At 71.3% G+C, this 425180-nt stretch carries 386 protein-coding genes and 5 pseudogenes; 207 read left to right on the top strand and 184 right to left on the bottom strand.

Annotated features, from left to right (window positions below; all coding sequences use genetic code 11):
* The coding region (locus tag MQN93_RS21405) for a cytochrome c oxidase subunit I (RefSeq protein ID WP_242710820.1) at positions 1-622 on the top strand (622 nt) is incomplete at its 5' end.
* Entirely contained in the window at positions 619-954 is a 336-nt protein-coding gene (locus MQN93_RS21400; protein WP_242710819.1) for a hypothetical protein, read from the top strand. The genes MQN93_RS21405 and MQN93_RS21400, both read left to right, overlap by 4 nt.
* A 7-nt stretch (positions 955-961) precedes the next feature.
* Here MQN93_RS21400 and MQN93_RS21395 read toward each other — a convergent pair whose 3' ends face one another.
* Positions 962-2929: an RICIN domain-containing protein gene (locus MQN93_RS21395; RefSeq protein ID WP_242710818.1), complete on the bottom strand. Its 1968-nt coding sequence runs from the start codon at positions 2927-2929 to the stop codon at positions 962-964.
* Between the two features lie 197 nt (positions 2930-3126).
* Between MQN93_RS21395 and MQN93_RS21390 the strand changes: the two genes are divergently transcribed.
* Complete coding sequence (locus MQN93_RS21390) at positions 3127-4374, top strand: glycosyltransferase (RefSeq protein WP_242710838.1); 1248 nt, start codon at positions 3127-3129, stop codon at positions 4372-4374.
* Here the strand turns inward: MQN93_RS21390 and MQN93_RS21385 are convergent.
* Positions 4371-5045, bottom strand: coding sequence for a TetR/AcrR family transcriptional regulator (locus MQN93_RS21385; protein ID WP_242710817.1), 675 nt, complete (start codon positions 5043-5045; stop codon positions 4371-4373). The two genes, MQN93_RS21390 and MQN93_RS21385, sit on opposite strands and share 4 nt — an antisense overlap.
* Positions 5046-5227: 182 nt before the next feature.
* Between MQN93_RS21385 and MQN93_RS21380 the strand changes: the two genes are divergently transcribed.
* Entirely contained in the window at positions 5228-6481 is a 1254-nt protein-coding gene (locus tag MQN93_RS21380; RefSeq protein ID WP_242710816.1) for a YncE family protein, read from the top strand.
* Between the two features lie 97 nt (positions 6482-6578).
* Here the strand turns inward: MQN93_RS21380 and MQN93_RS21375 are convergent, their stop codons facing one another.
* Positions 6579-8552 (bottom strand): elongation factor G, encoded by a 1974-nt coding sequence (locus tag MQN93_RS21375; protein WP_242710815.1) that lies wholly within the window; start codon positions 8550-8552, stop codon positions 6579-6581.
* Between the two features lie 229 nt (positions 8553-8781).
* On the opposite strand from MQN93_RS21375, the gene MQN93_RS21370 reads away from it, so the two are divergent.
* The 7 genes from MQN93_RS21370 to MQN93_RS21340 all read left to right on the top strand — a co-directional run bounded on the left by MQN93_RS21370 (position 8782) and on the right by MQN93_RS21340 (position 16731).
* A complete protein-coding gene (locus MQN93_RS21370; RefSeq protein WP_016430686.1) occupies positions 8782-9252 on the top strand; it encodes a (2Fe-2S)-binding protein in 471 nt (156 codons plus the stop codon).
* Complete coding sequence (locus MQN93_RS21365) at positions 9249-11612, top strand: xanthine dehydrogenase family protein molybdopterin-binding subunit (protein WP_242710814.1); 2364 nt, start codon at positions 9249-9251, stop codon at positions 11610-11612. The genes MQN93_RS21370 and MQN93_RS21365 overlap by 4 nt, the downstream gene beginning before the upstream one ends.
* Positions 11609-12463, top strand: a complete 855-nt coding sequence (locus MQN93_RS21360) for an FAD binding domain-containing protein (protein ID WP_242710813.1) — start codon at positions 11609-11611, stop codon at positions 12461-12463. The genes MQN93_RS21365 and MQN93_RS21360 overlap by 4 nt, the downstream gene beginning before the upstream one ends.
* A 54-nt stretch (positions 12464-12517) precedes the next feature.
* Positions 12518-13375, top strand: coding sequence for an AAA family ATPase (locus MQN93_RS21355; RefSeq protein ID WP_037779961.1), 858 nt, complete (start codon positions 12518-12520; stop codon positions 13373-13375).
* A 431-nt stretch (positions 13376-13806) separates the two neighbouring features.
* On the top strand, positions 13807-14925 hold the full coding sequence (locus MQN93_RS21350) for a vWA domain-containing protein (protein WP_308404359.1): 1119 nt from the start codon (positions 13807-13809) through the stop codon (positions 14923-14925).
* Entirely contained in the window at positions 14918-16018 is a 1101-nt protein-coding gene (locus MQN93_RS21345) for an XdhC family protein (protein WP_016430691.1), read from the top strand. Before MQN93_RS21350 ends, MQN93_RS21345 begins: the two co-directional genes overlap by 8 nt.
* A gap of 35 nt (positions 16019-16053) precedes the next feature.
* Positions 16054-16731, top strand: a complete 678-nt coding sequence (locus MQN93_RS21340) for an SRPBCC family protein (RefSeq protein ID WP_242710811.1) — start codon at positions 16054-16056, stop codon at positions 16729-16731.
* A 20-nt stretch (positions 16732-16751) separates the two neighbouring features.
* Here MQN93_RS21340 and MQN93_RS21335 read toward each other — a convergent pair whose 3' ends face one another.
* The 4 genes from MQN93_RS21335 to MQN93_RS21320 form a co-directional block, all read right to left on the bottom strand.
* Positions 16752-17666 carry an aminoglycoside phosphotransferase family protein gene (locus MQN93_RS21335; protein WP_242710810.1) on the bottom strand — a complete coding sequence of 305 codons (915 nt, stop codon included), beginning with the start codon at positions 17664-17666 and terminating at the stop codon, positions 16752-16754.
* Positions 17667-17884: 218 nt separating this feature from the next.
* Positions 17885-19312, bottom strand: a complete 1428-nt coding sequence (locus tag MQN93_RS21330; RefSeq protein ID WP_242710809.1) for an MFS transporter — start codon at positions 19310-19312, stop codon at positions 17885-17887.
* Between the two features lie 50 nt (positions 19313-19362).
* Positions 19363-19917 carry a metallophosphoesterase family protein gene (locus MQN93_RS21325; RefSeq protein WP_242710808.1) on the bottom strand — a complete coding sequence of 185 codons (555 nt, stop codon included), beginning with the start codon at positions 19915-19917 and terminating at the stop codon, positions 19363-19365.
* A gap of 36 nt (positions 19918-19953) precedes the next feature.
* Positions 19954-20766: an SAM-dependent methyltransferase gene (locus tag MQN93_RS21320; RefSeq protein ID WP_242710807.1), complete on the bottom strand. Its 813-nt coding sequence runs from the start codon at positions 20764-20766 to the stop codon at positions 19954-19956.
* 157 nt (positions 20767-20923) lie between these two features.
* On the opposite strand from MQN93_RS21320, the gene MQN93_RS21315 reads away from it, so the two are divergent.
* From MQN93_RS21315 to rfbC, 4 genes are all read left to right on the top strand, one after another.
* Positions 20924-21385 carry a MarR family winged helix-turn-helix transcriptional regulator gene (locus tag MQN93_RS21315; protein ID WP_037780694.1) on the top strand — a complete coding sequence of 154 codons (462 nt, stop codon included), beginning with the start codon at positions 20924-20926 and terminating at the stop codon, positions 21383-21385.
* Positions 21386-21471: 86 nt separating this feature from the next.
* A complete protein-coding gene (locus MQN93_RS21310) occupies positions 21472-22056 on the top strand; it encodes a hydrolase (RefSeq protein WP_016430698.1) in 585 nt (194 codons plus the stop codon).
* Positions 22057-22175: 119 nt separating this feature from the next.
* The gene (locus tag MQN93_RS21305; protein WP_242710806.1) at positions 22176-24131 is read left to right on the top strand and encodes a glycosyltransferase family 2 protein; all 1956 of its coding nucleotides are present in this window, start codon (positions 22176-22178) and stop codon (positions 24129-24131) included.
* A gap of 4 nt (positions 24132-24135) precedes the next feature.
* Positions 24136-24741, top strand: a complete 606-nt coding sequence (gene rfbC, locus MQN93_RS21300) for a dTDP-4-dehydrorhamnose 3,5-epimerase (protein ID WP_242710805.1) — start codon at positions 24136-24138, stop codon at positions 24739-24741.
* On the opposite strand, the gene MQN93_RS21295 is transcribed toward rfbC, so the two are convergent.
* The 5 genes from MQN93_RS21295 to MQN93_RS21275 form a co-directional block, all read right to left on the bottom strand.
* Complete coding sequence (locus MQN93_RS21295) at positions 24731-25534, bottom strand: class I SAM-dependent methyltransferase (RefSeq protein ID WP_242710804.1); 804 nt, start codon at positions 25532-25534, stop codon at positions 24731-24733. The genes rfbC and MQN93_RS21295 overlap by 11 nt on opposite strands.
* Positions 25521-26402: a dTDP-4-dehydrorhamnose reductase gene (rfbD, locus tag MQN93_RS21290; RefSeq protein WP_242710803.1), complete on the bottom strand. Its 882-nt coding sequence runs from the start codon at positions 26400-26402 to the stop codon at positions 25521-25523. Before rfbD (MQN93_RS21290) ends, MQN93_RS21295 begins: the two co-directional genes overlap by 14 nt.
* A complete protein-coding gene (gene rfbB, locus MQN93_RS21285; RefSeq protein WP_242710802.1) occupies positions 26399-27367 on the bottom strand; it encodes a dTDP-glucose 4,6-dehydratase in 969 nt (322 codons plus the stop codon). The genes rfbD (MQN93_RS21290) and rfbB (MQN93_RS21285) overlap by 4 nt, the downstream gene beginning before the upstream one ends.
* A complete protein-coding gene (locus MQN93_RS21280; protein ID WP_037780696.1) occupies positions 27364-28431 on the bottom strand; it encodes a glucose-1-phosphate thymidylyltransferase in 1068 nt (355 codons plus the stop codon). The genes rfbB (MQN93_RS21285) and MQN93_RS21280 overlap by 4 nt, the downstream gene beginning before the upstream one ends.
* A 191-nt stretch (positions 28432-28622) precedes the next feature.
* A complete protein-coding gene (locus tag MQN93_RS21275) occupies positions 28623-31076 on the bottom strand; it encodes a SpoIIE family protein phosphatase (RefSeq protein WP_242710801.1) in 2454 nt (817 codons plus the stop codon).
* A gap of 197 nt (positions 31077-31273) precedes the next feature.
* On the opposite strand from MQN93_RS21275, the gene lanKC reads away from it, so the two are divergent.
* From lanKC to MQN93_RS44235, 4 genes are all read left to right on the top strand, one after another.
* A complete protein-coding gene (gene lanKC, locus MQN93_RS21270) occupies positions 31274-33856 on the top strand; it encodes a class III lanthionine synthetase LanKC (protein ID WP_242710800.1) in 2583 nt (860 codons plus the stop codon).
* A gap of 56 nt (positions 33857-33912) precedes the next feature.
* Positions 33913-34032, top strand: coding sequence for a SapB/AmfS family lanthipeptide (locus MQN93_RS21265; protein WP_242710799.1), 120 nt, complete (start codon positions 33913-33915; stop codon positions 34030-34032).
* Positions 34033-34150: 118 nt separating this feature from the next.
* Positions 34151-35902 (top strand): ATP-binding cassette domain-containing protein, encoded by a 1752-nt coding sequence (locus MQN93_RS21260; RefSeq protein ID WP_242710798.1) that lies wholly within the window; start codon positions 34151-34153, stop codon positions 35900-35902.
* Between the two features lie 137 nt (positions 35903-36039).
* Positions 36040-38535 carry an ATP-binding cassette domain-containing protein gene (locus MQN93_RS44235; protein ID WP_505016693.1) on the top strand — a complete coding sequence of 832 codons (2496 nt, stop codon included), beginning with the start codon at positions 36040-36042 and terminating at the stop codon, positions 38533-38535.
* Here MQN93_RS44235 and MQN93_RS21250 read toward each other — a convergent pair.
* Positions 38458-39012, bottom strand: a pseudogene (locus MQN93_RS21250) (LuxR C-terminal-related transcriptional regulator); the annotation flags it as partial. The gene MQN93_RS44235 and the pseudogene MQN93_RS21250 sit on opposite strands and share 78 nt — an antisense overlap.
* A 309-nt stretch (positions 39013-39321) precedes the next feature.
* Between MQN93_RS21250 and MQN93_RS21245 the strand changes: the two are divergent.
* Complete coding sequence (locus tag MQN93_RS21245) at positions 39322-41475, top strand: PP2C family protein-serine/threonine phosphatase (protein ID WP_372504411.1); 2154 nt, start codon at positions 39322-39324, stop codon at positions 41473-41475.
* Positions 41476-41555: 80 nt separating this feature from the next.
* On the opposite strand, the gene MQN93_RS21240 is transcribed toward MQN93_RS21245, so the two are convergent.
* The gene (locus MQN93_RS21240) at positions 41556-42938 is read right to left on the bottom strand and encodes a S1 family peptidase (protein ID WP_242710796.1); all 1383 of its coding nucleotides are present in this window, start codon (positions 42936-42938) and stop codon (positions 41556-41558) included.
* A gap of 192 nt (positions 42939-43130) precedes the next feature.
* Between MQN93_RS21240 and MQN93_RS21235 the strand changes: the two genes are divergently transcribed.
* The 5 genes from MQN93_RS21235 to MQN93_RS21215 all read left to right on the top strand — a co-directional run bounded on the left by MQN93_RS21235 (position 43131) and on the right by MQN93_RS21215 (position 50194).
* Positions 43131-43544: a PaaI family thioesterase gene (locus tag MQN93_RS21235; RefSeq protein WP_242710795.1), complete on the top strand. Its 414-nt coding sequence runs from the start codon at positions 43131-43133 to the stop codon at positions 43542-43544.
* A 468-nt stretch (positions 43545-44012) separates the two neighbouring features.
* Positions 44013-44228: a hypothetical protein gene (locus MQN93_RS21230; RefSeq protein ID WP_016430715.1), complete on the top strand. Its 216-nt coding sequence runs from the start codon at positions 44013-44015 to the stop codon at positions 44226-44228.
* A gap of 122 nt (positions 44229-44350) precedes the next feature.
* Positions 44351-45157 (top strand): HlyD family efflux transporter periplasmic adaptor subunit, encoded by an 807-nt coding sequence (locus MQN93_RS21225; protein WP_016430716.1) that lies wholly within the window; start codon positions 44351-44353, stop codon positions 45155-45157.
* Positions 45154-47376: an NHLP family bacteriocin export ABC transporter peptidase/permease/ATPase subunit gene (locus tag MQN93_RS21220; protein ID WP_242710794.1), complete on the top strand. Its 2223-nt coding sequence runs from the start codon at positions 45154-45156 to the stop codon at positions 47374-47376. Before MQN93_RS21225 ends, MQN93_RS21220 begins: the two co-directional genes overlap by 4 nt.
* Before the next feature lies 1 nt (position 47377).
* Positions 47378-50194, top strand: a complete 2817-nt coding sequence (locus MQN93_RS21215; protein WP_242710793.1) for an NHLP bacteriocin export ABC transporter permease/ATPase subunit — start codon at positions 47378-47380, stop codon at positions 50192-50194.
* 48 nt (positions 50195-50242) lie between these two features.
* Here MQN93_RS21215 and MQN93_RS21210 read toward each other — a convergent pair whose 3' ends face one another.
* Both MQN93_RS21210 and MQN93_RS21205 read right to left on the bottom strand, forming a co-directional pair.
* A complete protein-coding gene (locus MQN93_RS21210) occupies positions 50243-50770 on the bottom strand; it encodes an SRPBCC family protein (RefSeq protein WP_242710792.1) in 528 nt (175 codons plus the stop codon).
* Between the two features lie 6 nt (positions 50771-50776).
* Entirely contained in the window at positions 50777-51109 is a 333-nt protein-coding gene (locus tag MQN93_RS21205; protein WP_016430720.1) for an ArsR/SmtB family transcription factor, read from the bottom strand.
* Positions 51110-51271: 162 nt separating this feature from the next.
* Between MQN93_RS21205 and MQN93_RS21200 the strand changes: the two genes are divergently transcribed.
* From MQN93_RS21200 to MQN93_RS21180, 5 genes are all read left to right on the top strand, one after another.
* Positions 51272-52774, top strand: a complete 1503-nt coding sequence (locus MQN93_RS21200; protein WP_016430721.1) for an MFS transporter — start codon at positions 51272-51274, stop codon at positions 52772-52774.
* A 133-nt stretch (positions 52775-52907) separates the two neighbouring features.
* Positions 52908-53921: a Ppx/GppA family phosphatase gene (locus tag MQN93_RS21195; protein ID WP_016430722.1), complete on the top strand. Its 1014-nt coding sequence runs from the start codon at positions 52908-52910 to the stop codon at positions 53919-53921.
* Positions 53922-53987: 66 nt separating this feature from the next.
* Positions 53988-55001, top strand: a complete 1014-nt coding sequence (locus MQN93_RS21190) for an iron-containing redox enzyme family protein (protein WP_242710791.1) — start codon at positions 53988-53990, stop codon at positions 54999-55001.
* On the top strand, positions 55002-55673 hold the full coding sequence (locus MQN93_RS21185) for a HemK2/MTQ2 family protein methyltransferase (protein ID WP_242710790.1): 672 nt from the start codon (positions 55002-55004) through the stop codon (positions 55671-55673). It abuts the gene before it with no gap.
* Positions 55654-55878: a CDGSH iron-sulfur domain-containing protein gene (locus tag MQN93_RS21180; protein ID WP_016430725.1), complete on the top strand. Its 225-nt coding sequence runs from the start codon at positions 55654-55656 to the stop codon at positions 55876-55878. The genes MQN93_RS21185 and MQN93_RS21180 overlap by 20 nt, the downstream gene beginning before the upstream one ends.
* A gap of 187 nt (positions 55879-56065) precedes the next feature.
* Here the strand turns inward: MQN93_RS21180 and MQN93_RS21175 are convergent, their stop codons facing one another.
* Complete coding sequence (locus MQN93_RS21175) at positions 56066-56500, bottom strand: protease inhibitor (protein ID WP_242710789.1); 435 nt, start codon at positions 56498-56500, stop codon at positions 56066-56068.
* Positions 56501-56824: 324 nt separating this feature from the next.
* On the opposite strand from MQN93_RS21175, the gene abmR reads away from it, so the two are divergent.
* From abmR to MQN93_RS21155, 4 genes are all read left to right on the top strand, one after another.
* Positions 56825-57397 carry an ATP-binding transcription factor AbmR gene (gene abmR, locus MQN93_RS21170; protein ID WP_242710788.1) on the top strand — a complete coding sequence of 191 codons (573 nt, stop codon included), beginning with the start codon at positions 56825-56827 and terminating at the stop codon, positions 57395-57397.
* A gap of 116 nt (positions 57398-57513) precedes the next feature.
* Complete coding sequence (locus tag MQN93_RS21165; protein ID WP_242710787.1) at positions 57514-59112, top strand: purine-cytosine permease family protein; 1599 nt, start codon at positions 57514-57516, stop codon at positions 59110-59112.
* A gap of 122 nt (positions 59113-59234) precedes the next feature.
* Positions 59235-60404, top strand: a complete 1170-nt coding sequence (locus tag MQN93_RS21160) for a lactate 2-monooxygenase (protein ID WP_242710786.1) — start codon at positions 59235-59237, stop codon at positions 60402-60404.
* A complete protein-coding gene (locus MQN93_RS21155; RefSeq protein ID WP_016430730.1) occupies positions 60401-61381 on the top strand; it encodes a 2-hydroxyacid dehydrogenase in 981 nt (326 codons plus the stop codon). The genes MQN93_RS21160 and MQN93_RS21155 overlap by 4 nt, the downstream gene beginning before the upstream one ends.
* A 35-nt stretch (positions 61382-61416) precedes the next feature.
* On the opposite strand, the gene MQN93_RS21150 is transcribed toward MQN93_RS21155, so the two are convergent.
* The 3 genes from MQN93_RS21150 to MQN93_RS21140 all read right to left on the bottom strand — a co-directional run bounded on the left by MQN93_RS21150 (position 61417) and on the right by MQN93_RS21140 (position 64102).
* The gene (locus tag MQN93_RS21150; protein ID WP_242710785.1) at positions 61417-63027 is read right to left on the bottom strand and encodes an RICIN domain-containing protein; all 1611 of its coding nucleotides are present in this window, start codon (positions 63025-63027) and stop codon (positions 61417-61419) included.
* Positions 63028-63475: 448 nt separating this feature from the next.
* Entirely contained in the window at positions 63476-63853 is a 378-nt protein-coding gene (locus tag MQN93_RS21145) for a hypothetical protein (protein ID WP_016430732.1), read from the bottom strand.
* A 3-nt stretch (positions 63854-63856) separates the two neighbouring features.
* Positions 63857-64102: a hypothetical protein gene (locus MQN93_RS21140; protein ID WP_016430733.1), complete on the bottom strand. Its 246-nt coding sequence runs from the start codon at positions 64100-64102 to the stop codon at positions 63857-63859.
* Between the two features lie 146 nt (positions 64103-64248).
* Here MQN93_RS21140 and MQN93_RS21135 point away from each other — a divergent pair, with 146 nt between their 5' ends.
* Both MQN93_RS21135 and MQN93_RS21130 read left to right on the top strand, forming a co-directional pair.
* On the top strand, positions 64249-64740 hold the full coding sequence (locus MQN93_RS21135) for a methylated-DNA--[protein]-cysteine S-methyltransferase (protein ID WP_242710784.1): 492 nt from the start codon (positions 64249-64251) through the stop codon (positions 64738-64740).
* A 14-nt stretch (positions 64741-64754) separates the two neighbouring features.
* A complete protein-coding gene (locus MQN93_RS21130; RefSeq protein ID WP_242710783.1) occupies positions 64755-65477 on the top strand; it encodes a 2OG-Fe(II) oxygenase in 723 nt (240 codons plus the stop codon).
* A gap of 3 nt (positions 65478-65480) precedes the next feature.
* On the opposite strand, the gene MQN93_RS21125 is transcribed toward MQN93_RS21130, so the two are convergent.
* A complete protein-coding gene (locus MQN93_RS21125) occupies positions 65481-66110 on the bottom strand; it encodes a hemerythrin domain-containing protein (RefSeq protein ID WP_242710782.1) in 630 nt (209 codons plus the stop codon).
* A 173-nt stretch (positions 66111-66283) separates the two neighbouring features.
* Between MQN93_RS21125 and sigJ the strand changes: the two genes are divergently transcribed.
* Together sigJ and qcrB (MQN93_RS21115) are read left to right on the top strand one after the other, a co-directional pair.
* Positions 66284-67189, top strand: a complete 906-nt coding sequence (gene sigJ, locus MQN93_RS21120) for an RNA polymerase sigma factor SigJ (protein ID WP_242710781.1) — start codon at positions 66284-66286, stop codon at positions 67187-67189.
* Positions 67186-68661, top strand: a complete 1476-nt coding sequence (gene qcrB / locus MQN93_RS21115; protein ID WP_016430738.1) for a cytochrome bc1 complex cytochrome b subunit — start codon at positions 67186-67188, stop codon at positions 68659-68661. The genes sigJ and qcrB (MQN93_RS21115) overlap by 4 nt, the downstream gene beginning before the upstream one ends.
* Before the next feature lie 38 nt (positions 68662-68699).
* Here qcrB (MQN93_RS21115) and MQN93_RS21110 read toward each other — a convergent pair whose 3' ends face one another.
* Together MQN93_RS21110 and MQN93_RS21105 are read right to left on the bottom strand one after the other, a co-directional pair.
* Positions 68700-70943 carry a glycoside hydrolase family 9 protein gene (locus MQN93_RS21110; RefSeq protein WP_242710780.1) on the bottom strand — a complete coding sequence of 748 codons (2244 nt, stop codon included), beginning with the start codon at positions 70941-70943 and terminating at the stop codon, positions 68700-68702.
* Between the two features lie 151 nt (positions 70944-71094).
* Complete coding sequence (locus MQN93_RS21105) at positions 71095-74190, bottom strand: glycoside hydrolase family 2 TIM barrel-domain containing protein (protein WP_242710779.1); 3096 nt, start codon at positions 74188-74190, stop codon at positions 71095-71097.
* A 189-nt stretch (positions 74191-74379) separates the two neighbouring features.
* On the opposite strand from MQN93_RS21105, the gene MQN93_RS21100 reads away from it, so the two are divergent.
* Positions 74380-76767, top strand: a complete 2388-nt coding sequence (locus tag MQN93_RS21100; RefSeq protein ID WP_242710778.1) for a SpoIIE family protein phosphatase — start codon at positions 74380-74382, stop codon at positions 76765-76767.
* A gap of 65 nt (positions 76768-76832) precedes the next feature.
* Here the strand turns inward: MQN93_RS21100 and MQN93_RS21095 are convergent, their stop codons facing one another.
* Complete coding sequence (locus MQN93_RS21095) at positions 76833-77402, bottom strand: RNA polymerase sigma factor (RefSeq protein WP_016430742.1); 570 nt, start codon at positions 77400-77402, stop codon at positions 76833-76835.
* Between the two features lie 19 nt (positions 77403-77421).
* Between MQN93_RS21095 and MQN93_RS21090 the strand changes: the two genes are divergently transcribed.
* The 3 genes from MQN93_RS21090 (at position 77422) to MQN93_RS21080 (ending at position 81023) form a co-directional block, all read left to right on the top strand.
* Positions 77422-78819, top strand: a complete 1398-nt coding sequence (locus tag MQN93_RS21090) for a serine/threonine-protein kinase (protein WP_242710777.1) — start codon at positions 77422-77424, stop codon at positions 78817-78819.
* A gap of 141 nt (positions 78820-78960) precedes the next feature.
* A complete protein-coding gene (locus MQN93_RS21085) occupies positions 78961-79665 on the top strand; it encodes a DUF4232 domain-containing protein (RefSeq protein WP_242710776.1) in 705 nt (234 codons plus the stop codon).
* A 104-nt stretch (positions 79666-79769) separates the two neighbouring features.
* The gene (locus MQN93_RS21080; protein ID WP_242710836.1) at positions 79770-81023 is read left to right on the top strand and encodes an SLC13 family permease; all 1254 of its coding nucleotides are present in this window, start codon (positions 79770-79772) and stop codon (positions 81021-81023) included.
* Positions 81024-81071: 48 nt separating this feature from the next.
* Here the strand turns inward: MQN93_RS21080 and MQN93_RS21075 are convergent, their stop codons facing one another.
* Entirely contained in the window at positions 81072-82910 is a 1839-nt protein-coding gene (locus MQN93_RS21075; RefSeq protein WP_242710775.1) for an RICIN domain-containing protein, read from the bottom strand.
* A 314-nt stretch (positions 82911-83224) separates the two neighbouring features.
* The gene (locus tag MQN93_RS21070) at positions 83225-84127 is read right to left on the bottom strand and encodes a helix-turn-helix domain-containing protein (protein ID WP_242710774.1); all 903 of its coding nucleotides are present in this window, start codon (positions 84125-84127) and stop codon (positions 83225-83227) included.
* A 63-nt stretch (positions 84128-84190) separates the two neighbouring features.
* Between MQN93_RS21070 and MQN93_RS21065 the strand changes: the two genes are divergently transcribed.
* Positions 84191-85009 (top strand): phytanoyl-CoA dioxygenase family protein, encoded by an 819-nt coding sequence (locus tag MQN93_RS21065; protein ID WP_242710773.1) that lies wholly within the window; start codon positions 84191-84193, stop codon positions 85007-85009.
* A 7-nt stretch (positions 85010-85016) separates the two neighbouring features.
* On the opposite strand, the gene MQN93_RS21060 is transcribed toward MQN93_RS21065, so the two are convergent.
* Positions 85017-85988, bottom strand: coding sequence for an aldo/keto reductase (locus tag MQN93_RS21060; RefSeq protein ID WP_242710772.1), 972 nt, complete (start codon positions 85986-85988; stop codon positions 85017-85019).
* Between the two features lie 261 nt (positions 85989-86249).
* Here MQN93_RS21060 and MQN93_RS21055 point away from each other — a divergent pair, with 261 nt between their 5' ends.
* The 6 genes from MQN93_RS21055 to MQN93_RS21030 are packed head-to-tail and all read left to right on the top strand — an operon-like array spanning position 86250 to position 92528.
* The gene (locus MQN93_RS21055) at positions 86250-87161 is read left to right on the top strand and encodes an endo alpha-1,4 polygalactosaminidase (protein WP_242710771.1); all 912 of its coding nucleotides are present in this window, start codon (positions 86250-86252) and stop codon (positions 87159-87161) included.
* A gap of 7 nt (positions 87162-87168) precedes the next feature.
* Positions 87169-88464 (top strand): ABC transporter substrate-binding protein, encoded by a 1296-nt coding sequence (locus MQN93_RS21050; RefSeq protein ID WP_242710770.1) that lies wholly within the window; start codon positions 87169-87171, stop codon positions 88462-88464.
* A 23-nt stretch (positions 88465-88487) separates the two neighbouring features.
* Positions 88488-89450, top strand: a complete 963-nt coding sequence (locus tag MQN93_RS21045) for a carbohydrate ABC transporter permease (protein WP_242710769.1) — start codon at positions 88488-88490, stop codon at positions 89448-89450.
* Positions 89447-90286 carry a carbohydrate ABC transporter permease gene (locus MQN93_RS21040; protein ID WP_016430753.1) on the top strand — a complete coding sequence of 280 codons (840 nt, stop codon included), beginning with the start codon at positions 89447-89449 and terminating at the stop codon, positions 90284-90286. Before MQN93_RS21045 ends, MQN93_RS21040 begins: the two co-directional genes overlap by 4 nt.
* Entirely contained in the window at positions 90283-91230 is a 948-nt protein-coding gene (locus tag MQN93_RS21035; protein WP_242710768.1) for a carbohydrate kinase family protein, read from the top strand. The genes MQN93_RS21040 and MQN93_RS21035 overlap by 4 nt, the downstream gene beginning before the upstream one ends.
* On the top strand, positions 91227-92528 hold the full coding sequence (locus MQN93_RS21030; protein WP_242710767.1) for an alpha-glucosidase/alpha-galactosidase: 1302 nt from the start codon (positions 91227-91229) through the stop codon (positions 92526-92528). Before MQN93_RS21035 ends, MQN93_RS21030 begins: the two co-directional genes overlap by 4 nt.
* A 10-nt stretch (positions 92529-92538) precedes the next feature.
* Here MQN93_RS21030 and MQN93_RS21025 read toward each other — a convergent pair whose 3' ends face one another.
* Both MQN93_RS21025 and MQN93_RS21020 read right to left on the bottom strand, forming a co-directional pair.
* Entirely contained in the window at positions 92539-93063 is a 525-nt protein-coding gene (locus tag MQN93_RS21025) for a flavoprotein (protein ID WP_242710766.1), read from the bottom strand.
* 9 nt (positions 93064-93072) lie between these two features.
* Entirely contained in the window at positions 93073-93531 is a 459-nt protein-coding gene (locus MQN93_RS21020) for a nuclear transport factor 2 family protein (RefSeq protein ID WP_242710765.1), read from the bottom strand.
* 116 nt (positions 93532-93647) lie between these two features.
* On the opposite strand from MQN93_RS21020, the gene MQN93_RS21015 reads away from it, so the two are divergent.
* A complete protein-coding gene (locus MQN93_RS21015) occupies positions 93648-94199 on the top strand; it encodes a TetR/AcrR family transcriptional regulator (protein ID WP_242710835.1) in 552 nt (183 codons plus the stop codon).
* Positions 94200-94860: 661 nt separating this feature from the next.
* Here MQN93_RS21015 and MQN93_RS21010 read toward each other — a convergent pair.
* Entirely contained in the window at positions 94861-95055 is a 195-nt protein-coding gene (locus MQN93_RS21010) for a ferredoxin (protein WP_016430759.1), read from the bottom strand.
* A gap of 13 nt (positions 95056-95068) precedes the next feature.
* Positions 95069-96268 (bottom strand): cytochrome P450, encoded by a 1200-nt coding sequence (locus MQN93_RS21005; protein WP_242710764.1) that lies wholly within the window; start codon positions 96266-96268, stop codon positions 95069-95071.
* Between the two features lie 276 nt (positions 96269-96544).
* Between MQN93_RS21005 and MQN93_RS21000 the strand changes: the two genes are divergently transcribed.
* Positions 96545-97174 (top strand): LysE family transporter, encoded by a 630-nt coding sequence (locus tag MQN93_RS21000; protein WP_037780707.1) that lies wholly within the window; start codon positions 96545-96547, stop codon positions 97172-97174.
* A 106-nt stretch (positions 97175-97280) separates the two neighbouring features.
* The gene (locus tag MQN93_RS20995; RefSeq protein WP_242710763.1) at positions 97281-97727 is read left to right on the top strand and encodes a nitroreductase family deazaflavin-dependent oxidoreductase; all 447 of its coding nucleotides are present in this window, start codon (positions 97281-97283) and stop codon (positions 97725-97727) included.
* A gap of 70 nt (positions 97728-97797) precedes the next feature.
* On the opposite strand, the gene MQN93_RS20990 is transcribed toward MQN93_RS20995, so the two are convergent.
* Positions 97798-98715: a cation diffusion facilitator family transporter gene (locus MQN93_RS20990; RefSeq protein WP_242710762.1), complete on the bottom strand. Its 918-nt coding sequence runs from the start codon at positions 98713-98715 to the stop codon at positions 97798-97800.
* 146 nt (positions 98716-98861) lie between these two features.
* Here MQN93_RS20990 and MQN93_RS20985 point away from each other — a divergent pair, with 146 nt between their 5' ends.
* Positions 98862-99875: a glutathione S-transferase family protein gene (locus tag MQN93_RS20985; RefSeq protein ID WP_242710761.1), complete on the top strand. Its 1014-nt coding sequence runs from the start codon at positions 98862-98864 to the stop codon at positions 99873-99875.
* 110 nt (positions 99876-99985) lie between these two features.
* A complete protein-coding gene (locus tag MQN93_RS20980; RefSeq protein WP_037780709.1) occupies positions 99986-100270 on the top strand; it encodes a DUF4235 domain-containing protein in 285 nt (94 codons plus the stop codon).
* 62 nt (positions 100271-100332) lie between these two features.
* On the opposite strand, the gene MQN93_RS20975 is transcribed toward MQN93_RS20980, so the two are convergent.
* Positions 100333-100725: a VOC family protein gene (locus MQN93_RS20975; protein ID WP_016430766.1), complete on the bottom strand. Its 393-nt coding sequence runs from the start codon at positions 100723-100725 to the stop codon at positions 100333-100335.
* Positions 100726-101329: 604 nt separating this feature from the next.
* Positions 101330-102043, bottom strand: coding sequence for a TetR/AcrR family transcriptional regulator (locus tag MQN93_RS20970; protein ID WP_242710760.1), 714 nt, complete (start codon positions 102041-102043; stop codon positions 101330-101332).
* A gap of 142 nt (positions 102044-102185) precedes the next feature.
* On the opposite strand from MQN93_RS20970, the gene MQN93_RS20965 reads away from it, so the two are divergent.
* Positions 102186-103688: an APC family permease gene (locus MQN93_RS20965; RefSeq protein ID WP_242710759.1), complete on the top strand. Its 1503-nt coding sequence runs from the start codon at positions 102186-102188 to the stop codon at positions 103686-103688.
* A gap of 446 nt (positions 103689-104134) precedes the next feature.
* Positions 104135-105766 carry an amidohydrolase gene (locus MQN93_RS20960; RefSeq protein WP_242710758.1) on the top strand — a complete coding sequence of 544 codons (1632 nt, stop codon included), beginning with the start codon at positions 104135-104137 and terminating at the stop codon, positions 105764-105766.
* A gap of 29 nt (positions 105767-105795) precedes the next feature.
* On the opposite strand, the gene MQN93_RS20955 is transcribed toward MQN93_RS20960, so the two are convergent.
* Positions 105796-106272: a GNAT family N-acetyltransferase gene (locus MQN93_RS20955; RefSeq protein WP_242710757.1), complete on the bottom strand. Its 477-nt coding sequence runs from the start codon at positions 106270-106272 to the stop codon at positions 105796-105798.
* Between the two features lie 104 nt (positions 106273-106376).
* Here MQN93_RS20955 and MQN93_RS20950 point away from each other — a divergent pair, with 104 nt between their 5' ends.
* The 3 genes and pseudogenes from MQN93_RS20950 to MQN93_RS20940 form a co-directional block, all read left to right on the top strand.
* Positions 106377-106739 (top strand): DUF1304 domain-containing protein, encoded by a 363-nt coding sequence (locus tag MQN93_RS20950; protein WP_016430771.1) that lies wholly within the window; start codon positions 106377-106379, stop codon positions 106737-106739.
* Entirely contained in the window at positions 106736-107299 is a 564-nt protein-coding gene (locus MQN93_RS20945; protein ID WP_242710756.1) for a TetR/AcrR family transcriptional regulator, read from the top strand. The genes MQN93_RS20950 and MQN93_RS20945 overlap by 4 nt, the downstream gene beginning before the upstream one ends.
* Before the next feature lie 31 nt (positions 107300-107330).
* Positions 107331-107516: pseudogene (locus MQN93_RS20940) on the top strand (TetR/AcrR family transcriptional regulator); the annotation flags it as partial.
* A 118-nt stretch (positions 107517-107634) separates the two neighbouring features.
* Here the strand turns inward: MQN93_RS20940 and MQN93_RS20935 are convergent.
* Positions 107635-108594 carry a GlxA family transcriptional regulator gene (locus tag MQN93_RS20935; RefSeq protein ID WP_242710755.1) on the bottom strand — a complete coding sequence of 320 codons (960 nt, stop codon included), beginning with the start codon at positions 108592-108594 and terminating at the stop codon, positions 107635-107637.
* A gap of 71 nt (positions 108595-108665) precedes the next feature.
* On the opposite strand from MQN93_RS20935, the gene MQN93_RS20930 reads away from it, so the two are divergent.
* Both MQN93_RS20930 and MQN93_RS20925 read left to right on the top strand, forming a co-directional pair.
* Positions 108666-109616, top strand: a complete 951-nt coding sequence (locus MQN93_RS20930; protein ID WP_242710754.1) for an NADP-dependent oxidoreductase — start codon at positions 108666-108668, stop codon at positions 109614-109616.
* Between the two features lie 270 nt (positions 109617-109886).
* Positions 109887-110267: an anti-sigma factor antagonist gene (locus MQN93_RS20925; protein ID WP_242710753.1), complete on the top strand. Its 381-nt coding sequence runs from the start codon at positions 109887-109889 to the stop codon at positions 110265-110267.
* A 47-nt stretch (positions 110268-110314) separates the two neighbouring features.
* On the opposite strand, the gene tuf is transcribed toward MQN93_RS20925, so the two are convergent.
* Complete coding sequence (gene tuf / locus MQN93_RS20920; protein WP_242710752.1) at positions 110315-111508, bottom strand: elongation factor Tu; 1194 nt, start codon at positions 111506-111508, stop codon at positions 110315-110317.
* A gap of 66 nt (positions 111509-111574) precedes the next feature.
* Entirely contained in the window at positions 111575-112528 is a 954-nt protein-coding gene (locus MQN93_RS20915; protein WP_016430777.1) for a ribose-phosphate diphosphokinase, read from the bottom strand.
* 189 nt (positions 112529-112717) lie between these two features.
* Here MQN93_RS20915 and otr(A) point away from each other — a divergent pair, with 189 nt between their 5' ends.
* Together otr(A) and MQN93_RS20905 are read left to right on the top strand one after the other, a co-directional pair.
* The gene (otr(A), locus tag MQN93_RS20910) at positions 112718-114583 is read left to right on the top strand and encodes a tetracycline resistance ribosomal protection protein Otr(A) (protein ID WP_242710751.1); all 1866 of its coding nucleotides are present in this window, start codon (positions 112718-112720) and stop codon (positions 114581-114583) included.
* 145 nt (positions 114584-114728) lie between these two features.
* On the top strand, positions 114729-115391 hold the full coding sequence (locus tag MQN93_RS20905) for a DUF4230 domain-containing protein (protein ID WP_242710750.1): 663 nt from the start codon (positions 114729-114731) through the stop codon (positions 115389-115391).
* Between the two features lie 28 nt (positions 115392-115419).
* Here the strand turns inward: MQN93_RS20905 and MQN93_RS20900 are convergent, their stop codons facing one another.
* Genes MQN93_RS20900 through MQN93_RS20875 form a run of 6 tightly spaced genes read right to left on the bottom strand, consistent with a single transcriptional unit; the run spans position 115420 to position 119171 of the window.
* On the bottom strand, positions 115420-117183 hold the full coding sequence (locus MQN93_RS20900) for a complex I subunit 5 family protein (RefSeq protein ID WP_242710749.1): 1764 nt from the start codon (positions 117181-117183) through the stop codon (positions 115420-115422).
* Positions 117183-117530: a sodium:proton antiporter gene (locus MQN93_RS20895; RefSeq protein ID WP_242710834.1), complete on the bottom strand. Its 348-nt coding sequence runs from the start codon at positions 117528-117530 to the stop codon at positions 117183-117185. The genes MQN93_RS20900 and MQN93_RS20895 overlap by 1 nt, the downstream gene beginning before the upstream one ends.
* A gap of 19 nt (positions 117531-117549) precedes the next feature.
* Positions 117550-118290: an MnhB domain-containing protein gene (locus MQN93_RS20890; RefSeq protein ID WP_242710748.1), complete on the bottom strand. Its 741-nt coding sequence runs from the start codon at positions 118288-118290 to the stop codon at positions 117550-117552.
* A complete protein-coding gene (locus MQN93_RS20885; RefSeq protein WP_242710747.1) occupies positions 118287-118547 on the bottom strand; it encodes a Na(+)/H(+) antiporter subunit B in 261 nt (86 codons plus the stop codon). Before MQN93_RS20885 ends, MQN93_RS20890 begins: the two co-directional genes overlap by 4 nt.
* Positions 118540-118992 (bottom strand): MrpF/PhaF family protein, encoded by a 453-nt coding sequence (locus MQN93_RS20880; protein WP_242710833.1) that lies wholly within the window; start codon positions 118990-118992, stop codon positions 118540-118542. The genes MQN93_RS20885 and MQN93_RS20880 overlap by 8 nt, the downstream gene beginning before the upstream one ends.
* On the bottom strand, positions 118989-119171 hold the full coding sequence (locus MQN93_RS20875; protein WP_242710746.1) for a hypothetical protein: 183 nt from the start codon (positions 119169-119171) through the stop codon (positions 118989-118991). The genes MQN93_RS20880 and MQN93_RS20875 overlap by 4 nt, the downstream gene beginning before the upstream one ends.
* 245 nt (positions 119172-119416) lie before the next feature.
* On the opposite strand from MQN93_RS20875, the gene MQN93_RS20870 reads away from it, so the two are divergent.
* From MQN93_RS20870 to MQN93_RS20845, 6 genes and pseudogenes are all read left to right on the top strand, one after another.
* Positions 119417-120019: a VanZ family protein gene (locus MQN93_RS20870; protein ID WP_016430786.1), complete on the top strand. Its 603-nt coding sequence runs from the start codon at positions 119417-119419 to the stop codon at positions 120017-120019.
* Between the two features lie 153 nt (positions 120020-120172).
* Positions 120173-121009, top strand: a pseudogene (locus tag MQN93_RS20865) (glycoside hydrolase family 16 protein); the annotation flags it as partial.
* Positions 121010-121155: 146 nt separating this feature from the next.
* Positions 121156-122193 carry a PHP domain-containing protein gene (locus tag MQN93_RS20860; protein ID WP_242710745.1) on the top strand — a complete coding sequence of 346 codons (1038 nt, stop codon included), beginning with the start codon at positions 121156-121158 and terminating at the stop codon, positions 122191-122193.
* A 37-nt stretch (positions 122194-122230) separates the two neighbouring features.
* Positions 122231-122893: an HAD family hydrolase gene (locus MQN93_RS20855; RefSeq protein ID WP_242710744.1), complete on the top strand. Its 663-nt coding sequence runs from the start codon at positions 122231-122233 to the stop codon at positions 122891-122893.
* A gap of 58 nt (positions 122894-122951) precedes the next feature.
* The gene (locus tag MQN93_RS20850) at positions 122952-123929 is read left to right on the top strand and encodes an SDR family NAD(P)-dependent oxidoreductase (protein ID WP_242710743.1); all 978 of its coding nucleotides are present in this window, start codon (positions 122952-122954) and stop codon (positions 123927-123929) included.
* A gap of 244 nt (positions 123930-124173) precedes the next feature.
* The gene (locus tag MQN93_RS20845; RefSeq protein WP_242710742.1) at positions 124174-125202 is read left to right on the top strand and encodes an SDR family oxidoreductase; all 1029 of its coding nucleotides are present in this window, start codon (positions 124174-124176) and stop codon (positions 125200-125202) included.
* A 20-nt stretch (positions 125203-125222) separates the two neighbouring features.
* Here MQN93_RS20845 and MQN93_RS20840 read toward each other — a convergent pair whose 3' ends face one another.
* From MQN93_RS20840 to MQN93_RS20820, 5 genes are all read right to left on the bottom strand, one after another.
* A complete protein-coding gene (locus MQN93_RS20840; protein ID WP_242710741.1) occupies positions 125223-125453 on the bottom strand; it encodes a hypothetical protein in 231 nt (76 codons plus the stop codon).
* A 67-nt stretch (positions 125454-125520) separates the two neighbouring features.
* The gene (locus MQN93_RS20835) at positions 125521-126813 is read right to left on the bottom strand and encodes an ROK family transcriptional regulator (protein ID WP_242710740.1); all 1293 of its coding nucleotides are present in this window, start codon (positions 126811-126813) and stop codon (positions 125521-125523) included.
* Positions 126814-126914: 101 nt separating this feature from the next.
* A complete protein-coding gene (locus MQN93_RS20830) occupies positions 126915-127904 on the bottom strand; it encodes a phosphotransferase family protein (RefSeq protein ID WP_242710739.1) in 990 nt (329 codons plus the stop codon).
* 20 nt (positions 127905-127924) lie between these two features.
* Positions 127925-131104 (bottom strand): cytochrome P450, encoded by a 3180-nt coding sequence (locus tag MQN93_RS20825; RefSeq protein WP_242710738.1) that lies wholly within the window; start codon positions 131102-131104, stop codon positions 127925-127927.
* A 139-nt stretch (positions 131105-131243) separates the two neighbouring features.
* Positions 131244-132281 (bottom strand): LacI family DNA-binding transcriptional regulator, encoded by a 1038-nt coding sequence (locus tag MQN93_RS20820; protein ID WP_308404358.1) that lies wholly within the window; start codon positions 132279-132281, stop codon positions 131244-131246.
* A 345-nt stretch (positions 132282-132626) separates the two neighbouring features.
* Between MQN93_RS20820 and MQN93_RS20815 the strand changes: the two genes are divergently transcribed.
* The 5 genes from MQN93_RS20815 (at position 132627) to MQN93_RS20795 (ending at position 138089) form a co-directional block, all read left to right on the top strand.
* Complete coding sequence (locus MQN93_RS20815; RefSeq protein WP_242710737.1) at positions 132627-133847, top strand: ABC transporter substrate-binding protein; 1221 nt, start codon at positions 132627-132629, stop codon at positions 133845-133847.
* A 10-nt stretch (positions 133848-133857) separates the two neighbouring features.
* On the top strand, positions 133858-134856 hold the full coding sequence (locus MQN93_RS20810; RefSeq protein WP_242710736.1) for a carbohydrate ABC transporter permease: 999 nt from the start codon (positions 133858-133860) through the stop codon (positions 134854-134856).
* A complete protein-coding gene (locus MQN93_RS20805) occupies positions 134853-135692 on the top strand; it encodes a carbohydrate ABC transporter permease (RefSeq protein WP_242710735.1) in 840 nt (279 codons plus the stop codon). Before MQN93_RS20810 ends, MQN93_RS20805 begins: the two co-directional genes overlap by 4 nt.
* Before the next feature lie 38 nt (positions 135693-135730).
* The gene (locus MQN93_RS20800; protein WP_242710734.1) at positions 135731-137374 is read left to right on the top strand and encodes a glycoside hydrolase family 13 protein; all 1644 of its coding nucleotides are present in this window, start codon (positions 135731-135733) and stop codon (positions 137372-137374) included.
* A 94-nt stretch (positions 137375-137468) separates the two neighbouring features.
* On the top strand, positions 137469-138089 hold the full coding sequence (locus MQN93_RS20795) for a PAS domain S-box protein (RefSeq protein WP_242710831.1): 621 nt from the start codon (positions 137469-137471) through the stop codon (positions 138087-138089).
* On the opposite strand, the gene MQN93_RS20790 is transcribed toward MQN93_RS20795, so the two are convergent.
* Complete coding sequence (locus MQN93_RS20790; protein WP_242710733.1) at positions 138044-138946, bottom strand: DUF3626 domain-containing protein; 903 nt, start codon at positions 138944-138946, stop codon at positions 138044-138046. The two genes, MQN93_RS20795 and MQN93_RS20790, sit on opposite strands and share 46 nt — an antisense overlap.
* A gap of 220 nt (positions 138947-139166) precedes the next feature.
* Here MQN93_RS20790 and MQN93_RS20785 point away from each other — a divergent pair, with 220 nt between their 5' ends.
* Both MQN93_RS20785 and MQN93_RS20780 read left to right on the top strand, forming a co-directional pair.
* On the top strand, positions 139167-140438 hold the full coding sequence (locus MQN93_RS20785; RefSeq protein WP_242710732.1) for an FUSC family protein: 1272 nt from the start codon (positions 139167-139169) through the stop codon (positions 140436-140438).
* Between the two features lie 140 nt (positions 140439-140578).
* The gene (locus tag MQN93_RS20780) at positions 140579-141808 is read left to right on the top strand and encodes a lactonase family protein (RefSeq protein ID WP_242710731.1); all 1230 of its coding nucleotides are present in this window, start codon (positions 140579-140581) and stop codon (positions 141806-141808) included.
* On the opposite strand, the gene MQN93_RS20775 is transcribed toward MQN93_RS20780, so the two are convergent.
* Together MQN93_RS20775 and MQN93_RS20770 are read right to left on the bottom strand one after the other, a co-directional pair.
* Positions 141776-142504, bottom strand: a complete 729-nt coding sequence (locus tag MQN93_RS20775) for a DUF2470 domain-containing protein (protein ID WP_242710730.1) — start codon at positions 142502-142504, stop codon at positions 141776-141778. The genes MQN93_RS20780 and MQN93_RS20775 overlap by 33 nt on opposite strands.
* 115 nt (positions 142505-142619) lie before the next feature.
* A complete protein-coding gene (locus MQN93_RS20770; RefSeq protein WP_242710729.1) occupies positions 142620-143228 on the bottom strand; it encodes a TetR/AcrR family transcriptional regulator in 609 nt (202 codons plus the stop codon).
* A 118-nt stretch (positions 143229-143346) separates the two neighbouring features.
* Here MQN93_RS20770 and MQN93_RS20765 point away from each other — a divergent pair, with 118 nt between their 5' ends.
* Positions 143347-144927, top strand: a complete 1581-nt coding sequence (locus MQN93_RS20765) for a cytochrome P450 (protein WP_242710728.1) — start codon at positions 143347-143349, stop codon at positions 144925-144927.
* Here MQN93_RS20765 and MQN93_RS20760 read toward each other — a convergent pair.
* Complete coding sequence (locus MQN93_RS20760) at positions 144889-145719, bottom strand: pentapeptide repeat-containing protein (protein ID WP_242710727.1); 831 nt, start codon at positions 145717-145719, stop codon at positions 144889-144891. The two genes, MQN93_RS20765 and MQN93_RS20760, sit on opposite strands and share 39 nt — an antisense overlap.
* On the bottom strand, positions 145679-146257 hold the full coding sequence (locus MQN93_RS20755) for a GIY-YIG nuclease family protein (RefSeq protein ID WP_242710726.1): 579 nt from the start codon (positions 146255-146257) through the stop codon (positions 145679-145681). Before MQN93_RS20755 ends, MQN93_RS20760 begins: the two co-directional genes overlap by 41 nt.
* A gap of 203 nt (positions 146258-146460) precedes the next feature.
* Between MQN93_RS20755 and MQN93_RS20750 the strand changes: the two genes are divergently transcribed.
* Both MQN93_RS20750 and MQN93_RS20745 read left to right on the top strand, forming a co-directional pair.
* Positions 146461-146661 (top strand): DUF5999 family protein, encoded by a 201-nt coding sequence (locus MQN93_RS20750; RefSeq protein WP_016430808.1) that lies wholly within the window; start codon positions 146461-146463, stop codon positions 146659-146661.
* A gap of 80 nt (positions 146662-146741) precedes the next feature.
* The gene (locus MQN93_RS20745; protein WP_242710725.1) at positions 146742-148901 is read left to right on the top strand and encodes a phosphoinositide-specific phospholipase C-related protein; all 2160 of its coding nucleotides are present in this window, start codon (positions 146742-146744) and stop codon (positions 148899-148901) included.
* 12 nt (positions 148902-148913) lie between these two features.
* On the opposite strand, the gene MQN93_RS20740 is transcribed toward MQN93_RS20745, so the two are convergent.
* The 9 genes from MQN93_RS20740 to MQN93_RS20700 form a co-directional block, all read right to left on the bottom strand.
* Positions 148914-149543, bottom strand: a complete 630-nt coding sequence (locus tag MQN93_RS20740; protein WP_242710724.1) for a hypothetical protein — start codon at positions 149541-149543, stop codon at positions 148914-148916.
* Between the two features lie 112 nt (positions 149544-149655).
* The gene (locus tag MQN93_RS20735) at positions 149656-150957 is read right to left on the bottom strand and encodes an alpha/beta fold hydrolase (protein WP_242710723.1); all 1302 of its coding nucleotides are present in this window, start codon (positions 150955-150957) and stop codon (positions 149656-149658) included.
* Between the two features lie 101 nt (positions 150958-151058).
* Complete coding sequence (locus MQN93_RS20730; protein WP_016430812.1) at positions 151059-152084, bottom strand: LacI family DNA-binding transcriptional regulator; 1026 nt, start codon at positions 152082-152084, stop codon at positions 151059-151061.
* A 79-nt stretch (positions 152085-152163) separates the two neighbouring features.
* Positions 152164-153525, bottom strand: a complete 1362-nt coding sequence (locus MQN93_RS20725; protein WP_242710722.1) for a BNR repeat-containing protein — start codon at positions 153523-153525, stop codon at positions 152164-152166.
* The gene (locus MQN93_RS20720; RefSeq protein WP_242710721.1) at positions 153522-153842 is read right to left on the bottom strand and encodes an L-rhamnose mutarotase; all 321 of its coding nucleotides are present in this window, start codon (positions 153840-153842) and stop codon (positions 153522-153524) included. The genes MQN93_RS20725 and MQN93_RS20720 overlap by 4 nt, the downstream gene beginning before the upstream one ends.
* 32 nt (positions 153843-153874) lie before the next feature.
* Positions 153875-154954, bottom strand: a complete 1080-nt coding sequence (gene rhaS / locus MQN93_RS20715; RefSeq protein WP_016430815.1) for a rhamnose ABC transporter substrate-binding protein — start codon at positions 154952-154954, stop codon at positions 153875-153877.
* Positions 154955-154979: 25 nt separating this feature from the next.
* On the bottom strand, positions 154980-155969 hold the full coding sequence (locus tag MQN93_RS20710; protein ID WP_016430816.1) for an ABC transporter permease: 990 nt from the start codon (positions 155967-155969) through the stop codon (positions 154980-154982).
* Positions 155962-157002, bottom strand: a complete 1041-nt coding sequence (locus tag MQN93_RS20705; protein ID WP_016430817.1) for an ABC transporter permease — start codon at positions 157000-157002, stop codon at positions 155962-155964. The genes MQN93_RS20710 and MQN93_RS20705 overlap by 8 nt, the downstream gene beginning before the upstream one ends.
* Positions 156999-158516 carry a sugar ABC transporter ATP-binding protein gene (locus tag MQN93_RS20700; RefSeq protein ID WP_242710720.1) on the bottom strand — a complete coding sequence of 506 codons (1518 nt, stop codon included), beginning with the start codon at positions 158514-158516 and terminating at the stop codon, positions 156999-157001. Before MQN93_RS20700 ends, MQN93_RS20705 begins: the two co-directional genes overlap by 4 nt.
* 271 nt (positions 158517-158787) lie before the next feature.
* On the opposite strand from MQN93_RS20700, the gene rhaI reads away from it, so the two are divergent.
* From rhaI to MQN93_RS20670, 6 genes are all read left to right on the top strand, one after another.
* Positions 158788-159948 carry an L-rhamnose isomerase gene (rhaI, locus tag MQN93_RS20695; protein ID WP_016430819.1) on the top strand — a complete coding sequence of 387 codons (1161 nt, stop codon included), beginning with the start codon at positions 158788-158790 and terminating at the stop codon, positions 159946-159948.
* A gap of 160 nt (positions 159949-160108) precedes the next feature.
* Positions 160109-162148 carry a bifunctional aldolase/short-chain dehydrogenase gene (locus MQN93_RS20690; protein ID WP_242710719.1) on the top strand — a complete coding sequence of 680 codons (2040 nt, stop codon included), beginning with the start codon at positions 160109-160111 and terminating at the stop codon, positions 162146-162148.
* Positions 162145-163593, top strand: a complete 1449-nt coding sequence (locus MQN93_RS20685) for a rhamnulokinase (protein WP_242710718.1) — start codon at positions 162145-162147, stop codon at positions 163591-163593. Before MQN93_RS20690 ends, MQN93_RS20685 begins: the two co-directional genes overlap by 4 nt.
* Before the next feature lie 72 nt (positions 163594-163665).
* Positions 163666-164421, top strand: a complete 756-nt coding sequence (locus MQN93_RS20680; RefSeq protein ID WP_242710717.1) for a (Fe-S)-binding protein — start codon at positions 163666-163668, stop codon at positions 164419-164421.
* Positions 164418-165896 carry a LutB/LldF family L-lactate oxidation iron-sulfur protein gene (locus MQN93_RS20675; protein ID WP_242710716.1) on the top strand — a complete coding sequence of 493 codons (1479 nt, stop codon included), beginning with the start codon at positions 164418-164420 and terminating at the stop codon, positions 165894-165896. Before MQN93_RS20680 ends, MQN93_RS20675 begins: the two co-directional genes overlap by 4 nt.
* A complete protein-coding gene (locus MQN93_RS20670; protein WP_242710715.1) occupies positions 165893-166561 on the top strand; it encodes a LutC/YkgG family protein in 669 nt (222 codons plus the stop codon). Before MQN93_RS20675 ends, MQN93_RS20670 begins: the two co-directional genes overlap by 4 nt.
* On the opposite strand, the gene MQN93_RS20665 is transcribed toward MQN93_RS20670, so the two are convergent.
* Positions 166534-169656, bottom strand: a complete 3123-nt coding sequence (locus MQN93_RS20665; RefSeq protein ID WP_242710714.1) for an alpha-L-rhamnosidase — start codon at positions 169654-169656, stop codon at positions 166534-166536. The two genes, MQN93_RS20670 and MQN93_RS20665, sit on opposite strands and share 28 nt — an antisense overlap.
* A gap of 235 nt (positions 169657-169891) precedes the next feature.
* Between MQN93_RS20665 and MQN93_RS20660 the strand changes: the two genes are divergently transcribed.
* Positions 169892-171046, top strand: a complete 1155-nt coding sequence (locus tag MQN93_RS20660; protein ID WP_242710713.1) for a betaine/proline/choline family ABC transporter ATP-binding protein — start codon at positions 169892-169894, stop codon at positions 171044-171046.
* A 40-nt stretch (positions 171047-171086) separates the two neighbouring features.
* Here the strand turns inward: MQN93_RS20660 and MQN93_RS20655 are convergent, their stop codons facing one another.
* Genes MQN93_RS20655 through MQN93_RS20640 form a run of 4 tightly spaced genes read right to left on the bottom strand, consistent with a single transcriptional unit; the run spans position 171087 to position 174013 of the window.
* Positions 171087-171659: a hypothetical protein gene (locus MQN93_RS20655; protein WP_242710712.1), complete on the bottom strand. Its 573-nt coding sequence runs from the start codon at positions 171657-171659 to the stop codon at positions 171087-171089.
* Between the two features lie 55 nt (positions 171660-171714).
* Positions 171715-172650, bottom strand: a complete 936-nt coding sequence (locus MQN93_RS20650; protein WP_037780718.1) for an ABC transporter substrate-binding protein — start codon at positions 172648-172650, stop codon at positions 171715-171717.
* Between the two features lie 14 nt (positions 172651-172664).
* Positions 172665-173336, bottom strand: coding sequence for an ABC transporter permease (locus MQN93_RS20645; RefSeq protein ID WP_242710711.1), 672 nt, complete (start codon positions 173334-173336; stop codon positions 172665-172667).
* The gene (locus MQN93_RS20640; protein WP_016430830.1) at positions 173333-174013 is read right to left on the bottom strand and encodes an ABC transporter permease; all 681 of its coding nucleotides are present in this window, start codon (positions 174011-174013) and stop codon (positions 173333-173335) included. Before MQN93_RS20640 ends, MQN93_RS20645 begins: the two co-directional genes overlap by 4 nt.
* 184 nt (positions 174014-174197) lie before the next feature.
* Between MQN93_RS20640 and MQN93_RS20635 the strand changes: the two genes are divergently transcribed.
* Together MQN93_RS20635 and MQN93_RS20630 are read left to right on the top strand one after the other, a co-directional pair.
* Positions 174198-174983: an ABC transporter ATP-binding protein gene (locus tag MQN93_RS20635; protein WP_242710830.1), complete on the top strand. Its 786-nt coding sequence runs from the start codon at positions 174198-174200 to the stop codon at positions 174981-174983.
* Positions 174984-174986: 3 nt separating this feature from the next.
* On the top strand, positions 174987-176297 hold the full coding sequence (locus tag MQN93_RS20630) for an FtsX-like permease family protein (protein WP_242710710.1): 1311 nt from the start codon (positions 174987-174989) through the stop codon (positions 176295-176297).
* Between the two features lie 99 nt (positions 176298-176396).
* On the opposite strand, the gene MQN93_RS20625 is transcribed toward MQN93_RS20630, so the two are convergent.
* A complete protein-coding gene (locus MQN93_RS20625) occupies positions 176397-176966 on the bottom strand; it encodes a TetR/AcrR family transcriptional regulator (RefSeq protein ID WP_242710709.1) in 570 nt (189 codons plus the stop codon).
* Between the two features lie 145 nt (positions 176967-177111).
* Here MQN93_RS20625 and MQN93_RS20620 point away from each other — a divergent pair, with 145 nt between their 5' ends.
* The 3 genes from MQN93_RS20620 (at position 177112) to MQN93_RS20610 (ending at position 180417) form a co-directional block, all read left to right on the top strand.
* Positions 177112-177972: an AAA family ATPase gene (locus MQN93_RS20620; protein WP_016430834.1), complete on the top strand. Its 861-nt coding sequence runs from the start codon at positions 177112-177114 to the stop codon at positions 177970-177972.
* Complete coding sequence (locus MQN93_RS20615; RefSeq protein ID WP_505016692.1) at positions 177969-179351, top strand: vWA domain-containing protein; 1383 nt, start codon at positions 177969-177971, stop codon at positions 179349-179351. The genes MQN93_RS20620 and MQN93_RS20615 overlap by 4 nt, the downstream gene beginning before the upstream one ends.
* 91 nt (positions 179352-179442) lie before the next feature.
* Positions 179443-180417 carry an NAD(P)-dependent alcohol dehydrogenase gene (locus tag MQN93_RS20610; protein ID WP_242710708.1) on the top strand — a complete coding sequence of 325 codons (975 nt, stop codon included), beginning with the start codon at positions 179443-179445 and terminating at the stop codon, positions 180415-180417.
* A gap of 31 nt (positions 180418-180448) precedes the next feature.
* Here the strand turns inward: MQN93_RS20610 and MQN93_RS20605 are convergent, their stop codons facing one another.
* The gene (locus MQN93_RS20605; protein ID WP_016430837.1) at positions 180449-180811 is read right to left on the bottom strand and encodes a cupin domain-containing protein; all 363 of its coding nucleotides are present in this window, start codon (positions 180809-180811) and stop codon (positions 180449-180451) included.
* Between the two features lie 159 nt (positions 180812-180970).
* Between MQN93_RS20605 and MQN93_RS20600 the strand changes: the two genes are divergently transcribed.
* Entirely contained in the window at positions 180971-181366 is a 396-nt protein-coding gene (locus MQN93_RS20600) for a nuclear transport factor 2 family protein (protein WP_242710707.1), read from the top strand.
* Here the strand turns inward: MQN93_RS20600 and MQN93_RS20595 are convergent.
* The 5 genes from MQN93_RS20595 to MQN93_RS20575 form a co-directional block, all read right to left on the bottom strand.
* Entirely contained in the window at positions 181361-182344 is a 984-nt protein-coding gene (locus tag MQN93_RS20595; protein WP_016430839.1) for a pyridoxal-phosphate dependent enzyme, read from the bottom strand. The genes MQN93_RS20600 and MQN93_RS20595 overlap by 6 nt on opposite strands.
* Positions 182345-182352: 8 nt before the next feature.
* A complete protein-coding gene (locus tag MQN93_RS20590; protein WP_242710706.1) occupies positions 182353-183042 on the bottom strand; it encodes a helix-turn-helix transcriptional regulator in 690 nt (229 codons plus the stop codon).
* A gap of 84 nt (positions 183043-183126) precedes the next feature.
* Positions 183127-184458, bottom strand: coding sequence for a DUF8825 domain-containing protein (locus tag MQN93_RS20585; protein ID WP_016430841.1), 1332 nt, complete (start codon positions 184456-184458; stop codon positions 183127-183129).
* Between the two features lie 87 nt (positions 184459-184545).
* On the bottom strand, positions 184546-185352 hold the full coding sequence (locus MQN93_RS20580) for an SDR family NAD(P)-dependent oxidoreductase (RefSeq protein WP_242710705.1): 807 nt from the start codon (positions 185350-185352) through the stop codon (positions 184546-184548).
* Between the two features lie 4 nt (positions 185353-185356).
* Positions 185357-186322 (bottom strand): pirin family protein, encoded by a 966-nt coding sequence (locus MQN93_RS20575; protein ID WP_242710704.1) that lies wholly within the window; start codon positions 186320-186322, stop codon positions 185357-185359.
* Between the two features lie 109 nt (positions 186323-186431).
* Here MQN93_RS20575 and MQN93_RS20570 point away from each other — a divergent pair, with 109 nt between their 5' ends.
* The 3 genes from MQN93_RS20570 to MQN93_RS20560 all read left to right on the top strand — a co-directional run bounded on the left by MQN93_RS20570 (position 186432) and on the right by MQN93_RS20560 (position 187803).
* Positions 186432-186923 (top strand): MarR family winged helix-turn-helix transcriptional regulator, encoded by a 492-nt coding sequence (locus tag MQN93_RS20570; RefSeq protein ID WP_242710703.1) that lies wholly within the window; start codon positions 186432-186434, stop codon positions 186921-186923.
* Positions 186920-187375 (top strand): winged helix DNA-binding protein, encoded by a 456-nt coding sequence (locus MQN93_RS20565; protein ID WP_242710702.1) that lies wholly within the window; start codon positions 186920-186922, stop codon positions 187373-187375. Before MQN93_RS20570 ends, MQN93_RS20565 begins: the two co-directional genes overlap by 4 nt.
* 80 nt (positions 187376-187455) lie before the next feature.
* Positions 187456-187803 (top strand): tetratricopeptide repeat protein, encoded by a 348-nt coding sequence (locus MQN93_RS20560; RefSeq protein ID WP_016430846.1) that lies wholly within the window; start codon positions 187456-187458, stop codon positions 187801-187803.
* Positions 187804-187907: 104 nt separating this feature from the next.
* On the opposite strand, the gene MQN93_RS20555 is transcribed toward MQN93_RS20560, so the two are convergent.
* A complete protein-coding gene (locus MQN93_RS20555) occupies positions 187908-189308 on the bottom strand; it encodes a PepSY-associated TM helix domain-containing protein (protein ID WP_242710701.1) in 1401 nt (466 codons plus the stop codon).
* 157 nt (positions 189309-189465) lie between these two features.
* On the opposite strand from MQN93_RS20555, the gene MQN93_RS20550 reads away from it, so the two are divergent.
* On the top strand, positions 189466-190110 hold the full coding sequence (locus MQN93_RS20550) for a peptide deformylase (protein WP_242710700.1): 645 nt from the start codon (positions 189466-189468) through the stop codon (positions 190108-190110).
* Between the two features lie 63 nt (positions 190111-190173).
* Here MQN93_RS20550 and MQN93_RS20545 read toward each other — a convergent pair whose 3' ends face one another.
* Positions 190174-191607 (bottom strand): dihydrolipoyl dehydrogenase family protein, encoded by a 1434-nt coding sequence (locus tag MQN93_RS20545; protein ID WP_242710699.1) that lies wholly within the window; start codon positions 191605-191607, stop codon positions 190174-190176.
* 121 nt (positions 191608-191728) lie between these two features.
* Here MQN93_RS20545 and trxA point away from each other — a divergent pair, with 121 nt between their 5' ends.
* A complete protein-coding gene (trxA, locus tag MQN93_RS20540; RefSeq protein ID WP_016430850.1) occupies positions 191729-192115 on the top strand; it encodes a thioredoxin in 387 nt (128 codons plus the stop codon).
* 51 nt (positions 192116-192166) lie between these two features.
* On the opposite strand, the gene MQN93_RS20535 is transcribed toward trxA, so the two are convergent.
* The 3 genes and pseudogenes from MQN93_RS20535 to MQN93_RS20525 all read right to left on the bottom strand — a co-directional run bounded on the left by MQN93_RS20535 (position 192167) and on the right by MQN93_RS20525 (position 195875).
* A complete protein-coding gene (locus MQN93_RS20535) occupies positions 192167-193603 on the bottom strand; it encodes a benzaldehyde dehydrogenase (RefSeq protein ID WP_242710698.1) in 1437 nt (478 codons plus the stop codon).
* A 30-nt stretch (positions 193604-193633) separates the two neighbouring features.
* Positions 193634-194812, bottom strand: a complete 1179-nt coding sequence (locus MQN93_RS20530; protein ID WP_242710697.1) for a 4-hydroxybenzoate 3-monooxygenase — start codon at positions 194810-194812, stop codon at positions 193634-193636.
* Positions 194813-194826: 14 nt separating this feature from the next.
* Positions 194827-195875: pseudogene (locus tag MQN93_RS20525) on the bottom strand (LacI family DNA-binding transcriptional regulator).
* Positions 195876-195992: 117 nt separating this feature from the next.
* Between MQN93_RS20525 and MQN93_RS20520 the strand changes: the two are divergent.
* Together MQN93_RS20520 and MQN93_RS20515 are read left to right on the top strand one after the other, a co-directional pair.
* Positions 195993-196667, top strand: a complete 675-nt coding sequence (locus MQN93_RS20520) for a TetR/AcrR family transcriptional regulator (RefSeq protein WP_242710696.1) — start codon at positions 195993-195995, stop codon at positions 196665-196667.
* Between the two features lie 30 nt (positions 196668-196697).
* On the top strand, positions 196698-197831 hold the full coding sequence (locus tag MQN93_RS20515; protein WP_242710695.1) for an FAD-dependent oxidoreductase: 1134 nt from the start codon (positions 196698-196700) through the stop codon (positions 197829-197831).
* A 14-nt stretch (positions 197832-197845) separates the two neighbouring features.
* Here MQN93_RS20515 and MQN93_RS20510 read toward each other — a convergent pair whose 3' ends face one another.
* Positions 197846-198526 carry a TetR/AcrR family transcriptional regulator gene (locus MQN93_RS20510; RefSeq protein ID WP_242710694.1) on the bottom strand — a complete coding sequence of 227 codons (681 nt, stop codon included), beginning with the start codon at positions 198524-198526 and terminating at the stop codon, positions 197846-197848.
* A gap of 105 nt (positions 198527-198631) precedes the next feature.
* Between MQN93_RS20510 and MQN93_RS20505 the strand changes: the two genes are divergently transcribed.
* On the top strand, positions 198632-199195 hold the full coding sequence (locus tag MQN93_RS20505; protein WP_016430857.1) for an NAD(P)H-dependent oxidoreductase: 564 nt from the start codon (positions 198632-198634) through the stop codon (positions 199193-199195).
* A gap of 179 nt (positions 199196-199374) precedes the next feature.
* Here MQN93_RS20505 and MQN93_RS20500 read toward each other — a convergent pair whose 3' ends face one another.
* Positions 199375-200274, bottom strand: a complete 900-nt coding sequence (locus MQN93_RS20500) for a LysR family transcriptional regulator (RefSeq protein ID WP_016430858.1) — start codon at positions 200272-200274, stop codon at positions 199375-199377.
* Between the two features lie 114 nt (positions 200275-200388).
* On the opposite strand from MQN93_RS20500, the gene MQN93_RS20495 reads away from it, so the two are divergent.
* The gene (locus MQN93_RS20495) at positions 200389-200607 is read left to right on the top strand and encodes a hypothetical protein (RefSeq protein WP_242710693.1); all 219 of its coding nucleotides are present in this window, start codon (positions 200389-200391) and stop codon (positions 200605-200607) included.
* Here the strand turns inward: MQN93_RS20495 and MQN93_RS20490 are convergent.
* Positions 200583-201464 carry an LLM class F420-dependent oxidoreductase gene (locus MQN93_RS20490; RefSeq protein WP_242710692.1) on the bottom strand — a complete coding sequence of 294 codons (882 nt, stop codon included), beginning with the start codon at positions 201462-201464 and terminating at the stop codon, positions 200583-200585. The genes MQN93_RS20495 and MQN93_RS20490 overlap by 25 nt on opposite strands.
* Before the next feature lie 145 nt (positions 201465-201609).
* Positions 201610-202143, bottom strand: coding sequence for a 2'-5' RNA ligase family protein (locus tag MQN93_RS20485; protein WP_016430861.1), 534 nt, complete (start codon positions 202141-202143; stop codon positions 201610-201612).
* Positions 202144-202278: 135 nt separating this feature from the next.
* On the opposite strand from MQN93_RS20485, the gene MQN93_RS20480 reads away from it, so the two are divergent.
* The 3 genes from MQN93_RS20480 to MQN93_RS20470 all read left to right on the top strand — a co-directional run bounded on the left by MQN93_RS20480 (position 202279) and on the right by MQN93_RS20470 (position 205086).
* Positions 202279-202737, top strand: coding sequence for a MarR family winged helix-turn-helix transcriptional regulator (locus MQN93_RS20480; RefSeq protein ID WP_242710691.1), 459 nt, complete (start codon positions 202279-202281; stop codon positions 202735-202737).
* A gap of 174 nt (positions 202738-202911) precedes the next feature.
* Positions 202912-204123 carry an MFS transporter gene (locus tag MQN93_RS20475; protein ID WP_242710690.1) on the top strand — a complete coding sequence of 404 codons (1212 nt, stop codon included), beginning with the start codon at positions 202912-202914 and terminating at the stop codon, positions 204121-204123.
* A gap of 135 nt (positions 204124-204258) precedes the next feature.
* Positions 204259-205086, top strand: a complete 828-nt coding sequence (locus MQN93_RS20470; RefSeq protein WP_242710689.1) for an aldo/keto reductase — start codon at positions 204259-204261, stop codon at positions 205084-205086.
* Between the two features lie 28 nt (positions 205087-205114).
* On the opposite strand, the gene MQN93_RS20465 is transcribed toward MQN93_RS20470, so the two are convergent.
* A complete protein-coding gene (locus MQN93_RS20465; RefSeq protein WP_242710688.1) occupies positions 205115-206035 on the bottom strand; it encodes a LysR family transcriptional regulator in 921 nt (306 codons plus the stop codon).
* Positions 206036-206220: 185 nt separating this feature from the next.
* Here MQN93_RS20465 and MQN93_RS20460 point away from each other — a divergent pair, with 185 nt between their 5' ends.
* Positions 206221-207462: an MFS transporter gene (locus MQN93_RS20460; protein WP_242710687.1), complete on the top strand. Its 1242-nt coding sequence runs from the start codon at positions 206221-206223 to the stop codon at positions 207460-207462.
* A 153-nt stretch (positions 207463-207615) separates the two neighbouring features.
* Positions 207616-207885 carry a hypothetical protein gene (locus tag MQN93_RS20455; RefSeq protein WP_242710686.1) on the top strand — a complete coding sequence of 90 codons (270 nt, stop codon included), beginning with the start codon at positions 207616-207618 and terminating at the stop codon, positions 207883-207885.
* Positions 207886-207940: 55 nt separating this feature from the next.
* Here MQN93_RS20455 and MQN93_RS20450 read toward each other — a convergent pair whose 3' ends face one another.
* Entirely contained in the window at positions 207941-208849 is a 909-nt protein-coding gene (locus MQN93_RS20450; RefSeq protein ID WP_242710685.1) for an HTD2 family dehydratase, read from the bottom strand.
* 115 nt (positions 208850-208964) lie between these two features.
* Here MQN93_RS20450 and MQN93_RS20445 point away from each other — a divergent pair.
* Together MQN93_RS20445 and MQN93_RS20440 are read left to right on the top strand one after the other, a co-directional pair.
* A pseudogene (locus tag MQN93_RS20445) lies at positions 208965-210154 on the top strand (CaiB/BaiF CoA transferase family protein).
* 748 nt (positions 210155-210902) lie between these two features.
* Complete coding sequence (locus MQN93_RS20440) at positions 210903-212069, top strand: acyl-CoA dehydrogenase family protein (protein WP_242710684.1); 1167 nt, start codon at positions 210903-210905, stop codon at positions 212067-212069.
* 60 nt (positions 212070-212129) lie between these two features.
* Here MQN93_RS20440 and MQN93_RS20435 read toward each other — a convergent pair whose 3' ends face one another.
* A complete protein-coding gene (locus MQN93_RS20435) occupies positions 212130-212837 on the bottom strand; it encodes an SDR family oxidoreductase (RefSeq protein ID WP_242710683.1) in 708 nt (235 codons plus the stop codon).
* Positions 212838-212938: 101 nt separating this feature from the next.
* Between MQN93_RS20435 and MQN93_RS20430 the strand changes: the two genes are divergently transcribed.
* Entirely contained in the window at positions 212939-213784 is an 846-nt protein-coding gene (locus tag MQN93_RS20430; RefSeq protein ID WP_242710682.1) for a helix-turn-helix transcriptional regulator, read from the top strand.
* On the opposite strand, the gene MQN93_RS20425 is transcribed toward MQN93_RS20430, so the two are convergent.
* From MQN93_RS20425 to MQN93_RS20415, 3 genes are all read right to left on the bottom strand, one after another.
* Entirely contained in the window at positions 213781-214716 is a 936-nt protein-coding gene (locus MQN93_RS20425) for a class I SAM-dependent methyltransferase (RefSeq protein WP_242710681.1), read from the bottom strand. The genes MQN93_RS20430 and MQN93_RS20425 overlap by 4 nt on opposite strands.
* Positions 214717-214804: 88 nt before the next feature.
* On the bottom strand, positions 214805-215848 hold the full coding sequence (locus MQN93_RS20420) for an alpha/beta fold hydrolase (RefSeq protein WP_372504399.1): 1044 nt from the start codon (positions 215846-215848) through the stop codon (positions 214805-214807).
* Positions 215849-215938: 90 nt separating this feature from the next.
* Positions 215939-216961 carry a LacI family DNA-binding transcriptional regulator gene (locus tag MQN93_RS20415; RefSeq protein ID WP_016430875.1) on the bottom strand — a complete coding sequence of 341 codons (1023 nt, stop codon included), beginning with the start codon at positions 216959-216961 and terminating at the stop codon, positions 215939-215941.
* A gap of 230 nt (positions 216962-217191) precedes the next feature.
* Here MQN93_RS20415 and MQN93_RS20410 point away from each other — a divergent pair, with 230 nt between their 5' ends.
* The 5 genes from MQN93_RS20410 to MQN93_RS20390 all read left to right on the top strand — a co-directional run bounded on the left by MQN93_RS20410 (position 217192) and on the right by MQN93_RS20390 (position 223076).
* Positions 217192-219138 (top strand): glycoside hydrolase family 127 protein, encoded by a 1947-nt coding sequence (locus MQN93_RS20410; RefSeq protein ID WP_242710679.1) that lies wholly within the window; start codon positions 217192-217194, stop codon positions 219136-219138.
* 38 nt (positions 219139-219176) lie between these two features.
* Positions 219177-220424, top strand: coding sequence for a sugar ABC transporter substrate-binding protein (locus MQN93_RS20405; RefSeq protein ID WP_242710678.1), 1248 nt, complete (start codon positions 219177-219179; stop codon positions 220422-220424).
* 7 nt (positions 220425-220431) lie between these two features.
* Positions 220432-221400: a carbohydrate ABC transporter permease gene (locus MQN93_RS20400; protein ID WP_242710677.1), complete on the top strand. Its 969-nt coding sequence runs from the start codon at positions 220432-220434 to the stop codon at positions 221398-221400.
* A complete protein-coding gene (locus tag MQN93_RS20395) occupies positions 221397-222224 on the top strand; it encodes a carbohydrate ABC transporter permease (protein WP_242710676.1) in 828 nt (275 codons plus the stop codon). The genes MQN93_RS20400 and MQN93_RS20395 overlap by 4 nt, the downstream gene beginning before the upstream one ends.
* A gap of 183 nt (positions 222225-222407) precedes the next feature.
* Complete coding sequence (locus tag MQN93_RS20390) at positions 222408-223076, top strand: DUF4389 domain-containing protein (RefSeq protein ID WP_242710675.1); 669 nt, start codon at positions 222408-222410, stop codon at positions 223074-223076.
* Here MQN93_RS20390 and MQN93_RS20385 read toward each other — a convergent pair.
* Both MQN93_RS20385 and MQN93_RS20380 read right to left on the bottom strand, forming a co-directional pair.
* Entirely contained in the window at positions 223060-224112 is a 1053-nt protein-coding gene (locus MQN93_RS20385) for a protein kinase family protein (RefSeq protein ID WP_242710674.1), read from the bottom strand. The two genes, MQN93_RS20390 and MQN93_RS20385, sit on opposite strands and share 17 nt — an antisense overlap.
* Positions 224113-224205: 93 nt before the next feature.
* On the bottom strand, positions 224206-224535 hold the full coding sequence (locus MQN93_RS20380) for a LuxR C-terminal-related transcriptional regulator (RefSeq protein WP_242710673.1): 330 nt from the start codon (positions 224533-224535) through the stop codon (positions 224206-224208).
* Here MQN93_RS20380 and MQN93_RS20375 point away from each other — a divergent pair.
* Complete coding sequence (locus MQN93_RS20375; RefSeq protein WP_242710672.1) at positions 224522-224746, top strand: hypothetical protein; 225 nt, start codon at positions 224522-224524, stop codon at positions 224744-224746. The two genes, MQN93_RS20380 and MQN93_RS20375, sit on opposite strands and share 14 nt — an antisense overlap.
* A gap of 116 nt (positions 224747-224862) precedes the next feature.
* Here MQN93_RS20375 and MQN93_RS20370 read toward each other — a convergent pair whose 3' ends face one another.
* Positions 224863-225339, bottom strand: a complete 477-nt coding sequence (locus tag MQN93_RS20370) for a (2Fe-2S)-binding protein (RefSeq protein ID WP_016430883.1) — start codon at positions 225337-225339, stop codon at positions 224863-224865.
* Between the two features lie 17 nt (positions 225340-225356).
* Complete coding sequence (locus tag MQN93_RS20365; protein ID WP_242710671.1) at positions 225357-227693, bottom strand: molybdopterin cofactor-binding domain-containing protein; 2337 nt, start codon at positions 227691-227693, stop codon at positions 225357-225359.
* Between the two features lie 195 nt (positions 227694-227888).
* Between MQN93_RS20365 and MQN93_RS20360 the strand changes: the two genes are divergently transcribed.
* Positions 227889-230078, top strand: a complete 2190-nt coding sequence (locus tag MQN93_RS20360; RefSeq protein ID WP_242710670.1) for a TerD family protein — start codon at positions 227889-227891, stop codon at positions 230076-230078.
* 142 nt (positions 230079-230220) lie between these two features.
* Here MQN93_RS20360 and MQN93_RS20355 read toward each other — a convergent pair whose 3' ends face one another.
* Both MQN93_RS20355 and MQN93_RS20350 read right to left on the bottom strand, forming a co-directional pair.
* The gene (locus MQN93_RS20355) at positions 230221-231090 is read right to left on the bottom strand and encodes a fructosamine kinase family protein (RefSeq protein ID WP_242710669.1); all 870 of its coding nucleotides are present in this window, start codon (positions 231088-231090) and stop codon (positions 230221-230223) included.
* Between the two features lie 3 nt (positions 231091-231093).
* Entirely contained in the window at positions 231094-232185 is a 1092-nt protein-coding gene (locus MQN93_RS20350) for a hypothetical protein (RefSeq protein WP_242710668.1), read from the bottom strand.
* A 118-nt stretch (positions 232186-232303) separates the two neighbouring features.
* On the opposite strand from MQN93_RS20350, the gene argG reads away from it, so the two are divergent.
* On the top strand, positions 232304-233758 hold the full coding sequence (argG, locus tag MQN93_RS20345; RefSeq protein ID WP_242710667.1) for an argininosuccinate synthase: 1455 nt from the start codon (positions 232304-232306) through the stop codon (positions 233756-233758).
* Positions 233759-233908: 150 nt separating this feature from the next.
* Here argG and MQN93_RS20340 read toward each other — a convergent pair whose 3' ends face one another.
* Positions 233909-234559, bottom strand: coding sequence for a phosphoribosyltransferase (locus tag MQN93_RS20340; protein ID WP_016430889.1), 651 nt, complete (start codon positions 234557-234559; stop codon positions 233909-233911).
* A gap of 278 nt (positions 234560-234837) precedes the next feature.
* On the opposite strand from MQN93_RS20340, the gene MQN93_RS20335 reads away from it, so the two are divergent.
* Entirely contained in the window at positions 234838-235272 is a 435-nt protein-coding gene (locus MQN93_RS20335; protein WP_242710666.1) for an ATP-binding protein, read from the top strand.
* A 69-nt stretch (positions 235273-235341) separates the two neighbouring features.
* On the opposite strand, the gene MQN93_RS20330 is transcribed toward MQN93_RS20335, so the two are convergent.
* The 3 genes from MQN93_RS20330 to MQN93_RS20320 all read right to left on the bottom strand — a co-directional run bounded on the left by MQN93_RS20330 (position 235342) and on the right by MQN93_RS20320 (position 237580).
* Positions 235342-236043 carry an SDR family oxidoreductase gene (locus MQN93_RS20330; protein WP_242710665.1) on the bottom strand — a complete coding sequence of 234 codons (702 nt, stop codon included), beginning with the start codon at positions 236041-236043 and terminating at the stop codon, positions 235342-235344.
* A 121-nt stretch (positions 236044-236164) separates the two neighbouring features.
* Complete coding sequence (locus MQN93_RS20325; RefSeq protein WP_242710664.1) at positions 236165-236755, bottom strand: PadR family transcriptional regulator; 591 nt, start codon at positions 236753-236755, stop codon at positions 236165-236167.
* 24 nt (positions 236756-236779) lie between these two features.
* A complete protein-coding gene (locus MQN93_RS20320) occupies positions 236780-237580 on the bottom strand; it encodes an SGNH/GDSL hydrolase family protein (RefSeq protein ID WP_242710663.1) in 801 nt (266 codons plus the stop codon).
* Between the two features lie 87 nt (positions 237581-237667).
* On the opposite strand from MQN93_RS20320, the gene MQN93_RS20315 reads away from it, so the two are divergent.
* Positions 237668-238633: an alpha/beta fold hydrolase gene (locus MQN93_RS20315; protein ID WP_016430894.1), complete on the top strand. Its 966-nt coding sequence runs from the start codon at positions 237668-237670 to the stop codon at positions 238631-238633.
* 47 nt (positions 238634-238680) lie between these two features.
* Here the strand turns inward: MQN93_RS20315 and MQN93_RS20310 are convergent, their stop codons facing one another.
* The 3 genes from MQN93_RS20310 to MQN93_RS20300 all read right to left on the bottom strand — a co-directional run bounded on the left by MQN93_RS20310 (position 238681) and on the right by MQN93_RS20300 (position 241695).
* A complete protein-coding gene (locus tag MQN93_RS20310) occupies positions 238681-239460 on the bottom strand; it encodes an SDR family NAD(P)-dependent oxidoreductase (protein ID WP_242710662.1) in 780 nt (259 codons plus the stop codon).
* 37 nt (positions 239461-239497) lie between these two features.
* The gene (locus MQN93_RS20305) at positions 239498-240604 is read right to left on the bottom strand and encodes an NAD(P)/FAD-dependent oxidoreductase (RefSeq protein ID WP_016430896.1); all 1107 of its coding nucleotides are present in this window, start codon (positions 240602-240604) and stop codon (positions 239498-239500) included.
* Positions 240605-240780: 176 nt separating this feature from the next.
* Positions 240781-241695, bottom strand: a complete 915-nt coding sequence (locus MQN93_RS20300) for a LysR family transcriptional regulator (protein ID WP_242710828.1) — start codon at positions 241693-241695, stop codon at positions 240781-240783.
* 154 nt (positions 241696-241849) lie between these two features.
* On the opposite strand from MQN93_RS20300, the gene MQN93_RS20295 reads away from it, so the two are divergent.
* The gene (locus MQN93_RS20295) at positions 241850-244156 is read left to right on the top strand and encodes an FdhF/YdeP family oxidoreductase (RefSeq protein WP_242710661.1); all 2307 of its coding nucleotides are present in this window, start codon (positions 241850-241852) and stop codon (positions 244154-244156) included.
* A 34-nt stretch (positions 244157-244190) separates the two neighbouring features.
* Here the strand turns inward: MQN93_RS20295 and MQN93_RS20290 are convergent, their stop codons facing one another.
* The 3 genes from MQN93_RS20290 to MQN93_RS20280 form a co-directional block, all read right to left on the bottom strand.
* On the bottom strand, positions 244191-245171 hold the full coding sequence (locus MQN93_RS20290; protein ID WP_242710660.1) for a hypothetical protein: 981 nt from the start codon (positions 245169-245171) through the stop codon (positions 244191-244193).
* Positions 245172-245295: 124 nt separating this feature from the next.
* On the bottom strand, positions 245296-245961 hold the full coding sequence (locus MQN93_RS20285; protein WP_242710659.1) for an SDR family NAD(P)-dependent oxidoreductase: 666 nt from the start codon (positions 245959-245961) through the stop codon (positions 245296-245298).
* A 109-nt stretch (positions 245962-246070) separates the two neighbouring features.
* Positions 246071-246955, bottom strand: a complete 885-nt coding sequence (locus MQN93_RS20280) for an NAD(P)H-binding protein (protein ID WP_242710658.1) — start codon at positions 246953-246955, stop codon at positions 246071-246073.
* A 105-nt stretch (positions 246956-247060) separates the two neighbouring features.
* On the opposite strand from MQN93_RS20280, the gene MQN93_RS20275 reads away from it, so the two are divergent.
* Positions 247061-247990, top strand: a complete 930-nt coding sequence (locus MQN93_RS20275; RefSeq protein ID WP_242710657.1) for a LysR family transcriptional regulator — start codon at positions 247061-247063, stop codon at positions 247988-247990.
* 44 nt (positions 247991-248034) lie between these two features.
* Here MQN93_RS20275 and MQN93_RS20270 read toward each other — a convergent pair whose 3' ends face one another.
* From MQN93_RS20270 to MQN93_RS20260, 3 genes are all read right to left on the bottom strand, one after another.
* Complete coding sequence (locus tag MQN93_RS20270) at positions 248035-248607, bottom strand: dihydrofolate reductase family protein (protein WP_242710656.1); 573 nt, start codon at positions 248605-248607, stop codon at positions 248035-248037.
* A 131-nt stretch (positions 248608-248738) separates the two neighbouring features.
* Positions 248739-249290, bottom strand: a complete 552-nt coding sequence (locus MQN93_RS20265) for a YciI family protein (RefSeq protein WP_242710655.1) — start codon at positions 249288-249290, stop codon at positions 248739-248741.
* A 74-nt stretch (positions 249291-249364) separates the two neighbouring features.
* Positions 249365-250033: a TetR/AcrR family transcriptional regulator gene (locus MQN93_RS20260; RefSeq protein ID WP_242710654.1), complete on the bottom strand. Its 669-nt coding sequence runs from the start codon at positions 250031-250033 to the stop codon at positions 249365-249367.
* Between the two features lie 58 nt (positions 250034-250091).
* On the opposite strand from MQN93_RS20260, the gene MQN93_RS20255 reads away from it, so the two are divergent.
* Both MQN93_RS20255 and MQN93_RS20250 read left to right on the top strand, forming a co-directional pair.
* Entirely contained in the window at positions 250092-251540 is a 1449-nt protein-coding gene (locus MQN93_RS20255; RefSeq protein ID WP_242710653.1) for an MFS transporter, read from the top strand.
* Positions 251537-251977: a cupin domain-containing protein gene (locus MQN93_RS20250; RefSeq protein WP_242710652.1), complete on the top strand. Its 441-nt coding sequence runs from the start codon at positions 251537-251539 to the stop codon at positions 251975-251977. The genes MQN93_RS20255 and MQN93_RS20250 overlap by 4 nt, the downstream gene beginning before the upstream one ends.
* Positions 251978-252020: 43 nt before the next feature.
* Here the strand turns inward: MQN93_RS20250 and MQN93_RS20245 are convergent, their stop codons facing one another.
* Positions 252021-253001, bottom strand: coding sequence for an alpha/beta fold hydrolase (locus MQN93_RS20245; RefSeq protein WP_242710651.1), 981 nt, complete (start codon positions 252999-253001; stop codon positions 252021-252023).
* 113 nt (positions 253002-253114) lie between these two features.
* Entirely contained in the window at positions 253115-253759 is a 645-nt protein-coding gene (locus MQN93_RS20240; protein WP_242710650.1) for a class I SAM-dependent DNA methyltransferase, read from the bottom strand.
* Between the two features lie 291 nt (positions 253760-254050).
* Here MQN93_RS20240 and imuA' point away from each other — a divergent pair, with 291 nt between their 5' ends.
* The 4 genes from imuA' (at position 254051) to helR (ending at position 262106) form a co-directional block, all read left to right on the top strand.
* Positions 254051-254932: a DnaE2-dependent mutagenesis accessory factor ImuA' gene (gene imuA', locus MQN93_RS20235; protein WP_505016691.1), complete on the top strand. Its 882-nt coding sequence runs from the start codon at positions 254051-254053 to the stop codon at positions 254930-254932.
* Complete coding sequence (locus MQN93_RS20230) at positions 254933-256471, top strand: DNA polymerase Y family protein (protein ID WP_308404355.1); 1539 nt, start codon at positions 254933-254935, stop codon at positions 256469-256471.
* Between the two features lie 123 nt (positions 256472-256594).
* Positions 256595-259771: an error-prone DNA polymerase gene (locus MQN93_RS20225; protein WP_242710647.1), complete on the top strand. Its 3177-nt coding sequence runs from the start codon at positions 256595-256597 to the stop codon at positions 259769-259771.
* Positions 259772-259997: 226 nt separating this feature from the next.
* The gene (gene helR, locus MQN93_RS20220) at positions 259998-262106 is read left to right on the top strand and encodes an RNA polymerase recycling motor ATPase HelR (RefSeq protein WP_234024335.1); all 2109 of its coding nucleotides are present in this window, start codon (positions 259998-260000) and stop codon (positions 262104-262106) included.
* 92 nt (positions 262107-262198) lie between these two features.
* Here helR and MQN93_RS20215 read toward each other — a convergent pair whose 3' ends face one another.
* The gene (locus tag MQN93_RS20215; RefSeq protein WP_016430914.1) at positions 262199-262765 is read right to left on the bottom strand and encodes a TetR/AcrR family transcriptional regulator; all 567 of its coding nucleotides are present in this window, start codon (positions 262763-262765) and stop codon (positions 262199-262201) included.
* A gap of 86 nt (positions 262766-262851) precedes the next feature.
* Here MQN93_RS20215 and MQN93_RS20210 point away from each other — a divergent pair, with 86 nt between their 5' ends.
* Positions 262852-263766, top strand: a complete 915-nt coding sequence (locus MQN93_RS20210; RefSeq protein WP_242710646.1) for an SDR family oxidoreductase — start codon at positions 262852-262854, stop codon at positions 263764-263766.
* A 22-nt stretch (positions 263767-263788) separates the two neighbouring features.
* On the opposite strand, the gene MQN93_RS20205 is transcribed toward MQN93_RS20210, so the two are convergent.
* The 4 genes from MQN93_RS20205 to MQN93_RS20190 form a co-directional block, all read right to left on the bottom strand.
* On the bottom strand, positions 263789-264712 hold the full coding sequence (locus MQN93_RS20205) for an RNA polymerase sigma-70 factor (protein ID WP_242710645.1): 924 nt from the start codon (positions 264710-264712) through the stop codon (positions 263789-263791).
* Between the two features lie 22 nt (positions 264713-264734).
* Positions 264735-265208 (bottom strand): carboxymuconolactone decarboxylase family protein, encoded by a 474-nt coding sequence (locus tag MQN93_RS20200; RefSeq protein ID WP_242710644.1) that lies wholly within the window; start codon positions 265206-265208, stop codon positions 264735-264737.
* A gap of 149 nt (positions 265209-265357) precedes the next feature.
* A complete protein-coding gene (locus tag MQN93_RS20195) occupies positions 265358-266119 on the bottom strand; it encodes an ABC transporter permease (protein ID WP_242710643.1) in 762 nt (253 codons plus the stop codon).
* Positions 266106-266975, bottom strand: a complete 870-nt coding sequence (locus tag MQN93_RS20190) for an ABC transporter ATP-binding protein (protein WP_242710642.1) — start codon at positions 266973-266975, stop codon at positions 266106-266108. The genes MQN93_RS20195 and MQN93_RS20190 overlap by 14 nt, the downstream gene beginning before the upstream one ends.
* A 62-nt stretch (positions 266976-267037) precedes the next feature.
* Here MQN93_RS20190 and MQN93_RS20185 point away from each other — a divergent pair, with 62 nt between their 5' ends.
* From MQN93_RS20185 to MQN93_RS20175, 3 genes are all read left to right on the top strand, one after another.
* Positions 267038-267667 carry a TetR/AcrR family transcriptional regulator gene (locus MQN93_RS20185; protein ID WP_242710641.1) on the top strand — a complete coding sequence of 210 codons (630 nt, stop codon included), beginning with the start codon at positions 267038-267040 and terminating at the stop codon, positions 267665-267667.
* 210 nt (positions 267668-267877) lie between these two features.
* Positions 267878-269152, top strand: a complete 1275-nt coding sequence (locus MQN93_RS20180; protein ID WP_242710640.1) for an esterase/lipase family protein — start codon at positions 267878-267880, stop codon at positions 269150-269152.
* A gap of 145 nt (positions 269153-269297) precedes the next feature.
* The gene (locus MQN93_RS20175) at positions 269298-270437 is read left to right on the top strand and encodes a ferritin-like domain-containing protein (RefSeq protein ID WP_242710639.1); all 1140 of its coding nucleotides are present in this window, start codon (positions 269298-269300) and stop codon (positions 270435-270437) included.
* Between the two features lie 83 nt (positions 270438-270520).
* Here MQN93_RS20175 and MQN93_RS20170 read toward each other — a convergent pair whose 3' ends face one another.
* A complete protein-coding gene (locus MQN93_RS20170; RefSeq protein WP_242710638.1) occupies positions 270521-271144 on the bottom strand; it encodes a methyltransferase family protein in 624 nt (207 codons plus the stop codon).
* Positions 271145-271333: 189 nt separating this feature from the next.
* Here MQN93_RS20170 and MQN93_RS20165 point away from each other — a divergent pair, with 189 nt between their 5' ends.
* Positions 271334-272590: an alpha/beta hydrolase family protein gene (locus tag MQN93_RS20165; RefSeq protein WP_242710637.1), complete on the top strand. Its 1257-nt coding sequence runs from the start codon at positions 271334-271336 to the stop codon at positions 272588-272590.
* A gap of 198 nt (positions 272591-272788) precedes the next feature.
* Positions 272789-273610: an SAM-dependent methyltransferase gene (locus MQN93_RS20160; RefSeq protein WP_242710636.1), complete on the top strand. Its 822-nt coding sequence runs from the start codon at positions 272789-272791 to the stop codon at positions 273608-273610.
* A gap of 22 nt (positions 273611-273632) precedes the next feature.
* Here the strand turns inward: MQN93_RS20160 and gap are convergent, their stop codons facing one another.
* The 4 genes from gap to MQN93_RS20140 all read right to left on the bottom strand — a co-directional run bounded on the left by gap (position 273633) and on the right by MQN93_RS20140 (position 277350).
* Positions 273633-274637, bottom strand: a complete 1005-nt coding sequence (gene gap, locus MQN93_RS20155) for a type I glyceraldehyde-3-phosphate dehydrogenase (RefSeq protein ID WP_016430926.1) — start codon at positions 274635-274637, stop codon at positions 273633-273635.
* Between the two features lie 147 nt (positions 274638-274784).
* Positions 274785-275741, bottom strand: a complete 957-nt coding sequence (locus MQN93_RS20150) for a GlxA family transcriptional regulator (protein WP_016430927.1) — start codon at positions 275739-275741, stop codon at positions 274785-274787.
* Between the two features lie 80 nt (positions 275742-275821).
* Positions 275822-276550, bottom strand: a complete 729-nt coding sequence (locus MQN93_RS20145) for an SDR family oxidoreductase (RefSeq protein WP_016430928.1) — start codon at positions 276548-276550, stop codon at positions 275822-275824.
* 131 nt (positions 276551-276681) lie between these two features.
* Entirely contained in the window at positions 276682-277350 is a 669-nt protein-coding gene (locus MQN93_RS20140; RefSeq protein ID WP_242710635.1) for a nitroreductase, read from the bottom strand.
* Between the two features lie 146 nt (positions 277351-277496).
* Between MQN93_RS20140 and MQN93_RS20135 the strand changes: the two genes are divergently transcribed.
* Positions 277497-278147 (top strand): FMN-dependent NADH-azoreductase, encoded by a 651-nt coding sequence (locus MQN93_RS20135; RefSeq protein WP_242710634.1) that lies wholly within the window; start codon positions 277497-277499, stop codon positions 278145-278147.
* Between the two features lie 829 nt (positions 278148-278976).
* On the opposite strand, the gene MQN93_RS20130 is transcribed toward MQN93_RS20135, so the two are convergent.
* Positions 278977-279474, bottom strand: coding sequence for a MarR family winged helix-turn-helix transcriptional regulator (locus tag MQN93_RS20130; protein ID WP_242710633.1), 498 nt, complete (start codon positions 279472-279474; stop codon positions 278977-278979).
* A 129-nt stretch (positions 279475-279603) separates the two neighbouring features.
* On the opposite strand from MQN93_RS20130, the gene MQN93_RS20125 reads away from it, so the two are divergent.
* Positions 279604-279816 carry a hypothetical protein gene (locus MQN93_RS20125; protein ID WP_242710632.1) on the top strand — a complete coding sequence of 71 codons (213 nt, stop codon included), beginning with the start codon at positions 279604-279606 and terminating at the stop codon, positions 279814-279816.
* Positions 279817-279855: 39 nt separating this feature from the next.
* On the opposite strand, the gene MQN93_RS20120 is transcribed toward MQN93_RS20125, so the two are convergent.
* Positions 279856-281739, bottom strand: a complete 1884-nt coding sequence (locus tag MQN93_RS20120; RefSeq protein WP_242710631.1) for a sigma-54-dependent Fis family transcriptional regulator — start codon at positions 281737-281739, stop codon at positions 279856-279858.
* Between the two features lie 245 nt (positions 281740-281984).
* Here MQN93_RS20120 and MQN93_RS20115 point away from each other — a divergent pair, with 245 nt between their 5' ends.
* The 13 genes from MQN93_RS20115 to MQN93_RS20055 all read left to right on the top strand — a co-directional run bounded on the left by MQN93_RS20115 (position 281985) and on the right by MQN93_RS20055 (position 295326).
* Positions 281985-283628 (top strand): ferritin family protein, encoded by a 1644-nt coding sequence (locus tag MQN93_RS20115; RefSeq protein ID WP_242710630.1) that lies wholly within the window; start codon positions 281985-281987, stop codon positions 283626-283628.
* Positions 283629-283702: 74 nt separating this feature from the next.
* Positions 283703-284713 (top strand): 2Fe-2S iron-sulfur cluster-binding protein, encoded by a 1011-nt coding sequence (locus tag MQN93_RS20110; RefSeq protein WP_242710629.1) that lies wholly within the window; start codon positions 283703-283705, stop codon positions 284711-284713.
* Between the two features lie 25 nt (positions 284714-284738).
* On the top strand, positions 284739-285869 hold the full coding sequence (locus MQN93_RS20105) for an aromatic/alkene monooxygenase hydroxylase subunit beta (protein WP_242710628.1): 1131 nt from the start codon (positions 284739-284741) through the stop codon (positions 285867-285869).
* A complete protein-coding gene (gene mimD / locus MQN93_RS20100; protein ID WP_016430938.1) occupies positions 285866-286222 on the top strand; it encodes a propane 2-monooxygenase effector subunit MimD in 357 nt (118 codons plus the stop codon). The genes MQN93_RS20105 and mimD overlap by 4 nt, the downstream gene beginning before the upstream one ends.
* 19 nt (positions 286223-286241) lie before the next feature.
* Positions 286242-286664, top strand: a complete 423-nt coding sequence (locus MQN93_RS20095) for a hypothetical protein (RefSeq protein WP_242710627.1) — start codon at positions 286242-286244, stop codon at positions 286662-286664.
* 30 nt (positions 286665-286694) lie between these two features.
* The gene (gene groL / locus MQN93_RS20090; RefSeq protein WP_242710626.1) at positions 286695-288347 is read left to right on the top strand and encodes a chaperonin GroEL; all 1653 of its coding nucleotides are present in this window, start codon (positions 286695-286697) and stop codon (positions 288345-288347) included.
* 223 nt (positions 288348-288570) lie between these two features.
* Positions 288571-289815 carry an Nramp family divalent metal transporter gene (locus tag MQN93_RS20085; RefSeq protein ID WP_242710625.1) on the top strand — a complete coding sequence of 415 codons (1245 nt, stop codon included), beginning with the start codon at positions 288571-288573 and terminating at the stop codon, positions 289813-289815.
* A gap of 43 nt (positions 289816-289858) precedes the next feature.
* On the top strand, positions 289859-290185 hold the full coding sequence (locus tag MQN93_RS20080) for a putative quinol monooxygenase (protein WP_242710624.1): 327 nt from the start codon (positions 289859-289861) through the stop codon (positions 290183-290185).
* A gap of 114 nt (positions 290186-290299) precedes the next feature.
* Positions 290300-290773, top strand: a complete 474-nt coding sequence (locus MQN93_RS20075) for a carboxymuconolactone decarboxylase family protein (protein ID WP_242710623.1) — start codon at positions 290300-290302, stop codon at positions 290771-290773.
* A gap of 136 nt (positions 290774-290909) precedes the next feature.
* On the top strand, positions 290910-291674 hold the full coding sequence (locus MQN93_RS20070) for an SDR family NAD(P)-dependent oxidoreductase (RefSeq protein WP_242710622.1): 765 nt from the start codon (positions 290910-290912) through the stop codon (positions 291672-291674).
* A gap of 66 nt (positions 291675-291740) precedes the next feature.
* Complete coding sequence (locus MQN93_RS20065) at positions 291741-292637, top strand: RNA polymerase sigma-70 factor (protein WP_016430945.1); 897 nt, start codon at positions 291741-291743, stop codon at positions 292635-292637.
* 163 nt (positions 292638-292800) lie between these two features.
* Positions 292801-294501 carry an FAD-dependent oxidoreductase gene (locus MQN93_RS20060; protein ID WP_242710827.1) on the top strand — a complete coding sequence of 567 codons (1701 nt, stop codon included), beginning with the start codon at positions 292801-292803 and terminating at the stop codon, positions 294499-294501.
* A gap of 78 nt (positions 294502-294579) precedes the next feature.
* Entirely contained in the window at positions 294580-295326 is a 747-nt protein-coding gene (locus MQN93_RS20055) for an SDR family oxidoreductase (RefSeq protein WP_242710621.1), read from the top strand.
* Positions 295327-295382: 56 nt separating this feature from the next.
* Here the strand turns inward: MQN93_RS20055 and qcrB (MQN93_RS20050) are convergent, their stop codons facing one another.
* Both qcrB (MQN93_RS20050) and MQN93_RS20045 read right to left on the bottom strand, forming a co-directional pair.
* Complete coding sequence (qcrB, locus tag MQN93_RS20050) at positions 295383-296906, bottom strand: cytochrome bc1 complex cytochrome b subunit (RefSeq protein ID WP_242710620.1); 1524 nt, start codon at positions 296904-296906, stop codon at positions 295383-295385.
* Between the two features lie 43 nt (positions 296907-296949).
* The gene (locus MQN93_RS20045) at positions 296950-297240 is read right to left on the bottom strand and encodes a WhiB family transcriptional regulator (protein WP_278190975.1); all 291 of its coding nucleotides are present in this window, start codon (positions 297238-297240) and stop codon (positions 296950-296952) included.
* A gap of 156 nt (positions 297241-297396) precedes the next feature.
* Between MQN93_RS20045 and MQN93_RS20040 the strand changes: the two genes are divergently transcribed.
* A complete protein-coding gene (locus MQN93_RS20040) occupies positions 297397-297813 on the top strand; it encodes a sigma-70 family RNA polymerase sigma factor family protein (protein ID WP_242710619.1) in 417 nt (138 codons plus the stop codon).
* Positions 297814-297820: 7 nt separating this feature from the next.
* Here the strand turns inward: MQN93_RS20040 and MQN93_RS20035 are convergent, their stop codons facing one another.
* A complete protein-coding gene (locus MQN93_RS20035; RefSeq protein WP_242710618.1) occupies positions 297821-299170 on the bottom strand; it encodes an NAD(P)/FAD-dependent oxidoreductase in 1350 nt (449 codons plus the stop codon).
* 115 nt (positions 299171-299285) lie between these two features.
* Here MQN93_RS20035 and MQN93_RS20030 point away from each other — a divergent pair, with 115 nt between their 5' ends.
* A complete protein-coding gene (locus MQN93_RS20030; RefSeq protein WP_242710617.1) occupies positions 299286-300476 on the top strand; it encodes a Rieske 2Fe-2S domain-containing protein in 1191 nt (396 codons plus the stop codon).
* Between the two features lie 7 nt (positions 300477-300483).
* Here the strand turns inward: MQN93_RS20030 and MQN93_RS20025 are convergent, their stop codons facing one another.
* From MQN93_RS20025 to MQN93_RS20015, 3 genes are all read right to left on the bottom strand, one after another.
* Complete coding sequence (locus MQN93_RS20025) at positions 300484-301290, bottom strand: SAM-dependent methyltransferase (protein ID WP_242710616.1); 807 nt, start codon at positions 301288-301290, stop codon at positions 300484-300486.
* Positions 301291-301451: 161 nt separating this feature from the next.
* Positions 301452-301697 (bottom strand): DUF397 domain-containing protein, encoded by a 246-nt coding sequence (locus tag MQN93_RS20020; protein WP_016430954.1) that lies wholly within the window; start codon positions 301695-301697, stop codon positions 301452-301454.
* 3 nt (positions 301698-301700) lie between these two features.
* Positions 301701-302567: a Sco1979 family transcriptional regulator gene (locus MQN93_RS20015; protein ID WP_016430955.1), complete on the bottom strand. Its 867-nt coding sequence runs from the start codon at positions 302565-302567 to the stop codon at positions 301701-301703.
* A 274-nt stretch (positions 302568-302841) separates the two neighbouring features.
* Between MQN93_RS20015 and MQN93_RS20010 the strand changes: the two genes are divergently transcribed.
* From MQN93_RS20010 to MQN93_RS19990, 5 genes are all read left to right on the top strand, one after another.
* Positions 302842-303369 carry an ATP-binding protein gene (locus MQN93_RS20010; protein WP_242710615.1) on the top strand — a complete coding sequence of 176 codons (528 nt, stop codon included), beginning with the start codon at positions 302842-302844 and terminating at the stop codon, positions 303367-303369.
* Positions 303366-304067: a DUF6624 domain-containing protein gene (locus MQN93_RS44230; protein ID WP_016430957.1), complete on the top strand. Its 702-nt coding sequence runs from the start codon at positions 303366-303368 to the stop codon at positions 304065-304067. The genes MQN93_RS20010 and MQN93_RS44230 overlap by 4 nt, the downstream gene beginning before the upstream one ends.
* Positions 304068-304137: 70 nt before the next feature.
* A complete protein-coding gene (locus MQN93_RS20000; protein WP_242710614.1) occupies positions 304138-304632 on the top strand; it encodes a peptidylprolyl isomerase in 495 nt (164 codons plus the stop codon).
* A 217-nt stretch (positions 304633-304849) separates the two neighbouring features.
* Complete coding sequence (locus MQN93_RS19995; protein WP_242710613.1) at positions 304850-306073, top strand: CaiB/BaiF CoA transferase family protein; 1224 nt, start codon at positions 304850-304852, stop codon at positions 306071-306073.
* Positions 306073-307035, top strand: a complete 963-nt coding sequence (locus MQN93_RS19990; protein WP_242710612.1) for a hydroxymethylglutaryl-CoA lyase — start codon at positions 306073-306075, stop codon at positions 307033-307035. The genes MQN93_RS19995 and MQN93_RS19990 overlap by 1 nt, the downstream gene beginning before the upstream one ends.
* Positions 307036-307058: 23 nt before the next feature.
* Here the strand turns inward: MQN93_RS19990 and MQN93_RS19985 are convergent, their stop codons facing one another.
* Positions 307059-307838, bottom strand: a complete 780-nt coding sequence (locus tag MQN93_RS19985) for an IclR family transcriptional regulator (protein ID WP_016430961.1) — start codon at positions 307836-307838, stop codon at positions 307059-307061.
* A gap of 206 nt (positions 307839-308044) precedes the next feature.
* Between MQN93_RS19985 and MQN93_RS19980 the strand changes: the two genes are divergently transcribed.
* From MQN93_RS19980 to MQN93_RS19970, 3 genes are read left to right on the top strand one after another with little or no spacing between them, the layout of a single operon-like run.
* Positions 308045-309478, top strand: a complete 1434-nt coding sequence (locus tag MQN93_RS19980) for an MFS transporter (protein WP_242710611.1) — start codon at positions 308045-308047, stop codon at positions 309476-309478.
* A gap of 47 nt (positions 309479-309525) precedes the next feature.
* A complete protein-coding gene (locus MQN93_RS19975) occupies positions 309526-310152 on the top strand; it encodes a GntR family transcriptional regulator (protein WP_242710610.1) in 627 nt (208 codons plus the stop codon).
* A gap of 58 nt (positions 310153-310210) precedes the next feature.
* On the top strand, positions 310211-310390 hold the full coding sequence (locus tag MQN93_RS19970; RefSeq protein WP_242710609.1) for a hypothetical protein: 180 nt from the start codon (positions 310211-310213) through the stop codon (positions 310388-310390).
* Between the two features lie 33 nt (positions 310391-310423).
* Here the strand turns inward: MQN93_RS19970 and MQN93_RS19965 are convergent, their stop codons facing one another.
* The 3 genes from MQN93_RS19965 to MQN93_RS19955 are packed head-to-tail and all read right to left on the bottom strand — an operon-like array spanning position 310424 to position 312959.
* Positions 310424-310762 (bottom strand): cupin domain-containing protein, encoded by a 339-nt coding sequence (locus MQN93_RS19965; RefSeq protein ID WP_242710608.1) that lies wholly within the window; start codon positions 310760-310762, stop codon positions 310424-310426.
* Positions 310759-311550, bottom strand: a complete 792-nt coding sequence (locus MQN93_RS19960) for a carbon-nitrogen hydrolase family protein (RefSeq protein ID WP_242710607.1) — start codon at positions 311548-311550, stop codon at positions 310759-310761. Before MQN93_RS19960 ends, MQN93_RS19965 begins: the two co-directional genes overlap by 4 nt.
* A 44-nt stretch (positions 311551-311594) precedes the next feature.
* Positions 311595-312959 (bottom strand): MFS transporter, encoded by a 1365-nt coding sequence (locus MQN93_RS19955; RefSeq protein ID WP_242710606.1) that lies wholly within the window; start codon positions 312957-312959, stop codon positions 311595-311597.
* A gap of 116 nt (positions 312960-313075) precedes the next feature.
* On the opposite strand from MQN93_RS19955, the gene MQN93_RS19950 reads away from it, so the two are divergent.
* Together MQN93_RS19950 and MQN93_RS19945 are read left to right on the top strand one after the other, a co-directional pair.
* Positions 313076-313762: a DUF2848 domain-containing protein gene (locus MQN93_RS19950; RefSeq protein ID WP_242710605.1), complete on the top strand. Its 687-nt coding sequence runs from the start codon at positions 313076-313078 to the stop codon at positions 313760-313762.
* Between the two features lie 201 nt (positions 313763-313963).
* Positions 313964-314611, top strand: coding sequence for a dihydrofolate reductase family protein (locus MQN93_RS19945; protein WP_016430968.1), 648 nt, complete (start codon positions 313964-313966; stop codon positions 314609-314611).
* 7 nt (positions 314612-314618) lie between these two features.
* On the opposite strand, the gene MQN93_RS19940 is transcribed toward MQN93_RS19945, so the two are convergent.
* Both MQN93_RS19940 and MQN93_RS19935 read right to left on the bottom strand, forming a co-directional pair.
* The gene (locus MQN93_RS19940; RefSeq protein ID WP_242710604.1) at positions 314619-315461 is read right to left on the bottom strand and encodes an alpha/beta fold hydrolase; all 843 of its coding nucleotides are present in this window, start codon (positions 315459-315461) and stop codon (positions 314619-314621) included.
* A gap of 11 nt (positions 315462-315472) precedes the next feature.
* The gene (locus tag MQN93_RS19935) at positions 315473-316105 is read right to left on the bottom strand and encodes a DUF4097 family beta strand repeat-containing protein (RefSeq protein ID WP_242710603.1); all 633 of its coding nucleotides are present in this window, start codon (positions 316103-316105) and stop codon (positions 315473-315475) included.
* Between the two features lie 240 nt (positions 316106-316345).
* On the opposite strand from MQN93_RS19935, the gene MQN93_RS19930 reads away from it, so the two are divergent.
* Positions 316346-317080: a helix-turn-helix domain-containing protein gene (locus MQN93_RS19930; protein ID WP_242710825.1), complete on the top strand. Its 735-nt coding sequence runs from the start codon at positions 316346-316348 to the stop codon at positions 317078-317080.
* 162 nt (positions 317081-317242) lie between these two features.
* On the opposite strand, the gene MQN93_RS19925 is transcribed toward MQN93_RS19930, so the two are convergent.
* The 14 genes from MQN93_RS19925 to MQN93_RS19860 all read right to left on the bottom strand — a co-directional run bounded on the left by MQN93_RS19925 (position 317243) and on the right by MQN93_RS19860 (position 331844).
* Positions 317243-318109 carry an ABC transporter permease gene (locus tag MQN93_RS19925; protein ID WP_242710602.1) on the bottom strand — a complete coding sequence of 289 codons (867 nt, stop codon included), beginning with the start codon at positions 318107-318109 and terminating at the stop codon, positions 317243-317245.
* A gap of 44 nt (positions 318110-318153) precedes the next feature.
* Positions 318154-319194 carry an ABC transporter substrate-binding protein gene (locus MQN93_RS19920; RefSeq protein WP_242710601.1) on the bottom strand — a complete coding sequence of 347 codons (1041 nt, stop codon included), beginning with the start codon at positions 319192-319194 and terminating at the stop codon, positions 318154-318156.
* A 13-nt stretch (positions 319195-319207) separates the two neighbouring features.
* Positions 319208-320803 carry a carboxylesterase/lipase family protein gene (locus MQN93_RS19915; protein ID WP_242710600.1) on the bottom strand — a complete coding sequence of 532 codons (1596 nt, stop codon included), beginning with the start codon at positions 320801-320803 and terminating at the stop codon, positions 319208-319210.
* A gap of 33 nt (positions 320804-320836) precedes the next feature.
* Complete coding sequence (locus tag MQN93_RS44225) at positions 320837-321550, bottom strand: GntR family transcriptional regulator (RefSeq protein ID WP_016430976.1); 714 nt, start codon at positions 321548-321550, stop codon at positions 320837-320839.
* Positions 321551-321652: 102 nt separating this feature from the next.
* Entirely contained in the window at positions 321653-322513 is an 861-nt protein-coding gene (locus MQN93_RS19905) for an amidohydrolase family protein (RefSeq protein WP_242710599.1), read from the bottom strand.
* Positions 322514-322556: 43 nt separating this feature from the next.
* Positions 322557-323540, bottom strand: a complete 984-nt coding sequence (locus MQN93_RS19900) for an ABC transporter substrate-binding protein (protein WP_242710598.1) — start codon at positions 323538-323540, stop codon at positions 322557-322559.
* 53 nt (positions 323541-323593) lie between these two features.
* On the bottom strand, positions 323594-324472 hold the full coding sequence (locus MQN93_RS19895; RefSeq protein WP_242710597.1) for a hypothetical protein: 879 nt from the start codon (positions 324470-324472) through the stop codon (positions 323594-323596).
* 53 nt (positions 324473-324525) lie between these two features.
* Positions 324526-325695, bottom strand: a complete 1170-nt coding sequence (locus tag MQN93_RS19890; protein WP_242710596.1) for a DUF3500 domain-containing protein — start codon at positions 325693-325695, stop codon at positions 324526-324528.
* Between the two features lie 86 nt (positions 325696-325781).
* Entirely contained in the window at positions 325782-326696 is a 915-nt protein-coding gene (locus MQN93_RS19885; RefSeq protein ID WP_016430981.1) for a substrate-binding domain-containing protein, read from the bottom strand.
* A complete protein-coding gene (locus MQN93_RS44220; protein ID WP_242710595.1) occupies positions 326693-328348 on the bottom strand; it encodes a thiamine pyrophosphate-binding protein in 1656 nt (551 codons plus the stop codon). Before MQN93_RS44220 ends, MQN93_RS19885 begins: the two co-directional genes overlap by 4 nt.
* A complete protein-coding gene (locus MQN93_RS19875) occupies positions 328345-329412 on the bottom strand; it encodes an amidohydrolase family protein (RefSeq protein WP_242710594.1) in 1068 nt (355 codons plus the stop codon). Before MQN93_RS19875 ends, MQN93_RS44220 begins: the two co-directional genes overlap by 4 nt.
* Positions 329413-329415: 3 nt before the next feature.
* Positions 329416-330291 carry an HpcH/HpaI aldolase family protein gene (locus MQN93_RS19870; RefSeq protein WP_016430984.1) on the bottom strand — a complete coding sequence of 292 codons (876 nt, stop codon included), beginning with the start codon at positions 330289-330291 and terminating at the stop codon, positions 329416-329418.
* On the bottom strand, positions 330288-330986 hold the full coding sequence (locus tag MQN93_RS19865; RefSeq protein ID WP_242710593.1) for an SRPBCC family protein: 699 nt from the start codon (positions 330984-330986) through the stop codon (positions 330288-330290). Before MQN93_RS19865 ends, MQN93_RS19870 begins: the two co-directional genes overlap by 4 nt.
* A 60-nt stretch (positions 330987-331046) precedes the next feature.
* Positions 331047-331844 (bottom strand): ABC transporter ATP-binding protein, encoded by a 798-nt coding sequence (locus tag MQN93_RS19860; RefSeq protein ID WP_242710592.1) that lies wholly within the window; start codon positions 331842-331844, stop codon positions 331047-331049.
* Positions 331845-332243: 399 nt separating this feature from the next.
* Between MQN93_RS19860 and MQN93_RS19855 the strand changes: the two genes are divergently transcribed.
* The 20 genes from MQN93_RS19855 (at position 332244) to MQN93_RS19760 (ending at position 354294) form a co-directional block, all read left to right on the top strand.
* Complete coding sequence (locus MQN93_RS19855; RefSeq protein WP_242710591.1) at positions 332244-333494, top strand: MFS transporter; 1251 nt, start codon at positions 332244-332246, stop codon at positions 333492-333494.
* 525 nt (positions 333495-334019) lie between these two features.
* Entirely contained in the window at positions 334020-334907 is an 888-nt protein-coding gene (locus tag MQN93_RS19850) for a substrate-binding domain-containing protein (protein ID WP_242710590.1), read from the top strand.
* A 58-nt stretch (positions 334908-334965) separates the two neighbouring features.
* On the top strand, positions 334966-335832 hold the full coding sequence (locus MQN93_RS19845) for an amidohydrolase family protein (RefSeq protein ID WP_242710589.1): 867 nt from the start codon (positions 334966-334968) through the stop codon (positions 335830-335832).
* Between the two features lie 71 nt (positions 335833-335903).
* On the top strand, positions 335904-337046 hold the full coding sequence (locus tag MQN93_RS19840; protein WP_242710588.1) for an ABC transporter substrate-binding protein: 1143 nt from the start codon (positions 335904-335906) through the stop codon (positions 337044-337046).
* 57 nt (positions 337047-337103) lie between these two features.
* Positions 337104-338168: an ABC transporter substrate-binding protein gene (locus tag MQN93_RS19835; protein WP_242710587.1), complete on the top strand. Its 1065-nt coding sequence runs from the start codon at positions 337104-337106 to the stop codon at positions 338166-338168.
* Positions 338169-338216: 48 nt separating this feature from the next.
* On the top strand, positions 338217-340001 hold the full coding sequence (locus tag MQN93_RS19830) for an ABC transporter permease (RefSeq protein ID WP_242710586.1): 1785 nt from the start codon (positions 338217-338219) through the stop codon (positions 339999-340001).
* Entirely contained in the window at positions 339998-341161 is a 1164-nt protein-coding gene (locus tag MQN93_RS19825; RefSeq protein WP_242710585.1) for an ABC transporter ATP-binding protein, read from the top strand. Before MQN93_RS19830 ends, MQN93_RS19825 begins: the two co-directional genes overlap by 4 nt.
* Before the next feature lie 157 nt (positions 341162-341318).
* On the top strand, positions 341319-342386 hold the full coding sequence (locus tag MQN93_RS19820) for a glucose-1-phosphate thymidylyltransferase (RefSeq protein WP_242710584.1): 1068 nt from the start codon (positions 341319-341321) through the stop codon (positions 342384-342386).
* Positions 342383-343351, top strand: coding sequence for a dTDP-glucose 4,6-dehydratase (gene rfbB, locus MQN93_RS19815; protein ID WP_242710583.1), 969 nt, complete (start codon positions 342383-342385; stop codon positions 343349-343351). Before MQN93_RS19820 ends, rfbB (MQN93_RS19815) begins: the two co-directional genes overlap by 4 nt.
* On the top strand, positions 343348-344379 hold the full coding sequence (gene rfbD, locus MQN93_RS19810; RefSeq protein ID WP_242710582.1) for a dTDP-4-dehydrorhamnose reductase: 1032 nt from the start codon (positions 343348-343350) through the stop codon (positions 344377-344379). Before rfbB (MQN93_RS19815) ends, rfbD (MQN93_RS19810) begins: the two co-directional genes overlap by 4 nt.
* Positions 344376-344975: an acyltransferase gene (locus tag MQN93_RS19805; protein ID WP_242710581.1), complete on the top strand. Its 600-nt coding sequence runs from the start codon at positions 344376-344378 to the stop codon at positions 344973-344975. Before rfbD (MQN93_RS19810) ends, MQN93_RS19805 begins: the two co-directional genes overlap by 4 nt.
* 279 nt (positions 344976-345254) lie before the next feature.
* Positions 345255-346424 (top strand): hypothetical protein, encoded by a 1170-nt coding sequence (locus MQN93_RS19800; RefSeq protein ID WP_016430999.1) that lies wholly within the window; start codon positions 345255-345257, stop codon positions 346422-346424.
* On the top strand, positions 346421-347191 hold the full coding sequence (locus tag MQN93_RS19795; RefSeq protein ID WP_242710580.1) for a WecB/TagA/CpsF family glycosyltransferase: 771 nt from the start codon (positions 346421-346423) through the stop codon (positions 347189-347191). Before MQN93_RS19800 ends, MQN93_RS19795 begins: the two co-directional genes overlap by 4 nt.
* On the top strand, positions 347191-348450 hold the full coding sequence (locus tag MQN93_RS19790) for a nucleotide sugar dehydrogenase (RefSeq protein ID WP_016431001.1): 1260 nt from the start codon (positions 347191-347193) through the stop codon (positions 348448-348450). The genes MQN93_RS19795 and MQN93_RS19790 overlap by 1 nt, the downstream gene beginning before the upstream one ends.
* A 4-nt stretch (positions 348451-348454) precedes the next feature.
* Entirely contained in the window at positions 348455-349585 is a 1131-nt protein-coding gene (gene wecB, locus MQN93_RS19785; RefSeq protein ID WP_016431002.1) for a non-hydrolyzing UDP-N-acetylglucosamine 2-epimerase, read from the top strand.
* A gap of 51 nt (positions 349586-349636) precedes the next feature.
* The gene (locus MQN93_RS19780; RefSeq protein ID WP_242710579.1) at positions 349637-350500 is read left to right on the top strand and encodes a YveK family protein; all 864 of its coding nucleotides are present in this window, start codon (positions 349637-349639) and stop codon (positions 350498-350500) included.
* A complete protein-coding gene (locus tag MQN93_RS19775) occupies positions 350463-352004 on the top strand; it encodes an oligosaccharide flippase family protein (RefSeq protein WP_242710578.1) in 1542 nt (513 codons plus the stop codon). Before MQN93_RS19780 ends, MQN93_RS19775 begins: the two co-directional genes overlap by 38 nt.
* Positions 352001-353050 (top strand): hypothetical protein, encoded by a 1050-nt coding sequence (locus tag MQN93_RS19770; RefSeq protein WP_242710577.1) that lies wholly within the window; start codon positions 352001-352003, stop codon positions 353048-353050. The genes MQN93_RS19775 and MQN93_RS19770 overlap by 4 nt, the downstream gene beginning before the upstream one ends.
* An 11-nt stretch (positions 353051-353061) precedes the next feature.
* Complete coding sequence (locus tag MQN93_RS19765) at positions 353062-353853, top strand: glycosyltransferase family 2 protein (RefSeq protein WP_242710576.1); 792 nt, start codon at positions 353062-353064, stop codon at positions 353851-353853.
* Between the two features lie 96 nt (positions 353854-353949).
* Positions 353950-354294 (top strand): hypothetical protein, encoded by a 345-nt coding sequence (locus MQN93_RS19760; RefSeq protein WP_242710575.1) that lies wholly within the window; start codon positions 353950-353952, stop codon positions 354292-354294.
* 24 nt (positions 354295-354318) lie between these two features.
* Here MQN93_RS19760 and MQN93_RS19755 read toward each other — a convergent pair whose 3' ends face one another.
* Both MQN93_RS19755 and MQN93_RS19750 read right to left on the bottom strand, forming a co-directional pair.
* Complete coding sequence (locus MQN93_RS19755; protein WP_242710574.1) at positions 354319-355221, bottom strand: glycosyltransferase family 2 protein; 903 nt, start codon at positions 355219-355221, stop codon at positions 354319-354321.
* Positions 355218-357269 carry an O-antigen ligase family protein gene (locus MQN93_RS19750; RefSeq protein ID WP_242710573.1) on the bottom strand — a complete coding sequence of 684 codons (2052 nt, stop codon included), beginning with the start codon at positions 357267-357269 and terminating at the stop codon, positions 355218-355220. Before MQN93_RS19750 ends, MQN93_RS19755 begins: the two co-directional genes overlap by 4 nt.
* A 71-nt stretch (positions 357270-357340) precedes the next feature.
* Between MQN93_RS19750 and MQN93_RS19745 the strand changes: the two genes are divergently transcribed.
* Complete coding sequence (locus MQN93_RS19745) at positions 357341-358003, top strand: hypothetical protein (protein WP_242710572.1); 663 nt, start codon at positions 357341-357343, stop codon at positions 358001-358003.
* 29 nt (positions 358004-358032) lie between these two features.
* On the opposite strand, the gene MQN93_RS19740 is transcribed toward MQN93_RS19745, so the two are convergent.
* From MQN93_RS19740 to MQN93_RS19705, 8 genes are all read right to left on the bottom strand, one after another.
* Positions 358033-359079 carry a glycosyltransferase gene (locus MQN93_RS19740; protein WP_242710571.1) on the bottom strand — a complete coding sequence of 349 codons (1047 nt, stop codon included), beginning with the start codon at positions 359077-359079 and terminating at the stop codon, positions 358033-358035.
* Complete coding sequence (locus tag MQN93_RS19735; protein WP_242710570.1) at positions 359076-362681, bottom strand: DUF4082 domain-containing protein; 3606 nt, start codon at positions 362679-362681, stop codon at positions 359076-359078. Before MQN93_RS19735 ends, MQN93_RS19740 begins: the two co-directional genes overlap by 4 nt.
* A gap of 67 nt (positions 362682-362748) precedes the next feature.
* Complete coding sequence (locus MQN93_RS19730; protein ID WP_242710569.1) at positions 362749-363867, bottom strand: DegT/DnrJ/EryC1/StrS family aminotransferase; 1119 nt, start codon at positions 363865-363867, stop codon at positions 362749-362751.
* Positions 363864-364577, bottom strand: coding sequence for an acetyltransferase (locus MQN93_RS19725; RefSeq protein ID WP_242710568.1), 714 nt, complete (start codon positions 364575-364577; stop codon positions 363864-363866). Before MQN93_RS19725 ends, MQN93_RS19730 begins: the two co-directional genes overlap by 4 nt.
* The gene (locus MQN93_RS19720; RefSeq protein WP_242710567.1) at positions 364574-365713 is read right to left on the bottom strand and encodes a DegT/DnrJ/EryC1/StrS family aminotransferase; all 1140 of its coding nucleotides are present in this window, start codon (positions 365711-365713) and stop codon (positions 364574-364576) included. The genes MQN93_RS19725 and MQN93_RS19720 overlap by 4 nt, the downstream gene beginning before the upstream one ends.
* Complete coding sequence (locus tag MQN93_RS19715; RefSeq protein ID WP_016431016.1) at positions 365710-366696, bottom strand: SDR family NAD(P)-dependent oxidoreductase; 987 nt, start codon at positions 366694-366696, stop codon at positions 365710-365712. Before MQN93_RS19715 ends, MQN93_RS19720 begins: the two co-directional genes overlap by 4 nt.
* 56 nt (positions 366697-366752) lie before the next feature.
* A complete protein-coding gene (locus MQN93_RS19710) occupies positions 366753-367808 on the bottom strand; it encodes a Gfo/Idh/MocA family protein (RefSeq protein WP_242710566.1) in 1056 nt (351 codons plus the stop codon).
* 32 nt (positions 367809-367840) lie between these two features.
* Positions 367841-369184 carry a sugar transferase gene (locus tag MQN93_RS19705; RefSeq protein ID WP_242710565.1) on the bottom strand — a complete coding sequence of 448 codons (1344 nt, stop codon included), beginning with the start codon at positions 369182-369184 and terminating at the stop codon, positions 367841-367843.
* Positions 369185-369566: 382 nt separating this feature from the next.
* On the opposite strand from MQN93_RS19705, the gene MQN93_RS19700 reads away from it, so the two are divergent.
* The 3 genes from MQN93_RS19700 to MQN93_RS19690 all read left to right on the top strand — a co-directional run bounded on the left by MQN93_RS19700 (position 369567) and on the right by MQN93_RS19690 (position 372988).
* A complete protein-coding gene (locus MQN93_RS19700) occupies positions 369567-370493 on the top strand; it encodes a glycosyltransferase family 2 protein (RefSeq protein ID WP_242710564.1) in 927 nt (308 codons plus the stop codon).
* 25 nt (positions 370494-370518) lie between these two features.
* On the top strand, positions 370519-371895 hold the full coding sequence (locus tag MQN93_RS19695; protein ID WP_242710563.1) for an MFS transporter: 1377 nt from the start codon (positions 370519-370521) through the stop codon (positions 371893-371895).
* Between the two features lie 70 nt (positions 371896-371965).
* Positions 371966-372988, top strand: coding sequence for a TolB-like translocation protein (locus MQN93_RS19690; RefSeq protein WP_242710562.1), 1023 nt, complete (start codon positions 371966-371968; stop codon positions 372986-372988).
* A gap of 28 nt (positions 372989-373016) precedes the next feature.
* On the opposite strand, the gene MQN93_RS19685 is transcribed toward MQN93_RS19690, so the two are convergent.
* From MQN93_RS19685 to MQN93_RS19660, 6 genes are all read right to left on the bottom strand, one after another.
* Positions 373017-374087 (bottom strand): ferritin-like domain-containing protein, encoded by a 1071-nt coding sequence (locus MQN93_RS19685; protein ID WP_242710561.1) that lies wholly within the window; start codon positions 374085-374087, stop codon positions 373017-373019.
* Positions 374088-374195: 108 nt separating this feature from the next.
* On the bottom strand, positions 374196-374801 hold the full coding sequence (locus MQN93_RS19680) for a TetR/AcrR family transcriptional regulator (RefSeq protein WP_242710560.1): 606 nt from the start codon (positions 374799-374801) through the stop codon (positions 374196-374198).
* An 87-nt stretch (positions 374802-374888) separates the two neighbouring features.
* Complete coding sequence (locus tag MQN93_RS19675; protein WP_372504397.1) at positions 374889-376949, bottom strand: galactose-binding domain-containing protein; 2061 nt, start codon at positions 376947-376949, stop codon at positions 374889-374891.
* A gap of 158 nt (positions 376950-377107) precedes the next feature.
* Positions 377108-377716 carry a D-Ala-D-Ala dipeptidase VanX gene (vanX, locus tag MQN93_RS19670; protein WP_016431025.1) on the bottom strand — a complete coding sequence of 203 codons (609 nt, stop codon included), beginning with the start codon at positions 377714-377716 and terminating at the stop codon, positions 377108-377110.
* A complete protein-coding gene (vanA-Sc, locus tag MQN93_RS19665) occupies positions 377713-378753 on the bottom strand; it encodes a D-alanine--(R)-lactate ligase VanA-Sc (protein ID WP_242710559.1) in 1041 nt (346 codons plus the stop codon). Before vanA-Sc ends, vanX begins: the two co-directional genes overlap by 4 nt.
* A complete protein-coding gene (locus MQN93_RS19660; RefSeq protein ID WP_242710558.1) occupies positions 378750-379760 on the bottom strand; it encodes a D-isomer specific 2-hydroxyacid dehydrogenase family protein in 1011 nt (336 codons plus the stop codon). Before MQN93_RS19660 ends, vanA-Sc begins: the two co-directional genes overlap by 4 nt.
* 142 nt (positions 379761-379902) lie before the next feature.
* Between MQN93_RS19660 and MQN93_RS19655 the strand changes: the two genes are divergently transcribed.
* On the top strand, positions 379903-381261 hold the full coding sequence (locus MQN93_RS19655) for a UDP-N-acetylmuramoyl-tripeptide--D-alanyl-D-alanine ligase (protein WP_242710557.1): 1359 nt from the start codon (positions 379903-379905) through the stop codon (positions 381259-381261).
* A gap of 32 nt (positions 381262-381293) precedes the next feature.
* On the opposite strand, the gene MQN93_RS19650 is transcribed toward MQN93_RS19655, so the two are convergent.
* A complete protein-coding gene (locus tag MQN93_RS19650; RefSeq protein WP_242710556.1) occupies positions 381294-382448 on the bottom strand; it encodes a lipid II:glycine glycyltransferase FemX in 1155 nt (384 codons plus the stop codon).
* Between the two features lie 370 nt (positions 382449-382818).
* Between MQN93_RS19650 and MQN93_RS19645 the strand changes: the two genes are divergently transcribed.
* Positions 382819-384243: an amidase gene (locus MQN93_RS19645; RefSeq protein ID WP_242710555.1), complete on the top strand. Its 1425-nt coding sequence runs from the start codon at positions 382819-382821 to the stop codon at positions 384241-384243.
* 53 nt (positions 384244-384296) lie between these two features.
* Positions 384297-384743, top strand: a complete 447-nt coding sequence (locus MQN93_RS19640) for a type II toxin-antitoxin system PemK/MazF family toxin (RefSeq protein ID WP_242710554.1) — start codon at positions 384297-384299, stop codon at positions 384741-384743.
* Positions 384744-385180: 437 nt separating this feature from the next.
* Here MQN93_RS19640 and MQN93_RS19635 read toward each other — a convergent pair whose 3' ends face one another.
* Together MQN93_RS19635 and MQN93_RS19630 are read right to left on the bottom strand one after the other, a co-directional pair.
* Positions 385181-385612 (bottom strand): hypothetical protein, encoded by a 432-nt coding sequence (locus MQN93_RS19635; RefSeq protein ID WP_016431035.1) that lies wholly within the window; start codon positions 385610-385612, stop codon positions 385181-385183.
* A gap of 41 nt (positions 385613-385653) precedes the next feature.
* The gene (locus MQN93_RS19630; protein WP_242710823.1) at positions 385654-386340 is read right to left on the bottom strand and encodes a helix-turn-helix transcriptional regulator; all 687 of its coding nucleotides are present in this window, start codon (positions 386338-386340) and stop codon (positions 385654-385656) included.
* Between the two features lie 80 nt (positions 386341-386420).
* Between MQN93_RS19630 and MQN93_RS19625 the strand changes: the two genes are divergently transcribed.
* On the top strand, positions 386421-386825 hold the full coding sequence (locus MQN93_RS19625; protein WP_242710553.1) for a cupin domain-containing protein: 405 nt from the start codon (positions 386421-386423) through the stop codon (positions 386823-386825).
* Between the two features lie 126 nt (positions 386826-386951).
* Here the strand turns inward: MQN93_RS19625 and MQN93_RS19620 are convergent, their stop codons facing one another.
* Positions 386952-387785, bottom strand: coding sequence for a TIGR02452 family protein (locus MQN93_RS19620; RefSeq protein ID WP_242710552.1), 834 nt, complete (start codon positions 387783-387785; stop codon positions 386952-386954).
* A 288-nt stretch (positions 387786-388073) separates the two neighbouring features.
* Here MQN93_RS19620 and egtA point away from each other — a divergent pair, with 288 nt between their 5' ends.
* Genes egtA through egtD form a run of 4 tightly spaced genes read left to right on the top strand, consistent with a single transcriptional unit; the run spans position 388074 to position 392495 of the window.
* Positions 388074-389390 (top strand): ergothioneine biosynthesis glutamate--cysteine ligase EgtA, encoded by a 1317-nt coding sequence (gene egtA / locus MQN93_RS19615; RefSeq protein ID WP_242710551.1) that lies wholly within the window; start codon positions 388074-388076, stop codon positions 389388-389390.
* Positions 389387-390733: an ergothioneine biosynthesis protein EgtB gene (gene egtB / locus MQN93_RS19610; protein WP_242710550.1), complete on the top strand. Its 1347-nt coding sequence runs from the start codon at positions 389387-389389 to the stop codon at positions 390731-390733. The genes egtA and egtB overlap by 4 nt, the downstream gene beginning before the upstream one ends.
* Complete coding sequence (gene egtC / locus MQN93_RS19605; protein WP_242710549.1) at positions 390733-391536, top strand: ergothioneine biosynthesis protein EgtC; 804 nt, start codon at positions 390733-390735, stop codon at positions 391534-391536. Before egtB ends, egtC begins: the two co-directional genes overlap by 1 nt.
* Positions 391533-392495, top strand: a complete 963-nt coding sequence (gene egtD / locus MQN93_RS19600; RefSeq protein WP_242710548.1) for an L-histidine N(alpha)-methyltransferase — start codon at positions 391533-391535, stop codon at positions 392493-392495. The genes egtC and egtD overlap by 4 nt, the downstream gene beginning before the upstream one ends.
* A 71-nt stretch (positions 392496-392566) precedes the next feature.
* On the opposite strand, the gene MQN93_RS19595 is transcribed toward egtD, so the two are convergent.
* From MQN93_RS19595 to MQN93_RS19585, 3 genes are all read right to left on the bottom strand, one after another.
* A complete protein-coding gene (locus MQN93_RS19595; RefSeq protein WP_242710547.1) occupies positions 392567-393643 on the bottom strand; it encodes an ABC transporter substrate-binding protein in 1077 nt (358 codons plus the stop codon).
* 98 nt (positions 393644-393741) lie between these two features.
* Positions 393742-394995, bottom strand: coding sequence for an extracellular solute-binding protein (locus MQN93_RS19590; protein WP_242710546.1), 1254 nt, complete (start codon positions 394993-394995; stop codon positions 393742-393744).
* 149 nt (positions 394996-395144) lie between these two features.
* Positions 395145-396020, bottom strand: a complete 876-nt coding sequence (locus MQN93_RS19585) for a winged helix-turn-helix transcriptional regulator (RefSeq protein ID WP_242710545.1) — start codon at positions 396018-396020, stop codon at positions 395145-395147.
* Positions 396021-396117: 97 nt separating this feature from the next.
* Here MQN93_RS19585 and eno point away from each other — a divergent pair, with 97 nt between their 5' ends.
* The 3 genes from eno to MQN93_RS19570 all read left to right on the top strand — a co-directional run bounded on the left by eno (position 396118) and on the right by MQN93_RS19570 (position 398666).
* Positions 396118-397401, top strand: coding sequence for a phosphopyruvate hydratase (eno, locus tag MQN93_RS19580; protein WP_016431046.1), 1284 nt, complete (start codon positions 396118-396120; stop codon positions 397399-397401).
* 119 nt (positions 397402-397520) lie between these two features.
* Complete coding sequence (locus MQN93_RS19575) at positions 397521-398336, top strand: SAM-dependent methyltransferase (protein WP_242710544.1); 816 nt, start codon at positions 397521-397523, stop codon at positions 398334-398336.
* Between the two features lie 114 nt (positions 398337-398450).
* On the top strand, positions 398451-398666 hold the full coding sequence (locus tag MQN93_RS19570; protein ID WP_016431048.1) for a dodecin: 216 nt from the start codon (positions 398451-398453) through the stop codon (positions 398664-398666).
* Positions 398667-399364: 698 nt separating this feature from the next.
* Here the strand turns inward: MQN93_RS19570 and MQN93_RS19565 are convergent.
* Together MQN93_RS19565 and MQN93_RS19560 are read right to left on the bottom strand one after the other, a co-directional pair.
* Positions 399365-399856, bottom strand: a complete 492-nt coding sequence (locus MQN93_RS19565) for a phosphatase domain-containing protein (protein WP_016431049.1) — start codon at positions 399854-399856, stop codon at positions 399365-399367.
* A gap of 20 nt (positions 399857-399876) precedes the next feature.
* Entirely contained in the window at positions 399877-400710 is an 834-nt protein-coding gene (locus tag MQN93_RS19560) for an alpha/beta fold hydrolase (protein ID WP_242710543.1), read from the bottom strand.
* A 158-nt stretch (positions 400711-400868) separates the two neighbouring features.
* Here MQN93_RS19560 and MQN93_RS19555 point away from each other — a divergent pair, with 158 nt between their 5' ends.
* From MQN93_RS19555 to MQN93_RS19545, 3 genes are all read left to right on the top strand, one after another.
* Positions 400869-402554, top strand: a complete 1686-nt coding sequence (locus MQN93_RS19555; protein WP_242710542.1) for a LuxR family transcriptional regulator — start codon at positions 400869-400871, stop codon at positions 402552-402554.
* A 135-nt stretch (positions 402555-402689) separates the two neighbouring features.
* Positions 402690-404087, top strand: a complete 1398-nt coding sequence (locus MQN93_RS19550) for an FAD-binding oxidoreductase (RefSeq protein WP_242710541.1) — start codon at positions 402690-402692, stop codon at positions 404085-404087.
* A 55-nt stretch (positions 404088-404142) separates the two neighbouring features.
* Entirely contained in the window at positions 404143-405135 is a 993-nt protein-coding gene (locus MQN93_RS19545) for an LLM class flavin-dependent oxidoreductase (RefSeq protein WP_242710540.1), read from the top strand.
* A 25-nt stretch (positions 405136-405160) separates the two neighbouring features.
* On the opposite strand, the gene MQN93_RS19540 is transcribed toward MQN93_RS19545, so the two are convergent.
* Positions 405161-405997 carry a helix-turn-helix domain-containing protein gene (locus MQN93_RS19540; protein ID WP_242710539.1) on the bottom strand — a complete coding sequence of 279 codons (837 nt, stop codon included), beginning with the start codon at positions 405995-405997 and terminating at the stop codon, positions 405161-405163.
* A 112-nt stretch (positions 405998-406109) separates the two neighbouring features.
* Here MQN93_RS19540 and MQN93_RS19535 point away from each other — a divergent pair, with 112 nt between their 5' ends.
* Positions 406110-406706, top strand: a complete 597-nt coding sequence (locus MQN93_RS19535) for an NADPH-dependent FMN reductase (protein WP_242710538.1) — start codon at positions 406110-406112, stop codon at positions 406704-406706.
* An 18-nt stretch (positions 406707-406724) separates the two neighbouring features.
* On the opposite strand, the gene MQN93_RS19530 is transcribed toward MQN93_RS19535, so the two are convergent.
* Positions 406725-407315: a TetR/AcrR family transcriptional regulator gene (locus tag MQN93_RS19530; RefSeq protein WP_242710537.1), complete on the bottom strand. Its 591-nt coding sequence runs from the start codon at positions 407313-407315 to the stop codon at positions 406725-406727.
* A gap of 144 nt (positions 407316-407459) precedes the next feature.
* On the opposite strand from MQN93_RS19530, the gene MQN93_RS19525 reads away from it, so the two are divergent.
* From MQN93_RS19525 to MQN93_RS19515, 3 genes are all read left to right on the top strand, one after another.
* Positions 407460-408479, top strand: coding sequence for an NAD-dependent epimerase/dehydratase family protein (locus MQN93_RS19525; RefSeq protein ID WP_242710536.1), 1020 nt, complete (start codon positions 407460-407462; stop codon positions 408477-408479).
* Positions 408480-408553: 74 nt separating this feature from the next.
* Complete coding sequence (locus tag MQN93_RS19520; RefSeq protein ID WP_443744615.1) at positions 408554-410272, top strand: serine/threonine-protein kinase; 1719 nt, start codon at positions 408554-408556, stop codon at positions 410270-410272.
* A 66-nt stretch (positions 410273-410338) separates the two neighbouring features.
* Complete coding sequence (locus tag MQN93_RS19515) at positions 410339-412705, top strand: ATP-binding cassette domain-containing protein (RefSeq protein ID WP_242710534.1); 2367 nt, start codon at positions 410339-410341, stop codon at positions 412703-412705.
* Positions 412706-412735: 30 nt separating this feature from the next.
* Here the strand turns inward: MQN93_RS19515 and MQN93_RS19510 are convergent, their stop codons facing one another.
* Complete coding sequence (locus MQN93_RS19510) at positions 412736-413254, bottom strand: P-loop NTPase family protein (protein WP_242710533.1); 519 nt, start codon at positions 413252-413254, stop codon at positions 412736-412738.
* Positions 413255-413300: 46 nt separating this feature from the next.
* A complete protein-coding gene (locus tag MQN93_RS19505; RefSeq protein ID WP_242710822.1) occupies positions 413301-414476 on the bottom strand; it encodes an alanine--tRNA ligase-related protein in 1176 nt (391 codons plus the stop codon).
* Between the two features lie 300 nt (positions 414477-414776).
* Between MQN93_RS19505 and MQN93_RS19500 the strand changes: the two genes are divergently transcribed.
* Positions 414777-415523, top strand: a complete 747-nt coding sequence (locus tag MQN93_RS19500) for an MBL fold metallo-hydrolase (protein WP_242710532.1) — start codon at positions 414777-414779, stop codon at positions 415521-415523.
* A 10-nt stretch (positions 415524-415533) separates the two neighbouring features.
* On the opposite strand, the gene MQN93_RS19495 is transcribed toward MQN93_RS19500, so the two are convergent.
* The 6 genes from MQN93_RS19495 to MQN93_RS19470 all read right to left on the bottom strand — a co-directional run bounded on the left by MQN93_RS19495 (position 415534) and on the right by MQN93_RS19470 (position 421792).
* Positions 415534-416343: a lysophospholipid acyltransferase family protein gene (locus MQN93_RS19495; protein WP_242710531.1), complete on the bottom strand. Its 810-nt coding sequence runs from the start codon at positions 416341-416343 to the stop codon at positions 415534-415536.
* On the bottom strand, positions 416343-417113 hold the full coding sequence (locus tag MQN93_RS19490) for a GNAT family N-acetyltransferase (protein WP_016431064.1): 771 nt from the start codon (positions 417111-417113) through the stop codon (positions 416343-416345). The genes MQN93_RS19495 and MQN93_RS19490 overlap by 1 nt, the downstream gene beginning before the upstream one ends.
* 156 nt (positions 417114-417269) lie before the next feature.
* Entirely contained in the window at positions 417270-418292 is a 1023-nt protein-coding gene (locus MQN93_RS19485) for a hypothetical protein (protein ID WP_242710530.1), read from the bottom strand.
* A gap of 127 nt (positions 418293-418419) precedes the next feature.
* A complete protein-coding gene (locus MQN93_RS19480; RefSeq protein ID WP_016431066.1) occupies positions 418420-419169 on the bottom strand; it encodes a succinate dehydrogenase/fumarate reductase iron-sulfur subunit in 750 nt (249 codons plus the stop codon).
* Complete coding sequence (locus MQN93_RS19475) at positions 419166-421118, bottom strand: fumarate reductase/succinate dehydrogenase flavoprotein subunit (protein WP_242710529.1); 1953 nt, start codon at positions 421116-421118, stop codon at positions 419166-419168. The genes MQN93_RS19480 and MQN93_RS19475 overlap by 4 nt, the downstream gene beginning before the upstream one ends.
* A gap of 2 nt (positions 421119-421120) precedes the next feature.
* Positions 421121-421792 carry a b558 family succinate dehydrogenase (or fumarate reductase) cytochrome B subunit gene (locus MQN93_RS19470; protein ID WP_016431068.1) on the bottom strand — a complete coding sequence of 224 codons (672 nt, stop codon included), beginning with the start codon at positions 421790-421792 and terminating at the stop codon, positions 421121-421123.
* Positions 421793-421912: 120 nt separating this feature from the next.
* Here MQN93_RS19470 and MQN93_RS19465 point away from each other — a divergent pair, with 120 nt between their 5' ends.
* The 3 genes from MQN93_RS19465 (at position 421913) to MQN93_RS19455 (ending at position 425106) form a co-directional block, all read left to right on the top strand.
* Complete coding sequence (locus MQN93_RS19465) at positions 421913-422800, top strand: LysR family transcriptional regulator (protein ID WP_037780028.1); 888 nt, start codon at positions 421913-421915, stop codon at positions 422798-422800.
* 64 nt (positions 422801-422864) lie between these two features.
* On the top strand, positions 422865-423338 hold the full coding sequence (locus tag MQN93_RS19460; protein ID WP_372504394.1) for a MarR family winged helix-turn-helix transcriptional regulator: 474 nt from the start codon (positions 422865-422867) through the stop codon (positions 423336-423338).
* A 46-nt stretch (positions 423339-423384) separates the two neighbouring features.
* On the top strand, positions 423385-425106 hold the full coding sequence (locus MQN93_RS19455) for an MFS transporter (RefSeq protein ID WP_242710528.1): 1722 nt from the start codon (positions 423385-423387) through the stop codon (positions 425104-425106).
* The last annotated feature ends 74 nt before the right edge of the window (positions 425107-425180 follow it).

Below are 425180 nucleotides of genomic sequence, written 5' to 3'. Positions count from 1 at the left end.
TTTCGAGACCCCGATGCTCTGGGCCACCGGCTTTCTCGTGACGTTCCTGTTCGGCGGTCTGACGGGCGTGATGCTCGCCTCTCCCCCGATCGACTTCCATCTCTCGGACTCGTACTTCGTGGTGGCGCACTTCCACTACGTCGTCTTCGGCACGGTCGTCTTCGCGATGTTCTCCGGCTTCCACTTCTGGTGGCCCAAGTTCACCGGCAGGATGCTCGACGAGCGCCTCGGCAAGCTCACCTTCTGGACGCTGTTCATCGGCTTCCACGGCACGTTCCTGGTCCAGCACTGGCTGGGCGCGAACGGCATGCAGCGGCGTATTCCCGACTATCTGGCGGTGGAAGGGCTGACGACGCTCAACACGGTGTCGACGATCTTCTCGTTCCTGCTCGGATCGTCGCTGCTGCCCTTCCTCTACAACGTCTGGAAGACCGCGAAGTACGGCGAGAAGGTAGAGGCCGACGACCCGTGGGGTTACGGCCGCTCGCTGGAGTGGGCCACGTCCTGCCCGCCGCCGCGCCACAACTTCCTCACCCTGCCGCGGATCCGCAGCGAATCCCCGGCGTTCGACCTGCACCACCTCCAAGGACCGGCTCCGGAGAGGGAGTTGACCGCGCCATGAGCAGTGAGGACGCCCAGGTGCTCCTCAACGAGATCGAGGGGCATCTGCTGATCGCCGCCACACGTGAGGAGGGCCGTACGGCCGCGGCGCGGTTCAGCGCCCCCTTCGACTGGCTGCCCCAGGACCGGCGCGAGGAGGTGGAGCGCCGGTTCGAGAGGGAGTACCTCGCACTCGCCCGCGCCTCGTGGCAGCACACCGCGGAGCGTGCCGCCGAGGTCCGGGGCGAGTACGAGAAGACCTACCGCGCCCTGCGGCGCCGCCTACTGGCCGGCTGGCTGCTGGCGTGCGCGGCGGTCGTGGCCGTCGGACTCCTGGTGTTTCCGCCCGCCTAGGCAGCCACTACGACAACGTCCACTTCTGGTTGCTCTGGCCGTTGCAGCTCCACAGCACCAGCTTGCTGCCGTTGGCCGTGCCGTTGTCATACGCGTCCAGGCAGAGCCCGGCGTGGACATTGGTGATCGTGCCGTCGCCGTTGACGGTCCACTTCTGGTTGTCCTGGCCGTTGCAGTCCCAGATCACGACCTTCGTACCGTTGGTCGTGCCGAGGTTGTACGCGTCGAGGCACTTGTTGCCGTAGAGCACGAACTCCTTGCGGGAGGTGTACGTCCATGCCTGGTTCTGGCCGCCGTTGCAGTCCCACAGCTGGGCCTGGGTGCCGTTGGTGACGGTGTTGTCGTCGATGTCGAGGCAGCGTCCGGACTGGGCGCCGACGACCTGGCTGCCGTTCGCTCCCGGCAGCGGGCGGACCGTGATGCCGGCCAGGGTGGGCGCGCCGGAGAACGACAGCGTGTTGGAGGATCCCTTGGCCAGGCCGACCATGACCGAGACCGTGCCCTGCGAGGAGCCGGTGGGCGGGAAGGCCACCGTCGTCGCGCCCTGGCCGTCGACCTTGAGGGTCGCGGTGCGGGTACTGCTCGTGTCGTTGGTGTAGGCGACATCCACGACCTTGACGCCGGTGCTCCCGGCGACCACACCGGAGAAGCTCGACGTGCCCGTGTAGCTGCTGCTCGGTGCCTCCGTGCCGCCGGTGACGGTGAGCAGCACCGAGCCGCCCGCCGGGACGCTCGTCGTGTAACCGGTGACGTGGGAACCGGCGTTGGCGCGCGCCCACAGGTCACGCACGGCCGCCGGCGCGTCGGTCAGGCCGAGGTCGGACCAGCGGACGGTGATGTCGTGGGCGGAGGAGGTGCGGTTGAGCAGGACGACGGCGCGATTGCCGGTACCGGCGAGCACCTTGCCGTACACCTGCAGTCCGCTCGTGTCCTCGGCGACCTTCACGCCCTGGAGGCCGCGCGGGTCCTGGTCGACGGCGACGACCTCGGGGTTCTTGAGGATGCCCGCGGTCTCGCTCGTCATCGTGGTGAGGTCGTTGCCGGCGAGGAGCGGGGCGCCGGAGATCGCCCACAGGTTCATATGGGTGCGGTTCTGGACGGCGGTGAAGCCGTTCATGCCGACCATCAGCATGTCGGGGTCGTTGTAGTAGCCGGTGTGCTGGGCGAGCGGGTGCAGGGTCTGGTCGAAGTTGGACAGCAGGTTGGTCATCGAAGGCGAGTCGCCGTAGTAGATGATGTCAGTGCTGGTCCGCCACATCGGGGCCTGGCCCGGCGCCCAGTTCCAGGGGTTCTGCTTGCCCCAGTTGCAGATCGACAGGGTGAGCGGGCGGCCGGTGGTGGCCGACGCCCTCGCGACCGCGCCGCTGATCGATCGGTACGTCGTCGCGGCGTCGAGTCCTTCGGCGTCGCCGCCGCACCAGTCGACCTTGACGAAGTCGAAGCCCCATGTGGAGAACTGCAGCATGTCCTGGTTGTAGTGGCCTTCGCTGCCGCTGCCCGGGGCGGCGGGTCGGCCGGTCGGGTAGTAGTAGCCGCAGCCGTCCTTGCCGGCGTCGGTGTAGATGCCGGCCTTGAGGCCCTTGCTGTGGATGTAGTCGGCGATGGCGCTCATGCCACCGGGCCACTCCGACTCGTCGACGGTGATGTTGCCCGCGCTGTCGCGGGTGCCCTGCCACCAGCCCTCGTCGATGTTGATGTACTTGTATCCGGCCGCCGGCAGCCCCGCCGCGACGAAGGCGTCCACCTGCTGCTTGATGACGCCGTAGTCGATCTTGGCGGCGAAGCTGTTCCAGGAGGCCCAGCCCATGGGGGCGGTGGGGACCGCGATCTGACGGCTCGTCGCCGCTTGCGCGGGTGCGGGCGCGGCGAAGAGGAGTGCGGCGGACACGGTGAGAGCGAGGGTGAGGAGTCGTACGGCGGCGGCTCTGCAGCGGCGTACGAGACCTCTGCGGGTCGAGCGCGGAGGGGGGAACATGCGGCTCCTTGAAGGACTCGTAGTGTTCGGTATATCGAATATCGATCGGTGTTCCGAACGTGTTGCGCGCCGAAAGTAGAGCCGCGGGGAAACCGGAGTCAACGGGTGCGACCGGCGTGAAGTCGCCGTTCCGTACGGGTCGTTCTCGCCGGGTGCGGCTCCTCGGCGCCATACTGGCCGTCGTGCGCGTAGCGATCATGACGGCGGGATCCCGGGGGGACGTCGCCCCGTACACCGGACTCGGGTACGGGCTCGCCCGGGCCGGTCACGAGGTCACCCTGGTCACCCATGCCCGATTCGAGCCGCTGGTGGCGGGGTCGGGGGTGCGCTTCCATCCTCTTCCGGTGGATCCCCGGGCCGAGTTGGAGTCCGCCCGCGGGCGCGGGCTGCACCGCAGCGCGACCGGCGCGGGAAAGCTGGTGCGGGTGGTCGCGCTGGCGCGGGCGCTGGTCGGGCGGATGACCGACGATCTGGTGGCGGCCGCCCGGTCGAGCGACATGCTGCTGCTGTCCGGCTCCGTGGGTCCGCTCGGGCACACCATCGCCGAGGGACTGTCGCTGCCGTATCTCGATCTGCCGCTTCAACCACTGGCCCCAACACGGGAGTTCGGGCCGCCCATGCTGGGGGCTCGCTCACTGGGGGCGGCCGGTAACCGCCTCGCGGGGCACGGGGTGAGCCTGGCCGTGGAGCTCGTCTTCGCCGGGGCGGTGCCCGCGCTGCGGGAGCGGCTGGGGCTGCCCCGCACTCATGCGGTCGCGGCATGGCGGGCCCGCGAACGGCAGCGGCGGCCGGTGCTGCACGGCTTCAGCCCACACGTGGTGCCACGGCCGCGCGACTGGCGGTCGAATCTGTCGGTGACCGGCTACTGGTGGCCCTACGACGGCGACGCCCAACTCCCCCCGCTGCTGAGGGACTTCCTGGCCGCAGGGCCACCACCGGTCTACGTCGGCCTGGGCAGTGCGACCGTGCCCCGGCCCGAGCGGCTCGGCTCCCACATCGTGCGTGCACTGCGGCGGGCCGGGCTGCGCGGTGTGATCCAGCGGGGCTGGGCCGGACTCGAGGCCTCCGGCGACGACATGCTGACCATCGACGAGGTCCCGCACTCCGCACTGTTCCCCCGCATGGCCGCCGTGGTCCATCACGCGGGCGCGGGCACCACGGCCGCGGGCCTGCGCGCCGGGGTGCCCGCCGTACCGGTCCCGATCCAGTTCGACGAGGCCTTCTGGTCCACCCGCCTGGTCACCCTGGGCGTCGCCCCCCGCTCCCTCCCCCTGCGCCACCTCACCCCCGACGCCTTGGCCACGACCCTCGTGCGAGCCACCCGCGACCCGGCCTTCGCCCACCGCGCGACAAAGCTGAGCACCCTCATCCGCGACGAGGACGGGGTCTCCCCGGTCCTGGCGGCAGTGGACGGCACGGTCAAGGGGAAGGAAGCGCGCGGCTAGACGTTGAGCCCGTCGCCCCTCTCCTCCCACCCCACCGGCCGCAATATCGCCAGCAGTTGCCGCACCAGTTCCTCCACCACCTCGTCCAACGTCGCGTCCACCCACCCCGCGCTCCAGTCGTGGAGCAGGCCGTTGACGCTGCCGATGAAGGCGGTTGCGGCGATGCGGTAGTCGCGGGGGGCCGCTTCGCCCCGGGATGCGGCGGCGTCGGCCTCGCTGCAGATGAGGTCGACCCAGCCGGAGCGTCGGGCGAGGCGCTGTTGTTCGAGGCGTGGGCTCACGCCGATGATCTCCACGAAGGTGATCCTGATCCGGCGTGGATCGCCGGTGACGTTCGCGGCGTAGGCACGGAAGATCCCGGCGACGCGTTCGGCGAGCGGCAGCCCCTGCACCTCGGCGAACGCGGCCAGGACCGCCTCCTGGGCCCAGTCGTTGACCTGGAGGTGCAGCGCGGCCAGCACATCCTCGAGGGTGCGGAACTCCTCGTAGAACTGTCGCGTCGACAGGCCCGCAGCCTCGCTCAGGGCCGCGACCGTGGTGGCCCGGTAGCCGGGGTCGGCGCCGAAGAGTTCGAGCGCGGCGTCCAGGAATCTCCTGCGCCGGTCGGCCTGTCGTTCCGCCGCGGTCTTGCCGCCGTAGCGCCCGGTGGGCGCCTTGAGCCTGCCCGCCACTGAACCTCCCTCGTCACCCGATCCGCCAAGTTTGTCGTGTACGCAGTCTTGTGGAGAAGGGCGCCCGTTCCTTACTTTCCAGTAAGTAGGATTCTGAAGGCGATTGTTTTCAGATTCCTGCGCCTGTGCATTGCCCCTGGATTGGCATGTCCTCATCACACCACCCAGAGGAGAGAGCACTCATGCCTGCACTCAGACCCAGGCACCTTTGCTCCGTAGCCGCCGCCCTCGCCCTGACCGTCACCGCGCCCGCGACCGCCGCCACCGCCGACGACACCTCCCCCGCCGCCCTGCGCGAGGTGATGTTCGTCGGCAACAACTGGGACGGCACCGCCGATGTCATCAAGTCCACCGGCGACTTCGCGAAGGTCGGCCATCTCGACGTCATCCCCGACAAGGACCAGCGGATGGCCGAGATCAACGCCGACCCGATCAAGTGGATCTACTTCATGGCGATCCGCAACGGCGTCGGCGAGGGCCACGACCAGTTCGTGGACGACATGTACTCCACCCCGGACGGCAGGTCGGTCGTGGTCTCGCGGCCGAGCTTCGCCGACGTCGTCTCCGTCGACCTCGCCACCGGCAGCGTCAACTGGCGCTTCCCCGTGTCGGGTTACCGCTCCGACCACATGGCCGTCTCCCCCGACGGGACGCGGGTGGCGGTGTCCGCCTCGCTCTCGAACACCGTGCATGTGCTGGACATCGTCACCGGCAAGCAGCTGGGCTCGTTCAAGACCGGCGACAAGCCGCACGAGAACATCTTCACCAAGGACGGCAAGTACATCTGGAACATGTCCATCGGGGACGTCAACACCGCCCTCGACGACCCGGGTTGGGACTGGACCAAGGGCGACCGGCACATCACCGTCGTGGACGCGACGACGTACAAGCAGGTCAAGGTCATCGACATGCGCGAGCGGCTCGACGCGTTCGGCCTGAAGGACTTCTCCGACGCCGTCCGCCCGGCCGTCTTCGCACCCGACGAGTCGAAGCTCTACTTCCAGGTGTCCTTCTTCAACGGCTTCTTCGAGTACGACGTCGCCTCCGACAAGATCACCCGGATGAAGACGCTGCCGAAGAACCCGGCGACCAGTACGGATCGCACCACCTGGGTCAACGACTCGCGCCACCACGGCATTTCGATGAACCCGTCCGGCACCAGGCTGTGTGTCGCGGGCACGATGGACGACTACGCGACCGTCGTCGACCGCGCCACGCTCCAGGAGGGTCCGCTGGTCACCGCCTCCAAGCCCTACTGGGCCACGGTCAGCGGCGACGGCAAGGACTGCATCGTCTCGGAGAGCGGCGCCGACCAGGTCACCGCCATCGACTTCGCCACCGGCGAGAAGGTCACGTCCGTCCCCGTGGGCGATCATCCGCAACGGGTACGGCTCGGCCACGTACAGAGCGACTGGACGGGCCCGTCCACGAACTGAACCGGGCCGCCCGCACGGACGGCGCCGGACCATGCAGGCCGGCGCCGTTCGCGCTGCACGGGCGCGCCCCGTCCGAGATGCGGGCGTACCGCCCGGCTCAACTCCCCACGCGACGCGTGACGTTCAGCAGGTACTCCTTGCGGTTGAGCGGGTTGTGGTCGGTGCGCGGGCGTTCGGGCAGCCTTCCGTGCGTGACCGGTGCGTAGTGGTCGAAGGCGCTCTCCAGCTCGCCCTCGCCACGCGTGAGCCCGGGCAGCCGCTGCTCCAGTTCGTGCACCCGGCCCGCGGGCACGTCGCCCTCCAGTACGCAGCCTGCGCCCCGTGTCTCGGTCGTCCGCGCCACGGCCCGCAGCGCGGCCAGCACCGGCAGCAGTGCGCCGAGCGTGTCGGCCGGGGCCTCCAGCCGGAAGCGGTGCATGGGCTCGTACACCCGCGTGCCCGCCCGGCGCAGCGCCTCGACCAGGACCAGCGGGGTCACCCCGCGGAAGTCCGCGCCGGTGCTCGACATGCTCTTGTCGAAGCCCTGGTGGGCATGGCTCTGGCGGGGCGAGTAGCCGGAGTGGGTCATCGTGACCACGCAGTCGGCGACCTGCCAGCCGTGCAGGCCCTGGCCGAGGGTCTCCCGGACGGTGTCCTCGACGGCCTTGAAGAAGGCGTACGGCATCGAGCCGAGCTCCACCTCCAGCCGGAAGCCGATGCCGGAGCCGATCGGCGCGGGGTCCACACGCAGACCGACCGTGGCCAGGAAGGGGTTGTCGTCCTTCTTGTTGAACTCGACCGCCGCCCCCGAGCCGGCCGGCCGCTCGATACAGATCGTCGTGGTCTCGCGGAAGGTGACCTCGAGACCGAACTCCTCGGCGAGCGTGGCCTGCACGACCTCCTTCTGCACCTCGCCGTAGAGCGACACGGCGGTCTCCTGGCGCACCTCGTCGTGGCGCAGGTCGATCAGCGGGTCCTGCTCGGCGAGCCGGGTGAGCGCGAGATGGAGCCTCCTGCCGTCCGTGCCGGGCCCCGGAACGACGACCGTCTCCAGCGTCGGCGGCGCGAAGAAGTGCTCGTACGCCTTGCGGGGCTCCCCGAGCGCGTCGCCGATCCTGACGTCGGCGAGGCCCCACAGCCGGGCGATCCGGCCGGCCGGGACGGCGTCGGCGCGGGCGTCGGTGCCCTGGTCGAAGACGCTGATCGCGGTGATCCTGCCCTCCTGACCGCCGTCCGAGACGGGGATACGGTCGCGGGTGCGCAGGGTCCCGGAGAACATCCGCGCGTACGCCACCTTCTCCCCCGCCGGGCCGCGTTCGACCTTGAAGACGGTGCCGGAGACCGGCCCGTCGGGGTCGCCGTCGGCCGGGGGCAGAAGTTCCTTCAGGCCGGTGACCAGGGCGTCCACTCCGGCGCCGGTGATGGCGGAGCCGAAGTAGACGGGGTGGACGAGGGCCTGGCGGGTCTGGGCGGTCAGGGCCGCGCGCAGAGTGGTATGTGACATGGCACTGCCCTCCACCCAAGCGGTGAGCAGCTCGTCGTCATGCTCCGCCAGCACATCGAGCACCCCCGCGTCGAGCCCCGGCCGGAACCAGGCGTCACGCGTCCCCGCCGCGCCCGTCGTCCCCATCGGCACGACCGCCGGTGTGAGCCGCTGGGAGATCGCGCGCAGTACGCCGTCGATGTCGGCGCCGCGGCGGTCGATCTTGTTGACGAACAGCAGGGTCGGGATGTGCAGCCGCTGCAGGGTCCGCATCAGGATCCGGGTCTGTGCCTGGACCCCCTCGACGGCCGAGACCACCAGGACGGCGCCGTCGAGCACGCCGAGCACCCGCTCCACCTCGGCGATGAAGTCGGGGTGGCCGGGGGTGTCGATGAGGTTGACCGTGACGTCGTCGATCGCGAACGAGACGACCGCGGACTTGATGGTGATGCCGCGCCGGCGTTCCAGCGCGAGGGTGTCGGTGCGGGTGCTGCCGGCGTCGACGCTGCCGATCTCGTCGGTGATCCCGACGGTGTGCAGCAGCCGCTCGGTGAGACTGGTCTTACCTGCGTCGACGTGCGCGAGGATGCCTAGGTTGAGCAGATGCACGAAGCGTCATGTCCTTCGAAGAGGGGGGCGTTCCTTCCTGGGTGGACATGAGCGATGTGCGCATTGCTGCTCCCTGCTTCCTCTGTGTCTGCGTCCCGAGCAGTGCAGCAGAGCCGCACCCGCGACGGCAATGGATTAACGCTCAACGAACCTCGGTCACAGCACTCGCCGCCTCCCTCCGGCGGCCCTACAGTGACCTACATCACGTCCCGTGGTCCTGGGAGGGCTCATGACCCGTATCTCGGTGAAGGTGGACGGCACGACGTACCAGGACGAGGTGGAACCTCGTCTCCTGCTGATCCACTACCTGCGCGACCGACTCGGCCTGACCGGCACTCCGATCGGCTGTGACACCTCGAACTGCGGGGCGTGCACGGTCGAGTTGGACGGTGTCAGCGTCAAGAGCTGCTCGGTCCTCGCGGTCCAGGCGGACGGCGGTGAGGTGACCACGGTCGAGGGGCTGGCCCGGGACGGGGAGCTGTCCGGCCTGCAGCGGGCCTTCCACGAGAAGCACGCCCTGCAGTGCGGCTACTGCACGCCGGGCATGCTGATGGCCGCCCGTGATCTGCTGCGCGAGCACCCGCATCCCACCGCGGACGAGATCCGTCACGCCCTCGAGGGCAACCTGTGCCGCTGCACCGGCTACCAGAACATCGTCCAAGCCGTCCAGGCGGCCTCCGAGCAGGAGGTGTCGGCATGACCGACCAGGCCACCGAGCGCGAGGTCGGCCGGGCCCGGCCCCGCAAGGAGGACGCCCGGCTGATCACCGGGCAGACCAACTGGACCGACAACATCAGCGTCAACGGACTGCTCCACATGGCGATCCTGCGCAGCCCGATGGCGCACGCCCGCATCACCCGCGTCGATGTCTCCCCGGCCCTCGAACGCCCCGGTGTCATCGCGGCGTTCAGCGGCGCCGACCTGGCCGAGGGGCTGGGTTCGCTGCCCTGCGCCTGGCCGGTGACCGAGGACATCGTGCTGCCGGACCACCCGCCGATCGCCGTGGACGAGGTGCGCCACGCGGGCGACCCGGTCGCGCTCGTGGTGGCCCGCGACCGCTATGCGGCCGCCGACGCCCTGGAGGCGATCGAGGTCGACTACGAGCCGCTGCCCCCGGTCCTGGACCTGGAGGCCGCGCTCGCTCAGGACTCCCCGCTGGTCCACTCCGACAAGGGCACCAACAGCTGCTACGTGTGGCCCCTGAAGACCGGCGAAGCGTTCGACTCCGTACGGGAGCGTGCCGAGGTCACCCTCACCCGCCGCTACCACCACCAGCGGCTCATCCCCAACGCGATGGAGCCGCGCGCGGTGGTCGTCACGCCGCTCGCCGCGTCCGGGGAGTACACGCTGTACTCCTCCACCCAGGTCCCGCACATCGTGCGCGTCATGATGGCGGTCGTCACCGGCATCCCCGAGCACAAGATCCGGGTCGTCGCCCCCGACGTCGGCGGCGGTTTCGGCTCCAAGTTGCAGGTGTACGGCGAGGAGGCCCTCGCGCTCGCGGTCGCGCGGAGGATCGGCCGCCCGGTGAAGTGGACCGAGTCCCGTTCCGAGGGCTATCTGGCCACCCACCACGGCCGCGGCATGATCCAGGACATCGAGATCGCCGCGAACCGCGACGGCAAGCTGCTCGGCCTCAAGGTCGACCTGCTGGTCGACATGGGCGCCTACCTGATGCTCGTCACCCCGGGCATCCCGATCCTGGGCGCCTTCATGTACCCGGCGATCTACAAGATGGACTCCTACGACTTCACCTGCACCGGCGTCTTCACGACCAGGACGCCGACGGACGCCTACCGCGGCGCGGGGCGCCCCGAGGCGACGTACGCCATCGAACGGATCATGGACGACCTGGCCGTCGAACTCGGCCTGGATCCGGTGGAGTTGCGGCGCCGCAACTGGATCGGGCACGAGGAGTTCCCGTACACCTCGATCGCGGGTCTGACCTACGACAGCGGCAACTACGAGGCCGCCACGGACAAGGCCCTCTCGCTGTTCGACTACGACAAGCTGCGGGCGGAGCAGGCGGACCGCAACCGCCGCGGGGACTCCGTCCGCCTCGGCATCGGTGTGTCGACGTACACCGAGATGTGCGGGCTCGCGCCGAGCCGGGTGCTGCGGGACCTGCGGTACGCGGCCGGCGGCTGGGAGGCGGCGAGCATCCGCATGCTGCCCACCGGCAAGGTCGAGGTGGTCACCGGCACCAGCCCGCACGGACAGGGCCATGTGACCTGCTGGAGCCAGATCGCCGCCGATGTGCTGGGCGTGCCGTTCGAGGACGTCGAGGTGGTGCACGGCGACACCAAGGCGTCCCCGCAGGGCATGGACACCTACGGCTCGCGGTCGCTCGTGGTGGGCGGGACCGCCGTCCACAGCGCCGCCGAGAAGGTCGTCGCCAAGGCGCGGAAGGTGGCCGCCCACCTCCTCGAAGCCAGCGAGCAGGACCTGGACTTCTCGGACGGTGTGTTCTCCGTCAAGGGCTCCCCGGACGCCCGCAAGACGATCCAGGAGGTCGCCTTCGAGACGTTCACCTCGCACGACCTGCCGGACGGCTTCGAGCCCACCATCAACGCCGAGCATCTGATCGACCCGGACAACTTCTCCTACCCCCACGGCACCCATCTGTGCGCCGTCGAGGTGGACACCGAGACGGGACAGACACACATCCGCTCCTACGTCTGCGTCGACGACGTCGGCAAGGTCATCAACCCGATGATCGTCGAGGGGCAGGTGCACGGCGGTCTCGCGCAGGGCATCGCGCAGGCGCTGTACGAGGAGGCCGTCTACGACGACGAGGGCAACCTGGTCTCCGGCACGATGACCGACTACTTCGTGCCGTCGGCGGCGGACCTGCCCGAGTTCACGACCGAGCGGACCGAGACGCCCGCCACCTCCAATCCCCTCGGGGTCAAGGGAGTCGGCGAGGCCGGGACCATCGCGTCGACGCCCGCGGTGGTCAACGCGATCGTGGACGCGCTGCGCCCCCTGGGGGTCCAGGACATCCGTATGCCCTGCACACCCGAGCGGGTGTGGCGAGCGGTGAGGGAGGCCCAGGCATGATTCCTCCGGCATTCGACTACGCCCGGCCGGACAGCGTCGACGAGGCGGTGGGCCTGCTGGCGGGCGCCGGCGAGGAGGCCAAGGTGCTGGCCGGCGGGCAGAGCCTGCTGCCGCTCTTGAGGCTGCGGCTGGCCTTCCCCGAGCTGGTCGTGGACGTCGGCCGCATCCCCGAGCTGCGCGGGGTGCGCGAGGACGGGGACACCCTCGTCATCGGCGCGATGACCACGCACCACGACGTCATCCACGATCCGCTGGTGCGCCGGCACGCGGCCCTGCTGGCGTCCGCGACGGCGACCGTGGCGGATCCCGCGGTACGCCACCGGGGCACCCTCGGCGGCTCGCTCGCGCACGCCGACCCGGCCGCGGACCTGCCCGGGGTGGTGCTGGCACTCGACGGTGAGCTGGTGGCGCAGGGACCGGGCGGGCGGCGCACCATCCCGGCCCGTGACTTCTTCGTCGACTACCTGCAGACCGCCCTCGCGCCCGACGAGCTCCTGGTCGAGGTGCGGTTGCCCAAGGCGGACGACTGGGGCTTCCACTACGAGAAGTTCCACCGGGTGGCCCAGGCCTACGCGATCGTCGGCGTGGCCGCGCTCGTGCGGCGCGACGACGGGCACATCGCCGAGGCACGGGTCGGCCTGACCAACATGGGCTCGACCCCGCTGCGGGCCGCGGCGGCCGAGGCGGCCCTGGTCGGTGCCGGGGACGCCGAGTCCGTGGCGCGGGCCACGGAGGCGGCGGCCGAGGGGGCGCGCCCGGCGCAGGACATGTCGGCGTCCGTCGAGTACCGCGAGCACCTGGCGCGGGTGCTCACCAGGCGGGCGGTCCTGGCCGCCGCCGGAATGGGGTGAGCGGCGATCAGCGACAAGCAGGACCCGGTCGCGGACGTCGACGGTCCGGAGGGGATCCGGACCCGCCTGGAGGCGACGGGCTACCTCGTCGACGACGGGCTGGCGACGGCCTGCTTCCTGGCCCTGCGGCTGCACCGGCCGATCTTCTGCGAGGGCGACGCGGGCGTGGGCAAGACCGCGCTGGCGTCCGCCCTCGCCCAGGCGCTCGGCGCGCCGCTGATCCGGCTGCAGTGCCATGAGGGCATCGACGCCTCGCAGGCGCTCTATGACTGGGACTTCCCCCGTCAGCTGCTGCATCTGCGGGCCGCGGAGGCGGCCGGGGTGAGGGACGCCGAGCGTCTGGAGGGCGAGCTGTACGACCGGCGCTTCCTGGTCGCCCGGCCGCTGCTGAAGGCGCTGGAGACCCAGCCGTCGGTGCTCCTCGTCGACGAGATCGACCGCGCCGACGACGAGTTCGAGGCGTTCCTGCTGGAGCTGCTGTCGGAGTTCTCGGTCACGATCCCGGAGCTGGGCACCCTGCGCGCCGAGGTGCCTCCCGTGGTGGTGCTGACCTCCAACCGCACCCGCGAGGTGCACGACGCGCTCAAGCGGCGCTGTCTGTACCACTGGTTCGACCACCCCGGCTTCGCCCGCGAACTGGCCATCGTACGGCGGAGGTTGCCCGGTGTGTCGGCGCGGCTTGCGGAGCAGGTGACCGCGCTGGTGCAGGCCCTGCGGTCGCAGGAGCTGCTCAAACCGCCGGGGGTCGCCGAGACGATCGACTGGGCCGAGGCCCTGGACGCACTCGGTGCGACCGAGGTGGACGCGGAGCTCGCGGTGGCGACGCTCGGTTCGGTCCTGAAGTACCGCGAGGACGCCGAACGGGCACGAGGCCTCGATCTGGCGTCGGTCCTCGCGGCGCGGGGGGCGTGAGCGACATGGCCGAGGGCGCACGGTGGGCCGACGACGGGGGGCGGGGGCGTGGGGACGGGCGGGGGATGGACGGTGGGGGCCGGGGACGCGCGCCGGACGACGGGCGCGGGACGGACGACGGGCGCCGGGCGGAAGACGGGGGCCAGGGGCACGCGCCGGACAACGGGCGCGCGCCGGACGACGGGCGCAGGCCGGACGACGGGCGCAGGCCGGACGACGGGCGCCGGGCGGAAGACGGGGGCCGGGGGCACACGCCAGACAACGGGCACAGGTTGGACGACGGGCACGGGGCGGGCGACAGGCACGGGCCGGGCGACGGCAGCCGGGGGCACGCCCCGGACAACGGGCGCACGTCAGACAGCGGGCGTGAGCCGGACGGCGGGCGTGGGCCGGACGGCGGGCGTGGGCCGGACGGCGGGCGGGCTGACGCTGTGCTTCTTGGGTTTGCGCGTGCCCTGCGGGCCGCCGATGTCCATGCGAGTGCCGAGCGGGTGCATGCCTTTCTGGGGGCGGTGGACGAGCTGCGGCCCGGGATGCGGGCGGACGTGTACTGGGCGGGGCGGCTGACGCTGTGCGGCGGGCGGGACGACCTGGAGCGGTACGAGCGGGTGTTCGCCGCGTACTTCGGGGAGCGTGCGCCCGCCGGACGCCGCGCCACGGCCGCTCCCCCGCCCCGGCTGCGGCTCGTCGTACGGGAGGGTTCCGCGCCCGGCACGGCCGCGCGGGGCGAGGAGGGACAGGTGCCGCCGGCGGCCGCACTCGCCAGCGCGTCCGAGGTGCTCCGCCACCGCGATGTCGCCGACCTGGACCCCGTCGAACGGGCCCAACTGCGCCGTCTGCTGGCCGCGTTCGCGCTGCGCGGCGAGGTGCGGCGCAGTGCGCGCCGCCGGCCCGCCCGGCGCGGGGAGGTCGATCCGCACCGCACGGTGCGGGAGCTGCTGCGGCGCGGCGGTGAGCCCGCCCGGCTGCGGCGGCACCGCCGCGCCGAACGGCCGCGGCGGATCGTGCTGCTCGTGGACATCAGCGGTTCGATGGCGCCGTACGCGGACGCGCTGCTGCGGTTCGCGCACGCGGCCACCCGGGGCAGCCGTACGGAGGTGTTCACGATCGGCACCCGGCTGACCCGGGTGACCCGCGAGCTCTCGCACCGCGACCCGGATCTGGCGATGACCGCGCTTGCGGAGGCGGTGCCCGACTGGCGCGGGGGTACTCGGCTCGGGGAGCTGCTGCGGGAGTTCCTCGATCGCTGGGGGCAGCGCGGCATGGCACGCGGGGCGGTCGTGGTGCTGCTGTCCGACGGGTGGGAGCGCGGCGACCCGGAACTGCTCGGGGCGCAGATGCGCCGTCTGCGGCGCCTTGCGCACCGGGTGATCTGGGCCAATCCGCGCAAGGCACGCCCGGGTTATGCGCCGCTGGCCGCGGGGATGGCGGCCGCGCTGCCGAGCGTTGACGCCTTTGTCGAGGGGCACAGCCTGGCGGCGCTGGAGCGGTTGGCGGCGGTGGTGCGCGGGGCCCGGCCGGCCCCCGTGGAAGGAGCGGATCGTGCGTGAGATTCTCCCGGCACTGAGTGAGTGGTATGCGGCGCGGTCCCCCTTCGGGCTCGCGACCGTCGTCGCCGTCAGCCGCAGCGCGCCGCGCGACCCCGGCGCGGCCATGGCGGTGGGGCCCGGCGACGAGGTCGTGGGCAGCGTGTCGGGCGGCTGTGTCGAGGGCGCGGTGTTCGAACTCGCCAAGGAGGTCGTCGCGAGCGGGGAACCGCAGCTGGAGACCTTCGGCTACAGCGACGAGGACGCCTTCGCGGTCGGTCTCACCTGCGGCGGTGAGATCACCCTGCTGATCCGGCCCGTGACACCGGAGACCGATCCGGCCTTCGCGGACGTCGTGGACTCCGTCGCCGCCGGGCGCCCGGTGACCGTGGCGACGGTGACGGACGGGCCGGCGGCCGTCGGCGCCACCCTCGCCGTCTGGCCGGACAGGGTGGCCGGCACCCTGGGCTCGACCGGTCTGGACGTGGCCGTCACCGCCGACGCGCGCGGTGAACTCGCCCTCGGGGCCACGGGGTTGCGCCACTACGGCCCCCGCGGTGAGCGCCGCGAGGACGCGGTCACCGTCTTCCTGCACTCCTTCGCCCCGCCGCCGCGCATGCTGGTGTTCGGCGCGATCGACTACGCGGCCGCGGTCGCCCGTATCGGCAGCTTCCTCGGCTACCGCGTCACGGTGTGCGACGCCCGGCCGGTCTTCGCCACGGCCAAGCGGTTCCCCGACGCCGTGGAGGTGGTCGTCGACTGGCCGCACCGCTATCTGCGCAGCACCGAGACCGACGAGCGCACGGTGATCTGCGTCCTGACCCACGATCCCAAGTTCGATGTGCCGCTGTTGGAGGAGGCGCTGCGCCGGCCGGCCTCGTACATCGGGGCGATGGGCAGCCGCCGTACGCACGACGACCGTCTGAAGCGCCTGGTCGAGGCGGGGCTCACCGAGGCCGAGCTGGCCCGGCTGCGCTCGCCGGTCGGACTCGACCTAGGCGCCCGCACCCCTGAGGAGGTCGCGGTCTCCGTCGCCGCGGAGATCGTCGCGCTGCGCTGGGGCGGTACCGGAGCCCCGCTGGCGGCCACCGGCGGGGCCATCCATCCGTCGACCTGACGCCCGTCGGAGGAATTCATGGAGTGGAGGAAGTCATGGAACTGAACCACGAGTTCACCGTGCCGGTCCCGGTCGACGACGCCTGGCGCACCCTCCTCGACATCGAACGGGTCGCGCCGTGCATGCCCGGGGCGAGCGTCGAGGACTACGACGGCAAGACCGTCACCGGTTCGGTGAAGGTCAAGGTGGGTCCGATCACCGTCACCTACAAGGGCACCGCCGTCTTCGAGGAGCAGGACGAGACGGCGCACCGCATGGTGCTGATCGCCAGCGGCAGGGAGACCCGCGGCCAGGGCACCGCACGCGCCACGGTGACCGGCACCCTGACCGAACGCGACGGCGCCACGTCCGTGTCCGTACGAACGGACCTGACGGTGACCGGCCGCCCGGCCCAATTCGGCCGCGGCGTAATGGCAGAGGTCGGCGACCGCCTCATCGCCCAGTTCTCAGACTGCCTGGCCCAACGAATCGGCGAACCAACGGCGACGGACCGGCCTGCGGCCGGGAGCGAGGGTACGACGGAGTCGGAGGCGGGTGCTGCAGCGGCAGGTGCGGGTACGGCAGGCGCGAAGGAGACACCGCCCGAGACCGAGCCCCTCGACCTCCTACGAGCGGCAGGGGTACCCGTGGCGAAACGAGCGGCGGTGGGAACCGCGGCGGCACTCGTGGTGGCGGTGGTGGCCCTGGGGCTGAGGCGGAAGCGGCGCCATTGATCAGGAACGGGATCTCTGGGTCAGGAACCCGTCCCCCGGTAGTCCTCGATGATCTGCTCCAGGTGGTGCAGTGCCGCCGTAATGCGTTGTGGGTGGTCGCGGAAATACGGGTCCTCCGGCACCGGTAGGGACCCCGCGAGGGCCCAGCCCCGGCCTCGGGCCCAGGTGGCGTCGTCTGCGCCGACCGCCTCCCGGAAGATGTCGCGTGCCGGCGTGGGCAGGAAGGTCCAGGCCGGGTACAGGTCCACTGCCGGGTCGGCCACAGCCAGCGTGCCGAAGTCGATGACCGCGCTGAGTCTGCCGTTGCTGGTCAGGAGGTTGGCCGCGGCGAGGTCGCCGTGGATCCACACCGGTGGCTTCGTCCAGGCGGGCGCGGCGAGCGCCGCGTCCCACACCTCGGCGACCGCGTCGGCGTCGACGAGCCCCGTCCCCCTCAACGCCTCGATCTTGGGCCGCACCCGGGCCTCCGCGGCGATCGAGTCCCGGGGATCGCCGAGGGGCACGCCCCGGAACGCGTTGCTCTGCTCGGGGCCCGGCCCGCCGGTGGCATCGGCGGCCTGGAGTGCGGTGATGAACCCGGCGAGATCGAGGGCGGTGCGGACCGGGTCCACCAGGGCGTCGGAGGTCGCCGTCGTACCGTCCAGCCAGCGATAGACGGACCACGGGTACGGGTACCCCTCGCCGGGCTCACCCTTGGCCAGCGGTTGCGACACGGGCAACGGCAGCTGCGGCGCGAGCCGCGGCAGCCAGCGGTGCTCACGCTCCACCTGGCCGACCCAGTGCGCATAGCGCGGCAGCCGCACGGACAGTTCGTCGCCCAGCCGGAAGGTGGCGTTGTCCATGCCGGACTGCGGCACCGGGGCGACGGGAAGATGGGCCCATTGCGGGAACTGGGCGGCGAGCAGACGGCGTACGAGCGTTTCGTCGATCAGCACGCCGTCCAGTTCACCGGGGAGACGGGCGACGGTCCACCGAATTTCTCATGTGTGAGCCGGCGCGGGATGGGTAGCCGCCGCACAACGGAGGCGCAAGCACCTCCGCTCACACAGCACCTTCTGCGGGAAGGAGGTCCGTGACAGCGCACACTCGCAGCGCCCGGGCCGCTTCCGTTCGCATGGAGCGGCCCGGTCCATGCTGAGGCACGCCGCTCGGATCACCTCTCGCCGCCCGGGAACAGCTCTCCCGGCAGCATGACCAGCGCGAGCACCGCGCCCAGCGCGTACAGGCCCGCGGCTCCCAGCGCGACGGCGTGGAATCCCCGTATGAACTGCGCTCCGCCCGAGGGCTGCCCGGCGACCGCTCCCGCCACCGCGATGCCTATCGCCCCGCCGGTCTGACGTGCGGTGTTGTTCATCGCGGAGGCGAGGCCCGCGCGCTCGGCGGGAACGGACGAGATGGCCGCGGCGACCACCGCCGGGGTCAGGAAGCCCATGCCCGTGCCCCACAGCAGGAACGCGGGCAGCAGGACGAGATACGAGGAGTGCGGCGCGGCCAGGGCCAGGAGCGCCAGTCCCACCACGGCCATCAGGAGGCCCGCGGCGGCCGGCAGGCGCGACCCGATCCGGCTGGTGATGCGTCCTCCGAAGGGCGCGATGACCGCGAGCGGGGCGAACAGCGGGATCACCACGGCGCCCGCGAGCAGCGCGGAGCGGTGCTGGACCGACTGCAGGAACAGCATCAGCACGAACAGCGTGCCGAGCGTGCCCAGGTTCATGATCCCGGCCACCACGTTCGCCGCGTCGAAGACGGGTCGGCGCAGCAGGGCGACGGGGAGCATCGCGGCGTCCCCGCGGCGCCGTTCGACGACGGCCAGCGCGGGCACCGCGAGCACCGCCAGGGCCACGGCGGCGAGCACCTGGGGTGCGCCGGCACCGGCGCGTCCGCCCTCGATGAAGGCGTATGTCGTCGCCGACAGCAGCAGGCCGGCGAGCAGCACACCGGGTACATCGAGACGCCGGGCCCGCTCCCGTCCGCTCTCCCGCACGATCGCCGCGGCCCACACCAGGGCGACCAGCACGATCGGGACGTTCACCAGGAAGATCGCCCGCCAGCCGAGGCCGTCGACCAGTGCGCCGCCGAGCAGCGGGCCCGCGGGCAGGGCCAGGCTGCCGATCCCGGCCCAGACGCCGATCGCCCGCGCCCGCCCGGCGTCGTCGGGGAACGCGCGGCTGATGATGGCGAGCGTGCCCGGCAGCAGCAGGGCCGCGCCCACGCCCTGGACCACGCGGGCGGCGACGAGCACTCCGACGCCGGGCGCGAGTCCGCAGACGAGGGAGCCCGCGCCGAAGACGGCGAGGCCCCACAGGACCACTCGGCGATGCCCGTACAGATCCCCGGCCGTCCCGCTGGTCAGCATCAGCGCGGCGAGCGCCAGCGCATAGCCGTCCACCACCCACTGCAGGCCCCCGACGTCGGTGCCCAGGTCCGCCCCGATGCCGGGCAGCGCGACATTGACGACGGTGACGTCGAGCAGCACCAGGAAGTAGCCCGTGCACATGACGAGCAGGACGGTGCGCGGTGAGCCCTCGTGCCGTGCCGGGCCCACCGCGCGCCGCAGAAGCGTTGCCGGTGATCCAGTCATGGGTCCTTGGTAACAGGCGGGTCTGACAACGCCGCCGCACACCGGGACGATCAGGTGCGCTCGCGGTCGCCGGGTGCCCTGCCCTGCTGCCCCGAAACGGGCGGCCGCCGCGGGGGCAGCCGGTGCAGCCGCACGTCCGTGAGCAGGCCGTTCGCCACGGTGGCGGTCATGTACGTGCAGTGCGGCTGCCGGCGGCGGTCGGTCGGGGAGCCGGGGTTGAGCAGCCGCAGACCGTTCGCCGCGGTGGTGTCCCACGGGATGTGGCTGTGCCCGAAGACCAGCACGTCGGCGTCGGGGAAGCGGGCGGCGCAGCGCTCCTCACGCCCCTTGGCCGCGCCCGTCTCGTGCACGACGGCGAAGCGCAGCCCGTCGAGTTCGGCGTATGCGACCTCGGGCAGCCGGGCCCGCAGCGCCGGCCCGTCGTTGTTGCCGTAGACGGCGACGAGCCTGCTGGAGCGCGCCTCCAGCAGGTCGAGGGTGTCGGTGTCGACCCAGTCCCCGGCGTGGAACACCACGTCGGCGCGCGGGAGTTCGTCCAGCAGCCGGGCGGGCAGCTCCTTGGCACGCTTGGGCAGATGGGTGTCGGTCGTCAGCAGAAGGCGCACGACAGCAGCGTAGGCAGCACACACCTTCCGCGGCGGTCAGGGCTTGCGGCCGACCCCGCACCACATGGGCAGTCCGGGCGCGGGCGTGTCGTCGGGGCCGGGGCGCCAGTCGGGGAGTTCGACGACGCCCGGGGCGAGGAGTTCCGTCCCGTCGAAGAAGCGCTGGACCTCGTCGCGGGTGCGCGGGGTCGCGCCCGCGTGGTCGGCGGCCCGTTCGTTGTACACCCGCATCGACGCGGCGACCGCCTCGGCCCCGATGTCCGCGGCGGGGTGGGAGAGCACCAGGTGGCTGCCGGGGGCGAGGGCGTCGACGAGGCGCCGGGTGAGGGAGTGGGGGTCGTCCGCGTCGGGCACGTACTGCATGATCGCGACCAGCATGAGCCCCACCGGCTGTGTCAGATCCAGCGTCTCCTGTGCCGCCGTGAGGATCCGGTCGATGTCGCGGACGTCGGCCTGCAGATAGTCCGTCGCCCCTTCCGAGGTACCCACGAGCAGCGCCCGGGCGTGGGCCAGGACGACCGGGTCGTTGTCGACGTAGACCACCCGGGCGCCGGGGTCGAGCCGCTGGGCCACCTCGTGGGTGTTGTCGGCGGCGGGTACGCCGGTGCCGATGTCGAGGAACTGCCGGATGCCGGCCTTTTCGACGAGCTCGCGCACGGCACGGCCGAGGAAGGCCCGGTTGGCCCGGACGGCCGGAACGATCTGCGGATTGGCCGCGGCGGCCAGTTCGGCCGCCTCCTGGTCGGCGAGGTAGTTGTCCCGGCCGCCCAGCCAGGCGTTGTAGACGCGCGCCGGGTGCGCCACGGTGGAGTCCACCGCCGCTATGCCGCCCGTCGGATGCTCGTGCATAAGGATCCGCTCCCCTGACCGCCGTGTTCCTGTCGGTGGACACCGTAATCCAACATGCTTGGTGACAGGCCAAGTTGGCGGGACTTCAAGGTGATCTACAGGTAAAACTGTTCAGCCTGAGCTGGACAGTTTCCCTGTGCGGTTCTACGGTGGACGCATGAACGGGAAGGCAACCGACCCGGCCGAGGGCGTCTCCGACTCCGCCGCCCGCGCGGCACGCGACCTGCGGGTCGTGCTCAGCAGGCTGCGCCGCCGCATCAGGGAGGTCGCCCAGGGCGACGAGCTCACGCCTCCGCAGGTCTCAGCCCTCACCCTGGTCGCCAAGCACGGGGCCGCCACGGCCAGTGCGCTGGCGGTGGCCGAGGGCGTACGGCCGCAGTCGATGGCCACCACGCTCGCCGCCCTGGACCGGCACGGTCTGATCCGGCGCAGTCCCGACCCCGACGACGGCCGCCGTCAGCTCGTGACGCTGACCGACGCGGGCGTGAGCCGTGTCGAGGGCGACCGCCAGGCGCGCGAGGAGTGGCTGGCCCGGGCCCTGCAGGACCGCTTCACCGAGGACGAGCGGCAGACGGTCCTTCAGGGGCTGGCCCTGCTGGAGCGCCTCACACAGCAGTGACGCCCCCTCTTGCCGGCCGCCGCCGCGCCCGACCGTTCACCGAGCACACGCGCACCCCCTGAACACCCCCCTGAAAGGCCTGGTCCATGACCGTCACCGCCCTCGACCCCCGCACCGCCCTCGTGGTGATCGACCTCCAGAACGGCATCGTCGGAGCACCCACCCAGCCGTACTCCGGACCCGAGGTGGTCAGCCGTACGGCCCAGCTCGCCGACGCATTCCGGGCCCGTGACCTGCCCGTGGTCCTGGTCCGGGTCTCCTTCGCCGAGGACGGCGCGGACGCCGTCCCGGGCCGCAACGAGGCCTCCGGCCCGGCCGGAACCCGCCCCGAGGGCTGGGACGTCGTCGTCGACGAACTGTCCGGCCACCCCGGCGACATCACCATCACCAAGCGCAACTGGGGTGCCTTCCACGGCACCGGTCTGGACGTCCAGCTGCGCCGCCGCGGTGTCACCCAGATCGTGCTGACGGGCATCGCCACCAGCATCGGCGTGGAGTCCACCGCCCGCGCCGCCCACGAGCACGGCTACCACGTCACGCTCGCCACCGACGCCATGAGCGACATGAACGCCGACGCCCACCACAACAGCATCGAGCGCATCTTCCCGCGCCTGGGTGAGCGCGGCACCACGGCCGAGATTCTCGAGCTGCTGGCCAAGACGCATGGCTGACGGGCCCCTTCACAGGGTCTGACGGAGGGTCCGGAGTGGGGCGAAGCGCCCGTCGGAGATAGGCTCGGGCCAACCCGCACCCACACCACGGCGAGCGACCCGAGGGGGCCCGGAGCCCGATGCCGGTCAAGGTCAGCGTCATCGTCCCCGTCTACAACCCGGGGCCCTACATCGAGGAGTGCATCTCCTCGTTGCTCAGGCAGTCCCTGCCACCCGACGAGTACGAGGTCGTCTTCGTCGACGACGGTTCCACCGATCAGACCCCGGCCCGCCTCGACGCGCTCGCCGCGAAGGAGCCGCGGGTCCGGGTGATCCACCAGGAGAACTCCGGCTGGTCGGGCAAGCCGCGCAACGTCGGCATCGCCGCCTCCAGCGGCGAGTACGTCATGTTCGTCGACAACGACGACCACCTCGGCGACGAGGCCCTGGAGCGGATGTACGGCTACGGCGTGGCGAACGGCGCCGACGTCGTGATCGGCAAGATGGCCGGGCAGGGCCGCAACGTCCCGGTGGAGCTGTTCCGCCACAACCGGCCGCGCGCCTCCGTCGCGGACGCCCCGCTCATCGACAGCCTCACCCCGCACAAGATGTTCCGCCGGGCCTTCCTCGACGAGATCGGCCTGCGCTTCCCCGAGGGCAGGAGGCGGCTCGAGGACCATGTCTTCGTGACGGAGGCCTTCCTGCGCGCGGCGAACGTCTCCGTCATCGGGGACTACGTCTGCTACTACCACGTCCGCCGGGACGACGCCTCCAACGCGGGCTTCCAGCCCTTCGACCCGATCGGGTACTTCAAGAACCTGCGGGAGGCGCTGGACGTCGTCGAGCGGTACACCGAGCCGGGCCCGGTGCGCGACAGCCTCTACCGGCGCTGGCTGCGGGTGGAGATGGTGGAGCGCATGCGCGGCCGGCGTCTGCTCGCCAAACCCGACGACTACCGGCGCAAGCAGTTCGAGGAGATCCACCAGGTCGTCACCGAGCGCTTCGGCCCCGGTGTCGCCCCCGGCCTGCAGCCCACGCAGCAGGTCGTTGCGGCGCTGATCAGGGCGGACCGCTACGACGACGTCGTGGCCTTCGCCGAGTGGGAGGTCGGGCTCAAGGCCACGGCCACACCCGGGGAGCTGCGGTGGCGGGACGGCAGGCTGTGCTTCGACTTCACGGTCGAACTGAGCGCGGGCGGCGCGCCGTTGACGTTCCCGGGCGGTGCCTCCCCCACCCCGCTGGACGGTCCGCCGAAGGACGTCGACGAGGCGATCGCCTGGGTGGGCGCCGACACCGTCGCCCGGTTCGGCCAGGCCACCCTGGACCTGGTGGTGCGCGAACGCTCCAGCGCCGCCCAGTACTTCCAGCCGGTCGAGCTCACCCGGGAGATCGTGCCGGTCGAGGACAGCGGCCGCGTCCGGCTGGTGCTGCGCGGCACGGCCACCGTCGACCCGGCCGCCGCGGTGGACGGCGCGCCCCTCCGCGTCGGTCTGTGGGACACCTACGCCCGCGTCAGAGTGGGCGGTTGGAGCAAGGAGACCCGCGTCGGCCCGGGCCCGCGCAAGGCCAGGGCCGCCCTGTCCGCCGCCGTCGTGGGCGGCCGTGTGGTCCTGCCGTACTGGACCGACCAGCACGGCAATCTCTCGCTGGACGTCGACCGCGCGAGCAAACGGCTGGGGCTCGGCCGCCTCGACGCCTCGTCTGTGGACGTGTCGGGCAACCGGCTGCGCGCGCCGCTGCCGCTGCATGTCCCGGCCGGTACGGCGGCGCTGCTGCGGCTCACCTCGTCCGAGAGATCGGTCGAGGTGCCGGGCACGCTCTCCCCTGCCGGGGACGGGGCCGTACTGGAAGCGGCCCTGTCGGTCGCCGACCTGAGCGGCGCGACCTGGCGGGCCGCCCTGTGCGCGGCCCCCGACGCCGCCGAGCGGCGCTTCCTCTCCCTGCCACTGGCCCTTCGTGCGGACGCGCACACGGTCAAGGTGGCACGGCCTCCGCGGCCCTCGCTGCTACGGCGAGCGGCCCGCAAGGCGCGGCGGACCCTCGCCGGAGTGCTGGGCCGGCGCAATGTTCCGAAGACCAGAGCTGGAAAGGCGTGACAGATTGCGATCACTGGGGATAGAGGGCGCCTGGGCCCTCGAACCGAAGGTCTTCCCGGACGAGCGGGGCAGCTTCCACGAGTGGTACCGCGGGGCTGAGTTCCGCGAGGCCACCGGGTACGACCTGTCCCTGAAGCAGGCCAACTGCTCGGTCTCCCGGTGGGGCGTGGTGCGCGGCGTGCACTTCGCCGACGTGCCGCCCGGACAGGCCAAGTACGTCACCTGCATCCGGGGCGCGATCCTCGACGTGGTGGTGGATCTGCGCGTCGACTCGCCCACCTTCGCGCAGTGGGAGGCGGTGCGCCTCGACGACGACACCCGGCACGCGCTGTTCATCGCCGAGGGGCTCGGGCACGCCTTCATGGCCCTGACCGACGACGCCACCGTGGTGTATCTGACGTCGGAGGGCTACGCGCCGGAGCGTGAGCACTGTGTGCACGCCCTGGACCCGGAGCTCGGCATCACCTGGCCCGAGGGCATCCGCCCGCTGCTGTCCCCGAAGGACGCCGAGGCCCCGACCCTGGCCGAGGCGCAGCGGGACGGACTGCTGCCGTCGTACGCGGACTGCACCGCCTACTACGAGAAGTTGCGCGGCGAGGTCAGCGACTGACCGCGAACGGCTCCAGGGCCGAGCTCAGCGCCTTCCAGCCGCGGGCTCGGCTCAGGCCGCGGTTGCGGGCGCGCACCAGGGGCCGCCAGAAGTCGGCTCCCATCAGCGTCTCCGGCTTGACCGCCTTGACCCGCTCCAGGACCGCCTCGGGCACCTTCTGCGGGTCGGGCACGTCGAACTCGGCCATGATCTCGTCGTACTTGTCCTTGAGCACGGTGTTCTTGTGGTCCGCGCCGAAGACGACCAGCTGGCCGGTGGGCTGGGTGTCGACGAGGACGGTCACCAGGTCGGGGCGGTAGCGGCCCAGGATCTCGATGACCTTGTAGACGTCGCCGGTCCAGGCCGTGGTGTGCCGGTCGCGGGCCGCCTCGTCGATGCTGCGCGGCAGCATGTCGTCGAAGACGATCACGCTGGACCAGTCGGCGTGCTTCTCGATGTTGATGAAGTCCCGCAGTGCGTACTCGAAGAGGTGCATGCCGTCGATGAACGCCAGGTCCAGCGTGGTACGCCGCCAGTATCCGAAGGGGGCGCGGCCCCGCCGCAGATTGCGCACGGGGTGCCGGCCGCCGCGCAGATGCTGCAGGGGGTTGTCGCGGGCGAAGAAGTCGTCACTGGTGGCCTTCACCAGGTGGACGTCGCACTTGATCTCCGTGACCACCTTGAACGCGGGGTCGACCGCGATGCTGGGAACCCGCGACAGCTTCAGGGAGCGGCCGTCGTTGACGCCGATCTCCAGGTAGTTGCGGTTGGCGGTGGCCTTGTGCAGTTCCCGCAGGAACTCATGGCGTTTCACGAAGGGACTCCTTGCGGATCAGGGGAAGGGCATCGCGCAGGGCGGACTGCCAGTCGCGCAGGGGCGGCAGGCCGAGTTCCTGCCAGCGGCCGTGGGCCAGGGCGCTGTACGCGGGACGGGGAGCGGGCCGGGGAAAGGCCTCGCTGCCGACGGGCCGTACCCGGGCGGGATCGGCGCCCAGGCCGCTGAAGACCTCGCGGGCCAGTTCGTACCAGCTGGCCTCGCCGGAGCCGGTGGCGTGGAAGACACCGCTCGCACCGCGGCCCAGGTGCGGGCCCAGGTCGGCCAGCCGTGCGGCGACGTCCGCGCTCCAGGTGGGCTGCCCGCGCTGGTCGTGGACGACGTCGAGGGTGTCGCGGCGGGACTCCAGGTCGATCATCGTGCGGACGAAACTACGCCCGTGGACCCCGTAGAGCCAAGCGGTTCGCACGATTGCGCTCGATGTGGGGAGTTCCTTCGCGACGGCCTGTTCCCCGGCGAGTTTGGTGCGGCCGTAGGCGGTGCGTGGGGCGGTGGGATGGTCCTCCGGATACGGGGTGCGGGCGTCGCCCGCGAAGACGTAGTCGGTGGAGATGTGGATCATGCGGGCGCCGTGCGTCGCACAGGCGCGGGCGAGGTGGCCGGGCCCGTCACCGTTGATGCGCAGGGCCCGCTCCTCGTCGCTCTCGGCGTCGTCGACAGCGGTGTACGCCGCGCAGTTGACCACCAGGTCGGGCCGGTGCTCGGCCAACGCGCCCTCGACGGCGTCCTGTTGGGTGATGTCGAGGGCCGCGTGGTCCAGGCCCGTCACATCCTCGCCGCGCCGGGTCAGCTCCTCGACCGTGTCCCGGCCGAGCATGCCGCCGGCGCCGGTCACCAGCCACCTCATGCCGACCGCTCCTTCAACGGTTGCCACCAGGCTCGGTTCTCGCGGTACCAATCGACCGTCTCGGCAAGGCCGGTGGTGAAGTCGTGGCGGGGGCGGTAGCCCAGCTCGTCGCGGGCCTTGCTCCAGTCGACCGAGTAGCGCAGATCGTGGCCCTTGCGGTCGGCGACGTACTCCACCCGATCCCAGCCCGCCCCGCACGCCTCGAGCAGCAGCCCGGTCAGCTCCTTGTTGGACAGCTCGGTGCCGCCGCCGATGTTGTACACCTCGCCCGGCCGGCCCTTGCTGCGTACCAGGTCGATGCCGTGGCAGTGGTCCTCCACGTGCAGCCAGTCCCGCACGTTCAGGCCCTCGCCGTACAGCGGCACCGTCTTGCCGTCGAGGAGGTTGGTGACGAACAGCGGGATGACCTTCTCCGGGTATTGGTGGGGGCCGTAGTTGTTGGAGCAGCGGGTGACGCGCACGTCCAGGCCGTGGGTGCGGTGGTAGGCCAGGGCGAGCAGGTCGGAGGAGGCCTTGGAGGCGGAGTAGGGGGAGTTGGGGGCCAGCGGGTGCTCCTCGGGCCAGGACCCGGACGGGATGGAGCCGTAGACCTCGTCGGTGGAGATGTGCACGAAGGGGCCCACCCGGTGGCGCAGGGCGGCGTCCAGCAGCACCTGGGTGCCCACCACGTTGGTCAGGACGAAGTCGGTGGCGCCGGCGATCGAGCGGTCCACATGGGACTCGGCCGCGAAGTGCACCACCTGGTCGGCGTCGGCCATCAGCTTGTCGACCAGGTCCGCGTCGCGGATGTCGCCCTGCACGAACTGCAGGCGGGGGTCGTCGAGATCGAGGTTGGTGAGGTTGCCGGCGTAGGTGAGCTTGTCCAGCACCGTGATGCGCAGCCCGTCGGACGCGCCGGGGGCCAGCAGGGTGCGGACGTAGCAGGAGCCGATGAAGCCGGCCGCGCCGGTGACGAGAAGGTTCATGTGTGGATCTGCACCTTGCTGTGATCGCCGAGGACCAGTCGGTGGGCACTGGGGACATTGGGGGCCGGCGTCACTTCGGCGTGCCGGCCGATCAGGGAGTTCTCGATCCGTCCCACGCCGTGGATCGAGGAGTCGCGCAGCACGATGGAGAACTCCACCTCGCTGTCGGTGATACGGCAGTTCTCCGCGACGGAGGTGAAGGGGCCGACGTAGGAGTCCTCGACGACGGTGTCCGCGCCGATCACGGCCGGGCCGACGATGCGTGAGCGCACGATCCGTGCGCCCTCCTCGACGACCACGCGCCCGATCGTCTCGGAGTCCTCGTCCACCTCGCCGTCGATGCGCTGGTCGAGGCCTTCCAGGACCGTGCGGTTGACCTCCAGCATGTCGACGACGTTGCCGGTGTCCTTCCAGTACCCCTCGATCACGGTGCAGCGCACGTCGGCCCGCTTGTCGATCAGGTGCTGGATGGCGTGGGTGATCTCCAGCTCGCCGCGCCAGGACGGCCGGATCTCGCGCACGGCGTCGTGGATGAGGGGCGTGAACATGTAGACGCCGACCAGGGCGAGGTCGCTCTTGGGTTCCTTCGGCTTCTCCTCCAGGCCGACGACCTGGCCCGTGGCGTCGAGTTCGGCGACTCCGAACGCCCGCGGGTCGGCCACCTTGGTGAGCAGGATCTGGGCGTCGGGGCGGTTGCGGCGGAACTCGTCCACGAGGGCCGAGATGCCGCCGACGATGAAGTTGTCGCCCAGGTACATCACGAAGTCGTCGTCGCCGAGCCAGTCCCGCGCGATCAGTACCGCGTGGGCCAGCCCGAGGGGCCGCTCCTGGGGGATGTAGGTGATCTCCAGACCGAACTTGGATCCGTCGCCGACGGCTTCCTGGATCTCGGCGGCGGTGTCCCCGACGATGACGCCGACGTCGGTGATGCCCGCCTCGGCGATGGATTCGAGGCCGTAGAAGAGCACGGCCTTGTTGGCCACGGGCACGAGCTGTTTGGCCGATGTGTGCGTGATCGGCCTCAATCGGGTACCGGCGCCGCCGGACAGCACGAGAGCCTTCATCTGCTTCACCCTAGCGTCGATCACCATAAAGCGACTGTTTGTATGGTGGCTTCCTGGTTACGACCGTACTGCGCCGGGTCGGCCGCCGAGCGGCGGTCCTGGACCGTTCGGGTCGGGCCGGCCTCAGGTGGGTCTGACGTCCGGTCAGCACCGCCTGCCCGGACATCTCCTGCCGCTCATGACGGCAGCCGTCACGACCGGTCGATCGGGTACTCCGCCCACACCTGTTTGCCGCCGCTGACCGGTACGGTCCCCCAGGTCTCCGACATCGCCTCGACGAGCAGGATGCCCCGCCCTCCGGTGGCCTCCCAGCCGATGCTGGTCGGCTTCACGGGCGTGCGGGGCGAGGAGTCCGTGACCGAGACACGCACCCGGTCGTCGAGGAGCGTGAGATCGAGGCGGACCTGGCCGTCGGTGTGCACGAGGGCGTTGGTGGCGAGCTCGGAGACGATCAGCAGCACGGCGTCCGTGTCGTCCCGGCCCACACCCCAGGCCCGCAGGGTGCGACGGGTGAAGCGGCGGGTGTGCCCGACGGCCTCGGGGACGCGCCACACCGTCCAGCTCTCGCGCTGCGGTCGCAGCGTCATGCCGTCGTAGCGCAGCAGGAGGAGGGCGACGTCGTCGCTGCGCTGGGCGTTGCCGAGGAGCGCGTCGGCGACCAGGCCGAGGTGGGCGGGGTCGGACAGCGACAGTTCGTGGGCCAGGCGGTCGATCCCGTCGTCGATGTCCGCCTCGGCGGACTCCACCAGTCCGTCCGTGGTCAGCGCGACCACCGTGCCGGGCTGCAGCCGCAGCACGCTCATCGGGAAGTCGGCCTGCGCCACCACACCGAGCGGCGGTCCGCCCTCCGCCTCGGGGACGGTCGTGCCGCCGTCCGGGTGGCGCAGCACCGGCGGCAGATGTCCGGCACGGACGTACCAGGCGGAGCCCTCCTCCATGTCGACGTCGACATAGCAGCAGGTGGCGAAGAGGTCGGTCTCCATGTCCATCAGCAGCCGGTTGGCGTGCGAGACGACCACGTCCGGCGGGTGTCCCTCCACGGCGTAGGCGCGCAGAGCGGTGCGCATCTGGCCCATGAGGGTGGCGGCGGCCGCGCTGTGGCCCTGGACGTCGCCGATGACGAGGGCGACGTGGTTGTCGGGCAGCGGGATCACGTCGTACCAGTCGCCGCCGACCTCCAGACCGGCGGTGGTGGGCAGATAGCGGGCGACGGCGACCGCGCCGGGCAGTTCGGGCAGGCGGCGCGGCAGCAGCTGGCGCTGGAGCATGCCGACTAGTTCGTGCTCGGCGTCGAAGGCCTGGGCGCGCATCAGGGCCTGGCCCGCGAGGCCCGCCGAGGCGGTGAGCAGGGCGCGTTCGTCGGGGCCGAAGTCGTGCGGGGTGTCCCAGCCGATCAGACAGGCGCCGGCCATGCGGTTGCCGGCGGGCAGCGGCAGGACGGCGAGGCCGCCGGGGCCGACATCGGCCAGGGCGGGTTCCAGGGCGGTGCCGGCGGGCCAGATGTGGGCGCGGCCCTCGCTCAGGGCGGCGGCGAGGGTGGGCATGGCGCGCACGGGGGCGTCGGGCCACTCGGAGCGCCACTCCAGGCGCCACAGCTCGGGCCAGGCCTCCGGTTCGGGCGGGTCGAGGACCGTGACGACGAGCCGGTCGCCCTCCAGCTCGGCGAGCGCGATCCGGTCGGCCTGCAGCGGGCGGCGCAGGGCGGAGACCACGGCCTGGCTGACGTCGCGGACGGTACCGGCGGTGGCGAGCTTCGCGGCGAGGCGCTGGACGCGGGCCACGTCGGTGACGTCGGAGCGCAGCGTGGAGGCGTCGGCGACCGTGCCCTCCAGCCGGGCGGACCGGCCCTCGCCGCCGGACTGCAGGCGTCCGCGCAGCCGCAGCCACTTCGGCGGGCCGGAGGGCTGCAGCACCCGGAACTCCAGCTCGCGGTCGCCGAGGGACATGTGGTCGGCCTCGACGACGGACATCAGCGCGGGCAGGTCCTCCGGCACGGTCAGGCCGAGCAGGGTCTCCACCTTGCCGTCGAACTCGGCGCGGTCGAGGGCGAACAGCTCCAGGATGTCGTCGCCGACCGCGATGCGGCCGCTGTCCATGGCGAGGCTGAACGCGTCGGCGGGCAGCTCACCGCGCTCCGGCGATCCGACCCGGACGGGGCCGCCGACCGCGTCGGCGATCAGCTCCAGGCACTTGCGGTCCTCGGTGTCGAAGCCGTCGGGCCGTTCGCTGACGGCCAGCAGACAGCCGCCGCTCTTGTCGTCGGCGGGCAACGGCAGCACCGCGAGAAAGAAGTCCCGCACCTGCTCGCGGCGCTCCTCGCCGTCCTCGGCCGGATCCTCCGGGCCGAGCCAGACCTGGCTTCCGGACCGATGACTCTCGGCCACCGGGGAGCAGCCGGAGCGGGCGTAGGCCTCGCGCAGGCCGAACATCGTCCTCGGGACGCCCGCCGACTCGGCCAGGCACAGCAGGTCACGGTCCTCCCCCAGCGCGTACACCGCGACGAAGGCCGCTCCGGCGAAGACGAGGGCCTGTTCCAGGACGCGGCGCACCCGATCGGGTGAGGAGGGACCGGACGTGAGCGCTTTCAGGGCACCTTCGGCACGCAGCGCTCCGCTTCTGCGACCCTCAGCACCCTCACTGACCACGTCCGCAATTACAGCGCGTATGGGCCGCCTGCGCAGCCCCTGTGCGCATTCCGTGGCGGGCGCCGCAAACCGTCCACTCGAAACGCGCCGAACATGTCTTGACGCATGCGTATCGCACGGTGTTCTCGTGACAGCCGTGACTGTCCGTCGCCGTGGCCCGGCTGGAAAGGTCGGAGCCGGGCCACGGAGGGGGACGCATGGACAAGCGCTACGAGGTGTACGCGCTCGCTGACAGACACTTCTACGAGACACCGGACCGGCTCGTCGCGGGCGGGCGGCAGGAGGAGCGCTCGTTCGAGACCGCCCGCCGCCGGGTGCCGGAGGGCTGGGCGTCGGGGCGGATCGGCGACTGGCTGGCGCTGACGCCGCTCGGCGCCGACGGCACACCGCTGCCGGGCCCCGCCCAGGGGTGGAAGATCCACGCCTCGGCCACGCGGGCCGACGCGGAGCGGGTCGCCGCGACCGTGTGGGACTACTGCGTGCCGCGCCGGATCCCGTTCAAGTTCGTGCCCGCCCCGCACCTGCTGCATCTGCGCAACACCAAGTACGCCGGCCGCGACACCAGCGGCAAGTTCGTCACCGTCTACCCGGCCGACGAGGAGCAGCTGCACCGGGTGATGCGCGAACTGGGCCGGCTGCTGGAGGGCTGCGAGGGGCCGTACATCCTCACCGATCTGCGCTGGTACGACGGTCCCCTCTATGTCCGCTACGGCGCCTTCGCGCGGACCTTCACCGTCGACGAGCGGGGCTCGCTCGTGCCGGCGGTGCGCGACGGCGAGGGCCGGCTGGTGCCGGACCGGCGGGCGCCGTCCTTCCAGGTGCCGGAGTGGGTGACACTGCCCGCGTTCCTCGCACCGCATCTCGCGGCCCGCAACACCACGACGGTGGGCGAGCTGCCGTACCGCATCGAGAAGGCACTGCACTTCTCCAACGGCGGCGGTGTGTACGCCGGCACCGACACCCGGGACGGCAGCCGGGTCGTGCTGAAGGAGGGGCGGCCGCATGCGGGGCTGGCCGCCGACGGGGCGGACGCGATCACCCGGCTGCGGCGCGAGAAGGAGGCTCTGGAGCGGGTGGCGGGCACGGGTGTGGTGCCGGAGGTGCGGGACTGGTTCACCCTCGGCGACCACCGGTTCCTGGTGATGGACTTCGTCGAGGGGCGCCCGCTCAACTCGATGTTCGCCGAGCGTCATCCGCTGCTCACGCCGGACCCGGACCCGGACGCCATCGCGCGCTACACGGCGTGGGCGGTGCGCATCCACGGGGCGGTGGAGCGCGCGGTGCAGGCGCTGCACGAGCGCGGGCTCGTCTTCAACGACCTGCACGTCTTCAACATCATGGTCGCGCCGGACGACGAGTCCGTGTTCCTGATCGACTTCGAGGCGGCGGCGCCCGCCGCGGAGAACGGCCGCCAAGTCGTCGCCCACCCGGGCTTCTTCGCACCGCCCGACCGGACCGGCACCGACGTCGACCGCTATGCCCTGGCCTGCTTACGGCTCGCGCTGTTCCTGCCCGTCACCACCCTGTTCGTGGTCGACCGGGGCAAGGCGGCGCATCTGGCCGAGGTGATCGCGGAGCAATTCCCGGACGTACCACGGGAGTTCCTGGACGAGGCGGTCGCGGAGATCACCCGGGACGCAGGGGTGGGTGCCCCCGCGTTCGTGCGGCCCTCCGACTGGCCCCGCAGCCGCGACTCGATGGTCAGGGCGATCCTCGCCTCCGCCACCCCCGAGCGCGAGGACCGGCTCTTCCCGGGCGACATCGCCCAGTTCGAGGACGGCGGCGGGCTCGGGCTCGCCCATGGCGCGGCCGGGGTGCTGTACGCGCTGGCCGGGACCGGAGCCGAGCGGTACGAGGAGGGCGAGCGCTGGCTCCTGGACCGCACGGACCCGCCGCCGGCCGGCACCCCGCTCGGGCTGTACGACGGACTCGCGGGCGTGGCCCATGTCCTGGACCGGCTCGGCCACCGGCAGCGGGCCCTCGACCTGGTCGGGACCATCCTCGCCGAGAGGTGGCAGAACCTCTCCTGGGACCTGCGGGGCGGACTGGCCGGACTCGGCCTGGTCCTCGGTGAACTCGCGGACAGCACAGGCGAGTCGGAGCTGCGCGAGCGGGCCGAGGAGGCGGCGGACCTTCTCGTACGGCGCCTTGCCGAGCCGCGCCCCGAGCCGCGCCGTCGGCGGGCCGGGCTGCTGCGGGGCGCGACCGGGCCCGCGCTGTTCCTGCTGCGGCAGTACGAACGGACCGGTGGGGAACGGCTGTTGGCGGCGGCGCGCGAGGCGTTGAGCCGGGATCTGGAGTGCTGCGTCGTCCAGAAGAGCGGCGGCCTGGAGGTCGACGAAGGCTGGCGGACCATGCCGTACCTCGGCGACGGCAGTGTGGGCGTGGGCATGGTCCTCGACGACTTCGCCGCGCACGCGGACGACGCGGAGTTCGACACGGCGCGGGCCGGCATCCTCACCGCCGCCACCTCCCGCTTCTACGCACAGCCCGGCCTCTTCCAGGGCCGCGCCGGGATGATCCTGCACCTCGGCCGCACCACTCAACCGGCCGCGACGGACCGGCGGTTGGCCGAGCAGATCGACGGCCTCGGCTGGTACGCGATGGCGTACGAGGGCCAACTGGCCTTTCCCGGCCACCAGATGATGCGGCTGTCCATGGACCTCGCCACCGGAACCGCGGGCTGTCTGCTCGCGCTCGACGCGGCCCGCTCGGGCGACGCCCACCTGCCGTTCCTGCCGCCGCTCGGGCGGTCCCCACGACTCGGCTCCGCGATCTGACGGAGTCGTGAACCAACCCCGTCCCCACGGATGGACACACAAGGAAGGACGATTTCATGGCACTTCTCGACCTGCAGACGATGGACTCCGACGAGCAGATGGGCGGCGGTGGCGGCGAAAGCTCGCTCAGCCTGCTCTCCTGTGTCAGCGCGGCGAGCGTCACGCTCTGCCTCTGACCGCGACCGCTGGCCCACGGCTCCGGGCGGTCCGCTCCCTGCGGGGAGGGGCCGCCCGGGACCTGTGCCCTTGCGGTCCTGCACATTTTCGCGATTCCGGATGCGAGGCGGCGGACGGATGACGACCTTGACGACGCGCGCCGCAGATCCCACTACTGCCGTGCTGAACCGCTCCGCCCGGCACAGTGGCATCCGGTGCGCGGCCCTGTGCCTGGTCGGCGCGGCGTCCGCCGGTGCCGCCCTGCTGCTGCCGGCCGCGCTCGGCCGCACCCTCGACCTGCTGCTGGCCCACGCCCCTGCGGGCCGCTGGGTGTTGTACTGCGCGGCACTGGTGCTGCTGGCCGCCCTGCTCGACGCGTGCGAGACCGTGCTCACCGGCACCGTCGACGCCCGGACCACGGCGTGGCTGCGGCGGCGGCTGACCGGTCATGTGCTGGCCACGGGCCCGCGCGCCGTGGATCGCTTCGGTCCCGGTGACCTCGTCGCGCGGCTCGTCGGCAACGCCTCCCAGGCCGGTACGGCCCCGGCCGCGCGCGCCGCGCTGCTCGCCGCGTTCGCCGGTCCCGTGGGGGGCGTGGTGGCCCTCGGGCTGATCGACCCGTGGCTGGCGGCCGTGTTCCTGACCGGGGCACCGGTGCTGGCTCTCCTGCTGCGTGCCTTCACCCGTGACACGACCCGCTGTGTGGCCGACTACCAGCGGGTGCAGGGGCGGATCGCCGGCGCGCTGGCGGAGGCGATCGCCGGTCACCGCACCATCGAGGCGGCGGGCACGGCACACAAGGATGCCGCGCGGATCCTGCGGCCGCTGCCGGACCTGTCGCGCGCGGGGCACCGCATGTGGCGGGTGCAGGGGCGGGCCGCGGCGCAGGCGATGACCGTGGCGCCGCTGCTGCAGCTCGCGGTCGTCGCCGTGGCCGGGCTGTTCCTCGCCCGGCACCGGCTGTCGGTCGGTGAGGTGCTGGCGGCCTCGCGGTACGCGGTCCTGGCGACCGGAGTCGGCCTGATGGTCGGCCAGTTCGCGAGTCTGGCCCGGGCCCGGGCGGCCGCCGGGCGCCTCGGCGAGGTCCTGACGGAACCGGCCACGGTCCACGGAGACCGCCGACTGCCGCCGGGGCCGGGGCAGTTGGAGCTGCGGGGTGTGACGGTCCGGCGCGGCGACCGTACCGTCCTCGACGGCGTCGACCTGGTCGTCCCCGGGGGCACGACCCTCGCGGTGGTCGGCCGTTCCGGCACCGGCAAGTCGCTCCTCGCCGCGATCGCCGGGCGGCTGGCCGACCCGGACGCGGGCGAGGTGCTGCTCGACGGGGTGCCACTGCGTGAGCTGAGCCGTCACGACCTGCGCCGATCCGTCGGATACGCCTTCGAACGCCCCGCGCTCCTCGGCACCACCATCGAGGACGCGATCGCCCTCGGGCCTGGTCCCCTCTCCCCCGCGACCGTCCGCGAGGCGACCCGCCTCGCGTGCGCGGACGACTTCGTACGGCGCCTTCCGAACGGCTGGGCCACACCGTGCGCCGAAGCCCCCCGCTCCGGCGGCGAGTCCCAACGCCTGGGCCTGGCCCGCGCCTTCGCCCACGACGGCCGCCTCCTCATCCTCGACGACGCCCTCTCCAGCCTCGACACAGTGACGGAGGCCCAGATCACGGCCACCCTCCTGACCCACGCCACCCACACCACCCGCCTACTCATCGCCCACCGAGCCGCCACGGCGGCCCGGGCGGACGCGGTGGCCTGGCTGGAGGACGGGAGGGTGCGGGCGGTGGGGACACATGCGGAGCTGTGGCGGGTGGAGGGGTATCGGGCGGTGTTTGGGGATGGGGGGGGTCGGGGTGAGGCCGCGGGGTGGGGCGGCTTGGGGGTACCGGTATGACACGGGGGTGTGGCGATGAGGGGGCGGCTTGAGGTGCGGGATGCGGCGACGAGGGGTCGGCGTTACCCGCGGGATGCAGGGCCGGGAGGCCAGCGTGAGGCCCAGGATGCAGCGGGGGGCCGCCGAAACCCCGCGGGATGTGGCGGCGGAAGCCCGGCACGACTCGCGGGACACAGCGAGGGGCCGCCAAGACCGGCCGGACGCGGCGACGGAAAGCCCGGCACGACTCGCGACACGCAGCAGCGGGGGCCAGCGTGAGGCGCGGAACGCAGCGGGAGGCCGCCAGGACCCGCGGGGCGCAAGAACGGGAGGCCAACGTGAGGCGCAGGACGCAGCTGGAGGCGTCCAAGACCCGCGGGATGTGGCGGCGGAAGCCCGGCACGACCCGCGGGACACAGCAACAAGGCGCAGGCACGCCCCGCGATACGCAGCAGCGGCAGGCCGCCGAGACCCGCGGGACGCAAGGACGGGAGGCCAACGTGAGGCGCGGGCCGCAGTGGGAGGCCATCACGGCCCGCGGGATGTGGCGGCGGAAGCCCGATACGACCCGCGGGACACAGCAACAAGGCGCAGGCACGCCCCGCGATACGCAGCAGCGGGAAGACGCCGAGACCCGTGGGGCACGGCGACGGGAGCCCGGCACGACTCGCGGGACGCGGCAGCGGGAGGCCGCTGAGACCCGCAGGGTGTGGCGGCGGGCGGGTCACGACGGGCTTTGCGTGCGTGGGCTGCGGTTTCTGTGGTTGAGGCGAGGGGTGCTCCTTCGGCTTGTTTGTTGGTCCGTGCTGGAGACGGTGCAGACCTTCCTCACCGGGTACGCCCCCGCGCGCGCCCTCGATGCGGGGTTCCTGGCCGGGCGGGCGGATGTCGGGCTTGCCTGGCTCGGGGTGGCCGGGCTCGGGGTCGTGGTGGGGGCGTACGGGACCGGGCGGGTCTACGCGGCCGTGGCCTCGCTCGTCGAACCCCTGCGGGACCGGCTCGTCGAGGGTGTGGTCGAGCGCGGGGTGCGTCGGGCCGACGGCGGGGCGCTGTCGGGGCTCACCCAGCAGGTGGAGATCGCACGGGAGACCTTCGCCGGGCTGGTGATGGTGTCGCGGTCGTTCGTGTTCACGGCCGTGGGGGCGCTGGTCGGGCTGTTCTCGCTCGCCCCGATGCTGCTGGCGGCGGTAGGGCCGCCGCTCGTGGCCGGAGTCGTCCTCTTCGTGGCGTCGCTGCGGCCACTGGCCCGTCGGCAGGAGGCCTTTCTCGTCGCCGACGAGGCGCTGGCCGAACGCCTGGGCGAGGTGTGCCCGGGGCTGCGGGACATCACGGCCACCGGTGCGGAGGAGGTGATCGCCGCCGACGTGGGCGTACGCGTCGACGCCGAGTTGCGCGCCGCCCGCGCTCTCGCCCGCTGGGGCGTCATCCGCGTGGCGGCACTCGCGCTCGGCGGCCACCTCCCGATCGTGCTGCTGCTCGCCACCGCGCCCTGGCTGCTGGCCCACGGGGTCACCGCGGGCGCCCTGGTCGGCGCACTCGCCTACGTCACCCAGTCCCTGCTCCCGGCCCTCACCAACCTCATCCACGGCCTGGGCACAAGCGGCTCACGCCTGACGGTGGTGCTGCGCCGACTAGCGCCGACGTCCATGTCCGAGGGTCCGCCCGAGATCCCGGCACCCGAGTCCGAGGCTGCGCCCGACTCCCCGGCACCCCCACCCAAAACCCCACCACCCACCCCCGAACCCCCTCCGCCCACCACCGAACACCCCATCACCCCCACCCCCACCCTCTCCCTCACCTCCGTAACCTTCGCCTACGGCCCGGACGCGACCCCCGTTATGAAGGACCTCGACCTCACCCTCGCCCCCGGCTCCCATCTGGCCGTCGTCGGGCCCAGTGGTATTGGGAAGTCGACGCTCACTGCGCTGATCGCGGGGGTGCTGGTGCCCCGGTGCGGGAGGATTCGGGTCGGTGGGGCTCCCGTTCCGTCCGTCGAGGCCGCGCGGCATCGTGTGCTCATTCCGCAGGAGGCGTACGTCTTCACCGGGACCGTTGCCGACAACCTTGCCCATTTGAGGCAGGAGCCGGCGCCCGAGGGGGAGTTGGTCGCGGCGGCCGACGCGGTCGGGCTCGGTCCGCTGCTGGCGAGGCTCGGTGGTCTCGGCGCCGAGGTCGACCCCGCGGTGCTCTCCGCCGGTGAGCGCCAGCTGATCGCGCTGACCCGGGCGTATCTGTCGTACGCCCCGCTCGCCCTGCTCGACGAGGCGACCTGTCATCTGGACCCGCAGGCCGAGGAGCGTGCGGAGCGTGCCTTCGCGCGGCGGCCGGGCGGCACTCTCGTGGTCGTCGCCCATCGCATCAGCTCGGCCAGGCGCGCGGATCGTGTGCTGGTCATGGACGGACGCGGCACGGCGTACGGCACCCACGACGAGCTGCTGGAGACCTCACCGCTGTACCGGGAGCTCGTCGGCAACTGGGGGCCGCCGACACCCTCACAGCCAGCCTTCCCCCTGCGAGATGCGGATCGCGTCGATGCGGTTGCGGGCCCCGGTCTTGCGGGTGATGGCCGCCACGTAGTTGCGCACGGTTCCGTGGGAAAGGTGGAGACTGCCGGCGATCTCCGCGACCGACGCGCCCTCGGCGGCGAGGGATAACACGCTCAGCTCGCGCCTGGTCAATGGCATCTCGGCGGCCTTGAGGAAGCCGTAGCCGAGGGAGTCGTCGACGAAGCGTTCGCCCGCGGCGACCCGCCGTATCCCCCGCACGAGGTGATCGGGCGCGCCCTCCTTGTCGACGTAGCCCAGCGCCCCCGCCTCGATGGCCCGTTTCAGCAGCCCGGGCCGGTGCGCGCTGGCCAGCACGAGGAGCCTGGGGCGTGACCCGTCCGGGCCCCGCGAGGTCAGTTCGCCCAGGGGTGGAACGCCGTACGAGTCGACTTCGAGGTCCGCGGCGCAGACATCGGGCCGCAGCAGCCGCGCCCGGCCGGGCGCGCCCCGCCAGGGGGTGTCCTCCACGCGGAGATCCGGCTCCCGCCTCAGCCACTCCGCCAGAACCGATCGCACCAGACACGCATCGTGCACCAGTAATACCCGGATCACTGCCCGCCCCTCAGTTTTCCGTCCGCCGGTCATATCAATGGTGAACGCGTGCCCATTCTTCGCGTCCATGACCACCCGAGGGGCGCGAAGTTCCGGCCATTACGGGCGCCGGGGTTCGCACCCCCGTAGGCCGCATCCCGGCGCGCGGCGGCCGGGGGGGGAATCGTCGCGGGCAGAGGGGGTACCCACCCGTTCTTCACCGTGCCGGGGTGCTCCTGCTTCACCGTGCCGGGGTGCCTCCGCGCCGGACCGTGCGGCGCCGTGGCGGCCGCTCGCCGTGCGCGACCGGCCGTCACAGGGCAGATTTGGCCCTGGGACGCGCCCCTTCGGCTGTGCGAGGAGGTGGTCGGCGTGTCCGACGGACACAGGTCCGCGCAGGTGCCGGCGACCTCGAGGACGCGGGTGGGCCGGCCGCTGCTGTCCCTGGCGCTGGCCTCGATGATGGACGAGGTCCACGCGCACTCCGGCGCGGTGTATCTGCTGGCGCCCGGCGAGCCCGTCCTGGAGATGGCCGTGGTGGCGGGACTGCCGCGCGCCTTCGCCGCTCCCTGGGAGCGGGTGGGCCTGAGCGCACCCATCCCGGTGGCCGACGCCGTGCGGGAGCGCCGGCTGGTGTGGGTGGGTGGCGAGGAGGAGATGGCGCGCCGCTATCCGCGGATAGCCGTCGTGCTGCCGTACCACTTCTCGCTGGCCGCGCTGCCGGTGGCGACGGAGACGACGACGTACGGCGCGATCTATGTGACCTGGCCCGGAGGCCATCCGCCGGTGCTGTCCGACCGGGAGCGCGAGCATCTGACCGCGGCCTGCGACCGGCTCGCGCTACGCCTGGAGCGTGCCCTGGACGAGAGCCGTCCGCTGCTGCACGAGCCCGATCTGCTCGGCGTGCCGGCGATGGGCAACGTGGCGGGTTCGCTGGGTTCGGTGGAGGCGGCGCGGATGGTGTCGCGGCTGCCGTACGGGCTGTGCTCGCTCGATCTGCACGGGCGGGTCAGTTTCGCCAACGCGGCGGCGGCCGAGCTGATCGGCCTTCCCGTCAGCCGCCTGCTGGGCACCCAGCTGTGGGCGTCGGTGCCCTGGCTGAACGACCCCGTCTACGAGGACCGCTACCGTGGCGCGCTGTTCAGCCAGCAGTCCACGTCGTTCGTGGCGCTGCGCCCGCCCGGGGCCTGGCTGTCGTTCCGGCTGTACCCGACCACGACCGGGCTCACCGTACGGGTCACCCGGGCCAGGGCGGTGGCGGAGATGCACCGGGCCGCCCCGCAGCCGGACGAGACCCCCTCCCGGCTGGTCACCATCTCCCAGGTGCTGACCCTGGCGGGCGCGCTGACCGAGGCCGCGGGGGTGCAGGACGTGGTGCAGCTGGTCGCGGACGAGATCGTCCCGGCCGTCGGCAGCCAGGCGCTGGTGGTCCTCGGCTCCCGGGCGGGACGGCTGCATGTGCTGGGGCATCGTGGATATGAGGATCCGCATCTCGTGGAGCGGTTCGACGGGCTGCCGCTGGCGGAGCCGACACCGGGCACCCACGCCCTGAACACCGGGGTGCCCGCCTTCTTCGAATCGCAGGAGCAGTTGGAGCGGCTGTATCCCCGGCGGCACGAAACCCCCGACGGCTTCGCGGCCTGGGCGTATCTGCCGCTGATCGCCTCGGGCCGCCCGGTGGGCACCTGTGTGCTCGCCTACGCCGAGCCGCATCCGTTCCCCGCAGACGAGCGGGCGGTGCTGACGAGCCTGGGCGGACTCATCGCCCAGGCCCTGGAGCGTGCCATGCTCTACGACGCCAAGCACCAGCTGGCGCACGGGCTGCAGGCCGCCCTGCTGCCGCACTCGCTGCCGACGCTGCCCGGCCTGGAGGCGGCCGCCCGCTATCTGCCCGCCACGCACGGCATGGAGATCGGCGGGGACTTCTACGACATGGTGTCCTCGCGGGGCGTGGCCGCGGCGGTGATCGGCGACGTGCAGGGGCACAACGTGACCGCGGCCGGGCTGATGGGACAGATCCGCACCGCGGTGCGCGCGTACACGACGGTCGGGCAGGCGCCGGAGGAGGTCATGCGCAGCACCAACCAGCTGCTGATCGACCTCGGCGCCGATCTGTTCGCGAGCTGTCTGTATCTGCGGCTCGATCCCGCGCGCGGGCGGGCCGTGATGGCCCGTGCGGGTCATCCGCCGCCGCTGCTCAGACGCCCCGACGGGCGGGTGCGGGTGCTGGATCTCGCGGGCGGCCCGCTGCTCGGCATCGACGGCTCGGCCGGCTATCCCACGACGGAGGTCGACCTCGCGCCCGGTTCGGTCCTGGCGCTCTACACGGACGGGCTGATCGAGTCCCCCGGCACCGACATCGAGGACGCGCTCGCCGAACTCGGCCGACGGCTCGCGGAGGCCGGGGAACTGCCCCTGGACGATCTGGCCGACCATCTCGTGGCGCACAGCCCGGCGGCACGCGAACGGCTCGACGACGTGGCGCTGCTGCTCCTGCGGGCCCGCACCGAGACCTGAGGAGACCGAGGTGACATGGCAACGGTCCGGCCCTCCCGCCGGAGAGCCGGACCGTCCACTGCCAACGTCGAACCGGCCGATCAGTGGGTCTCGGTGAGGGAGGACGAGCCGTCGCCTGCACCGGACTGGTCGCCCGCACCGGCCTCGTCGCCCGCACCGGCACCGGACTGGTCGCCGGCTCCGTCGCTCGCGGTGGCCGACGGGTCGGCGGTCGCGCCCGCGTCGCCGCCGCCCACCGCGTCGCCGCCGCCGGCCTGGTCGCCCGCCGAGGCGGACGGGTCGGCCGCGCCGCCCTGGTCACCGGCGCCCGCGCCGCCGTCGCCGAGCGTCGCGCCGGTGGCCTGCAGCGCGGTGGTGACCGGCTGGAAGAAGGTCTCGCCGCCGTTGGTGCAGTCGCCGCTGCCGCCGGAGGTCAGGCCGACCGCGCTGCCGTCCTGGGTGAACAGGGAGCCGCCGCTGTCGCCGGCCTCGGCGCAGACGTCGGTCTGGATGAGGCCGGTGACGGTGTCGACGCCGTTCGGGTCGGTCTCGCTCTGGAAGTTGACCGTGGCGTCGAGGCCGGTGACCGTGCCGTCGTGCAGCCCGGTGGTGCTGCCCATCCGGAAGACCTGCTCGCCTACGGTGGCCTCGGCGGCCTGGGTGATCTGGACGGCCTGGCCCTCGCCGGTGTTGACCTCGCTCGCCGCCTGGGTGGCCGGGTCGTCGTACTTCACCAAGGAGAAGTCGCCCTCGCCGGGGAAGGTGGCCTGGTCGACCGTGGCGATGGGCTGGCCGGTCTCGGAGTCGGACCACTGCTGGGCGGCCACGCCGCAGTGACCGGCCGTCAGGAAGGCCGGACTGCCGTCGCTCGCGGTCACGTTGAAGCCGAGGGAGCAGCGGACGGTGCCGCCCTCCGCCTGGGCGAAGATGGCGTCGCCGCCGGAGACGAGCGTCTTGAAGGTGCCGGAGCTCTTCTTCACGGTGGCCATGCCGTCACCGAGGCTCTTGACCGTCGATGTCAGTCTGTCCCAGTTGGCGCCGGTGACCGTGCTGTCGGCGGTGACCGCGAGCTTGTTGGTCTTCGGGTCGACCGCCCAGGCGGTGCCGGGGATGGTCGCCTTGGCCTTCAGGGTCTGCGCGCCCGCCTTCAGCGCGGCCAGGCTGTTGCCGACCTCGCGGACCTTCGCGCCCGCCTTCTTCGCCTGGACGACCACGTTGTTGTCGTCGCCCGATATGACGTTGACGACAAGCTGCCGGCTGTCCGCGTCGTAGTACGAACCGGCGAAGGCCTGACCGAGCATGTCCTGAAGCTGCGCGGCGAGATCCGAGGCGTCGGTCGCCTTCATGGTCCTGGGGGCGGCGTCGGTCGACGAGCCGTCCTGCGACGCGTTCGCGTTCGGCAACAGGATGGCGGCCGCGCCGAGCGCCACGACGCTGCCTGCCGCGATCGCGGCCTTGCGCTTCGGAATTCGCTTGTGACTCAAGCTTCTCGACCTCCTGGGGGGACCGGAGTCTGTGTGCCGCCGTTCGGCAGCGGTTCTGTTCGGGCGCCTGGATGGCTGTTGGTACGCACGGGCCGCGCGGTGCGTTCAATTCCGTTTGCCAACTCGCTCTGCCCGATGCCGAATCGGCCATGTGCCGCGTCCGGCGGGCCGGCCCGGGGAACAATCGCCCATATGACGATGACCACCGCCGAGGCCGACAAGGTCCTCTCCGCCAACTTCGCCCCTTGGGTCCTCGAACTGGGCCTGACGACCGAGGCATTGGGCGACGACCGGGCGACGCTGCGACTGCCCTGGTCGGACCGGCTCTCCCGGGAGGGCGGCGGGCTGTCGGGGCAGGCGCTGATGGCCGCCGCCGACACGGCCACCGTGATCGCGGTGTCGGCGGCGCGCGGGGCGTTCGTGCCCATGACGACGGTTCAGCAGTCCACGTCGTTCCAGCGCGCGGTAACCGGTTCGGATGTCCTGATCGAGGCGGTGCTCACCAAGCTGGGCCGCCGGATGGCGTTCGCGGACATCACGATGACGGACGCGGCATCGGGGGCACTGGCCGCGCGCGCGAGCACGGTCTACGCGCTGCTCGGCTGAGGTGATCCACCTTCACGGTCCGCAGTCGAACGACCACACCCCGTCCAGAACACGGTTCTGAATCCAAGCTTCAACCAATCTGCACAGCCACTACGCACCGGGGTCACCGAGCACGAGGGATCTGCACACGCACACGCCTTGCGCCACGCCGTTGTGACGGGAGTGTCTGATTCGCCGACGCACCGGCAAGGCCGCGGACGAAGCAATGCCGTGACGCATGTGAAGAAGTCGCCACAGATTCGTGCGCACCCCTGCACCGATCGGTGCCCCTGTGGTCCAAGTTGCCTGGTGAGACGCATGGTTGATTGGAAGCGCGGCCCCGCAGCGTGCTTTGATCCATCGCACCGCGGGGGCCGCGAAGGGTTCCCGGCAACGGGCGCCCGGCGCTCGCGGTCGCGGCCGTCGCTCTGTCCCCCAGAGGGGGGCCGCTCCCCCCTTGTGAATATCCATACGAAGGGAAGTTCCATCATGAACTCCACCCCCCGTGTCGAGACCGTCGAGATCTCCGACGCCGAGCTCGACAACGTCTCCGGCGGCCTCTCCGTGAACGCGGTCAACACCGTCACGGGCGCCCTGGACGGCATTGCCCCGGTTTCCGGCATCGTCGACACCGCTGTCGGCACCGTCGAGGGTGTGACCGGCCTGAGCACCGCTCCGGTCACCAACCTGGTCGCCGGTCTCTGATCGCACCTTTTGTGATCGTCGAGTCCCGGAGTCGTGTCGCGGCTCCGGGGCCTTCGGTTGTCTCGACACAGCCGGCTCCCGCGAGCCGGTCCTCTCTCGTTTTCAGGTGAGGGAAAGTTTCCGTGCAGTTCCGCCAACAGGCCCTCGCCAAGCTCCAGTCGCCGGAGGAGCTCGATCTTCCGGTGCGCTTCGCCCGCCCGCAGGGCTGGCTCGTGCTGTCCGTGACGGTGGTCGCGATGGCCGCCGCGTCCGTGTGGGCGGTGACGGGTTCGGTCGCCTCGACGGTCGGCGCGCCCGCCATCCTCACGCACGGCGAAGGCAGTTACATCCTGCAGAGCCCGGTCGCGGGCCAGGTCACCGCGGTCCTCGCGAAGCAGGGCGAGCGGCTGCCGGCCGACGCCCCGGTCCTGAAGGTCAAGACGGCCCAGGGTTCGACCGTCGTGCGCACGGTCGCCGCGGGCCGGATCACCGGCCTTGCCGCCACCATCGGCCAGATCATCCAGACCGGCGCGAACGTCGCCGCCGTGGAGAAGGTCGCCAAGGCCGACGACCCCCTTTACGCAACCGTCTACGTCCCCGCCGAGAACGCGGCCTCCATCCCGGCCGACGCCGCCGTGGACCTGACCGTCTCGTCGGTGCCCACGCAGACGTACGGCGTGCTGCGCGGCCATGTGAAGTCGGTGGACCGTTCCGCACAGTCCTCCCAGCAGATCGCCGCCTTCCTCGGCGACAGCCAGCTGGGCGAGCAGTTCACCAAGAAGGGCCGCCCGGTGGCCGTACTGGTCGAACTGGACAAGTCGTCGAGCACGAAGAGCGGTTACAAGTGGTCGTCCAAGGACGGGCCGCCGTTCCGGCTCTCGTCCATGACCATGGCCTCGGGTTCGATCCGGCTGACCGATCAGCGTCCCGTCGATTGGCTGCTGCCGTGAGCACCGCACAGGAGACGCGGAGCAGGCGACGCGCCGCTCCTCCCAAGCGCCCCGTGCCCACGGGAAAGTCGAAGACCGTGCGCACGCCGACGGTCCTGCAGATGGAGGCCGTCGAGTGCGGCGCCGCCTCCCTCGCCATGGTCCTCGGCCACTATGGCAAGCACGTCCCGCTGGAGGAGCTGCGCATCGCGTGCGGCGTCTCGCGGGACGGCTCGCGCGCCAGCAACCTGCTGAAGGCGGCGCGCAGTTACGGCCTGACCGCCAAGGGCATGCAGATGGACACGGCCGCCCTCGCCGAGGTGAAGACGCCGGCCGTCCTGTTCTGGGAGTTCAACCACTACGTCGTCTACGACGGCATGGGGCGCCGCTTCGGCCGCCGCGGCGTCTACATCAACGACCCCGGCAAGGGCCGCCGCTTCGTGCCCATGGAGGACTTCGACGGCAGCTTCACCGGCGTCGTGCTGGTGATGGAGCCCGGCGACGGCTTCACCAAGGGCGGCCGCAAGCCCGGCATCCTGGGCGCGATGCCGGCCCGGCTGCGCGGCACCGCGGGCACGATGCCCGCCGCCGTGCTGGCGAGCCTGCTGCTGGTGCTGGTCGGCGCGGCGGTGCCGGCGCTCAGCCGTACCTACATCGACGAGTTCCTGATCGGCGGCCAGACCTCGCTGCTGGGCGTGCTGTTCGCGTCGATGGGCGCATGCGTACTGCTGACGGTGCTGCTGACCTGGCTGCAGCAGTCGAACCTGCTGCACGGCCGCATCATCTCCTCCACTCTCTCCAGCGCCCGCTTCCTGCGCCATCTGCTCAGGCTGCCGGTGACGTTCTTCTCCCAGCGCAGCCCGGCCGACCTGGTGCAGCGGCTGCAGTCCAACGACCAGGTGGCCGAGACGCTGGCCCGTGACCTCGCGGCGGCCGGCGTGGACTGCGTGGTCGTGGTGCTCTACGCGGTCCTGCTCTACACCTATGATCCCGAACTCACCTTCGTCGGCATCGGTGTCGCCCTGCTCAACATCGTCGCGATGCGGGTCGTCATCCGGCTGCGTGCGACCCGGACGGCCAAGCTGCGCGCCGACAACGCACGGCTCACCAACACCGCCTACACCGGTTTGCAGCTGATCGAGACGATGAAGGCGACCGGCGGCGAGGACGGCTACTTCCGCAAGTGGGCCGGGCAGCACGCCACCACGCTGGAGGAGCAGCAGCGCCTCGGTGTGCCGAGCGCCTGGCTCGGCGTGGTCGCGCCGACGCTGGCCTCGCTGAACAGTGCGGTGATCCTGTGGATCGGCGGCATGCGCGCGGTCGAGGGCGGCATCTCGGTGGGCCTGCTGGTCGCCTTCCAGTCGCTGGTCACCCGCTTCACCGCGCCGATCACCCGCCTGAACGGCGTCGCGGGCCGCATCCAGGACTTCGCCGCCGACGTGGCCCGCCTCAAGGACGTCGAGAACTTCCAGGCCGACCCGCTCTACGGCCGCCCGGGCTCCGGCGACTCCACGCGCCGTCTGCACGGGCACGTCGAGCTGCAGAACATCTCCTTCGGCTACAACCCGCTCGACAAGCCGCTGCTCACCGGCTTCGACCTGACGGTGGGGCCCGGTCAGCAGGTCGCCCTGGTCGGCGGTTCGGGCAGCGGCAAGTCCACCGTGTCCCGGCTGATCTCGGGTCTGTACACCCCCTGGGAGGGCGTGATCCGCATCGACGGGCGGCGCCTGGAGGACATCCCGCGCGGCGCGCTCGCCTCCTCGGTGTCCTTCGTCGACCAGGAGGTCTTCCTCTTCGAGGGCTCGGTCCGCGACAACGTCGCGCTGTGGGACCCGTCGATCCCCGACGAGGCCGTGGTCGAGGCGCTGCGGGACGCGGCGCTGTACGACGTGGTGATGCGCCGTCCCGGCGGCATCCACAGCACGGTGGAGCAGGACGGCCGCAACTTCTCCGGCGGGCAGCGCCAACGCCTGGAGATCGCACGGGCGTTGGTGCGCAGGCCCAGCATTCTGGTGCTCGACGAGGTGACCAGTGCCCTGGACGCCGAGACCGAGCTGGCGGTGATGGACAACCTGCGCCGGCGCGGCTGCGCCTGTGTGGTGATCGCGCACCGGCTGAGCACGGTGCGCGACAGCGACGAGATCGTGGTGCTGCAGCACGGCACGATCGTGGAACGCGGACGGCACGAGGACCTGGTGGCGCGCGGCGGCGCGTACGCCGCGCTGGTCAGGGAACGGTGAGATGACGACCTCTCAGGAAGGCGACCTGGTCCTCGGTGCGCTCGGGTCCATGGGCTCCCGCATCGACTGCACGGGCCTGAACCGGCTCGACCTGGAAGGCCCGCAGGTGCTGTGGCTGGTCGTGTCCGGCAGCCTGGACCTGTTCGCGGTGGACGCGGTCCAGCAGGGCCACTGGCACCACCTCGGCCGCCTGGAGCCCGGCTCGCTGCTGCTCGGCCCGGTCCCGGGCCCCCAGCACACCCTGGTGGCCCGCCCGTTGCGCGACTGCGTGGTGCACCGCATCGGACTGCGCGAGCTGTACCAGCCGGCCAACACCCAGACGTGGTCGTACGACGAGTACGGCAATCCTCAGTACGTCCCGCCGCAGACGAGCCCGCTGGAGTACGCGCTCGCCCTCGGCGTCGGCCGCAGTCTGTCCATCCTCTTCCAGGCGCCGATGGCGAACGACCGCGCCGCCGAGCTGACCGACGACGACGTGTTCTGGATGCAGGTGCCGCCGGGCAGTGTCCAGTACGGCTCCCTGTACGGCGCCGAGGCGGCGGCCGACCTGCTGATGGACCCGGCGGTCTGGCAGAGCATGGTCGACCAGGAGTACCGGCTGCTGACCACGCTGGACCGCTGGATCGAGCAGCTGGAGCGCACGCACGAGACGCGGACGGCGGCCGGCATCAAGGCCGGTGAGGCGGTTCGGGCGCAGGCGGACCGCACCCTGCTCGCCTCCATCGGCAAGTCCTCGTCCAAGCGCACCACGGCCGCCGACGCCGACGCCTCGTACGCGGCGTGCAAGCTGGTGGCCGACGCGGCCGGGATCGAGCTGGCGGAACCCGCGCAGAGCGGCACCGGGAACGACCGCCTCGACCCGGTGGAGCTGGTGGCGATCGCCTCCCGCGTCCGCACCCGGGCGGTGCGTCTGGAGGGCCGCTGGTGGCGGGACAACGTCGGTCCGCTGGTGGGCCACCGGGCGCTGTCGGGTGCGCCGGTCGCGCTGCTGTGGCGGCGTGGCGGCTATGTCGCCGTCCATCCCGCGACCGGTCGTGAGACACCGATCGAGAAGGCCAACGCGGAGGAGTTCGAGCCGCGCGCGGTGATGTTCTACCGCCCGCTGCCGGACCGCGCCCTCAGTCCGCTGCGGCTGCTGCGGTTCACGATGCGGGGCACCGGCGGCGACCTCACCAATCTGCTGATGAGTGGTCTGGTGACGGTGGCGATCGGTGCGCTGGTGCCGATCGCGACCGGCAAGGTGCTCGGTGAGTTCGTGCCGAAGGCGCAGACGAACCTGATCGCCCAGGTCTGTCTGGCCGTGATGCTGACCAGCGTGGTGGCGGCGGCGTTCATGCTGCTGGAGAACCTCACCATTCTGCGTCTTGAGGGCCGGATCGAGGCCACGCTCCAGCCGGCCGTCTGGGACCGGCTGCTGAGACTGCCGACCAAGTTCTTCACGGAACGCTCGACCGGCGAACTGGCCAGCGCGGCCATGGGCATCAGCGCGATGCGCCGGTTGATGGCGGGAGTGGGACCCGTTGTCGCGCAGTCGGTGACGATCGGTGCGATGAACCTGGGGCTGCTGTTCTGGTACAGCCCCTCGATGGCCTTCGCGGCGATCGGGATGCTCGTCGTCATCGCGGCCGTCTTCCTCGGGCTCGGCCTGTGGCAGGTGCGCTGGCAGCGCAAGCTGGTCGTGCTCGGCAACAAGCTGAACAACCAGGCGTTCCAGACCCTGCGGGGGCTGCCGAAGCTCCGGGTGGCGGCGGCCGAGAACTACGCCTACGCGGCGTGGGCCTCGCAGTTCGCGCACAGCCGTGAACTGCAGCAGAAGGTGGGGCGGATCAAGAACCTCACCACGGTGATGGGCGCGGTGTATCTGCCGCTGTGCACCCTGCTGATGTTCATGCTGCTGGCGGGTCCGGCGCGCGGGGTGATGTCGGCGGCCGCGTTCCTCACCTTCAACACCTCGGTGACGATGGTGCTGACCTCGGTCACCCAGCTGACCGGTGCGTTCGTCTCCGTGGTGGCCGCGACGCCGCTCTTCGAGCAGATCAAGCCGGTGTTCGAGGCGACGCCCGAGGTGCGCACGGGCAGTACCCGGCCGGGTCCGCTGACCGGTGCGATCGAGGCCCGGCGGCTGTCGTTCCGGTACTCCGACGACGGTCCGCTCGTCCTGGACGACCTGTCCTTCGAGGTGCGTCCGGGCGAGTTCGTGGCCATCGTCGGGCCCAGTGGCTGCGGCAAGTCGACCCTGCTCAGACTGCTGATCGGCTTCGACAAGCCGGTCTCGGGGAGTGTTCTGTACGACGGCCAGGACCTGTCCGCGCTCGACCAGTCGGCGGTGCGCCGGCAGTGCGGTGTGGTGCTGCAGCACGCGCAGCCGTTCACCGGTTCCATCCTGGACGTCATCTGCGGGACCGAGCCGTACACGCCGGAGGAGGCGATGGCGGCGGCCGAGATGGCGGGGCTCGCCGAGGACATCAAGCGGATGCCGATGGGTCTGCACACGATCGTCTCGGGCAGCGGTGCGGTCTCCGGCGGCCAGCGGCAGCGCCTGATGATCGCGCAGGCGCTGATCCGGCGGCCTCGCATTCTCTTCTTCGACGAAGCGACGAGCGCGCTCGACAACGAGACGCAGCGCACGGTGATCGAGTCCACCAAGGCGCTGAACGCCACCCGCGTGGTCATCGCGCACCGGCTGTCGACCGTGCTGGACGCCGACCGCGTGATCGTGATGGAGGACGGCAGGATCGCCCAGCAGGGCCCGCCCGCGCAGCTGCTCGCGGACACGGGCGGGCGGCTGCACGAGCTGGTGCGGCGTCAGATGGCGTGAGGGACCGCTCCGGTCCCGGGAGACGGGTCGGTCAGGTCCCGGGACGGGTCAGTCCAGTCCGGGAACGGGGGCCCCGGACGGCACACCGGCGTCGAGGTAGGCGGCGTAGAACTCCTTCCACGGTGCGCCCGCCCCGGCGTGCGGCCCCTCGAACCGCTCGTTCCGGGCGAGTGCGTCCAGGGCGGCCAGGCACACCTCCCAGCCCGCGCCGTTGCGGGCCGCGGTGTCGGCGGCCCGGAGGACATGGGTGAGGGTGAACCGGGTGCGCTTGTCGTCCAGCGCCTGAAGGTCGAAGTGCAGTTCGTCGCCGCCCCACTCGAAGGAGAGACGGCGCGGCTCGTCGAGCGCCAGCACGCGGCCCGTGGACTCCGGCATGTTCGGGTCGCCGCTGAAGGTGATGGTGCCGCCCGGGCGCGGATCGATCTCGGCGCGTGAGGGGAACCAGCGGGCGAGCTCCTCGGCGTCCGTCACGAACTGCCAGACGCGCTCGATGGGATGGTCGTAGGTGCGGCTGAAGCGGACGGCCGGGCGGCCGTCGTCCAGGGTCAGATAGGTGCCGGTGAGATCAGCGGCCATGACAGATCAGTCCTCCTCGGGATCGTCCGGCGCCGTCTCGTCCAGTCGCCGGCCCAGCGCGTCCAGGCTGCGGTTCCAGAGCTTGCGGTAGGGCGCGAGCCAGGCGTCGAGTTCGGCGATCGGGGCCGGGTCGAGGGCGTAGACGCGGCGCTGCGCGTCCTGCCGCACCCGGACCAGCCCCGCTTCCCGCAGCACCTTCAGATGTTTGGAGGTGCTGGGCTGGCTCAGACCGCATGCCTCCACGATCTCGCCCACGGGCCGCGGCCGCTCCAGGAGCAGCGCGACGATGGCCCTGCGGTGAGGGTCGGCGAGAGCGGACCAGAGAGCGCCGTCGGACATGGCCTTAATATGCCTCCACAGTTATATTCCCGTCAAGGAATAAATGACGATCGTCACGTCCAGCGAAACGTTGCCGTTTCGCTCGGAGTGATTTAGCCTCGACGTGTACGAAACAGTTTCGTTTAGGCAGCACTCGAACGACTTCCCTGGAGTGGTTCTCCCATGTCCCACAAGACCCTGACCGACGACACCCAGCAGGGTGCGGTCGAGGCGCCGTCCGCGGCGTCGCAGAAGCGGTGGTGGATCCTCGCGGTCGTCGCCGTCGCCCAGCTGATGGTGGTGCTCGACGCCACCATCGTGAACATCGCCCTGCCGTCGGCCCAGGCCGATCTCGGCTTCTCCGACGGCAACCGGCAGTGGATCGTCACCGCCTACGCCCTGGCCTTCGCCTCCCTGCTGCTGCTCGGCGGCCGTATCGCCGACCTGTTCGGCCGCAAGACCGCCTTCCTCGTCGGCGTCGTCGGCTTCGCCGCGGTGTCCGCGCTCGGCGGTGCCGCGAGCGGTTTCGGGATGCTCGTCACCGCACGCGCCCTCCAGGGCGCCTTCGGCGCACTGCTCGCTCCCGCCGCGCTCTCCCTGCTCAACACCACGTTCACCGACGCCCGCGAACGGGCGCGCGCGTTCAGCGTCTACGGCGCCATCGCCGGTGCCGGCGGCGCGGTGGGCCTGCTGCTCGGCGGCGTCCTGACCGACGCCTTCGACTGGCGCTGGACGCTGTACGTGAACGTGCTGATCGCCGTCGTGGCCTTCGTGGGCGGCTGGCTGCTCTTGACCAACCACCGCGACGCGCAGAGCGCCAAGCTGGACGTGCCGGGCACGGTGCTCGTCGCCGCCGGTCTGTTCTCCCTCGTCTACGGATTCTCCAACGCCGAGACGCACGACTGGAGTTCGCCCCTGACCTGGGGCTTCCTGATCGCGGGCGGCATACTGCTGGCGGCCTTCGCCTGGTGGCAGACCCGGGCCGCGCACCCGCTGCTGCCGCTGCGCATCCTGCTCGACCGCAACCGCTCGGCCTCCTTCCTCGCCGTGCTGATCTCCGCCGGCGGCATGTTCGGCGTGTTCCTCTTCCTCACCTACTACCTGCAGCTGAACCTCGGCTTCAGCCCCACCAAGACCGGTGTCGCCTTCCTGCCGATGGTCGGTGCGCTGATGGTGGCGGCGCAGCTCGGCACCACCACCCTGGTGCCGCGGATCGGGCCGAAGGCGATCGTCCCGCTGGGCTTCGCGATCGCCGCGGTCGGCATGGCCTGGCTGACCGGGATCGGCATCGGCTCCAGCTATGCCGGCGCGGTGCTGCCGCAGCTGATCGTGACCGGCGTCGGCCTCGGTCTGGTGATGCCGGCCGCGATGCAGCTGGCCACCGGCGGGGTGGCGGCCGAGGACGCGGGGGTCGCCTCCGCCACGGTCAACGCCATGCAGCAGGTGGGTGGTTCGATCGGTACGGCACTGCTGAACACCCTGGCCGCGAGCGCCGCGACCGACTATCTGGCCGGCAAGGACCCGACGAACAAGCTGGTGCAGGCCCAGTCGACTATCGAGAGCTACACCACCGCCTTCTGGTGGTCGGCGGGGCTGTTCGCCGCCGGCGCGGTGATCGCCTTCCTGCTCTACCGCCGCGGGGTTCCGGAGCAGGACGCGGACGCCGCACCCGTCGTCCACATGTGATCCGACCGGACCGAGCCGCACAGGTCCCAGGGGCCGCCGTCAGCAGGGAGACGGCGGCCCCTTCCGTGCGCCCGGCGTCGGACGCGGGCACGGTGTGTGATTGGTTCGTATACACATGGGTACCCACAGGCCCATGAGACTCAGCCTGGTGGATGTGGGCTCGAACACGGTCCGGCTCGTGGTGGCGGACGCGGACGGTGGGGTTCCGCTGCCGGTGCACACCGCGAAATGGCGGCTGCGGCTGTCCGAACAGGTCAGGCCCGGCAGCCGTGTTCCGGACGAGTGCGTCGAGCGGCTCGTCGACGCGGTGAGCGAGGCGAGCCGTACCGCGACCCGCTGGGGCGCCGCCGCCCCGTCGGCCTTCGCCACCGCCGTCGTACGGGCCGCCCCCAACCGCCACGACGTGCTGCGGACCGTACGCGCGCGGACCGGCGTGGCGCTGTGCACCCTGCCGGGCGAGCTGGAGGCCGAGCTCACCTTCCTCGGGGCACGGCGCTGGATGGGCTGGCAGTCGGGGCCGCTGGCCCTGCTGGACATCGGCGGCGGCTCCCTCGAAGTGGCCTTCGGACGCGGCCGGGTGCCGGACTTCGTGGCCTCGCTGCCGCTCGGCGCGGGACGCCTGACCCATGAGTTCTTCGCGGAGGACGGCCCGCCCTCGCCGGACCAGGTGCGGGCGCTGCGCCGCAAGGTCCGTCACCAGCTGCGCGACGTGGCGGCACGGATCCGCTGGGAGGGCCCGCGCACCGCGGTGGTCACCTCCCGTACGTTCCAGCAGCTGGGGCGGTTGTGCGGGGCGGCACCGGGGCGGCAGGGGCCGTTCGTGCCGCGGCAGATGCGGCGCGGAGACCTGCGAGTGGCGATCGACCGGCTCGCGGCCCTGCCCGCCGCCGAACGCGCCCGGCTGCCCGGCATCTCGGCGCCGCGCGCCCGGCAGAGCCTGGCCGGTGCGGTGGTCGGACACACCGCGATGAAGCTGACCGGCCTGAAGACGGTCAGCATCTGCCCGTGGGCGATCCGCGAGGGCATCCTGCTGCGCCACATCGAGGAGGGCTCGTCCTGGTGGACGGAGATCAGCCGCCTCGACGAGGCGCCCCAGCCCGCTCCCCCGGGCCCGGTGCCCTTGCGCATCGCGGCCCTGACCCGCTGACCGGGGCGGGCACCCTGCGGCTCCCGCGCCGCGGATGACCCACCGCCGTCCGGGTACCCGGCGCGTATGACGCACCACCACGAAGGTCCGCGGCTCCCCGAGCCCCGGGGACCCGTCTCGGCAGCAGTGAAGGACCATCTGCTCGACGCGGGCCCGCTGCCGCGCCCCGAGGCGGTCGCGGCGGCTCCCGCCTACGGCGACGACCTCCAGCTCGCCCTCTACCTCTGCTACGAACTCCACTACCGCGGTTTCGCGGGCGTGGCTCCCGACCGCGAGTGGGACCCCGACCTGCTGCGCACCCGGGCGGCCCTGGAGCACCGCTTCCTGACCGCCCTGCGCGCGGACACCCCGGTCCACGACACCCTCGACGACGCACTCGCCGACCTGCTCGTCGAGCCCTCAGACGGCAATGGCGTCAGCCATTTCCTGCGCGACGAGGGCGAGTTGTGGCAGCTGCGCGAGTACGCGGCCCAGCGCTCCCTCTACCACCTCAAGGAGGCCGACCCGCACGCCTGGGTGCTGCCCCGGCTCACGGGCCGCGCCAAGGCGGGCATGGCGGCGGTGGAGTTCGACGAGTTCGGCGGCAGCCGCCCCGACCGGGTGCACGCGCACCTGTTCGCCGAGCTGATGACGGATCTGGGCCTGGACACGACGTACGGCCGCTATCTGGACGCGGCGAGCGCCCGGATGCTCGCGACGGTCAACCTCATGTCGCTCTTCGGTCTGCACCGTTCCCTGCGGGGTGCCTTGGTGGGCCACTTCGCATCGGTCGAGATCACCTCCTCGCCCGGGTCCCGGCGGCTGGCCGAGGCGATGCGCCGCACCGGGGCGGGACCGGCCGCCGAGCACTTCTACGACGAGCACGTCGAGGCCGACGCCGTCCACGAGCAGGTCGTCCGCCATGAGGTCATCGGCGGGCTGCTGGCCGACGAGCCGCATCTGGCGTCCGACGTGGTGTTCGGCATCGACGCCACCGGGTATCTGGAGGACCGCTTCGGCGCCGAGCTGCTCGGGGAGTGGCGCGAGGGCAGGTCGTCCCTGCGCAGGCCCGTCTTTTCGGAAATCTCTTTTATCTCCTGAATGTCGGGGTACTTGAGCCCGGTGAGACCACTGGCGCCCCCGGGTGTGTACGCCCCGCAGGACGACACGGACCTCCTGGTCGGAGCCCTGTCCGAAGAACCTCTCGCGCCGGACGCCGACGTCCTCGACGTCGGCACCGGAGCCGGCGCGCTGGCGCTGGCGGCCGCCCGGCGCGGCACCCGCGTGACCGCCGTGGACGTCTCGTGGCGTGCGGTGTGGACGGCACGCCTGAACGCACGGCTCGCGGGGGTCCCGGTGCGGACCCGGCGCGGCAACCTGTTCGCGCCGGTGCGCGGCCAGTCGTTCGACCTGATCCTCTCCAACCCGCCCTACGTGCCCACGCCCGCGGCCCGCACCCGGCCGCGCGGTGCGGCCCGGGCCTGGGACGCGGGCGAGGACGGACGGCTCGTGCTGGACCGGATCTGCCGGGAGGCCCCGGTGGTGCTGCGCCCCGGCGGTGTCCTGCTGATGGTGCACTCGGTGCTCAGCAACCCCGACCGGACGCTGGGCCGGCTGCACGACGCCGGGTTCAGGGCGGCCGTCACCCACCGCCGCCGGATCCCGTTCGGGCCGGTGCTGCGCGCACGCGCGGACTGGCTGCGGCAGCGCGGTCTGGTGGCCGCCGACGAGAAGGAAGAGCTGGTGGTCGTCCGTGCCGAACTCCCCTGCTGAACCCGCGCGCCGCATCAAGGTCCAGCGCCGTGGCCCCCTGCTCGTGGAGGGGCCGGTCGAGGTGGAACTGGAGGACGGCAGCACGGTCCGCTCCGACCGCTTCCGGGTCGCGCTGTGCACCTGCCGCCGCAGCCGCCGCTTCCCGTGGTGCGACACCAGCCACCGCGACCGCACACAGAGCCGCCGCACCACGGACACCGACTGATCCGGAACGGCTTCCGCCCCTCCCCGTTCTCCCCGGGAAGGGGCGGACATGACCCAGTAACCGGGCGGGCGGCCCCACTCCGCCCGCCCGGTCCTGGTACGAGATCGCCGGGCCCCGCGCCAAGGACTCGCACTCCCCACCTGCGGGCCGCTTCAGATGCTCACGGGGATTGAGCGATCCCGGTCTCTCAGAACGAGAAGACGCTCGTCAGATACGAGCTCTTCACGCACTGGTTGGCGAAGGTGCGCTCGTAGGAGACGCGTTTGCCCTCCCAAACGCCGTCGACCGTGACCACCACCGGGTCGTACTGCTTGGTGCACAGCACGTCGTCTCTCGCGGTCAGGGCCGCGAAGTCGCCGGCGACGCCCCGCAGTTCGGCACAGGCCGAGACGGCGGCCGGGTGGGTGCCGGAGGCCGTGGGCGCGCAGTTCAGGGTGACGGCCCGCAGCGGTGTCGCCGCGGCGGCGCTGTCCCCGTGGCCGACGGTGAGCACCAGGGCCGAGGGGGCGTAGAGGGAGGCGGGGGCAGTGGCCGGGGCGGCGAGTGCGGCTCCGGTGAGGGGCCCGCAGACGGCGGTGGCCGTGAGGGCGAGGGTCGCTGCCCAGCGCGCGGTGTTCCGCATTGTGTGCATCCTTCCGCTGGTTCGAGGGTGTGCCGGACCGCTCTCGGGTCGGTGCCGGACCGGCGAGCTGGAGTCTGCCGAGTCCGCCGCCGAAACACACCTTCACCCCACGCGTTTCGGTAACCTTGCGTGTTCAATCAGTGGCGTGAAGTCACATAATTTGAATGTGCAAACCCCGGAACTGAGCGGAACTTGATCGCTCGATGCAGCCAACTGGCCGATTTCCTGCGCTTCGTTAATAGGCCTGAAACATTCCGGTTGAGCCGTCGGCGGACTCCCGCGGACCCCCTTGTGTTCATGGTCCGGGCGAGTAATCGTCATTACATGATTACTTCAGAGCAGCGGGACAAGCTGCGCGGCTGGTTCGCCGGCCGCGTCCCCGAGGACCTCTTCGAGGAGTTGACCGAGGTCACGGTCGACCGCGAGGAGATCACCGTGATCGGCCGCATCCCCGAACCCCGGCTCGCCGAGGGCGCGTCGGACGCCGAGCGCGAGGCCGCGACACAGGGCCGGATCGAGGAGTTCCGGGAGCGCACCCGGCAGGCGCGCGTCGAGGTGGCGCGCGAGGCCGAGCACCGCTTCCGCCGCAAGGTCTCCTGGGGCGTGGAGTGCGGCGGGGAGCGCGCCCTGTTCACCCATGTCGCCGCACCCGTGATGACCCGGCTGCGCCAGCCCGAGCGACAGGTCCTCGACACCCTGATCGCGGGCGGCGTCGCGCGCAGCCGCAGCGACGCCCTGGCCTGGTGCGTACGCCTGGTCCAGCGCCACACCGACGACTGGCTCACCGAGCTGCGCGACTCCCTCGAACACGTCCAGCGCGTGCGGGCCCAGGGCCCGGACACCGCACCGCAGGACGCCACACCGGACGGCCCGGCGGACGACTCGTCTGACGACTGATGGAGTGTTCGTACATGTCGATCTCGAAAGGTGGATGAATCATCCTCTGGTGCGGGTCTTGCGCACGGTCGTAGCGTCGGCACACCCCGACCGGCCCGTCCCCGCTGGAGCCGCACTTGTCCTCCCAGTCGTCCGACTCCCCCGCCGGCCAGCCCCCGTCCCTCACCGAGGTCGAGGCCCACGGCGTCGAGCGCATCCCCGACGCCGACCGCACCGCGACCCCGCTCGATCTCTTCCGCCTCGCCTTCGGCGGCGCCAACACCTTCTCCACCTGTGTCCTCGGCGCGTTCCCGATCCTCTTCGGCCTCTCCTTCTGGCAGGGCCTCACGGCCACGCTCCTCGGGGTGGTCGCGGGCGCGCTGATCCTGTGCCCGATGGCGGTGTTCGGTCCGGTCAACGGCACCAACAACGCGGTCTCGTCCTCCGCGCACCTCGGCGTGCACGGACGGGTGGTCGGCTCGTTCCTGTCGCTGCTGACCGCGATCGCGTTCTTCTCCATCTCGGTGTGGAGCTCAGGCGACGCCCTGGTCGGCGGCGCGCACCGGCTCTTCGGCCTGGAGCGCAGCACGCCGTCGTACGTCGTCGCGTACACGCTGTTCGCCGTTCTGGTCCTCGTGGTGTGTGTCTACGGCTTCCGGTTCATGCTCTTCGTCAACAAGGTCGCGGTGGCCTCGGCGACGGTGCTGTTCCTGCTCGGCGCGATCGCGTTCGCCGGTGACTTCGACCCGTCGTACGCCGGTGTCTTCACGGACTCCGCGGACGCGGCGACGCAGTCGCTGTTCTGGCCGTCCTTCATCGGCGCGGCGCTCATCGTGCTGTCGAACCCGGTGTCGTTCGGGGCGTTCCTGGGCGACTGGTCGCGCTACATCCCGGCGAGCACCCCGCGCCGCCGGGTGGTCGGCGCGGCGTTCCTGTCGCAGATCGCGACGCTGGTGCCGTTCGTCTTCGGACTGGCGACCGCGAGCATCATCGCGGCCAAGGCCCCCAAGTACGTCGATCCGGCGGCCCCCGACTTCGTGGGCGGGCTGCTGGCGATCTCCCCGGCCTGGTACTTCCTGCCGGTGTGTCTGCTCGCCCTGATCGGCGGCATGTCGACGGGCACGACCGCGCTCTACGGCACCGGCCTCGACTTCTCCTCGGTGTTCCCGCGGCTGTCACGGGTGCAGGCCACCGTGCTGGTCGGTGTGGTCTCGATCGCGTTCATCTTCATCGGCCGGTTCGGGCTGAATCTCGTGCAGTCCATCTCGACGTTCGCCACGATGATCATCACCTGCACCACGCCGTGGATGGTCGTGATGATGCTGGGCTTCCTCACCCGGCGCGGCTGGTACGACCCGGACGCCCTGCAGGTCTTCAACCGCCGTCAGCGCGGCGGCCGTTACTGGTTCGCGCACGGCTGGAACTGGCGGGGCATGACCGCGTGGTGGGTCTCCGCCCTCGTCGGCGTGCTGTTCACGAACATCCCCGGCCAGTTCGTCGGACCGCTGGGCGACCTGGCGAACGGCGTCGACATCAGCCTGCCGCTCTCCCTGGTCGTGGCCGCGGTGCTGTATCTGGCGCTGCTCCGTCTGTTCCCCGAACCCCGGGCGGCCTACGGTCCCGAGGGGGCGCGGCTGGCCCGTACCGTCGAGGTGCCGGTGCCGCCGATCACCGGTCCGGGAACGGGAGCCGGCGACGAGGCACCGCAGGACCGGTCGGCCGGCTCGCGGAGCTGACCGCAAGGTGGTGAACCGGCCGGAATCCTCCGGAAGGCGGCCGTGACCGGCTGCTTCCCTGTCTCGTACCCACCGGTAGGGTCGGCAGCGGCGTTCTCAGCGACGAGAGGCGGACCCTCCTCATGGCCAAGCACTGGGCGGACTTCCAGTACGAGATCTATCTCAACGGGATGACGGGAGCCGTACCTCGGCTGCCCACGGATCTGACCCGACTTGAGGAGCTGACCGAGCAGCGGCTCGGTCCCGGGCCCGTCGGCTACGTCTCCGGCAGTGCGGGCGACGGCAGCACGGCACGCGCGAACCGGGCGGCGCTCCAGCGGCGCCGGATCGTGCCGCGCATGCTGCGGGACGTGCACGAGCGGGACCTGTCGGTGGAGGTGCTGGGCCGCGCCCTGCCCGCGCCACTCGCGCTGGCGCCCGTCGGCGTGCTGTCGATCATGCATCCGGACGCCGAGCCGGCCGCCGCCCGGGCCGCTGCCGCGCAGGGCGTGCCGTTCGTCCTGTCCTCCGCGTCGAGCACGCCCATGGAGCAGGTCGCCGAGGCCATGGGGGACGGCGAGCGCTGGTTCCAGCTGTACTGGCCCAAGGACGTCGAGGTGGCCCGCAGTTTCCTGAACCGGGCGAAGGCGGCCGGGTTCACCGCGCTGATCGTCACGCTCGACACACCCTTGCTGGCCTGGCGGCCGCGCGACCTCGACCAGGCCTATCTGCCGTTCCTGCACGGCGTGGGAACCGCCAACTACTTCTCTGACCCGGCCTTCCGGGCGGGGCTGGCCAAGCCGGTGACCGAGGACCCGAACGCGGCCGTGATGCACTTCGTCGGCATGTTCGCCGATCCCGGCAAGAGCTGGCCGGACCTGGCCTTCCTGCGGGAGAACTGGGACGGACCGATCGTCCTCAAGGGCACCCTGCACCCGGACGACGCCCGGCTCGCCGCCGACGCCGGGATGGACGGGGTCGTCGTCTCCAACCACGGGGGCCGTCAGGTGGCCGGTTCCGTGGCCGCCGCGGACGCGCTGCCCAGGGTGGCCGAAGCGGTCGGCGACCGGCTGACGGTTCTGTTCGACAGCGGGGTGCGCACCGGCGACGACGTCTTCAAGGCGCTCGCGCTCGGCGCGCGGGCGGTGCTGCTGGGGCGGCCGTACGTGTACGGGCTCGGACTCGACGGACAGGCGGGCGTCGAGCATGTGATCCGCTGTCTGCTGGCCGAACTCGACCTCACCCTCGCCCTGTCGGGGCACGCCACGCCCGCCACGATCGGCCCCGCCGACCTCATCGAGGAATCCGTATGAGCACCGACCCGAAGAACGTCCTCGCCGTCATCAGCGCACACGTCGGCGGCCGTACCGCGGGCGCCGGGCTCGCCACGCTCTTCCCCGGCGAGGCGAACGTCACCGTGGTCGAGGCGACCGACGAGGACCCGGCGGCCCTGCGCGGCGCGCATGTGATCATCACCGGCCTCGCTCCGGTGAGCGCCGAACACCTCGCCGCCGCACCGGACTTGGAGCTCGTGCAGTGTGCGAGCCACGGCTTCGACTACGTCGACCTGGAGACCGCGCGCGCCCGCGGGGTACGGGTGGCCAACATCGGCTCCAGCGGCGCCGAGGCGCAGAACGTCGCCGAGCAGACCTTCGCCCTGATGCTCGCGCTCGCCAAGCAGCTGGTCCCGGCGCACACCGCGCTCGTCGAGGCCGACTGGGCACTCCCCCGCCTGCAGCGCTCCCTGACCGAGCTGTCCGGCAAGACGCTGGGCATCGTCGGGCTCGGCAACATCGGGCAGCAAGTGGCCCGCCGCGCGGTCGCGTTCGACATGAACGTCGTCTACGCCGGCCGCCGCAGACTGCCCGAGGACACGGAGGCCCGGCTGGGCGGGGCCCGCCACGTCCCGCTCGACGAGCTGCTGCGCACCGCCGACTACGTGTCCCTGCACGCGCCCCTCACCGACGAGACCCGGCACCTCCTCGACGCCGAGCGCCTCGCGCTCCTCAAGCCCTCCGCCTTCGTCATCAACACCGCGCGGGGCGCCCTCATCGACCAGGACGCCCTCGCGGACGCACTGGAGAAGGGCGCCCTGGCCGGCGCGGGCATCGACGTCTTCGACCCCGAACCACCCACCCCGGCCCTGCGGTTGCTGCGGTCCCCGAACGTGGTGCTCTCCCCGCACGTCGGCGGCGTCACCCGCGAGACCCTCGTCCGCATCGCCCTGGCGGCCGTACAGAACGTCACCGCCTTCCTGACGGGCGAGCCCCCCAAGGATGTCGTGAGCTGACCGCGCTCAGGTATCCGACGCTGAACTCACCGCGTTCAGCGAACCGACCCCGACAGCCCGGCAGGCCGCACCTGTGGGGCTGTTCGGGTTCCGGTGATGGACAGGGAGCTCGGGCTGGCGGAGGTCGTCGGGTCGGCGGGCCAGCGTTGGGACGTGGAGCCGTCGCGGACCTTGACCACGATGTCCGCGCCGGGCTCGGCGGCGGTGGGGGCGAGGGCGAGGCGGTCGTCCCAGCGGGGCAGCAACTCGCCCTGCGGGGTGAGGTCGTAGCGCACGTCGTCGCTCCGTTCGTCCTTCGCGGCGGCGCACCGGCCGAGGACGACCACTCCCGCGTCCACGTGCGAGTCCAGGCACAGTGCGACGTCCGCGAGGCTGCGCAGCAGTCCGTCGCTCTCGTACGACCACTGCTGGGTGAGGGCGTCCGAGCAGGTCGCGAGGACCGCCCCGGCGCCCGCCTTCGCCGTGCCCCTGATGTCCAGGCACAGGTCGGCCCCGGCGTTGCGCAGCCTGAACTGCCCCGGAACGGCGGGCAGTCGGGCCGTACCCGGCGCGGAGCGGGAGCCCGCGCCGGGCGCCGTGACACCGCCCGCGGTCTTGGAGGCGGCCGGGTCGACGCCGTCGTCGTGCGAGAACAGACCGGCCGTGAAGACCGTCACGAGCAGCCCGGCGGAGACGACGCCAACGCCGGTCAGCAGGGCCCGCGAGTTCCTGAGTACGCCCGGCGGTCTTCGGCCGGGCAGGGGGATCCGGGGCAGGATGCGCGAGCGTGCGCCGCCGTGCCGCGAGTGGCCGTGCGGCCGGGTCCCCTGCCGGGTGCGTCCGGGACGGGTCTCCAGATAGCGGCGGGCGCCCCAGCCGAGTACCGCCTCGGCGAGAAGCAGCCCCAACCCGCCCTCGAAATGGCTCAGTTGTTCCGCGGCGAAACGGCAGTAGCGGCACTCCGCCAGATGCTGCTGGACATCGGGCAGCAGGGCTCCGCCGCGGCGCATCGGAACGTCGAGAAGACGGTTGTAGAACCGGCATTCCTTGCTCGGCGCGAGTTCCCGATGCGCTTGTACACAACCTTCCCGGAATTTTTCACGCGCTTGTTCGAGCGCGGCCGACGCGGTCTCGGTATCCATGCCGAGCAGGGCGGCGGGAACGGCAATGGACTCCGCCTCGACCTCGCGGTGCCAGAGCAAACAGCGGAAGAGTCCGGGCAGTCCGAGGAATGAACGCTCGGCGAGCTTGCGGTTTTCGGGCGTCATGGACTTCGCCGACCGCATACCGCGCCCTCCGGCCGGTTTCTGCAGCTCCGGCAGAACTCCGGATATCCGTTCCTCCGCGGACCACACACGGACCGTGTCGCGCACGGCCACCAGCAGCCGGGGCCGCACCGCGAGCGCGGGTTCGCCCAGCGCCAGCCGGTCGAGGACCTGGTGGAAGGCGGCCGAGGTGGCCATGGAGGCGGTCTCGGACGAGGAGGCGAGACAGATGGCCGCGTACTCGCGGGCGGGCTGCCAGTGCCGCGCCATCAGCAGCGCGACGGTCTGGGCGACCTCACCGTCGGGCCGGCCCCTCAGCCGAGCGGCGAGGACCTCGTCGGATTCTCCGGGGCCCCCGCCGGACGGCGGGTAAGGGGGGCGAGGTGGGTGGGGGGTGGGCACTGAGCGGATTCCTTCCCACGCGCATGGGACACACAGGAGGGCGTGAATTCGGGTAGGTCCATTCGAGACCCGGTTACCGATAGGGCGATCGGCACCCGGCCATTACACCCCCCGCACGGGTGGTTCACCCTTGCACAGGACACTCATGACCAACAAGGCACTTGGGCAACATCAGCCTCTTTGAAAGATGGTCAGAAACAGCGGCAACTCAGCGCGCCCGGTTGAGCATTCACCATTCCATGCGCCCCGTGTGAAAGGGGCGCACGCGCCGGAGCCCCGCGCACGCTCCCGGCGCGCACCACCCCGTAGTGCACTGGGTACCGGCCCTTCTCGGAGGCCCGGCGCAGGACGGCGGCTCTCCTGCGTCACACGGGCCGCCGGCCTTGTTCCTCCCGCCCTCGGCCGGCGGCCCCGGAGGGCGGGTCTGCACCGACTCGGTCGGCGGCCCTCAGATCTGCCAGGAACGCAGCCGGTCGGCGGCGCCGTAGACATCGGTCTTGCCGGACATCAGATCGCGCGCGAGGTCGACGAGGGCGCCGTAGGGCGGATCGATGCCGACGTCGCTGACGAACATGTACGCCACGGCTGTCGCGCACGCGAAACGGGCGTTGGCCGACGGCAGCGGCCGGAGCAGGGCGAGGGTGTGCAGCAGGGCGGCGGCCCGCCAGGCCGGGTCGGAGTTCACCCCGAGGCGGGGCGGATCGACGCGATGGCGGGCGACGGCGGCGACCAGCGCGGAGAAGTCGTTGACGGTCGGCTGGTCGGGCAGGACCTCTTCGTGGCGCTGGAGCAGCCACGGCACATCGATATGGATGACGGGTGCCATCGGTCAGGCGACCCGCCCTTCGCCGGCGTGCGCCGGTTCGTCGTCGGGGAAGGCGGCCGCGAACTCGTCGGCGTGGGCGGAGAAGAACCGGCGGAACGCCTCCGCGCCCTCCTGCAGCGCGCGGTGCCGGGCTATGTCCGCTGCGGCGGCCTCGCGCACGAGGGCCTTCATCGACGTACCGCGTTCCTTGGCGATCTGCCTCAGGTCCTCAAGCTCGCGGTCGCTGAACTCGACATTCAGGGCTGGCATGCCTTCACGGTACCGCCGAGGTACTTACGCGTAAATAATGCCTGGTCACAGCGACATGAGGACGGTACCTGGGGACGACCGCGGCGGCCGAGGACCACGTCCGATTCCCGCCGGTTCCGGGCCGGCCGGAGCCGCAGACTGGAGCCATGAAGACGTACACGACGATCGACAGTCCCGTAGGTGAACTGCTCCTGGTCGGCGAGGGCACCGCGCTGGTGTCGCTCTCCATGACGGGGCAGCGCAACGCACCGGTCGTCCGCTCCGGGTGGCGGCGCGACGACGCGGCGTTCACGGAGGCGGCCCGGCAGCTCACCGCCTACTTCGAGGGCCGGCTCGCCCGCTTCGAGCTGGACATCGCCCCCGAGGGGACCCGGTTCCAGCAGCGGGTCTGGCAGGCCCTCGACGAGATCCCGTACGGCAGCACCACCACGTACGGCGCACTGGCCGCGCGGCTGGAGGTGCCGCGGGACGAGGTCCGGGCCGTGGGCGCCGCGATCGGCGCCAATCCGCTGCTGATCGTCCGCCCCTGCCACCGCGTGATCGCCGCAGACGGGTCGATGCGCGGGTACGCGGGCGGAGTCGAGCGCAAGGTGCGGCTGCTCACCCACGAGGGTGCGCTGCAGCAGATGCTCGTATGACGGCGGGAGACGGGATGACCCTCACCGAGGCACAGGCTGAACAGCGCGTCGCGGGCACCGAATGGGCGGCGCTCGCAAGCGAGTTGGACCTCCACGGCAGCGCGCCGACCGGACCGCTGCTGACAGTGGCGGAGTGCCGTGATCTGGCCGCGCTGTACGAGAAGCCGGAGCTGTTCCGGACCACGGTCGACATGGCACGGCACCGCTTCGGCTCCGGCGAGTACCGCTACTTCACCCACGATCTGCCGGCTGCGGTGTCCGCCCTGCGCGCCGCCCTGTACCCGCGTCTGCTGCCGATCGCGCGGGACTGGGCGGCCCGGCTCGGCCGCCCGGCGCCCTGGCCGGACTCCCTGGAGGAGTGGCTGGAGGCGTGCCATGCGGCCGGGCAGGACCGGTCGGCACAGATCCTGCTGAGCTACGCGGAGGGCGACTGGAACGCCCTGCACCGTGACGTGTTCGGCGAGAAGGTCTTTCCGCTGCAGGTGGTCGTCGGGCTCGACGCGTACGGCGTCGACTACACCGGCGGCGAGTTCCTGATGGTCGAGCAGCGGCCCAGGGCCCAGTCCCGGGGCACCGCGACCGCACTGCGCCAGGGCCACGGCCTGGTCTTCACCACCCGGGACCGTCCGGTACACACCAAGCGGGGCTGGTCGGCCGGCGCGATGCGGCACGGGGTGAGCACGGTCCGCTCGGGCCACCGGCGCGCCCTGGGCATCGTCTTCCACGACGCGTCGTGACGACTAGCCCTGCGCCCACAGCCCCCTGCGCCGGTAACCCGGCTCCCAGAACAGGCGGTTGAGCGCCCGGACCGGCGGGGGCAGGGCGCCCAGGAAGGCGGCGCGGTCGGCGGGCGGGGCGCCGTCGACGACCCACGGCACGAACAGCGCGGCACCGCGCACGCCCTGCACCTCGCGCATACGGCCGGTGAAGCGGGCCCAGTCGGCGGCCGTCAGGACGTCCTGCATCAGCGGCAGGGCGCTGTCCTCCTCGTGCTTGAGGTGGTCGTCGAGGGTTGCCGCCAACGCCCGTACCAGATCCGGCAGTTCGGGCGCACGGTCGGCGAGCGCGACGTCGACGGCCCGGAGCAGCGGGTCGATGCGGGAGTGCTCCGCCTCCATCTCGTCGAGCAGGACGAGGTCGCGCGGGCGTCCCGCCACGCGCTCGCGCACCTGCGGCCACAGGTCGCTGTCCTCCGCGGTGTGGTGGATGTGCAGCTGCCGCTGGAAGTTCTCCCAGCCGGCCCTGACCGCGGGCGAGGCGGCCCGGTCCTCGGCGACGGCCGCCGCGAGGCGTTCCAGGTCGCGCCGGAAGGCGTCGTGCGAGGCGTACATCGCGGTGAAGTCGAGGGGTTTGTGGTTGCTGTCCGTCATCGGTCGGCTTCTTTCGGTGCGTGGAATCACTCCCGTTCAAGAGGGCGGGGCGCCGGGTGAGTGTGACGCGGGCGGAATTCGCTGAGAGGTAGGTCACACAATTCCCGTGCCATGTCACAAACCGGCCCCTGACGGGCCTCGAAGGAGTGAGCGCGTCACTGGGGAGGCCACCTATGTCCGAGAGCGCCGTCGACGAGGCGACCGACGTCTTCATGCACCATCGCGAGCTGCTGTTCGGGCTCGTCTACAACATGCTGGGCAGCGTCACCGACACCGAGGACGTGCTGCAGGAGACCTGGCTCTCGTGGTCGGGCCGGGGCACGGACGGGGTCGACAACCCCCGCGCGTATCTGGTCCGCATCGCCGTCAACCACGCCCTGCAGCGCCGCGCCTCGATCACCCGCCGCCGCGAGACCTACGTCGGGCCGTGGCTGCCCGAGCCGCTGGTCGCCGACGACCCGGGCACCGACGACCCGGCCGTGCGCACCGAGTCCGTGTCCCTGGCGATGCTGGTGGTCCTGGAGTCGCTGACCCCGCTGGAACGCGCGGTGTTCGTGCTCCACGAGGTCTTCGGGTACGCCCACACGGAGATCGCGGACATCATCGAGCGCAGCCCGGCGGCCGTACGGCAGCTCGCGCACCGTGCGCGCCGGCATGTGCACGCCCGGCGGCCGCGCTACCGCGCGCATCCACGGGTCCGGCGGGAGGCGACCGAGCGGTTCGTGCAGGCGGCGCTCGGCGGGGACATCGCCGAGCTGATGGAGATCCTGGCGCCGGACGTCACGGTGTGGACGGACAGCGGCGGCAACCGCAAGCCGGCCGGTCTGCGTCCCGTGCGCGGCCGGGACAAGGCGGTCCGGCTCCTTCATTCGTACGCGCAGCGGGACGGCGCGCGCCATCGCGACCTCGACCTGCGCTACCGCCGCGTCAACGGCGACGACGCCGCCGTCCTGTTCGACGGCGACTCCCCGTACGCCGTCATGGTCATGGACCTCAGCCCCGACGGCGACCGGATCTCGGGGATCTACGTCGTCACCAACCCCGACAAGCTCACGCACGTGCACAAGGAGGCGGCGTGACCGCCACCGAGACCCCCGGCCGGGGCGAGCGGGTCGCCGATTGGCTCGACGGCCGGCTCGGCATCCATTCCCTCGGGCGGAAGTACCTGCGCAAGGTGTTCCCCGACCACTGGTCGTTCCTGCTCGGCGAGATATGCCTCTACAGCTTCGTGGTGCTGATCCTCACCGGCGTCTACCTCACGCTCTTCTTCCATCCGTCGATGAACGAGGTGACGTACCACGGCAGTTACGTCCCGCTCAACGGCGTCCGGATGTCCGAGGCGTACGCCTCCACGCTCGACATCAGCTTCGACGTGCGCGGCGGACTGCTGGTGCGGCAGCTGCACCACTGGGCGGCGCTGGTCTTCGTCGCCGCGATGGTCACGCACATGATGCGGCACTTCTTCACGGGGTCCTTCCGCAAGCCCCGGGAGGTCAACTGGCTGTTCGGCTGGACCCTGTTGTTCCTGGGCCTCTTCGAGGGCCTGTTCGGCTACTCGCTGCCGGACGACCTGCTGTCGGGGACGGGGCTCAGGTTCGTCAACGGGGCGCTGCTGTCGGTGCCCGTCGTCGGCACGTACCTGTCGATGTTCCTCTTCGGAGGGGAGTTCCCGGGCCATGACATCGTGGCCCGCTTCTACTCGCTGCACATCCTGCTGATCCCCGGCGTGATGGCCGCACTCGTCGTCATCCACGTCCTGCTGGTCGTCTACCACAAGCACACGCAGTTCGCGGGCCCCGGACGGACCGAACGCAATGTGATCGGCGCCCCGTTCATGCCCGTCTACATGGCCAAGGCGGGCGGCTTCTTCTTCCTGGTCTTCGGCGCCCTGTCGATCATCGCCGCGGTGGCCTCGATCAACCCGGTCTGGGTCTACGGCCCCTTCCGCCCCGACCAGGTCTCCACCGGCGCGCAGCCCGACTGGTACCTGGGCTTCGCGGAGGGGCTGGTGCGGGTCATGCCCGGCTGGGAGATCACCCTGTGGGGCCACACCCTGGTGCTGGGTGTGCTGATCCCCGTCGTGGTCTTCCCGCTGCTCCTGGTCTTCATCGGGATCTACCCCTTCGTGGAAGCACGGGTGAGCGGTGACCAGCGCGAGCACCACATCCTGGACCGGCCGCGCAACCGTCCCGTCCGCACGGCGATCGGTGCGTCCTGGATCAGCCTGTATCTGATTCTGCTGGCGGGCGGCGGCAACGACATCGTGGCGACCCGGCTGCATCTGTCCATCAACGCGGTCACATGGACGGTGCGTGTCGCGGTGTTCGTCCTGCCGGTGATCGTCTTCGTCGCCACCCGCCGTATCTGTCTGGGCCTCCAGCTCAGGGACCGGGAGCTGGTGCTGCACGGCCGGGAGACCGGCGTGATCAAGCGGCTGCCGCACGGTGAGTACGTGGAAGTGCACCAGCCGCTCGATCAGGCCGAGTTGTACACCCTGACCGCGCACCGGCAGGATCAGGGTGAACTCGTGGAGCGCGAGCCCCAGCGCTGAGGAGCGCCAGCCCTGAGGCGCGTCAGTCCTGAGGCGCGTCAGCGCTGGTCCGCCACGAAGGACGCCATGCGGGCCAGGGCCGCGTTCCAGTTGATCGCGGTCTCGTTGGTGGACCAGGACTGGATGTCGTCGATGTAGCAGAACTGGCCGACACAGCCCTGGAGTTTGCTCTGTGCGTAGGGGTCCTGGATGGACGAGTTCGGCCCGCCGGCAAGGGTCCCGTGCGGTGGGTTCGGAAGGTTCGGGTCGAGCTCGTGGGCGTACCAACGGCTGTGCTGGTTGTGGGAGTTGGCCTCGCCGTAGCCGGTGACGTAGGACATGTTCAGGGCATTGCGGCCGAGGATGTAGTCCATGCCCTGGACCGCGCCGTCACGGTACTTGGCGGAGCCGGTGATGTCGTACGCCGTGGCGAGCACGACCCCGTTGTTGAGGATCTGATGGCTGGAGCCCCAGTCATAGATGTTGTCGGGGGGTGCGTACGGCATGCCGTAGGGCTGTGACTTCAGCGTCGCCAGGTAGCGGTCCGCGCCCTCGACGACCGACCGGCGCACCGTGTCGCGGCCGGGCAGTCTGCTCGGCACGGTCGCGAGGTCGAGGCGTCCGGCCGCGGCGGTCCTGCCCCAGTCGAAGCCGAGCGGGCCGAAGATGTCGGCCGTGTGCACCGGGGAGTTGAGGACGAAGTCGGCGAACTGCTTGTCGCCGGTGGTGAGGTACAGCTCCGCCGCCGCCCAGTAGAACTCGTCCGTGGCGTTGGTGTCGTCGTAGGTGCCGCCTCCGATGCCGTCGGCGGCGGAGGCGTACATCGTGGAGTGCGCGAGCGCCGCCGACCACGCCTTGCGGGCGGCGGTCAGGGCCCTGGCCGCGAAGGCGCGGTCGTAGGGCCGGTAGAGCCGGGCCGCCTGGGCCGCGGTCGCCGCCAGGTTGAGGGTCGCCTGCGTGGACGGCGGGTGCAGTTCGCGCTTCTGCGGGTCCTCGCTCGGCAGCAGGGGCAGACCGGTCCACTGCTCGTCGTGGATCTTGTGATGGGCCATGCCGGCCAGCGGCTGCCCGTCGGGCACCTGCATCTTCAGCAGGAACTCCAGCCCCCAGCGGGCCTCGTCGAGGATGTCGGGCACCTTGTTGCCGCTCTCCGGGATGGCGAGGGTGCCGTCGCGCAGCGTGCCCGACTCGCCGGTGCGGGCGAGCAGTTCACGCTCGTAGGTGCTCAGCAGCTCCCAGGTGGCGATGCCGCCGTTGACGACGTACTTGCCGTGGTCGCCCGCGTCGTACCAGCCGCCGGTGACGTCGAGCGTGTAGTCGCACACGCCGGGCTGACACGGGACGTTCGCGTCGCCCTGGTTGGGCGCCACGTCGACGTGCCCGGCGGCGCGTCCGTACCCCGGCCGCAGGTCGTCCCGGATCGCGATGCCGCTGCGCTGGGTGTAGTAGTACTTCAGCGAGTCCAGCCGCAGGCGCTCATACGCACTCGTCCCGATGTCGAAGGGCCGGCTCGTCTCGCCGTCGACGACCAGCGTGAAGCCCTTGCCGGCCTTGCGGTAGCCGCCGAAGTCGATCGAGTGGACGTTCTGCCCGGAGGACACGTCGGTGCCGCGCGGCACGGTCCAGCCGTGCGCGACGGTCCGGCCGCCGGCGTTCTTCAGCCGCCAGGGCAGCTTCGCGCCGGCGTCGGTGACCAGGGTCGCGTTCTTCGGCCCCGAGGGCAGATAGGCGACCTGGTTGACGCGCACCCGTGGTCCGGTGTCCGGCTCGTACACCTCGGGCGGCACCCCGCCCAGCAGCGACGCGTCGTCCACGCACATCCGCCAGGCGTCCGCGCTGCCGCCGGCCTGGAGGGCGACCTGGCCCTGGGTGGTGTCGACGGGCGAGGTGAAGGTGTACGCGTAGGTGTCACCGGAGACGCTGAGCTGCGGGCTGACCTCGAAGTAGGTGTCGTACGGCGCCACTTGGAGCCCCACGACCGCCCGCACCACATGTCCCCCGGGCGAACCGGAGGCCTTGAAGCTGAACTTGTACGACTTCCCCTTGACCAGGGTGACGTCGTTCTGGCCGACGGTGGCGTCCCAGCGGTTGGCGGTGCCGCCCGGGATGTCCGCGCAGAGCTGTCCGTCGGAGAGACCTGCGGTGACGTTGGCGGTCGTCCACCAGGGTTCGGTGGTCGTGTCGAAGGTGCCGTTCTTGAGCTGCTCGACCTCGTCTGCGGCGGCCGGGCCGGCCGGCAGCGCGCTCAGCGCCGCTCCCAGCAGGGCGGTGACGGTCAGCAGCACGGTTCTGCGTCGTTTCACGTCTGGGCTCCTCGGGCGGAGGTACGGGTGACGCTCGCCGATGCGATGGGAGCGCTCCCAGATGCGGACGCAGCACATGCTTGTTCGCGCCATGACACCCGTCAACGGTCCGGACGGGACGGGTTTTCCCGTCCGGACCGCGACGCGGGGCTCAGCCGCCGGGCGCCTCCAGCTTGCTGATCCGCACCGCCCCGGCGACTTCGCCGGAATGAGCGCTGGTCAGCGTGAGACGGAGGCGGGAGCCGCGTGCCGCGTCGAAGGTGACGACCGTCGGCGCGTCCGAGGCGGTGGCCCAGTCGACCGCCGCTCCGGTGACCGGCACATACCGCCGCCCGTTCCACACGGCCGCCTCGATGGACGCCGGCAGACTGTGCGTCGCGTCCACGGTGAAGGAGACCTCCACCCGGTCGAAGGTGCGGGAGCGGCCGTAGTCCACCGAGACCCAGTCCTGCGTGCGGGCGCCGTTGAACGCGGGCAGCAGCGCCGTCGCCGACTTGGCGAAGGCGTTGGACCAGCCGGTGGCCGCGTCGCCGTCCAGCATCGCGGCGGGCAGCGTGTCCGGACGGCCGGAGTAACTGGCGTCCGCGAACGGGTAGTTCGGGGCGGCGGGGTGCTCGGGCCTGAACGCCGGCGCCAGGGTCGTCGCGGCCGAGCGGGCGTGCGTGGTGCGGACGGACACCGTGCCGGTCCGCAGCCCGTCCGCGCGTGCGGTCACCTTCAGGGTCCCGGGCCTGGTGCCGGAGCGCACGATCGCCAGCGCCTTGCCGTGGAAGGCGGTGCGCGTGGTCGCCTGGTAGCGCTCGGCGCTCTCCTGGCGCCCGTTGTCGAGCCCGGCGAGCGAGCCGCCCTTCACGTCGAAGGTGATCAGATGCTCGGCGTCGGGCACCACCACGCCCCGGGCGTCGACGACGTCCGCGGTCACGAAGACCAGTGAACGGCCGTCCGCGTCCAGGGACTTGCGGTCGGCGGTGAGCCGTACGGCATGCGCCTCGCCCGCCGTGCGCAGCACGTCCGTGGCGACGGCCTTGCCGCCGCGCCGCGCCACCGCCTTCAACTCGCCCGGCTCGAAGGGCACTTTCCAGATCAGATGGAGCTTGCCCGCGCTGCCGTTCGGGCTGGTGTAACTGCCCGGGTAGGGGCCGGTGGTGAAGGTCTTGTCGTCGCCGGTCGCCTCGGTGGTCTCCAGATACGTACGGCCGTCCGTCGTCCGCTTGGTGTCGAACCTGCGGGTGCCGAGGGACTTGCCGTTGAGGAACAGCTCGACGGTGTCGACGTTGGAGTACGCCCACACCTCGACCGTCTCGCCCCGCTCGTGGTTCCAGCTCATCGGCAGCAGATGGACCACGGGCTCGCCGACCCACTGGCTGCGGAAGAGGTGGTACATGTCCTTGGGGAAGCCGGCCGTGTCGACGGCGCCGAAGAAGGACGCCTTGACCGGGAAGACGTTGTACGGCGTCGGCTCCCCGATGTAGTCGATGCCCGACCAGAGGAACTGGCCCGCGAACCACTTCCGGTCCCGGTCCTTCTTGTGCCCGTACTCCCCGCTCATGGTCCACGAGGCGAGGTTGTTGTCGTAGCTGGAGGTCGCGCGGCGTCCCGGGGTGTAGTTCTCCCCGCTGTTGAGGTGCTCCGGCTCCTGGTAGGTCGAGCGGGTCGAGGTCTCGGAGGACGACTCCGACTCGAACAGGAACAGGTGCGGGTAGGCCGCGTGCAGGGCGTCCACCGACTTGGCGGTGTTGTAGTTCAGCCCGAGCCCGTCGAGCTTGGCGAGCATCAGGTCGGCCGCGGAGCCCTTGGCGGGCAGCGACCGGTACTTGTCGGAGCCGATGACCAGCGGCCGGGTGTCGTCGGCGGCTTTGATCGCGCCGATGATGCGGTCGGCCATGGCGAGGCCCGCGGTGGAGGTGGAGTCGGGGACCTCGTTGCCGATGGACCACAGCACCACGGCGGGCGAGTTGCGGGCCGCGAGCACCATCTCGGTGGCGTCCTTCTCGCACCACTCGTCGAAGAAGCGGCCGTAGTCGTACTTCGTCTTGCCGGTCCGCCAGCAGTCGAAGGCCTCCACCATCATCACGATGCCCAACTCCTCGCAGACCTGGATCATCTCCGGCGAGGGCGGGTTGTGCGAGGTGCGGAAGGCGTTGACGCCCATCGACTTCATGATGGTCATCTGCCGGCGCACGGCGTCGATGCTGATCGCCGCGCCGAGCGCGCCCTGGTCGTGGTGCAGGTCGACGCCCTTGATCTTGGTGTGGGCGCCGTTGAGGTGGAAGCCCTCGTCGGGGTCGAAGCGGAAGGTGCGGATGCCGAAGGGGGTGACATAGGTGTCGACGCTCCGGCCGCCGACCCGCAGTTCGGTCTCCACGGTGTAGCGGTGCGGGGCGTCGATGTCCCACAAGCGGGGCTTGGTGACGGTGAGTTCATGGGTCTCGGCCGTCTTGTCGGTGACGTCGGCCCTGCTCGCCGCGTGGGCCACCGTCCGGCCGTCAGGGTCCTTGATCGACGAGCGGATCTCGACCTGGCTCGCGGCGCCCGACTCGTTGACCACCGAGGTCCGTACGTGGACCACGGCCCGCTGCGCGGTGATGTCCGGCGTGGTGACGTAGGTGCCCCAGCGCTCGACGTGCACCGGCTCGGTGACGACGAGACGGGCCTCGCGGTAGATGCCGCTGCCCGAGTACCAGCGGCTGCTGGGCAGTTGGTTCTGCACCTTGACGGCGATGACGTTCTCGGTGCGGCCGTCGGTGTGCAGCAGGTCGGTGAGGTCGAGGGCGAAGCCGGTGTAGCCGTAGGGGTGGCGGCCCGCCTCGGTGCCGTTGCAGTAGACGTAGGAGTCCATGTAGACGCCGTCGAACTCCACGGAGATCCGCTTGCCGGAGAAGGACGACGGCAGGGTGAAGGCGAGGCGGTACCAGCCGAGTCCGCCGGGCAGGAAGCCGGTGCCGCTGGTCGTGCCGTGCTCGGTGGTGGGGGTCTGCTCGATGCTCCAGTCGTGCGGCACCGCGACCTCGCGCCAGGCCGAGTCGTCGTAGCCGGGGTCGGCCGCCTGCGCGTAGGCGCCGCTCGGGTCGGTGATCCCGTCCGGGTTGACCAGCGCGAACCGCCAGCCGTCCCGCAGGGCGACGGTGCGGCGGCCGGATCCCGCCGCGACGGCCTCGGCGGCCCGTGCCACCGGGGTGGTGAACAACGCCCCCGCCGCCGGTGCGGCGGTGGAGGCGACGAGGACCGATCTTCGCGTCACTGTCATGGAGCTCCCCCTCATCAGGGCCCAGAAGTACTCACAATTGATCGCGAACAAACAGATTCTTTCTGCTGGGCATGCACGGTCGTCAAGGGTCCGAGCAAGGGTTGGCATCCGATGAACCCGCGGACGCACTAGGCTGGAACCCAAGTGACGCGCCTGTTCACTGTGAGTGTGCGCAATGGAGTGGCGAGGATGAGTCCGGTCTATCCGTTCGACGATGCCGGGACGGCGCGTGCGGTGATCGACGCGAGGGGCACGCTCGCGGGCTGGAACGGCGGCGCCAGGCGCCTGCTCGGCTGGACGGCCGCCGATGTCGTGGGCCGGCCCGCCGCCGATCTGCTGATCGGCGAGGCCACGGGCGCCGTCTTCGACCCCGAGGGATCCCGCTGGCACGGTCTTGTCACCCTGCGCCACCGGAACGGCTCGGACGTCTCCGTCTGGGTGCTCGCCCATCGCACCGAGGCCGCGGACGACGGCACCTCGGAATGGCTCGTGGTCACTCCGCTGGACGGTGACGGACCGCGACTGGCCGACGATCCGCTGGACGAGGCGGGACTCCTGCAGTCGCCCTGCGCGATCGCGATCTGTGACGACCGATTGCGGCTGAGACGGCTCAACGACGTCATGGCCGAGCTGCTGGGGCTGCCGGAGGAGCATGTGCGCGGGCTGCGGCTGTCCGAGGTGGGCGGCAGACCCCACAGCACCGACATCGAGCGCCATCTCCGCCGGGTGCTCACCACCGGCCAGGGCCACGACGTGCAGACGTACGTGCCGATCGGCATCGACGGCCGCGTCAACACCTGGCTCGCCCGGATGTCCCCGATCACCGACGCCTCGGGCAAGGTCCGCGGCGTCTGCGTCGCCGCTCACGACTTCACCGAGCAGTACCGGGCCCGCGAGCGACTGCAGCTCGTCAACGAGGCGAGCGTCCGCATCGGCTCCACCCTCGACGTCACCCGGACCGCCCAGGAACTGGCCGAGGTGTGCGTCCCCGCTCTCGCCGACTTCATCAGCGTCGACCTGCTGGACCCGCACGACCCCGGCGTCAAGCCCTTCGCCGGACCGCCCACCGCCCCGATCGCCCTGCGCCGGACCGCGCATCTGTCCATCACCCCCGGCACGCCCGAGGCCGTCGTGGAGATCGGGCACATGGACCGCTACCCCGCCGCCTCCCCGCAGGCCGACCCCCTGCTGGCCGGTCACTCCATCGTGGCCACGCTGGACGCCGACGACCTGGAGCAGTGGCTCACCTGGGACCCCGAACGCCTGCGTCGCATCAAGGAGTTCGGCATCCACTCAGCGATGTCGGTGCCGATCCGGGCGCGCGGCCTCACCCTCGGGGTCGCCGTGCTGTGCCGGTTCCGCAGCCCGGACGGCTTCACGCCCGACGACGTGCTGCTGGCCGAGGAGGTCACGGCCCGCGCCGCCGTCTGCATCGACAACGCCCGCCGCTACTCCCGGGAGCGCGAGACCGCCATCGCCCTGCAGCGCAGTCTGCTGCCCCGCTCGCTGCCCTCCACGGCCGCCGTGGACGCCGCCTCCCGCTATCTCCCGGCGGCACGGGCCGGGGTCGGCGGCGACTGGTTCGACGTGATCCCGCTGTCCGGGATGCGGGTCGCCATGGTCGTCGGGGACGTCGTCGGCCACGGCATCCAGGCCTCGGCCACCATGGGCCGGCTGCGCACCGCCGTGCGCACCCTCGCCGACATCGACCTCGCCCCCGACGAGCTCCTCACCCACCTCGACGACCTGGTCGTACGGCTGTCCGCGGAGGCCGGCCACGAGGGCAGCCCGGGCGAGGTCGGCGCCACCTGCCTCTACGCCGTCTACGACCCGGTCTCCCGGCGCTGCACCCTGGCCCGGGCCGGGCATCCCCCGCCCGTGGTGGTCCCGCCCGGCGGCGCGCCGCACCAGGTCGACCTGCCGGCCGGGCCGCCGCTCGGACTGGGCGGACTGCCCTTCGAGTCGGCGGAGTTCGAACTGCGCGAGGGCAGCGTCCTGGCGTTCTACACCGACGGCCTGATCGAGTCCCGCGAGCGGGACGTGGACGCCGGTCACGAGCTGCTGCGCGAGGCCCTGGCGACGTACGCGGACTCGCTGGACGAAACCTGCGACCGGGTCCTGCACGCGCTGCTGCCGACCGGCGGCGCCCCCGACGACGTGGCCCTGCTCCTCGCGCGCACCCGGGGGCTGCCCGCCTCCCAGGTCGCCACCTGGCACATCCCCGCCGACCCGGCGCTGGTCGCGCCCATCCGCAAGCAGGTCGTCGAGCAGCTGGACGCGTGGGGGCTGCAGGATGCCGCCTTCACGGCCGAGCTGGTGGTCAGCGAACTCGTCACCAACGCGATCCGGTACGGCGCGCACCCCATCCGGCTGCGGCTGATCCATGACACGGCCACGCTGATCTGCGAGGTGTCCGACACCAGCCACACGGCTCCGCACCTGCGCCGCGCGAAGACCTGGGACGAGGGCGGCCGCGGTCTGCTCCTGGTCGCCCAGCTCACCCAGCGCTGGGGCAGCCGGCACACCACTGAGGGCAAGACGATCTGGGCGGAGATCGCGCTGCTGGACGAGGGCTGAAGCCGCTCGACGCGCGCTGAACCGGGTTCTGCGGCGCGGCCGAAGGGCGCGGACCGGACCGGTCCCTACGACGCCTCCGTCAGCCAGGGCCTGACCTGCTTGCGCGCCTCGTGCAGGCGTGACTTGAAGGTGCCGAGCGGGATGCCGGCGCGCTCGGCGGCCTCCGCGTAGTCCAGCTGGCAGATGTCGCGGTAGACCAGCGGCTCGACCAGGTGGGGGTGCTCGCGCTCCAGCCGGTCCAGGGCCTCCAGCAGGTCCAGCCGGGAGCCCGCGATGACGCTCGTCGTCCGCGGGTCGACGTGCCGTTCGGCGTCGATCGCCACCGGCTGCTCGGCCGAGCGCCGCTTGAGTTCGCGGTACTTCTGGCGGCAGCAGTTGGCGACGACGGTGTACAGCCAGGTGCTGAAGCGGCTGCGGCCCTGGAAGGTGGAGATCTTGCGGGCGACCTGGAACAGGGCGTCCTGCGCCGCCTCCTCGGCGTCCTCGCGGCACGGCAGGAAGCGGCCGCAGCGCCTGAGCACCTCCGGTCCGAGCGCCTGGAGCAGCTCCTCCAGTGCCGCGGCGTCGCCCGCGGCGGCGTCGCGGGCCAGGTCCTCGGTCGGCGCGACCAGGGGTTCTCCACGGGATCGATCCACGGCCAGGCATGATAGTCGTATGCAGTCTGTCGAGCGGATCGGGCGCTACCGCCTGGAACGGCGCCTCGGCTCGGGCGCGTTCGGCACGGTCTGGCTCGCCCGCGACGACACGCTCGAGGCACCGGTGGCGGTCAAGGTGCTCGCCGACAACTGGTCGCACCGGCTGGACGTCCGCGAGCGATTCCTGTCGGAGGCGCGGATGCTGCGCCGGGCCGGTTCGGACCGGGTGGTGCAGGTCTACGACATCGGTGAACTGCCGGACGGCAGACCGTACTTCGTGATGGAGTACGCCGACGGCGGCACCCTCGCCGAGGTGCCGTCCGGTGCGGCACTGCCCGTGTCCGAGGCGCTGCGTCTGACGGCGCTGGCCGCCCGCGGCGCGGCCGCGCTGCACGCGGCGGGGATCGTGCACCGGGACATCAAGCCGAGCAACATCCTGCTCTGCGCGGCTGCCGACGACGCCCGCGGTTCCGGCGCTCCCGACGCCGTCGACGGTGTGTCGCGGGTGCTCCTCGCCGATCTGGGGCTCGCCAAGAGCCTGGCTCAGGCCTCCGGTCTCACCCAGGCCGCGGGCTCGCAGGGATACCGGCCGCCCGAGCAGGCGGAGCCCGGCGCGGGCATCGACGAGCGGGCCGACGTGTACAGCCTGGGCGCGGTGGGCTACCACCTGGTCACCGGCACGGTTCCGGGCGAGCCCGGCAGGGTGGTGCGGCCCGACCGGCTGCGTCCCGGTCTGCCGGGCGCGGTGCGGCGGGCCCTGATGCGGGCGCTGGCCCCGGACCGCCGGCGGCGCTGGCCGGACGCCGAGTCCTTCGCGCAGGAGCTGGAGCGGCTCGTCGGCTCCGGTCTGCGGCCGCGCAGACGCCGTACGGCCCTCGCGCTGACGGGTGCCGTGGCCGTGGTCGCCGCCGTCGGTGCGACGGTCCCGCTGCTGCACCGGCAGTCGCCTGCCGCGGAGGTGCGGGTCACGGACACGACCGGCCGTGTCGTCGCCGAGGTGCCCGGCGGCTGGGGCGGGCAGCTGCGCGACTCCGGCTGGGATCCGCGGTCGCTCGGGCTGCCCGCCGGTCATGAGCCGGGGCTCGCGGTCGCGGACCGGCTGGCCGAGTGGCAGGACCTGGCGGCGGACGTGAACGGCGTGTTCGTGGGCCTGAGCGAACACGGCGACCTGACGGCCGCGGTCGGCGCCCTCACCCACCCCCGCTGCCACTACGACGGGAGCGACGCATACGGCGACGGCCGCTGGCGCGGCAGGCTGCGCAGCTGGTCCGACTGCCCGGGCGGCGGGTCGGTCACGGAGGCCGCGCTCGCCCCGGCGCACGGCGGCGCGCAGACTCGGGTGTACGTGCAGATCCGCCAGAGCGGCCGGGCCTCGGCGACCGACCGGGTGCTCGACTCGCTCCGTGTCACCGGGTGATGCGGGCGGCCGGATGCAGGCGACCGGAACCGGCGGCGAACTTTTCCGGCCCGGCGCGCATCGCAGCTGTATGACGGGGCACAGAGCGCCGTACGCACACGGGGGAACGTGTGCGTGGAATCTCCAGGAGTGTTGAGGAACATGGCGAAGAAGTCCCCCTCCGTCCGACGGGCGGCCCTGGCCGCGAGCACGGTCGCGGTACTGGGCCTGCTGACGGCCTGCGGAAGTGACGACGGCTCCGTGGCGGGCTCGCCGCAGACGCTGTCGGGCACGGCCGCGCCCGCCACCGGTGACCACGGAACGGACTCGGCGAGCGCGTCCGCGTCGGCCTCCGCCGGGGGCACGGCGGGCGACGACACCACGGCGACCGCGACCGCCCCCTCGTCCACCACCAAGGGGGGTGCCACACCGGGCGGCGGCACCGGTGGCGGCCGGTGCCACACCTCGGAGCTGCGGGCGACCGTCGGGCGGAACGACCCCGGTGCCGGGCAGGAGAACTTCCCGGTCGTCCTGACCAACACCTCCTCCCGCACCTGCACGGTGCGCGGCTATCCGGGCGCCGCGTTCGTCGACGGTTCGGGCAAGCAGCTGGGACCGGACCCGAAGCGGTCCCCGGGCACGCCCGCGACGGTGACGCTCAAGCCGGGCAAGAGCGCCTGGGCCGGTCTGACCTTCTCCAACCCCGAGATCAGCGGCGCGCACGCGGCGACCCCGGCGTCGCTGCTGGTGACACCGCCGGACGAGCGGGACAGTCTGACGGTGACCTGGAAGGGCGGTCAGGTCCCCGTGTCCGGCAACGCGTCGTCGGTACGCCTGACGGTGTTCAGCGCCGGCAGCGGCGTCTGAGCGGGAGGAGCCCGAGCGGGAGGTGACGGGCGGCCTCGGTGCCGGGACCTGTTTTCATTGGAGGTCCCGCGTCGCGTCGCTCTGAACCTCCCTGAGGACCTGCCCTGAACACCCCGCTCGCCGAAGCCCTGTCCGTCGTCCTGCTCGTCGCCGTGCTCGCCTGGGCCGTGGTGCGCCCCAAGGGGCTGCCCGAGGCGGCGTTGGCGGTGCCGGCCGCCGCGGTGGTGATCGCGACGGGGGCGATCTCCCTGGACCACGCGCGGGCCGAGGCCGCCAGTCTCGGCCCCGTGGTGGGCTTTCTGGCCGCGGTGCTGGTGCTGGCCCACTTCTGTGACGTGGAGGGGCTCTTCACGGCGTGCGGGGCCTGGATGGCCCGGCGGGCGGCGGGCTCTCCGGGCCGGTTGCTCGTGGCGGTCTTCGTGCTGGCCTCGGTGATCACGGCCGTACTCAGCCTGGACGCCACCGTGGTGCTGCTGACGCCGGTGGTGCTCGCCACCGCCGCGCGCGCGGGCGTACGGGCCCGGCCGCACCTGTACGCCTGCGCCCATCTGTCGAACACGGCCTCGCTGCTGCTGCCCGTGTCGAATCTGACCAACCTGCTGGCGTTCGGGGCGAGCGGGCTGAGCTTCACCCGGTTCGCGGCGCTGATGGCGCTGCCGTGGCTGGTCGCGATCGCGGCGGAGTACCTGGTCCTGCGGCGCTTCTTCAGCGACGACCTGACCCTCTCCGTCCCCTCCCCCGAACCCGGCGGGGCGCCGCGGCTGCCCCTGTTCGCACTGATCACCGTGGCCTGCACGCTCGCCGGATTCGTGGTGGCCTCGACGGTCGGGGTCGACCCGGCCTGGGTGGCGGCGGCGGGCGCGCTGGTGCTGGCCGCCCGTGCGCTCGTACGGCGCAAGGCCACCCCTGTGTCGGTGGTGCGCGCCGCCTCCCCCGCGTTCCTGGCGTTCGTCCTCGCGCTCGGCATCGTGGTGCGGGCGGTGGTCGACAACGGGCTCGCCGACGCGCTCGGCCATGCACTGCCCGGCGGCGAGGGTTTCCCCGCGCTGCTGGCGATCGCCGCGCTGGCGGCCGTGCTGGCGAACCTGATCAACAATCTGCCCGCGGTGCTGGTCCTGCTGCCGCTCGCCGCCCCGTCCGGACCGGGCGCGGTGCTGGCGGTGCTGCTCGGGGTGAACATCGGCCCGAACCTGACCTACGCGGGATCGCTGGCGACGCTGCTGTGGCGGCGCATCGTGCACCACCACGGCCACGACGTGGAGCTCGGGGAGTTCAGCCGGCTCGGTCTGCTGGCCACCCCGGCCGCGCTGGTCCCGGCCGTGGCGGCGCTGTGGCTGTCGCTGCAGGTGGTCGGCTGAGCATGTCGGTCAGGGGTGTCGGTCAGCGGTGTCGGTCAGGGGCGTTCGTCAGTGATGTCCGCCACCGCCGTGTCCGCCTCGGCCGCCCCACCCGGAGCCGTCCCATCCGCAGTAGTACGGGTTGTAGGAGCAGTACGGGTTCGTGGGGTACTGGCCGGACGACTGGCTCGGCGTCGGCTGTGCGGTCGTCGGCGTCGCGGACGGCGTCGGTGAGGCCCCGGCCGGCTCGGACGCCTTCGGGGTGGGCCTGGCCGAGGGTGTGGGGCTGCTCTCGGCGTCCCAGTTCACGACCTGCATCTGAAGGTCCGCCTTCGAGGTGTCGAACACCCAGCGCTGGACGCTGCTGTCGTCACGGTTCTTGACGACCAGGGCGCCCGATCCGTCGGTGGCGGCCGGGGTCAGCGCCAGGTCCTGGTTCCAGCGCGGCACGAGGGTGCCCTGCAGCGTGAAGTCGTAGCGGACGTTCTTGGCGTCCGGTTCCGAGTTGCCCGTGCACGCGGCGAGCTGCACCGCGAAGCCGAGGTGGGAGTCCAGGCACAGTTCGGGGTCCGTGACACTGCGCAGACGGCCGTCGGTCTCGTACGACCACTGCTGTACGGCCGCCGAGGAGCAGTCGGCGAGTTCGGTCTCGGCCCCCTTGGCCACCTTCTTGCCGACGACGGAGACACAGAGGCCGGAGCCGAGGTTGTGCAGCCTGCCGCGCAGGGTGCCGTGGGAGCCGGTGCTGGTGCCGACCCAGGACGGATCGGAGGTCGGTGTGCCGGCGCCGCTGCCGGGTGTCTCGGAGGGGTGGCCGGTGTCGGCCTGGGTGGATCCGTCGCCGGAGCCGAGGACGGACCACAGGACCAGCGGGAGGACGATCAGCCCGCTCACCGTCACGACGGCCGCGGCGAGATTGCGGCGGCGGGCGGCGGCCCGCCGGGCGGCCCTGTGGGCCGAGCGGCGCGCGGCGGCACGGCCGCCGGGACGGGTGGCCGTGCGGGAGGCGGGGTCCACGGGGGCGAAGGGCTCGCCGGCTATCGGCGGCACCGGCACTTCCGGCGGCAGCGGGCCGGGATCCTCGAACCAGGCGACGCGGGAGTCCAGGTACGCGCCCGCGCCCCAGCCGAGGACCGCCTCCGCCAGCGCGAGGCCGAGCCCGTGGTTGAACTGCGCCAGTTGGTCGGCGGTGTGCAGGCAGTGTCGGCAGCGGTTGATGTGGGCGGCGAGGTCGGGGTCGATGTCGGCGCCGCCGCGCCGGTAGGTCACGTCGAGCATCCGCAGGAAGCGCCGGCACTCCTGCTCGGGGGCGAGTTCGCGGTGAACCTGGAGGCACTCCTCGCGCAGCCGCTCGCGGGCCCGCTCCAGCTCGACGCGCGCGTCCTCCACCTGAAGGCCCAGCAGGCCCGCGGGCACGTCCAGCGGTTCGGCCTCGACCTCCACGTGCCACAGCAGACAGCGGGCCGACTGGGGCAGCCGCTGGAAGGCCCCGGACAGCAGACGCCGGGCGGAGGACGGGAGCAGCCGGGCCGCGGCGCGCTCGCCGGGCGCGCACAGTTCGGGATGCAGATGTTCCCGTCTGTGGTCGTTGTCCCATTCCGCCGCGATACGGCGCACGGTCACGAGCAGTTGGGGGCGCCATGCGGAGGTCGGACCGTTCTGTCGCAGGGTCTCGCCGAAAAGCCGAGTGAATGCGGCAGTTGTGAGCATTCCGGCGGAAGCGGCACTGTCGGTGCACAGCCGGGCATAGGTGAAACCCGCTTCCCAGTGCCGGTCGAGGAGTTCACCGACGGGCTGCAGCGCGGGCGTCGATCCGGTCCACTTCTTCAGTTCCGCGCTCAGTTGTTCGTCCGTCACGTCGAACCGGCGGTCGTACTTGGGGGAATTCGACAGGCCGGCGTCTTTCACGGCTGCATTCCTCTCGGGGGCATGCACATAAAGTCCATACCAAGCGGTATGAGTACAGGATTCAGCAGCTCCGGCGCAATGAATATGCGCATGGTCTGTGTGCTGACAGCGCACACTTTTGCACAGGCAAGCAAGGCCTAACAAGGGATCTCGCGGTTTCCGCATTACCGGCCCGCCGGGTGTAATTGACGAATCGTCAATCGAACGGTTCGATAATCGGTAACGGTATTCGGCCGACTCGGCGCGGACCTGCTCCCCAACCATTGGGCAACGGCTTCACCTCGCATCCGGCGGGTCCGGGAAGCCGCTCGGGTTCACGGTTCAACCATTGGGCCGCCCGCGCGGTAGGCGCCGGGCGGCACGCCGAAACGCTCGCGGAAGACCCGGTTGAAGTGGAACGGGCTGGCGAACCCGGAGGCCGCCGCCACCCGGTCCACGGACAGGTCCGTGCTCTCCAGCAACCGGGCGGCATGCCCGAGCCGTGCCTCACGCAGCGCCCGCATCGGGGACCGGCCGTGCTGCCGGGTGAAGAGATGGGCGAACCGCGAGGGCGACAGGGCGACGCTGTCGGCGAGCGAACGCACGGTGTGCGGGGCGCCCGGGTCTGCGGCGATCAGCTCCGCGGCCCGCAGCACCCGGGCGTCGATGCCCGGCGGCGGTGCCGCGGGGCGCGCGGCGGCCGCCGTGAGCAGGACGATCTCCTCCAGCGCGGACAGGGCGAGTTCACGTGCCACGGTGCCGTGCGCCACGGCGACCCGGTCCTCCGGCGCCGTGGCGGGCGGCGACCCGCTGCCCGTCCAGCGGGCGTCGGCGAGCATCCGCCCGAAGGCCGCCGCGATCCGCTCGTGCAGGGCGGCCGGCGTCGGGGTGACGGCGAAGAGCCCGTCGCCGGTGCCGTACGGGCGCAGCCATGGTGCCCAGGAGGGGCGTGCCTGGCAGTGCACCCACCAGAACTGCCAGCCGCCCGCGCCCGGTTGGACGGCGTACTCGTGCCGGACGCCCGGGGCGAGCACCACCAGATCGCCCCGGCCGGCCCGTGCCTCGGCGGCCCCCTGGCGCAGCCGGCCGCGCCCGCCCGTGGTCCAGGTGAACAGCCAGCTGCCCGCGCCGCGCGGCCTGGTGACGCCGTACCCCTCGGGCTGGTCGTAGCGGCCGACGACGACCAGGCCCGGGGGCGGCGCAGCAGTCTCGGGCAATCGGTCAGCGCTCACGGGCATCCCTTCGAAGCACGCTGCGGCCTAGCGTGACGAGCGTAGGACAAGCCGACCCAGGAGCGACGTATGACAGCCATGGATATGGACGCCGCCGGTGCCCCCATCCTGACCCGGGACGGGCTGAGGCGGTTCGAGGAGGACGGCTTCACCATCGTGCGCGGACTGTTCGGGCGCGACGAGATCGACCGGCTGTGCGCGCACTTCGCTCAGCTGCACGCGGCCGGTCCGGTGCCCGGGCACTTCCAGCCGCGCGCCTCGAAGGACCCGCTGGCGGCGTACCCGAGGGTGATGCACCCGCACGAGATCAGCGAGCCGTCGAGGCGGGTCCTGCTCGACGCCCGGCTGCGCTCGGTGCTGGAGGTCCTGCTCGGCGAGGAGGTGCTGGCCGCGCAGAGCATGTTCTACTTCAAGCCGCCGGGCGCCCGGGGGCAGGCGCTGCACCAGGACAACTTCTATCTGCGCGTGGAGCCGGGCACCTGTGTGGCGGCATGGGTGGCCTGCGACGTGATCGACCGGGACAACGGCGGTCTGGAAGTGGTCCCCGGCACACATCTGATGGACCTGTTCTGTCCCGAACTGGCGGACTCCGAGGTGTCGTTCGCGCGTGAGTACGTTCCCCCGCCGCCGGGGCTCGAAGCCGTGCCGGTCGACATGGCGCCGGGTGACGTGCTGTTCTTCAACGGCAGCCTGGTGCACGGCTCGCAGCCCAACGGCACGACCGATCGCTTCCGCCGGTCGTTCATCGGCCACTACGTCGGCCGCTCCGCCCAGCGCATCGGCACCCACTACCGCACGCTCACGATGGACGGCGAGCGGGTGCCGCTGCCGGAGAGCGAGGGCGCGGGCCCCTGCGGCACGGAGTTCGCACCGCAAGGGCCCCACTAGCAAGACCTCAGCTGTGCCCGACGATCGCGTGGGGCGTGTACGGCTGCTCCAGCTCCTCGAGTTCCTTGTCGCTCAGCTCCAGTTCGACCGCGGCCACCGCGTCCTCGATGTGGTGCGGCTTGGCCGCGCCGACGATCGGAGCCGCCACCGTGTCCTGGTGCAGCAGCCAGGCGAGCGCGACCTGGGCGCGAGGGACGCCCCGCTCGCCCGCGATACGGGTGACCGCCTCGACGGTCGTGCGGTCGCTGTCCGGGTAGAGGCGGCTGCCGAAGTTGTCGTTCGCGCTGCGCTCCGTCACCGTGCCCCAGTCGCGGGTGAGACGGCCACGGGCGAGCGGGCTCCAGGGCAGGGCACCGACGCCCTGGTCGGCGCAGAGCGGCAGCATCTCCCGCTCCTCCTCGCGGTAGAGGAGGTTGTAGTGGTTCTGCATGGACACGAACTTGGTCCAGCCGCCCAGCTCGGCGGTGTACTGCATCTTGGAGAACTGCCAGGCGAACATCGAACTGGCCCCGATGTAGCGGGCCTTGCCCGCCTTCACGACGTCGTGCAGTGCCTCCATGGTCTCCTCGACCGGGGTGTGCGGGTCGAACCGGTGGATCTGGTAGAGGTCGACGTAGTCCACGCCGAGCCGGCTCAGGCTGTGGTCGATCTCGGACAGGATGGCCTTGCGGGACAGCCCCGCGCCGTTGGGTCCCGGCCGCATCCGGCCGTTCACCTTGGTCGCGAGGACGACCTCGTCACGGTTCGCGAAGTCCCGCAGCGCCTTGCCGACGATCTCCTCGCTGGTGCCGTCGGAGTACACGTTCGCCGTGTCGAAGAAGTTGATCCCGGCCTCCAGCGCCTGCCGGATCAGCGGACGCGAGGCCTCCTCGTCGAGCGTCCACTCGTGCGTGCCCCGGTCGGGCAGTCCGTAGGTCATACAGCCCAGACAGACCCGTGACACGTCGAGGCCCGTCGCACCGAGCTTCACGTACTGCATCGTTGCTGCTCCTGACTTCGGGATGGTGGTACCAGTGGCGAGCGTACGTCGTCGGTCCCGCACGCCTCCGCTCTGCCTGCCCCCTCTTGACGGCGGGCATCACCAGGCGCTTTCATCCTGGACACGTGCCCCCGCGTGCAGCAGGGCACTCAGAGGTGCGCCCAGCCGGTAGCGGACGAGCTCCAAGTCCGGCCAAAGTCGCCAGGACCGACCGGACACCCGGTCCGAGGCGGGGTCGTACCCGCGATTGATGGAGCGGACATGCCCGCCAAGGGTGTCTCCCGCGTCGGAGGTCTCGGGACGGCCGTCGGCGCCTGCCTACTTCTCGTCGCCGGACTGTCGGCGTGCGGCTCCTCAGGGAAGTCCGCCGGCTCGACGGGCGATCACGCGGAGACCTCCGCCGCGGCGGGCCCGTCCGGTGCCTCTTCGAAGGCCTCGGGCCCGTCACCGACCGCGACCGGCGGGCTGCGCCTGCCGCCGCTCCACGCCGGCTTCGACTACCAGATCGGGGGCGCCTATCCCCCGCCGGCGGGCGTCCGCATCGTCAGCCGCGACCGCACGGCGGCACCCGCGCCCGGGCTGTACAACATCTGCTACGTCAACGCCTTCCAGGCCCAGCCGGACGAGCGTGCCTCGTGGCCCGCCGATCTGCTGCTGCGGGACGGACACGGCAAGGTGGTCGTCGACGAGGACTGGGGCGAGGCCCTGCTCGACATCCGCACACCGGCCAAGCGCGAGCGGGTGGCGGCGCGGATCGGCCGGTGGATCGACGGCTGCGCGGACAAGGGCTACGACGCCGTCGAACCCGACAACTACGACAGCTACACCCGCTCCCGTCACCTGCTGACCGCCGACGACGCGATGGCCTTCATCACGCTGCTGTCGCGGCACGCACACGCCCGGCAGCTCGCGATCGGCCAGAAGAACACGGTGGAACTGGCCGGGTCCAGGAAGCGGTTGGGGCTCGACTTCGCGGTGGCGGAGGAGTGCGCGGAGTACGACGAGTGCGGACGGTACGCGAAGGCCTTCGACGACCGGGTGATCGTGATCGAGTACACGGACAGCGGGCTGCGCAAGGCCCGCGCCGGCTTCGCAGGGCGGCTGAGCATCGTCCGCCGGGACGTGCAGGTCTCGACGCCCGGCAGCTCCGACTATGTGCGCAAGGTGCGGTGAGGCAACGATGACTGACGGTATGTCACGTCGCGGTCTGCTGCTGGGCGCGGCCTCGGTCGCCGCCGTGAGCGGCTGTGCCGGCGGCGGTTCGGACGGAGTGGGCGCCGACGGCAAGGTGACCGTGGAGCTGTGGCACGGGCAGGCGGACACGGCCCGCAAGGCGCTGGAGAAGCTGGTCGCGGAGTTCAACCGCACACATCCCTCGATCCATGTCGACGCGGGCGGCGGCGGGGTGCTCTCCGACGCGATGCTGCAGAAGGTGACCGCCGCGCTCGCGGCCGGTTCCTACCCGGACATCGCCTACATCTTCGGCTCGGACCTCGCGAGCGTCGCGCGCTCCCCGCGCGTGGTCGACCTCACCGACGCGATGCGCGACGGGCCGACGCCGTGGACGTCGTACTGGAAGCCGGTGCGGGACGCGGTGACCGTCAACGGCCAGGTGCGGGCCGCGCCCGCGGTGCTGGACTCGCTGGCGGTGGTCTACAACCGCAAGCTGTTCCGGCGCGCCGGTGTGCCCTTCCCGAAGGCGGGCTGGACCTGGGACGAATTCACCGCCGCGGCACGGCAGTTGACCGACTCCGGCCGGGGTGTCTTCGGCACGGGCTGGCCGGGGGTCGGCGACGAGGACACCGTCTGGCGGCTGTGGCCGATGATCTGGGACCTCGGCGGTGACGTCGTCGCCGCGGACGGCAAGCACATCGGCTTCGCGAAGCAGGGCGTACGGGCCCTGGAGACGGTCGCGCAGCTCGCCCGCGACAAGAGCGTGTACGTCGACATGAAGTCCGGCAGCGAGCAGATGTACCAGGTGTTCCTCAGCGGCCGGATGGCGATGGTGCCGACCGGCCCCTGGGAGCTGCCGGACATCATGACCGCCAAGATCGACTACGACGTGGTGCCGCTGCCGTCCTACAGCGGGCGGCCGGTGACCATCTCGGGGCCCGACACCTGGACGGTGTTCGACAACGGCAGTGCCCGCTCGCGGGCCGCCCAGGAGTTCGTGCGCTGGATGATGCAGCCCGCGCAGGACGTGCGCTGGGACATCTCGGCGGGGAGCCTGCCGCTGAGCACGGCGACGGCCGACCGGTCGCAGTGGCGGCGGCACAGTGCCGAGACCACGGGTCTGCACGTCTTCACCGACGCCCTGCGCACCGCCCGCGTCCGCCCGATCCATGCCGCGTACCCGCAGATCTCGCAGGCGCTCGGCGAGGCGGCCGTCTCCGTCCTGCTCGGCCGGGACTCCCCGAAGAACGCCGTCGACCGATGCGCCGACAAGGCCGACGCGGCCCTGCTGATCCCCAGGTGACCTCCTCCGTACGGGAGACCGTCATGTCCACCATTCCCCGCGCCCTCACACTCGCTCCGCAGGCGCCCGGCGTCCAGGCCTCCACCCGGCGGGCCGCGCGCCGCCGCGCCCGCCGGGAGCGGGCCACCGCCTGGGCGTTCATCGGCCCGTCGGTCCTGGTGATCCTCGGCCTGAGCATCGTGCCCGTCGTCTGGTCGCTGCTGCTGTCGTTCCGCGCCGACGACCTCGTCACGCCCGGCCGCTGGGTGGGCCTGGACAACTACCGCGCCCTCGCCCAGGACCCCAACTTCCGTACGGCGGTGGGCAACACGCTGCTGTACACGGCCCTGTACGTCCCGCTCAGCCTGGTCGGCGGGCTGGCCCTCGCGCTGGCACTCAACCGGCGCATCCGCTTCATCGGGATCTACCGCACGCTGGTGTTCATCCCGTTCGTGGTGTCGGCGACGGCCCAGGGCGTGCTGTTCTCGTTCATCCTCGACCCGGACTTCGGTGTCGCCAACGCGCTGCTGCACCATCTGGGCGTCGCCAAGCAGGGCTTCCTGTCCGACCCGAACCAGGCGCTGTACCTGCTGGTCCTGATCTCCCTGTGGAACAGCGTCGGCTTCTGTGTCGTGGTCTATCTGGCGGCGCTGCAGGACGTGCCGCCCGAACTGGTGGAATCGGCGCGCCTGGACGGCGCGAACCGCCGGCAGATCCTCCGGCACGTCACCTGGCCCGCGCTCACCCCGGTCACGGTGTTCCTGGTGCTGTGGCAGCTCATCACGGCGCTGCAGGTCTTCGACCTGATCTATGTGACGACCAAGGGCGGTCCGCTCGACTCCACCACCGTCGTCGTCTACTTCGTCTGGCAGCAGGCCTTCCAGTTGTTCACCGCCGGGTACGGGGCGGCGTCCGCGTACGTCCTCGCGGTGGCCCTGCTCGTGGCGGGCGGCGCGCTGCATCTGGTGCGGCGCCGCCTGGGCCGTACGGAAGGAGCCGCCCGATGACCGCGCGCCGTCCGACGACCGCGCACCGCTCCACGCTCGGCTGGCATCTGCTGCTCGCCCCGCTCGCGCTGGCCTTCGCGCTGCCCCTGGTGTGGCTGGTGCTGAGTTCGGTGATGTCGGACGCGGAGATCAACCGCTTCCCGCCGGCGCTGTGGCCGCACGGCATCCACCTGGGCGGCTACCGGTATGTGTTCGGCAACGCGATGTTCCCCCGCTGGTTCCTCAACTCCCTGATCGTGTCGACGGTCGCGGTCGCCTCGAACCTGTTGTTCGGGGCCCTTGGCGGCTATGCGTTCGCGCGGATGCGGTTCGGCGGGTCGCGGGTGGTGCTCGGGCTGATGCTGGCGACGATGGTGGTGCCGTTCCAGCTGACGATGATCCCGACGTTCCTGGTGATGAAGTGGCTGGGGCTGATCGACACGCTGGGCGCGCTGATCGTGCCGTCGCTGGTGACGCCCTTCGCGGTGTTCCTGTTCCGGCAGTTCTTCCTCTCGCTGCCGCGCGAGATGGAGGAGGCCGCCTGGATCGACGGGTGCTCACGGCTGCGGGTGCTGTTCTCGATCGTGCTGCCGCTGGCCCGGCCCGCGCTCGCCACGGTGGCGGTGCTGACCTTCCTCACCGCCTGGAACGACCTGTCGTGGCCGCTGATCGCGATCAACCACGACACGCAGTACACGCTCCAGCTGGGTCTGACGACGTTCCAGGGACAGCACCACACAAAATGGTCCGCGGTGATGGCCGGCAATGTGATCACCGTGCTGCCCGTGCTGGTCGCGTTCCTGCTCGCGCAGAAGACTTTCATCCAGTCGCTCACATCGAGCGGGATCAAGGGGTGACCGAGGTGTCGTACGACCTGGTGGTGATCGGGGACGTCAACCCCGATGTGGTGGTGGGTCCCGTCGACGGGCTCGCGTTCGGCCAGCGCGAACAGCTCGTGGAGCACGGCCGGTTGGTGCTGGGCGGCTCCGCGGCGATCATGGCGTGCGGGGCGGCCCGGCTGGGGCTCACGGTCGCGTTCGCGGGGCGGGTGGGCGACGACGCGGCGGGAGCGTTCGTACGGCAGGCCCTGGAGAGCCGGGGCGTCGACGTCACCCATCTGACAGTGGACCCCCAACTCCCCACGCCGCTCACGGCGATCGTGACCACCGGCGACGGCGACCGGGCCATCCTCACCTCGTCGGGCTGTCTGGCCGCGACGGGCCCCGAGGACGTGCCGCCCGGCCTCCTGGCGTCGGCGCGCCATGTGCACTCCGGGTCCTTCTTCCTGATGCCGCTCCTCGCGCGTTCCCTGGCCGAGGTGTTCGACCAGGCGCGCGCGCACGGGGCGACCACCTCGCTGGACACCAACGACGACCCCGCGGCCATGTGGGACCGCACCTTCCTGGACCCGGTCCTGAAGGTCACGGACGTGCTGCTGCCGAACGCCGCCGAGGCCCGCGCGCTGTCGGGGGCGGATCAACTGGACGATGCCGCACGGTCGTTGGCGCGCTACGGGCCGACCGTCGTCGTCAAGGACGGTGCGGACGGTGCGCTCGCCTGCACGGGCGCGGACCTGCTGCGCGTGGGTGCCGTGCCCGTCGAGCCCGTGGACGCGGTGGGCGCGGGCGACAGTTTCGACGCCGGTTTCGTCGCGGCACGGCTGCGCGGACTGGATCTGCGTGACGCGCTGACGGTCGCGGCCGCGTGCGGCTCGCTGTCCACCCGCGCGCACGGCGGTACGGCGGCACAGCCGACCTGGGACGAGGCATGTGCCGCCGCCGATCTGAAAGGGAACGGATGAAGATCGCTTTCGTGGGGGCGGGCAGCGTGGTGTTCACGCAGGGTCTGCTGGCGGACCTGTTCGCCTTCCCCGAACTCGCGCACGCCCACATCGCGTTGCACGACATCGACCCCGAACGGCTGGCGACGGCGGAGGGCGCCGCCCGCCACATAGCGGAGGTGCGTGGGGCGAAACCGGAGATCACCGCGCATCTGCAGCGGCGGCCGGCGCTGGCGGACGCGGACTTCGTCATCAACATCGTCCAGGTCGGCATGGACGCGGCCACCCGCACCGACTTCGCCATCCCGGCACGCCACGGCCTGCGCCAGACGATCGGTGACACGCTCGGCGTAGGTGGCATCTTCCGGGCGCTGCGCACCTTCCCCGTCCTCAAGGGCATCGCCGAGGACATGGCCGAACTCTGCCCCGACGCCCATCTGTTGAACTACACCAACCCCATGGCGATGAACGTCCTCTACCTGAGCCGTATCGCCCCCCGGCTGAAGGTCACCGGGCTGTGCCACTCGGTGCACTGGACGATGCACGACCTGTCCGCCCTGGTCGGCGTGCCCTTCGAGGAGGTCTCGTATCTCGCGGCCGGGGTCAACCACCAGGCGTGGGTGCTGCGTTTCGAGCGGGCGGGGCAGAACCTGTACCCCCTGCTGGACGAGGCGATCGACCGCGACCCCGGCCTGCTGCGCCGTGTCCGCGTGGACATGTACCGCAGGCTGGGCCACTACCCCACCGAGACGAGCGAGCACTCCTCCGAGTACGTGCCCTGGTATCTGCACCACGACAGCGAGATCGAGCGGCTGCGGCTGCCGGTGGGCGCGTACCTGGAGATCATCAAGGAGAACGCGGCGAGCTACGAACGCACCCGCGAGGCGCTCGCGGCGGGCCGCCCCCTCCCGGTGGAGGGCACGCTGGAGTACGCCCCGCAGATCATCCACAGCACGGTCTCGGGCACGCCCCGCGTGGTCTACGGCAATGTCCCCAACCGCGGCCTGATCGACAACCTGCCGGCCGACTCGGTGGTCGAAGTGCCGTGTCTGGTGGACGCGTTGGGCGTCCAGCCCACCCGTGTCGGCTCCCTGCCCCCGCAGTGCGCCGCCCTCAACCGCGCCTACGTCTCCGTCACCGACCTGGTGGTGCGGGCGGCCACGGACGGCGACCCGCGCCATGTCCGGCACGCGGCGATGGCCGACCCGGCGACGGCCGCGGCGTTGCCGGTCGAGCGGATCTGGGACCTGTGCGACGACCTCGTGCGGGCGCACGGGGAGCTGCTGCAGCCGGAGTTGCGGGAGGTGCTGGGGCACTGACCGGTCGGCGTCAGTCCAGCAGGTCCAGCGCCCTCTCCCACGGGAACTCGGGCCGTACGCCGCCCTGTTCCTCGCCCGAGTAGGGCTCGCCGAACCGGACGCCCATCCCGCGCAGCCGTACCAGACTGTCCTGGTAGGCGGGGTGGGTGGCCAACGTGTCGGCCACGCACGGGAGTACGGCGACGGGGACGCCCATGCCGCAGGTCTCGCACAGGGTCGCCACCGCCAGGGTGTCGGCCAGGCCCGCCGCCCACTTGTTGATGGTGTTGAAGGTGGCGGGCGCGACCACGACGGCGTCGGGCGGCGGAAAGGGCCGCGGCTCACCGGGAGTTCGCCATGCGGAGCGGATGGGGCGGCCGGTCTGCGCCTCCACGGCGGCGGTGTCGAAGAAGCCGTTCATGGCGACCGGTGTCGCGAAGACGCCGACGTCCCAGCCCCGTTCCTGCGCGGCGGTGATCAGTCTGCCGACGTCCGCGGCGACGCCGGCGGCGCAGACGACGACGTAGAGGAAGGGTTTCGGGGGGTGTTGGGTCACTCGGGAACCCTACTGAAGGGGGAAGGAGCGACCCCGTTCGGCTTCGGGGCGCGGGCCGTGGATGCGGCGCTCCTTCTCCTCGATCGGCACGTCGTTGATGCTGGCCTCGCGGCGGGTCATCAGACCGTGCTCGTCGAACTCCCACAGTTCGTTGCCGTAGGAGCGGTACCACTGGCCGTCGGCGTCGTGGCACTCGTACTGGAAGCGGACGGCGATGCGGTTGCCGTCGAAGGCCCACAGGTCCTTGCGCAGGGCGTAGTCCAGTTCGCGTTGCCACTTGGCGGTGAGGAGTTCGACGATCTCGGCGCGACCCTTCACGAAGGTGTCGCGGTTGCGCCAGACCGAGTCCTCGGAGTAGGCGAGCGACACCTTGTGCGGGTCGCGGGTGTTCCAGGCGTCCTCGGCGGCCTGGACCTTCTGCGCGGCGGTCTCGCGGGTGAAGGGGGGCAGGGGCGGGCGGTCGGCCATGGGGGTTCCTCCTCGGCGGGCGCACACTTATTGGAGAACGTCCGTTCTCCGCTGGGCTGCTACCGTAGGAGAACGCTCGTTCTCACGTCAAGGAGGTCGTTCGCAGCATGGCCGTCATGGACCGCGCGGTCGCCCGCGAGCAGGCGCTGGACGCCGCCGAGGAGTTGTTCTACGGGCGGGGCATCCAGGCCGTCGGCATGGACGACATCCGGGCCGCGTCGGGGGTCTCGCTGAAGCGGCTCTACCAGCTGTTCCCCGCCAAGGAGCAACTGGTGGAGGCGTATCTGGAGCGGCGCGACGTGCGCTGGCGCGGGCGCCTCGCCGAGTTCGTGCAGGGCCACGAGGACCCCGAGGAGCGGATCCTGGCGGTCTTCGACTGGCTGGAGCGCTGGTTCGGCGAACCCGGCTTCCGCGGCTGCGCCTGGATAAATTCCTACGGCGAGCTGGGCGCCACCTCGTCCCGCGTGGTGGCCCAAGTCCGCAGCCACAAACGCGCGTTCCGCGCCTACCTAGCCGACCTGGTAGCCGACGCGGGCCTCCCCGCCCCCCTGACCGGCCGGCTCTTCCTCCTCGCAGAAGGCGCCATGGTCACCGCCGGCATCACCGCAACCCCAGAACCGGCCCGGGAAGCCCGCCAAGCGGCAGCCGCGCTGCTCCACTCAACCTGACCCCCCACCCGACCCCGACACGGGCACACACGAGCCCACGGGGCATGACCTCGGAAGCCGAAACCTCACCGTTCGGACACGGCAAGGAAGAGCACCGGGCGAAAGCCGCCCGAGTCGCACGGCCCCACCGCACGGCCAGCCGGAGGCACGACTCGGGCGCGCCAAACCCGCCGAGGAACGCAAGAGCGCTGAGCGAAAGCCGCCGAGCCGCACGAGGCCACCCGCCGCCGAACCCAACGAACAGGCCGAAACCACCAGGCAAGACACCGAGCCGCACAGCACCACCGCGCGGCCAACCGGAGCCACACGGCTCGGGCGCGCCGAGCCGACCGGCGAAGGAAAAGCCGCCGGACACAAGCAGCCGAGCAGGGCGAGGCGGCCCCGCCGACCCGCTGAAAGCGACGAACCGGCCGAGACCAGCGGGCGAGGCGGCCAGCCGCGGCGCATCACCGCGTGGCCCGACCAAGACGCGCTGCTCGGGCACGGGCGCGCCGAGCCCGACGCGGGGGCACGGGCGCCAGGTGAAGGGCAGCGAGCCGTACTGCGCCACCGCACAGGTCCATATACCCCCCACCCGCCGAGCCGCCGACCCGCCGCCGAAAGCAGCAAACATGCCGACGGCGCCGGGCCGCGCAGCAGTGCCGTGCGGGCCGGCGTAGGCCTACTTCTCGGAGAGCGTGATGGCGCCCACCGGGCAGGCTCGGGAGGCCTCGCGGGTCATCGGGTCTTCGGTGCCGTTCTCGCTGCTGGGCAGCAGCATGCTGAAGCCGTCATCGTCCTGGGTGAAGACGTTCGGGGCGGCCAGGGCGCACTGGCCCGCGCCGATACAGACGTCCTTGTCGATGTCGATGTGCATGGCCTGCAGCCTCTTACCAGGTCACGGGGAGTTCCAGCATCCCCTGGATCGTGTCTCCGGGCTTGAAGGGGATCTCGTCCGCCGGGACGGCGAGACGCAGCTTCGGCAGCCGGTCGAACAGGGAGTGCAGGGCGATCTCCAGCTCGGCGCGGGCCAGGTTCTGGCCCAGGCACTGGTGGATGCCGAAGCCGAACGCCACATGGTGGCGGGCGGACCGGTGCCAGTCGAGGGTGTCGGGCGCGGCGTAGACCTCCTCGTCGCGGTTGATGACGGAGGTCGCGAAGATGACGCCGTCGCCCGCCCGGATCGTCGTACCGCCCGCCTCGATGTCCTCGGTGGCCCTACGCAGCAGCCCGTCCGCGATCGACAGCATGCGCATCAGCTCCTCGACCGCGGCCGGCAGCAGCTCGGGAGTGTCGCGCAACTCGGCCAGCCGCTCCGGGTGCTGAAGGAGCGTGAAGGTCCCGAGGGAGATCATGTTGGCGGTCGTCTCATGCCCCGCGACCAGCAGGATGGTCGCAAAGGCGATGACCTCCTCGCGGTCCAACTCCCCTTCGCGCAGCTGCCGGTGGACCAGCTCGTCCAGCACCCCGTCGCCCGGTTCGGACTCCTTCTCCTTGCGGTCGATCAACTCCTCGAAATACGCGTCCAGTTGACTGCGCGCATCCTGCACGTCCTCGACCCGGGGCCCGCGCAGCAGCCGCCGCGACTGCCCCTCGAAGAACTCGTGGTCGGCGTAGGGGACGCCGAGGAGGGCGCAGATCACCATGGACGGCACGGGCAGCGCGAACGCGCTCACCAGCTCGGCCGGCGGCCCCTGCTCGATCATCGCGTCGAGCCGCCCGTCCACGATCCGCTGGATGCTCGGGCGCAGTTCCGCGGCACGCCGCAGGGTGAAGCTGGGCACCATCATCCGCCGCTGGGTGCGGTGCTCCGGGTCGTCGACACCGAGCAGCGCGACCTTCCGGTTCCGTACCGCGGCGAACCGCTTGGTGGTTGCGGGGAAGTCGGGATGGTCGCGGTCGGTCGACAGCCGCTGGTCGGCGAGCAGATCGCGGGCCAGGGCGTGGCCCGTGACCAGCCAGGCCGGACGGCCGTCGTAGAGCGTGATCCGGCTCAGTGGGCGGGTGGTGCGCAGGGGCTCGTAGCCGGTTGGGGGGTGGTAGGGACAGGTCCGGTCCTGGGGGAATGCCACAGGTTCCGTTTCCGGCATGGAAGACCTCGCAGACGAAGAGTGCGTCGTGCAGATCTTCATTAGATGCCCGAGGCATCCAGCGAACGACGTGAAGTTCGGCCAGATCGGTGGTGCGGGCATTCTGGCCGGGGATGCTCGCTCAGGCATCCAAATTCGGTTGTGGACCGCGGGCACCGGCCCCCACAATCCCGTCATGCCTACGACCGAAGCCTTCCTGCCGCTGACCACCGCGACCTCCCCGGTCCGGTCCCAGCAGCAGCCCGGCCCGCCGTGGAGGCCGACGCTTCCCACGGCGTGACCGCCGCGCTCGTCGCGGGGCTGGTCGCGGGCTACGGCATCGCCGTGCCCGTCGGCGCCGTCGCGACCTATCTGGTCTCCCTGTCAGCTCGTACGTCCCTGCGGACCGGCGCCTGCGCCGCGCTCGGCGTCGCCACCGCCGACGGCCTCTACGCCCTGCTCGCCACCCTCGGCGGCTCCGCCCTTGCCGCGGCCCTGCGGCCGGTGCTGGTGCCGCTGCGCTGGGCCTCCGCCCTGGTGCTGGCGGTGCTCGCGGTCCGGGGCGCGGTGGTGGCCGTACGGCAGTACCGCGGCCACCGGCTCGCGGCCCGTTCGGCTCCGCCTCCCCCGAGTGCGGCGCGGGCGTATCTGAGCCTGCTGGGGATCACGCTGCTCAACCCCACCACGGTGATCTACTTCGCCGCGCTGGTGCTCGGCACCCGGACCTCCGAGGCGGTGGCGCCCCTGGAGGAGGGCGTCTTCGTCCTGGCGGCCTTCGCCGCGTCCGCGAGCTGGCAGCTGCTGCTCGCCGTGGGCGGGGCCCTGCTGGGCCGGATGCTCACGGGTCACCGGGGCCGGCTGGTGACCGCGCTGCTGTCGAGTGGCGTGATCTTGTCGCTGGCACTACGGATGGTGGTGGCCCGATAGGGACCACCGTGGTGACCGTGGTGGATGAATCACGGACGGACCGGCGTTGGACCACGGTGCCGATCGACAGTGACGTCGGTGATCAGTCGACGATGGGACGGATGACATGCCTCTAGAGGGTGAGTACGAACCCAGCCCGGAGCAGTGGGTGCGCGATCAGGTGGAGCTGTACGAGAGCTCCGGCGGCACGAAGGGGACGACCCTGCGCGAGACCGGCCTGCCCGTGATCGTGCTCACGAGCCGCGGCGTCAAGAGCGGCAAGATCCGCAAGACGCCGCTGATGCGCGTCGAACACGAGGGGCGGTACGCCTTGGTCGCCTCCCAGGGCGGCGCTCCCAAGCACCCCGTCTGGTACCACAACCTCAAGGGCGACCCCCATGTGGAGCTCCAGGACGGCCCGCAGAAATGGGACATGACGGCCCGTGAGGTGACCGGCGCGGAGAAGGCCGAGTGGTGGGAGCGCGCCGTCGCGGCGTACCCGCCGTACGCCGATTACCAGAAGCGCACGGACCGGCAGATCCCGGTCTTCGTGCTGGAACCGGCGACGCCGTAGCGCTCGTAGGGGCCCGGGAAAAAATCTTCGTCCGCGGTGCATGAAGCGGACGGCCCCGGGCACCCGAGTGTCAGGCCCCGCCGCGTTCCCCCGTCGCGGCGGGGCTTTCCCGTGCCTCCTCGGCCCGGCGGTCGGTGATGTCGAGGAAGATCTGGTCGGCCTCGGAGACCAGGCGGGCCAGGGACCGCTTGATCCGTACGGCGACGTCCTCGACCCGCTCGCTGTCCATTCCGGGCACCAGGTCGACGCGGGCCGCCACCAGCGCCGAGTCGAGACCGGTCTTCATGGTGAAGACCGCCTCCACGCTGTCGATCTCGGGCTGCGCGCTCAGCACTTCCTGGATCCGGGCCGCCGTCTCCGGGTCCGCGGCCTCCCCGATCAGCTGGTCACGGGCCTCGCGGCCCAGGTGGTAGGCGATGAAGACGAGCAGCGCGCCGATCGCGAAGGACGCCGAGGCCTCCCACACGACCTGCCCCGTGACCATGTGGAGCGCCATGCCCGCGGCGGCCAGGGTCACACCGAGCACCGCGGTGCCGTCCTCGGCGACCACCGTGCGCAGCGCGGGGTCGCGCAGGCCCTCCTTGCCGCCCTGACGGCGCACCTGCTGCAGGGCCCGCAGCAGGGAGACGCCCTCGGCGAGGAAGGCGACGCCGAGCACGATCAGGCCCGCCACATAGCCGCTGGTCTTCTCGTCGGCGCCACTCTTGAGGGCCTCGAATCCCTGGAAGAAGGAGAAGCAGCCGCCCATGACGAAGATCCCGACGGCCGCGAGGAGCGACCAGAAGAACCGCTCCTTGCCGTAGCCGAAGGGATGCCGCTCGTCGGCAGGGCGCTTGCTGCGGCGCAGCGCGGCCAGCAGGAAGACCTCGTTGAGGCTGTCGGCGACGGAGTGTGCCGCCTCCGACAGCAGCGCGGGCGATCCCGCGAACAGACCGCCGACGGCCTTCGCCACCGCGATCAGAAGATTGGCTGCCAGTGCCACCAGCACGGTGACACGAGTCCTGCGATCGGCCTTGGTATCAGTGGATGTCCCGGTCACCTACGCCGAATGCCCCTCTCCCGGCGGATCACACCGTGCGGCAGGCTGAATTCGGGGAACGCGTAGACCGGGGACACGCACTTCAGGGAGGCACCATGGGCGGCGGGGGCAACAGCACGTACGGGAAGAAGCCGTTCAAGCGGTCCAAGAGCCACTTCGCGGACCGGATCACGGCGGACGGCCGGGACGGCTGGCCGGTGGAGGCCGGCCGTTACCGGCTGGTGGTCAGCCGCGCCTGTCCGTGGGCGAGCCGGGCGCTGGTCTCCCGCCGTCTCCTCGGCCTGGAGAACGCCCTGTCCCTGGCGGTCGCCGACCCGATCCAGGACGACCGCAGCTGGCGTTTCACCCTGGACCCGGACGGCCAGGACCCGGTGCTCGGCATCCGTTTCCTCAGCGAGGCCTACGACCGCCGGGAGACCGGCTATCCCGGCGGGGTGAGCGTGCCCGCGATCGTGGACGTCCCGAGCGGACAGCTCGTCACCAACGACTACCAGCAGATCACCCTCGACTTCGCCACCGAGTGGACGGCCCTGCACCGCGACGGTGCACCCGACCTCTACCCTCAAGCCCGGCGCGACGAGATCGACACGGTGATGGCGGAGGTCTACGAGGACGTCAACAACGGGGTGTACCGCGCCGGGTTCGCCAACGACCAGGCGGAGTACGAGGGTGCGTACGCCGGTGTCTTCAGGCGGTTGGAGCTGCTGACGCAGCGGCTGGAGCAGCAGCGCTATCTGGTGGGCGACACGATCACCGAGGCGGACATCCGGCTGTTCACCACGCTGGTCCGCTTCGACGCCGTGTACCACGGCCACTTCAAGTGCAACCGCTGGAAGGTGACGGAGAATCCGATCCTGTGGGCGTACGTCCGTGATCTCTACCAGACGCCGGGATTCGGTGACACGGTCGACTTCGACCACATCAAACGGCACTACTACCAGGTCCACAGCGGCATCAACCCGACCGGGATCGTTCCCGTCGGCCCGGAGCTGTCGGGCTGGCTCGCGCCCCATTTCCGCGAGGAGTTGGGTGGGCGGCCGTTCGGCGACGGGACGCCTCCGGGGCCGGTGCCCGCTGCCGAGGAGATCGCCGCCGCGGGGCGGCCCTGATGACGACGAGTCGACGACTCGATGACTCGGCGGCGCGATGACTCGATGACTCGATGACTCGACAATGCGACACGAAGGAGACAGACGTGGCGAAGACGAAGAAGAAGAAAATGAAGCTGCCGCTCGCCTACAAGCCCATGGGGTTCGTCATGGGCTGGGTCAGCGGCTCGCTCGCCGGTCTCGCCTTCCGCAAGACGTGGATGGCGATCCGGCACGAGGAGGACGCGCCCGACGCGCTGGACAAGGAACGCGGCTGGGGTGAGATCCTGCTCGCCGCCGCCGTTCAGGGCGCCCTGTTCGCCGTGGTGCGCAGCGCGGTGGACCGTACGGGCGCGAAGGCGATCGAGCGCTCGACGGGGGTCTGGCCGGCCGGCGACAAGGGCGGCCGGGACTGACCTCCCGGAGGGGCCGGCCGGTGAGCCGGCCGGCCTCGCCGGACTGTTCGGTTCGCTGTGGGTCAGCCCTGCTTGGGAGCCGTCGGTGTGGCGCTGCGCAGGGAGAAGGAGTGTCCGGCCGGGTCGGCGTAACTGCGCTGCTCGAACGGTCCGGACGCGTCCCTCGTCTCCAGCGGGCGCCCGCCGAGCTCCACTATCTTGCGCTCCGCCGCGTCCAGGTCGGCGACGTCGAAGTCCAGATGGGCCTGCAGGGAGTTCTCCGGGCGCGGCCAGCTCGGCGGAGTCGCGTTCGCATCACGCCGGAAGGCCATCCGCAAGCCGTCGGCGCCCCTGATCTCCACCCGGTTGGCGTTCGCCCCCGTCTCCTCCCCCTCCAGCAACTCCTTGTAGAACACGGCGAGTTTCTCCGGCTCAGCGCAATCGAGCACCACCCAGCCAGCTTCCACCAGTGGCATGTCTCCTCCGTACGGTCAGGGGCACGGGGCATCGCGCCCCACCGCCGCGCTCTCTCTGTTAGATATCCCGGTCCGGCGGTTTCAGTCGCAGGAGTGGCCGTCCGGCGGGGGTGTCTCAGTTGCCGGTGGCCGGGGGTGGCTGTGAGGCCTCGGGGGCTGTCAGTTGCCGGGGGCCGGCCGTCCGGCCACCGGGGGCGTCAGATCGGGCGTTGCCCGTCGCCTCGGGGGCTGTCGGTCGCCGGGCGCTGGTGGTCAGGCCTCCAGGGCTGCCGGTCTCCGGGCGTTGACTGTTGATGTCCCCCGGCGGGTGTCAGACGTCGGGCGGTGTCAGACCCGGGAAGCCATGAGATCCCGGGCAGTCATCAGACCCCGGAAGCCATGGGACCCCGGGCAGTCATCAGACCCGGGAGCCATGAGACCCCGGGCAGCCATCAGACCCGGACGCCCATAAAACCCCATGCCCATCAGACCCGGAAACCCATCACACCCGGGAGGTCGTCAGACTGGGAGGTCGTCAGGCCCGAGAGACGCCAGGCCCCGGGGAGCAGGTCCAGGGGCGTCAGACCCGAGGGCAGGCTCGGCGGGGTCGGCCCCGGGGCTGTCGTCAGGACTTGTCCTTGGTCTGTGACAGGCGGGTCGTTGCTGCGCTGAGCAGGAGGTCCAGGGCGGCTGGGTAGGAGCTGTGGCTCATGTCGGTGACCAGGTGGTGGGCCGTGGCGGCGATGTGTGGGTGGGTGTCGGCGGGGAGGCGGGCGTAGGTCGCTCGCCAGACGGCCGTCTCGGCTTCTCGGGCGGCCTGTGGCAGGGCGACGCTCGCCGAGTCGAAGGCGCCGAAGGCGAGGGCCTGGTCGACGAAGGCGTGGTAGATCCGCACCGCGTCGGGGTCGGGGAAGCCGGCGTCGCGCAGGACGCCGAGGATGGTCTCGACAGCCTGGATCTCGTGCACGCGGCCGGTCACGCGGTAGGAGCTGAGGACCGCCGCGCGGGGGTGCGCGAGCGCGCCCGCGTGCATGCGCAGGCCGAGGTCGCGCAGGTCGGCGCGCCAGTCGCCGGTGGGCCGCCAGGTGCTCAGCGTACGGCCGATGAGCTCGTCGGTGATGGCGAGCATCAGGTCGTCGGTGTGCCGGAAGTAGCGGTACAGGGAGCTCGGGTCGGCGCCGAGGGCGCGGCCGAGGCGGCGTACGGACAGCGCGTCCGCGCCGTGTTCCTCGATCAGCCGCAGGGCGGTTTCGACGATCAGCTCCTCGGAGAGCACGACTCCCTGCTTGGTGGGGCGCCTGCGCCGCCGGGCGGCGGGCGGGACGACGCGTTCGCTCATGGGCTGCCTCCTTGGAGTGCCGTGGCGGCCTCGCCACCGGACCGCACCTTATGACAACACCGTTGACCTGTTAAGTCTCCGGGCAGTTTCATGTGCGTTCACCGGGGCCCACCGGGCCCCCAGGTGTGAGCGGAGACCGGCCATGCCCGACGAGCCCTTCGGCACAGACCCACCCGCGCCACCCGCGCTGCGCAAGTCCCTCGGCGTGCTCGACGGCATCGCCATCGCCGCCTCCAGCACGGCCGCGACCACCAGCATCGGCATCGGCCTGGGCGTCACGGCGGGCGTCGTCGGACTGCATCTCCCGGCCATCATGCTGCTGGCGTTCCTGCCCGTCCTCGGTATCGCGGGCGCCTTCTCCCGGCTGAACCGGGTGGAGCCGAACGCGGGCAACGGCTATGTCTGGGTGGGCCGTTCACTCAGTCCGTGGCTCGGCTTCATGGTCGGCTGGGTGAACATCGTGGCGACGCTGGCGTTCCTCGCCTATACGACCGCGGTCACCGGGTCGGCGCTGATCCAGCTCGCCGGGGAGGCCGGGCTGCACCGGGTGGGCGGCCTCGCCCTCGACCCGGGGTCGACGGCCCAGACCACGGCGGTCGGCATCGTCGTCCTCGTCGCGGTCACGCTGACCGCCGTCACCGGCATCCGCACCGCGGCCCGCCTGCAGACGGGACTGCTGATCTTCGAGTACGTCGTCCTGCTCGGCTTCTGCGGATACGGCATCGTCCACGGCCCGCACTCCTTCAGCCTGAGCTGGTTCGACCCGTTCGCCATCCCGTCGGCGACCGCGCTCGCCCAGGGGATGCTGCTGTCGGTGTTCTGCTACTGGGGCTTCGAGGCGGCGTTCAGCGTCAACGAGGAGGTGCGTGATCCACGGGACGCCTCCCGGGCCGGTCTGATCACCCTGGTCACCATGCTGACGCTGTTCCTGATCGGCTCGGTCGCCTTCCAACGGGTGCTGTCCGAGCAGGAGTTGGCCGGACACGGCGCCGAGGGGCTGGCGTTCTTCGGGGACCGGCTGGCCTCGCAGCCACTGGCGGCACTCCCCCTGGTGGCGCTGATGTTCTCGGCGGTCGCCTCACTGCAGGCCGGTGTGATCCCGACGGCCCGCGCGATGTTCGCGATGAGCCGCGACCGTACGCTCGGGCCCGTATGGTCCAGGGTCAGCAGCCGCTACGGCACTCCCGCGGCCGGGACGCTGCTGATCGGCGGGCTGGCGACGGTGATCGCCGCACTCGCCCTGGTCATTCCCCGGCTCGCGGACATGATCATGGCGACGGTGAGCGCCGTGGGCATCGTGGTCGCCCTGTCCTACGCCCTCACGGCACTCGCGGCGGCCGCGCGCTTCCGCTCGCTGCTGCGGGAGAACCCGCGCGAGGGCGTACGGGCCGTGGTGCTGCCCACGCTCAGCGCGCTGATCCTGCTCGGGCTCGGCGGATATCTCGGCCGGTCCTTCTACACCTCGGCCGACCACCTCGAACTCCGCGCCGACAACGGCTGGTTCCTGCTCCTCACTCCCCTGGCGATGATCACGTCGGGCTTCCTGGCCGCCGCCTGGGCCAAGTGGGTCCGCAGATCACCGTACTTCCGCACCGGCACCGGCACGAACGCCGACGCACCCCAACTGATCGCAACGACCGACTGACCCCAACTCGGCGAGCGGAGAGGGAACATGCGAGCAAACCTGTCCCTCACCGGCGGCCCGCGAGATGGCGGCCCACCGTCCAGCACCACGGCGCCGACACACCGCAACCGATCGCCACACCGACCAACTCCGACCCCCTGACCAGGAACGGACCATGCCGACAGGCCAGCACTGCCAACGCCCTGAACGCAACAACACCCCAGCTGATCGGCAACGACCGGCCGACCTCAACTCCCCCAACCGGAACGGAACATGCGGCAGACCTCCTCCTCACCGGCGGCGCGCGAAGCGGAGAAGGACCCGCCTAGATATCCGCCACCCCGGACCACGCCCCGGCGCGCGCTCGCGGCTGGCGCGCCGGCAACGCCGTGAACGCCCGACAGCCCGGCACCCCAGCTGACCGCACCAGCCGACTGCCTCCCCAACTCCTCTACAAGGAACGGACCATGCCAGCAGATCTCCTCTTCACCGGCGGCCCCGTCCTCACCCCCGAAGGCCGTACCGCCACCGCTGTGGCCGTCGCCGGCGGGCGCATCGTCGCCATCGGGCACGACGAGGTGCGCGAGCTCGCCGGGCCGCGGACCGAAGTGGTCGAGCTGGACGGGCGGTTGCTGCTGCCCGGGTTTCAGGATGCGCATGTGCATCCGATCCCGGCGGGGCTGGAGCTCGGGCAGTGTGATCTGACCGGGACCAGGACGGCCGAGGAGACGGTCGCCGTCGTTCGGGCGTATGCCGAGGCGCATCCCGAGCGGGAGTGGATCCTCGGCGGCGGCTGGTCCATGGAGGCCTTCGAGGGCGGTACGCCGACGAAGGCCCTGCTGGATACGGCGGTGCCCGACCGGCCGGTCTATCTGCCCAACCGCGACCACCACGGCGCCTGGGTCAACAGCCGCGCCCTGGAGCTCACGGGCATCGACGCCGCCACTCCCGACCCGGACGACGGGCGGATCGAGCGGGACGCGGCGGGCGAGCCGAGCGGCACGCTGCAGGAGGGCGCGATGCAGTTGGTCGGGCGGCTGACACCACCGGCCACGGCGGCGGACCGGCTGGCGGCACTGCTGCACGCGCAGCGGCATCTGCACGCGCTCGGCATCACGGCCTGGCAGGACGCGCTCGTCGGGGACTTCCTCGGTATGGACGACCCGGCCGGGGCCTATGTGGCGGCGGCGCGCGAGGGGTCGCTGACCGCGCGGGTCCGCGGCGCGCTGTGGTGGGACCGTGAGCGCGGGGCCGAGCAGATCCCCGAACTCGTCGAGAAGCGGACCGCGTTGAGCCATGGACGGTTCAGGGCGGGCAGCGTCAAGCTGATGCTGGACGGGGTCGCCGAGAACGGCACGGCCGCGCTGCTGCACCCGTACCTGGACCGGTGCGGCTGCGCCACCGCCAACCGCGGCAAGAGCTTCATCGACGCGCGGCACCTGCCCAAGTACGTCACCGAGTTGGACGCGCTCGGCTTCCAGTGCCACTTCCACGCGCTGGGCGACCGTGCCGTACGCGACGCGCTGGACGCGGTCGAGGCGGCGCGGACGGCGAACGGGCCGGGCGACACCCGGCCGCATCTGGCGCATCTGCAGGTCGTGCACCCCGACGACGTGCCGCGCTTCGCCCGGCTGGGCGCCACGGCGAACATCCAGCCCCTGTGGGCCGCGCACGAACCGCAGATGGACGAGCTGACCATTCCCTTCCTGGGGTCCGAACGGGCCGCATGGCAGTACCCCTTCGGCGCGCTGCTGCGCTCGGGCGCGAGGCTCGCGGCCGGCAGCGACTGGCCGGTCAGCAGCCCCGATCCGCTCCAGGGCATCCATGTCGCGGTCAACCGCGTGGCCCCCGGCGGCGACGGCTCCCGCGTCTTCCTGCCGCGCCAACGGCTCACTCTCACCGAGGCGTTGACGGCGTACACGGCGGGCTCGGCCCATGTGAACCACCTCGACGAGACCGGCCGGATACGGGTGGGCGCACTGGCGGATCTCGTGGTCCTCGACCGTGATGTGTTCGCGGAGCCCGTGGAATCGATCGCCGACGCGCGGGTGGAACTCACTTATGTGGGAGGGGAGATGGTGTACGCGGCTCGCCCATAGGCGTGCACCAGAGAGCCGCCCGCTGGGACCTACAGGGCCTGCCGCAGGGTGAGCGTCATGGCTGTGAAGCCGCCGCGCTCGTAGAAACGTATGGCCTCCGTGTTCGTCGCGTACGCGGTCACCTCCGCGTGCTCGGCCCCCTGCCGCCGGGCCCAGTCGAGGAACTCCTCCACCAGCCGGTCTCCGGCGCGCGCCCGCCGGTGCTCGGGGCGGACGTAGATGCTGACCAGGGTCGCTGCGGTGACGGTCCGCTTCGCCGTGGGCCCGGTGACGGTGCCCAGCAGGTGCCCGACGACCTGTCCGTCGCGCTCCACCGCGAGGACGAGGTGTGCCGGGTCCTCCAGTGCGGCGGCGAACGTCCGCGCGCCGTACTGAGGCGGCCAGTCGACGTTGACGCTGCGGTCCCGCATGCCGCCGTCCTCGGCGAACAGCCCGGCGCTTGAAGCGACGAGACCCGGGATGTCCTCGGCACGAGCCCGTCGCACGATCACCTGGTGGTCAGTCATGCGCGCAGGCTACCCACGGGCACTGACAGCGGGACTTCCTGGACAGCTGTCCAGGTATAGTGGACAGCTGTCCAGGAAGTTGGAAGAAAATCACGGAGTCCGCAATGGAGACGCTCGCCGACGTGCTGGTCGCACTGGTGGCCGCGCTGCACGTCTACATCCTGGTGATGGAGATGTTCCTGTGGCAGAAGAAGCCCGGGCGGGGGCTGCACGGGTTCGATCGCGAGATGGCACGGGCGACCGCCCCGATGGCCGCCAACCAGGGCCTCTACAACGGGTTTCTCGCGGCCGGACTGATCTGGGGCCTCGTCGCGGCGGATCCGACCGGGTTCCGCGCCCAGGTCTTCTTCCTGTGCTGCGTCGTGGTCGCGGGCGTCTTCGGCGCCGTCACGGCCAACCGTCGCATCCTGTTCGCCCAGGCGCTGCCGGGCGCGCTCGCCCTGGCCGCCGTCCTGGTCGCGCGGTGACCCGCGCCGCGCCGCAGGATCCGCGGGCCGCACGCACCCGGGCGCGGCTGCGGGAGGCCCTGCTCGCGGAGTGCGCCAAAAGGCCCCTCGCAGAGGTCGGCGTGGCCGCGCTGGTGCGCAGGGCCGGCGTCGGACGGGCCACGTTCTACGTCCACTACGCCGGCATCGAGGACCTGGCGATCGACGCCTGCGCGGATGTCGTACGGGAGGCCGTGGAGGCGCTGCACTCCTGGACCGGGCGGCCGGACCCGGTCCACGCGCCGCCCGCGCTCACCGCCTTCTTCGACTCGCTCACCCCGCACGCCGACCTGTACCGCGCCCTGCTGACCCCGGGCGGCGGCGGCCCCCTCGGCCGGGTCCTCCACCGCGACCTGCGGGCCTACAGCCTGCGCGAGCGCGAACGCGCGGGCGCCGCCGACGCCCCACTGATCGCGTCCGCCGTGGCCGCCACCTTCGCCGGAGTACTGGCCGACTGGCTGTACGGCCTCCTGGACACCGACACCGGTCACATCGCCGACCAAGTCTGGCAGTTGCTGATCGCTCTACACACCAGCCGCTGACCACCGCCCGCCGGACGAACCCATGCGGCCGCGGGCCCACAGGCTGCGCCGGCGGGTATGCGCGGGCGCCGCCGACGCCCCACTGATCGCGTCAGCCGTGGCCGCCACCTTCGCCGGAGTACTGGCCGACTGGCTGCACGGCCTCCTGGACGCCGACACCGGTCACATCGCCGACGAGGTCTGGCAGTTGCTGATCGCCCTGCACACCAGCCGCTGACGTCCGCCCGCCGGACGACCCAGGTGACAGCGGGCCGCCAGGCTGTGCGAGCGCGAACGCGCGGGCGCCGCCGACGCCCCACTGGTCGCGCTGACCATGCAACCGCCGCCGGGCCGCCCTAGCGGGCGGCCGTCTGGAACGTGCGGCGGTAGGCCTGCGGTGAGACCCCGATGGCCGCGTGCAGGTGTTGACGGAGGGAGGCGCCCGTGGCGAAGCCGACCTGGCCGGCGATCTGGTCGACGGAGAGGTCGCTGGACTCCAGCAGGTGCCGGGCCCGGGCGACGCGCTGCTGGACGATCCAGCGGCCGGGGCTGAGACCGACCTCCTCGTTGAAGCGGCGGGCGAAGGTGCGCAGGCTCATGCGTGCGTGACCCGCCAACTCGGTGAGGGTGAGCGGCTGGTCGAGGCGTTCCAGGACCCAGGCCCGGGTCGCCGCCGTGCTCGCCGCGCCGCTCTGCGGCACCGGCTGCTCGATGTACTGCGCCTGGCCACCGTCCCGGAACGGCGGTACGACGCAGCGGCGGGCCACGGTGTTGGCCAGCTCGCTGCCGTGGTCGGTGCGGACGATGTGCAGGCAGACGTCGACACCGGAGGCTGCTCCGGCGGAAGTGAGGATCCTGCCGTCGTGCACGAACAGGACGTCGGGGTCGACGTCGATCTGCGGGTAGCGCCGCCGGAACAGGTCGGTGACCTGCCAGTGCGTAGTGGCCCTGCGGCCTTCGAGGAGGCCCGCCGCGGCCAGCACGAAGGCGGCCGTGCAGATGGACACGATCCGGGCGTCCGGCCGGATCCGGGCGAGCGCGGCGGCGACCTCCACGGGCAGTTCGGTGGGGATGTGCGAGGGCGTCATGGAGGCGACCACCACCGTGTCGGCCGTGGCCAGCACCTCCGGCCCGTGCTCGACACCGATCGTGAAGTCGGCGCAGCTGCGCACCGGTTGGCCGTCGACGGAGCAGGTCACCACCTCGTACCGCCCGTCGGCCGCGCCGAAGATCCGGCTCGGGATGCCGAGCTCGAAGGGGTAGACGCCGTCCAGGGCCAGCACGACGACCCGTTCCACTTGCCGTTCACCGCTCATGGCACGATCTTATCGAAGCTTGGCAATCGTGCCATTTTCTTGCCGGGCGGCCCGGGGCAGGCTGGTTCACCATGAGCACTGTGAACACCATGCGAGCCATCAGCCAGGACGACCTCGGCGGCCCCGAGGTCCTGAAGCAAGTGGAACTGCCGCGCCCCGAGCCGCGCACCAACGAGGTCCTGGTCAGGGTCCGCGCCGCCGGCGTCAACCCGACCGACTGGAAGCACCGCGCGACCGGCGGCTTCCTGGGCCGGCCGCCCTACGTGCTGGGCTGGGACGTCTCCGGGGTGGTCGAGGCGGTCGGCATCGGCGTCGCCCACTTCAAGCCCGGCGACGAGGTCTACGGCATGCTGTCGTACCCCTTCGGGCACGGTTCCCACGCCGAGTACGTCGCCGCCCCGGCGCGCTGGTTCGCGCACAAGCCGGCCTCCGTCGACCACACGCAGGCCGGCGCGCTGCCGCTGGTCTCCCTGACCGCCTGGCAGGCCCTCGTGGAGAACGCCGGCCTGCAGCCGGGTCAGCGGGTGCTGATCCACGCCGCGGCGGGCGGGGTGGGCCATGTGGCCGTACAGATCGCCAAGGCGCGCGGCGCGCATGTGATCGGCACCGCGAGCGCGGGCAAGCACGAGTTCCTGCGCGGGCTCGGCGCGGACGAGACGATCGACTACCGGGAGACGGACTTCGCCGAGGCCGTGAAGGACGTCGACGTAGTGCTGGACACCATCGGCGGCGACACCGGCATGCGGTCGCTGCGGGTGCTGCGCCCGGGCGGCATCGTCGTCTCCATCATCCCGATGGGCTCCAGCGACTTCCCCGAGGAGGCCGAGCGGCTCGGGGTGCGGGCGCTGAGGATGCTCGTGGACGCCTCCCGCAGCGGGCTGGAGGCGATCACGGAGCTGGTGGAGGCGGGGAAGCTGCGCCCCGAGATCGCCGGTACCTTCCCGCTGGCCGAGGCCGCCGAGGCCCACCGGCAGGGCGAGACCAACCGCACGGCCGGAAAGCTGGTCCTGCTGGTCGACTGATCGGACCGGTACCGATCCCGCCCGTGCCTCTTCGTCACCCTGCGGATCATCGCCCTGCAGGAAGCCTTCGTCGCAATTCGAAGACATATGTCAATCGAACATGCTCAAATTCACTCCAACGAGGGTAACTTGCAGGGCGAAGAAACAGATTTGCGCTCACAGGGGACCCGGGGACGCATCTGCGCTCGTACGCTCGCTGCACGATGTCACCCCGGCCCCCGGTGACCTGCAACACCGCAGCGGACGGAGCAGGTTGGAGGCGATGTCGTCGTGCACCAGGAGCCTGCGCCGCTCACTCGGCATCTGCGGGTCCACCAGGACCGAGGGCACACGGTGCTCGAGTTCCACGGCGAGATCGACATCGCCGCGGCCCTGGAGATCGCCCCCTATCTGGACCGAGTGACGGCGCACCAGGGTGTCCGTCTGGTGATCGACCTGCGCCAGGTCGACTTCTTCGACTGCTCCGGGCTGCGGCTGCTCTACCGGGCCCGCAGCCGGGCGCTCACGCAGGACGGAGAGCTGCAGCTCGTCTGCACGCATCCGCTCACCCTGCGCATCATGCGGGTCACCGGCCTTTCCCGGCTGCTGACGGCGCATCCGACCCTGGACGCGGCCCTGGGCCAGCCCGAGGCCACGTCCGGGTCGTTGTGACGGCCGCTGCGCGGGCCGTCACGACAGCGGTCACGCCCTGACGGCGGCTACTTGAGGATCTTCGTCACCTGTCCGGCGCCCACGGTCCGGCCGCCCTCGCGGATGGCGAACTTCAGGCCCTCCTCCATCGCGATGGGCTGGATCAACTGCACGTGCATGCTGGTGTTGTCGCCCGGCATGACCATCTCGGTGCCCTTGGGCAGCGTCACCACACCGGTCACGTCGGTCGTGCGGAAGTAGAACTGGGGGCGGTAGTTCTCGAAGAACGGCGTGTGCCGGCCGCCCTCGTCCTTCGACAGGATGTAGGCCTGCCCCTCGAACTCCGTGTGCGGGGTGACCGTTCCGGGCTTGATGACGACCTGTCCGCGCTCCACGTCCTCGCGCTTGATGCCCCGCAGCAGCAGTCCGACGTTCTCGCCCGCCCGGCCCTCGTCGAGCAGTTTGCGGAACATCTCGATACCGGTGACGGTCGTCTTCGTCTTCTGCTCGTGGATGCCGATGATCTCGACCTCGTGGTTGACGTGCAGCACCCCGCGCTCGATCCGGCCGGTGACGACGGTGCCGCGGCCGGTGATGGTGAAGACGTCCTCGATCGGCATCAGGAACGGCTTGTCCACGTCGCGCTGCGGCTCGGGGACCGCCGAGTCCACGGCGTCCAGCAGGTCGAGCACGGACTGGGCCCACCGCTCGTCGCCCTCCAGGGCCTTGAGCGCGGAGACCTTGACGACCGGGACGTCGTCGCCGGGGAACTCGTACTCGGTCAGCAACTCGCGCACCTCGAGCTCGACGAGTTCCAGGATCTCCTCGTCGTCCACCATGTCGGTCTTGTTGAGGGCGACGACGATGTACGGCACGCCCACCTGCCGGGCCAGCAGCACATGTTCCTTGGTCTGCGGCATCGGCCCGTCGGTGGCCGCCACGACCAGGATCGCGCCGTCCATCTGCGCCGCGCCCGTGATCATGTTCTTGATGTAGTCCGCGTGCCCCGGGCAGTCGACGTGCGCGTAGTGCCTGCGCTCGGTCTGGTACTCGACATGGGCGATCGAGATCGTGATGCCCCGCTGCCGTTCCTCGGGCGCCTTGTCGATCTGGTCGAACGGGGTGTACGGGTTGAGGTCGGGAAACCTGTCGTGCAGCACCTTCGTGATGGCCGCCGTGAGCGTCGTCTTGCCGTGGTCGATGTGACCGATCGTGCCGATGTTCACGTGCGGCTTGGTCCGCTCGAACTTCGCCTTCGCCACTGCAAGCCCTCCTGGTCACCTGGGTGAGGCGTCACTGGACGCCGAGCCTTGCTCCTTGACTCATGTCTATTCGCTTCGCGGCTCGTCGAACAGGGCACTGACGGACTCGCCGTTGTGAATGCGACGGACGGCCTCGGCGAGGGCCGGCGCGATGGACAGGATCCGCAGCTTGTCGGTGCGTTCCTCGTCCGGGACTGGCACGGTGTTGGTGCACACGATCTCCAGTACGTCGGGCTGCTCGCCGATCCGCTTGAGCGCGCCGTCCGCGAACAGGCCGTGCGTGCAGGCGACCCGGATGGAGCGCGGCCCCAGCTCCCTGAGCCGGTCGAGCAGTTCGAGGACCGTGCTGCCCTTGGCGATCTCGTCGTCCAGGACGATGACGTCCCGGCCGGCGACGTCGCCGATCACCGAGCTGATGGAGACCCGGTCGTCGGCGAACCGCTGCTTGGCGCCGGCGGCCACCCGCGCACCGATCAGCCGGGCGAAGGCGGCCGCCTCCTTGGCGTTGCCGAGGTCCGGCGAGACGACGGTGGTGCGGGAGAGGTCGTACTGCCGGAAATGAGCGGCCAGTTCGCGCAGGGCGTGCAGATGGTCGACCGGCACCGAGAAGAAGCCGTGCACCTGCGGCGCGTGCAGCGTCATGGTCAACACGCGGCTCGCGCCCGCCGCCACCAGCAGGTCCGCGACCAGCCGGCCGCCGAGCGAGATGCGGGGCGCGTCCTTCTTGTCGGAGCGGGCGTAGGAGTAGTGCGGCATCACAACGGCGATCCGGGCGGCCGAGGCCCCGCGCGCGGCGTCGCACATCAGCAGCAGTTCCACGAGGTGTTCCTGGACCGGCCGCACCAGCGGCTGGATCAGGAAGACGTCGCGCTCGCGGCAGTTGGCCTGGAGCTGCACCTCCAGGCAGTCGTTGGCGAACCGGCTCAGGCGGGTGGGGCTCAGCGGCACTCCGAGATGGGCGCAGACCTCCTCGGCGAGGTCGGGGTGGGCGCTGCCGCTGAAGACGGAGATGTCTCGCACGATCCGCTCCTCGCATGATCATGTCGGGGAGTCACATGCTACTGACACGAAATCCGGTTGCGCCGCGCCTCTGTGCGCGCGCCATCATGGCGCCGTACGAGTTCCTCACCTCGGGAGACCCCATGCGCCGACTCCTCGGAATCCACCAGTGCCCCCACCGGCCCACGGTTCACGAGGACTCGACCACGCATGCCCACCCTGAACATCGGAATTCTCGCCCACGTCGACGCGGGTAAGACCAGCCTCACCGAGCGGCTGCTGTTCGACCACGGAGCGATCGACCGGCTCGGCGGTGTCGACGCCGGTGACACCCGTACGGACGACGGCGACATCGAGCGTCGCCGCGGCATCACCATCCGCTCCGCGGTCGCCGCGTTCACCGCCGGTGACACCCGGATCAATCTCATCGACACCCCCGGCCACTCGGACTTCATCGCCGAGGTGGAGCGGGCCCTGGAGGTCCTGGACAGCGCGGTGCTGCTGCTGTCCGCCGTGGAGGGGGTGCAGGCGCAGACGAGGGTGCTGATGCGGACGCTGCGGCGGCTGCGGCTGCCGACCGTCGTCTTCGTCAACAAGATCGACCGCGCGGGCGCCCGGTCGGCGGATCTGCTGGCCGACATCCGGCGCAGGCTGACGCCGTGCGTCGCACCGCTCACCGATGTGCGGGACATCGGGACGGCCGGGGCGCGCGTGACACCCCGTCCGCCCGGGGATCCGCAGCTGGCCGAGGCGCTCGCCGAGGTCGATCCGGCCGTGCTGGAGGCGGTCGTGGACGGCCCCGAGCCCACGCCGGACGAACTGCGCAAGGCCCTGGCGGCACGCACCGCCGACGGCTCGTTCCATCCGGTCCTGTTCGGCTCGGCTCTCGGCGGGCAGGGCGTCGCCGAACTCGTCGAGGCCGTCACCGGGTTGATCCCGCCGCCACCCGCGACCGCCGACGGACCACCGCGCGGCACCGTGTTCGCCGTACGGCCTTCCGCGGGCGGCGAGCGGGTCGCGTATCTGCGTCTGTACGAGGGGAAGGTGACGCTGCGTCAACGGTTGACGCTGCTGCGGCGCGAGGCCGACGGGCGGACCTCGGAGGTCACCGGACGGGTGACCGGCCTCGACGTGATCGGCGGGGGCGGGCCCTCGCTCACCGCCGGGAACATCGCGGCGCTCACCGGTCTGAACGGGGTACGGGTGGGCGACCGCCTCGGCCCGCTCGCCGAGCGCGCACCGCACTTCGCGCGGCCGACGCTGGAGACGCTGGTGAGGGCCCGCCGTCCCGGTCAGGCCGCCGCGCTGCGCACCGCGCTGCTCACCCTGGCCGACCAGGACCCGCTGATCCACGCCCGGCCCGCGGCGTCCGGCGCCACCGCGCTGCTGCTGTACGGCGAGGTGCAGATGGAGGTGCTCGCGGCCACGCTCGCCCAGGACTTCGGCATCGAGGCGGACTTCGAGCCGGGCCGGGTGCGGTTCCTGGAGCGGCCGCGGGGGATCGGCGAGGCCGTGGAGGAGATGCCGTGGCACCTCGGCACCCGCTACTGGGCGACGATCGGGCTGCGGGTCGAGCCGGGGCCCCTCGGCTCGGGCGGGCTCTTCGACTACGAGACGGAACTCGGCGCTCTCCCCCGCGCCTTCCACCAGGCCATCGAGGACACGGTGCACGCCACCCTGGCCACCGGGCTGCGCGGCGCGTCCGTGACGGACTACCGCATCACGCTGATCCGTTCCGGCTACTGCGCGCCGATCAGCACGGCCGCCGACTTCCGGGGCCTCACCCCGCTCGTGCTGCGCGCCGCACTGGAGCGCGCCGGGACCCGGCTGTACGAGCCGTACCACGCCTTCGAGACGGAGGTCCCGCTGGACGCGCTGGCCCCGGTGACGGCCCACCTCGCCTCGCTCGGCGCGGAGTTCACGGGGACGACGGGCGGGTCGACGGCCTGGGTGATCACCGGTGAACTTCCGGCCCGGCGGGTGCGTGAGATCGAGCTGCGGCTGCCGGGGCTCACGCACGGCGAGGGAGTGTGGTGGTCCCGGCCCTCCGGAGACCGTGAACTGCGGCCGCACTGACGCGTGATGACGATGCGGTGCCTGGGGTGGGCCCTCCGCGCCCGTGCGCCCCCTGCGCTTCCATCGGCGGCACCGTTCGCCCAACGGATCGGTCTGGCAGGGGCTTTGAGGGGCATCCGCAACAGTAGGAAGGAGGGCCGTCTCCATGACGACTCCCATCAGGCGTATGTCCCGGCGCATGCCCGGCTGGTCGAAGGCGGTGACCGCCGTCGTACTGGTGCTCGTGGTGTTCTTTGCCGGGATCCGGCTGAGCGTGCTCCCCGGCCTCAAGGACCTGTTCGGCACAGAGACGCACGACCGCTCGGGACCGGCACTGCTGCAGTCCATCCAGGACATGAGCCGCTACGACGCGGCCTCCGGCAACTTCCAGGTCGTCGTGGACCTGGAGAAGGACACCAAGTACCTGCCCGACGCGATCCGCGGCTCGCGCACGCTGTACATCGGCGCGGGCACCGTCGACGCCTATGTCGATCTCGGCAAGGTCGGCGAGGACGACGTGACCGTCAACGACGACCGCACGTCCGCCACGCTCCACCTGCCGCACGCGGCGCTGGGCAAGCCGGCCCTCGACCCCGACCGCTCCTACGCCGTCTCCAAGCAGCGCGGTCTCCTGGACCGGCTGGGCGACCTGTTCTCGGACAACCCCAACAGCGAACAGGCCGTGCAGAAGGTGGCGGTGAAGCACATCGGCGAGGCGGCCGAGGACAGCGGGCTGACCAAGCGCGCCGAGACCAACACCACCGACATGCTCGACGGGCTGCTGCGGTCCCTGGGCTTCAAGGAGGTGCGGGTGAGTTACGACGGCTGACCACGCGCTTGCTCCGGGAGCGCACTGATCAGCTGCCGGTGACTCCGGGCAGCGCCAGGGCGCCCAGCAGCACCGCGCCCACCAGCAGCCATGCCACATAGTCGCCCACGTGCCCGGACTGCAGGCGGCGCAGGGACTGAGTCCAGTCCGGGGCCGTGAGCAGTGCGGGACGGGTGACGGCGAGGGCCGCGAGCCCGGTGGCGAGCAGGGTCGAGGCGAGCCCCAGCAGTACGCCGTGCGGGGTCCAGTGCGGCGCGGAGACCACCAGTCCGCCGGAACCCGACTCGCTGACGCCGTGCGACACGAGGCCGGCGAAGCCGGGCGCCACTCCGACGGCGAGCGCGGCGGCCAGCAGTACGGCCGGGACCGCGGTCATGGTGTCGGGGACCCGGCTGATCCGGCTCCCGGTCTCGGGCTCTTCGCCGGTGCCGGTCGTCTCGTACGTGTCGCTGCCCGGCGGCTCCGGGCCGAGGCCGAAGAACACCCCCGCGGCGACCCGCAGCACCGCTCCCGCGGTCAGGACGGTCGCCGCGACCATCAGCACGGTCAGCGGGCCGCCCACCGCCTCCTCCGTGACGGCCTTGCCCAGCGCGGTGCCGAAGGGCGGCAGCCCGGCGAGGGCGAGCGCGCCGATCACGTACATGACGGCCACGGGCCGCAGTTCGCGCGCCCTGCCGTGCAGGGCGCGTTCGTCGACGCTGCCGTACCGGTCGAGGAGGACGCCCGTGCAGGCGAACAGGGCGGCCTTCACTCCGGCGTGTCCGAGAACGTAGAGCGCGACCCCGTCGTCCCCCTCCGGCGTCAGGACGCCGATGCCGATGAGGAACAGGCCGGTGTGGGCGACGGTCGAGCAGGCGAGCAGCCGTTTGATGTGGCGTTGGTACCAGCACATGACGGCGCCGACGACGGCCGTCAGGACGCCGAGGACGAGGAGGACGCGCCGGAAGTCGTCGTCGGGTACGCCGCCGGGCCCGGAGAAGACCGTGCCGTACACCCGCCAGACGCCGTAGGTGCCGAGCTCCACCATCACTCCGGACAGCAGCATGCACACCGGGGTGGGTGCCACGGCGTGCGCGTCCGGGAGCCAGAAGTGGAAGGGCACGGCGGCGGACTTGACCAGCAGGCCGGTCAGGATGAGGACGAAGGCGGCCAGGGTGAGCGCGTCGGGTCCGCCATGGGCGTCCAGGCCGCGGCCGATCTGGGTCAGCGCCAGTTCGCCGGTGCGGGCGTAGAGCATGCCGATGCCCATCAGTACGGCGTAGGCGCCGAGCGAGGTGACGACCGCGAAGGTCAGCGCGCCCTGGACGACCTTGGGGTCCTCGACGCGGGTCCCGGTCAGGGCGTAGGCGACGACGCTCATCAGCTCGAACCAGACGAACAGGTTGAACAGGTCGCCGGCGAGCGCGAAGCCGCACATGCCGGCCTGGAAGAGCAGCATCAGGGCCGGGAAGGAGCCCGCGTGGCGGCGGGGCGGCTCGTCGAAGTAATGCCAGGAGTACACCATCGCCGCGAGGGTCAGCAGCGAGGCGAGCGCGGCCATGCCGAGGCCGGGTCCGTCGCCGGTCAGCACGATGCCGACGCTCTCGCCGTTGACCGGCGTCCAGCCGCCGACCCACTCGGTCATGGGCGGCGAGGAGTTCAGCAGCAGCACGATCGCGAGCCCGGCGGTGCCGCCCGAGACCGTGCAGGCCGCCAGTTCGGCGACCGGCCGGGACATCCGGCGGCTGCCGACGACCAGCAGAGCGGCGCCCAGGATCGGGACGGCGACGAGCAGCGGCAGCAGGTCGTTCATCAGCCGCGCAGCTCGGAGAGTTCGTCGGGGTCGACGGTGCCGTGGCGTTTGGCGATCTGCACGACGAGGGCGAGCAGCAGGGCGGTGACGGTGGCGCCGACGACGACGTCGGTGAGGGTCAGCGCCTGCACGACCGGGTCGACGACGGGCCGCGAGCCGGGCCTGATGTCGGAGAACACGGGTGCGGTGGCGTCCTTGCGGTAGCCGACGCCCAGCAGCAGGACATAGGTGGCGGCCTGGCACACGGACAGGCAGCCGACGGCGTGGATCAGATTCCGGCTGGTGGCCAACCCGTAGCAGCCGGCCAGGAACACCCACGCCGCCACCAGGTACGGCAGGACGTGCATCACGGCGGTCACAGCGGTCTCACTCCCCGTTCTCCTTCTCGATCTCGACGGCCTGGTCAAGGAAGCGGGCGAGCAGCAGGACGACCGCGCAGGCGACCTCCATGCCGACGGCCGCGTTCAGCAGGGGAACGGTTCCGCCGGAGGACAGCGTGTTGAACGTGCCGTACGGCAGCAGGGAGTTGGCGAGGAAGGTGGTGGAGCCGAGGAGGCCCGCGAGGCCGAGGACGACGTAGGACGAGGCGGCGAGCGCGTCGCCGACCTCGTAGACGCCGAGCGGCCGGATGCGTTCCAGGGCGCGGTAGTCGGCGCCGAGGTAGAGCAGGTGCAGGGCGGTGGCGGCGACGACGCCGCCCTGGAATCCGCCGCCGGGGCTCAACTGTCCGTGCGCGATCACGTAGATGCCGGTGACGAGGGCGACGGGCAGCACGAGGAGGGCGTAGCGGCGTACGGGCGGGGCGACTTCGGCGGGTTCGGGCCGCGCGCGGTGTTCGTCGCGGGTCTGCCGCAGCAGCATCACACAGCCGAGGACGGCGCCGAAGAGGATGGTCATCTCGCCGAGGGTGTCGAAGGCGCGCTGGTCGAAGTTGACGGACGAGACGACGTTGGCGGTGTGGCGGGCGATCGACGCGCGCACCGCCCGGTCGCCGTACGGGTGCCGGTCACCGCCGAAGGACGGCAGGTTCAGGCAGGCGGCGACCAGCAGGACGGCGAGGCCCGCGCCGCCCGTCAGCACGAGCCACAGCCGGACGCGCCGGCTCACCGTTTCTGCTCCTCGTCCCGGCCGCACCGTCTGACCTTGCGGACGGTGAGCATCAGCAGCAGCGGTGTCAGCGCGGAGCCCACGGCCAGCTGCGACAGACCCACGTCGGGTGCCTGGAGCACGGTGAACAGCACGGCGAGGACGACGCCGAGGACCGACAGGACGAGCGCCTGGCGGGCGGGGTCGCGGGTGGCCACCGCCACGGTCGCGGAGGCCGCCACCAGCAGCAGGGCCACGACGATCACCGCGTCAGCCACGTCCGACCCTCCCGAATCCGCCGGACAGGGCGCGCGAGGCGACGACGTTCCCGCCGATCAACAGGGCGCCGATCACCAGGAGTTTGGCCATCGCGCGGCCCGGCCCCGTGGCCACGCACAGCGCGATCACGGTGATCGCGCCCAGAGCGGCCACCGTCCAGGTCGCCACCCAGGCGCGCGGCGGGTCCTCGGCCAGTTCCTCGGCGAGCAGCCGGGCGAACACGAGGGTGCCGACGGGCCCGAGCAGCGCGAGGACTACGCCGACGTCAAGGTACGCGGGGCGGCCGTAGCCCTGCGCGAGGAGCAGCATGCCCGGGCAGGCGAGCGCGGTCGCGAGGTTCTGCGCGACGACCCGGCGGCGCAGCGGTCCGGTGGCCACGCCCCACAGCGCGGCGCCCAGACCGCCCGCGAGGCCGACGGTCGCGGCGAGCGTCCAGCCGTTCACCACCCGGTCACCGCCCGTCTGGCGGCGCACGCGGCGAGTGCGCCCAGGCCCGCGGCGGCGATGCCGACCACGAACTCCAGTGTGTACACGGTGCTGATGAGAAACAGCCACAGGACTGCGAGCGCGGCCCACCAGGCGAGCAGTTCGGCCGCGGCGAGCAGGGCCGTCCGCCGGGTCATGCGCCACCTCCTCGGGCTCGGCCGCCACACCGTCGCGGCGAGATGTCCATTACGTCCTTCCGCGGCATCCAAACATCGCGGCGGGCGCCGTGGGCGGCGGCGCGCGCGGTTCAGAGCCCGGAGTGCCCCGACAGCAGGAAGGGAAACCGCGGGGCGTGAGGGGGCGTGCCGCAGACCGACCGCATTCTCGGGCGTCGAGCGGGTAACCGCGCTGCAACGCGGGGAAGTTGACGACTGGAGGACAGATGGCTCGCGCAGCCCTGGGACCGCGCTCGGCGTTTCGCCTACGTATGACCAAGTCCCGCAAGACCGCCAAGCCAGGCAAGAAGACCGCCAAGCCAGGCAAGAAGGCCGTCAGGTCCCGGAAGAAGCCGGTCCCTCGGGAGCGGCATGTTCTGGCCTTTCCGGTACGGCTGCTCGCGATGGTGTGCGCCTTCGCGTTCATGGTGGCGTTCGCCGTCGTACTGGCCCGGCTGACGCTGGAGCCCTCGCCCGCGTCGGCGGCCCTGACCCACACCAATATGCATCCGGGCAGCTCGCTGCGGGCGTATCTGGATCAGCCCGCGCTGCGCGACGCCGTCAAGCAGATCGGCGGAAACGTGCTGCTGGGCGTGCCGTTCGGGATTCTCGTCCCGGTCGTCGCCCCGCGCTCGCGCGGCCTGCTGCGGGTGCTGCTGCTGACCGCCGTGGTCATGCTCCTGGTGGAGTTCGCCCAGGGTGCGCTGATCACCGGGCGCGCCTTCGACATCGACGACGTCATCCTCAACACCGCCGGTGCGCTCCTCGGCTACGTCCTCCTGGGCCGACGCATGGGCCGGGCGGTGCACGCGCGGGAGCGCCGGGCCTGAAGGGTCCGGCGTCACCGCCATTCCTTCAACACTTGGTCCGTACCTAGGTCTTGACGGCGTTCTTACATCACTTCTTAAATCAAGGGGCGACCCTTCACCCCCCACCACAGTCGGCACACCCGTCACACGGGCCGCCGACGGAAGGGAGAGCCCGTGGCCTCTCCACGTCTGCTCCGCAGATGTCTGTACGCCGCCCTGCCCCTCGCCCTGGTCGCCGCCGCGGCGACCGGCACGGCACAGGCGGAGCCCCCCACCTCCGCCGCGGCGGCCGCGTTCACCGACAACTTCGACGGCCCCGCCGGTGCCGCCGTCGACGGCTCGAAATGGCAGACCGAGACCGGCGACAACGTCAACAACCACGAGCGGCAGTACTACACCTCCGGCACCAACAACGCCGCCCTCGACGGCCAGGGCCACCTGGTCATCACCGCCCGCAAGGAAAACCCCGCCAACTACCAGTGCTGGTACGGCACTTGCGAGTACACCAGCGCCCGCCTCAACACGTCCGGCAAGTTCGAGGCGCAGTACGGCCACGTCGAGGCGCGCATGAAGATCCCGCGCGGCCAGGGCATGTGGCCGGCCTTCTGGATGCTCGGCACCCCGGTCAACTGGCCCGACTCCGGCGAGATCGACATCATGGAGAACGTCGGCTTCGAGCCCTCCACCGTCCACGGCACCATTCACGGCCCCGGCTACTCCGGCTCCGGCGGCATCGGCGCCGGCTACACCCTGCCGAACGGGCAGGCCTTCGCCGACGCCTTCCACACCTTCGCCGTCGACTGGGCACCGGACCGCATCACCTGGTCCGTGGACGGCAACGTCTACCAGACCCGCACCCCCGCCGACCTCGGCGGCAAGACCTGGGTCTTCAACAAGCCCTTCTTCCTCATCCTCAACCTCGCCGTCGGCGGCTACTGGCCCGGCGACCCCGACGGCTCCACCTCCTTCCCTCAGCAGCTCATCGTCGACTCCGTCTCGGTCACGACGAGCTGACGCCGAGCGTCCCCTGCCGAGCGGCACGTCCTCCGTGCCGCTCGGCTTTTCCATGCCGTGCGCCCGGGCCCGCTGCCACCCGGTCGACCGTCCACGCGGTGCGGCCCGACCGCCGCTGGGGAACCCTGGTCGTGGAGGTCACCATGGATCCCGTAGAGGCATTGGACCGGATCGCGTTCCTGCTGGAGCGGTCCTTGGCGCCGACCTATCGCGTACGCGCCTTCCGTACGGCGTCCCGCGTCCTCGCGGCGCTGCCCGCGGGCGAGATCCGCGAGCGGGCCGACGACGGGTCGCTGGAGTCGCTCAAGGGCGTCGGCCCGAAAACCGCCCAGGTGGTGCGGGAGGCACTGGCCGGTCAGATGCCGGACTATCTGCGCAAACTGGAGGACGAGGCCGGGGCGCCGCCCACCGGGGCGGGCGCGCGGCTGCGGGCGTTGCTGCGCGGCGACTGCCATCTGCACTCCGACTGGTCGGACGGGGGCAGCCCGATCGAGGAGATGGGGCGGGCCGCGGCGGCGCTCGGGCACGAGTGGGCGGTGCTTACCGACCACTCGCCACGGCTGACGGTCGCGCGCGGCCTGTCGCCCGAGCGGCTGCGCGAGCAGCTGGACGTGGTGGCGGAGCTGAATGCGGCGTGGGCGCCGTTCCGGCTGCTGACCGGCATCGAGTGCGACATCCTCGACGACGGCTCGCTCGACCAGGAGCTGGAGCTGCTGGAGCGGCTCGACGTCGTGGTGGTGTCCGTGCACTCCAAGCTGCGCATGGACGCCCGCTCGATGACCCGGCGCATGGTGGCGGCCGTACGCAGTCCGCACTCGGACGTCCTGGGGCACTGCACGGGACGACTGGTGACCGGGCGCGGGCGGCCCGAGTCGGAGTTCGACGCGGACGCGGTGTTCGCCGCGTGCGCGGAGACCGGCACGGCCCTGGAGATCAACAGCCGCCCGGAGCGGCTCGACCCGCCGCGGCGGCTGCTGCGCCGCGCGGTGGACGCGGGCGTCCTGTTCTCGATCGACACGGACGCGCACGCGCCCGGGCAGCTCGACTGGCAGATCAACGGCTGCGCCCGGGCCGAGGAGTGCGAGGTGCCCGCCGAGCGCGTGGTGACCACCTGGTCCCTGGAGGACCTGCTGTCCTGGACGCGTGAGCGGCGTACGCCGGAGGGAGTGGCGGGGCCCTGACGTGGTACCCGTACGGCGAGCGAACCAGGGAGAGTGCATGGAACGGGCGGCCGTGTTCGACGTCGACGGGACCCTTGTCGACACCAATCATCTGCATGTGGCGACCTGGTGGGAGGCCTTTCGTCAGGCCGGCCACGCGGTGCCGATGCACGCCATCCACCGGGCCGTCGGGCTCGGCTCCGAGGATCTCGTGGCGCGGCTGCTCGGCGACGGGCGCGACAAGGATCAGGACGCCGAACTGAGCGCCGCGCACACGGCGTTGTACGGCCAGTACTTCGACCGGCTGCCCGCGCTGCAGGACGCCGGCAAGCTGCTGCGGCGCCTGCACGGGGACGGCTGGACGGTGGTCCTCGCCACCTCCGCGAGCGGCCCCGAACTGTCCGCGCTGCGCCGCGCCATCGACGCGGACGACGCGATCACCGCCACGGCGAGCGCCGACGACGTCGAGGAGGGCAAGCCGGCGCCCGAACCCGTCGAACACGCCCTGGAGCTGGCCGGGGTGCCCGCGGACCGGGCGGTCTTCGTGGGTGACACGGTGTGGGACATGCGGGCGGGCAGCAGGGCCGGGGTGCGCTGCGTCGGTCTGCTGTGCGGCGGGATTCCGCGCGCGGACCTGGAGGAGGCGGGCGCGCAGGCCGTGTACGACGATCCGGCCCATCTGCTCGCGCGCCTGGCGGACAGCCCCCTGAAGCAGAGCTGAGGCGCGGCGTCGGCTTCCGCTTGACTTCGAGAGCGCTCGAATTCGTAGCGTTGCGGACATGAGCACTGCACAGCACAAGATCGGATCGGGTTTCGGCGCCACCAGCACCGCCGACGACGTCCTCGCGGGCATCGACCTCCAGGGAAAGCTCGCCGTCGTCACCGGCGGCTACTCGGGCATCGGCCTGGAGACAACCCGCGCCCTCACCAAGGCGGGCGCCCATGTCGTCGTCCCCGCCCGCCGCCGCTCGACCGCCGAGGAGGCGCTGGCCGGGCTCGACGGCGTCGAGGTGGACGAGCTGGACCTCGGCGACCTGGAGAGCGTGCGCGCCTTCGCGGAGCGGTTCCTCGCGTCCGGGCGGACCATCGACATCATGATCGACAGCGCCGGGATCATGGCGTGCCCGGAGACCCGGGTGGGGCCTGGCTGGGAGGCGCAGTTCGCCACCAACCACCTCGGCCACTTCGCGCTGGTCAACCGGCTGTGGCCGGCGATCGAACCCGGCGGCGCCCGGATCGTCTCCGTCTCCTCCCGCGGCCACCACAACTTGGGCATGCGCTGGGACGACGTCATGTGGACGACCGGCTACGACAAGTGGCAGGCGTACGGCCAGGCCAAGACCGCGAACGTCCTGTTCGCCGTCCACCTCGACCGGCTCGGCCGCGACGCCGGGGTGCGCGCCTTCTCGCTCCACCCCGGCGGCATCCTCACTCCGCTGCAACGGCACCTCGCCAAGGAGGAGATGATCGAGCGCGGCTGGATCGACGAGGCCGGCAACCCGCTCAACCCGGCGGGCTTCAAGACCCCGCAGCAGGGGGCGGCGACCCAGGTGTGGGCGGCCACCTCGCCGCAGCTCGACGGACTCGGCGGTGTCTATCTGGAGGACTGCGACATCGCCGAACCCGCCGTGGACGGCGACCAGACCTCCGGCGTCAAGTCCTGGGCGACCGACCCCGAGCAGGCGGCCCGCCTGTGGGAGCTGTCGGCACGGCTGACCGGCGTGAACGCCTTCTCCGCGCAGAAGTCGGCTGAGTAGGAGTCGGTCGGATAGGAGTCGGTGGGCTGGGAGTCGGTCGGATAGGAGTGGGCCGGCTGGGAGTCAGTCGGATGAGAGTAGGCCGGCTGGGAATCGGCCGGCTGGGCGGCGTTCAGTTCCCTCGGCGCCCGTACACGGCTCGTCTCGTGGTCGCCGCGTGTCGGTGGGCCGGTTCGGGTACTCGGTCAGCCCCCTGCAGTCGGGGCGGCGGGGTTCTCGACCGTGCGGCCGGAAGGAGACGAAGGTGAGCAGCGCGACGGGCAGCAGGATCGTGGTCACGGGCGCCACCGGCAATGTGGGTACCAGCGTGGTGCGTCAGCTCGCGGAGAACTCGCAGGTCGGCTCGGTGCTCGGGCTGGCGCGGCGGATTCCCGACTGGTCACCCGCGCGGACGGAGTGGTCCCCGGTGGACATCGCGTCCGAGCGGTCGGATCTGGCCGACACATTCGCGGGCGCGGACGCGGTGATCCATCTGGCGTGGGCGTTCCAGCCGACGCACGATCCGGCCACCACCTGGCGGACCAATGTGCTCGGGAGCATCCGGGTGTTCGACGCGGTGGCGGCGGCGCGGGTGCCGACGCTGGTGCACGCCTCGTCGGTGGGTGCGTACTCGCCGGGGCCGAAGAACCGCACGGTGGACGAGTCCTGGCCGACGCATGGCTGGCCGGACGCCGCCTACACCCGGGAGAAGGCGTACCTGGAGCGCGTGCTCGACCTGTTCGAGCGCGAGCATCCCGAGGTGCGGGTGGTCCGGATGCGGCCGGCATTCCTCTTCAAGCGCGAGTCCGCGAGCGAGCAGCGGCGGATCTTCGGCGGCCGGTTCCTGCCGGGCCCGCTGGCCCGTCCCGAGCTGCTGCCGTTCCTGCCCGACATCCCCGGACTGAGGGTCCAGGCGCTGCACACCGACGACGCGGCCAAGGCATACCTCCTCGCGCTGGAGTCCGAAGTGCGCGGCGCCTTCAACCTGGCGGCCGAGCCCCCGGTCGACGCGGAACTGCTCGGCGAGATGCTGGGCACGCGTCCGGTACGTCTCCCCCGCGCCGCCGCCCGCTCGGCGATCGCCGCCGCATGGGGCCTCCACCTCCTGCCGGCCTCGCCCCACCTCTTCGACGCGGTACTACGCCTGCCCCTGATGGACTGCACACGCGCCCGCGTCGAACTGGGCTGGCACCCGGAACACACGGCGAACGAGGTACTGGAGGAGTTCCTCCAGGGCCTGCAACAGGGCGAGGGCGCGGACACCGCACCGATGCGGGGCCGCAAGGTGGGCTGACGCAGTCGCGTTCAGCCTGCTCAGGCAGAGGACTCGTCCGGCTCGGGGTGTTCGGGGTGGACGGTCGCCGGACGAGGGCCGTCCTTGCGGCCGGTGCCGGCCTCGTCGGTCTCGGGTACGTCGTCCGCCTCGTCCTCTTCCGTCGGGGGAAGCGGGATGTCCAGTGGGTCCTCGTCCTCACGCACCTGCTGGTCCGGCAGGTCGCGGGGTACGGGCTCCCCGTCCTGGCCTGTGTGGTGCTGATCGGCCACGGCGCACTCCTTCGCGTAGTCGGGCGCCACGCGAGTACCTCTCGGGGTCCGGCGCGAAACCCCGCGCTCAGTGCGGAGCCCGCTCCTGCAGTGCCGTCCGCCAGGCCGGCGCCGGCCCCTCGGGAGCCGGTTCCGGGCGGCGCCCGCCGCGGGCGAAGAAGTCGGCCAGGGGCAGGATCGCCGCTCCCACGGTCACCGCGTCCGGCCCGAGCCGTCCCAGGTCGACGGTGACCCGCTCGGCCGGATGCCGCAGCGCGTACGACGCCGCGTACCGGCGTACGGCGGGCAGGAACCGCGCACCCAGCTGAAGTCCGGCCCATCCGCCGATGAGGATCCGCTCGGGCTGGAACAGGTTGATCAGATCGGACAGCCCGGCGCCGAGGTACTCCGCGGTCTCCTCCAGCACCGCGAGCGCGACCGGGTCGGCCTCCTCCCCGTCCACGGGGTACGCCGCGGCGAGCATCGCGGTCAGCGCCGTCTCCTCGTCGACGCCCTCGGGCGGACGTCCGCCCTCCCCGCGCCAGCGTTCCAGCAGGGACTCGGCACCGGCGTACGCCTCCAGGCAGCCGAGGGCACCGCACCGGCAGCGGCGCCCCCTGACCCGTACCGTCAGATGCCCCCACTCGACCGCCCGGCCGTGCTCGACCTCGGGCGTGACGAGACAGGCGCCGACGCCGGAGCCGAACAGGACGACGATCGCGTTGCGCGCGCCCCGTCCGCCGCCGAACCACATCTCGGCCTGGCCGAGGGTCTTGGCGCCGTTGTCGATGAAGTACGGGACCGTGTCGGGGAGCCGCAAGGTGGAGCGGAGCAGGTGCTCCAGCGGTACGTCGTCCCAGCCGATGGTCTGGCCGTGGACGACGGCGCCGCGGTCCGGGGTGCGCTCCACGATGCCCGGGACGCCGATGCCGACGCCGAGGAGCTGTTCGGGGGCGATGCCGGCCTCGGCGAGCACCTCGGTGATGCCGTCGCGGATGTGGCCGACGATGACCTCCACCTCGTAGCGCTGCTGTTCCAGGGGCCGCTCGGCGCGGGCGAGTTCGGTGAGGGTCAGGTCGAACAGCTCGATCCGTACCCGGGTCTCGCCGACATCGACTCCGATCATGTAGCCGCTGGCGGGCGCCACCCGCAGCAGTGTGCGCGGGCGGCCGCCGTCGGAGTCGACGCTGCCCGCCTCCTCCACCAGGCCGTCGGCGACCAGGTCCGCGACGACGTTGCTGACCGAGCCGGAGCTGAGTCCGGTCGCCGGGCCGAGTTCGAAGCGGCTGAGGGGTCCGTCGAAGTAGAGCCGCTGCAGCACGACCGTGCGGTTGGCCCGCCTGAGGTCGCGTACCGTGCGTCCGTTCCGCCCCGCAGCCATGTGGCTCCCTTCGCACCCTGTTCGACCTGCAACATACCTCCGACAGCGGGCCCGGCGCGACTTCCTCCTACCCTTAGTTCATGTTGTGAGCTAAGAGGGGCTCACGCCATGCCCCGTTCGGACACGGCCAGTTCCTCGATCTCGTCGAGGGCGGCGACGAGTTCGGGCGCCACCACGTCCTGCACCCAGCGGGCGTGTTCCTCGTCCGCCTGACGCGGGACCGTCTCGGTGAGCATGATCAGGTAGAGATAGGCGCGGTAGAGGGCGAGCCGGAGCAGGGCCGGGGTGTCGAACTCGGCCCGTCCGCCCTCCGCCCGGTAGCCCGCGAGGAACGCCTCGTCCTGCTTGATGTCCCCGAGCAGCGCCAGTGAGACGAAGTCGGCCAGCGGATCGCCCCAGAACATCCGCTCCCCGTCGATGAGCCCGCCGATGCGGGGCTCCCCCGCCGTGCGGTCGACGAGGATGTTGCCCTGCCACAGGTCGAAGTGGACGAGGCTCGGCGTCGTGACCTCGTCGAGCGCCGGGTACGCGGTGCGAAGGGCGCCGGCCACCTCGTCGGCGGGGCGGGGCAACGGTGCCCGGTAGCGGCGGGCGTCGTCGAGGACGGCGTCGAGCATCCCGGAGAAGGCGCTCCGCCAGTCGCGTGCGAGGGGACCGAGCGCACCGGACGGATACCCGAAGGCCGGTCCGGTCACCCGGTGCAGCCGCGCCACCTGCCGCCCCAACTCGGTCCGCAGAAGTACGCGTTGGGCTCCGGTGAGCCAGGACCCCCAGGCCTCGCCGGGGCAGGCCGTCATCAGCAGATGGCGCCCCTCGGCGTCTCCCCCGACACACACGAGGTGCGGCGCGGGTACGTCCGCCTCGGCGGCCCGGCGGTAGAACTCGGCCTCGGACACGAGCAGTTGGCGCTCGTAGCTGAGACCCGGCGTGTCCGGTGCGAGCTTGAGCACATAGCGGCTGCCGTCGGTGAGCCGGAGCTCCTCGACCGTGTTGTACGTCCCGCCGTCCAGGAGACGCAGCCCGGCGAGCCGGTCGGGAGGGATCTTCGAGCCCTCCAGGATGCGCCGGGCCCGCTCCCAGGAATCCACCACCGTCCGCCCCTCCCCCTTCGTCAGCCGGCCGCGTACACGTCCTCGACGTATCGTCCGTCCGCGATCAGGGCGTCGAGCCACGCGACGGCCGCCGCCGCGTCCGAGCCGGGCGTTCGATCCCGGTACAGCGTACGGAAGGCGTCGCGGACTCCGGGCGCCATTCGCGAACCGTCGCCGCAGACGAACACCCGCGCCCCGGCGCCGAGCAGCTGCCACACCTCGTCGGCCTCGGCGGCGACGCGGTGCTGCACAAAGGTCCCCTCGGTGCTGAACGCCGGGCGGAGCGAGACGGCTCCCGCGGTCTCGGCGGCGCCGAGCTCCTCGGCGTGCAGGAAGTCGGCGTCGGCCGCGTCGCAGCCGAAGTAGCAGAGAGCGGGGGCGAGTTGGGCGCCCGAGGCGAGGGCGGCCGTGCGGTCGGCGACGGCTCCCCGGAAGGGGGCGAGGCCGGTGCCCGCCGCGATCATGATCACGGGGGTCGAGGCGTCGTGCGGGTCGATCCGGAAGGCCTCGCGGCACGGCTGGATGCGGGCGTACACCGTGTCGCCCGGCACGAGACCGGCCAGGTGGCCGGACCCGGTGCCGCGGTAGATGCCCCTGCCCGAGCGTGCGGGGGCCTCCAGCAGGGAGACCATCAGGTCGGCGTGGCGGGGGTCGACGGCGGGCGAGGAGGAGATGGAGTAGTGGCGGGGGCGCAGCGGGGTGAGGATCTCCAGCAACTGCTGCCAGCCGAGGGCTCCGCGCAGCGCCGGGTGGTCCTCGATGACCTCGACGAGGGTGCGCGGGTCGTCGTCGGTGAGCGCCGCGAGCGCGGTGCGCTCGGGCGGGCAGGGGTTGGCGGTGGCGAGGGCGGCCAGCTGGGCGGCGGTCGGCCGCTCCTGCAACTCGACGTGATGGGTGAGGAGTTGACGGGCCGTCAGCGGCCGGTCCACCGCGAGTCCGTCGCGGCGGGGGCGGGTGGCCCTGATGTCCAGGACGGTGCCGGGGTCGACACCGAGTGCGGCGGCGGCCCGGTCGACGAGATCCGGGGCGTTGGCGGGCAGGACGGTGAGGTGGTCGGCCGTGCGGTAGGCGATGCCGTCGGGCAGGGCGACGCGGATGTGACGCTTGCGGCGGGGGTGGCCGGGCGCCGTGAGGTCGTACGCCTCGGTGACCGTCATCGGGACGAGCCCGTGCCGCTCGGCGAGCGCGTCCAGGGGCCCGCCCGTCAGTGTGCGGACCTCGTACGCCGCCGCAGGTTCACCGGGAGCCTGGGCGGTGGCGTCCGGGTCGCCGTACCTCTCCAGCAGCGCGGCGCGCAGCCGGGTCGTGAACTCCCTTACGGCGCCGGTCAGATCGCCCGAGGCGTCGGCGGCGACACGGTCGACCAGGCGGGTGGCGCCCAGTGCGGCGAGACGGTCGTCGAAGCGGGTGGGGACCTGCTGGTAGGTGGCGGCCCAGTTGCGGTCGCCTACGCCGAGGACGGCGTAGCTGACGTCCGTCAGGTCGCGGGTGTCCTCCAGCCGGGCGGCGAAGGCACCCGCGTCGTCGGTGGGGCGGCCGTTGTAGGAGGCGGCGGTGATGACGACGGGCCGGTCGGTGGGCAGCGCGCCCGCGTAGTCGTCCAGGGGCGCGACCTCGGTGGCGCAGCCGATCGCGGCGGCGTCGTCGGCGAGCGCCGCGGCGAACTCGCGGCAGGTGCCGTAGTTGCTGCCGTGCAGGAAGAGGACACCGGTGCCGGGGCGGACACGGGCCGAGAGGGCGTGTGCGGTGGGGTGCGCGTCTGCGGGACCGTCGACGGCCGCGCCCGGAAGCGGCGGGTGCAGGCGGTCCGCGGCCGTACGAGCAGTGAGCTTCAGCGTGAAGCCCTCGGGCTTGAGGGTGAGGGTCTCCTTGACGCTGAGCGTGTAGTCGGCGTGGTCGTGCAGCCGGTAGCGGTGGACCAGCAGGGCGAGCAGCATGGTCGCCTCGTGCAGCGCGAACTGCCGTCCGATACAGGCGCGTTCACCGGTGCCGAACGGCTTGAAGGCGTGCACCGGCCGCGCCGCCTCCGCCTCGGCGGTGAACCGCGACGGGTCGAACAGTTCGGGGTTGTCGCCCCAGACGGGCTGCCGGTGCAGCATCGGGGCGAGCACGGTGACGGCCTGCCCGGCACGCAGCGGGATGCGCGCGCCGAGCACGGTGTCCTCGACGGCGTAGCGGCTGAACGCGGCGGCCGTGGGCCACAACCGCAGGGCTTCGTTGAGGACTTGGCGGGTGTACGTCAGCCTGCCGACCTCGTCGTAGGTCGGTTCGGGGTCGGGCTCGTCGCCCCAGAGGGCGTCGACCTCGCGCTGCACGAGCCGCAGCGCGGTCGGGTGCTTGGCGAGGTGGTGGAGGGCGAAGGACATCGCGCCGGAGGTCGTCTCGTGACCGGCGATCAGGAAGGTGATGACCTGGTTGCGGATGTTGGCGGCGTCCAGGGTGCTGCCGTCGGCGGGGTGCCGTGCGGTGAGCATCAGGCCCAACAGGTCCTCGGCGTCACCCTGTTGCGTGCCGGTGCGGGAGGCGATGACGTCGTCGACGACCTGGGCCAGGTAGGCGGCGTCGTCCCGGAAGGCCGCGTCGGCGGCGGAGTGGTCCTGGCCCGGGGTGCGGGCGAGGCGGTTCATGCTCCACTCCAGGCAGCGGACCATGGACTCGACGAAGGGGTGCGGCTCGTGGCGTGAGAAGGACCCGAAGTCGTAGCCGAATCCGGCGAGTCCGATGGTGTCGAGGGTCATCCGGGTCATGTCCTCGGGCACGTCGACCGGCTGCCCGGCGCCGGCGGCGCGGTCCCAGGAGTCGATGAGCCTGCGCGCCACCTTCAGCATCACGGGGTGGTAGGTGCGCATCGAGCCGAGCGCGAAGGCGGGCATCAGGATGTCGTGCGCCCGGGCCCAGTTGGGTTCGTCGTTGTACGCGGTGAACAGTCCGTCGGCCGCGAACTCCCGGACGTTCTCCAGGGCGGGTCCGACATGCTTGGCGAACCGCCGCTCGTCGGCGAGGTCGGTCACCAGGTCCAGGTCGGCGACGAACAGCGTCTCGCGCCCGTGCAGCCGTCGTACGAGCACCGGCCCGTACTCGCGCATCAGGCCCATGACCTGCTGGATGGGGGTGCGGCCCGGTCCGGTCGCGGTGATGTCGACGACGGGGACGCCGGGGAGGGTGTCTGCGGTGCGGGGGTGCAGCGCGGTGGGGGGCATGGCGCGACAACTGCCTTTCGCGGTACGGCGGTACTGCGCTCAAGCCTGGTCGAGCGGGACGGGCCGTCCGCGCCACGGGACTACACGATCGTGTAGTGGGGAACCCACGTGAGGGCTTGCGCCGGGCGCCGGAGCGCGCCTAGGCCGGGTCGGCGAGCGGCGCGGGCGCGGTGGTGGCCCGGGGGATCAGATGGGTCGGCAGCACCACATGGCGCCCGGGGTCGGCCTCGGGGTCGTTGATGAGTTCCAGGACGAGTTCACCGGCCACCCGTCCCATGTCGGAGGGCGACTGGGACACCGTGGACAGATCGAACCAGTCGGCCACCGGCTGGTCGTCGAAGCCGAGGACCGACATCCGCTCGGGCACCTCGATCCCGGACCGGCGCAGGGCCCGGATGAGGGAGGCGGCGAGCTCGTCCTGCTCGGCGAAGACGGCGGTGGGCGGCTCGCGCAGGCTCAGCAGCGCGCCGAGGGCCTCCACGACGGCCCGCTTGTCCTCGGGCGGAGCGGCCACGACAAGCGCGTCGTCGCGGGGTACGTCCGCCTCGGCCAGCGCCTGCTGATAGCCGAGCAGCCGCCCGTAGGAGCTGAAGGAGAAGCCGGTCGCGCCCCGGCTCTGCACGAAGGCGATGCGGCGGTGCCCCAGGTGCAGCAGGTGGCGGGTGCCGTTGCGGGCCCCGGCCACGTCGTCGACGTAGACGCTCGCCCTGCCGTCGGCGTGCTGGCTGACGTAGACGACGGGCATCCCCAGGTCGTCCAGCCGGGCGCCCTCCTCCTCGGTGAGGTCGAAGGAGAACACCAGCAGGGCGTCGGCGTTGCGCCGGGCCGGCAGCTGCTCGAAGAAGGAGGCGCGCTCGGCCAGGTCGGGTATCACATAGACCGTGAGCTCCATGTCGGCCGCGCGCAGCAGCGGGCCGAGGGCGGACAGCGCCGAGCCCATGAACCACGAGTTGAGCGTGGGCACGAGCACCGCGACGACGCCGGTCCTGCCGGTCACGAGGCTGGAGGCGTGCCGTGACACCGCGAAGTTCAGCTCGCGCGCGGCCTGTTCGACGCGGGCCCGCACGTCCGGCGACACGTTCGACAGTCCCCGCAGGGTGCGCGAGACGGTGGAGGCGGAGACCCCGGCCCGTTCGGCGACGTCGGCCATCGTGGGGTGCCGTTGAGCTGCTGGCATGGGCGGACGCTAGCACAGGCGTCCAGAAATCCCCAGGCACGTATGACAGCGCTGTCAAGGAACTACCGATGCGTAAAGCATTGACGGGCCGCACATCGCCCTCCTAGCTTGCAAGCGTTGTCCCACCGAGTCGTACCACGAGCTCAAGAAGGCCGTCAGAAGACATCTCCAGATGCTCTGAACTGCACAGATGCTGTTGTGATGGCTGTGACAGCGTGGTCATGACTCGGTTCGCACCACCCGGGAGCGCCATTGAAGATCAGAACGACCGGAACGCTGCGACGCTCCGGTGCCTTGTGTGCAGCGCTGGCCGCCGTGACGGCGTGTGGTTCGGGCGATGGCTCGGTGTCGAGCGGATCGGCCGGGGGCACCTCCTTCGAAGGGAGGGGGCCCATCACCTATGTCGCCGGTGCGGACAACACCGGCACGGTGCGGGCGGTGCTCGACCGCTGGAACAGGCTGCACCCCAAAGAGAAGGTCACGTTCGTCGAGCTGCCCACCGACCCCGACGCACAGCGGCAGCAGATGATCCAGAACGCGGCCACGCGGTCCGACGCCTTCACCGTGCTCTCCCTGGACGTCGTGTGGAACTCGGAGTTCGCCGCGCACCGCTGGGTGGACCGGCTGCCCGAGGACCGCTTCCCGCTGGGCGACATGCTGAAGCCGATCGTGACGACCGGCATGTACCGCGGGGGTCTCTACTCGGTCCCGGCCAGCTCGGACGGCGGCCTGCTCTACTACCGCACCGATCTCCTCAAACGGGCCGGCATCGCCCGACCACCCGTCACCTGGGCCGAGTTGAAGGCGGACTGCGCCAGGGTCCGCAAGCTGCCGGCGGCCAGGGGCATGGCGTGTTACGCGGGCCAGTTCCACAAGTACGAGGGCCTGACGGTGAACTTCGCCGAGGCCGTCGACTCCGCGGGCGGTGCCGTCACGGACGCCCAGGGCCGCCCGCAGGTGAACTCCCCCGAGGCCAAGGCCGGTCTGGACTTCCTGGTCGGCTCCCTCAAGGACGGCACCGTCCCCCAGGAGGCCGTCACCTATCAGGAGGAGGACGCGCGCCGCGCCTTCCAGTCCGGCAAGCTCGTGTTCGAGCGGCAGTGGCCGTACATGTATCCGCTGGCGGCCAGGAAGGACGGCTCCAGCAAGGTCGCCGGACGGTTCGCCGTGGCGCCGCTGCCCGGTCTGCACGGGCCCGGCGCCTCCAGCCTGGGCGGCCACAATCTCGCGCTCTCGGCATCGGCGAAGAACAAGGCCACGGCGCTCGACTTCATCCGCTTCTACACCAGCCAGGCCACCCAGCGCTTCACGCTCGCCTACGCGCCGGCCGCGCCCACGTACGAGGCGCTGTACCAGGACCCGCGGCTGGTCCGGAAGTATCCGTACCTCCCGGTCCTCAAGCGGTCGATCCTGCACGCGGTGCCCCGCCCGCGGGTCTTCGGCTACGGCGATGTCACCGCCGCGATCCAGCGGGAGGCCTTCGCCGCGCTGACCGGCGAGAAGAGCAGCGCGAGCGCGCTGCGGGACCTCCAGCGGGATCTGCGCCGGCAAGCGGCGGGGAAGTGAGGAGACGCTCATGGTGACCACGCAGAACCTGCCCGGAAGCGTCGACCGTCCGACCGCGACGGCACAGAAGAGGGCCGCGGGTCCGGACGCGCGCGGCAGCCGCCGCAGGGCCACCTCCGGTTCGGCCGGACTCGCGGCCCTCCTCGTCTCGCCGACCCTGCTGGTCCTCGCGATCGTCGTGCTCTACCCGACGATCGTGGCGCTCAAGGACTCCTTCTACGGCACACCCGGCCTCGATCCGAGGACCGGCTTCGTGCGCGACCACGACCCGTTCGTCGGCGTCGACAACTACACCGGCATCTTCGGGGAGGCGGGCGAGCGCTTCTGGAACGCCTTCTGGAACACGACGTTCCTGACCGTCACCACGGTCGCCCTGGAGACGGTGCTCGGCATCGCGATGGCGCTGATCATGCATCGCGCGCTGCGCGGCCGGGCCGTCGTGCGCGCCTCGATCCTCGTGCCGTGGGCCATCCCCACCGCCGTCACGGGTCTGCTGTGGCGCTGGATCTTCAACAGCGACGGAGTCGCCAACGCGCTGATCGGCCGTCAGATCCTGTGGACCACCGAGGGTTTCCACGCGAAGGCTGCGGTCATCATCGCCGATGTGTGGAAGACGGCGCCCTTCATCGGACTGCTCGTGCTGGCCGGACTGCAGGTGATCTCCAAGGAGGTGTACGAGGCGGCCCGGATGGACGGGGCGAGCGTGCCGCGCCAGTTCTGGAGCATCACGCTTCCGCTGGTCAAACCGGCACTACTGGTGGCCGTGCTGTTCCGGACGCTGGACGCGCTGCGCATGTTCGACCTGCCCTACATCCTCGTCGGCGCGCAGAAGACCTCCGTCGAGACGCTCTCCATGCTGGCCCAGGACCAGGCCGCCAACGTGCGGTTCGGACCGGCCGCCGCCTACGCGGTGATCCTCTTCGTCTACGTCTTCCTCATCGCGCTGGCCTTCGTCCGGCTGCTCGGCGCCGACCTCGTCCCGCACCGCCGCAAAGGAGCCACCGCATGACCGCCACCCTGCATCCGGCCCTGCGCAGGGCACTGTTGTGGCTCGGCGTCGCCGCGGTCGTCGGCTACTGTCTGGCGCCCTTCTACTGGATGCTGGTCTCCAGCCTGCGCCGCACCTCGGACATCTTCGACAACTCCCTGTTCCCGAGCAGGATCTCGCTGGAGAATTACCGCGCGGTCCTGGACCCCTCCCAGGCGTTCACCCGTGCCCTGCTCAACTCCCTTGTGGTGGCTGGGATCACCACCGTCTGCGCGCTGCTCCTCGCGACCTTCACGGCGTACGCGATGGCGCGTCTCGAGTTCCGCTTCAAGCGGTTCGTGCTCACGCTGATCATCGCCACCTCGATGTTCCCGGTGGTGTCGATCGTGGTGCCGCTGCTGAAGATGTTCGTGGGGTTCGACTGGATCAACACCTACCAGGCGATGATCGTGCCCAGCATGTCCTTCACGCTGCCGCTCGCGGTGTGGAACCTCACGGCGTTCTTCCGGCAGATGCCCGAGGAGCTGGAGCACGCGGCCATGATCGACGGCTGCACCCGCGGCCAGGCGTTCCGGCGCGTCATCGTCCCGCTGGCCGCGCCCGGCATCTTCACCACGGCGATCATCACGTTCATCGCGGCCTGGAACGAGTTCCTCATCGCACTGTCGATGACGAACAAACCCGACATCCAGACGGCGCCCGTCGCGATCTCCAAGTTCGCCGGGGCGACCCAGTTCGAGACGCCGTTCGGCAGCCAGATGGCGGCCGGTGTCCTGGTCACCGTTCCGCTCGTCGTCGTGGTCCTGCTCTTCCAGCGCCGGATCGTCGCCGGTCTCACGGCCGGCGCGGCGAAGTAACCCCGCTCCCCCAACGACACCTAGGAGTACGCACCGACATGTCCACCAGCACCGCACCGTGGTGGCGCGACGCCGTCATCTACCAGGTCTACATCCGCAGTTTCGCCGACGCGAACGGCGACGGCGTCGGCGACATCGCGGGCATCCGCTCCCGGCTGCCGTATCTCAAGTGGCTGGGCGTCGACGCGATCTGGATCAACCCCTGGTACAAGTCGCCGATGGCCGACCACGGTTACGACGTCGCCGACTTCCGCGAGATCGACCCGCTGTTCGGCACGGTCGCCGAGGCCGAGCAGCTCATCGAGGAGGCGCACGCGCACGGGATCCGCGTCATCCCCGACATCGTGCCGAACCACACCTCCGATCAGCATGCCTGGTTCCGGGCCGCGTTGGCCGCCGGGCCGGGCAGCCCGGAGCGGGAGCGCTATGTCTTCCGGGCCGGCCGCGGACCCGGCGGGGCCGAGCCGCCCAACGACTGGGTGTCCTGCTTCGGCGGCCCGGCCTGGACGCGGCTGCCCGACGGCGAGTGGTATCTCCATCTGTTCGCCCCCGAGCAGCCGGACCTGAACTGGGAACACCCGGACGTGCGGGCGGAGTTCGAGTCCGTGCTGCGGTTCTGGTTCGGCCGGGGCGTGGACGGCTTCCGCATCGATGTGGCGCACGGCCTGATCAAGCATCCCGAACTGCCCGACCTGCCGCCCCGCCCGGACGCGCCGGCCGGGGATCGGCGGCAGCACGTCGACCATCCGCACTGGGACCGGGACGAGGTCCACGACATCTACCGCGCGTGGCGCCGGGTGGCCGACGAGTTCCCCGGCGACCGCTCGTTCGTCGCCGAGGCCTGGGCCGACACCCCGGAGCGGCTCGCCGCCTACGTCCGCCGGGACGGCCTGCACACGGCGTTCAACTTCGACTTCTTGATGTCCGGTTGGGACGCCAAGGACCTGCGGGCCGTCATCGACGACTCGCTCGCGATGCTCGGCGCGGTGGGCGCGCCGGCCACCTGGGTGCTCTCCAACCATGACGTCGTGCGCCACCCCAGCCGCTACGGCCGCACGGTGGTCAAGCGCTGGGTGGCCAACGAGACGTACCGGCCCGAGGGCCCCCTCGATTTGGAGCTGGGCACGCGGCGGGCGCGTGCGGCGGCCCTGCTGATGCTCGCGCTGCCCGGCGGCGCGTATGTCTACCAGGGCGAGGAGCTCGGGCTGCCGGAGGTCGAGGACCTGCCGGAGAGCGTGCTGCAGGACCCGGTGTGGGAACGGTCCGGGCACACCGACCGGGGTCGCGACGGCTGTCGTGTGCCGATCCCGTGGTCGGGCCGGAGCGCGCCGTACGGCTTCAGCCCGGAGGGTGCGACGGCCGAGCCCTGGCTGCCGCAGCCCGAGCTGTGGGGGGACCTCAGCGTCGCCGCGCAGACCGGGGACGAGGACTCGATGCTGGAGCTGTACCGCAGCGCCCTGCGTCTGCGCCGCGAGCACCCCGCTCTCGGTGACGGCGACATGACCTGGCTCGACGCGCCGGCCGGGGTCCTGGTCTTCGGCCGTGACCCGGGCTTCCGGTGCGTGGTCAACCTCTCGACCGAGCCGTACCGGCTGCCGGAGCACGCCTCGGTCCTGCTCGCCAGCCGGGCCGTGCGCGACGGCACGCTGGCGCCCGATCACGCGGCCTGGCTGAGCGTGTAGCGAGCGCCGGCCTGCATGATGGGTGGGGTGTACATGGAGTGCGTCCCTCCCGTCAGGTCACGTGCGGGACGTGCGGAGGAGGCCGGAGGTGCGAGTGGAGGACGGCAGCCCGGAGGCCGTGGTCTGGCGCAACCGTGCCCTCACGCTCTTCGACCGGGTTGCCGTGCCCGTCGCCGTGTGCGATGTGTACGGCGCCGTCCTGCTGGCCAATCCCGCGATGGCGGCCGAGTGCGGTACGACGCCGGGGCGGCTGCGCGGCCGTGACGTGCTGGAGCTGTTCCGGCCGCAGCAGGCCGGTCAGGTGGAGCGGATCGCCGAGGCGCTGCGGCTGCGGCACCGCTCGCGGTACGAGGTTTCGGTGCGCTGGGAGGCGCCGGGCGGGGCCGAGCGGTTCGGGGAACTGACGGCCGATCCGGTCAGCGACAGCGTGCAGGACACGCCCGCCCTGCTGGTGATGCTGCGCGTGCAGGGCGAACGCGAGCCGCTCGTCGAGGAGCCCGAGCGGGTCACGCCGGTGGAGGCCCGCATCCTCGCGCTGCTCGCCGGGGGCGCCACCACGGCCAGGGCCGCCAAGGAGACCGGCCTGACCACGGACGGCGTCACCTATCACCTGCGGCGGCTGTCGGCGCGCTGGGAGGCCTCGAACCGCACCGAACTGGTCGCCCGGGCCTATGCGCTCGGCGTGCTCACGCCCGGGGTGTGGCCGCCCGGCTGACAGGCGCTGCCGGCCCCCTCGGGGGCACCGAACCGGGCGAGGGTGTGCCACACCTTCTTCAGATCCTGCAGCTCGTACCGGCCCGTGCGGGCGGCGTCGCCGATGACCCGCGGATCGACGACCCCGTCCTCGGCGATCCGGGCGCCCAGCTCCACGTACTGCTGTCCGCGGAAGTCGGCGTGGTCCAGCAGTTCCGGCACGGTCAGCCGGTAGCCGGGGTGCCACTGGACGGGGCAGGGCAGCAGTCGGGCCGCCGCCTCGACGGGCGTGCCGCGGTAGCTCGCGTCCAGGACGAGCGCCTCCACGTGCGCGGCGAGCAGGACGCCGCCGTGGACCTGGGCCTCGACGTAGTCGTCGAGGGCGTCCCGCTCGTCGGCCTCGGCGAGGGCGACGAGGGACATGCCGGCGGCGACGCCGAAGTCGGCCGGCTCGGCCGCGCTGTCGGGATAGCAGAAGGTGGCACGGGCGAGGGCGTCCGCGCCGAGCCGGAAGTGCGACGAGCCGAACCGCGGTGCCGCGCCGACCACTTGGTGCCGGAAGTTCAGCGCGCCGTACACGGGTCGTTCGTGCGGGTCGGCATCGTCGTAGACGCCGCCGAAGATCCTGCTCTCCCAGCGGTGGCGGTCGCCGCCGGGGTGTGCGGTGAGGCCGCCGTTGCTGGTGCCGGTGACGAACTGCGAGTGGTAGGCGCCGTCCTGGGCGAGCGCCTGGAGGACGGGCAGCCCGCCGATGAGCCGGTCGGGGTGGAAGTTCAGCGTGATCCGCACACCGGGGTCGACCGGCGGGCCCGCGGACAGGGCGGCGACGTACCGCAGCGCGGCCCGTGCCCGCGGTGTCCCGACAGCACCGAAGTCCACTGCCTGCCTCGGTCCTTTCCCGTCCCTCGGCCCTCTCCCGTCCGGGTGATCAGTGTCGATCGTACGGACCAGGAGAACGGGCGCCACCCGATTACCGGTTCACCGTCGAGGGCGTCGGCCGGGTGGCGCGGGTCATGGTCCGGGCGCCCGCTCGGTTACGGTCCTCAGAGACAGTCGGCGGTTGTGCCCGATGCGCCCGAGGAAGGAGTACCGCCCGAGGATGCGAGATGTACGTGAGTGGACGGCGTCCGTGGTGCGCTTCGTGAAGCTGCGCCGGGACCCGGTGGTCGTACAGACACTGCGGTCCGCGGCCGCGGCGACCATCGCCTACGTCGTCGCGCTGCGCCTCAGCCCCGAGGCGGCCCCGCTCACCGCACCGCTGACCGCGCTGCTGGTCGTCCAGGTCACCCTGTACGCCACCCTCACCAACGGCATCCGCCGGGTGAACGCGGTGGTGGCGGGCGTCCTGGTCGCCATCGCCTTCTCCCTGCTGGTCGGTCTGACCTGGTGGAGCCTGGCCCTGCTGATCGTGGCGTCGCTGGCGGTCGGGCGCCTGGTGCGGGTCGACGAGTACGTCCCCGAGGTGGCGATCAGCGCGATGCTGGTGCTCGGCGTCACGGCCGTCGGGGACACGGCCTGGGCACGGATCGTGGAGACACTGATCGGCGCGGTGGTCGGCTTCGGCTGCAACCTGCTGTTCGCGCCGCCCGTGTGGGTGGACGAGGCGGGCGAGTCGATCGAGGGGCTGGCCCGGCGGGTGCGGCAGCTGATGCTGCGCATGGGCGAGGAGGCCTCGGGCCGCACGCCCGTCGAACGGGCCACGGAGCGGCTGCACGAGGCGCGCCGGCTCGACCACGACATCGTCGAGGTGGACGCGGCCCTGCGGCAGGCCGAGGACAGTCTGCGGCTCAATCCGCGCGTGAGCGAGGGTCTGCTGCACCGGGTGGTGCTGCGCACGGGCCTGGACACGCTGGAGATCTGCACGGTCGTGCTGCGGGTGCTGGCGCGGACCTTCACCGACCTCGCCAAGGAACGCGATCCCGAGCGGCTGTTCGCGCCCGCGACGGGCGCCGCCGTGGAGCAGTTGCTGTCCGAAATCGCCGATGCCGTGGTGAGCTTCGCGGTGCTGGTGACCAGCCATGTCACCGCCAGTGCCGAGTCGGCGGAGTCCCGGCTGGCCGCCGAGCTGCGGCAGGCCGCGGCGACCCGCGACAAGCTGGCCCAGCTGCTTCTGGAGGAGGTCCAGCGTGACGCCAGAACCTGGCAGCTGTACGGCGCGGTACTGACCGAGGTGAACCGCATCATCGACGAGATGGACACCGAGCACCGCTCGCGCCGGCTCTTCGAGGAGCTGGACCGCACCTCCCGTGAGCAGCGCGAGCGCCTGCGGCGGCTGACCAGGGTGCGGGAGGGGCTGCGCGACTCCGACCGGCTGCGCATGCCGGAGGTGCTGCGCCGCAGGCGTGCGGGGAGCGACGGGCGTTCCGACTGAGGACGCCGACGGACGTACGCCTTCCTCCCACGGTTCCATTGCATGGTGCGCAACGCGTGTTGCCGCTCTTGCGTGCACCCGGCGGCCCACGCCATGGTGGCTTGTCACGAACGGGACGAGCGATCACTCGAGGTGCACACATGGGCAGCGGGGCAGGAGCGGCGGGCGGCGGCTGGAGCAGGCGCCGCTTCGTCGGCGCGCTCGGGGGCGCGGCCGCGGCGACGGGGCTGCCGGCGCCCGCACCGCCCCGGTCCGAGTCCGGCCACGGCGCCACGAACCCCGACCGGGCGACGCCCGCCGCCCCCGAGCCTTCCGCGCACCGGCCGTCGCCGCGCGCCACGGGTCCCCGCCCGCTGTACATCGGCACGTACACCTCGGTCGAGGGCGGCGGCAAGGGCATCGGTCTCGCCACGTACGACCCCACGAGCGGGAGCATCACCGGCACGGGAACCCTCACCGGCGTCGCCGACCCGTCGTATCTGGCGCTCTCCCCGGACGGCCGGACGCTGTACGCGGTGGACGAGCGGGACGACGGCGCCGTCACCGCCGTCCGTCTCGCCGACCGCACGATCCTGGGGGCACGCAGCACCGGCGGGGCGGGCCCCTGCCATCTGTCCGTGCACCCGAGCGGCAACTGGCTGCTCAGTGCCAACTACGCGTCGGGCAGCGTGGCCGTGCACCCGATCGACGCCTCGGGCGCGCTCGGCGAGCGCACCGACGTGGTGGAGCACTCCACGCCGGCGCCCGGGCCCGGTCAACAGGGCCCGCACGCCCACCAGTTCATCACCGCCCCGGACGGCGGCCATGTGCTCGCCGTGGACCTGGGCACGGACACCGTCTACACCTACCGGCTCGACGAGCGCCGCGGCACCCTCACCGAGGTCGCGCAGGCGCACACCCGGCCGGGCGCGGGCCCGCGCCATCTCACCTTCCACCCCGGCGGCCGGTACGCCTATCTGGCCAACGAGGTCGACGACACCGTCACGGTCTGCACGTACGACTCCGCCACCGGCGGCCTGACGATCGGCGACCCGCAGCCCACGGGCTCCGGTGCGGGCACCAACTACCCGGCGCAGATCCTGGTGACCGCAAACGGCTCGTACGCCTATCTCGCCAACCGCGGCCACAACAGCCTCGCGCGCTACGCGATCGAGGCGGACGGAGCACGCCTCAGACTCCTCGACACGGTGCCGGTGTCCGGCGACTTCCCACGCCAGATCGCCTTCTCCCCGGACGACACCCTGCTGTTCGCAGCAAACCAGAAATCCGGCACCGTCAGCGTCTTCCGGGTGGACACCGCAAGCGGTGAACTGCGGCTCGCGGGCGAGCCGTTCGCCTCACCGGTCGCGGTCTGTGCGCTGCCGCTGTAGGGCCCGCGGACAGGACGCGGCACTGGCCTGCGCGAGCAGGGCGTGCATGCGCTCCGTGAGCTGTGCGAGGTCGTCGGCGGGGGTGTGGAACGGCAGTCGTACGTCGCCGTGGGCACGGTTGCGCTCGATGCGCAGGGTCAGTCCGTGCCGGTCGACGGCGAGGGGCTGGACGCGGACCGCGCCGTGCAGACTGGCGTGGTCCACGAGCCGGGTGAGCCGTTCGACGGCGTCGGAGTGGCAGTCCGCGAGATGGGTCAGCAGGTGCGCCTCCGCGAGCGCGAGCGGGTCGGGCTCGGCCGCGGCGAAGTCGTCGGTGTCGACGACCACCGCGCCGGACGACTGGCGCAGCACGAGCCTGGTGGCCCTCACCGCCAGCCGGCCGCCGTCCTCGGGGACGAAGTACCCCGCGAGCCAGAGCCGTGCCCTGATACGGCTTCTGACCGGGACGGGTGCGACGTCGGCGAACTCCAGCACCGCGTGCGGCTCTCCGCGCGGCGCGCAGATCGCGGCGGCGAGCAGGGCGCTGTCCTCGGGCACCTCCAGCAGCACCCGACCGTCCTCGTCCACGGTGTGCGCACCGACGAACTCCTCGCGTCCGCCGTCCGCGGTCACCGCGCAGGACCAGGCGGTGGCGAGCACCGACCGGGCCCGTTGGGCCGCGGAAGGCGCGGCCGTCCAGCTGGGGCTGTCACCCATCCCGAACCTCCTTAGGTAAGGCTCACCTAACCTATCGAAGATCGGGGCGGAGGCCAACCATGGGGCGGTGCAAACCGCGCACGGTCAGGAACTCGGCGTAGACGACACGAACACCTCAGGGCGCGATGACGCCCAGCAGCGCCCGCGCGCACAGATCACGCACCTGTTCCCGGGTCAGATCCGAGCCCCGCAGCCACTCCAGGCAGACGGCCGTGGTGAAGGCCAGCCAGCCGCGGACGGCCAGTTCGAGGTCCGGGCGCAGCCGGGCCGCCTCGCCCAGTTCGGGGTCGGCGGCGATCGTCGCGAGGATCTGCTTCTCCTGGGCGGCCAGCGCCCGCTGGTAGATCCGGCGGATGGTCGTGTCCCCCGCCGCGTCCGCGCGATGGAAGGCGCGAAAACCGTGGGCATGGGCGTGCGCGTACTCCAGGAACGTGTCGAGACCGGCCGCCAGCTGCTCGCGCGCGGGGACCCCGGGCACGGCCGCCGTCATCCGCAGCATCCGCTCGCTCTCGCCCTCCACGACGGCCGCGAAGAAGTCCCGCTTCGTCGGGAAGTAGTGGTACAGCAGCCCGCGCGACACACCGGCGATCTCGGCGACCTGCTCGATCCACACGTCGTCGTACGGGCTCTCCGAGAACAACCGCGCCCCCACCGACAGCAGCTGCTCCCTGCGCTCCTCGGTGCTGAGCCGACGCCGTGCGCGTTCGCCCTGGTTCGCGGCCATGTCCGCACTTTACTTGACGCCGGTTCAACGACAGGACCAGACTGAACCACGTTATTGAACTCACGTACAACAGCTGTACGACGGCTCAACCTGCCGCTGATTCAAGGGAGATCGCGTCATGGCGGAGACGACGACGGGGGCCGCACCGGCGACGGCGGCCCCGCTTCCCAAGGGGTTCCGCAGCGCCGAACAGGGCTGGCCCGAACTGCACCGCATCCCGCATCCCCCGCATCGGATCCCCCTGCTCGGCGACATCCTCGGCGCCGACCGGCGCACCCCCGTCCAGGACTCCATGCGCTACGCACGGCAGCTGGGGCCGATCTTCCGGCGCAAGACGTTCGGCAACGAGTTCGTGTTCGTGTGGGGTGGCGAACTGGCGGCCGACATGGCGGACGAGTCGAGGTTCGCCAAGCACGTGGGCCTCGGCGTCGCCAATCTACGGCCCGTCGTCGGGGACGCGCTGTTCACGGCGTACAACCACGAGCCCAACTGGCAGCTGGCGCACGACGTCCTGGCGCCGGGCTTCAGCCGTGAGGCGATGGAGGGCTACCACCCGATGATGCTGGCGGTGGCCGACCGGCTCACCGACCACTGGGACCGCGAGCAGACGGCGGGCCGGGCGGTGGACGTGCCGGGGGACATGACCAAGCTGACGCTGGAGACGATCGCGCGCACCGGCTTCGGGCACGACTTCGGGTCCTTCGAGCGGTCGCGGCCGCATCCCTTCGTGTCCGCGATGGTGGGCACGCTGTCGTACGCGCAGCGGCTGAACACCGTGCCGGCGCCGCTCGCGCCGTATCTGCTGCGGGGGGCCTCGCGGCGCAACGAGGCCGACATGGCGTACCTCAACCGCACGGTCGACGAGCTGGTCCGGGCCCGGCGCGCCTCCGGCGGCCGAGGGGGCGGGGACCTGCTGGACCGGATGTTGGAGACGGCGCACCCGAAGACCGGGGAGCGGCTGTCCGCCGAGAACGTCCGCCGGCAGGTCATCACGTTCCTGGTGGCCGGTCACGAGACGACGTCGGGTGCGCTCTCGTTCGCCCTGCACCATCTCTCCCGGCATCCCGAGGTCGCCGCCCGCGCCAGGGCCGAGGTGGACGCCGTGTGGGGGGACACCGCGGCGCCCGGCTACGACCAGGTGGCCAAGCTGCGCTATGTGCGCCGGGTGCTGGACGAGGCGCTGCGGCTGTGGCCGACGGCTCCGGCCTTCGCCCGGGAGGCCCGCGAGGACACGCTGCTGGCCGGGGACCATCCGATGAGGCGCGGCGCCTGGGCGCTGGTCCTGACGATGATGCTGCACCGCGACCCCGCGGTGTGGGGCACCGACGCGGAGCGGTTCGACCCGGACCGCTTCGACCCGAAGGCCGTACGGTCGCGTCCCGCGCACACCTTCAAGCCGTTCGGGACGGGCGCGAGGGCATGCATCGGGCGGCAGTTCGCGCTGCACGAGGCGACCCTGGTGCTCGGCCTCCTGCTCCGCCGCTACGACCTGCGACCCGACCCGGCCTACCGGCTTCGGGTCACCGAACGGCTCACGCTGATGCCACAGGGGCTACGGCTGCATCTGGAACGCCGCACGACGAGCACCGGGGCAGGTGCCGGAACGGCCGTCGACACCGCCACGCCCGCCGATACCGAAACGCCCCCCGCCGAGGCGCCGTCAGCGCTGCGCTGTCCAGTGCACGGGGCGAGTGACTGACTCCGGCAGCCGGGTGCCCGCGCTGCCGCGGGCGGCGTTGAGCTGGGGCTGGGTGAGGAAGAAGGCGCCGGTCAGGTCGGCGTCGGTGAGATCGGTGTCGCGCAGGTCGGCGCCGATCAGGTCGGCGTTGCGGAGGTCGGCGCCGGTGAGGTCGGCGGCGATGAGGTAGGCGCCGCGCAGGTTGGCGCCCCGGAGATCGGCGCCCCTGAGGCGGGCGCCCATCAGATCGGCGCCCCGTCGTTCCTTCTTGCGGCCGCGGACGCCCGCACGCGCCAGCTCACTGGTCCTCAGCAGTAGTACGTTGACCTCCTGCCGGTGTGCGGCCACGTCCAGCGCGGCCAGTTCCTCGGGCGCGAGGAGGGTGAGCTTTTCGGTCGCTTCGAGGGAACGGCGCAGGTCGGTCGCGAGGGGACGGGCGGCCGGCAGGGTCAGCGCCTCGGTGAGATACCAGAGCAGTTCATGCAGCTGCCGTACGACAGGGAACACGTCGAACATGCGCCTAGCCTGCTCCGGCGGCCCGGTCCGCCAGTCCTGGCCGCCGAAGGTGACCTGCGAGACCTTCTGCCCGGCGCCGAAGCAGTCGTAGACCGTGCAGCCGGTGAAGCCCTTGTCGCGCAGCCGGGCGTGGATGCCGCAGCGGTGGTCGGTCCGCAGGTTGGGGCAGGGGCGGCCGGCCGCCTTGTCGATCGCGAAATCGGTGGAGGCGGAGAAGGGTAGGGCGACGCAGCACAACCCGAAGCAGTGCTCGCAGTCACCGCGCAGGCCGGTCCGGTCGGCTGTCTGATCTGGCATGACGCCCAGCGTATCCGGGCGCGGCAGGACCCCGGCCGCCGTCCCGGCCGCTCTCTTGCTCGCTCTCCTCGATCCGCCGGATCTCCTCCCGCAGCTTCGCGATCCTCGCCCTCTTCGACCCGATCCCGCGCTCGATGAGCCGCAGATGGGTCGGCGACTGCGGTACGGCCGCCTCGAAATCCGCCAACCGGCGCCGCTCCACGGCGAGTTCGGTCCTCAGCCGGGACGCGGGGTCCGGAGGCGGGGGCGGTTGGCGGCCGTTGAAGACCACGTTGTACTTGGGGCGCTCGGTGAAGACGGCCTCCCGCTCGGCCGCCTCGGCGTCCTCGGGGTAGTCGATCTGTATGCCGATCACGCTCGGACCCCACGGCTGCTCCCGCAGATGCGTGCGGACACGCGTGAGCGGGGAGACCGAGATGCCGACGTAGAGCAGGCCCTCCGGGCCGTGCAGGCGGTACAGCGCCGTCCGGCCCCCGGTGTACAGCGTGCCCTCCTCGTCGAACAGGCCCCGCAGGAACTGCGCGTCGACGTCGCCCATGTCACCGCCCCCCTTCGCGTGCGCTCCTTTCCTCCTCCTCTCAAGGTCGCACAGGGGTCTGACATCGACGTCGGAAGAACCCGGCCGCACCGATGAGTTCCCGGCCTCGTGGGGGTCTCTTCATACAACGGAAAACAAGCTCGGACACCACAGTTGAGAGCCCCACTTCAGGCGGGAGCCCCCATACACATCGAGGAGAGATCATGTGCACGCACCGGCCCTCGTGCCCCACCGCCGACAGCCCGGACCACCACACCGCGGTGATCGTCGCGGCCCACCCCGAACAGGGCTGGAGCCTGCTGTGCAACGGGACGATCGTGTTCGACGACACCGGTGAACTGCTGCCGGACGGCCGGATCGTGGACCCGTACCGCACCCTCGGCCCGCTCGCCGTGGCCGCCTGAGCCGAAAAGGCCGTAATCCCCGATTGCGGGACCCCTGGCACAGGGCGACGATGAGGACGTCACCCACCCGAGGTGGAGCCATGGGCCCGGTCTCGCCCCGCAGACTGATGCGCGTCGCGGCCTTCGTGCTGGCCCTGCTGAGCACGCTCGTGTGCGCCGCGGCGGCCACCGCCCGCAGCACGGTCGTCTCCCCCGGTTTCTACCGCTCGGTCCTCGACGACCAGCGGGCCTACGACCGCCTCTACGACGAGGTCCTCGTCGATCCGCACGCGGTCTCCGTCACCCGCCCCCTGCTGGCCCGGCTGCCGATCCCCGAGGCGCAGCTGTCCTCCAACATCAAGGTGATCCTGCCGCCGGACTCCGTGCGCGACCTCACCGGCCGGCAGATCGACAGCGTCGTCGGCTATCTCGACGGCGACCGGGACACCCTCGTACTGACCGTGGATCTCGCCCCGGTCCTGAGCAACCTCAACGACCTGACGCAGATCTACTTCGGCGACCTCGTCTCCTCCGTCCAGGAGCAGCCCGAGCCCGACTTCGCCGCGTTCTCGGCGGACCTGTCCGCGGCCCTGCGCGAGGTGACCGCGGGACGCGTCCCCGCCGGACTGCCCAGCCTTCCGCTGACGGACGAGCAGGCCGGCCGGGCGGCCGACGCGCTGCTGCGCACCGTGACCGGGCCGGGGCGCGAGGGTCTGCGGCCCGAGGTCGAGGGCGCCCTGGCCGACGGGGACGTCGCCACCGCCCTCGCCGCCGTCGCGCCCGCCGCGGTGACGGACCGCACCCGGGACGCGGCGGCCCGGCTGCGGGCCACCGCGGGCGGCGCCACCTGGGACCTGACGCGAACCCTCGAAGCGTCGGGCAACGACCTCACGGCTTTGCACCGGGCGCGTCCGTACACCTCCTTCGGACTGGGTCTCACGGAGGCTCTGTCGGCGTCGCTGGTCGTCGTCTCGCTCCTGGTGCTGTGGTTCACCGGGCCGTCCGCGCCGGGGCGCCGGCTGATGCCGGTGGGCTGGGCTCTCGCTGGGGGCGGAGCGCTCACCGCGCTCGGTGCCGCGCTGGTGCGTCTGGTCGCCGACGGACGGGTGGTCGACGCCCGGGCGTCGTGGCCGCCCAGCCTGGCGCGGCTCGTGGACGACCTGCAGCTCGCGGCCTTCGACAAGGTCACGATCACCGCCGTGGTCACGGCACTCGTGCCCGTCGCGGCCGGGGCGCTTCTGGCGGGGGTGGGCTGGTTCCTTCAGGTGCGTCCCCGGCCGTCCTTCTCCCCGCTGCGGGCCCGCTGGGTCGCGCTCGCCGCGAGCGGGGCGGCCGTCGCCGGGATGCTCGCGGTGCCGCTCGCGGTCGGCCCGTCCACGCCGCGGGTGTGCGAGGGCCATGCGTGGCTGTGCGACCGGCGCTACGACGAGGTCGCCTACCTCACCTCCCACAACGCCAACTCCACCACCGTCGACCGGTTCATCGGACCGCTCCAGGACCCGGCCATACCGGCGCAGTTGGACGACGGCGTGCGCGCGCTGCAGCTCGACACGTACCGCTGGGAGCGGCCCGACGAGATCACCGGGCGGCTGGCCGAGTCCGACTTCACGCCGGAGCAGCGGGAGTTCATCGCCTCGGCCGTCGAGCGGGTCAATCCGCCGCGCGAGGGGCTGTGGCTGTGCCATGCGGTGTGCCGGGCCGGGGCGATCCCGCTCGTGCCGACGCTCAAGCAGCTCGGGTCCTGGATGCGCGCGCATCCGACGGAGGTCGTGACCCTGATCGTGCAGGACGCGATCAGCGGCAAGGACACCGAAAAGGCCTTCCAGCAGGCTGGGTTGACCAACCTGCTCCACACCCCGGATCCGGACCCCGCCAAGCCCTGGCCGACCCTCGGCGAAATGATCGACAGCGGCCGCCGACTGGTCGTCTTCGCCGAGCAGGCCGACGGCCCGGCGTCCTGGTACCGCAACTTCTACCGCTACGGCATGGAAACACCGTTCGCGTTCCGGTCCCCCCAGGAGATGACCTGCGTACCGAACCGCGGCGGCACCGGCAAACGCCTGTTCCTGCTCAACCACTTCATCACCAACAACGGCGGCAGCCGCCTCGACGCAGGCAAGGTCAACGCCCGCCGGTACGCACTCGACCGAGCCCACGCGTGCGAACACGACCGCGGCAGACCGGTGAACTTCATCGCCGTCGACTACACGACGATCGGTGACGTCCAGGGCGCAGTCGACGAACTCAACGCCAACCGCTGAGCACCAACGCCGTCAGTACCGCTGCGCCCTCACCAGCTTCGGCGTCAGTACCGGCTCGGGCGGCTTGCGGCTGATGGCCAGGGGTTGGGCCTTCTTGCCCGGGGCGAGGTCTTCCGCGCCGACGTAGCGGGTCTCGACGGTTTTGCCTGAGGGGTCGCGGAAGTCGATCTGGACGGCGTAGGACGCCTTCTTGTCGGTCTTGTTGGTGATGGTGACGACGACGGCGAGCAGGCCGCCGGTCTGGGAGCGTGGTTTGCCGGTCATGGCGACGTCGGACATCGCGTTGCCCTGGCCTCCCACGTTCTTCAGTTCGCTCTCGGCGGCCTTGTTGGCCCGCTCGGTGTCCGCCGAGACGGACGCCTCGAACGAGGACGCTGCGGCGGAGGCGGACGATGCCGCCGCAGAGGCACGCGCGCGTGCCGATGCCTCGGCCGACGACAGGGCGGAGGGCGCCGTCCCGGAGAAGGACGCCGTGTCGGGCGGTGTGGGCCGTTCGGTGGACGGCGTGCTCGAACCGCCGTTGTCGTCGTCCGAGCCGCAGGAGACCAAGGTGATCGTGCTCGCCGCGACCGCGGCCAGCACGACGGCGACCGGCCGGAACCGGCCCGCTCGTCGCGCCCGGTGGGATGCCCCTGACGTCATCGTCGATGTCCTCTCGCACGATCATGGAACACGGCGAGATGAACCTTATGTCCGAATGTGGCGCAGGGCATGTCGTAGGGGAGCGGTCGCGAACCGGTCCGTGACCGGAGGGTCAGGCCTCGTCGCGGGTGAGGGCCAGCAGCCGGTCGAGGACCCGGGGGCCACCCGCCCGCACCCCGTCGTGCTCGAACTCGTCGGTCACCCAGGTGCGCAGACCGCGGATGCCGCGCGCCGTCTGCAGGGCATGGGCGGTGTCGACGTACATGTCGTCGTGGTAGACGGCCGCCGCGACCGGCACCTCGTTGGCGGCGAGGCGGGCCGGGTCGTACAACGGTGGCCAGTCGGTGCGGGCGGCGAGGAGTTCGGCCGTCTCGCGCAGGGGGCGCAGCGCCGGGTCGCACTCGAACATCCAGGGGTGGACGGACTCGCCCGTGAAGAGGAGGGGGCCGTCGCCGGCGAGCGCCTTCGCGGCGTCGAACTGCGGGTACTCCGCGCGGACGCGTTCGGCCGACCAGGCGGTGGGGCGCTCGTCCTGTGCGTAGCACGCCTCGTGGACGAGGGCGTAGAGCGGGTGGCTCGCGTACGACAGCAGGCCCTGGACGTCCTCCTGGAACGCGTCGGAGAGCGCCGGGCCCTGCGGGGTGCGGACGAAGGCGTGCTCCAGGAGGTAGTGCAGCCGGTGGCTGCCCTCGCTGCCGCCGAGGAGGATGCCGAGGGACTGGAAGGCCTCGACGGTGAAGCGGTAGCCGTTCGGCAGGGTCACGTCGTGGGTGAGGAGGTGGTCGGCGATGCGGCGGGCGCGCTCGACGTCCTGCGGGTAACGCGCGTAGTGCGCGACGACTTTGCGTTCGATGCGGGGATATGCGGCGCGGTAGACGTCGTCGGCGTGGGCGTCGAGGGAGGGCAGACCGCCGGTGATCACGGCGGCGGCGAGTCCCTCGGGGGCGCTGGAGAGGTAGTTGACGGTGCAGAAGCCGCCGAAGCTCTGGCCGAGGGCGGTCCAGGGGGCGCCGCCGGTGACCTGTGCGCGGATCGCCTCGCAGTCGCGGACGATCGCGTCGGCGCGGAAGTGGGTGAGGTACTCGGCCTGTTCGGCGGGGCCGCCGCGCAGCGGGAGCGTCTGCCGGTTGGCGGGCGTGGAGTGGCCGGTGCCGCGCTGGTCGAGAAGGAGGACCCGGTGGTCCTCCAGGGCGCGGCCGAGCCATGCCTGCTTCCCGACAAAACGATTCGCCCCGAAGCCGGGACCGCCCTGGAGATAGACCAGCCACGGCAGGTCCTGCTGCGCCTTGTCGCTCGCGACGACCTCGCGGGCGTAGAGCTCGATGGTCTCTCCGGCGGGGTCGTCGTGGTCGAGGGGCACGGTGAAGTGCCGGTCGGTGAGGACGACTCCGGGCTGGCGGTAGGTGGCGGTCAACTGGTCTCCAGGGACGGACGGGTTTCGGGCCGCGTCCCACTTCATCACATGTTCGTCCGGTAACCGAGCCCCGGGATCATGAAATCCTACTGAACGGGTGATCAGCGGACGGAGAGGCTCGAACGCCGTACGACCAGTTCCGGCTGGAGCACCACCCTGCGGTGCTCGTGCCGCTTGGTCCCGGCCTCGGCCTCGCTCTCCTCCAGCAGGAGTTCGGCGGCCAGCGCGCCCATGGTGACGGCCGGCTGGCGGACCGAGGTGAGCGGTACGGCCGCGGCGGCCGCGAACTCGATGTCGTCGTAGCCGACGATCGCGAGGTCGTCGGGGACACCGACGCCGGCCGCGTACATGGCCTGCAGGACCCCGAGGGCCAGCAGGTCGTTGGCGCAGAACACGGCGGTGGGCCGCTCGGCGAGGCCGAGCAGCCGCGCCCCGGCGTCGCGGCCCGCGGCCACGTCGAGGCGCTCGGTGGGCAGTTCGCGCAGGCACTCGGGGCCGAGGCCCGCCTCGGCGAGCGCGTTCAGGGCGCCGGTGCGCCGGTCACGCACCTGGTTGAGTCCCGGCGGGCCGCTGACGTACGCGATGCTGCGGTGTCCGGCGTCGGCGAGGTGCCGCACCGCCAGCGCGCCGCCCGCCACGTCGTCGACCGACACGGAGCACTCGGTGGTGCCCTCGGCGACCCGGTCGACGAGGACGAAGGGGATGTTGTGCCGCCGGAACGTCTCGATGTTGCGCCCGGAGGCGTCCGACGGCGTGAGCAGCACGCCCCGCACCCGCTGCTCGGCGAAGAGCGCGAGGTACTCGGCCTCCTCGCCCGCGCTCTGGGCGCTGTTGCAGACCATCACGCCGAGCCCGGCGTCGCGCGCTGCGCGCTCGGCACCCCGCGCGACGTCCACGAAGAACGGGTTGCCCATGTCCAGCACGAGCAGCCCCATGATCCGGCTGCGGCCCGCTCGCAGCTGTCGCGCGGACTCGCTGCGGACATAGCCGAGCCGGTCTATCGCGGACTGCACCCGGGCCCGGGTCTCCGTCGCGACCGTGTCGGGACGGTTGATCACGTTCGACACCGTGCCGACAGAGACTCCGGCGGCGCGGGCGACGTCCTTGATACCCACCGACTGGGACATCAGGCAGGGACCTCCAGAGGAGAGCAGGACGGCCTAAAGGCCATCACATTACCGTCAACATCGGGCACGTCACGCCCGGTCACGCGGGCAGTCCGAAGTCGACGACGTGGAGTGCCGAGGGTGTCGTACCGCTCGACGTCTCCTGGTACATGAAGGACAGGACGCCCTCCGCCGCCACCCGTGGCTCGTCGATCACGACCTCGCCGAAGGCGTTCAGCCCATGGCCGTCGAACAGCAGTGCCCAGTCCGTGTACGCGCCGGCCTTCGAGGCGCCCGCGATACGGCCGTGGGGGAGGACGGCGTAGGCGTTGTCGTGGGCGTCCAGGACCAGCTTGGTGCGCCGGCTGGAGCCGAGCGGGACGGGGATCTCGGTCTTGCGCCAGCCGCCCGAGGCCTCCTTGCGCAGGTGGAAGGCGCGGCCGTGGGCGGTGCGGTCGGCCACGTAGCCGGCGGTGCACCGGCCGTGGCGCTCGGGGACATGGCTGATGATCGCGTGCGGCAGGCCCGTGGAGTCCGTCCACTGGCTCTCCTGGTTCATCAGCGCGTGGTCGGGGCCCAGGGCGTCGACGACCAGTCCGGCGTCGGTGACGGCCACCGTGTCCGACGTGCCGGTCCGCCCCACGACGGTGCCCGCGTCGTTGCGCCAGGTGCGGCCGCGGTCGTCCGAACGGACGTAGCCCGTGTCGTGGTTGGTGAGGCCTCCGCCAGCGCCCAGCACGGCGGGGTTCTGCTCGCGCCAGGTGAACAGGGCGTGCAGGGTGCCGTTCGTGTCGTAGTCGATGCCGTGCAGATACATGTTGCGGGCGGTCGAGCTGCCGTGTGCGCTGCTGTACGTCCCCGTGGAGCTGGTCCACTCCCCCAGGTCCGTCCAGCCCGAACCGTCGTACTCGGCAAGGGCGTTGCGGCCGTCGCCGGAGATCCCGGTGCGGTAGCTCAGCTGCAGCCGGCCCTCCGGGGTGGAGATGAACTGGGGGTAGGTGAACTGGGTCGTGAGCGGCAGGCCGTCGAGCGTGGTCTGCACCGGACCGAAGGCGGACGGGGTCCAGGGCGTGCGCGCCGGGTCGTCCAGGAGCCCGGCGGCCGACTTCACGTAGCAGAAGCCGTCGCTGTGGGCGTCCATGACGAGGTGGAGCCGGCCGTCGGTCCTGGAGGCGCCCAGACAGATGACGTTGTGCGAGTCGTCGCTCTTGAGCCGGTGCGGCAGCGTGAGCGTCGACCAGTGGGACGTGCCCGTCTTGCGGCGGGCGACGACGGCCTCGCGGGTGGCGGTGTACCAGGCGGCGTACTGATGGCCGCCGTGGGTGAACAGCCCGTTCTTCTGGAAGGAGTTGGTGTTGACCAGACCGTCGTAGGAGACGAAGTGGAGGGCGGTGGCGTCGAGTCGGGTGCGGCCGAGGAGGGTGACCGCGGGGGCGACGAGCCCGGTGTCGGCGGCAGTCATGCGAGGTGGAACACCTCCGTGAGAGGCTTCATGGCCTCGTCGGGGCGGGCGCCGTCCAGCGACTCGAAGAACGGCGCCATCTCCGCCTGCCAGCGGGCGTTGACCTCGGTGGTCTCCATGCCGGCCTGTGCGGCCGCGAAGTCCTCCGTCTCCAGATAGCCCACCAGCAGGCCGTCGTCGCGCAGGAAGAGCGAGTAGTTGTGCCAGCCGGTGGCGGAGAGTGCCGCGCACATCTCCGGCCACACGGCTGCGTGCCGTTCGCGGTACTCGGCGAGCTTGTCCTCGCGGACCTTGAGGAGGAAACAGACACGCTGCATGAAGTACCAGCTCCCGAACGGTACGAAGGGGCCTAGAAGTTGAACTGGTCGATGTTCTTCGCGTCGAACACCGTCGGCTTGCCGAGGTTGATCACGCCGTCCTTGCCGATGGTGTACTCGGTGGAGCCGGCCTTGAAGGTCTCGCCCTCCTTGCCGGTGATCTGCCCGGAGGCGAGGGCGACGGCCGTGCGGGCGGCGAGGTCGCCGAGCTTGGCCGGGTCCCACAGCTCGAAGGCCTCGACGGTGCCGTTCTTGACGTACTTGCGCATGTCGTTGGGGGTGCCGAGTCCGGTCAGCTCGACCTTGCCCTTGTACTTGGAGCCGGACAGGTACTGGGCGGCCGCCTTGATGCCGACGGTGGTCGGGGAGATGATCCCCTTCAGGTTCGGGTACTCCTGCAGCAGGCCCTGGGTCTGCTGGAAGGAGGCCTGGGCGTCGTCGTTGCCGTAGGCGATCTTGACCAGCTTGATGTTCTTGTACTTCGGGTCCTTGAGCTCGTCCTTCATGAACCCGATCCAGGTGTTCTGGTTCGTGGCCGTCTGGGCGGCGGACAGGATCGCGATCTCGCCCTTGTAGTCGATCTGCTTGGCGAGCAGCTGCACCTCGGTGCGGCCGAGGTCCTCGGCGGAGGCCTGCGAGACGAAGGCGTTGCGGCACTCCGGCTTGGTGTCGGAGTCGTAGGTGACGACCTTGATGTCGTTCTTCATCGCCTGCTTGAGCGCGGTGCACAGGGCGCCCGGGTCCTGCGCGGAGACGGCCATCGCGTTCACCTGCTGCTGGGTGAGCGTGTTGACGTAGCTCACCTGGCCCGCGGTGTCGGTGGCGCTGGAGGGGCCGACTTCCTTGTATTTGCTGCCCAGTTCACCGAGCGCCTTCTCACCGCCCTTGTCCGCGGAGGTGAAGTAGGGGTTGTTGACCTGCTTGGGCAGGAAGCCGACGGTCAGGCCCTTCTTCAGTTCGGCGTTCGGGTCGGCCTTGGCGGTCGAGGTGGCCGCCGCGTCGTCGCTGCCGGAGTTCTTCTTGGTGGTGCCGCCGCAGGCGGTCACGGCGAGCGCGAGGGAGGTGACGGCGGCCAGGGCCGCGCAGGTACGGCGGATGGATGACTTGCGCATGACGGAGGTCCTTTTCGAGCGGGGGTCAGGAGGTCGGAGTCGAGGCGGCTCTGCGCCCCGCTCTGGCGATGGAGATCTGACGCGCGACCCGGGGGCCGAGCACGGAGATGACCAGCAGTACGCCGGTGACGACGATCTGCGACTGTGCCGAGACGTTGAGCAGGCTCATCACGTTCTGCAGGGCGCCGAGCAGGAACACGCCGGCGATCGCGCCGCCGAGCGTGCCCTTGCCGCCGTCGAAGTCGATGCCGCCGAGCAACACGGCCGCGACGACGGAGAGTTCGAGTCCGGTGGCGTTGTCGTAGCGGGCGCTGGCGTAGTGCAGCGCCCAGAAGATGCCGGTGAGGGAGGCCATCAGACCGGTCACCGTGAACAGGATCAGCTTGTGGCGCTTGACGCGGATGCCGGCGAAGCGCGCGGCCTCCTCGTTGGCGCCGATGGCGAACAGCGAGCGTCCGAACGGGGTGGCGTGCAGGACGACGACGGCGATCGCGAGCAGCACCAGGAAGGGCAGGAAGGCCTGCGGGACGAAGGTGTCCCCGATGCGTCCGGCCGCGAAGTCCAGGTACTGGGTGGGGAAGTCGGTCACCGCGTCGGAGCCGAGCACGATCTGTGCGATGCCCCGGTAGGCGGCGAGGGTGCCGATGGTGACGGCGAGGGAGGGCAGTCCGAGCCGGGTGACGAGCAGGCCGTTGACGAGGCCGCACACCACACCGAGCAGCAGGCACAGCGGGATGATCGTCTCGATCGCCATGCCCTCGTTCCACAGCTTGCCCATGACGGCGCCCGACAGACCGGCCGTCGAGGCGACGGACAGGTCGATCTCGCCGGAGACGACGAGCAGGGTCATCGGCAGGGCGATCAGCGCGATCGGCAGGGTGTTGCCGATCAGGAAGGACAGGTTGAGGGCGTTGCCGAAGCCGTCGACCGTGCCGAACGACAGCAGCAGCAACAGGACCAGGAGCGCGCCGACAACCGTGTCCCAACGGACCGCGCGCGTCAGGGAGTCAGGCATGGCGGGCGTTCCTCTTCTTCAGGGCGGAGGCCACGCGCAGCGCGACGATCCGGTCGACCGCGATGGCGAGGATGAGCAGGATGCCGTTGATGGCGAGCACCCAGACGGAGCTGACGCCGAGGGCGGGCAGCACGCTGTTGACGGAGGTCAGCAGCAGGGCGCCGAGCGCGGCCCCGTACACGCTGCCGGAGCCGCCGGTGAAGACGACGCCGCCGACCACGACCGCGCTGACGACGGTGAGTTCGTAGCCGTTGCCGGTACCGGAGTCGACGTTGCCGAAGCGGGCCAGGTACAGCGCGCCCGCGAGTCCGGCGAGCGCGCCGCAGAAGGTGTAGGCGGCCAGGATCCGCTTGCGCACGGGGATGCCGGCCAGGCGTGCCGCCTCCGGGTTGGAGCCGAGCGCGTACAACTCGCGTCCGCTGCCGAAGTGTTTGAGGTAGTACGCCGTCGCCACCAGCACCGCGAGCGCGATCAGCGCCAGCCAGGGCACCGCCGAGATGCCGCCCGAGCCGAAGTCCACGAAGCCGCCGGGCAGGTCGGCGGCGGTGATCTGGCGGGAGCCGACCCAGATGGAGTCGATGCCGCGGATGATGTAGAGCGTGCCGAGGGTGACGACGAGTGCGGGCACCTGGCCGAGGCTGACGAGCAGGCCGTTGAGCAGGCCGAAGCCGATGCCCATGAGCACCGCGAGGACGATGGCGACGAACGAGTTGCCGCCGCCGTGCAGATAGTCGCCGGCGGCGAAGGCGCAGATGCCGAGGGTGGAGCCGACGGACAGGTCGACGTTCCTCGTGATCACCACCAGGGACTGGCCGGTGGCGACCAGGACCAGGATCGTCGCGTTGAGGAGCAGGTCCTTGATGCCCTGCTCCGACAGGAACTCGCTGTTGCCCGCCTGGGTGATGGCGATCATCACCAGGAAGACGAGCAGGATGGCGAGTTCGCGCATCTTGAAGACGCGGTCGACGAGGCGGGTGCCGCTGGACTTGGGCACCTCGGCGACGGGGGTCTCGTTGGGGGTGGTCACCGTCATGCGGCGGCCCTCCCGGTTGCTGCGGCCATCACGGTTTCCTCGGTGGCTTCGGCGCGTGGGATCTCTGCGGTCAGCCGGCCCTCGTGCATCACGAGCACGCGGTCGGCCATGCCGAGGATCTCGGGCAGGTCGGAGGAGATCATCAGGACGGCCACGCCGTCGGCCGCCAACTCGCTGAGCAGCCGGTGCACTTCGGCCTTGGTGCCGACGTCGATGCCGCGGGTCGGCTCGTCGACGATCAGCACCCTGGGGCCGGTGGCGAGCCACTTGGCGAGCACGACCTTCTGCTGGTTGCCGCCGGAGAGGGTGGAGACGGTGTCGGCGATCCGGGCGTACTTGACCTGGAGCTTGACGGCCCAGTCGAGGGAGCGGCTGCGTTCGGCGCCGCGGTCCATCAGTCCGGCCCGAACCGTGGTGCGCAGTCCGGTCAGGCCGATGTTGCGCTCGATGGACATGTTCATCACCAGGCCCTGGGCGCGCCGGTCCTCGGGGACGAGGGCGACTCCCGCGGCCATGGCGGTGGAGGGGGCTCCGTTGGTGAGCTTCCTCCCGTGCACCTCGACCTCGCCGGCGTCCCAGCGGTCGATGCCGAAGACGGCGCGTGCGACCTCGGTGCGTCCGGCGCCGACGAGCCCGGCGAGTCCGACGATCTCTCCGTGGCGCACGTCGAAGGAGACGTCGGTGAAGACGCCCTCCCGGGTCAGCCGCCGTACGCTCAGGGCGACGTCGCCCGGCTTGACGTCCTGCTTCGGGTAGAGCTCGTCGAGTTCGCGGCCGACCATGCGTCGTACGAGGTCGTCCTCGGTCATGTCCGCGATCGGCTCGCTGGAGATCCAGGCGCCGTCGCGCAGGGTGGTCACCCGCTGGCAGATCTCGAAGATCTCCTCCAGCCGATGCGAGATGAACAGCACCGCGGCGCCCTGTTCGCGCAGGGTGCGCACGACGCCGAAGAGCCGGGCCACCTCGCTGCCGGTGAGCGCGGCGGTCGGCTCGTCCATGATCAGGACGCGGGCCTCGAAGGAGAGCGCCTTGGCGATCTCGACGATCTGCTGGTCGGCGATGGACAGACCGCGGGCCGGGCGGTCGGGGTCGAGTTCGACGCCGAGCCGTTCCATCAGGGACAGGGTGGCGGCGTGGGTGGCCTTGTGGTCGATACGGCCGAGCGCGCGGCGCGGCTGGCGGCCCATGAAGATGTTCTCGGCGATCGAAAGGTCGGGGAAGAGCGTGGGTTCCTGGTAGATGACGGCGATACCGGCGTCGCGTGCGTCGCCGGGCCCGTGGAAGACGACGGGCTCACCGTCGAGCAGCACCCGGCCGGCGTCCGGCCGGTGCACACCGGCGAGCGTCTTGATCAGGGTCGACTTGCCCGCGCCGTTCTCACCGGCGAGCGCGTGCACCTCGCCGGGGAACAGCTCAAGGGAAACGTCCCGCAGGGCGCGCACCGCGCCGAAGGACTTCGAGATGTCCTCGAGCGCCAGCACCGGGGCCGGACCCGTGTCGGACGGGTGGGTCATGAGGGGCTCCTCGACGACGTCGACCGGTTGCTCGCGACGTCGTGAAAGGTTTCAACTTGGTTGCCGGGACGTTAGGCGCGCGGCCCGTGTTCCGTCAATGGGTGCGCCTCGAAAAAGTTTCGAGACTGCTTCGAGAGCCAAAGGTCACGGTCAGGCCACGAGCAACAAGGTGTGCGAGAGCGCTTGACACCCCTGCTGACGCGCCTAAGCTTCGCTTTCTGAATCGATTCACACGGATGCCGTTCCGGCCCGACGTCACAGGAGCCCTGAAGTGACCGAGCTCGCCGCGGTGAAGGCCGCACTCAAGACCCAGGCAGTCGAGACGCCGTCATGGGCGTACGGGAACTCGGGGACCCGGTTCAAGGTGTTCACGCAAGCGGGCGTGCCCCGCACCCCCCAGGAGAAGCTGGCGGACGCGGCCCAGGTGCACGCGTTCACCGGCGTGGCCCCGACGGTCGCCCTGCACATCCCGTGGGACAAGGTCGACGACTACGGCGCTCTGGCGAAGTACGCCGAGGACCACGGCGTGAAGCTGGGCGCGATCAACTCCAACACCTTCCAGGACGACGACTACAAGCTCGGCAGCATCTGCCACCCGGACGCGGCGGTCAGGCGCAAGGCGCTGGACCATCTGATGGAGTGCGTCGACATCATGGACGCCACCGGATCGCGCGACCTGAAGCTGTGGTTCGCCGACGGCACCAACTATCCCGGGCAGGACGACCTCCGCGGCCGCCAGGACCGGCTCGCCGAGGGACTGGCCGAGGTCTACGAGCGCCTCGGCGACGGGCAGCGGATGCTGCTGGAGTACAAGTTCTTCGAGCCCGCCTTCTACTCGACGGACGTGCCCGACTGGGGCACCGCCTACGCCCACTGCCTCAAGCTCGGCGACAAGGCGCAGGTCGTCGTCGACACCGGGCACCACGCACCCGGCACCAACATCGAGTTCATCGTCACCACCCTCCTGCGGGAGGGCAAGCTCGGCGGCTTCGACTTCAACTCGCGCTTCTACGCCGACGACGACCTGATGGTGGGCGCAGCGGACCCCTTCCAGCTGTTCCGGATCATGTACGAGGTCATCCGCGGCGGCGGGTTCACCTCCGACATCGCCTTCATGCTCGACCAGTGCCACAACATCGAGGCCAAGATCCCCGCGATCATCCGGTCAGTGATGAACGTGCAGGAGGCCACGGCGAAGGCGCTGCTCGTCGACCGGGACGCGCTGGGTGCCGCCCAGCGGGACGGTGACGTGCTGGAGGCGAACGCGGTGCTCATGGACGCGTACAACACGGATGTACGGCCGCTGCTCGCCGAGGTGCGCCAGGAGCTGGGGCTGGACGCGGACCCGATGGGGGCGTATCGCCGGTCCGGCTGGCAGGAGCGGATCGTCGCCGAGCGGGTTGGTGGGACTCAGGCCGGCTGGGGGGCGTGAGGCTGCGCCGGTTGTGCCGGGTTCCGTTGTGTGCAGACTGCGTCGCATGTGCCGGGTTCGGTTGTTTGCAGGCTGCGGGTAGTTCGTGGCTGGTCGCGCAGTTCCCCGCGCCCCTTTCGGGGCGCTTCACATCCGTATCTTTTTGAAGGACTGAATGGACATGGCATCGCATCCCGAAGCCGACGCTCTGCTTGCACGGTCGCATCGGTTGGGCGCTGATCCGCGCAACACCAACTACGCCGGGGGGAACGCCTCGGCGAAGGGCACCGCGACCGACCCCGTGACCGGGGGTGACGTGGAGCTGATGTGGGTCAAGGGGTCCGGTGGCGACCTCGGCACGCTCACCGAGGGCGGCCTCGCCGTGCTGCGGCTGGACCGGCTGCGGGCGCTCCAGGGCGTCTATCCGGGCGTCGAGCGCGAGGACGAGATGGTCGCCGCCTTCGACTACTGCCTGCACGGCAAGGGCGGCGCGGCGCCGTCCATCGACACGGCCATGCACGGGCTCGTCGAGGCCCCGCACGTCGATCATCTGCACCCCGACTCGGGGATCGCGCTGGCCTGTGCCGCCGACGGGGAGAAGCTGACCGCCGAGTGCTTCGGCGACTCGGTGGTGTGGGTGCCGTGGCGGCGGCCCGGGTTCCAGCTCGGCCTCGACATCGCGGCGGTCAAGGAGGCCAACCCGCAGGCCGTCGGCTGCATTCTGGGCGGGCACGGGATCACGGCGTGGGGCGACACCTCCGAGGAGTGCGAGCGCAACTCCCTGCACATCATCCGCACCGCCGAGGCCTTCCTCGCCGAGCGGGGGAAGGCCGAGCCCTTCGGGCCGGTGATCGAGGGCTACGAGGGCCTGCCCGAGGCCGAACGGCGGGAGCGGGCCGCGGCGTTGGCGCCGTACGTCCGTGCGGTCGCCTCCCAGGACAGGCCTCAGGTGGGGCACTTCACCGACGCGGACGTGGTGCTGGACTTCCTGGCCCGCGCCGAGCACCCGCGGCTCGCCGCCCTTGGCACCTCGTGCCCGGACCACTTCCTGCGCACCAAGGTCCGCCCGCTGGTCCTCGACCTGCCGCCCACCGCCCCGCTGGAGGAGGCGATCGCGCGGCTGAAGGAGCTGCACGCCGCCTACCGCGAGGAGTACGCCGCTTACTACGAGCGGCACGCGGCCCCCGACTCCCCCGCGATGCGCGGCGCCGACCCGGCGATCGTGCTCGTCCCGGGCGTCGGCATGTTCTCCTTCGGCAAGGACAAGCAGACGGCGCGGGTGGCGGGCGAGTTCTACGTCAACGCCATCAACGTGATGCGTGGGGCCGAGGCCGTCTCGACCTACGCGCCCATCGAGGAGTCGGAGAAGTTCCGCATCGAGTACTGGGCGTTGGAGGAGGCCAAGCTCCAGCGGATGCCCAAGCCCAAGGCACTGGCCACCCGTATCGCCCTCGTCACCGGCGCGGGCAGCGGGATCGGGAAGGCGATCGCGCAGCGGCTGGTCGGTGAGGGCGCCTGTGTCGTCGTCGCCGACCTCAACGCCGACAACGCGGCAGCTGTCGCCGAGGAGTTGGGCGGCCCGGACAAGGCCGTCGCCGTGACCGTCGACGTCACCTCGGAGGAGCAGATCGCCGCGGCCTTCAAGGCCGCCGTGCTCGCCTTCGGCGGGGTCGATCTGGTCGTGAACAACGCCGGCATCTCCATCTCCAAGCCGCTGCTGGAGACGTCGGCGCGCGACTGGGACCTGCAGCACGGCATCATGGCGCGCGGCTCCTTCCTGGTCTCGCGCGAGGCGGCCCGGGTGATGACCGCGCAGAACCTCGGCGGCGACATCGTCTACATCGCCTCCAAGAACGCCGTCTTCGCCGGCCCCAACAACATCGCCTACTCCGCCACCAAGGCCGACCAGGCCCACCAAGTGCGGCTGCTGGCCGCCGAGTTGGGCGAGCACGGCATCCGGGTCAACGGCGTCAACCCGGACGGCGTGGTGCGCGGTTCCGGGATCTTCGCCGGCGGCTGGGGGGCGCAGCGTGCGGCCGTGTACGGGGTGCCGGAGGAGAAGCTCGGCGAGTTCTACGCCCAGCGCACCATCCTCAAGCGCGAGGTGCTGCCGGAGCATGTCGCCAACGCCGTGTTCGCGCTGACCGGCGGGGAGTTGACGCACACAACCGGCCTGCACGTCCCGGTCGACGCCGGCGTCGCGGCCGCCTTCCTACGATGAGCGCGGACGTCCAGTCGTACGCCGCGGTCGACCTCGGCGCGTCCAGCGGGCGCGTCATGGTCGGCCGCGTCGGCCCCGACAGCCTGGAACTCACCGAGGCGCACCGGTTCGTGAACCGGCCGGTGCGGGTGCCGGAGGGGCTGCGCTGGGACATCCTCGCGCTGTACGGCGGTGTCCTGGACGGGCTGCGGGCCGCGGGCCGGGTGGACTCCGTCGGCATCGACAGCTGGGCCGTGGACTACGGACTGCTGGACGCGGACGGGGCGTTGCTCGGCAACCCCGTCCACTACCGCGACCCGCGCACCGAAGGCGTCCCGGAGAAGGTGTGGGCGACGCTGCCCGCCGAGGAGCTGTATGCGGCGACCGGGCTGCAGTACGCGCCCTTCAACACGCTCTACCAGCTGGTGGCGGCGCGCGGGTCGGCACAACTGGTCGCAGCGGAACGGTTGTTGCTGATCCCGGATCTGCTGGCGTACTGGCTGACCGGCGAGCAGGGCACCGAGCTGACCAACGCCTCCACCACCCAGCTGATCGACCCCCGCACCCGGGACTGGTCGTACGACGTCGCCTCACGGCTGGGGGTCGACCTCGGCCTGTTCGCGCCCCTGCGGCAGCCGGGCGATCCGGCGGGCCTGCTGCGGCCCGAGGTGCTGGAGGAGACCGGGCTGCGCGGCCCGGTGCCGGTGACGACCGTCGGCTCGCACGACACGGCGTCCGCGGTGGCCGCCGTACCGGCCGACGGTGAGCGGTTCGCGTACATCTGCACGGGGACCTGGTCGCTGGCCGGTCTGGAGCTGGGTGCGCCCGTGCTGAGCGAGGCGAGCCGGGCTGCGAACTTCACCAATGAGCTGGGGCTGGACGGCACGGTCCGGTATCTGCGCAACATCATGGGGCTGTGGCTGCTCCAGGAGTGCGTACGGGCCTGGGGCGAGCCGGAGTTGGGCGGCCTGCTGTCGGCGGCGGCCGAGGTGCCGGCCCTGCGGTCGGTGGTGGACGCGGGCGACGCGGCGTTCCTCGCGCCGGGCCGGATGCCGGAGCGGATCGCCGAGGCATGCCGTGCCTCGGGGCAGCCGGTGCCCGCCACGCCCGCCGAGACCACCCGCTGCATCCTCGACTCCCTCGCCCTCGCGCACCGCAAGGCCATCGAGGAGGCCCAGCGGCTGGCCGACCATCCGGTGGACGTCGTGCACATCGTGGGCGGCGGCACCCGCAACGCCCTGCTGTGCCAGCTGACCGCCGACGCCTGCGGGCTGCCGGTGGTGGCCGGTCCGACGGAGGCGGCCGCACTCGGGAACGTCCTGGTGCAGGCCCGGGCCCACGGGCTCGTCGGCGACCTTCCGGGCATGCGACGCCTGCTCACCCGCACCCAGCAGCTCACCCGGTACGAGCCGCGCGGCGACACCGCACGCTGGACCGAGGCGCAGACCCGGCTCGCCGGAGGGTGAGCGGGGTCTCCCCCGGACCCCGACGCCCGGACTACGCTTCACCCATCCGATGATCGACAACTAGGAGCCGCGATGCGTGTCGCCCTGTTCCTGACCTGTGTCAATGACACGCTCTATCCGGACACCGGGCGCGCCGTGGTGAAACTGCTGACCAGGCTGGGCGTCGAGGTCGACTTCCCGATGGCCCAGACCTGCTGTGGGCAGGCGCACTACAACACCGGATACCGGCATGAGACCGAGCCGCTGGCCCGGCATTTCTCCGATGTCTTCGCGGACTACGAGGCGATCGTGACGCCGTCCGGTTCCTGCGGGGCGATGGTGCGGGAACTGTATCCGCGGATGGGTGAGCGGGCCCGGGCCGAGGGGCGCGGGGACGCGCTCGCGGCGACGCTGGAGCGGGTGGTGCCGAAGACGTACGAGCTGACGGAGTTCCTGGTGGACGTCCTGGGGGTGACCGATGTCGGCGCCTGCTATCCGCACCGGGTCACCTATCACCCGACCTGCCACGGGCTGCGCAGCCTGGGGCTCGGGGACCGCCCGCGGCGTCTGCTTCAGGCAGTGAAGGGCCTGGAGCTGGTCGAGCTGCCGGGCGCGGAGGAGTGCTGCGGCTTCGGCGGCACCTTCGCCCTGAAGAACTCCGATGTCTCGGCGGCGATGGGCGCGGACAAGGTGCGCAACGCCGAGTCGACGGGCGCGGAGGTGCTGTGCGCGGCCGACAACTCCTGTCTGATGCACATCGGCGGCACGATGACGCGGCTCGACAGCGGCATGCGGCCGGTGCACATCGCGGAGATCCTGGCGAGCACGGAGGAGGAACCGGCGGCATGAGCGGGACGTTCGAGGGGATGCCGGCCTTTCCGAAGGCCGCGCACGAGGCGGTGGGCAACCAGACCCTGCGCGGGAATCTGCGCCATGCCACGCACACCATCCGCGCCAAGCGGGCCAAGGCCGTCGCGGAGGTGTCCGACTGGGCGGTGCTGCGGGAGGCCGGCAAGCGGATCAAGGACCATACGCTGCGTCATCTCGACCAATATCTGGAGCAGTTGGAGGAGTCGGTCACGGCCGCGGGCGGCACGGTGCACTGGGCGGCCGACGCCGACGAGGCCAACCGGATCGTCGCCCGACTGGTCAAGGAGACCGGCGAGTCGGAGGTCGTCAAGGTCAAGTCGATGGCCACGCAGGAGATCGGGCTCAACGAGGCCCTGGAGGCGGAGGGCATCCGCGCCTACGAGACCGATCTCGCCGAGCTGATCGTGCAGTTGGGCAAGGACCGGCCCTCGCACATCCTCGTCCCGGCCATCCACCGCAACCGCGGCGAGATCCGGGACATCTTCGAGCGCGAGATGAGCGAGTGGGGCCGCCCCGCCCCCGAAGGCCTGACCGACACCCCCGCCGAACTCGCCGAGGCGGCGCGCCTGCATCTGCGCGAGAAGTTCCTGCGCGCCAAGGTCGGCATCTCCGGTGCCAACTTCATGGTCGCCGAGACCGGCACGCTGGTGGTCGTCGAGTCCGAGGGCAACGGACGGATGTGCCTGACCCTGCCCGAGACGCTGATCTCGGTCGTCGGCATCGAGAAGATCGTGCCGACCTGGCGGGACCTGGAGGTGTTCCTGCAGACCCTCCCCCGCTCCTCGACGGCCGAGCGCATGAACCCGTACACCTCGATGTGGACCGGCACGACGGACGGGGACGGCCCGCAGAACTTCCACCTGGTCCTGCTCGACAACGGCCGCACCGACACCCTCGCCGACGAGGTCGGCCGCCAGGCCCTGCGCTGCATCCGCTGCTCGGCCTGCCTCAACGTCTGCCCGGTGTACGAGCGGGCGGGTGGCCACGCCTACGGCTCGGTGTACCCGGGCCCGATCGGCGCGATCCTCAGCCCCCAACTGCGGGGCACGGCAAGCGAGATCGACGCCTCACTGCCGTACGCCTCGTCGCTGTGCGGTGCCTGCTACGAGGTGTGCCCGGTCGCGATCGACATCCCCGAGGTATTGGTGCATCTGCGGGAGCGGGTCGTGGAGGGCGGGCAGGTGGTCCGCGAGGGCAACAAGGTGGTGCTGCAGCCCGCGAAGGGGCACGCGGCCGAGCGGGCGGCGATGCGCGCGGCACGCTGGGCGTTCACCCACCCCGGCGCCCTGCGCACCGGCCAGCGCCTCGCCTCCCGCACCCGGCGCCTGCATCCACGCACCCTGCCCGGGCCGGGCAAGGCATGGAGCGGCAGCCGGGATCTGCCGGCGGTTCCGGCCGAGCCGTTCCGGGACTGGTGGCAGCGGACCAACGGTGGAAAGGGCGGCGCCAAGTGAGCAGCAGGGAACGGGTGTTGGGCCGGGTGCGGCGCGCACTCGCCGACGTACCGCACGACGAGACTCCGTACGAGGAGGCGGTTCCGCGGGAGTATCTGCGCGAGCACGGCGAGCGGAGTGTCGAGGAGACGGTGGATCTGCTGGCGGAGAATCTGGCGGACTACCGGGCAGTCGTGCACCGCTGTACTTCGGGTGAACTGGCGGCGCAGATCGGCCGGTTGCTGACCGCACGGGGCTCGAAGACGGTTCTGGTACCGCCGGGTGCGGACGCGCAGTGGCTCGCAGGCACGGACGCCGAGCGGGTCCCCGACCGCGCCGAGAGCACCCCGCACGAACTCGACCAGGTCGACAGCGTCGTCACCGGCTGCGCCGTCGCCGTCGCCGAGACCGGCACCATCGTCCTCGACGGCTCCCCGGACCAGGGTCGCCGCCGCATCACCCTCGTCCCCGACCACCACATCTGTGTCGTACGGGTCCCGGAACAGGTCGTCTCCTCCGTGCCCCAGGCGCTCGAACGCCTCGACCCGGCCCGCCCGTTGACCTGGATCTCCGGTCCTTCGGCGACCAGTGACATCGAGCTCGACCGGGTCGAGGGGGTGCACGGTCCGCGCACCCTGGAGGTGGTGCTGGTGAGCGATCAGCCGAGCGCGGACGTCAACTCGTAGCTCCCTGACGGGAGTCGGTAGGAGGCCGTGCCGTCCGCGAAGCCCAGGTACTTCACCCCCCGCACGCGGGCGAGTGGGGTGCGGCCCTCGCGGACGGTGTCCGGGTCGGTGGTGGGGATGTGCAGGGTGGCCGTGCTATTGGCGGGCACGGTGGCCCGGTAGGTGAGCCGCCGGTCCGTGGCCGTCCAGGCGCTGGTGATCTCGCCGTACGGGGAGAGATGCGAGCCCGAGACCCGCGTGATGTTTCCGGTCGGGTCGACGTGCGGCTGCAGGAAGAAATGCTGGAAGCCGGGCTGGGCCGGGTCCTTGGCGATGCCGGCCATGCTCTCGTACATCCACTCCATGATCGCGCCGTAGGAGTAGTGGTTGAAGGAGTTCATGTCGACCGGCCCGAACCCGTCCTGCTTGGAGTACGAGTTCCAGCGCTCCCAGACGGTGGTGGCGCCGTTCTTCACCGAGAACAGCCAGGACGGCATCGCGTCCTGGTGCAGCAGCTTGTACGCCAGGTCGACGCGGCCCTCGTCGGTGAGGACCGGGGCGAGCACGTTCACGCCGAGGAAGCCGACGGAGAGGGTGTTCTCGGTGTACTTCACGCGCGTGCTGTCGGGGTGGGCGGCCTTGTAGGCCGCGTCGTTGCCGATGTTGTCGCCGAGCATCCTGACCAGCTCGCGGCGCTGGGCCTCGGTGTCGTAGAAGCCGAGTTTGAGGATCCACAGCAGCGACGTCTGGGTGTTGTCCTCGGCCTTGCCGCCCGTGGAGGGGGCGTTGCCGAGGCTGGAGCGGACGGTGATCTTTCCGGTGGCCGGGTCGGTGACGACGTACTTGGTGATGAACGCCCGCTTGATGTGGTTGAACAGGTCCTCGTAGGCGGCGGTTTCGGCGGTGCGGCCGGTGGCGCGGGCCATGTCGGCCATGAGGCGGGCGCTGTGGCCGTAGTAGACGTCGCTGATGAGCTGGGTGCTGGTGTCCTGGAAGGCGAGCCAGTCCCCGAAGATCGCGCCCTGGCCCGCGTAGGCGTCGCCGGTGCGGGCGTGGATCCAGTCCAGGTACGCCGTCATCGCCGTCCAACTGCGGTCGATGATCGTGGTGTCGCCCGACATCTGCCAGACCGTCCACGGCACGACCACGCCGACGTCGGCCCAACCGCTCGCCGGTTCGGGCCCGTTGTAGCGGTTGCCGGGGGCGACATGGGTGAACTGGGCGCCGTCCGCACCGTAGGTCTTCTGCGACTCGATCAGGGAGTCCTCGAAGTGGCTGAGGAAGTTGACGGCGTCGGCGTTGTAGAGGCCGGTGTTGGAGAAGAGTTGGGTGTCGCCGGTCCAGCCGAGGCGTTCGTCGCGCTGCGGGCAGTCGGTGGGCACCCAGAGGTAGTTGCCGCGCTGGCCCCAATGGACGTTGCTGATCAGCTGGTTGACGGTGGCGTCGTCGGTGCTGATCGTGCCGGTCTCGCGGATGGCGGAGGTGGCGACCTTGCCGGTCAGGCCGGTGAGGGTGACGGTGTCCGTCGCGGTGACGGAGGCGTAGCGGAAGCCGTAGAAGGTGAGGGAGTCCTGGTGGGTCTCCCCCGCCGGGTCGCCCTTGAGGGTGTAGGTGCTGGTGGCCTTGGCGGAGCGCAGGTTGGCGCGGTAGACCGAGCCCTCGGGGCCGTCGGCGCCCGCGCTCGTGTCGTTGAGCATCTCGCCCAGTTTGAGGGTGACTTGGGCGCCAGCCGGGCCGCGCAGGCTGTAGCGGGGGACGCCGACCATGTTCTGGCCGAGGTCGATCACGGCGGTGTCGCCGGGGTGCAGGGTGACCTGGGCGGTGGCCGCCTTCGACGGGTCGGTGACCGTGCGGCTCGGGTCGACGACGACACGGCCCTTGCCGTTGGGGCTGCCGGCCTCGCCGGTGACTCCGGTGTACACGGTGACCGACTGCGCGCGCCGGTCCCAGCGGGACATCAGTCGGGCGCTCTCGCCCGGGTAGGCGACCAGTTTGGCGTCGGGGAACTTGGCGGCGTACGGGTGTTCTTCAGTCGGGGCCCACGCTGAGGCGTCGAAGCCGCTCGCGGTCCAGCCGGGTATCTCCTTGCGGGCGTCGTAGGTCTGCCCGTCGTAGATGTCGTCGGCGCGGTAGGGGCCGGTGTCCGTGGCCCGCCAGTCGTCGCCGGGTGTGGTCACGACGGTCTGCGTGGAGCCGTCGGCGTAGCGGATCAGCAGTTTGGCCTTGAGGGCGAGGGGGTTGCCGTCCCCGGACCAGTAGACGCTGTTCTCGGAGATGCGGCTGTTGTACCAGCCGTTGCCGAGCACGGCCGCGAGGGTGACCTGGCGGTCCTGGCCGATCAGGTCGGTGACGTCGTAGGTCAGATAGCTGACGGTGGTGTCGTAGTTGGTCCAGCCCGGGGTGAGCAGTTCGGGGGTCGTGCCGCCGTCCTGCGGGGCCTCGACGCGACGGCCGTTGACGTAGGCCTCGTACACGCCGAGGGCGGAGACGTAGAGCCGGGCCTCGCTCACCCGGCGGCCCTTGAGGGCCGTCTCCCGTCTCAGCAGCGGCGAACCGGCGCTGCCCGGTGCCTTGCCCGCCATGCTGATCCACTTCGCGCCGTCCCAGCCGGTCACGCCGTCGGTGCTGAGCAGTCCGGTCTCGAAGTACGCGGGCGGGGCGGCCGGGAGGGGGCGGCCGCGCTCGTCCCACACCTGGACCGTCCAGTGGTGGCGGGTCGAGGGGCGCAGGGCGTCTCCGGCGTAGCGGATGGCCACCGAGTCGGCGGCGGTGATCCGGCCGCTGTCCCAGACGTCGGCGTGGCCCCGGGCGAGGCGCTCGGCCGAGGACGCGACGAGGATGCGGTACGCCGACTGGCGCCGACCCCGGGCCGAGGACGCGATGCGCCAGCCGAAGCGCGGGTGGGCGGCGTCCACGCCCAGGGGGTTGGTGCGGTGCTCGACGGTGAGGCCCTCGACGGTGCCGCGCTCCCCGAGCGGCGCGGCCGAGGCCGGTCCCGCGCCTCCCATGCCACCCGCCAGGGCGACGGGCACCACGCCCAGCGCGGTGGTGAGCACCGTTCTCCGGCGCACTGTCCTGCCGTTCCTGCCGTTCCTGCTGTCGACTCCGTCGGTCATGCCGTGTCCCTTCGGCTGCTCGGAGTTGTAACGTTTCAGGGCGGTCGACGGTGAAGCTAGTGGCAGTTGTGGCAGTCGTCTACCGTTCGGGCAGCGGAAATTGTGCACAGGTTCCAACAATGGCTGAATGCGCCGAGTCGGATGATTGAAACCGTTCAAAAACGGAATAGAGGCCTCACCCCCGGTGGGACGCCGCTGACGGGCCGAGCGGGGGCCGCACCGTTAGCGTGTGATCATGATCCGGTTCGAGCAGGTCACCAAGCGGTATCCGGACGGTACGACGGCCGTGGACGAACTGAGTTTCGAGGTGTCCGAGGGCGAGCTCGTCACGCTCGTCGGTCCCTCCGGCTGCGGCAAGACGACCACGATGATGATGGTCAACCGGCTCATCGAGCCGACCTCCGGGCGGATCCTCGTGAACGGCGAGGACATCGCCGGCGTCGACCCCGTGCAGCTGCGGCGGCGGATCGGTTACGTCATCCAGCAGGTGGGCCTCTTCCCGCACCGCACGGTCCTCGACAACACGGCGACGGTGCCCGCGCTGATCGGCTGGAAGCGGGCGAGGGCCCGCGCGCGGGCGGCCGAACTGCTCGATCTGGTCGGCCTGGATCCCAAGCGGTACGGGCCGCGCTATCCCGACCAGCTCTCCGGTGGTCAGCGGCAACGGGTCGGCGTGGCGCGGGCGTTGGCCGCCGATCCGCCGGTGCTGCTGATGGACGAGCCGTTCGGCGCCGTCGACCCGGTCGTGCGGGAGCAGTTGCAGGACGAGTTCCTGCGGATGCAGGCGGCGGTGCGCAAGACGGTGCTGCTGGTCACGCACGACATCGAGGAGGCGGTACGGCTGAGCGACCGGATCGCCGTGTACGGGCAGGGGCGGATCGAGCAGTTCGACACGCCCGGGGCGGTGCTCGGCACTCCTGCGACGCCGTATGTCGCCGGGTTCGTCGGCGCCGACCGGGGCCTGAAGCGGCTGTCGGTCACCGAGATCGAGGCCGACGACCTGGAGCAGCCGCCGGTGGCCCGGCTGGACGAGTCGGCCGCGGGCGCGGCCGGGCGGCTGCGGACGGACGGCGCGCGCTGGGCCGTCGTCCTCGACGCGCAGGGCGATCTGCACGGCTGGGTCGGCATCGACGACCTCGGCTCGTCCGGTGCGGTCGGTGACCGGGTGCACCGGATGAAGGCCTGGGTGCCGGTGGGCGCGCCCCTCAAGCAGGCGTTCGGCGTGATGCTGCAGCACGACGCGGGGTGGGTCGCGGTGCTGGACGGTTCCCGTTTCCTGGGCGTGCTGACGCCGGCCAAGCTGCACGAGGCGCTACGTCGCTCGGTGGACGCGGACGCGCTCGGGGTGGCGCGGGGGCAGGTGGACTTCGACTCGGTGGCGGACGCGTGACGGCCCGCACGCGGGTTGCACGGTAAGGGGCGGTTCAGCTTCAGCTGTAGGCCACGGGACATCCGTGACGCAACGAGTGCTGTGCCGCCCGCAGGTAGAGCGCCACGTAGAAGGTGGTGTCCAGGTCCTCGGACCACGGCCCGGGACGGGTGGCCGCCAGTGCCTCCGCCTCCCCTTCGAGGAACCAGAATGTCAGTCCGAGGTTCCCCGCATCCTCCGGTGTCTCGGCGGGCAGGCCGAGGATCGTGGCCAGCCGCTGGGCGAGGGCGAGCACTTGCGGCGCTCCCGCGATCACCGTCGTGTCCGTGTAGCCCGAGGCGATGGGCAGTCGTATCTCCTCGTCGAGCGAGACCGGCACCAGCACCGACCAGTCGCTGAGGGTCTGCTGCTCCGCGGGCGTCAGATGCGCCCGGCACAGCGCGACGAACCCCTCCATGGAAGGGCTCAGCTTCTCCTCGAACCAGGCCGGCTCCTCCCTCGCCGCGACCTCGTACGGCGGAAGCCCCCGCCGCCGCAGCTCGGCGTCGAGCCCCGCGGCGATCTCCCCCTTGCCGCCCTCCTCCTCGGCGTCGGACCATTCCTGCGCACTCACGTTGACGAGATAGACACCCATGCCCGCAAAGTACAAGCCGCCACTGACAACGCCCGCGCCTCTTGGAGGAGACCGCCTACTTGAGAAGACCTTTGTCGCGCAGATAGCTGCGCGCCACGTCCTTCGCCAACCGCCGCCAGCTGTCGACCTGTTCGTTCATGGAGGCGAGATCGGCGGTGGTGAGCACGTCGTTGAGCCGGTCGAGCGCGGCGGTGGCGCCCTTGCCGCCCGCGCGGGAACGGTTGACGACCGGGACGACGTAGTCGGCGTTCTGGAGGTGCTTGTCGTCGGCGAGGAGGACCAGGCCGAAGCCGGGGAGGGTGGCGTCGGTCGTGGTGGTCAGCACCAGCTGGTCCTGGCCGCTCTGCACGGCCCGCTTGGCCTGCGTGGTGCCGACGCCCTTGGGGTCGACACCGGTGACGTCGATGCCGTAGGTCTTCTTCAACCCCGGTGCGCAGTAAGGCCGTTGCACGCACTCGTCGCCCGCCGCGAGCCGCACCCGCAGGCCCGAGGCGCCGAGGTCGCTGAGGGTCTTCAGGCCGTGCTCGCGGGCGTAGGACGCGCTCACCGCGAAGGCGTTCTGGTCGACGGCGCGTCCGGCGTCGAGGACCGTGAGGCCGCGGGGCGCGGCCAGTTTGCGCAGGGCCGTCATCGTGGCGCCGAGGTCGGGTGAGCCGACGGGCGCCGCGTCGGCGCCGTTGGTCTTGGCGTTGAGCCAGTCCGCGAAGGTGGCCGCGTATTCGGGCACGACGTCGATCTGGCCCGACTCCAGGGCGGGTTCGTAGAGTTCGCGGTTGGCGACGGTGAGCAGGGACGTCTTGTAGCCGGCCTTGCCGAGCAGCAGGGCGTACATCTGCGCGAGCAGGTCGCTCTCGGTGAAACCGGCCGAGCCGATGGTCAGATGGTGGCTGTCGCCGGGTGCGGCGGTGACCTCCGAACGGGTCTCCAGGGACGGTCCGGTGGTGCAGCCCGCGAGCAGCAGCACGGTGGTCAGCGCGAACGGCCGTCTCATCGCGAGCGGCCGCCTCATCGCGCACTCCTCGCCCAGTGCGGCGCGAGCCGTTCCGCCGTCTCGAAGATCCCCTCCACGATCAGCGCGAACACGGCGACGAGGATCGCCCCGGCGACCACCTGCGGCGTACTGGCGAGGTTGAAGCCCGCGGTGATGATCCGGCCGAGTCCGCCCCCGCCCGCCAGGGCGGCGATGGTCGCGGTCGCCACGAGCTGGACGGCGGCGATCCGCACCCCGTTCATGATTATCGGGAGGGCGAGGGGCAGTTCCACCCGGAACAGCATCTGCCGGCCCGTCATCCCCATGCCCCGTGCGGCCCGTACGACATCGCGGTCCACCTCGCGCATGCCGACGTAGGCGTTGGTGAGCAGCGGCGGCACCGCGAACAGCACCAGGGCGACCACCGTCGGGCCCTCGCCCCAGTTGCCGACCGGTGTCAGCAGGAGCAGGACGAGCACGGCGAAGGTGGGGATAGCGCGGCCGGCGTTGGAAATGTTGACCGCCAGTGCCCCGCCCTTGCCGAGGTGGCCGAGGACGAGCGCGACCGGCAGGGCGATCAGACAGCTGACGGCCAGGCAGACGACGGTCAGCACCAGGTGCTGCACGAGCCGGTGCCCGATGCCGTCGTCGCCGGGCCAGTGGGCGGGGTCGGTGAGCGAGTGCCAGGCGTCGGTCAGGGTCGTCATGAGCGGGCCGCCCTGGTCCACGGGGTGAGCAGGCGCTGGATGCCGAGGAGCAGTACGTCGGCGGCGACCGCGATCACCACGCACAGCACGGACGCGGTCAGCACCTGCGCCTTGAAGTAGGTGTTCATGCCGGAGTAGATGAGGTTGCCGAGTCCACCGAAGCCGACGATCGCGCCCACCGTGACCAGGGAGACCGCCGAGACCGTGGCGACGCGCAGTCCGGCCATCGCGGCGGGCACGGCGAGCGGCAGTTCGACGGTGAGCAGGAGGCGGATGGGGCCGTAGCCCATGCCGCGTGCGGCCTGCCGGGTCTCCTCGGGGACCGCCCGCAGCCCGGCCAGGATGTTGCGTACGAGCAGGGTCAGCGAGTACAGCACGAGTCCTGCGACGACCAGGCTCGCGGAGAGGCCGTAGACGGGCAGGAGCAGCGAGAACATCGCCAGCGACGGGATCGTGTACAGGATCGTCGTGACGGCCAGGACCGGACCCGCCGACCAGCGCCAGCGACGTGCCAGTACCGCCAGCGGCACGGCCAGGACCAGGCCGATCAGCACCGAGATCCCGGTCAGTTGCAGATGCTGCAGGACCGCGTCGAGGAGGATCTGGCGGCGGGTGCTCAGATACTCACCGCAGATCCACTCGTTGCGCGCGAGGCAGTCGTCCGGTGGCCCGGTCACGGCTCCATTGCACCGGCGGGCGGCGGGCACGGCGCGTTGTGGTGGCCCGTACGGGGGTGTCCCGGGCGCACGGGTGGTGCTGGGTACACCCCGCGATACGGGTTCTGCGCCCCATGTGGTGCGGCCTCGCTCTCCATAGCTTCGTGGACAGGGCACAGGGCGTGCCGGACGGAGAGTGATGAGGATGTTTCGCGCAGGCTCGCGACGCACGCAGGACACGGGACCCGCCGCCGAGGCGCTGCGGCTGGTCAAGGTCAGCAAGACGTACGGCACGGACGGCGGCGCCGTGAAGGCCCTGGACGGGGTGACGTTGGGGCTGGGCCGTGGCACGTTCACCGCGGTGATGGGGCCGTCCGGATCGGGCAAGTCGACTTTGCTGCAGTGCGCGGCGGGTCTTGACCGGCCCGACAGCGGCATCGTGCGGGTGGACGGCACCGAGCTGACGGGCGGGAGCGAGGCCGAGCTGACCAGGTTCCGGCGCGGCCGGATCGGCTTCGTCTTCCAGCAGTACAACCTCCTCGACACCCTGACGGTCGCGCAGAACACGGTGCTGCCACTGAAGCTCGCCGGGCAGCGGGTGGACCGTCGGCGGGCCCGGGAGGTGCTCACCCAGGTCGGTCTCGGTGACCGGCTCGGTCACCGTCCCGGCCAGCTGTCGGGCGGTCAGCGGCAGCGTGTGGCGATCGCCCGCGCGCTCGTCGCGGAGCCCCGGGTGATCTTCGCGGACGAGCCGACGGGCGCGCTGGACACCCGCAGCGCCCGTGACGTGCTGCGGCTGCTGCAGGAGGCGGTGCGGGTGCACGGCCGGACCGTGGTGATGGTGACGCACGACCCGGTGGCCGCCTCCTACGCCGACGCGGTGCTGTTCCTGGCGGACGGCCGCCTTGCGGGCCGGATGGACGCGCCGAACGCGGACGCGGTGGCCGAACGCCTCGCGCACCTGGGCGACGACGTGACGGCGGGGGTGTGAGCGATGTTCGTACTGGCGATGCGGTCGGTCCGGCAGCGGCCCGGGCGCTTTCTCGCGACGCTGCTGTCCGCCTTCCTCGGCGCGGTGATCGTCATGATGTTCAACTCGCTGCAGGACACGGCCGGACAGGCCGGTGTGGACGCGGTCAGCCACGACACCCTCAGCACCTCCGCGAGCGTCGTCGGCGGCTACGGCACCCTGCTGGTGTTCTTCGCCGTCGCCTCCACGCTCACGGTCAACGTCCGTCAGCGCACTGCCGAGTTGGAGCTGCTGCGCTGCTCGGGGGCGACCCCGGCGCAGATCAAGCGGATGGTCGTGGGTGAGGCGGTGGCCGTGGCGCTGATCGGGGCGGTGCTCGCGATCGGCCCGGCGATGCTCGGCGGACGGCTCCTGCTGGACGCGTTCCAGGACAGCGGGCAGGTCGCGCGGTCGGTCGACTACTCCTTCGGGGTGTTCGCGCTGGACTCCGGCATCGCGGTCACGCTGCTCGCGGCGGCAGGCGCCGCCTTCCTCGCCGTACGGCGGGCCACGCGCCGGCGTGAACAGCGAGGCAGGGCACGGACGTTGCTCGCGTACGCCGCTCTCGGCGTCGGCGGTGTGTCGGTGCTGTCGACGTTCGCGTTCTCGGCGAAGGACGCCGCGCTGATGGCGCCGCCCGCGTACGGTGCGATCCTGCTGTCAGTGGGCTTCGCGCTGCTCGCGCCGCGGCTGCTGAAGGGCGTGCTGGACCGGCTGGAGCTGACCGGCGCGAGCGGCTGGCTGGCGGTGCGCAATCTGCGCGAACGGGCGGACCATCTCGCGGGGATCCTGATGTCGCTGATCCTCTTCACGGCGATGGCCACGGCGACGCTCTACATGCAGGCGGTGGAGAGCGACGCCATCGAGGCCTCGGGGCTGACGAAGTCAGTCGACGCCAAGAACCTGGAGTCGCTGAACCTCACCGTCGTCGGCATCATCGTGGTCTTCGTCTGCATCATGCTCGTCAACTCGCTCTACGCGGCCACGACTTACCGCCGCCGGGAGTTCGGACAGCAGCGGCTGGCCGGTGCGACGCCAGGGCAGGTGCTGGGCACGGTGGGCGCCGAGGGGCTGATCGTGACGGTCGTCGGCGTGTCCTTCGGCACGGTCGCGGCGCTCGCGGGGATCGTCCCGTTCACGCTCGTCCGCAGCGACTCGGTGCTGCCGCACCAGGGATTCGGCATCTACGTCGCGGTCGTCGCGCTCGCCGTGGCCGTGACGCTGGGGACGAGCCTGGTGACGGCGCGGCGGGCGCTGCGGGCTCCGGCGGTGGAGGCGGTGGGGCTCGCGGCGTGAGGGGAGGGCGCGGGGGCGCGTCAGGGGGAGGCGAGGGGCGGCTGCTGCGGCGGTCGCCCCTTTCGCCGTGCTGTACCTGTTTGTGCCGCGCCCGTTTCGCTATGCCACGCCCGCCGCATCCAGCAGAGTCGTCGCCGTCGCCGTGGTGAGTCCGTCCAGCTTCTCGATGCGGGCTCCGGCGCGGGCGCTGGCGCCGTCGAAGACCAGCATCAGCTGACGGGCCAGGAGCTCCGGGTCCCGGGCGCCGCCGAGCTCCGCCTGTGTGCGGAACGCCTCCTGCAGCTGCTCCTTGGCCTCGCGGGCCACCAGGCTCGCCGGGTGCTCGGGGTCCTTCAGCTCGACCAGCGCCGCAAGGAAGGGGCAGCCCTGGTAGTCGGGCTCGACCGACATCTTCTCGGCCTTCTCGAAGACGTACAGGATGCGTTCGCGCGGCGTGTGGGCGTCGTCCGGGCCGGGCTGGAGCTGGGCCGCGTATCCCGGGGCACGGCGCTCCAGACTCGCCGCGAGCACCTCGTCCTTGCTCGCGAAGAGCTGGTACATCGACCTCTTGGAGACTCCGGCGGTCCGGCACAGGGCCTCGACGCCGATGGAGACGCCGTCGCGGTAGAAGAGCTCGGCGGCCGCGTCGAGCAGCCGGTCCTTCGTGGACGCCTTGTCTGTCGTGGTCATACGGCGAGGTTACCTCCGTCGACCGCGGCATGGAAACCGATCGGTCTACCCTGTGACCCCTGCCATGGCCCCGTGACAGACTCGATGAACAAGCGCTTAGATAGTACTTCCGCCCCTGTAGAGCTGTGTCGAGCTGGAGGCCCCGTTGCTGTTCAAGTCTGTCGACGACGTCGCCGAGCGGCTGGCCGCCACCGGATACCTCGCCTCGCCCGCGGTCGCCACGACCGTCTTCCTCGCCGACCGCCTGGGCAAGCCGCTGCTGGTGGAGGGCCCCGCCGGCGTCGGCAAGACCGAGCTCGCCAAGGCCGTGGCCGAGGTGGCCGGGGCGCGGCTGGTCCGGCTGCAGTGCTACGAGGGCGTCGACGAGTCCCGGGCGCTGTACGAGTGGAACCACGCCAAGCAGCTGCTGCGGATCAGCGCGGGCCGCGACGAGTCGTGGGACGAGACACGCACGGACATCTTCAGCGAGGAGTTCCTGCTGACCCGCCCGCTGCTCACGGCGATCCGCGGCGACGACCCCAAGGTCCTGCTGATCGACGAGACCGACAAGGCCGATGTCGAGGTGGAAGGTTTGCTCCTGGAGGTGCTGAGCGACTTCCAGGTCACCGTCCCCGAGCTGGGCACGATCACCGCGACCCGCCGCCCCTTCGTGGTCCTCACCTCGAACGCGAGCCGTGAGCTGTCCGAGGCGCTGCGCCGCCGCTGTCTGTTCCTGCACATCGGCTTCCCGGACGAGGAGCTGGAGCAGCGGATCGTACGGCTGAAGGTGCCCGGCCTGGACGAGGCGCTGGCCTCCTCGGTGGTGCGGGTGGTGGGTGCGCTGCGCGCCATGGATCTGCGCAAGGTGCCGTCGGTCGCCGAGACGATCGACTGGGCCCGCACCCTGCTCGCGCTCGGCGCCGACACGCTGGACGAGACCGTTGTGCACGACAGCCTGGGCGTCCTGCTCAAGCATCAGGACGACGTCCTCAAGGCGGCGGCCAAGCTCGACCTGGACGCCGTGTGACCGCGCCAGAGGCTACGGCCCCCGAAGCGGCCGCGCCCGGAGTGGCGGAGCGCCTCACGTCCCTCGTCGGGGCGCTGCGGGCGCACGGCATGCGGATCGGCACCGGCGAGACCGTGGACGCGGCGCAGGCGGTGGCGGCGCTGGGTCTGACGGACCGGGAGGCGCTGCGGGAGGGCCTGGCCGCGACACTGCTGCACGGCACGGTCCAACGCCAGGTGTTCGACCCGGTCTTCGACCTGTACTTCCCGAGCGGCATCGGCGCGCCCGACGGCGGCCCCACGGACCGGGAGGAGCTGCGCGAGCGGCTCGCCGAGGCGCTGGCGGCGGGCGACGAGGCCCTGATGGCGCGGCTGGCGGCCGAGGCCGTGGACGGCTTCGGGGGTTACGGCTCCCCCGGTTCGGGCGGCTGGTCCTCGCAGCAGACGCTCGACCGGCTGCGCCCGCAGACGCTGTTCGCCCGCGTCCGCGACAACCTCCGTGCGCGGAACGGCACTTCGGGGTTCACCGACCGGCTGCTCGAGGACGAGATCAGACGGCGTGTCGAGACCTTCCGGCGGCAGGTGGCCACCGAGGCCCGGCGCCGCGTCGCCGAACGGCGCGACCGCGACCAGCTGGCCCGGCGCGCGGTCGCCACGACGCCCGACCGGCTCGACTTCCTGTACGCGGGCAAGCTCCAACTGGCCGAGCTGCGCCGCATGGTGCAGCCGCTGGCCCGCAAACTCGCCACCCGGCTCGCGGCCCGCAGACGGCGTGCCGCACGCGGCAGCATCGACCTGCGCCGCACCCTGCGCGGATCGCTGTCGACGGGCGGTGTGCCGGTCAATCCGGTGCTGCGTCGGCGTCGTCCGGTACGGCCCGAACTGGTGCTGCTGTGCGATGTGTCGGGGTCGGTGTCCGGGTTCTCGGACTTCACGATGCTGCTGGTGCAGGCGCTGCACGACCAGTTCAGCAAGGTGCGGGTGTTCGCCTTCGTCAACCGGCTCGACGAGGTGACGCCGCTCCTCGAACACGGCGCAGCCGACCCCCAGGGTCTGGGCGCGCGCATCCAGGCGGAGGCGACCCTCACGGGCTGGCACGGCAGCAGCGACTACGGCGTCGCCCTGGGCGAGTTCGCCGAGCGGTACGGCGACGCGGTCGGCCCGCGCACCACGGTGTTCGTGCTCGGCGACGCCCGGACGAACATGAGCGACCCGAACCTCGCGGCGGTGCGGCAGATCGCCGAACGCTCCCGCCGCGTCTACTGGTTGAACCCCGAGCCACGCGCCCAGTGGGGCACGGGCGACTCCGCCGCACCCGAGTACGCGGAACTGGTGGAGATGCACGAGTGCCGCAACGCCCGCCAGCTCGGCGCCCTGATCACCCGGCTGCTTCCGGTCTGAGCACCAACTCCTCCCCGGGGATTAGGGCTTGTCCCCGATTTCCGTACGGTCGTCCCTTCTCTACGCTCCAGACAAGCAGAGGGGGGCTCTCATGAAGGCAGTGACGCAGGACCGGTACGGCTCCGCGGACGTGCTGAAGGTGACGGAGGTGCCGAGGCCGGTGCCCGCCGAGGGCGAGGTGCTGGTGCGGGTGCACGCGGCGGCGGTCAACGCCTACGACTGGCACTTCCTGCACGGCGACCCGAGGATCGCCCGGCTCTCGATGGGGTTGCGCGGCCCGAAGGAGCGGATCCGGGGCCGGGACTTCGCGGGCCGTGTGGAGGCGGTCGGCAGCGCGGTGAAGGGGCTTGCTCCGGGCGACGAGGTGTTCGGCGAGGCCGACGGGGCGTTCGCGGAGTACGTGTGCGCGGCGGACGACTGCGTCGACCGCAAGCCGGACGGCCTGAGCTTCGAGGAGGCGGCGGCCCTGCCGCTGGCGGCGAACACCGCGCTGATCGGCCTGCGGGACGTGGCGGGGCTGCGGGCGGACCAGAGCCTGCTGATCAACGGCGCCTCGGGCGGTGTGGGCCCGTTCGCCGTGCAGATCGCCAAGGCGTACGGCGCCCGGGTGACGGGTGTGTGCAGCTCCAGGAACGTCGACCTGGTGCGTTCCCTGGGCGCGGACCACGTCATCGACTACACGCGTGAGGACTTCACCCGCGGCAAGGACCGCTACGACGTCGTCCTGGACCTGGTCGGCAACCACTCCCTGAGCGAGTTCCGGCGCGCCCTGACCCCGTCCGGGACGCTGGTGCTGTCCGGCGGCGGTGTGTTCGAGGGCGGCAGCCTGTTCGGCCCGCTGGGCCTGTTCATCAAGGGTCGCGCCCTGGCTCCCTTCGTCAGGCAGCGTGTCCTTCAACTCCCCGCGAAGGCGAGCAAGAAGAACCTGGCCACGCTCCGGGAGCTCGTCGAGTCCGGGAAACTCACCCCGCACATCGAGCGCACCTATCCGCTCGACGAGGCGCCGGCGGCGATCCGTCACCTGGAGGTGGAGCACGCCCGCACGAAGATCGTCATCACCGTGTGAGCGTGCTCCGTCCGGTGCCCTTCCGTCGCACCTATCCCTTGGCCTTGGCGTAGTCCGTCGCCATACCGCCCGCGAAGTCGTACACCACGCACGGCTCGTCGCCGACGACCCAGGCGTCGTGCCCGGGGCTGACGACGAAGACGTCGCCCGGTCCCACTTCGCGTTCGCCGCCGTCGTCCATGCGGATCTGCATGCGCCCGGAGACGCAGTAGCCGTTGTGATGGACCTGGCAGCTCTCCGTCCCGGCGATCGGCGCCACGGACTCCGACCAGCGCCAGCCCGGCTCGAAGGTGCCCACCGCGAAGTCGAGCCCGCTCATATGGACGGCTTCGAGATGGCCGCGCGGGAAGTCGCGCCGCTCGTCCGGCTTGTCGACAGCCTTGACCTCGATCATGACGGCTCCCTTCGTTGCGAGCCCCGCCGACCACACCATCGTCCGCCTGTCCAGTCGGCGACGCCATTCGGGTGCCGCCGCGCGGACAAAATGGTCATACGAGCGCAGAATGGGGCCCGAGGCCGCTATCGCCGAACCATCGGAAAGGTGGCGATCATCGTGGCTGAACACCCTCACGCACTGCTCGTCCGCAGGGGATACGACGCCTTCTCACGCGGTGACATGGACACCCTTCGCTCGCTCATGACGGGGGATGCCACCCACCACGTACCCGGAAGCCATCCACTGTCCGGGGACTTCAAGGGAGTGGACGCGACGCTCGACATGTACCGACGCCTCTTCGAGGAGACGGGCGGAACTGTCCGGGTCGAGGTGCGCAGCATCCTCGTGGACGGCCGTGGCCACGCCGTCTCCCTCCATCGCTTCACCGCAGAGCGGAACGGCAAGAAGATCGACGAGACGGGAGGGATCATCTTCCGGATCGTCGGGGACAAGATCACCGACCTCGACGAATGCGTCGAAGACATCGACAGGAGCAACGAGTTCTGGTCATGACTCCCCCACCCGGCCGCACAGCCGGGCGAACCGGTCCGCGTCCACATTGCCGCCGGAGACGATGACGCCGACCCGCGGCGGCAGGGATTCCACCCGCCCGGCGAGCAGCGCGGCCAGCGGGGTGGCGCCACTCGGCTCGATGACGATCTTCAGGCGCTCGAAGGCGAAGCGCATGGCGTCCCGGATCTCGTCGTCGGACACGAGGGCGATCCCGTCGACGAGCCTGCGGTTGACGGAGAACGTCAGCTCGCCGGGCGTCTCGGCCGCCTGTCCGTCGGCGATCGTGCGCGGCACCGGAATGGTGACGCGCCGTCCCGCCTCCAGGGACCGTTTGGTGTCGTCGCCTGCCTCCGGCTCGATGCCGACCACCCGGATCCCGGGGTGCAGCCCCTTGGCCGCGGTGGCGGAGCCGGCGATCAGCCCGCCGCCGCCGACGGGCACGATCAGCGCGTCCAACTCGCCGGTCTCCTCCAGGAGTTCGAGTGCCGCGGTGCCCTGTCCTGCCAGGACGTGCGGATGCTCGTAGGGCGGGATGAGGGCGAGGGAGCGCTCGGCGGCCAGCGCCTCGCCGACCGCGACACGGTCCTCGGTGTAGCGGTCGTAGGTGACGACCTCGGCGCCGTAGCCGAGGGTGGCCTCGCGCTTGGAGCGCGGGGTGTCCTCAGGCATGACGATCACGGCGGAGGTGCCGAGTTCACGGGCGGCGAGGGCGACGGCCTGGGCGTGGTTGCCGGAGGAGTAGGCCGCGATGCCGCGCGACAGCTGCTCCGGGGTGAGCCGGGAGGCCGCGTTGTAGGCGCCGCGGAACTTGAAGGCGCCCACGCGCTGGAAGTTCTCGCACTTGAGGTGGACCTCGGCGCCGACGAGCGCGTCGAGGGTCCGCGAGCGCAGCACCGGGGTGCGGTGGGCGACGCCCTTGATCCGGGCGGCGGCGTCACGGATGGAGTCGAGGGTGACGGGTGCGGTGGTGGTCGTCACGCGTGTCCTTAGGTGGTGGTCGGGTCGGCGGCGGCGCGCGCCTGGGAGAGATAGCTGTAGGCCGAGGCGCGGGAGATGCCGAGCCGGGCGGCGACCTGTTCGACCGCCCGCCGCACGGCGAACACTCCGTGCTCGTCGAGGCTGTGGAACAGGTCGAGGCGTTCGGTGCGGTCGAGCGCGGACCAGCTCTGGTGCCGCCCGAGCCGGTGAGCGTCGAGGATGGCGTCCACGACGGAGTCGATGTCGTTGCCGAAGGCGGTCACCGGTGGTTCGGCGGATGCGGCCGAGGGGCCGGCCAGTCCGCCGAGCAGCGCCTGGGCTTCGCTCACCACGGTGACGTCGACGTTGACGCACAGGGCGCCGAACACCGCTCCCGTGGAGTCGCGCAGCACCATCGTGGAGGACTTGACCAGCTTGCCGGCTCCGGTGCGGGTGACGTAGTTCAGGTCGTCGGCCGCCTCGTCGCCGCGCGCGAGGATCCGCATGCCGATCTCGCTCATCGCCCCGCCCACGGCCCGCCCGGTCACCGAACCGGCCACGGCGACGACCGACTGCTCCGGCCGCCGGTAGTCGTGCAGGACGACCTCGCACATCGGCCCGAAGGTGGCCACGAGCCCGTCGACGACGGAGCGCAGCGCGGCGAGGATCGCATCGCGCTCGGTGTTCGGGGTCGGGGGCGGAGTCTGTTGTGCGGCCATATTCCTTAGACTAGCAGTCTAGCTCCTGGACGGATAGTCCAGCCTTCCTTTCGCCGGCAGAGACCACGGTCCAGGTCGATACCTCTAGAACGCGGAGTCATGAGTGGCCGCATACGCCAGCGCCTCGCGCGCGGCATGGCGATCGCCGACCGTCTCCCACCAGGGATGGGTGTGCATCTCCTCGGCCAGACGCCGGCAGCGCTCCCGGGCGTCCCCGAGCCGCTCCCGCTGCTCCGCGGTGATCTCGGCGCGTCCCGCCACGATGTCCGCACCGCTGGGTAGGTGCGCCGCGATGTCGGCACTGTGCTCCAGGGCCCGGGTGAAGGTGCGCCGTGCCGCCACGAGGTCGCCGGGTATGACGAACTCGCCCACCGTGAAGGGCCGGGAGAACGCGGCCGGTCCCGGTTCGGTGTGCCAGAGCGAGGCGTCGATGGGCCGCTCGTCGTCGCGCGCCCGGGTGAGCTCGCAGCGCACGCCGTCCCCCGGTCCGTCGGCCCCCGCCTCCGCCCGGGGAACGGGCAGCGGCTGCGCGCCGTCCGGCCCGCTCTCCGGCGGGGCGCCCGGCACGGGCTCGGGGCGTCCTTCGAGGAACTCCTCCTTGTCGCCCGGGGTGACCCACATGTGCCAGCCGCGGCGACCCGCCGGGTGGGGCAGGTAGAGCGAGACGAGTTCGCCGGTGGCGGTACGGCGGATGACGTCGTCGTAGTACAGACCCCGCACCGGTTCCCACAGCGCGTGCCTGCCGCCGCAGCGGCCGGCGCCCCGGCTGCGGCACGGCACCGGGTTGCTCCAGTCGCAGCGGGACATGTGCAGATGCTTGATCCCGCCGCGCACCGGAAGGGCCGCGCGGTCGGTGACGTCGCGCCAGCTCTGCACGTTCAGCCGGGCCCAGGGGGCGCGGTCGATGGGGATCGCGTTCTCGTTGTTGACGAGCCACAGCGGGGTGAGGCCCTGCACGCGGGCGCGGCGGGTGCGGTCGTCCACGGAGCCGCCCGCTATCGCCGCGAGTTGTATTTCGTACGCGAGCCGGTGTGTGCCGGCGCCTTCCACCGTCACGTCCGTGCGCCCTTTTCCGCTGCCGGCGTCTTCCGTCCGCGTGACCCGGAAACCCTCGTCCGAGGCGACCTCGGCGGTGTAATCCCTCAGGGCTTTGTGGAGATCACTCTCCGCCTTTGTCTCGCGGCGTTCCCCTTTTGCCACATGCATGGCGTGCGGGCGGCCGCTGACCTTGCGGATAGCCATGAAGCCGGGGCAGACGAACCCTTCGTCCTCGTGGGCTTCCAGGCAGTAGAGAAGATCGGGCTGGTAATTGCCGTATATCTCGTCGAGCAGCCCCGGGTATTCGGGGTGCCCGAGATCCGCCTCGGTCAGATCGAGCGTGATGCCGAGGCCCCTGTGCCAGACGCTGTAGGTCATATGGCGAGAGTAGGACGCACCACTGACAATCGGCCTTTTCCTTGATCGTCAGCCCCATTTCGCGCATACCTGCGCGGCCGTAAGGGATCAAGTGCGGAGGTACGACGCGCCGTTCACGTCGACGACGGTTCCCGAGGCCCAGACCGCCGCGTCGGACGCCAAAAAGTGGACCGTGGCGGCGATCTCGGCCGGGGTGCCGACCCTGCCGAACGGGCTTTCGTTCCGCAGCCGTTCGCCTTCCGGCCCGGAGAGCTTCGCGGCCTGCCGTTCGGTGGCCACGAAGCCGGGCGCGACGGAGGTGACGGAGATCCCGTGCGGGGCTAGCGCCACGGACAACGACTGGCCGAGAGCGTGCAGTGCGGCCTTGGTCGCCCCGTAGGCCGGGAAGTCCGGTTCCCCGCGGAACGCACCGCGAGAGCCGATGTTCACGATCGCTCCGTGCGCACCGCGGTCGATCAGATGGCGGGCGACCGCCCAGCTCAGGTCGGCCGCGCCGAGCAGGTTGACCTGGACCATACGGCGCCAGATCCGCTGCCAGTCGGCCAACGGGACGTCGGAAATGGTGTGTCGGGTGTCCGCCGTGGGCGCGAGGCCCGCGTTGTTCACCAGCACGTCCACCTCGCCCAGCGCGGTCACCGCCTCGGCCACCAGCCGCTCCGCCGCGTCGGGCTCGCCCAGGTCCGCCTGGAGCAGTGCGTGTCCTTGGCCCGGCAGCTTCCGCAGGGTCTCCTCGGCGTCCGTGCGGCGGCCGGCGTACTGGATCGCGACACGGTCGCCGCCTTCGGCGAAGGCCAGCGCGACCGCCCGCCCGATGCCGCGCGAACCGCCGGTCACCAGTACGCCCCTGCGCCGGCTCACCGGCTCCTTCTCCCCCTGCACAGCGTGCGTCGCCACACGGTCAGCGCACCCTTCCCCGCGGCTTCAGCGGGACCGGGGGCAGTTCGGGCGCCGGGAGCGGGTCACCGTCGTAGCCCTTCACCTCGCCGAAGCGCGTGCCGGTCATCCAGTCCGTGCGGGCCTGTTCGATCTCCTGCTGGGTGCGGCCGATCCAGTTCCAGAACATGATCAGCTCCTCCTCGAACGGCTCGCCGCCCAGGAGCATCAGCCCGGCGTCGGACTCGGCGCGCAGCGGGAGTTCGGTGCGGCCGCAGCCGAGGTAGAGCATCGAGCCCGGCAGCAGCGGCACGCCGTCGACGTGGGCCTCGCCGGACATGGACAGCACGGCGTACTCGAAGTCCGGCTGGAGCGGAAGCCGTACGTCCGCGCCCTGCGCGAGGGCCAGGTCGGCGCCGACGATCGGGGTGTACGTCGTACCGGGCGAGGTGGCGCCGTCGAGGTCGCCCAGGATCAGCGTGGCCTTGAGGCCGGGCGCGGTGACGAGGGGCAGTTCGGCGTGGTGCTCGAAGTGCGGGTCGGTGTGGCGGTGGCCGTCCGGCAAAGCCACCCACAGCTGCGCGCCGTGCAGCAGACGGGCGTGCGGCCGGGGGCTCTCCTCGGAGTGGCTGATCGCCCGGCCCGAGGTCATCAGGCCCAGTTCGCGGGGGCGGATGGTCTGCAGGCTGCCGGTGGAGTCGCGGTGCAGGACCTCGCCCTCGTGCAGCCAGCTCACCGTCTGCAGTCCCATGTGGGGGTGCGGCGGCACCTGCATGCCGGGCTCGTCGGCGATGTCGTCGGGGCCGTAGTGGTCGACGAAGCACCAGGCGCCGACCATGCGGCGGCCCAGGTTCGGCAGCAGTCGGCGGACTTCGGTCGACTCGCCGAGCTTCACGCGGCGGGGGCTGAGGAGTTCACGCACGGGCTCCGCCACCACGAAGCCGCGGCCGCCGCACAGAGCGGGAACGGCCTCGCGATCAAGATTGCTCATGGCGCCAAGGTAGTCCTGTCGGGGGCGGTACGTCAGTCCGTCACCCGGGCGGTACGGTCCGCGTTCTCAATAGTAGCCATGGCTATAGTAGCCATGTACTGTATTTGCCATGAGCCAAGGTCTGGAGAAGGCGACGCCCGGCTTTCTGGTGTGGCGTCTGTCGATGAAGTGGCGTGTGGCGGTCGACCGTGCGGTGGCCCCGCTCGGTCTCACGCACGCGCAGTACTCGCTGGTGGCCTCGCTGTACGGCATGCAGGGCGGCGGAGAGCGCCCCAGCCAGCGCCGGCTCGCCGACCACACCGGGCTCGAACCGCTCTACGTGTCCAAGCTGGCCCGCGCCCTGGAGACGGCCGGCCTGCTCGAACGCACCCGGGACCCCCGGGACCCCCGCGCCGTGCAACTGGCCCTCACCGAACAGGGCCAGGAGGTCACCGCACGCGCCATCAAGGTCGTCCACGGACTGCTGCAGCAGCTGCTCGGACCGCTCGGCGGCCTCGACAGCCCGCGCGCGCGGGAGTTCAGCCGCGACCTCGCGACCCTGCTCGACGCACCGCTCGACCATGCAGCCATGGACAGCGAATCCGACAAGGAGCAGTCATGACCACCACCCCCAGCACCACTCCCCTGCTCGACCCCCGGGTCATCGCCCTGGCCCACTACGCGGGCCGCGCCCTCCTGGAAAACGTGCTGGCCCGTCACGGCGTGACATTCCAGCAGTCCGTCACTCTACGACTCGCGGCCGTCGCCGAGGGACCGGTCGGCCGGGCCGCCATCACCGACGGCATCGTCGGCTCACTGAAGATCGACACGGCGGAGGCGGACTCCGTGGTGGACGAGCTGATCGCGGCAGGGCTCCTGGCCCCCGAGGGGACGTCCCAGGTGCGGATCACGGACGCCGGACGGGAGTTGTACGAGACGACCTCGGCGGAGACCGCGCCCATCTCGGCGCGTATCTACGCGGGCATCCCCAAGGAGGACCTCGCCGTCGCCGGACGCGTGCTGACCCTCATCACGGAACGGGCGAACGCGGAGTTCGCGGCCCTCACCAAGTGACCCACCCCAAGGTGATCCACGCCAAGTAGTGGAATATTGAACTACCTCGGATCCGTTGTGGCCCTCGAAGGAGGTCACGAGTGGACACGACGTACTACGACCACGGAACACCGGCAGAGCGCTGGGAGCGCGCGCAGATGTTCTTCGACGCCAAGGACTACGCCGCCGCGGCGCGCGTGCTGGGCGGTCTCGTCGAGGAGGTACCGGAGCAGACCGGCCCGCGACTGCTGCTGGCACGCTCCTACTACCACTCGGCCCAACTGCGCCGCGCGGAGACCGAGTTGCGGGTCATCGTCGAGCGCGACCCGGTGGAGCACTACGCCCGGCTGATGCTCGGCCGCACGCTGGAGCGGCAGGGACGGCAGGACGAGGCCGACACGCATCTGCGCATCGCCTCGGCGCTGGCGGGCGACTTCGAGCAGGTCTGAGCAGGCCTGAACGAGGTCTGACCTAGGTGTGACCGAGGTCTGAGCGAGGTCGCGCCGCCCCACGGCCGGGCCCGGTTCCCCACAGGAGCCGGGCCCGGCCATCGTCATCCGGCCGCCGTGGACGACCGGGCCCGCCGGTGCGCGATCTCGCCCAGCACGACGTCCACGACGACGAAGGCGGTCAGCGTGATCCCGAGCAGGGGCACGAAGTAGCCGACGACCGCGACGACCGCGACCGCCGGGACGAGGAACAGCGGAGGCACCTGCTGCCAGGCGCCACGCGGGATCGGCCGGCCGAAGGCGGAGCCGCGGCCGCGCTGCCACCACATGCGGTAACCCCAGACGATCAGCAGGATCAGGGCGAGCGCGAGCAGCATCAGGGCGATCTGGTTGACCAGTCCGAACAGGTTGCCGGTGTGCAGGTCGATGCCCCAGCGGGTCAGCTTCGCGAGCAATGGATAGTCGTCGAACCGGAGCACGTCGGTGACCTCGCCACTGGCCGGGTCGACGGCGACCGAGTCCTGCTTCTCGGGCCAGCTGCGCTGTATCTGACTGACCACGTACGCCGAGTCCGCGTCGGCGGGCGGCACGATCTCCACGGGGTTGCCCAGCCCCTCGGCGCGGGCCGCCGCGAGCACCTTGTCCAGGCCCACGCCGTGCTCACCGGCCCCCGTGGACGCGGCGGCGCCGTGGCCCGCGTGCTCGCCGCCCGCCGTCGCGGAGACGGACGGGGTGGCCTGGCCGAGCGAGGTGCGCAGTTCGTCGATGTTCGCTCCGGCATACGTCGACCAGGTCAGACCGGTCGCCGAGAGGAAGAGGAACCCGGCGGCGGCCCAGACGCCGATCGTGCCGTGCAGGCCGAGGGTGCGGCGCCGGCCGCTGGTGCCGCGGACCTTGCGCAGCGCGCGGCGGCGGGAGAACCACAGCACCAGGCCACCGCCCGCGATCACCCACAGCCAACTCGCGGCGAGCTCGCTGTAGAGGCGCCCGGTCTCACCGAGGTGCAGATCGCGGTGGAACTCGTCGATCCAGGTGCGCAGCGGCAGCGCGCCGGAGGAGCCGTACTGCTCCAGGGCGCCGCGCACCTCGCCGGTGTACGGGTCGACGAAGACGGCGAGGGAGTGGTCGGGGTCGACGCCCTTGACGCCGGACAGCAGCACCCTGGTGGTGGCGTCGGCCTCCGTGGCGGGCCGTATCGCCGACACCATGCCCTCCGGGTGGGCCTTGCGGGCGGCGGCCACCTGGTCGGAGATCGGCAGTTCGGTGTCGCCGACCCGGGCGACGGTCAACTCGTCGGCGTAGACCAGCTTTTCGGCCTGGAACGAGCCGGCGTACAGAAACCCGGTGACCGCCGCGACGAGCAGGAAGGGTGCGACGAGGGCTCCGGCGTAGAAGTGCAGACGCAGCACCAGGGGGCGTAGTGGCGCCCAGCGGCTGGGGGACGGCGCCGGGGTGGTGGCCGGCGGCGGGGCCTCGTCTGTGGTCGTCGAGGGGGCGGTGGACATCTGAGGGCTGCTCCGGGGGACGGGGACGGGGACGGGGACGTGAGAGTCGTAGCGGTCCAGTAGTCGGAGGGAGCGCGCGCCGAGTTCCCCGGAGGGTCAAGTGGTCTGTGTCACAAGGCGCGACAGGGGTGGCGGGAGGCCGTGGCATCCTGGCCCGATGGCAACTCCCCCCAACCATCCGCCTCTTGCCGAACAGGTCGAGGCGCTGCTCGCCGCCGACGGCCCGCTGACCATCGTCGCCGCCGGGGACCCGGTGCTGCGGCGCGGCGCCGAGCGCTTCGACGGTCAGCTCGACTCCGCCCTGCTGGCCCGCTTCGTCGAGGCTCTTCGCGTCACCATGCGTGCCGCGCCGGGCGTGGGCCTCGCCGCGCCCCAGGTCGGTGTGCCGCTGCGGATCGCGGTGATCGAGGACCCGGCGGAGGTGCCGGACGACGTACGGCTGGCGCGCGGCCGGGAGCCGCAGCCGTTCCGCGTTCTGGTCAACCCGTCGTACGAGCCCGTCGGTTCGCGGCGTGCGGCCTTCTTCGAGGGCTGTCTGAGCGTGCCGGGCTGGGCGGCGGTGGTGGCGCGGCATCGCGAGGTGCGGCTGACCGGCGAGGACGAGCACGGCCGCGCGCTGGACGAGGTCGTCCGCGACTGGCCCGCACGGATCGTCCAGCACGAGACGGACCACCTCGACGGGACGCTGTACCTCGACCGCGCGGAGCTTCGCTCGCTGTCGTCCAACGAGGCGATGGCGCAGCGGTGGACCCAGCCGGGCCCGGAGGAGGCGGCACGGGCGCTCGGGTTCCCGCTGCCGTGACCAAAACGGCGCCCCCGCCACGGCTGACCGTGGCGGGGGCGCCGAACTCTCCGTACGGGTACGTCAGTTGTCGCGGTACGTCTCCAGCAACCGCAGCCAGACCTCGCTGATCGTCGGGAACGACGGGACCGCGTGCCAGAGCCGGCTGATCGGGACCTGACCGGCGACCGCGATGGTCGCCGAGTGGATGAGTTCGCTGACGCCGGGCCCGACGAAGGTGACGCCGCGCAGGATCTCCTCGTTCAGGTCCACGATCATGCGGGCGCGGCCGCGGTAGCCGTCGGCGTACAGGCCCGCTCCGGCCGCGGAGGCCATGTCGACGTCGACGGCCCGCACCCGGTATCCGGCCTGTTCGGCCTCCGCGAGGGAGAGGCCGACGGCCGCCGCCTCCGGGTCGGTGAAGACGACCTGCGGGACGGCGTGGTGGTCGGCGGTGGCCGCGTGAGCGCCCCAGGGGTCCGACTCCAGGATCGGTACGCCCGAGGCGCGGGCGGCGATCGCGGCGCCCGCGATACGGGCCTGGTACTTGCCCTGGTGGGTGAGGAGCGCGCGGTGGTTGACGTCGCCGACCGCGTAGAGCCAGTCGCTGCCGGTCACCAGCATGCTGTCGTCGACCGACAGCCAGCCGCCCGGCTCCTGGCCGACCGTGTCCAGGCCGATGTCCTCGGTGCGCGGCCTGCGGCCGGTGGCGAAGAGGATCTCGTCGGCCTCGATACGGTCGCCCTTGTCGGTGACGACCACGACCGTGCCGTTCTCGCGGGTGACCGACGCGACCGAGGTGCCGGTGCGGACGTCGGCGCCGGCCTCGGTGAGCGCCTCGACGACGAACTCGCCGGCGAAGGGCTCCATGCGGTTGAGCAGGCCCTTGCCGCGGACGAGGAGGGTGACCTGCGAGCCGAGCGCCTGCCAGGCGGTGGCCATCTCGGTGGCGACCACTCCCCCGCCGACCACCACGAGACGGCCCGGCACCTCCTGTGCGCTGGTGGCGTCACGGCTGGTCCACGGCTTGACCTCGGCCAGGCCCGGCAGATCCGGCAGCACGGCGTCGGTGCCGGTGCAGACGGCGACGGCGTGCCGGGCCGTGAGCACCTTGCGGCTGCCGTCGGAACCGGTGACGGTCACCGTGCGGGGGCCGTCCAGGCGGCCCTGGCCGCGGTACAGATCGGCGCCGATGCCGTCCAGCCACTGGGCCGCGCCGTCGTCGTGCCAGTCGGATGTGTAGTAGTTGCGGTGTGCGAGGACCGCGGCCGCGTCGAGGGGGCCCTGCACCATCTGGCGCAGGCCGGGGACCCGGCGGGCGTCCGCGCGGGCGAGGGCGGGGCGCAGCAGGGCCTTGCTGGGGACGCACGCCCAGTACGAGCATTCGCCGCCGACCAGCTCGCGCTCCACGACCGCGGTGGACAGGCCGGCCGCGCGGGTGCGGTCGGCGACGTTCTCCCCCACGGGCCCGGCCCCGAGCACCACGACGTCGTACGCGATGGTTTCCGATTCCGTCATGGGCTCAGTCTGGTGGGTGGTGTGCGCTCAGGCCACACGGGTAGGGGCGCGGAATACGTGACCGGTCGGCCGCGTTGTGCCGACGGCTTCGCCATCGACAGCAGGAAGAGGGATTCGCGTCATGAGCAGCACCGTGGAGCTCACCAAGGAGAACTTCGACCAGACGGTCACGGACAACGAGTTCGTCCTGATCGACTTCTGGGCGTCCTGGTGCGGCCCGTGCCGTCAGTTCGCGCCGGTCTACGAGAAGGCGGCCGAGGAGAACCCCGACCTGGTGTTCGGCAAGATCGACACCGAGGCGCAGCCGGAGCTGGCCGCGGCCTTCGGCATCCAGTCGATCCCGACGCTGATGATCGTCCGCGACCAGGTCGCCGTGTACGCGCAGCCGGGCGCCCTGCCCGAGGCCGCCCTCACGGACGTCATCGGGCAGGCCCGGAACCTGGACATGGACGAGGTCCGCAAGGCGGTCGAGCAGCAGCAGGCCCAGGCCGAGCAGAACGGCCAGTAGGGCCTGGGGCACAACGGCCGGTAGGCCCTGGAACAGAACGGCCGGTAGGCCCTAGAAGGGATACGGCGCGACGTCACCGCGCACCGTCGTCCAGCGCACGTCGGTGAAGGCCTCCAGGTTGGCCTCGCCGCCGAAGCGGGCGCCGGTGCCGGACGCGGCGACGCCGCCGAAGGGGGCAACGGCCTCGTCGTTGACCGTCTGGTCGTTGATGTGCACGATCCCGGTCGGGATCCGCTCGGCCAGATCAAGGCCGCGGGCCGCGTCACGGGTGACGATGCCGAGCGAGAGGCCGTACTCCCCGTTCGCCGCCAGGGCCGCCGCCTCGTCGGCGGTGGTGAAGGGGCGTACGGGCGCGACCGGTCCGAAGACCTCCTCGGCGTAGGCGGGGCTGCGGTCGTCGACGCCGGCGATGACCGTGGGCCGGTAGAAGAGCTTCTCGTGGGTGCCGCCCGCGGCCAGCCTGGCGCCGCCGGCGGTGCTGTCCTGCACGAGCCGGTGCACCTTGGTGAGCTGGGCGTCGTCGATGATGGGGCCCAGGTGGACCTGTGCGCGGTGCGGGTCGCCGACGGCGAGCGAGTCGGCCTTGGCCGCCAGACGGTCGACGTACTCCTCGTAGATCGACCGGTGGACGAGGTGCCGTCCGGTCGTCATGCAGATCTGGCCCTGGTGGAAGAAGGACCCCCAGGCGGCCGTCGAGATCACGGCGTCGAGGTCCGCGTCCTCCAGGACGACCATGGCGGAGTTGCCGCCGAGTTCCAGGTGCACGCGCTTGAGGTGGCGGCCGCCCGCCTCGCCGACCGCGCGGCCCGCCGCGGTGGACCCGGTGAAGGAGATGACGGGCACGCGCGGGTCGGCGACCAGCGCCTGGCCGACGTCCGGGCCGCCCGGCAGCACGTGCAACAGGTCGTCCGGAAGGCCTGCCTCGGCGAACACCGCGGCGAGGGAGAGTCCGCCGCAGACCGCCGTGCGCGGGTCCGGCTTCAGGACGACCGCGTTGCCGAGGGCGAGGGCCGGGGCGACGGAGCGGATCGAGAGGATCAGCGGGGCGTTGAACGGCGCGATCACGCCCACCGCGCCGACCGGGACGCGTCGCGTGTACGACAGCCGGGGCGCCTCGGTGGGCAGGACCTGACCGGCCGGGCGGGAGGCGAGGGCGGCGGCCTCGTAGCACTCCTGGGCGGCGACGTGCAGCTCGAAGTCGGCCTTGCCGGGGATGGAACCGGACTCGCGCACGATCCACTCGCGCAGTTCGTCGGCGTGTGCCGTGAACAGGTCGCCGGCCTTGCGCAGGACGCCCGCGCGGACGAAGTGCGGGGCGCGCGCCCATGCGGTCTGGGCGGCGCGGGCGGCCTCGGAGGCCGTGCTGACGTCGTCGGCCGAGGCGAGGGTGACGGTGGCGAGCGTGTCGCCGGTGGCGGGCTCCGTGACGGCGTACTCGGGCCCCGACAGGGAGTGGGGTTGCCAGGTCTTCGGGTCGAGCAGCGGCATGACGGCTCTCCGTTTCGTCGCCGGTGGGACTCACGGCATGAGCGGAAGTCCCGTGTAGTTCGCGGCCAGTTCGGCGGCCGCGTGGCGGGATGCGGCGATCCGGCGCAGACGTGCCAACTGCAGACGGCTCTCGAACGCATCCCCGTCTGGTTGAGCATGCAACATCTTAGTCATGTCGTACGAGAACCGCGTGGCCTGCCACACGCGCGCGAGGCACATCTGCGAGTAGGCGTCGAGGAGTTCCTCCGATCCGGTGCGGTGCAGTGCGGCGAAGGCGCGGCCGAGGACGCGGACGTCGGAGACGGCGAGGTTGAGGCCCTTGGCGCCGGTCGGGGGCACGATGTGGGCGGCGTCGCCGGCCAGCAGCAGCCGTCCGTGGCGCATCGGTTCGTGGACGTAACTGCGCATCGGTGTCACGGACTTGGCGGTGATCGGGCCGCGGCGCAGGGTCCAGTCGGCGTCGATGGCGAAGCGGGCGGCGAGCTCGTCCCAGATGCGGTCGTCGGGCCAGTCGTCCGCGTCGGTGCCGTTGGGGACCTGCAGATACAGCCGGGAGACATGCGGGGAGCGCATGCTGTGCAGGGCGAACCCGGCCTCTCCGCGCGCGTAGATCAGCTCCTCGCAGGAGGGCGCCACGTCGGCGAGGATCCCCAGCCAGGAGTACGGGTAGTCGTGTGCGTACGAGCGGCTGACGGCGTCCGGGAAGGTGTCGCGGGAGATGCCGTGGAAGCCGTCGCAGCCGACCACCCAGTCGCAGGTCAGGGTCTGCTCGCGGCCCTCGTGCACGAAGCGCACGAGGGGCGAGGCGCTCTCCGGCTTCTCGATCACGAGCGCCTCCGCCTCGAACAACAGCGGTGGCCCCTCGGCCAGTTGGAGGGCGACGAGGTCCTTCACGATCTCGGTCTGGGCGTAGATCGTGACGGTGCGGCCGCCGGTGAGGGTGGGGAAGTCGATGTGGTGGCGCTCCCGGTCGAAGCGCAGCTCGATGCCCTGGTGGACCAGACCCTCGGCGTGCAGCCGCTCGGCGGCGTCGGCCTCGTGGAGTGCGTCGACCGTGCCCTGTTCCAGCATGCCGGCGCGCTGGCGGTGCTCGACGTACTCCCGGTCGCGGGCCTCCAGGAGGACGCAGTCGATGCCCGTGCGGTGCAGCAGCCGGGCCAGGAGCAGCCCGGCGGGGCCGCCGCCGATGATGCCGACTGTCGTGCGCATGGGCCCTCCTCGGTTCAGCTGGAGTCGCGGTGGATCACCGTGGCTCCCAGTACCTTGTGCGTCTCGGGTGCGGCGCCGGGGTTGCGGACCGCGCGGTCGACCAGTCGGCGAGGTCACGGCCGGACGGCAGCTCGATGTGGACCGTGCTCAGCCGGGGCCGCAGCAGCCGGCCGAGCATCAGGTCGTCGGCACCGATGACGGCCACGTCCTCGGGGACGGTCAGGCCCGCGTCCTGCAGGGCCCGCATCAGCAGCATCGCGTACTCGTCGTTGTACGCGAACACGGCGTCGAGGTCGAGGTCGCGCCAGCGGGCCGCGAGGCGGGTGGCGCACTCCTCCTCGTAGGCGAGGGGCAGTTCGGTGACGGTGGCGTCGGTGCCCTGCAGGGCCTGGCGGACCCCTTCGAGCCGTGGCAGGGAGAAGGACTCCAGGCCGTCCTCCTCGGGCACGACCACGCCGATACGGCGTCGGCCGCGGTCGAAGAGATGGCTTGCCGCGCAGTGGCCGACGGCCTCGTGGTCCATGAGCAGGGCGTGGGCGCCGTCGACGGACTCGGCGCCGAGGGTGACGACGGCGCGCGCGCCGGAGCGCTTGAGCACGGTCACGCCCTGCGGGCCGAGGGGGCCCGCGCCGGGCACCAGGACCGCGACGGGGCGCAGTTCGGCCCAGGCGCGGGCGGCCTCGTCGCCGTACTCGCCGACGGAGCCGTACTGCACGACCGTGTAGTCGAGGCGGCCGAGCGCCCACTGCAGTTCGCTGATGAACCGGCTGTAGAGCGGGCCGACCGGGAAGCTGGGGGCGGGCATCAGGACCATACGGCTGTGTCCGGCGCGCAGGCTGCGGGCGGCGGCGTGCGGCACGTACCCGAGTTCCTTGGCGGCCTCGCGGACCCGGCGGCGCGTGGGCTCGCTGATCCGTACGGCGCTGGTGTTGTTCAGGACGTAGGAGACGGTCGCGCGCGAGACGCCGGCCAGGCGGGCCACGTCGGCGCTCGTGGGCACGGAGCGCGATGCGGGAGACGCGTGCGCGGGCGTTTTCGGTATCTGCACCATGACGTACGGCATCTTTGCAGAACCTGTGTTCCGGGCCACAGCCGGGTCACGGCCGGGCCACGGCCGAGTGTCGACGAACATGTTCGTGCCGAACTTGTTCGCAACGAACATGTTCGTTACCGTGGAGGCATGACGGACCGACCCGATACCCCGCGCAGCCGCCGTGAGCGGCCCGCCAAGCCCGCCCTGACCAGGGAGGGCATCGTCGCCGCCGCGGTCGCGGTGCTGCGCGCCGAAGGCCTGCGGAAGGTGACCATGCGGCGGCTGGCGCAGGAGCTCGACACCGGCCCGGCCTCGCTGTACGTGTACGTCCGCAACACCGCGGAGCTGCATGCCGCGGTGTTGGACGAACTGCTGGGCACCGTCGGTCCCGCGCCGGCCGAGGGGTCGTGGCGGGAGCGTCTGGAGCAGGTGCTGACCGCGTACACCACGATGCTCTTCGAGCACCCGAGCCTGGCACGCTCCGCGCTGACGGCGCGGCCGAGCGGACCCAACTACCTCGCTCTGATCGAGACGTTGCTGGGTCTGCTCGACGAGGGCGGTGTGCCGCCCGCGCAGGCCGCGTGGGGCGTGGACCTGCTGCTGCAGCACGCCACCGCGACGGCCGCCGAGCACAGCGCGGACGAGGCGTCCGAGGAGGACTGGGACGCCCTGCGCCGTGTGGTGCGCGACGCCTCCGAGCGCACCCATCCGCACATCGCCGCGCTCGGCAGCGCACTGCTGTCGGGAGCGCCGCACGAGCGCCTGTCCTGGGGGCTGCGGACGCTCATCGCCGGCATCGAGCACGCCCCCGCGCCCGACTGACCCTCGGAACGACATGGCAAGGAGTACGACATGACGACGCATCACCCCATCACCATCGTCGGCGCCGGTCTCGGCGGCCTCGCTCTCGCCCGTGTGCTGCATGTGCACGGCATCGAGGCCGCCCTCTACGACCTGGACGCCTCCCCCGCCGCCCGCACGCAGGGCGGCATGCTCGACATCCATCACGACTCCGGGCAGGTGGCGCTGCGCGCCGCAGGTCTGTTGGAGGAATTCCGCGCCCTTGTGCATCCCGGCGGTGAGGCCACCCGGGTGCTGGACAAGGACGCCGTGGTCCGCCTGGAACAGTCCGACGGAGACCGGGGCGAACGCCCCGAGACAGACCGCGGCGACCTGCGCGATCTGCTGCTGGACTCACTGCCCGAGGGCGCCGTGCGCTGGGGCGCCAAGGTCACCGGCGTCCGCCCCCTCGGCGACGGCCGCCACGAGGTGACGCCGGCCGACGGCACTGCTTTCACCACCGACCTCCTGGTGGGCGCCGACGGCGCCTGGTCCCGGATCCGCCCGCTGCTCTCCGACGCCCAACCCGCCTACACCGGCGTCTCGTTCGTCGAGGCGGACCTCAAGGACGCGGACCTGCGGCACCCGGTGAGCGCCGAGGTGGTCGGCGGCGGCATGCTGTTCGCGCTCGGCGCGGGCCGCGGCTTCCTCGCACACCGCGAGACCGACGGGAGCCTGCATGTCTACGCCGCCGTGGAGGCTTCCGAGGACTGGCTCGACGGCATCGACTTCGGCGACGACGAGGCGGCCCGGGCGCAGGTCCTCGAGCACTTCGCCGACTGGGACAAGAGCCTACGAGCCCTGATCGCGGACGCCGACGGCCCCCTGGTGCCGCGACGCATCCACGCCCTGCCCGCGGGGCACCGCTGGCCGCGGGTACCGGGCGTGACCCTGCTCGGCGACGCCGCCCACCTGATGTCACCCTTCGCAGGCGAGGGCGCCAATCTCGCGTTGCTCGACGGCGCCGAACTGGGCCTCGCCCTGGCCGCACACCCGGGAGACACGGAGGCGGCCCTCACGGCCTACGAGGAGGAGATGTTCCGACGCAGCGAACTCTCCGCCCGCGAGTCGGCAGCCAGCGGCGCCATGCTGTTCCGAGCTGATGCCCCACAGGGGTTGCTGGACATGTTCGCGGGGCACGCCTGAGCCGGCCCCGCACCTCAGCCCGGCGCAGCCGTACCCGTCACCCGCGCGACCAGGTCGATCCAGCCCTCCTCCAGTCGTTCCATGGGCATCTCGCGCTGTCTGGTCAGGTGGTGGATCAGGGCGGGGTCGAGGTAGCCCATGAGGGACTGGGCCAGCAGGTCGCAGTCGGCGGTCGGGGTGAGTTGGCGTAGCAGCATCGTGACGTGCATGGTGAGGGCGCCGGCCGACGGGTGGATGTAGCGGCGCGACGGCTCGGGCTGGGCGGCAAGCTGCAGGTCCAGCTGTTCGGCCGTGCGGTAGAGCATCGCCACGCCGAACGCCCGCAGCCGCTCCAGCGGCGGCGCACCCGGGCCCAGTGGCGGCGGCCCGCCGATGAAGTCCGCCTGCAGCTTGCGCGCCGAGTGGTCGAGGAGCGCCATCAGCAGCCCGGTGCGGTCGCCGAAGCGCCGGAAGACCGTGCCCTTGCCCACATTGGCGGCAGCCGCCACCCCGTCCATGGTGACCGCCGCCACACCGTGCTCGGCGATCAACCGGGCGGCGGCCTCCAGCAGCCTGGCCCGGTTGCGCGCGGCGTCCGCCCGCAGGCAGGGCTCGTCGTCGGCACCGCTGAGCTGCAACAACTCGGGCTCGCCGACGGGCTCTTGAGGCCTCGGAAAGGGCGGAAGGGTGGCGGACATGAAGACAGCGTAAAGCATGGGGAACAAAACTGGACCGTGGTCCGGTTATGGTGCTACAACAAATAACCGGACCTCGGTCCGGATCGTAACGGCAGTGTTTCACCCCCCTCATTTGGAGTCCCCATGTCTGTCCGCATCCTCGCGCTCGTCGGCAGCCTTCGCGCCGGTTCCCACAACCGCCAGCTCGCCGAGGCGGCCGCCAGGTTCGCGCCCGAGGGCGCGGACGTCGAGATCTTCGAGGGTCTGGCCGAGATCCCGTTCTACAACGAGGACATCGACGTCGAGGGCAACGTCCCGGCCCCCGCCGCCAAGCTCCGCGAGGCCGCGCAGTCCGCCGACGCCTTCCTGCTCTTCTCCCCCGAGTACAACGGCACCATCCCGGCCGTCCTCAAGAACGCCATCGACTGGCTGTCCCGCCCCTACGGCTCCGGCGCCTTCGGCGGCAAGCCGGTCGCCGTGGTCGGCACCGCGTTCGGCCAGTACGGCGGCGTGTGGGCGCAGGACGAGACCCGCAAGGCCGTGGGCATCGCCGGCGGCAAGGTGCTCGAGGACGTCAAGCTCTCCATCCCCGGCTCGGTGACCCGCTTCGCCGAGACCCACCCGGCCGACGACGCCGAGGTCGCCGCGCAGCTGACCGAGGTCGTCGCCCGTCTGCACGGCCATGCGGATGAGGCGGTCGCCGCCTGATCCGGACCGCGCAGGTCCGAAGTCCGAAGGGGGCCGGAGCCACTGGGCTCCGGCCCCCTTCGCGCCGCCAAGCTCCCGGCCCTGAACGACGGCTCACGGCCCACAGCTCATGGCCCACGGCACCCACGGCTTACGGCTCCCGACTCACGGCCCACGGCCCACGACTCACGCCCCACGACTCACGCCACCGCCGTAGGCACCAACTCCCGGAGTTCGTCCAGCGCAGCGGCGACCGCCGGCCGCTCCCGGCCGCCCCGGCGGGTGCAGGTGAGGAGTTTGCGGTGCGGGTTGCCGGTGCAGCGGACCCGGGTGATCGGCAGGTGCGGGGTCAGCTGGGCCAGCCGTGGGATCAGCGCGATGCCGAGACGGTTGGCCACCAGGTGGGCGGTGACGTTCCAGTCCAGGGCGTGATGGACGATGCCGGGGCTGAAGCCGGCCTCGCCGCACGCCGACATCACATGCGTACGGCAGGGGTCGGCGATCGGCGCGATCCAGTTCTCGTGCGCCGCGTCGGACAGACCGATCAGCTCGCGTCCGGCCAGCGCGTGGTCCTCGTGGACGACGAGGTCGAACGGGTCATCCAGGAGCGGCTGCTGGTCGAAGCGGGCGTCACCGAGCGGCGGGTTGTGCGGGCTGGCCTCGACGACGGACAGGTCGGTCTCCCCCTCGAAGAGCAGGTCGAAGCTCTCGGTCCCGGTGACCTCCTGGATACGGACGGACAGCCGGGCGTACCGCTGCTGCAGCCGTGCCGCCACCGGGGCCAGCAGGACCGACACGGCCGTGGCGGGCCCGCTCACCCTGAGCGGGCCGGCGGGCGCGTGTTCGGAGCGCAGGTCCAGCTCGGCCTGCTCCCAGCGGGCCTGGATGGCGTCCGCGTGCGCGAGCAGACTCTCGGCGGCCGGGGTGAGCCGTACCCCGCGGCCCTGCGGTTCGAGGAGGTCGACGTCGAGGTCGCGGGCGAGCTGGCGGATCTGCTGGGAGGCCGCCGACGTGGTGAAATGCAGCGCGTTGGCGGCCGCGGTGACCGTGCCGTAGTGGGCCACCGCCCTGAGGACATGCAGTCGGCGCAGGTCAATCATGAAGTCCAGGCTTCAAGGTGGAGTCCATAAAGTCAACCTGGACGTGAACGAACGTACGGCTGCACCCTTGATGTGTCGCGACGGCCAACCAGTCAGCACGTACGAGGAGTTGCCATGATCAGCACGACCGGCGCCCGCTGCCCGCACTGCGGCTGGCCGGACAGCGCCGAGCCGTTCCGGGTCGTGTCGCGGCACGGCACCGCTTCCGGGAGCACCGTGTGGACCCGGTGCGGATGCGGCTCGCTGCAGGTCCGCGTGGAGGACGGCTGCGGAATGCGCATCATCTCCCGCAGCCGCCCCGCCGAGCCTCAGTCCGACTGGGCCAGGCGCTGAACGACCGGGGCCGCGAAACTCTCGATCCACGCCGCGGGCTCACTCAAGCGCGGGGAGAGGATCACCGTGTCGATGCCCAGCCCGGCGTAGCCGGCGATGTCCCGCATGAAGGCGTCGAGGTCGCCATCGGTGGCGGCCCGGCCCGTGTAGGCGATCGTCTTGCGGATGCGGTCGTAGTCACGCCCCAGGTCGTCGCAGTGCCGGCGCAGCACATCCAGCTTGTGCCCGGCCTCGTCGGCGGAGGAGGGAATCAGATTGCAGGCGTCCGCGTACTGGGCGACCAGGCGGAGCGTCTTCTTCTCCCCTCCCCCGCCGATCATGATCTCGGGGTGGGGGTCGCTGACCGGCGCCGGGACGCACAGCGTCTCGGCGAGCCGGTAGTGCTTGCCCTCGAACGGGCCGTTCGCCTGCGGGTCCCACATCTGCAGACAGATCCGCAGCGTCTCCTCCAGTCGCTCGAAGCGCTCGGCGAGCGGCGGGTAGGGCACGCCGAGCCCCTCGTGCTCGCGGTCGTACCAGGCGGCGCCGATGCCGAGGGTGGCGCGGCCGCCGGACAGGACGTCGAGCGAGGTGGCGATCTTGGCGAGGAGTCCCGGGTGCCGGTAGGTCACGCCGGTGACGAGTGCGCCCAGCCGGACGGTGGAGGTGTGGCCCGCGAGATAGCCGAGGGTCGTGTAGGCCTCCAGCATCGGCGCCTCGGCGCCGCCGTTGGACTCCATCTGGAAGTAGTGGTCCATGACCGACAGCCAGCTGACCCCCGCCGCTTCGGCCGCCGCGCCCGCAGCGGCGAGCTCGGCGCCGAGGGCGGGTCCGCCGCCGCTGTGGTCGAACCGGTTGATGTGTACGCCCACCCGCATGCCGTTCTCCGTTCGCGCGGACCCTTTCGGTCGTGGCCGACGCTAGGTCTTCGAGCGCTCTCGAAGTCAAGCACCCGCTCTCGAAGTCAAGCGTCGTATGCAGCGCCCTTTCGGGGACCGACTGACCGGCTATGCGGCTGACCGGCTACCGGAGCGCGAAAGACGCCCGGTGCTGCCAGGCGGTGCCGTTGTGGACCACGAGGTCGACCGTGGGCACGCGGGCCGTGAACGGGAGAGCGGGCTGCAGCTCGGACTCGATCTCGTCGAGGACGGTGTCGTCCTGCCCCTGGGCCACCGTCAGATGCGGATGGGGCTCGTACTTGCCGCCGTAGGGCCGGACTTCGGGCCACCGTGCGACGACCGCGTCGGTGAGCCGGCGGAGAGGATCGTCCGGCACGGGGGCCAGGTAGAGCACCCCGGGAAAGCGGCCGCACTTGTCGAACCGCACGTCGAAGTACTGGTGCCGCCCGAAGATCTCGTCCAGGGCGGCGCAGGTCGCGGCATCGACGAGGGAGCCGTGCAGAAAGGGAAAGACCACGGTGATGTGCGCCGGTACGCCGGCCCGGGCCGCGGGGTCGAAGCGGTTGCGCAGGTCCCGTACCCGGGGTTCGGCCTCCGGCACGGGCACCACCAGCGCCGACTGCCCTGCCGCGAAGCGCGCGGATTCGTCGTCTGCCATGCCTTGGGTGTATCAGCCGCAGGCCGATGGCCGCGACCGGACACAGCTTGCGTACGCGCAATACATGCCAGCGCCGACAATTTCGCCAGTGGCCTATCCTGGAGGGCACCCACCCGGGACGGAGGACCCAGGCCCATGACCGCGACCGATCCGGCGCTCACCGCCCTCGCCCAGGGCTGGTGCGCCCTCTCGCTGCTGCACGGCAGGATCGAGGCACACATCGAGCGCGCCCTGCAGACGAAGCACGACCTCAGCGTGCGCGAGTACTCCCTGCTGGACGTCCTGAGCCGGCAGCACGACGGGGAGGGCGGACATCTGCAGATGAAGCAGGTCGCCGACGCCGTCGTACTGAGCCAGAGCGCCACCACGCGCCTGGTCACACGCCTGGAGGACCGCGGGCTGCTGAGCCGGTACCTGTGCCCCACTGATCGGCGCGGCATCTACACCAACGTCTCCGAGGCCGGCCTGAAACTCCTGGAGGAGGCCCGCCCGACGAACGAGTCCGCCCTGCGCGAGGCCCTGGACGCGGCCGCACAGAACCCGGAGCTCGCCCCGCTGGTCAAGGCGGTGGAGACGCTCCGCGTGCCCGCCTGACGACGAAGCCCCCGCTCGCATCTCGCATCTCGCGGCGGGGGCTTCCGTATGTCCAGATGATTGCAGACACGTGATACCCGCCTCAGACGTTCACTGCGCTTGCATTTATCCCGCGCCTGCAACTATTGTCGACGCTCGTAAGCGTTACACGCAATCGCCTGGAAGGTACTCCCCATGCCTCTCGCCCTCCTGGCCCTGGCCATCGGGGCCTTCGGGATCGGCACCACGGAATTCGTGATCATGGGCGTGCTGCCCGAGGTCGCGGGCGACTTCGGCGTCTCCATCCCCACCGCGGGCTGGCTCGTCTCCGGCTACGCCCTGGGCGTGGTCTTCGGCGCTCCCCTGCTGACGGTCCTGGGCACCAAGGTCTCCCGCAAGAAGATGCTCATGTTCCTCATGGGCCTCTTCGTCCTCGGCAACACCCTGTCCGCGCTCGCCCCCACCTTCGGCCTGATGCTCGCCGGCCGGATCGTCGCCTCGCTCGCGCACGGCGCGTTCTTCGGCATCGGTTCCGTGGTCGCGGCCAATCTGGTCGCGCCCGAGAAGAAGGCCTCCGCGATCTCCCTGATGTTCACGGGCCTGACCGTCGCCAACATCGTGGGCGTCCCGCTCGGCACCTACATCGGCCAGGCCGCCGGCTGGCGCGTCACCTTCGCCGGTGTCGCCTCGCTCGGCATCGTCGGCCTGCTCGGTGTGGCCAAGCTGGTGCCCGAGATGGGCAGGCCCGAGTCCGCCGACATACGCGTCGAGTTCGCCGCCTTCCGCAACGTCCAGGTCTGGCTCGCGATGGCGATGACCGTCCTCGGCTACGGTGGTGTCTTCGCGGCGATCACCTACATCACGCCGATGATGACCGACATCGCCGGCTACTCGTCCGGCGCCGTCACCTGGCTGCTGGTGCTGTTCGGGGCCGGCATGTTCCTGGGCAACCTGGTCGGCGGCCGGTTCGCCGACCGTGCGCTGATGCCCATGCTGTTCACGGCGCTCGGCGCCCTGTCCCTGGCGCTGCTGCTGTTCACGGCGACCGCCCACGACAAGGTGCTCGCCGCGATCACGCTGACGCTCATCGGAGCGCTGGGCTTCGCCACGGTGCCACCGCTGCAGAAGTGGGTACTCGACCAGGCCTCGGCCGCGCCGACCCTGGCGTCCGCCGCGAACATCGGGGCGTTCAACCTCGGCAACGCACTGGCCGCCTGGCTGGGTGGCGTCGTCATCGCGGCCGGGCTCGGCTACACGTCACCGAACTGGGTCGGCGCCCTGCTCTCCGGTACGGCGCTGCTTCTCTCCTTCCTGGCCGCCGCACTCGACCGGCGCACCCGGCCGACCGGACGGGTCGTGGCACAGGCCGCACCGGCGGAGCAGGTTCCGGCGACCGCCTGCCACTGATCCACCCGGTGATGCACCCGGTGATCCACCCGTCACCGATCCACCCGGCACCGATCCACTCGGCACCGATGCACCCGGCCACCACGTAACCCATTGACCGACTGATCGACTGATCGACGTAAGGAAGCACCCCACATGACCCCCACCGTCCCCACCGTCACCCTCAACAACGGCGTCGAGATCCCCCAGCTCGGCTTCGGTGTCTTCCAGGTCCCCGACGCCGAGACCACCGCCGCGGTCAGCGCCGCCCTGGAGGCCGGCTACCGCAGCATCGACACCGCAGCGATCTACGGCAACGAGGCCGGCGTCGGCGCCGCCCTCGCCTCCTCCGGCATCGCCCGCGAGGACCTGTTCGTCACCACCAAGCTGTGGAACGCGGACCAGGGGTACGACGCCACGCTACGCGCCTTCGACGCGAGCCTGGCCAAGCTCGGCCTGGACCACGTCGACCTGTACCTCATCCACTGGCCCGCCCCGGCCCGCGACCTGTACCGGGAGACCTGGCAGGCCATCGAGAAGCTGGCCGCCGACGGACGGATCCGGGCCGCCGGTGTCTCCAACTTCCAGCCCGCCCATCTGCGCCGGCTGCTGGAGGGCTCCGCGCTCGTTCCGGCCGTCAACCAAATCGAACTGCACCCCGGACTGCAGCAGCGTGAACTGCGTGCCCTGCACTCCGAGCTGGGCATCGCCACCGAGGCCTGGAGCCCGCTCGCGCAGGGCGCGGTGCTGGGCGAGCCCGCTCTGACGAAGATCGCCGAGCGGTACGGCAAGTCGCCCGCCCAGGTGGTGCTGCGCTGGCATCTTCAGCTCGGCAACGTCGTGATCCCGAAGTCCGTCACACCCGCCCGGATCCGCGAGAACATCGACGTCTTCGACTTCGCCCTCGACGACGAGGAGATGTCCCAGATCGCCGCCCTCGACCGCGGCCTGCGCACCGGCCCGGACCCCGACACCCTCAACTGACCGACCGCAGCAGGGATCTCGTTCGCCCTCACCGCGCCCACTTCGGTGTCCATGTGTCCCGGTCCGTGTCCGGGGAACCGAGGTGGGCGCGCAGGGCGCTCAGCGCCGGGTGGGGGTTGTCGCCCCGCCAGATCAGCGAGTGCGGATACACCGGCGTCGGACCGTGCACCGGGATGCGCCGCAGATCGTGGTCGGCGGGCCACAGCACCCGCGTCTGCTCGCCGACGAAGGTCGCCAGCTGCGGGGAGTCCGCGATCGTGTCGAGGAGCGGCTCGGTGCCGAAGTCGGGGCCGGTCACCTCGATGACGATGCCGAACTCGGCCGCGAGGTCGTCGTAGAACGCGGACCATTCGGTGCCCGCGACATTGCCGGGCATCCAGATCCGGTGGCCTGCCAGCTGCGCCGGGGTGACCGTGCGGGCGGACGCCAGCGCATGACCCGGTCCGGTGAGCAGCTGGACGGGCTCGTCATGGACGCGGGCGGCCTCGATCCCGTCGGGCAGCTGCCGGGCGGGCCGGGTCAGGGCGCGGAAGGACGCGTCGATCGTGCCGGAGCGCACGGCGGCTACGGCCGCCTCCGCGTCGAAGAGCGTCACCACGTCGAGCCCAACCTCGGGGTGTGCGTGGTGGAAGCCCCGTACCAGATCGGCCGGTGCGAGTCGCCGGCCGATCACGTCGACGCGCAGCGCACGACGGCCGGGCTGCACGGAGGCGGCGGCCCGCTCCTCGGCCCGCAGCAGCTCGCGGGCGTGCGGCAGGAAGACCTGTCCGTCGACGGTGAGCAGGGCGCCGCGCGCCGTACGCGTGAACAGGCGCACCCCCAGATGCTTCTCCAGCGCGGCGACCCGCTTGGAGACGGCCTGCTGGGTGACCGACAGGGTGAGGGCGGCTTCCCGGAACTGGCCGGCGTCGGCGACGGTGACGAAGGTGCGTACGGCGTCGAGATCCACGGGCCCATTCTGCCGAGATCCACGGACACCTTCGTACCTCGGCAGTCCTACGGCCGTCCCGGCGCCCCGTCGACGGCCCCACAACCCGTGGTTGTCGGCTGCCGGGCGAGTCGGTTGTTTGCTCCTCCCCCTCCGGACCCGCTTTGATGTCGCGGTCGGGTTCGCGGGGCGGTGGAGAGGTGGGCATGCGGGGCACACGGTCGCTGGGGCGGCAGTTCGGCTGGCTGTGGGCGGCGTTCGCGGTGAGCACGGCCGGCACCTGGCTCGCCTTCGACGCGTTTCCCTTGATCGCCGTGCTCGTTCTGCACGCCGGGACGACCGAGGTGTCGGTGCTGGCGGCCGCGGGGCTCGCGGTGGGAGCGGCCGTGGCGATGCCGCTCGGACCGTGGGTGGAGTTCCGCAGCAAGCGTCCGGTGATGGTCGCGGCGGACCTCGTGCGATTCGCGGCGCTGATGACCGTGCCGGTGGCGTACGCCCTGGGCGCGCTCACCTTCGTACAACTTCTGGTTGTGTCGGTCGTGGTCGCGGCGGCCGACATCGGCTTCACCGCGGCCGGCGGCGCCTTCCTCAAGTCGCTGCTGCCCGCGCAGGACCTGCTCGTCGCCAACGCGCGCTTCGAGAGCACGAGTTGGACCGCCACCGTGCTCGGACCGCCGCTCGGCGGGGCCGCCATCGGCCTGTTCGGCCCGGTGATGACCGTGGTGGCCAACGCGGTGAGCTTCCTGCTGTCGGCGCTGGGGCTGCGCGCGATCGGCGGCAAGGAGACACCTCCCGTACGGAAGGAGGCGGCCCGCACCGGCAGTCTCCTCGACGGCTGGCGGTTCATCCTGGGCCATCCCGGGCTGCGTCTGCTGTTCTTCAACACGGTCCTGTTCAACGCCCTCATCATGGCGGTCTCGCCGCTGCTCGCCGTGCTGATGCTCGGCGGCCTCGGGTTCGCGCCCTGGCAGTACGGCCTCGCCTTCGCCGCGCCCGCTCTCGGCGGCCTGGTCGGCTCACGGCTGGCACGCCGGCTCGCCGCGCGGTTCGGGGAGCACCGGGTCCTGGTCACCAGCGGGATGCTGCGGGCGCTGTGGCCGTTCGGGCTTGCTTTCGTGCAGTCCGGCACGGCCGGGCTGGTGCTCGTCATGGTCGTCGAGTTCGGGATCATCACCTGTTGCGGTGTGTTCGGGCCGGTGTACGCGACCTATCGGCTGACGCACACGCAGTCGGACCGGGTCGCCCGTACCCTCTCGGCGTGGACGGTCGCCACCAGGTGGACGACCGCGGGACTCACCGCGCTGTGGGGCGTGCTCGCCGGGATCACCGGCACCCGCACCGCGATCGCGCTCGCCGGACTGCTCGTCCTGCTCACCCCGTTCCTCCTGCCCCGCCGGGACCGGGCGGGGCAGCCCGTCGCCGAACCCGCGCCCACCTCGGCGGGCTGACGGCGTCCGCAGTGATGCGGGCCACAAAGATCACCGGCCTTGGCGGGACGAGGAGTTGCCGCTCGACGCCCTGGGCAAGGTGATGAGGGACCAACCGCGACAAGTGAGGACGGGAGCCGTGATCCGGCTCCCGCCGGCGAACGGAGATCCTTCGTGACGACGAACCACGCGGCGGCCGGACTGACGGGGGAGCTGCGGCTCGATCAGCTCGAGCGCCTTGACGACGAGATCATCGCGCTCCTCGCACGCCGCCGCGCCATGGCGCGTGACCTCCCCGCCCCGGCCCGCGGGCGTGCCGCGGATCCCGATTTCGCCGAGACCGTACGCGGCATAACGGGCCGCTATCGCAAGGAACTCGGCGGCGCGGGCGAGCTGGTCGCGCGCGCCGTCATGGTGCTGTGCGATCCAGGGAGGAGGTCGTGACCTGCGGTCCTGTGCTTCTCGCGGTGGACGCAGCAAACGCCGTGGACATCTTCGCTCAGGCGAAGCCCACGTCCGCCCCCGCGTGAGCATCCTCGCGGTGGCTCGCGATCCGCAGCCGCACGGTGTCGTCTGGCCCCCCTCCGGGCTCCGGTCCGCCGCAGGCGAGGAGTCGCTCCTCGCAGAAGGCCGGTTTGTTCAGCCGGTAGGAAAGGGTGCGCACCGGTCGGTCCGGCTGCTCGCGGCGCACCAGTTCCAGCATCGCGAGCACCAGCAGCGGGCCGTGCACCACCAGGCCCGGGTAGCCCTCGACGCCGGTCGTGTACGGGGTGTCGTAGTGGATGCGGTGCGCGTTCGCGGTGAGGGCGCTGAAGCGGAACAGCAGGGCGGGGTCGGTCCGCCATTCTTGCTGCCAGGGGGAGGTGCCCGCGGACGGACGGCTCTCGGTGTCCAGGGCCGCCGCGGGCGGTACGGGCGGCGCGCCCCCGCTGCGGTACACGAGGTCCTGTTCCTCCGTCAGGCACAACCGGCCGCTCTGGCGGTACTCGCTGCGCACGGTGACGAAGAGCAGGTTGCCGCTGCGCCCGCGTTTCGGCACCACCCGGCTCACCCGGCTGTGCTGTTGCGCCGGCCGGCCCGCCGTCAGGGGCGCGGCCACCTCCAGCCGCCCGCCCGCGAACATTCTGCGCCGCTGTGGCAGCGGGGGCAGGAAGCCGCTGTCCCGAGGGTGCCCGTCGGCTCCGAGCGCACTGCGCCGGGGCCAGGACAGGAAGTACAGCCAGTGCCACAGCGGGGGCAGCGGCTCACCGTCGGCCGCGGCCGGGGCGGGCAGGTCCAGTACGGCGGAGAGGGCCGCCGCCGGGGCGGGGTCCAGGGGGTCGGTCGTACGGACGTCGTCCGGGCGCCAGGTGCGGGCGGTCTCTTCGAGAACCGCGAAGCCGTCGGATGCGGAATCGGAAGGGGGCAACCGAACTCCCGGGGACGTGCCGGACCAGGGGCACCATTGTCGCGTACGAGAGCACACGTTCCGCCCGCACCAGCCCTCCCCGTACCCCCACCCACGCCTATCAGGGCCAGGAGGCATGACCTTGCACGAGCTTCCCCTGTCCGACATCACGGTGGTCAGCCTGGAGCAGGCCGTGGCCGCTCCGTACGCCACGCGACAGCTCGCCGATCTCGGCGCCCGCGTCATCAAGCTGGAGCGGTCGGGCGAGGGCGACTTCGCGCGGCGCTACGACACGACGGTGCACGGGCACTCCAGTTACTTCGTCTGGCTCAACCGGTCCAAGGAGTCGCTCACCCTGGACGTCAAGGACCCGCGTGGCAGGGAGATCCTGCACCAACTCCTCGACGGCGCCGACGTGTTCGTACAGAATCTTGCGCCCGGAGCCGCCGACCGGCTGGGCCTCGGTGTGGACGCGCTCACCGAGCGGTACCCGCGGCTGATCCCCTGCACCATCTCCGGCTACGGCACGACCGGTCCCTGGGCCGACCGCAAGGCCTACGACCTGCTGGTGCAGTGCCAGACGGGTCTGGTGTCGTTGACCGGGACCGCCGAGGAGACCGCGCGGGTCGGGATCTCGGTCGCGGACATCGCCGCCGGGATGTATGCGTACACGGGTGTCCTGACCGCGCTGTACACGCGGGCCACCACCGGCCGGGTCCATCCCGTCGAGGTGTCCCTCTTCGAGGCGCTGGCGGAGTGGATGGGCCAGCCCGCCAACTACACGCGCTACGGCGGCAGTCAGCCCGCCCGGATCGGCACCCAGCACGCGACCATCGCACCCTACGGGGCCTTCACCACGGCCGACGGGAAACAGGTCCTGTTCTCCATCCAGAACGAGCGCGAGTGGGCCGCCCTGTGCACGGGCTTCCTGCTGCGACCTGCCCTGACGGACGATCCCCGCTTCGCCACGGGCTCCGACCGCGTCGCACACCGCGACGAGCTCAACGCCATCATCGCCGAACGCTTCGCCCGCTCCGACGCCGAGGACATCCTCAAGGACCTGGAGGACATCGGCATCGCCTGCGCCGGAGTCAACGACCTCGAAGCCTTCCTCAACCACCCCGTACTCTCCGCCCGCAACCGCTGGCACGAGGTGACCGTCCCGGGCGCAACAGTTCAGGCACTCCTCCCCCGACCGACCTCGCCGGCCTACCCACCCGCATGGACCCCGTCCCAGCCATCGGCGAACACACCAACCCCATCCTCACCGACCTCGGCCTGTCCCCCACCGAGATCAATGCACTGCGCGCCGACGGTGTCGTCTGACCGTGGCGGCAGTCTGTCATCGACGGCGGTCAGCTCCGCCGCCGGCGGCCGTCCCGTCCCTGCGGTCGCCTGGTCCCGGCGGATCATCCAGTCCCGGCGAGGCATGTCATCCCCGAAAACCATCCGACCGCCGCGGTCGACTCCTCCGGCGTGTCGTCCAGTCCCGGCGGCCGCCCGCCCCAAGCGAATCGCTCCCTCCCAACAGGCCGACGCTTACCGACAGTCACCCCCTTCCCGCTGTCCAGTCGTCCCGGCCGATCATCCAAGCCCGGCGGGCCATGCCATCCCCGACATCCGTCCGACCGCAGCCGTCGACTCGTCTTGGCGGGTCACCCGGCCCCGGCGGCCGTCCGACCCAAGCGAACTGTTCCCTCCCGACGGGCCGACGTTTCCCGGGAGCCGCCGCCTCCCAGCGGTCGACTCCTCCCAGCAGATCATCCAGTCCCGGCGGCCACGCCATCCCCGAGAACCGTCGGACCGCGGCCGTCGACTCGTCCCGGCGGGACGTCCGGCCCCGGGCGTCCGCCTTCCGCGGGCCGACCCGTCCTGGCGGTCGACCTGTGCCGACGGTGAGGAGATCCGCGCGGCGTTCGATCAGTGCAGCTACGCGACCCCGACGGCTACGCCGTGCCCCGATCGCTAAACCCGGCCATCCAACCCCGTCAACTGCCCAGCCCGGACGACCACTTACCCCCACCATCGTCACCGGCCCCCGCCCCCGCCCCCGCCCGATATGGAGCCCCACCCCATGAGCACCCTGGACATCCTCACCGCCGACGAGCGTCTCGTCGGCGGTACCGTGCGTGAGTTCGTCGACCGCGACGTCAAACCTGTTGTCCGGGAGTTGGAGCACAGTGACACCTACCCGGAGCGGCTCATCGAGCGGATGAAGGGGCTTGGCGTCTACGGTTTGGCCGTTCCGGAGGAGTACGGCGGTAATCCGGTTTCCATGCCGTGCTTCGTGCTGGTGACCGAGGAGTTGGCGCGGGGGTGGATGAGTCTGGCCGGGGCGATGGGGGGTCATACCGTCGTGTGCAGGCTCCTGGTGCTGTACGGCACCGAGGAGCAGAAGCGGCGGTATCTGCCGAGGCTGGCGACCGGGGCGGTGCGGGCGACGATGGCGCTCACCGAGCCGGGCGGCGGCTCCGATCTGCAGGCGATGACGACCGTCGCGCGCCGCGAGGGCGAGGAGTACGTCGTCAACGGGGCGAAGACCTGGATCACCAACTCCCGCCGCGCGGGCCTGATCGCGCTGCTGTGCAAGACCGACCCGACCGCGAGCCCGGGCCACCGCGGCATCTCCGTCCTGCTCGCGGAGCACGGCCCCGGCCTGGTCGTCTCGCGCGATCTGCCCAAGCTCGGCTACAAGGGCGTGGAGAGCTGCGAGTTGACGTTCGAGGACTACCGCGCCCCTGCCGACGCCCTGCTCGGCGGCGAGGAGGGCCACGGCTTCGCCCAGATGATGAAGGGCCTGGAGACCGGACGCCTCCAGGTCGCCGCCCGGGCCCTCGGTGTGGGCCGGGCGGCGCTGGAGGACTCCCTGCGCTACGCCCAGGAACGTGAGTCCTTCGGCAAGCCCATCTGGCGCCACCAGTCCGTCGGCAACCTCCTCGCCGACATGGCGACCAAGCTCACCGCCGCCCGCCAGCTGACGCTGTACGCCGCCCGCGAGGCCGACGCCGGCCGCCGGGTCGACATGGAGGCGGGCATGGCGAAGCTGTTCGCATCGGAGACGGCGATGGAGATCGCCCTCAACGCCGTGCGGATCCACGGCGGTTACGGCTACTCGACCGAGTTCGACGTCGAGCGCTACTTCCGCGACGCCCCACTGATGATCGTCGGCGAGGGCACGAACGAGATCCAACGGAACGTGATCGCCGCGCAGTTGGTGGCCAGGGGCGGTCTTGAGGGTTGAGCGAAGGAGAATGCGGAGGGGGTGACTGGGCAGCCCTTACGGCAACTCGGCCGCCATGGCTCACCAGGGCAACCGCCCGTTGATGTCGAAGTACCCACCGGTCGGCCCGTCGGGCCCGATCTGCGCCATGCGCACGATGATCTCGGCGGCCTGCTCCACGGTCTGGGTGCCCGTGTTGCCGTTCAGGTCCGTCTTGGTGAAGCCGGGCTCGACGGCATTGATCCGCATGGCCGGGAACGCCTTCGCGTACTGCACGGTGAGCATGTTGACCGCCGTCTTGGACGTCGGGTAGGCGATGCCCGGGTAGAAGTGCGCGGGGTGGTCGGGGTCGGAGAGGTTGGTCAGCGAGGCCAGACCGCTGCTGACGTTGACCACGACCGGCGCCGCCGAGCGCTGCAGCAGCGGCAGGAAGGCGTGCGTGACACGGACGACGCCGAAGACGTTCGTCTCGAAGGTGTGGCGCATCTGGTCGGCGGTCACGGTCTCGGCCGTGGGTACGGCGTTGTTCTCGACCCTGGTCTCGATCCCGGCGTTGTTGATCAGTACGTCGAGTCCGCCGTCGGCCTCGACGGCCTTGACCGCCGCGTCGACCGTGGCGTCGTCGGTGACATCGAGCTGGACGAAGCGTGCGCCCAGCTCCTCGGCGGCACGGCGGCCGCGCTCCGCGTCTCGGGCGCCCACGTAGACGGTGTGGCCTGCGGCGACGAGCCGGCGGGCGGTCTCGCGGCCGATGCCCTTGTTCGCTCCGGTGATCAGTGTTGTCGTCATGCGTCCAGCCTGCGTCGCGGCTCTGCGGGCAGCCAGGAGTCCCCTCTTCCTGGGACTGGCGGTACCAGGCACCGGCACGGCGCACGGTGTTCACTAGGGGCATGGCGGCGACGGAACTCGGCAAGGCGCTGCGGCGCTGGCGCGACCGGGTCTCCCCGCAGGCGGCGGGGCTGCCCGTCGGCGGCCACCGGCGCGCGAGCGGACTGCGGCGCGAGGAGCTGGCCCTGCTGGCGGGGATCTCGGTCGACTACGTCACGCGCCTCGAACAGGGCCGGGCGGCCAACCCCTCCGGGCAGGTGGTGGAGGCGCTCTCACGGGCGCTGCGGCTGTCCGGGGACGAGCGGACGTATCTGTACGGGCTGGCCGAGCTGGTGCCACCGGGCCCCGACGTGGTGCCGCAGTTCATCACGCCCAGTGTCCAGCGGCTGCTGGACCGGCTGGTGGACACCCCGGTCGCGGTCTCCGACGCGGCCATGACGCTGCTGCTGGCCAACCCGATGTACTCGGCGCTGATGGGCGACTTCTCCGGCCTGCGCGGCTTCGAGCGCAACGGCGTGTGGCGCAACTTCCTGGGCCGGCCGACCCGGGTGCGGCACACCCCCGAGGAACAGCGTGCCTTCCATGCGGGCCTGGTCGCCGAGCTGCGGGCGACCTCCGCACGCTACCCGGCGGACCGCCAACTGCGGCGCATGATCGGGGAGTTGCGAGTCCAGAGTGCGGAGTTCGCCGAACTGTGGGACGCGGGGGTCGTGGGCCGCCTCGACGCCTCGCACAAGACGATCGAGCACCCGCAGGTGGGGCTGGTCACGCTGGACTGCGACCTGCTGCGGGTGGAGGAGAACGATCTGCACATCCTCGTCTACTCGGCCGAACCGGGTACCGAGGCCGCCGAGAAGCTGGAGCTGATCTCGGTGCTCGGCACCCAGAGCCTGGTGGACAGGATCTAGGACTTCTGGGCGCCGCGGGCGAGACTCCGGCGCAGCGCCCGGGTGACGATCGGGGGCAGCAGGTCAGCGCCGATCCGGCGGACCCGGGAGCTAGGGCGGGGCCGCGGACGGGCGGGCGCACTCGTGGGCGCCGTCCCCTGGGGTGCGGGCTGCGGCGGCTCGGGCGCGGTGTAGTAGCGGGAGTGCGGGAAGGACGGCGGCTGCATTCCCTTGTGCGCGCGGGTGCGGACCAGTCGGTGCCCGGCGGCGTGCTGGACGCTCAGACCGCAGTCGTCGCGCCCCCTGAGCGTCTCCAGCAGCTCTTCCTGGACGGGCTCGGGATCGCCCCAGGTGCCGTAGAGCTTCTGGGTGCTGAGGCATATCGGGCGCAGTCCGCGGTTGAGCACGGCCTCCCAGGTGGCGACGGAGACGCCGGGGGTGTGCTCGGAGCGGAAGTCGTCGAGGACGACGATGCCGTCGGGGAGCAGCAGGTCGCGGGCCGCGCCGATGTCGTCGTGGACGTGCTCGTACAGGTGCGAGGCGTCGATGTGGACGAAACGGCAGGTGTCCGCCTCGACCTCCTTGGAGATCACGGAGGTGGGGGCTTCGATCACCCGGGGCAGGGCGTCGTGGAAGGCCAGGTAGTTGCGTTCGAAGGTCTGCCGGGTGAGCGAGGAGTACGACTTCGCCGTCTCGGCCGCGTTCGCCCCGTCCGGCGCCTCGCCGCCGAAGAGGTCACAGACGGTGAACTTCTCGCCGTCCTGGAGGTGATGCCCGAGGAGGATCGCGCTCTTGCCCATGTACGCGCCGAGCTCCACCAGGTCGCCCCCGAAGCCCCGCGTCTCCTGCCGCTCCAGGAACCAGGTGAACAGCAGCTGGTCCAGCGGCGGGAACCAGCCGGGGACGTCCTTGAGCTCGCCGGGGTTCCTGTCGGTTGCTTGTGCAGTCGCCATGAAACGAGTGTGCTCACTGGGGACCGCCCAAACTGTCGCTCGATTGAACGTCCCGTGAACAGCTCGGCCCGCCCCGGCCCCCGCGGGGTTACACCCGCAGGCCAAGCAGGAAATCGGTCACCTGAGCGGGGTCCTCGGGTCCCAGGTGCCCCGCGTCGGGTACGTCGTGGACAATGAAGCGGTTGCCGGGGGTGAGGGCGTCGGCCTCCGCGATCATGCGGTCCTGGAGTTCGGGGGCGACGGTGCGGTCCTTGCCGAACCGCAGATAGGTGCGCGGGATCCGGCCCCAGGTGTCGGCGTGCCCCACCGCCCGGCCGTCGTACGCCGTCATCGACTCGTCGGTCTGCAGGCCCTCCAGCACGCGGAGGAACCCCACGTCCGAGTAGTTGGCGCAGATCATCTCCCTGAAGACGGCGAGGTCCCGGCGGTCCGAGGTACGCCAGTTGAGCCGGAGCACGCCCAACTTCGCCGGGTCTCCGACGAGTTGATCCAGCGGCGTGATGGCGTGCTGCCCCTCGGGGGAGGCGGCGCAGGCGTTCAGGGTCGGCATGGTGCGGCTCGGGCAGAAGGCGGCCATGTAGCAGATGTGCGCGAGGAGTTCGGGCACAGCGTTGCCGACCCTGCTGAGCGACAGTCCACCCATGCTGTGCCCGACCAGCACCACGGGATCGCCGAGCCGTGCGGCGCGGCGGACCGCGCCGGTGACGCGCCGCTCGAAGTCGTCCAGGGTGAGGGCGGCGACAGGCGAGGCTTCCGTGGCGAGCGCGCGCAGGTCCTGCGTCTGGTACGCCCGCGGCACGAACCGCTCGGTGCCGTGCAGGGGTTGGTCCACCGCGATGACGCGGTGACCGCGCAGCGCCAGTTCGCGCCCGATCGCCGTCCAGAACGCCGCGGCGCTGTGGGTGCCGTGGACCAGGACGTAGGTGCGGACGCGGTTGTCGTGGCGGGGTTTCGTCCGGCCGGCGGCTTCGACGGTCGTGGCCCCGATGCCGGAGGCGAGTGCCGCTCCCGCGGCGCCTGCCGCGAGCCGCAGCGCGTGCCGCCGGGAGGCCGTACGGGGTGACGCGCCCGAAGTGCGCGTCCGGTCAGCGGTGTTCGTGGTGTCGACGTACTCGTTGTCAGCCATGCCCATGACGCTACGAAGGCGGTCGGCGCCCCACCATGGGCCTGTGCACCCGGCCGACGGTGCACCTACCACCACCCCGCACACGCCCCCGGAGCGTCAGGTCGATTCGCGGACCACCAGACGGCACGGCACCGTGTGCACTCCCGGTACCGGCTCGGAGTCGATGGCCTCCAGGAGCCTCAGGGCGGCGATCCGGCCGATCTCGGCGAGGTTCATGTCGATGGTGGTGAGCGGCGGGCGGCTGGCCAGGGCCATGGTGTCCCAGTTGTCGTAGCCGACGACGGCGATCTCGCCGGGCACGTCCCGGCCCCGCTCGCGCAGGGTGTCGGCCACGCCGCGGGCGATCTGGTCGTTGCCGCAGAAGAAGGCGTCGGTGTCGGGTGCCGTGCGCAGCACCAGGTCGGCGGCGCGGCGGCCCCACGCCTCGCTCCACTCGCCGAAGTGGACGCGTCCGCCCGCGAGTTGAGCGTCGGACTGCTCCAGCAGCCCGACCGCGTGGCGGGCCCGGTCGCGGGCGGCGGCGTGGTGCTCGGGGCCGGTCACATGGGCGATCCGGCCGCGTCCCGTGGCCAGCAGGTGCTCGATGGCGAGGTGTGCGCCGCCCCGGTCGTCCGAGGCCACCGAGGTGTCGGACGGGTCGGTGGAGGGGGAGAGCGCGTAGACGATGGGTGTGTCCTCGACGCCGTTCAGCGGCGGGCGGGGGTCCGTGCGGCGGCCGGTGACGATGATGCCGTCCACCCTGCGGTCCATGAGGTTGCGCAGGTGGTGCTGCTCGCGGATGGTGTCGCCGCGGGTGTCGCAGAGCAGGACGGAGATCTTGCCCGCGCCGAGCGCGTCCTCGGCGCCCAGCAGCACGGGTGTGCTGAAGCGGCCTATGCCGTCCGTGGTCATCAGGCCGACCGTCCAGCTGCGGCCCGCGTGCAGGCTCTGGGCGTGCTGGTTGGGCCGGAAGCCGAGCCTCTCCACGGCGTCCAGGACGCGCTGCCGGGTCTCCGGGCGCATCCGGCCGCTGCCGCTGAGGGCCTTGGACGCCGTGCCGACACTGACACCGGCGAGGGCGGCGACGTCGGCGAGCTTCGCCCGACCGGTGGAGGCTGAACGCTGAGCGGCTTCGGTCACGGGCAATCCTTTTCTCGCTGGTCGTTCCTGCCGGGTGCGGCGCGGCCCATGGTGGCAGGCGGCCGGGTGGCGCACCAGTCGCTGCGCAACTGGAGAAAACTCGCGCAGAACCCTTGACCTGCATTCCGCGGCTCCACTCTACTCTTCGGCGAGGAAAACGATTGCTCAGAAAGTTGCGCACAGCGTTGCTCAGCCGCTGTCCGCACCCCGCCGCCACCTCCCGGAGAGCCATGCCCCGCACCCGCTCCGCCCAGCCCTCCCCCGCCGGCCCCGCCGGCCCCATCGGCCCCGTCCGCCCCGGCGCCGACGCCCGTTGCGCCCTGCGGCCCGCCACCGCCGCGGTGGACGGCGGCTTCTGGCACACCCGTCGCGAGGTCAACGCACGCACCTCCATCCCGCAAGGACCTGGCCTGCTGGAGTCCGCGGGCAATCTGCACAATCTGCGGCTGGCGGCAGGTACCGCCGAGGGCGCGTTCCAGGGCGCCTATCCGTTCATGGACACGGACGTCTACAAGTGGCTGGAGGCCGCGGCCTGGCAGCTGGCCCGGGACCCCTCCGCCGAGTTCGCGGCCGATGTGGAGCGGATCGTCTCCCTGGTCGCCGCCGCCCAGCAGCCGGACGGCTATCTCAACACCTGGTACCAGCTGGTCAAGGGCGGCGAGCGCTACCAGGACCTGCGCTGGGGCCACGAGCTGTACTGCGCGGGCCATCTGATCCAGGCGGCCGTCGCCCATCACCGGGCCACCGGCCGCTCCGAACTCCTCGATGTGGCACGGAAGTTCGCCGACCACATCGACTCCGTCTTCGGACCGCCCGGCAGCGGCAGGCCGATCGACGGCATCGACGGGCACCCCGAGGTGGAGACCGCCCTGGTCGAGCTGTACCGGGAGACGGGCGAGCGCCGCTATCTCGACCTCGCCGGCTACTTCGTGGACCGGCACGGCCACGGTCTGCTCGGCGGCGAGGCCTACTGCCAGGACCGCGTCCCGGTGCGCGAGGCGACGAACGTCGAGGGCCATGCCGTACGGCAGTTGTATCTGCTGGCCGCCGTCACCGATCTGGCGACGGAGACCGGTGAGCCCGAACTGCGCAGCGCCGCCGAAAGGTTGTGGCACGCGATGTCCACCACCAAGACCCATCTCACCGGCGGTCTGGGCGCGCACCACGAGTGGGAGGACTTCGGCGACCCGTACGAACTGCCCAACGAGCGCGCGTACTGCGAGACATGCGCCGCCATCGCCTCCGTGCAGTGGAGCTGGCGCATGGCCTTGCTCACCGGCGGCGCCCGCTACTCCGACCTGATCGAGCGCACCCTCTTCAACGGCTTCCTGGCCGGTGTCTCCCTGGACGGCGAGCGCTGGCTGTACGTCAATCCGCTCCAGGTCCGCGACGGGCACACCGACCACGGTGGCGACCAGTCGGCCCGCCGCACCCGCTGGTTCCGCTGCGCCTGCTGCCCGCCCAACGCGATGCGGCTGCTGGCCTCGCTGGAGCACTACCTCGCCAGCGGCGACGACGAGGGCCTGCAGATCCACCAGTACGTCACCGGCCGTTACACCTGCGGCCCGATCGGCGTGCGCGCCGAGACGGACTACCCCTGGCACGGCACGATCGCCCTCACCGTCGAGGACACCCCTGACGACCGCCCCTGGACGCTCTCCCTGCGCATCCCGCAGTGGTGCCGCGAATTCCGGGTGCGCTGCGGCGAGTCGACGTACGACCAGACCGACGCCCCGGTCGACGAGGGCTGGCTGCGCATCGCGCGCACCTGGGCGCCGGGCGAGACGGTGGTGCTGGAGCTCGGTCTGGAGCCCCGGCTCACGGCGGGCGACCCGCGCGTGGACGCCGTGCGCGGCTGCGCGGCGATCGAGCGCGGGCCGCTCGTGTACTGCCTGGAGGAGGCCGACCACCCGGGCGGCGGCCTCGACGACCTGGTCCTCGACCCGACCCGCCCGCTCGCCGTCAAGCATCGCCCGGACCTGCTCGGCGGGGTCACGACCGTGGTGGCGGCCGGGCGGCGGCGCGACATCCCCGACGCGGGCTGGTGGCCGTACCGGCCGGCCGCGGGCGACGCGTCCGCGACGGCGGGCGAACCCGTCGAGCTCACCGCGATCCCCTACTACGCGTGGGCCAACCGGCAGGACGGCGCCATGCGCGTCTGGCTGCCCACTTCCTGACGCTCCGTCAACTCCGCCTACGACAACGAGGTCACCCCGTGATATCCACCCGCCGCACTCTTCTCGCCGCACTGGCCGCCGTCGGCACGCTCGTCCCCCTCACCGCGTGCGGAGGCGGCTCCGGCTCCTCGGACTCCTCCGACGGGGCCCCGTCGGGCACGTACACCTTCTGGGACCCCTATCCGCAGCTCGACGCCTCCTCGGCCTGGGGCAAGCTCGTGACCTCCTGCGGCACCAAGGCCGGGGTGAAGCTCAAGCGCACCCCGTACGACACCACCGACCTGGGCAACAAGGCGCTGCTGGCCGCCCAGCAGGGCAACGCCCCCGATGTGATGCTGGTGGACAACCCGGTCGTCTCCACGCTGGTGGAGGCGGGGATCCTCAACAAGACCGGCGACCTCGGGCTGGACACGAAGTCGATCCAGAAGAACATCATCGGCGCGGGCACCATCGACGGCGACGCGTACGGCGTGCCGATCGGCGCCAACACCCTGGCCCTCTACTACAACAAGAAGGTCCTGTCCGCCGCCCACGTCGACCCGGCCTCCGTCAAGGACTGGGACTCGCTGACGGCCGCGCTGCAGAAGGTCAAGGCGGCCGGCAAGAAGGGCATCACCTTCTCCGCGATCAACACGGAGGAGGGCAGCTTCCAGTTCCTGCCCTGGTTCTGGGGTGCGGGCGGCGATCTGACACAGCTCGACAGCGCCAAGGGAGTTGCCGCCCTCACGCTCTGGCAGCAGTGGGTGGACAAGGGCTACGCACCCAAGGACGTCCTGCAGAACACCCAGACCACCGCCTGGCAGGAGTTCGCGACCGGCGACTACGCGTTCGGCGAGAACGGCACCTGGCAGCTGGGCAACGCGGACAAGGCCGGGTTCGACTACGGCATCATCAACATCCCCGGGCAGAAGGGCGGTTCGGCGCCGGTACCGACGGGCGGCGAGTTCGTGACCGTGCCCGTGCAGGAGGACACCGCACGCTACGACGTCAGCAAGAAGATCGTCACCTGTCTGACCAGCGACGAGAATCTGCTGCCCACCGACACGACGCTGATGTACGTCGCTCCCACCTCCGCCGTACAGGCCGAGCAGGTGAAGCAGAACCCGAAGCTGAAGCCCTGGGTGGACGCGGTGGCGGCGGCCCGCGGCCGCACCAGCGGCGGTCTGGGCACCAAGTACCCGACCATCTCCCAGCCGATGTGGACCGCCGTCCAGGCCGCGCTGTCGGGCAGCAAGAGCCCCCAGGACGCCCTGGCCGCCGCCCAGTCGAGCGCGCAGAAGGGCTAGGAACGGCATGACCATCGCCCGGGTCGACCGTCCGCGGCGCGCGCCGACCGCTGCGGGGAGGGGCGGAGCCGACGCCCCGTCCCTGCCCCGCCGGTACCGGCGCAGGTCCCGGCTGACCGCGCTCGCCTTCGTGACCCCGCTGCTCGCCTATCTCGCCGCCTTCTACCTCTATCCGCTCTACCGCAACCTCGATCTGAGCCTGCGCGACTACACCGTCCGCTCGTTCGTGGCCGGCGACGCGCCCTTCACCGGCTGGGACAACGTCCAAAAGGTCCTGGACGACCCGACGTTCGGCCCGGCGATGCGGCACACGATGGTCTTCACCTTCGTGTCGATCGCCTTCCAGTACGCCATCGGGCTCGCCCTCGCGGTCTTCTTCAACCGGCACTTCAGGCTCTCGACCGTGCTGCGGGCGCTGTTCCTGATCCCGTGGCTGCTGCCTCTGATCGTGTCGGCGTCCACCTGGTCGTGGATGTTCAACAGCGAGTCCGGGGTGGTCAACTACTTCCTGCACTTCTTCGGCGCCGACCCGGTCGGCTGGCTCACCTCGCCGGACTGGGCGCTGACGTCGGTGATCGTCGCCAACATCTGGATCGGCATTCCGTTCAACCTGGTCATCCTCTACAGCGGGCTGCAGAACATCCCAGCCGAGCTGTACGAGGCGGCGGCGCTGGACGGGGCGGGCGCCTGGCAGCAGTTCCGCCGTATCACCTTCCCGCTGCTGCGCCCGGTGTCGGCGATCACCCTGCTGCTCGGCCTCGTCTACACCCTCAAGGTGTTCGACCTGATCTGGATCATGACCAAGGGCGGTCCGGGCGACGCCTCGTCGACGCTGGCGACCTGGTCCTACCAGCTCGGCTTCGGCACGCTGCTGCCCAAGTTCGGCCCCGGAGCCGCGGTCGGCAACATCCTCATCCTCATCGCGCTCGTCTTCGGGCTGGCGTACATCCGCGTCCAGAGGAGGCAGGAGACATGAAGTCCCGTGCCCGCGCCCGCAGTTACACGGTCGTCGGGATCGTCCTCACGGCGCTGATGCTGTTCCCGGTGTACTGGATGCTCAACGTGTCCCTCACCCCGCAGCAGGACATGCGCAGGAACCCGCCGGACCTGCTCCCGCTGCACCCCACCTTCGAGGGCTACCGGGCCGTCCTGGACGACCAGTTGCCCTACCTCGGCACCAGCCTGCTGATCGGCCTGGGCACGGTCGCGCTCACGCTGGTGCTCGCCGCCCCGGCCGGCTACTCGCTGGCGAAGCTCCGCCCCAGGGGCGCCGGCGCCATCGGACTCGCCCTCCTCATCGCGCAGATGATCCCCGGCATCGTCATGGCGATGGGCTTCTACGGCATCTTCCTGGACCTCGGACTGCTCAACTCCTGGTGGGGCCTTGTCATCGCGGACTCCACCATCGCCGTGCCCTTCGGCGTCATGATCTTCGCCGCGTTCATGTCGGGGATCCCCGGCGAGCTGATCGCCGCCTCGCGCATCGACGGGGCGGGGACCTTCCGCACCTTCTGGTCCGTCGTGCTGCCGGTGAGCCGCAACGCCCTGGTCACCGTCTCGCTGTTCAGTTTCCTGTGGGCCTGGTCCGACTTCGTCTTCGCCAACACCCTCGACGGCGGGGGCGATCTCAGGCCGATCACCCTCGGCATCTACAAGTACATCGGCAACAACAACCAGGAGTGGAACGCGATCATGGCGACCGCCGTGGTGGCGTCCGTCCCGGCGGCCGTGCTGCTGGTGCTCGCGCAACGGTACGTGGCGGCCGGGGTCACGGCCGGCGCCGTCAAGGACCAGTCCTGACCGGTTGCGGAAGCTGACGTCCCGGTAGCCCGGTGTTCGTACGTCCTACGGCGGACCCGCGACTCCGCCAGGTGGTCGCCCACTCCTGGCCCTGCGGGGAGCCTTCCACCTCGTCCCGGTTCCTGGTGAGTTGGAGGGCGAGACGCGCTCGGCATTCGGCTTCGATTCGAGGGGACCGAAGGCATGACGACGACGGAAGCCCTGAGCACGCACAGCGCCCATCCGACGCAGCTGACGGCCCGCCTGGACTCACGGCTCTCGCGCTGGCTCTGGCTGGTGAAGTGGCTGCTCGCCCTCCCGCACTACCTCGTGCTGCTCTTCCTGTGGCTGGCGTTCGTGGTGGTGAGCGTGGTGGCGTTCTTCGCGATCCTGTTCACCGGCCGCTATCCGCGCCCGCTCTTCGACTTCGTGGTCGGGGTGCTGCGCTGGAACTGGCGGGTCGCCTACTACGCGTACGGCGCCCTCGGCACGGACCGCTACCCGCCCTTCTCCCTCTCGGACTCCCCCGACTACCCGGCCCATCTGGACGTGGCCTACCCCGAGCGCCTCTCCCGGGGCCTGGTCCTGGTGAAGTGGTGGCTCCTCGCCATCCCGCACTTCCTGGTCCTGTACCTCATCGGCGGGGGCATCCACGTGATCTGGTCGACGGGCGGACTGCTCGGTCTGCTGGCCTTCTTCGCGGGTGTCGCGCTGCTGTTCACCGGACGCTATCCGCGCGGGATCTTCGACCTGGTGATGGGGCTGAACCGCTGGGCGATGCGGGTTGCCGCGTACACGGCCCTGCTGACCGACGAGTACCCGCCGTTCCGGCTCGACCTGGGCGGCTCGGAGCCGGTCACGCCGGTTCTGTAGACGTGTCGTCGAGCGTCGCGCGCAGGTCCGCGGCGGGGAACGGCGTGCGTTTGCCGCAGTGGAGCAGACGGTGGTGAAAGTCGTCCAGGACGGTCGCGGTGCGGGCGTGCCGGTCGAGGAACGCGGCGGTCTCGGGCGGGACGCCGCCGGGTCGGCTGCCCGTGCTCCAGTCGCGCAGGAACGTCTCGCGGTCGACGTCGCCGCGCACCGGGTCCAGCAGGTGGTGGCGCAGCAGGTGCGTGGGTACGTAGCAGCGGTCGTAGACGAGATGGTCCGTGAGGAACGCGGTCTCGTCCGGGGTGAGTTCGAAGCGGGAGCTCAGTGCGAGGCCGAAGTCGGCGAGGTGGACGCGGCTGCCGTCGGTCAGCAGATTTCCGAAGTGCGCGTCGAAGTGGACCAGGCCCCGGGAGCTCATGAACCTCGTGATGCGGAGCAGGTCGCGCTCCACCCATGAGAGGGCGTCGGGGTGTTCGTCCAGCCAGGCGGCGAGCATGTGCGGCACATGCTCCAGGAAGAGCACCAGGCTTGCGGACGAGCCGCCGATGGCCTCCAGCCGACGGCGCACCGCCTCCGATCCCTCCCAGTGCGCGACGGCTCCGTCCACTCCCCCGAACACATCGGCGAAGCCCTCCGGCGGGCTGTCCGGCAGGATCCTCCAGTGGTACAGCAGCGGGAATCCCGCCTCCTCGCCGCGCAGCACCCAGGCGTTCGCCATGAGGTGCGCGGCCAGCTCCCGCCACGCTCCGAAACCGGCCGAGCCGATGCCGTACTGGTAGAAGAGCGGCAGCCCGAACAGGTTGGCCGTCGACCGTACGTTCTCAGGGCGCCGTTCGAGGTCCGTCAGCGGGACGCGCTTCACGAAGACACGGACGCCCTCGACCTCCAGCTCCGCCGCCCGGCCGCCGATGCCGGCGCCGAGGGCGGGGGCCGCGGCCACGGCGGCTTCGAGACGGCGGTCGTCGAGCCGGTCGAGCGCGGAGCTCACTGTCGCGTAGGCGTTCAGGCGGGCGGGGCACAGGGCCTGATCGCCGGGCATCGACGGGCCTCCTCGACGGGTGGTGGGTTTCAGGGGGTTCCCCGTCGAGGATCTTCACATCCCGGGGCCCCGAAGGCCACGCCCGGGGAGTGCCTACGGCAGGTCGGGGTCGGGGAAGACCCGTGCGAGCGCCGCCGTACGGCTGGAGACGCCGAGTTTGCGGTAGGTGTTCTCCAGGTGCTTGCGGACCGTGCTCGTCGAGACGACGAGCTGACCGGCGATGTCCTCGGTACTCAACCCGTTCGCCACCGCCCGCAGCACGTCGAGTTCGCGCGGCGTCAGCCGCACCGGCTCATGGCGGCGGCGCGCGGCCTCGCGGTAGAGAGCGATCAGATGGGGCCGCAGCAGCTGCATCGTGAGCAGGTCGCGCTCGGTGAAGGGGCGGGCGTTCTCGCGCGAGAAGTGGTACTTGCGCCTCGTCACCGGGCAGGACCCGGTCTTCTCGGCTGCGCTCGCCGCGGAGCTGCTCACAAGCTCGGCTGAACAGTTCGTGCCGGCCTCGGCCCCCGGCCGGGGTGAGGGCATGGGCGGTCTCGCCCATGTCACCGCCGGGCCCGGCGCCGTGCACGGCCTCCCCCTGTCGGCCTACGCCGAGGACCTGCCCAACATCCGCGACCGCTGGCGGCAGCCTTAGGGCGGCGTCTCGTCCGTCAGCTGCGGTACCGCGCCCTACCTGCCGTTGCCAGTTCGCCGATGACGGTCGCCCGCGACCATCTGCTGGAGACAGCGCGCGGTGCCCGGCACCGCGGCTCAGTACTTCTTCGCGCCCGCCGTGATCGCCTCGCGGATGCGGTGGTAGGTGCCGCAGCGGCAGACGTTGCGGATTTCGTCGAGGTCGGTTTCGGTGAGGTCGCGGCCCTGTTCGCGTGCCTGGCGGACCTTGGCGACCGCGGCCATGATCTGGCCGGGCTGGCAGTAGCCGCACTGCGCGACGTCGTACTCGAGCCAGGCCTCCTGCATGGGGTGGAGGTCCTTGCCGACCGTGGCGGGCAGGCCCTCGATGGTCGTCACCTCGTCGGTGGGGGCGAGGTCGCCGACCGGCACGCTGCAGGGGTTGAACGCCTTGCCGTTGATGTGGCTCGTGCAGGCCTGGCAGACGCCGAGGCCGCAGCCGTACTTGGGCCCGGTGACGCCGAGGACGTCCCGCAGCACCCACAGCAGCCGTACGTCGTCCTCGATGTCCACGGTGACCGGACTGCCGTTGAGGATGAAGGTGTGTTCGGGCACGGAGGCCTCCTCGGCTCCTAGTAGGCGCGGCTCAGGCCGTCGGTGGGGGACGCCGGGACCGGCGGGGTGGTGGGCAGCGGTTCGAAGCCGAGCGGGCCGTCGTGGTTGACGGGGAAGGTCGTCGGCATGGTGCCGGTGGCGCGTCCGTAGGCGCAGGCCACGGCCGCCATCGCGCCGGCGACGGCGAGTTCACCGGCGCCGCCGGGCTTTCCGGTGGTCGGCGGCATGACGACGATCTCCAGCTCCGGCGGGGTGTTCCACTGCCGGGTGTAAAAGTAGTTGTCCCAACTGCCTTCCAGGAAGTGCCCGTTGTCCAGGTGCAGCCCCGAACTGAGCGTGATCGCGATGCCGTCCATGATGCCGCCCATCATCTGGGCCTGAAGGCCGCGCGGGTTGACGGCGAGCCCCACGTCGACGGCGCAGACGACCTTGGTGACCCGTGGCCCGGTGCAGGCGTCGGGGATGTGGCGGCCGGTGGTCTCCGGGCGGCAGTCGATCTCCGCGAGGACGGCGACGTAGCCGTGGTACTCGGGGTGCAGGGCGATGCCCTGGGCCGTTCCGGCGGGCATGTCGCGCCCCCAACTGCCCACCTCGGCCACCTTGTCGAGGACCGCCCGGGCGCGGTCGTCCTTCAGGAACGTCCGGCGGAAGCGGTAGGGGTCCTTGCCCATCCTCTTGGCCAGCTCGTCCACCACCAGCTCCTGCGCGCACCGCACGTTCGGCGAGTAGATGTTGCGCATGGAGCCGGTGTGAAAACTCTTGTCGGTCTCGCTGAGCAGCTGGGTGACGACTCCGAAGTCGTACGGCGTCTGCTGGGTGAGGGTGAAGATCGTCTCGGAGAACGTGAGGTCGCCGACGGGCAGCCGGGCGGCCTCGGCGGTGATGATCTCGCCGACGCCGTGGCCGAAGTCGGTGGCCACGGAGGTGTGGTGCTGGGCGTAGGTGAGCACCTGACCGAGGGCGTAGGAGGCGCGCACGCGGGAGGTGGACATGGGGTGGGCGCGTCCGTGCCGGAAGTCGTCGGTGCGGTGCCACATCAGCCGGACCGGCTTGCCCGTGGCCTTGGAGATCTCGGCGGCCTCGGCGGCGCCGTCGTGGAAGAGCCTGCGTCCGAACGAGCCGCCGCCCTCGGTGACATGGACCTTGACGGCGGCCACCGGCAGCCCGAGCGTGAGCGCGATGTCCTCCTGGGCGGTGATCGGGGACTTCAGGCTCGCCCAGATCTCGGCGGAGTCCTCGCGTACGTCGGCGACGGCGCAGTTGGGCTCCAGGGCGCTGTTGCTGGCGAAGTGGAAGGTGAAGCGGGCGTCGACGGACCTGGTGAGCAAGTCGACGGCGGGTAGCGGGAGTTCGGCCTTGCGGAGTTCCTCGCGGATGGTGTCGTCGGACTCGCCTTCCGCGGTGCCGGGGCCCCAGGTGACCTTCAGGGCGCGTACGGCGTCGATGCACTGCCCGAAGGTGCGGCCGCGGACGGCGACGCCGGTGGAGATCCGTACGACGTCGGTGATGCCGGGCATGGCCCGCACCTCGTCGAGGTTGTCGACGGAGCGGACCGTGCCGTTGATCGTCGGCGGACGGCACACCATCGCGGGCAGCGCGCCCGGCACCTTCAGGTCCATCGCGTACTGCTTGCGCCCGGTGACGGCGTCCAGCGCGTCGATGCGCCGCTGCGCGGTCCCGACGACCTTGAACTCGGAGGCGTCCTTGAGCGCGACCGACACCTGACCGGTCGTCACGGACGCTGCCTTCTCGGCCAGTTCGCTGTAGGACAGGCTCCTGCCGGTGACGGCGGAGGTGATGACGCCGGCCTTGGCGGACAACGTGCCGAGCGCTTCGCCCAGTTCGAGTGCCGCGGCGTGCAGCAGCCGACCGCGGGCGACGGCCGCCGCCACCCGGATCGGGATGAAGGTGGAGATCGTGGTGTTGGAGCCGCCGGTGAGCTGGTTGAACAGCAGCTCGGGGCGGGCGTCGGCGAGGGTGACACGGACCTTGTCGAGCGGAATGTCCAGCTCCTCGGCGACGAGCATGGCGCTGGAGGTGGTGATGCCCTGCCCGACCTCGGCGCGGGGCAGCGCGAAGTGCGCGGTGCCGTCGGGGTCGAGCCGGATGGTGATCAGGTTCGCCGTGGGCAGCGCGGCATGGGTGAGCATGTCGTTGAGGTCGTAGATCTCCGCCGGTCCGGGCACGGAGGGGACGACCGCCGCCGCGGGGGTGGGTGCGAGGACGGCCTCGCCGAGTTCGGCGGCGACGGTCAGCGTCGAGGCGGCCACGACGTATCCCAGGAATCTGCGCCGCCCGGGGCCGCCGGGCGCGGCGACGGCGTCCTGCGGCTGCGGGTTCTCACGGGCTCCCATCGGCTGACCTCCCGACATACGGCACTCGCCTTGATGGCGGCTCCTGACTGTGCACGTCGGCCGCGGGCCGCGATAGATCTCCGTGGCGCTTCCACACGGAAAACCCATAAGTCGCCCGACGTGTGAAGCGCCGCGGGCCGCGGGCCGGTGAAAACTCGCGTGCGTGAGCGGGCCGGGCCCTGCGATCATTCCGGAATGTCCCACCTTCTGGAACCGCTGGTCGTCCGGCACACCCACCGCATCCCCCTGCCGACCGGCCCGGCGGGTCAAGGGGACGTCGCGGCACGGCAGTTCGACGCCGCGCTGATGTCGGTGGGCTTCAAGCTCTCGGCCGAACTGCTGGAACGGCTGTCGGGGCTGTCCGAGGGGACGGTCGTCGACCTCGCCGTCCGCACACTCGGCACGGTCCGCGAGATGGTCGGCGACCATGTCGCGCACAACGCGTACTTCATCGACTTCCCGGCCCATGTGCCGGACACCTTCGAGTTCTGGACGCGCTGCATCACGGAGGCGCTCGCCGACGACACGGCGCGCCCCGGGACGATCGCCCAGCTGGAGAGCGGCGTCGTCGACCTGCTCACGCTCCCCTCCTACGGCACCTACCGCCACACCCACGCCGAAATGCTCGCCCGCCACGACGAGTTGATCGCGGCGGCGGGCGACCGTATGACCGTCCTGCACCTGGGCGGCACGGCGGACGAAGAGGTCGGTGCGCTCTATCTGGCGCTGGCGGGCAGCAGCACCCCGCTGGGCGAGGACGGCCTGACCGACCTCGCGGCACTGGCCCGGCACTGTGTGAACGGCGCGCAGCCCGAGGCGATACCGGTCCGGGAGAACCGCGCCGTCGTCAACGAGGCCCGCCTCAGGGCCGGCGCCGGCCTCCTCCTGGACACCGTCACCGATGTGCTGAGGCTCGCCTGCGCGCTCTCGGACGGCGATGTGACGCTGCAGACCGCCACCCGGTTCAAGGGGCTGTCGCGTCCGGTGCGCCGCGCCCTGCTCGCGGGGCTGGACTCCGTCGTCGAGGCCTCCCCCGCCAAGCTCGCGGACGTCTCGGCGTGGCGCGAGGACTGGAAGCGGCTGGGTGAGCGCCTGCACCCGCACGAGTACCCCCAGTGGCCGCACGCCGCCGAGGTGTTCGCCGTCGCGCGCGGCGAGAAGCAGGCCCGTTCCCTCGACAGCCGGGTCGAGGAACTGCTCGCCATGCACGACGTCACGGGCGCGACGCAGCTGCTCAGGTCCGCGCCGGGCAAGCTGTTCCGCTCCCTGGACCGGCTGCTGCGCATGGCGCTGACGCAGGACGAGCGGGACGCGGTGGTCGCCGCCGCCGAGCAGGTCGCGCCCGGGGTGTCCGGCCGGGTCGTACTGTCGGTGCGCGAGCACTTCCACAACCGTGCCGGAGCCACCGGCGAGCGCCGTGTCTTCATCAACCGCCTCGGGCGCGCCTGGGTCACCGAGGACGAGCGGCCGCCCGTGCTGCCGCCGGAGCGGGGACGTCTGATCGCCGCGCTCGACGCCGAGATCCGCCGCCGACTCCCGGCCGCGCAGCGGGTGTTGGTCGACCCGGCCGTGCTCGACGTCGCGCTTCCGCTCAGCGGCAAGGCGACCACGGCGGGCCTCGGAGTGCTGCCGCGCGGCTCGGTCTCCCCCGTCGACGGCGAGCTGCTGCGGTTCTTCGTGTACTGGAAGGAGGCGCAGCAGCGCACGGACTTCGACCTGTCGGCGCTGATGCTGGACGAGCGGTACCGGACGGTGGCCTGGCTGTCCTACACCGCGCTCACCGAGCTGGAGGGCGAGCACTCGGGCGACATCACCGAAGCACCCGACGGCGCCTCGGAGTTCATCAACCTGCGCCTCGGCGCCGCACGCGGCACCTACATCGTGCCGCAGGTCAACATCTTCGCGGGTGAGGGCTTCGAGGAGGTCGAGGAGTCCTTCTTCGGCTTCATGCTGCGCGAGGGCGAGCAGCAGGGGCGTCCCTTCGAACCCGCCACGGTGCGTATGAAGTCGGAGCTGCGCGGGCCCGGCCGGGTCGCGCTGCCGCTCGCCTTCCGGCGTGCGGAGGACGGGAGTTGGACCGCCAAGTGGCTGCACCTGTACCTCAGGGGCACCCCGGCGGCCAACCGCGTCGAGGGCAACCGCGTCTCGGTCGCGACGCTGCTGCGCGGCATGGTCGAGCGCGAGTACCTGACGGTCGGCTACGTCACCGGACTGATGGCCGAGGGCGAGGGCCGCGGCGACGGCGGGACGAGCGTGGTGGTGTGGGACGGCGGGACGGTCCCCTCGGGTCCCGTCACCTTCATCGGGATGGAGCGCCCCGAGGGGCTGCACCCGGACTCCCGGGTCATCACCCCGGAAAATCTGCGCGACTTGATCCCGGAGTGACTGTTAGGGTTGCCGCAGGCGAGGCCATGGACGGGCTTCCTTCTCCAACCTCCTGAATCTAGTCCGTTCGCTCTCCTCACCGCTTGCTTCGACGCTCACTTCGCACCAGGGCCCCCGCGTCTCGACGCGCCGGGGCCCTTGGTCATGCGAGTGCCCTTCGCGCCGCCGCGAGGGCCTGTTCGGCGTAGCCGCGGCCGAAGAGGACGGCGTGCACCAGCAGCGGGAAGAGCTGATGGAGCCCGATGCGGTCCGCCCATCCGTCCGCGAGCGGGGCCGTGTGCCGGTAGCCGTCGAGAATGTTCTCCAGGTGCGGGCAGCCGAAGAGATGGAGCATCGCGAGGTCGGTCTCCCGGTGCCCGCCGTGCGCGGCCGGGTCGATCAGCCACACCTCGCCGTCGGCTCCCCACAGCACGTTGCCGCTCCACAGGTCACCGTGCAGCCGGGCGGGCGGTTCGGCGGGACCGGCGAGTTCCGGCAGCCGCTCGCAGACCCGCTCGACGGCGGCCGTCTCGGCGGGGCGGATCGTGCCCCGGTCGACCGCCGCACGCAGATACGGCAGCACGCGGTGCTCGGCGTACCAGTGGGGCCAGTCCGTGCCGGGGACGTTGCGCATCGGGGCGAGTCCGATGTACGCGTCGACCGGACCGCCCGGCGGCGGCGCGCCGAACGCGGGCGCCCCTGCGGCGTGCAGGGCGGCGAGCCGCTGCCCGAACCGCCGGGCCGCCCCTGCCGTCGGCCGGCCCTGTGCCACCAGGTCGGTCACCAGCCAGCGCGTCTCGTGTCCATGGACGTGCGGGGCGGGGACCGTGCCCGCCTCGGCCAGCCAGCGCAGCCCCGCCGCCTCGGCCCGCGCCGACCCGGGATCGTCGGCGCGCTTGACCATCACCGACCGGCCGTCGTCCAGGCGGACCTCGGCGACCGCACCGGAGAGCGGGCGTTCGCCGCGCACCGTACGGCCGGTGATCCGGGCGGCGACCGCGCCCGGCCCGTCCGTGTTCGGGTCCTCGTCCAACGGTCAGACCTCCTCGTCGCCCCCGTCGCTGTCGTCATGGGCGGCGTACGGATGGACGGACCGCTCGTCGCCGAAGGGGATGAACCAGTCCTGCACGGTCCCCTTGGCCTCGCCGTCCGCGACCGGGACGTACAGCCAGTCGTGGTCCATGTCCTCCCCCAGCCGGTCGGCGAAGACCTGCAGGGCCGTCTCAACCTCGTCGCTGAGCAGGTCGTAGAGATCGGCCGTCGCCTCGGCCTGGCCGACGAGGAACTTCAGCAGCAGTTCCTCGGCGACACAGCTGAGGCGGCCGAAGTGCGGCCGCATGAGGCGGTCCGTCATGCTGACGGCGGTGACGGTCAGCCGGCGCGCGAACAGGACCGTGTACTGCCGGGCGAACTGCGGGGGCAGCTCGTCGAGGATCATGAACGGCGCGTCGGTGTCCGCGACGGTGGGCCCTTCCTCCTCCAGCCCGGCGAGATCCGTGAACAGCTCGTCGATGAGGAGATCGACGGCGTGGACGACGGCGCCCGCCGCGAGCTCCGCGGCCTCACGGCTGACGATCCGCTTCTCCTCGTCGTCCGCGTAGCCGAAGGCCGCCGGCGGAAAGGCCTGCAGGGTGGGCGCGAGTGCGCGGAGCCTGCGCCGCATGCCGTCGACCTCTGCGTCGTCGCGGCGGCGGACGGTCTCGCCCGTCGGCCGGGCCTCGGCATGCCGACGGGCTCGTTCCGCGGGGTCCGACGGCGGGGCGTCGGGGCCGTCGGCCGCGTCGAGGCTCTCCTGCAGCAGTTCGGGGGCGAGATCCACTCCGCAGCGGGTGATCTCCCAGTCGGCGAGCGGCTCGGTCCGTTCCAGCACCTCAGCGACGACCTCGCGCGCGGCGTCCTCGGCGAACTCCAGCGCGGGGGCGTCGACGTAGAGCTTGAGCAGGGCTCCCTTGGGATGGACGGCGATGATGTCGTCGACCAGGTCGACCTCCATCCCGTCGGGACCCTCGATCGCCGCGATCGAATCGAGGCCTTTGCGCAGCAGGAAGACCACGCCCTCCCGCTGAAGAACGTCGAGTTCCGTGGCGCCCGCGGGGCGCTCCACGTCCACAGTCACCGCGTATGTCACACGATCATGGTGCCTGAGCGGGGGCGTCCTGCGGGCGGGAACCTGCGGGAACCCGTCCCGGGGGCGCTCTCCCGGCATGGGCTTTGCATGATCATGCGAGATGATGCATACTCTTCCTATGTCCAAGGTCCTCACCTCCCTTCCCGCCGGCGAGCGCGTCGGCATCGCCTTCTCGGGCGGCCTCGACACGTCCGTCGCGGTCGCGTGGATGCGCGACAAGGGCGCCGTCCCGTGCACCTACACCGCCGACATCGGTCAGTACGACGAGCCCGACATCGCCTCGGTGCCCGGCCGTGCGAAGACCTACGGGGCCGAGATCGCGCGTCTGGTCGACTGCCGTGCGGCACTGGTCGAGGAGGGCCTGGCCGCGCTCACCTGCGGCGCGTTCCACATCCGCTCCGGCGGTCGTTCCTACTTCAACACCACCCCGCTGGGCCGCGCCGTCACGGGCACGCTCCTGGTGCGGGCGATGCTGGAGGACGACGTCCAGATCTGGGGCGACGGCTCGACCTTCAAGGGCAACGACATCGAGCGGTTCTACCGCTACGGCCTGCTCGCCAACCCCCACCTGCGGATCTACAAGCCGTGGCTGGACGCGAACTTCGTGACCGAGCTGGGCGGCCGCAAGGAGATGTCGGAGTGGCTGGTCGCGCACGGCCTGCCGTATCGCGACAGCGCGGAGAAGGCGTACTCCACCGACGCCAACATCTGGGGCGCCACGCACGAGGCCAAGACCCTGGAGCACCTGGACACCGGCGTCGAGACCGTCGAGCCGATCATGGGCGTGCGGTTCTGGGACCCCGAGGTCGAGATCGCCGCCGAGGACGTGACGATCGGCTTCGACCAGGGCCGCCCGGTGACGATCAACGGCAAGGAGTTCGCCTCCGCCGTCGACCTGGTGATGGAGGCCAACGCCATCGGCGGCCGCCACGGCCTCGGCATGTCCGACCAGATCGAGAACCGCATCATCGAGGCCAAGAGCCGCGGCATCTATGAGGCCCCGGGCATGGCGCTGCTGCACGCCGCGTACGAGCGTCTCGTCAACGCGATCCACAACGAGGACACGCTCGCCCAGTACCACAGCGAGGGCCGGTGCCTCGGCCGCCTGATGTACGAGGGCCGCTGGCTGGACCCGCAGGCGCTGATGATCCGTGAGTCGCTGCAGCGCTGGGTCGGCGCGGCCGTCACCGGCGAGGTGACGCTGCGGCTGCGGCGCGGCGAGGACTACTCGATCCTCGACACAACGGGGCCGGCGTTCTCGTACCACCCGGACAAGCTGTCGATGGAGCGCACCGAGGACTCCGCGTTCGGCCCGGTGGACCGCATCGGCCAGCTCACCATGCGCAACCTCGACATCGCCGACTCCCGCGCCAAGCTGGAGCAGTACGCCGGGATCGGTCTGATCGGCACCGGCAGCCCCACCATCGGCGCCTCGCAGGCGGCCGCGACCGGGCTGATCGGCACGATGCCGGAGCTGCCGGAGGGCGGCGCCGAGGCCATCGCCTCCCGCGGCGAGGTCTCCGAGGAGGACGTGCTCCTGGACCGCGCGGCCATGGAGTCGGGGACGGACTGACGCTCCGGGGACGGACTGACGCTCCCGAGAGGGGGCTGGACTTCCACTTCCGCGGGAGGCCGGTGCGACGGTACGCATGCCGTCGCACCGGCCTTCTGCGCTGCCCGGACGCCCGGCCTTCCCGCTGCCCGGGCGCGGGTGGCCGTGCCGTCAGTACTCGGCCGTCGTGTGCAGGGCCCGCAGCACGTCGTCGTCCGTGAGCTGCTCGAACTCCTCGTAGCAGTTGCCCACGGCCATGAAGGAGGGCGGCTGTTGCAGGCACAGCACCTCGTCGGCCTCGGCCCGCAGCCGGTGCGTCGCGTCCGGTGAGCCGACCGGCACGGCCAGAACGACGCGGGCGGGCTGCCTGCGCCGTACGAAGCGCAGGGCGGCGCGGGCCGTCGACCCGGTCGCGAGCCCGTCGTCCACGACGATCACGGTCCGGCCGGTCAGGTCGGGTGCGGGGTGGCCCTGCCGGTAGAGGCGTTCACGGCGGTGGAGCTCCTCGCGTTCGCGCTCGACCACGGGGGCGAGCTCCGGTTCGCCGAGGCCCAGCTGGGCCAGGGCGCTCTCGTCGAAGAGGGGCTCGTCGTCGCCGACGATCGCGCCGACGCCCAGTTCCTCCTCGTACGGGACTCCGATCTTCCGTACGACCAGCACGTCGAGCGGGGCGCCGAGCGCCGCGGCCACTTCTTGGGCCACGGTGACACCGCCGCGCGGCAGGGCGAGGACCACGGGATCGGTCAGCATGCCCTTCTCCTGCTCGAACCGCAGCCGCCCGGCCAGTTCCCGTCCGGCTTGCTCACGGTCATGGAACTGCATCGCGGTCCCCACTCCTTTCCACGTCGTCACCCGCCCGCCACGAGCGGCGAGATCGCGCGTGGTGCCCGCGTAACCCGGCGTGCAATCGGTAAATCGGCGCGGTTCGTTCCGTCAGGTGCGGGCAGGATCACCCTCCGTCGCAAAGGGAGGTCGCATGGGGCAGCACGGGCCAGATATGGCCAGTTTCCGCCGCGCATAGTGTGCGGAGTGACATTGTTCAGTCACTGGGCGCTTCTAGCAGTGTCGAGTCTTTTCGATGACATTCGGGAGGGATGCGTGTGCTGAGACGTGAGACGCTCCGGCTTCCCCGGCATCCGGCCTCGGTCGGTTTCGCGCGGTACCGGGTACGGCAGCATCTGACAGCCTGGGGACACTGCAGGGGGGACGAGGTCACGGAGAGGGTCGTCCTGCTGGCCTCGGAGCTGGCGGCCAACGTCATACGGCACGGACCCATCCTTGAGCGCGAGTTCGAGCTGGCGGTGACGGCGCGGGCCGACGGCTCCTGTTTCATCGCGGTGTCCGAGGAGAGCCCCACGGAGCCCGTGCTGCGCGAGGAGCCCACACCGGAGGACGAGGAGGGCAGGGGCCTGCACCTCGTCGACCAGCTGGCGCAGACCTGGGGGGTGCGCAGCCGGGGGCGGAACGGCAAGACGGTGTGGGCGGTGGTCCGTCATCCCCGTCCGCGCACGGCGGCGGGCGTGCCGTCGGCCTAGCGCACATGCCGCACCCTGCCGCGCGCCGACCGCGGACGCCCACCCGGACCTCGCCGCCGCCTCACTGCCTCACTGCGTCAACTGCGGGTACAGCGCCGCCAGATCAGCGGCCAGTCCGGACTTGACCTGCCGCGAGACATCGTCGGCGAGCACTTCGTGCGCTCCCGACTCGATGCCGTCGAGCGCGAGCGCGGCGACGACGCCGGGTTCGGACTTGGGCGCGTCGATGTGGGTGGTCAGATCGGTGTCCACGTAGCCGACGTGCAGTCCGGTGACCGCGATACCGCGCGGCTGCAGCTCCAGGCGCAGGGAGTTGGTCTGCTGCCACAGGGCCGCCTTGGAGGCGCTGTAGGAGCCGGCGATGCCGAGCCAGGACAGCACCGAGTGGACGTTGAGGATGTGGCCGCCGCCGTTGCGCTCGATGACGGCTGCGAAGGCACGGGCCATCAGCAGCGGGCCGTAGAAGTTGATCTCGAACTCGCGGCGCACGTCGTCCACCGGGGTGTCCAGGAAGGTTCCGCCGACCGAGGCCCCGGCGTTGTTGATGAGCACGGTGACGTCCTGAGCGGCTGCGGCGGCGGCCGCCACCGACTCCGGATCGGTGACCTCCAGGGCCAGCGGAACGGCGTCGGGGTGCGTCACCGTCCGCGGATCACGTGCGGTGGCGTACACCTTGCCCGCCCCGCGGGCGTAGAGCTCCTCCACCAGAGCCTTGCCGATGCCCCGGCTGCCGCCGGTGACGAGTACCACTGCGTCCTTGATCGCGGTCATGGCTGTTCCTTCCACGTCGGAAAACCGATCGGTTTCCACCATCGTAAACCGATCGGTTTCCGGCGCTCAACCCCGCGCCGGTGACTCCTGACACAGTCGGGTCAGCCGTCACACAGTCAGGTCAGCCGTCCGCCTTTCCATCGCGCACCGCGGCGCGCTGTTCGAGCCACGTGAGGACCGCCTCGCACCACTGGAGGTTGCCGCGCTCGAAGGCGATCCCGCCCTGGAGGGTGAGGTAGGGGCCGATGCGCTCGGCGGTGGCCAGGTACTCCTCCTCGCTGCGGCCGTCGAGCATGCGCTCCTGCATACGGTGGTAGCGGGCCAGCTTGGCGGTGGACCGCTCCTGCCGCTCGGCGACCGCGGCCCGTACGACCTCGAACTCCTCGGTGTCCCCGATGTCGACGCACTGCACCTTGACCATCAGCTCGTCCCGGATCGCAGGCGGCTTGGCCGGCGCCCTGCCGACGTAGTCGCGCAGCACCCGAAGTCCGGCGTCGGTGAGGGAGAAGAGGCGCTTGTTGGGCCGCCGCTCCTGCTGGACGACCCGGGCGGAGACCAGCCCCTCCTTCTCCATCCGCTCCAGCTCCCGGTAGAGCTGCTGGGGGGTGGCCATCCAGAAGTTGGCGACCGATGCCTCGAAGCCCTTCGCGAGGTCGTACCCCGACGCCTCGCCCTCCAGGAGCGCGGCCATCACCGCGTTGCGCAGAGCCATTGGCCCAATTTATCAGCGTGTTGATTAATCAATGGGGTGACTAGTGGGGTCACTGATCGGCAGCAGCTCGGGACGTTTCGCCTGCCGTCCGTCGCCGGACGAGCGGCCGCGCAGGCGCCGCACGAGCCAGGGCCCCAGGAAGGTGCCGGCCCACCGCAGTTCGGCGCCCACGGCCCGCAGGCCCGTGCGGGCCGTCGGGTCGGGCGGCAGGGGGTGGGTCCAGCTGTCGTCACTGCCGGGCAGTTCGAGGGCGTGGGCGACCGCGGCGGCGATGAGGGCGTGGCCGCGCGGGGCGGCATGCAGCCGGTCGGCGCTCCAGATCCGCGGATCGGTGACCACCGGGTACGGCGCCGAGTCGACCACTGCGACGCCGTGCCGCGCGGCCGCCTCCCGGATACGGGCGTTGAGGGCGACGACGCGCGGGGCGAGCGGCCGGGCCAGCGGGGCGATCCGGCCGATGTCGGGGAAGGTCAGCGTCGCGACGCGGGCCCCTTGTGCGGTGAGCGCGGCGAACATCGCCTCCAGATGACCGGCCACCTCGTCCGCGTCGAACCGGCGCCGCAGCACGTCGTTCACCCCGGCGACGACCGTCGCGAGATCGGGCCGCAACGCCAGTGCGGGCGCCAGCTGCCGGGCACGCACCTGCCCGGCCAGCAGGCCGCGCACGGCGAGATTGGCGTACCGCAGGTCCGGGTTGTCCCGGGCGATCAGCTCGGCGAGCCGGTCCGCCCATCCCCGCAGCCCGCGCACCTCGTCACCGTCACCGAGTCCTTCGGTCTGACTGTCGCCCAGGGCGACGTAGCGCAGATACCCACCACCTGCCACGGATCGACCGCCTTCCGCCCCGTCGCGCATCCACCTGGCCCACTTGTTACCTATTCACATTGTTGACTATAACGTAGGCTCCGGACCATGCCTGCGCATCGCATGATCGACGTGAACGGGATCCGGCTGCACATCGCCGAGCACGGCGAGGGACCGCTGGTCGTGCTGCTGCACGGCTTTCCGGAGTCGTGGCACTCCTGGCGGCACCAGTTCGGTCCGCTGGCGGACGCCGGATTCCGCGTGGTCGCCCCCGACCAACGGGGGTACGGGCGCAGCGACCGACCGGCCGATGTGAGCGCCTACAGCATCCTCCATCTCGTCGGTGACGTCGTCGGGTTGATCCATGCGCTGGGCGAGGAACAGGCGTACGTGGTCGGCCACGACTGGGGCGCTCCGGTGGCCTGGCACTCCGCGCTGCTCCGTCCGGACGTCGTGCTCGGTGTGGCCGGTCTGAGCGTGCCGCCGCCCTTCCGCGGCGCGCAGCCGCCGCTGGCCGTCATGGACCGGAGGTTCGACGGCCGCTTCTACTGGAACTACTTCAACCGGCCCGGTGTCGCCGACGCCGAGTTCGCCCGGGACACCCGCACCACCCTGCGGAAGTTCTTCTTCATGGCCTCGGGCGACGCTCCCGGCGCGGTCGGGGTCGAACGGATGCTGGTCGAGGACGGCCGGGGCTGGCTGGAGAGCGTGCCGGACCCCGAAATCCTGCCCCCGTGGTGCACCGAGGACGACCTCGACGCGCTCACCGAGAGCTTCTCCCGGGGCTTCACCGGTGCCCTCAACTGGTATCGCAACCTCGACCGCAACTGGGAGCTGACCGCCCCCTGGCACGGCGCCGTCGTGACCAGGCCCGCGCTCTACGTCTACGGCGACCGCGACCCGGTGCCCGCCTTCCCCGGCACGCCCGACCTCATCGCCGCACTGCCTCGCCTGATGCCGAGCCTGCGCCGCAAGCCGATCGAGCTCGCGGGCTGCGGCCACTGGACCCAGCAGGAACGCCCCGACGAGGTCAACACAGCCCTCCTCGACTTCCTCACCGAACTGCGGGGCTGAACACCCCGCAGAACACGGTCACTTGACCGCGGAGGGCCGACTCCGGCTCAGTGCACGGACAGCCCGCCGTCCACGAAGAGCGACTGCCCCGTGATGTAGGCGGAGGCGTGGCTCGCCAGGAAGACGGCCGCGCCGGCGAAGTCCTCGGCCAGGCCGTTGCGTCCGACCATGGTGCGGGCGGCCAGCTCCGCGACCTTCTGGGCGTCGGACGACAGGCGGGCGTTGAGGGGTGTCATCACGAAACCCGGCACCAGCGTGTTGCAGGTGACGCCGTGCGGCGACCACGCCTCCGCCTGGGAGCGGGCCAGGGACTCCAGTGCCCCCTTGGACACGCCGTAGGCCCCGCTCTGCACGAACGCCCGGTGCGCCTGCTGGGAGGTGACGTGGATGATCCGTCCGAAGCGCCGCTCGGCCATGCCGGGACCGAACCGCTGCCCCAGCAGGAAGGGCGCCTCGAGGTTGACCGCCATCGTGGTGTCCCACACGTCCTCGCCCAACTCCCCCAGCGGCGGACGCAGGTTGATCCCCGCGCTGTTGACGAGGATGTCGGGCTCCCCGAAGACCTCCACCGCCTTCTCCGCCGCCGTGCGCACGCCGTCACGGGAGCCGAGGTCGGCGCTCACCCAGGCCGCCCGGCAGCCGTCGGCCGTCAACTCCTCGACCGTGGCGGCCAGTTCCTCCTCCCGGCGGGCCACCACCACGACGCTCGCGCCGGCCCGGGCGAGGGCTCCGGCGATGGCGCGGCCGATCCCGGAGCTGCCGCCGGTCACCACGGCCACCCGGCCGTCCAGCGAGAACAGGGCGGAGAGATACGTCTGCGAGGTCATGCCCGCACCCTAGGTCAGGTGGCGGTGTGCCCGAAGATCAGGTGGCGGTGTACCCGAGCTGGCGCCTCATGTACGGCGTCATCAGCGTCTTCGCCTTGGCGAGCACGGACGTGCGGCCGCCGAGGACCGCGCTCTCGCCGCCCGGCACGGGCAGCAGGGTCAGCCCGTCGGCCGCGCCGAAGGGGACGATGAGCGGGGTGCGGTGCATCGGCCGGTACAGGCGGGGCTGCTTGCGGTGCTTGCCCGCACTGGTCAGATGCGCCCGGATGTTCCAGGCGGCGAGATCGGCCTGGGCCAGCGCGGCCGGGGTGATCTTGAGCTCGGTGGCGTCGTTCACATCGCCGACCGCGAACACGTCGAGGTGCCCGTCGACCCGCAGCGCCCGGTCGACCCTGACGTGCCCGGACGCGTTCAGCCAGGCACCGTGTCCGCCGAGGCGCAACCAGAGCGTGTTGGGCGTGGTGCCCGTCGCCCAGAAGGACAGGTCCGCCTCGATGATGTTGCCGCGCGCGTCGCGATAGGTGCCGAAGTCATGGCCGGGCGACATGAACGAGTCGAGCCGTACGTCCACGTCGTGCGCCTCCAGCCAGGCCCGCGCCTTGCGTCCGGCCCGTTCGACACCCGTGTTGTGCAGCAGCACCGATCCGGAGTGGGCGAGGGTGACGCGGGCGTCGGGCCGGGCCAGGCGTATCTCGGCGCTGAGTTCGACGCCGGAGGGGCCGCCGCCCACGACGAGGACGTGGTCGGCTTCGGCGATCTTGCGCTGGTGCCCTGCGAGGGCCTTCACCGCCTCGTCCGCGGTGGTGCCGGTGAAGCGGGCCGGCTCCGGGTAGTCGGCGCCGCTGGCGATCACCACCACGTCGTACGGCAGCCTCTCCCCCGTCGCCAGCGCGACCTGCCGTGCTTCGGTGTCGATGCGGACCGCTTTGCCGACGACCACACGGCCGTTGTGCAGCAGCCGGTCGTAGGGGATGAAGGGGGTCACCGACCATTCCGGGCGAACTCCCGCGCGCAGGGAGGAGATCCTGTGGAAGAAGACGTCCTTGCGGTCCACCAGCGTCACGCGCGCCACCGAGTCCAGCCGTCGCGCCAGCCGGACACCCGCGTAGCCGCCGCCGATCACCACCACGTCGCCGTCGTGCACCACGCGTCTCCTGTGCCTGTGGGGGGAGAGCGACGCGATGCGTGTTTCTTTTCCTGCTTCCTCCGCCGCTCGAATCTGCCGACGAGATTAGCGCTTGAAACCTAAAGTTAACCGTGAGGTGTGTGCGCATTCCGTGAAGTGTGTACAGAGGCGGCGGAGTTCAGTCGGGCAGCAGTTCAGTCCGGCAGTCGCTCCAGCGTGGCCGCGATGCCCGCCTGGTCGACGGTGTCGAGGAGTGCCTGGCCGATGACCGAGCCCGGTTCGCGGGCCGGAAGCACCAGGCCGATGCGCTCCGTGCGGACCGGGCGCACCAGCGGCACGGCGCGCATGCCCGGGGGGACGCCGAAGACATGGAGCCAGGCGTGCGGCACGATGCTCGCCCACTGGCCGGACCTGACCTGGGCGAACAGCGAGGCGATCGAGTCGGTCTCCACCCGCGGGGTCACCGAGGCGCCCACCGCCTCGAACGCCGCCTCCAGGACCTGACGCCCCTGCATCCCGGGATGCAGCAGACACAGGGGGTACTGGGCCGCCTCCTCCCAGGAGATCTCGGTGGGGCCGGCGTCGCGGTCGGAGCGCTGGATCAGCAGGACGTAGCGCTCGCGGTACAACGGGACGAACTTGAAGTCCTGTTCCACGACGGTGCTGTGGTAGGTGACGGCGGCGTCGAGTTCGTACGTCCGGAGCCGGTTCACGATGTCCACGGACTGCAGGTCCGCGAACACCTGCACCGTCGCGAGCGGGTTGGCGGCGCAGAACGGCTGGGTCAGCAGGGCGACCGCCGTGGCCGCGGTCGGCACGGTCCCGATGCGCAGCCGCCCGCTGAGCCCGGCCTGCAGGGCCTGGATCTCGTCCTGCATGGCGTCGCGGTCGGCGAGGATGCGCTGCGCCCACACGACCACGCGCTCGCCCTCGGGCGTGAAGCCGTCGAATCTGCGGCCCCGCCGGACGAGGGGGATGCCGAGCTCCTCCTCCAGTTTCCGGATGCCCTCGGACAGGGCCGGCTGGGAGACGTAGCAGGCCTGTGCCGCCCTCGCGAAGTGGCGGGCTCGGGCGAGGGCGACGAGGTATTCGAGTTGGCGCAGCAGCACCCTGTCATGATCCCTCGTGCCCTGGCGTCCGGCGCCGGTGGCGTCGATCACGCTGCGGTGATCGGCGCTGCCTGTCAGGCGATAAGAACTTCCGTTTTGACCTGGCCCGACGGGCTGCCGAAGAGTGGCGGGGACGGAGAGGGCGTGGTGTTCGATGCGGGACTTCGAGGAAGACGGAGCGGACGAGGGCGAGCTGTCGGTCTCGGCCCCCAAGACCTGGGCCACCGGCGCGCCCGCGGTCGCCCACGCGCTGCAGTACGCGCTGGGTCAGACCTCGCCGCGGCGCACCGCGCTGACCCTGCTCAACGTCAACCAGGCGAAGGGCTTCGACTGCCCCGGCTGCGCCTGGCCCGACCCCGGCCCGGGCCATCGCCACCTCAACGAGTACTGCGAGAACGGCGCGAAGCACATCAGCGACGAGGCCACCTCCCGGCGGGTGACGGCGGAGTTCTTCCGGCAGTACTCGGTCGACGAGCTGAGCCGGAAGTCGGATCACTGGCTCAACCAGCAGGGCCGGCTGACCGAGCCGATGGTGCTGCGCGAGGGCGCGACCCACTACGAGCCGATCGGCTGGGACGAGGCCCTGGATCTGCTCGCCCGCGAACTGCGCGCCCTCGACCACCCCGACGAGGCGCTGTTCTACACCTCCGGCCGGCTCGCCAACGAACCCGCCTTCCTGCTCCAGCTGTTCGCGCGCGCCTTCGGCACCAACAACCTCCCCGACTGCTCCAACATGTGCCACGAGTCGAGCGGTTCGGCCCTCGGCGAGACTCTGGGCATCGGCAAGGGCAGCGTGAGCCTGGACGACCTCTACGACTGCGATCTGGTCTTCGTCGTCGGGCAGAACCCCGGAACCAACCACCCGCGCATGCTGTCCGCGCTGGAGGAGACCAAGCGGCGCGGCGGCCGTGTCGTCGCCGTCAACCCGCTGCCCGAGGCCGGGTTGCTGCGCTTCAAGCACCCGCAGAAGGTGCGCGGCGTCCTCGGCCGCGGCACCGACATCGCCGACCAGTTCCTGCAGATACGGCCCGGCGGCGACCTCGCCCTGTTCCAGGCGCTGAACCTGCTGCTGGTCGAGGCCGAGGACAAGGAGCCCGGCACCGTCCTGGACCGGGAGTTCATCGAGGCGCACACCACGGGCTACGACGCCTTCGTCGAGCACATCCGGCAGACGTCCTGGGACGCCGTGCTGGACGCCACCGGACTGAGCCGGGACGAGATCGAGCAGGTGCACGAGCGGGTACTGGCCAGCCGCGGCGTCATCGTCTGCTGGGCGATGGGCCTGACCCAGCACAAGCACGGCGTGCCGACCATCCGCGAGATCGTCAACTTCCTTCTGCTGCGCGGCAACATCGGCCGTCCGGGCGCGGGCGTCTGCCCGGTGCGCGGACACAGCAATGTGCAGGGCGACCGCACCATGGGCATCTGGGAGCGCATGCCGCAGGCGTTCATGGACCGGCTCGGGGCCGCGTTCCACTTCACCCCGCCGGCCAGGCACGGCCTGGACTCGGTCGACTCCATCCGCGCCATGCGCGACGGGCGGGCCAAGCTCTTCGTCGGCTTCGCGGGCAACTTCGTACGGGCCACGCCCGACAGCGAGACCACCGAACGCGCCCTGCGCAACTGCCGTCTGACGGCGCACATCTCGACGAAGCTCAACCGGTCGCACGCGGTGTGCGGACGCACGGCGCTGATCCTGCCGACACTCGGCCGCAGCGACCGGGACGTGCAGGCGGGCGGCGAGCAGTTCATGACGGTCGAGGACTCCATGAGCGAGGTGCACGCCACGCGCGGCCGGCTCGCGCCCGCCTCACCGCACCTGCTGAGCGAGGTCTCCATCATCACCCGCCTCGCCCGCCGGGTCCTCGGCTCCCAACCGGACATCCCCTGGGCAGAGTTCGAAGCCGACTACGACCTCGTGCGCGACCGCATCGCCCAAGTCGTCGACGGGTTCCACGACTTCAACGAGCGGGTACGCCGGCCCGGCGGCTTCCGTCTGCCGAATCCGGTGAACGAGCGGGTGTTCCGCACGCCCAGCGGCAAGGCCGTCTTCAGCGTCAACGACTTCACGATGCTCCGGGCGCCGAAGGGCCATCTCGTGCTGCAGACGCTGCGTTCGCACGATCAGTGGAACACGATCCCCTACGCGATGGACGACCGCTACCGCGGCATCAAGGGCGGCCGCCGTGTCGTCCTGGTCAACCCGGCCGACCTCACCGACCTCGGCCTCGCCGACGGCAGCCTCGTCGACCTGGTCAGCGTCTGGTCCGACGGCTCGGAGCGCCGGGCGGACGGCTTCCGCGCGGTCGGCTACCCCACTCCCCCGGGCTCGGCCGCCGCGTACTACCCGGAGACCAACGTCCTGGTGCCGCTCGACAGCGTCGCGGACATCAGCAACACCCCTACGTCGAAGAGCGTGATCGTCCGCCTGGAGCGGGCGACGGAGCGGACACCGGCCTGAACGGTGCGAACACCGGCCCGGCGGGAGTCGTACGTCACGACGACCGGTCCTCCAGCAGGTCGTGCGCCCTGCGGACGGCGTCGCGCTCCCAGCGCAGCTGCTTGTCCAACTCGGTCCGGTGCTCGGTGACGAGCCGGTTCTGGATGCGCACGTCGATGGCGTGCACGGCAGGGACATAGCCGGTCCGCTGCTTGCAGCGGGCGTCCGCGACGGCGGCCCTGCGCTCCGCGGCGGACGGCTCGGTCGTGTCGCGGTGCTGCCCGGTCAGCCGGGCCTTCAGCTCCTGGTCGGTGCGGTCGCTGCCGGTCACGGCGTCCTGGGGGGTGGCGTAGTGGTAGCCCGCCGTCCGCATACAGCCGGACCACGCCTGGTCCGCCTTCTTCCACGCCGGGTCCCGCATGCCCTGCTGGAGGCTCCTGGTCTCCAGTTCCAGCACCGGGTTCCTGCGATCCCGGGGGCTCGTCCCGTAGATCGCGCGGTCCGCCTCGCCGAGACAGCCGTGCTCCGGAATGCGGTGCCCGTGCACGGACTTGGGGTCGTCGCCGACGAACTCGCCGGTGAGCGCGAGATATTGGGGCAGGGTCCACTTCCGCTTCGGATGGCGGCGCTCGTAGTCCGCCTGCGCCCCGTGATAGCCGTGCCGCTCGGCCTCCTTCGGGTCCTGGATGCCGTAGCGGAAGTCGTCCGAGGTGTACACGGCCATGGTCAACACCCCTGTGCCGGACGGGCGTTGAGGCCATGCGGGCACCGGGTCGAGGTCGAGGTTCCTCAGGCCGCCGAACCCGAGGCGGACCATGCACTCCCGGCCGAGCGTCCACCGGGCCCGCTCGATCGTACGGCCGTCCTCGTCCGGCAGGTCGTACGCGGCCAGTGGCTGGAAGGCCGGGTCGTTCGACGAGGCGGGCCGTCCGTGGGACGCGGGCGGACCGGACTGCCGCCCGCATCCCACGAGGACGAGTGCCGAGGTCAGGGTCACCAGGAAGGGGACCGCCAGGAGAGGGACGGCTCTGCGCATCGGCCCAGCCCATCAGGGGCCGGGATCAACCACTGTGGCGGAGGCCACAGTTCCGGGTCACAGGCGGATCACAGCTCCCGCGCCCCCCCTGAATGCGTGGTCGCGAGCGCCCCGCAGCCGGGCGTCAGGCGTCCAGGTTTTCCGCGTAGTGCCGGTAGCCGTGCCGGCTGCGGTGCAGCTCCCACAGTGTGTCCGCGAGGACGGCCGGGTCCTTCCTGGGGTGCCCGGGGACGATCGCGCCGGGGATGATCAGCTGCGCGACATGGATGCCCTCGGCGGCGAGGGTGTCGTGCAGCAGATGGCCGTACGCGCTCTCCGCGGCGAAGGCGACGGAGGTGCCGGCCCGGTCGGGGTGCGGGACGACGGCACTGCCGCCGTTGACGAACAGCACGGTGCCGCGGCCCAGTGCCCGCATGCCGGGCAGTACCTGCTGGACGGCGGCGACCGGCCCGTAGACGGAGAACTCGATCGGTCCGACGAGGTCGGTGTGCGTGGTCTCCAGCACCGGCAGCATGAAGTCGCGCTGCGGGACCGGGCTGTACTGCAGCACCTCGATCGGGCCGAGCTCCGTATGGGCCGTGTCGAGGGCGGCCGCGAGGGCCTTGGGGTCGCGTACGTCGGCGGCGAAGCCGCGTGCCGTGACGCCGGCGGCGGTCAGCTCCTCGGCGAGCGCGCGGGTGCGTTCGTGGTTGCGGGAGACGAGGGCCACGTCGAATCCCTCGCGGCCGAAGCGGCGGGCGACGGCGGCGCCGAGGCCCGGTCCGGCTCCGATGACGGCGATGGTGGTCATGGTCGGTCTCCCTCGGTCCGGGCGGTCACTTGGTCCGGGCGGTCACTTCTGACACCCGTCCAGCACACCACGTACGGCACCGGCGCGCCTGCCCCTCGCAGTCGTACGCTCAGCCGAGGACAGCCGGCTTCAGTACGTCCTCGCACCAGCGGCGGAAGCTGGTCGGCGTGCTCGACCGGTCGGTGCGGGTCACGGCGTTGTCGAGCCCTGCATCCTTGGCCAGCATCATGTCCAGCATTCCCTGCGCCATGGCCTCGGACGAGCCGAACTGCAGCAGCCGGTCCCTGAAGTCCGCGCCCGGCACCTGCTGGAAGCGGACCGGCCGCTCCAGGACCTCGGACATGATCTCCGCCATCTCCGCGAAGGACAGGTCCTCCGGCCCCAGCACGGGTACCTCCTCGACACCGGTCCAGCCGTCGTCGAGCAGCAGGTCAGCGGCCACGGCGGCGATGTCGTCGATGGCACAGGTGGGCATCTTCCGGTCGCCGGAGACGGGCGAGGTGAACATGCCCCGGCTCCTGATCAACTCGGTCTGGCGCAGCAGGTTCTCCATGAAGGAGGGCATCACCAGCGCCCGGTGGTGCACGCCCGTTGCGGCCAGCAGGTCGTCCAGGGCGAGCGACGCGGTGACGGGTCCGGCGTGCTCGGCCTGCGGCGTTCCGCGGCCGAGGGCCGAGACGGACACGACCCGCTCGACGCCGTGGGTCCTCAGGGCGTCGAGCGCCGGGCGGCTGAAGCCGGCGTACGCGTCGTCGACGCTCGGGGCCTGCGGGATCGGGGGTACCAGCCAGAACAGCGTGTCCGCCCCGGCGAACGCCTTGGCGATCACATCGGGGTCGCCGTGCGAGCCCTCGACGATCTGGACCCGGTCCCGCACGGCGGCGGGCAGCCGCGACGCGTCGCGCACGATCACCCGTACCGGCGCATCGGCGGCCAGCAGACGGTCGAGGGTACGGCGGCCGATCTGGCCGGTCGGAGTGGTGAGAACGATCATGAAAGTGGCCCCTTGGAGGAGTGCTCGCTGATGACGTTCCTCAGTCAACTCCCGGCGCCCACGGACCTGAAGGACCGATCGGATCACCACTGATACCGTGGAGGTATGAGTGATCTGGAGGTCAGGCAGCTCCGGTATTTCGTCGCCGTCGCCGAGGAACTGCACTTCGGACGCGCGGCGGACCGGCTGGGCATGGCACAGCCCCCGTTGTCCCGCGCGATCCGCGAGATCGAGCGGCAACTGGGCGTGACGCTTCTGGAGCGTACGACGCGCCGGGTCACCCTCACCTCCGCCGGCGAGGTCCTGCTGCGCGACGCCCGCACCGCACTCGACGCGGTCACCGCAGCGGGCCGCCGGGCCATGCATGCGGGACGGCCCGAGCCCACGCTGCGGCTGGCGATGAAGGCCGACTACGACGGAGGTCTGCTGCCGCAGATCCTGGCCGCGTACCGCACCGAACCGGCCGCTCTTCCCCTGGAGTTCGTCCTCGGCGGACGCGATCAGCAGGAACCGGCGCTGCGCGACGGGCGCGCGGACATCGCGCTGCTGCCGCGGCCGTTCGACGACCGCGGCCTCGACGTGGAACCGCTGCTGACCGAGCCCCGCCTGCTCGCCGTCGCCGCAGCCGATCCGCTCACCGCACATGAGCGACTGCACCTGGCCGATCTCAAGGGCCGGTTCCTGCCGGACGGACGCGCCGCGGACCGGGAGGACCTCCCGCCGGTCCGCACGACCGGGCCCGGCGCCGACGGACGGCCGGCGCGGCAGCCCCGTCAGCTGGACCTGGCGCAGATCTTCAACCTCGTCGAGCTGGGCGACAGCGTCTGGTTCCCACCGGTGTCGGTCGTCCGGCGCCACCCGCGCCCGGGTATCGTGCACCGGCCCGTCGTCGACCTCCCCCCTCTCGAACTCGCACTGGCCTGGCCCCAGGAGTCCCGCTCCCCGGCCGTCGCCGCGTTCGTCCGCACGGCGTGCGAAGTCGCGGCGACGGCTCAGGTCACTGCCACTGCCACGAGCACGGCCACGGCCACCTGAGCGAGCCGGGGCCGAGCGGCTCAGCGGCTCAGCGGCTCAGCGGCTCAGCGGCGGACGCGGTAACGGATGTGAGTGGCCTCCGGGGTGTCGATCACCCGGACGATCTCCAGCTCGATCTCCTTCGTCAGGACGTCGAACAGCCGTCGCCCGCGACCGAGCAGCACGGGAATCTGGTGGATCTGCACCTCGTCCAGCACACCGGCCTCCAGCGCGCGTTGCGCCGTGTACGCGCCGCGCACCTGTACGTCCTTGCCCCCGGCGGCGGCCTTGGCCTGTGCCATCGCGCTCTCGATCCCGTCGAGCACGTACGTCACCAGCGGGTAGCCCCAGCGGGCGGCCGGGCCCGGCGGACGGTGGCTGGGCACGAAGATGGGCAGGCCTCCGTGATCGCCGCCCCAGTGGTCCATGAGTTCGGCGGTCCGCCGCCCCGCGAGCACCGCACCGGCCGCCGTCCATTCGTCCCGGAAGCCGGCCGCCACCTCGTACAGCCGGCCGGAGTCCTTTTCGGCCTCGGACCACTTGTGCAGCCGCTCGCCGTCCTCGCCGCCGAGGAAGTCGTCGGAGTCGGCGACGTACCCGTCGAGGGACACCGACATGTCGAGTACTGATGTGGACACTTCTGCCTCCTGGTGATGTCGCTGTCGTTCGCTGTCATCCCACTGTGCTGAAGACCGGTGCCGGCGCCATTACTCATCGGCCCGGCATTCGCCCGTTCGGGCGCGAGGGGGCGGCCCGGATTCGGGTGATGTCAGGAAGCCCGCCCGCCGAACTGCCAGTCATGGACCTCGATGTCGGCGTAGCGGTCGGCCGTCAGGACGGCGCGTGCCGCGTCCGCGTCCCGGGCTCGCAACAGGACTGCCGTGCCGAGCCAGGTGGCGCCGTCGTCGGACAACAGGGGTCCGTACGCGATGAGTTCGTCCTTGGCGGGTGGTACGGCGAGGTCGGCGCCCGTACCCGAGCCGAGGCCGAGTACGAGGTAGCGGTTGCCGCCCTCTCGGCCGCCGGGGAAGTCCCACATGGTGCGTCCGAGCAGGTTGCGCCAGCGGCGCAGCAGCACGTCACGGTACACACCGGCCTGGTAGTTGGGCTCGTCGAAGGCGAACGCGCGGGCCGCGTCGGGGCCGGGCAGGTCGACGATGTGCACACTGCCGGTGGGTGCCTCGCCGCCGTCGTGGAAGGTCGGCCCGCGCGCGATCATCTCCGCTCCGTACCGGTCCATGTAGGCCCAGTGCTCCTCCAGCAGTTCGTCGCGCAGCGCCACTGATCCGACCCGGTCACGGTGGTAGCAGAAGTACTCCATGACCGGACCCTTCCTCACGCGGGGCGGTGGCTCAACCGACTTCTCGGCCCACCTGCTGCCGGCCGACGCGCCGCTCAGCGGGCCGCGAGGAGGCCGTCCACCAGGGCCCGTAGACCGTCCAGGTAGGTGTCCTCGGCGGTCAGCGGCGCCCACCGCTGCGCCACCTCGGACAGGCGGGGCAGTTCGTCCGGGTCGAGGGCGGCGAAGACCTGGTCCCGGTAGGTGGGACCGTCGTCGGTCCTACGACGCCGAGCCGCCGTCGCCCGGATCATGATCTCTCCGGCGGTGTAGTACCAGATCGCACGATAGCCGTGCACGGCCCGCTCGGGCGACAGGCCGCCCGCGACCAGTCCGTCGACGATCTGCTCGACGAACCACAGGGCGGACGCGGACATCAGATCGTCGGCGGTCAGCACCTCCACGATCCATGGGCAGTCGGCGAGCGCCTCGTGGATCGCAGCAGCGGCGGCGACGACCCGCTCACGCGGCTCGTCGGGCACTTCGGGCCGGCGCAGCGTCCGCACGGCGTAGTCGTCCAGCAGCAGGACGAGCAGCTGGTCCTTATTGCGCACGTGGTGGTAGAGCGCCATCGGCGTACTGCCGATCTCGGTGGCCAGCCGCCGCATGGTCAGCCGGTCCACCCCTTCCGCGTCGACGATCCTGCGGGCCGCCGCGACCATCTCCTCACGGGAGATACGGGGAGGTCGGCCCAGGGTTCTGCGCGGTGCGGGGGGTTGCGGCATGCCCTCATCCTCCCAAAAGAAGTCGACAGGGACGACACCCCCGGGCTACTTTTCTTACATGTATAGAAACTCACGAGGGCGTCCCGGAGTGGTGCTGGCGGCCGTGGCCGTCGCCCAGTTCGCCGTCGCCCTGGACCTGTCGGTGGTCAACGTCGCACTGCCCGCGATGCGCACGGCCCTGGGCTTCGATGCGCTCGGGCTGTCATGGGTGGTGCATGTCTACGCGCTCACGCTGGGCGGATTCCTGCTCCTGGGCGGCCGCGCATGCGATCTGTACGGCCGACGCCGACTGTTCGTGCTCGGCCTGATCGCGTTCGGGCTGTGCTCGCTGGCCGGCGGCCTTGCCCAGGCGCCCTGGCAGCTGATCGCCGCCCGCGCCGGTCAGGGCGTGGGCGCCGCCGCGGCCACCCCGGCCACGCTCGCGCTGCTCACCACCACCTTCACCGAGGGCCCGCAGCGCGTACGAGCGCTCGGAGTGTGGAGCGGGGTGAACGCCGCGGGCGGAGCGCTCGGCGTGCTCGCGGGCGGCCTGCTGACCCAGTACGCGGGCTGGCGCTGGGTGATGCTGATCAATCTGCCCATCGTGGCGGTGGCCCTCGCACTCGCCCTGGCGGGCGTGCCCGTCGAGACGCACCCCGCCCGGCGCGAACGGCTGGACGTGCTCGGCGCCGTCCTGGCGACCGGCGGGGTCGGGCTGCTGGTGCTCGGTGTCGTACGCACCGACGCCGTGGGGTGGGGGTCACCCGCCACCGCGGCGATGCTCATCGCGGCGGCCCTCCTCCTCGGCGCCTTCGTCTACGTCGAATCCCGGGTCTCCGCACCGCTGTTGCGGCTCGGTCTGCTGCGCAGCCGCTGGGTCGCGGGCGCGAACGTTCTGGTGTTCTTCTCCACCGCCGGGCAGTTCGCGGCGTTCTACTTCGTGTCCCTGTACATGCAGCAGGTGCTGGGCATGGGCGCCGCCGCGACCGGCGCGGCGTTCCTGCCCTTCTCGGTGAGCCTGATCGCGGGCAGCGTCGTCGCGACCCGTGTCACCGCGGCCCGCACCCCGCGTGCGTCGCTGGTGCCCGGCGCCCTGCTGGCCGCCGCGGGGCTGGCCTGGTTCGCCTTCATCAGTCCTGACGGCGGCTTCCTCACCGACGTACTCGGCCCCTGCCTGGTCACCGGCGTCGGCGTCGGACTCGTCATCGCCCCGATCGTCGCCGCCGCGACCACGGGTGTGGCCCCGCGCGAGGCCGGCATGGCCTCCGGCCTGATGAACAGCTCCCGTCAACTCGGCGGCTGCATCGGCCTGGCCGCCCTGGCCACCGTCGCCGCACACCACACCGGCACGGCCACCACCCCCGCGGCACTCAACGACGGCTACGCCCTCGGCCTCGCCATCGCCGCCGCCCTCTTCGCGGTCGCGGCGGTCGTGGCGATCGCCGTACTCCCCCGACGCGGGACCGGGACGCCGGGGCGGGGATCCACGGCTCCGGCGGAGAACGAATTGGAAGGAGCTGCGTCATGACGACGCCACAGGCACCGCGGACGACACCCGCCCCGTCCACGTCACCCATCTCACCCGTCGACCTGTTCGCCTCGGCGCTGCACATCCACCCCGGTGGCGATGTCCGCGTGGCCGGACCGCGGACGACCAATGACGACACCGGTGTGTGGCACGTCGGTACGTTCCGTGTGGAGACCGACGCGGACGTACATGCCGACCACTGGGAGATGCACCCGGAGGCCGACGAGGTGGTGTGCTGCCTGTCCGGCGGCTTCCGGGTCTATTTCCGCCCCCACGAACCCGGCGGCGCGGAGGACATGGTGCGGTTGCGGGCAGGCACCGCCGTGATCGTCCCCCGCGGCCGCCGGCACCGCCTGGAGCTGGACGCCCCCAGCGATCTGATGTCGATCACGCTGCGCCACGGCACCCGCTTGGAGAGGCGTACCGGGGCACAGTGAGCGGAGCTGATACTGCGTCACCCTGCCTCTGTGGGGCGGAAGTTCAGGAGGGCAGGGCGGCGAGCCACTCGGTCAGGAGATCGTTGATCTCGTCGGGGCGCTCCTGCTGGATCCAGTGGCCGCAGCCGTCGAGGAGACGGGAGGAGACCAGACCCGGCAGCGTGATCGGGTACGCCTCGATCGCGTCCGCCAGCCAGGTCGTGGACGCGTCCAGGCTCCCGCCGACGAACAGGGAGGGCTGGGTGATCGGGGAGCCGTCGTAGGCGGCGAGGTCCTCCCAGTCGCGGTCCATGTTCCGGTAGCGGTTGAGCGCTCCGGTGAGGCCGGTGCGTTCGAACTCGCCCGCGTAGAAGTCGAGTTCACTCTCGCCGAGCCATGCGGGCAACCGCCCGGCGGGGAACCGCTCGCACAGCGTCCCGCCCTTGGCGACGAAGTGCGGGTCGGGCGCTCCGGGCGCCGGCATGGTGTCGGCGGACAGGGCGGCGTAGAAGCCGGCGAGCCAGCCGCGTACGTCGGGCTCGATCTCGGCCTCGGCGCGGCCGGGCTCCTGGAAGTAGGAGACGTAGAACTCCTCGTCCCCGCCCATCTGCGCGAAGATCTCGCTGGGGCGGGGCCCGCCGCGCGGGGTGTAGGGAACGCTCAGCAGGCCCACGGCCCGGAAGACCTCCGGCTTGAGCAGGGCGGAGTTCGCGGCGATGGTGGCGCCCCAGTCGTGGCCGACGATCACCGCGGACTCCTCGCCGAGGGCGTGCACCACGGCGACGTTGTCCTCGACCAGCTCCAGCATCCGGTACGCCTCTGTCGCGGCCGGACCGGAGGAGCGGCCGTAGCCGCGGACGTCGAGGGCGACCGCACGGTATCCCGCCTCCGCGAGCGCCGGCAGCTGACGGCGCCACGAGTACCAGGACTCCGGAAAGCCGTGCACGAGCAGCACCAGTGGGCCGCTACCCTGCTCCACCAGGTGAATCCGGCCTGCCGATGTGGCAACCGTCCGGTGGGTGTTCTGCTCAGCGTGCTGCACCATACGTCCTCCTCCAGGCCCTCCCAGCCGGCCATTCCGACTCGCCGGGCCCGCTTCCGATCATGCGGACGCGTCCGCCGGGAGCACGAGATCGTTTGCCGATTCGGCAACAGGGCTCAGTACGGACGGCGCGCGAAAAGGACCGCACCTGGGACGCTGTCGTCGGGGTCGAGCAGCATCTGGGCCTCGACGGTGAACCCGGCATCGCGCAACCAGGCTGCCACTGTGTCGGGCCGTCGGCGGTGGACGTACACGTTCATCGGGTGACCGCCGTAGCCCTGCGTCTTGAGCTTTGACTCGTCACCGACGTGAAAGCCGAGCAGGAGTGGTCCGCCGGGACGCAACACCCGCCGGAAGTGCCTGAAGACCGTGGGGACGGCGTCGTCGGGGATGTGGATCAGCGACCAGAAGGCGAGCAGGCCGGCGACTGAGGCGTCGGTGAGGGCGAGGTCCGTCATCGAGCCGACTTCGAACCGCAGGTGGGGGTGGTCGCGCCGGGCGACCTCGATCATCACGGGGGAAAGGTCGATGCCGAAGGCGTCCACTCCCAGGTCGTGGAGGTGAGCGGTGACCTGTCCAGGTCCGCAGCCCACGTCCGCCACCGGTCCACCACCGGCCGCCTGGACCAGATCCGCGAACAACGTCAGCGCTGCCCGAAGATACGGTTTCTCGGCCAGAGCCCCGCGTATCCGGTCGGCGTAGTCGCCCGCGACGGTGTCGTACGAGCTCCGGGTATCCGCCAGCCAGCCGTCCGTGTTCATGGCCCGACACGGTAGTCGAGTGATCGGGGTGAGGAGCTGGGGCAACGAGGAGGTGGGCCGGGCCACTTGAGGTGAGGTCCCGCCGCTGATCTGGGAGCGGTACGAGTCCGACATACGGTCGGCGCGCAACGGACTGCGAGCGGTGCTCAGGGGAGCTGTGCCTGCCGCGCACTTCCGTCCGAGGATCGTCACCGTCGCGAGTGTGACCGTGGGCTTGCTCATGGGACCGGTCACCGAGGCACCCGGCGCAGGAGCCGTCCCGCTCCTCGCCGACTTGATTCACTCGAACTAATGCTCGAATGTCTAGGCATGTCTGCAAGACCGGTGGCGAGCGTGGAAGCAAGTGGCGGTCCTGCCGAGCCGGCGTACGTGTCGCCGCTCGAAGCCCTGCTGCCGCAGGGGCGCATCCGTCCCGGAACGGCGGTCAGTGCAGGTGGGGACATGCCTCTGCTGCTGGCACTCGCCGCCAAGGCGTCCGGCGGCACGGTCGGCTGGGCGGCGGTGGGCCTGCCGCAGATGGGCGCGTTGGCGGCACAGTCCGCGGGGCTGGAGCTGTCGAGCGGGATACGGATCGACGATCCCGGCCGCCAGTGGGCACAGGTTCTCGCCACTGTGGCGGAGGCCGTACCGGTGGTGCTGGTGGGCCGCCTCGGTCCGGTGCCCGACCGGATCGCCCGCCGACTCGCCGCCGTGCTCCGACGCAGCGGATCGGTCCTGCTCGCCGCCGGCTCCTGGCAGGGCGCCGAGGTCCGGATGAAGGTCGTCTCCGCCACCTGGGAGGGCCTCGGCGGCGGACACGGCCTGCTGCGCGGCCGGCGTGTACGGGTGGCGGCCGCCGGTCGCGGCACGGCCGCCGTCGCGCGATACGCGGAGATGTGGCTCCCGGGAGCCGACGGACAGGTGACGGCCGCGCTGCCTACGCCCAAGGTGCACGTGCCCGCACTGCCTGCAGCCAAGGGCCACGTAACTGCACTACCCGCGCCCCACCACCCCCCGACCACCCTGCCCCCAACCCAAGACCCCGTCGCCGCCCCGCCCGCAACCGACGGACCCCCAACACCCCCAACCGAGGCGGCGGAGTCGGCGGCGGCCGATGTCGTAGCGGCGGGTAGTTCCGCGCGTCGTGGGGCGCAGTCCCGTCGGATGTCGTCGGCTCTGCGTGTGGTGGGGTGAGTGGTGGTGGGTGGCAGGGTGATCGTCGGCTGGATCCCCGACTTTCCGGTTCTCGCGGCCGGTGACGGGCCCGCTGGGCGCGCCGGGCCCGTCGCGGTTGTTCATCGTGGTGAGGTCGTGGCCTGCTCGGCTGCCGCGCGGGCGGCAGGAGTACGGTGGCGGATGCGGGTGCGGGTCGCCCAGTCCCGTTGTGCCGGGCTGCGGGTGGTGGAACGGGATCTCGCCGCGGAGATACGGGCCTTCGAGCCCGCCGTACGCCACATCGAGGGCACGGTCATGCCACGCCTCGAAGTGATCCGGCCCGGTCTGATCGCCGCACCCGCCCGTGGCCCCTCCCGCTACTGGGGCGGTGAAGCACAGCTCGCGGACCGCCTGGTCGCGGCGCTCGGCGAGAAGGACCTTCCGGCGCGCGCGGGCATCGCCGACTCGGTCTTCACGGCGGCGCTCGCGGCCCGCACCGGGCAGATCGTCCCTGTCGGCGGCGAGGCGTCCTGGCTCGCTCCCCACCCGCTGGGGGTACTGGGCGTACCCAGGCTGACGGAGCTGCTGGAGCGTCTGGGGATCCGCACGGTCGGCGCGTACGCGGCGCTGCCCGAGGCCAGTGTCCTGGCCCGCTTCGGCGCCGAGGGCATCGCCGCGCACCGCACCGCGCGGGGCCACCACGACCGCCCGTTGAACGTGCGGGCCGACACCGATGCGCACACGGTGGCGTACACCTTCGAGCCGGTCGCGCACCTCCTCGAACCGGTCGTGTTCGCGGCGAAGGCGAGCGCCGAACAGCTCCATGAGCGGCTGACCGCGGCCGGAGTGGTGTGCGCCCGGCTGGAGGCCGTCGTGGACCTCGCCGACGGCCGCACCCTGTCGAGGATCTTCCGCCACGAGGGCCGGCTGTCCGCGCTCGCGGTCGCCGAGCGGGTGCGCGACGTACTGCAGGCCTGGGCGGACGCGGGGCTGCTCGACACCGGGGGCGAGCAGGGCATCGTCCGCCTGTCGCTGCGCCCCGAGCAGCTGACGACGGCCACCGGCCGCCAGAGCGCGCTGTTCGGCGAGCGCCACACCCCGGAGGAGGTGGAGCGGGCGGCCGCACGGGTGCAGGCGATGCTCGGCCACCAGGCGGTGGTGCGCGTCGAGTTGGGCGGTGGGCGGGGTCCTGCGGATCAGGTCCGCCTCGTCCCGTTCGGCGACCTCGACAGCGGACCGCGTCCTCCCGACGGCCCGTGGCCGGGGCGGCTGCCCGCCCCGCACCCGGCCACGGTCTTCCCGAGCTGGCTGCCGGCCGAACTCACCGACGCGGGCGGAGGGCGGGTGACGGTCTCCGGCCGCATGGCCCTGTCCGCCGCTCCGGCGCGGCTCGCCGTGGACGGTCACGGTGACGCGGCGGTCGAGGGCTGGGCCGGGCCCTGGCCGGTACTGGAGTGGTGGTGGGACCACGACCGTTCCCGCCGTGTCGCCCGCATGCAGATCGCCACCACCGACGGCAGCGCCTGGCTCCTGCTGGTCGAACACGGCCGCTGGTGGGCGGAGGCGCACTATGGCTGACGCGGAGGCGCACTATGGCTGACCAGGGGGCCACGGTTGCCGACAGTCGCGGGCCCCGCCGCACCGAACTCATCGCCCCCCGCTGGTCGTTGACGAACAGCGCCACCACCCGGCGGGGCCACCATGGCTGACCACCACGCCGACGTCCTGCGCCTGCCCGCCGCCTCCCGCACACCACCCCCACCCCCGTCGAACGACCCTGGCTGGGCCGAACTCCACGTCCACAGCGCATTCTCCTTCCTCCAGGGCGCCGCCCAGCCCGACGAACTCGTCGCCGAGGCAGCCCGGTTGGGCGTGTCGGTGCTGGCCCTCACCGACCGCGACGGCCTCTACGGTGCGCGGCGGCTGGCCGAGGCCGCGGCGTCGGCCGGGATCGGTACCGTCTACGGCGCCGAACTCACCCTCAGCGAAGCCGAGTTGGGCACACCTGTGGTCCTGGCCCGCACCCTGGAGGGCTTCCGGCTCCTGTCGGCGGCGATCAGTGCCGGTCAGCTGGCCGGTGCCAAGACCGCCCCCGTCCACGATCTGCAGGCGCTGTCGAGGGCCGCGAGCAGCGGGCACTGGGCGGTGCTGCCCGGCTGCCCCGCGCCCGGCACGGAACGGTGCGACGTGAGCGCGGTCGCCGACCGGCTGCGGCGCCTGACCGACGTCTTCGGCAGCGGCAGCGTGTACGCGGAACTCGTCGACCACCATCTGCCGCAGGACTCCGTCGCCACCGACGTCATGGCCGTCGCCGCCCGCCGCCTCGGCCTCCCGGTGGTGGCGACCGGGGCCGTCCACTACGCCGCCCCGCGCCAGGCCCGGCTCGCCCAGGCGCTCACCGCGCTGCGCCGCCGCGAGACCCTGGACCGCGCCGCCGGCCATCTGATGCCGGCCCCGACGGCGCACCTGCGGTCGTACGCCGAGATGCGACACGCACTCGCCCGCCACCCCGGCGTCCTGGAGACCACCCTCGAACTCGGCCGCTCCTGTGTGATCGACCTCGGCGGACTGCAGCCCCGGCTGCCCGGCTTTCCCACCCCGGCCGGGTTCACCGAGGACACCTGGCTGCGCTATCTCGCCGAGCGGGCCTGCGCCGCCCGGTACGGCGACCGCGACGACGGCGCGGCCGAGGCCCGCGCGGCCTGGCGGCAGCTGGACCACGAACTCGACGTGATCGCCGAGCTGGACATGGCCGGCTACTTCCTCATCGTCCACGACATCGTCCAGTTCGCGATCGGCCGCGGCATCTGGTGCCAGGGCCGCGGCTCCGCGGCCAGCAGCGTGGTCTGCTACGTCCTGAACATCACCGCCGTCGACGCCCTCAAGAACGGCCTGCTCTTCGAGCGCTTCCTGTCCGTCGAGAAGGCCGGACCACCGGACATCGACATCGACTTCGAGGCCGGCCGCCGCGAGGAGGTCATCCAGTACGTCTACGAGCGCTACGGCCGCGACCACGCCGCCCAGGTCGCGAACGTCATCACCTACCAACCGAGGCTGTCGGTCCACGACGCGGCCCGAGTGCTGGGCCACCCGGCCGCGCAGATCCGTGAGATGACCCGGCACATCGACCACGGCCCACCCGGCCCCGACGTCGACCTGCCCGCGGACGTACGCGAACTCGCCGCCCAACTCCACACCCTGCCGCGGCACATGGGCATCCATGTCGGCGGCATGGTGCTCACCCGGCAGCCGCTCGGTGAGGTGATGCCGTTGGAGTGGGCCACCGCCGAGGGCCGTTCGGTGCTGCAGGGCGACAAGGACGACGTGGCCGCCGCCGGCCTGATCAAGATCGACCTGCTGGGCCTCGGCACCCTCGGCGCCCTGCACACCGCCTGCGACCTGATCGACGAACATCACGGCGTACGCCTCGACCTGACCTCGATCCCGCCCGACGACCCCGACGTCTACGACATGATCGCCCGCGCCGACACCATCGGCGTCTTCCAGGTGGAGTCCCGCGCCCAGATCAGCACGCTGCCCCAGCTGCGCCCGAGGACCTTCAACGACCTCGCCATCGCCGCCTCGATCATCCGCCCCGGGCCGATCCAGGCGGGCTCCAAACACCCCTTCCTGCGCCGCCGTCGCGGCGAGGAACCGGTCGACTACCCGCACCCGCTCGCCCGCCGCGCCCTGGAGAAGACCCTAGGCGTGGCCCTCTACCAGGAACAGGCCATGCAACTGGCCATCGACTGCGCCGGTTTCACCCCCGGCGACGCGGACCGGCTGCGCAAGGCGATGGCCGCCAAGCACGCCCCCGAGAAGGTCGCGGGGCTACGCGACCGGCTCCTTTCGGGCATGGCCGCGAACGGCATCCCGCCCGCCGCCGCGGCCCGGATCCTGTCCATGATCGAGGCGTTCAGCGACTACGGCTTCCCGGAGAGCCACGCCCAGTCGATGGCCCACATCATCTACGCCTCCGCCTGGATCAAGTACCACTACCCGGCCGCCCTCACCGCGGGCATCATGGCCAACCTGCCGATGGGCTTCTACGACGTGCAGACCCTCATCCAGGACGCCCGGCGGCACGGAATCACCGTGCGCAACGCGGACGTTCGGACCTCCCATGTGCACGCCACCCTCGAACCCGAGGGCCGGGAGGGGCAGTTCGCCATCCGCCGCGGCCTCACCAGCGTCAACGGACTCGGTGAGGACGCCGCTCGCGGCATCGTCGGGGCCCGTGCCGAGCAGCCGTTCACGGGCCTTGAGGACTTCGCCCGCCGTACGCGGCTACCGGCCCGTCTGATGGAACAACTCGCCACCGCGGGCGCGTTCGCGGCCTTCGACGACCACCGCCGCAGCGCCCTGTGGACGGCCGGTGCCTTCCCCCGCGCCCAGCAGGACCACCTCCCCGGCCTCGGTTCCCTCGCCCCCGCCCCCGAACTGCCGGTCATGAGCCCCGCCGAGGAGACCGTCGCCGACCTCGCGGCCACCGGCGCCAGCGCCACCACGCACCCGGTCCACCACGTCCGGCCCCTGCTCCGGCGCCGCGGCGCCCTGTCCGCCGCGGCCGTACGCGCCACCGCCGACCAGACCCGCGTACGCCTCGGCGGACTCGCCAAGTACCTCCAACGCCCGCCCACCGCCAACGGAGTGGCCTTCGGCGCCCTGGAGGACGAGACCGGGATGGTGAACCTGGTCTTCTCCCCGCCCGTGTGGGAGCGCTGCCGCCGTGTCCTGCTCGAAGCACCCGCGGTCCTGCTCGACGGGCATGTCGAACGCGAACACGGCTCCTTCAACGTCATCGTCCACCGGGCGGAGAGCCTGACGGTGCCCACGTCGCCCACGTCGCCCAGGTCGCCTAGGCCGCACCGGCGATAGCGGCCGTAGCGGCCGAAGCGGAGGAGAGAAACAAGAAAGGCAAGGAGGTCATGCACTCCTTGCCACTCTCAACTTATAGCGCACTGGGGGGCTTGCGGCAAGGCCGGGGGCGTGCCGCACAATCGCAGGCCGAAGCCGGTACCTGCAAAAATGGGGGATTCCCGAAGTGCGCACGTCTTTGTCAGCATTCGATCTGCCCGACCGTCTCTCCGCCAAGGCCGACCCGATGCTGATCGGCCGCGACGAGCGGCACTTCGCGGCGATCGCGCGGTGCCTGGAGCAGACCATCGCCGAACTGTCCGACCGTCTCGACGCCGCGCTCAAGGCGCCCGGTGGCCTCGGCCGGCACGCGATGGACCGGGACATCGAGGTCCACCGGCTGACCGGGCGGCTGCGCACCCTGCGCCGTTTCGGCCTGGACCTGTGCCTCGGACACATCGTGGGCGCCGACGGTTCCGAGCCCGTGTACATCGGACGTCTGGGTCTCACCGACAGCGAGGGCCGCCGGTTGCTGGTCGACTGGCGCTCGCCCGCGGCCGAGCCCTTCTTCGCGGCGACCCACGCCGACCCGATGGGGCTGGCGAGCCGCCGCAGGTATCGCTGGACCGACGGCCGGATCAGCGACTACTGGGACGAGGTCTTCAGCACCGAGGGGCTGGACGGGCGGGCCGCGCTCGACGACCAGTCCGCCTTCATCGCCAGTCTGGGCGCGGGCCGCTCGGACCGGATGCGGGACGTGCTCGCCACCATCCAGGCCGACCAGGACGCCATCATCCGGGCGGGATCGCGCGGCGCCCTCGTCGTCGACGGTGGTCCCGGCACCGGCAAGACGGTCGTCGCCCTGCACCGCACCGCCCATCTCCTCTACGCCGACCCGCGCCTGGGTCACCGCAGGGGCGGCGTCCTGTTCGTCGGCCCGCACCGGCCCTACCTCGCCTACGTCTCCGACGTCCTGCCCAGCCTGGGCGAGGAGGGGGTGCAGACCTGCATCCTGCGCGATCTCGTCGCCGAGGGGGCCACGGCGGTGGTCGAGACCGACCCGGAGGTGGCCCGGCTGAAGTCGTCCGCGGACATGGTGAAGGCGATCGAGCCGGCCGTGCGGTTCTACGAGGAACCGCCCACCGAGGTCATGACGGTCACCGTCGACTGGCACGACATCCGGCTGACCGCCGACGACTGGGCCGAGGCCTTCACGGCCCCCGAGCCGGGCACTCCGCACAACGAGGCACGCGACCAGATCTGGGAGAAGCTGGTCTCCGTCCTGATGGAGAGGTACGACGGCGACGACCTCTCGCCCGCGCAGTTCCGCAGGGCACTGCAGCAGGACAAGGAGCTGGTCGGGACGCTGAACGGGGCGTGGCCGATGCTCGAAGCGGCCGATCTGGTCGGGGACCTGTGGTCGGTGCCCGCCTACTTGCGGATGTGCGCTCCCTGGCTGAGCCGTGACGAGGTCCGCCGGCTGCAGCGGGCCGAGCCGCAGGCCTGGACGGTGTCCGACCTGCCTCTGCTGGACGCGGCACGGCAGCGGCTCGGCGATCCGCAGGAGGCCCGGCGCAAGCGCCGTGACGCGGCCGTACTCGCCGCCCAGCGCGAGCAGATGGCGCAGGTCGTCGACAACCTGATCGCGGCCGCCGCCGACTCCGGCGCCGACACCGACGACGGTGAGGGCCTGGTGATGATGCTGCGCGGCCAGGACGCCGAGGTCAGCCTGGTCGACGAGAGCGCGCTGTCCGCGGCCGAACCGGACCTGCTGGCCGGGCCGTTCGCGCACATCGTCGTGGACGAGGCCCAGGAACTGACCGACGCGGAGTGGCAGATGCTGCTGCAGCGGTGCCCGTCCCGCAGCTTCACGATCGTCGGGGACCGCGCCCAGGCCCGGCACGGCTTCACGGAGTCATGGCAGGAGCGGCTCGGCCGGATCGGGCTCGACCGCATCGAGATCGCGTCCCTGAGCATCAACTACCGCACCCCGGAAGAGGTGATGGCGGAGGCCGAGCCGGTCATCCGGGCCGTGCTGCCGGACGCCAACGTGCCCACCTCCATCCGCTCCGGCGGTGTCCCCGTCGTCCACGGATCCGTCGCGGACCTGGACGCCGTCCTCGGCACCTGGCTCGCCGCCCACGACGAAGGGATCGCCTGCGTCATCGGCGACCCGTCGTTCCGCGCGACCTCCCGCGTGCGCTCGCTGCCCCCGGAGCTGTCGAAGGGCCTGGAGTTCGACCTCGTCGTCCTCATCGACCCGGACACGTTCGGCGAGGGCACCGAGGGAGCGGTCGACCGCTACGTCGCCATGACCCGAGCAACCCACCAACTGGCCATCCTCACCACCCACTGACCCGTGCCCCGAAGGCGCGCGGGGAACTGCGCGCCCAGCCACGACGGCGCGGCAGACGACCAACCACCCATGGCGGCACCGGCCGCGGAGCCTCAGGCTCCCGCGGCCACCGTCCTCAGAGCGGCCAGCGCCTCCCGCATCAGCGGCCACATCGGGCGTTCCTCCCCCGGCGCGACCCACCGTTCGAAGCCGATCCTGAAGACGGCGAGCCCCGCCTCGGCGGTCAGGCTCGCGGCGGGTTCCGCGATGCCGCGTCGACGCAGCGCGTCGGTGAGCGCGGCCGACAGCGCGGCGAGCTTGATCAGTTCGCGTTCCTGAAGTTCCGCGTTGGCCGTGATCACGGCCTGGCGCTTGCGGGCGAAGGCACGGCGGTCGACGAACACCTCGGAGACCGCCTCCAGCGCGGCCGCCACGATGTCGATCGGCGCCGCGGACTCGGGCGCGTCGTTGACGGCCTTCACGAACAGGTCCTGCAGATGATTCGAGCCGTCGAACAGCACCTCGCGCTTGTCGGCGTAGTGCCGGAAGAAGGTCCGCTCGGTCAGTCCGGCCCGCTTGGCGATCTCCGCCACCGTCGTCCGCTCGTAGCCCCGCTCGCTGTAGAGCTCCAACGCCGCTTTCGCCAGGCGTTCGCGCGCGTTCGGCTCCCATCTGCTCATGGGGCAGATCCTACGCGATGGCAGTGACTGACATCAGGTGTTAGCGTTGACGACAGTCACTGACATCAACAGTTTGGGGCTCCCTCATGCGTATCTTCGTGACCGGCGCGTCCGGCTGGATCGGCCGCGCCCTCGTCCCCGACCTCATCGAAGCGGGCCACCAGGTCGTGGGCCTCGCCCGCTCCGAGGCCTCCGCCGCCGCGCTCACCGCCGCCGGGGCGGAAGCGGTCCGCGGCACCGTCGACGACCTGGACGTCCTGGCCGGTGCCGCCGCCGCGTCGGACGGGGTGATCCACCTCGCCTTCAAGCACGACATCGCCTTCAGCGGCAGCTTCCAGGAGGCCGCCGAGGCCGACCGCCGCGCCGTCGACGCTCTCGCCGAGCCGCTGGTCGGCACCGACCGGCCCTTCGTCCTCGCCTCCGGCCTGGCCGGCCTCAAGCCGGGTCGGGTGGCGACCGAGCAGGACATGCCCACGGTCGAGGACGGCTCGGCCTTCTCGATCCGCGCGGCCACGTCCCTGGCGGTGCTCGACTACGCCTCGCGCGGTGTGCGCTCGTCGGTGGTGCGGCTCTCCCCCACCTGCCACGGCGACGGGGACAAGGGGTTCATGGCGACCCTGGTCGCCACCGCCCGGGCCAAGGGCGTCTCCGGCTACCTCGGCGACGGCGCCAACCGCTGGCCGGCCGTCCACCGGCTCGACGCCGCACGGCTGTTCCGGCTGGCCGTCGAGAAGGCACCCGCGGGCGCCGTGCTGCACGGCGTGGCGGAGGAGGGCGTCGCCATCCGCGACGTGGCCGAGGTGATCGGCCGCGGGCTCGACGTGCCGGTGGCACCTGTGACCCCCGAGGACGCGGCCGGGCACTTCACCTGGATGAGCGCATTCATCGGGCTCGACGCCCCGGCGTCGAACACCCAGACCCGCGAACTGCTCGGCTGGCAGCCGACCGGCCCCGGTCTTCTCGAAGACCTCGCCAAGGGCCACTACTTCCAGGGCTCCTGACCCGTCGAGGCTGAGGCGGCGCTCAGTGCGGCTGCCGGCGGAGCCGCCTCAGCTCGCGGTCCACAGCCCAGGCATCGGCCACCGGACCGACGTGAGCGAGCTTGTCGGGATTGATCACCGAGCGGATCGCCCGGATCCGCCCGCCGAGCACATCGAGCACCATGACGGTGAGAACCCCGCCCTCCCGTTCGCGGAAGATCGCGCCGGGCTCGCCGTTGATCTCGTGGAGTTCGAACGTCACGTCGATCCGGGCCATCCAGGGGAAGACGGAGGCGAGCAGCCGCGCCACGTTCTCGGCCCCGACGACGGTCCTGGCCAGCTGCGGGGCCTTGCCGCCGCCGTCGCCGGCCATCGACACATCGGCCGCGAGCAGGTCCTGCAGCGAGGCGACATCACCTTCGCGCAGGGCGTCGAAGAACCGCGAGGCCAGTTCCTCCCGCTCTTCACGGGGCGCCTCGAAGCGGGGCCGGCCGTCCCGCATGTGCCGTCGCGCCCGCACCACCAGCTGCCGGCACGCCGCCTCCGACCGGCCCACCGCCGCGGCGACCTCGTCGAACTCGAAGCCGAACACCTCCCTCAGCACGAACACGGCCCGCTCCAGCGGGCTGAGCCGCTCCAGTAGCACCAGTGCCGCCATGGACACCGAGTCGGCCAGCTCCATCGCCCGCGCCGGGTCCTCGTAGGGATCGCTCAGCAGCGGCTCGGGGAACCACGGGCCGACGTACTGCTCCCGCCGTACCCGCGCCGAACGCAGCACGTCGAGCGCGATCCGCGTCACCGTGGTCGAGAGATAGGCCTTGGGGGACGTGGGCCGGGTCGTCGTGCCGTCATAGCGCAGCCATGTCTCCTGCACCGCGTCCTCGGCCTCCGAGACGCTGCCCAGGATCCGGTAGGCGATCGAGAACAGCAGCGGTCGCAGCTCCTCGAACTCCTCGACCTTGCTCACGTGCACTCCGCTTCGCCCGGGATCAGTGGAACTGCCCGGCCTCGTAGTCACCGGCCGGCTGCCGGCTGATGATGTTGAGCCGGTTCACCATGTTCATGAAGGAGACCAGAACCACCAGGGCGGTGAGCTGCTCCTCGTCGTAGTGCTTCGACGCGTACGCCCACGCCTCGTCGCCGACCCCGCCGGAGCCGTCCGCCACCCGGGTGCCCTCCTCCGCCAGCGCCAGTGCGGCGCGCTCCGCCTCGGTGAAGACCGTGGCCTCGCGCCAGGCGGCCACCAGGTTCAGCCGCACCGTCGTCTCGCCGGCCGCGACGGCCTCCTTGGTGTGCATGTCGATGCAGACGGCGCACCCGTTGATCTGGCTGACCCGCAGCGCCACCAGCTCCTGGGTCGCGGCGGGCAGCGGCGCCTCCTTGAGCGCCCGGCCCGCCGGCATGAGGTGCTTGATCGCCTTGCCGGCGGAGGGGCTGGTGAAGTAGTTCAGTCGCGCTTCCATGATGTGCTCCCGCCTGGTCGTCGCTGGATACACACCTGGGACGGGATGGTCCGGTCCCCAGTGACATGCCCGGATGTGACCTGCGTCTCCCGCCCTCGGGCCGGGCCCCGGGCGAGCGCTTCGCCTCACCTCACCGGGCACGCGTCGCCTCACAGCGCCACCAGTCTGCTGCTACGTCCCCTCAGCCGTATCGAGGCGAGCGCGCCGCAGACGAGTGCCGTGCCGAGGAGCGTGCCGCAGGCCGTCACGACGGTGTGCGTGTCGCCGTCGAGGGCGGCGTGCAGCCCACGGGTCGCCCAGTAGCCGGGAGACACCGGTGCCACGTCCGCCACCCACGCGGGCAGCTCGCTCAGCGGTACGAGCGCACCGCCGACGCTGCTGAGCAGCATCCCGCCGATGTCGTACGCCGCCGAGAGCTCGCCCATGCTGCGGACCAGCACCCCGATCAGCGCGCCGAGGCCGAGCAGGGTGCCGCTCCAGCTGAGCAGCACGCCCAGCAGCAGGAAGGGGTGCGGAAGGCCCAGCCCGAAGACGCCCGCGCCGAAGCCGATGATCAGCAACTGCTGTGCCAGCAGGGCCACCAGGACGGGGGCGGCCTTGCCGAGGAGCAGTTCGACCGGATGCAGCGGCGTACCGCGCAGCCGGTCCCAGGTACGGCCGAGCCGCTCGGCGAGGATCGCGCTGCCGGCGATGCTCAGGGCCAGCAGGGAGAAGGTGACCAGCGTGCCCACGACCACCTGCTGGGTACCGGCCGCCCGGCCCTGGGCGGCCAGATAGAGCGGGCGCAGCAGGGTCATGAAGGCGAGCGGCAGCAGCATCCGGCTCAGCAGCGGGCCGGGCTCGCGCAGCATCAGCAGCGCGTTGTGGAGCACGAGGGCGCTCAGCCGGGTGGTGGGCTCACGCAGCGGCATGACCGGACTCCGTCTCGGTGGACTCCAGGGAGCGGTAGAGGTCGTCGAGGCCGGGGCGGCGGACGTCGACGGAGAGGGGCGTACGGCCGGAGCCGAGCAGGGCGGCCAGGTCCGCGCCGGGATCCGTGGTCGGCATGCGCAGTTCGGGGTCGGACGCGTCGTCGTAGGTGACGTGCAGTTCGCCCGGCAGATCGCGGGTGAGCTCTTCCTGCGTCCCTCGCGCGATGACGCGCCCGGCGCGGGCGATCGCCAACGTGGCGTCGAGGTCGACGAGTTCGGGCAGATAGTGCGTCGTGTAGACGACGGCGGCACCGGCTTCGGCGCGGGCCCTGACGGTGGCCAGCAGGGCGGCGCGGGTCTCCGGGTCGGCTCCGGCGGTCGGCTCGTCCAGCAGGAGAAGAGGCGGTGACCCGACCATCGCGGTGGCCGCCTGGACGCGCCGCCGCTGTCCCCCGGACAGGACGCCCACGGGGCGGTCCGCGACGTCGGTGAGCCGCAGTTCGTCCAGGACGCGGTCGATCTCCGCGTCCCGTCGCCGCCCGCGCAGCCCGGCCAGTCCCGCGAGCAGCCGCAGGTTCTCGCGCGCGGTGACGCTGCCGTACAGGGCGAGCTCCTGGGGAGCCACGCCCAGCAGCCGTCGCGCGGCCCGTCCGGTGCGCAGGGCGTCGTACGGGCCGATACGGATCCGGCCCTCGTCCGGTCGTACGAGACCGGTGACGATCTCGACGAACGTGGTCTTGCCCGCGCCGTTGTGCCCGATCAGGCCGACGATCTCGCCGGGCGCGACCGTGAGGTCGAAGCCGTCGAGGGCGCGCCGCCGGCCGTAGCACTTCACCAGTCCCTGAGCGATGAGCATCCCGCCCCCCTGTCTGTCTACGCCGTATACGTCTACATCGTATACGTCTACACTGTAGACCCATGAGCGGCAGGCGGGAAGAGATTCTGGACGCGGCGCTGGACATCGCCGACGAGCACGGCCTCGAAGCGGTGTCGATGCGCGCGCTGGCCGACCGGGTCGGTGTCACGCCGATGGCGCTGTACCGCCACGTGAAGGACAAGTCGGCCCTGCTGGACGGCATGATCGGCCGCCTGCTGACCGCGCTGCTGCCGGCGCGGACGCCCGAGGACCAGACCTGGGAGGAGCGGCTCGGCGCCCTCGGGCACGCCTGCCGCGAGGTGACCAGGCGTCACCCTTGGGCCGCACACCTGCTCTTCTCACGCCCCGCGGTCACGCCGGACGCCGTGCGCGCCGTGGACATCGTCTACACCGCCCTCATCGACGCCGGCGTCCCGGAGTCCCAAGTGCCCCGGCTGGAACGGCTCGTCAGCACCTTCGTCATCGGCTTCGCCGCCTCCGAGGCCTCCGGCCGCTTCTCCCCCGGCACCCTCGACCCGCGCAGCCGCCGCGGCCAACTCCCGGACGAAGAACTCCCCGGCCACCGCCGGCTCGCTCCCTATCTCGACCTTCCCGTCGACCTGACGGCCGAGTTCGAGGCGGATCTGGAGGACATCCGGGCGCTGATCAGGGCGGCGGCCGGGCGGCCCTGACGATCCGATCGACGTATGTCCCTGACGTAACGTCAACGTCCTTACGGACAAGGCAGGTTCAGCCGCGCGGGGATCCGCCCGCGCGGCTGATCACGCGTGCGCCGAACGGGCGCACGTCGCGCGCCGTGCGCGGGTGCGGCACGCGAGGTGTCGAGGCTGGGGCCGCCCCAAGCCCCAACTGACGCCCCGTCACCAGGAGGTGCGCACCCAATGCGCAACATCCTCAAGACCACAGGAACCGCCCTGGCAGCGGCGGTCTGCCTGACCGCAACCGCCCCGACCACTACCGCCGCCGCGATCACTTCCGTCGCCCCCGCTGCCCCGATCGCTTCCGCCGCTCCCGCCGCCTTCATCGCTCCATTCGCCTTCGCCGCCCCCGCCGCTCCCGCTGCCCCGATCGCCTCCACCGCCCCCGCCGCTCGTGCCGCCTCCGCCGCTTCCGCCGCCCCCGTCACCTTCGCTGCGCCCGCCGCCCTTGCCGCTGCCGCTGCCTCCGCCGCTCGTGCCGCCTCCGCCATCCCCGCTGCTTCCTCCGCCCCCGTCGCTCCAGCCGTCTCCGCTGCTTCCACCACAGTCCCCGAACCGCGACAGATCGCTGCCGGAACCCCACCCACCGCGTCCGCCAACCACTTCGGCTATCTGGGGGCGGTCAGTCTCGGTCTGGCCGTGCTCGGCTCGGTGGCGGATCCGGACCGTTCCCCGGCCGGGGCCAACGACTTCGGGTGCAAGCCGTCGTCCGCTCACCCCTATCCGGTCGTCCTGGTGCACGGCACTTTCGCCAACGCCTTCGACAGTTGGAGCGGGCTCGCACCCGTGCTGAAGAACGCCGGTTACTGCGTCTTCGCCCTCAACTACGGCGAGAGCAAGCCCCACGCCCTGATGAAGGCAACCGCCCATGTTCCCGACTCGGCCCGGCAACTGGCCTCCTACGTCGACCGGGTGCTGGCCGCCACGGGTGCCTCGAAGGTCGACCTGGTGGGTCACTCCCAGGGCGGCGGGCTGACCCCCGAGTGGTATCTGCGCTTCGACGGCGGCGCGGCGAAGGTGCACCACCTGGTGGGCATCAACCCCAGCAATCACGGCACCGACGCCTCCGGTCTGGCGCCCCTCCTCGACACGGTGCTGGACGTGGCGGGGCGGGCCGGCAAACCGCTCGGCCTGGACAGTCCCGCGGCCAGGGACCAGACGATCGGCTCCTCGGTGCTCCAACGGCTCTACGCCGGCGGCGACACCGAGCCCGGCGTCGACTACACCACCATCGTGAGCCGTACCGACCTGGTGGTGACGCCGTACACCAACCAGTTCCTCAAGGCCGGGCCCGGCGCCAAAGTGCACAACATCCTGCTGCAGGACCGGTGTCCGCTGGACCTCACCGGTCATGCGGGTGGCGTGTACGACCCGAACGTCAACCGGCTGGTCCTCAACGCCCTCGACCCCGCGCACGCCGAGCCGGTGCGCTGCGCCCTGATGCCCGTTCCGGTGTAACGCCTTGGACTGACAGGGTGGTGGACGCGCCTCCCGGGCCCGTACGCCCAGGGAACCGCGGTGCCGGCTGCTAGCTTCCAGACCCGTCGGAAGGCCCCGTTCCGCTCAAGCAGAGGCGGGGCCATTGCTATGAGCTGAGGCGAAATTGACTGGTACGACGGAAGATTCGGACAGCCCGGCAGTTGCCCCGTTCAAGCGCAGGACCTTCCTGGCGTCGGCCGCCGTGGCGGCCGGCACGCCGGTCGTGGCCGCCGGTGCTGCACAGGCCGCCGCGCGACCGGTGGGCCAGGCACCCGCCGCGCCCCGCGGCCATTCCGTGGCACGCCTGCTGGCCGTTCCCCACGACGACCGCGGGCTCAGCTGGCTCAGACAGTCCCTTCAGGTCGCCGTGGCACTCGAACTCGCCACCATCCCGCCCTACTTGTGCGGCTGGTGGTCCATCAAGGACCGCGGCAGCGAGGCCGCGCGGCTGATCCGGCGGATCGTCGGCGACGAGATGTACCACCTGGGCACGGTCTGCAATCTGCTGGTGGCCGTGGGCGGGCGGCCGCAGATCAAGAGCGCGGCGTCCGCCTACCCCGGCCCGCTGCCCGGCGGTGTGCGCCCCGGCCTGACCGTGTATCTGTCGGGCCTGACCAGGTCCTTCGTGCTCGAGGTCATGATGGCCATCGAGGAGCCCGACGAGCCGCTCGCACGCAGCGTGGAACCCTCGCCCAGCGTCGGCACCTTCTACGGTGACATCCTGCGGACCTTCCGCAGCGTGGCACCGGAGCTGCAGGTGCGGGGGCAGCTGTCCGCGCGGATCGGTTCCGACGTGCTGGAGCCGGTGCGCAGTCCCGACGACGTCATGCGCGCGATCGAGATCATCAAGGAGCAGGGCGAGGGCACCGACACCTCCCCGGCCACGGCCTTCGACGACGACTACCCCGCGCACTACTACGCCTTCGGCGAGATCTACCACGGCCGGCGGCTGCGTGAGACCGACAGCGGCTGGGAGTTCTCCGGTGCGCCCGTGCGCTTCCCCGACGTGCGGCCCATGGCGCCCGTTCCGGTCGGTGGGTGGTCGGACGCGCGCGGCGACGTACGTCGGCTGCTGGACGGTTTCGACGCCACCTACCACTCCGTCCTGCAGAACCTGGAGACGGCCTGGTCCGGTGGCGGCCGTCGCACTCTGAACTCGGCCATCCACGCGATGCGCGGGCTGGAGCACCATGCCGTGGAGCTGATGGAGCGCCCGATCCCCGACGCACCGGGCACCTACGGCCCGCAGTTCCGTCCCTTCTGACTCCTCGGGCCGTCCCTTCTGATCCCTGGGGCCGCCCCTTCTGGTCCCAGGGTTGTCCCTTCTGATCCCTGGGGGCCGCGCCGTCAGACTCCCGGGGCTGCTCCGTGTGACCGCAGCCTCGGGAGCAGTGCCGGGACGCGGGCGCGGTAGGTGTCGTAGGAGGCACCGAAGCGGCCCGCCATCAGCCGGTCCTCGACCTGGACGCGGCGCAGCAGCCACGGGACGGCGACCAGCAGAACCGCTGTCCATACGCCGAACCCGCAGGCGAGCATGGCGCCGGCGACCAGCCCGAGCAGGCCCGTGTATATGGGGTGGCGGACCAGGCCATACGGACCGTCCGTGCGCAGTTCGTGGTGCTCCTGGACCATAGGGACGTCGGCCCACATCGTGCCCAGGACCCAGCGGGCCCACAGCAGCAGCGCGGTGGAGGCGACGACGAGCAGACCGCCGACGATCGCTATCTCCGGCTGCCAGAACTGCAGATCGTGCCAGAAGCCCCGGGAGTGTCCGATCAGCGTGGAGAAGACGAGGGCGCCCGCGATCAGCAGAGCCCGGCGCGGCAGTGTGCGACGCAGTCCGCGCAGCCAACCGAGCGGGCCCGCCTCGCTCTTCACGCCGAAGTAGACGGCGCCCGCGACCCAGGCCGCGACGAAGACCGCGAAGCAGACGCCGGTGAGAGCGACGAGTGCCGAGTGCAGAGAACTCATGCCTCAAGCGTGCTCCGAAGAGAAGTGGATCACCACCACCCACGGGCCGATGGAGAGCCTCCACCCGTGGATGGAGGAAAACCCCCAGCCGCATCGGCGGGGCCGCCGGATGGTGATGATCTCGGCGGGTCGGGACTCTGTAGGTGATCACTGAAGCCCACTTCCGCAGACCCTGGGGGGACCCACAACATGTTGACCCGCCGCGCCGTCATGATGTCGGCCACCGCAGCTCTCGCCCTGTCCACCTTCCCGGCACGCGCCGCGTCAGCAGCACCTGCGTCCGCGTCCGCCACATCAGGCCAGGGCGAGCCGCTGCGGCTGACGTTGCCCGGCCCCAGCGGCCCGTACCCGGTGGGGACGGTCTCGCTGCACCTCGTCGACTCCTCACGTCCCGACCCTTGGATCGCGTCGCGGCCGTACCGCGAACTCATGCTCGGCATCCGGTACCCGGCCCGGGCCGTGGGCGGACACCGGCGGGCCCCGCAGATGCTTCCCGGTGAGGCGGCCGGGTTCGCCGCGCTGAACAACCTCACCGGTGTGCCGGCCGACAAGGTCGACTGGGCGGCCACCCTCACCCACGCCCATGAGGGCGCACCGGTCGAGCGGAGGTGCGGGCCGCTTCCGGTCGTCTGCTACTCGCCGGGGGCCGGCGACCCCCGTTCGCTGGGCACCACGCTCTGCGACGACCTCGCCTCGCGGGGCCATGTCGTGGTGACCGTCGACCACACCTATGACGCCTCGGCCGTCGAGTTCCCCGGCGGCCGCGTAGAGAAGACAGTGCTGCCCGCGGAGTACGACAAGGCGTCCCCGGACCCCGAGCGCATCAAGGCACTGCTGCAGAAGACGATCGCCGTGCGGGTGGCCGACATCCGCTTCGTCCTCGACGAGCTGCCCGGTGCGCTCCCCCGGGCCCTGCGCGGCGCGACCGACTTCGGCCGCATCGGCGTCTTCGGCCAGTCCGCGGGCGGCTACACCGCCATGCAGGCCATGCACGACGACCCGCGCATCGCGGCCGCGGCCGACCTGGACGGTGTCCTCGCGGACGTGCAGGAGGACAGCACCCCCGGCAACCTCTCGACCGTCGCCGCCGACGGCGTCGACCGGCCCTTCCTGCTGATGGGCATGGACGGCAACGACCTGAGCACGGTGCCGTCCTGGGACGCCGTGTGGCGGCACAGCCGCGGCTGGCACCGGGGCCTGAACCTGCGCGGCGCGCGGCATGCGACGTACACCGACGCCGTGGCGCTCGTCCCGCAGATCGCCCGCCGCCTCGGTCTGCCCCGCGAGACCGTCGTCGAGAACATCGGCACGATCGTGCCGCGGCACGCGATCGACGCCGAACGGGCCTACGTCGCCGCCTTCTTCGACCGCTGGCTGCGCGACCGCGACGACCACGGCCTGCTGGACGGACCCTCGGACCGCCACCCGGAGGCTCGCTTCTTCTGAGCGGTCCTTCTGAACGGTTCTTCTGAACGGCGGGCGGATGCACCGGCCGCGGGCCTCTCAAGCGCCCGTCAAGATCGGCGAATTGGTGGCCCGAGCCGGTACCGACCGCTACGTTGTGGCCTGTTACAAGCGCGAGGGACCGAGCGCGCGGGAGGCCGGCGGTCGAGGGGGCAGCCGGTCGAGAACGAGGAGCGTGTCATGCCCGAAGAACCGGCCGACGATCGTGAGGCCGTGCTGGCGCGGCTGGATCTGACCACGCCGCACTCGGCACGGGTGTGGAACTACTTCCTGGGCGGCAAGGACAACTACGCGCCCGACCGCGACCTGGGCGAACAGATCCTGCAGCACTTCCCGGAGATCGTCGACGCCGCCCGCGCCGACCGCGCGTTCCTGGGGCGGGCGGTGCACCATCTGGTCGGCGAGGCGGGCATCCGTCAGTTCCTCGACCTGGGCACCGGCCTGCCCACCGCGGACAACACGCACGAGGTCGCCCAGCGGATGGCCCCCGAGGCGCGGATCGTCTACGTGGACAACGACCCCCTGGTCCTCGTCCACGCGCAGGCCCTGCTCACCAGCAGCCCCGAGGGTGTCACGGACTACATCGACGGAGACGTCCACGAGCCCGGCCCGATCCTCGAAGGAGCGGGCCGGACACTGGACTTCGACAAGCCCGTGGCGCTCATGCTGCTCGGCATCATGCAGTTCGTGAACGACGACGAGGAGGCGTACGAGATCGTCGACCGGCTCGTCGCCGCCCTGCCCTCCGGCAGCTACCTCGCCCTCGCCCACCCCACTGCCGAGGTCCACACCGAGGCCATGACGGCGGCCGTGGCCAGCTGGAACGAGCAGGGCTCGAGCCCGATGAAGCTGCGCAGCCGCGAGCAACTGCTGCGCTTCTTCCGGGGCTTGGACCTGCTCGACCCGGGCGTGGTGTCGTGCTCCCGCTGGCGCGCCGACCGGCCGGACATCGGCGAGATCGTGGACGTGACGCAGTTCTGCGGAGTGGGCCGCAAGCCCTGACCCTCGCCGTCGTGGTCCGCTGTCAGGACCGCGTGCCGGCGAGCAGTTCGAGCGTGTCGATCACGCGGTTGGAGAAGCCCCACTCGTTGTCGTACCAGGCGACCACCTTGATGTGGCGGCCGTCGACGCGGGTGAGGGCCGAGTCGAAGATGGACGAGGCCGGGTTGCCGGTGATGTCGGAGGACACCAGCGGGTCCTCGGAGTACTCCAGGACGCCGGCCAGCGGGCCTTCCGCGGCGGTGCGGTAGGCCGCGAGCACCTCGTCGCGGGTCACGTCGCGGGCGACGGTGGTGTTCAGCTCGACGATCGAGCCCACCGGGACCGGCACGCGGATCGAGTCGCCCGAGAGCTTGCCGTCGAGGCCGGGCAGGACCAGGCCGATCGCCTTGGCGGCGCCCGTGGTGGTCGGCACGATGTTGACGCCTGCGGCGCGGGCGCGGCGGGGGTCGCGGTGCGGGCCGTCCTGGAGGTTCTGCTCCTGCGTGTAGGCGTGCACGGTGGTCATGAACCCGTGCTCGATGCCCGCGAGTTCGTCGAGGACGGCGGCGAGCGGGGCGAGCGCGTTGGTCGTGCAGGAGGCGTTGGAGACGATCGTGTGCAGTGCGGGGTCGTAGATGTCGCTGTTGACCCCGTACGCCAGCGTGACGTCGGCGCCGTCCGAGGGCGCGCTGACGAGGACCTTCTTCGCACCCGCGTCGAGGTGGGCGCGGGCGGCCTTGGCCGAGGTGAAGCGGCCGGTGGACTCCAGCGCGACGTCGACGCCGAGTTCGGCCCAGGGCAGCTGCGCCGGGTCGCGCTCGGCGAGCACCTTGATGCGCCGGCCGTCGACGACGAGCGTGTCCCCGTCGACGGTCACCGGGCGGCCGAGGCGGCCGGCCGTGGAGTCGTAGGCGAGGAGCCGGGCGAGGGCGGTGGGCTCGGTGAGGTCGTTGACGGCGACGATCTCGAGGTCGCTGTCGCGCTCCAGCAGGGCGCGCAGCACATTGCGTCCGATGCGGCCGAATCCGTTGATGGCGATGCGAGTCATGAGGTGCCCCTTGGGTGTCCCTGTCCGTTCGGTACGTCTCCAGGCTCGCGGGTGGAGCCCGTCGATGGCCGTGGCGTGAGCGCCATGGTTCGCAAGGATCGCGCCAAAGGCCGGGGCCGGACCGGGCCGACGGGCCCTGTGTGCGCTCTATTCGCCGCGGGTGAAGGTGCGCCGGTACTCGCTCGGCGTCGTTCCCAGGATGCGCTGGAAGTGCATGCGCAGATTGGCGCCGGTGCCGAGCCCGACGTCGCCCGCGATCTGCTCGACGCTGCGCTCGGAGCGTTCCAGCAGTTCGCGGGCCCTGTCGATGCGGGCGCGCATGACCCACTGCATCGGTGTGTAGCCGGTGTCCTCGACGAAGCGCCGGGAGAAGGTGCGCGGCGAGACGGCCGCGTGCTCGGCGAGGACTTCGAGGCTGAGGGGGTCGCCGAGCCGGTGCAGGGCCCACTCCCGGGTGGCGGCGAACCGCTCGCCGAGCGGTTCGGGCACGCTGCGCGGCACGTACTGCGCCTGGCCGCCGCTGCGGTAGGGGGCCGCGACCAAGCGCCGGGCCGCGTGGTTGGAGGCGGCCACCCCGAGGTCGGAGCGCAGGATGTGCAGGCACAGGTCGATGCCCGAGGCGGCGCCGGCCGACGTCAGCACACTGCCGGCGTCGACGAACAGGACGTTCTCGTCGACCTGGACGAGGGGGTGCTTGCGGGCGAGTTCGCGCGTGTAGTGCCAGTGCGTCGTGGCCCGCCTGCCGTCGAGCAGGCCGGTGGCGGCGAGCGCGAACGCGCCCGTGGAGATGGCGGCGAGCCGTGCGCCCCGGTCGTGGGCGGCGATCAGGGCTTCGACGACGGCCCGCGGCGGGTCCTCGCGGTCCGGGAACCGGTAGCCGGGCACGAACACGATGTCCGCCCACGCGAGCGCGTCGAGGCCGTCGGCGACGTGATAGGCCAGTCCGTCGCCGCCGGTCACCAGCCCGGGCGCCGCCCCGCACACCCGCACCTCGTACGGCATGCTCCTGCGCGTCGCGAACACCTGCGCAGGAATCCCGACGTCGAGCGGCTTGGCGCCCTCGAGCACGAGAACGGCGACGCGCTGCAGACGGGAGGTGGGCACGGCAACAGGTTACGAGGGCTGCGGGGCAGGATCGATCACACCGTGCCCGGTCATGCGGTGCCCGGTCGGGGCGGCCGGTCTCAGGACAGCCAGTCGGTGTAGTGGGTGGGCGCGAGGTGCGCGTTCTTGTCGGTGAGGACGTCGCCCTTGACGGCGGCGAACATGCCGGCCGTGGGATCGGTGACGACCGTCCGCTTGTCGCCCTTGTGGGAGAGGGTGATCCGGCCCAGCTCGTCCAGGCCGAACACGTCGGGGCCGCCGATGTTGCGGATGCCGTTGAGCGGAGTGCCCGCGGCGACCTCGGCCACCGCGGCGGCCACGTCCTTGGCGGCGATCGGCTGGATCGGCGTGGCGGGCAGCCGGACGGTGTCGGCGTCGGCGGTCCAGGACATGGCGGCGTCCATGAACTCCATGAACTGCGTGGCCCGGACGATCGAGTACGGGATCTGCCCGGCCTGGAGCAGCTCCTCCTGGAGCACCTTGGCCCGGTAGTAGTCCAGCTCCGGGACCTGGTCCACTCCGACGATCGAGAGGATGACGAAGTGGCCGACGCCGCCCTTGCGGGCCGCGGCGAGCAGGTTCTCCATCGAGGTCCGGAAGAAGGCCGGGGAGGCCTCGTCGAAGGTCGGGGAGTTCGTCAGGTTGACGACGACGTCGGCTCCCGCCACCGCCTCGTCCACGCCCTGGCCGGTGATGATGTCGACGCCCGTGGACTTCGCGTACGGCACCGCCTCGTGTCCTGCGGCCCTGAGGTCCTTGACGACCTGCGAACCGATCAGGCCGGTACCGCCGATGACTGCGAACTTCATGTCAAGCCCTTCTTCTTGTCGTACGTCTCTTCATGCCGTACGTCTCTTCGGGACCATGTGCGCAATATGGCACAGGGGGGACGATGTGGGCGCGGTGAGAAACGGTCACGCCGACCGGCCGCGCGGGGTGGTCAGGGGCCGTCGACGAAGGTGACCGTCTCCTCCAGCGGCGCGCGATCCGTACGTGGCTGCTCCGCGGTGACGTCCTCGAAGCCGATGGACATGCCGCAGAAGAGCATCAGCTCCTTCGGGGGCGAGACGACCTCCGCGACGCTGCGGTGGAACTTCGCCCAGGCCATCTGGGGGCAGCTGTGCAGCCCCTCGGCGCGCAGCAGCACCATCACGGACTGCAGGAACATGCCGGTGTCGGCCCATTGGGGCGAGCCCATGTCGCGGTCGATGTAGCAGAACAGAGCGGCGGGCGCGCCGAAGCAGTCCCAGTTGGCGGAGGCGGCCCGCTGGCGCGCCTCCAGGTCCTCGCGTGCGATGCCGAGTGCGCCGTAGCGCTGCTGCCCGAAGGCGGAGCGGCGTTCGCGGTACGGCGACTTCAGTGCGGTCGGGTACTGCTCGTACTCCGGCTCGTCCCAGGCGTCGCCCGCGGCCAGGCGCTCACCGGCCCGCTTCTTGACCTCGGCCAGCGGGGTGCCGGTCAGTACGTAGGCGCGCCAGGGCTGGATGTTGGATCCGGACGGCGACCAGGCCGCGGCGGACAGCACGCGTTCCAGCGTCTGCCTGGGCACGGGCCGGTCGGTGAATCCGCGCACCGCCCGTCGGCTCGTGACCGCCTCGTAGACGTCCATGATCGCCTGCCTCCTCCTGGGTTCGCCGTGCCCACCGTCGGTTACAGTCGAGATAGTATCACTCGATACCTTCTCGTGTCTGACTACCGTCGGGCGCGAGCCGCCACCCCTGCCCCGGCCCGGGGCACCGCACTCTGGAGACACCCATGGCGACACTGCTGCACATCGACTCGGCCGTGCTTCCCGGCGAGGCGTCCTCGTCCCGGTCGGTCACGGCCGCCTTTCGCAGGACCTGGCAGGAGCAGCACAGGCGCGGCACGGTGATCTACCGGGACCTGGTCGCCGACCCCGTCCCGCACATCACCGCCGACGCCTGGTCGGCCGGCTGGACCGACCCGTCCGAGCGCACCCCGGAGCAGTCGGCCGCGTTCGCCGCGCGGGAGAGGCTCATCGAGGAACTGGAGCGGGCGGACGCCGTGCTCATCGGGGCACCCATGTACAACTTCGGGATCCCGTCGACGCTCAAGGCGTGGCTCGACAGCGTCCTGCTGCTCGGCCGCACCGCGGGCGAGTCCCCTTCCACCCAGGGCACCCCGGCCGTCGTCGTCGCAAGCCGCGGCGGCTCCTATGCACCGGGCACCCCGCGCGAGGGCTACGACTTCGTACAGAACTACCTGACGGCCGTCCTCGCCAACACCCTGGGCCTGAACCTGGAGTTCATAGTCCCGGAACTCACCATGGCCCCCCGCAACCCGGCGATGACACCCCTGATCCCCATCTACGAGGCCTCACGCGAGCGCGCCTTCACGGACGCGGTCACGAGGGCGAAGGAACTGGCGGAACTTTTCGCCGCTTGATCGGGGGAGTGCGGCGCGGGCATGGGGGGCGCGGGGCAGGGCATGCGGTCGGGGTGCCGCGGGCGTGCGAGGGCGCGGCGCGGGCATGCGGGTCGGGGCGCGGGCATGTGAGATCGCGCCGCGGCCGTGCGGGATCGCGCCGCGGGCATGCGAGGTCGCGGCCCGGGCATGCGGGATCGCGGCGCGGGCATGCGGCGATCGACCGAGGGAGCCGAGCGTGCCCGCTACTCCTCCGCGCCCCGCAGTTCCGTAAGCTTCTCGGGCTTGCCCGGCCCCAGTTCGGCCCGCAGACGCGCGACCAGCAGCTTCCCGCCGCGACGTGGGCCGCGTCCAACGACGAGCGGACCCATGACGGCCGACCCAGGCGCAAGCACGCCGGCGCCTCGGCGCCGGCCGCTGCTCAGCCCTCCGAGGCCGCTACACCTCCGCGCCCCCAGATACGCCAGCAGTTCCGCCAGCCTCTCGGGCCTACCCGACCCAATTCAGCCCGCAGACGCGCGGCCAACAGCTTCCCGCCGCGACGTGGGCCGCGTCCAACGACGAGCGGACCCATGACGGCCGACCGAGCCGCAGGCACGCCGGCGCCTCGACGTCCGCCGCTCAGCCCTCCGAGGCCGCCACTCCTCCGAGCCCCGCGGATACGCCAGCTGCGCCAGCAGTTCCGCCAGCCTCTTGGGCCTACCCGACCCAATTCAGCCCGCAAACGCGCGGCCAACACCTCCCCGCAGCGACATGGGCCGCAACCAACGCGAACCGCGCGCACGACGGCCGACCGAGGCGCAGGCACGCCTGCTCCTCGGTATCCACATCCACCACCACTCCGCGCCCCCTACTCCTCCGCGCCCGATTCGTCCGTCGGATGGGCCAGCCGGGTCAGCAGTTCCGTCAGTTTCTCGGGGTCGCCGGGGCCCAGTTCGGCGCGTAGGCGTGCGGCCAGGGGTTCTGCGGTTACGTGGGCCGCGTCGAAGAGTTCGAGTCCCTTGGGGGTGATCTCGACGGCACGCACCCGACGGTCCCCCGGAACGGACTTGCGTACGGCCAGGCCCTTTCGCTCCAGGTCGTCCACGACCCGCATGATCCCGGCCTTGTCGGTTCCCGTCGCCGTCGCCAGGTCCCGCTGCACCGTGGGCCCCTCGTTGACCAGCACGATCAGCACGGCGAAGTGCCGCAGCTCGATGCCGAGCGGCTTGAGGGCTTGCGAGATCACCGTGGCCGCGCGCCAGTGCGCCCGGCGCAGCAGCAGGCCGAGCGCGAAGGGCGACGCGTCCCCGGGGCGGTCGGTGGCACGCGGGGCGGCGGTGGTCTTCGGGGGAACGTCGGCGCTCATGACGCCAGATTACAGCCACCTAATCACCCGAAACGGTATCGATCGATACCGAATGCGTCTCAGAGTGAGACTCCCCGCGCGCCCCCCGGCGGCACCCTCTCAGTGAGGCCGAGACAAAGGGGGGCACGCATGACGGGGCGTTCATGGGGACACCGCGAACGGCTGCTGGCGCTCGGCGCGTTCGGCGTGCTGCTCGCGATGTGCGGAGCAGTCGCGACGGCCACGGGCGCACCGTCAGGCCCCGGGCTGACCCTCGCAGGGGCGGCACTCGGCTGCTGGGAAGCCCTCGGGCTGTGGTTGTACGCGGTCTACGGGCGGCAGTTCCGCAAGGACAAGGCCTAGGACACCCGCCCCGCCCAGGACACCCGCCCCATCGCCCCCTCACCCCGTCTCCGGCCCCAGCCGTATCCCGTACGCCGCGATCTTCCGGTAGATCGTCGCCCGTGAGATCCCCAGCGCCTTCGCCGCCCTCGCCTTGTCGCCGCCGTGGTCGAGGAGGGCCTGCACGATGAGGTCGCGTTCCGTGGACTCCCAGGCGGACAGGGGGTGTTGGGACTGGGAGAGCAGGGAAGGGGGCAGATCGCTCTCCTCGATCAGCGGGCCGGTGCGATGGGCCTCGGCGTAGCGGAGCGAGCCGACGAGCTGGCGGACGTTGCCCGGCCACGGCGCCCGCGACAGGGCGCGCAGCGCGCCCTCCGTACAGGTGACGTCCGTGCCCTGGCGTGCGATCACCGCGGCCACGAGGGCGGGGATGTCGGCCGTGCGGTGGCGCAGCGGCGGCACCGTCACCTGCGCCCCGAAGCGCGCCCGTAGGGCATGCACCGGATCGTCGGCCCTGCGCGGCGCGCCCGTGCCGGGCAGCGCCGGCCCCTCCCGGGTGAGCAGCGCGGCCACCCAGCCGGCGCGTCCCGCCGTGCTGCGCAGGAGCGCGTCGAGCTGACCGGCCACCGTGGCGGACAGCATGTCGAGATGGCGCAGGACGACGGTTCCGCGGTCCTCGGCCAGGCTCCGGAAGACGGCCCGCAGCCAGTCCGCGGCGCCGCCGCGCACCTCGGCCGCGTCGTGCACGGCGTACGGTTCGCCCGGCGCGACGTGCCGGTGCACGGCCCGTACGAGTTCGTGCTTGCCGGTGCCCACCTCGCCGTCCACCAGGGTCCAGCGACCCTGCTCACAGTGCCGGACCAGCTGCTGCACGACGCCCCGCAGCGCGGGACTCGTACCGGCGATCCCCGGCAGCCGCGGAGGCCGTGCCGGGATGCGCGGCGCGGTCTCGTCCGGCTCCGTGACCAGCCGCAGCTCGATCAGGTAGGCGGCCGGGTCCTTGCCGTTCGCGGTGTCCGCCACCTGCCGGCCGCGCACCTGCACGGTCCGTCCGTCGCTGAGCAGCAGCCGTTGTTCGCGTGGGCCCGAGGGGTCTGCGGCCAGCTCGCGGAGCCTGCGGTGGTCGTCGGGTCCGAGCAGTTCGGTCGCGGCCGCGTCCGCGAGGAGCAGGCCGTCGGTGAGGGTGACCAGCGCCCGCCGGGAGTGCTGACGTGACGTCAGGAAGGCCCGGAACGCGGCCCGTTCCCGCTCCGAGCCGATGTCGAGCAGGCGCTCCTCGATGTCCGCGGCGGCCTCGCTGACCAGCGCCGTCATCAGCGGTGAGGCGGTGCGCTGCCAGGAGGTCAGATCGATCAGGCCGACCACCCGGCCGCTGACCGGGTTGCGGATGGGGGCGGCCGCGCACGAGACCCGCTGCAGCCGTTCGGAGAAGTGCTCCGAGCCGAAGACATGGGCGGTGCGGCCGTCCTCGGCGGCGGTGCCGATGCCGTTCGTACCGACGTACTCCTCGGCGTAACTGAAGCCCGGCGCCAGGCAGATGTCGTCGAGGTGGCGGTGCAGTGCCCGGTCGCCGGTGCGGCGCTCGCGGACCCTGCCCTTGGAGTCGGTCAGGATCAGCGCCATCGGGGTGTCCTGGAGCGCATCGGCCAGCCGGTCGAGGACCGGCCGCGCGGCCGTCGCCAGCCGGGAGTGCGGGTCGAAGTCGGCGTTGTAGGGGGCCTGGATGCGGTCGGCGTCCACGCCCCAGAAGCGGGAGCGCTGCCAGGAGGTGAGGATGGGTGCGCGCACCTCGGTGGGCGGGACGCTCTCGCCCTCCAGGAACAGGGTCCGGGCGTGGACGGGGTCGAGACGCGGGGGGTGCGGGCCGGGCAGCGCTGAGGGCCCCGTCCCGTCGGGGGCGTGGCCGGTCGCGTCCGTCAGGTGCGCGGGTTCCAGGTGTTCCATCGGCACTGTGCCTTCCGCCGTGCGATGACGCCGCTGTCCCTGCGGCGACGCTCCGGGTTCCGGTATGCCCTGCACGGTAGGTCCGGCCTCGCGGGTCGGCCAGAGCCCCGGCGCGGACCCGCGTCTCAACTTGAGACGACGGGCCGCCCGACCCGCCCCCACGATGGGCGACGCCCGGTCACAGACGGCAGTGCGCCGCCGGTTTCGCCGGGATCACCGCCGAGTCAGCCGGAGGAGCATCACCCGTGAGCCGACAGAGCCTGAGCAAGGCGCACAAGAAGATCACCGAGTTGTCGTGGGAGCCGACGTTCGCGACGCCGGCCAACCGCTTCGCGACCGACTACCGCTTCGACAAGGCCCCCAAGAAGGACCCGCTCAAGCAGGTCCTGCGCTCCTACTTCCCGATGGAGGAGGAGAAGGACAACCGGGTCTACGGCGCGATGGACGGCGCCATCCGCGGCAATATGTTCCGCCAGGTCCAGCAGCGCTGGATGGAGTGGCAGAAGCTGTTCCTGTCGATCATCCCGTTCCCCGAGATCAGCGCGGCCCGCGCGATGCCGATGGCGATCGGCGCGGTGCCCAACCCGCAGCTGCACAATGGGCTCGCGGTCCAGATGATCGACGAGGTCCGTCACTCGACGATCCAGATGAACCTCAAGCGCCTCTACATGAACCACTACATCGACCCGGCAGGGTTCGACATCTCCGAGAAGGCGTTCGCCAACTGCTACGCGGGCACCATCGGCCGGCAGTTCGGCGAGGGGTTCATCACCGGTGACGCGATCACCGCCGCCAACGTCTATCTGACGCTGGTCGCCGAGACCGCGTTCACCAACACCCTGTTCGTGGCGATGCCCGCGGAGGCCGCCGCCAACGGCGACTACCTGCTGCCGACCGTCTTCCACTCCGTGCAGTCGGACGAGTCGCGGCACATCTCCAACGGCTACTCGATCCTGCTGATGGCCCTCGCGGACGAGGACAACCGCCAACTCCTGGAGCGCGACCTGCGCTACGCCTGGTGGAACAACCACTGCGTGGTCGACGCCGCCATCGGCACCTTCATCGAGTACGGCTCCAAGGACCGCCGCAAGGACCGGGAGTCGTACGCCGAGATGTGGCGCCGCTGGATCTACGACGACTACTACCGGTCGTATCTGATCCCGCTGGAGAAGTACGGCCTGAAGATCCCGCACGACCTGGTCGAGGAGGCCTGGAAGCGGATCTGGGACCAGGGCTACGTGCACAAGGTCGCCCAGTTCTTCGCCACCGGCTGGCCCGTCAACTTCTGGCGGATCGACGGGATGACGGACGAGGACTTCGAGTGGTTCGAGTCCAAGTACCCGGGCTGGTACGAGGAGTACGGCGCCTGGTGGGAGGCGTACAACCGGATGCGGCACCCGGGCGGCAACAAGCCGATCGCCTTCGAGGACGTCGGCTACCAGTACCCGCACCGCTGCTGGACCTGCATGGTGCCGTGTCTGATCCGGCAGGACATGGTCGTCGACAAGGTCGACGGGCAGTGGCGCACCTACTGCTCCGAGACGTGCGCGTGGACCGACACCACCGCCTTCCGGCCCGAGTACGAGGGCCGGGCCACCCCGTCGATGGGCCGGCTGACCGGCAAGCGCGAGTGGGAGACCGTCTACCACGGGCAGGACCTCGCCGACATCGTCCAGGACCTCGGCTACGTCCGCGACGACGGCAGGACCCTCGTCCCGCAGCCGCACCTGGACCTCGACGACCCGAAGAAGCTGTGGACGCTCGACGACGTCCGCGGCAACACCTTCCTCAGCCCCAACGTCACCCTCAACGAGATGTCCGACGAGGAGCGTGAGGCGCACGTCGCCGACTACCGCGGCCGCAGCAACATCACGCCGTCGGCGCCGTGACGGTCTGACGGTTCCGTGCGTGGGACGGCGACAACTCCGTCGCGGGGTCGCCGTCCCGGAAAGGGCAGATCGCCGTGGGCGACAAGCACCGCATCCGATTCGAACCGGTCGGCATCGAGATCGAGGCCGACGAGGACGAGACCGTCCTGGACGCCGCGTTCCGCCAGGGCGTCCAGCTCATGCACGGCTGCAAGGAGGGCCAGTGCTCGTCCTGCAAGTCCTTCCTCCTCGACGGCGACCAGCAGATGGAGCGCTACTCCACCTTCGCGCTCGCCGACTACGAGAGCGAGGAGGGGTACGTCCTGCTGTGCCGGGCGCACGCCTACGGCGACCTGACCGTCGAACTCATCAACTACGACGAGGAGATGCTGCTCTCCGGCATCCCGCCTCGTGAGGTCGCTACGACCGTGGCGGCCGTCGAGCCGATGACGCACGACATCGTCCGCCTCACCCTCACTCCCGGGGATGAACTCCCCTACCGCACCGGGCAGTACGTCGACATCCAGGTGCCCGGCAGCGGGCACTGGCGCTCCTTCTCCATGGCCCAAGCGCCGGGCGGGCCACTGGAGTTCCTCATCAAGCGCTACCCCGGCGGTCTCTTCTCCGGCCTGCTCGACGGCTCCCTGCATCCCGGCGACGCGCTCACGGTCAAGGGCCCGTACGGCACCTGTGTGCTGCGCGACGCCCCCGACCGGGAGCTGATCCTGCTGGCGGGCGGCGCCGGCATGGCGCCGATCCTGGCCCAGCTCCGGGGGCTGGCCGCCACCGGCACCGGCAGGCGCACCCGCTTCTACTACGGGGCGCGCACCGCGCGGGACCTGTTCCTGCTCGACGAGATCGCCGAACTGGGCACCCGCCTCGCGGACTTCGCGTTCGTGCCCGCCCTGTCGGAAGAGGCGGGGCCGTACGAACAGGGCCTGATCACCGAGGTCGTCGACCGCCACGAGGGCGATCTGTCGAACGCCGACGCCTATCTGTGCGGACCGCCGCCGATGTGCGACGCCGCCCTGGAACTGCTCACCGCCAAGGGCATGCCCGAGGAGCGGATCTTCCTGGACAGGTTCACCACGTCCACCGACACCTGAAAACCCCTCGCGAGGAGCCGTACGCATGACCACGCAAGCCGACAAGCCGGTCAAGGCCGAACGCAGCTTTCCCAAGCCCCAGTTCACCGACGCGGAGGCGGGAGCACTGGACTTTCCGAGCTCCACGAGCCGCGCCTTCTCCTACTACACGCCGCAGAAGCTGCGCGCCACCATGTACGAGGACGTCACCTTCGACGTCCAGCCCGACCCCGAACGTCATCTGCTGCAGGGCTGGATCTACGGCTTCGCGGACGGCTCCAGCGGCTATCCGCAGGACTGGACGGCCCTGAAGTCGTCCGACTGGCACCGCTTCCTCGACCCCAACGAGGAGTGGGAGCAGACGATCTACCGCAACAACGCCAATGTCGTACGGCAGGTGCAGCAGAACCTCGCCAACGCCCGCAAGGCGGAGGCGTACCGGCAGTGGACGCGCTCCTGGGCCTCCTTCGTGGAGCGGCACGTCGGTGCATGGATGCACGCCGAACAGGGGCTGGGGATGCATGTGTTCGTGGCGATCCAGCGCTCCGCGCCCACCAACATGATCAACAACGCGCTTGCGGTGAACGGCGCCCACAAGCTCCGCTTCGCCCAGGACCTGGCCCTGTACAACCTGGACGTCGAGGAGCAGCTGGACGGCTTCGACGGCTCCGCCCACAAGGCGGTGTGGCAGTCGGACCCGGCCTGGCAGGGGGTGCGGGAGAACGTCGAACGGCTCACGGCCGTAGCGGACTGGGCCGAGGCGCTGTGCGCGGCGAACCTGGTCTTCGAGCCCCTGGTCGGCGAGTTGTTCCGCAGCCACCTCGTGCTGCAGATCGCCGCCCGCAACGGCGACTACACCACTCCCACGGTGATGGGCGCCGGCGAGAACGACTACGACCGCGATCTCCGCTACACCCGCGCCCTGTTCACGCTCCTGCTCGGCGACGACGCCCATGGCGCCGGGAACAGGGCGGTCGTCCAGGAGTGGCTGGGGCGCTGGGTGCCGGTCGCTCTCGACGCCGCGCGGCGGCTGCAGCCGCTGTGGTCGCAGCCCGCCGAGAAGCCCGTCCGCTTCGAGGACAGCCTCGACCGCGCCAAGGAGCGCTTCGCCCGCCTCGCCGAGGACCTGGGACTTCAGTCGCCCGCCGGGCGCACGAGCGAGAGGACCGCCAAGTGACCAGCACCGCACCCCAGGGCTTCAGCGCGAACCACACCTCCTCTAACCGGTGCGGGGTGACGCTGATGAACAACCAGAACGGCCATGTCGTCGCCGACGTGATGCGCGGCAAGGACCATGTCACCGTCACCGACTACCCGTCGATGATCCGGGTCGACGGAGAGCGGGTGCTCACCTTCGACTTCGACGAGATCTCCAAGGCCCTCGGCTTCGACTTCGACCAGGCCGACTTCGAGGAGATCATGTCCACCCACTACGGGCGCATGGTCCACCTCGACGACCGCACGATGCTCTTCGCCAACCCCGAGGACGCCGCCGAGTACATCGACTTCGACCTCACCCCGGTCGACTGACGCCGCGCCGAGGAGAGCCATGTTCCTCGACCAGGAACCCGTCCGCCCCGTCACGGGGCATCGGGCCGCCCAGGCCGCTCTCGGCCTACGGCTCCTCGACCGCGGCTGGACCTGCCGGCAGCTGGCGGACGCGGTCCTGGGCGACCTGCCGGACCGCCTCACGGCGCCACTGCGGCGCCTGCGCGCCCTGCTGGACCTGCCCGGGGACGCCTCGGCACCCGTGATCCTCGACGACGAGGGCCACGCGGTGCCGGCCGTGGGCATGGAACGGCATCTGCTGCGCGGCCGTGCGTCCGCAGCAGTGCCTCCTCCCGTGCAGGTGGCGGCGGTCGTTCCGTGGACCCGTACATCAGGGTCGGCGCACCACGGATCGCGTACCGACGGCCGTCGCCACCGTCTCCTTCCTCCCGCCGGACCGTCCACCGCCCCGAACGCCTCCTGAACAGCACCGTTCTGAAGGGATGACATCGCCATGGCGAAGGAACTGCGCTTCAACGCCGAAGCGCGCGCACTGCTGGAGAGCGGGGTGAACGCGCTGGCCGACGCGGTGCGCGTCACCCTGGGCCCGAAGGGCCGCAACGCGGTCCTGGAGAAGCTCACCGGGCCGCCCACCATCACCAACGACGGCGTGACCATCGCCCGCGAGATCCAGCTCAAGGATCCCTTCGCCAACATGGGCGCACAGCTGGTGAAGGAGGTGGCCACCCGCACCAACGGCGATGTCGGCGACGGCACCACCACGGCGACGGTGCTCGCGCAGGCCATCGTCCGTGAGGGGCTGAAGGCGGTCGGCGAGGGCGCCAATCCGGTGCTGCTGAAGAACGGCATCGAGGCGGCCGTCGCCGCGGCCGCCGACTCCCTGACCGCGCAGGCGCGTCCGGTGCGCACCGACGGCGAACTGGTGCGGGTGGCCGCCCTGTCCGCCAACAACGACCCGGCCATCGGTGAGGCGATCGCCGAGGCCGTCGCCCGGGTCGGCCGCACGGGTGTCGTCACCGTGGAGGAGTCCTCGGCGTACGGGATCAGTGTCGACTACGCGGAGGGGCTCGAGTTCGACAACGGCTGGATCTCCCCGTACATGGTGACCGACCAGGGCCGCATGGAGGCCGTGCTGGAGAACCCGTACCTGCTGTACTGCGACACGAAGATCAGCAAGGTGCAGGAGCTGATGCCGGTCCTGGAGCTGGTGACGCGGACCGGCTCCCCGCTCGTCGTCATCGCCGAGAACGTCGACGGGCCGGCGCTCGGGATGCTCGTCACCAACGCGGCGCACGGCACGTTCCGTTCACTCGCGGTACGCGCTCCCGGCTTCGGCTTCCGGCGGATCGCCGAGCTGGAGGACATGGCGGCGCTCACCGGTGGGCGGGTCATCACCGGTACCGCCGGACGCACGCTGGAGGGCGCGTCGCTGGAGGACCTGGGACGAGCGGAGCGGGTCGTCGCCACGGAGCGTTCCACCACGGTGCTCGGCGGTGCGGGCGGCGACGCCAGGGTCGCCGAGCGGATCGAGAACCTCAAGACCGAGCTGGAGCGGGCCACCAACGATCACGACCGCGACAAGCTCGGTGAGCGCATCGCGAAGCTGTCCGGGGGCGTCGCGGTGATCCGGGTGGGCGCGGCCAGCGGGGTCGAGCTCAAGGAGAAGCAGATGCGGCTGGAGGACTCGCTGGCGGCGACGCGGGCGGCGGCCGAGGAGGGCGTCGTGGCGGGCGGCGGTGCGGCACTGCTGCACGCGCGCGTCGCTGTCGGTGCGGTCGAACTCCCGCGTGACGAGGTCGCGTTGGGCCGTGCGATCGTCGCGAAGGCCCTCGCCGAGCCGCTGCGGTGGATCGCCATCAACGCGGGGCTCGACCCCGAGGAGGCGGAGGCGAAGGTCGGGGCCATGCCGGTCGGGAGCGGGCTGGACGCGCTGCGCGGGGAGTACGGGGATCTGCATCTGCGGGGCATCGTCGATCCGGTCAAGGTGACGCGGAGCGCGCTGCTGAGTGCGGCGTCGATCGCGGCGCTGCTGCTGACGACCGAGACGCTGGTCGTGGAGGAGGTGCTCGGGAACCCCGGGGCCATTCATTCCGGGGAGATCGGGGACTTGGCGGAGGGGTTGCCTCGGCCGTCCAACATTCCCTAGGGGGTGGTTTGTTGCGTCTGCCGTGTGTGGTGTGTGGTCGGCTGCGGGTGGTGGGTGGCTGGTCGCGCAGTTCCCCGCGCCCCTTCCGGGGCGCTGCCGTCCCCGCGACCAGGAGTGCAGCTACGTCATGGTTGTTGAACGAACTCCCGCCCGGTCCGCGCGACTTGGTGGCCCTGCCGCTGTGGTTTCTGCCGGGCGTACGCCTGGGGAGCGGCGGCCCCGGTTGCGGTCCGGGTTGTCGTACACCCTGCTCGGGCCCGCCTTCGTCGCCGCGATCGCGTATGTCGATCCCGGCAACTTCGCCACCAATGTGCAGGCGGGGGCGGCCTTCGGGCCGCTGCTGCTGTGGGTGCTGCTGACCGCGAACCTCGTGGCGATGGTGTTGCAGTACCTGTCCGCCAAGCTCGGCGTCGCCACCGGGATGAGCCTGCCGGAGGTGTGCCGGGCCCGGTATCGCAGGCCCGTGGTGTGGGGGCTGTGGGTCCAGGCGGAGGCGGTCGTGGTGATGACCGACCTCGCGGAGGTGGTCGGCGGGGCCATCGCCCTGCATCTGCTGTTCGGGCTGCCGCTGTGGGTGGGCGGCGTGGTCGTCGGCGCGGTGTCGCTGCTGCTGATGCCGATGCGGGGGCGGGGGCGGCGCCGCTTCGAGGTGCTGATGGCGGCGGGGCTCGCCTGTCTGCTGGGGCTGTTCCTCGGGCAGGTGCTGGGCGCCGGCGCTCCCCTCGCCACGGCCGCCGACGGGCTGGTGCCGGGGCTGTCGGGGACCGAGAGCGTGGTGCTGGCGGGCGGGATCGTCGGGGCGACGGTCATGCCGCACGTCATCTATCTCCACTCGGCGCTCACCAGCGACCGCTACAGCCTCTCCCTCGACACCGCGGCCGGCGGACCGGCCGACGACCCCGACCGCCCGCTGCGTCGCCGGCTCCTGCGCCATGTGCGGGTCGACGTGCTGATCGCGATGGGGCTCGCGGGGGCCGTGAACGTGGCGCTGCTGGTGTCGGCGGCGACCCTGTTCCATCCGAGCGCGCCCGAGGCCGCCGACTCGCTCGGTGCGGCGCACGACGCCTACGGGCGGATCGTCGGTCCGCTCGCCGCGCTGGCCTTCGCGCTGGCGCTGCTGGTGTCGGGGCTCGCCGGAACCAGCGTGGGCATGTACGCGGGCGAGGTCGTGATGGGCGGGTTCATCGGCCGCCGCATCCCCGTGCTGCTGCGCAGGCTGCTGACGATGACGCCCGCGATCGTGGTGCTGGCGGCCGGGGCCGGGCCCACCGGGAGCCTGGTGCTCAGCCAAGTCATCCTGTCCTTCGGCATTCCCTTCGCCCTGATCCCGCTGGTCCTGGTCACCCGTGATCCCGCCGTCATGGGCCGCTGGGTCAATCGGCGCGTCACCACGTGCGCGGCATGGGTCATCAGTGCGACCGTGGTGGCGTTGAACGTCGCTCTGCTCGCCAGCGTGTTCACCGGCTGAACGCCCCTCGCCCGATCCCGTCCGTCATGCCCTGGAGCAGCGAATGATCTTCATCGCCGTACGGTTTCCCGTCCGTCCCGAGTACCGCGACCAGTGGCTGGACCGCGTCGCGGACTTCACGGCCGCGACCCGTGCCGAGCCCGGCAATCTCTTCTTCGAGTGGTCCGTCGACGCCGCCGACCCGAACCGCTTCGTCCTCCTGGAGGCTTTCGCATCGCCCGAGGCGGGCGTCGAACACGTCAACTCCGCCCACTTCAAGACCGCCATGTCCTGGATGCCGGACGTCGTCGCCGCGACACCCGACATCATCAACGTCGAGGCGCAGGGGCAGGGCTGGTCGAAGATGGCCGAGATCACGCCCCGCGGCTGACGCCCCCGTTCGGCGAGGCGGCCTCGGCGGTGACGCAGGTCACTTCCGGGGCTGTCACAGGGCGGCGACCCACCTGGTCAACAGTGTGTATCCGCGACACGCTAGGAGATCACCGTGGAAGCTCGCCTCAACTTCTTCGCCCACCCCCTCGCGGGCAAGGTGCTGAAGCACATCAACTCCGCCAACAAGGTGGTTGCGGACTCGACGCTGCCGCATGCGACGCAGGAACTGGTGAAGATCCGCGCGAGCCAGATCAACGGCTGCGGTTTCTGCACCGACATGCACACCAAGGACGCCACGGCCGCGGGCGAGACCCAGCAGCGTCTGAACCTGGTCGCCGCCTGGCGCGAGGCAAAGGTGTTCACCGAGGCCGAGCGCGCCGCGCTGGAGCTGGCCGAGCAGGGCACCCGTACCGCGGACGCGGCCGGTGGCGTGACGGACGAGGCCTGGGCGAACGCCACCAAGCACTTCGACGAGGACCAGCTCGCCGCGCTGGTGGGCCTCATCGCCATCATCAACGCCTACAACCGCGTGAACGTCATCACCCAGCAGCCCGCCGGGGACTACCAGCCCGGCATGTTCGGCTAGCCACCCCCTGCCCAGTCTTCCGGGCGACCCTTCCTGGCATCCACGGTCCGTCCGTACACCGCCCCGACACAACGGTGTGCGGACGGGCCGCCGGTCCTGCACACAGCACACCCTGCACATCGCACCGAGAGGCACCATGTCCAGCGCTTCAACCCTGCCCTTCGCAAGCCGAGTTGCCATCGTCACGGGGGCGGGGTCGGGCATCGGCCGGGCCACCGCGATCGCCCTCGCCGAGTCGGGGGCCCGTGTCCTCGGCGTGGGGCGCCGCAAGGAGGCACTGGAGGAGACGGCTCGCGCGCACTCCGACATCGCGGTCCTGCCGCTCGACATCTGCGCGGAGGGCGCCGCGCACGTCGCCGTCGACACCGCCGTCGCCATGTGGGGCCGGCTCGACCTGCTGGTGAACAACGCCGGTGCCACCGCCCTGATGCCCCTGGCGGAGACGGACCGGGGAGTCGTCACCACACTCTTCGAACTCAACGTCACCGCACCGAGCCTGCTCGCCGCCGCGGCCCTGCCCCATCTGCGCGCGTCGTCGGGCTCCATCGTCAATGTCTCCAGCACCTACGGCCACCGGCCCCTGGCGGGCGGCGCCCACTACGCCGCGACCAAGAGCGCCGTGGAACAGCTGACGCGGAGCTGGGCGCTCGAACTGGCCCCGGAGGGTGTACGGGTGAACGCGATCGCCCCCGGTCCCACGGAGACCGAGGTGCTGGCCTCGGCCGGGCTGTCGCCGGGCGACGTCGCCGCGGTGCGCAGCCAGGAGCGGGAGCGCATCCCGACGGGCCGTCTCGGACGCCCCGGGGACGTCGCCGACTGGATCCTGCGCATCGCCGATCCGCGGAGCGCCCACATCACCGGTCAGGTGCTGACGACCGACGGAGGACTCGAACTCGCCTGAGCTCTCTCTCGGCACGGCGCCGCCGTCGTGCCGCTTGTAGCATGGTGATCCACTTCTGGAGGACGCATGCGCGCCGGGGATGACACAGGCTCTCTCGACCGGGCGACGCGGGAGTTCATGGCCGCGCGGCCCCGGCTCTTCGGCATCGCCTATCGCGTGCTGGGAAGTGCCACCGAGGCCGAGGACGTCGTCCAGGAGGCCTGGCTGCGCTGGCAGCGCACCGATCGCACGGAGATCGTGGACCCGGTCGCCTTCCTGGTCACGGTCACCTCCCGGCTGGCGATCAACGTCGCCCAGTCCGCGCGGAAGCGGCACGAGACGTACACCGGGCCCTGGCTGCCGGAGCCCGTCGACACGACCAGGGATCCGCAGCTGGGCGCGGAGCGGGCCGAGGCGCTCGACATGGCGGTTCTGTTCCTGCTGGAGAAGCTGAACCCGGTCGAACGCGCCGCCTACGTGCTGCGGGAGGCCTTCGACTATCCGTACCGGCAGATCGCGGAGATGCTGGAGACGAGCGAGGCCAACACGCGTCAGCTGGTGAGCCGCGCCCGCAGGCATCTGTCGGCGGAGCGCCGGGAGCCCGCGAGTCCCGAGGCCCACCGGCGGCTGCTCGAGGTGTTCCTCGCCGCGGCGCAGAACGGCGACCTGGCGACGCTGGAGGACGTGCTCACCGCGGACGTGGTCAGCTACACCGACGGCGGAGGCATCCGCGGGGCGTCCAGGATCCCGGTCGTCGGACGGCTGCACGTGGCCAAGTACCTGGCGGCGTTCGCGCCGCGTTTCTGGCCGGGGGCACAGGTCCGCGAGGTCGAGGCCAACGGCCGGCCGGCCATGCTCGTCTCGTCCGGCGGCAAGGCCGTGGCCCTGCTGAACATCGAGGCGTCCGAGCGGGGCATCGAGCGTCTGCTGTGGGTCATGAACCCGGCGAAGCTGGCACCGTACGTGGCCTCGCTCGACGGCTGAGCGAGCCGCCGCCGTACACGAGGCGGTGTCCGTACACGAGGCGGTGTCCGTGCACGAGGCGGTGTCACAGATGCCTCCCCTGCCCGGTCCTACTGAGTGTCCACCCTGGTCAGCGGAGAACTCGGAGAACACCGTGGCTATCACCGAACAACGTCTTTCCACCATGGTGCTGGTGATCGGCACCGGAGGAGCGGGCCTGCGCGCGGCGATCGAGCTGGCCGAGGCCGGCCTCGACGTTCTCGCGGTCGGCAAGCGTCCCAAGGAGGACGCCCACACGGCCCTCGCCGCCGGAGGCATCAACGCCGCCCTGGCCACCATGGATCCCGAGGACAGCTGGCAGCAGCACGCCGCGGACACGCTCAAGGAGAGCTATCTGCTGGCCGATCCCCGCACCGTCGAGATCGTCACCCGGGGCGCCGCCCGCGGCATCGACGATCTGGAGCGGTACGGCATGGCCTTCGCCAGGGAGGAGGACGGCCGGATCTCGCAGCGCTTCTTCGGCGCGCACAAGTTCCGCCGGACCGCCTTCGCCGGCGACTACACCGGTCTGGAGATCCAGCGCACCCTCGTCAGGCGGGCGCAGCAGCTCGACATCCCGGTCCTTGACGGTGTCTACATCACCCGGCTGCTGGTGCACGACGGCGCGGTCTTCGGCGCGTACGGCTTCGACCTGACGAGTGGCAGGCGGTATCTGATCCACGCGGACGCCGTCATCCTCGCGGCGGGCGGCCACACCCGCATCTGGCGGCGCACCTCCTCGCGGCGCGACGAGAACACGGGCGACTCCTTCCGCCTCGCCGTGGAGGCGGGCGCCCGGCTGCGCGACGCCGAGCTGGTGCAGTTCCACCCCTCCGGCATCATCGAGCCGGAGAACGCGGCCGGCACGCTGGTCAGCGAGGCCGCCCGGGGCGAGGGCGGCATCCTGCGCAACGCGCTCGGGGAGCGGTTCATGTCGCGCTACGACCCCGAACGCATGGAGCTGTCCACCCGTGACCGCGTGGCGCTGGCCTCCTACACGGAGATCAAGGAAGGGCGCGGCACCCCGAACGGCGGTGTGTGGCTCGACGTCTCGCATCTGCCCCGGCAGACGATCATGACGCGGCTGCCCCGCGTCTACCAGACGCTGCTGGACCTGCAGATGCTCGACATCACCCGCGAGCCGATCGAGATCGCCCCCACCGCCCACTACTCGATGGGCGGGGTGTGGGTGCGGCCCGAGGACCACAGCACCGACGTACGGGGCCTGTACGCCATCGGCGAGGCGTCCAGCGGTCTGCACGGGGCCAACCGCCTCGGCGGGAACAGCCTCATCGAGCTGCTGGTGTTCGGCCGGCTCACCGGCCGGGCGGCCGCCGCCTACTCCGAGTCCCTGACCGCGCAGCCGCGTTCGGCGTCGGCCGTCGCCGAGGCCCGCGCGGAGGTCGACGACCTGCTCGCCGCCGACGGGCCGGAGAACGTACGTGCCCTGCAGCGCGCCCTGCGCAACACCATGACCGAGCACGCGGGTGTCGTACGCGACGAGGAAGGCCTGCGCGCCGGGCTGGCGGAGCTCGCTGCGATCGAGAAGCGGATGGAGGACGTGGGCGTGCACCCGGACATCGCCGGCTACCAGGACCTCGCGCACGCCTTCGACCTCAAGTCCGCGGCCCTCGCCGCCCGGGCCACCCTCGAATCGGCCCTGGAGCGCCGTGAGACGCGCGGCTGCCACAACCGCAGCGACTTCCCCGAGCAGGATCCCGCTCTGCGGGTGAACCTCGTGTGGTCGCCGTCGGACGGTGTCACCCGCGAAAGCATCCCGGACGTGCCGGAGGAGATCTCCGCGCTGATGGAGGAGGTCTCGACCGAGGGCAAACTCGCCGAATGATTCGCCGGACGCCCCTGTCACAGCCGAGGGGGCTGTCCGGTCTTTCCTGACGCACGCATTTCTGCGAAAGGAATGGTCATGAAGATCGTAGTGATCGGTGGTACGGGGCTCATCGGCTCCAAGCTGGTCGCCGGGTTGAAGGAACACGGGCACGAGGCGGTTCCGGCCGCGCCCAACACCGGCGTCAACACCCTGACGGGCGAGGGGCTGGCCGAGGTGCTGAAGGGTGCCTCGGTCGTGGTGGACGTCTCCAACTCCCCCTCGTTCGCGGACGACGCGGTCATGGAGTTCTTCCGCACCTCCACGACCAACGTCCTCGAGGCGGAGGCCGAGGCGGGCGTGCGGCACCATGTGGCGCTGTCCGTGGTCGGCACCGACCGCCTGCAGGGCAGCGGCTACTTCCGCGCCAAGCAGGTCCAGGAGGACCTGATCAAGGCGTCCGGGGTTCCGTACACCATCGTCCACGCCACCCAGTTCTTCGAGTTCGCGAAGGGACTGGCCGACGGGGTCACCGAGGGCGACACCGTGCGCCTGCCCGCCGCCAAGATCCAGCCCATGGTCTCCGACGACGTGGCGGCGGCGGTCGGCCGGGCCGCGGTGGGCGACCCGGTGGGCGGCGTGGTGGAGGTCGGCGGCCCGGAGGCGTTCGAGCTGGAGGACTTCATCCGGATGGGGCTCGACGCCATCGACGACCCGCGCAAGGTCGTCACGGACCCCGAGGCGCGCTACTGGGGTGCCGAGCTCCAGGAGGACACCCTGCTGCCGGGGCCTGACGCGCATCTCGCCAAGACCCGGTTCGCCGACTGGCTGGCGCAGCAGAAGTAGCGGCACGAGAGGGCCCCCGCCGACTGGCGGGGGCCCTCTTCTTTTCTCTGCGGCGCTCAGCCGGCCCGGTCGTGCCCTTCATCGGCAATCACGCCGTCGGCCGGGGTGCCGGGGCCGATCGCCTCGTACTGCTCCTGCTGCGTGAGCAGGCTGAGCCGTTCCGGACTGAGCGGCGCGTGGACCTCGACGTACTCGCCGTTCGGCAGGCGCTTGATGATGCCGGTCTCGCGGCCGTGCAGCAGCTCGTCGCGGTCCTTTCGCTGCAGGCCGAGCGCCCATCGCTTGGCGAGGACGTAGGAAAGCGGCGGTACGACGACGAGACCGATGCGGACCGCCCAGGTCACCGATTCGACGGAGACGTGGAAGCGTGTGGCGATGATGTCGTTCGCGGCGCCGATCAGGGCGATCAGATAGAAGCTGATCCACGAGACGCCGAGACCCGTTCGTGCCGGGCGGTTGCGCGGCCGGTCGAGCAAGTGGTGTTCGCGGTCGTCGCCGGTCACCCGGGCTTCGAGGAACGGGTAGACGCCCATGGCGACGAAGACTCCGACGCCCGCGAGCAGGGGAATCAGGTTGTCGAGCGCCAGGGTGTGGCCCCATAGGACGATCTCCCAGCCGGGCATGACCCGCAGCAGGCCGTCGGCGACACCCATGTACCAGTCGGGCTGGGACCCGGCCGAGACCTGGTCGGCGCGGTAGGGGCCGTACTTCCAGACGGGGTTGATCTGGGCGATCGCGGCCATGACGAGGATGACGCCGGCGACCAGGAAGAAGACCCCTGCCGACTTCACGGCGCGCACCTTGAACGGCAGGCCCACGACGTTCCTCTCGGTCCGTCCCCGGCCCGGGTACTGCGTGTGCCGGTGGCGGAAGGCCAGGAACACATGGGCGACCAGCAGTCCCACCATCAGCGCGGGGATGATCAGCACGTGGATCGTGTTGAAGCGCGCCACCAGGTCGTTTCCGGGGAACTCGCCTCCGAAGAGGAACATCGAGAGATACGTGCCGACGATCGGGATCGACAGGATCGTGCCGTTCACGACGGCGAGGCCGGTTCCGGAGAGCAGGTCGTCGGGGAGGTCGTATCCCGTCAGTCCCGCGAACATGCCGAGCACCAACAGCAGGAATCCGAGCACCCAGTTGAGTTCGCGCGGCTTGCGGAAGGCGCCCGTGAAGAACACGCGCATCATGTGCAGCAGCATGGCGGCGACGAAGACCAGCGCGGCCCAGTGATGGGCCTGCCGGATGAGCAGGCCGCCGCGGACGTCGAAGGAGATGTGCATCGTCGAGTCGAACGCCTCCGACACCGTCTGTCCGCGCAGCGGTGCGTAACTGCCGTGGTATTCCACCTGGTTCATCGACGGGTGGAAGAACAGCGTGAGATAGATCCCGGTGACGATGATGACGACGAAGCTGTAGAGGCTGATCTCGCCCAGCAGGAACGACCAGTGGTCCGGAAAGGCTTTCCGCGCCTTTCCCCGCAGCAGGCCGTAGAGCCCCAGACGCCCGTCGGCCCACTCGGCGACCCGTTCGCCCCTGCCCCGCTCTTGTACGTCCTTGTTCTGGCCGGCGTCGTCCACGGCTCCACACCACCGTTCCCTGAGTTGTCCGAAAGAGTTGTGGTCAGGCCGCCGTGGTGACCGTGTCCTGCGTGGGGCGGGCCCGGCGCCGGCTCACCGCTCGGCGTTCGCTCTCCGTGGTGCCGCCCCAGATGCCGTCCACCTGTCCGGCCCGCAGGGCCCAGTCCAGGCACTGCCGTACGACGGGGCAGCGGCCGCAGACGGCCTTGGCCTCGTCGATCTGGATGAGCGCCGGGCCGCTGGTGCCCACGGGGAAGAAGAGATCGGGGTCCTGGCCCAGACAGCCGGCCCGTTCATGCCAGGACAGGGTGGGGTCTGCTCGTTCAACAGCCATCGGAAAGCGCACCTCCAGCATCGCCGTGAGTGGTGTCGGACGCTCATAGGTGAGACCGGACAGCCGGCGCCGGTGTGACACCGGGGCGGGGAGGCGCGTGTCACACGATCGGTGTCTGCCCGGTCATACGGAGAGAGCCGGGAGGGAGGGCGCCCCATGGACGACTTCCGGGTGCGGTGCGTGCGGCCCGCGTCGCCGCGGGAGCAGGAGGCCGTGGTGCGCTCGGTGCAACGCGCGTGTGTGTCCGGGGACGGCGAGGTGCTGGCTGCTCTGCTGTGCGCGGATGCCACGGCGTTCTTCGACGGGGGCGGCAGGGTCGGGGCGCCGGACCGGCCGGTCCACGGGAGCCGGCAGGTGGCCCGCGCCCTGCTGACGCTGCCGGCCCGCGGCCCGCGCACCACCTGGAGCGCGCAGTCCGTCAACGGCCGTACCGGCCTGGTCGTCCGCTGGGAATGCCGCGTCGCCGCGGTGATCGGCCTCGATGTGGCCGACCACCGTGTCGTGCAGCTCTGGGTGGTCCTCAACCCGGACAAGCTGCGCTCCTGGAACCGGTCTCCCGGTCCCCGCACCTGACCCGGCGTTACGCCCCGGCCGAGGCGTCGTCGAGCACGGACGGCCGCGGGTTGCCGCCCGTGACGAACGCGTCCCGCGGGTGCTGCACCGAGGCGAGGGAGACGAGGTCACGGCCGAAGAGGGCGGCGGTCAGCCAGACCGTGAGCACACGGACCTTGCGCTCCCACGAGGGCACCGCCAGGACGTGGTAGCCCCGGTGCATCAGCCAGGCCGGGAAGCCCTTGACGACGAGCCTCTTGTACTGGAAGATGCCCCGCCCGAGGCCCAGCGTCGCGACCACGCCGAGGCTGCCGTGGCGGTAGTCGCGGACCTTCCCTCCGTGCAGGGAGGCGGCGATGTTCTTCGCCAGCAACCTGCCCTGGCGTACGGCGTGTTGGGCGTTGGGCACGGTGCGGGCACCCGGCGTGTGCACGGCCAGGTCGGGAACGGCGGCGTCGTCCCCGGCCGCCCACGCGTCCGGCACCGGTTCGCTTTCGGTGCCCACGCGCAGATCGGGCCTGACCACGAGCAGACCGCGCTCGTCGACGGGGAGGTCCGTGTGGTTGTGCACCACGGGGTTCGAGGCGTTGCCGGCCGTCCACACGATCAGCTCCGAGTCGAACTCCTCGCCGCTGGAGAGCACGACATGACCGTCCACGGCGGAGAGCAGCTGCGTGTTCAGATGGACGTGCGCGCCTCGGCGTTCCAGGGAGCGCACCACCCATGCGCCGGGTGCGTCCCCGACCTCGGGCAGGATCCGGCCCCTGGCCTCGACCAGGTGGAAGGACAGATCGTCGGCGCTCAGCTCCGGATAGGACTTGAGCATGGCTGTCGCGAGGGACAGCAGTTCACCGAAGCCCTCGACGCCGGAGAACCCGCCGCCGACGAACGTCACGGTGAGCAGCTTCCGCCGCTCGGGGCCCGGCGGCAGCGAGGCCGCCTGGTCGAACGCGGTCATCAGCCGGTCGCGGATGGCCACCGCCTCCTCGACGTGCTTGAGCCCGATGGCCTGCCCGGACAGTCCGGGGATGGGGAAGGTGCGGGTCACGGCCCCGGCGGTGACCACGAGGAGGTCGTAGCGCAGCTCGTGGTCGGCTCCGTTCACCGGCCGGACGGTGAGGCGCCGGTCCGCGTGGCGGACCTCGACGACGGTCCCCGCGATCAGCCGGGTGGTGCGCAGATGCCGGCGCAGCGAGACGGCGGCATGGCGCGCCTCGACGGAGCCGGCCGTCACCTCCGGCAGGAAGGGCTGGTACGTCATATAGGGGCGAGGGTCGATCACCGTCACCCGCGCCTCGCCGGACCGCAGCTTCTTCTCCAGGCCCCAGGCGGTGTAGAAGCCCGCATAGCCGCCACCGATGATCACGATCTCACGCATGGTTCCCTCTGCTCGTCGGTCGTCACCAGGTAGACCGTGCAGGGCGGCGAAACGTGACAGCCGCGAGCCCGTCGTGGGACTGTCCGTGTTCGTCTCGCATGTGCTAAGGAAAGGGATGACCGATACCGAATCAGTAGAAACGGGGAGCGATCGTCCATCGGCGCATCGCGATCCACAGTCCGGCATCGCCGATCTTCGGCGCATCGGGGCGCATCCCGATCACTGGTATCCCGTCGCGCTGTCCCGGAGTGTGCGCGGCGGAAGGGCGCTGGCGACCGCGTTCGCCGGTGAGCGCATCGCCCTCTACCGCGGACAGAGCGGTGCCGTGTACGCCCTGGAGGACCGGTGCGCGCACCGTCAGGTGCCGCTGAGCATGGGCGTGGTGGAGGGTGAGGCGCTGCGCTGCTGCTATCACGCGTGGACCTACCGCGGTGACGGACGCATCTCGCAGATCCCGTACTTGTCCAAGGGCGACGGCCGTCCGCCGCGCGGTGTGCGCGGCTACCCCGTCCGTGAGGCCTACGGTCTGGTCTTCGTCTTCCCGGGCGCCGTGGAACGGGCGGCGGCCGTCCCGCTTCCCGAACTGCCTGCCTACGGCTCGGGGCGGTATCGGGCCATGACGTTCTCCCGCACGGTGCGCTGCCACTACTCGTTCATGCACGAGAACCTCCTCGACATGAACCACCAGTTCCTGCACCGGGGCGTGGTCGGCAGGCTCCGCCCGGAACTGCTGGGCCACCGGACCGACGCACGCTCGGTGGAGGCGCGGTATCTGTTCACCCACGCGGGCGGCAAGCGCAACCGCGCCGCCGGTCTGCTGGCGGCCGAGGGCGTCAACGGCCGCGACTCCAGCGATGTGATGACCATCCGTACGGAGTACCCGTACCAGACGCTCGACCTGGTCCCGCAGGGCGCCGAGCGGCCCGTCTTCCGGCTCTGGGCCGTGTACGTGCCGGAGGACGCCGAGCAGCGCCGCTGCCATGTCTACGGCCTGCTCATGATCGAGAAGCCCCGGGTGCCGGGCGCGCTGCAGCTGGCCTGGCCGTTCATCCGGCGCTTCACCGAGCGGGTGTTCGCCGAGGACCGGATGGCCGTCGAGGCCGAGCAGCGGGCGTGGGACGAGCAGGGCGAGGACCGCAACCACGAGGTGTTCCCGCTGATCCTGGACGTGCGTGAAGTGCTGCGCTCCAACGGCGTGCCGATCGTCTCCCGGGCCGCGCCGTGCGGTACCGCCGCCGCGGTGTGCGGTGGCACGGCGCCGGCGCCCGGCCGCCGTGGCGAAGAGCCGGGCACCCCTGCCGGGTGACGGGCGGTCAGGGCTTGCGGGCGACTCCGCCGTAGATGTCCGTGGGCTCGGGTGTGCTGCCCGGCTCGGGTCGCCACAGCGGGCAGGAGACGATCCCGGGCTCCAGCAGCTCGAGTCCCTCGTAGTAGGCGGCGACCTGGTCCGGGCTGCGCAGCACGTACGGAATGGCGCCGGTGTCGTCGTAGCCCTGCTGGGCGTCCTTGAGGGAGGCGTCGGTGTCGGTGCTGTCGTAGTGGACGAAGTAACTGCCGGACGGCAGCGCGGCCTGGAGGCGGCGGACGATGGACTTGGCCTCCTCGTAGTCCTGGATGTGGCCGAGGATGCCCATGAGCATGAGCGCGACCGGCCGGTCGAAGTCCAGGATCTTGGCGGCCCGTTCGATGATCCTCTCGGGCTCGTGCAGGTCGGCGTCGATGTACTCGGTCACGCCCTCGGGGGAGCTGGTGAGCAGCGCCTGGGCGTGCCGCAGCACCAGGGGGTCGTTGTCGACGTAGACGATGCGGGACTCGGGGGCGATGCGCTGGGCGACCTGGTGGGTGTTGTCGTACGTCGGCAGTCCGGTGCCGATGTCGAGGAACTGGCGGACGCCGAGCTCGCCGGCCACGAGGGTGACGGCGCGGATCAGATAGTGCCGGGAGGCGCGGGCCATGGTCTCGATGTTGGGGGCGGTCTCGCGGTAGGCGTCGCCCGCGACCCGGTCGACCTCGTAGTTGTCCTTCCCGCCCATCCAGTAGTTCCAGATGCGCGCCGAGTGCGGCACCGAGGTGTCGATCTTGGACAGCGCGTCCTGGTCGGTCGGCTTGCTGTCTGCCATGGAGCTTCTCCTGCCGTGCGTCACGGGGTGTGTGTTCAACCTAACGACAACGCCTGCGTGGGGGACCCGAGTTGACAAGGCGAGGGGCCGCGGGCCCGCACGGCGGAGGTCGCCGTGCGGGCGTGTCCGGTTGTCCGTTCGCGGGGTCGGGCGCGGGCGTCTCAGGCGACGAGGAAGTCCGCCTGGCCGGCCTTGGCACCTTCCAGGAAGGAGATCATCTCGTTGCGGGTGTAGACGAGCGCGGGCCCGTCGGGGTTGGTGGACTGACGGAAGGCGACGCTGCCGTCGGGCAGTCGCTTGGCTTCGACGCAACTGCCGCCGTTGGTCCCGCTCCAGGGCTTGTGCCAGCCCTCGGCTCCCAGATCGGTGGCGGGCATTCCACTGTAGATGCGGTCCTTGGATCCCATGGATCACAGCTCCTTACGCAGTTCACCCAGGATGTCCCTGGTTCGTGCAACCGGCTCCGCCTGAACGGACATCCGGTCCAGCACTTCGAGATAGGAGACGACGTCCTCGGGCCGGTCGACGTAGACGGCGCCGGTCAGGTTCTCGGTGTAGACGACGTCGGGCAGTTCGGAGAATCCGAAGCGGAAGTGGTGGAAGGGGCCGAAGGCACCGGGGTGGGCGCCCACGGACACGGGCATGATCTGGATGCGGACCTTGGGCCTGGCCAAGGCCTCGATCAAACGGTCTATCTGAGCCCGCATCACCTCGGCCCCGCCGACGGGCCGGCGCAGTACCGTCTCGTCCAGGATGGCCCAGACGGTCGGGGCGTCCGGCTTGGTGAGGAGGTCCTGGCGCCTCAGGCGCAGGGACACGCGGCGGTCGATCTCCTCCTTGGGCTCGTTGGGGAAGCCGACGTGCAGCAGCGCGGCGGCGTAGTCGTGCGTCTGCAACAGGCCCGGGACGTAGTGGGGTTCGTAGAGCCGGATGACGCTGGCTTCGCTCTCCAGGCTCACATAGGCCTTGAACCACTCGGGCAGCACGTCGCGGTACGAGTACCACCACCCGGGCTGGTTGGCCTCCCTGGCCAGGCCGAGGAAGTCGTCGATCTCCGGTTCGGGGACCCCGTAGGTGTGCAGCAGTTCCCTGACGTAGGGGATCCGCAGGCCCACCTCGGCCTTCTCGATCCGGCGGACCGTCAGAGGGGTCACCTCGATGGCCCGCGCCGCGTCCTCGAACGACACCCCCGCCTGCTCGCGCAGGGTTCGCAGGCGTCTGCCGAGAACGATTCTCAGGACGGTCGGTGCGCTGCCGCCCGAGCGGTTGTCGCTCACGTCCAACCTCCTGAAAGGCCGTCACGCTCTGCAGTGTGCCACGGCTGAGACGAGTCCGACAGAACGAAGCGATAGATCTGAAATTATCGGAATGAAGGTTGCGGGCTGAGTTTGCACGAGGCCATAGTGAACCTGTGACCTGTCGTACCGAGCGCTCATGTGGTGCCCAACGGCCGTTGGCGCCAAGGGAACTGATGTCCGGACGGGTCTGCCGTTCTCATCACGGCCACCGGAGCAGCCACCCCGCAACAGGGCTGCGCACGAGGGAGGTTCGATGACGGCATTCAGGGCACAGCGCCGCGCGCCGTCGTCCTTACGGGTCCACGACGGTGACGGAACGTTCGCCCCCAGGGCGGCAGTTCGGGCCCGGACCGCGAGGCCCGCCGCGAACGAACTCCTTCGTTGGACCTTCCCGGCCGACCCCTCCTGGGCCGCCGCGGTACGGCACACGGTCACCGACCGCCTCGCCACCGTGCTGCCGCACCCCGAGCAGATCGACAACGCGGCCCTCGCCACCGGCGAACTCTTCGCGAACGCCGTCAGACATGCCGGTCACGGCCCCGGCGACACCATCACCGTCGCCGTCGAATGCACCGAGCACGTACTCCGCGTGATCGTCGCCGACCGCTCCCCCTTACCACCCCGACCGCAGCCGACGGACGACTGCGCCGAGTCGGGCCGCGGCCTGGCCATCGTCTCCGCCCTCACCGACGGCTGGGGCACCGCACCCCCCGAACCGGGCTCCCCGGGCAAACGAGTGTGGTTCACGATGGCACGGGGACGCCGGGAGGCGACGCCATGAAGGATCGAGCCCCCGCCCCGGGCACCACGAACAGCGAACTCCGCGGCGTCACACCGCCGGAGAGCGCGACGCCCGCCACGAGGACGCAGCCTTCGACCGCCGCGGGAAGTGCCGGCGTCAAGGACACCGCTCGACAGTCGGCCGATGGCCCGACCCGTCTGTCGGCCGGACAGTGTGTCGATGGCGGAAGCGGGTCGGCGTACGGGGATGTGGAGGCGCTTGCTGTTGAGTTGTTGGGCAGGGCGGAGCAGGACCGGGAGTTGATGCGGCTGGCGCAGGCGGACCCCGCGCCGCTGCGGCGGCACCGGCTCGCGCAGTGCCACCGGGACAACGCCGAGGCCCTCGCGGCGATCGTCGCGCGACACGGGTGGCCGCACGCCGACCTGGTCGGATCGCCCGCGTCGACCGCGGCCGTGATGATCCTGCTGCACTCCCCCGACCTCGGCTTCCGCCTCCGGTGCCGCGATCTGATCGCCCGGGCCACCGCCGACGGGCACACGCCCGCCATCCACTTCGCCTATGTCGCGGACCAGTGCGCGGTCGACCTGGGCCAGCCCCAGTACTACGGCACGCGGATCAGCCCCAGAACCCTGCGCCCGTATCCGATCCGCCATCCGCAGAGCGTCGACGAGCGCCGCAGCGATGTCGGTCTCGGCCCGCTCCAGGAGCAACTGCAGGCCCTGCGCATCACGGGCTGACCGCGCGGGGCGCACCCCCGTGCGCCGGGCCCGTTCGACCTGGGCGCGCCTGATGTGGAGAATCAGAGCCATGAGCGAGAACGTGTATTTCGAAATTTCGGCCAACGGCGAGAAGCTCGGTCGCGTCGTCTTCCGGCTGTTCGACGACGTCGTGCCGAAGACGGCGCGCAACTTCCGTGAGCTGGCGACCGGCCAGAACGGCTACGGCTACAAGGGCGCGCCCTTCCACCGGGTCATCCCCGAGTTCATGCTGCAGGGCGGCGACTTCACCCACGGCAACGGCACGGGCGGCAAGAGCATCTATGGCGAGAAGTTCGCGGACGAGAACTTCCAGCTCAAGCACGACAGGCCGTTCCTGCTCAGCATGGCCAACGCGGGCCCCGGCACCAACGGCTCGCAGTTCTTCATCACCACGATCGTGACGCCTTGGCTGGACGGCAAGCACGTCGTCTTCGGCGAGGTCGTCGAGGGCGAGGACGTCGTCAAGGCCGTCGAGGCCCTCGGCTCCCGCTCGGGCGCGACCTCCAAGAAGATCGTCATCGAGGACTCGGGCGTCGTCGCCTAGTTTTCTTTTTTCGGACTCGGCCGGGCAGTCGGCCGCGGTTCCGTCACTCCGGTGACGCAACCGCGCGACTGCCCGGCCCTTTTTGTTGCCCCGCACCCCCGGCCCACTGCCGTCTCACCACCTGTCCGCTGTGTGGACACCGGTTGACCCCCTTCCACGTGCGCTCACATTATGAGTGCACCACTCGTATTGTGAGTCGTACAGAAGGGTGTGAGGGATGAGCAGGCAACCATCCGTCGGTTCCGACGACGTCCTGGCCGGACTCCGCGTCCTGGAGCTCGGCAGCTTTATCGCGGCCCCGTCCGCCGGACGACTGTTCGCGGACTTCGGAGCGGACGTGGTGAAGGTCGAACGACCCGGCACCGGCGACGAGTTGAGGCGCTGGCGGCTGCACGGCGGCGACACCTCACTGCTGTTTCGCGTGATGAACCGGAACAAGCGGTCGGTGACCCTGGACCTGCGCACGGACGAGGGCTGCGCGCTCTGTCTGGACCTGATCCGCGAGTGCGACGTCGTCCTGGAGAACTTCCGCCCCGGCACCCTGGAGCGCTGGGGCCTGGGCCCGGAGGAGATACGGCGCGCCAACCCGCGGGCCGTCCTGGTGCGGATCTCCGGGTACGGCCAGAGCGGGCCGTACCGCGACCGCCCGGGCTTCGGCGGGGTCGCCGAGGCGGTGGGCGGGCTGCGGAACCTGACCGGGTACCCGGACCGCGCGCCGACCCGCGTCGGCATCAGCATCGCCGACCAGATCGCCGGACTGTACGCGGTGATCGGCGCCCTGATGGCGCTGCACCGGCGCGGACGCGACGGCCACGGAGACACCGTGGACGTGGCGCTCTACGAGGGCATCTACTCGCTGATGGAGTCCCTGGTCCCGGACTTCGACGCGTACGGCGTCGAGCGCGAGCGCACCGGCAGCGCGCTGCCCGGCGTGGTGCCCTCCAACACCTACCGGTGCGCCGACGGCAAGTACGCCGTGATCAGCGGCAACGGCGACGCCATCTACGGGCGGCTGATGCGGCTGGTGGGCCGCCCCGACCTGGCCGAGGACCCCGCGCTCGCGGACAACGCCGGACGGGTGGCCCGGGCCGAGGAGCTGGACGAGGCGATCGGCGCCTGGACCGCCTCGCTGCCCTGCGCCGACGTACTGAAGGCACTGGAGGAGGCCGCGGTTCCGGGCGGCCCCATCTACACCGCCGCCGACATCCTCGACGACCCGCACTTCCGGGCCCGGGGCATGCACGAGCGGCATCCGGTCGCCGTGAGCGCCGACGAGAAGGCGGAGGTGGTCTTCCCCGGCGTCGTGCCCCGGTTCGAGGACCGTCCGGGCAGCACCCGGTGGCTCGGCCCCGACCTCGGCGAACACACCGACGACGTCCTGGACTCGCTCGGCGTCGGCGCGGCCCGACGCGAGCAGCTGCGTGCGCAGGGGGTGCTGTGATGGCCGCATCAAGGACAACCGGATACGAGACGACCGGACCGGCGGAGCAGGAGCGGGTCGAGCAGGTGCTCATCACCGATGTGCTGCTGCGCGACGGACTCCAGATCGAGCCCGTCACCGTGCCGACGTCCGACAAGATCCGGCTGGCGAGCGGCCTTCTGGAGGCGGGTCTGACGTCGCTGGAGGTCGGGGCGTTCGTCCACCCGGAGAAGGTGCCGCAGATGGCGGACACCGATCCGCTCGTGGCCGCCCTGCAGCCGGGTACCGACGCCGCCCTGCACACGCTGGTCTTCAACGAGCGCGGCGCCCGGCGCGCCGTCGCCGCGGGGGCCCGGCACGTGCGCTTCGTGGTCTCCGCGAGCGACGGCCACAGCAGGGCGAACGCCGGCACGGACACCCGGGGCGCCCTGGAGCGGCTGGAGCCCTGCGCCCGGCTGCTGACCGAGCACGGCGTCCGCATCGAGGCCTCGATCGCGACGGCCTTCGTCTGCCCCTACGACGGCGAGACCCCGCCGCGGCGGGTCGTGGACGTGGCCCGTCGGCTGGTGGAGCTGGGCGCGAAGGTGATCCACCTCGCCGACACGATCGGCGCGGCGAGTCCGGCGCACATCCGGCGTACGGTCTGCGAGGTGCGCGCGGCGCTCCCCGCCCAGCCGCTCGGGCTGCATCTGCACAACACCTACGGCATGGCCTCGGCCAACGCGTGGGAGGGCGTGCAGCTGGGCATTCGCCGCTTCGACGCGGCGCTCGGCGGGATCGGCGGCTGCCCGTTCGCGCCGGGGGCGGCGGGCAACATCGCCACCGACGACCTGGTCAACCTCTTCCACCACGTCGGCATCGCCACCGGAGTCGACGCCGCGAAGCTGGTGGCCGTACGCGACCAGCTGCATGTCCTGCTCGGCAGAAAGCTGGAGTCCGCGCTCTCCTCCGTCCCGGCGGCACCCGTGGCTCTGCGCGTCTGAGCCCGCGCCGGCGGTCTGCTCGGCTAGCGGGTTCCGGGGCGGTAGCCGAGCCGGCGTGAGGCGTCCTCCGCGGCGGCCACCACCTTCGGCGCCAGCGCACCGACGTCGGAGGGGGTCAGCCGCTGCGTCGGCGCGCCGATGCCGAGCACCGCGACGAGTTCGCCGGTGAGCCCGAAGACCGGGGCGCTGACCGAGGCCGCGCCCAGGTCGCGTTCCTCGAAGGAGGCCGCGTATCCGAGCTTGCGGATCTCCTCCAGCTGCTGGTCGAGCAGGTCGATGTCGACGACGGTGCGGGCCGTGTGCCGGCTGAGGCCGTGGCTGACGGCGGCGGAGCGGGCCAGCGGGTCGTACGCCATGAAGACCTTGCCCGCGGAGCCGGCGTGCAGGGCCATGACCATGCCCACCATGAACAGCCGCATGACGACGTGGTGGGTGTCCGCGATGGAGACCACCGTGCGGTAGGCGCCGTCGCGCACGTACAGACACGCCGTCTCGCCGGTGGCGTCCCGCAGGTCCTGCAGCGACGGCCGGGTCAGACGCACCATGTCCAGGCCGAAGGTGCCGGGGGCAGCCCAGCGCACCAGCCCGAGTCCGATGCGGTAGCCGTCCTCGTCCCGGTCCAGGAACCCCTCCCGGACCAGGTTGTGGACCAGCCGCTGGGACGTGCTGGCCGGCAGTCCGGTCTTCTTGGTGATCTGCTGCAGGGTCAGACAGGGCTCCGCGATCGTGAAGCACTCCAGGACCTGGCGGAACTTCTGCAGCACCAGGATCGGCGGAATGCCGCTCTTCTCGCCCGCACTCACCACTGGTCTCCTCTCCCCCGGGCGCTCGGCCCACACGGTCCGTGCTGCCCGGGCCAAGATTACTGAGCCGATGACCGAGCCTCACCGCTGGACATTTCTGCAAGCCGTGGCCGCCAACCCATTGACGTCAGACCATTGCACCTTCAGCATGGGTGCGCATAACCACATGGTGAGTCTATAACTCACCACCACACACTGGAGGGCCCGTGAAGGACGTCTCGGTTGCCACCAGGCTCGATCGCCTGCCCATCACCCGCATGCATCTCATGGCCGTCCTCGTGGTCGGCCTGGGCATTTTCTTCGATCTTTACGAGGTGTTCCTCGCAGGAACGGTCAGCACCGCGCTCAAGGACGACTTCCAGGTCGGTGCGGACCAGCTCAAACCGCTGCTGGCCTCCGCCTTCGTCGGCGCCTTCATCGGCGCGGTCGTCATGTCCCGTATCGCCGACCGCCTCGGCCGGCGCAGGGCCTTCTATCTCACGCTGGCCGTCTACTCCGTCTTCTCAGTCCTCGCAGCGTTCAGTCCGAATGTCGAGATGCTGATCGTCTGCCGCTTCCTGGCCGGTCTCGGCATCGGCGGCGAGCTGCCCCTGTGCGACGCCTACCTCTCGGACCTGCTGCCCGCACGCCACCGCGGGCGGCTCATCGGCTGGGCGTACACGGTCGGCTTCTGCGGAGTGCCGCTCGCGGGCTTCCTCGCGCTGGGCATCGTGCCGCACACGTATCTGGGTGTGGACGGATGGCGCTGGATGTTCCTCATCGGCGGACTCGGTGCGGCGCTGTGCTGGGTCCTGCGTCGCGGGCTGCCGGAGTCGCCGCGCTGGCTGGAGGCGGTGGGGCGGCACGAGGAGGCCGACCGCGTCGTGCGCATCTTCGAGGAGTCGGCCCACCGCAACACCGCCGGCGCCACGAGCCCGGTCGTCCCGGCCGCCGAGGCGACGGCGACGGCACCGGAGAAGGCCCCGCTGCGGCAGCTGGTCCAGCCGCCCTGGCGGTCCCGCTCGGTGATGCTGGTGATCTTCCAGATCCTCCAGGTCTTCGGCTACTACGGCTTCGGCACCCTGGCCCCGCTGGTGCTGGCCGGCAAGGGCTACGACATCGTGCACAGCCTGACCTTCAGCGCCCTGTCCTTCGTGGGCTACCCCATCGGTTCCCTGCTGTCGGTGTTCGTCATCGAGCGGATCGAGCGCAAGACGCTGATCATGCTGTCCGCCTTCGGCATGCTCGCCTTCGGCCTCGGCTTCGGCTACGCCCACAACACCGCGATGATCGTCGTCTTCGGCTTCTGCTACACCCTGGTGAGCAACCTCTTCTCCAACGCGTACCACGTGTACCAGGGCGAGCTCTTCCCCACCCGGCTGCGCGCCACGGGCGCGGGCGGCGCCTACTCGCTCAGCCGCCTCGCCTCGGCGGTCATGCCGTACGTCCTGCTGCCGCTGCTGCTGAACCACGGCCCCGACGCGGTCTTCGTCTTCATCGCCTGCGCCATGGCGGCGGTCATCGTCACCATCGGCCTCCTCGGCCCGCGGACGACCGGCCGGTCGCTGGAGGAGCTCACCGCTCCGGGGCTCGCGACCGCCCCGGGCGCCGGGGTCCCGGTGGACGCCGCGGCAGGCGAGCCGAAGGGGGGCACATGGTAGCGTCGTAGCGTCCGTATACAAGCTGTATGCGATGTCTGGGGGTTGCCGTGGCGTCGGGTCGCGAGAAGGCGTACGCGTATCTCAAGGACACGGTGCTGTCGGACCCCGGGATGCAGGGGGCGTTCCTGTCGGAGCAGGACCTCGCCGACCGGATCGGCGTCTCCCGCACGCCCATCCGGGAGGCGCTGCTGCAGCTCGCGGCCGAGGACCTGGTCGAGCTGGTGCCCAAGCGGGGGGCCCGGGTGGCACCGCTGACGGGGCGCGAGATCCGCGAGCTGATGGAGCTGCGCGGCATCGTCGAGCGGTACGCCGCCGAGCAGCTGGTCGCCGCCGGACGCGCGCCGGTGGCGGAGCTGCGCTCGCTGCTGGAGCGGCAGCGCGGGCTCACCGGTGCCGACCAGGCGCGGGAGTTCATCGCCGTGGACCACGGCTTCCACTCGGCCCTGGTCTCCGCCGTCGGCAACACCCTCCTGGACCGCCACTACGACGGACTGCGCAGCCGCCAGGTCCGCGCCGGCGTGGTCGCCCTGTTCAACCAGCAGGGCCGGCAGGAAGCCGTGCTCCAGGAGCACGAGGCCATCCTCGACGCCCTGGCCGCCGGCGACGCCCGGGCAGCCTGCGCCGCCATCGACCACCACCTGGAGTCGACCCTGAAGGTGCTGCTGGCGGGGTAGCCCGTCCCGGCGCAGGCGGCCTGTTGTCGGGGCGGCGTCGGTCGTTCTCACCGTGCCGATGTCGCTGCTGCTCATGGGCCTGCCGCACGGTCGGCACACGGCGGCGTCCTGGGACGACATCGGTCTGCGCTTCTCCGTGGCCGCCCGTCGCCTCGTCCCGGGCGCAGCCGTCACGCACGTCGTGATCCAGCTCCGCACCCGCGAGCGCGCCCGACCGCGCGATGGTCCGCATCGCTGACGGGACCGGCGGCCCTGGGGAGCCGGCGGCCGGTCAGGGATAGGTGATCACGAGCATGGTCACGCCGGTTTCGGTGGTCCAGGGGCCGTGTGGCATGTTCGGTGGGCGGCAGGCGTACATGCCTGTGGTGAAGGTTTGGTTCAGGGTCAGGTCGTGGAGGGTGCCCTCGACGAGGTAGACCTCCTCCCAGAAGTCGTGGCGGGCCACGCCCTGGTCCGAGGTGTCGGTGCCGGGTGCCCAGCGGACGAGCGCGGTGCGGCAGCCGCGCTCGGGGTCCTCGGCGAGGACGCGCTCCTCGACGCCGGGTCCGGCGGCCGGTGGGGCGGTCCACGGTGCGTCGGGGAGGTGGAACTCCAGCTCGGGCTTGCTCATCGCCACAACTCCGGGCGCCGGTTGGCCAGTACGGACGTCTTCTGCCGTACGGCGGCGACCTCGTCGACGTCCAGGTCGGCCACCAGCAGATCGGGCTCGGCACCCAGCGCGTGCCGGACCGTGCCGTCGGGTCCGACGACACGGCTGTGCCCGATTCCGGTCGGCGCGGCACCCGGCTCGCCCCCGGGCTCGGCCTGGCCGACGGCGGCGAGCCACACGGTCGCGTCCAGCGCCCGGGCCCGCACCAGCAGCTCCCACTGCTCCACCTTCCCGGGCCCGGCGCCCCAGGACGCGGCGAGCAGGGTGCCGACGGCTCCGGCGTCGGCGTGCGCCCGGAACAGCTCCGGGAAGCGGACGTCGTAGCAGGTGGCCAGGCCCAGCCGTACGCCGTCCACGTCGATCAGCGTCGGCGCCGAGCCCGCCGCGACGCTGTCGGACTCGCGGTAGCCGAAGGCGTCGTAGAGATGGATCTTGTCGTACGACGCCTCGACGCCGGGCCCGGTGGCCAGCAGGGTGTTGGCCACCCTGCCGCCGGGAGCCGGGGTGAACATGCCGGCCACGACCACCGTGCCGGTGTCCCGTGCGATCCGCCGCACCCCCTCGGTCCAGGGGCCGTCCAGCGGCTCGGCGAGCGGGGCCAGGGGCGTGCCGAAGCAGGCCATCGACGCCTCCGGGAAGACGACGACGCGGGCTCCGTCGGCTGCCGCGCGGTGGGTCCATTCCTCCAGGAGCCGGAGGTTCTTGCCGGGGTCGGGGCCGGTGGTGAGCTGGCTCAGGGCGATCCGCATGGCGCGGTTCCTCCTCGGAGGTTCGGGGGGTCGGGAGCTAAGGGTCAGTGCGTGCGGGTGGCGTCCACCGCGGTGCGCGCCTTCGGCGCGGCGAGTGCGACGTCCTCGTCCACGGCCGCTTCGGGGTCGCGGCCGAGGCACACCCCGGCGAGGGAGACGGCCGAGGCGACGGCGATGTACGCAGCCAGCGGCACCCAGGTGCCGTAGACGCTCAGCAGGGTGGTGAACAGCAGCGGGGCGACGGCTCCGCCGATGATCCCGGCCAGGGTGTACGCGAGGGAGGAGCCGGTGTAGCGCAGCCGGGGCGAGAACTGCTCCGCGATGAAGGCGGCCTGCGGTCCGTACAGACAGCAGTGGATCACGAGGCCGACGACCACACCGGCGGCGAGCGGCAGCCAGCTGCCGCCGCCGATCATCGGGAAGAACACGAAGGGCCACACGGCGGAGGCCACGGCCGCGCCGCCGTACAGCACACGGCGGTTGACGCGGTCGGAGAGGGCACCGGCGAGCGGCATCAGGAAGACCTGGAGGGTGGAGCCGATGAGGACGGCCGCGAGGGCGGAGCCGCGCGACATGCCGAGCTCCTTGGTGGCGTACGTCAGGACGAAGACGGTGAACATGGCGTACAGCACGTCGGGGCCGACGCGGCAGAGGATCGCGGCGAGCAGGGCGCGGGGCTGGGTGGTGAGGACCTCGCGGATCGGCGCCTCGGGGCGGGAGTGCTCGGCCTCCATCGCCTTGAACACCGGGGTCTCCTCCAGCTTCGCCCGCACCCACAGCCCGAACGCGACCAGGGCGCCGGAGAGCAGGAAGGCCACGCGCCAGCCCCAGGACTCGAACTGCGCCTCGGTGAGCAGGGCGCCGAGGGCGGCCAGGACGCCGTTGGCCAGCAGGTTTCCGGCGGGCGGGCCGACCTGGGCGGCGGAGGCGTAGAAGCCGCGGCGGCGCGGGTCCCCGAACTCGCTGGAGAGCAGGACGGCGCCGCCCCACTCGCCGCCGACGCCCACGCCCTGGGCGAAGCGCAGCACGACCAGGGCGATCGGGGCGGCGACGCCCACCGTCGAGTACGCGGGCAGGACGCCGATCAGGAAGGTGGCCGCGCCGATGAGGACGAGCGTGGCCATCAGCACCCTCTTGCGGCCGATGACGTCGCCGAGGCGGCCGAAGACGAAGCCGCCCAGCGGGCGGGAGACATAGCCGACCGCGTAGGTGGAGAACGCCAGCAGCGTGCCGGTGAGCGGGTCCTCGGAGGGGAAGAACAGGTCGCCGAAGACCAGGGCGGCCGCGGCGGAGTAGACGGCGAAGTCGTACCACTCCAGCGCGGTTCCGGTCAGGCTCGCGACGAACGCCCGGCGGACGCCGGAGTGCCGGGCGGACGCTGTGAGGTCGTCCTTCGGGGTGCGGGGCATGGTTCCCATCCTTGCTCAGAGACATCGACCTTCCGGCATACTTCTTGTATACAGGTCGTATGCGCAACCCCTGCGCCAGGACTTTCACCGTGGACCCGATCTCTGGGAGTGCCCTCATGGCCGTGCTGACCTTCGAACTGCCCGACGGATCGACGCGTGAGGTCGACGTCGTCCAGGTCCTCAACGCCGGGTACGCCGGCCGCAGCCAGGAGGACGTCGCCGCGCATGTCGCGGAGCTCGCCGAGCTGGGCGTGCCGGGCCCTTCGGTGACGCCGGCCCTCTACCCCGTCTCCCCCTACCTCGCGCAGCAGACCGACCGGGTCCAGGCGCAGCACGGGCGCACGTCAGGGGAGGCCGAGTGGGCCCTGATCGTCGCGGACGGCGGGGAGCTGCTGCTGACGGCCGCCTGCGACCACACCGACCGCGATCTGGAGGTGCACGGCGTGGCCTGGAGCAAGAACGCCGGCCCGGACGTGCTCGCCCGTCGCGCCTGGCGCCTGGCCGACGTGGAGTCCCGGGTCGACGAGCTCACCCTGCGCGCCTGGGTCACCCACGGCGACACGCGCACCGAGATCCAGCACGGCACCCTCGCCGAACTCCTCACGCCCGCCTACTGGGTCGACGTCCTGCGCTCCCGCGACGGGCTCGTCCCGGGTACCGTCCTGATCTCCGGGACGATCCCGATGGCCCCCGGCGTCGACCAGTTCGCCGACGGCTGGACGGTGGAGCTGGGCGACCCCGCCACCGGGGACACCATCCGCCTCGACTACGCCGTCCGGCCCATGCCGGCACCCATCGGCTGACGTGACGGCGGCCCCGTTCCGGCATGGATCGAACGTATTGAGTTCATCTATGGAATGTGGGCCGGATTGGCATTGGACGTCATGACATCGGGCGGCCATCATCGCTGCATGGCGGCCGTCGACGCGGCAAGGGCGGCCGGCATCCCTGCACGACTGCGCTGATCCGACCAGGCCAGATCCGAAAAGAGGGAGTCGCCAGCCATGTCACTCGCCCGCGTCCACAACTTCGCCATCTCGCTCGACGGTTTCGGCACCGGTGAGGGCCAGAGCCGGGAAGCGCCGTTCGGCCACGCCGGCGAAAGGCTGCACGAGTGGATGTTCAAGACCCGGTTCTGGTACGACATGATCGGCAAGTCCGGTGGGAACGCCGGCGTCGACGACGCCTTCGCGCGGCAGTTCGATGCCGGGGTCGGCGCCGAGATCATGGGCGCCGGGAAGTACGGCTTCCCCGGGTGGCACGAGGACCCGGAGTGGAAGGGCTGGTGGGGCCCCAACCCACCGTTCCACACACCGACGTTCATCCTCACGCACCATCCGCGCCCGGCGATCGAGATGGAGGGCGGCACGACGTTCCACTTCCTCGACGCCTCGCCGGCCGAGGCGCTCGAAGCGGCCCGCAAGGCCGCGGACGGACAGGACGTGCGCATCGGCGGAGGGGCCACGGTGATCCGTGAGTTCCTCGCCGCCCGGCTCATCGACCACATGCACGTCGTGGTGGTCCCGCTCCTGCTCGGCCGCGGCGTACGCCTCTGGGACGAACTGGAGGACCTGGAGAAGGACTACGACATCGAGGCCGTCTCCTCGCCCAGCGGGGTCACGCATCTGACGTTCACCCGCACGGGCGGCTGAATCGCGCCTACTGTGTGCGGCCGCGGTCGAGGGCCGCGACCTCGCGTACGGCCTCGGCGACCGCCCGGAAGTCCTTCTTCAGGATCGCCCCGTGGTTGCTGGCGACCTTCGCACTCACCTTGATGTGCGGATTGCGGGCGGTGACCGCGTCGAGGCCGGTGCGGATCCGTTCCTGCTCGTCGCCGCGGCTTCCCAGGGACGTCCCCGAAGCGACCACGTAGCGCACCGGGACGGTGATCCCGTCGAGCACGGGCCCCAGTTCACGCTCGCTGGAGAGCCTGCCGAGCTCGATGTTGCTGTCCGCCATCTGGTCGGCGTTCATGCGCGGGGTCAGGCCCGTCGGGCGCAGCAGCGGCAGGAACGGGCCCCACTGCCGGAACTGCTTGCGGATCCGCTGCTCCATCGCCTCGTCGAGCCAGTCGTACGGGAACGCACCGTCGACCAGGACCGCGCCCAGGGCACGCTCCGGGTTCCGGCGGGCCCAGTGCGCCCCGACGACCGCTCCGTAGGACCAGCCGACCAGCAGCGCCCGGTCCACGCCCCGGGCCGCGAGGACGGCGTCGACGTCCCGGACGGCGGCCTCGAAGGAGTAGTCCGCCGAACGCTTCGACTTCCTGCCGCGCGCCCGCTCGTCGTAGGTGATGTGCCGCCAGCCGGGGCCCAGTTCGGCGATGACCCGCCGCCAGTAACCCTGCGTGGCGAACTGGCCGTTGAGGTAGACGACGGGGATGCCGGGACCGCCGGTGTCGGTGACGGCCAGGGCCGTGTCGTCGACCGTCACCATGCCGGTCCAGGTCGCGCCGGCCGAGCCCTGGGACGGGCTGCTGTGGGGAGTGCTGTGCTGCGTCATGTCCAACTCCTTCAGAGGCTGCGGGCGGTGATGTCACCGCGGGTGGTGGTGGCGCGGATGTCGAGTACGGCGGTGCCGTCGTTCTTGAGCGCGTTGCTGACGCGGCCGTGGCCGGTGTCGGCGTCCAGGGCGGCGGAGACTCCGGCCGCGGCGCCGACGCTGATGTCGCCGTGCCGGGTGGACAGCACGACCGTGCCGCGCACGGCCTCGGTGATCCGGATGTCGCCCCGTGCGGTGGTGATCTCCGCGGGGCCGCCCAGCCGTCCGACCTCGACCGCGCCGTCGACCGCGCCGAGGCGGACGCTCGCGGCCTCGTCGATCTTGATCCTGCGGTAGGCACCGTCGAAGACGACATCACCGAGACGGCCGACACCGCGCAGCTCGGACCCGGCGGACCTGCCCTCCACGCGGGACCCTGCGGGCAGTTGAACGGTGACCTCCACCGACCCGGAGGGGCCGAGGAGCCGGTTCTCGGGCTCGGCGACGACCACCCGCAGGACTCCGTCGGCGTAGCCGACCGTGGCTTTCTGGGCGGGCAGCACCTCGACCGTGGTGTCGGCACGGTCGGCGGCGATGAACTGGACACGCCCGGCGGGGATGTCCAGTACGGCGGTGATCGGCTTGGGAGTGTCGAACCTCTGCATCGTGGTCTCCTGTGCTCGCTCGCTGTTTCTGACACAGGAAACGCTACGTTGCTTTCCATGGACTGGCAACAATGTTGTTGCACCGCACGAAAATCACTGCAGCTCAGATAAGCGAAAGTGTTGCAACGGTCCTGACCGTAATGCAACGAGGGCAAGTGCGTCCATTGCAATGAGGTGAGAGTGAACGCTATGGTGGCGGCCCAGGACCAGTCATCACGCAGGAGCACCGAGGAGACCGCGATGCCGGGAGGCAGGCTCACCCAGTCCGAACGTCGGCAGATCGCGCTGGGGTTGGCCGACAGCCTTCCCTACGCCGAGATCGCCCGGCGCCTGGGCCGTCCGACCTCGACGGTCACGCGGGAGGTGATGCGCAACGGCGGCCCCACCGCCTACCGAGCCGACCTGGCCCACCGGGCCACCGAGCGCCGCGCCCAACGGCGCAGACCCGCCTCCTCCCGGGCTGCGAAGCACCTCCCCCAGTCGCACGGGCGCGACGTCGAGGCCGTGGCCGACTACGAAGAGGCCCTGACCACCGTGCTGATGGCCTCGGGACTGCCCAAGATGGCCGCCGGGGTGCTGACCTGTCTGTTCATCACCGACACCGGCTGCCTCACCGCGTCGCAACTCGCCCAGCACCTCCAGGTCAGCCCGGCGTCCGTCTCCAAGGCGATCGCCTTTCTGGAGAGCCAGAGTCTGGTACGCCGGGAGCGCGACGAACGCCGCCGCGACCGCTACATCGTCGACGACGAACTCTTCTACCAGGCGACGATCGCCAGCGCCCGCGCCAACGACCAGCTCGTGGAAACCGCACGCCGGGGCGTCGCCGTCCTCGGCCCCCACACCCCGGCCGCCCACCGCCTGGAGAACATCGCCCGCTTCCTCGACTTCATCAGCGAGAGCATCACCCGCGCCGCCGAACAGGCCCGCGAGGTCCTTCATACGAAGCCCGCAGCGACGCCCGCGGACGGGCAGTAGGGGGACGGGGGGTGAGATCCCGGGGGCTCACCAGGCAGGTGCCCGGGCCGTAGCCGGTGCCGTAGTCGTCGAGGCCGGTGGTGGTGAGGGTTTCCAGCGTGGTCCGGGCTACCGCGGCGGTGGTCGTGCCGAGCGTGCGCAGGAGGGTGCGGCCGCGCCTGCTCATGCGGTGCCCCGGCTGCCGCGCCGGTGACCCGTCAGGCCGAGGCGTTTGAGGGCGTACTTGTCCAGGCCGGTGAGGATGCCGTTCAGGGCGAGGGTCATCGCGACCAGGACGATGAGGCCGGCGAACTCCGTGGGGGCGTCCAGATTGGTGGCGGCGGTGAACAGTTCGTGGCCCACTCCCCCGGTGGAGGCGATGAACTCCCCGCCGATCACACCCAGGATGGCCAGCGGACCGCCCGTCTTGAGCGCCGCGAAGAAGGGAGCGGCCAGGGTCGGGATGGTGACGTAGCTCAGGACGTGGTGGCGGCGGCCGCCCATCACCTGGACGATCTCCACCAACTCCCGCTCCCGCAGCCGTAGTCCGAGGTAGACGTTGTAGAAGACGACGAACGCCACACCGGCCGCCGCGATGGTGATCTTCGACCAGACGCCGATGCCGAAGAACAGCAGGAACAGGGGTGCCAGCGCGATCTTCGGGATGCCGTTCACGGCGGCGATCAGCGGCTCGACCACCCGGCCGAGCAGTGGCAGGGAGCCCAGCACCAGGCCCATGACGGTGCCGATCCCGACGCCGATCGCGAACCCGGCGACGACCTCGGTCGCCGTCGTCTCGATGTCCGTCCACCCCTTGGCCGACCCGAGCAGCTGCCACAGGGCGTGCGAGACGTCGGTCGGCCTGCTGACGGCGTACTCGGGCAGCACCGGTCCGCTCAGCACCTGCCACAGGACCAGCGCCAGCGCGATCACCCCGATGCGCAGCAGCACGACGAGCGCGGTCTCCCGCCAGGCGCTGTTCCTGCCGCGTGACGCGGGCGGCGGAGTCTTCGTCCTGTTCCGCGCGCCGCTTGTGGTGGCAGTCGTCATTGAGTGCTCCTTCAAGTCCGCTGAATACGACATCGCCGGCCGGCTCACGGCAGGTACTTGTTGGTCCAGTCCTCGGGGGTCACCTTCGCGCCGGCGGGCAGCGTTCCCAGGCTGTGCAGGAAGGTGAGGGTCTTCTTCCAGCCCGCGGCGTCCATCGAGTCGTCCTCGGGCCAGTCGGCCTGCCGCAGGCTGCGCTGTACGACGTCGTCCGGCATGCCCTTGAGCAGTTTCCTGGCCGCCTTCAGCACCGTCCTGTCGTTGCTGTCCTTGAGGTGTTCGTGCATGTACGCGGTCGCCTGCTGGACCGCGGTGGCGAACTTCCGGACGATGTCGGGGTGTTCGGAGGCGTAGTTCTTCCGGGTCACCACGATCTGGCCGTAGCCGGCTTCGGCGGCGGACCACGCGGGGACCTTGAAGGGGTCGGCGACCAGCACGCCGTCCCCGTCGCTCTGGATCTGCAGCGGGATCGGTTCGGAGGTCACGAACCAGTCGATCTTGTTGCTCTTCAGGGCGGCCTTGTCCGCGGCAGGGCTCGGCAGTGTCACCCACGTGATCTTCTTGTCGGCGTCGACGCCCTGGGCGTTGAGGAAGACCGCCGCCTCGGCCCTGGTGTTGGCCGAGCTGGCGCCGCCGGTCGAGCCGGCCAGTGCCTTGGCCACCTGGGCGGCCGGGGTCTTCTCCGTCAGGTGGTGGGCGCGGGCGAACTCCTCGCCGACGACGAGACCGAGCGGGTTGCCCAGGCCGTCGGTGCCGACCGCGATCTGCGGGAGTCCCTTGGCGTGCGAGGTGACGAATCCGGTGGGGCTCGAGTCGAAGAACTCCACCGAGTTCGACTGGAGGGCGGCCGGACCGATCGACGCGGTCAGCGTCACGAACTTCAGCTTCAGGCCCTGCTTGCGGAAGTAGCCGTTCTGGTCGGCCACCATCAGCGGGGTGTCGAAGACGCTGCCTCCGCCGCCGACCGTGACGACGGTCAGTCCGTCCGCGGTGGTGGTCAGGGCGTCGCTGCTGCAGGCGGTCAGCAGTGCGGAGGTGAGGATCGCCGCCGAGGTCAGGGCGAGGAGCTTGCGGTGGGCGTGTGTCATCCGAGTGCTCCCGTCACCATGCCTGCTGCGTAAGGAAGAAGCGCTGCCAGAAGTCGAGCCGGGCCGGGTCCGCGAGCGGGACGGGAGCGAAGCCGCCGCCGAGTTCCATGACCGAGGGTGTGTCGGCGGACCAGGCCGGCCAGTGCGGCAGATCGGGGCCGTTGGGGTCGCCGGTGGCCACGAAGTTGGCCCAGTAGCCGCTCATGGTCTCCGCCACGGCGCGGTCCTCCTCGCTCCAACTGCCGTGTTCGGGATGGAGGTTGCCGAAGACGAAGTCGATCTCCGAGCCGTGCGAGGCGCGCGGCGGGTCCTGTCCCATCACCGGGGAGGGGTGGGTCCAGAAGTACGTGTGCACGGACCGGCCGGCATGGGCGGTCCAGTCCCTGGCCCACAGCCAGGTGGAGATCCTGGCGTTGTCGCGCACCGCGGCGCAGTGGGCGCGTCCGGCCTCGTCGTCGGTGTGTGCCGGGTAGAGCCGCAGGAACTCCTCCGCCATCGCCCCGAACTTCTCGTGCGCGGCGTTGACGAAGGCCTCCCGCGTGACATGGACGGGCGGGGCGCCCGGCCGCCAGGTCCTGCGGCCCGCCGTCCGGTAGATCGCGAAGGTGCTCTCGGGCACCGCACCGCTCTCGTCGAGGTTGTTGCCCGCGAGGTAGAACACGTCGTTCTGCAGGCCCTGGGCGTAGGTCTGCTCGTAGCCGTCGGGGATGACCCAGCCGTCGACGACCGGCCGGAACAGCGGCGGTTTCGCCGGGCCTCCGGTGTCGGCCTCGCTGTCGACGGCCGAGGCGTTGCCCTCGACGAGCCTCGGCCACGGCAGCGACCGAAGCCGCCGGAGCGTCCGGGCCCCGCGTTCGGCCGCGTACCGGGCACCGGCGCTCTCGGCGTCGGCCGGCGTGCGGTAGGAGGAGGCCAGGAACCGCAGTTCCGGGTCGCGGCAGTGCCGGGCGTGGCTCTGCGCGACCGCGCGGTGGAAGAGGTCCTTGGCCAGCGGTGACATGGCCAGGAAGTTGACCGATCCGGCGCCGGCCGACTGACCGGCGATGGTGATCCGGTCGGGGTCGCCGCCGAAGCCGGCGATGTTGCGCCGCACCCATTCCAGTGCCGCGATCTGGTCGAGCAGCCCGTAGTTGCCGGAGGCGTGGTGCGCGGACTCGGCGCTCAGCTCCGGGGTGGCCAGGAAACCCAGGGCGCCCAGGCGGTAGTTGAAGGTGACCACGACGACGCCCTTGCGGGCCAGCGCCTCGCCGTCGTAGCGCAGGTGCGCGCCCGTTCCGACGCGGAAGCCGCCGCCGTGGATCCACACCAGCACCGGACGCGGCCGCTCGTCGTCGGCGCCCGCCCCCGTCCACACGTTGAGGTACAGGCAGTCCTCGCTCATGGGCAGGTCGAGCCCGGCCAGCTCGGGTCCCGGCGCCTGGGGTGCCACCGGTCCGAAGGTGTCCGCCCTGCGCACCCCGGGCCAGGGCTCCGGGGGCTGTGGTGGCCGCCAGCGCAGCTCCCCGACCGGGGGTGCGGCGTAGGGGATGCCGCGGAAGACGGTGACCGACCGGTCCCGTCCCGGTATGCCCTCCACCGAGCCCGACTCGGTCTTCACTGGCTGGAGCATGCTGTCTCTTTCTGCTGGGCGGCGGGCGGTTCGTCAGTGGGACGAGGCCTCGCCGGCGGGGTCGGTGGGCTCCTGCTGCGTCCGCAGCAGCAGTGCCTGCCTCGCCGAGGCGACGTGGTGGTGCATGGCGGCGGTGGCCGCCTGGGGGTTGCGCGTGATGATCGCCAGGAGGATCGCCTGGTGCTCCTCCAGCGAGCCGGCGCGCGGGTGCGGTGCGGAGAGGTTGCGGTACTGGCGCATCACGAGGGGGTACAGCAGGGTGTCGTAGGCCCGCGCCAGGGTGTGCTGGTGCGCGGCCTCCTTGATCTGCTGGTGGAAGCGGCGGTTGCCCTGGGAGTAGCCCGCCTGGTCCCCGCGCGTCTTGCAGTCCTCCATCGCCTCCAGCGTGCGGCGCAGTTCGGCGATCTCCTCGTCGGTGGCGCGCTCGGCGGCCTTGCCCGCCAGGGCGGACTCCAATGTCTCGCGCGCCTCCAGGATGTCGGCGGCCTCCTCCGCGGTGAAGCTGCGGGTCCGCACGCCGCGGTTGACCTCGCTGGTGACGTAGCCCTCCTGGGCCAGCCGGACCAGGACCGCCCGCATGGTGCTGCGCGAGACGTTGAACATTCTGGTCAGGTCGGCCTCGGTCAGCCGTGTGCCCGGTGCGATGCTCCCGGACAGCAGCAGGGAGCGCAGCCCGTCGTACGCCTGGCTCTGACGGGTGGCCGCCGTGCGGCCCGCGTCCGTCTCGTCGAAGCCATTGGAATCCACCGTGATCACTCCGTGGGTCTGCTGGGAGGGGACAACTGCTGGCGGGAGTATCGCCGACGCGCGGCGGATCCCCGCATCGGCGGGACCGCCGTGGCCGCAGCGTCAGTCACGGCCGCCGGCCAGTCCGGGGTACAGGCGTCGGGCCGTACCCGCGAAGATCTCCTCCCGGTCCCGTTCCGGCAGTACGGCGAGGACGTCCCGGGCCAGCGCGAGCAGCTCCGGCAGGGACTGCTCGGCCGCCGGAAGGTTCGAGCCCCAGGCGATCCGTCCGGCGCCGAACGCCTCGACGACCGGCCGGAGGAATTCACCCGCCTGCTCGCCCGCGTCCCGCAGCCGTTCGAGGTTGCGGTGGGTGAGCTTGAGGTGCAGGCCGGGGTGTACGCCGAGCGCGGCCACCTCGGCTCCGGCCCGGGCGGGCGATGCCGCGATGTCGGGATAGCCGATGTGGTCCAGGAGCACCTTGACGCCCGGGAAGCGTTCCAGCAGTTCCACCAGTTGCCCGGTGGCGGAGCCGAGCCGCATCTGCAGACAGACGGGCAGGTCCAGTTCGGCGGCCTGCTCCCAGAAGGGGAATGTCTCCGGCGCGACGAACCACTCGCCCTGGACGGGGACCGTGCTGCCGCTGGTGAACAGCCGCACCCCGGACAGTCCGCCCTCGCCGACCGCGGCCTTCAGCGAGGCGGCGGCGTCCGGGCGCAGCGGGTCGACGGTGCCGACGGCGACGAACCGGTCCGGTCGGCGCCGGCAGCTGTCGAGGACGTAGGAGTTGTCGTAGCCGTAGTTGGTGGTGGCCTGGACCAGGACGGCCTGGGCGATGCCCGTCTCGTCCATGCGGGCGACCATGCCCTCGGCGGTGACCGGCCGCTTCGCGGCCCACTCGGACTGCTTGCCCCCGATCGGGGCCGGGGGGTATGCGGTCGGGTCGTCGGAGATGATGTGGCAGTGTGCGTCGACGACGTCCACGGTGAAGCGCCCTTTCTTTTCGGTGACTTGGGTGCGGGCCGGCTCAGGCGTCCGGGTAGTCGCCGGCGGCGAACAGGGACGGCAGGTCGGTGGGGAAGGCGGCGTCCAGCAGGCCCTGGTCCTTGGCGAAGCGCACCATCGCGTCCAGGCTCGCCTCGTTGGACTTGATGCCGTACGGCACGGGGTCGGTGCCGAGCTGCTGTGCCTGGCGGGCGAGGCGCGGGGTCGCGGACCAGTCGGGCCGGGCGGCGAGGTGGCGGCGCTTGCTCTCGGCGAAGGCCTCGTAGAGCCTGGTCGGCAGGTCGGGGTCGCGTGCCACGAGTTCGGAGCGCACCGAGACCAGGGAGTGCAGCGGGTAGATGCCGGTGCGCAGATAGTGGTCCACGGCGAGGGTGTCGCCGTCCGGGAAGAGCGGGTAGGGGCCGTCGTCGCCGGCGGGCTCGGTCTCGGCGGTGGCCGACCAGCCGGCCCGGGGGGCGCCCGCGCGTCCGGTGCCGGCGTTGCCGGTCAGGGCGGCGTCGATCTCCCCGGCACGCAGCAGTTCGCCCAAGGAGCGGCCGTCGGTGACGCGCTCGACGTTGGAGGGGACGCGGCCCTCGATGTGGTCGTCGTCGTCGACCACCCAGGTGATCGTGTCGATGTCGACGCCGTACTCGTCGCGCAGGACGCCCCGCACCCATACGCCGGTGCTCACCGAGTACGCCCGCACGCCGATCCGGCGTCCCTCCAGGTCCCGCGGCACGCGGATGCCGGAGTGGGCGGCGCACTGGACGTCGCCGTGGTGGAAGCGGCGGTTGAGGAAGACCGGCACCGCGGTCAGTTCGATGCCTTCCTGGCGGGCCATCAGGTAGGAGACCGGGGCCAGTTCGCACACGTCGAATTCCAAGTCGCGGATCATCCGGCGGTAGGCGCCGATGACGGGCCTGACCTCCACCGGCTCGACGACGTGGTCCGCGATCTCGACGTCCGCGTCCAAAAGGGGCTGGGCGTGCGGATAGTCGCCGAGAACCACCGTGAGCTTGTTCATGCGTTGTCTCTCCTCGTTCGTGCTGGGGGTCGGGCGGTCGGTGGGCCGCAGCGTCAGCCGCCGAGCCGGGCCGGTGGCACGCCGAGCGCCGTGCAGGACCGCTCGACCAGCTCGTCGTAGTCCACGGCCCGCGGGATGACGCCCTGTTCCAGGGCGTAGGCGGCGGCCTTGGTGAACGCGCCGCGCAGGGCCTCGAAGCCGACGGGGTGCAGGGGCACCGGGCCCGGTTCGGCCTGTGCGGCGAGCACCGAGCGCAGGGCGTCGTAGGCGGCGAGGACGGCTGCGGGGTGTTCCGCGGCGGCGCGCTCGGAGATGCCGACCACGTGGTTGACGGGGATGAACCCCTGCGCCTGCGACCAGAGTTCGGCGGTCTGCCGGGCGTCGTCGACGGCGGTGCGGATGCGGTCGTCGGCGGGCAGTTCGTTGCCCATGATCGCGAAGTCCAGGCGGCCTTCGAGGAAGTCGGTCTGCAACTTGGCGCCCTCGGGGGCGCGTCGCACCCAGTCCGGGTCGGCGGCGCCGTCGACGTGGCTGCCCTCGTACGTCGTCCAGTCGGCCTTGCGCAGGTCGACGCCGTACTGCTCGGTGAGGAAGCCGCGCATCCACACGCCGGTGGTCTGGCTCCAGGAGCGGACTCCGACGCTGTGTCCTGGTACGTCGGCGACCGACAGGCCGGTGAGGGTCACCAGGGTCTGGTGCTGGTGGCGTCCGAGGGTGGTGACGGGGAGCAGCAGGACCGGCTTGCCGTGGGCGACGGCCTGGAGGACGGTCACGATCGCCACCTCGCACAGGTCCGCGGCGGAGTCGTTCACGAAACCGCGGGAGGCCTTGTGCACCGGCTTGATGGCGAGCCGCTCCGGTTCCGTGCCCGTCTCGCGGACGGCCGTCGCCGCGGCTGCCGCGAGATCGTCACGGCCGAGCACCAACTTCATATCTCTGTCTCCTTGTTCATGGTTCAGCGGGAGGTCACCGGGAGTTCACGGGGTCACCGGGAGTGCACGGCTTCATGGGGACGGCCCCTGTGGTGCCGCTCGTGGTGCTGCCGCAGCAGGTCGACGCCGTAGTCCCCGGCGTTGGGGGTGCGGACGACGGTGTGGATGTGGCGGCGCGAGGGGTGGTCGTTGTCGAAGATCACGCCGGGCATGTGCTCGAACTCGACGAGGATCACCGGGCTGTGCAGGCGGTAGTAGAAGGTGCCGTCGGGGTCCCCGATCCAGGCGAAGTGGGTGTCGCCCTCGTGGGCCAGCACCTCGTCCATGCGGACGCGGGCGTGGTGGTCGCCGGCCCGGTTCACGTACAGGGCGAGGAGGTTGAGCGCGTTCTCGCGCTGCGTCGGCGACATCCGGCTCAGCGGGAGCCCTTGGTGGTCGAGCTCACCGTTGTCGCGGAAGGCGCCGACGAACAGCTCCGGCGGCATGGTGTCGGCGATCACCGCCTGCTCCCGTCGGCGGGGGTCGAGATCGGTGAACAGCTCCTGCCCCAGGGCCTCTTCGCGGCGGAAGGCCACGGTCCCGGCGTACTTGCCCGCCCCGGCGGCCACCGGTTCGGCGCCGAGGAAGGACGGGGTGAGGACCATCTGGTCGCCGACGAAGACGCAGTTGACGTTGACGTGGTGGCCGTCGAGCTGCCATCCCCACGGGCCGCCGTTCTCGGGCTCGCCGTACAGGGAGAACCAGTACAGCCACTCGTTGAGCCCGTCGGTGTCGCCGCTGAGTTCGCCGACGGTGAGGTTGAGGTGCATCAGGTCGACGATCTGGTCGTAGCCCTGGGTGCTGAGGCTTGCGCGGATGACGGCCATGGCCCGGGCGCGCCGGTCCTCGTCGAGCTCCTCCAGGCAGATGCCGTGGCGCAGGAAGTAGCGGGCGCCGTTGTTCCAGTGGCGCCAGCTGACGTCGTCGACGGCGAACCGGCCCTCGGCGAGCTGCTGCGGGGTGAGGCCCGCGAGGTAGTCCTCCGCCGCGCGGTACACCGGGCGGACGTCCGCGCCGGTGCTGCGCAGCGGGAACAGGCCCTGCTTGAGGCCGGTCGAGGTGTGCACTCCCCGGAAGGGCTCGTCGGCCGCCTTCACCCGCCAGGCGACCTTCTCGAGCAGATCGGGTGTCCAGACCTCCGGCCTGCGCGTGGGCGCGTTGCCCCGCTTTCGCAGCGCCACCATCGACGCTTCTCCTTTCCACGTTCCTTCACGGATGCGGCTCATGGGTGCGGCGGCGGGCGGGCCGACCGCGCCGCACGCCTGCCTCCTCATGTGTCGAGGAAGGCCGTCTTCTCCTCGATCGCCGTGACGTCCACCGGCTCGCGGATCAGGCCCTGTTCGAGGGCGTACCGTGCGCCGATCTCCAGGCAGGCGGTCAGGGAGTCGCTCCAGCCGGCCGCGACGGCACGTCCGGCGGGCGAGTCGTCGCGTTCGCCGGCGGTGGCCTCGATGGCCTGTGCGAGAGCCCGGTGGACGGCGCGCACGGCATCCGGTGCCCTGTGCAGGACGTCGTCGCGTACGACCAGCAGATGGTTGGCCGGGACGGTGCCGTGCCGCTCGGTCCAGGCGAGGCCCGCGGCCTCGGCGTCCGGTACGAGCGGGACCAGGCCGGCGCCCTGTCCGCCGACCGCCTTCGGGCCGAGCACGGCCGCGCTGACGTCGTGCGAGCGCAGCAGGTCCACGACCCGTCCGGCCTGCGACCGCTCCACGTACGAGGGGTTGACGTACTGGGCGACATGGACGTCCTCGGTGGTCACCCAGGTGACGTCGGACGCCTTGACGCCGTACTCCTCCTGCAGCCAGCCGCGCACCCACAGGCCGGTGGTCTGGCCGTACGCGCGCACTCCCACACGCCGGCCGACGAGGTCGCCGGGGGCGATCCGCGGCGACTCGGGCAGCCGGGTCAGCGCCCGGTGGTGGGTGCTGCCCACCAGGACCACCGGCAGCAGGGTGACGGGCACGCCCGCCTCGCGGGCCTGGAGGTAGGTGGCCAGCGGCATCTCGCAGATGTCGTAGGCGAGTTCGCGGACCATCCGGGCGAAGGCCGGGGGCAGCGGGGTCGATTCGGGGTAGCGGCACTCCACCCCCTCCACGGGGACGGTTCCGTCCTTCAGGGCCCGGGTGTGGGGGTGGTTGCCCAGCATCACCGTCAGCGGTGTCGTCGTGTCTCCCGTGGCGCTCACACGTCCTCCCCGTACTGGATGCGGCGGTAGGGGGTGCTGAGCACCTCGCGGGTGATGCGGACGTCGATGACGGTCGGCCGCGGGGAGCGCACGTACTCCGCGAGCGCGTCGCGCAACTCCTGCGGGGTGCGGACGGTGGCTCCGCCGCCGCCCAACGCCTGGGCGACTCGGCCCAGTTCGGGGGTGGTGATGGTCGCGAGGTCGGGGTCCAGGCCCTTCGCCTTCGCCTTGTGGTATTCGGCGCCCAGGCCCTGGTCGTTCATCACCACGACCAGCAGCGGGACGTCGTAGCGGACCGCCGTCTCGAACTCGGACAGGTGCATGAGGAAGCTGGCGTCGCCCTCGACGACGAAGCCGGGCCGGTTGCCTCGGGCGATCATCTGGCCCAGGGCGATCAGCGGGGCTTGGCCGATGGCGCCGAACATGCCGTAGTTGGAGAGGACTTCGCGGGAGCGCTGGAAGAGCATGGTGCCGAAGTCGGTCTGGTGTCCGCTGCCGAGGACCAGGCTCATCTCGCCGGGGAGTTCCCGGTCGAGGATCCAGATGGCCTCGCGCGGGTCGATCAGTCCGGGCTCGCGCACGTACTCCGCGGGCGGCTCGCGCCGGGCCGTCAGATGGTGCAGGACGGCGTCGGTGTGGAAGCCCTCCAGGCGGACGGACCGTTCGTCGAGGGCCCGGGTCAGCTCCGTGAGGGCCGTGACCGCATCGGACTGCAGATAGCAGTCGGCGGCCCTGCCGTTGCCCATCACCAGGTGCGGGGCGGTGTCGATCTGGACGTACGCGGCCTCGGGATAGAGGTAGCCGCTCTCGATCGTGTAGTGGTTCAGGCTGGCGCCCACCGCGATCACACAGTCGGCCTCCTGCAGCAGTTCCATGGAGGGCTTGTCGCCGAACAGGCCCGACAGTCCGACGTGGAAGTCGGTGCGGTCGCACAGCCAGTTCTTCGCCTGCAGGGTGGTGGCCAGCAGGGCGCCCGTACGTTCCTGCAGCGCGAGGATCTGCTCGCCGGCGTCCGCCCTGCGGGCACCGCGGCCCGCGATGATCACCACGCGCTTGGCGTTCCGGATCAGTTCGCAGGCGGCCTCGACCCGGTCCGGGTCGGGGAGCATCCGCGGCGGCGAGATCAGGTCCGTGGACGGCGCGAAGTCCTCGTCGTAGTCGTCCAGTTCGGCGAGCTGGACGTCGACGGGCGCGCTGATCATGACCGGCTTCGACTCGGTCCGCGCCAGGTAGAAGGCGCGCCGTACGGCCTCCTGGGCGGCCTCGGGCCGGGACACATGGATGAACTCGCACTCGATCGCGGCGGCGAAGCGGCGCTGGTCGAGGTACTGCACCGCGCCGTCGTCACCCAGCGGCACCTCGCCGCAGAACGCGACGAGGGGGGTACGGGCCCGGGCGGCGACGATCATGGACGTGGCGAGCTGCGAGACGCCGGGGCCGCTGGTGGTGGTGACGACGCCCGGCCGGCCGGCGCCGCGGGCCCAGCCGTCCGCCATGCCGAGGCCGGAGCCCTCGTGCCGCACCTCGTACAGGCGCACCCCCCGGTCGGCGAGCGCGGCCATCCAGTGCATGTTGGCGTCGCCCATCATGCCGAAGACATCGCTGGTGCCTTCCCGGACGAACGCTTCGGCGAGTGCTTCGTAGACCTTCACTTCTGGTGCTCCTTCACCTGTGCCGCGGCCGCACGGGACTTGAGGACTCCTTCGAGCCGTGCGAAGACACGCAGCGCGTTGCCCCCGAAGACCGCCTGCCGGTCGGCTTCGCTCAGGCCGTCGAGGGAGTCGATCGTGTACTTGGTGTCGTCGAACCGCCGCCCGGTCTCCGGGTCCACGCTGCGGACGGCGCCGATCATCTCCGAGGCGAACAGGACGTTCCGTGCGGGAAGGACGTCGAGCAGCAGCTGCATGCCGCGCCGGTGGTAGACGCAGGTGTCGAAGTGGACGTTGGGCAGGATCGACTCCTCCAGCGGCGGCCGGCCCTGGTCCTGCATGACGCCTCGGTAGCGGCCCCAGTGGTAGGGGACGGCGCCGCCGCCGTGCGGCAGGATCAGCTTCAGCGTCGGGAAGTCCTTGAACAGGTCCGACATGCACAGCTGCATGAACGCCGCGGTGTCGCCGGCCAGATAGTGGGCGCAGGTGCCCTGCATCGCCGGGTTCCTCGACATCGCGACGTGGATCATCGCGGGGACGTCGAGCTCGACCATCTTCTCGTACAGGGGGTAGTAGACCCGGTCGGTCAGCGGTGGTGCCTGGTAGTAGCCGTCGGAGGGGTCGGGGTTGAGCAGGCAGCCGACGAAGCCCAACTCCTCTACGCAGCGCTCCAGTTCGGCGACGGAGTTGCGTACGGAGACAGCGAGCGCGTCGCCCGGCGACTGCGGGAGCTGGCACACGCCGACGAACCGCTCGGGGAAGAGGCCGCACACCCGGGAGATCAGGTCGTTGCTGACGCGGGACCAGTCCAGGCTGGTCCGCTCGTCGCCGTAGTGGTGGGCCATCTTGCCCGCGCCCGGCGAGAACAGCGTCAGGTCGGTGCCGCGCTCCGTCTGCAGCTTGAGCTGGCCGTTCTCGATGGCGCTGCGGATCTCGTCGTCGCCGATGTGCAGTTCGTCGGGTGAGATGCGCGCGCCGGACTCCTCGAAGGCGCGGATCTGCCGGGTACGCCACTCCCCCAGCGCGGGCGGCGCCGTGGTGAAGTGGCCGTGGCAGTCGATGATCATGGATTACTCCGAAACTCGCGCGTCGCGGCCGGTCAGTTCCCGGCCCTTCTCCAGGCCGGGGTAGCTGCGCACCGGGGCCGACATCAGGAACCGGTAGCCGTCGTCGAGCACGCGCTTGACGTTGTCCGCGGTCACATGGGGGTGCCCGACGGCGACCCCGCGTTCGCCGCAGATGTCGAGGATGCGCCGCTTGCACTCAAGGACGCGCGGGTGCTCGTACTGGCGGGGCACGCCCAGCTCCTGGCTCATGTCGCCCTCGCCGATGAGGATCAGGCCGATGCCCGGCACCCGGTCGAGGATGTCCGGCAGGTTCTCGATGCCGAGCTGGTCCTCGATCATCAGGCCGACGAGGATCTCGCCGTCCTCGGCGAGCGGCCATACGTCGGCCCGGGCGTAGTACTCGGTGTTCGGGACGCCCCAGTAGCGGGTCGCCGCGTGCGGGCCGTCGCCGCGCAGCCCGGGCGGCTCGTACAGCGGGGCGTCGGGCAGCCGCGGGTAGCGGCAGGCGGCGACGGCGTTGCGGGCCTCCTCCACCGTGGAGATGTGCGGCCAGATGATGCCGAACGCGCCGAGATCGAGGGCCTGTTTGGCGTGCCACTGCGCCTTCTCCGCGCCGTTGGCGGGGATGCGCACCAGCGGGGTGACGTCGGGTGCGAGGCTGTCCGCGCCGAAGATCCGGCGCCGGTTGAGCAGGTACTGGAAGCTGTCGCGCAGGGCGTTGATGTCCCAGGGCTTGTGCTCCATCTCGAACACCACGGCGTCGTAGTCCGAGGTGCTGAGCTCGGTCGCGGCGGCCGGGTCCGCGGCCGAGAACGTCGCGAAGACGTGCCTGCCCTCGGCCAGCGTGCCGATCACCTTGTTGAGCCTGGGCGTTGTCATCGTCGGCCTCCCTGGCGGAGTGCTTCGTCGGACGGGTGGAGCGTGCGGGCCGCCGGCTGCGGCGCACTGCCCTGGCGGCGCGCCCGGCGCCGGGACCACCACGCACGCAGGCGGGCGAGCAGACCGGCCGGCCGGGGCGGGGCGGGCCGTGACCCGGCGGGCGCTGCGGGTACGGCGGGTACGGCGGGTGCGGCGGCGGACCCGGCGGAGGCCTCGGCCGAGGGCGCCTTCTGCGGCTCGGTCGGGCCGGCGCAGAGCTTGACGAGTTCGTCGGTGAACTCCTTGGTCATCCGGGAGACCACCACTCCGGCTCCCGACTCGATCAACTTGGCGAGTTTGCCGTTGAGTTGGATCTCGCCGTCGCACGAGACGAGTGAGGTGCCGGGTGTCTCGCCCGGGACGACCCGGAAGGTGGCGTGGGCGCTGAAGCGGGTGGCGCCCTGTCCGTCCTTGCCGCGGGCCGAGAGACGTCCCTCCCGTGCGGGCTCGTCGAGGTCCAGTGAGACGCGGGCGGCGAACTTGACCCGGATACCGCCGAATCTGATGGCCAGCGTGCCGTCGAAGGACCCGTCGTCGTGCGACGGCCCGAGTTCGGCGCCGCCGATGCACGACACGACGTCCGAGGGGTTGGAGATGACCTCCCAGACACGCTCGGGCGGACTGGGTACGGCGATCTCTTCCGTGATCGATATCAAGACAGGGACCTCATTCGGCGGTGCTCATGGCGTCGTGGAAGTCGTGGAAATCCTGGGAGGTCAGGCGGCGGCTCCCTTGCGTTCGGCGGCGAACAGGCTCCACAGGTCGTTGTGGAGTTCGGAGAACGCGCGCGACTCGACGAGCGAGCCGATCCGCCGGGGCCGTTCGAAGGGGACGGGGATGGTGCGGCGGACGGTGCCGGGGCCCTTCGACATCACCACCACCTCGTCGGCGAGGTAGATCGCCTCGTTCAGGTCGTGAGTGACGAAGATCAGGGTGCCGTTCTGCTCCCGCCAGATGTTGAGCAGTTCCTGCTGCAACTCCAGCCGGGTGATGGCGTCCAGTGGGCCGAAGGGCTCGTCCATCAGCACGATCGAGGGGTCGTAGATCAGGGCCCGCGCGATGGCGCAGCGCTTCTGCATGCCGCCGGACAGCTCACGCGGGTAGTGGTTCTCGAACCCGGTCAGACCGACGAGTTCGACCCAGTGCGCGACGCGCTCCTCGCGCTCGTCCTTCGGCACGCTGCGGAACTTCAGCGCCAGCGCGATGTTCGCCTTCACGCTCAGCCAGGGCAGCAGATGGGACTGCTGGGTGACGTACGCGGCATCGGAGTTGACGCCCGTGACCGGCCGGCCTGCGTAGTGGACCTCGCCCCGGGTGGGGGTCAGCAGGCCCGCGGCCAGGTTGAGGATGGTGCTCTTCCCGCAGCCGCTCGGTCCGATCACGGCGACCACCTTGCCGCGGTCGACCTGGAGCGACACGTCCTCGATCGCCGGCCGGTGGCTCCCGGGGAACTCCAGGGTGACGTGCTCGAAGCGCAGGGCTTCGCCGGGTGGTTGGCGCTGGCTGGTCGACATATCCCTCTCCTCGGCCCTTCCGCCGGCGACGGGGCGGAAGGTCGTGCGCCGGCGCCGGTGGCGGCGCTCGTGGCGGCAGTGGCGGGTGCTCGGCTGGTGTGTGGACGGCGGCTCGCAGCTGGGCGCTCGGGCGCCTGAACCGCCGCTGTCGGTCTGCCGGTTCACTGGCTCGCAACGCCAGGCGTCCCAGACATTGTCCGACAACTGATGACGGGAACGTAACACCACGTTCGCGCACCGACAAGGACTGCGCAGGAAAAACCTGCACCCTCGCGATGACCCGGCACCACCAGGCTGCAGATTGTTGGACAAACGCTGGACCATCCACTACTACGGACCATGAGTGCCGGTTACGGGACCGCAGGTGGCTCCGAGTCCGGGCCGGGAACGGAGGACCAGGTGCAGCTACGAAGCCTTCGGCGCGGTGCGGCCGACGACAGTGGCGGGCGCCCGGGCACGTTCGCCTCGCTGCGGATCAGGAACTACCGGCTGTACGCACTGGGGCAGACCACATCGGTGGTCGGGAACTGGATGCAGAACATCGCGGTGGGCTGGCTGACCCTGCAGCTCACCCACAGCGGGACGCTGCTGGGCGTGGTGACCGGCACCCGCTATCTGCCCGTCCTGGTGCTGGGCGTCTGGGGCGGTCTGGTGGTGGACCGGCACGACACCCGGCGTCTGCTCACGCTCACCCAGTCGTGCTCCGCGGCCCTGGCGGCGCTGCTGACGGCGCTGTCGTGGGCGGGCGTCATGACGCTGCCGTTACTGCTGGTCCTGATGCTGGCGACGGGCCTGACCAATGTCTTCGACAATCCGGCCCGGCAGAGCCTGATCAGCGAGCTGGTGGACCGCGAGCACCTGCCCAACGCCATCGCCGTCAACTCGACCTTCGTCAACACGGCGAAGCTGGTCGGTCCGGGGCTGGCGGGTGTCGTCATCGCGGCCCTGGGGGTGACGCCCTGCTTCGCGCTGGACACGGTGTCCTTCGTCGCGGTGATCGCGAGCCTGCTGATGCTGCGCTCGGGGGAGATGTATCCCGCCGAGCGGGAGGAGCGGGCCGCCGGGCAGATACGCGCCGGCCTGGCCTACATCTGCCGCACCCCGCAGCTGCTGCGCCCGATGGCGATGGTCTATGTGACGGGCATGCTGACCTGGGAGTTCCCTGTGAGTCTGCCCCTGCTCACCACGTCAGGATTCGGTGCGGGCCCCGCGGCGTACGGGGCGGCGATGGCGTGCATGAGCGTGGGCGGGGTGATCGGCGGGTTCGCGGCGATGCGCCGAAGACGCCATCTGGGGACCCGCTCGCTGTCCTGGTCGGCGGTGATCTGGGGCGCCCTGATCTGCGCCGCCGCCCTGGCCCCGACGCTGCCGACGGCGCTGGTGATCCTGGTGTTCGTGGGGTCGGGCTCGATCACGTTCAACTCGTCGGCGAAGACGTTGATGCAGATGGAGGCCGTGCCGCAGATGCGGGGGCGGGTGATGTCGATCTGGTCGATCGGCTGGCTGGGCGGCACGGTGTTCGGCGCCCCGGCGGTGGGGGCGATCGGCGCGGCATGGGGAGCGCGCAGCGCGCTGCTGGTGGGCGGTCTGGCCGCGGCGGGGATCGGCCTGGCGGTGCTCGCCCGGTCACTGACCGACCGCACCCCGTAGGTCCGGGAGCGCCGGCCGGGCCGGCAGGGCCGCGACGACGGGTTCACGCCGCCCGCGACGAAGGACGCCGCACCAGCGATCAGCTCGTGTTGTCCAACAATCCGGCAGACCTCCGAGCGAAGACCGCCCAGGAATTGAATGTTATTCCTGCAGACTTCTTGCAGCCCCAAGACGGCGGTGTTACGTTCCCGTCACTGCTTGTCCGACAATCTCGGATCCACGCAGGGTCGCCGAGGCCGCATCAGCAGATGAATTCAGCCGACGCCGATGCTCCGTCGGGTGCATCCGATCCAGAACTGCCGTAGCTCAGCAGTCACTTACCGCCACATACGACCGCCGCCGCGGGCGCGCAGCGCGGCCTCTCCCCTTCCCTTCCCGGCGGAGGAGGCCCGCACGGACGGATGCGTCGACCAGACGGATGCGCCGACCAGCCAGTGCAGTTCGAAGATCTCGGAGGAAGACGATGAACGGTTCCCTCTCGACCGACGCCGGTGTGCGGGACAGGCGGGACGGGACGGTGCTCGCGTGAGTCCGCTCAAGGTCGCGATCCGCGACTACGCCCACACCCGGGCCCTCAAGGACGGGACGATCGCACCGGAGGGCTGCGAGCTCGACTTCGTGGAGGTGGAGCCCATCCACCGGGCCTTCGCCCCCATGGTGCGCGAGCTGCGCTACGACGTGAGCGAGCTCGCCGTCGCGACCCTCCTGCAGGCGGTCGAGGCAGGCCGGCCCCTGGTGGCCCTGCCCGTCGTGCTGCACGGCAACCACCACCACCGCTCGATCTGGACCTGGGGCAACGGCCTCGCACCGGACGGTCTGCGCGGGCGCCGCGTCGGTGTCCGCGCCTACAGCCAGACCACCGGCCTGTGGGTGCGCGGCATGCTGAGCGACACCTACGGCGTCGCCGCGCAGGACATCACCTGGGTGACGACCGAGGGACCGCACATCGCCGCCGCCGCGGAGCCCGCGAACGTCGAACGCACCGACGCGGGGCTGGTCGACCTGCTGCGCGCCGGCGATCTCGCGGCCATGGTGATGGGCGCACGCTCGGCGGACCACGTCGACGAGCTCGTACCGCTGCTCCCCGACTGGAAGGCACGGCAGGAGGAGCATGTCCGCCGGCACGGCTGGATCCCGGTCAACCACCTCGCCGTCGTCCGCCGCGACCTGCTGGAAACCCGGCCCGACGCGGTCCGCGCGCTCTACCGCGCCCTGGCGCGCGGTATCGACGAAGCCCGCCCGCAGACACCCCGCACGATCCGCGACGAGGTGGTCCGGTACGGCGTCACCGACACCCTCCTCGCCACCCTCGACACCGCGATCCGCCATGCCCGCGAGCAGCAGGTCATCCGCTCGGCGATGACGGCCGAGTCCCTCTTCGCCGACTTCACGAAGTACGTGGCCGAGTCATGAGCGGCACACGCCGGTCCACCGCCCGGACGTCCCGCTCCGCCACCCCTCAGGAGAACTGATGCACTACTTCGACACCCACACCCACGCCATCTCCTCCGACACCGGCACCTATCCGTCGAAGCCGCTCGGCGGCACCCACTCGCAGTGGTCCCGCCAACGCCCGGCCGACGCCGACCAGTTGGTCCGCAGCCTGGATGCGGCCGGGGTGGAGCGCGCCGCCCTCGTGCAGGCCTCCACGTTCTACGGATTCGACAACAGCTATGCCGCCGATGCGCTCAGGCGCTTCCCCGACCGTCTCGTGGGCGTCTGCTCGGTGGACTTCCTCGCCGACACGGCGGTGGAGAACCTGCGGTACTGGATCGAGGAACGCGGCTTTCGCGGCGTACGGATCCGGGTGTCCGACGGCACGACCAAGGTGCCCACACCCGGGTCGGGCGTCTCGGACGAACGCATGCGGGCCGTGTGGGACTACGTGAGCGAGCAGCGGATCCCGGTGTGCATCCAGATGCACTCCAAGGACGCGCCGAAGCTCGCCGAGGTGCTGGAGACACGGCCCGGCATGACGGTGCTGCTCGACCACGCGGGCCGCCCCGACGCCTCGGGCGGCGCGCCGTATCCGCACCTGGCCGAGATCGGCCGGCTGGCCCGCTTCGAGGGCGTGCACCTGAAGGTGACCCCGCCCGCGCTGCGCCGCCTCGACGACGAACCGGGCGCGGACGCCACCGAGGTCCTGCGCCGGCTGGTCGGGATGTTCGGTGCCGAGCGCCTGATGTGGGGCTCGAACTTCCCCGCCTCGGAAGGGTCGCCGGCCGAGCTGCGCGACGGGATCGAGGCCCGTCTGTCGTGGCTGAAGGGCGCGGACCGGGCGGCGGTGCTGGGCGGGAACGCCGCGCGGGTCTACGAGGTGGCGGTGGGTGCGCGATGACATTCCGACGACGCCCCGCGCCGCCGACGGACGGCACGAGAGACAACCCGTGTGAGGAAGGTCGTACGACGATGAGGCACATCCCGGCGAACCGGCCGACGCGGGCCCGCACGGCCGCGAACGCCTCGCAACCGTCGGTGCGTTCGCGGCGGCTGCGGCTGCGGCTGCCCGTGGCGATCGGCATGGCGCTGGTCACCGGCGCGTCCCTGTCGGCGTGCGGCACCGGAGCGAGCGCCGCGGGCCTGCCGTCGACGACGAGCGACCTCGTCAAGCAGGCGAAGAAGGAGGGCACGGTCGCCTGGTCGGCGCCCAAGCCGCAGAGCCAGATGCAGCCGGCGATCGATCTGTTCGAGAAGAAGTACCCGGGCATCAAGATCAAGTACACCAATACCAAGGCCCCCGACCAGGTCAGCCAGTTGAAGATGGAGGAGGCCGCGCGGAAGGTGTCGGTCGACGTCGCCAACGCGGGCGGCCTCACCGTGCTTCCGTCCCTGCAGCTGGCCGACGACGTCGACTGGGCGAAGTACGGCATCGCCAAGGAGAACGTCTTCGAGAAGAACCTCGTCTACATCTGGTCGGTGCCGAAGGTGTGGGCGTACAACACCGACAAGGTCAAGCCGGCCGATCTGCCGAAGACCTGGGACGACCTGCTGGATCCGAAGTGGTCGGGCGGGAAGGTCTCGGCCGAGTCCCGTGCCTCGTTCATGACCGTCTGGGACCTCGACCCCTCACTCGGTGAGGCCAAGTCCCTCGCCTGGGCCGAGAAGTTCGCCGCGCAGAATCCCCACTTCACGCCCAACACCACCCAGTCGGAGGCCCCGATCGAGTCGGGGCAGGTGAGCATCGGCACCAGCCTCATCAATCTCGTGCTGCAGGCGCAGAAGAAGGGCGCCCCGGTCGCGGTGGCCCCGCTGTCGCCGACGAACGCCAACGAGTCGTATCTGTACGTGCCCAAGGGCGCGCCGCACCCGGCGGCCGCCGTGCTGCTCACCCGGTTCCTCTCCTCGGACGCGGCCCAGAGTGTGCTGGCGAAGACCTACAACTCCCGTATCCCGGTGGACACCGACTGCTCCGACCCCGGCGACAACGCGGTCCTGAAGTCGATCTGCGACGCGCACCTCAAGTGGTTCGGGACCAAGACGCTGGACGACTACAAGAGCTTCTCCAGCTACTTCCCCAAGGCCGAGAAGGCGCTCGGCACCGATGTCGGCTGACACGCGCGAAGGCCGCGGCGCGGCAGGAGCGACAACCCTCAGGCGAAAGGAACGACGATGACGTGGCATCGGCTCACCGCGGCGGCAGGTGTCCTCCTGGTCACCGCCGCGTCCCTGTCGGCGTGCGGAAGCGGCGCCGGCACGGCCGACCTGCCGGACACGACGAACGCCCTGGCGAAACAGGCCAAGAGCGAGGGGGTGGTCAACTGGGCGTCCTGGAACCCGGAGGCGCAGATGCAGCCCGCCATCGACCTGTTCGAGAAGAAGTACCCGGGCATCAAGGTCAAGTACAGCAACATCAAGGCCCCCGACCAGGTCAGCCAGCTCAAGATGGAGCAGGCGGCCCGCAAGGTGTCGATCGACGTCGCCAACGCGGGCGGGCTCACGGTGACTCCCGCGGTCAAGCTGGCCTCGGACGTCGACTGGTCGAAGTACGGCGTCGGCGCGAAGGACGTCTTCGCGAAGAACTTCGTCTACGTCTGGGCCACGCCCAAGGTGTGGGCGTACAACACCGACAGGGTCAAGGCCGCCGACGTGCCGCGGAGTTGGGACGACGTACTGGATGCGAAGTGGTCCGGCGGGAAGGTCTCGGCCGAGTCCCGTGCCTCGTTCATGACCGTCTGGGACCTCAACGACGCGATGGGAGAGGCGAAGGGCCTCGCCTGGGCGAAGAGGTTCGCCCCGCTGAAGCCGCACTACTCCCCCAATCTCACCCAGGCCGAGGCGCCCATCGAGTCGGGGCAGGTGAGCATCGGCACCAGCCTGATCAACCTGGTCCTGGCGGCGAAGGCCAAGGGCGCACCCGTCGAGATCGCACCGGTGTCGCCCACCAGCGCCAACGAGTCGTATCTCTACGTGCCCAAGGGCGCCCCGCATCCCGCCGCCGCGGCACTGCTCACCTCGTTCCTGTCCTCCGACGCGGCGCAGAGTGTGCTGGCGAAGACCTACAACTCCCGTATCCCGGCCGACACCGACTGCTCGGACCCGGGCGGCAACGCCGTCGTACAGGCACTCTGCGCGGCCCATGTGAAGTGGTACGGCGCGAAGTCCCTCAAGGACTACGACAGGCTGACCGCCTTCTTCCCCAAGGTCGAGAAGGCGCTCGGCACCGATGTCGGCTGACAGGTCAAGGAATCCGGATGAAGACGTGCAACGACGCGGGAGGTCGTGATGGATCCGACGACAACCAAGGAGGTTGAGGCGCCGGCGCCCGACGCCGTCGAACACAACGACCCACCGCCCGCGGGCCGTTCACGTGCCGAGCACGGGCGCCGGGCGGCGGGGACCCTCGTCAATCTCGCCATGGTGCTCCTGGTGGGATACCTCGTCCTGGTGCCGCTGGTGATCCTGCTGTACAGCAGCTTCAAGGCGTCGACCACCGAACTGCCCTTCGACGTACCCGGGTTCTCGCTGGACAACTACAGCGCGGTCTTCTCCTCCAGCCGGCTCGGCACGGTCACCCTGAACACGGTGGTCTATGTCGTGGGCGCGCTGGCCGTGGCCCTTGTGCTCAGCGTGTGCCTCGCCTATCTCTTCGAGAAGACGGACATCCCGGGACGCTCGTTCCTCGCGCCGCTCGCGCTCGCTCCCATGGCGGTCCCGGTGACCGTCATGGCGATCGCCTGGGCCCTGGTGGCCAATCCGGCGAACGGTCCCCTGGCGATCCTCGTGCGGGAGGCGCTGGGCATCCGCGTGGACGTCTACTCGCTGCCGGGGATGATCCTCGTCATGGGCATCTTCGGGGTGCCCAGCATGTATCTGATGATCGCGCCGGCGTTCGCCCGGCTCAACCCCGAGCTGGAGGAGGCCGCGGCGACGGTCGGCACGCCGGTGTGGCGCCGGCTGCGTCTGGTCGTGTTCCCCCTGATCATGCCCGCCGTGTCGGCCGCGGCGATGCTGCTCGTCGTCGTGGCCCTGGAGGGTTTCGCCATCCCGGCGCTCCTCGGGCTGCCCAAGCAGATCTTCGTGTACAGCAGCCTCATCCAGTACTCGCTGCAACCGCCGAGCGGGGTGGCCAACTACGGCCAGGCGAGCACCTACGGCATCCTCATCCTGGCCCTGTCGCTGGTCATGCTGCTGGTCTACCGCCGACGCGTCCGCGACACGCACCGCTTCCGGGTGGTGACCGGCAAGGGCTACCGGCAGAGCCGTGTCCCGCTCGGCCGCTGGCGTGCTCCCGTCTGCGCGGTCGTCTCGGTGTATCTGTTCCTGGCCATCGTGCTTCCCATCGCGGCCCTGGTGTGGACGAGCCTGTCGCCCTATGCCCGGCCCTTCAGCTGGTCGGGCCTGGGGTCGATGACCCTGAGCGCCTACGGCCACGTCCTGTCGTCGCCGGGCATCGGCAACGTCCTGGTGAACACGGCCGAGGTCGTCCTGGTCACCGCCACGGTGACCCTGGCGCTGTCGGTGTGGATCGCGGTGGCCTCCGTGCGCAAGCGGTTCCGGGGCAGCACGCTGCTCTTCGAGACGACGTTCCTGGTCTTCGGCATCCCGAGCGTGGTCCTCGGCTCGGCCGTGCTGTTCCTCTATCTCTATGTCCCGGTGCCGATCTACGGCACGGTCTGGATCATCGTCGTCGCCCTGGTGACGCGGTTCCTCCCGCGCGGCTCACGGATGGTGCACGCGGCGCTGATCCAGCTCGACGACGGACTGATCGAGGCCGCGCGCGTGACCGGCGCGAACCCGCTCACGGTGACGCGGACGATCCTGCTGCCCCTGCTGCGCCCGGCGCTGTGGAAGTGCTGGCTCTGGGTGTTCGCGCACGCCCTGGGGGAGCTTCCGATCGCCCTGCTGCTGACGGGTGCCGACAACCGGACCCTGGTGGTGCTGCTGTGGGACACCTTCACCTCCAGCGTCGACTACCCCGAGGCCAGTGCCCTCGCAGTGATCATCCTGGCGATCTCCACGCTCGCGGTGTGGCTCGTCAACCGGCGCAGTACGGAGAAGCAGGCATGACGGAAACCATGGTGGAAGCGATGAACAGGGACACGACGACGAACTCGATCGTCATCACCCAACTGCGCAAGTCCTACGAGAAGTCGGCGGACGCCGACGCGGCCTACGCGGTCGACAACATCTCCTTCGACGTCCCCAAGGGCCAGTTCGTCACCCTTCTCGGGCCGAGCGGCTGCGGCAAGACGACGACCCTGCGCTGCGTCGCCGGCCTCGAACACGCCACCGAGGGCCGGATCGAGATGGGCGGCGAGGTGGTGTTCGACGCCGCCCGCAAGCGCCATGTCCGGCCGGAGGAGCGGCCCATCGCGATGGTGCCGCAGTCGTACGGCATCTGGCCGCACATGAAGGTCATCGACAACGCGGCCTTCCCCATGCGGCACGGCCGCAACCGGCGCAGGGGGCCTGAGGTCCGGCAGCGCGCACTGGAGATGCTCGAACAGGTGGGTCTGGCGGGGATGGCCGACCGCTGGGCGACGCAGCTCAGCGGCGGGCAGCAGCAGCGCCTCGCGCTGGCGCGGGCCCTGCTCGGCGACCCCGAGGTGCTGCTGCTGGACGAGCCGCTGTCCAACCTCGACGCCAAGCTGAGGGCCAAGCTGCGGCAGGAACTCCGGTCGTTCCAGGAGCAGTTCGGCGTCACCGCCCTGTACGTCACCCATGACCAGGCCGAGGCCCTGGCCATGTCGGACACGGTGATCGTGATGAACAAGGGCCGCATCGAGCAGATCGACCGGCCCGAGCGGCTCTACGACCACCCCCGCTCCTCCTTCGTCGCCGACTTCATCGGCAGCGCGAACCTCTTCCCGGTGCGGGACGCGTCGGCCGGTACGCGGGGAGGGGTGCTCGCCAGGACCGACCTCGGTCCGGTGCTCTGCTCCCGTACCGCGCCCGGTGAGGAAGTGCGGCATCACAACGGCGGGTTCGTCTGTGTGCGGCCCGAGGACGTCGGGGTGCGCCCGGCCGACGCGGACGCGGCGCCCGCGGACAACGAGTTCACCGGCGTGGTGGAGTCGGCTGAGTTCCTCGGCGACCGGCTCGAACTCGTCGTGCGGTCGGCGAACCTGCCCATCACGGTGTCCACGCGGGCCGGCCAGGATCTGCGTCCGGGCCGCGAGGTCGTCCTGCGGCTGTCCCCGGCCGCGACCAGCTACCTGGCGAACTGAAGCACCGCAGAACTGAACAGCACGCACCTTCGTCCGCCGCGTTCGGGGGCGTCCTGGATCCGGTCCGGGGCGCCCCCATCGTCGTTGGTACCGATCTTCCGGCCGGACATATACGGAATCCTTTCTTCGGCGAGTGTGCCGAAAGTATGGTGATCGCGTGAAGGCACTCGTGTTGTCCGGTGGCTCAGGTACCCGTTTGCGTCCCATCACCCATACGTCGGCGAAGCAACTCGTACCGGTCGCGAACAAGCCGGTGCTCTTCTACGGTCTGGAGGCGATCGCGGAGGCGGGCATCACCCAGGTCGGCATCATCGTCGGGGAGACGGCCGAGGAGATCCGGGAGGCGGTCGGCGACGGTTCCGCGTTCGGCCTGGAGGTCACCTACATCCCGCAGGCCGAGCCGCTGGGGCTGGCCCACGCGGTGCTGATCGCCCGGGAGTTCCTGGGCGAGGACGACTTCGTGATGTACCTCGGCGACAACTTCGTCGTCGGCGGCATCACGGACCTGGTGGACGCCTTCCGCGCCGAACGGCCCGACGCGCAGATCCTGTTGACGAAGGTGGCGAACCCGACCGCGTTCGGCGTGGCCCAACTGGACGCGGCGGGCCGGGTGATCGACCTGGAGGAGAAGCCCGAACACCCCAAGAGCGACCTGGCGCTGGTCGGCGTGTATCTGTTCACGCCCGCCGTCCATGAGGCCGTGCGGGCCATCAAGCCGTCCTGGCGCGGCGAGTTGGAGATCACCCACGCCATCCAGTGGATGCTGGACGCCGGACGCGATGTGCGCTCCACGACGATCTCCGGCTACTGGAAGGACACCGGGAACGTCACCGACATGCTGGAGGTCAACCGCTCCGTGCTGGAGACCCTGGAGCGCAGCATCGACGGCACGGTCGACGACGACAGCGAGATCATCGGGCGGGTGCGCATCGAGGCCGGGGCGAAGGTGACGGGCAGCCGCATCGTGGGCCCCGTGATCGTCGGCGCCCGCACGGTGATCACCGACTCCTACGTCGGCCCCTTCACCTCGATCGCGGGCGACTGCCGTATCGAGGACAGCGAGATCGAGTACTCGATCGTGCTGCGCGACTCCTCCATGAGCGGCGTCCGGCGCGTGGAGGCCTCCCTCATCGGCCGCAAGGTCGAGGTGACTCCCGCACCTCGCAGACCCGCCGCCCACCGTTTCGTCCTCGGCGACCACAGCAAGGTGCAGATCCACACATGAACCTTCTCGTCACCGGCGCGGCCGGCTTCATCGGCTCCTGCTACGTCCGCACCCTGCTGGCCCCCGGCGCGTCCGACGCGCTCCGCATCACGGTGCTGGACAAGCTCACCTACGCCGGCAACCTCACCAACCTCGATCTCGACGACCCCCGCCTGCAGTTCGTGCAAGGAGACATCCGCGACGCCGACCTGGTCGACAAGCTGATGGCCGACGCCGACCAGGTGGTGCACTTCGCGGCCGAGTCCCACGTGGACCGCTCGATCGCCGGCGCCACCGACTTCGTCCTGACCAACGTGGTGGGCACCCAGATCCTGCTGGACGCCGCCCTGCGCCACCGGGTGGGCCCCTTCGTGCACATCTCCACCGACGAGGTCTACGGCTCCATCGCCTCCGGGTCCTGGCCCGAGGAGCACCCGCTGGCCCCCAACTCCCCCTACTCCGCCTCCAAGGCCTCCTCCGACCTGCTCGCCCTCGCCTACCACCGCACCCACGGCCTGGACGTGCGCGTCACCCGCTGCTCCAACAACTACGGCCCGCACCAGTACCCGGAGAAGGTCATCCCGCTGTTCGTCACCAACCTCCTCGACGGCAAGACGGTGCCCCTGTACGGGCAGGGCCTGAACGTGCGGGACTGGCTGCACGTGGAGGACCACTGCCACGGCATCGACCTGGTGCGCGCCAAGGGCCGGCCGGGCGAGGTGTACAACATCGGCGGCGGCACCGAGCTGTCCAACAAGGAACTCACCGGGCTGCTGCTTCAGGCGTGCGGGGCGGGCTGGGACCGGGTGGAGTATGTCGCCGACCGCAAGGGCCACGACCTGCGCTACTCGGTCGACTGGAGCAAGGCCCGCGACGAGTTGGGCTATTGCCCCCGTCACGACTTCACCACCGGCCTTGCCGAGACGGTCGATTGGTACCGCGAGAACCGAGCCTGGTGGCAACCGTTGAAGGAGCGGTCGGCATGAGGTGGCTGGTGACCGGCGCCGGCGGCATGCTCGGGCAGGACGTCCTGGCCCGGCTGCGCCGGGACGGAGAGACGGCCGTGGGCCTGGACCGGGCCGCCCTCGACATCACCGATCCCGACATGGTGCACGAGGCGATCGAAGTGCACCGGCCCCGGATCGTGCTCAACTGCGCCGCCTGGACGGCCGTCGACGACGCCGAGGCCCGTGAGGCGGACGCCCTGCGGGTCAACGGCGACGGCCCCCGGCATCTCGCCGAGGCCTGCGCGAAGAACGGCGCCCGGCTGCTCCAGGTCTCGACCGACTACGTCTTCTCCGGCGACGCCACCGCCCCCTACCCCGAGGACGCCCCGACGCGACCGCGCAGCGCGTACGGGCGCACCAAGCTGGAGGGGGAACGGGCGGTGCTGGCCACGCTCCCCGACGCGGCGTACGTCGTGCGGACGGCCTGGCTGTACGGGGCGGGCGGCGGGAACTTCGTCGACACGATGATCAGGCTGGAGTCCGCCAGGGACACCGTCGACGTGGTGAACGACCAGCAGGGGCAGCCCACTTGGACGGTGGACCTCGCGGACCGTCTGGTCCGCCTCGGCCGAGCCGCGCTCGCCGGCACCGCGCCGGCCGGTGTCTACCACGGCACCAGCGGTGGGCGCACGACCTGGTTCGGCCTGGCCCGCGAGGTCTTCCGGCTGCTGGGCGCGGACCCCGAACGGGTCCGGCCGACCACCAGCGCCGCCTTCGTACGGCCCGCTCCCCGTCCCGCGTACAGCGTGCTCGGGCACGACCGCTGGGCCCTGGCGGGCATCGAACCCGTCCGTGACTGGCGCGAGGCGCTCGCCGCGGCGTTCCCTGCCCTGCTCGGCGAGGACCACACGCGCCGCACCGGCCACACAAGCGATGAGAACCACGCGAGCCACGAAAGCCACGCGAGCCACGCGAGCCACGAGCGCCACGCGAGCCACGAGCGCCACGAGCGCCACATAAGCGGCGAGAGCCACGAGAGCGACGAGAAGAAAGGTTCTGCCCGGTGAGCTTCAGAATCCAGCCGACCGCTCAGGTCGACGAGACGGCCACGGTCGGCGAGGGGACGACGGTCTGGGATCTGGCCCAGATCCGGGAGGGCGCGCAGCTGGGCAGCGGATGCATCGTGGGCCGCGGAGCGTATGTCGGGCCCGGCGTGCGGATCGGCGACAATGTGAAGCTGCAGAACCACGCCCTGGTCTACGAGCCCGCCGTGCTCGCCGACGGGGTCTTCGTCGGCCCGGCGGCCGTGCTGACCAACGACTACTTTCCGAGGTCGGTGGACGAGGAGGGCCGGCTCAAGCGCGGTGGCGACTGGGAGCCCGTCGCCGTGACGGTGGCCGAAGGCGCGTCGCTGGGCGCCCGTTCGGTGTGTGTGGCGCCGGTGCACGTCGGTCGCTGGGCGCTGGTCGCGGCGGGCGCCGTGGTGACCCGGGACGTGCCGGACTTCGCTCTCGTGGCCGGTGTTCCGGCGCGCCGGATCGGCTGGGTCGGCCGGGCGGGCGTACGGCTTGTCGAGCGCGAGGACGAGCCGGGCGTGTGGGAGTGCCCTCGCACGGGCGCGGTCTACGACGAGAAGGACAGTGAACTCCTCGAACGTGCGTGACTTCGGTTTCCCCCAAACCGCAAATCTTCGAACATCTACCGGCATAACATGTGTGTGATCTGTGCAGAACAAGCACAATGGGCACACGAACCGGTAGTGCCCAGGGGGGTAACGGGGTGGGGGACACCTGTGCTTGAAACCACGAGCGACGTCGGTCTCGACCTCTGACGTCTGACTTCCGCCGCGTGGCCATCCACGCCGCGGCGATCGCCGGTGTGCGCACCGGCGGTCACCAGTCCGTGCACAACAGGACCACAGGGGGGTCGGTGTGCCCAAAAGATGACCACCACACGTCTCGCGGCTCTCTCCCAGGAGGAACCGCCGCTTCTCGCGCTCGCCCAACGGCTGCTCGCCGTCGCCGAGTCGGGCCTCCCGTCGATGCTGCTCCCCGGCAGTGAGGCCTTCGTCTTCACCATGGCCGGACAGCAAGCCCCCGACGGTTCCTGGACGTTGGAACGCCGGGGCACCAGCACCCGTTACGCGGCCATCACCGCACTGGGTGTCCGCTTCCTGCCCGAGGACCGCCAGCGCGCGGTGCTCGGCGGGCGTACGGCGCAGGAGTTCACCGGTCTGCTGATCGAGTCGCTGCCCGCGGTGACCAACCTAGGCGACGCGGCACTGATCGCCTGGGCCGCCGCCGAGACCGAGCACCCCAAGCTCTCCGACGCCGTCGCCCGGGTCGACGCCCTGGACGACGAGGACCGGCCGCAGTACACGGTCGAGGCGGCCTGGGTGCTGTCCGCCCTCGCGGCGGCGCGCGACACGGTCGACGTGGAGGCACGTTTCACCGCGGCCCGGAACCGTCTGCTGCGCGCCCGGATCGAGGGCAGCCCGCTCTTCCCGCACGCCACCGGCCCGGGCCTGGTGCCCTGGTACCGGGCGCACGTCAGCTGCTTCGCCGACCAGACCTACCCGCTGCAGGCCCTGGCCCGCGCCCATGCCAGCGGGGACGGGGGCGGCGACCCGGAGGCGCTGGCCGCGGCCGAGGCGTGTGCCGCACGGATCTGCGAACTGCAGGGCGAGGGCGGGCAGTGGTGGTGGCACTACGACGCGCGCACCGGCGGTGTCGTGGAGGGCTACCCCGTCTACAGCGTCCATCAGCACGCGATGGCTCCGACCGCCCTGTTCGACCTCGCCGACGCCGGCGGCACCGACTTCGGCGCGGCGATCCGCAAGGGCCTGCGCTGGATGACGGACGTACCCGAACTGGCCGGTGCGCAGCACCGCGAGCCGATGATCCTCGACGAGCTCGGCGCCACCTGGCGCAAGGTCTACCGGGGCGACCCGAAGAAGGCCGTACGCGCCGCCCGCGGCCTGTCCACGCGCCTCGCACCGAGCGTCCGCCTGCAGTCCCTGGACCGGGTGTACCGCCCCCTGTCCGTGGACCGCGAATGCCGGCCGTACGAGTTCGGCTGGATGCTCCACGCCTGGCAGGGGGGCCGGATATGACGGAGCGTCAGCAGCTGTTCGGGGTCGCACTGGACCCGCTGACGATGGACGAGACGGTCGCGCGCTGCCTCGAAGCGGTGCGCGACGGACGGCAGTTGGAGATCGGCGTGGTCAACGCCGCGAAGCTGGTCAACATGCGGCGCGACGAACGGCTCGCCAAGGCGGTGTCCGGCTGCGACCTCGTCCTCGCCGACGGACAGGCCGTGGTGTGGGCCGGGCGGGTGCTGCGCGCCCCGCTGCCGGAGCGGGTGGCCGGCATCGACCTGTTCCTGCGGCTGCTGGCCGAGGCGGAAACGGCGGGCATCTCCGTGTACTTCCTCGGCGCCAAGCAGGAGGTGATGGAGCAGATGCTGCTCCGGGTCGCCGACCGTTTCCCCGGCCTGAAGGTGGCCGGCAGCCGCAACGGCTACTTCGACGACTCCGAGCAGCAGGAGATCGCCGACGCCATCGCCCGCAGCGGTGCCCAGATGCTCTTCCTCGGCATGACCTCGCCGAAGAAGGAGATATTCACCGCCGCCTACGGCGCCCGCACCGGCGCCCGCGTGGTGCACGGCGTCGGCGGCTCCTTCGACATCCTGGCCGGAGTCACCAAGCGGGCCCCCGCCTCCTGGCAGCGCTGGGGCCTTGAGTGGCTCTACCGCGTGAAGCAGGAGCCCCGGCGCCTGGGCCGGCGCTATCTCACCACCAATGTCTCCTTCCTCCTCATGACGGCGCGCGAGCTGATCCGGCTCACCCCGTCGACCGCTCCCGCGAACAGGAGTCACTGATGCGCGTCGTCGTGGTGGGGCAGGGCTACGTCGGCCTGCCCCTGGCCATCCGGGCCGCCGAGGTCGGACACGAGGTGATCGGCTACGACGTCGACGCCCGGCGGATCAAGCGCCTCGCCGCCGGTGAGTCCTTCGTCGAGGACGTCTCCTCCGAGCGGATCCGCGCGGCCCTGGACAACGGCACCTACCGGGCGAGCGAATCGGCGCGCGACTGCGGCGGTTTCGACATCGCCGTGGTGACCGTGCCGACACCGCTGCACGAGGGCACCCCCGACCTGCGGTACATCAAGGAGTCGGCGGTCACCCTGGCCCGCTATCTGCGCCCCGGGGCGACGGTCGTCCTGGAGTCGACGACCTATCCCGGCACCACCCAGGAGCTGTTCGCGCCGATCCTGGAGGAGGGCTCGGGCCTGACCGCGGGCTCCGACTTCCATCTCGGCTACAGCCCCGAACGGATCGACCCCGGAAACGCCGTGTGGGGTTTCAAGGAGACCCCGAAGGTCGTCTCCGGAGTCAACGAGGCCTCCCTCAAGGCGGTTCAGGACTTCTACGCCCAACTCGTCGACACCACCGTGCCGGTGCGCTCCCCCAAGGAGGCCGAGCTCGCCAAGCTGCTGGAGAACACCTTCCGGCATGTGAACATCGCGCTGGTCAACGAGGTCGCGATGTTCGCCCACCACCTGGACATCGACATCTGGCAGGCCATCGACGCGGCCTCCAGCAAGCCCTTCGGCTTCATGAAGTTCACGCCCGGGCCGGGCGTCGGCGGCCACTGCCTGCCGATCGACCCGTCCTATCTGTCCTGGCGGGTTCAGCGCGAACTGGGCCAGAACTTCCGGTTCGTGGAGCTGGCCAACGACATCAACAGCCATATGCCGGAGTACGTGACGCGCCGCATCAGCGAGCACTTCAACGACCGGCGGCGTTCCGTCAACGGCTCACGGGTGCTGCTGCTCGGGCTGGCGTACAAGAAGAACACCGGTGACGCCCGCGAGTCGCCCGCCCTGCGCATCTCCCAACTGCTGCTGGACATGGGCGCGCAGGTCAGGGCGGCGGATCCGCATGTCGTCGAGAGTCTGCCGGTGGACACGCGGCTGGTGCGGGTCGAACCGACGCCCGAGGAGCTGGCGGGCGCCGACGTGGTGGTGCTGCTCACGGACCACGACAGCTTCGACTACGAACTCGTCGCCGAACACGCCCCCTTCGTCCTGGACTGCCGCCGCCGGCTGCCGTCCGGACCCACGATCGAGGTGCTCTGAAGCCATGCGCATCGTCTGTGTCGCCGGGGCGCGCCCCAACTACATGAAGACCAAACCGGTGATGGACGCCCTGGAACGCCGGGGCGCCGAGGTGCTGCTCGTCCACACCGGCCAGCACTACGACCCGGCCATGAACGACGTGTTCTTCGCCGACCTCGGCATCCGCCCGCCCGACCGCTTCCTCGGGGTCGGCTCCGGCAGCCACGCGGAGCAGACCGGACGGGTGATGACCGCGTTCGAACCGCTGCTGGAGGAGGTGTCGCCGGACATCGTCGTCGTGGTCGGCGACATCAACTCCACGCTGGCCTGCGCCCTGGTCACCGCCAAGGCCGGACCGCTCCTTGCCCATGTCGAGGCCGGTCTGCGCAGCCGCGACTGGGGCATGCCGGAGGAGGTCAACCGGGTCGCCACGGACCGGGTCAGCGACTATCTGCTGGCCCCCTCCCCGGACGCCGTCGACAACCTGCGCGCCGAGGGCTACCGCGAGGACCAGATCCATCTGGTCGGCAACGTCATGATCGACACGTTGCTGGCCAATCTGGAACGCGCCCGCGCCTCGGACGTGCTCGGCCGATACGGCCTGTCCCGGGGGGAGTTCGGTCTGGTCACGCTGCACCGCCCCGCCAATGTCGACGACCCCGAGGTCCTCGCCGGGCTGCTCAAGGCGCTGGGCGAGATCGCCGGGAACTGCCCGCTCGTGCTGCCGGTGCATCCGCGGGCGGCCGGGAAGCTGGCCGAGATCGGCGTGCCGGGCGGCATCCAACTCGTGCCGCCCGCCGGGTACTTGGACTTCATCGCGCTGCAGGACGCCGCCCGTGTCGTGCTGACCGACTCCGGCGGCGTGCAGGAGGAGACCACCGCGCTGGGCGTGCCCTGTGTGACCCTGCGGGACAACACCGAGCGCCCCATCACCGTCGAGCAGGGCACCAATGTGCTCGCCGGCCGGGACCCGGCGCGGATCGTGGCCACCGTGAACGCGGTGCTGGACGCGCCGCCCGCACCGCGCCGGCCCGACCTGTGGGACGGCCGCGCGAGCGACCGTATCGCCGACGTGCTGCTGACCGGAGGCACCGCGAGCACCCGGCCACGACCGACCGACCAGCCCCGACCCGAGGACCGAACGTTCCCCATATGATCCGCTTGCAACTCATGCTCGTCGAACGTCTGGTCGCGAGGGGGGACCGTCATGGATCTCGCTGAGATCTTCCGGGTCATGCGCAGGCGCTGGTACGTCCTGCTGCCGGGGCTGCTGGTGACCGCCGGTCTGATCGTCGGCGTCCTCGCGCTGGTCCCGGTCACCTACCAGTCGCAGAGCACCGTGGTCCTCCTCAACTCCCAGAAGGCCACCAAGGCCTACGACGGCAACCCCTTCCTCAGCACCCAGACCTCGCTCACCGGCATGGCCGACAGCCTGGCCCGCAGTCTCAACTCCGACGTGTCGTTGCGGGAGCTCACGTCCCGTGGCGCGAAGGGCACGTTCGAGGCCAAGCTCGCCGACAACGCGCAGGGCCCGCTGATGTGGCTCACCGTCACCGGCACCGACAAGGCCTCCGTACTGGCCTCGGACAGGATCCTGACCGCGTACGCCAAGGACCGGCTCGACCAGTTCCAGAAGCAGCAGTCGGTCGCCCCGCAGGCCATGATCCGCATGACGACGATCGTGCCCCCGCAGAACCCGGTGGCGCAGACGAAGACACGGCTGGAGTACACGGTCATGGCCGGGGCCCTGGGCCTGGTGCTGAGCCTGGTCGCCGTCTTCTACGTGGAGGCGCGCCGCCGGCCGCGCACCCCGGCAGGGCCGGACGAACCCGCACGGCCCGAAGAACCCGCGGAACCGGTCACCGCCCCCGAGCCGCAGGCCGGGGAGCAGGCCGTGGACCAGACGATCGCCCTGCGGCGGCCGCCCGCCTGGTCGCGGTCCGCCGAGAACCGGCGCGCCACGCAGCCGGGGGCCGGACGCTCCGCCACGGCCGTGGCGTCCGCCACCGAGCCGCTCGACGAGGAGTCGACTCATGGACAGCGTTCGCACACCGGACAGCGAGAGATCTGAGGCGAGCGGGAGAGCTGACGAGAACGGGGGATCCGACGCGCGCGGGGGACCCGGGACGTCCGACGCGGTCGCCGACAACTCCCTCGGCCGCAAGGTCCGTTCGGCGGCCCGCTGGAGCCTGATCAACACCGTCGTCATGCGCCTGGGCAACTTCGCCACGGGCATCCTGCTGGCGCGCTTCGCGCTGGGCCCGGCCGAGTGGGGCGTCTACGGCATCGCCCAGACCGTCCTGCTGGTCCTGCTCTCGGCGAACGAACTGGGCGTCAGCCTGGCCCTCATCCGCTGGGACGGTGACCCCCGCCGCTTCGCGCCGACGGTACTGACCCTGGCCACCGCCTCCAGCGTCCTCCTCTACGCCGCCCTGTTCGTCTCGGCGCCGACGGTGGCCGGGCTGCTCGACTCGCCGCATGCCTCGGGCGTCCTGCGCGTGATGTGTCTGTGCCTGGTGATCGACGGGGTGGCCCAGGTGCCCGCCGGCTTCCTCACCCGCGAGTTCGCGCAGGGCAAGCGGATGCTGATCGACGCGCTCAACTTCGTCCTCAGCACCGCCGTGACCCTGGCTCTGGCCTTCGCGGGCTGGGGCGCGATGAGCTTCGCATGGGGCGCGGTCGTGGGCAACGTCGCCGCGCTCGTGGCCTCCGCCGTGGCCGCCCCGGGCACCCTGCGCTTCGGCTGGGACCCCCAACAGGCCCGCGCCCTGCTGAAGTTCGGGCTCCCACTGGCCGGTGCGAGTCTTCTCGCCCTCGCGGTCGTCAACGTGGACACCATGGTCGTCGGCTCCACGCTCGGCGGCGTGTCCCTCGGCTTCTACGTCCTGGCGTTCAACATGTCCGGCTGGCCGGTCCGCGTCATCTCCGAGGCGGCCCGGCGTGTCTCCTTCGCCGGCTTCTCCCGCCTCGCCGACACCCCACAGGCCCTCGCCCAGGGCTTCAGTCGGGCGCTCGCGGTATTGGTCACCGGCACCGTGCCCCTGTGCGTCCTGCTCGGCGGCCTCGCGGGCCCGGTCGTCCACCTCGTCTACGGCAGCAAGTGGCTCCCCGCCGCCGAGGCCCTGCCCTGGCTGATGGCCCTGGGCCTGATCCGCATCGGCTGCGAACTCGCCTACGACTGCCTGGTGGCGGTCGGACAGCGCCGCTCCCTCATCCTCGTCCAGGGTCTGTGGGTTCTCGCCCTCGTCCCGGTCCTGATCGTCTGCGCCCGCTCGGGCGGCATCGTCGGCGTCGCCCAGGGCCATGTCCTGGTCGGTGCCGTCCTGGTCGTCCCGGTGTTCCTGCACGCCCTCGGCCGGGCCGGGATCGGCCTCGCCCACATCGCCAGGGCCTGCGCCTGGCCCTTCCTCGGGGGAATCGTGATGACCCTGGTGATCCTCGCCGCGCGACACCTGCTCGGCGACGGCACCCCGGCGGTGTTCGCCATCGGCGCGGTGGCGCTGGCCAGTTATGTGCTCTGCGTCCTGCCCGGCCTCGGCTTCCTGCGCGGCGCCCGGACACCGGAGGCCGTATGAGAAGGCTCCGCGGCCCGCTCGCCTGCCTGGCCCTGCTGCTGACCGCCGGCTGCTCCGGCTCCGGCGGTCCGTCCGCGGCCACGCACACGCCCAGCACCCATGACAGACCCCCCGCCGCCGAGACGTCCAGCGCCGCCCCCTCGGCAACAGCCTCCCCCAAGCCCAGCCCCAGCGCCCCGGCCTCCGCCACCGCCGGGGCCGGCGCCAAGCCCTCCGCACGCCCCACCGCCGTGGCACCCGTGGAGGCCGACTTCCCGAACGCCCGCACCACCGGCCCCCGGACCCGCCTCAAGCCGCACGCCACGGGGAACATGAGCATCAAGACCGACGGCACGGTCATCAAGGGCTGGGACATCACCGGTTCGCTGGACATCTACGCGAACAACGTGACCATCGTCGACTCCAGGATCACCTCCACCAACTGGTGGGGCGTCAACCTCCGCCCCGGCTACCACGGACTGCGGGTCCTGCACACCACCATCACCGCCGTCCCGGGCAAGGGCCCCGACAACGGCGGTGTGGACTACGCCGTGTCCAACATGGGGACCAGCTCCATCGAGGTCGGCTGGTGCGACATCTCCGTGTTCGGCAACGCGCTGTCCATGGGCCAGGGCAACATCCACGACAACTACGTCCACGGCCTCGTCCCCTTCCGCAACGCCGGTGGCGAGTGGCAGCACACGGACGCGGTGATCAGCGGCGGCGGCAACACCGGCAGACTGGTCATCCGGCACAACACCCTGCTCAACCCGGTCGACGTGAACCGAGGAGCGTCCGCGAGCATCGGCCTGTTCGCCGACACCGGCCATGTCTCCAACACCGTCATCGACGGCAACCTGCTGGCGGGCGGCGCGTACGCCCTCTACGGGGGCGGCGAGGGGGCCACCGGGATCACGGTCACCGACAACGTCTTCTCGACCCGGTACCACGGCAACTCCGGTGTCTACGGCGCCGTCACTGCCTGGAACGCCGAAGGCAGCGGCAACGTCTGGCGCAACAACCGGTTCGCCGACGGGACGCCGATCACCCCCGAGCCGGCCGGTTAAGGAGGAAGGCTATGCGACGTGTCGTACGGGCTCCCTGGGAGCTCCTCAAGGGCGCCTTCGGCTGGCTGGTCCTCTTCGAGCTGCGCAACAAGGTCCTGCTCGCGCCCTCCGCGCTGCGGCTGCGCCGCTTCGAATCCGCGGAGGTCCGCCGCCTGGCGGCCACGACGGCGCCCCCGCCCACGGCCCTCGTCGCCACGGTCATCGCCACCCACCGCCGCCCCGACGCCCTGCGGGCCGCCGTCCGCTCGGCCCTCGCACAGACCGTGCGCGACCAGGTCGTCATCGTCGTCGACGACGGCGCAGGACTGCCCGACCTCCCGGACGACCCACGGCTGTTCGCGGTCTCGCTGGCCCGCAACACCGCCGTGGCCGGTGTCGTGCGCAACGTCGGCATCCGCCTCACCCGCTCCCGTTACGTAGCCTTCCTCGACGACGACAACCTCTGGGAACCCGACCACCTGGAACGGGCGTTGGCGGTCCTGGACTCCCCCGGCGGCCCCGACGGCGTCTACACCGCCCTGCGCCGCGTCCTCCCGGACGGAACCGAACGGGACACCCTCTCCGTCCCGTTCGACCGCCACCGCGCCGCCCGCGAGTCCTTCCTCGACACCAACGCCTTCGTGGCCCGCCGCACCGACACCCTGCACTTCAGCCGCCTGCGCCGAACACCGAAGGTCCTCCCGCGCGAGGACTGGGAGCTGGTCCACCGCTACAGCCGGGCCCACGAGGTGCGCCACGTACCGCAGGCGACGGTGCGGTACCTGGTCAACCCCGCGAGCTACTACACGACTTGGTCCGGATGAGCCCCTCATGATCGCCTGATGGGGTGAACCGGGCACGACAACCGCGAAGGAGGCGGCCGGTCCGGGCATCCCCGGCCCATGCGCACCCTCGTTCTCATGTCCGCCCTGGTCATCGCGGCGACACCGTCCGCCGCGCCGTCCGCTCCCACTCCCGCCGACGTACCGGCGGGGCACGTGTACTTCTGGCCCGATCCGAACCAGACCGGCACTGCCTTCGACTACGCGCCTCCGGGGTACAAGGAGGCCGACGCGCAGGTGATGCGGCACGCCTACTCGTTCGCCTCGAAGGCGACCGCCACCGTCTACGCGATCAGCCGGCCGAGCTCCGGTCCGTGCCTGTACCGCCCGATCCTGCCCGAGGAATACAGCACCAACTGGGTCGCCTGGGCGACGAAGTTCGACGGAGTCAGCGACACCACGATGGGCTGCGCCGCGGACTGAGACGCCGGCGCGGTGACGGCCCGGTCACGGGCCGGGCGTCACCCGCAGCGCCCCCGGCCGGAGCAGGGCGCCCGCTGCCGCGCGGCTCGCCTTTCGGCCGAGGGCCGCCCGGGACGTCTCGCGCAGGAGGACGGCGGATCGGAAGCAGGTCGTGGCGAGCGTGCCGTGGCGGCGCGCGTACAGGCGGACGCGGTTGACGGTGAGCAGGCTCCACAGGCGGGGTGAGACCTGGGAGTCGCCGCCCAGATGTACGGCCTCGGCGGTCGGCTCCAGTTGCGTGGCGTAGCCCAAGTCCCGTGCGCGCAGGCAGTATTCGGTCTCCTCGGAGTAGAGGAAGAAGGACTCGTCCCAGGGTCCGCAGGCGGTCAGGCAGTCGGCCGAGATCGCCATCAGGGCGCCGGTCGCCCAGTCGACGCGGGTGGGGCGGCGATAGGCGTCGGGGTCGGTGACCAGTTCGCTCAGGGCCGGGAACCGCCCGGCCCGCCGGTTGCCGATCACCGCCTCGCCCAGCGCCCGCAGCACGCTCGACTCACGTCGTAGCGAATGGTGAGGGGTGTCCCGGCCCTCCTCGTAGAGAAGGGGTACGGCGATCCCGACGCCCTGCCCGAGGCTGTCGACGAGCCGCTTTGCGCAGCCCTGACGCATACGGATGTCGGGGTTGCAGATCAGGGCGGCGCGGATGTCCCCGGCGGCGTCGAGCGCCGCGTTGACCCCGGCGGCGTACCCGGCGTTGCGGCCGGTCTGGACGACAGTGGCGTCGGGGGCCAGGGCTTTCAGGATCTCGACGGTGTCGTCGGCGGAGTCGTTGTCGGCGACGACCAGCCGGTGGTCGAGGCCCTTCATGGCGTCGGGCAGCGCGGCCAGGAAGCCGGGGAGCACCGAGGCGCTGTTCCAGGTGACGACGATGACGGCGACGGTCGTGCTCATCGGGACTCCACGGGTCGGGGCAGCTCGGCCGGTCGGGGACGCTCAACTGGTGGTGCCAGTTCGGTTTTCGGGGCCCTGCGAGGGCCGGGCACGGTGGCGGCGGCCGTCTCGCGCCGGACGAAGCCCAGATAGCTGGCCCCCGCCCCCAGCGTCAGGAAGAACATGCCGGCGAACATCGGGAAGCTCAGCGAGTCGAAGGTGGCACTGATGACCAGGGCGACCAGCGCCGAGGCGAAGAACGCCTGCCCCAGTTCGCGGTCGGCCTCGGTGCGCGCCAACCGCCGGATCGCACCGCCCTGGTGGATGCCGGTGATGAACAGGGTCAGCAGAGCGATCAGCCCGAGCAGGCCCATCTCGGCCAGGCCCAGCATGTACTGGTTGTCGGTGAAGAAGTACAGGTCCGGGGTGAAGGTGCCGAACCCCCGCCCGAACAGCGGGTGTTCCTTCAGATAGGGCACGATCGCGCTGTACTTGACGGTGCGTGCCTGGGTGCTGCTGTCGGAGTTGGACAGGAACGACGCGAACAGCCCGGTGATGGTGCCGATCAGGCCCGGGATCAGCACCTTGAACACGGCCACGGAGGCCGTCAGCACGCCGATCGCGGCCCAGCGGCGGGTCGGCTTCCAGCGCGGCACCATCACCAGGGCCACCAGCAGCAGGCCGACGATCGAGGTCCGCGACACCGACAGGGGCAGCGCTCCGGCCATCAGGATCACCGGGCCCCAGCGGCGCAGCGCATGCCGGTGGCGGCGCACCGGGTCCAGGGCCTGTTGGACGGCGAAGGGCAGCAGGATGGCCAACATGCCCGCGAATTCCAGCGGTTGGGCCGTGGTGGCGCGGGGCCGGGTGAAGGCGCCGCGGTCCATGACGCTGACCTGGGCCACGCTGGTCTGCAGGCCGGGGATGTGGATGGAGTCGGCGATGTTGGTGGCCGCGAAGAAGTCGTAGAAGCCGATCGCGGCGACGACGGACGCCATGACGACCACGCGGCGCATCAGCACGTCCAGGCGGCTGCGCTCCTGCATGGCCGCCGACGTCAGGACGACCAGCGACACCCACACCAGGAATCCGATGAGTCCGCGGTCGGCCCCGAGGACCTCCTCGTGGGAGCTCTCGCGCAGCGCGTTGGAGATGTACGCCGCGAGGACGGCGAGACCGAGCACGCACAGCGCGACCCGTACGAGTCTGGTGCCGGGGGCGGGCAGGATACGGCCGCCGAGCCAGGTCGCCAGGTACCACATCAGGCCGAGCAGGGCGAAGACGTTGGCGGGGGTGCCCACTCCGCCCAGCGCGGGCAGCGCGAGGTTGGAGGGGATGAAGAAGGCCAGCACCAGATAGACGGTGAGGATGGCGGTGGCGTCGACCCGTCGGCCGAGCATGCCCGCCCGGTTCCGCCCGGGGGCGCGGGCCTTCTTCGGCCTGGACGCCGCCTTGTAGCGGCGCCGGACCACCGAGACGCCCTCCATCAGGATGGACAGCAGGAACGCGCTGACCACACCGAGGATGACGACCGCCGCGACGCCCTGGTAGCGGCTCTTGGACTGGGCGACGGGGGTCTGCGGCAGCACGACGGGCGCGGTCTGCACGGCGTAAGCGGGCGGGACCTTCGCGGCGGCCTGCAGGGCGTCGAGCTGCTCACCGGCGAACTCGGTGAGGGTGCTGGTCTCCTTGAGCACCTTCTCCCGGTCGGTGCCGGTGACGGTGAGCACCACCAGTGGGCTGTCGCTGGCCGGTGCGAAGCCGGCCGTGTACGGGTCGGTGACTCCGCGGCCGTGCAACTCCTTCGCCGCGTCGGCCGATTCGAGCGTCCTGATCAGCACGTCGGCCGTGACGATGAGCGAACCGCCGGCGTTCGAGATGGGGTTGCCGAAGGTGGGCGCGAGCCGTGCGACGGCCGAGGAGTCCAGCAGCGCGACGGAGCTGTGCGACTCGTAGGAGACGGGCACGGTCACCCACAGATAGCCGCCGCCGATCAGGCTGAGCACGGTGAAGGGCACCATGAAGTACCAGCGTCGGCGCAGAATTGCCCATATCTCACCAAGACTCATGATGCGTCCCTCCTTTCGGTGGCATCCCACCGCGCGCCCTGCCAGTATCGGGAGTGACGGAAGGAACTCGTATGTCGCCTGGGAACGTCGCCGACGCGCTGCTCCGCCGCTGGTACGTCGTGGTGGTCGCGCTGCTGGTGACGGTGGCCGGGGCGTACTTCGTGCTCCGCCCCGCGCCGCAGTACGTGGGCTCCGCGGTGGTCGTGCTCAAGCCGCCGGTGACGCAGAACCAGCCCAACCAGTACACCAATCTGCAGCCGCCGCTCGCGGTGGTCTCCTACGGCGTCGTGCAGCAACTGCGGTCCCCCGCAGGGGTCGAGGAGCTGCACGCGGCGGGTGTCCGGGGCACGTACCGCCTGATCCCCCGCAACAGCGGCACCAGCGCGACGCCGCAGTATCTGATCCCGTCGCTGCAGGTGCAGTCGCAGGCGTCCGGTCCCAAGGCGGCGGTGACGACGGTGCGCCGCATCATCGACGTCTACACCCGGCACGTCGAGCAGCTGCAGACCGCCCAGCACGTCCCGTCCGGTGCGCGCATCACCGCCTCCGTGCTGACCTCCCCGAGCGCCGCCGCGGTGCAGGGCGACCGGACCCGCGGCCTTGCGGGCGTGGCGCTGCTGGGACTTGCGGCCGGTGTGGTCGGCGCGCTGTGGCTCGACCGGTACGCGACGAGCCGCCGGCCGGCCCCGCAGGGCCGCCGGCGAAGCTCCGCGCCGGTTCCGGTGTCCAACTGACCGGGCCACCGGGCTGTACTGACGTTCCATCAGATGCCGCGGCGCTTCCAGGACTCCCACCACAGCCACTCGCGCCCGCGCTCGGCCACCGCCGACCACACCAGGGGCTGCAGATACGGCATCGCCTTCGGGCCGATGCGCTGTCGCAGCCGCAGCGCGCGGTACTCGGGCAGGGCCTTGTATCCCGGCAGGCACTGCTCGGCGAACGCCACGCATTCCTCGACCGGTACGACGCCGGTCCGGCCGCGGTCGTAGGCCCGGTAGGCCCGGCGCAGGGCGAACCGGGCCAGGCGGGTGTGGACCTGCTCGGCCAGCCGGTCGGCCTCGGGCAGCAGGTCGCCGCACTTGGCCAGCAACGAGTCGAAGGCGACCAGCCGCTGGCGCAGGTCGTCGAGCTGGCCGCCGAAGTCGACGGTGGACATGTTCTTGCCGTGGACGCGGTAGAAGGCCTGGTCGGCGCCGCGGACGTAGCCGACGTCGGCATGGGAGGCGAGCCGCATCCACATCTCGATGTCGCCGGCGTGCGGCAGGGCCGGATCGTAGCCGCCGACCTTTCGCTGGAGGCTGGTGCGGACGACGACCTCCGGCGAGGTGATGCAGCCGGTGCCCTCGCGAAAGCGCCGCTGAAGCCACCAGTGCCCGGGATAGACGACCGAACCGGTGCTGTGCGTACGGGCCTTGGGCAGTGGCCCGCCGTGCTGGAAGCGCAGCGGGCGCCCGTAGGCGAAGCCCGCCTCGGGGTGTTCGTCCAGCAGCCGGGCGGCCCGGACCAGCGCGCCCGGCACCAGCCGGTCGTCGGCGGACAGCAGGGCCACGTAGTCGCCGTCGGCCCATTCCATCAGGCCCTCGTTGTACGTGGCGATGTGGCCCTTGTTGGTCTCGTGGACGAGGACCTCGATCCGCGGGTCGGAGGCGGCCAGCTTCCGGGCCGCCTCCGCCGAGTCGTCGGGCGAGGCGTCGTCGATGATGAGGACGCGGACATCGACGCCGTCCTGCTCGTCCAGGACACTGCTGACGCAGTCGGCCAGGAAGTGGCCGTACTTGTAGCAGGGGATCACCACGCTGACGCTGCTCATCGGTTCTTCTTCTGGTGGAAGGCGGTCCTGCTCGTCAGCGTCCAGCTGCGGGACTCGACCGTGTGCCGGTGCTTGTCCTTCGCCGTGACCGTCACCTTGAAGCGGGTGCCGTCCGGCAGAGGGGCGGACAGATGGACGGACGCCTTGTGGGTCGCCCGGTCGTAGGAGACGACGGCCGTGACATGGAGCTTCCTGGCCGCCTCGGAGCCCTTGACGACGCTCACGCTCGCCTTGACCGACGCCACCGCGGCCTTCTTGTCGACGGCCATGACCAGGGGGCTCGCGGCGTCGGCGGTGTGCGCCGCCGAGGACGCGGTCACCTCCGAGGCGGTCTCCGAGGCCAGGGACGCGTTCGGGTTCTCGGCGGTGAAGACGGGGCCCACCCAGTAGTTCGCGGAACCGTAGGAGCCGTTGGGGAAGGCCGGGTCGGCGCCGTAGCGGTAGAGCCCGTTGTGGTGCGCGGTGGTGTCGGCCGTGGCGGTGAGCGGATACGACTGGTGGGCGCCGGCGAAGTAGCCGCCGTCCACCGCGTAGTGGCCGTTCGGCGCGTGGTAGGAGACGACGTACGGGGTGTCGGCCGTGACGGGCACCGGGGTGGCGAACGTCAGGGTCTGCCAGCCGGACGCGGTCTCGTTGGTGAAGGTCCCGCCGCCCAGCAGGGTGCCGTCGTCGGTCCACAGGCTGCCGGTGTGGGTGCCCGTGTTGCCGGTGCCCTTGTAGAAGGTGACACCGGTGACCCAGCCGTCCGCCGAGGACGTGAACCGGGTGCCGAGCTCCACGGAGTTGGTGTCACCGGTCATGTCGGTGGTGGCCGGCGTCGCGGAGGCGCCCCACAGGGTGCAGGGGCAGGTGACCGCGGGCGGGGTGGAACTGGTGGTGAAGGACCAGGTCACCGGTTCCTCCATGGCATTGCCCCACACGTCGGATCCCTGGACGGAGGCGGTGTACGTGGTGTGCAGCGACAGTTCCGTGGACGGGGTGAAGGTCGCCTTGTTCGACGAGGGGAAGGTGACCGTGCCCGGCACGTTGTCGCCGTCCGCGTCCTTCACGGTGAACGTCACGCTGTCGGTGTCGACGGCCGCGCTGAAGGTGGCGGACACCGGTGCCGTGATCGAGGTGCCGGTCGCGCCGGACGTCGGGGAGGTCGAACCGACCGTGGGCGGGGTCGTGCTGGCGGTGGAGGTGTCCAGCACCACATCGACCCAGTAGTTGCTGCCCTCGGACGGCGTATTGGGGAAGGCGCTGGTCGAGCCGTAGTGGAAGACGCCGTTGCCGCCGTCCGTGCCGGACTTCAGTGCGGTGAGCGGGGCCAGGCCCGCGTCCTTGTCGTCGAAGTAGCCGCCGTCGTAGGAGTATCCGCCGTTGGGGGCGAAGTAGGAGGCGACGTAGGTGGTGTTGGCCTTGACGGTGACCGGGGTGGAAAAGTTCAGCTGCTGCCAGCCGGAGGCCGTCTCGTCGGTGAAGGTGCCGGTGGCCAGGCGGGTGCCGGAGGCGGTCCACAGGCTGCCGGTGTGGGTGCCGGTGTTGGCGGGCGACTTGTAGAAGCGCACGCCGGTGATCGAACCGGCCACGGTGGTACGGAACTTGACGCCCAGCTCCAGGGAGCTGCCGTCGCCCGCATTGACAGTGCCCGGCACCGCCGAGGCCGGCCAGATGCTGCAGGGGCAGGCCTGGGGGCCGACGGTCACCGGGAGGGTGGTGACGGCGCCGATGTTGACGCTGTCGTCGACCGCGCGGACCTTGATGGACGCCGTGCCCGGCGTGGTCGGGGTCCAGCTGAAGGTCCAGGACGACAAGCCGTTCGCGGCCTTCCAGGTGTCACCGCCGTCCGTGGACACCTCCACCCGGGCCACCACGCCGCCGGAGTCGGTGGCGGTGCCCTTGATGGTGACCGGCTTCAGCGCGGGCACGGTGACCCCGGAGGCCGGGCTCGTCACGGAGACGGTCGGCCCCGTGGTGTCGGTGGAGGCCGTCGCGGCCACGAGGTTGCTCTGCCGGGTCAGCGGCTGGACCCCCATGTCGGCGAGGATGTTCAGCGTCGCCTGCTGCATCCGGGAGTCCTCGGTGACCACCGTGTCGTCGGGGTTGTACGTCGGGACGTTGGTCAGGCCCCACGACCACTGCACGGTCGCCGTGCCGAACACCAGCGCCCCGGAGTCCTGGTCGCGGAACTCGACGAGGTTGTGCGTCGCGGTGCCGTTGCCGTAGACGTTGCCCCAGTCCATGCGGAGCTTGCCGTCGTTGATGTCGACCGTCGTGGACGACACGTCGATCGCCCCGGCGGGCCGGGTGCTGTTGTCGATGTCGCTGTCCCACTCGTAGCCGAGGGTGCCCGTCGGGAACGTGGCGGTCTGGCTCGAACCGAGGCCCGCGATCGAGGTGTTGCGCCAGATCCGGTTCTTGCCGTACGAACCGGGGACGGTGATGGCGTCGGCACGGTAGCCGTTCACCGTGAACATGGTGCCGGTGAGGATGTTCGGCGGCTGGTAGTCCTGGCCGTAGTCCTTGCTGGCCGGGTCCATCCAGGTGCCGGTCCAGCTGCCGCTGGGGTCGGCGATGCCGTTGTTCTGCGCCATCTTGGTCATCTTGTAGCAGACCAGGGTGCGGTCGGCGGTGCTGGTGCCGTCGATGCTGGGGGCCAGGCGCGTCTTCCAGAAGACCTCGTTGCCGCTGAAGAAGCCTTGCCGGACGCCTGCCTTGCGGGCCGCGAGGACGTTGGAGTACTGGCTCTGTGTCCAGTACTCGTCGTGGCCGGACGACAGGTACACCTTGTGCTTCTTCAGCAGGGTGGCGCCGTTCGCGGACGACACGTCCACGCCGGAGGTGTAGCTGACGTCGTAGCCGTTGCGTTCCAGCCAGGCCAGCATCATGTACTCGGAGCCGTAGATGCCGTTGTCGCCGCCGATGTCCAGCGGCCGGTTGTAGCTGACCTCGTAGGCGCGGCCGTCCGGCGCGGGCCCGGTGCCGCCGTAGAGATCCTGGCCGCCGTAGTCGTTGTAGGCCTGCCAGGTCTGGTCGCTGGTCTGCACGACGATGTCGGAGGTGCTGGAGTCGTTGCGCACGACGAAGGGGTACGGCATCAGGCCGTCGCCGTCGGTCTGCGCCAGGTTCGCGATGTACAGGCCGGACACGGCGTCGCTGGGCACCGTCCAGCTCGCGGTCACGGGCCAGTTCCCGCAGTCGACCAGGCCCGTGCTCGCCTTGGTGGTGCAACTGGCGGGATCCGTCGTGTAGTTGGCGGGGTACGTCTGGGCCGCCTGGGCCGCTGTCGACATCAGGCGGGCGCCGTCGCCGCCGTACCAGCCAAGACGGTAGATCTGGACGTTGTACGGGGTCTTCGACTGGATCTTGAACTGGACGGTGTCACCGGCCTGGACGCTCTCCTTGGTGGAGAAGCCCTGGATGTCACCGTAGGCGTTGGGCGAGAACCAGTCCTCCTTCGGACTGCCCGGCTTGGAGTTCTCGCAGACGATGGGGTTCGAGCCCGACCCGCACGGATCGGACGCAGCCTGTGCGGACCCGGCCAGCGGGAGCACCGCCAGTATCAGTGCTGCTGCGACGGCGAGGCGCCCGCCCCGGATCCGTCTGCTCCATCTCTTCATGTGTACCTCTCAGCGGTGCTGTGCAGGACCGGCCGACAGGCCGGGGCGTGGAGCGTGTGGGGACCGGTCAGCCGTCGAGCGCGTCGGCGAGCGTGTCGACGACCCGTTGCTGCTGGTCGGGGGTGATCTGCGGGTACAGCGGCAGCGACAGGATCCGGTCCGCCGCGGCTTCGGCGTGCGGGAAGTCGCCGCGGCTGTGGCCGAGTCGGCGGTACGCCGGGGTGAGGTGGACCGGGGCCGGGTAGTGCACCCCGGCGCCGATGCCCTCGGCGTTGAGCTTGCCGACGACGTCGTCGCGGTCGGCGCCGGCAACCTGGATCACATACAGGTGCCAGACATGAACGTTGCCCGGCGCGGTGACCGGCAGGACGACGCGGCCGGCCTCCACCAGGTCGGCGAGGAGCGCGTCGTAGCGGGCCGCGGCGGCGCGGCGGGCGGTGTTGCCGTCGGCGAGCCGGGCCAGCTTGGCCCGCAGGACGACGGCCTGCAGTCCGTCGAGTCGGCTGTTGAAGCCGGGGACGTCGTGGCGGTACTTGGCGACTCCGCCGTGGTTGGCGATCGCACGCACCAGGCCGGCGCGTTCCTCGTCGTCGGTGAGGACCGCGCCCGCGTCGCCGTACGCGCCGAGGTTCTTGCCCGGGTAGAAGCTGGTCGCCGCGATGTGGCCGCTGCCCGGGGTGCGGCCGTCGCGGCTCGCGCCCTGGCACTGGGCGGCGTCCTCGACGACCCGTACCCGGTCCGGGAGTTGGCCGGTCAGTGCCGTCACGTCGGCCATCTGGCCGTAGAGGTGGACGGGGACGACGGCGCGGGTGGCCGGGCCGACCGCGTCCAGCGCGGCCTGCGGATCGAGCAGGTGGCTGTCGGGCAGGCAGTCCGCGAGGACCGGGCGTGCGCCGATCCTGGCGACCGCGCCCGCGGTGGCGATGAAGGTGTTGGCGGGCAGGACGACCTCGTCGCCGGGGCCGATGCCGCTTGCGCGCAGGGCGAGTTCGACGGCGTCGGTGCCGTTGGCGACGCCCACGCAGTGCGCGACGCCGCCGAAGTCCGCGTACTCGCGCTCGAACCGGCGCACCTCCTCGCCGCCGACGAACGCGGTGTTGGCCAGGACGCGTTCGAATCCGGCCCGTACCTCGTCGGCGACCTCCTCGTGCGCCGCCTTCAGGTCCACCAGCGGAATCTGGTTCATGTGACGGGTCCCCCCAGTACGTGCGGCGACGCGAAGTCATGTGCGTGCGCCGCGAGTTGGTCGAGCGCGGGCGCGTCCGCCGCGCGCAGCCGCCGGGCCGGGCTCCCCACCCAGACCTCGCCCGGCGGTACGTCGCCGAGCACGGCACTGCCCATCCCGATCAGCGACCAGGCGCCGATCGTCGTGCCCTCTTTGACGAGGGCGCCGGCGCCCGCATAGGCGCCCCGCTCCAGCCGTGCGCTCCCGCCCAGGCGGACGCCCGAGGTGAGCGTGGCGAAGTCCTCCACCACGTCGTCATGGGTGAGGACGACATGGGGCATCACGGCGACATGTGCGCCCACCCGTACGGCGGCGGTCAGCACGCAGTGCGCGAGCAGGACCGAGCCGGGGCCGATCTCCGAGGAGGCCGACACCGCCGCGGTCGGATGGACCACGGTGGCGTAGCGCTCCACGGGCAGGGCCAGCCGGTGCACCAGCCGGGCGCGGGCCGCGTAGTCCCGGGGATTGCCGACGCAGACCACCACCCGGGCGCCGGGCAGGTCGTGGACCAGGTCGCAGCCGCCGAGGACGGGCACGCCGTCCACCTCGGTGCCGTGCAGGGCGGGGTTGTCGTCGAGGTGTCCGAGCAGCGTGAACTCGCCCGCGTCGGCCACGGCCTGCGCGGTCTCCCGGGCGAAGCCGCCCGCTCCGACGATGACAAGTCCGTTCATCCACCGGCCTGTTCGCGCAGTACGGCCACGACACGGTCCTGCTGGGCCTCGGTCATGGTGTGGAACAGCGGCAGGATCAGCGAGTCACGCGTGAGGCGCTCGGTGACCGGCAGCGGTGCGTGCGGGTGGTCCGCGTAGGCGGGTTCGAGGTGCGCTGCCATGATCCCGCGCCGGGCGGAGACGCCGGCCGCGGCGAGCACGGCGAGCAGGTCGTCCCGGCCGACGGGGAAGTCCTCGGCCAGCAGCACCCAGTAGGACTGGAAGTTGCTCTGCCCGTGCGCGGGATCGCACACGGGGGTCAGGCCGGGCACGTCGTGCAGCAACTCGGCGTAGCGCGCGGCCAGTTCGCGGCGGCGGGCGATCATCGTGTCCAGCTTGCCGAGCTGGACCAGTCCGATCGCGGCCTGGACGTCCGTCATCCGGTAGTTGAAGCCGACCTCGAGGTAGCTCTCCAGGACGGGCCTGTCGCTGGCGTGGCGCTCGGCCGCCGAGGCGTTCATGCCGTGCTCGCGCAGCCGGCGCAGCCGTGCCGCCCAGTCGGCGTCGTCGGTGGTGACCATGCCGCCCTCGCCCGTGGTGACGAGCTTGCGGGGGTGAAAGGACCAGGCGGCGAGCAGCGCACCGTGGCCGACCGGCTTCCCGCCGACGGTCGAACCGATGGCGCAGGCCGCGTCCTCGACCAAGGCCAGTTCCCGGTCCGCGCAGGCGGCGCGCAGGGCGTGCACGTCGGCCGGTACACCGCCCTGGTGGACGGCGAGGACGGCCTTGGTGCGCGGGGTGCGGACCGCGTCCACCGTGGCCGGGGTCAGGTTGCCGGTGGCGGGGTCGACGTCGGCGAACACCGGCTCGGCACCGACGTACCGTACGGCGTTCGCGGTGGCGATGAACGACAGCGAGGGCACCACGACCTCGTCGCCCGCGCCCAGGCCGAGCGCGACGAGGGACAGATGCAGAGCGGTGGTGCAGGAGCTGACGGCGACGGCGTGCTCGGCACCGACCCGCTCGGCGAAGGCCTTCTCGAAGGCGGCCACGCGCGGCCCTTGGGCGACCCATCCGGACAGCACCGCCTCGGAGGCGGCCGCGGCCTCCTCCTCGCCGAGCCAGGGGATCATCACCGGGATGCGGTCGGTGCTCACTCGGCGGCCTCCTGGGCGGCGGAGCGCTCCGCGCGCCACCACTCGACCAGGTCGCGCAGCCCCGTGCGCAGGTCGATCCGCGCGGTGAAGCCGAGCCGCTCGGCGGCCCGCGAGGTGTCCGCGAGCCTGCGGGTCACGCCGTTGACCGCGCGCGCCGGCCCGTGCACCGGCTCCAGGCCGGACGCGCCCATCGCCTCCAGCAGGCCCTCGGCGAGCTCCTTCAGCGAAGTCTCCGTGCCGCTCGCGATGTTGAACACCTCGTCGGTGAGATCCGACTCGGCGGCCAGCACATTGGCCCGTGCGATGTCGCGTACGTCGACGAAGTCCATGGTCTGTGTGCCGTCGCCGAGGATCAGCGGCGGCTCGCCCGCCTCGATGCGCTCCATCCAGCGGATGAGGACCTCGGTGTACAGGCCGTGGATGTCCATCCGGGGGCCGTAGACGTTGAAGTAGCGCAGCGCCACGTAGTCCAGGCCGTACATGCTGTGGAAGCTGCGCAGCATGCTCTCGTTGAAGGCCTTGGCCGCGCCGTAGAAGGTGTCGTTGTTGTAGGGGTGGTGGCGTTCGGTCGTCGGGAAGTCCTCGGCCATGCCGTACACGGACGCCGAGGACGAGGCGATCACCTTGGCGACGCCCGCCTCGGCCGCCGCCTCCAGCACATTGAAGGTGCCGTCGACGAGGACCTCGTTGGCAAGCCGGGGCTCCTCCGCACACTGGGTGATGCGGATCGCGGCGAGGTGGAACACCAGCTCCGCGCCCTCGGTGACCTTCCGTACGGTGTCGGCGTCGCGGACGTCGCCCTCGACGACCTGCACGACACCGCTCGGCATGGCCTGGGCGAGGTTGGCCAGCCGGCCGCGCACGAGGTTGTCGAGCACGACGATCTCGCGGGCGCCGCCCTCGGCCAGGAGGTCGACGAGGTTGGAGCCGATGGTGCCCGCTCCCCCGGTGACCAGGATCTTCTTGCCTCGTACGCTGCTCAACTGCTGTGCCCTTTCAGTGAATTGCGTTGGCTGCACCGAAACCGGACCGGATGCGCTCAGCGCCCGGCGCGCAGGCCGACGACCGCGCCCTTGAACTCCAGGCTCCGGGAGGCCGCTTCGAGAATGTCGAGCACTCTCAGGCCGGCCCGGCCGTCCGTCAGCGGCACCCTGCGCCCGGTGATCGCGTCGCCGAACTCCTCGACCATGCTGCGCAGCGCCTCCTTCTCGCCGATCGCGGGCGCGACCATGTCGCCGGAGCGGTAGGAGATGAGCATGTCGCGGCGCTCGTCCGCGCCGATCTCCTGCGGCGAGGCCAGGTCCACGCCCCGGTCGAAGATCGCCACGCGCTGGGCGGGGTTGAGGTCGTCCCAGACGAGGGTGCGCTTGGAGCCGCCCACCATGGTGGTGCGCACCTTGGTGGGCGAGAGCCAGTTGACGTGCACGTGGGCGATCGCGCCGGTGTTGAGCTGGAGCGTCAGATAGGCGACGCAGGCCTGGCCCGCGCCGATCGGGTCGGCGCCGTGGGCGGCGACGGCGACCGGCTCGACGCCCGCCGGGAGGATGAAGTCCAGGATCGACAGGTCGTGCGGGGCCAGGTCCCACATCACGTCGATGTCCTTCTGGACGAGCCCGAGGTTGATACGGACCGAGTCGACGAAGTGGATCTCGCCGAGCTCGCCGGAGCGGACCAGTTCGCGGATGCGGCCGACGGCGGGCGTGTAGCAGTAGGTGTGGTCGCACATCAGGGTGAGGCCGCGCTCCTCCGCCTCGGTCACCAGACGCAGTCCGTCGGCGTAGGTGGCGGCGAGCGGCTTCTCCACGAGGACGTGTTTTCCGGCGCGCAGGGCGGCCAGGGCGATGTCGAGGTGGGTGCCCGCGGGGGTGGCCACGGCGACGGCCGCCACCTCCGGGTCGGCGAGGACGGCCGCGTAGTCCGAGGTCGCCTGCACCGTCGAGTAGGAGCCGAGGACCCGCTGGGCCCGCTCCACGTCGAGGTCGCACAGCCAGCGCAGCCTGAATCCCTCGCCGGCCTGGAAGTTGCGTACGAGGTTGGGGCCCCAGTAGCCGGCCCCGACGACCGCGACCCCCAACGGCTTGCTGGTCTGCGTCACGTGCTTCCTCTTCTCCCGGTCCTTCAGGTCCATCAGTAGGCCCCCGTTCCGCGCACCACCGCGGAGCCGGTGCGCGCCAGGATCGACAGGTCAAGACCCGTCGACCAGTTGTCCACGTATCCGAGGTCGAGCCGGACCGCCTCTTCCCAGGGCAGGTCGGAGCGCCCGCTGACCTGCCACAGTCCGGTCAGTCCTGGCTTGACCAGCAGCCGGCGCTTGACGTCCGGCGCGTACTCCTCGACTTCCTCGGGCAGCGACGGGCGAGGGCCGACGAGCGACATATGGCCCTTGACGACATTGATGAGCTGCGGCAGTTCGTCCAGCGAGCTGCGGCGCAGGAAGGAGCCGACCCGGGTGATGCGCGGGTCCTGCTTCACCTTGAACAGCAGGCCGTCGCTGTTCTCGTTGAGGTGCTGCAGCTGCGCCCTGAGGGCCTCGGAGTCCGGCCGCATCGTGCGGAACTTCAGCATGGTGAACTGGTCGCCGTAGCGGCCCACCCGTTGCTGCCGGAACAGCGCCGGGCCGGGGCTGTCGAGCCGCACGACCAGGGCGATCAGCAGCATGGGCAGCGCGAGGAACAGAAGCAGCGCGCCCGCGAGGAAGCGGTCCAGAACCTCCTTGGGCAGCCGCGAGAAGCGGGAGAGGTCGGGTGCCGCGATGCGCACCAGCGGGACCCCGTTGGTGGGCCGTACCGCCAGCCGCGAGGTGGCGACGTCGGTCAGGACGGGGGCCAGCAGGAAGTCGACGCCCTGTGCGGCCGCGGCCCAGGACATCCGGCGCAGTACGGAGACGTCGGCACCCGGAACCGGCAGCACCACCAGGGTGTTGATGCCCAGGGCGCGCACGACGTCGTCGATGTCGCCGATGCCACCAAGAAACGGCAGGCCCAACTTCCGTATGGCAGCGGCGTTTTCGGGATCGCTCAGACACACGCCGGCGACCTGGAGTTCCTGTGCGCCGCCGCGTCGCAGTACGGCGGCCAGCTCCACGATGCCCTGCGACGGCCCGAACAGGAGCGTCGCGCTGCGGTCCCGGTCGCGTGCCCAGCGCCGGTGCAGTCTGCGGCGGAGTGTGTAGCGAACGACCACCGCTATCACGGCGACCGGCACCGCCGCCATGATCATGTCATGGAGGAGGGCCGAATCATGGGTGAACAGCCAGTACGCGAAGGCCGACATGGCCGGCAGGGCGACGGCGCCGCGCAGCACCCGGCGGTACTCCTCGGTCCCCAGGCCAAGGGCGCTGCGGTCGTAGGTGCGATGGGCGAACATCGCCACGATCCAGGTCGGGGGCAGCACCAGGGCCACCGCCCAGCGGCCGTAGGCCGCGTGGATCAAGAAGGCCGCGGCAGCGGCTGCGAGGCCGTCCGCGACCATCAGAACAATCCGGTACTTCTGTTCCCAACGTCTTCGGCGAGTCTGTGGACGTCTGCGTTCCACAACCACTCGCTCATGCGTGACCTCAATGGTCATGCGCCCCCCACCACATGCGCGACAACCCCTGACCGAAGTGCCCTCGCGTAGGCGGCACTGGAAAGCGATGGAAGCTGCAGCGGTTCCCCAACCGCCCTCATGCCCCCAGCACGCCGGCTACCGATTGATCAAATCCGTTCACAAAGCCGCACCGTGACATGCAATCAAGCCTTATTCCCCACCCAAACCGGTCCGGCGGAGCTCAATCTAGACCACGTAACTCAGTCTCGGGAACAGTTGGACGAAACACATGTCGCAATAGAGACACCAGCGGCATACTGCCCGCGTGACCAGCATCGTGATCCCTGCCCACAATGAGGCGCCCGTCATCGGCAGACTCCTCGATTCACTGTTGGCCGATTCCGTCCCCGAGGACGACACGGACATCCTGGTCGTGTGCAACGGCTGCACGGACGAGACCGCACAGGTCGCCGCCGCGCGCGGCCCGCGGGTCCGGGTGGTGGAGATCCCCGTCCCGTCCAAGCACGCCGCTCTGCGGGCCGGCGACGACCATGCGCGCAGTTTCCCCCGCGTCTACGTGGACGCCGACGTGGTGATCACGGGTGCCGGGGTGAGGGCGCTGGTCGAGCCCCTGGAGGACGAGGCGTCGGGCATCCTGGCCACCGCCCCCGCACGGGAGATCCCGCTGGCCGCCTGCGCCTGGCGGGTGCGGGCCTACTACCAGGTGTGGCAGCGGCTGCCCGCCGTGCGCGAGGGGCTGTTCGGCCGGGGGGTCGTCGCGGTCTCCAAGTCCGGGCACGCCCGGATCGCGGCACTGCCCCCGCTGATGGCCGACGACCTGGCCGCTTCCCTGGCGTTCACACCCGCGGAGCGGCGCGTGGTGGACTCGGCCGCCGTGGTGATCCAGCCGCCGCGAACTTGGCCGGATCTGATCAGACGGCGCATCCGGGCGGCGGTGTCCACGGCCCAGGTCGAACAGAATCAGGCCGAGCGGAGTCAGGGAGAGCGAAGTCGGGGCGAGCCGAGTCGGGGCGAGACGAGTCAGGGCGAGACGAGTCAGGGGCCCGGGGAGGCATCGGCGCGTACGAGTACGGCGGATCTCAGGGCCATGCTCCGCAGGGAGCCGGGGCTCCTGCCGCACCTCGTGGTCTTCCTCGCTGCGGCGGTCGTCGCCCGGCGCGGGGCCAAGAAGGCCATCCGGGCACAGGACTTCGGCACCTGGCTGCGGGACGAGAGCAGCCGGCAGAACTGACCGCACCACACCTGGAGTTCACAGCTTGTATCTCACCGACCGTTCCGCGCCCGCCCACGCGGGCACCGATCAGGAGCGAAGACGCGGACCGGGCCGCAAGGTCGCCCCCGTCGTCCTCGTACTGGGCACGGTCAGCCTGATCACCGACATCTCCTCGGAGATGGTCACCGCCGTCCTGCCGCTCTACCTCGTCACCACGCTCGGCTTCAGCCCGCTGGGATTCGGCACCCTCGACGGCGTCTACAACGGCGTCAGCGCGCTGGTCCAGCTGACCGGCGGCCACCTCGCCGACCGCATTCGCAACCACAAACTGCTGGCCGGACTCGGCTACGGCCTCTCCGCGCTGTGCAAGCCGCTGCTCCTGCTCGCGAGCAGCATCGGCACGCTCGGCGCGGTCCTCGCCCTGGACCGCACCGGCAAGGGCCTGCGCACCGCCCCGCGCGACGCGATGATCTCCCTGTCCACGCCCACCGGAAAGCAGGGCCGGGCCTTCGGCGTGCACCGCGCGATGGACACCACCGGCGCGATGCTCGGACCGCTCGCCGCTTTCCTCATCCTGCGTACGGCAGTTGACGGCTACGACGCGGTGTTCGGCGTGAGCGCGTGCGTCGCCGTGCTCGGCGTACTGGTGCTGGTGCTGTTCGTGCCGGGGAGAGAGCGGGGGGCGGGCCGGCGGGGTGCCGGGCAGGCAGGTGAGCCGTCCGCATCGGGCGACGCGAGGGCAGCGGCGACAGCGACCGACAGTGACTCGGCGCAGGACGACGCGGCGGCGAGCGACGAGACGCAGGCCGCGCCAGGCGCCAAGCAACCCGTTCGCGTCCGCGAAGCGCTCGCCCTGCTGCGTATACCGCGGCTGCGCGCACTCGCCGGGTGTGCCGCGCTGCTGGGCCTGACCACCGTCAGCGACGCCTTCGTCTATCTGCTGCTGCAACGGCGGGCGGGCATCGCCGAGGAGTGGTTCCCGCTGCTGCCGCTCGGCACCGCCGTCGTCTTCCTGCTGCTGGCCGTGCCGGTCGGCGCCCTGGCCGACCGGATCGGGCGCCGTACCGTGTTCCTCGCCGGACACGCGGTGCTGCTCACCGCCTACGCCCTCCTGCTGTGGGCCCCGGACACACCGGCCCTGCCCTGTCTGGTCCTCGCCCTGCACGGCGTGTTCTACGCGGCCACCGACGGCGTGCTCCCGGCCGCGCTCGCCGCCGTCGTACCCGGCCATCTGCGGGCCAGCGGCCTGGCCATCGTCGGCACCAGCCAGGCCCTGGCCCGGTTCTGCTGCTCACTGGCCTTCGGCGCCGCCTGGACCATGTGGGGCGACGGCCCGGCGCTGGCCGGGTCCGCGATCGGCCTGCTGTGCTGCGCGGCCGTCGCGGGTGTGGTGCTACGACCGGCCGACAGCACCCGATGACGACCTCAGCGACCCGATGACTACCTCAGCCACACGAACCACACGACCCACACGACCCACAGGGACCCAGATGACATCCATGCGCCGCCGCCTGCTCATCCTCGTCGCGGCGGTCCTCGTGCTCGCGGGCGTGGCAACCGGCGTCGTGCTGCACGCCGCCGCCCGCGCGGACCGTGCGAACCGCCCCCAGGCAGGCGGACCCGCCGTCGGCGCGGGCAAGTTGACGCTTGATCAGACCAAGCGCCTGGCCTTCGTCAACGGGGCCGCGGGCCCGCACCGCACGGCGGTCGCCGCGGTCCCGTCCGACGACCCGAAGGCCAAGCGGGTCGCCTCGGACCTGAAGTGCGTGCGCTTCTACGCGGCGGCCGGAACGGGTGTCTGCCTCCAGTCCACCACGGGCGTGCTCAAGCAGAGCAACCGCGCGCTCCTGCTGGATGCGAACCTGCGTACCCGGCGCACCTTCGCCCTCGCTGGCACCCCCAGCCGGGCCCGGGTATCCCCCAGCGGACGGCTGGCCGCATGGACCGTGTTCGTCTCCGGCGAGTCCTACTCCTCGGCCTTCTTCTCCACCCGGACCTCGATCCTGGACACCCGCACCATGAAGCTGGTCCCCAGCCTGGAGTCCTTCTCCATCGTCAAGGACGGCCAGCCCTACAAGGCCGCGGACGTGAACTTCTGGGGCGTCACCTTCGCCCGCGACGACGACACGTTCTACGCCACCCTCAACACGGCCAACAAGACGTATCTGGTGCGTGGTTCGCTCGCGCAGCGCAAGGTCACGACGCTGATCGAGAACGTGGAGTGCCCGTCGCTGTCCCCCGACGAGACCCGCGTCGCCTTCAAGAAGCGCATCCTGTCCCGCACGGACCTGTGGCACGAGTACGTCCTCGATCTCAAGACCCTCAAGGAGACGGCCCTGGCCGAACGCCACAGCGTCGACGACCAGGCGACCTGGCTCGAAAACCACACCGTCGCCTACGCCCTGCCGACCCAGGGGAAGGTCGGCACCAGCGACCTGTGGAGCGTCCCTGCGGACGGCACGGGGACGCCCCGGCTGCTGATCCCGGGTGCCTCTTCGCCGGCTCCTCTCTAAGGGCCGGCCGCCGACGGCGGGCTTCCGCTCAGCGACCGGTTTCGGGTGCCACGTACTCGAAGGTCGGTCCCGCTGTCGTCATGTCCCCGTCGGGTGTCTCCAGCAGGTTCTGGGCCTGCGACTTGAGGGCGTACATCGTGCCCATGGCCGCTCCGAACAGGTGCGGGCTGCCGTTGAAGGTTTGCTCCAGCTGGTCGAGCAGGGTGGCGTACGTGCGGTTGAACCTCTCCTGCGCGGTGCGGATGGGGTTGCCCGAAGGGTGGTCGCTCAGACGGGGGTTGGGGCGCATCGGGAGGATGCCGTCGGGGTCGATCGCGACCGGCTCGCCCGTGGGGCCGGACGCCGCTGTGTCGCCGCGCCGGTAGCGGCGGCCCAGCTGCAGTTCCTTGAACCGGTAGTAGTGCGCGACCTCGTCGCGGTCGGGGTGGAAGATGTCCCGGTCGCCGTCCCAGACCTCGCCGCGTGCGGTGCCCTCGCCCTGCTCGACGATCTCCTCCAGCGCGGCGAGGGCCGAGGCGAAGTCGGTGACGGGCTGCAGCTGTCCTCCGGTGTGGGTGAAGGGGCCTGCCGTGATCTGGCGGGCCGGGTCGCCGCAGAAGACCTTCTCCTCGCCGAGTTCGGCACACAGGTGGTGCAGGCCCTGTTCGACGGCGTCGTAGAACTGCCCGATCGTCTCGTACTGGTCGCCCTCGGCGGGAGCGGCGGGCGGCGCGGGCTTCTCCAGGCGGAGGAACATTTCCAGCGCCTCCGCACCGAACGGGACCAGCGACAACCGGAGCGAGCGGTCGCCGTGGGGCAGGGTCCGGGGGTGGGGGGCCAGCAGGGTCGACGGGTCCAGGCGCGGCTGCCCGCCGACGGCGTTGAGGAGGTTGGCCGCCAGCGCCAGATGGATCATCTCCTCGACGAAGACACTGCTCACCGCCTGGGCGGCGTCCGGGTTCCGGTGCGGGTCGAGTGAGTACAGGGCGCAGAGATAGGGCGGCAGCGTGGCATGTTCCAGTTCGATGGCCCATTGCAGGTGTTCGCGCAGGCTGTCGAGTGTGGTGATCCGTGCTGTCGCGGGCGTCTCGGCGATGCCCGCCTGACCCATCTGCCTCATTTGTTCAACTTCTCCCATGGACGCCCTCCGGCGATGTACGTGTTGCTGTTCGATCGCCAGGTAGGACAGGGCAGCCGCACGATCTGTGACAGCCCGGGGGCGGTCCGGTCAGCTCTCCGCGTCGTCCTGGACGAGCCCCGCGACATGGGCGGTCACCGTGTCGAGGATGTCCGTCCAGGAGGACTCGTCGCCCAGCACCAGGTAGTTGAGGGTGAGCCCGTCGGTCATGGCGGCCAGATAGCGGGCCAACGCCGGTATCGGCACCCGGAGTTGCAGGTCCATGTGGTCGCGCAGCCCGCCGATCAGTTCGGCGTACGCGTCGCCGTAGACCTCGTACTGGCGCCGGGCCAGATGCTCGAACCCCGGCTCGCGCAGGGCGTACTGAGTGAGTTCGTACGTCAGCATGTGCTCGTCGGGATGGGCGCGGACGTGGTCCCAGTAGGCCTGGAAGCCCGCGCGGACGGTCTCCACGAGCGTGGCCCGGGGCCGCAGGGCCTGCTTGACCACCGTCACGGAGTGGTCGGTGAGCGTGGTGATGACCGACTCGACGAGGGCCTGCTTGGAGTCGAAGCAGTAGTGGAAGACGCTCAGGGACACGCCCGCCTCGGCGGCGATGGACCGGGTCGTCGTCCTGGCGACGCCGTCCCGGGCCATCGCCCGTATCGCCGCTTCCGTCAGCTGCTTTCGCCGTTCCGCCGACGGCATGCGCGCCATGGGGGTCCTCGGGGGTCCTTGGGTGTCCTTAGGGGTCCTTGGGTGGCCTTAGGGGTCCTTGCGTGTCCTTAGGTGTGCAGACCTCGATCAGGCGCTGTGGACGCCGACTTCACGCAGCGAGTATCCCCAGTCGGTGCCCCGGCCGAGGCCGTGGACGCGGACGTAGCGTGCCGGCGTCCCGGCGAACCCGGCCGTGTCGAGGCCGCCGTCACCCGAGGTGGTGGACCAGACGGTCGTCCAGTCGGTGCCGTCGGTGGAGACCTCGATCCGGTACGCCTTCCCGTACGCCCGCTCCCAGTCGAGCGTGACCCGGCCGACCCCGTGGGTGGCGCCGAGGTCGACCTGCCACCACTGGTCGTCGCTCCAGTCACTGGCCCACCGGGTGCCGCCGTCGCCGTCGACGGCCCGCCCCGGCCGGTAGCTGGTGAAGGGGTTCCACTCTGCCGAACTGGCCGTCGCCGCCCGGCCCTTGGCGAGATCGACCGCCCCCTGGTGTCGCTCGGTCGCTCCCCAGGTGCCGAGATAGGACTCGGCGCCGTGGAAGAGGTCGTCGACCACGTCCTGGCCGCCGACCTTCCTGATGTCCTCGATCCAGTCGGGGATCATGCCGACGTGGGCGCCGCCGTCGGTGTTGAAGTCGAACATGCGCTGTCCGGCGGTGAGTTGGTCGACGACCGAGCCGCCGTCGACGGTCCTGAAGGGGTACGTCACCTTGTTCGGGGCGTCCGCGCCGCGCGGGGCGGGGTGGTCGCCGACGCCGTTGAAGTCGGTGCCGAAGCCGTAGCCCACCTGGTACTTGTCCCGCAGCGCCTTGGTGCGGTCCGCCTCCGCGACGAATCCCTCCGAACCGTGCATGTACTGCGCGACGAAGCCGCCGAGGGAGTAGACGCGCTCGGTCCAGTCGATGTCCATCCAGCTGTGCGAGGAGATGACGCCGGGGTAGGAGTCGGCCTCGAAGATGTCGAGCGCCCGGCCGACCGCCTTGACGCTCATGTGGTCGATCTCCAGCATCATCTTGCGCTTCATCATGCCGTGCACGGCGTACTCGCCGAGGTCGGTGAGCCCGCGGGTGTTGCACTGGGCGTCACTGTCGTACGACGGGACCTTCACGCCGGGCGGCAGGTCGCCCTCCGCGCCGGAGGAGGCGTTGCCGATGGGGTTGTCGTGCTGCGGGCCGGTGCACTTCTCGGTCTGCCAGAAGGTGCCGGTCGACAGGAACTGCCCGACGTTCACGGCCGTTCCGAGGCCGCCCGAGTCGAAGCGGACTCCGCACAGCGCGTTGTCGAACTTGTGGCACAGGAACATGGAGCGCACGCCGAGGCCGTACAACTCGTCGAGGCCCTTGTCGATGTCGGCCCTGCTGCACTGCGGGACGTCCAGGATCTGCTTGCAGCCGAACGGCTCGGAGGTCTCGACGCCCAGGACGACCGCCAGTTTGCCCTGCTCGACGACCTCACGGGCCTGTGCGCTGTCGGTGACGATCCTGAACCAGCCCTTGCCGGGGCCGCCGTACATCGTGTCGATGTAGTCCTGCAGGGCGTACGTCATCCTCGCCTGCAACCGGATCGACGTCATCTCGTCGCAGCTGCGGTCCTTGAAGGGGTAGACGGAGCAGATCACGCCGTTGGTCACGAGGTCGTTGACGAGCACCCGCTGCCCGCCGCGCCAGGCGCGCTCCACCCAGGCGTAGTAGTCGGCCTGATGGGTCATCGAGTCGTACGCCGGCCAGTCCTTGAAGGTGGGCCAGCCGACCGGGTCGTGCCTGCCGTCGCCGCCGTGGGTGATGTAGTCGAAGACGGCGAGGGTGCCGTCGGGATAGTGCTCGGGACAGTCCTTGAGCGCGTCGGCGACACCCTGCTCGGAGAACACCTTGCCGCAGATCAGCCGTCCGCCGAAGGCCTCGTTGGAGAACAGGTGGTTGTGCGCGTCCACGAACCCGCGCACATCGCCCGAGGCGTCGGTCCCCGTGAACGGCTCACCGCTCACCCCGATCCCGGAGTCCGGCTCGGGACGCCCGGCAGGCACCCACCAGTCCCCCGCCGCCGCCGAACTCGGCGCAGGCCCAAGAGCCATGGCCAGCACCAGAAGGAGCAGCGACAACACGGTGACGTTCTTGCGCCGGCGGTACCAGTGTCGGGTCGACGTCACGGGGCACGTCCCTCGGTCGGCGGGGCGGCGGGGCTGACCGGCCTACGACCGGTTGTCATGACCCGCACAACATTGTGGAGAGAATCGCCGCAGGCGCCTTTCGAGTCAAGGGTCCGGGACGCTTGACCTGATGGATGCGTCGAGGGGCCGTTCGGTGCTCATGCGACGGGAAAGTCGAAATAGGTGTCCGGGTAGGGTTCTGCCTTCAGTGTGTAGTGCCACCACTCGCTGGCGTACGGGCTGAATCCGCAGGACTCCATGAGGGAACACAGTTGTCGGCGGTTCGCCGTCTCGGTCTGGGTGATTCCCTTTGCGCCATGGTGCGAGACGGGATCCATCAGGTCGTGGTCGCCGCCCATGGGGGCGAGTTCGCCGGTGGTCAGGTGATACAGGGTCAGGTCGACGGTGCTGCCCCGGCTGTGGCCCGACCTGGCGGCCACGTATCCCCGGTCGAACATCTCCGCCCTGCTGATGTTCGGATAGTGCCGCGGCTTGGTCAGGCCGTCCTCCGGTTGCTGCGCCCAGCGCAGAAAGCAGTTCACGGCGCGTTGCGGGCGGTAGCCGTCCCAGAGCAGCAAGCCGAAGCCCAGGGATTCGGCCTTCTCCTGTGCTTTCGCCAGAGCCGCGCACAGGGCCCGTGTGCCGACGATCCGATTCGCCAGGTAGCCGTCCACCGGCTTGCCGGTGAAGTTGTCCCACGTGGCGTACTTGGCGTCCCACCGCATTCCGGGCACCAGCTCGTCCACGAAGACGAAGTCCTCGTTCATCGCAGCTTCCCGGTCAGCGCCAACGACACCAGACGGTCGAGCACTTCGGCCAGCGGCAGCTCCGCCGCCGCCATCATCCTCGGATAGCGGCTGTAGGAGGTCATGCCGGGCAGGGTGTTGACCTCGTTGAGGATCACTTCTCCGTCCTCGGTGAGGAACATGTCCACCCGCGAGAGCCCCTTGCACCCCAGGGCGCGATAAACGGCCTGCGCCGTCTCCCGGACGCGTACTCGCGACGCTTCGGGGATGTCGGCGGGCACGATCGCCGTCGAGTTCTCCGAACCGCTTTCGGGCTTCTCCTCCTGATGGATCCTGAAGAATCCGTGCGAGAGCGCGATGCGATCCACCTCGCCCACGACCAGATCCCGATCGTTGCCCAGGACGGCACATCCGATCTCGCTGCCGACGACGGCTTTCTCGATCAGCACCTTCGCGTCGTACCGCCGAGCGGTTTCCACCGCACTGTGCAGCTCCTCTTTGCGGGAGACCTTGCTGACGCCGAAGGACGACCCCGAACGAGCCGGCTTCACGAACACGGGGTAGGTGAGGCTATCGGGATCGATGGTCTCGTCCGCCGTGACGGTCCAGAACTCCGGTGTGGCGATTCCCGCGCTCCGGGCGACGACGTAGGCGAGGGACTTGTCCATACAGAGCGCGGAACTCGGCACGTCGCAGCCGACATAGGGAATGCCGGAAAGCTCCAGCAGGCCCTGCATCGCGCCGTCCTCGCCGAGCCTGCCGTGCAGCACGGGCAGCACGACGTCCAGCCGGATCGTTCCGTACCGCCCCTGCTCCAGTACGAGCAGTCCGTGGACGCCGCGGTCCGGTGACAGGACGACCGGACGACCGCTGCCGTTCTCCCAGCCCGGATCGGGACCGTCGCAGAGCCTCCAGTCGCCGCTCTTCGTGATGCCGATGTAGAACGGTTCGTACTTCGCGGCATCGAGGTTGCGCGCCACTTCCCGCGCGGACTTGACGGAGACGGGGTGCTCCTCGGAAGAGCCCCCGAAAATGATGCCGACCTTCAGCCTGGTCATGCTTGGTTCCCGTTCTCGAATGTCAGACAGTTGACGATGGAGTTCTCGACCGTGTCGCTCAGGGCGTGGTCCGTGTAGTAGGCGGTGTGCGGGCTGATGAGTACGTTCGGCAGTTCCTGCAGCCGCAACAGCGCTTTGCTTTCGATGGGTTTGTCCCGGCAGTCGGCGTAGAAGATTCCTTCCTCTCCTTCGAGAACGTCCAGCGCGGCACCGCCCAATCTGCCGTTCTCCAGTGCCGGAACCAGGGCCTCGGTGTCGATCAGTGGACCGCGTCCGGTATTGATGAGGAATGCGCCGCGCTTCATCCGCTCGATGCGATGGCGATCGAGGAGATGGTGGGTTTCCGCGGTGAGCGGTGCGTGGAGCGTGACGATGTCGCTCCACTCCAGCAATGCGTCGAGAGGCACATGGTCGACGGACGTTTCGGGGCGAGCGTCGTGGGTCAGGATCCGGCAGCCAAAACCCAGGAGCCTGTCCACGACCGCTGTGCCGATACGTCCGGTTCCGATCACCCCGACGGTCAGATCGCGCACCTCTTTCCCGCGTACCTCGTGCAGCCTGTAGTCGTGCAGATCGGCGCGGCGGACGGTTTCCTTGGCATTCCGCACCGCCATCAACATGAGCATCAGGGTGTAGTCGGCCACGCTGTCGGGCGAATAGGAGACATTCCCGACGCGGATGCCGATGCTTTCCGCGTACGCCACGTCGATGTGGTTGTAGCCGATGCTCCGCGTGGAGAGATACTTCACGCCGACCCGGCCGAGCGCACGCAGCGTCGGATGGCCGATCCGGGTTTTGTGACCCACGCTGACGCACCGGTTTCCGCGGGCCAGTTCGGCATTGGACGCGGATACGGCCGCTTCCGTGATGGTCGGTACGACGCCGAAGCCGGGTGCCATCTCCCGGAACAGGGCGGCCTCGTCCGGCTCGCATCCGTAAATGGTGATTCCCGTTGCCGGTGATCGGTTGCGGTGGTCCGCGGTAGCGGTCGGTTCGCTGGAGGTCATGCCGACAGTCAATGCGACTCGATGTTGCCGACGCGTATGCGCTTTTCAATATGACCCCGATATGCTACGTCTCGGTAATATATGGTCGGCATATCGATTTCCGCATACACGCGGGCAACGTCACGCCCTTTCTGCTGAAGGCATGACCTATCGCGAACCAGCGTTTCTGAGCCTCGGTGAGATCGCCGCCGTAGTCGGCGGGACGGTCGTGGGCGACGGCCGTGTGAGGGTGAGCGCTCCGGCGGTGCTCGACGGGCGGCGGGCCGAGCCCGGTGGCCTCTTCGTCGCCCTCGCCGGCGAGCGTGCCGACGGCCACGACTACGCCCGACAGGCGGGCCGGGCAGGCGCGTCGGCCGTGCTCGGTTCGAGGCCGACGCCGCTGCCCACCGTCGTCGTCGAGGACGCCCGGGCCGCGCTGCAGGCGCTCGCCGCTCATGTCGTGGCCCGGTTGCGCGACCGGCTGACCGTGGTCGGGCTGACCGGGTCCCAGGGCAAGACCGGCACCAAGGATCAGTTGGCGGCCGTGCTGTCGAGCGCCGCGCCGACGGTCGCCACCACCGGCTCGCTCAACAACGAACTCGGCGTCCCGCTCACGATGTTGCGTGCCGACGCGGCCACCCGGTTCCTGGTCCTGGAGATGGGCGCCCGTCATGTCGGCGACATCGCGCTGCTCACCGGACTGGTCGCGCCCGACGTCGCCGTCGTCCTCAATGTGGGTCAGGCCCACCTCGGTACGTTCGGATCGCGTGCGGCCATCGCCAGGGCCAAGGGCGAACTGGTGCAGGGGCTGGCGCCCGGCGGCACCGCCGTCCTCAACGCCGACGACCCGCGCGTGGTGGCGATGCGCTCGCTCACGGACGGTCCGGTGCTGACCTTCGGCCGGGCGGAGCATGCCGACGTACGGGTCGTCGATCTGACGCTCGACCGGTACGGCCGGCCGTCCTTCACCCTGCGGACCGCCGACGCCTCGGCCGCCGTCACCCTGCCGCACGTGGGCGCCCACCAGGCGCTCAACGCGTCGGCCGCCGCCGCGGCGGGACTGGCGGCCGGCGTACCCCTCGACGCGGCCGCCGCGGCGCTGGCCACCTCCTCGCTGTCGAGTTGGCGTCTGGAGCTGCGCGAACTCCCGGGCGGAGCCACACTGATCGACGACTCCTACAACGCCAACCCCGACTCCACCCGGGCCGCCCTGGACGCCCTCGCGGCGATCGAGGGCAAGCGCCGCATCGCGGTCCTCGGCCCGATGCTCGAACTGGGCGAGGGAAGCGAGGCCGAGCACCGCGCGGTCGGGGAGTACGCCGCCTGCCGGGCCGACGTGGTGGTCGTGGTCGGCGAGGCCGCCCGGTCGATCGCCGTCGGGGCGGGCGAGGGTGCGGTGACACTCGCCGGCAACGACGCTGCCGCGGACTGGTTGCGCGCCAGCGTCAGCGCCGGGGACGTCGTGCTCGTCAAGGGCTCCCGCGGGGCGCACCTCGACAAAGTCGCCGCCGCGCTGGGGTAGTTCACCGCGCCGGGGTGGCTCACCGGGCCGGCTCACGACCTGCGCGCACGCCGCTTCATATAGAGGTCGAAGGCGCGGTAGACCATCGGCCGCAGCGGCAGGTCCCACTCGCCGACGTAGCGCACCGCGTGTCCACCGGTGCCGACCTTGAACTGGATCAGGCCGACGTGCGGGTCGTCGGCGTCGAGGGTGGGGGTGATGCCGCGCAGGTCGTAGGTGTCGCAGCCGGCGGCCAGCGCGTCGCGGATCATCGCCCACTGGCAGGCGTTGGAGCCCCGTACCTCGCGCTTGTGTGTGGAGGATGCGCCGTAGGAGTACCACGCGTGGGCGCCGACGCGGACCAGGATGGTGGCGGCGACCAGGTCGCCCTGATGGTGTGCCTGATAGAGCCTGATCCGCTCGGGGTCCTCGGCGCGGAGGGCCGCGAACATCGTCTCGAAGTAGCCCAGCGGGCGGGGCGTGAAGCGGTCGCGCTCGGCGGTGTGGACGTAGAGGTCGTGGAATGCCTTGAGGTCCTCGCCGACCGTGACCTCGACTCCCTCCTTGGCGGCCCTTTTGATGTTGCGTCGCCAGAGCTGGTTCATGGCCCTGAGCAGTTCGTCCTCGGTCCGCCCTGCGAGCGGGATCTCGTACTTGAACTGCGGGTGCCCCACGCCGAATCCGTCCTCGGGGCTCTGCGGCAGCCAGCCTGCGCCCCTCAGCCGCTCGGTCACTCGGGCGCCGACGGGGTCGGCCCACTCGCCGGACATGTCGGTGAGCCGCTTGATGTCCGGGGCGACGATGCCCTCCTTGACCTGTGCGGCGCTCCAGGTGTGCGTGCGTACCGGCGGGCCGAGCCGGATCGCGAACGCACCGTGCGCCTTGAGGTGGGCCGCCAGCGGGTCGAGCCACGCGTCGAGGTCGCCGGTCCAGTCGATGACCGGGCCTTCGGGCAGATAGGCCAGCGTGTAGCGGTCGAGCCGCGGCACCGGACGGTGCAGGACGAGTCCGGCACCGACCAGCTGCCGCCCGTCGTACCAGCCGAGGGACTCGCTGCGCCACTCGGTCTTCACCTGGCCCCACGCCGGTGTCTGCAGAAAGCTGACCGACCGCTGCGCCCTGACGAACGCCAGATGCTCGGCGACGCTGATCGACCCGACGGCCAGCCGCACGCCCCCGGCCCCGGCTCCTCGTTCGCTGTATGACATGCGCTCAGTCAAGGCAGGGGGGTGTTGCCGCCGTGTATGCGGTTTTGGATATGCCGCCGATAGGTGCCGGGCCGATCGTTTTCCGCGCTCAGCCCCCGTCCATGTGACCGTCCGTCCCGATCACGTTGTCGTGGTGGCCGCTGTCGCGGCAGCCGTCCGTGCTGCGATGCGCAGCAGACTCCGCCGGCCGGCGCAGGCCGCGGCTCAGCCCCGGGTCGTCGCCGGCGCGAACGAAATGTCCAGCCGGTACAACTCCGTGCGGTAGCTGCACCCTGCAGTGAACTTCCCCTGCCGGTACGTCCGTTCCCCTCGCTGCCCCGCGGAGGTTACTGTTCGGTAGACAACGCGCAGCGCTACCGGAGGTGCCCGTATGACGCTCGACCGTGCCGCAGGTCTGGCGGAGTCCGCTCGGGCACTGGCCGACGGGGAGGTGAGCTCGCGGGCGCTCGTCGAGCAGGCGCTGGCCCGGATCGAGGCGTCGCAGACCTCCGTCAACGCCTTCCGGATCGTGCGGGCCGAGGCCGCGCTCGCCGAGGCCGAGGCCGCCGACGGGGAACTGGCCGCCGGGGTGCGCAAACCGCTGCTCGGCGTGCCGGTCGCCGTCAAGGACGACATGGACGTGGCGGGCGAGCCGACCGCGTTCGGCTGCGACGGACGGTTCCCGCCGGTCGCCGAGGACGGCGAGGCCGTACGGCGGTTGCGGGCGGCCGGGGCCGTGATCGTCGGCAAGACCAACACCTGTGAGTTCGGGCAGTGGCCGTTCACCGAGGGGCCCGCGTTCGGCGCGACCCGCAATCCGTGGAATCCGGAACACACGCCGGGTGGTTCGTCCGGCGGGTCGGCAGCGGCCGTCGCCGCCGGGCTGGTGCCGGCGGCCCTCGGTTCCGACGGCGCCGGGTCCGTGCGCATCCCCGCCTCCTGGACCCATCTCATCGGCATCAAGCCGCAGCGGGGCCGCATCTCCACCTGGCCGCGCGGCGAGTCCTTCCAGGGCATCACCGTCAACGGCACACTGGCCCGCGCCGTCGCGGACGCCGCCCTGCTGCTGGATGCGGCGAGCGGCAATCACGAGCGCGATCCGCACCGGCCGGAACGCATCGACGCGTCCGAGGCGGCCCGCCGTGAGCCCGGGCGGCTGCGCGTCGCGCTCGCCCTCAAACCGCCGTTCACCGCCCTACGCGCACGCCTCCAGCCGGAGGTGCGCGCCCGGGTGGTCCAACTCGCCGAGAAGATCGCCGGGTTGGGGCACGTCGTGGAGGAGGCCGATCCGCCCTACGGGCAGATCGGGCTCACCTTCGTCCCCCGTGCCACGGTCGGCATCGCCGAGCGCGTGGCCGAGGCGCCCTTCCCCGCACTCCTCGACCGCCGCACCCGCGAGGCCGCCCGGTTGGGCCGACTGCTCGGCGGGGCACCGCTCAGGGCGGCGCGGCGGGCCGAGGCGGTACTGCACCGCCGTATCGGCTCCGTGTTCGAGTCCTACGACGTAATCCTCGCGCCGACCACGGCCGCTCCCCCGCCGCGCATCGGCTCACTGCTGCCGCTGAGCGGCTTCGCCACCGACCGCGCGATGATCGCCGCCTGCCCCTACGCCTGGCCGTGGAACGTACTGGGCTGGCCCGGCGTCAACGTCCCGGCCGGCTTCGTGACCGGGGGCCTTCCCGTCGGCGCCCAGCTGCTCGGGCCGGCCGGCAGTGAACCGCTGCTGATCTGCCTGGCCGCGCAGTTGGAGGCGGAGCTGCACTGGCACGAGGTGTGGCCGCCGCAGCGGGCGGTCACGGATTCGCCGGCGGCGTAGGCACGGGGTGGGCACGTCGTCGTACGCGCACACGCACCGTCTAAGGTGCCCCCGTGACCGCGTCTACCGATGAGAACGTCCCGGGCCGCTTCGGCCCCTCCGCCACCACCGAGGCCGACCCGCGCCAGGTCGGCAGGGTGCGCACCGAGTACTCCCCCGCACATGACGGCGATCCCGACCCCGGCGAGATCGTGTGGACCTGGGTGCCCTTCGAAGAGAACGACGGCCGTGGCAAGGACCGCCCGGTCCTCGTCGTCGCCCGCGAGACCGGCGGCACCCTGCTCGCCGTCCAGCTCTCCAGCAAGCGGCACGACGGCGACCGGGAGTGGGTGGCCATCGGCAGCGGCCCCTGGGACCGCACCGGCCGCGACTCCTGGGTCGACGTCGACCGCGTCCTACGCCTCCACGAGAACGGCATGCGCCGCGAGGCCTGCGCCCTCGACCGCGGCCGCTTCAACCTGGTACGCCACCGCCTGGCGGAACGGTACGGCTGGACCTGAGTGCTGCGCCCGGGCGACAGCTGGGTGCGCGGGACAGCTGCGTGCGCTACGGCTCGGGCACCAGGGCTTCATACTGTCGCAACAGGTCGAACAGCTTGACGGCTCGGTAGAGGGAGTCGAGCTGCTCAGTAGCGAACTCGAACGCCTCATCGGCGCCCAGACGCACCTTGTCGGCGAGGACGCGGTTGATCTCTCCGTCGAGACGATGACGAGGTCGAGTTCGGCGGTGCGGTGGCGAGTGTGATGAACGCGTCGTAGGTGAGGGGCTGCTGAGTGGTCATGGGGAGGATCTCCGGTCGGGCGACGACGGGTATACCTGCCGGGGCGGCCCCCGGTCACGGCAGGCCCCCCGCACCGTCCGCGGCAGCACCCGGCTGCCGCCCGGAAGATCAACGCACGTTGGAACTCTACCGCCCCGCTCCCGACTCCCGGCGCCGTCAGCCGATGCTCAGCAGTCCCGCGCCCAGCGCGATCAGCGCCGCGGCCTTCGCCGCCTCCAGGCCGACGTAGTAGAAGTGCTCGTGCGAGCGGGGCAGGTTCTCGCCCGCCAGGATGCGGTCCGACCTGCGGTTCAACCGGGGGCGTACGACGAGCAGTTGGGCGAGGAGCAGCACCACCGTGGCCACCACCGGCGCCACGACCGCGGTCGACGGGTCACCCGCGGACACGGTGACGAGGACGGCGACGGCGAGTACGGCCTCGACGAGGTTCAGTGCCCGGAAGACCAGCCGGCCGATGCCCAGGCCGAGGGGGATGGTGATACCGGGGGCGCGGAACTTCAGCGGCGCCTCCAGGAAGGAGATCGCCAGCACCATGCCGAGCCAGACGAAGGTCATCGCGACCGCTGCCGCGGCCCACGTGGGGTACATCAAAGGTGCCTTTCTGCCGTCAACTGCCTGCCACCTGCCGTCTACTGCGGTACGGGCGCCAAGTGCGCCACACACACGTCCGGTTCGACGAACGGTTCGAGATCCGTCACCGTGAGCGGGGCGCGCATCTCGGTCAACGCCCCCTGCATCAGAGCCAAATGGAGCGGGCACACCAACTGCCCGTGCTCCTCGGCGAGTTCGAGGAAGGGACAGTGCCGCAGCCGGATCCGCGACGGTACGGCTCCGGGCCCGTCCCTACCCTCACCCTCGCTCCCGCTCTCCGGTTCGGGTGCGAAGCCCAGTTCGTCCAGCAGCCCGACGAGCCGAGCCGCCGACTCCCCGGCAGCGGGTTGCCGTTGAGAAGGCGGGGCCTCACCCAGGGAACGGCCCCACGCCCGCCCCGCCTCCATGGCGGCGGAACGCGCATCGGAACCGGTCGCCGCCAGCCTGCCCAGCAGCATCTGCGCGAGCAGCCGGTAGTTGCGGATGCCACCTCGGTCCATGCCCGGCCGCGGCGTATAGACCGTACGCGGACGCCCCGGCCCGGAGCGCTCCTGCACCCGCGGCTCCACGGCCCCCTCGTCGACCAGCGCCTCCAGATGGAACCGCACCGTGTTGGGGTGCACCCCGAGGCGCTCGGCGGTCTCCGCGACACCGAGCGGACCGGAGGCCGCACGCAGCACGTCGAGGACCTCACGGCGGCGCGAGCGGGGACCCGTACCGGCCATACCGTTCACCCACCCCTCCCAGCTGCGGATATTTTCTCCAAGCGTAACCTGTAATAATTCTAGCGGAGGGAAGGAGACCGATGACCGGGCCAGCACGGACGCGAGACGGCGAGGAGCCGGAGGCGGCCACCCCGCGCATTCTGTGCGACACCGCCGCCCTGACCTCCAAAGAACCCACGGCGGCCGGTGTGCTGTGGAAACTGACCGAGAGCGGACGCCAACTCGACGCCAACGTCGTCCGGTTGGCACCCGGCCACCGTGTCGCCCCGCACGCGGAGCCCGACCTGGACGTCCTGCTGCTGGTCGTCGCGGGCGACGGCGCGCTCGGCACCGACCGCGAGAGCGAGGCGCAACCCCTCGCTCCGGGCGCCCTCGTCTGGCTCCCCCACGGCTCCACCCGCAGCATCACCGCGGGCGACGAGGGCCTGGCTTACCTGACGGTCCACCGCCGCCGCCCCGGCATGCAGATCGGCCGCGCAGAGTAAAAGTAATTGCGTCCGACAGGAACTTGTCCCGTCGTTCGCCCGTCTACCTGGTCGAGGCCCCCGCAGCATCCCCCGTCTGCGGGGGCCTCACCTCGCGGACCGCACCGAGCTCGCCCACCGATCGGGCTACGCCGGAAGCCGATGCTCCGGAAAGGCCCGTAGGAACGCTCCACGGACCGTGTTGCCCGTCGTGCGGTCGAGGATCCCGAACACCACGTGCTCAAAGGTCCGGGCGAACCGTCCGCCCGGTCCGAGCAGGGCCCGGAAGGCGCCCGCCACCTGCGCCGGGTCGTTCTGGAAGACCCCGCAGCCCCAGGCGCCCAGCACCAGCCGGTCATAGCCCTCGGCGGCAGCCGTCTCCAGCACGCGCTCGGCGCGGACGGCGAGGGCTCGCGGCAGTGCGTCGGCCCGATCCGGCGCCGTACGCCTGATCACGCCCGCGTTCGGTGCCGCGGCCGTGAGGAAGCCCACCGCGCAGGGCGCGTCGAGCAGACGGCCGCGGTCGTCGCGGAAGACCGGCACCGCGGGCGAGTGGATGACACGGTCGGTGTAGAACGGATCGCGGTGGGCGCGGTGGTGGTCGTAGAACTGGCGGACTCCCACCAGACAGGTGTAGAGCGCGGAGGCACGGCACAGGGCCTCCTCCTGGGCCTGGGCGCCGTTCAGGTATCCGCCGCCGGGGTTGCGGGCCGAGGCGAAGTTCAGGACGGCGACCCGGCCGCCGAGCCGGCGCGCGGCCTCCAGGCTGCTCTCGCCGGTGACCTCGAAGTGTGTGTCGGCACGGGCGTCGGACGGGGGCGACGGGATCGGCACCGGCTCCGGGCCGTACATCCGGGTCCCGGCCCGCGCGGCCTCGACCGCCTCGGCGATCGACACCTCGCGCCCGTCGGGTGCGAGATACGCCCCCGCTGCCACGATCTGCTCCGTCTGCGTCGCGATGCCACGCAGGCGCGCGCTCATGGCGCCACCCCCGTGAGCGCCATGCGCGCACACCGTGCGCGCTCCCCCGTCGTGCTCATGGAGGAATCCTGGGCGATGCTGGACATGCGGTGCAACAGAGTTTCCGCGTCCGCAAACGCCCAGGAAAGCCCACACAAACACGCGGAACGGAGAGATTACCGAGTCGGAACGCGCCGATACGCACTCTTGTGCGAAGCGGCAGGAGGGTCTTGGGTGGGACGAGTGCTGCCGTCCGGGCACCTGACGGCCCGGGGCGGCGGCACGTTCGAATCTCAGGAGGTTCCTGTCATGTCCGATACGCCGAGTACCCCTCCGGCGCCCGACTGTACGGAGCCCCGCACCGCCCTCACCCCACCCGAGGTGGAGGCACTGGTCCGGGGCATCTGTTTCAAGACCGGCCCGCCCCGCAACGTCGGGGTCGAAGTGGAATGGCTCGTCCACGAGCTGCGCACACCGCAGCTCCCCGTCACCACCGAACGACTCGAAGCGGCCTACGCCGCACTGCGGTCCGTGCCCCTGAGGTCGGCGCTCACTGTCGAGCCCGGCGGCCAGCTCGAACTGAGCTCGGCGCCCGCCGCCTCCCTGATGGAGTGCATCGGAACCGTCTCCGCCGATCTCCGCGCCGTGCGCTCGGTCCTCGCCGAGCACGATCTCGGCCTGGTCGGCATGGGCCACGACCCGTGGCACCCTCCCCGCCGGTATCTGCACGAGCCGCGCTACGACGCCCTGGAGGCCTGCCTCGACCGGACCGGACCCGCCGGCCGCCGCATGATGTGCACCTCGGCGTCCGTCCAGGTCTGTCTGGACGCCGGGTACGAGGAACCCGGCCCTCTCGGCCACGGCCGCCGCTGGTGGCTGGCGCACCAGCTGGGCGCGGTCCTGGTGGCCGCCTTCGCCAACTCCCCGCTCGCCCGCCGCGAACCGACCGGCTGGCGCTCCACCCGGCAGCTGCTGTGGCTGGAGATAGGCGCCGGCCGTGCGGGCGCACCCCCGCTCGACGGGGACCCGCGCCAGGCGTGGGCCCGGCACGTCCTCGACTCACCGGTCATGTGCGTACGGCGGGACGACGGGCCGTGGGACGTCCCGGAGGGGCTGACCTTCCGGGAGTGGGCCGTCTCGGGCGCACCCAGACCGCCCACCCGGGAGGATCTCGACTACCACATCACGACCCTGTTCCCGCCGGTCAGACCGCGCGGGTTCCTCGAACTGCGCATGATCGACGCGCAGCCGGGAGAGGACGGGTGGATCATTCCGCTCGCCGTGGCGACGGCACTCTTCGACGACCCGGAGGCGGCCGAGACCGCGTACCGCACCGTGAAGCCGCTCGCCGAGCGGGCTCTCGCCCTGCCCGCGCCGCACAATCCGCTGTGGATCGACGCGGCCCGGCACGGCCTGGCCGACCCCGAACTGCACGAAGCGGCGATCACCTGCTTCGCGGCGGCCGTCGAGGCCCTGCCCAGGATCGGCGCCACCACCGAGGTCACGGACGCCGTGGCGGCGTACCTGGACCGCTATGTCATCCAGGGCCGCAGCCCGGCCGACGATCTGCTGGACCGGGTGCGTGGCACCGACCGGCGCCCGCACGGGAAGGACATCCGCACATGAACGACCCCGCCATCGACGAGACCTCCACGGAGGAGACGTTCATCGACGCGGAGACGCTCCGCGAGCGGGCGCTGACCACCCTCGTCACGGCCCGTGACCGCACCACGCTCCTGACCAGCTGTGTCGAGGAGCCCGACCTCACGGCCCAGCACTCGCCGCTGATGTCGCCGCTGGTGTGGGACCTGGCGCACATCGGCAACCAGGAAGAGCTGTGGCTGCTGCGGGCGGTCGCCGGCCGGGAGGCGATGCGACCCGAGATCGACGGCCTCTACGACGCCTTCGAGCATCCGCGCTCCGAACGGCCCTCGCTGCCCCTGCTGCCGCCCGCCGAGGCGCGCAGCTACGCGGCCGAGGTGCGCGGCCGGGTGATGGACCTGCTGGAGAGCGCCGACTTCCACGGGACGCGGCTGACCGAGGCGGGTTTCGCCTTCGGGATGATCGCGCAGCACGAACAGCAGCACGACGAGACGATGCTGATCACGCATCAGCTCCGCAAGGGCCCGCAGGCCCTGACCGCCCCGGATCCGGAACCGGCGCCTGTGCACACCGGGCCGTCCGAAGTCCTGGTCCCCGGCGGCCCGTTCACGATGGGCACCTCCACCGAGCCCTGGGCACTGGACAACGAACGCCCGGCGCACCGGCGCGAGGTGGCGCCGTACTACATCGACACGGCTCCCGTGACGAACGGCGCCTACCAGGCGTTCATCGAGGACGGCGGCTACGACAACGAGCGCTGGTGGACGCCCGAGGGCTGGGCACACGTCCGCCAGAACTCCCTGCACGCGCCGCTGTTCTGGCGCCGCGACGGCAAGCAGTGGCTGCGCCGCCGCTTCGGGGTCACCGAGGTGGTGCCGCCCGACGAGCCGGTGCTGCACGTGTGCTGGTACGAGGCGGACGCGTACGCCCGCTGGGCCGGGCGGCGGCTGCCGACCGAGGCCGAGTGGGAGAAGGCCGCCCGGCACGACCCGGCGACCGGCCGCTCGATGCGCTATCCGTGGGGTGACGCCGACCCGGCGCCCGAGCACGCCAACCTCGGCCAGCGGCATCTGCGCCCGGCGCCGGCGGGCAGCTACCCCCAGGGTGAGTCCCCGCTCGGCGTACGCCAGTTGATCGGTGACGTGTGGGAGTGGACGTCGAGCGACCTGACGCCGTACCCGGGATTCGAGGCCTTCCCGTACAAGGAGTACTCGGAGGTGTTCTTCGGTCCCGACTACAAGGTGCTGCGCGGCGGTTCGTTCGCCGTGGACCAGGTGGCCTGCCGGGGCACGTTCCGCAACTGGGACTACCCGATCCGGCGGCAGATCTTCTCCGGGTTCCGCACGGCCCGTTCGGGAGCCGTCTGATGTGCCGTCATCTGGCGTATCTGGGGCCCGAGGAGCCGCTCGGGCGGCTCCTCGTGGAGCCCGCGTACTCCCTGTACCGGCAGTCGTGGGCTCCGCGGCACCAGCGGCACGGCACCGTCAACGCCGATGGTTTCGGGGTCGGTTGGTATGCCGAGGGCGATCCGGTGCCGGCCCGCTACCGCCGGGCCGGGCCCATCTGGGCGGACCTGTCCTTCGCCGACCTGGCGCGCGTCGTGCGCTCGCGGGCCCTGCTCGCCGCCGTGCGGGACGCGACCCTGTCGGGCGCGGACGCGGAGGCCGCTGCCGCGCCGTTCGCCGCGGGGCCCTGGCTGTTCAGCCACAACGGCGCCGTCAAGGGGTGGCCGGGTTCGCTCGCCCCGCTGGTGTCGGGCCTGCCCGCGGTCGACGTGCTCTCGATGGAGGCCCGTAACGACTCGGCGCTCGTGTGGGCGCTGATCCTGGCGCGGCTGCGCGGTGGCGACGACGAGGGGCAGGCCCTGGCCGACACGGTCCTGGAGGTCGCCGAGGCGGCCCCCGGCTCCCGGCTCAACCTGCTGCTCACCAACGGCGAGACGATCACCGCGACCACCTGGGGCGACACCCTGTGGTATCTGTCCCGGCCCGGCCGCAGCACCGTCGTGGCCTCCGAGCCCTACGACGACGACCCGCACTGGCAGGAGGTTCCCGACCGCACACTCCTCGCGGCGAGCCGCACCGACGTGCTGCTCACGCCGCTCAAGGAGCCTGTTCAATCGCCGAGCGACGCCTTGGCGCCCGCACAGCCGAAGGAGCCCCGTACGTGAGCCCGTTCCTTCTCACCCGCACCCTCCCCGAGGACGCCACGGACGCCGCGCTGCGCGCCGACGTCCAGCGGGGCCTCACCGGTACGCCCAAGACGCTGCCGCCGAAATGGTTCTACGACGCCCGGGGCAGTGAGCTGTTCGAGCAGATCACCGAGCTGCCCGAGTACTACCCCACACGCGCCGAGCGGGAGATCCTCATCGCCCGCGCCGCCGAGATCGCCGAGGCGACCGGTGCCCGCACCCTGATCGAGCTCGGTTCGGGCTCCTCCGAGAAGACCAGGTATCTGCTGGACGCGCTCACGGACCTGGACACCTATGTCCCGGTCGACGTCAGCGAGAGCGCGCTCACGCAGGCCGGGCAGGCCCTCGTCGCCGAGCGGCCGGGTCTGCGGGTCCACGCGCTGATCGCCGACTTCACCGCGAGCGTGACGCTGCCGGACACGCCGGGGCCCCGGCTGATCGCGTTCCTCGGCGGCACGATCGGCAACCTGCTGCCCGCCGAACGGGCCGCGTTCTACGGCGCGATCCGCTCCCTCCTCTCCCCCGGCGACGCGCTGCTGCTCGGCACGGACCTGGTCAAGGACGAGCAGGTCCTGGTCCGCGCCTACGACGACGCGGCCCAGGTGACGGCGGCCTTCAACAAGAACGTCCTGACCGTGGTCAACCGCGAGCTGGACGCCGACTTCGACCCCGACGCCTTCGACCACGTCGCCCTGTGGGACTCCCGCAACGAGTGGATCGAGATGCGTCTGCGCTCCCGCACCGCCCAGACCGTCAAGATCCCCGCCCTCGATCTCGCCGTCGACTTCGCCGAGGGCGAGGACCTGCGCACCGAGATCTCGGCGAAGTTCCGCCAGGACGGCGTACGCGCCGAACTCGCGGCTGCGGGGCTGGAGTTGACGCATTGGTGGACGGACCGGGAAGGACGGTTCGCCCTGTCGTCGAGCGTGGCCCGGTGACGACGGCCGACAGGCCCGAGTGACCACAGCACACGGACGGGGGCGGGTGCCGGCAGCGGCGCCCGCCCCCGTCACACGATCCGGAGCCGGTCAGGGTCCGCCGGGTCCCGGTCAACGACCTGGACCGGCGGCCAGGCCCACTGCCAGACACCGACGCCGGGCACGCGGGTGAAGCTGATCTGCCCCCGGGTGCCCTCGACTCGGACGTGCGGCCAGGACGCGGCCACGCTCGCCCGGTCCGTGCCGTACGAGCGCAGCACCTCGGCGAGCACAGTGATGGTGTCGTAGCCCTCGAACGCGACGAAGGAGGGGGCGTGGGCCAGCCGTTCGCGCAGGGTCTTCTCGACGCGTGCACCGAGAGCGCCGAGGCGCTCGGGCATGTAGCGCAGGAACGGGATCGCCGCACCGTCGTCGCCCAGCAGGGCCGCCCACTCGGCGAACTCCGGTTGCCCGGCCGGAGCTCCGATCACGACGTCGGCGAGGCGCCGGTCCGCGCGGACGGCCTGGACGAGCGACACCGCCGGCTCCGGGTGACCGGTCAACAGGAGCAGGGCCGTCGCGCCCTGGTCGGCGATCTCGTCGCACACGGCCTCGGGGGTGAGCACGCGCAGGTCGAGTTCCACGACGCCGCCGCCGCGGGTGGCGAGGTGCTCGCGCAGCAGGCGGGTGCCGGATGCCCAGTAGACGCTCGGCTGGGCCGCCACGGCGATCCGACGGTGACCGGCGTCGAGCAGGAAGTCCGCGTAGATCCGCCAGCCGTGGGACTGCGCCGGGGCCAGGCGCGCGACCCGGTCCGTCGGCTCGTCGGTGAGCGCGTCGAGCACCGCCGACGAGCAGAGGAACGGCAGTCCGAGGGCGTCGGCCCTGGCGGCAGCGGCGCGGGCGACGACGCTGTGGTACTCCCCCGCCAGCGCGACGACGCCCAGCCCGGCCAGTTCCTCGACGGCCGCTTCGGCCCGCGCCGGATCGGCGGCGGTGTCCCGGACCACCAGCTCCAGCGGCCGTCCGCCGATCCCGCCGGCGTCGTTGACCTCGTGCACGGCCAACTCGAGCCCTGCGAGCAGGTGTTGGCCCGCCTCCACCCAGCCGGGCCGGGTCAGCGGGGCGAGAGCGCCGATCGGCACGGAGGGCGACGTACGCGTGACCATGCCGCCAGATTACGGGGTCGCTCGGGAGGGCCGGGCTTCGTGAACTCGGGAGGGCCGGGCTTCGTGAATGCGTCGGAGCCAGGACCGTTCGGTCGCGATCAGCCCAGCCTGTTCAGGATGTCGGTGATGCGCCGCGAGGCTTGGCGGGCCTCGGTCGCGGGGTCGGCGCCCGTGAGCACCTTGGTCATGTACGCCTTGATCGGGTTGTCCGCCTCGACCGCGCCCCACTGGGGCGTGCTGGGTGTGGCCCGGCCCTGGGCGGCACCGGCCGCCATGGCCGCGAGACCCTCCTCGCCGGCGACATCGCCCGCGAGGGTCTTCTTGTTGGGGACGTAGTTCATGGTGCGGGCCAGGTCGGTGTCCCATCTGGCTCCGGTGAGGGCGCCGACGACGGCGACGGCGCCGTCCCGCTCGCGGGTGTTGTTCGGTATGACGAGGTCGGAGCCGCCGGTGAACACCGCGCCCGGGCGGGCGGCGGTCGGGCCGGGCACCGGGAAGAAGCCCAACTGGCCTTTCAGGGAGGGGTTCTGCTGCACGACGGTGCGGGCGAGCCCCGGGACCGCCACCATCTGCGCCACCTTGCCCTTGGCGAACACGCCTGCCTGCGGCGGGTGTTCCTCGTCGGCGTCGGCCGGTCCGTCGCCGAGGGCCTGCAGTTGCCGGTAGAAGTCCATGCCGCGCAGGGCGGCCGGGGTGTCCAGGGTGCCGCGCCAGCCCTCGCCGTCCCCGTCGTCGGCCAGCTCGCCGCCCTCGTCCCAGATGAAGCCGGCCAGGGTGTACCAGTCCTGTCCGGCCAGGTAGATGCCCTGGTTCCCACGGGAGTTGAGCTTCTCGGAGGTGTCGAGCCACTGCTCACGGGTGCGTGGCACGGCCTTGACGCCGGCCTGCGCGAAGAGGTCCTTGCGGTAGACGACGACGCGGTTGGCCGCGTACCAGGGAATGCCGTACTGGTGGGAGAGCAGCTGCCCCGGCTCCCTGAGCCCGGGCAGCCAGCCCTCGCCGCCCCAGCGCAGTGACGACTCCAGGGTCAGGTCGAGCAGCCGGTCGCCCTCCACGTACTGCGGCACCTGGGTGTTGCCGACCTCGATGACGTCCGGCCCGTCCCCGGAGTCGGCGTTCAGCGCCGCCTGCACCTTCTGACCGATGCCGGTCCACTGCTGGATGCGGACGTCCAGCCGGAGATCGGGGTGGTCGCGCTCGAACGCCCTGGTGAACCGGCGCAGAAAGCCCTGCGAGGCGCTGTCCTTCATCAGCCATGCCGTGACGGTGCGTCTGCTCCTGCCACCGGGTTCGAGCCCACAGGCGCCGACGAGTCCGAGGGAGGACAGGGCGAGAAGGCGACGACGTTCCACGAGGGGTCCTGTTCTGTCTGACGGACAGGGAAAAGGGCCCGACGTGGGGGGGACGAGCGCGGGGCTCGTACGGGTCGTCCGGGAGTTTGGTATGGACCAATACGTCAGTCAAGGGGTGTGCATTTCGCACTTCCGTTGACAAAAGGCGGCTACGACGAGCGCCGACCCCGCGCGTACTCCTCGGCCAGGCGCAGGCTCTCCTCGACCCCGTGCGGGATGTCGGTCACCGGGAAGAGCGCGTGCCGTACGGTCCGTTCGGCGTCGGCGACGAGGATCAGACGCTTGAGCCGCAGCCGGCCGGCGCCCCGGAAGGTCGGCAGCCGCAGGGCGGCGGCCAGTTGATGACGGGCATCGGACAGGAGCGCGTACGGAATCTCCTCGGTACGGGCGAACTCGGCCTGTGCGGGGGTGAGTTGGGTGCTGATGCCCCGCACGTCTACGCCCGCCCGCCGGAAGTCGGGCCAGGCGTCCCTGAAAAGGCGGTTCTCCAGGGTGCAGCCGGGAGCGCCCGGAATGGACTCGACCCAGTCGATCCCGGTGCCGGGGTAGGTGAAGAGCACCGTGGCGGCGGCGTCCGGGGAGGTGAGGGGCAGGTTGGCGCCCTGCGTGCCGGGCAGTTCGAGGCCGTCGGGCAGGCGGGTGCCGACCAGTGCGTGCACCCGGGCGTGCTCGGCGCCGTCCTCCCCGGCCGTCGCGGTGAGACTGCCGTCGCCCAGCATCCAGCGGTCGCCCCAGTCCTGCATGGCGACCAACAGCGGCAGCAGCGCCGAACCGGCGTCCGTGAGCAGGTATTCGTAGCGCACCGGACGCCGCTGGTAGAGGCTGCGCTGCAGCACTCCGTGGGCGACGAGCCGGCCGAGCCGTTCGGTGAGGACCTTGCGGGACAGCCCGATCCCGGCGGCGAGCGCGTCGAAGCGGACGTGTCCGCGGGCGATCTCCCGCAGCACCAGCACGTTCCACCAGTCGCCCAGGACCATGGCGGCCTGGGCGATGCCGCATGTCTCGTCGGCGTTGTGCATTCTCATGCCCTCATAGTAGGTTCCCATTCGGAACTCACTTTGTTTCTGTCAGGAACTTATTGTCCGCCGCCACAACGGCGGGCCCGCCGTGAGGAGTCGTAACGTGACCGTCATCAGCCGGGTCGTCGCACGGGAGATCATCGACAGCCGGGGCAACCCCACCGTCGAGGTCGATGTGGAGCTCAGGGACGGCTCGCTCGGCCGCGCCGCCGTGCCGTCCGGCGCCTCCACCGGGGCGCGCGAGGCGGTGGAGCTGCGCGACGGCGACCCGACCCGCTTCCACGGCAAGGGAGTCAGGCGAGCCGTCGACGCCGTGAACGAGCGCATCGCGGACGCCGTGACCGGGCTCGACGCCGAGGACCAGGCCGCCGTGGACGCCACGATGACCGAACTGGACGGCACCGACACCAAGTCGAACCTCGGCGCGAACGCGATCCTCGGCGTCTCGCTCGCCACCGCCAAGGCCGCCGCCACCGCACACCGGCTGCCGCTGTACCGCTACGTCGGCGGGGTCGACGCGCGGCTGCTGCCGGTACCGATGATGAACATCGTCAACGGCGGTGCCCACGCCGACAATCCGCTGGACTTCCAGGAGTTCATGATCGCCCCGATCGGCGCCGGCAGCTTCGCCGAGGCCGTCCGGATGGGCTCGGAGGTGTTCCACACCCTGCGCCGCAGCCTGCTCGCGGCCGGACACAGCGTGAACGTCGGTGACGAGGGCGGCTTCGCACCCGATCTGCGCACCGCGGAGGAGGCCCTGGAGTTCGTCGTCCGCGCCGTCGAGGAGACCGGCTACAAGCCCGGCACCGACATCACCCTCGTCATGGACCCGGCCACCTCGGAGTTCTTCCGCGACGGCGTCTACGACTACACGGGCGAGGGCGTCCGCCGCACCCCGGCCGAACACGCCGACTACCTGGCCGAGTTGGTCGACCGCTACCCCGTCGCCTCGATCGAGGACCCGATGGCCGAGGACGACCACGAGGGCTGGCGCGACCTGACCGCGCGGCTCGGTGACCGCTGCCAGCTCACCGGCGACGACGTCTTCTGCACCAACGAGACACTGCTACGGGCCGGCATCCGCGACGGCATCGCCAACTCGATCCTGGTGAAGGTCAATCAGATCGGCACCCTCACCGAGACCCTGGCCACGGTCACCGCCGCCCACCGCGCCGGCTACACCGTCGTGATGTCGCACCGCTCCGGCGAGACCGAGGACACCACGATCGCCGACCTCGCCGTCGCCACCGGCTGCGGCCAGATCAAGACCGGTTCGCTCTCCCGCTCCGACCGCACGGCCAAGTACAACCAGCTCGTGCGCATCGAGGAGGAACTCGGCGACCGGGCCCGCTATGCGGGGCGGGAGGCGCTGGGGCTGCGCCGCTGAAGCCCCTCCGAGGCCACGAGCTGGGATTTGCAGTGCGAACCGGGCTACCTGGCAGGGGGATTGGGGCCTAGGTTGTGCACTGACCCATCCCCGCCTCGGCTGAAAGACGGACGCGACACATGACCGACCCTGAGACCAACCCCGGACCGGCGGCGCACACGAAGATCGACACGTCGGTGCCGCACTCGGCCCGGATCTGGAACTACTGGCTGGGCGGGAAGGACAACTACCCGGTCGACGAGGAGGCGGGCGACGCCTACACCGCCGTCTTCCCCGGCATCGTCACCATCGCCCGCAGCAGCCGCGCGTTCCTGCGCCGCAACATCACCTACCTGGTCTCCGAGGCCGGGATCCGGCAGTTCCTGGACATCGGGACGGGCCTGCCCACCGCCGAGAACACCCACCAGGTGGCGCAGCGGATCGCCCCCGAGTCACGGATCGTCTACGTCGACAACGACCCGATGGTGCTCTCCCACGCCCGCGCCCTGCTCTACTCCTCACACGAGGGCGCGACCGCCTACATCGACGCCGATGTGACGGACCCGGAGCGCATCCTGGCCGTCGCCGCCGAGACGCTGGACCTCAGCCGTCCCACGGGCCTGATCCTCAGCAACATCCTGGGGCACGTGGGCGACCACAAGGAGGCGCGGGCCATCGTGACCCGCCTGATGGACGCGCTGCCCTCCGGCAGCTACCTGTCCGTCAACGACGGTTCGCGGGGCATCGACCCGGTCTTCGAGCAGGCCCAGGACGCCTACAACGAGAGCGGCGCCGTGCCGTACAACCTGCGCACGGTCGACGAGATCACGGCGTACTTCGAGGGCCTGGAGCTGGTCGACCCCGGTGTCGTCTCCGTTCCCCTGTGGCGTCCGGAGCCCGGCTCTGCGGCCGGCGAGGTCATAGCCGAGCACGGCGGTCTCGCCCGCAAGCCGTGAGCTGATCCGTCGCGGACGGCCGCCGGGGCGGTCCGATGTGTCGCGCTCCGCCGTGCCGTGGGGCACGGTGGAGTGACGCGTGACACAGGTGTCACCGCCGAGAGGAGCAGCGGCATGTCGAACCACACGTACCGGGTCACCGAGATCGTCGGTACCTCGCCCGACAGCGTCGACCAGGCCATCCGCAACGGCGTCACCCGCGCCTCGCAGACCCTGCGCAACCTGGACTGGTTCGAGGTGACCCAGGTCAGGGGGGCCATCGAGGAGGGGCAGATCGCGCACTGGCAGGTCGGCCTGAAGGTGGGCTTCCGCCTGGAGGAGTCGGACTGACCCCCCGGGCCCCCGCCCATGCGGGCACGAGCCCCAACAAGGCCGGGCGCCACAAGGCACCCGGCCACGCCGCCCCGAACAGACCGCCCCCACTAGGCCCTCGGCCATGCCGACATCAGGACCGCCGGAGCCACCCGGCACCCGGCACCCGGCACCCAGCCATACGGCTGCAGGCAGACCGCCGCCACTAGGCCCTCGGACACGCCGGCATCAGGACCGACGGAGCCGCCCGGCACCCGGCCATACGGCCGCAGGCGGACCACCCCCACCAGGCCCTCGGACACGCCGGCATCAGGACCGACGGGGCCGCCCGCCACCGGGCACCCAGCCATGCGGCCGCGAGCAGACCGCCCGCCACGGCATCCGGCCATACGGCCGCGGACAGGCCGCCCCCACCAGGCCCTCGAGCATGCCGACATCAAGACCCGACGCGGCCGCCCGCCACCCGGTACCCGCCACCCGGTACCCGGCACCCGGCACCCGGCACCCGGCACCCGACCATGCAGCCCCAGGCAGACCGCCCGCCACGGCACCCGGCCATGCAGCCCCAGGCAGACCACCCCCACCAGGCCCTCGGCCATGCCAGCAACAGGACCGACCGAGCCGCCCGCCACCGGGCACTCAGGCGTGCCGACGGAGCATGTTCGTCGCCGGAGGCTTCGGCATTCGGGGCGGCGGGGCTGGAATGCGTTCGGGCCTCAGGTCCGCCCTTCCCCCTCCTGCGCCGTCCTCAGGGCGGTGGACGGAGCGGTCCAGTGGGCGCGTACGACGTTGAAGCCGGACCGTTCGGCGTCCTCGCACACCAGCTCGTCGTCGTCCACGAACACGCGGATCTCCCGGGTGCGGGCGAGGCGGCGCAGGATCTCCAGCTTGGTGCGGCGGGCGGGCCTGCGGTCGTCGTTGCGCCGCATGTGCAGCCGCCCTTCGGGCAGTCCCTGCGCGGCGAGCCAGGCGACCGTGTCCCGACGGCAGCGCTCGGGCCGCCCGGTGAGATAGACGACCTCGCACTCCTTCGCGCTCTCCAGCGCCAGCGTGACGCCCTCCGGGATCGGCGGGTCGGCGGGGGCGGCCGCGAAGAAGGCGTCCCAGTCCCGCGGGCGGCGCTCCAGGAACCGCTGCCGGTGGGCCGTGTCGGCCAGCGTGTTGTCGAGGTCGAACACGGCGATCGGCCGTTCGCTGCTGTCGGTCACACGGTCACCCTAGACGGGGGTCAGCGGGGGTCCTGGAGGAACGCGACCAGGGCGGCGGTGAGTTCGGCGGGGGCGTCCTCCTGGACGAGGTGACCGGCGCCGGGGACGGGTTCGAGGCGGGCGGTCGGGATGCGGGCGACGAGCTCATGGCCCTTGACCGGCGGGATCCAGGTGTCCTCCTGGCCCCAGCAGACCAGGGTCGGGACGCGGATCTCGCCGTAGCGGTGCTGGATCTGGTTGGTGTGGCGCTGGTCGGCCTGGGCGATCTGCCGGTAGAAGGCCGGCTGTCCGAGGTCGCCGAGCCAGGGCTCGACGAGCCGTTCCAGTACGGCGGGGTGCAGTCCCCGGCTGCTGGCCGAGGAGATGTACTCGCGCACCAGGGCGCCGTGCAGCGCGGGCGGCAACTGCTCGAAGACGTGGGCGTGTTCGCCGACGAGCCGGAAGAACGGCGAGCCCCACGGGGCCAGCGCGACCGGGTCGACCAGGGCGAGGGCGCGGTAGCGGACCTCGTGCAACAGATGGGCCCGCAGGGACACGGCACCGCCGAAGTCGTGCGCCACGACCAGCGGTTCGGTGAGTTCCCAGTGCGCCAAGAGTTCGGTGAAGACCCGGCTCTGGGCCGCCAGCGAGACGTCCTGTCCGTCGGACATCTGCGAGGCGCCATAGCCGGGCATGTCCCACACGAACACCTGGTACCGGCCGGCGAGAGCGCGGGCGACGGCGCGCCACACGTACGACGAGAACGGCGTGCCGTGACAGAGGACGACCGGGTCCCGGCCGGGGTCTCCCAACGTGTCCCAGCGGACGCTTCCGGAGCTGCTGCGGAAGGTCCGGGTCAGCGGCCAGTCGCTCACGGAGGCGCTCCAGACGTCGGTCGACCGTGACGTGCACACGCTAGCAAGCGCAAGTTGTCTCCGACGGAACGGCCGGTACCTCGCGGCCCGCATCCCTGACTTGACTATCCTGACAAAAGGGGCGGTCCTGGGCGCGGTTCGCGCGGAGGGAGCCGTGGGTGGTGGAGCGAAGTGGCGTGGAGCGAAGGCGCGACGATGCGGGCGCCGACCTGCTGCGGCGGGCGCGGGACGCTGCGGCGCGGGAGGCCTGGGCCGAGGCGTACGGGCTGCTGCACCGGCTGGAGCCCGACCGGCTCACCCCCGACGACTGTGCCGCCTTCGCCGACGCCGCCTGGTGGACGGGCCATGTCGACGAGTCGATCGTGCAGCGGGCGCGGGCCTACTCCGGATTCGCCGCGGCAGACGACGCCCGCCGGGCCGCGTACTGCGCGTGGATGCTCTTCTACGAGCATCAGCTCGCCGGACGGTCGGCCGTCGCCGCCGGCTGGCTGCGCCGGTCCCGGGAGCAGCTGCGCGGCGCACCCGAGTGCGTCGAGCAGTGCTATCTCGCCTGGATGGACGCCGAGGCGGCGCAGCGGCGCGGAGCGTTCGACGAGGCGATGACCCTGGCCCGGCGCATGGGCGAGATCGCGCGCCACTGCCACGACCGTGACCTGTACGCCATGAGTGTGCAGGCACGGGCGTCCGTGCTGCTGGCGCAGGGCCGGGTGGCCGACGGGCTCGATCTGCTCGACGACGCGATGTGCGCGGCCACGGCGGGCGAGCTCAGCGCCTTCTTCACCGGCTGGATCTACTGCCTGGGGCTCCAGCAGTCCATGGCCTGCGCCGACCTCGCCCGCGCCGCCGAATGGACCGAGGCGGCCATGCGGTGGTGCGCCTCGATGCCGGCCGAGAACAACTTCCGCGGCCTGTGCCGGGTGCACCGGGTGGAGGTGCTGGAGCTGCGGGGCGACTGGACCCGAGCGACCGCCGAGGCCGTACGCACCTGTGAGGAACTGCTCCCCTACGAACGCCGCACCGCCGCCGAGGCGTTCTATGTGATGGCCGAGATCCGGCGGCGGCGCGGGGAACTGGCCGCCGCCGAGCAGTCGTACGAACGCGCCCACGAGCTCGGCCGCGACCCGCAGCCCGGACTCGCCCTGCTGCGGCTGGCGCAGGGCAGGGCCGAGGCGTCGGCGGCGGCCCTCAGGCCCGCGCTGGCGGAGCGGTCGGCGGGCCCTCTCGAACGCTCCCGGCTGCTCGCCGCCCAGGTGGAGGTCACGCTCGCGCTGGGGCGGCTCGACGAGGCGCGCGCCGCGGCCGGGGAGCTGGGGCGCACGGCCGAGGACTGGCGGCGGCGGTGCGGCTCGGAGGTGACCGTGCTGCATGCGGGCGCGGCGGCCGCGGACGGTGCGCTGGCCCTCGCGGAGGGCGACCTCGACCGGGCGCTGCCCGGGCTGCACCGCGCCTGCGGACTGTGGCTGGAGCTGGACGTGCCCTACGAGGCGGCGCAGGTGCGGATGACGCTGGCCGCCGCCCACCGGGCCGTCGGCGACGACGAGGGCGCCGGCATGGAGCTGCGGGCCGCGGCACAGGCCTTCCGGGACCTGGGCGCGGTACCGGACGCGCGCCGGGCCGCCGCCCTGCTCGACGCGCTGCGCGGGCGCCGGCCGGGAGGGCTCACCGGGCGGGAGATCCAGGTGCTCCGGCTGGTCGCGGCGGGCCGCACGAACCGGGCGATCGCGGCGGAGCTGGTGATCAGCGAGCACACGGTGGCCCGGCATCTGAACAACATCTTCGCCAAGCTCGGCGTCTCCTCACGGGCCGCGGCGACGGCGTACACGTACACGCACGGGCTGGTCTGACGACGGCGTGATGGGCAGTTCTGCCCATGCCCGTGACGGACCGGATGGGCCGCTCGGGCGATGAGGACCGTCCCGCCGTCCGCGTAGACAGGAGGGGTACGCCGTCCCGACCCGAGCGGAAAGCAGGTGGTGGCCATGACCGCCTCCCCACCGGCCCTCGACGACAGGCTGCTGGAGCGGCTGCGCGGGGCCGTGCGCGGCGAGATCGTCGAGCCGGACGATCCGGAGTACGACGAGGCCCGCAAGGTCTACAACGCCATGATCGACAGGCGGCCGGCGCTAGTCGTCCGGGCCGCGGACGCGGGCGACGTCATGGCCACCGTGGACTTCGCCCGCGACCAGGGCCTGGCGCTCGCGGTGCGCGGCGGCGGTCACGGTGTGGCCGGGCACGGAACCTGTGACGACGGTGTCGTGCTCGACCTCGGGGCGATGCGCGGCGTCCGCGTCGACCCCGTGGCCCGCACCGCCCGGGTCGAGGGCGGCTGCACCTGGGCGGACGTCAACCACGCCACGCACGCCTTCGGTCTGGCCACCACCGGCGGGATCGTGTCCACCACCGGCGTGGGCGGCCTGACGACGGGCGGTGGCATGGGCTATCTGGACCGCCGCTACGGTCTGGCCTGCGACAACCTGCTCTCGGTCGACCTGGTGACGGCCGACGGGTCCTTCGTGACCTGCACCGACGACCAGGACGCCGCCGGGAACACGGATCTGCTGTGGGCGGTGCGCGGAGGCGGCGGGAACTTCGGCGTCGTCACGTCCTTCCTCTACCGGCTGCATCCCGTCGCCGACGTCCTCGGCGGGCCGACGTTCTATCCGCTCGACGGCGAGGTGATGCGCCGCTACCGGGAGCTGATCGCCGAGTCCGACGGCACGCTGGGCGCCCTGCTCGTGGTGGGGCTCGGGCCGCCGCTGCCGTTCCTGCCCGAGCGCTGGCACGGGCGACCGCTGTGCGGGGTGGTGGTCTGCTGGACCGGTCCCGAGGAGGAGGACGACCGGGTGCGGGCCCGGCTCGCGGGGCTCGGGCCGGTGCTCGGTCAGCATGTGGCCCGCATGCCGTATCCGGTCATCAACACGCTCTTCGACGACCTGGTGCCGCCCGGCCTGCACCACTACTGGAAGGGCGCCTTCAGCTACGGCCTGCCGGACGGCGTGGTGGACACCCTCGTCGAGTACGGCGCCACCACCCCGTCCATCCAGAGCGTCACCGTCGTCTTCCCCGTCGACGGCGCCTGTCACCGGGTGCGGCCCGAGGACACCGCCTTCTCCTACCGGGACGCCGACTACTCCATCGCGCTCAGCCCCACGCTCACCACGCGCCGGGAGTGCGAGGACCGCAAGGACTGGGTCCGCGCCTACCTCAAGGCGCTCCGGCCGCACTGCGCGGAGGGCGGCTACGTGAACTTCATGGACGCCGACGACCACGACCGCGTCGGCGCCAACTACCGCGGCAACCTGGACCGGCTCACGGATCTGAAGCGCCGCTACGACCCCGGCAACCTGTTCCGCCTCAACCACAACATCACGCCGTGACCCGTCCCGCGGACCCCGGCAGGAATCCTGCGGGCCGCCAGGCGTTGAACCCTGTATGAGTTCCGCGATCGCCTCGACCCGCTTCTCCGTCCTCGACCGTTCCCGCACCCGCGAGGGCCACACCGATGCCGAGGCGCTGCGGGACACCGTGGGCCTGGCCCGGGAGCTGGAGGCGCTCGGCTATCACCGCGTCTGGGTCTCGGAGCACCACGGGGTGCCCGGGGTCGCCGGGTCCGCGCCGACCGTGCTGGCCGCCGCCGTCGCGGGGGCGACCCGCACGATCCGGGTCGGGACCGGGGGCGTGATGCTGCCCAACCATCAACCCCTGGTCGTGGCCGAGCAGTTCGGGGTGCTGGAGTCGCTCTTCCCGGGGCGGATCGACATGGGTCTTGGCCGGTCCGTCGGCTTCACCGGCGGGGTGCGCAAGGCGCTGGGCCGGGGCAAGGACGACGCCGAGGACTTCGAGGCGCAGCTCGGCGAGCTGCTCGGCTGGTTCCGCGGCACCTCGCCGACGGGCGTGCACGCGCGCCCCGCCGAGGGCTTGAGCGTGCCGGCGTTCGTGCTGGCCATGGGCGAGGGGGCCGCCATCGCCGCCCGCGCGGGCCTGCCGATGGTCATCGGGGACCTGCGCAACCGCGCGAAGATGCAGCGCGGCATCGACCACTACCGCGCCCACTTCCGGCCCTCCGCGTGGGCGAGCGAGCCGTACGTCGTCATCTCCGGCACCGTCGCGGTGGCCGCCACGCCCGAGGAGGCCCGTCGGCTGCTCGTCCCGGAGGCCTGGTCGATGGCGTACTCCCGCACGCACGGCACCTTCCCGCCGCTGCCGCCCGCCGAGCGCGTCGAGGCGCTGACCATGACCGCGAAGGAGCGCGGCTTCTACGAGTCCGGTCTCGCCGGCCACATCGCGGGCACCGAGGAGCAGGTCGCGGACGAGCTGGAGACGGTGCTGAAGGAGACGGGCGCGCAGGAGGTGCTGGTGACCACCAGTACGTACGACCGGTCGGCGCTGCTGGAGTCGTACCGGCGTCTCGCCAAGCTGTGGTGATCACCCACCACGGCTTCGACTACGGCTAGGAGATGGCGCGCAGTCTGCCGTGGGGCCGGTCGCGGAGGCGGTCGACGGCCTGAGCGGTCTGCTCGTCCGCGGGCAGGAGGACGAGCAACTGCTGTGCGTCATCGGGGAGTTCGAGTGTCTCGCGGAGCAGCCGGAGTGCGCCCGCCGACGGGTGGTCGATGCGGAGTTCGCCCCGCTGCGGCACCACATGGCGGTTCAGCCGGTGGGTGAACTCGGGTCCCGCGACGGGCGCGAGTTCCGTGGTGAACCACTCGGAACTCTCGACGGAGGGCGCCAGCCAGAGGTCGAAGACCTGCTGGTCCGCGATCTCGTCCCAGTCGGCGAAGAAGGCCTTGGCGCGGGGGTCGGTGAACAGATGGCGGGTGAGGTTCGGGCTCTCGGCGTCGAGCAGGCCGGAGGTCCGCATGACGGCCTCGTAGCCGCTGGTGCGGGCGAGGATGTCGCCCAGCCGGTTGGTGACGACGGCGATGCCCGGTTCGAGCAGGCGCAGTGTCTGGAGGACCGCCTGCCGGACCTCGCGGCGCGGTGGTGCGGGTTGGGCGTGGGCGACGCATTCACCGCCGGTGATCTTCGCGAGGTAGCGCAGGTGGCCGCGTTCCGCGGCGTCGAGGCTGAGGGCGTCGGCGAGGGCGTTCACCACGGCCACGGACGGGTTGCGGTCGCGGCCCTGTTCCAGGCGGGTCAGGTACTCGACGCTGATGCCGGCCCGGGTGGCGAGATCCTGGCGCCGCAGGCCCGGTGAGCGGCGGCGGCCGTGGCTCGGCAGCCCCAGCGACTCGGGCTGGATGCTGTCGCGCTTGGCCCGGACGAAGTCCCCCAACGGCGTACCCATACTCGGAGCATAGGCCGCCTTCCGCCGGGGGTGGGCGGCTCAGCGTGGCCCTGTCGGGGCCAGCCTGAGCACGGTCTGGTCGGCGCCCGGACGCGGCCGGATCGTGGTGGTCATGGACAAGAACACGCACAAGTTGGCGATCATCGTCGGAAGCGTCCGGGACGGCCGGTTCGGTCCGGTCGTGGGCTCGTGGGTGGCCGAACAGGCCGCCGAACACGGTGGGTTCGAGGTCGAGGTCGTCGATCTCGCCGAGATCGACATCCCGTTGGCGCTGCCCGCCGCGTCGCCGAAGTACGCCGGTGACGACTACCCCCGTCCGGCCGGGATGGCCGCGCTGACGTCGGCCCTGGAGGACGCCGACGCGTTCGTCGTGGTCACCCCCGAGTACAACCACAGCTACCCGGCCTCCCTGAAGGCGGCCATCGACTGGCACTTCACCCAGTGGACGGCCAAGCCCGTGGCGTTCGTCAGCTACGGCGGTGCGGCGGGCGGCCGGCACGCGGTGCTGCATCTGGAGAACGTGCTCACCGAGCTGCACGCGGTGACGATCCGCGACGGTCTCGCCTTCCCGAACTACTTCACCGCCTGGCAGGACGGCCGCCCCCTCGACACCGCGGCGGCCGGTTACGCCAAGACGCTGCTCGACCAACTGGCCTGGTGGGCGGGCGCTTTGCGGTCGGCCCGCGAGGCCGCGCCCTACCCGGCGTGACCCGGACGACGCGCGGGCTCAGGCGTCCGGCGCGGCCCTGAGCCCGTCCACGACGAGGGCGAGGATCCGCCGCGCCCGCTCCTCTCCCCCGCGGGCCGGGTCGATCCGCCACAGCACGCTCAGCTGGAGCAGGACGTCCTCCGGGTCGAGGCCGGGCTTGAGGGTGCCGTCGGCGGCTCCCGCGTCGAGCAGGAGGGCGATGGCGCGGACGAAGGGGGCGTAGTTCTCGTCGTCGCGGCCGCCGTTGGTGGCGGCGTGGATGACCTCGGCGACGCCGTACTTGAGCCGGCCGTAGTGGGCGATCTCGTCGAACCAGAGTCGCAACGCCTCCAGCGGCGGATGCTCCCGCAGCAGTTCGGGGGCGCGGTCGATCAGGCGCTGGATGTCGTGGCGGTAGAGCTCCATCACGAGCGCTTCCCGGGTGGGGAAGTGACGGTAGAGCGTGCCGATGCCGACGCCCGCCTGCTTGGCGATCGCGGTGAGGGAGGCGGAGCTGGACTCGGCGAGGGCGGTCCGGGCGACGGTCAGGATCCGCTCCCGGTTGCTGAGCGCGTCTTTCCGGGTCGGCTTCGCGGGGGGCGGCGGGTTCACGGCGGTCGGTCGTCCCATCGGTCGGTCGGTACCGATACGGCCGGTGGGGTGCGGTCGATCGGCGGGGTTTGCCAGGCGGAGGGGCCTCCGGTACGTTGAAGGCATAACGGAGGGCCCTCCGCTTCATTCTGGCACACCCACCCCTCTCCGTGGAGCACACTCATGCCCGAACTGGTTCTGGTCACCGGAGGCAGCGGATACATCGCCGGCTGGGCCGTCGTCGAACTCCTGCGCCGCGGCTACGACGTCCGCACCACCGTGCGCTCGGCGGACCGCGAGCACACCGTCACCGAGGCCGTGTCGAGCGAGGTCGACCCCGCCGGCCGGCTGAGCTTCGCGATCTGCGACCTCACCTCCGACGAGGGCTGGGACGACGCCCTCAAGGGTGTCGACCGCGTGCTGCACATGGCCTCCCCGCTCGGCCTGTCCTCCGACGGGCCCGACGCGATGATCGCCGCCGCACGCGGCGGCACGCTGCGCGTCCTGCGCGCGGCCACCGCGGCCGGAGTGCGGCGCGTCGTGATGACCTCGGCGGCGAACGCCGCGAGCCCCTCCTCGTACGCCACCGAAGGCGTCACCGACGAGACTCTGTGGACCGACCCCGAGGACCCCACCCTGATCCCCTACCGCCGCTCCAAGACCTTCGCCGAACGCGCGGCCTGGGAGTTCATCGAGTCCCACGACGGTCCGACCGAACTGACCACGGTGCTTCCCGGAGCGGTCTTCGGGCCCGTCCTGACGCCCGACACCACCGGGTCCGTCGGCATCGTCGGCCGGATGGTCTCGGGCCGGATGAGCGGCGTCCCGCGGATCGGCCTGGAGGTCGTCGACGTGCGCGATCTGGTCGACGTCCACCTCCGGGCCATGACGTCGCCCGCCGCTGCGGGCGAGCGCTTCCTCGCCACGGGTGAGTTCCTGTGGATGGCGGACATGGCGCGCACTCTGCGCGAGGGCCTGGGCGAGCACGGGCGCAGGGTGCCCACCCGTCAGGTCCCGGACGTCGCCATCCGGCTGCTGGCCCGCTTCCGGGACCCGTCCCTGCGGGAGATCACCCCGGCCCTGGGCCGCCGCAACCGGCACAGCACCGAGAAGGCGCGAATCCTCCTCGACTGGCAGCCGCGCCCCGCCCGCCGGACGGTGCTCGACTGCGCCGAGAGCCTCATCGCGCACGGCGCGGTGTAGCCGGAGGCGCGCGCCACCCCGCCCCATGCACCCCACCCCTGGTCAGCAGCCACGGGAAACCGTTTACTCTGCTGCTGCGGGGCAGCCCGTCGGGGGACATGGGGACAAGGGGGGAACAAGCGCAGATGAACGATGCGACTGAGGTGTTCCAGCCGCTGCAGGCGGACGATCCGCGGACGGTGGCCGGCTACCGGCTCGCCGCGCGACTCGGTGCGGGTGGCATGGGGCGGGTCTATCTGTCGCACACCCAGGGCGGCCGGCCGGTGGCGATCAAGGTGGTGCGCCCCGAGCTGGCCGACGACCCCGCCTTCAGGCGGCGGTTCGGCCGGGAGATCAAGGCGGCGCAGCGGGTCAGGGGCGCGTACACCGCCGAGCTGATCGACGCCGACGCGGACGGGGTACCGCCCTGGCTGGCCACCCTCTACGTGCCCGGGCCGTCCCTGGCCGAGGCGGTCGCCCGGCGCGGGCCCCTGCCGGTACCGGCGGTGCTCTGGCTGATGGCCGGGGTGGCGGAGGCACTGCAGGCCATCCACGGCGCGGGCATCGTGCACCGCGACCTGAAGCCGTCGAACGTACTGCTCGCCACCGACGGACCGCGAGTGATCGACTTCGGTATCTCGCTGGCCGCGGACGCCACCTGGCACACGGCCACCGGCTCCGCGGTCGGCACACCCCAGTTCATGGCCCCCGAGCAGGCGACGGCCGGTGAGGTCACCCCCGCGACCGACATGTTCGCGCTCGGCCAGACGGCGGCCTTCGCGGCCCTGGGCGAGCCGCTGTACGGAGACGGCCCCTCGGCCACCATTCTCTACCGCATCGTGCACTCGGAACCCGAACTCTCCCTCCTCCCCGAGCAGTTGCGTCCGCTGATCGCCCGCTGCCTGGCCGCCGCACCGGAACAGCGGGCGACCCCGGCAGAGGTCATCGAGTGGTGCCGGCAGCGGCTGGGACGCGACGCGGACGCGGGCGGCGGACCGGCCGTGTGGCGGGAGGTGGCGGGTACGGAGGTGACGGTCCCGGCCCCGGTCCCCGACCCCACGCGCACGCACACCGTCCCGGCAGGCCACACGGGCCCCGACCGCACCAGACCCCTGCTCGCGCAGCCGCACCTGCAGACACGGCCGACCGCGGGCGATCCCTCGGCCCGCCGAAGACGCACCGCGCTGACCGTCGCGGCCGTCGTGGTGGGCCTGGCGCTGCTGACGGGTCTGACGCTGTGGCTCAGGAACCTGCCCTCCACGCCCGACCACCGGGACGCGGCGGCGTCCTCGACGCCGGGCGGGCAGACGTCGGGAGCCGCACGGCCGCCGGCCTCCGCCTCACCCGCCGATGACGACGGCAGCGGCAGCGGTGGAGGTGGTGGTACCGCGAAGGAGTCCGACCCCTCCCCGACGGCGGCCAGGACCCCGCAGGCCGAGCCCTACCCCCAGCAGTGGATCGACGAGAAGACCTCCCTGAGCTTCAAGGAGCCGATCTCGCGCAAGGACCGCAAGGGCGACATCCTCTTCGACTGCAAGAAGGTCGGCTGTGAGCTGCAGAGCGACACCAGCGTGATAATCCTGCTCCCCGGCAAGCCGGGGGCCACGCTGGACGACTGCCGCTTCATGCTCACGGCCGCCCACAGCCACAACCTCCCCCTGGCCGCCGCGGCGAACGGCAGCGAGATCTGCGTCAAGAACCGCTCCGGCGACATCGCCCTGCTGGTCATCCAGACGAAGTCGACGGCCCTGTGGGACAAGCCCGGGATCAGCTTCATGACGGCGGACATGACGATCTGGCGCAAGGCCGCGTGACGGACCGGGGGATAGAATCGCGGCGTTTGTCCCGCTGCAGTCGAAGATGTGTACGGAGTGTCTGTGATGGCCGGCCCCCGCGAACCGTACAAGGCAGGCCCTCACGACCCGTACGTCCGTGTCCGCGGCGCCCGTGAGCACAATCTCAAGGGTGTGGATGTCGACATCCCCCGGGATGTGCTGGCCGTGTTCACCGGGGTGTCCGGGTCCGGGAATTCGTCGCTCGCCTTCGGGACGATCTATGCCGAGGCGCAGCGCCGGTACTTCGAGTCGGTCGCTCCGTACGCGCGCCGGCTGATCCATCAGGTCGGGGCGCCGAAAGTCGGGGAGATCACCGGACTGCCGCCCGCGGTCTCCCTGCAGCAGCGGCGCTCGGCGCCGACGTCGCGCTCGTCGGTCGGCACGGTCACCAATCTCTCCAACTCCCTGCGGATGCTCTTCTCCCGCGCGGGCGACTATCCGCCCGGCGCCGAGCGTCTGGACTCGGACGCCTTCTCCCCCAACACGGCCGCCGGGGCCTGCCCCGAGTGCCACGGGCTGGGTCAGGTCCACCGTACGACCGAGGAGTTGCTGGTCCCCGACCCGTCCCTGTCGATCCGGGACGGGGCGATCGCCGCGTGGCCGGGCGCCTGGCAGGGTAAGAACCTCCGCGACATCCTCGACGCCCTCGGCCACGACGTCGACCGCCCCTGGCGCGAACTGCCCGCCGAGGAGCGGCAATGGATCCTGTTCACCGACGAACAGCCGGTCGTCACGGTGCACCCGGTGCGCGACGCGGACCGCATCCAACGGCCGTACCAGGGCACGTACATGAGCGCCCACCGGTATGTCATGAAGACGTTCTCCGACTCCAAGAGCCCCACGCTGCGCGCCAAGGCAGAGCGCTTTCTGAGCAGCGCGCCCTGCCCGGTGTGCCACGGCAGCAGGCTGCGTCCGGAGGCGATGGCGGTGACCTTCGCGGGCCGCACGATCGCCGAGCTGGCGGCGCTCCCGGTCAAGGACCTCGCCTCCGCACTGGACGCCACATCCGAGGCCGCCCGCGTCCTCACCGAGGATCTGAACTCCCGTATCGCACCGATCCTCGAACTCGGCCTCGGCTACCTCAGCCTGGACCGCCCGACCCCCACCCTCTCGGCGGGCGAACTGCAGCGCCTGCGCCTCGCGACACAGCTGCGCTCCGGACTCTTCGGTGTCGTCTACGTCCTCGACGAGCCGTCCGCGGGACTGCACCCGGCCGACACCGAGGCCTTGCTCACGGTCCTGGAGCGGCTCAAGGCGGCGGGCAACTCGGTGTTCGTGGTCGAGCACCACCTCGATGTCGTCCGCGGCGCCGACTGGGTGGTGGACGTCGGCCCGCGCGCCGGCGAGCACGGCGGCGAGGTGCTGCACAGCGGCCCGGTGGCGGAGCTGGCCTCGGTGGCCGAATCCGCCACGGCCCACCACCTCTTCGGCCGCGCACCCGCGGAGGTACGCCAAGTGCGCGCCGCCCGCGGCCAGTTGAAGGTCGGCCCGGTCACCCGGCACAACCTGCACGGGGTCGTCGCCGAGTTCCCGCTGGGCGTGTTCACCGCGGTCACCGGTGTGTCCGGCTCCGGCAAGTCCACCCTCATCGGGGAGATCGGCGAGGACCTGGCCGGTGTGGAGCGGCTGGTCTCGGTCGACCAGAAGCCCATCGGCCGTACTCCGCGCTCCAACCTGGCCACGTACACAGGCCTGTTCGACGTCGTGCGCAAGGTGTTCGCGGCGACCGACGAGGCGCGTGAGCGCGGTTACGGCGTCGGCCGCTTCTCCTTCAACGTCGCCGGGGGGCGCTGCGAGACCTGCCAGGGCGAGGGGTTCGTCAGCGTGGAGCTGCTGTTCCTGCCGAGCACCTACGCCCCGTGCCCGGACTGCGGCGGGGCCCGCTACAACCCCGAGACCCTTGAAGTGACCTACCGGGAACGGAACATCGCGCAGGTGCTGGACCTGACGGTGGAGAGCGCGGCGGACTTCTTCGCGGACACCCCGGCGGTCGCCCGCGCCCTGGCCACCCTCCTCGACGTGGGCCTCGGCTATCTCCGGCTGGGCCAGCCCGCCACCGAGCTCTCCGGCGGCGAGGCGCAGCGCATCAAGCTCGCGGGTGAGCTGCAGCGCGGCCGCCGCGGACACACCCTGTATCTCCTCGACGAGCCGACCACCGGCCTCCACCCGGCCGACGTCGAGGTGCTGATGCGCCAGCTGCACGGTCTCGTCGACGCGGGCCACACCGTGATCGTCGTCGAGCACGACATGACGGTCGTGGCGGACGCGGACTGGGTGATCGACCTGGGCCCGGGCGGCGGCGACGCGGGCGGGCGCATCGTGGCGGCGGGGACACCGGTGGAGGTGGCGCGGGCCAAGGGCAGCGCTACGGCACCGTATCTGGGCCGGGTGCTGCCGTCGCGGGAGGCGTGAGCGTCCGGCCCGCAAGGGATGGCGGCGGCGTCACAGGGATGCGAGCCAGGCGGCTGCCTCGTCCGGACGTGCGAAGCGCACCGTGTCGAGGGGGGCGAAGCGCGCATCGCTCGTGCGGCGCGCGATCTCGGCGCGGCGGCCGGTGTGCTGGGACCAGGCCCACCACACCGGGTGCTCCCGGCTGAACCAGCCGGCCCAGGTCTCCCTGTTGCCGCCGAAGATGCGCTCACGGGTGAGGGAGCGCCTCAGCGAGCGGCGCAGCACGCGCGGCAGCACGACCCGTCTGCCGTAGTCCAGCCAGAGCACGGTGTCGGCCCGCTCCCACAGCAGATCACGGACCTCCGGGTAGCCGATGGAGTCGATGATCCAGCGGGGTTCGGCGACGATGCGCGACACCGTCTCGGCCAGCTTGTCGTTGACGGCCCAGCCGGGTCCGCAGAAGTACAGCCCGTCCATCTCGTGGTACGGCACGTCCAGGCGCTCGCCCACGGCCCGCGCGAGCGTGGACTTGCCCGCGCCCGTGACACCCACCACCAAGATCCGCTGCACGCCCCGAACCCTACAGCGGCGCTCGGCGGTGGGGTCCGCGTGATCGTCAGCCGGTGCCGCGCAGGCCGGAGACCAGGTCGCGGGGCAGGCCGTGGGTGTCGTGGAGGTAGCGGTAGTCCTCGTCGCTCAGCGGGCCCCTGAACCGCGGTCGGGACAGCACGCGCCGGCCTCGTTCGAGGAGCCGGGTGAAGCGCCGTTCCTCCTCCAGCAGCAGGTCGCGGACGGTGCCGGTCCCGCAGGTCTGCCGGAAGTGGTCCAGTGTGTGTCCGACGAGCTCCACGGGCAGATCCGTCAGGGTGCGGGAGGGGTCGTCGCGCCGGAGCGTGGTGAGCAGTCGGCGGATCAGACGGCGCAGTACATAGCCGCGGCCGGTGTTGGAGACCCGTACGCCGTCGCCGATGACGACGACGCTCGAGCGCAGATGGTCGCAGACCAGGCGCATCGAGGGCTCGTCCAGCTGCCACAGCGGCGGCAGCAGTCTCGTCCACGGCTCGAACAGGTCCGTCTCGTAGACCGAACGGCGGCCCTGCAGCACCGTCATCAGGCGCTCCAGCCCCATGCCCGTGTCGATGCTCGGCCGCGAAAGGGGTTCGAGGCTGCCGTCCTCGTGGCGGTGGTAGCGCATGTGGACGTGGTTCCAGATCTCCACCCAGCGCGGGTCGGTGGTGGGGGTGCCCTGCGGCGGAGTGCCGGGACCGCCGGTCCAGACGAAGATCTCCGAGTCGGGGCCGCACAGGCCGACGGGCCCGTTGGACCACCAGTTCTCCTCGCCGGTCGACTCCACGGGCAGCCCCAACTCCTGCCAGGTGCGCAGGGATTCGACGTCGGGGCCGACCTGGTCGTCGCCGCCGAAGACCGTGACATACAGCCGCTCGGGCGGGATGCCGAAGCCGTCGCGCAGCAGCTCGTGACCCCAACGCAGGCTCTGCGTATGGCCGTAGTCGCCCAGCGACCACGAGCCGAGCATCTCGAAGACCGTCAGATGGGTGGGGTCGCCGACCTCGTCGAGGTCGGTGGTGCGCAGACAGCGCTGAACGTTGACCAGGCGCCGTCCCTGGGGATGCGGGCGGCCCTGGAGGTACGGCGTGAGGGGGTGCATGCCGGAGGTGGTGAACAGCACCGGGTCCGGGGGCGGCGGCAGCAGGGAGCCGCCGGTGATGAGCCGGTGGCCGCGCTCGCGGTAGAAGCCGGTGAAGGTCTCCAGGGTCCGGTCGGTGGTCATGGTGGGCAGGGTGCTCATGGCGGTGTTCCTTCGGGTCGTGGGGACCGGGGAGAACCGCGGGAGCAGCGTCCGTGAGCCTGTGAGAAGAGCGCACCACGTCCCGGCGGTCCGTTTCCGGCCGCCGGGGAGAGAGGAAGAGGTCAGGCGTCGGCAGCCGGCGAGTTCGTCGCTCGCGCGGCCGCGGTGTGGCTGCTACAGCTCCTGACCTTCATGGACGCAACGCTAGCAAGCGGGCCGAAGGCCTGTCGCCCCGTTTTCCGGGCGGGGCCCAGGAGCCGGCGGGGACTAGGGTCTGCTGTCATGCGACTGACGGTTCTCGGCGGCAGCGGCGCGTGGCCCACGGCGGTGCAGGCGTGCAGCGGCTATCTCGTCGAGTACGACGGCTTCCGGCTGCTGCTCGATCCCGGGTACGCCACCCTGCCGCGGCTGCTGCGGCACCACACCGTCGACGCGGTCGACGCCGTGCTGGTCAGCCATGGGCATCCCGACCACTGCGCCGACCTCAACCCCTTGCTGCGGGCCCGTGGACTGAGTGAGGACCCGCCACCGCCCCTGCCCGTGTACGCGCCGCACGGTGCGCTCGACGCGGTGCTGGCGCTCGACAGGCCGGGCATGCTCGCCGCCGCGTACCGGCTCCACGGGTTCGCCCCGGGCGAGCGGTTCGGCATCGGCCCGTTCACCGTCGCCACCCGGCTGCTGCCGCACTTCGTGCCCAACGCGGGCATCCGGCTGAGCACACCCGGCGGGGTGCTCGCCTACACCGGCGACACCGGCCCCAGCACCGACATCCCGCGGCTCGCCGAGGGCGCCGACCTGTTCCTGTCGGAGGCCACGTACATCCACCGGGTGCCGGACGACGACGCGCCGTATCTGCTGACCGCGGAGCTGGCCGGTCGGTACGCGCAACAAGCGGGCGCCGCACGGCTGTTGCTGACCCATCTGTGGCCGGGCACGGATGCGACGGCCGCCCGGGAGGCGGCCGCACGGTTCTTCGGGAGGTCGATCGACGTCGCCCTCCCGGATCTCGTCGTGACGACGGCGTCCTGACATGTCGGCTCTACGCGACCAACGCCGTGTGGATCCAGCCCAGTTGATCCGCCGTCGTCGGCTGCGCCGCGCGGGCGAGCGCGCGTCGGTCGCGGTGGGTGCCCGGCGCGATGGCCTCGCGCACGTCGACCTCGGCGACCAGCCCGCGTGCCGTCAGCACGCGCCACACCGAGGCCAGCAGTGAATCGTCGCCGATGAAGGCCGGGACCGTGCTGGGTGTGCCGCCGGTGATCCGGTAGCGCAGCCGGACCGGCTGGACGGGAACGCCCGCGTCGAGCGCCGCCTGGAAGACCGCCCGCCGGAAGTTGCCCTGAGCGCGGCCGCACCAGGTGCTGCCCTCGGGGAAGACGGCCACGGCATGCCCGCCCCGCAGCGCGTCCGCGATCAGAGCGACCGTCCCCGGGAGGGCGCGCAGCCGTTCCCGGTCGATGAACAGCGCCCCGCTGCCGGCCGTCAGCCGGCCGGCCACGGGCCAGCCGCGGATGTCGGACTTGGCGAGCATCCGGGCCGGGCGTACGGCGGCGAGCAGCGGGATGTCCAGCCAGGAGATGTGGTTGGCGACCAGCAGCAGTCCGCCGGTGGGAGCGGCGGCGCCGGTGATACGGACCCGGACCCCTGCGGCCCGTACGATCCACCGGCACCACCGCCTCACCAGATCGGCGGGGATCCGCCCGCCGAGCGGCAGCAGCGCGATCCCGGCGAGCATCAGGACCACGACCACCGCCATCCGCAGCACGGCACGCGGTACGGCCGTGGCGGACGCCGTCGCCTCGATGCACGTCCCCGGGGTACAGGGCGCGCTGGGCTGCCAGACGCTCATCAGGCCGGCACGAGCGAGAGGAAGTGCCGCAGATAGCGCGGGTTGACCCGGCGCATCGACAGCAGCACGTACAGGTCGGCGACCCCGAAGTCGGGGTCGTGTGCGGGCTCCGCGCACACCCAGGCGCCGAGGCGGAGGTAGCCGCGTAGCAGGGCGGGCAGTTCGGTGTTCGCGACCGTCCCGGCGTCGCCCGGGACCCAGGGCAGCAGCGGGCGTACCCGGTACTCCTGCGGCGCCAGGTACTTGGCGCGCACCTTCTCCCAGGTCGCGGAGGCGAGCCTGCCGCCGTCGGCCAGCGGGACGGAGCAGCAGCCGGCCAGCCATTCGTGGCCGCGGTCCACCATGTAGCGGGCGATCCCGGCCCAGATGAGGCCGATGACGGCGCCGTCGCGGTGGTCGGGGTGGACGCAGGAGCGGCCGACCTCGACGAGTCCGGGCCGGATGGCGTCGAGCGCGGTCAGGTCGAACTCGCCCTCGGAGTACAGCCGTCCGGCGACGGCCGCGCGCTCCGGCGGGAGCAGCCGGTAGGTGCCGACGACCTGTCCCGTGACCTCCTCGCGCACCAGCAGGTGGTCGCAGTAGGCGTCGAAGGCGTCGATGTCGTGGCCCGGCTCGGCGGTGGCCAGCAGGGCACCCATCTCTCCGGCGAAGACCTCGTGCCGCAGCCGCTGCGCGGCACGCACGTCGGCCTCGTCGCGGGCGAGCGAGACGCTGTAGCGGGTGGGTGCGGCGGGCTGTGGGGGACGGTCGAGCGTGGATACGCCGGTCATGGCTCTCTCCTGGTCACGGGCCGGGTCGGCGGAAGGGGGGCGGCTGAGCGGTGTCGTGCGATCCGCCGCCCCTGTTCTTCCGATGCCGACTGACCTTCGCGTGACCGGCGCAGAGAGAACGGGTGTGAGGTTGTTGAACGGCTCGGGCCGCCCCTGTCATTTCGCCGGTGCGCAGTGCTCCAGCCATCCGCGGGTCTCCCGCTCGTCGAGCACGCGCTCCAGGACGAGGGCTCCGGTCATGCCGGGGAAGAACCGGCCCGCGGGCCAGCCCCGCTCGTAGGGCGGCGGGTCCAGGACGAGGAGGCGTACGCCGTCGACGACGGGGATGTCTGAGGGGGTTCCCTCGTTCCACACCCATTCCCCGCCCGGCGTCACGAGGTTGAAGGAGCCGGTCGTCGGCACCTGGCCCGGTGCGTCGCGGCACACGGCGACCTCCTGTGCGGAGGGGGCGTGGCCTTCGACGTGGCCGCCGCCGACCAGGGCGTCGGCGAGCAGGGTGTGCAGCTGGAAGTTGTCGGCGAGGCCGCTCATGCGCAGCGCGTAGCCGGTGCCGGTGGGGCGGTGCAGCACGATCAGCGGTTCGTCGTCGAGGACGAGCAGCGCGTAGTACAGGCATTTGAACTCGTGCTCGGAGGCTTCCTGGACGGATCGCAGCGCGGCCAGCAACTGCGTGCGCCGCTCGCCCAGTCGGGCCCGTACCGCGCTGTGGTTGAGCATCGCGACCGACGCCATCTCCCACTGCGGCAGCGTGCACCAGGCCACGGCCGCGTCCTGGCCGACCCGCTCGACCATCGCGTCGTCCAGGGCGTCGCCGTCGGGCTCGGGCAGCTCTCCCCCGCCGGTCGCCGCCCAGCGCTCGCAGAACTCCCCGGCCGCGGTGAGTGCTTCGGCGAGTCCGTCGAAGATGTACGGGGCGCAGGCGGTCGCGTCGGCGCCGCGTTCCACGCAGGCTCCGGTCAGTACCGCGACCAGTGCGCGGGGTCCGGGCGGTACGTCCGCCAGCAGTGCGGCGAGCCGGGGGCCCGCCTGGAGGAACTCCCCGTCCGCGGCGTCCCCGTAGTGCTGCTGTATCTCCTGCATGGCGTGCTGGGAACGCTGTCCGTCCCGCTCGCGCACGGCGGTCTCGAAGCCGGCGACGGCGTCGAGGAACCGCTCCCTCCCCTTGGGCGCAAAAATCATGCACGAACCCTACAGACCCCACACGTGCGGGGCGGGGCCGGGGAGCACCACTCCCGGCCCCGCCCGTCCGCCCCTGTGGGCGGACGTCCTTGGAGCGCCGCGTGAACTACGCGGCGGCTCGACACGGCTAGCGCTTGGCCACCTTGCGCGTGGCGCGCAGCCACTCCTTGTTCATGCTGGTGATGGACATCAGCGGGATGCCCTTCGGGCAGGCGGTGGCGCACTCGCCGGTCAACGTGCAGCCGCCGAAGCCCTCTTCGTCCATCTGCGCCACCATGTCCAGGACACGGGTCTCGCGTTCGGGTGCGCCCTGGGGCAGCGTGTTGAGGTGGTTGATCTTGGCGGAGGTGAAGAGCATCGCCGCGCCGTTCGGGCAGGCCGCCACGCACGCGCCGCAGCCGATGCACTCGGCGTGCTCGAAGGCGAGGTCGGCGTCCGGCTTCGGCACGGGCGTGGCATGGGCCTCGGGTGCCGAGCCGGTGGGCGCGGTGATGTAGCCGCCGGACTGGATGATCCGGTCGAAGGCCGAGCGGTCGACGACGAGGTCCTTGATCACCGGGAAGGCGGAGGCCCGCCACGGCTCGATGTCGATGGTGTCGCCGTCCTTGAAGGACCGCATGTGCAGCTGGCAGGTGGTGGTGCGCTCGGGCCCGTGCGCGTCGCCGTTGATGACGAGCGAGCAGGCGCCGCAGATGCCCTCGCGGCAGTCGTGGTCGAAGGCGACCGGGTCCTCGCCCTTGAGGATGAGCTCCTCGTTGAGGGTGTCGAGCATCTCCAGGAACGACATGTCGGAGGAGATGCCGTCCACCTCGTACGTGGACATGGTGCCTTCGGCGTCGGCGTTCTTCTGCCGCCAGACGCGCAGGGTGAGCTTCATGCGTAGCTCCGCTGGGTGGGGTGGACGTACTCGAAGACCAGGTCTTCCTTGTGCAGGGTCGGAGCCTGGCCGGTGCCGGTGAACTCCCAGGCGGCCGCGTAGCCGAACTCGTCGTCCCTGCGGGCCGCTTCGCCGTCCGGCGTCTGCGACTCCTCGCGGAAGTGGCCGCCGCAGGACTCGGCGCGGTGCAGTGCGTCGAGGCACATCAGCTCGGCGAGCTCCAGGTAGTCGACGATGCGGTTGGCCTTCTCCAGCGACTGGTTGAACTCCTCGCCGGTGCCGGGCACCTTGATGCGCCGCCAGAACTCCTCGCGGATCTGCGGGATGCGCTCCAGTGCCTTGCGCAGTCCGGTGTCGGTGCGGGCCATGCCGCAGAACTCCCACATGAGTTCGCCGACTTCGCGGTGGAAGGAATCGGGGGTGCGGTCGCCGTCCACGGCGAGCAGCCGGGCGAGGCGGTCCTCGGTCTCGCGGACGGTCTCGACGGCGGCCGGGTGCGAGGCGTCGATCTCGTCCTTGTGCGGGTTGCGCGCCAGGTAGTCGTTGATCGTCGCCGGCAGGACGAAGTAGCCGTCGGCCAGGCCCTGCATCAGGGCGCTCGCGCCCAGCCGGTTGGCGCCGTGGTCGGAGAAGTTGGCCTCGCCGATCGCGAACAGGCCGGGGATCGTGGTCTGCAGGTCGTAGTCGACCCACAGGCCGCCCATCGTGTAGTGCACGGCGGGGTAGATCCGCATGGGCACCTGGTACGGATCCTCGTCGGTGATCCGCTGGTACATGTCGAAGAGGTTGCCGTACTTGGCCTCGACGGCCTTGCGGCCCATCCGCTTGATCGCGTCGGCGAAGTCGAGGTAGACGCCCTGTCCGCCGGGCCCGACACCGCGGCCCTCGTCGCACACGTTCTTCGCGGCCCGCGAGGCGATGTCGCGGGGCACCAGGTTGCCGAAGGAGGGGTAGATGCGCTCCAGGTAGTAGTCGCGCTCGTCCTCGGGGATCTGGTTCGCCGGCCGGGTGTCGCCCTTGGCCTTCGGCACCCAGATCCGGCCGTCGTTGCGCAGCGACTCGCTCATCAGCGTCAGCTTGGACTGGTGGTCGCCGGTGCGCGGGATGCAGGTGGGGTGGATCTGGGTGAAGCAGGGGTTGGCGAAGTAGGCGCCGCGCCGGTGGGCCCGCCAGATCGCGGTGGCGTTGGAGTTCATGGCGTTCGTCGACAGGTAGAAGACGTTGCCGTAGCCGCCGGACGCCAGGACGACGGCGTCCGCGAAGTAGGTGGAGATCTTGCCGGTGATCAGGTCGCGGGCGACGATGCCGCGGGCCTTGCCGTCGACGATGATCAGGTCGAGCATCTCGGTGCGCGGGTGCATCTCGACGTTGCCCGCCGCGATCTGCCGGGACAGCGCCTGGTACGCGCCGAGCAGCAGCTGCTGGCCCGTCTGGCCGCGGGCGTAGAAGGTCCGCGAGACCTGGACGCCGCCGAAGGAGCGGGTGTCGAGCAGTCCGCCGTACTCCCGCGCGAACGGCACGCCCTGGGCCACGCACTGGTCGATGATCTCCACCGAGATCTGGGCGAGCCGGTGCACGTTCGACTCGCGCGCCCTGAAGTCGCCGCCCTTGACGGTGTCGTAGAACAGCCGGTAGACGGAGTCGCCGTCGTTGCGGTAGTTCTTCGCGGCGTTGATGCCGCCCTGCGCGGCGATGGAGTGGGCGCGGCGGGGTGAGTCCTGGTAGCAGAACTGGACGACGTGGTAGCCCTGTTCGGCGAGGGTGGCGCCGGCGGAGCCGCCGGCGAGTCCGGTGCCCACCACGATCACCGTGTGCTTGCGCCGGTTGGCGGGGTTGACCAGCTTGGCCTCGAAACGGCGCGTGTCCCAGCGCTCGTTGACCGGGCCGGAGGGGGCCTTGGTGTCGGCGATCGGCTCGCCGGTCGCGTAATCCACGTACTCAGCAGACATGTTCAGCTCACCACTCCGGTCATGACGCCCACGGGTACGGCGATGAAGCCGGCCGTGAGCAGCAGTGCGAGGACGTTGCCAGTGGTCTTCAGGGCGCGGTCGCGGGTGCGGCTGCCGACGCCGAGGGTCTGGGCGGCGCTCCAGAAGCCGTGCTGGATGTGCAGGCCGAGGGCGAGCATCGCCACGATGTAGATGACGTTGCCGTACCAGGTGGAGAAGGTGTCCACGACGTTCTGGTACGGGTGGCCCTCCTGGAAGCCGCCGGAGTGCACGGTGCCGGTGGTCAGGTCGAGGATGTGCCACACGATGAACAGGGCGAGGATGATCCCGCCCCAGCGCATGGTGCGCGTGGCGTAGCTCGCCTTGGGCTTCTTGTGCACGTACTTGCTCGGGCGGGCCTTGATGTCGCGGCGGCTGAGCTGGTAGGCGGAGACGGCGTGGGCGACGACCGCGACGACGAGGACGACGCGGATCAGCCACAGTGTCCACTCGTAGTGCATGAAGGGCTCGCCGACGGTGCGCAGCCAGTGCGCGTAGTGGTTGAACTCCCCCGCGCCGAAGAAGATCTTCAGGTTGCCGATCACATGCGCGACCAGGTACAGCAGCATGATCACGCCGCTGACCGCCATCACCGTCTTCTTGCCGACGGAGCTGTCCCACACGGTGCGTGCCATGGACGGCCGTCGGTCCGTCCGCGTTGCCAGAGCCATGACTCAAGACGCTAGGACGGAACAGGGCGATCGGTCCAAGACATGGTGCGGCTTGATTCGATAGGCGAGAGCTATCGTGACATCATGCAGTTCCAGCAGCTTCAGTATTTCGTCGCCGTCGCGGAGACCCGGCACTTCACCCGGGCCGCGGATCTGGTGCATGTCGCCCAGCCGTCCCTGTCCCAGCAGATCAAGGCGCTGGAGCGGGAGCTCGGCGCCGATCTGTTCCTGAGGGCTCGCGGCAACATCACCCTCACCGACGCGGGCGAGGCGCTGCTGCCGCTGGCCCGGCGCATCCTGGCCGACGCGGACACGGCCCGGCACGAGGTGCAGGAGCTGGTGCAGCTGCGCAGCGGGCGGGTCAGGCTTGGCGCGACGCCGAGCGTGTGCACGGGTCTGCTGCCGGACGTGCTGCGCGCCTTCCACGACCGCTACCCGGGCATCCGGCTGCTGATCGAGGAGGGCGGTTCCCACGATCTCGTACGGGAACTCGCCCGCGGCGCCCTCGACCTCGCCCTGGTCGTCCTGCCGCTGCCGACGCCGTCCCCGGCGCTGACCACGGTGGAGCTGCTGCGCGAGGACCTGGTCGTGGTGTCGTCCCCGGAGTCGCCGGCGCCGGGCGGTCCGGGGCGGCGCACCGTGCGCATCGCCGACCTGGAGGGTGAGCGTCTGGTGATGTTCCGGCACGGCTACGACCTGCGCGAACTGACGGTGGCCGCCTGCCGCGCCGAGGGCTTCGAGCCGGACTTCGCGGTCGAGGGCGGCGAGATGGACGCGGTGCTGGGATTCGTACGGGCGGGGCTGGGTCTCGCGGTCGTGCCGCGGATGGTGGCCACCCGGTCGGGGCGCGGGCTGCGGGTGACACCGCTGGCCCGGCCCGGACTGCACCGCACCATCGCCCTGGCGCACCGCAGCGACGTGGCACCGCCGCGCGCGGCGCGGGAGTTGCAGCGGATGCTGCTGGAGAGGTAGCGCGGCGACCGATCGTCACCCGAGGCACCTTGTTTCACCGTACACGTACATGCATAATGCAGTTATGCATAAGCGGGTCATGGAACCGGCGGATGCCCAGGCGCCGTCCGACGCAGGCACACAGGCATCGCCGGAAGCGCTGATGATCGCCGTGGAGCAGCTGGTGCTCTACGTCCGCCGCAGTGCCACCACCGGCGGTCTGAGCACTGCCGCCTCCTCCGTGCTCGGCTTCCTCGGCCGCGAGGGTGCGTACCGGCTGACCGACCTGGCCCGCACCCAGCGCGTGTCCCAGCCCAACATGACCCAGCTGGTCACCCGGCTGGAGCGGGCGGGCCTGGTCCGGCGCACCGCCGACAGCCGGGACGGGCGGGGCGTGCTGGTCGAGGCCACCGACGCGGGCATGGAGGTCTTCCGCCAGCGGCGCACCGAGCGCACCCAGGCGCTGCAGCAGGTCGTCGACCGGCTGACCGGGCCCGAGCAGGAGGCGGTGCGGACCGCTCTGCCCGCCCTCGCCCGCGCGATCCACGACCTCGACTGACGTCCGCCACCCCCGTGACCCTCAACTCCCCGGAAGAGAACCGCACATGAGTGCTTCGCACGAGCGGGCCGCAAGCCCCTTCAAGCAGCCGAAGGCCGTCTGGGCCGTCGCGTTCGCCTGCGTGATCTCGTTCATGGGCATCGGCCTGGTCGACCCGATCCTGCCCGCCCTGGCCGACAGCCTGCACGCCACCCCCAGCCAGGTCTCGCTGCTGTTCAGCAGCTATCTGATCGTGACCGCCGTCGCCATGCTGATCGTCGGCTGGGTCTCCAGCCGGCTGGGCGCCAAGCGCACCCTCGTCGTGGGCCTCGCCGTCATCGTGGTCTTCGCCGCGCTGGCCGGCACCTCCGGCTCCATCAACGGCATCGTCGGGTTCCGCGCCGGCTGGGGCCTCGGCAACGCCCTGTTCATCGCCACCTCCCTGGCCGTCATCGTCGCCTCGGCCAGCGGCGGCTTCGGCGGCGCGATCATCCTCTACGAGACCGCCCTCGGCCTCGGCATCGCCGTAGGGCCGCTGCTCGGCGGCGAGTTGGGCGCCATCAGCTGGCGCGGCCCGTTCTTCGGTGTGGCCGTGCTGATGGCGATAGCCCTGGCGGCGACGCTGGCCTTCGTCCCGACGCTGCCCAAGCCCGCCAAACCCACCTCGCCGCTGGCCCCGATCAAGGCGTTGCGCCACCGCGGGCTGCTGACCATGGGCATCATGGCGCTGCTGTACAACTGGGGCTTCTTCACGATGCTCGGGTACGCGCCCTACCCGATGGAGCTCAGCGCCCATCAGCTCGGCCTCGTCTTCACCGGCTGGGGTCTGCTGGTGGCCGCGTTCAGCGTGTTCTTCGCCCCGCGTCTGCAGGGCCGCTACGGCACCGCACCCGTGCTCTACGCCAACCTCCTCGGCCTCGGGATCGTGATGGCCGTCATCGCGGCCGGGGTCGACACCCCCGCCGTGGTCATCGTGGCCGTCATCGTCAGCGGCGCCTTCATCGGCATCAACAACACCCTCACCACACAGGCCGTCATGCTGGTCTCGCCGGTGGAGCGGCCGATCGCCTCCTCCGCGTACGGCTTCCTGCGCTTCATCGGCGGCGGTCTCGCGCCCTACGTCGCCGGGAAGCTGGCCGACGCCACCGACCTGAGCGTGCCGTTCTACCTCGGTGCCGCCACCTTCGTCATCGCCATCCCCGTCCTCGCCACCGGTCACAAGCTGCTGCGGAAGGCCGAGTCGCGCGCGGAGGAGGGCGAGCAGGTCGGCCCGGTCCTCACACCGGTCACCGCTCCCGCCGCGCCGGGCACGGCTCCCGTCGTGGTGGCCGTCGGCGCACACGACCGCGCGGCCGACATCGTGGACGCGGCGGCCCTGCTGGCCCGCGAGAGCGGCAGCCCGCTGGAGGTCGTGCACGTGCAGCAGACCGCCGTCGTCGAGGAACAGGCGGCCGACACCGAACCCGCCGACGAGGCGCGGCGCGCGGTCACCCGCCACCTCGAACGGCTCGCCGGGCAGGGCGTCACCGCCACCGGGCAGATCCTCGTCAGCGTCGGCGACCACGCGGCGGCCGGCCGCCTCCTGGCCCGCCACGCGGCCCGCATCGGCGCCCGCGCCGTCGCCGTCGGCCGCTCCCCGCGCGGCGCGCTCGTCCAGTTCACCGACGGCAGCCTGACCATGGCCCTGGCCCACAGCGCCGACTGCACCGTCCTCCTGGTGGACCCCGGCCACGCCCCCCGCCCGCTGACCCACGACGCCCTCACGGAACTACGCGGCACGGCCGCCTGAGACACCGCGGCACGACACGGGGGCGAGCAATTTCCACGCTCGCCCCCTCGCGCGTCCACGACGCCCTCACAGAA

Source organism: Streptomyces spinosisporus, from assembly GCF_022698145.1.
Lineage (GTDB): Bacteria > Actinomycetota > Actinomycetes > Streptomycetales > Streptomycetaceae > Streptomyces > Streptomyces spinosisporus.
This window is presented reverse-complemented; position numbering and strand designations above follow the sequence as displayed.

What these genes read in the sequence shown, in the direction of transcription:
- MQN93_RS21140 (WP_016430733.1), bottom strand. Translation starts at nt 64,102, where the DNA reads ATGCCAGCCCTGAATGTCGAGTTCAGCGACCGCGAGCTTGAGGACCTG.
- MQN93_RS19645 (WP_242710555.1), top strand. Translation starts at nt 382,819, where the DNA reads ATGACGCTCGACCGTGCCGCAGGTCTGGCGGAGTCCGCTCGGGCACTG.
- MQN93_RS20280 (WP_242710658.1), bottom strand. Translation starts at nt 246,955, where the DNA reads ATGATCGTTCTCACCACTCCGACCGGCCAGATCGGCCGCCGTACCCTC.
- MQN93_RS19595 (WP_242710547.1), bottom strand. Translation starts at nt 393,643, where the DNA reads ATGGTCACGCGTACGTCGCCCTCCGTGCCGATCGGCGCTCTCGCCCCG.
- MQN93_RS21215 (WP_242710793.1), top strand. Translation starts at nt 47,378, where the DNA reads ATGACGACCTCTCAGGAAGGCGACCTGGTCCTCGGTGCGCTCGGGTCC.
- MQN93_RS19800 (WP_016430999.1), top strand. Translation starts at nt 345,255, where the DNA reads ATGACCACCACACGTCTCGCGGCTCTCTCCCAGGAGGAACCGCCGCTT.
- MQN93_RS20875 (WP_242710746.1), bottom strand. Translation starts at nt 119,171, where the DNA reads ATGACCCGGCGGACGGCCCTGCTCGCCGCGGCCGAACTGCTCGCCTGG.
- MQN93_RS20490 (WP_242710692.1), bottom strand. Translation starts at nt 201,464, where the DNA reads ATGCGGGTGGGCGTACACATCAACCGGTTCGACCACAGCGGCGGCGGA.
- MQN93_RS21360 (WP_242710813.1), top strand. Translation starts at nt 11,609, where the DNA reads ATGATTCCTCCGGCATTCGACTACGCCCGGCCGGACAGCGTCGACGAG.
- MQN93_RS21020 (WP_242710765.1), bottom strand. Translation starts at nt 93,531, where the DNA reads ATGGCCGACCGCCCGCCCCTGCCCCCCTTCACCCGCGAGACCGCCGCG.
- MQN93_RS21040 (WP_016430753.1), top strand. Translation starts at nt 89,447, where the DNA reads ATGACCGCGCGCCGTCCGACGACCGCGCACCGCTCCACGCTCGGCTGG.
- MQN93_RS20010 (WP_242710615.1), top strand. Translation starts at nt 302,842, where the DNA reads ATGACGGCATTCAGGGCACAGCGCCGCGCGCCGTCGTCCTTACGGGTC.
- MQN93_RS19790 (WP_016431001.1), top strand. Translation starts at nt 347,191, where the DNA reads ATGCGCGTCGTCGTGGTGGGGCAGGGCTACGTCGGCCTGCCCCTGGCC.
- MQN93_RS20980 (WP_037780709.1), top strand. Translation starts at nt 99,986, where the DNA reads ATGAAGCTGCCGCTCGCCTACAAGCCCATGGGGTTCGTCATGGGCTGG.
- MQN93_RS21130 (WP_242710783.1), top strand. Translation starts at nt 64,755, where the DNA reads ATGACCCTCACCGAGGCACAGGCTGAACAGCGCGTCGCGGGCACCGAA.
- MQN93_RS19550 (WP_242710541.1), top strand. Translation starts at nt 402,690, where the DNA reads ATGACCGCCTCCCCACCGGCCCTCGACGACAGGCTGCTGGAGCGGCTG.
- MQN93_RS19480 (WP_016431066.1), bottom strand. Translation starts at nt 419,169, where the DNA reads ATGAAGCTCACCCTGCGCGTCTGGCGGCAGAAGAACGCCGACGCCGAA.
- MQN93_RS20655 (WP_242710712.1), bottom strand. Translation starts at nt 171,659, where the DNA reads ATGGGTGTCTATCTCGTCAACGTGAGTGCGCAGGAATGGTCCGACGCC.
- MQN93_RS21395 (WP_242710818.1), bottom strand. Translation starts at nt 2,929, where the DNA reads ATGTTCCCCCCTCCGCGCTCGACCCGCAGAGGTCTCGTACGCCGCTGC.
- MQN93_RS19455 (WP_242710528.1), top strand. Translation starts at nt 423,385, where the DNA reads ATGAGTGCTTCGCACGAGCGGGCCGCAAGCCCCTTCAAGCAGCCGAAG.
- MQN93_RS21320 (WP_242710807.1), bottom strand. Translation starts at nt 20,766, where the DNA reads ATGCACGAGCATCCGACGGGCGGCATAGCGGCGGTGGACTCCACCGTG.
- MQN93_RS21100 (WP_242710778.1), top strand. Translation starts at nt 74,380, where the DNA reads ATGAGTCCGGTCTATCCGTTCGACGATGCCGGGACGGCGCGTGCGGTG.
- MQN93_RS19825 (WP_242710585.1), top strand. Translation starts at nt 339,998, where the DNA reads ATGACGGAAACCATGGTGGAAGCGATGAACAGGGACACGACGACGAAC.
- MQN93_RS19960 (WP_242710607.1), bottom strand. Translation starts at nt 311,550, where the DNA reads ATGCGGATCGCCCTGAGCCAGCTCACCACCGGCCCCGACCCCGGCAAG.
- MQN93_RS19625 (WP_242710553.1), top strand. Translation starts at nt 386,421, where the DNA reads ATGACCGGGCCAGCACGGACGCGAGACGGCGAGGAGCCGGAGGCGGCC.
- MQN93_RS19840 (WP_242710588.1), top strand. Translation starts at nt 335,904, where the DNA reads ATGAGGCACATCCCGGCGAACCGGCCGACGCGGGCCCGCACGGCCGCG.
- MQN93_RS21190 (WP_242710791.1), top strand. Translation starts at nt 53,988, where the DNA reads ATGACGCACCACCACGAAGGTCCGCGGCTCCCCGAGCCCCGGGGACCC.
- MQN93_RS20125 (WP_242710632.1), top strand. Translation starts at nt 279,604, where the DNA reads ATGACGGGGCGTTCATGGGGACACCGCGAACGGCTGCTGGCGCTCGGC.
- MQN93_RS19585 (WP_242710545.1), bottom strand. Translation starts at nt 396,020, where the DNA reads ATGAGAATGCACAACGCCGACGAGACATGCGGCATCGCCCAGGCCGCC.
- MQN93_RS20680 (WP_242710717.1), top strand. Translation starts at nt 163,666, where the DNA reads ATGCGTGTCGCCCTGTTCCTGACCTGTGTCAATGACACGCTCTATCCG.
- MQN93_RS44230 (WP_016430957.1), top strand. Translation starts at nt 303,366, where the DNA reads ATGAAGGATCGAGCCCCCGCCCCGGGCACCACGAACAGCGAACTCCGC.
- MQN93_RS19485 (WP_242710530.1), bottom strand. Translation starts at nt 418,292, where the DNA reads ATGATTTTTGCGCCCAAGGGGAGGGAGCGGTTCCTCGACGCCGTCGCC.
- MQN93_RS19995 (WP_242710613.1), top strand. Translation starts at nt 304,850, where the DNA reads ATGAGCAGGCAACCATCCGTCGGTTCCGACGACGTCCTGGCCGGACTC.
- MQN93_RS19635 (WP_016431035.1), bottom strand. Translation starts at nt 385,612, where the DNA reads ATGTACCCCACGTGGGCCGCGGCAGCGGTCGCGATGACCTTCGTCTGG.
- MQN93_RS19530 (WP_242710537.1), bottom strand. Translation starts at nt 407,315, where the DNA reads ATGGGACGACCGACCGCCGTGAACCCGCCGCCCCCCGCGAAGCCGACC.
- MQN93_RS20360 (WP_242710670.1), top strand. Translation starts at nt 227,889, where the DNA reads ATGTCCCACCTTCTGGAACCGCTGGTCGTCCGGCACACCCACCGCATC.
- MQN93_RS20160 (WP_242710636.1), top strand. Translation starts at nt 272,789, where the DNA reads ATGCCCGAAGAACCGGCCGACGATCGTGAGGCCGTGCTGGCGCGGCTG.
- MQN93_RS21015 (WP_242710835.1), top strand. Translation starts at nt 93,648, where the DNA reads ATGGACCGCGCGGTCGCCCGCGAGCAGGCGCTGGACGCCGCCGAGGAG.
- MQN93_RS21155 (WP_016430730.1), top strand. Translation starts at nt 60,401, where the DNA reads ATGAGCACCGACCCGAAGAACGTCCTCGCCGTCATCAGCGCACACGTC.
- MQN93_RS20780 (WP_242710731.1), top strand. Translation starts at nt 140,579, where the DNA reads ATGGGCAGCGGGGCAGGAGCGGCGGGCGGCGGCTGGAGCAGGCGCCGC.
- MQN93_RS20475 (WP_242710690.1), top strand. Translation starts at nt 202,912, where the DNA reads ATGCCTCTCGCCCTCCTGGCCCTGGCCATCGGGGCCTTCGGGATCGGC.
- MQN93_RS21380 (WP_242710816.1), top strand. Translation starts at nt 5,228, where the DNA reads ATGCCTGCACTCAGACCCAGGCACCTTTGCTCCGTAGCCGCCGCCCTC.
- MQN93_RS19740 (WP_242710571.1), bottom strand. Translation starts at nt 359,079, where the DNA reads ATGAGCAGCGTCAGCGTGGTGATCCCCTGCTACAAGTACGGCCACTTC.
- MQN93_RS20385 (WP_242710674.1), bottom strand. Translation starts at nt 224,112, where the DNA reads ATGCCCGGCGATCAGGCCCTGTGCCCCGCCCGCCTGAACGCCTACGCG.
- MQN93_RS20690 (WP_242710719.1), top strand. Translation starts at nt 160,109, where the DNA reads ATGGCATCGCATCCCGAAGCCGACGCTCTGCTTGCACGGTCGCATCGG.
- MQN93_RS19620 (WP_242710552.1), bottom strand. Translation starts at nt 387,785, where the DNA reads ATGAGCGCGCGCCTGCGTGGCATCGCGACGCAGACGGAGCAGATCGTG.
- MQN93_RS19900 (WP_242710598.1), bottom strand. Translation starts at nt 323,540, where the DNA reads ATGAACAAGCTCACGGTGGTTCTCGGCGACTATCCGCACGCCCAGCCC.
- MQN93_RS20430 (WP_242710682.1), top strand. Translation starts at nt 212,939, where the DNA reads ATGGCGGCGACGGAACTCGGCAAGGCGCTGCGGCGCTGGCGCGACCGG.
- MQN93_RS20185 (WP_242710641.1), top strand. Translation starts at nt 267,038, where the DNA reads ATGAGCGGCAGGCGGGAAGAGATTCTGGACGCGGCGCTGGACATCGCC.
- MQN93_RS20080 (WP_242710624.1), top strand. Translation starts at nt 289,859, where the DNA reads ATGATCTTCATCGCCGTACGGTTTCCCGTCCGTCCCGAGTACCGCGAC.
- MQN93_RS19725 (WP_242710568.1), bottom strand. Translation starts at nt 364,577, where the DNA reads ATGAACGGACTTGTCATCGTCGGAGCGGGCGGCTTCGCCCGGGAGACC.
- MQN93_RS20685 (WP_242710718.1), top strand. Translation starts at nt 162,145, where the DNA reads ATGAGCGCGGACGTCCAGTCGTACGCCGCGGTCGACCTCGGCGCGTCC.
- MQN93_RS20295 (WP_242710661.1), top strand. Translation starts at nt 241,850, where the DNA reads ATGCGGGACTTCGAGGAAGACGGAGCGGACGAGGGCGAGCTGTCGGTC.
- MQN93_RS19660 (WP_242710558.1), bottom strand. Translation starts at nt 379,760, where the DNA reads ATGACCTCCAGCGAACCGACCGCTACCGCGGACCACCGCAACCGATCA.
- MQN93_RS21200 (WP_016430721.1), top strand. Translation starts at nt 51,272, where the DNA reads ATGTCCCACAAGACCCTGACCGACGACACCCAGCAGGGTGCGGTCGAG.
- imuA' (WP_505016691.1), top strand. Translation starts at nt 254,051, where the DNA reads ATGCTCGAATGTCTAGGCATGTCTGCAAGACCGGTGGCGAGCGTGGAA.
- MQN93_RS20145 (WP_016430928.1), bottom strand. Translation starts at nt 276,550, where the DNA reads ATGAAGTTCGCAGTCATCGGCGGTACCGGCCTGATCGGTTCGCAGGTC.
- MQN93_RS20040 (WP_242710619.1), top strand. Translation starts at nt 297,397, where the DNA reads ATGGACGACTTCCGGGTGCGGTGCGTGCGGCCCGCGTCGCCGCGGGAG.
- MQN93_RS19515 (WP_242710534.1), top strand. Translation starts at nt 410,339, where the DNA reads ATGGCCGGCCCCCGCGAACCGTACAAGGCAGGCCCTCACGACCCGTAC.
- MQN93_RS20130 (WP_242710633.1), bottom strand. Translation starts at nt 279,474, where the DNA reads ATGAGCGCCGACGTTCCCCCGAAGACCACCGCCGCCCCGCGTGCCACC.
- MQN93_RS20045 (WP_278190975.1), bottom strand. Translation starts at nt 297,240, where the DNA reads ATGGCTGTTGAACGAGCAGACCCCACCCTGTCCTGGCATGAACGGGCC.
- MQN93_RS19875 (WP_242710594.1), bottom strand. Translation starts at nt 329,412, where the DNA reads ATGATCATCGACTGCCACGGCCACTTCACCACGGCGCCGCCCGCGCTG.
- MQN93_RS20310 (WP_242710662.1), bottom strand. Translation starts at nt 239,460, where the DNA reads ATGACCTCGCAGACGTATCTCTCCGCCCTGTTCTCGCTGGACGGCCGG.
- MQN93_RS20605 (WP_016430837.1), bottom strand. Translation starts at nt 180,811, where the DNA reads ATGATCGAGGTCAAGGCTGTCGACAAGCCGGACGAGCGGCGCGACTTC.
- MQN93_RS19500 (WP_242710532.1), top strand. Translation starts at nt 414,777, where the DNA reads ATGCGACTGACGGTTCTCGGCGGCAGCGGCGCGTGGCCCACGGCGGTG.
- MQN93_RS20855 (WP_242710744.1), top strand. Translation starts at nt 122,231, where the DNA reads ATGGAACGGGCGGCCGTGTTCGACGTCGACGGGACCCTTGTCGACACC.
- MQN93_RS19495 (WP_242710531.1), bottom strand. Translation starts at nt 416,343, where the DNA reads ATGAGCGTCTGGCAGCCCAGCGCGCCCTGTACCCCGGGGACGTGCATC.
- MQN93_RS21330 (WP_242710809.1), bottom strand. Translation starts at nt 19,312, where the DNA reads ATGACTGGATCACCGGCAACGCTTCTGCGGCGCGCGGTGGGCCCGGCA.
- MQN93_RS20905 (WP_242710750.1), top strand. Translation starts at nt 114,729, where the DNA reads ATGACGACTCCCATCAGGCGTATGTCCCGGCGCATGCCCGGCTGGTCG.
- MQN93_RS21390 (WP_242710838.1), top strand. Translation starts at nt 3,127, where the DNA reads ATGACGGCGGGATCCCGGGGGGACGTCGCCCCGTACACCGGACTCGGG.
- MQN93_RS19750 (WP_242710573.1), bottom strand. Translation starts at nt 357,269, where the DNA reads ATGAGTCTTGGTGAGATATGGGCAATTCTGCGCCGACGCTGGTACTTC.
- MQN93_RS20325 (WP_242710664.1), bottom strand. Translation starts at nt 236,755, where the DNA reads ATGGCTCTGCGCAACGCGGTGATGGCCGCGCTCCTGGAGGGCGAGGCG.
- MQN93_RS21055 (WP_242710771.1), top strand. Translation starts at nt 86,250, where the DNA reads ATGCCCGCCAAGGGTGTCTCCCGCGTCGGAGGTCTCGGGACGGCCGTC.
- MQN93_RS20975 (WP_016430766.1), bottom strand. Translation starts at nt 100,725, where the DNA reads ATGCCACTGGTGGAAGCTGGCTGGGTGGTGCTCGATTGCGCTGAGCCG.
- MQN93_RS20510 (WP_242710694.1), bottom strand. Translation starts at nt 198,526, where the DNA reads ATGCTTTACGCTGTCTTCATGTCCGCCACCCTTCCGCCCTTTCCGAGG.
- MQN93_RS21045 (WP_242710769.1), top strand. Translation starts at nt 88,488, where the DNA reads ATGTCCACCATTCCCCGCGCCCTCACACTCGCTCCGCAGGCGCCCGGC.
- MQN93_RS21145 (WP_016430732.1), bottom strand. Translation starts at nt 63,853, where the DNA reads ATGGCACCCGTCATCCATATCGATGTGCCGTGGCTGCTCCAGCGCCAC.
- MQN93_RS21400 (WP_242710819.1), top strand. Translation starts at nt 619, where the DNA reads ATGAGCAGTGAGGACGCCCAGGTGCTCCTCAACGAGATCGAGGGGCAT.
- MQN93_RS19945 (WP_016430968.1), top strand. Translation starts at nt 313,964, where the DNA reads ATGTCACTCGCCCGCGTCCACAACTTCGCCATCTCGCTCGACGGTTTC.
- MQN93_RS20055 (WP_242710621.1), top strand. Translation starts at nt 294,580, where the DNA reads ATGAAGATCGTAGTGATCGGTGGTACGGGGCTCATCGGCTCCAAGCTG.
- MQN93_RS20425 (WP_242710681.1), bottom strand. Translation starts at nt 214,716, where the DNA reads ATGGCGACTGCACAAGCAACCGACAGGAACCCCGGCGAGCTCAAGGAC.
- MQN93_RS20545 (WP_242710699.1), bottom strand. Translation starts at nt 191,607, where the DNA reads ATGACGGAATCGGAAACCATCGCGTACGACGTCGTGGTGCTCGGGGCC.
- MQN93_RS20810 (WP_242710736.1), top strand. Translation starts at nt 133,858, where the DNA reads ATGGTGACCACGCAGAACCTGCCCGGAAGCGTCGACCGTCCGACCGCG.
- MQN93_RS20275 (WP_242710657.1), top strand. Translation starts at nt 247,061, where the DNA reads ATGAGTGATCTGGAGGTCAGGCAGCTCCGGTATTTCGTCGCCGTCGCC.
- MQN93_RS21090 (WP_242710777.1), top strand. Translation starts at nt 77,422, where the DNA reads ATGCAGTCTGTCGAGCGGATCGGGCGCTACCGCCTGGAACGGCGCCTC.
- egtC (WP_242710549.1), top strand. Translation starts at nt 390,733, where the DNA reads ATGTGCCGTCATCTGGCGTATCTGGGGCCCGAGGAGCCGCTCGGGCGG.
- MQN93_RS20140 (WP_242710635.1), bottom strand. Translation starts at nt 277,350, where the DNA reads ATGGACGTCTACGAGGCGGTCACGAGCCGACGGGCGGTGCGCGGATTC.
- MQN93_RS20420 (WP_372504399.1), bottom strand. Translation starts at nt 215,848, where the DNA reads ATGGGCATGGCTGACAACGAGTACGTCGACACCACGAACACCGCTGAC.
- MQN93_RS19735 (WP_242710570.1), bottom strand. Translation starts at nt 362,681, where the DNA reads ATGAAGAGATGGAGCAGACGGATCCGGGGCGGGCGCCTCGCCGTCGCA.
- MQN93_RS20930 (WP_242710754.1), top strand. Translation starts at nt 108,666, where the DNA reads ATGAGCACTGTGAACACCATGCGAGCCATCAGCCAGGACGACCTCGGC.
- MQN93_RS20585 (WP_016430841.1), bottom strand. Translation starts at nt 184,458, where the DNA reads ATGACCTACAGCGTCTGGCACAGGGGCCTCGGCATCACGCTCGATCTG.
- MQN93_RS20065 (WP_016430945.1), top strand. Translation starts at nt 291,741, where the DNA reads ATGCGCGCCGGGGATGACACAGGCTCTCTCGACCGGGCGACGCGGGAG.
- MQN93_RS20400 (WP_242710677.1), top strand. Translation starts at nt 220,432, where the DNA reads ATGACCATCGCCCGGGTCGACCGTCCGCGGCGCGCGCCGACCGCTGCG.
- MQN93_RS21370 (WP_016430686.1), top strand. Translation starts at nt 8,782, where the DNA reads ATGACCCGTATCTCGGTGAAGGTGGACGGCACGACGTACCAGGACGAG.
- MQN93_RS21280 (WP_037780696.1), bottom strand. Translation starts at nt 28,431, where the DNA reads ATGAAGGCTCTCGTGCTGTCCGGCGGCGCCGGTACCCGATTGAGGCCG.
- MQN93_RS20770 (WP_242710729.1), bottom strand. Translation starts at nt 143,228, where the DNA reads ATGGCCGCGAACCAGGGCGAACGCGCACGGCGTCGGCTCAGCACCGAG.
- MQN93_RS21060 (WP_242710772.1), bottom strand. Translation starts at nt 85,988, where the DNA reads ATGCAGTACGTGAAGCTCGGTGCGACGGGCCTCGACGTGTCACGGGTC.
- MQN93_RS19705 (WP_242710565.1), bottom strand. Translation starts at nt 369,184, where the DNA reads ATGGTCGCGGACGGCCTCGCAGCCGCTGCCGCGGCCTTCTTGATCCAC.
- vanA-Sc (WP_242710559.1), bottom strand. Translation starts at nt 378,753, where the DNA reads ATGACCAGGCTGAAGGTCGGCATCATTTTCGGGGGCTCTTCCGAGGAG.
- MQN93_RS21235 (WP_242710795.1), top strand. Translation starts at nt 43,131, where the DNA reads ATGACGATGACCACCGCCGAGGCCGACAAGGTCCTCTCCGCCAACTTC.
- MQN93_RS19970 (WP_242710609.1), top strand. Translation starts at nt 310,211, where the DNA reads ATGTCGCTGCTGCTCATGGGCCTGCCGCACGGTCGGCACACGGCGGCG.
- MQN93_RS20970 (WP_242710760.1), bottom strand. Translation starts at nt 102,043, where the DNA reads ATGAGCGAACGCGTCGTCCCGCCCGCCGCCCGGCGGCGCAGGCGCCCC.
- MQN93_RS20255 (WP_242710653.1), top strand. Translation starts at nt 250,092, where the DNA reads ATGTATAGAAACTCACGAGGGCGTCCCGGAGTGGTGCTGGCGGCCGTG.
- MQN93_RS21310 (WP_016430698.1), top strand. Translation starts at nt 21,472, where the DNA reads ATGACCGTCACCGCCCTCGACCCCCGCACCGCCCTCGTGGTGATCGAC.
- MQN93_RS20070 (WP_242710622.1), top strand. Translation starts at nt 290,910, where the DNA reads ATGTCCAGCGCTTCAACCCTGCCCTTCGCAAGCCGAGTTGCCATCGTC.
- MQN93_RS20590 (WP_242710706.1), bottom strand. Translation starts at nt 183,042, where the DNA reads ATGGCCGCACAACAGACTCCGCCCCCGACCCCGAACACCGAGCGCGAT.
- MQN93_RS20570 (WP_242710703.1), top strand. Translation starts at nt 186,432, where the DNA reads ATGAGCCAAGGTCTGGAGAAGGCGACGCCCGGCTTTCTGGTGTGGCGT.
- MQN93_RS20180 (WP_242710640.1), top strand. Translation starts at nt 267,878, where the DNA reads ATGCGCAACATCCTCAAGACCACAGGAACCGCCCTGGCAGCGGCGGTC.
- MQN93_RS21125 (WP_242710782.1), bottom strand. Translation starts at nt 66,110, where the DNA reads ATGACGGACAGCAACCACAAACCCCTCGACTTCACCGCGATGTACGCC.
- MQN93_RS20635 (WP_242710830.1), top strand. Translation starts at nt 174,198, where the DNA reads ATGTTTCGCGCAGGCTCGCGACGCACGCAGGACACGGGACCCGCCGCC.
- MQN93_RS20535 (WP_242710698.1), bottom strand. Translation starts at nt 193,603, where the DNA reads ATGCCGCTGCTCGACCCGAAGACCTGGCAACCCCACTCCCTGTCGGGG.
- MQN93_RS20760 (WP_242710727.1), bottom strand. Translation starts at nt 145,719, where the DNA reads ATGCCAGATCAGACAGCCGACCGGACCGGCCTGCGCGGTGACTGCGAG.
- MQN93_RS21065 (WP_242710773.1), top strand. Translation starts at nt 84,191, where the DNA reads ATGACAGCCATGGATATGGACGCCGCCGGTGCCCCCATCCTGACCCGG.
- MQN93_RS20245 (WP_242710651.1), bottom strand. Translation starts at nt 253,001, where the DNA reads ATGGTGCAGCACGCTGAGCAGAACACCCACCGGACGGTTGCCACATCG.
- MQN93_RS20095 (WP_242710627.1), top strand. Translation starts at nt 286,242, where the DNA reads ATGTTCCTCGACCAGGAACCCGTCCGCCCCGTCACGGGGCATCGGGCC.
- MQN93_RS20030 (WP_242710617.1), top strand. Translation starts at nt 299,286, where the DNA reads ATGACCGATACCGAATCAGTAGAAACGGGGAGCGATCGTCCATCGGCG.
- MQN93_RS19845 (WP_242710589.1), top strand. Translation starts at nt 334,966, where the DNA reads ATGCACTACTTCGACACCCACACCCACGCCATCTCCTCCGACACCGGC.
- MQN93_RS19955 (WP_242710606.1), bottom strand. Translation starts at nt 312,959, where the DNA reads ATGCCCCGCACCCCGAAGGACGACCTCACAGCGTCCGCCCGGCACTCC.
- MQN93_RS20170 (WP_242710638.1), bottom strand. Translation starts at nt 271,144, where the DNA reads ATGAGTTCTCTGCACTCGGCACTCGTCGCTCTCACCGGCGTCTGCTTC.
- MQN93_RS19475 (WP_242710529.1), bottom strand. Translation starts at nt 421,118, where the DNA reads ATGTCTGCTGAGTACGTGGATTACGCGACCGGCGAGCCGATCGCCGAC.
- MQN93_RS20190 (WP_242710642.1), bottom strand. Translation starts at nt 266,975, where the DNA reads ATGCTCATCGCTCAGGGACTGGTGAAGTGCTACGGCCGGCGGCGCGCC.
- MQN93_RS19690 (WP_242710562.1), top strand. Translation starts at nt 371,966, where the DNA reads ATGACATCCATGCGCCGCCGCCTGCTCATCCTCGTCGCGGCGGTCCTC.
- MQN93_RS21175 (WP_242710789.1), bottom strand. Translation starts at nt 56,500, where the DNA reads ATGCGGAACACCGCGCGCTGGGCAGCGACCCTCGCCCTCACGGCCACC.
- MQN93_RS20820 (WP_308404358.1), bottom strand. Translation starts at nt 132,281, where the DNA reads ATGCCAGCAGCTCAACGGCACCCCACGATGGCCGACGTCGCCGAACGG.
- MQN93_RS19835 (WP_242710587.1), top strand. Translation starts at nt 337,104, where the DNA reads ATGACGTGGCATCGGCTCACCGCGGCGGCAGGTGTCCTCCTGGTCACC.
- MQN93_RS20395 (WP_242710676.1), top strand. Translation starts at nt 221,397, where the DNA reads ATGAAGTCCCGTGCCCGCGCCCGCAGTTACACGGTCGTCGGGATCGTC.
- MQN93_RS19570 (WP_016431048.1), top strand. Translation starts at nt 398,451, where the DNA reads ATGTCGAACCACACGTACCGGGTCACCGAGATCGTCGGTACCTCGCCC.
- MQN93_RS19745 (WP_242710572.1), top strand. Translation starts at nt 357,341, where the DNA reads ATGTCGCCTGGGAACGTCGCCGACGCGCTGCTCCGCCGCTGGTACGTC.
- MQN93_RS20340 (WP_016430889.1), bottom strand. Translation starts at nt 234,559, where the DNA reads ATGCAGTTCCATGACCGTGAGCAAGCCGGACGGGAACTGGCCGGGCGG.
- MQN93_RS20120 (WP_242710631.1), bottom strand. Translation starts at nt 281,739, where the DNA reads ATGGAACACCTGGAACCCGCGCACCTGACGGACGCGACCGGCCACGCC.
- MQN93_RS19490 (WP_016431064.1), bottom strand. Translation starts at nt 417,113, where the DNA reads ATGACCGGCGTATCCACGCTCGACCGTCCCCCACAGCCCGCCGCACCC.
- MQN93_RS20265 (WP_242710655.1), bottom strand. Translation starts at nt 249,290, where the DNA reads ATGGAGTACTTCTGCTACCACCGTGACCGGGTCGGATCAGTGGCGCTG.
- MQN93_RS20435 (WP_242710683.1), bottom strand. Translation starts at nt 212,837, where the DNA reads ATGACGACAACACTGATCACCGGAGCGAACAAGGGCATCGGCCGCGAG.
- rfbD (WP_242710582.1), top strand. Translation starts at nt 343,348, where the DNA reads ATGAGGTGGCTGGTGACCGGCGCCGGCGGCATGCTCGGGCAGGACGTC.
- MQN93_RS20900 (WP_242710749.1), bottom strand. Translation starts at nt 117,183, where the DNA reads ATGAACGACCTGCTGCCGCTGCTCGTCGCCGTCCCGATCCTGGGCGCC.
- egtA (WP_242710551.1), top strand. Translation starts at nt 388,074, where the DNA reads ATGTCCGATACGCCGAGTACCCCTCCGGCGCCCGACTGTACGGAGCCC.
- MQN93_RS21265 (WP_242710799.1), top strand. Translation starts at nt 33,913, where the DNA reads ATGGCACTTCTCGACCTGCAGACGATGGACTCCGACGAGCAGATGGGC.
- MQN93_RS19505 (WP_242710822.1), bottom strand. Translation starts at nt 414,476, where the DNA reads ATGACCACCGACCGGACCCTGGAGACCTTCACCGGCTTCTACCGCGAG.
- MQN93_RS20240 (WP_242710650.1), bottom strand. Translation starts at nt 253,759, where the DNA reads ATGAACACGGACGGCTGGCTGGCGGATACCCGGAGCTCGTACGACACC.
- MQN93_RS20785 (WP_242710732.1), top strand. Translation starts at nt 139,167, where the DNA reads ATGCGAGATGTACGTGAGTGGACGGCGTCCGTGGTGCGCTTCGTGAAG.
- trxA (WP_016430850.1), top strand. Translation starts at nt 191,729, where the DNA reads ATGAGCAGCACCGTGGAGCTCACCAAGGAGAACTTCGACCAGACGGTC.
- MQN93_RS21160 (WP_242710786.1), top strand. Translation starts at nt 59,235, where the DNA reads ATGGCCAAGCACTGGGCGGACTTCCAGTACGAGATCTATCTCAACGGG.
- MQN93_RS20315 (WP_016430894.1), top strand. Translation starts at nt 237,668, where the DNA reads ATGCCTGCGCATCGCATGATCGACGTGAACGGGATCCGGCTGCACATC.
- MQN93_RS19770 (WP_242710577.1), top strand. Translation starts at nt 352,001, where the DNA reads ATGAGAAGGCTCCGCGGCCCGCTCGCCTGCCTGGCCCTGCTGCTGACC.
- MQN93_RS20195 (WP_242710643.1), bottom strand. Translation starts at nt 266,119, where the DNA reads ATGCCGCTGCGTGAGCCCACCACCCGGCTGAGCGCCCTCGTGCTCCAC.
- MQN93_RS19680 (WP_242710560.1), bottom strand. Translation starts at nt 374,801, where the DNA reads ATGGCGCGCATGCCGTCGGCGGAACGGCGAAAGCAGCTGACGGAAGCG.
- MQN93_RS20210 (WP_242710646.1), top strand. Translation starts at nt 262,852, where the DNA reads ATGCGTATCTTCGTGACCGGCGCGTCCGGCTGGATCGGCCGCGCCCTC.
- MQN93_RS19760 (WP_242710575.1), top strand. Translation starts at nt 353,950, where the DNA reads ATGTCCGCCCTGGTCATCGCGGCGACACCGTCCGCCGCGCCGTCCGCT.
- MQN93_RS20440 (WP_242710684.1), top strand. Translation starts at nt 210,903, where the DNA reads ATGAGCACCCTGGACATCCTCACCGCCGACGAGCGTCTCGTCGGCGGT.
- MQN93_RS19460 (WP_372504394.1), top strand. Translation starts at nt 422,865, where the DNA reads ATGCATAAGCGGGTCATGGAACCGGCGGATGCCCAGGCGCCGTCCGAC.
- MQN93_RS19780 (WP_242710579.1), top strand. Translation starts at nt 349,637, where the DNA reads ATGGATCTCGCTGAGATCTTCCGGGTCATGCGCAGGCGCTGGTACGTC.
- MQN93_RS21010 (WP_016430759.1), bottom strand. Translation starts at nt 95,055, where the DNA reads ATGCACATCGACATCGACAAGGACGTCTGTATCGGCGCGGGCCAGTGC.
- MQN93_RS19630 (WP_242710823.1), bottom strand. Translation starts at nt 386,340, where the DNA reads ATGGCCGGTACGGGTCCCCGCTCGCGCCGCCGTGAGGTCCTCGACGTG.
- MQN93_RS20330 (WP_242710665.1), bottom strand. Translation starts at nt 236,043, where the DNA reads ATGACCGCGATCAAGGACGCAGTGGTACTCGTCACCGGCGGCAGCCGG.
- MQN93_RS21205 (WP_016430720.1), bottom strand. Translation starts at nt 51,109, where the DNA reads ATGTCCGACGGCGCTCTCTGGTCCGCTCTCGCCGACCCTCACCGCAGG.
- MQN93_RS20290 (WP_242710660.1), bottom strand. Translation starts at nt 245,171, where the DNA reads ATGCGCAGAGCCGTCCCTCTCCTGGCGGTCCCCTTCCTGGTGACCCTG.
- MQN93_RS20105 (WP_242710628.1), top strand. Translation starts at nt 284,739, where the DNA reads ATGACCACGCAAGCCGACAAGCCGGTCAAGGCCGAACGCAGCTTTCCC.
- MQN93_RS20250 (WP_242710652.1), top strand. Translation starts at nt 251,537, where the DNA reads ATGACGACGCCACAGGCACCGCGGACGACACCCGCCCCGTCCACGTCA.
- MQN93_RS19540 (WP_242710539.1), bottom strand. Translation starts at nt 405,997, where the DNA reads ATGGGTACGCCGTTGGGGGACTTCGTCCGGGCCAAGCGCGACAGCATC.
- MQN93_RS20765 (WP_242710728.1), top strand. Translation starts at nt 143,347, where the DNA reads ATGGCGGAGACGACGACGGGGGCCGCACCGGCGACGGCGGCCCCGCTT.
- MQN93_RS20965 (WP_242710759.1), top strand. Translation starts at nt 102,186, where the DNA reads ATGCCCGACGAGCCCTTCGGCACAGACCCACCCGCGCCACCCGCGCTG.
- MQN93_RS21365 (WP_242710814.1), top strand. Translation starts at nt 9,249, where the DNA reads ATGACCGACCAGGCCACCGAGCGCGAGGTCGGCCGGGCCCGGCCCCGC.
- MQN93_RS20895 (WP_242710834.1), bottom strand. Translation starts at nt 117,530, where the DNA reads ATGCACGTCCTGCCGTACCTGGTGGCGGCGTGGGTGTTCCTGGCCGGC.
- MQN93_RS20870 (WP_016430786.1), top strand. Translation starts at nt 119,417, where the DNA reads ATGGCTCGCGCAGCCCTGGGACCGCGCTCGGCGTTTCGCCTACGTATG.
- MQN93_RS19685 (WP_242710561.1), bottom strand. Translation starts at nt 374,087, where the DNA reads ATGAGGCAGATGGGTCAGGCGGGCATCGCCGAGACGCCCGCGACAGCA.
- MQN93_RS19775 (WP_242710578.1), top strand. Translation starts at nt 350,463, where the DNA reads ATGGACAGCGTTCGCACACCGGACAGCGAGAGATCTGAGGCGAGCGGG.
- MQN93_RS20955 (WP_242710757.1), bottom strand. Translation starts at nt 106,272, where the DNA reads ATGACTGACCACCAGGTGATCGTGCGACGGGCTCGTGCCGAGGACATC.
- vanX (WP_016431025.1), bottom strand. Translation starts at nt 377,716, where the DNA reads ATGAACGAGGACTTCGTCTTCGTGGACGAGCTGGTGCCCGGAATGCGG.
- MQN93_RS19940 (WP_242710604.1), bottom strand. Translation starts at nt 315,461, where the DNA reads ATGACGCAGCACAGCACTCCCCACAGCAGCCCGTCCCAGGGCTCGGCC.
- MQN93_RS19870 (WP_016430984.1), bottom strand. Translation starts at nt 330,291, where the DNA reads ATGACAACGCCCAGGCTCAACAAGGTGATCGGCACGCTGGCCGAGGGC.
- MQN93_RS19795 (WP_242710580.1), top strand. Translation starts at nt 346,421, where the DNA reads ATGACGGAGCGTCAGCAGCTGTTCGGGGTCGCACTGGACCCGCTGACG.
- MQN93_RS20520 (WP_242710696.1), top strand. Translation starts at nt 195,993, where the DNA reads ATGACGGACCGACCCGATACCCCGCGCAGCCGCCGTGAGCGGCCCGCC.
- MQN93_RS20825 (WP_242710738.1), bottom strand. Translation starts at nt 131,104, where the DNA reads ATGCCCCCCACCGCGCTGCACCCCCGCACCGCAGACACCCTCCCCGGC.
- MQN93_RS20505 (WP_016430857.1), top strand. Translation starts at nt 198,632, where the DNA reads ATGTCTGTCCGCATCCTCGCGCTCGTCGGCAGCCTTCGCGCCGGTTCC.
- rhaS (WP_016430815.1), bottom strand. Translation starts at nt 154,954, where the DNA reads ATGCGCAAGTCATCCATCCGCCGTACCTGCGCGGCCCTGGCCGCCGTC.
- MQN93_RS21210 (WP_242710792.1), bottom strand. Translation starts at nt 50,770, where the DNA reads ATGGCCGCTGATCTCACCGGCACCTATCTGACCCTGGACGACGGCCGC.
- MQN93_RS20200 (WP_242710644.1), bottom strand. Translation starts at nt 265,208, where the DNA reads ATGGAAGCGCGACTGAACTACTTCACCAGCCCCTCCGCCGGCAAGGCG.
- MQN93_RS19925 (WP_242710602.1), bottom strand. Translation starts at nt 318,109, where the DNA reads ATGACGACTGCCACCACAAGCGGCGCGCGGAACAGGACGAAGACTCCG.
- MQN93_RS20460 (WP_242710687.1), top strand. Translation starts at nt 206,221, where the DNA reads ATGCGGGGCACACGGTCGCTGGGGCGGCAGTTCGGCTGGCTGTGGGCG.
- MQN93_RS19920 (WP_242710601.1), bottom strand. Translation starts at nt 319,194, where the DNA reads ATGACACACGCCCACCGCAAGCTCCTCGCCCTGACCTCGGCGGCGATC.
- MQN93_RS19935 (WP_242710603.1), bottom strand. Translation starts at nt 316,105, where the DNA reads ATGCAGAGGTTCGACACTCCCAAGCCGATCACCGCCGTACTGGACATC.
- MQN93_RS21260 (WP_242710798.1), top strand. Translation starts at nt 34,151, where the DNA reads ATGACGACCTTGACGACGCGCGCCGCAGATCCCACTACTGCCGTGCTG.
- MQN93_RS44235 (WP_505016693.1), top strand. Translation starts at nt 36,040, where the DNA reads ATGTGGCGGCGGAAGCCCGGCACGACTCGCGGGACACAGCGAGGGGCC.
- MQN93_RS21305 (WP_242710806.1), top strand. Translation starts at nt 22,176, where the DNA reads ATGCCGGTCAAGGTCAGCGTCATCGTCCCCGTCTACAACCCGGGGCCC.
- MQN93_RS20745 (WP_242710725.1), top strand. Translation starts at nt 146,742, where the DNA reads ATGGGCCCGGTCTCGCCCCGCAGACTGATGCGCGTCGCGGCCTTCGTG.
- MQN93_RS21030 (WP_242710767.1), top strand. Translation starts at nt 91,227, where the DNA reads ATGAAGATCGCTTTCGTGGGGGCGGGCAGCGTGGTGTTCACGCAGGGT.
- MQN93_RS20775 (WP_242710730.1), bottom strand. Translation starts at nt 142,504, where the DNA reads ATGGGTGACAGCCCCAGCTGGACGGCCGCGCCTTCCGCGGCCCAACGG.
- rfbD (WP_242710803.1), bottom strand. Translation starts at nt 26,402, where the DNA reads ATGAGGTGGCTGGTGACCGGCGCCGGCGGCATGCTCGGCCGGGACACG.
- MQN93_RS19730 (WP_242710569.1), bottom strand. Translation starts at nt 363,867, where the DNA reads ATGAACCAGATTCCGCTGGTGGACCTGAAGGCGGCGCACGAGGAGGTC.
- MQN93_RS20260 (WP_242710654.1), bottom strand. Translation starts at nt 250,033, where the DNA reads ATGCCGCAACCCCCCGCACCGCGCAGAACCCTGGGCCGACCTCCCCGT.
- MQN93_RS19860 (WP_242710592.1), bottom strand. Translation starts at nt 331,844, where the DNA reads ATGTCGACCAGCCAGCGCCAACCACCCGGCGAAGCCCTGCGCTTCGAG.
- MQN93_RS20530 (WP_242710697.1), bottom strand. Translation starts at nt 194,812, where the DNA reads ATGCGCACGACAGTCGGCATCATCGGCGGCGGCCCCGCCGGGCTGCTC.
- MQN93_RS19650 (WP_242710556.1), bottom strand. Translation starts at nt 382,448, where the DNA reads ATGTCATACAGCGAACGAGGAGCCGGGGCCGGGGGCGTGCGGCTGGCC.
- MQN93_RS21105 (WP_242710779.1), bottom strand. Translation starts at nt 74,190, where the DNA reads ATGACAGTGACGCGAAGATCGGTCCTCGTCGCCTCCACCGCCGCACCG.
- MQN93_RS19890 (WP_242710596.1), bottom strand. Translation starts at nt 325,695, where the DNA reads ATGGTGGCGCTGCGAAAGCGGGGCAACGCGCCCACGCGCAGGCCGGAG.
- MQN93_RS19535 (WP_242710538.1), top strand. Translation starts at nt 406,110, where the DNA reads ATGGACAAGAACACGCACAAGTTGGCGATCATCGTCGGAAGCGTCCGG.
- MQN93_RS20960 (WP_242710758.1), top strand. Translation starts at nt 104,135, where the DNA reads ATGCCAGCAGATCTCCTCTTCACCGGCGGCCCCGTCCTCACCCCCGAA.
- MQN93_RS20660 (WP_242710713.1), top strand. Translation starts at nt 169,892, where the DNA reads ATGATCCGGTTCGAGCAGGTCACCAAGCGGTATCCGGACGGTACGACG.
- MQN93_RS20365 (WP_242710671.1), bottom strand. Translation starts at nt 227,693, where the DNA reads ATGGGAGCCCGTGAGAACCCGCAGCCGCAGGACGCCGTCGCCGCGCCC.
- MQN93_RS20500 (WP_016430858.1), bottom strand. Translation starts at nt 200,274, where the DNA reads ATGATTGACCTGCGCCGACTGCATGTCCTCAGGGCGGTGGCCCACTAC.
- MQN93_RS20285 (WP_242710659.1), bottom strand. Translation starts at nt 245,961, where the DNA reads ATGACCACCATCGCCGTCATCGGAGCCGGACCGGGCCTCGGCGCCGCC.
- MQN93_RS20390 (WP_242710675.1), top strand. Translation starts at nt 222,408, where the DNA reads ATGACGACGACGGAAGCCCTGAGCACGCACAGCGCCCATCCGACGCAG.
- MQN93_RS20135 (WP_242710634.1), top strand. Translation starts at nt 277,497, where the DNA reads ATGGCGACACTGCTGCACATCGACTCGGCCGTGCTTCCCGGCGAGGCG.
- MQN93_RS20850 (WP_242710743.1), top strand. Translation starts at nt 122,952, where the DNA reads ATGAGCACTGCACAGCACAAGATCGGATCGGGTTTCGGCGCCACCAGC.
- MQN93_RS20750 (WP_016430808.1), top strand. Translation starts at nt 146,461, where the DNA reads ATGTGCACGCACCGGCCCTCGTGCCCCACCGCCGACAGCCCGGACCAC.
- MQN93_RS20755 (WP_242710726.1), bottom strand. Translation starts at nt 146,257, where the DNA reads ATGGGCGACGTCGACGCGCAGTTCCTGCGGGGCCTGTTCGACGAGGAG.
- MQN93_RS20410 (WP_242710679.1), top strand. Translation starts at nt 217,192, where the DNA reads ATGCCCCGCACCCGCTCCGCCCAGCCCTCCCCCGCCGGCCCCGCCGGC.
- MQN93_RS20215 (WP_016430914.1), bottom strand. Translation starts at nt 262,765, where the DNA reads ATGAGCAGATGGGAGCCGAACGCGCGCGAACGCCTGGCGAAAGCGGCG.
- MQN93_RS20000 (WP_242710614.1), top strand. Translation starts at nt 304,138, where the DNA reads ATGAGCGAGAACGTGTATTTCGAAATTTCGGCCAACGGCGAGAAGCTC.
- MQN93_RS19525 (WP_242710536.1), top strand. Translation starts at nt 407,460, where the DNA reads ATGCCCGAACTGGTTCTGGTCACCGGAGGCAGCGGATACATCGCCGGC.
- MQN93_RS19470 (WP_016431068.1), bottom strand. Translation starts at nt 421,792, where the DNA reads ATGGCACGCACCGTGTGGGACAGCTCCGTCGGCAAGAAGACGGTGATG.
- MQN93_RS20625 (WP_242710709.1), bottom strand. Translation starts at nt 176,966, where the DNA reads ATGACCACGACAGACAAGGCGTCCACGAAGGACCGGCTGCTCGACGCG.
- MQN93_RS21195 (WP_016430722.1), top strand. Translation starts at nt 52,908, where the DNA reads ATGAGACTCAGCCTGGTGGATGTGGGCTCGAACACGGTCCGGCTCGTG.
- MQN93_RS20515 (WP_242710695.1), top strand. Translation starts at nt 196,698, where the DNA reads ATGACGACGCATCACCCCATCACCATCGTCGGCGCCGGTCTCGGCGGC.
- MQN93_RS20935 (WP_242710755.1), bottom strand. Translation starts at nt 108,594, where the DNA reads ATGAGCGGTGAACGGCAAGTGGAACGGGTCGTCGTGCTGGCCCTGGAC.
- wecB (WP_016431002.1), top strand. Translation starts at nt 348,455, where the DNA reads ATGCGCATCGTCTGTGTCGCCGGGGCGCGCCCCAACTACATGAAGACC.
- MQN93_RS20485 (WP_016430861.1), bottom strand. Translation starts at nt 202,143, where the DNA reads ATGGCAGACGACGAATCCGCGCGCTTCGCGGCAGGGCAGTCGGCGCTG.
- MQN93_RS20480 (WP_242710691.1), top strand. Translation starts at nt 202,279, where the DNA reads ATGACCGCGACCGATCCGGCGCTCACCGCCCTCGCCCAGGGCTGGTGC.
- MQN93_RS21230 (WP_016430715.1), top strand. Translation starts at nt 44,013, where the DNA reads ATGAACTCCACCCCCCGTGTCGAGACCGTCGAGATCTCCGACGCCGAG.
- MQN93_RS19465 (WP_037780028.1), top strand. Translation starts at nt 421,913, where the DNA reads ATGCAGTTCCAGCAGCTTCAGTATTTCGTCGCCGTCGCGGAGACCCGG.
- gap (WP_016430926.1), bottom strand. Translation starts at nt 274,637, where the DNA reads ATGACTCGCATCGCCATCAACGGATTCGGCCGCATCGGACGCAATGTG.
- MQN93_RS20665 (WP_242710714.1), bottom strand. Translation starts at nt 169,656, where the DNA reads ATGACCGACGGAGTCGACAGCAGGAACGGCAGGAACGGCAGGACAGTG.
- MQN93_RS20610 (WP_242710708.1), top strand. Translation starts at nt 179,443, where the DNA reads ATGAAGGCAGTGACGCAGGACCGGTACGGCTCCGCGGACGTGCTGAAG.
- MQN93_RS21185 (WP_242710790.1), top strand. Translation starts at nt 55,002, where the DNA reads ATGTCGGGGTACTTGAGCCCGGTGAGACCACTGGCGCCCCCGGGTGTG.
- MQN93_RS20800 (WP_242710734.1), top strand. Translation starts at nt 135,731, where the DNA reads ATGTCCACCAGCACCGCACCGTGGTGGCGCGACGCCGTCATCTACCAG.
- argG (WP_242710667.1), top strand. Translation starts at nt 232,304, where the DNA reads ATGTCCAAGGTCCTCACCTCCCTTCCCGCCGGCGAGCGCGTCGGCATC.
- MQN93_RS20060 (WP_242710827.1), top strand. Translation starts at nt 292,801, where the DNA reads ATGGTGCTGGTGATCGGCACCGGAGGAGCGGGCCTGCGCGCGGCGATC.
- MQN93_RS19990 (WP_242710612.1), top strand. Translation starts at nt 306,073, where the DNA reads ATGGCCGCATCAAGGACAACCGGATACGAGACGACCGGACCGGCGGAG.
- MQN93_RS19895 (WP_242710597.1), bottom strand. Translation starts at nt 324,472, where the DNA reads ATGAAGTTGGTGCTCGGCCGTGACGATCTCGCGGCAGCCGCGGCGACG.
- MQN93_RS20675 (WP_242710716.1), top strand. Translation starts at nt 164,418, where the DNA reads ATGAGCGGGACGTTCGAGGGGATGCCGGCCTTTCCGAAGGCCGCGCAC.
- MQN93_RS20740 (WP_242710724.1), bottom strand. Translation starts at nt 149,543, where the DNA reads ATGACGTCAGGGGCATCCCACCGGGCGCGACGAGCGGGCCGGTTCCGG.
- MQN93_RS21070 (WP_242710774.1), bottom strand. Translation starts at nt 84,127, where the DNA reads ATGCCCGTGAGCGCTGACCGATTGCCCGAGACTGCTGCGCCGCCCCCG.
- MQN93_RS20550 (WP_242710700.1), top strand. Translation starts at nt 189,466, where the DNA reads ATGGCAACTCCCCCCAACCATCCGCCTCTTGCCGAACAGGTCGAGGCG.
- MQN93_RS19915 (WP_242710600.1), bottom strand. Translation starts at nt 320,803, where the DNA reads ATGCTCCAGCCAGTGAAGACCGAGTCGGGCTCGGTGGAGGGCATACCG.
- MQN93_RS19655 (WP_242710557.1), top strand. Translation starts at nt 379,903, where the DNA reads ATGACCTATCGCGAACCAGCGTTTCTGAGCCTCGGTGAGATCGCCGCC.
- MQN93_RS20225 (WP_242710647.1), top strand. Translation starts at nt 256,595, where the DNA reads ATGGCTGACCACCACGCCGACGTCCTGCGCCTGCCCGCCGCCTCCCGC.
- MQN93_RS20705 (WP_016430817.1), bottom strand. Translation starts at nt 157,002, where the DNA reads ATGACGGTGACCACCCCCAACGAGACCCCCGTCGCCGAGGTGCCCAAG.
- MQN93_RS20860 (WP_242710745.1), top strand. Translation starts at nt 121,156, where the DNA reads ATGGATCCCGTAGAGGCATTGGACCGGATCGCGTTCCTGCTGGAGCGG.
- groL (WP_242710626.1), top strand. Translation starts at nt 286,695, where the DNA reads ATGGCGAAGGAACTGCGCTTCAACGCCGAAGCGCGCGCACTGCTGGAG.
- MQN93_RS19830 (WP_242710586.1), top strand. Translation starts at nt 338,217, where the DNA reads ATGGATCCGACGACAACCAAGGAGGTTGAGGCGCCGGCGCCCGACGCC.
- MQN93_RS20730 (WP_016430812.1), bottom strand. Translation starts at nt 152,084, where the DNA reads ATGTCCCAGTCGGTGGGTATCAAGGACGTCGCCCGCGCCGCCGGAGTC.
- helR (WP_234024335.1), top strand. Translation starts at nt 259,998, where the DNA reads ATGCTGATCGGCCGCGACGAGCGGCACTTCGCGGCGATCGCGCGGTGC.
- MQN93_RS20710 (WP_016430816.1), bottom strand. Translation starts at nt 155,969, where the DNA reads ATGCCTGACTCCCTGACGCGCGCGGTCCGTTGGGACACGGTTGTCGGC.
- MQN93_RS20725 (WP_242710722.1), bottom strand. Translation starts at nt 153,525, where the DNA reads ATGACTGCCGCCGACACCGGGCTCGTCGCCCCCGCGGTCACCCTCCTC.
- MQN93_RS19575 (WP_242710544.1), top strand. Translation starts at nt 397,521, where the DNA reads ATGACCGACCCTGAGACCAACCCCGGACCGGCGGCGCACACGAAGATC.
- MQN93_RS19755 (WP_242710574.1), bottom strand. Translation starts at nt 355,221, where the DNA reads ATGAGCACGACCGTCGCCGTCATCGTCGTCACCTGGAACAGCGCCTCG.
- lanKC (WP_242710800.1), top strand. Translation starts at nt 31,274, where the DNA reads ATGGACAAGCGCTACGAGGTGTACGCGCTCGCTGACAGACACTTCTAC.
- MQN93_RS21005 (WP_242710764.1), bottom strand. Translation starts at nt 96,268, where the DNA reads ATGCCGGAAACGGAACCTGTGGCATTCCCCCAGGACCGGACCTGTCCC.
- MQN93_RS21135 (WP_242710784.1), top strand. Translation starts at nt 64,249, where the DNA reads ATGAAGACGTACACGACGATCGACAGTCCCGTAGGTGAACTGCTCCTG.
- MQN93_RS20630 (WP_242710710.1), top strand. Translation starts at nt 174,987, where the DNA reads ATGTTCGTACTGGCGATGCGGTCGGTCCGGCAGCGGCCCGGGCGCTTT.
- MQN93_RS20470 (WP_242710689.1), top strand. Translation starts at nt 204,259, where the DNA reads ATGACCCCCACCGTCCCCACCGTCACCCTCAACAACGGCGTCGAGATC.
- rfbB (WP_242710802.1), bottom strand. Translation starts at nt 27,367, where the DNA reads ATGAACCTTCTCGTCACCGGCGCGGCCGGCTTCATCGGCTCCTGCTAC.
- MQN93_RS19965 (WP_242710608.1), bottom strand. Translation starts at nt 310,762, where the DNA reads ATGAGCAAGCCCGAGCTGGAGTTCCACCTCCCCGACGCACCGTGGACC.
- MQN93_RS19545 (WP_242710540.1), top strand. Translation starts at nt 404,143, where the DNA reads ATGAGTTCCGCGATCGCCTCGACCCGCTTCTCCGTCCTCGACCGTTCC.
- MQN93_RS20700 (WP_242710720.1), bottom strand. Translation starts at nt 158,516, where the DNA reads ATGACCCACCCGTCCGACACGGGTCCGGCCCCGGTGCTGGCGCTCGAG.
- MQN93_RS20555 (WP_242710701.1), bottom strand. Translation starts at nt 189,308, where the DNA reads ATGTCCACCGCCCCCTCGACGACCACAGACGAGGCCCCGCCGCCGGCC.
- MQN93_RS20995 (WP_242710763.1), top strand. Translation starts at nt 97,281, where the DNA reads ATGCCTCTAGAGGGTGAGTACGAACCCAGCCCGGAGCAGTGGGTGCGC.
- MQN93_RS21050 (WP_242710770.1), top strand. Translation starts at nt 87,169, where the DNA reads ATGACTGACGGTATGTCACGTCGCGGTCTGCTGCTGGGCGCGGCCTCG.
- MQN93_RS20565 (WP_242710702.1), top strand. Translation starts at nt 186,920, where the DNA reads ATGACCACCACCCCCAGCACCACTCCCCTGCTCGACCCCCGGGTCATC.
- MQN93_RS21315 (WP_037780694.1), top strand. Translation starts at nt 20,924, where the DNA reads ATGAACGGGAAGGCAACCGACCCGGCCGAGGGCGTCTCCGACTCCGCC.
- MQN93_RS20025 (WP_242710616.1), bottom strand. Translation starts at nt 301,290, where the DNA reads ATGGCAGACAGCAAGCCGACCGACCAGGACGCGCTGTCCAAGATCGAC.
- sigJ (WP_242710781.1), top strand. Translation starts at nt 66,284, where the DNA reads ATGTCCGAGAGCGCCGTCGACGAGGCGACCGACGTCTTCATGCACCAT.
- MQN93_RS20495 (WP_242710693.1), top strand. Translation starts at nt 200,389, where the DNA reads ATGATCAGCACGACCGGCGCCCGCTGCCCGCACTGCGGCTGGCCGGAC.
- MQN93_RS20650 (WP_037780718.1), bottom strand. Translation starts at nt 172,650, where the DNA reads ATGAGACGGCCGTTCGCGCTGACCACCGTGCTGCTGCTCGCGGGCTGC.
- MQN93_RS20035 (WP_242710618.1), bottom strand. Translation starts at nt 299,170, where the DNA reads ATGCGTGAGATCGTGATCATCGGTGGCGGCTATGCGGGCTTCTACACC.
- egtB (WP_242710550.1), top strand. Translation starts at nt 389,387, where the DNA reads ATGAACGACCCCGCCATCGACGAGACCTCCACGGAGGAGACGTTCATC.
- MQN93_RS21085 (WP_242710776.1), top strand. Translation starts at nt 78,961, where the DNA reads ATGGCGAAGAAGTCCCCCTCCGTCCGACGGGCGGCCCTGGCCGCGAGC.
- MQN93_RS20575 (WP_242710704.1), bottom strand. Translation starts at nt 186,322, where the DNA reads ATGAGCAATCTTGATCGCGAGGCCGTTCCCGCTCTGTGCGGCGGCCGC.
- MQN93_RS19765 (WP_242710576.1), top strand. Translation starts at nt 353,062, where the DNA reads ATGCGACGTGTCGTACGGGCTCCCTGGGAGCTCCTCAAGGGCGCCTTC.
- MQN93_RS20835 (WP_242710740.1), bottom strand. Translation starts at nt 126,813, where the DNA reads ATGGCTGCGGGGCGGAACGGACGCACGGTACGCGACCTCAGGCGGGCC.
- MQN93_RS20805 (WP_242710735.1), top strand. Translation starts at nt 134,853, where the DNA reads ATGACCGCCACCCTGCATCCGGCCCTGCGCAGGGCACTGTTGTGGCTC.
- rfbB (WP_242710583.1), top strand. Translation starts at nt 342,383, where the DNA reads ATGAACCTTCTCGTCACCGGCGCGGCCGGCTTCATCGGCTCCTGCTAC.
- MQN93_RS20020 (WP_016430954.1), bottom strand. Translation starts at nt 301,697, where the DNA reads ATGGGATCCAAGGACCGCATCTACAGTGGAATGCCCGCCACCGATCTG.
- abmR (WP_242710788.1), top strand. Translation starts at nt 56,825, where the DNA reads ATGATTACTTCAGAGCAGCGGGACAAGCTGCGCGGCTGGTTCGCCGGC.
- MQN93_RS20645 (WP_242710711.1), bottom strand. Translation starts at nt 173,336, where the DNA reads ATGACGACCCTGACCGACGCCTGGCACTCGCTCACCGACCCCGCCCAC.
- MQN93_RS21340 (WP_242710811.1), top strand. Translation starts at nt 16,054, where the DNA reads ATGGAACTGAACCACGAGTTCACCGTGCCGGTCCCGGTCGACGACGCC.
- MQN93_RS20985 (WP_242710761.1), top strand. Translation starts at nt 98,862, where the DNA reads ATGGGCGGCGGGGGCAACAGCACGTACGGGAAGAAGCCGTTCAAGCGG.
- MQN93_RS20720 (WP_242710721.1), bottom strand. Translation starts at nt 153,842, where the DNA reads ATGCAGCGTGTCTGTTTCCTCCTCAAGGTCCGCGAGGACAAGCTCGCC.
- MQN93_RS19930 (WP_242710825.1), top strand. Translation starts at nt 316,346, where the DNA reads ATGCCGGGAGGCAGGCTCACCCAGTCCGAACGTCGGCAGATCGCGCTG.
- MQN93_RS19950 (WP_242710605.1), top strand. Translation starts at nt 313,076, where the DNA reads ATGGCCGTGCTGACCTTCGAACTGCCCGACGGATCGACGCGTGAGGTC.
- MQN93_RS20165 (WP_242710637.1), top strand. Translation starts at nt 271,334, where the DNA reads ATGTTGACCCGCCGCGCCGTCATGATGTCGGCCACCGCAGCTCTCGCC.
- MQN93_RS20950 (WP_016430771.1), top strand. Translation starts at nt 106,377, where the DNA reads ATGGAGACGCTCGCCGACGTGCTGGTCGCACTGGTGGCCGCGCTGCAC.